Raw genomic sequence first — 461,373 nt, forward strand, 5'->3', positions numbered from 1 at the left:
GGTGCTGGAAGGTTAAGAGGAGTGGTTAGGGGGCAACCCCGAAGCTATGAATTGAAGCCCCAGTAAACGGCGGCCGTAACTATAACGGTCCTAAGGTAGCGAAATTCCTTGTCAGGTAAATTCTGACCCGCACGAATGGCGTAACGACTTGGGCGCTGTCTCAACGAGAGATCCGGTGAAATTTTAATACCTGTGAAGATGCAGGTTACCCGCGACAAGACGGAAAGACCCCATGGAGCTTTACTGCAGCTTGATATTGGACTTTGGTACGATCTGTACAGGATAGGTGGGAGCCTTTGAAGCCTGAGCGCCAGCTTGGGTGGAGGCATCGTTGGGATACCACCCTGATCGTATCGGAGTTCTAACCTGGTACCGTGATCCGGTATGGGGACAGTGTCAGGTGGGCAGTTTGACTGGGGCGGTCGCCTCCTAAAATGTAACGGAGGCGTTTAAAGGTTCCCTCAGAATGGTTGGAAATCATTCGCAGAGTGCAAAGGCATAAGGGAGCTTGACTGCGAGACCTACAAGTCGAGCAGGGACGAAAGTCGGACTTAGTGATCCGGTGGTACCGAATGGAAGGGCCATCGCTCAACGGATAAAAGCTACCCTGGGGATAACAGGCTTATCTCCCCCAAGAGTCCACATCGACGGGGAGGTTTGGCACCTCGATGTCGGCTCATCGCATCCTGGGGCTGAAGTAGGTCCCAAGGGTTGGGCTGTTCGCCCATTAAAGCGGTACGCGAGCTGGGTTCAGAACGTCGTGAGACAGTTCGGTCCCTATCTGTCGCGGGCGTAGGAAATTTGAGAGGAGCTGTCCTTAGTACGAGAGGACCGGGATGGACGTACCGCTGGTGTACCAGTTGTCTCGCCAGAGGCATCGCTGGGTAGCTATGTACGGAGGGGATAAGCGCTGAAAGCATCTAAGCGCGAAGCCCCCCTCAAGATGAGATTTCCCAGTATGTAAGACCCCTTGTAGACGACGAGGTTGATAGGTTCGAGGTGGAAGTGCGGTAACGTATGCAGCTGACGAATACTAATCGGTCGAGGGCTTAACCAAAATTCCTAAGTAAGTACTATACGTTGAAGTTTCGTATCTAGTTTTCAAGGCGCAAACAAACGCTTTGACTGTTTGGTGATGATGGCGGAGGGGACCCACGCGTTCCCATCTCGAACACGACCGTTAAGCCCTCCAGCGTCGATGGTACTTGAACCGCAGGGTTCTGGGAGAGTAGAACGTTGCCAAGCAGTTACCCTAACGGGTATTTTTTTTGTCTGGGGCCATAGCTCAGCTGGGAGAGCGCCTGCCTTGCAAGCAGGAGGTCAGCGGTTCGATCCCGCTTGGCTCCACCACTATTCCCTGATAGCTCAGTTGGTAGAGCACTCGACTGTTAATCGAGTTGTCACAGGTTCGAGTCCTGTTCGGGGAGCCATTCTTTCTAGGCCCGTTGGTCAAGTGGTTAAGACACCTCCCTTTCACGGAGGTAACAGGGGTTCGAGTCCCCTACGGGTCACCATTAATTTCCACATAGATTTATCCCATGGAGGCTTAGCTCAGCTGGGAGAGCATCTGCCTTACAAGCAGAGGGTCGGCGGTTCGATCCCGTCAGCCTCCACCATTTATTTAGTTGAGAAAAAGATTTCGGCGCTATAGCCAAGTGGTAAGGCAGAGCTCTGCAAAAGCTTTACCCCCAGTTCGAATCTGGGTAGCGCCTTTATATATAAGCCGGAGTGGCGGAATCGGCAGACGCACAGGACTTAAAATCCTGCGGTAGGTGACTACCGTACCAGTTCAAGTCTGGTCTTCGGCATTTTTTAACCTCATAGATGCGCCCTTAGCTCAGCTGGATAGAGTATTTGACTACGAATCAAAAGGTCGGGAGTTCGAATCTCTCAGGGCGCGCCATCTTTGCTTAAACAAACTACGCGGGCGTAGTTTAATGGTAGAACTTCAGCCTTCCAAGCTGATCGCGCGGGTTCGATTCCCGCCGCCCGCTTATATGAAAAGGACCACCTGCGGGTGGTCTTTTTCATTGCATAGGTAGGGAAGAGAACCCGCAAAGGTTCGACCGTCCGTGAACACTTCATTGAATAAACGGAGTAGGACGAGCGTCCAAATATACCACTAGTTGCTTCCGTAGGAAGTCTTAAAATCCGTATTTGGAGTATTCCCGCCGCCCGCTTATATGAAAAGGACCACCTTCGGGTGGTCTTTTTCTTTGCATAGCTAGGTGGTGTGTTTATTACTTCACCGGCAAAAACTCATTCGTATACAAATCCTTCACCGGAATATCTTCTTTGATCATGCCGGCTTCTTTCATTTGGCTAACGAGTGTTTTCCAACGCTCATCGGACATGTAGCCAACGCCGTGGGCTTTGGCATCGCCGCCGAAGATGAAGTCTTTGGCAACGGCTTGCGCATCCTTCAGATGATCGACGTCGTAGTCTTTGTTAACGCCGTTAAGGGCATTATTGACTTCGTCGCCGTGCGCGTAGTAATAGTCCCAGCCTTCGCTGGTGGCTTTGATATAGCGCTTAATCAAGTCGGGATTCTTCTTGATAAAGTCATCGGTGGCAATAACGACGTTGCCGTAAGGGTTGTAGCCAAGGTCTGCGTTCAGGAACCAATCGACGTTAACGCCTTGTTTTTTCAGAACGTAGGGTTCGTTGGTAGCAAAGCCTTGGGTGATGGAATCTTTATCTGCGGAGAAGCCCGCCAGGGAGCCTGTGTAGTTCTGGATTTGTACTTTGTCGAGCTTGTATTTGTAGCTGATGTACTGCCAGAACGGAAAGCCAACGGCGGTGTACACTTTGCGTCCGTTGAGGTCTTCGATTTTCTTGATACCAGAGTCTTTATGGAAAATCAGGTTTTGAGGATTGGTTTGCAGATTGGCATAGATAACTTTGACGGGAATCCCTTCCTTGCGGGCAAGGACAACTTCATCGGCATTGGCCATCGCGAATTGCACTTTGCCGCCAGCAACGAGTTGAACGTTGGAAACTTGAGGTCCACCTTGTTGAAGCGTAATGTCGATGCCTGCTTTCTCATAGATTTTCGCCAGCTGCGCAGCGTAGTGTCCACCCATTTCTGGTTGGGCAAACCAGCTCATCGCTTGAGTTACTTTGTCTGGCGCTTTGGAGCTTGATGCGGCCGTTGATGCTGCAGGTGTTCCGGACGTTGTTGATGTGCTCGTTCCACAAGCAGAGAGTAAAAGGACTGTTGCAATAGCGGCTGTACCTACTTTTGTTTTCCCCAGTAATGTCATTCGAAATCTCCCCATTCCCTTTAATTGTTTATGTCTAGTTTTATATCTTCCAAGCGTTCTGCAGCTGTCTGCCAGCAACAGGAACACCACGAACACTAACGACCTCGCGCGGAGGGGCTGCAGCTGCGGCATGCTCAGCATTTACCGCAGTTAGGAGGATGAAGTCGGCAGGGTCACCGATTTGGAAGGTCCCTGCGGTAGAGCCCAGGTGCGGATAGACGGAACGCAGGCGCTCATCGTCATTCCAACGGTACATATCCGCCATTCTTCGGGCACGCATGAGCTGATCGGTGAAACCGAAAGGTGTCCATGCATCCAGCCCGGTATGATCGGAGCCGAGGTAAACTCGCACGCCTTCAGCTCTTAATTGCGCGACGCGAGGCATCGCGGAATCGATCGGCACGCTGGTGATGATGGCAATATCTAGTAGGGCCAAACGTTTTGCTATCGGAAGGGATTCGCTTTCGGATACCTCACCTAAGCAGTAGGCGTGGCTGACGGCGACTTTCCCCATTTTACCCGTCTGCTCGGTGTAGTCCATGATGCGCTCCAAGGTGAAGAGTCCTAGGTGTCCGGGATCGTGCAAGTGAATATCGACTTCGGTGTCATGAGCGACGCTCATTTCAAAAATGGCCTGTAAGCTAGCCTCGATATCGCGGTCTACGCCAGCAGGATCCACGCCGCCGACAATTGTGGCGCCCTCCTGAAGGGCTTGTTTAATGAGGTTAATCGATTGTGAACGTATTAGCCCTTGCTGTGGGAAGGCGACAATCTCGATGGTTAATGTCCCTAAGAATTCCTCCTGAAGCTCCCGCACCATGGTAAGATGGGATAAACCGATCTCGGGGTCAATGTCAACATGAACACGAACTCGGGTCGTTCCGAAGGCCAGCATCTGCTGCAAGATGCCTCGCGCACGTTCCTTTTGCCCACTTTTGAGAGGAACTAAGAGGTCTTTCTCCATTTGAAATTGATCATATAAGGAAGCAACTTGGTGCCGTGAAATCCACTGATCATCAGGGAATGCCTTATCCAAATGCACGTGATAGTCTTTGAAAGTAGGCACCATAAGCATGCCTTGTGCGTCCCAAGAGGGAGTTTCCTCACTATTCGCAGCAGGTACGATCTCGGCGATAACGCCTTGTTTCAATAGCAGGTTATGTAGGGCGCCGTTTACAAGAACGTTACTTAGCCATTGTTCCATCGTGATAACTCCTTTCGCAGCGGAAAAGCATAGTGTCTGTTTTCTAGTTTGGTTGCGTTTATTTCAGATAATTTCGGAAGAGAAAAGCTAACTTCAAGCGCAGGAGATCACTCATCTTTTTAAAATCCATCTGCAATAAATCTGCGATTTTCTCCAGTCGGTACGAAACCGTATTACGATGGACAAAGAGATAGCGGCTTGTTTCATTAATGGATCCGTCATACTCAAAATAAACTTCCAGGGTTAACGCCAGCTCGGGATCAACCTGCTTGTTCTTACCGTAAATGGGCTCCAATACGTAGTTGTAATACCCTCGCATGGCTTCCTCGGACAGATGCTGGAATAGGGAGAATAGCTCGATGGAATCATGATGCAGGACAGTTTGGCTCATACGCAGTCGCTCAGCGGCGTGGTGCGTTTCCAAGCATTCCTTGTATGCGTTGTAGATGAGTTCAGGTTGAGCTTTCACACGACTGACCCAGCAGTGCAGATCAGCGGCAGAGGTTTTGGAAGTTAGATGTGACAAGCAGGAATTTAGTGAAGACAGGAAATCTTTTTTATGAAAAGTCTGTTCCTCCGGAAGAGCGAAGATCGAGAACAATCCATCTGCCAAGTAGAAGTGCTCTGATTCATACTGCTGCAACTGGGGATGATAGATCAGCAACTGGCGAACTTCATTAAGCAGCCTAGTTGCACCAGGTTGTTCTGACGGGATCGTCGTAAGTACACATTGGTAGGTGGTGGATATGACGGTGAGATGGTAGCTTTTGCAGCTTTTCATGAAATCGTGAAAGGATAGCTCTCGCTGGAAAAAGTCCGTAAACACTTGACTAAGTGCATGTTGGCGTGAGGGGTCTTTACCTTTTTGAATATCGAGTCCGAGATGGTAGGTTAAGATTTCGGCGGCTTGATGGAACAAAGCTTCCTCTTCCTTCAACATCAACGGAGAATTCACATACACCTTGAAAAAGCCCGTGCAGCCTAGTGAATCCATCAATGGGATGCGGAAGCATCGGGTGTCTCCGAAGCCTTCCCATTGCGGGGATTTCGTCCATGGCCATTGGTGAAGGAGGACATCCTCCGACCAAGAAGTGTTATGAAAAAGCACATTGCCACCCTGCCCAAATACGGAGATTGGTTGCCCTAGAATGCCAGATATCATATGAAAAATATCCGAGGATTCCTTATTGCGCAGGGCAAATTGCATGAGCTGTTTTTGTTTTTCTAGGACAGTCTGCAGTTTCTTGGTTGTCTTCGTGTGCTCCGCGTTGAATAAAGCGTCCATCTGATCGGAAAAGGTGAATTCAAATGGCAGCTCTAGGATCGGCATTTCGAGTCGATTGGCCTCGTCGTACAGCTCTTGTGGAATTTGATCCCAATATCGGCCTACTTTGATGCCTAGCCCTGCTCCGCCTCGCTCATCCAACATCCGTAAGGTGGAAAGGGCCATATCCAGGTGATCTTTCATGACAAAGGCGGTAGTAAACAGCATTTCGCCGGATTTGATCCAATCGCCCGCATCGGGGGCATCCATGACATTGACGGATCGCAGAATACGTGACAGACCTTTTTCTCCAGCAACTAATTTGGCACGTGACAAAGGGTAAATGGTTAACGCTTCTTCAACGGTCAGGTGCATCTAATCCCCGCCTTTCCTCATTAGGAGCTCACTTGTTCATTGTAAAAGGTCGTCTGCTTTATAGTTGAGGCAACAAGCTGTCCTCGCTTCCAAACATAGCGTCTAGGTACTCGTTCATAGAAGGCACTGCGCAGATTAGTTGACTCGAATAGCACGAGATCAGCATACGCTCCGATGTGCAGGCCATAATTCTCAAGTTCTAGTGCCTTTGCCGCACGGGTTGTCGCCATCTCAATAAGTGTGACAACGTCCTGCTTAGAGCCCATATATGTGGTATGTGCGAGGAGCATGCCTGTGTCCAGTGGATCTGCTGTGCCGAAAGGTGTAAAAGGGTTCTGAATGTTATTGCTTCCATAGATAACATTGGCTCCTTGCTCCAAAAGGAGGGGTACAGGGGTTAGCCCCCTTCTGTGACGGTGATCGTCTCCGCGTCCGTTCAGATACAGGTCTGTAGCGGGTAATGACATGACATGGATACCTGCTTCGGCAATAGCCGTGCAGATGAGCTGGGCCTCTTCATAAGGGAGTGAACCAAGTGAAGTAAGATGGCCCACGCTTACGCGCCATTGCATCTCATAAGCATGCGTCATGCGGATGATGCTGAGAATGGCTAACATGGACGGGTCGTCGGAGAAGTCTACGTGTAAGTCTATGGATTTGTTGAAAGTTTTGGCTAAGTTAAAAACGGTGCTAAGATGCGCTTGTAAATCTGCATCCTGATACGTGATTCCGCCGACGACATCGGCGCCAAGTTGTAAGGCTTGGATGAGTAGCTCTTCTGTTCCAGGCTGCTTGGCGATGCCTTCTTGGGGGAAGGCGACGATTTGCAGGGTGATCTGATTGGAGTAGCGTTCCTTCAGTGCTAGCATCACTTCGAAACCGATTAGGCCAACGATAGGATCAATCTCAACATGACAACGCATGTGAGTCACACCATTGGCAATGGCTTGTTGGATCACTTGGATCGAGCGGGCCTCGATATCTGTAGAGGTGAAGGCGTGTTTAAGTTCTAAGGTGGAGGCGATCGCTTGCTCGATGGAGCAGGCGTCTTTCGTCATGAGATTCAATAGAAAGGCTTTATCCAGATGGATATGTGGTTCTATTAAACCGGGGAGTAGAACTCGCCCGTTGGCTTCAATTAGCTGTCCCACGCTGAGAGTATTAGGTTTGCCAGGGAGATGCTCCTGAAGGTAGATAATTTTCCCATCCCGAATGCCGACATCCATCAGGGTGCCGAACTGGGGGTTGGAGAAGCATCGGATGATCAAATCAAGTTCCATACCTTCGCACCTCATTAATGTAAGAAAATATGACACAATTTCGATTTGTTAACTGAATTATAGGTCTGTTCGCTCGAAACAGTCAATGATCTGGTAGGTGGATTGTGTTTTTTATTAAAATAGGCAGGTGGATTGTGATTATGTAAATTTATATGTAAATTAATATGACATGCGTTTACGGGGGAGCTACATTTTAATGTCTTGCTCTCTTTTGTTATACTAAAAGATAAGATTTTACGCGTGTAACGGAGGGTTACTATGCAAAAAGGTGAAAGAACTCGCAAGCATATTATCGCTCAGGCCGCGGAGCTGTTTAACCAGAAGGGATATGCAGGTTCATCCTTATCGGATATTACGGAGCTGACAGGCATTAAGAAGGGCGGGATTTATCGCCATTTTGCCAGTAAGGACGAGATTGCGCTGGAAGCCTATGACTATGCAGGTAGCGTAGTTAGTGGGAAAATGAACGATGCCATTCGTGCGGAAGAGACCGCCAGTGGCAAGTTGTTAGCCTATTTGCGCGTCTATGAAAATGTGGTTGAAACGCCGCCATTTATCGGAGGATGCCCACTGTTGAACTTAGCTACCGAGAGCGACGATAGTCATCCTATTTTGCGAGAACGGGCTCAGCGGGGACTAAAGAGTACATTGAACAACATGAAAGAGATTATTTCCGAAGGTGTTCAAAATGGCGAATTCAAAGCGGATCTCGATATCGAGGCTTTGGCGACTTTCACGCTTTCTGTGATGGAAGGCGGCATTATGATGAGCAAGCTTGAAGGGGACAACCGACATATTCGTATGAATATCGAGAACCTCACCCAGTATCTAAAGGGATTTTGCATGCGTTGAAGCTGGGTTAGAGCAGAGATAGATTGTGAGAAGATGAATGGGGATGAACGTATGGCGCGGCAGCGATATAGCAACTTAGATCCAAATGCGAAGACGAAGACATGGAAAGAAGTACGTCGCTGGCAGAAAGAGCGGAAGGGTAAAGTGAAAGATCTGAGCTTCCGGATTGGCCAATCTGAGCATAAGCAGCAGGAGCTGCTGAAGAATAATCAGGGTGAAGTCACAATCACATGGATCGGGCATGCAACCTTTTTGCTGCAAGTAGGTGGAATGACGATTGTAACCGACCCTGTATGGGCCACTCGAATGGGCTTTAGTCCAAGGCTCGAGGAGCCAGGTTTATCTATAGAAGAGATCCCGCCTGTTGATGTAATATTGCTGTCTCACGCGCATTACGATCACTTGCATGTGGGTTCGTTGAAAAAGCTGAGAGGCACGCCATACGTACTTGTGCCCGAAGGACTAGGCTCTAAGGTGCGGAAGCTGGGGTTCAGCACGGTCTATGAATTGCCATGGTGGGGCAGTCAGACCATCGGCCAGCTGGAGTTTCATTTCGTGCCTGCACAGCACTGGACAAGACGTACGTTAACCGATACGAATACCTCGCTATGGGGCGGATGGATTGTGAAGCGGAGCGCGGTGTTGGAGGGAGAGCAGCATCCTCCTGCGATCTATTTCGCTGGCGATAGCGGGTACTTCGAAGGATTTCGGGAGATTGGTGCGAAATTTCCGGGTATCGGCTACGCGCTGATGCCGATTGGCGCCTACGAGCCGGAGTGGTTCATGGGGATGCAGCACGTTTCCCCAGAGGAAGCGGTGCAGGCGTTTCTTGATGTCGGAGCGCAGCAGTTCATTCCGATGCATTATGGGGCATTTCGTCTTGCCGATGATACGCCAAAAGAAGCATTGGATCGATTGCTGGCGGATTGGCAGCGGAGGGGTCTTGACCCAAGCTTGCTACGGTTGTTGAAGCATGGAGAAACATTGATAGCCGAGTGAACCGAGAAATAGGACGTGAAGTAGAGGTGCTTGATGTAGAGGATGGGAGTCCTGAAATCAAGCACCTCTATGCGTTTCGCGGGGTGCGTTTAACTGCGATTAAATGCTGCTGTCGCTTTCGTTTTATTCCAAGTGACTTCGATGAGATAAACTCCTTGAGGTAAATTCGTGAAGGATTTCAAATCTGTATAGGATTGGCCTGGCTCCAAGTCCAAGTAATCTATGATCGCAACTGCGCCGTGTTCGAATACGGTTTGATCTTTCAAAAGGGTATACTTTGCGCCGCCAATGACAGTGATCTTATCTTTAGTTTGATTCGTGAACGTATAGGTTACTTTCGTCTCTTTGAGTCCATTGTCTACCGTCACGATGCCCTGCATGGCAGGAAGGATGACTTCCTTCGGAGTTGAAGATACTGGTTTCGTTGAGCTTTCCGGTGGTGTGACCTCGCTCTTCGAGCATCCTGCAAGGAGTATTGAAATGCTTAGTACACCGAGTATGGCATAACGCATTAGGATCAATTGAAGCCCACCCTTATATAGAATCTGTCTGACATGACTGACGGAGGGAGAGCGGGATAAGTTGCAGGTGGATTGGAACTTTTGGGTTGGGGGCTTCCGTCAGAGGGGAGGCATAATGGTTTACTAAAATGATGAATGACAAAAATCAAATAATGTCATTTGATTTTTGTCATTCATCATTTTATAATAAAGTTAATAAGGTTCGGGGAAGGCGACTCTACTTTCTCACTACATCGAAAAGGCGGGATTGTGCATGGAGCAGAAATTAACGGGTAAAGTAGCTTTGGTTACGGGTGCATCGAGAGGGATCGGTCAGAAGATAGCAGAAGAGCTTGCGCTGCACGGGGCTAAGGTTGTTGTGAATTACGCAAGCAGTCCGGGAAAAGCGGAGGAAGTCGTTAACGGCATTAAGCAACAAGGCGGTGAAGCGATCGCGATTGGGGCGGATATTAGCCAAGTGGCGCAAGTGGAGCTTTTGTTCCAGAAGACGTTGGAGGCGTATGGGCAGGTTGATATTTTGGTCAATAATGCGGGGATTTTGATTACGAAACCGATTCTCTCGATTACTGAGGAGGATTTCGATAGGCAGTTTAACATTAATGTGAAAGGGACATTCTTTGCAATTCAGCAAGCGGCGCTGCACATGAAGGAGAATGGTCGGATTATTAATTTCTCTACTTCGGTTAATGGACAAATGTTTCCTGGGTATAGCTCCTATGCGGGTACGAAGGGGGCTGTTGAACAGTTCACGCGTCAGCTCGCCAAAGAGTTAGGACCTAAGGGTATTACGATTAATGCCGTTGCACCAGGTCCAGTGAATACCGAATTATTCACAGTGGGGAAATCAGAGGAACAAATCAAAGCGATCGCTAACATGAATTCGTTCGGTCGATTAGGAGAAGCGGAAGATATTTCGCGGGTTGTACTTTTCCTAGCCAGCGAGGAGTCACAGTGGGTAACGGGACAAACACTTCGAGTGAATGGCGGTTTTATATAAAATGACGAAGAATGAGTTGCCGTTATCGAAGGATGAAATTTTGGATGCAGCGGAGCAAGTTCTTCGGCGGTATGGACCGGACAAAACATCTGTTGTTGACATAGCCAAGGTGCTGCAAGTGAGTCATGGGACGTTGTATCGACATTTTGAAAGTAAAGCCGCGCTGCGGGAAGCGGTGACATCGCGTTGGTTGCATACGAGCATTGCAGTTCCTTTGGAAGCAATTGCAAGTGGAACTGACGGTAGCGCCGTTGAGAGGTTGCGTTTGTGGTTAGACACGTTGATTCAGACCAAGCGGAAATTCGCTGCTGAAGATGCGGAAATGTTTGTGATGTATGCTAACGTTACGGTCATTGAAGTTGAAATGATTAGCACCCACATGTATCGCTTAATAAAGCAGCTAGAACAGATCATTGAGGCGGGGATGGCGAGTAAAGAGTTGAAGCAAGGTGACTCAGAGTCTCTTGCTAGAGCCATTTTCTTAGCTACCTCACGTTTCCATCATCCATCACATGCGGGGGAATGGGCAATGGGGAGTTTGGGTGAGGACTTCGAGAGTGTCTGGCAGTTATTACTAGGGGGATTAACATGATTAAACCCAAACGATTAAAGTCTGGCTCCAAGATAGCCATTATTTCACCATCCAATGGACTGCCTTATTTATTCCCGGATATCTATGAGATGGGCTTGAAGCATCTGGGGGAGGTCTTTGGCCTGGAAGTTGTTGAAATGCCATCGGCAAGGATGTCACCGGGGGAACTGTATAAGAATCCACAGCTGCGTGCTCAGGATATTAATCATTGTTTTGAAAATGAAGAAATTGATGGCATCATCACTTCCATTGGTGGATATGAATCAGTGAGGATTCTACCCTTTTTAAATAAGGAATTGATCATGAGTCATCCTAAGTTTATCATGGGTTTTTCAGATGCGACGACATTCTTAACGTACTTAAATAATTGGGGGATGGTAACATTCTATGGGCCATCTATTATGGCTGGAATCGCACAGCTGAGAAGTCTCCCTAATGCCTATAAGGAGCATCTAAAAGCGATGTTGTTCGAAGAGCAGTTCCCTTATCGCTATACGCCATATCCATCATGGACGAACGGTTATAAAGACTGGGGCCACCTGGAAACCTTGGGTGAGTGTCAGCCATTTGTAGAGAATGAGAATGGGTGGACGTTTCTACAGGGGGAAACGATTGAGCAAGGGGATTTGTGGGGTGGCTGCATCGAAGTACTAGAGTTTATGAAATCGACGATCTACTGGCCACAGGATGATTTCTGGCAGGATAAGGTCTTGTTTTTCGAAACATCGGAAGAGAAACCATCCCCTATGCAAGTCGGATATATGCTGCGGAATTATGGGATGCAGGGCATCTTTTCACGTATTAAAGGCGTCATATTTGGGAGAGCGAAGGATTATAGCGCAGCTGAGAATGTAGAGCTTAGAGAAATCCTCGTGAATATTATTGCAAAAGAGTTTGGAGCGGAGCGTGTACCGATTGTTGTTGATTTCGACTTTGGGCATACGGATCCGAAATTGATTCTGCCTCTTGGTGGGCGAGTGGAGTTAAATCCGGGGACGAATGAGGTTGTTTTGTTGGAGAGTCCTTTTGAATGATGGAAAAGTAGGAGGATTTGCATAAGTGAGTAAAGTTGAATGTGGCATCTATACAATGTGCTTAGTCCAAGATGGGAAAAAGGTGCTTCTGATAAATCGTCCCGAGTCCAAAGGGTTTCCCGGATTTCTAGGCCCAGGCGGTAAGGTGGATTTGGCGGAAAGTTTCACGGAGGGGACCGTCCGAGAATTGTGGGAGGAAACGGGACTCGTGGTGAAACCGGAAGATCTCATATACAAGGGCGTCGATGAATATTTAGTTCCCGAGAAAAACTATAGATATATGGTGTTTAATTATCTGACTCGGACATTTACAGGGGAGTTGCTAACTGATCCACCTGAAGGGGAATTAGCCTGGGTAGATATAGACGCTGCTTTACAGATGCCGATGCAAGATTGGTTTAAGCGGAGGTTTCCTTTATTTTTTGAGTCGGGAACTTTTGAAATTTCGGTTGTGTGGGATGAGACTAATCAATGTATAATCGAGGAGAAGGTAAGAAGATTAGGTTGATAGAATGATCCTAAAAACAACATGAGAGGGTAGCAGATTAATATGAGCGAAACGGTAAGTTTAAGTCTTGGAGGCTCCTACGTTGTGGCACCAGATAATCCTAGAAAGACTAAGAATCGAGGTCGGAAATGTATGATTCTTGCGTTCGAGCTTAACGACGAGGAGTTAGATATTCGGGTAATCTATCTCGATACGAGTAGAGAAGTATTGCTAAAGTTCAGTGATCTGAAGCCGATTACAGAGTAGGGGCTGCCTGAGGAAATGGCAAGGGAGATAAGCGAGTTTTTTCAATCCAAGTTCGTTTGGATAAAAAAGATCCCTACAACGTAAGGATCATCAGAATTATGCGAATTATGCGTTGATATTTCCAGCCATTTTGAGACGTGCAGCGATTTGTTGGAAATCTTCAGCCGAAATGCCAGGAGCAAATTCCTCATCTACCGCCGGTGCTTCAGCAATGGGGTATCCCTGAGGTGTGCCTGGGATGACTTCCAAGGCAGAGCCATCTTCGGGATGTGTACCTTTCCAAATCTGGCCGATTGTTGTGAAATCGTTGTCGCTCCATGTGTACAGCTTAGTATGAACGCCTTTCTCTTCATACTTTCTGGTTTCATTAAACGATTTGTTGCTTAAGGAAGGAATGGGGACTAATTTGGTGACATTGACTCCAGTTGCAACTTCCAACGCTTTGGCGTAAGCAACAACATGAACGCCTCCACGAACGAGGAGGTAACCAATCACTGCACGCGCTGCGGGGTGGTCGGTCATTTCATACACTTTCATTTTATGAGTACGTGCGCCGCATTCTAAGAAGAAATTATGCAGCAAATCCTCTACTAAGTTGCCGCTGTTAAACACGTTCGCACCTGTCCATGGGTTGCCCATGGAATCGAACGGCATAGCCCCTTGCGCACCTGCAAGAAAGTGATACGAAAGACGAGCATCTTTGACAACATCGAGTGGTGTCTGGTCTGGCTCTTTGTAACTCGTTGAACCTCTTAAGCATTTATTGATTGCGTGGGAAACCAACTCTACGTGGCCCAGCTCTTCGGCCGTAATACTCATGATTAGATCGTAAAAGGGCCTCAGTTTTTCCTTTGAACGAAAATTAAAGGATTGATACAGATAATTGTTCAAAGTGGACATTTCACCGAATTTGCCACCTAACAATTCCTGTACAGCTGCTGCGGCATTCGGGTCAGGTTTCTCAATGTCAGGAATCTCAATCGAAATTTCATCCATCCGTTTAAACATGGCTTCAACTCCCTCATAATTTTCACTCCTGTACATTGTTTACCTTAAGCTCTATAACTAACCATGCCGCAGGGGGGAAATGAGAAAAATGAGGCGATTAGCTCCTGGGTGCCCACAGCATGATGGAGACGCCAATAACGCAGACCGCGACACCGATCCAATCGTACAGATCCGGTGTTTTTTGTCGATGAGCCAGCCCCATAAAACGGCTAGAACAATGAAAACGCCGCCGTAAGCAGCGCGAGTATAGATGTTTCAGAAGCTACTTAAAAATAGCTTTTTTTGCATTTCCGTTACCTAGTAGCGTTTCCGATGGCAACTTTCCATTAGTGCTGTACGTCTAATTTTATATGGGAAATATTATAAAATCGTACAAGGATTGGTGAGCGTGATGGTCAGATTATGTGGTTTAGGATTTCTATTATCCGTCATGCTGCTGCTGAACGCGTGTGAAAACAATACCGAGGGTTTGGCCGTATCCGTATCGCCACAAGCAACCTCTCTGGAAGCATCGGCGATTCATACAACTGTGCCCGTCGCAACAGTTGAATCCATGACTCGGATTAAGCTGCAAAGCCTTACTTTCGGTGAACACAATAGTTCTGAGGGGAGGGTATTCCAACAATGGAAGGCTACGGATGTCCCTCAGGAACCTTTCCAAGTTGTGTATCATCTAGAGGATGTGAGTGTGAATGCAACTTTTGCGAACATGAGCGAAGAAGAACGACAGTTACTGATTAAGCAGATTAGGGTTGAGGGCAATGCGGATTGGGAGATTGTAGAAAGTAACAGTCCAATCAATCAGGTGAGGGTTCAATTCCATCATGCAAATGAACCGTTCGTCCTGCGCGTAGGGGATCTGCCTGCCATGACGTTCATGCGAAAAGAACCTGTGAGCTTTACTTTTAGTTCACCTGCAGGTCGCGATGTTCCTCACCTTTTGGTAATGGCACAGGAATATGGACCAAGACTGCGTATTCCTGAGGGGGAAAGCTCGGTAGAATTAGTTTTTTCGAATGAGATGCGAAATGACCTGCCTACGACGATAGAGGGTGTGTCTGTAACAGCTAAATGGATAGATCCCAAACACCTCTTGGTCCTACTAGACAATACGGGGGCCGTAGAGCATCGAATGAAAGAGCAGTATCTGCGAATGGATAACATGGTGGATGTAAGCGGCAATCGCTTGGGTGGTAGTCTCCAGGGAGTCTGGGTTCAACAAATGCCGAGGTATGTATGGCACTATGCCGATTCAGGCGAGTTGGCTGGTGGGGGCCCGAGGGATTCCTTATACGATCAATTGGTTATCTCGGAAGATAAACAAAACTATGTCGGAATTGTTCAACTTGGCGGGTCTATGGGAGACGGGGATGGAACGAGCTATTCGTATATTTTGGAGCAAAAGGGGAAGGACCCTATTGTCATAGAGAATGTGTTCTACTCCACGATTGAGCCTGATCAGCAGCCCATTCAATGGATAGATGCGAAAACACTCATGTATGCGTCCTACTACGGCGTGTTTGTCTATGATATTGAGAAAGGTGAGAAACGTATTCTTCACAAAGCTGATCCTGATGAGAATGATAATATCAATTACGCTGCCTATGATACGACGAGAAAGCTGCTTCATGTTTTGGCCTATGAGAACCGGCATGAAACGAGTCAATTGGCACGATTAACATATGTCTCAGGAGAAACCATATCCCAAAGAATTCCAGCCTACACGACAAGTGTACTGGTTGCCAAATACTCCGATTTGGATATGACCATTACCCCTATGCCGGAGGGCACCTATTGGACACGTATACAAGATGGCGTTCCCTACACGGACTACGTTAATCAAGCAGGGGGAAAGTTTACCGCCAAAGGAATTGCTCGGCTCGTCACAAAACAAGGTGCGTACCTACAGCAATATGAAAAAGGGGAATTTCAACTGCAAGCCTCCGGGTGGGCAATATGGCAACCCGGAAAAGCCGCGAAAGAAATTGCGAACCCGCCAGAGGGAATCGTTACCTTTGCTAGTGGGACGGATTTATTTACAAAGCAAGATGACAACCGGTATGTGAAGTATGATCTTCTACGCAATAAATGGGTAGACTGGCAGGCACCAAACGGGGAGATAGTTGCGGAGCCTGTTCAGGGGAAGGGTGGCTTGTACCGCGCCAGCGTGGAGTAGCCCATCGAGAAACCAAGCGTGAGGGGGAGTCACCACCGTTGAATCGACTATATCGAACGACGTTAGGTATCATCATCATGGGTGGATTTACATTTTTCATGTATCTAATCGTTGAATCTTCTATCTTCGAGAGAGAGCATAGCATCCTGGTGAATGTCGCACATTTGAATGAACATCACTACTCTGAACACTGGCAGGTGATTGTTACCACGCTGGAGATGGATGAACAAGCAAAGCTGCAAGATTTTCATATGTATTATAATCCTCAGGGTGAGGTTCAGAAGCTATCTTACGAAGTCGTATGGCGTCGTCTTGGGAAGCAAGATTTCATTTATTACTATGTAGATTATGACCTTATAACTAGTAAAGCTATTGTCAAAAAGCAAAAGATTGAGGGGCCATGGTTACAATATGATCGTTCGATTCCGGTGAAGTATTTCTTTGAGCGATTGGATGAGATGGATTTGAGGATAATGAAACCGAATAATGACGATCCGATACGTTACATGCGGATTCATGAGAGTGGCTCTCGTATGACTTATGCTATAAAAAATATGATGAAATACCGCATAGACAAGGATCAAATCCATGAAATCTCTGATGCCCAACTTCCGGTTGAAGGGTATTGGCTATCTGTATGTGGCATGTCGCAGGATGCCGCGCCCGATTTCGTTTCATCTTGTGAGGATCGAATTGATCATGTTTTAGATGCTCGTATGAGTGATAGGAAGTAAAACGAGGCTGCCGATGGAAGAGAAACGGTAGCCTTTTTTTCATGAAAGGGAAGTTGAAATTTGCGCGGATTATTTTATTCCTTTCACAATTTGGACATAATATCCAAAAAAAGGGGGTCATTACTTGCTTCGTTCCCAATATATTGCAATTGGCGATGACTCCTCTCTGAAAATTTGACACTTTTGTGTAATAAAGCTCAGATTCTGAAACTATTGGTGGTTGAGCTTGGATTAACAATAATAAAGTATGTTATCATGAGGTAACATTATATAAGTTAAAGGTAAGTTTATACTTGGAGGTAATTACCATTAGTACCGATACTGTGAAAGATGCAATGACCATGTTGAAACAAACGAGCCGCACCTTTTATATACCGATTAGCAGCTTGGACGCAGGTCTGAAAGAAGCGGTAGCATCTGCCTATCTGTGCATGCGGGCTATAGATGAAATCGAAGATCATGAGAATCTGGTGGATGGTTTGAAAATAGAGCTGTTAGCTGGTGTGCACGGAGCATTCCAGTCATCGGATATTATGGATGCCATACAGAAATTATTATCACCCTATACGGCGCAAGAACTTCCAGAAGTTTCTCTGCGACTTGCTGAATGGCTGCGTCTTTGTCCGCCTTCGGCGAGACCAATTATTGAGAAATACATTGCGAAAATGTCACTCCAAATGTCGGAATGGGTCCAAAAAGGGTGGAGCATCCGTACGGAAGAAGATTTGGATGGGTATACATACAGTGTGGCTGGTATGGTTGGCGAAATGCTGTCTGAGCTGTGGCAGTGGAATGACGGCACGCAATCAGATCGTGATAAGGCCATTGCCTTCGGAAGAGGGTTGCAGGCGGTTAATATCCTTCGAAACCAAGCTGAAGACGCGAAACGTGGCGTTAGCTTCTTTCCGGAAGGCTGGGGCTTCAAGGAAATGCAGCAGTACACGCGCCGTAATCTACAACTTGCCGACGCTTATATCGCAGACCTGAAGCAGGGTCCAGCGTTGAAATTCTGTAAGGTACCGTTGGCGCTCGCGCATGCGACGCTTAATCTGCTTTCTGCTGGTGGAAGCAAATTGACACGCGACGCGGTTTTGAAAATTGTGAGTAAGGTAACGTAGCTCGCAGCTATTAGTGAAGGGGTCCGCAGTACTTTCTGCGGGCTTCTTTTTTGTTGAGCTTCAGGGATGAGAGGAAAACTAGGATGCTCTATTAGTAATTAAAGGGGCCAAATGGTCATTAAGGGGAACGTTAGTATCCTATTTGTCAGAAAACGCTCAGAAAGGCGGTAATCGGGTAATTAGCGCACTCACGTTCCCTTTCGCTACCTCGCCACGCGTCCATTTGACGAAATAGAGAAAGGCTGCTCTCAAGTAGATGGAACTACTTGGGGCAGCCTTCAATTTACTTGAATTAGGACAGATACTTACAACGCCCGCTTAATCACCTTCCGATAATGCTGAACAGACAGCACCCCGAACACAGAGTAGAGTGCCGTGTACAGCCCCATTACGATCATCATCGGCGTCCACAGTTCCGTTCCAAACAAGAACCATCCCGATTGGATGGCGAAGTAACTGTGAACCAGCCCAACAACCAAGGGAATGCCAAAATTAAATAGCTGTTTAACCTTAATGCCATTGAGTAGATCGCCTTGTGTAAAACCAAGCTTTCGTAGAATGGTATACGACGATTTCTCATCCTCACTCTCATCCATTTGCTTAAAATAAAGAATGCAACCTGAAGTGATCAGGAAAGTGAGTCCTAGGAACCCGACGATGAACATGATCAATCCCATGCGATTTTTCGCTTCACTTGCCATATCTTGGCGAGATTCACGGGAAGCTTGCTCATCAAATTCGACTTCATGAAACAGTTGATTAGCTTTCTCACGTTCCTTCTCATTCACGATATCAATACCGATATATAGCGATGATTTTCCTTGAATGCGAGGGTCGAGATCTTGCTTGAGACGCTGAAAGACGGAATCGTCTACGACGGCAACAGGCAGATTGCCCATCGAGAAGCGCCTCGAAATGTAGGATTGTTCCTCGATGCCGCTATACGTTAGCGGGATGACGGTGTTCTGGGTGCTTAGTTGGACTAGACCGTTCGGTTTGAAGCGAAGAAATTTCTGCATTTCATCGTTAGCCCCGGTAAAAAAGGTTTGGTCAGCTGTCACATCAATTGATCCTGCAGCGGCATCGCTGATAACGGCCATCTGACCGGCATCTAGGCTCATATAAAGTTCATTTTTCATATCCAACACTTGGCTAAAATCAGCTTTAATTTGAATAACCTCAATCATTGTCTCGCGATGTTTAATACCGCCTTCATCCAAGGCTTTGGTAAAGCGCTCAGCATGTTGATGTTCTGTCACGGCAAAGTGAGCAGGAAGGTTCCTTTCGGCTGTTTTTTCAACCGAATAGTACGTAATATAGCTCAAGGACAGCAACCCAATCGCTAAAGCAGATACCGTTGTGATCACCATCAACAACAACGCATTGGATTTCATCCGGTACATGATGGAAGCGAGGGAAAGTACCTCTTGTACGTTCAAGTAGCCATTCTTCCTTTTACGGATCCCATTCAAAATCAAGCGGACAGACCCTTTGTAAAATAGATAAGTACCGATGATCACAGAGGCAAGAATGAAAAGCATACTGCTCAATAATGCAGGTGCTGTCATAATGCTTCCGGAAAATAACTTTGAGGATACATAGTAGCCTAACAAAACGAGACACAGCCCAATGAATCCAAGGAATGCTTCCGGTTTCGACATTTGCTTCACTTTGGCTTCGGTAGAGGAAGCGACATGGAACAACGAGAGAATCGTCTGCCTTTGAATAAACAAATAATTGACCAATAGAATTAACAAGTAAACGGCACTGAAAACAACAATGGTTTGGATAAATGCTTGAACCGAAAAGTGGAGCGTTGCGTTAGCCTTAACCCCTGTAATTTGCAATAAGACCATCAGAATGAGCTTAGACACGGAGAATCCGATAAACGCCCCAACCACTAGCGATCCGAAGTATAGGATGAAATTCTCGGTACTTAGGATGCGAAAGATTTTCCCCTTCGTCATGCCGATGAGTTGCAGAAGACCGATTTCTTTACTACGTCTTTTCACAAAAATATTATTCGCATATAAGTTGAAGATAGCAACAATGGCGATAAGCAGGACCGAGGCAGACTTCAGCGCAGCGGCGCCTTTAATAGTCCCCTTGGTCGCATCTAGAGCAGGGTCATACTGCAACGTGACAAAGGCGAAATAGAGCGCAACGCTAAACATTAATGCCAAGACGTACAAGTAGTAATGCTTAATATTAGCCTTCAAGTTTTGGAGGATGAGCTGATTAATACTCATTGTGCACACCGCCCAGGACGCCTTGGGTCTTCATGATGTCTTGAAAAAAGGCTTGTCTCGTTTCTTGCCCTTTATAAATTTGGGAGTAAATCTGCCCATCTTTAATGAAGATCACTCTGCTGCTGTAGCTGGCGGCGACGGGGTCATGCGTGACCATCACAATGCTCGCTTGGCGACTTACATTCATTTCACTAAGTTTATTAAGTAAATCGGAGGCAGATTTGGAATCGAGTGCACCCGTAGGTTCATCCGCAAAAATAATGTCAGGATCATGAATGAACGCTCTAGCAGCAGACGTTCGCTGTTTCTGCCCACCGGATATTTCGTTCGGATACTTATCCTTCAACTCATAAATGCCGAGCTCAGTCGCAAGGTCATGAAACCTCTGATTAGCTTCAACCTTGGACATCTTCGTTATCGATAAGGGAAGCAGGATATTTTCTTTCACAGTCAGGGTATCCAGCAAATTATAATCTTGAAAAATAAAGCCGAGATGATTCTTCCGAAACTCAGCTAATTGCTTTTCTTTCATGGTCGTCGTTTCTGCCTTGTTAATCTGAATGGAACCATGACTTACTTTGTCGATGGAGGAAAGCACGTTGAGCAGGGTTGTTTTCCCAGAGCCGGAAGGGCCCATGATGCTGACGAACTCCCCTTTTTCGATCGAGATATCAAGGCCACGAAGTACCTCTTGTTTGTTATGTTTATTGCCGAAGCTTTTATGAATTTTAACGGCTTGTAAGATAGACATGAATGACACACTCCTTTACACGATTAGCTTTATTATAAAAAGCTAGACCGCATTTATCCTTCGATTGGACGAACAAAGTAGAAAAGCATGTGACATTATTGTCACATGCCTGTAATCCGAACGAGTTCATTGGACTGTGGGAAACCGAGGGTGAACGTTGTTCCAACGCCAACCTCCGAATGCACAGTGATCTGGATATGCAGTGTGTCAGCGGCTTTGCGAGCCAAATATAAGCCCATGCCCGTCGCGGCGCTGTCCTGATGCCAGGTCGTAGAGGTAAAGCCCTTATCGAAGATACGGGGAAGATCCCTGGCATCAATGCCGCGTCCAAAGTCCGTAATTTCGAGGACAGTACGCTCCTGTACGATGAAACTCCTCACGATAATATCAGGTGAGAAACTGTCACTGTATTTCACAGCATTCGTCAGGAGTTGACGCAGGATGAAAGCGAGCCATTTGGCATCACTGAGGACTTGAGTGGCGTCCAAAAGAACGTCAAACCCCATGCCTTTTTGAATACACCAAGATTGCAGGGATTTAATCTCCGAATAGAGGAGATCTTCGATCTGTACCTTTTCAATGTAGAGATCATTGTCAATCGAGGGAAGTCGCAGCTGATGAAGCTGTTGGTCCAGAAGATGATGAATACGCAGCCATTCAAAGGTGATGGAAGCCTTCGCCCTATCGTTATCCAAACGTCCAATCATCAGATGCATGGCGGTGAGAGGCGTCTTCACTTCATGGATCCAAGATAGCAGTTCGTCTTTCTCTTGTTCCAATGCGATTTGCTGCCGCGAGGCGGTCTGGTGGAGTTGCTCGGTTTGATTGACCAAGGCTGCTTCTATGATCTTCTCAAATGGACTTGCTGCGTCAGCGAAACCGGATACATCCAGGCTGGTTTCCCAGTCATATAATCGCTTAATGAAGGGCGTCTCCTTGTGATAGCGAAAAATCATGAAGATGATGAACAGCATCGTGGATAAGAAGACAATATATAGAACGGACCGGAATGGAATCGAGTGGTCGAGATAAGCGATAAGCAGCAGGAGGACTTGACCCAATAGGAACATCCCTATCCAACTTATTCGCTCTCTAAGATACACCTTAATCATACTGAGGGGTCTCTTCCGTTGCGATGTAGCCTTGCCCGACCTTTGTTTCGATAAAACGTCCTAAATCCAGCTCGTCCAGCTTCTTTCTAAGCCTATTCACGTTCACCGTCAACGTATTATCACTTACAAAACGCTGGTCATTCCATAAGCTATTGATGATATCTTCCCGGCTGACAATCGTATTTTTATGTTCGATGAGGAGCTTCAATATGTAGATTTCATTCTTGGTCAGTTCAATGGATCCAGAAGCATGACTAACGATATTTTTCTCAAAATCGATGGTAGCGCTGCACCATGTTTTGAGCTTCATTTGTTCCGTATTGTAGTTGTAGACCCGCCGGAGTATGGCATGGATTTTCGCGATCAGCACGTCAAAATGAAAGGGCTTTTGGATAAAGTCGTCCGCTCCAAGTTGCATAGACATCACCATATCCGTCGGATGGTCGCGCGAAGAGAGGAAGACGATCGGCACATTGGAATGCGTCCGAATCATGCGGCACCAATGAAACCCGTCGAATTTCGGCAGTTGAATATCAATGATGACGAGATCGGGCTTCAGTAGAATAAAGGATTCAACTACTTTATTGAAGTCAGTGATGCCATGCACATCGTAGGACCATTGGGCCAAACGCTCTTTGATCTCTGCGAACAAGGTGGCATCATCTTCGATAAGTAAGATTTTAAACAAAGGAAATCACCCACTTCTGGTCATTCTTTGGCTTCATTTTACCACAATCCTTGAATGGGCTCGATAGAGGTTCTCTCAATGGAAAAGGTTAATAGTGCTAATATTTCAACGATGTTGCCTAAACATACACGAATATCGCTTGAAACCGGCATGAGTTAAAACAATCTTGATAAATTCAAATGATACTGTATACCTAAGATATTTTACTGGAGGTATACATCATCATGTCAACACTTGAGCAATATTTTCATTCCTATCGCAAGTATGTTGTGGGCATTGAACAGCCGATTGAGACACCTTATGGCTTACAAAAAATGATCTATGCGGATTGGACCGCTAGCGGTCGCTTATATATGCCGATTGAGAAGAAATTGACTGACATTGTCGGGCCATACATGGCCAATACGCACACTGAGGCAAGCGCGACGGGGGAAATGATGACCAAATGGTATCACTATGCGAGGCTCTTAATTAAGGAACATGTTCATGCCGATCCCAATGAAGATATACTTTTTACCTGTGGTTCTGGCACGACTGGCGTAATCAATCTTCTCCAACGGCTTCTTGGATTACGGGTACACGATTCGATGCGTTCGAAGATTATTTTAGAAGAAGAGGATCGTCCTGTCGTCATAATTACGCATATGGAGCATCATTCCAATCATACGTCTTGGCTGGAAACCATAGCTGACGTTCACGTGCTAGAACCTGACGGAGACGGTGCGATTAGTTTAACAAATTTGCAGACACTGCTCGAGCGCTATCAACACCGCAAACGGATTATCGGTGCTTTTACGGCAACTTCTAATGTGACTGGCTTATCCACACCGTATCACCAAATGGCGCGTATGATGCATGCCTATGGCGGGTTTTGTTTCGTGGACTTTGCTGCTGCTGCTCCTTATGTGGAAATGGACATGCATCCCGAGGAACCAATGGAGCGGTTAGATGCCATCTACTTCTCCCCGCACAAATTTCTTGGTGGGCCAGGAAGCAGCGGTGTTCTGCTGTTAAATAAGAAGTTGTATCAGAATCAAGTACCAGATGCAGTGGGAGGTGGTACGGTGAAGTGGACAAACCCATGGGGGGAGAAAGCCTATTGCGACGATATTGAGGAACGGGAGGATGGCGGCACCCCAGGTATTCTTCAAGTTATTCGGACAGCGCTTTGCCTGAAGCTGAAGGAGCAAATGGGCGTGAAATCCATCCAGAAGCGGGAGGCTGAACTGCTTACTATTATTTTCGAGGGGTTAAAAGGGAACCCGAACATCCGTCTGCTTGAGCCCGAGCGAAGTGAGCGTATGGGGATTATTTCTTTCTACGCGGAACATATCCATCATAATTTATTTACCAAACTGTTAAGTGATCGTTTTGGAATTCAGGCTCGCGGTGGCTGTTCGTGTGCGGGGACATATGGACATTATTTGCTCGGCATCGATAAGCTGGGCTCCAAACAAATTACGGATCAAATTGATGCGGGTGTACTGAGTAAGAAGCCTGGGTGGCTTCGTATTTCCTTGCACCCTGTTATGACGGATAGGGAAGCGCTGGAGATCGTACGAGCGATTTCTGAAATTACCGAACATATTGAAGAATGGCGTCAAGACTATACCTACGATAGTCAGGCGAATCAGTATCGTCATCGGAAATTTCAGCCTTCGGATGAGATGTATTCCTTTTTCACAGTGTAATTGGTACGATGATGAGGAGCTTGAAGTAGCCAATGACAGATAACATGTGACGGGGCGGGAGATAATGCGTAGTATTTTAATCGTGGAAGATGATCGGACGATTTCGTTAGTCCTTAAAGCATACCTTGAAAAAGAAGGATATGCCGTTCGTCAAGCTTATACCTGTAAGGAAGCGAAGGTTTTATGGGACTCGCAACTGGCAGATCTCGTTCTACTGGACATCACACTGCCGGATGATACGGGGTGGAGCATCCTGCACTATGTGCGCGAGAGAAGTTCGTGTCCGGTTATTATGCTTACGGCAATTGGGACAATTCAGGACAAGCTGCAAGGGCTGAATTCAGGGGCAGATGACTATATCACTAAGCCATTCATAGGGGAGGAGATCGTTGCTCGAGTCAATGCTGTGTTGCGACGCACAGCGCGTGTATTTGAGCAAGAGGATGCGGTTTACTTTGGCAGTCTCAAAGTCAATTTCAAATCACATTCGGTGTACCTAAAAGGAACTGAGCTTCGATTTACCCCCAAGGATTTAGATCTGCTTTTCTATTTGTTCAGACATCCCAATCAAACCCTAACGAGAGATCAGTTAATTGAAAATGTATGGGGGTTTGATTATGAGGGCAGCGAGCGAGCTGTTGATCTAGCTGTCAATCGCATTCGTCAAACCTTGCGTGACTGGCGCGCAGAGGAAGGCGAGATTGCAACTATAAGAGGAGTGGGGTATCAAGCGCGTGTCAACAACATCTCCTGAACGCAAAACACTGCTTCAATATTGGACGACCCGTTATGTAATCACGTTAATTATAGGGTTAATCGCGATAGGTGCCAGTTCTTTTTATTTCTTGGAATTCAAAAGTACACAGAAGAACGAGGACACTGGCCGCGCGCTTACCGAGGAAATTCCCAAACATATTCAAGTGCGGAATGGTCGAATTGAGATGGGTCCGATGCATTTTTGGGAGGATTTTCTCATAAAAAAACGGGAAGCCACGGGCACGCAATTTATGACTTTTGTCGTAGATACGAACGGGCGTCCGATTTTTTCTAAACCTGAGCTCATCCCGCCAGAAGTTAAGGCTGTCCTGCAAGAGCAAACGACGATGGGAGTTGCTGAGGGTGTGCCACAGCCCATTTCTTTGCAAGGAAACGCGACGTCGTATTTTGTTAAGAAAATTCAATCTACGCAAGGGAGCACGGTAGGCTATTTATATATTGTGCTAATCCCTTCTCAGAGTTTTGATGTCCCAAACTATAAAGAAATTGTATATGTGATGTTTGTTGTGGTATTCATTTTGGGTTGGGGGATTTTGTATCTGCTCACTAGAAGGCTCATCAAACCACTCCAAGATGTTGTTAAAGCGACGAAGCAAATCAAGAACGGCTCCTACCAGGTGGAATTAAATCCAGCCATTAAGGAAAAGGAGATATTTGAGCTCCAGGAGTCGTTTAGCGAGATGGCCAAACAGTTAAATCAACTGGACTATTTAAGGAACAAACTGTTGGCGGGTGTTACCCATGAGTTGAAGACGCCGGTTACCTCGATTAGTGGACTCGTACAAGCTGTACGAGATGATGTTGTAACCGGAGAGGACGCGAAGCATTTCCTCAACCTTTGCTTTAAGGAAACGCAGCATTTACAACGGATGATAGAGGATTTGCTTGAATTTAACTCGTATGCTGTTGGCGCGATCAAAGTAAAGCAGGAGCAAACTAATCTTAATGTATTCATTGCAGAAATCATTCAACAATGGTCATTGACGGACAAAGACCCTGATATTCAGGTGGACTTTCACTCTGAAAATCCATCCGTATACGTCATGACAGATGGGGTACGATTGAAACAGGTGATTGTTAATGTATTGAATAATGCGAAAGCGGCGATGGGAGACAAAGGGAAGATACAGATTCATTTATATGAAGGGCAGAATAGCGTAAAAATAGATATCAATGATACAGGAACTGGAATTCCTGAGTCAGAGCAGGGTTATATCTTTGAAAGTTTCTTTAGAGGAGAGCTCAAACAGACACTTGTACGAGGCATGGGGCTTGGCCTTGCCTTATGCAGAAACATAATGAAAGAGTTAGATGGTAATATTGAGCTGAAAGAGAGTTCCCCGCGAGGTACTATATTTACGATAAGTTTGAAAGTTGTCGAAGCAATCAGCTAATTTCAAATGAGGAGTCCTAGATGCCATGAAACAGAATAAATATGATGAACTTGGATTTTATGAAAAATACAGTGAGATGCCTCGTTCAATTGGCGGCCTCAACGCAGCTGGGGAATGGCCTGTACTTCGTACGATGCTGCCTACGCTTCAAGGCAAACGTGTTCTTGACCTTGGATGCGGTTACGGTTGGCATTGCAAATATGCCCGTGAGCAGGGGGCAGCGTCCGTTGTTGGTGTAGATCTCTCCGAGAAAATGCTGGCGTATGCCAGCGCGAATCATAACGATTCGGGTATTACGTATCAGAGACTGGCGATTGAAGACATTGACTTCGCCGCGGGCGAGTTTGACGTTGTCATCTCCTCATTGGCTCTTCACTATGTTGAGCAATTTGATGCGGTTTGCCGTAAGGTGCAGCATTGTCTGGCCGCAGGAGGCTCCTTCGTCCTCTCTGTGGAGCATCCGATCTTTACCGCACGTGCTGCGCAAGACTGGCATTATGGTCCCGGAGGCGAGCGTATGCACTGGCCTGTCGACGACTATCAGGAGGAGGGGCAGCGGGTAGCGAGGTTCCTAGATCATGATGTGGTCAAATATCATCGAACGATCGCTTCCTATATGAACGCGTTAATTGAAGCGGGCTTCCTTATTACGAAGCTCGCTGAGCCGCAACCAACGCCAGAAGCTTTGGAGAAGTACCCCGATATGAAAGACGAGACGCGCCGTCCCATCTTCCTATTGATTTCAGCCGTTAAGAAGTAACAGTTGTCCTTCTGCCCTTCGGGGTAGGAGGATTTTTTCTGTTTTAGTCCTACGAGTGAAACATTATTTGGAAATCCTCGTCTGTTAGTTTGGGAGATTTTCAAATGAAAGGACGAAGCTTGTGAATAGATTTATGATGGCTCTCTCTGTTGTATTCATATTAAGTTTTATGAGCCTAGTTGTGCCGAGTAAAAGCTATGCTTGTAGCTGCGCGCTGCAAACAGATCCGATAAAGGCTGTGGAACGATCTAAGGTTGTATTTTCGGGCAAAGTTCTTGCCATCGAACCACAGGTTTTAGATATCAATGGCATTCTCGATCATAAAATCGCCGTTCATTTCGATGTTGAGAAATCGTGGAAAGGGATGAATCAGACACAGGCCATTGTCCTTACCAACTTGGGCGAACCTTCGTGTGGCTATACGTTTCAACTAGGTGAACCCTATCTTGTTTTTGCATCTGATTATAACTTTAAGGAGAATATGCTGGAAACAAGCTCTTGTTCCTTAACGAAGAAGCTTACCAATGCCACATTGGAATTAAGTAAGATGGGGCAAGGCATAGATCCTATCGAGGATGTGAGTTTAAAAGACAAGATGGATACCATGTCGTATACGAATAAATGGACTTTGCTCAAAGCGATCTATCATCGGTTGGTTCGCTATCATCTACTAGAATTCGTGCAGGTGGGCGTAATCCTAACTATTGGGGCAGGTCTGCTGCTGATTAGGGCAAGACGCCAATCGTAATTATACGAGATTAGTCAACTCAAAGATGGGTTCTAGCATTGACAAACGGGCTCGAGAAGGCTATGATATCTCTTGTTGTTTAGTAAAGTAACTGGAGGTGTTTTGACTATGGCAGTTCCTCAACGGAGAACGTCCAAAACACGTCGCGATAAGCGCCGTACTCACTTTAAACTGGCTGTGCCAGGAATGGTGAAGTGTGAACAATGTGCTGAACTTAAAAAAGCGCATCATGTTTGCAAAAACTGCGGTTCATATAAGGGTAGAGAGATCGTACAAGCTCAATAATCATATGAATCTTGCAATGAAAAAGACACTTCTAAATGAAGTGTCTTTTTTTTGTCAAAATTTGAAGCAAAGTGTGCTCAATGAACCATGTTCGATAGTGTCGTGTAACACTTGGATCTCACGTCCAGGGCTTCCGCTGCCCAGTGCAATGAGCAAAGGTACGAAATGCTCGGCACGTGGGACGCCTACTGCTGCATGTGGGGCCAGTATTTCGTATTGGCTTAAGGCTTCGATGTCTCTTGCGAGCACCTTCTCCCGAATCCAATCTCTGAACTGCACGGCCCATGCGCGAGGTGGAGCATCCTTATCACGATCAATTTCATTAAAGTTATGCGTCAAAAATCCGCTCCCGATGACGAGAATGCCATCTTGCTCAAGCCCTTGCAGCGCTTCACCGATCGCAATCTGCTGTCTCGCGGGCAAGAAGGGGTTGACCGAAACGGGAACGATAGGAATATCGGCTTCCGGATATGCGTGCATCATGATAGGGAAAACTCCATGATCTAAGCCGCGATATTTCCTTTGAACAGGAATGTTATGCTGGCGCAGACGCTCTTCCACTATGGAGGCAACGATCGATGAGCCTCTCGCGGGATATTGTACTTGATAATAAGAGGATGGAAACCCGTAGTAATCATAAACCATCTCATGCACATCGTCCGTCGCGGCAATGGTCGTTATTTCACTTTCGAAGTGGGCTGAGAAAATGACGATGGCTTTTGGGCGGTTCTCCTGGCCAAAGCGGTTCAGGAACGCAGTGAATTCGGATTTTTCGAAAATGGTATAGGGTGAGCCGTGAGGCAAGAAGACAGGGGAAAGCATAGTTGAACCTCCTACTCGTCATTGTATTGTGCTGTAATCAACTTACCAACGTCCAATTGCTACAAAGAGTAATATCGCCAAGAAAATGATGTTCATCCCGATACCTGAGTTTTCATTCCTCTTTGCATGAAATATGGCTGCTAGTACCATGATTAAACCTAGTGCAATAGCGGCAATTGGCGTCAAAATAGGTGCGATTCCTGTCGCATAAGGCACAATCAACCCTAATCCCCCAAGTAATTCAGATACCCCTATGAAAGTTACCAAGCCTTTGGAGGACTCTTTGACCCAAGGCATCCCGGCTTTGGCTTTCTCATACTGAAAAGATTTCATTGAGCCTGCCATAATAAACGCTAATGCTAGAATTCCCTGTGCGATCCACAATGCGATATTCATGAAATAAAATTACCTCCTTGAATTAAGTAAGTGTATAGTCGTATAATAATCCCTAGGAGCCATACTGAGAAGTAGTTACTCAAAATAAACCTAGTATACAAAAAGATACCTAAATGAAATGGAGGAGGAAATCAACATGGAGGCACCCAATTGTAAATTTGAAACCGTCCTAGAGATTCTTGTAGGCAAATGGAAGCCCGTCGTTTTGTTCCACCTTTTCTCGAATGGCACGATGAGATTTAGCGAACTTCAAAAAGCGATTCCCGATATAACCAAAAAAATGTTAACCCAACAATTAAGGGAGCTCGAGTATCACGATATTGTTCATCGAAAGATCTATCACCAAATTCCTCCCAAAGTAGAATATTCCATCACAGAACACGGCAAAGGAATGTCTACGGTCTTACAGGCCATGAATGACTGGGGAATGTCGCATCTCACCCATTTGAATGAGTTGTATGGGGAAGAAAGATCTGTGGAATCATTTGAAGGTAGATTGGACGAAGTGACAGGGAATTAAAGGGATTTATCGGGGATTTATTCGATTGAAACGGCAATTAAGCACATTGAAGTCAAAAAGAAGAAGCCTCTTCCAAGGCTTCTTTTTTCGTTTTATTCCTGTAAATCAACTACTCCATTACCACATGCCAAGGCTGCATCCACACGATTCGCTCACCTACACGAAGAACGATGTTCAAATCATGGGGACCAGAAGTCAGCGTTCTTGAAGTACTCAAGTGGTAAAGTGGCGTGACTGTGTCAGCGGTAACGGCCTTACTGACGGGTGCAACCGTGATCGATGATAAGGCATCCTTGCCGCCTAGATCATTATTTTCCTCCAAAGATAACCGTGGCTGGATGGCGTCTTTGAGGTTTTTCTGAGTCCATTGTACTTGTGTATCGTAAAGGAAAGCATTCAGTTTAGCCGTTGTTCCTGTTAACTTCTCAGGGAGCTTTCCGAGCTCGACTTTGTAGCCTCCTTCATAATAAGCGTGCCCCTCGTACCAAGGAATGGGGGAAAGGCCGAATAATAGGTTCACATCCGTCTGTTCCAAGTACCACTCACCTTCTTGTTGCTGGGGGATGCTGCTAAGGACAACGGATTTGGATAAAATATCTTTCCAGTAGATATCAGCACGCTGTTCCCCTTTGTGTAGAACGAAGCCATAATCGCCTTTCGTAAACCGAACGGCTTCCCTTGCGCCTTCCACAACCGCTTGCTCGTACCCCAACTGCTCAGCTAGAACCTTCAGCTTCAGGACATCCACGCCTTCTTTTACAAAGCCTGCATCAACATCTTCGTTCCACTTTAGAGCGCCTTGGCTATCAAGCTTTAGAATAACTTGTTGCGGGTATTGGGTTTCAATCTGCAGCTCAGTACCCGTATCGAGGTCCCAGAATCTGTCTTGGTTCCAGGATTGTAAAGGGATCCACCCCATATGTCCTTCTTTACTAGCCTTGAGCCATGTGGCGCCGTTTGGCATGCTCCATACCGCGCAAACCTCCACATCCTGATTCCGCAGCAAAAGGACAGAAGATGTATAGTATTATAAGGACCTCTACCAGTTCTTAAAGGCTGGGTGATTTTTTCGAAGGCAGTAACCTTCTCCCCAGAGAGGACGGCAATTTCTTTGTTCGCTGGGCCAGTGAATAGTGGAATCTCAGTAGTCAGGTTTAGTGTTTCATCGGAAGCGACGATGGACACACCTGCTTGCGATGTCCACAGAGGACCCGCCTCGGTTTCAACTAAGAAGTAACGGTCATAAATCGTTGTATACTCTTGAATGATTCGTGTTTCCCCAGCAGAGGCAGATTCCATTGAAGTCTGCACTGATTGTAAAAGGGGTAACAGCTCCTTACTGCCATAGATACCTTGATAATAGACGGGCTTGCTGACGTCTTGAACGGTGCCTATCTGCTTGACCGGGATGTGCGCCCACAAGTCTCCCATCCATGACGTATGAATCTGAATCCATGCTTTACTGGACGTGTCATTCGTGTAGAACCACTGCTTCTCCGCACGGACAACCTTCACTTCTTGAGGTGCAAGGGCTGCTACCGAACCCCCTCGTTCGCTCATTTTACTAAATAGCGGCGTGTCCGAGGTTAGCAAAATGCGATCGGGTGGAGCGATATCAATCTCCCACGGATTTGGACGAATCCAACGAGGGCCGAACATCGTCTCAATTTTCCAGTTAGCTGCGCCAATAGACCAAGCACCATTTGTCTCAATGACGTTGACGTTTTGTGGAGAAAACCACCCTTCGGGCTGATCGGCAGGTGTATCTGCTGCAGGAAAGTAAGCTGTATCCGACAATAGCTCTATCGATCCAGGAATACGTAATCCATCAGGGGGATAGGGCCCCTGAGCCATGAATTCCGCCGAGGTTCCTGCAGGTTTACCTAACAGTCCCACTAGTGTGACCACTAACAAAGTTACCATCCAACTTGCTCGCCAATTCATTTCGGCACCACTTCCCATCACCAATTGTGGTAAATATTTCAAATATTAGACGTAAAGTGTGGGCAAAAAGTTTCTGAAATAGGTGTAACATAGTGGGAAAGGGGTAAGGAATAGATTTTCTTGAAGTTTGGAGGCGAACTCATGAAATTCTCGGGAGAGGCACACCCATTTTGCTCGGCTGGCCATCTCTTATTTTCCCGTTGGCGTACCCACATGGAACAGCTTTAGTAGGATTCTATTAATTGTCATTGGGTTAGTGATAGGATTTCGCACATTTCGTGAATAATAAGATTCGTTCTAAGTGATATGTCGAAAGGAGCTAATGCGGTTGAAATTCACGTATTATTTCATGGTATTCGCATTCATGATGGGGTTGTCCGCGTGCCAAGTAGATGAGCGTACATCGGCCGTTCCGAACGCTGTGTCAGAAGAGCCAACGGCTTCTATTCGTGTGAAAAAGGAAGAAGCGGCACCTAAGATGAGCGAGGCTAAAAATCCGGCAGTCCTTATGCCCGAAGGTTGGCAGCAGCTTGTCCGTCAGAGTGGCCCCGTGCGGGTGGAAGGTGACTTGAACAAAGATGGTATCCAAGATATTGCCATGGTCATTGAAAAGCTGGAAAGCGCGAAAGATCAAGTACCTGAAAGGGCACTTCTGATTGCTTTTGGAAGTAAGGATGGCACCTATACACGCTCGATCATGGCAGATAAGGCGATCCTGAAATCCGATGAAGGCGGAATATGGGGCGATCCACTGGCTGGCATTGCCATTGACAGGGGCTCCCTTATCGTGAGTTTTTATGGAGGAAGTAACGACAGATGGTACGGGAATTACCGATTCAGATTTCAAAATGAAGACTGGTACCTGATAGGTGCCACGGTGGGATCCTTCTATTCGGGGACGATGACCGAAACGACGGGTGACGAAGAAGACTATAACCTGCTTACAGGTGATTATGTCAAACGAATCGTTGACGATCCGAAGGCCGAGAAGATTACCTCTCATACGATTACTGGCAACATGGGGAAGAAGAAGCTTCTGAAGTTGAAGGATTTTGTTGCGACGGGATCAACGGATCAGTTTTTAAAATAAGCCGTGTCCGCGGCTGTTGGATGCGTCGGTTGACGCTGATGGTGGTTGCGGAGAGGGGCAACAGTGGCGGAAATAGATGGATTTCCTCCATCTATTTTCGGCGTAAATTGATCGAAACACAGTTTAGATGGATTTCCTACAGCTAATTTGACGCAGTCTCCCACTTTTGCCGCGAACGGCCAGATTTACCTGGAGATTTTCCATCTAATGCGCCATTTTAGTAAAAAACCATAAAATTAGCGGGAGAAAATCCAGTTAGTTGGTCTGGTGACCACACTCAGCTATCCTGTCTACACACCACCGACACCACTGACCATCTATATGTCAACAGCCACACTCAACCATCCACGTCCACATGTCACCAACCACACGTCAATCGACCATCTATATGCACTATCCATCAGTTTCTATCTACCCTGCCACCAGCTTTTGCTCTACCTTCAATCGTCCAACCCCACTGGCCTTTGTTTTCTCTGTTCTCTTCACTCTTGACTCCGCTCTCTTCCCGCTCAATTTATCCGCCTTCCTCCCTCTTTTTGCCCTCAAATTTGCCATGGAAATCCACCTTTTACACACTTATCCCCAAAATTACCCACAGTATCAACATGTCCACAAACCAAGCTGTGCATAATCTTTTCAATATCTTATACACATATCCACAGAAAATGTTATCCACAGGTGGAGAGTATGATAACCATTTGGACGTGATATCGCTAGTCCGAACTGCAAAACCATAATGCATGCATCTCACCGATATGCTCAGAAGATGCTTTTCCGCGTATGATTTGGTATGCTGTATGAAGTTGTAACATTGCTGTAATATTATTGTAACAGTAACAATTGTGCCGACGTTCTGCTAAGCAGCTAACGCATTGGCGTCATCAACCTTCATCTTATATGCACGTAAGGATGTGGACAACTCCGCCTTTGGTCTAGGTTTCATCACGACTTTTGGCTAAAGAAAGACAGTACCTTGGTGCGTTTAGCAAATGGCGATACTCCTTTATGATAGAGTTAACGTAGAGGAGAGCGAGGATTTGGCATGAGAACAAAAGCTTGGGTGTCCTATTTGCTAGCGTGCAGCGGACTGCTTTTGATCCCGTTAGTAGGGCTCATTTATATACATTTAAATCAAGATAACGGCACGGCGTACAGTTTAATGACGGATCTCGATCGACAGATACCTTTTATCCAAGGCTTCGTAGTTCCTTACTTATCCTGGTATCTCTTTCTTGCTGTAGGATTCCTATATTTAGCGTATCAAGATCGATCGAATTATTTCCAGACACTCGTGGAATTTGTTATAGGTTTGCTTTTGTGTTATAGCGTCTATGCTATATATCAGACGACAGTACCGCGACCGGACATTGAAGGTAGTGATTGGCTGCTGCGGACGGTGCAGTGGGTGTATCGCTCGGATGAACCGTTTAACTGTTTTCCCAGTACACACGTGTTAACGGCCTACCTCATGATGAGAGCCTATATCCGATCCAAGCGGATTGCGAAGCCTTACACCATCCTTGTAGCGAGCATGGCAGTTCTCATTATCGTTTCAACATTGTTCGTTAAGCAGCATGTGCTGATGGATATTGTGGGTGCAGTGCTTGTGGCTGAAGGAGTCGTCTATCTAGTGGAGAGAAGTAGAAGAACGTGGTTAACAAGATCGACCGCTGCTAGTGCGCGGCAGGATAAGCTCGAAAGGGGACTGAAGCAATGAGAAGCAAAGGAAAGCTTTTGATACTGACGGGCAGTCTTGGCGATGGGCATAATAAAGCAGCACAAGCTATTCTTGAAGCGGTACGTATGTATAGGCCGGATATGGAAGTGAAGGTCGTCGATTATTTGGCGTGGACGCATCCGTATCTGCATGGGTTCGGTAAATACTGTTATATGCAATGGGTGAAAAGCTTACCCTCCGTATATGGATTTCTATATCACAAGACTAGACATGATACGGCGTTATCCCATTTGTTCAAAAAAATGAAGTCATTCAGCACCGACCGGATGCTGGATTTGTTAGAAGAGGAAGCGCCCACGGAAGTCGTGTGTACGTTCCCAGGTGCTGCGGCAGCGATGTCTTATCTAAAATGTAACGGCCTTACGATCGTGCCGACCGTGACGGTCATTACCGATTACACCGATCACAGCTACTGGATTCATCCGGGGACGGATAAGTATCTGGTCGGGGCGGAGCATGTGAAGCAGGCGCTCCTGCGGTATGCGATTCCTGAACAGCGTATCGTTGTGACAGGGATACCGCTTCGGATGCCATTCACACAAACCTACAATCGTGAGGAGCTTCGTGATAAATATGGCTTGCACCGCGACATGCCAACTGTCCTTGTGATGGGCGGGGGCCATGGGCTGATCGGGAAGTCGTTTAAATCGGTGCTGCAGTCGGACGATCTGAAGGCACCCGTGCAATTTGTTTTCGTTTGTGGTCGCAATGAGAAGCTGAAACAGCATTTGGAAGAGGAGCTAGGCGGTTCGAACACGCACCATCATGTGATGGTGACAGGGTTTGTCGATCATGTGCATGAGTTGATGGCACTGTCCGATCTGATCGTGACGAAGCCAGGCGGTCTCACTGTATCCGAAGCGCTTGCGCTGGATCTGCCGATGATGCTGTACAAGCCAATTCCAGGCCAAGAGCAGGCAAATGCTGCCTATCTCGTTGGCATCGGCGCAGCCGTCGAAGTGAAGAATGCAGCCGAGATGAAGAGCCAGCTGTTAGAGGTCATCGCGAATCAATCTGTTTTGCTCAAGCTGAAGAAGAATGCACAAATGAGTCATCGCCAACCAGATGTGCTTCGCACGGTAGATGCGATTTTGGAAACGGAGCATCATTATCTTCCGATTCAGGATGGCTTACAATTTTCTTATGCTAATGTTTAAAATAGAGGTCAAAATAACCCTGTTTCCTCCCTCTTTTTGAGGAGGGGAATAGGGTTATTTTGAGCTGAAGGGGAGCTATTTATCTTCTTGCATCGTCACGATAATATCTTGGGCATAGTTGCCGAATTGTTTGCCAAATAGCGTAACACCACCACAATTCGTGGACGTTTCTAAGGAGGCAATACGGAAATGAATATCCTGAGAGAATACGATATTTAGGTCGTGAATGGTAGTCGCTGAGATTTGCGTGCCATCTAGAAAGGAACCCTGCGGATTCACGGTAATAATTTTCAACAGACCATGCTGTGTGTTGCCATTACCCCACCAGTCGGGGGAGAGTACCCCTCTGTGTTTACCAAAATCACCAGGGCAGGTCCACTGTCCGAGTGGCTTATCGTTGATCGAAAAAGAAATATCCGAAGGCCAATTCTCGTTAAAGCCAGGAGCTTCCGAGCAGATTTCAAATGAAATCTCTAGCGTTCGAAGCTTCTGGTTGCTATGAAAAAAATTCGGGATACGGTACTCCACATAGCCGCTGCCGAACCAAAGAATGCCAGCTTGTACATGCTGTGGATCCGCAAAGTATCGCGGATCATCCAGCACGCCAATCAGCTGTGTCGGTGATGCCAAGCCACATGTTGGGTTCACGTCGAAGGAGGCGTACTGGCCGATGGGAATCGCAACGGTCGTTGTCGGATGCTCATAGGGCTTCTTCGACTTAAATTGAAGTGTGGCTTGTTCAAGCTGCAGGTAGCAGATCTTTTGCGTGCCGCGCACACCGGTCACGTTCTCCGACCGCACAATACCAGCTTGCTCCAGTTTCTGAATATGTTTCGTTACGATCGCTGACGAAATCTCTAGTCGCTGGGACAGCTGTTTAATATTTAATGGCGCTTCGCCAAGAAGCTCAATCATTTTCACGCGAGTTTCCGATGAGAAGCATTCCAGGAAGGGCATGTTTTTGGATGAAACCTCAATTTGCATAGGGGGAACCTCAACTTTGTAGGCATATTTGTTTCTATTGTATAACCTACAAGTTATTTAAACAACTTGATTGTGAGTATTTGTTGGGTATTTGTATAGGTGCCCGAATGATGTTGTATTCTCTACAACATCATTCGGGCTTTCGGGGCTAAATCGCCCCTAATGTTGTATTTGATACAACAATCTGAGTCGCAAAGCCCCAATTAGATCCAAAACAGCCAATCATGTTGCATAAGATGCAACATAGATGCCCCTGTCGGCTGTTTCCCGGCAATCATGTTGCACATCATGCAACTTGCCGAGAGTGTGACGGCTCTGGCTCCACTTAGCTCTAGTAGACATCGATCACTATGTCATGCTTCCATTTCAGCATACAGCCCCAACGTATCACAACAATCGCTGCCAAGCGCCTTCGCTTAACTTATAGTATCGCGCATAGGCACCGCCACCTTCTTTCTTGCGCAGCGCTCCTTTCGTAACAAGGCCGCTAAGCCACTTACGAGCTGTACGAAAATTAACCTCGTATTGGCTGATGATGTCTTTCGGGCGAATAGGTCGGCTCAGGTTGAAGGCTAGCCGAAGAACTTCTTTTTCATCCGGAGTCAGCGTTGCTGCAGTTGATGGCCGAATGAGATGGGGGCCAATGACTAACTGCAGCAGCATTTGGCATACTTCGGGACGGTTCTGAATATCGTCGAAGGCGAAATGGACCATTCTCCAACCCATCCCAGTAAGGAAGGTATCGCGATTCAGCGCATAGCTGAACTTTTCGCGATCCATCTCTCTGATATGACTCTGGAAGCCATCGCATTCTATCCCGAAACGTCCACCAGGGCTGAGGTAAGCGAAGTCGAGGAATTGTGATTTTCGATTCCAATCATAAATCTCGGGATGCAGATGGTTTAAGCTTTCGAATAAAGGCCACCACACCTGCTGGAGGAATAGCTTCTCAGCATAGTTATGCCCGCGGAGCAAACGTCCCTTACGCTCTCCGGATCGGCGAGCTAGGTGATCTTCCATAAATGCTTTGTGAGCAGGTTCAAATGACACCGTGCAGTCGTCGCCTCCTTTTAGAAAACAAAAAACGCCCCTCAGCCAAATTGGCAAAAAGGACGTTCTTCGTCTACGAAATAGTGTATCATGAGATAGAGAAATAAGCCATTATATACCAATTTTAGATGACGAGGTGTGACAATGAGTAACCGCTTTCAACTGCATTCAATCTTCTCCGAAGGAATGATTTTGCAGCGAAATCAAGAGAACCCTGTCTGGGGGACAGGCCCCGATGGGATGCAGCTAACCTTGGAGTGCCAAGGACAACAGGTACAAACCGTCTGCGCAGGCGGCAAGTGGCAGGCGATACTGCCAGCATCCGAAGCGGGAGGCCCGCATATCTTAACCATCAGCTCTGAGGGACGACAACTTGCAGCCGTTTCAGATGTCTACTTTGGCGATGTTTGGCTAGCAGGCGGACAATCTAATATGGAGTGGAAGGTGCGAGATACGAGTCACGCGCAGACAGACATCGCGGAAGCGAATTTCCCTCTAATTCGTCACTTCGAAGTTCCTCGATTGGAGTGGGAGGATCCATCCGAAGTAACGTCCATGAATGCAACTTGGAAAAAGGCTGCGCCAGAAAATGTCCCTGACTTTTCAGCGGTTGCCTATCATTTTGCCCAGCATATTCAGGCTTCAGAAAGCGTTCCGATTGGCATAATCGGCTGCTATTGGGGAGGAACCTCGGCATCAAGTTGGGTGAGTGAGACCACCATTAGCCAGCAGCCCGAGCTGCAGGTATATGTAGATTCCTTCCAAGAGCAGGTGAAGGATTTCGACTGGGATGCCTTCGCAATAATCCGTCAAGCCTATGATCAATCAACGGCAGACTATGAATCACGTAAAGCTGCTGGTGCAAGTGATGATGAGCTTGGCGGCTATCCATGGCCGCCTCCAATGAGTCCGCATAGCTTCATGAGACCAAGCGGTCTCTACGAAACGATGCTGCTCAAAGTAGTTCCCTATGGGTTAAAGGGGTTTCTGTTCTATCAAGGAGAAAGCGATGCAGGTCATGCTGAGCTGTACGATAAGCTGCTGACAGGACTTATTCATAATTGGCGTTCACTCTGGCACAATGACAACCTCCCCTTCCACTTCGTCCAATTGACATCCTACTGTGCAGATGGTAAGCCAGACGGTGAATCGTGGCCGCTGCTGCGCGAGTCTCAAGCGATCGTGAATGAGCGCGTCCCGCATACGGGCATGGCCGTCACATTAGATTGCGGCGAGCGCGGTGATATTCATCCGCGAGATAAACGGACAGTGGGGCAGCGCCTCGCGTTAACAGCCTTGGAGCATGTCTATGGGAAAGAGCTTACGAGCTCTGGCCCTGTGTACCGTGAGCTGAACATCGAAGGTGGGCGAATTGTGCTTTATTTTGATCATACAGATGGGGGACTAGGACTTCCTGTGGGGAGCGAGCAGCTCATCGGCTTCCAAATCGCTGCTGAGGATGGCAACTTCCTGAAGGCTGAAGCGAGCATCGTTGGGAACACCGCCCAAGTGTGGCATCCAGAGATTACGAAGCCAGCCAAGGCGCGTTATGCTTGGACGAATTACACGGAGGCCAATTTAGTAAATGGACTTGGCTTACCAGCGGGGACATTCCGCACACACGTTACACGAGAATAGAAGAATTTAGGCGTCCACTCTATGGAGTGAACGCCTTTTGTGCAACATGGGGAGTATTCACGTGCTTGATGATTTCTTGTAGAAGAAGCGAGATAACAATAGGCCGATGAAACCAAGCCCAATGAACATAATTGCTTTGATTGTTAGGGAGACATTGGGCAAATCCATGAAGATGACCTTCATTAAAGTTAGGAATAATAACGCTAATCCGGTGAGTCTTATTTGTTTGACTTCTTTCTTGAGTCCATAGGCAATCACACTAATCGCGTAGAGGACCCACACCGTCGAGACCCACAGATGTTGGCTATTCACACTGAAATCGTGTGTCAACGTTCGTGTTATTTCCGTTATAAAACACAAGAATAGGAATCCAAGTCCATACTTAAGCAGGATTAAGGTGTTCTTCGTGTTGGTACCGACCCCGAAATGCGATACTATGGCAATCATACCCGCTAAGGTTCCTAATACCAGCAGCCATATTAACATGACAACCGACATGATGCTGCTCATACCTTCGGTGATTGTACCCAATGCCGTTGCAAAAGCGAGTGCATAGATGATGATTCCGTTGATTTTCTGTAATACTGATTTCACGATAAAACCAAGTAACAGCGCAATAATTCCCTCAACCAATAAGAAGCCAGGTAACGCATCGTCGCTGAAGTAGTTAGCCGAGTAGAAAAGTAAGGCATAGGATGCTATTGTCATCGTATAGGGTAACTTCTCTTGTGCCATCTTACTGAACCAGTAGGAAATCAAGGCATAGCCTATACAAGTGGCAACCATGGCAACGTTGAATTGCGTATCGGTGTAAGCCACTTTAAACCAAATGGCGGTGAATGCAAAACTCGGAATGAGCAATCGAAGTTGATGATTCATTGTGGGGCTTTTCAAACAGATCGTCGCTAGTAAAGCTACTTGTTGGGCTAACATTCCCATGGCCGCTAACTTTGTATCCCCATGTACACCAAGACCAAAAAGGAACAATGCAAGAGGTAGTAGACCGAACGAAGTGTAAAATAAACCAACAAATTGATTGCGTATCGCATATAACATAAAACTTACAAATAACAACGTCTCGTAACTAACGAAAAATAGGGAAGAAGGGTTGTTACTGTTTAATAAGAAAGGCGTCAAAACGCCTGCTGCACTTGCTATTATGGCTAAGGATTGTGATTTTAATTTGTGTGAAAACCATAAACCTAAGCCTACCCATAATACATTCAGGGTGAACGCAATAGGTGCCCCGATGAGTTCATACAACTGATGGCAGGCAAAGGTGGTTAGCATGAACAATCCGATGGAACCGCCTAATAATGCCTGTGCCAGCAGTGGACGGTTAGCCTTGTGTTGTTTGAAACCGAGGAAGACAAAGCATCCACCGACCACGTAGCCAATCGCACAGCGCATCTGTTCTGTGAGGAGTCCGTTGTCAACCGCCGCTTTGAATCCCCATACGATACCGATCAGAAGTACAAACATAAAAATCCTCGGCAGCCATACCCTGGCAATGAGGTGCTCCCAGTCGGTTTCTTTTTTAATGACTTCCTGTTTAGGTGGTGCAGTGGGCGGAACGTGAACAGGAGCGGGAGTGCGATTGGGATTGGAATTGGAATTGGAATTAGAATAAGAATTAGGAGTAGGAACAGGAGCAGGATGACTTATTTGGCTTTGCTTTAACAGTGCGAGTTCTTTCTCGAGCTCGATGACTCTCTTTTCTAAATGATCGAATCGATGATGAATGTCCAAGTCTCAACAGCTCCTTGCGTTCATTGATAGGTTAATTAAATGGTTTATACATTTAGAATAACAGTTTAAGATGGATGAAATAAGTACTATTCTGTTGTAGTACCGAGTGATGCTGTAGCCTTGATATTAAACAGCATATCTTGAATTACCAATAGTGAATTCTAGACTGCTTGGCGAGTTTGCAACCAATTAGGTAATCCCGGTATTGATTAGGGGCAGTATGATTTGAATAAACATACCCTTCAACACCAATAATAGGGCTACACCCTTGAGGTACATAATGGAAGGAATATAACCTAATGGATATTGATGCTTTCTTAACTGAAGTTCTCAGCTCTAACGAAGATTGGCATGTAACGACAACGGATGGCGTATCGGTCATAGATCCGAATCAGGAGCAGGATATTCCTACTTTCGATCAGCATGACGATTATCTGGAATCAGGATTTTAAGTTTCATGAAATGCATAGGATACGCACGAAAGGGCTATCTCCAAAGGTCAATTTAGAAACCTGGAGACAGCCCCTTTTGCACTTCTGAACTTAGTTGTCTACATCCTAATCAAGCTAAGATAAAAGCAGCTAACTCCGCTTCCCTAGCATCCGATAAAGGCTCCGAATTATCCCAATACAGGAGAGATGACGGTTCCATCCGCCAAGTAATTTCTCTGCGCTGCAGGGAAGAACGGAATTGCTGCCAATTGTCCAGCTTCCATACATCCAAGGCTGATCCTCTTAAGCGAATACGCTCCTTATAAACGTCCTCACTCGGTAAATACGCATAAATCACCTTAATACTGACATCCCGTATGGAAGCTCCGATACGAGCCAACTCCCCTTCCAACCACAGCGGGTCCCCCTGTTCTTTCGTAAATGGCCCGATCACGATAGCATCCTGATCAAGTAGGAGCTGTTCAAGCGCCGCATCCATCGTGATGCGATATCCCAAATCGCGACAGTGTTGCTTATAAAATGGCGAATCCCGATCGCTGGGGTCTTGCCCAGCAAGTGTCATGATTGCTTCTGCCGCGGGGCGCAGCAACGTGTCCATATCTAAGAAAGCTCCGCCATGTCGGCGGACCCAAGCCCTTGCTAGTGTTGTTTTGCCTGCACCTGCAGGACCGATGAAGAAAATTAATTTGCGCATAGGTAACCTCCGAAGCTAACGGTGTGAGTAACATTTCATTAAATTGTAACATAAGAGCGTTTACAACACAGATTTTCAGGAAACTTTCAGCTAAATTAAGGTTTTCTTAAGATTCACACCACATTTGCTTCACACTTTTTCGGTATATTACAGGGAAAAAGGGGTAAAACAAACTGGAAGGATTGATCTTGTGTTAACAAATACGATTAGTCCACTACGAAGTAGTATGGAAGCAACATCTCGTCCATCGGCTCAATGGCCCGCACATGGTTGGCCAACATCAACGCCTGAGGCACAAGGATTATACTCAGCTACCTTAGCTAAGACTTTTGACGTTTTCCATGATCATGGTGTGCACAGTATAGCGGTTATTCGGAATGGTGTATGGGTAGCAGATGCTTGTAAAGAAGGGATTCAATCTGGAATCCTGCAAGATATGAAATCAGTTACCAAAAGTGTGACATCAGCATTAATCGGAATTGCTTTAGCAGAAGGAAAACTGAAAACGATTGAACAGCGTTTGGCTACATTTTATCCTGAGTTAGAAAATGATCCTCTAAAATCAAAGATCCAATTGAAGCATCTGCTTAGCATGACTTCAGGACTTTCATGGAATAATGATCAGGAAGAATCATCGACTGAGATGATGCATGCCCCAGATTGGGTAGCGTATATTCTAAATCGCCCAGCGCAACATGAACCTGGTGTGGTCTTTAACTATTCGAACGGTGATGCGCATTTACTCTCGGCAGTAATAGAGAAAGTAACGGGGATGTCCATGTTTGAATATGCGAAGTCGCGGTTATTCGAACCGCTTGGTATAACGAATGTGAACTGGAATCATGATCACAATGGCATAACCATTGGCGCGTGGGCATTGGCTTTATCACTGGAAGATATGGCGAAGATAGGCTTGCTTTATCTGAACGAAGGAAAGTGGGAAGGAAAGTCCATTATTCCGCAATCTTGGATTCGCACATCATTCATGAAGCGAATTACTTTAAATTATAGTAATGGTACGCAAGGTTCTTATGGCTATTATTGGTGGACCAAATCCCTTGCCAAAGGTTTAAATAAGGGAAGTCGCAAGGAAGTGGAGATTTTCTATGCTTCGGGTTCAGGCGGTCGACGTATCTTCGGTATTCCGGAATTGAAGCTGATTGTTGCATTGACAGCGAATACGGGTGATGTCGATATGCCAGAAAGTCTGCTGCACCACGTGGTGCAGGCTGTAAGGTCGAATAAACAGCTCTCTGAGAACCCCGCAGCCTTCGAGCAATTGCAGCAATCGATTCAACGCTTCGCATCCATACCACCTAAATAGACATCGTTTATAAAAGCTGCGTATCCTTTTGATACGCAGCTTTTGTTTATGCTGAGAGGCAAAAAGAGGATTCACTTGGAGGGGAACGAAATGAGAGTATGGCTATAATAGCTGAATTGTTTTAACAAATGAGGTGTTCGCCATCGCGCGTTTATTTATATTACCTATTCCCTCGATAACCCCAGAAGTGGTCACCGAGGGACTCACCTACATGTCGAAAGAGAAGCGGGCACGTCTGAATCGCTTTCGTCACCGAGAAGATCTGATCCGAGGATTGATGGCGGATCTGCTGCTTCGTAGTCGCATTATCGAGGACCTTCACATGGACAATGCAAGCATCAGATTCGAGCTAAATAGCTACGGCAAACCGAAGCTTAGCGGGGTGAGTAACTACCATTTCAACGTGTCCCACTCCGGGGATTGGGTGGTTTGTTTGGTGGACAACGAACCCGTTGGCGTCGATGTGGAACGCGTGCAAGCCTTCGAAGAGGGCGTTGCTCGATCCTTTTTTGCGGAGGATGAGTATCGCTTCGTACTGGAAGGCGCTCAAGACTGGGAGAGACAACTGCGTTTCTATCAGATTTGGACAGCCAAAGAAAGTTATATCAAAGCTGTAGGCAAAGGGCTATCGCTGCCGCTTACCAACTTCTCGGTCTTGACCTCAGAAGGTGTGGAGGGGAATAAGCAGTTAGGCGGTGAGCCGTGGCAGTTCTCATCCTTTGAATTAAATTGGCCTTCTGGCGTGAACACGAATACCTACTATTTAACGACATGCTGCAGATTATCCTCAGAGCTAAAGGGGCCAGAACGGGTAGATATAGACCAAATTATAACAACATTAAGGTCTGTCAATCGTTGACAGGTCTTCTCTTTGTGTGCTAAATTTTAAATTGATAATGATTCTCATTTTCATAATAGAGGGGAGCCTGCTATCTTGTCTGAAGTGATGACTAAAGATGAAGACACTTTCCTTTGCCTTGATCATACATGGCTTAAATTTCGTACTGCGCAGCTCATTCAAGAGGCTAAATTAGCGCAGCAATTTATTTCTTCTTATTGCATGGTGGTTGTCAAGCAAGGTGAAGGCCACTTGAGAATAGATTTAGAATCCTATCGTATGCAACCTGATACGGTACATGTCATGGTGCCTGGCCAAACCATCGGTTTCTGTGAGGGCCAGAAGTCGGAGTTGTATCTCATTGCATTTGATATTCAGGGTGATACTTCTGACGACGAGGTGAATTTTCCACGTTTAGGTGAGCTGTCCGTCCATATGGAGAGTACGCTACATCAGCTCTGTGAGCAGCTCTGTCTGTGCAGCCGAAGTGAGAGTGCCATAGAACGATTTCGAGGACAGCCCGTTTTCCTAGAATTGATCTATTGGGTGATGACCCACATTCGTCAGAATTCCAAATCCGACTCACGGGCCGCTATGGATCGTACCAAGAGCTATATCGAAGCCCATTTTCGAGAGAGTATGACGATTGAACAGCTCGCACGCATGGCTGAAATAAGTCCGAAATATTACGTGAGTTTATTCAAAAAAACGTACGGCAAAACGGCCATCGACTATTTGACGGAAGTAAGGGTCAACATGGCGAAGCAGCTTATGCTCCAAACCGATGTGCGTTTAAAGGATGTTGCCTACCAAGTGGGCTACAATGACGAGTTTTATTTTAGCCGCATGTTTAAGAAAGAGGTTGGTGTCTCGCCGACTGTTTATTTAAAAAATCGCCGACAACGAATCGTTGCGTACTCCGTGGCGGTGCTAGGACAATTACTCGCACTCAAAATCATGCCCTATGCTGCCCCACTACACCCCAAATGGAGTACCTACTATTACAACAACTATCGTACTGATATCCCGCTGCACTTAAGTGGGTACCGTTTTAATGAGGATTGGGAAACGAATGTGGACGCACTGGCGAACAGTCAAGTCGATTACATTATTAGTACGGATCAACTGGAAATCGAGGAGAAGGAGTGTTTGTCGCAAATTGCCCCCGTTCATATCGTCCCTCTGTATGATAAAAGCTGGCAGGAACAACTGCACGCCACGGCACAGATTGTAGGTGCTTTAGATGAAGCAGTTGTTTGGGTGGATGGCTATAATAGCAAAGTAAAGCTGGTGCGAGAGCGACTGGAAGAAGAGCTGCAGGATGAAACCGTAATATTTGTTAGCCTACTGGGCGATCGCTTCTTTCTATTTCCGACACGCGGGATGAGAGACGTGTTTGAAGATCTGGCTTTGCAGTCGCCAGCCGGATCAGAGCGATATGAGACTAATCAATGCTTGACGCTTGAGGAGCTGGCTCATCTCGATATGGATCACCTACTACTCAATATTCGACAGGAGTCCGAGACCATACAGCATTGGGAACGAATTAGAACCTCTATGTTATGGCAGGACTTGAAGGTTGTCCGTAGAAATTGCGTCCATTTAATCTCATCGGATCCTTGGAGAGAGTACTCAGCTTATGCCATGGAACGCATGGTTCAAGATATTCATGATCTCTTATGTGACAATCGTACATGAGAACTTCCGTATATTGTCCATGTTCGACATGGGCAACTTCTTTTATAATTTAATGAGAATGATTATCATTCGTAACGGATAGAGAGGGGATTTAAGAAAAATGAAAAAGTTAGCAACAATCGGTATTACGACATTGGTTCTGTTAGGATTGACGGCGTGTGGCGGGGGGAAAACAGAAACGGCTCCTGCAGCAGCAGGTACAGCAGCCCCAGCTGCTTCGGTGGCTCCAACAGCTGCTCCCGCAGCGACGCCTTCAGGGCCAAGAGTCATCAAATACGTTGGTAAAGAGTACACAGTCCCTGGAAAAGTGGATAAACTCGTTATTACGGGTGCACTTGAGTCCTTGGAAGATGCTTTGCTTCTAGATGTGAAGCCGGTTGGTGCACTAACGGTTGGTGGGAAATTCCCAGCAGTATTCGCGCCGATTACGGACAAAGCAGAGGGCGTAGGCGAGAAAGCACAGCCGAACCTAGAAACGATTCTAAAGTTGAAGCCGGATGTTATCCTGATGAGCACGAAATTCCCTGCTGAGACGATTGAGAAAATGACGAAAGTGGGCCCGACGATTCCGGTATCTCACATTGCAACAGATTGGGAAAATAACTTGAATTTACTTGGCGAACTGACAGGCAAACAAGATAAAGCGAAGCAAGTGCTAGATAAGTACAAAACGGATTCAGCAGCTTTGAAAGCGAAGATCGGTCCTATTTTCAAGGATAAGAAGGTATTGGCAATTCGCGTACGTGCAGGCAGCTTATTCATCTTCCCTGAGGATGTATTCTTTAATCCATCTATCTACGCTGAGCTTGGTGCAACAGTACCAGCGGAAGTGAAAGCAGCGAAAGCGCAACAAAATATTTCACTCGAAAAGCTTGCTGAGATGAACCCGGATTATTTGATTGTTGAATTCTCTGAGGAAGAGAACAAAGATACACCGAAAGTGTTCGAAGACTTGAAAAACAACCCTATCTTCAAAAACATTAATGCCGTTAAAAATGGCCAATTATATACCAATCTCGTAGATCCATTACTACAAGGCGGTACAGCTTACAGTAAAATTAAATTCTTAGAAGCGATTAATGGCTCTAAATTAGTTCAAGCAAAGTGAGAGTAGAGCTATGAAATGGAGAGTACCCGCACCAACCCTCATCCTATTGGCAGCATCTTTCGCGATATTTTTTACGATCGTGCTGTCCATCTCCTATGGGGCCAAAAGCATGGATTTCAGCCGTATCATTGAAGCTATCGTCCATTTTGATGCGAACGATGTCGATCATCAAATTATTATGCACGCTAGACTGCCAAGGGTAATTGGAGCGCTGCTCGTCGGTGCGTTCCTCGCGGTGTCGGGCGCTCTCATGCAGGGGATGACCAGGAATTATCTGGCATCCCCTTCAATCATGGGTATATCCGATGGCTCAGCATTCGCAGTAACTTTGTGTATGGTCATTGCACCTTATTCCTCGATGATGGCTATGATTATGGCGTCTTTTGCTGGCTCGGCGCTAAGCATCGTTATTGTATTCGGGCTAGCTTCGCTATTGCCAGGGGGATTGTCACCTGTACGTGTAGCGATTCTAGGGACACTGATTGGGACGTTTCTGAGTAGTGTGTCTGCGGCAATTGCGATGTATTTTCAAGTATCCCAAAATATTAGCTTCTGGTACAACGCACGCCTGCATCAACTGGACCCACAGCTGATTATGCTGGCGGTTCCTTTTGCCGTTGTAGGCTTAGGGCTTGCCATATGGATGTCCAAGTCGGTGACGATCTTTTCATTAGGGGACGAAATCGCTGTATCACTTGGGCAGAAGACGATGCAGGTCAGATTGTTAACGACATTAAGCGTCGTATTACTGACAGGGATTTCTGTGGCTATTGCAGGTAAAATTGGATTTGTTGGCCTACTTGTACCACATATCACTCGCTTTCTAACGGGTATCGATTACAAATGGGTTATCCCATGTTCAGCTGTGATCGGTGCCGTTTTCTTGGGGCTGTGTGATGTGTTGAGCCGATTCCTGAATTATCCATTCGAGATGCCGATTGGTGTCGTTACCGCGATACTCGGTGTTCCGTTCTTCCTCTATCTCATTCGCACGCGAGGAGGGGAGTCTCATCGATAATAGAAATGATCGGTACTATGTGTTACAGGTCTTGTTGGGGATAGCGCTATTGCTGGTGACAGCCTATATTTCTCTAACGAATGGGGCCTTCGATATCACGTTGAAGGATGTCTTTAAGACCCTGTTGCGGATTGATACGCAGCATGATTATGATCTGGTGATTTTGGAGTTCCGACTCCCACGTATCGTCATTGCTTTGTTGGTGGGGATGGGGTTAGGGATGGCAGGAACAGTTGTGCAGAGCTTGACTAGGAATAACTTGGTAGATCCTGGCATCCTGGGTATCAACGCGGGAGCGGGGTTGGCGATGGTCATCTTTTTGTTTTTCTTTCAAGGGAAGGTGAAAGGAACGAGCTGGGCGGCGATTCTGGCCATGCCTATTGTTGGCTTGGTCGGTGGATTGAGCGCAGCACTTCTAATCTATGTCTTCTCTCAAAAGAATGGGAGGCTGGATTCACAGCGGCTTCTGCTCACAGGGATTGCGATTGCATCTGGCTTATCAGCAGTGACGGTGTTCATTACGCTCAAAATGAATGCCAAAGATTTCGAGATGGTCGCCGTTTGGGTATCTGGCAGCATCTATAATGCGAACTGGAAGTATATTATCTCCATCCTGCCGTGGTTGATTTTATTGACACCAGTTCTCGTCTGGCGATCTCTTGTGCTGGATGTGTTTCAGCTGAGCGAAGAGAGCGTCCGCGGGCTGGGCGCCGCTGTGGACAAAGAGAAGGCGATACTGCTGCTAAGCAGTATCGGTATTGTCAGTGCCTGCGTATCTGTCTCCGGCGGCATCGGATTTATTGGCCTCATGGCGCCGCATATCGCTCGCCGACTCGTCGGCATAACGCATCGCCGGCTGCTGCCCGTCAGCGCGATTGTCGGCGCGCTCTTGGTGATGATCTCCGATTTCATCGCCAAGATGGCGTTCGCGCCAGTAGAGATGCCCGTCGGCGTCGTCATCGCCATTATTGGCGTACCGTACTTCGTTTGGCTGCTCTATCGGAATAAGCATCGCCGATAGAGCCTTGTGGAGCCTCCCCTGTGAGGGGGCGGTTTTGTGCTGTTTGGGGCGCTGCTGGGGCGGTGCAGGAAAGAGCAGAGCAGAGAGGGTAGAGTGGAGCAAGGGCAAAGGTAAGGCCGGGTGATGCTGGGCAAACCTATACGCGTGCGAATTGCCTCTCGTACCCACCTCTGAGTGGATTAGATGGATTTCCTACAGTTAAATTGCCGGAAAATCGCGCTTTCGAGCAAATAGATGGATTTCCTGGAGCTAAATTGTACTGGAATCGTGGATTTCACTAATATCGCCAGAAATAGATGTAGGAAATCCAGTTAAACATCCAAATCGAGAGACTTCACAGAAATTAGCTGGAGTTTATACAGTTACTCCGTCGCAGGGATAGAGGGAGCGACACCAAGCCAACTAGTTGAAGCCCCTCACTCCCAGCACCACATCGTTCCAATGCACCACATGCACACCAGCCAAACAAACTAGTTGAAACCCCTCACACATGCCTGCCCGCCACCTTTCCCCCCTCGTCGCATGTTGACTCTGATTGGATTAACTGGATTTCCTACAGTTAGTTTGGCGGAAAATCGCGTTTTCGAGCAAATAGATGGATTTCCTGGAGCTAATTTGAGGCGAAGTCGCGGATTTCACTGATATCGCCAGAAATAGATGTAGGAAATCCAGTTAAACATCCAAATCGAGAGACTTCACAGAAATTAGCTGGAGTTTATACAGTTACTCCGTCGCAGGGAGGGGGCTATCCACCCCTCACTCGCTTCGCTGACCTGAACATTCTCCATTCCAATATGTGGATATCGTTCATGGTCGATGTGTTTACATTCCCCTATAATCAACAATGAGAATCATTATCAACATATGTTTCCGTAAACAATATCCGTAAACAATCCATCGATCCGTACACACAAGATCCGGCCTGATCGTTGAACCTGAAACGAGAGGAGAAGAGAGGAAACCTAATGACCCGTTTACCCCATTCATCCATCGAGACCACTACGCCTTCGAGGGAAGTTGTCCGTCAGTCTTTTACATTACCGAACACAGAGCAATATCTTCTTTACAGCGCTACAAGAGAGCAACCCTATCAAATTTACGTATTTAAGCCTTCGCAGAAGGCGCCGCCTGAAGGATTTCCAGTCATCTATTTGCTGGATGCAAATGCGCTTTTTGCCACGATGGTTGAAGCGATACGTGTACAATCACGCGTTCCCGAGAAGACGGGGGTCTACCCGGCAGTCGTTGTTGGTATCGGCTATCCGACGGAGGAGCCGTTCGATTCTTCGCGGTTTTATGATTTTACGATGCCGACGCCGAAAGAAGTGCTTGATGCTCTACCAGTACGCAACAAAGATGCTGTAAGACCACAAGTCGGAGGGGCCGATGCTTTTCGGGCCTTTATCGAAAATGAGCTCAAACCCCGCATTGAACGTGATTATTCGATTAATACGAAGCAGCAAGTGGTCTTTGGGCATTCGCTAGGTGGACTTTTCGTGTTGCAAACCTTGTTCACGCAACCGCACACTTTTCAAACCTATATTGCAGGCAGTCCATCGGTTCACTGGAATAAAGCGATGTTACGCGAGCAGGAGGACCAGTATACTTCCAATCCACAGCAGGGGCAAATTCATCATAAGCTGCTCATCACCATCGGTGAGCTCGAGAAGAATCACCCGAGCAATATGAGCGAGAATGCCAAAGAGCTGTATGAGCGCTTAGCCCTCTTGCCAAATGAGAAGTTGGATGCTCATTTCTATGAGTTTGAAGGCGAAGGACATGTTTCTGTGCTTCCGGCACTGGTAAGTCGTGCTGTCCGCTTCCTGAGAAGGGGGTAAGTGAGCCGATGAGTCCTAACGAATTTAAAGGCAAAATCGTACTCGTAACTGGAGCTGCGCAAGGTATTGGGGCAGCAGTCGCTCAAGCTTTCTCGGAGCGTGATCGCCAATGGCGTCCAATGGGGAGCCGGTTTGACATGGAGGCTGTGCCAGCCCCAACAGCTTACGTAGAGGGGGTTAATAAAGCTTTAGGCCGCTTACGATCAGGTGAACTTGATAAAATCGTGCTTGCACGCACCTTAAGACTGACCTCGCCACAGCCCATCAATCTACAGCAGTTGCTTCATAATTTATCCATTCATAATACCCATGGATATACGTTTGCTGTTGATCTGACCAATGGTCAAAGTGTTTAGCTGATGGCCTCTTTCCATGCCAGCCTCCCGCGTCTGACTCATTGGCCTCTGCCAATCGTGATGTAATCTAACCCCAAAAGCTCCTAGTTCCTGCAATTGTGCAGGAATCCAGGAGCTTTTCTATAAGCTACTGTAGAGATCAGCCAAGTCACCTTGACCGGTAACGGGGAGTGAGGCCAAGGTTGTCAGGTTAGTAGGTGACAATAATGGGGATACACCCCTCCTAGCCTTGCTAACGACCCATTCTGTCAGATATAACGGCATTCATGTCCGTTAGGTGATGGAAAGCAACCACTAGTGATCTAGAAGAATTCCTGCGTGGGGGTGAGGTTGGGGTTCCTAACAGGGGGAATCCCTGGAGAGAGAGGTCACCCTCAGGATCTGGCAATTACTCTCACTACGCCCTCTTCACAGGTACCCATATTTCACTTCTAAACGTAGGCGAAGTTGTATCCTTATCTGCGTTCCATAGCATTTCTGGTCCGGCGACTTGTTCATAGCCAGAGGAAGGGAACCATTCGGAGTAGATACGTCCCCATACATTTTGCAACGTTTCGGGGAACGGTCCGATGGATTCGAATACCGCCCACGTCGAGGCAGATACGTCGAGTTGTGTGAAATTGTCGGGACACGGATTCGTTGTAGCAACGCCAATATAGTGGTCAAGCTCTCCCTTTTCCTCCATGCGGCCCTCGGAGAAGTTGGTGGAGGCACTTACCAGGCCAATGGGCTCGACATTGGAGAGTTGTTTAAGGGTGTTAATTAAGTCCATGTTCAAGCTTTGCCACATTGCGGCAATTTCAGGATTAACGCCGTTAAAGATAATGGGCACTCGTTTGTGAATACCGACAATATGAAACGCTTCTTTTTCCTCAATACGATAATTCATTTCATTTCCCCCTTGAATGGTGATTTGGAAAGTCATAGGCGGATAGGCTTTCAATGATTGCCCATTCAATCTAGCCTCTGACGGTGTAATGCCATGTAAAATTTGAAAAGATCGTGTGAATGAATCCGGTGAGTTATACCCGTATTTGATGGCGATATCAATGACTTTGATATTGCTGTCTCTGAGCTCAAAAGCAGCAAGACTTAGCCGTCTGCGGCGGATATACTCGGATAACGGAATGCCCGCGAGAAAGGAAAACATACGCTTGAAATGATATTCGGAGCATAAGGCAATTCGGGCTACTTCATTCGTGTCAATCGTGTCCGTCAGGTTGTCTTCAATATACTTGAGCGCACTGTTCATGTTTTTAAGCAAATCCATCGTTCTGACCTCCTATATCCATAGAATAGCAGTAATTGCAGATGGTTATCCGACATTTCGTGCACAAGTTTGCAGGATATTCCGCGCAAGCGAAAAGAGAATATCAGATAGGCAATGGAATGTAGTATTATAGATGGAAATCAATGAACCCAGTTAAGTAGAGGAGCAGATACGATGGAGATTACGTGGAATCAATTTGTTATCAGTGATAATAAAGAACGGCTAGATGTAGATGTTATCAAAGGTTTCCTTTCACGAAGCTATTGGGCGAATAAACGACCGGAAGAAAGGACGCTGCGCGCGATCGAGAACTCGGTATGCTATGGCGTATATGAAGGGCGCAAACAAGTGGGATTCGCTAGAGTTATAACGGACAACGCGACGATGTTTTATTTATGCGATGTATTTATTGATGAAGACTACAGGGGCATGGGGATCGGCAAGAAACTAGTGGAAAGCTTGATCTCCTGTGATGATTATAAAGACCTCGTAGGTTTGTTGGGTACGAAGGATGCGCACGAGTTGTATAAGCAGTATGATTTTGAGCACGATTCGGAGCGATATATGCGACGTATGCCTGATTATGTCAGAAACATGGCTCGTAACTAGGATTGATAAATATCATCTATAAAAGGAGTCGATCAACGATGACCCTACTCATCAGAGAAGCTACTATTGATGAATCCCAACTCATTTACCAGGTCATGATCGAATCATTCAAAGAATACGACGGCAAGCTCAATCCACCTTCAGGTGCACTTAAGGAAACGGTGGATCACACAATCCATACATTTAACATCGGTGGTGGAGCAGCAGTCGCATGCGATGGAGTTAAAGTGGTCGGGTCAGCAAGATATAAACCCGTCGACGATTATATGTATATTGGCAGGGTATCGGTACTACCTGATTTTCGGGGAAAGGGTATCTGCAAAGCACTGTTAACTTTCGTGGAAAATAAAGCACGAGATCAGGGGATTATGGAAACTCGGGTTGAGGTACGACTATCCATTCCAGCGAATATTCGGATGTACGAACGGTTACATTATGAAGTCATCGAACACAAGTTTTATCCAGAACGGATAGATAGTTGGTATGTCATGCGCAAAAAGCTCTAAGGTCAATGACGGCTAAGTTTATGCTAAAATAAGGTGGATCGTATTTTAGAATAATGAGGGATTGCATGTATCGAATCATGATGGTTGAGGACGATGAGAAAATTAGGCGGATTGTCGCGGATACATTGAAAAAGTGGCAGTACGATGTGGTGGAAATAACTCAATTTGATCAGGTTCTAAAGGATTTTCAGCAATCAGATCCGCATCTCATCCTATTAGATATTAACCTTCCGGTGTTTGATGGCTACTACTGGTGTCAACAAATACGCGCGGTTTCCAAGGTGCCGATCATCTTCTTGTCATCCAGAAATCAGAATATGGATATCATTATGGCGATCAATATGGGTGGGGATGATTTTATCCAGAAGCCCTTTGATTTGGATATCCTTGTCGCGAAAATCAGTGCGCTGATTCGCCGGAAGTATACCTATCAGGAAGAGGAGAGCCCCAAATTCGTCCATAGGGGTCTGAAATTACATGTAACCAATTCCACGATTGAATATAAAGGACAAGTTTCTGAATTAAGCCGGAATGAATTCATTCTTTTACAGTTGATCATGCGCAATATCGGGAAAATTGTTTCGCGCGAGGACATGATGCAGGTCTTGTGGAATGAAGAGCAGTTCGTCGATGATAATACGCTGACTGTGAACGTGAACCGGATGCGTAGGAAAATCGCTGCACTTGGACTGGAGGACTACATTGTCACCAGGAAAGGAATGGGGTATTTGATCGAATGACTTTCCTACGCTATCTCGCCTATGAAAAGTCTTATTTGTATCTCTATCTGGCGGGGTTCCTAATCCCAGCTGTTGTATTTTATACCTATAGCCATGGTGGTGACTGGGTATGGGGGACCGTCTTCTATGCCTTCGCCTTATCCTCGATTATGTTACTGGGATTTCTATTATTTCGGTACCAGCAACATGTACGCGTGATCCGACGAATGAAGAGCGAGGATTATGACAGTTTATCCCTGGAAGGGGAATTCGCCCAACAGCACATCGAGGAGCTCAAAAAGCAGCATATCCACGAAATGAATCAAGTTCAGGAGAGGCAGCATGAGCATTATGATTTTATCGTTTCTTGGTTCCATGAGATTAAAACACCGATTGCGGTTCTTCGTTTACTTCAGCAAACCGATATGGACGCGAATAGTTTGAGGGAAGAGATCGCGAAGATTGAAAATTACATCGATCAAGCGCTCTATTACGCCAAGCTGGATAGTTTTAATCAGGATTACGCGATTCAAAATTGTGATGTTATCCAGATTTCGAAAGAGATTGTGAAATCACATTCGAAAACCTTTTTCTCCAAAAAAATTCGCATTGGCCTACAAGCAGAAACGCTTGTCGTTCAAAGTGATCCGAAATGGCTGCAGTTTATTATCAATCAGCTTTTGACGAATAGTTTGAAATATACAGAGCTTGGCGGGGAAATTACGATTTCCGTATTCGAAACGCCGCAAGAGAAACAGTTGCTGATTCGGGACAGTGGAATAGGTATTAGCCCCAAAGACCTTCCGCGAATCTTTAATCGCGGCTTTACTGGAGAAACAGGACGAACGTATACCAAGTCGACCGGGATGGGTTTATATTTGGCTCAGCAATTATCGAATAAACTCGGCCATTATATTGACTGCACATCGGAGGCCGCTGTATATACGCAATTTATCGTTCATTTTCCGAATGACAACGATCCTTATTTAATGAGACAAAAAACACACAATGAGTAAAATAACTCATCGTGTGTTTTTTTCGTTGATAATTTTGTAGTAAATAGATGTTGATGACACGTAAAAGATGATATAGGTTAGCACGTATAGTCCCATGACAGAAAAAATAATCGTTGTTAAGGCATGAGAATCTTTTACAATCAGGATGACCGTGTAGTATAAAAGATACCAACTGTGCAGCAATCCAAGTAAGAGTGGCGGTAAAAAGACGAACAGCAATTGTTTCCGAATGATCTGCTTCATTTCTCTATCGTCTACACCCATTTTCCTTAAAATCGCGTAGTGTTCTCTCTCTTCTGTAGCTTCACGCAGCTGTTTAAAGTAAATGACGCTGGCTAAAGCAAACAACGCAATGGCTGCAAAAAAAGCGACAGAGAACAGTATTAAAGAGGACGACTCAATATCGATGGAATACATATCGATAAAGGCCGAATAATAGGATCCTTCTGTCTGCATAACGATATCGTATATTTGTCGTGATACGTTATTGGATGTTTTCGGATCTTCGATTTTATAAATTTCATAGGAAGATAGCGTGCGATTTTCTTTGAGATGCTCAAAAGCCTCGTCAGCAATAACGAGTACCGAAGGCTGATGTTCGGAACCTCCACTAGAATCTGTAGGGATACTTAATAACGGGAATCGTATTCTTTCGACTACATGAAATGTATGATCTTTTAAGACGGTCATTTCAGGTAGAGGACTTTGATATGTGATTGGTGTATCTAGTCCTCTTGTTAAAACAATAGCTTCATCGCCTTGTACATCTACTTTTCCACCAACGCCACGTAAATCAACAATCGCATTGAGTTGCGCTTCTGGGAAAATGTAAAATTCCTCTGTGTAATAGTTGGGATAGTCAAGAAACGATTTGCGATTTGCGATTTTTTCCGTTTGAATGCCAGTAATTGTTTTATGAGCAATGATGGGATGGGACTCATTCATGATTTGTTCAATTTGTTTTTGAGTTCTGTTATCTTGGGACGAAAAGGCAATATCGTTCGGGTATTCTTTTCTTACAACATCAGCTTTCACGGCGTAATCTACAGCAATAAATCCAACTCCAAAGATGATAACAGCACTAATCAGTGAGTTAAACGTAAAGTTTACTGTATTCCCTCGAATAGAAAAACGAAGGGAGGAAATCCACAGCATTTTGTTGCCATGCAAGTAATTTTGACGTTGACTCATTTTTTGTAAAATCCAACCGGAAAACTGGCGGAAAAATAGATACGTTCCGACGATTAATGCCACTGTTGTAGCCAGTAAGGTTTCTTTAAAATAATCTTTCCATAGGTTTGAACTTCCACCCATGGTAATCGTGTAATAGGAAGCAATAATGAATAGGATGGACAATATGGCCAAAGGCATAGAAAACTTAAGCGGCTTGTCCATTTTTTCTTTTGCGTGAAACAATTCAACGATCTGCATTCGACGGACGTTCAAATAACTTTGAACCGTGATAATGCAAATTAATAAAGCGAATAACAAAATCGTTGCGACGACGGCTTCAAGTGGAAAAGCAAAAGAAATGTCTTCTTTATAGTGCATTAAGTTCATTAGTATCTTACCGAAAAATTTCGATAGTAATCCACCGATGAATATACCACTGGTTACAGAAATGGCGCTTAGAAATAACGTTTCGTAAAAGACCATTGCGGCAACTTGTCTTTCTTTCATCCCGTAAAGGATATACATACCGAATTCTTTTTTTCGCTGTTTCATAAAAAAGGAGTTGGCGTACAAAATAAAAAACACGATAAACGCAAAGACAATCATGGAGGCAATAAAAATGATTGTTTTGTAGTTTTCTTTATTTTGAATGGCTGTAACGACGTCCTCGTTAAACATTAAACCAGAAAAGGTAAAGTAAATGATAACCCCGACAAGCATGGAAATGAAATATATGGCATACAAACGGAAGTTCCGCTTCATATTCCTCCATGATAAATCAAACAAACTCATCGCCGGTCGCCCCCTATGGCACTTTGAATCGTCAGGATTCGGTCGAAGAATTCCTTCTCGGTTTGTTCGCCTTTGAACATTTCATTGACGATTTTGCCATCACGGAGGAAAATAACGCGCTGACAATAGCTAGCAGCATACGGATCGTGGGTGATCATCAGAACGGTAGTCTTAAAGGTATGATTGAGTGATTGAATTTGTTCTAACAGCTGGGTAGCAGATCGGGAATCAAGCGCCCCCGTCGGCTCATCGGCAAACACAATCGCTGGGTTCGTAATGATAGCACGTGCGGCAGCTGTGCGCTGCTTTTGGCCACCGGAAATTTCAGATGGATACTGATGTAAGATCGATTCAATATTTAACGCTTCACTTAATGTCGCTAATCGCTGCTCCATCTCCGCCACAGGTGTTTTTTGCAACGAGAGCGGCAGCAGAATATTTTCTTTTACCGTTAGGGTATCCAGTAAGTTGTAATCTTGAAAAAGGAATCCCATTCGTTTTTGACGGAATTGTCGGAGGTCTTTCTTTTTCAAATCTAACAGCGATTTCCCTTCGATCCAGACCTCCCCACCCGTAAAGGCGTCGATCGTGGAGAGCATATTCATTAATGTCGTTTTACCTGAGCCAGATGGCCCCATAATCGCGGTGAATTCTCCTTGTTCAATCGTTAAATCAATATTTGTTAAGATTTGTGTTTTGCCATATGATTTGGATAAATTTTTGGTTTGAATAATTGTAGCCATAGTTTCGCCCTCCTTCTTCATCTTACTATACCGAGTAAGGGACTCTTTAACCATCGATATACCAGGATCTAAAGTGACGTTTTTGTCATGTTGCATGAAAAAGCGATATCAAATCCTTCATTTAATTGTTCATCCTGCTTGCAGGTCTAAAATAAGATATGATCAACAAACCTAAAGGCAGGAACAGCCCGATCGTTAGGGCAAATGGAGGCCAAATATTAGAAGCGAAATCTCGGAAATAAATGATGTTAGGGTAAACAAGGAAGGCGAGCGCAAACAGCATAAGCGCACTCGGCACGATGAAAGGGCGATAGGTACGCAAGCCCAGGATCTGCTGCAGTCCAACCAGTGAGCTATAGAAGCAAATGACGAGTTTGAAATAGATGGTGACAAACCAAATGATGGCAACCAATACTTCGATGCGTTGGATGAATCCGCCGACGTGGATTTTTTTAGCTAATGTGTAACTGGGAAAAGTATGGCGTGAAGTGAAGTCCCAACCAAGTACGACGATACATAAAGCGGTTATGGAAAAAATGATTAGGCCACCCATAAAGCCTGCTTGAATAAACCCTTTGCCTTTCTTCAAATTGGTGTGAATAGCAGGGTAGATCATCAGAAAGACGACCATTTCCAGATAGGGAATAGAAAGAACCGACAAGCTTCCGTGAATTATAGCTTTGGTACTAGCTTCAAGTATAGGTGGTAAGCGTTCAATCTTAATCTGTGGAATCAGAAAGCCAACCAGAACACCTATACATAACAAAACCCAAGGTAGGAAAATCTCCCCAGCGCGAGCAATCACTTCTAAGCCCAACCCAGCCCCCAGCATAATAATCAGCAAGAATGTAAAGTGAATAACTTGAATAGGTGTCTCTGGCATGATAATGGTTGTAATAAAGTCACCGACATTACGAAGAACCAATGAAGCGATGATAAGAATAAAGAGATAGAAGATGGTGCTTATGCATTTCCCTAACCATTTTCCGAGGATCAATTCGCTATAAGCCATTAAAGAGTGACTCGGATACCGATTACTTAGCGCAACATAGAGGCATATCGTCGCTCCACCCATAGCGATACCTAGAGCGGCAGACAACCACCCGTCTTGATGGGCAAAAGCCGTAAGGACAGATGGGACGATAATGATCGTACTTCCCAAGCTGAATAGCAAAACTAATATTTTAAATTGACGCAGGTTGATTTTCTCGTTATTAAACATCACTAACTCCTTTGACTTGCAGCTACGTGAGTAAGGTTGTGATCATTTTCCCCATGGGTCTGAATAAGTAAGAGATCACATCTAATGGATTGATCAGCGGTAACTTTAAACTTATAGCTATACTCAATAGGGCGGAAATACTGAGAGATAGCATGAAAAACCAGAATTCTCTGTGCTGTTGCTTTGCTCTTAAATGAGAGATCTGAACCTTCAGTGTCCAAAGTGAGACAAAAACAATAATAAGACTCCAAATCATGCCTATTCACTCCATTTGTTCAATAAAAGATTCAACAACTGAGCCTGTACGGCGGATTCTGGATTGCACAGTCACTTGAACAGGAAGATCAACAAAAGCTTGATCCCAGTTATCTTTTATTAGATTCCATTGCTTATAATTGGCACGATGAATGGCGGCTCCGAATCCGAAAATATCTGACTTGTAAGACTTTGCTTTGGCCACAGCGTCTAGGATTGTCTGCTTAATTTCTTCATTTAATTGTTCTTCGATGGCTTGTATCGTATAGGTGGAATTTAAGTTCAATCTACAGGCTACCTCTCCGATATTCGCCTCGACTCGAACATTGACGAAGGCCTGAGGTTGTTGATCTACAAATCTTGCTTTGATTTTGGACCTTGTACTAATCAATTCTATGGACATTTTGCCACCTGCTTGACACGGAAGCGCAACAACCGTACTTTGAAGGTTACCTAGGGCATAATTGTAGCCTTTGCTTTCTCTGTCTGTTAACCATCCAACAAACTGATCTTGATGGAAAACACCTAGGCTCTTAAACTCCAAAGTTGCGGGAGGAAGAACAGAATTTAAATTTTCGCGGGACTTCGCTTTTGTCACGTCCCCTTTAATATGAACACTAGAAAGCACGGGATCTTTACCTGGATCCACGAGATCGTAAATAAGTTGATGCAAGTCAACATTTGTGGTAACTCCCCAATTTTTCTCGGATGAGATGAGAGAAGAATAGAGCTTGTTAGCAGGAATTTTCTCCAGTGGAGTCAACACTTGTAAGATATCATTGGCTGTAGCATTTCTAGCTAATAAGATATTGAAGTCTGAGCGCAGTTCGTGATCTCTTGATAAAATATCCAGCACCTTGGAGATACCCTCTCCAGCCAGTTCTTCTCCTAGGATAAGTATACGTAGATGGGAAGAAAGAATCTTACGTGGTGAGCTCGTTGTCAACTTGCGAAATGACTCGAAAATCGTGCTCCCACTGCTAATCTGGAGTGTCACAACGGGCTGTCGCTGGCCAACACCTTTCGATGACGTGATTTCATCGGAGTTGAGTAATTGGACGGAAATATTATAATGATCCCCTTGTTTATCGATGCCAATAGCTGTTGCTAAGGAAATCTGATCAAGCTCCTTACGGTTCCAACAACCCGTTAAGATCATCAGGAGGAGGATAATAAGTACAGCTCGTTTCATCATGGGTATTGATCACCTTCCCCGAATTTGGCTGATCACGCTTAGGATTCTGGTTTCCGTGGGGGATTATCTGTTTGTTTCTGTCTATTGTTTGGACTAATATAGCTGGGACGCTTCAGTAATGCCCAATGTGGGAGGCGAATGACATTATCCTTCTGATCTCCCAGATTGTAGGGTGCGAATGGAGCTAGGTAAGGAACGCCAAAAGAACGCAAGCTGCATAAATGTAGCACCAAGGCAATAATGCCAATGAGTATCCCGTATAGACCAAGAGAAGCAGCGAAAATCATCAGGATGAAACGGATCATCCGAATGGAAATTCCCATGTTAAAGGAAGGGATAATAAAGGTAGAGATGGCTGTTATCGCCACGATAATAACCATTGCTGGTCCCACTAATCCAGCTTCAACGGCGGCTTGTCCAATGACAAGCGCACCAACAATAGAGACGGCTTGCCCGATGGCACGAGGCATTCTGATTCCGGCTTCCCGTAGGATTTCAAATGTAACTTCCATAAGAAATGCTTCAACAAACGCAGGAAAAGGGATCCCCTCCCGATGGGCGGCAATATTAACGAGCAGTGTTGTCGGAATCATCTCTTGGTGAAAGGTCGTTACCGCAATATAGGCAGCAGGAGCAAGTAAGGCAATCATCAGCGCTATATAACGGAGAAGGCGGATTAATGAGCTAATATCTGACCTTTGGTAAGAATCCTCTGCTGCTTGCATAAAGTGCGTAAATACGGCAGGTACAAGGAGGACAAATGGTGTGCCGTCTACCAAGATTGCGATTCGCCCCTCTAGAAGTCCTGCGGCAACTACATCGGGCCGCTCTGTATTAAATATGGTAGGGAATGGCGAATAGGCTTCATCCTGGACGAGTTCTTCAATGTATCCACTTTCGAGAATCCCATCAATATCGATCCGTGCTAAGCGAGAGCGAACTTCATCTACAACGCTGTCATCTACAAGCCCTTTGATATACATGATGGCAACATCGGTCTGAGTTACACGGCCAATCTGTCTGGTTTCCATCCATAGATGAGGATCTTTAATTTTCCTTCGAACTAAGGCAGTGTTCGTGCGCAACGTCTCAGAAAATCCCTCGCGAGGACCCCTTACAACGGTTTGAGAGGAGGGCTCGGTAACCCCGCGATCTTTCCATTCACGTGTACTCGCGCAAATCCCTTCATTATAACCATCCACTAAGATGACCGTATCGCCAGATAAAACCATATGATAGAGCGTTTTAAAGTCAGATGTACCTGTGATCTCACCTGATTTCAATAAGTATTCTTTGATGAGAGATAACGGTGGTATGTCATCTAGTTGAGGTAGAAGGATATCTCCGGATCGATAATCGATAAGAAGGGAGTCCAAAATGTCTTTGACATTGGCAAGGCCATCCAAATAAATGATGGCAGCCTTGCAGGGTGGATTGGATGGAATCGTCATTCTTCGAATAACGAGATCGGTGCTATGACCCAATCCTTCTCCTATCGTGTAAAGGGTCTCTTCTAGGTTACCTGACATGGTATGAATGAGAATGTCTTCGCTATTGGCAGCTATATCCGGTTGGTATTTTTGTTTCAGCAATTTTTGCATGAAGGTAAAGATAGAGTTCTTCATGTGCGTACCACCCTGATTTGTTTTTGTTACTATTGCCTAATGTTGGGTATTCCACTCATGTTTTTTCTTTTCCGCCTCCAGATGTAGTAGAATAGAGCCACAGCAACAAGAAGGGAGTCAAATCGTGACGACAAGAAGCTTTAACGATTTTCAATTAAGTGAGGATATTACGCGTGCGCTAACTACACTAGGTTACACGCAGCCGACAGATGTGCAGCATAAGGTGATTCCGATCGCACTGCAGGAGCGGGACCTAACGGTCAAATCCCGCACGGGAAGCGGGAAAACGGCGGCATTCGGCATACCGATCTGCGAGCTGGTAGAGTGGGAAGAGAACAGGCCGCAGGCCCTCATCCTGACGCCGACACGGGAGCTCGCTGATCAAGTGAAGCAAGATATGACGAACATCGGACGTTTTAAGCGGATTAAAGCGGTTGCTCTGTATGGGAAGCAGCCTTTTGCCAAGCAGAAGATTGAGCTGCATCAGAAGTGCCACGTGGTCGTTGGTACACCAGGGCGTGTGTTGGATCATATTCAGAAAGGGACGCTGGATGTAGAGCGCCTGAAATATCTGGTCATCGATGAGGCGGACGAAATGCTGCGGATGGGCTTCATTGAACAGGTTGGCGCAATCATTGATGAGCTGCCGACGGATCGGATGACGATGCTCTTCTCGGCAACCTTGCCGAAGGATGTAGAGCAGCTGTGTCATCAGTATCTGCGGAAGCCGATCGATATCGAGATTGAAACACCGGAAGCAGCGAAGGTTCAGATCGAACACACTCTCATCACTGTAAGGGAGAACGAGAAGTGGCCATTGCTTCAAAATGTGCTCGTGATGGAGAATCCGGAGAACTGCATTATTTTCTGCCGGACACAAGAGCATGTCGATAAGCTCTACAACCAGCTCGATCAGCTAGATTTTCCTTGTGATAAGATTCACGGCGGCATGGTTCAAGATGATCGTTTCCTTGTCATGAATGCATTCAAGCGAGGAGAGTTCCGATTCCTCGTGGCCACGGACGTCGCGGCGCGTGGGATCGATGTGGAGGACATCACGCATGTCATCAACTATGATCTTCCGATGGAGAAGGAAAGCTACGTCCACCGGATCGGACGAACAGGACGAGCAGGGAAGACGGGCAAGGCGATTTCGTTCGTAACGCCGTATGAGGACAAGTTCCTTGCGGATATCGAGGGCTATCTAGGCTTCGAAATTCCAAGGAAGGATGCACCAGATTCCGAAGAGGTTGCCGCAAAGCAAGCAGCCTTCGATCAGAAGATGCAGGCGACGCCTGTCATCAAGCGGGATCGCAGTGACCAGTTGAACAAGGGCATCATGAAGCTCTATTTTAACGGGGGCAAAAAGAAAAAGATTCGCGCCGTCGACTTTGTCGGCACACTCGCCAAGATTGAAGGTGTCACCGCGGAGGATATCGGCATCATTACGATTCAGGATAATGTGTCGTACGTCGACATTTTGAATGGCAAAGGGCCGATGGTGCTCAAGATCATGAAGAACACAACCATCAAAGGGAAACTGCTGAAGGTGCATGAAGCGAATAAGTAAGGATGTAGGAGACCAGAGGGCCAAGTGGCGTTCTGGTTTTTTTGCGCTCGCTCTGTAACGGTGATTTCCACGCGTACATCAAGAGTCCGGAGCAAAGGGGGATTAGCAGGCCTATAAGGGGGATTGTGGCCACTTATAAGCCGATCGCATGCTCCCATTTCTAATAAAAATTGACCCTGCAGGTTAAAATATTACTCGAAAGGGTCAATTCTGTGACTTATCCATGAATCGCACACAAGGTAGACTATAGAAAACACGACATGGGGTGAATTTCATGGCTAACCATATACAATCGCAAGCAGGCAGTATCCCAAGAACCAAAGTGAAATCTAAACAATCTAAACAGCAAATTCGAGAGAATTTGGCCGGATATCTTTTTGTTAGTCCCATGGTCATCGGCTTATTCATTTTTACGTTATTTCCAATCATCGCTTCCTTCTTATTGAGCTTTACCGATTGGAACTTTGTTGCCGGGTTTTCCAAGGTGAAATTCCTCGGATTGGACAACTTTACAAAGCTGATTCATGACAGTGTCTTTCTACTTTCATTGAAAAATAATTTGATTCTGATGGTCGTTGTTCCGTTAACGCTCATTGTTTCACTGGTTTTAGCGGTGTTGATTGATAAGCAAGTGTATTTCAAAGGTGTTTTCAAAGTTATCTACTTCATTCCTTATATTTCAAGTGTTGTTGCGGTAGCGATCGTATTTCAAGTTCTCTTTCATCCTACGTACGGACCTATTAATCAGACATTGATGGACTGGGGCTTTGCGAATCCGCCAAAATGGCTGGCTGATCCTGATTATGCTTTGTACTGTGTGATGGGGCTGATGGTGTGGATCAATATTGGGTACAACATGATTATTTTCATGGCAGGACTTCAATCTATTCCGAAAGATCTTTATGAAGCTGCTGATATTGACGGGGCATCAAAATGGAGGCAGTTCTACGGCATTACCGTGCCTTTATTGTCGCCAACTACGTTCTTCTTACTCGTTTCGGGTATTATCGGAACGTTCAAAGTTTTCGATGTCATTTCCGTACTTACGAATGGCGGTCCTGCAAATTCAACAAGTGTTGTGGTATTTCGTTTATATGAAACAGCCTTCGTTAACCTACAATCTGGTTATGCCTCTGCGATGGCGATTGTTCTTGTGATTCTGGTTCTCTTGATCACGCTAATTCAATGGTTCGGCCAACGTAAATGGGTCAACTACTAAAATAGAATGGAGGTTCACACATGGATAACAAAAAAAGTACCAAAAAGATAATTGTAACGATACTGATGGCTCTCTTCGGCATCCTGTTCATGACGCCATTCCTTTGGATGATCTCAGCATCCATGAAACCAGAAGCCGACGTATTCATTTTCCCGATACAGTGGATTCCTAAACATTTTAGCCTAATTGAAAATTATAAAACAGTTTGGACGACGAAATTTCCGCTGTACTACTGGAATTCGATTAAGGTTTCAGTCATCACGACAGCATTATCCGTACTATTTTCATCCATGGCAGCTTACGCTTTCTCCAAAATTAAGTTCCGTGGTTCGAATGTTCTCTTTGTTCTCGTTCTTGCTATTTATATGATTCCAAGTCAGGCGATTCTGGTGCCGCAATTCCTTCTGCTTCGTTCGATGCACCTGTACGATACACATTTAGGACTTATTCTTCTAGGATCGTTTAGTGTACTGGGTACGTTCATGCTGCGTCAGTTCTATCTAGGTATCCATGATGAGTACATGGAATCTGCAAGGATTGATGGTGCAGGTCATGCCCGCATTTTCTGGACCATCTGTACACCGCTTGTACGTCCTGCGATTGCAACATATGCGATTCTGCGCTTTATCTGGACGTGGAATGATTACCAGAATCCATTGATTTTCCTAAGAGACAAGTCGTTATTCACGCTTCCGCTAGGGATTCATTCCTTTGCCGATTTAAATGGCGAGTTCTACTCCCTCATCATGGCCGCATCCGTTTCTGCGATCTTGCCATTGTTGATCATTTTCATCATTGGACAGAAGCAAGTTATCGAAGGAATCTCCATGGGTGGGGTAAAAGGTTAAACACCAGTTACAAGCAAGATGTCAAAATAAGAGTGCATGAGGTTAAAATATTGCCTCGTGTGCTCAAACTAAGTTTGTTACGATTCGTCATGTAAAGGTTTTCAGTTTGCGAAACATCATACAAATATCTTCTTGGAGGGGTTCATATGAAAAAGAGTTTACTCGTTTTAAGTGGTGTTCTAGCGATCAGTGCTGCACTTGCAGGTTGCGGAAGTAAAAGTGAAGATAACGCTGCATCAACGACAACGCCTGGCGGTACAGCAACATCATCAACTAAAGCGCCTGTAACGATTAAAGTACAAGCATGGTATACAGAAGCTCAAGGTAACTGGAACAAAACAGTAGAAGCCTACAATGCAACTCACCCGAACGTTAAAGTCGTTTATGAGAGCATGTCTGAGAAAGGTGATTCCCAAGAAGGGATGAAAAAGCTTGACCTACTAGCTGCTTCCGGCGAGCAAATGGACGTTGTGATGTACTCCAGTGCTTCCGATTTCGCACAACGTGTAGGAGCAGGTATCCTAGAGCCGCTTGATGAGTACTTGAAAAAAGATAACATCGTTGTCAAAGACGAGTACAAACTTGATCCAGTTGTTAACGGTAAATACTATGCGTTGCCTGGTAAAATGATCGAGTGGTTCGTTCTTTTGAACAAAGATAAATTAGATGCAGCTAAGCTTCCAGTTCCAACAGAATGGACTTGGAATGACTATGCGGAATATGCGAAAAAATTAACTTCAGGCGAAGGCGCTGCGAAACAATACGGTTCTTACTTCCATAACTGGAAAGATTACGCGCTTCTTGGTTTGAACAACAACATGGATAACCCTTACTTGGTGAAATCCGATGGTACTGAGAACATTGATAACCCACAAGTTCGTTTCTCCTTGAACCTGCGTAACCAATTGGAGAACGTGGATAAATCGTCCGTACCTTACTTCGAAGTTGTTTCGCAAAAAATGGCTTACCGTGACGTATTCTACGCAGGTAAAACAGCTATGCTAGCAACAGGTAACTGGATGGTTGGTGAGCTAGCGCAAAACGCGAAATTCAACACGGTATTTGCTCCGTATCCGAAATATGATGCGAAAGATACAAACGGTTTGACTGAAGTAGGCGCTGACTTCATGGGTGTAGCTGCAAACTCCAAGAACAAACAAGCGGCTTATGACTTCGTGAAATGGTACACAACAGAAGGAATCCAAACACAAGGTCTGTTCTTCTCCGGTTGGAAAAAAGCAGATATTAACAAAAACGTAGACGCGATCCTTGCAAGCGGCAAGCCAGATCAAGTGAAATTCATTGACAAAACTTCCTTGCTGTCTACTTTAAAAGTGAACAAATCTACAAAATTGGTTGTTCCTCCAACTTATGCCTTGCAACAAGAGAAAGAATACTTAACGCAAGTTGAGTTGTTCTTGACAGGCAAACAAGATTTGGAGAAAACAATTTCAACAGCAAAAGCTAAAATTGAAGACATCAGAAAAAGTAATGCAAAGTAATCGGTAACGATTAGGCTAACTTTACTGGTATAATGTGTATAGGAAGCAAGAGGAGGCCATAGGGCCCCTCTTTTTTCCCATTTTATTGGGGAAGGCGGGAAACGTTAGTGCTGCAATGGTTTCGCACATTATCACTTCGTAATAAATTAGTACTAACGATTCTGATTTGTCTGGTGTTACCGTCAATCGTATCAATGAATGTGTCGAATTTGCTTACACGGGATGCTGTTCGAACGCAAGTCGCCGATAATGCGCGACAATCGATGCTCATTGCGAATCAGATTGTTACCGGGCAGATGAAGAATATGTTGTATATGATGAATTTCGTTCAATTTGATGTGGATCTTCGGGAGCCCATATTGAACTTAAGTCATGCGGACGAAACAACCTCCATTGGAGATCTTTATATCAGTCAGAATACGATAAATAAACGGATAGACACGGTCATTGGTCCGTTGGAAAATTTAGTGCTAACGCTACTCCTCCCGAATGGGCAGTACTATGCGACCTATACGACAACTAATTTCGATCCGAAATCCTTTTTTGAGAAAGCGTGGATGCGGGATGTCATGCAGTCAGGCGGGTACAGCGTGAAATGGATTGGAGCTGAGTCTAATTACAGTCAGCAATCTTCACAATCCTATCTATTAGAAGCTGTTAAGCCACTTCGTCTAAATGGTGCTACGTATGGGTACGTCATTGTTGGTCTCGAACCGAGTGTAGTGCAGAAATTATTTGCGCAATATGAGGATAATGAATCGATGGTTATCATCGATGCACAAGGCAAAATTTTGGTAGATAAAGATTCAAGTCAGATCGGTAAGCCTTTCGCCTATTATGATCAACTTCCTCCGGAAGAGGGCACGTCCTTCGTGAAGGTAGCTGGTGAAGAATATATCATGCAGAGTGCTCAAGTCACACCAGAATGGAAGCTCGTAAACATGACGCCGTATAAAGCGGCAGCACAGCAAATCCAGTCTTTTCGAAAGACAGATTTCGGAATCCAATTGGTGTTTCTGTTCTTGTTCGCAGTTGTGCTGCTCTATGTGGTCCGTACATTGACGAAACCTATTGCCAAGCTTGTCCAAACCGTCGTGCGAATCGAGTCTGGTCAATTGAGTGAACGATCTAACATTAGTGGCGGGGATGAAGTCGGTCGGCTCGGCTATGTATTTGACCGGATGATCGATAGGATCGAGTTGACGCTCTTCGAGAATAAGCGAGAGCAAGAGCTCAAGCGCAAAGCAGAGTTGGCAATGCTTCAGGCGCAGATTAATCCGCATTTTCTTTTTAACGTATTGAATTCCATTCGTTTGAAGATCATGATGAAAGGCGACGAAGAGAATGCGGAATTGATCAGCTCATTGTCTGCTCTTTTGCGTATGACCATCAATCGCAATAACGAATACATAACGCTCCATGAAGAGATTGGGATCAACGAGCACTACGTTCGTTTATTGAATTCGAGGCACGGGGATCGGGTTATCCTGCGAGTATCCGCGGCTTCGGACACCCTTCTTATTCAAATTCCGCGTTTCCTGCTGCAGCCGCTTATTGAGAATGCTTATATTCACGGCCTTAAAAGTAAAGCAGGTGAAATAACGATTATTTCCCGAATTGCAGAGGATGGTAGACTGCAAGTGGAGATTCAGGATTCCGGTGTTGGCATGACCCCAGAGCGGTTGTTGGAGCTTCGCAATCATTTAGAAGCCACCCCAATACTGCCTGTAGTGGAAGAAGCGAGCAGTCCTTCCCTATCGGGCATCGGTATACATAATGTGTTTGAGCGACTTCGGATGATTTATGGTCATCGTTTCGATTACGATATTGCAAGCAGTCTGGGACACGGCACTCAGATTATTCTGCTCTTTCCACAGCAACCAGAGAAGGAGGTGTGACCTATGTACACCGTCATGATTGTAGATGATGATATTCCAGTTCTTGAATTTCTGAAAACGACGATAAAATGGGAAGAGCTCGGCTATCAATTGACTGGCGTTTATGCGAGTCCTCTGGATGCGCTGAAAGCAGGTCAGCAATCCAAAATAGATGTATTGATCAGCGATATTGGGATGCCTGAGATCAATGGGTTGGAGTTAATTAAGTCCCTCCGCGAGGAGGATCCGAACGTGAAGGCTGTGATTCTCTCCTGTCATGATGAATTTCATTATGCGCAGGCGGCCGTTAAACTTTCGGTGAGTGAGTACATATTGAAGGAAACGATGAATGTCAGCAATATCACAGAGGTATTGACCAGGCTTAAGGAGCAATTGGATGCGGAGGATCGGCAGCAGTCGAAGAGTCGCAAGCTTGAGAAAGAGGTGTCGCAGCAACGTGGCGCATCCAAGCGTCAATTTATCCGAAGCACCGTGAATGAGCCATTATTCGATGCTGTAGAGTGGAGTGCCAAAGCGGAGGATTTTGGGATAAGGCTTACGAAGCATGCGGTCCTGCCTGTATTCGGCTATGCCAATCGGGTGAAAGAGGCGAATAGTCGGTTTCAATCGACGGATTTATTCGAATATACGATTCAAAATATCGTGGAAGAACTGCTCGTGGATCAAAAGGAAGTGACCCTGTTCACCTACGATACAGGTGAAATTGTATTGTTATTCCCGCATTTCTCAGAGCTGCATGTAAACAACAGCCAGAAGATGGAGCAGACGCTTCGACAGCTGCAGGCTTGCTTGCAGAAGTACGCGAAAATCTCCTTTTCGTTCATCACAGGGACTCCGGTGAAGGATGTTCGGGCGTTGAAGGATCAATTAATCCGCATGGTGGAGGCTAAGGCGATCCGATTCTACATGCCAGAGTCCTCGATCAGCAAGCTTGAACATTTGCGGGAAGGATTCGGGGACGGCGGAGAACTGCTCGCTCAGTATGCGCAGGCGTTGGATGAGTTCCGCGGTGTGGTGTTCGATGAGCGTGCAGAAGGGATTGATGCCTTCGTCTCGAAGTGGGTCGATTACATCCAGTACAATCGGTTCCGCCCCCTTGAGGTGAAGGATTGGCTGCTCAAAATGATCCTCGATGTGCGGATGCGCCTCAAGTCGCTGCAGCACTATCAATCGACGTTTTCCTCGGAGTTGCTGCATCATGATGTGCACGAATTGTCCTCCATTCGCGAAATGGAGCTGTGGCTCAAGGATTATTTGCAGCAGGCCATCGAGTGGGCGGGACAAGTGTATCGGGAATCTCATAATCGTGAGATTCTGGAGTGTCAGCGGTTCGTATACAACCATCTCGATACGAAAATATCACTGGAAGATGCCGCGGCGCATCTGCATCTGCACCCAAGCTACTTGAGCCGTTTGTTCAAACGGGAGACTGGTGAGAACTTCATCGAGTACGTGACGCGGATGAAGATGGAGAAAGCGAAGGAGCTTCTGGAGATCACGGATAAAAGCGTGGAACAAATCTCGGATATGCTCGGCTACGAGAATAAGAACTACTTCGGCAAGCTGTTCAAGGCGCATACCGGCTTCGTGCCTAATGCGTATCGGGGGCAGACGAAGGGGAGCTAGTGCCCTCCCCCGCCCCGACTCTCCCCCAATATGAGTAGTGAGTAATAAGAGCAGTATGATATGAGTGTAATGAGAGTAATTGGAGAGTAGTGAGGTTAAAGAGAAGAATGTGGGGAAAAGTGGAGTAATGTGAAGTTGGAGGAGAATATGGAGTCATGTAGCAAGGTATTGGAAGCAACAAATGTATTGCCCGAAGGAGTAAGATGGTTGATTTTCTAAGAACTCTCAAGTTTAAGTCCGCTAACCCTGTCAAAAATGCAAAAGAGCACTTTTCGAATGGGTTCTCCCCTCCGTTATTGGAAATTGATGCAAATAGGCATCAATTTGGAGTGATTTCAAGAGATTATCATGAAATACGTTAAAAAGGATGCCTATTCGCACGTATTTACCAATACCAACTATAAATTAGTAAAAAGGGTTGTACTTTTGCATTTTTGAGAGAAGAGGAAGCCGCGTTGCCTCACCACCGCCGAAGTGCCCCGCCAACGCCAGCATTAGCTCATCCGCCGGAATGCCACCCGATTACCTAACCTGACAACATTGTAGTGCCCCCCGCTGTGAAAGCACAAAAATCCTGCAAAATAATTGCAGGATTCCCTTCTAAGTGTGGCAATTTTGCGGGCTCTGCGCCCATAACACGCTAGCGCACAAATATTGTGCGGAAGGGAAGTAGCCCCGTCGGCCATCGCGTGCTAGCGCACAAATATCAAAATGGGCGGCGCATGCCGCCTTTTTTTCAAGTGATGGCTTATTTGCATGTTCCGAAAAAACGCTCAACCGCCTCTCCTACATGCTTCACAGTAAACGTAGCCGCCGTAGCAGAACTTGCCTCACAGTTGCGGATCAAGATTGTGGTTCCGACTCCAGCGCGCAGACCTGCTTCGATGTCACTCTCTTTATCACCTATGATCACCGATGAGGTAAGATCTAGCTGAAACTCTCGCTTTGCTTGCAAAATCATACCCGGATGCGGCTTTCGACAGAATGCATCTTGTTTGTATTCACCGATGCCGTGTACAGGGTGATAGGGACAAAAATAGACTTTGGCAATCTGGATCCCATGTGCCTCGAATTGCTCCGTCATCCATGCCGTTAAGGCCCAAAAGTCGTCCTCCGTGTAAAAACCCCGGCCAATACCCGCTTGATTGGTTACGATGATGAGTAAAAACCCCGCATGCTGAAAGCGTAAGAGTGTTTCGAATATACCCTTACTAAACTCGAAATCCTCTACTTTGTGAACATAAGACTTTTCAATGTTAATAACACCATCCCGGTCGAGCAAAAGCGCCTTTGGTCTCATCTGTCTCCACTTCCGGTTCCAAGCTCAGACTTCGCACGCTCATAGTCTTCCGGAATACCGATATCGATAAAATAACCTTCACTCGGGAAACCATACATGTGAAGCTTCTGTGCATCAGGACTTCCTAGAAATTGCTCAAATGAAAATGGGGCTAACAGCTCGAACGGATCCCATAAATCGGTACGAGCTACGTAGACACCACCATTAATTAAGCCGGATTCGCACATTCGTTTCTCCTCAAAGCTCAACACCCTACAGTCCGAACTTACGATAACGGCACCATATCGGTCAAAGCGTTTCATCGGCTTAAGTGAAAGCGTTAGGTCGGCAGCGCGGTTATTATGAACCTGAACCAACTGCGGGATATCGACTTGGAACAACGTGTCTCCATTTAGTACAAGCACCTGATCGCTGGAAATCTGAGTCATCGCCTTCTTCAGAGCTCCTCCGGTTCCTAGCGGTTCTTCTTCCACCGAATAAGCGATTCTTATTTCTCCGAAACGATGGCCGAAATAAGAGCTAATGGTTTCATGTTTGTATCCAACCGCAAGGATCACCCTGCGAACCCCTTGCATCTCCAATCGCTCAAGAATGTAATGAAGAAATGGCTTGCCCCCTACGGGAGCCATCGGTTTGGGTAAATCCCAGATAACCTCCCGCAAACGTGTCCCCAGCCCGCCAGCTAATATGATGGCTTCCATAGGGTTAAAATCCCTTACCAAATATAGATTCTTCTACAATCGCACACAAAATATGGCCAATCAGAATATGCGCTTCTTGAATTCTTGGGGTTTCTTGGGAGGGGATCCGTATGCAGATATCGCATAGGGCAGCCATGCGGCCACCCGATTCACCGGTCAAACCAATTGTCGTGATGCCCATAGCACGGCACATTTCTAAACCTCTGATCACATTGGGCGAGTTGCCGGATGTGGAAATGCCAATAAATATGTCTCCACGTTGTCCGTTAGCTTGAATTTGCCGTGCAAACAACTGTTCATATCCGTAGTCGTTTCCGATTGCAGTAAGAATGGAGCTATCCGTCGTAAGCGCGATGCAAGGCAGGCCGGGTCGGTCGAAATAAAAACGACTGACGAATTCGCCGGCAATATGCTGGGCATCGGCTGCACTTCCTCCATTGCCACCGAGCATTATTTTATTACCGTTTCGGTAAACCTCGATCATATTTCTTGCTGCCTGCTCAATTAAACGAAGTATATCGCTATCCTTTGAAATCGCCCTTTTAATCTCCATTGCCCGTAAAATTTCGCTGCTAATATACGCTTTCAAACTTATACCCTCCATCCTTGCGTTCCGCTCTTTGTAAAATGGAATTGAAACACTTTACCTCCTAATTCGTTCAAGCGATGTACAACCTGTATGCGTTTGACGGGATCCACGATAAACATCATAAATCCGCCTCCTCCTGCTCCGGATACCTTGCCTGCTAGTGCACCGGCATTCATCGCCGTATCGTATATGAAGTCAATTCGATCGTTCGTAATAGAGGCTGCCATCTTTTTTTTGGCACTCCAGGATTTTCCCAAGTGCTCAGCAAACTTGTTGATTTCCCCCTTTAATATACATTCCTTAATCGCGTAAGCCTCCGCTTTCACAATATGGGTTGCTTTTAGGGTGGACTGTTTGTTATTCCGTGTATTGCGGACTTGTTCGTCAATGATCTTGGCAGATTCCCTTGATGCTCCTGTGTAATATAAAATCATAGAGCTCTCCAATTCACTGATAATCCAGTTTTTTACCCGAAGTGGGTTCACAATGACCCGATTATTTTCGTAAAACTCAATAAAGTTGAATCCACCAAAGGTGGCTGCATATTGATCCTGCTTACCGCCACCCCATCCCACATCGATACGCTCGATGTCATAGGCAAGTTGAGCAATTTCATATTCCCCGAGTGGCAAATTAAGCCATTCTACGAAAGCCTTCAGCATAGCGACCACCATCGTGGATGATGAACCGAGACCGGATCCTGCGGGAGCGTCAGAATAGGTGGTCATCCGAAAAGAGAGTGGCTCGTCCTGCCTAAACTGTTTAACAATCCGGTTATACACGCCTTTATGCAAGCTTAGACGGCCATCCAACTCTAGTTCGGGGAGAGGGACGGTGGTGAATTCTTCATTGAGATCCGCAGCGATAAAAGTAAGGTTACCGTCATCGAAGACTTCAATCGTGCAATAAGCGTATAAATCAATCGTCGCATTTAGTACGCATCCTCCGAATAAGTCGCAGTAGGGCGACACATCCGTTCCGCCTCCGGCTAGCCCCAATCTTAAAGGAGCTTTAGATCTAATGATCATGTGCTACCTCCGTTCCATGTTGTCCAATATACTTCATAACCAATTCAGCATATGTAGGAGTAAGACAACTTGTATGGACGGATGGTGCTGCGTCGAATATTTTCCACCCTTCGTGCTTTTTGAAAATAAACGTTTGTCCCATTCAGACCTTTTACAGAGGGAATAGTATAGCTATGTGTTAATGAAGTGTGCCGGGAGGTGTTTAGGTGAAGCTAAAGGCTAGGAGAACTAAGAGAACTAACAGAACTAACAGAAAGATATTGGGGTCTATTCGCGTACGTAAGCTTCGTAGATATAAAGGCCGGCGACTAGTGCTCAAACGTGGGAAATCCGTACGTGCAAGGTGGAAGAATCGGAGAAAACGGTCAGTTATGAAGCTTTATCAACGCAACAGGAGCAGACGTTTGAAAGGCCGGCGGGTCCGTAAAGGATTGCGACTCGTGAATAGGCTAGTGGTACCGAGCTCGTCTCAGCCACTAGTCAGTATTATTATTCCGGTCTACAACAACTGGAGTTTTACTTACAAATGTTTGATGTCCATCGTTCAGAATACACATGGAATTCCTTATGAGATCATCGTGATGGACGATCACTCAAACGACTTAACAACACGTATCGGACATTTCGTCAAAGGAGTCACTGTCATCCGCAATAAGGTGAAGAGGGGATTCCTTCATAATTGTAATCGTGGGGCAGCGATTTCTAGAGGAAAGTATGTATTATTTTTGAATAATGATACCGAAGTGACTCCGGGTTGGTTGGCGCATCTATTATCTTTACCCGAGAAAGATCCAACCATTGGAATCGTAGGCTCTAAGTTGATATACCCGGATGGAAGACTTCAGGAGGCTGGCGGTATTGTCTATAATAACGGGTATGCTTGGAATTTCGGTCGATTAGATAGCCCAGACAAACATGAATACAACTATGTCAAGGAAGTGGATTATATCTCAGGGGCATCGATCATGATTCGCAAAGACGTATGGAATGGAATAGGCGGATTTGACGAGCATTTCGCACCTGCTTACTCAGAGGATGTGGACATTGCATTCAAAGCAAGACAACACGGGTACAAGGTTATCTATCAACCCAAATCTGTTGTCGTGCACTACGAGGGCATATCCCACGGTACAGACCTCAACTCAGGAATAAAAAAATACCAGGTGATTAACCAACAGAAATTTAGAGAAAAATGGGCGGGCGTACTGCAGCGGGATCATCTTGATGATGGTGAGCACATATTTTGGGCGAGGGAACGCTCAAGGAATAAAAAAACCATACTTGTCATTGACTATGGCGTTCCAAGCTTCGACAAAGATGCGGGCAGCCGAACGACATTTATGTATCTGAAACTATTTGTGGATATGGGCTTTAATGTCAAATTTTTACCAGACAATTTCATCAAACCGGAGCCTTATGGTTCAGAGCTAGAACAGCTCGGCATTGAGATCCTTTACGGACCGCAGGACCGCAGGTATTACGAGCACTGGATTGTTAAGCACAAGGATTACATTGATTATGTTCTGTTGAACCGGCCTAACATTTCACATCAATATATGGATCTAATCAAAGCCTATACCCGGGCGAAAATTCTGTATTATGGCCATGACATGCATTATATCCGGGAGCTGAAGCGATTCGGATTGGAGAACAACCGCGAACTGCTGCAAGCATCTGAGTTCTATAAAAGGCTGGAGTTCGACATGTTCAGCAAAGCGGATACCGTTCTCACCTGCAGCGACTCAGAAAAACGAATTATTGAAGGGAATTTTCCAAATAAAACTACTGTTTTGCTTCCGGCTTACTACTTTGACCATACGATACCGACAACAAAGCAATGGAGTGAACGCAATGGCCTACTCTTTGTTGGCGGCTTCGGTCATAGTCCTAACACCGACGGTATTTTGTGGTTTTGTCGCGATATCCTGCCTATTGTGCAACAGGCGATTCCTGATATACACATGTTCGTCGCTGGTTCCAACCCACCGCCTGATGTAGTAGGATTACAATCGGATCGGGTTACTGTCACAGGATTTATACCAGACGATGTGCTTAGACAGCTGTATGGAAATACGAAAATTGCCATCATCCCACTTCGGTACGGTGCAGGCGTGAAAGGCAAAACGGTGGAAGCAATGCGTCACCACATGCCAGTAGTTACGACCAGCACGGGGATAGAAGGGCTGCAGAATATTAGGGAGATTATTGAACCTATGAATGCCCCTTATGCATTTGCCGAGCAAATCATCCAGTTATACCATAATCACAGTCTATTAGCGCATAAGGCCGAACAAAGCAGGATGTACGTGGAAACTTACTTCTCCAGATCAAAAGCCTTAGAGAGTATGATGTCCGCTTTATAGTGAAGGAGAAACATAGAGAAATGATAAAAAGTGACCGAAAGTTTCGACTTTTGGTCACTTTTTATTTGTTTTCATACCATTTTAGCAAAATAACGTTCCATAACAGCTGGATGTTTCTCAGTAAAAGGCTTCGTCACGATGTCATATTCGATACGATCCACCGGTTTCCCTAAGTATTGATCGATATCACGGCGACGATTATCGTTCGCTTTAACGCGGGAACCGAAAGCATAATGATAATGGAAGGCTGAAATCGGCTCAGCCCTATTGGGAATTTCCCACATGTAACGTCCGAACAGATGCACTTTGCAGTGATTCTTGGCATCGTCGTATCGGATACCCATATGATTGCGCCACATAAACCATTTATTGACAGACCAGTGTTCGTCGTTCGGTGCACTAATTCGTACGGTTTGGGGATTCATCCAGAATTGTACCCACGGAAATGAGATAGCATCCGCTTCTTTCTGGAGCATAAGTCTAGGCAATGCATCACGGAAGCTATCATCCATGATTTCATCTGCATCGATCGCCATAATCCAATCTCCAGTTGCTTGGTCGACCAGGAAATTCCTTACGATGGACTCGTTCCAATCATCAGAGTAGGGTAAGCCCGTCTGCTTAATTTGGAATAGCCGAATATTCGCGCGGTTTTTCCACTGATTGATGATATTTACACTGTCGTCGGTGCTTCCTCCGTCCACAATAAGAATTTCATCTGCATAGGAAGCGACACTTTCTAGAAACAGAGGAAGGAACTTTTCTTCATTTAAGATCGGCACAATGACGGAAAGCTTGGGCTTCGGCTCGAGTAGCGGAGCATGCGGAACATTCAGCGGTTCATAAACGACAGGAACATTTAATAAAGGAGGGGGCTGCTTGACCTGTGGAGTCAATCGTAATGATTTGCTTCTTCGCAAGCGTTTTTTAACTTTTCGCAGTAGGCGCTTGCGAAATTTTATAGTTCGCAAAGGACGCTTGCGTAATTTGATTGTTCTCCGCCGTTGTGTCAATTTGATGCCATTTTTCCTGCGGCTTCTCTTCAGCAGCTTTTGTTTCCGGTTCGTTTTGGTCGTCTTTCTAACTACCTGCCGGAGAACTTTTTTCATAGAGGACCTCCTTCGCTGTATAGTTGAGCGATCTGTAATCCAACTTAGTATATTCAGGTGATTCTACCTACGAATGGACGAATAACTACGTATGAGTTTTTGCCAGCCCAATCGCAGCGATAGAAAGCAGCGGTGGAAAGATAGCAAAGAAAAGGAGCTAAACACAAATCTGTTTAGCTCCTTTTCTTTCAACGATTTACTTTGTCTAATCTACATATAAAATTTTCATCTCATCACATTCATTATGCTTCGGGGATAGGTTCGATGGAGTTTTCGTAAGCATGCAGGATCGAATTGAGCAGACCAGGGAATCTTTCTTCTAGATCATCCTTGCGTAATGACAAGAAGCGCTGAGTCCCCTGCACGCGGACTTGGACAACGCCAGCTTCACGCATCGTGCGCACATGATGAGACAAGGTCGATTTAACGACGGTTACATCAATGCCGCCGCAGGTGCATTCCCCTAATTTGTGGATGTCTGAGACAATAGATAATCGGACGGGATCGCTTAACGCATAGAGGACGGATGAGAGATGCATATCCGCTTTGTCTGGGTGAAATAGTACTTTCAGGATGCTTCCTCCTCGTTGACGCTTAGTGATTGCATTTTACCACATTGCGTGCTATATTTCTATTGTTCGATAATAATCGAATTAAAGAAACGAGAAGTGCGGGGAACGCATTAGATAAACAAGCTGCCCCCAAATGAAACGGAGGAACGACCATGTCTACTACCAATACCAATCAAACGACGCAATCTCATTCTGTGGAGGCGTTGTTCCAACCTTTTACACTAGGCAATCTTAGTTTAGCGAATCGAGTCGTGATGGCTCCGATGACGCGAGCCTTCTCACCAGGAGGTGTCCCTGGGCAGGACGTGGTGGATTATTACCGTCGCCGCGCAGAGAATGGCGTTGGTCTTATTATTACCGAAGGTACACTCATCAATCATCCAGCGGCAACCGACAATCCCAATATCCCTAACTTCCATGGAGAAGACGCGCTCGCAGGTTGGAAACGTGTTGTCACTGCTGTGCATGAAGCAGGAGGACGTATCGTACCTCAGCTCTGGCATGTCGGAATGACTCGACCGAATGGTTCACTTCCGCATCCGGAAGTACCATCGATTGGACCATCTGGCCGCGATTTAGCTGGTAAACAAGTGAATGAGCCAATGACACAGGCGGACATTGATCAAGTCGTAGAAGCTTTCGCGCAAGCGGCAGCGGATGCGAAACGAATCGGTTTCGATGGCATCGAGCTCCATGGCGCCCATGGTTACTTGATTGATCAGTTCCTGTGGGAGAGAACGAATCAGCGTACGGATAAGTACGGTGGCAGTATGTTGGCTCGCACGCGATTCGCTGTTGAAATCATTGAAGCTTGCCGCCGCGCAGTAGGGCCAGATTTCCCGATTATTATTAGGCTGTCACAATGGAAATCGGCCGAGTATACGGCCAAACTCGCTGCTACACCTGAGTTGCTCGGTCAATTGCTTGCACCACTCGTAGAAGCTGGCGTAGATATATTCCACTGCTCGACTCGCAGGTTCTGGGAACCCGAGTTCGAAGGATCTGACCTCAATTTCGCAGGCTGGGTAAAGCAGTTAACGGGCAAACCTACGATTACAGTGGGATCCGTTGGTTTAGATGATGAATTCCTAGGCTCCTTCAGAGGGAAAAGCGCAGGTACGGCTGACATCAATGAGCTGCTTGTTCGCCTAGAGCAGAATGAGTTCGATCTCGTTGCGATTGGACGCGCGCTGTTGGTTGACCCTGCTTGGGCTGACAAAGTGCGGGGCGGTCGATTCGACGAGTTACTTCCATTCACCGTTGATGCTCTACAACGTTTATCTTAAGCCATGAGACGCGTTAAACTCGCTGTCTGGCTACAACGAAACAAGGCAACCGGATGTTCCGGCTGCCTTGTTTTTCTTTTTACCGCTAATAGCCAAATGCTATCCTACTTTTAAAATATTACCGCTTCGGGCTTGTATCTCATTACCTGCCGTATCGGTCCAGCTTGAGCCATTCGAGATGGTGACACTTGCAGCGCTTGCTTGATTAGGACCACCCATGCCTCCTCCTGCAGAATAACTGGAAAACCTCCATCTTAATTCGTGATTTCCGAGCTGTTTAGTGAACTAACTGGAAAAAAGGCAGCTAATTTTAGCCATTCTCGCCATTTCCGCTGAATCGGGTTGAATTACCTGTACCCATTCCATCTAAATCCAATTTGTGGGGGAGATCGCCTGAAATAACTGTATAATCTCCATCTAACTTTAGAAAGGGGACAAGTGGAGGTGAAGTTAGATGGTATGGGCAAGAGGAGGCGGTATTAGGAGGTGGAGTATCTGTAAACACATATATTCCATCCCCTTTTGGAAATCCATCTAGTTATTTGGTATCCTGCACAAATTTCCATGTGTTTACAATAAAATAGCAAATTTCGCAATTATCCTATGGTAAAATAAGATGGTTCTTAGCTAGCTTGTCTGTCCGATAAGCAAGCGCTTATGTAGAAAAGATTTTGACTCAGCCAATAAGCTAAGGAGGAATTGTAATGAGTAGGCTCAAAGGATGGAAGACGAGGTTATGGAAGACAACGTTGGCGTTGACAGTAGCAATACCGTTCCAAGTGCTGGCTACAAGCAGCTGGCAGGCCGTGATGGCGGAGGGACCGACAGATCCAGCGCCGTTCATTGAAGCCAAAGTCGTCAATGGGAATGCGGGGAAGAAAGTACTTTTTGACAACACACATGAGCAGACCGCTGGAGCAGCGGATTGGGTCATTGATGGGGCTTTTTCGGACTTCGGCAATGCATTAGCGAATAATGGTTATTATGTAAAAGAACTTCGCAAAACAACGCCAATTACCTTGGCCGATTTGAGCGGTTATGATGTGTTCGTGGTAGCGGAGTCCAATGTTCCGTACAAAACAAGTGAGCAAAACGCCTTAGCCCAATATGTAGCGGCAGGCGGCAGTATATTTTTCATCGGCGATCATTACAATGCCGACCGGAACAAAAACCGCTGGGATGGCTCCGAGGTCTTCAACGGCTATCGCCGTGGTGCCTGGACGAACCCAGCAGCAGGAATGAGCGCGGAAGAGTCAGCGTCTTCGGCTATGCAAGATGTTGCTAGCTCGGACTGGCTGGCGACACAGTTCGGTCTGCGTTTCCGCTATAACGCCCTCGGCGATATTAATGCGAATAACATCGTAGCGCCTGCGCAAGCTTTTGGGATTACGACAGGTGTCTCCAGTGTGGCGATGCACGCAGGATCTACGCTAGCCATTATTGATCCGACGAAGGCGAAAGGTATTGTGTACTTGCCGCAAACGAATGAAGCTTGGGCGAGTGCGGTTGATCAAGGTGTGTATAACGGAGGCGGAGTGGCAGAAGGACCTTACGTGGCTGTTGCAAAAGCAGGCGCAGGGAAAGCTGCCTTCATCGGGGATTCCTCACCGGTCGAGGATGCAACGCCGAAATATGTGCGCGAGGATACAGGCGCGAAGAAGACGACGTATGATGGGTTCAAAGAAGTGGACGATGGAACGCTGCTCGTCAATATGGTGAACTGGCTTTCGACCAAAGAAAGCTATACCAGCTTCGCTGAAGTAAGCGGCTTGCAGCTGGATCAGCCGACGGCATTGTTGCCTTTTGAAGCTCCAGCGGCATCAACGGAGCCACAGCCAGAGCCTTGGGCAGCACCCAACGCGGGCTACAAATGGTACGACCGCAGCACGTTCAAGGCCGGCTCGTATGGCGGACCTGCAGCTACGGCGAATACGACATACAGTTTCGTGAAACAAGCGGTATTGCCGAATGCGGCAGACTTCCCGATCAGAGTCGTTGTGGATAACTTACCACCATCGACAACGGTAACGGGCTTCAGCCTTGGCATTTACCTGGTCAGCGGTGGATCACAAATCGCCAAGGTACAAAATGCAGATGGCACCTGGCCAACGGCTTATGCGTATAGCTCCACGTTTAGCGTAACCGCAGATATCAACGGACACGCGACGAAGGACTTGAATGTACGTGTTGTTCCGGGAACGACCGCACCAGCGAATCTCAGATTGCGCCTGAATGGCACGAATATAAAAACTGAAGCCGTCACTCTTGGAAATGTACCTCCAGAAAGCTTGCCGGAAGAGGAGAATCCGATTCCTGCCAAGATTGCCATTTCGGAAGCACGTGCCAAAGCAGCAGGAACCCTGGTGACGGTAGAGGGTGTTGTTACGACAGAGCCGGGTGCTTTTGGCGGGCAAGCCTTCTACTTACAAGATGCAGCAGGCGGTGTCTATGTGTTCCAAAGCTTGAGTGGCTTCCACCAAGGGGATACGGTAAAAGTAACAGCTTCAACAGCGCTATTCAACACGGAATTTGAGCTTGCTGATCCTGTAGAGATTGCCAAAACAGGCGTCGCTGCACTCCCAGCACCAACCCCAGTATCCGCTGTGTCAGCGGACAACCAAGGGCAACTGCTCACACTTAGCGATGTAACGATTAGCAATATCATCACGGCAACACCGACGGGTTCATTTGAATTTGACGCTGTCAAAGACGGCGTAAGCAACCACATTCGTGTCGATACACGAACAGGTTTGTCCTTAAGCACTTTCCCTTACACAGCGGGGCAAAAGGTGACGATTCAAGGTGTTGGCGCTATTTTCAAAGGTGTATTCCAATTGAAGCCACGGGGCTTGAGCGATTTCAGCGTGTCAGCAGATACCGCAGCACCAGTAACGACAGCTATCCTTTCCAGTGCACCGAACGGAGCGGGTTGGTTCAAGGATGATGTTAACGTCACATTAACAGCTGTAGATGATCAAGCAGGTACAGTGGCTACGCAATACAGTAGTAATGGTGGGAATTCAGCTGCGTATACAGCGCCAATCTTAGTTAATGCTGAGGGCTTAACAACATTGAGCTATTCCTCTACGGATGCTGCTGGCAATGTTGAAGCGGCAAAGTCCTTGCAAGTGAAGCTGGATAAAACAGCGCCAACAGCGACCCTTACGGAATCGGGTCATGCGGTGAAGGATGTAACGACGACAACTTCAATGACTTTCGATTTGGCTGCCAACGATGCCATTTCGGGTGTTGCAGAGCAATCCCTGACCTTGGATGGCAATGCGATTACAAGTGGCCAAACGATTGCCGCAGGAAGTTTAGCCGTAGGTGCGCACACGGTGGCGTACCTTGTAACGGATGCTGCAGGGAACACGACGACTGCTTCGCAGACATTTAATGTGGTTAAACCATTATCGAGCGGCGCTCCTGGCCAGCCTGTTTTATCTTCCAATAACGGCTATACTGGTTTAAAAGATGGCAACTACACGATCACCATGAACATGTGGTGGGGGAATAATGGTTCCATTTTCAAACTATACGAGAACGGTGTTCTCATCAGCACGAAAACACTTTCCGATGCCTCCCCAGCGGCTCAAGTCGCCAAAGTGGATGTATCCGGTAAACCAAACGGCACATACACGTATACCAGTGAACTTATTAATATATTCGGTACGACAACCAGTCAGCCAATCGTTGTAACGATCACAGAGGCATCCCCAGGTAAACCAGTTCTATCACAGAATAATTGGGATGGGGATGGCAACTACAATGTGACCATGAACATGTGGTGGGGCACCAACGCAACAGGGTATCGCCTCTACGAAAATGACGTGCTCATTGATGAGAAAAGTTTGCAATCCGCTTCACCAAGCGCACAAAGCGCTGTTACAGCAATCGCTGGTCGTGCAATCGGTGTTTATAAGTATCGCGTCGAGCTGTTCAATGCAGCTGGCGTGACATCTAGCGACGTGGTGAGTGTCACGGTTACGAAGTAGCCTGAGGTACTGAAAGTAGAGCATGAAGAACAGCCCTTCTGGTTGGAGACCAGAGGGGTTGTTTGTGTTTGGGATGGGGGAGTTTCAACCCGCCTCGACCCAACCCCGACCCCAGCTTCAGACGAAGGGAACGAGAGTGCGCTATTTCGTGAAATTTACTGTTTTTGGGGCTGGAAGGGAACGAGTGTGCGCTATTTCCAAGAAAAAAGGGGGGGGGTAAGCGGAAATGGCACCAATAGCGCCCCTACGTTCCCTTCCACAGCCATTCCGCAGTTTTAGTCAAAAATAGCGCACCTAGGTTCCCTTTCCCGTCCCCTCAAGGCTCCTAAGTAGCAGGTTTTCCCTTCAGGAGGAACAAGCTAGACAAAACTATATCCCAATGGTAGGTTAAATGGATAATTAAGAAAGTATGTGATCTCATTATGTCTATCGCTTCACAAGCCAAAGAAACAACGAGCGGCAGCCGCTTATGGATGGTGCTAGTGCTCGGTTTACTCGCCTCCTTCGGGCCACTTTCTCTCGATATGTACCTGCCGGCGCTGCCTGTCATTGCGGGTGATCTCCATACAACAACTTCGCTCGCACAAATGAGCTTAACCGCCTGCATGCTCGGTCTCTCGCTAGGCCAGCTCATTGCTGGATCGGTGAGTGATGTGCGCGGAAGACGCATGCCTTTGTTGGTCGGCCTCCTGATTTATGGTGTCGCCTCTGCACTTTGCATGGTTGCGCCATCGATCTGGGCGTTCCTGATTCTGCGCTTTGTGCAGGGGATGGCGGGAGCTGCTGGGATCGTCATTTCCCGAGCGATCGTTCGTGATATGTATGAGGGCGTGGCGTTGACGAAATTTTTTGCACTGCTGATGCTCGTGAATGGTTCGGCTCCCATCCTAGCTCCGATTATCGGTGGCCAACTGCTGCAATTCACCTCATGGCGCGGTGTGTTTCTTGTGCTCAGCTTGATCGGCGTCGTGATGCTAATTATTGTTGTACTTGGGCTAAAAGAAACCCATCCGCCAGAACGCCGCTCCAAAGGAGGGCTTACGAATACACTGCGTATATTCCGCGGTTTGCTCACGGACCGTTTGTTCATGGGCTATGCGTTGACGCAAGGGCTCGTTTTCGCGGGGATGTTTGCATATATTTCGGGATCGCCGTTTGTTTTGCAGGATATATTTGGTGTTTCTCCCCAAATGTTCAGTGTGATCTTCGCGGTGAATGGGGCTGGTGTCATCCTTGCCGGGCAAATTACGGGGCGACTCGCGGGTAAAGTGAGCAATCACCGTCTGTTAGCTGGAGGCTTAGTGATGGCCGTTCTAGGAGGACTGCTGCTGCTCGTTGCAACACTTATCGGGGCAGGGCTCGTTATGATACTGCCAGCGTTCTTCCTCATCGTGGCTTGTATTGGTCCGGTCTCCGTATCAACTTCTTCCTTAGCGCTGCAAAATCAAGGCAAAACAGCCGGCAGCGCCGCAGCCTTGCTCGGATTGATGACGTTCGTCATCGGCGGTTTAGTAGCACCGCTTGTTGGTCTTGGCGGCAGTCAGACGGCCGTACCTCTAGGTATCATCATCGCTGTCATGGAGCTGGGTAGCGTACTCTGTTTTGTTTACCTGACGCGAGAAAAAGCGTAAGTGCAGCTCACTTTTTTAAAAAAATTCAAGGATTTTTCACAATTAAGGTTTATACTGAAAGAAGAATTGACCAAATTGTGAAAAAGGTGGCTAATACGCATGAAGCACATTCATAAAACGTGGCTTATCGGCACACTTGCAGCTGGATTATTGATCAGTGGCGGCTTCGTACTTCAGCATAATCAAGCGTTTGCTAACGACACCAACACGACACCAACACCTAAGAAATTTCAGGATAAACATAGCTTTGAGAGGCATCAAGCACCAAGGGGCGGTTTTGATTTTGGTAAAGGCGGCGCTATTGGAGGCGTAATCGATTTTTCTTCCATCCTTGGTATGGATAAAGCGGCTCTTAAAGCAGAAATTGATGCGGGTAAAACCCTCGTTCAAATCGCGCAGGAGAAAGCCAACCTCAGTGAAGACGCGTTGCTTGCCAAATTGACAGAGGCAGAAACAAAGAAAATCGATACAGCACTTAGCGAGGGCAAAATCAAGCAGGAACAGGCGGATAAGCTCAAAGAAGGGCTTGCTAATCGTTTGAAAAAAATGGTAGAAGCGAAACCTCAAGCGATGAATTTCGATAAAAAGCCAATGCCTCGTGGCGGCAACATGCCTAACTTACCTATGCCTGGTGGTGTTGGGGTTGCTCCAAAAGAAATCGCAGGCATCCTTGGCATCACTGAGGAAGAACTGGCGACTGAGCGTAAAGCAGGGAAGTCCCTTTCCGAGATCGCGGCTGCGAAAGGCATCACCGAGGATCAGTTGATCGCTAAGCTCAAGGATAGCCTGACAGATGAACTGAAAAACTTCGTCGAACGCAAAGGCGGCGGTGAGCGACCAGTACCACAGCTACGTGGAGACGGTGGTTCGTTCAAAGGTAAGCCAGGCAACGGCGGAGAGCGCAGACCAGCTCCGTCAGCAACGCCTTCGGCTACGTAATATAGTTTTCAAAGGTTGCCACATTCGATAACATCGAGCGAGGGCAACCTTTTTTGTGCCGTGTTGGGAGTGTTGGAGGGAAGTGGATCGGTGGCGTAGAAGTTTTTCACAGGAAGATCACGTGGCCAAGAAAGAGAAGTGAAGTTTGAAGGAGGAGTAGACCTATTGGAAGAGCTTATCGGTCATTGCCGCATATGTGAGAAGCCGATTTATTGCAAAATGGGATTTCTGGATGGCGTCGTGCAGGCGGATAAAACGTTAGTATGTTTTGAATGCTCGGGTGAAGTGCAGAAGGAAAATGTGACTGTGGAGCCACAGAAGTGAGTGGTTAGTAGAGTAATTGGTGAGTTCCTGTTTGATTAAAGTAGCTGTATTAGCGGGGGATTCACGTACGGAACAGCTTAGTTGCTCAACGCTGATTCTCGATAGAATGACACTATCTGGTGATTCCTGTCAAAAACAAATTAGCTTGTTCACAATTCCTGTCTCTTCACCCAACTCTCACCCTCACTCCTTAACATTGCAAGTAACCAAGCATTAGATGGAAAAAGTACAGCTATTTTTGATTAATTTCGCTGAAATAAACATTTAACTGGATAACATGTAGTTATTTTTACCACTTTTGCTCAAAAGGGTGAAATGCTGAGAAATTAACTACATGAAATACAGTTAAAATGGATTTATAACTGAAAATCGCCGAAATTAGCTACATAAAATACAGTTATTTCCTCGGTGTCGGAGTTAGCGCATAGGGGGGCAGCGATGGGGGGTACCTGGGGGGCGACTGGCAGAGACGGGGGCGCACCTAACGGCGATTGGCCGCGATGGTGCGACGTGGCGATAAGGATCGCGCCGGCGGGGGCTAACGCGTGCAGCGTCTAGCGCAGGTCCGCGCTTGCGCCCCTGCGCCGATCGCGCCTAGCGCCCCTTCGCCGCGCCTAGCAGCCGCGGCTAATACAAAACCCGCCACAAGTAAAACGTGGCGTAAGCTTCCCAGCCCCGCCAGCCCTCGGCTAGCTGGCGGATCTCTTCAAGCGAGGGCTTGGCCTCCAGCCCAAGCACATGCTTCAGCGCGTTATGCAGGCCGACATCGGCCAACGGGAACGCTGCGGGGTTGCGCAGACAGCGCATCAGCACATAATTGGCCGTCCAGGGGCCGATGCCGCGAATGCGCAGCAGATCTTTTTCCATGGCAAGGAAATCGCTCATCGCAAGCAGCCCAGCTTTGGATAACGTGCCTTCCGCCATGAGATTGGCAACGCCAATGAGGTACTCCGCTTTTTTACCCGTGAATTGTAAAGCGGTTAAATCTTCAGTCGTCAGCACAGCGATTCGCTCTGGCGTCGGGAACGCCCAATACGTTCGTCCCTCCCAATGCAGTGAAGTACCGAAGTGCTCGACTAGACGTCTTTTGAGCGTATAGGCAAAAGCCAAATTAATCTGCTGCCCAATAATACCCCAACTCATCGCCTCAAACAAATCGGGAATCCCCATCAGGCGCAGCCCCCGGAATGCCTCCGTCACTTGTTGCAGGATCGGATCCTCCATCGCATAAAATGGCGTCAAATCCGTCCCCAAATCAAACCACTCCCACACATAGCGAGCGATTTCTTCCCGAACTGCAGAGGTTAAACTAGCACCACTATAGTGGACAATTCGGACGTGAAGCACCTCGTCATCCTCACTGTGGACAGCAATAAGTGCGAGGTTATCCCCAATTGGTAGCAGCTTATAGATACTAGAGTTATCCACAACGAATAGGCATTCATTGGTTGAGCGGCTTAAATAGCCGATATTTTGCTCATATCGAAAAGGCCCAGGCAGAGCTAGCGAGAGCGTGCTTGTTTGTTCGTACCATTGTAGGCTGGATGGGTCAAAAGCTAGCAGGTGTGGCATCGTCATTCTCCTTATCGGTGGGAAGTCGTTACTTGCATTATCGCCGAGAGCGGCTTTTGTAATCTTGCTTTCTCATCTCGGAACCCTTACAACGACAGGCCTGTTTGGGTATACTGAGCTTATAAAAGGAACACAAGGAGAGGTGCATTCCGGTATGCAGGAGCGGTTTTGGCAAGCCATTGTAGCGAATGATGCGGCGTATGATGGGACGTTTTACTATGCGGTGGCGACGACAGGGATTTTCTGCCGACCCTCCTGCAAATCGAGGCTTCCGAAGCGGGAGCATGTGCGTATTTTTGATCACCGTGAAGCAGCCATTGCAGAGAGCTTTCGTCCTTGTAAAAGGTGTCGGCCTGACGGCATTAGGCTCCCCGATGAGGCATGGGTTGCGGAAATGAAGGCGCATATCGAAGAGCACTTCGCCGAACCGTTGTCGTTAGCGACGCTTTCAGAGCATTTCTATGCGAGTACGTATCATCTGCAAAGGACTTTTAAACGAATAGCTGGCGTGACGCCGCTTATGTATATCCAAGAGATCCGGCTTGCAGCAGCTAAAAAGCTTTTAATCACCACAGACATGCCCGTGCAGGTGATCGGGTCGCAGGTGGGGATGGCAAATGCTGCGCATTTTGCGACATTGTTTCAGAAGAAAACAGGACTTACGCCGACAGAGTTTCGGCAACAGCCAGTTCATTAACGATAACCGAGTTGGGAGGTTGGTTGCAACATGGTGAGAGAAGTTATGGAAAGTGTGGTAAATCAAACGATTTACTGGGGGGCGGTTCGATTGCAACATCATAATTTCGTGATGGCGGTAACCGATGTGGGATTGGGTTACTTGCAGTTTCAGAAAGGTGACGCGAGAGATGGCGTTGACGTTGAAGCGTGGCAAGAATTCACCCAATGGGCGAGAAAGATTGGACAACCGAATGGATGGATTCAGCAAAAGGATAGGTTAAAGGCTTACATGCAGCAGCTGGACGAGTATTTGAGTGGAGAGCGAACAAATTTTGAACTGCCATTGGATTTACGGGGGACGGAGTTTCAACAGTCGGTGTGGAGAGCATTGCACGAGATTGTCCATGGTGAGACGGTAAGTTATACACAGGTAGCCCAAACACTAGATAGATCCAGTGCCGTACGTGCGGTTGGCACCGCCATCGGTGCAAATCCTGTTCTTATCGTTGTACCTTGCCATCGCGTCGTAGGGAAGGATGGAGCGCTGACGGGTTATCGCGGCGGTTTGGGGAATAAGGAAAAGCTTTTGCAGTTAGAGCGGCAAGGGAAGTAGAACTGTTGATTCTCTCTATACGTTGTAGGAGTTGTTTATTGTCACTTTTCAATGACAGTAAGCTGCTCCTATTCTCCGTTATAGATAATAAATTCACTCCCATTTACCTTTCCATGCATAGAATCTCAAATATAGATAAAAATACGGGAAGGAAATGAATGGGAAATAGGAATCTGACATCATCATGAGCGTATTTACGGGGGCGAATTGCGTGACCATTTGGAGTTGGAAGAAGCTAAGGACCAAACAAACATCCACAAGTCAGCAGCCTCGGATGATACCGCTGAAGAATTCACCTGCTCATCAGGTTATGGAAGCCAATAAAAAGGCAAGTGTCGGTACGCAACTCGAAGCGACGATTGCATTCGTTCAAAAGTTACTCGGTGATAACGACGATTTCATCATACGCCGATTTTGCATATTTGACGATCTACCAGCTGTCGTGATGTTTTTCCCTGACTTGATTGATAAACAGTATCTGAACGATCACATTTTAAGGCCTTTGATGCTAACGTCCTCTCAAGATTATGCGAAAGCACTAAGCCGACCTATGAAAGAGTTTCTTCTGAACGATACCCTTTATGCGTGTGAAGGCAGAACGGAAACTCAGCTGAATGAAATTATCCAAGCCATCGTAGAAGGGAAAACCGTCCTTTTAGTTGATGGAGTAACCGATGCGTTTATCTTCAGTACACGTCATGTGGACAAGCGATCGATCACGCAACCAGAGACGGAACAGGTGATTCGTGGCGCACGGGAAGGCTTTATCGAAATGTTGGGTACGAATCTAGCCCTGCTTCGCTACCGTCTCCCGACGCCGGACTTACGGATAAAAACGATGCGTATAGGACGTATCACCAAATCCAAAGTGGCGCTCTGCTACATTGACGGCATTGTGAATCCAGCACTCGTAGAAGAGGTGTTCAGACGTTTATCGTTGATTGATATTGATGGCATCCTGGACGTTGGATATTTGGAACAGTTTATCGAAGATAACCATTTATCCCCGTTCCCGCAAATTCAAAACACAGAACGACCGGATAAAGCGGTCGCCAATCTATTGGAAGGCAGAGTCATCCTGCTTGTTGACGGATCACCGTTTGCCCTCATATTGCCTACGGTATTCAGTCAATTTTATCAAACGGTCGAGGATTACTCAGAGAGGTATCTTCTCGTCAGTTTCATACGGCTGTCACGCTTGGTAGCCCTGGTTTTCTCGCTGATTTTCCCATCGTTATATGTGGCTTTAATATCGTTTAATCCAGAACTCATCCCTACCGAGTTTGCGGTAGCAGTAGCGGGGGGGAGAGCGGGAGTGCCTTTCCCTTCTGTTATCGAAGTTCTGATCATGGAGATATCCATGGAAGTATTAAGGGAAGCAACACTTCGGCTGCCGCAGCAGGTTGGTGGAGCGCTCTCCATTGTTGGTGTGCTTGTTGTTGGGCAGGCAGCGGTTGCGGCAGGATTTATTTCACCGATTACGGTTGTTATCATCGCCTTGACGACGATCGGTTCCTTTGCCACACCGGCTTACAATGCGGCCCTGGCCCTGAGGCTGCTGCGCTTTCCACTTGTGATTTTATCTGGCATTTTCGGTCTATATGGGGTGATGATCGGGTTGATTCTGATCGCCAACCATATGCTTTCCTTAAAGTCGTTCGGTGTTCCTTACTTAAGCCCGCTAGTCCCAGGTAATTTCCAAGGGATGAAGGATACGCTAGCTCGGCTGCCGCTGTGGTCTATGCCGAAGAGGCCGGCACTTTTACACACACCTAATGACACCCGTCTTGGGAAAATAACAAAAGAAATGAGTGAAGAAGCGCCAAACAACACACTAGACCCTTTGAAAGTCGGAGATACAAGGAGGAACGTAACCGATGGAGCATCCTCGCCAGGTAACAGTGATACAAGCGGCGATCATACTGATTAGTACAATCATTGGGGTGGGGGTGTTAGCCCTCTCGTTATTTGCTGTCAGAGCAGCCGATTCAGGGGCGCCTCTTGTCACATTGCTAGGCTTTTTGGTTGGTTTATTAGGACTTTGGTTATTAACCAAGCTTGGGATGCGTTTTCCCACGAAATCTATTATTGAGTACAGCGAGGATCTGATTGGTAAATGGCCGGCGCGTGGATTTAGTGTTTTGATTATCTTGTTCTTTTACTTGATTACAGCCCTGGCATCACGTGAATTTGGGGAGGTTGTCGTCACTTCCGTTTTAACTAAAACACCCCTAGAGGTGACTGTGATCGTTATGTTGCTGCTAGCGGCTGTTTCTTCTCGCGTAGATATAACGACATTTACTTACTTTCACCATTTTTATTTCCCGATCATCGTATTTCCGGGACTAGTTATTGTCGTGCTCTCACTAAAGAATGCACACTTAATTAATCTTCTTCCCCTGTGGGGCAATGAACCAACCGGTATGCCAATGGGAATTCTCACGATGGCTGCCTTATTTCAAGGCTCATTTGTCATGACGATCGTCATACCTGCGATGCGCAGGCCGGAGAAAGCCATGATTGCTGGGTTTATTGGTATGTTAGCAGCTGGGTCTTTTTATATACTTATCGTGATTGCTACCGTAGGCGTCTTCGGAGCTGAGGAAATTAAAAAATTAGTCTGGCCAACACTGGAACTAGCCAAAACGACATCTTTGCCCGCCAATATCCTAGAGCGTTTAGACGGTGCATTTCTTGCTGTATGGGTTACCGCCGTGTTTACGACATTGTTGTCTAACTATTATTTAGCCATATATTTCACAAGCCAGCTTTTACGTTTGCGAGATCATAAAATGTTCGCCTTCTTGGTTGTTCCCTTTATCTATGTCATTGCGATGTTCTCACAAAATCTGCTGCAGATGTATGAAATCATTCAAATTGTCGGTCGCTGGGGACTAGTCTTCACAGTTGCGTATCCATTTGTCTTATTTGTTGTGGCCATGATTCGAAAGAAGAAAAAACGGGGTGATCAACTTGTGGCAAAATCTGATTAAACAGATTCTTGTTTTCGTGTTGGTTGCCCCTTTGCTTACAGGCTGCTGGGATCGCCTAGAAATCGAAGATCGCGCTGTCGTCCTGGCGATTGGCATTGATAAGGCGAAGCCAGGTGATGAGAAAGAAAGCAGCAATGCTACGCATATTCTGAACCAGGATCCAGAGGCTAACAAGGGACTCATTCGTATCACCGTCCAAATTGCTGTTCCGGGCCGCATTCCGCTAGGTGCAGGGAGCGGATCCGGCAGCCCTTCTGGGGAAAAACCGGTTTGGGTGTTGACCAGCGTCGGATATACCATTGATGACGCATTATTGAATCTTCAGCAAAAGCTCGCAGATCGGTTGTTTTTTGGCCATTTACGGGTCATCGTGATTTCGGAAGTCGTAGCCAAAAAAGGGATCGAGAATGAAAACGACTTCTTTCGGCGTCAACCTCAGGTCAGAAGAACCGTTTGGATGGTCGTATCCAAAGGAAACGCAGCCGACATCATTAAAGCCAATCCGCAATTAGAGCGCGTTCCGACTTTATATTTGCTCGCTACCCTGGAACATTCTAGAGAAAGGGGCACTCTGCCCAACATTTTCTTGGGTGTCTTTTTAAGTGCGAATTCTGCCAAGGGGCAGGAAGGGATGCTTCCTTATTTGGAATTAAAGAAGGAATCGAACATTGAGCTTGCTGGGATGGCCTATTTTAAAAACGATAAAATGGTTGGCGTCACAACAGCCTTGCAAATCGGACATTATATGGCGATTAAACAAATCAACCCAGGGGGGTATAGTGTTCTTCAAGAAATGCCAGGCTCAAAAACGTTGGTTATTTTTAAATCTACTCACCGAAAGTCGAGAATAACGACAACTATCAAAAATGGCAACGTGCATACTATCATAAAATGCCAAATCGAGGGAGATTTAACGGAGAAATCGAATGAAAAGGTGTTCATTACAAAAGAAAATTTGAAGAAGCTGGAGGAGAAAATTCAAGAAGACGCTAACGTGGGATTCGGGAAATTAATTCAGCAGACTCAGAAGGATGGCAGTGACATTTTCGGTTTCGGTGAATATGTTCGCGCGACGCAGCCAGCCTACTGGAACAAGGAAATCAAAACCGAGGAATCATGGCAAGATCAATATAAAGAGATGTCCTTCGATGTCACGGTACACGTTAAGATTAGACGAATTGGGACGAAAACCAACTAGGGAAGGATCCGGCCAATGATTACCTTTAACAATTACACGGTTTTGCTGCTGTTGATCTCTGGGTTGCTCGTGTTAGTTTTCGATGTGAAAAATTATAAGAAGGCCAACATGCTCAAAGAGAAAAAAGGAGCTTTATTTGCAGGATGGTTCAATATCTCTTTAGGAGTCCTTTCGTTCATCGGCTATTGGGTGTATGAGAGGTGGTTCTGGAAATAAAAGGAGGTAGACTTATGGCCAATGTGCAGCGTAAGCAGTCGAAGTCGATACTGACGAAAGCGAGCGGATTCCTCGCAGGCTACTCGCATACGTTAAATCCGTATACGGGCTGTGCCTTCGCCTGCTCCTACTGTTATGTGCGGCAAATGCCCGTGGCCTTGTTCCGCAGCGAAGCTTGGGGCAGTTGGGTCGACGTAAAGGAGAACGCGCCGACGCTCCTAGCCAAGGAGCTGGCGAGGGCCAAAAGCAAAGGGCCCGTCACGATCTTCTTCTCCTCGGCGACGGACCCGTATCAGCCGATCGAATACAAGGAGCGCCTCACCCGCGCGCTCCTCGAAGTGATGTCCGCGGCGCAGCCGGACTTCTTGTTCGTGCAAACCCGCAGCCCGCTCGTGACGCGGGATGCGGACCTGCTTCAGCTGCTCGGCGACCGCGTCCGAGTCAGCATGACGGTGGAGACGGACCGCGAGGACATCCGCCGCGCGTTCACCCCAGCCGCGCCACCGATCGCGGCGCGGTTAGAGGCACTGCGCGAGCTTGCCGCTCGCGGGATCCCGGTGCAGGCCACGATAGCGCCAGCGCTGCCGAGCTCGGACGGCTTCGCCGAGCGGCTGGCAGGTATCGTGGATCGGGTGTGCATCGACGATTACTTCATGGGCGATGGCAGTGGGGGAGGGCGCACGGGACGCATCGGCGTGCGTGCCATCTATGATGCGCTGGAGCTGACCGACTGGTACAGTCGGGATGCGTATCGGCGCGTGCACGAACAGCTCCTGCGGCATTTCCCGCAGGAGCGTGTTTTCATCAGCCAAGCGGGATTCCTCCCCTAAGGGCCCGCCGTTCTTTACTCTGTTAATGCCCCGACCGGTTGCTCATCCTGCACCTCCGTATGATCTCGGAGCCGCTGCTTGAATTCCTTAGGCGAGCATTGATTATATCGCTTGAACAGTTTATAGAACTGGGCCATGTTCTGAATGCCGGCTTCATAACTAATTTCCATAATGCTGAGATCCCCTGTGAGTAGAAGGCGCTCGGCTTTTTTGATACGTTTATAATTCACATAATCAATAAAGGATAGTCCCATCACTTTTTTAAAATACTTAATAAAGTAATGATAACTCAGATTCAGAATGCGGCACACATCTTCGACCGTTATTCGCTCTGTCAAATGCTCATCGATATAATTCAGCGCTGGGCGCAAACGTGAGATGCCTGAATCCTCGGTCAGCCCAGCAAGATCACGTTTATCATTGCGTAGAAGGAGCAACAGGAGGTGCTTAATGGCAGCAACGATGGCTAGCTCATAACCGATGGTACGCGTTTGTGACTCCTCATGTATTTGCCGAATGAGCTGGTAAGCACTTGATCTAACCGCACTATTCGAACGAAAAAGTTCATTAAATGGTTCGAGGGAATGCGTCAACTCCGAAAATAAATGCAAATAAGCGAGTGTGCTCAGATCGAAATGCTGTGTCAGATCGATTTGAAATACAATTTGGTGTAAAGGCGCTTCTGAGTATTTATGTGTGCGATGGGGCTGTGAGGAACCAAGTAACAAGACATCCCCTGCCTCCATAATCGTATAAGCATCTTTCGTTTGGATGCCGAGTTGACCCTGGGTTACGACGAGAAACTCAACCTGCTTATGCCAATGCCATGTCCAAGGGTCGGGCAAGCCACATTGGGGATAGTCATGTTTGATTTCCCATATTTTTAAGAATAGAAGCGGGTTCTGGTACACGACTTCTTCATTTCTAATTTCAGTTAAATTTGCAGGACTAAGAGTAGGGTTCATGGGTAAGAATACCTCACTAGCTGGACATTTTCGAATAAGATTTAGTTGGGATAAGTATAACATTGCGAGACATCCGATGACACTATTGAATAAGAAGTAAGCACAATTCTACCTTTCCTGAGCGCTTGAGAAAATCTATACTCAGAAGTAAGAATGAATACGCTATCGTGGAGGCCTAGAATGATGAGTAAACCATTAAATGTAACCGTTTGGAACGAGCATCGTCATGAAAAAGAAAGTGAAATTGTCCGCGCTGCCTACCCAGATGGCATACATACAGCCATTGGTGAGGGACTGAGCGGTAACGTCCAAGTTACCTATGCAACATTAGACGATCCTGAGCATGGTTTGTCGGAAGAAGTCTTGAACAATACGGACGTCCTGATCTGGTGGGGTCATAAAGCACACGGCGAAGTACAAGACGAGATCGTAGCTCGTGTTCAAAAGCGTGTGTGGGCAGGCATGGGCTTAATCGTCCTGCATTCCGGTCACTTCTCTAAAGTGTTCAAAACCCTTATGGGCACATCGTGTGATCTCAAATGGCGCGAAGCCGACGAGAAAGAGCGCCTATGGGTCGTTGCTCCAGGTCATCCGATCGTGGAAGGCATTGGTGAGTATATTGATCTTGAGGCAGAGGAAATGTACGGGGAGCATTTTGACATCCCACAACCGGATGAGCTCATTATGGTTTCTTGGTTCGAAGGTGGAGAAGTATTCCGCAGCGGATGTACGTTCCATCGTGGGAACGGGAAGATATTCTACTTCCGTCCAGGTCATGAAACATACCGTACGTACTACAATGAGCAAATTCGCCGCGTCATTAGCAATGCGGTTCAGTGGGCTGCGCCAACTACGCGCGAGTACCCGAAATACGGTAACCACAAGCCATTGGAAGAGATCAAAGCAAAGGTTGAAGCTTAAAATTATAGCGTAGTGAAGTACCGAGCATGCTCCCAAATCTTTGGGGGCATGCTTTTTGCTGTTTTCAATGAGTTGATTTTGCTAGAATAAGAGACATTGAGCGACGCCTCTGGGATGACAATCATGTATCTCAGGAGCTTTTTTTTCGTAACCATACCAAATAAGGAGTGAATCCATGTCAACTCAGATCGAGGATCTATATGCGATTACGTTGTTTGATGTTAAAAAAATACAATATTACTCTCGGATCATGTTTGATTTTGATCAGCCTTATCTGACGGTATCTTACATCAAAAAAGGAGAGGTTATTACAACAGACGACGGTAAAGAGTATATAGCCAAAACCGGAGATGTTATGATTCATCGCCCCCATACGCCTTTTAATGTTATTTCACAGGAAGAAGGTGTTCATTACCTCCTCAGTTTGAAATTACATGTCAGGGAAGGAGAAGATTTCTTCCAACTGTTTCCCTTGGATAAAGTGATTAAAATTAGAGACTCCGCTTTGTATGAGAAGAAGTTCGACGAGCTTCAAGACTTATGGCAGCACAAAAATGAGGAGATCTCTTCTATGCAGTCCGTCTTTCTGGCGCTCTTTCTGATTCATGAAATTGTAGAAAGCTCTAAAATCGGTGAGAAGCGCAAATCCAGAGAGACGTTCGAGATTGCCCGGTTTAATTATGCCCTGCATTATATTGAGAAGGGGCTGGAGCGCAATATTACTCGTGAGGAATTAGCAGAAATCTACCATATGAATCCGGTTTATTTTAGCCGGGCTTTTAAACAGGTGTATGATCTAACGCCGATGCAGATGCTTCAGAAAATGCGCGTCATGCAAGCCAAACGAATGCTGGAAGACCCCGAGAATACGATTGAATTTATTTCTCAAAAATGCGGCTTCTACGATGCGTCTCATTTCAACCGTGCTTTTCAAAAAACATTCCGGATGTCCCCCAATCAATTTCGGAAAAGTATCAAAAGTACAAAAAGTGGAATCGCGTCTACATGGTCTGAGGATAAATTGTAAGATAACATAATAGTTAAATCGAAGGCATCCAATCCTCATTGCGCACCCTACACGAGCTCTTCGTTCAGGAAGTAACATTTTTCAGAAATAAAGGGGGATATACCATTGGTACAAAAACGGAAGTATGCTGCCTTATTCATCGGATCTGCTCTAATTGTACAAAGTATGACGGCTTGTTCAGCTTCAAGTTCGAATCCGAACAGCACTGGAACTCCTGCTGCAACAGGGACTGCCGGGGACAAAGCCCAGACGTCGACATCCGGTGAAAAAGTTACCTTGCGCGTGATGGACTGGGCAGACAGTGAGAAGCCTTTTCGTGAAAAATTTATTAAAGATTTCGAAGCCAAATATCCCAACATCAAAATCGAATATACGCTAATGAGCGTCGATCAATTTCAGAATACCATTACAACCGCGATTAAATCGGGGGATGCACCGGATCTATACCCAATACCCGGTAACATGTCATTAAGCATGGCGGTAAAGGGAGAGTGGTATCAGCCGTTAGATCCGTATATTGACGACACTTTCAAGAATCAATTCGCAGATGGCGCATTTGTTGAAGGCTCGACCATGCTAAATGGGAAAATCTACTCCATTCCAGCCCTGGCGAGTGTGCCGAGTACGCTTGTATTTTACAATAAGCAGTTGTTTCGAGATGCTGGATTAGACCCCGAGAACCCACCAAAGACATACACGGAATTCCGGCAAGCCGCTAAGAAAATCACAGAAGCAGGCAAAGGCAAAGCTTTCGGTATCATCGAGGGCGGTAAACAAATCGGTCGATGGAAATTAGCGGCTATGGACTGGTCGACACTAGGAGGCAGCGGTTTAAATCAACAATCGCCGATCAGTTTGGTCACGCATGATGCTAACTATGACAGCAAGGAAGTAGTTGATGTCATGAATTTATTCAAGGGGTTGAAGGATGACGGAAGTTTCCATCCGAAGACGATGAGCATCTCTGCACCTGAAGCTCGCGCCTTATTTGGAGAAGGTCAAGCCGGTTTTATATTGCAAGGGGAATGGTCGATTGGCGTATGGAAACGTGACAACCCGAACTTGGACTTTGGTGTCATGGCGCCTCCTGTTCCGGATGAAGGTCAGAAGGGCTTCCTGCCTAGATCCAGTTATAGTCCTTGGATTGGCATGTCCAAAACAACGAAGCACCCAAAAGAAGCTGCCTTGTATTTAAAGGAGTACTTCAACAAAGATTATCAGTCCATACTCGTTAAAGCGGGAGATCGCTTTTCTATTCTCAAAGAGGTAAATGAGAGCTCATCGGAAATACCACAATTCAAGCAGTACTATGACATTGCTCAGAAGTATTCGCGTTTAGTGCCTAATCCGCAAATCAGGAACCCTGAGCTTGCAAGTGTATACGGAAATTACAAGGATGTTCAGCCTGGCGTAGGCGATATTCTCCAAGGTGTTGTATCCGGGGCAATTAAAGATCCTACTACTGCGCTTAAGCAGTTATCCGATATTGTCGATAAGTCATTAGATACAGCGATTGCGAAGGCAAAAGCAGAAGGCGCAAAGGTAGACAAAAATGATTTCATCTTCTCGAATTGGAGTTCTGATAAGAATTACACGCAGCAAGATTATAAATCAATTCAGTGACGGGGAGTACGGTCATCATGAAAACCAAGTGGAGAATTGAAATCTGGTGTTGGCTGTTTCTACTTCCTACTATAGCACTTTTCGTTCTGTTTCAAGGCTGGCCGATCTTGGCCAGCTTGTATTATGCCATGTTGGATTGGTCGGGATTAACGACAGATTCAACCTTTGTCGGACTAAATAATTTTGTTGATGTGGCGAAGGATCCTTACTTTTGGAATGCGTATAAAAATAGTTTTAAATTTATGTTGGGTGTCGTGCCTTTAAATTTGCTTGTGCCCTTAATACTTGCCGTCGTTTTGAATCGGCCCAAACTTAAGGGAGCCACCATATATCGGACGTTAATCTTCTTGCCGGTGGTCACGACGACATCGATTGTCGGTATTATCATGGTTTTCATATGGGGCAGTGACGGAGCGGTGAATGATGCGCTTATGAAAATAGGTTTGCTCGATACACCGATTAATTGGCTAGGCGACGCCAAATGGTCGATGTTTACCGTTATTCTCATCTCGGTGTGGAAAAACTTAGGCATTAACATGATTTATTGGCTTGCCGGACTGCAGAGCATCCCGAAGGATCTTTATGAGGCGGCTGAAGTGGATGGCGCAAGAGGGACGAAATTATTTGTGTATATCACGATACCTCTTCTATTGCCGATAGGAGCCGTCATCTTATTGTTAAATGTCGTCAATTCACTGAAAGTGTTTGATTTAATTAAAACCATGACCAACGGAGGGCCATTCTTTGCCACGGATGTTGTGTCCACTTATATTTATCGTTACGCTTTTTCCAGTGAAATGGGATTGCCCCAATTAGGATATGCATCGGCAGCGGGTCTGTTCTTTGCAGTAACGATTAGTATGCTAGCCATTATCCAATCCGTGCTGAATAAACGAATGAAAGGTCGTGCAAAATTATGAAAACCTTTCGATTATCGATGTTTCACGTCGTCATGACTGCTTTTTGTCTCGTATGGATCTATCCGTTCTTATGGATGGTTTCAGCATCCTTCAAAACCCAGAGTGAGTTTTTCGCAAACGGCCTTAAGTTAATTCCGAACAGCTTTCAAATGGGCAACCTGATCAGAGCATGGAATGAAGCAAACTTTGAGCGATATTTTCTAAATAGTGTGGTTATATCGGTCAGCACCATCCTCATCGTACTTATCGCAACAGCAACGTGCGGTTATGTGCTTGGCCGGTATACGTTCAGAGGAAAGAAGTTGCTCTTAGGCGTTCTAGTTGCCAGCATGTTTGTACCCATGGAGTTTGCCATTATTCCAATCTATGATCTAATCAAACATTTGGGACTGATGAACAATTTACTGGGGGTTATTCTTGCGGAAGCGGGAGGAGCGCATATTATATTTATTCTGCTTTTCTCAACGTTCTTCAGTCAGATTCCTAAGGAGCTGGAGGAAGCTTCTATCATGGATGGTTGCGGGTTTTTAAGGACATTTCTTACGATTATGCTTCCGCTGTCCAAACCCATCGTCGGCAGTGTGACGATTATGCAGTTCATTTGGTCCTGGAACTCGTTCATGATTCCTTTAATACTAACGCTCAGTTCCCCGAATCTCCGTCCACTTGCTGTTGGATTGTATGCATTAAGAGGAGAGAACGTTGTTGATTGGACAGGGATTGCGGCCGGAGGTACGATCGCTATTCTTCCGATTATTGTTATTTTCTTGTTCTTGCAGCGCTACTTTGTAGATGGGATTGCCGGGGCAGTGAAGGGTTAATGATAAATCATTCACGTGCTATAAAATAAATCAAAGGCAGGTTACATAACTTATGCGAATCCTTTATTTGGATTTAGATTCTTTGCGTCCTGATCATCTCGGCTGCTATGGTTACCACCGAGCGACCTCTCCTAATATTGATCGTATCGCAGAGGAGAGTGTTAGATTTAACAACTATTACTGCTCGGATGCGCCGTGTATGCCATCCAGAACAGCCTTAATGTCTGGCAAATTCGGCATCCATACAGGCGTTGTCGGACATGGCGGGACAGCTGCGGATATGAGACGCGAAGGAATGGAGCGGGGCTTCAGCGATCGATTAGCGATGGAGAGTCTTCCTGGCGTATTGCGCAAGATTGGCATGAAAACGGCATCGATCAGTACCTTCTCAGAAAGACATTCCGTGTGGACTTTTAATGCAGGATTCAATGAAGTTTTTAATCTGGGGGATAGGGGCGGAGAATCGGCGGATAAAGTGCTGCCGATCGCACTGAAATGGTTAGAGGATAATGCGAAGACAGAAGATTGGTTCTTACATCTGAATTTCTGGGATCCGCATACTCCTTATCGAGCGCCGGACCACGTAGGCAATCCTTTTATTGACGAACCCATGCCAGCATGGATCACTGAAGATGTATTTCAGCAACATAAGCTCAAAAGTGGGCAGCACAGTATTGAAGACATGAATAAGCTTGCCAAGTCGCATTATTACAGACATCCAAGGCATGGTCAAATGATTGAGGAGCATAACGATTTAAGAGCGATTATTGATAACTATGATAGCGCAATTCATTATATGGATGAGCATATCGGGCATGTGATTCAAATGCTTGACAAGCTAGGCGTATTAGCGGATACAGCTATAATTATTAGTGCAGATCATGGGGAGAATATGGGAGAGTTAGGCATTTACTCCGAACACGGAACAGCGGATCAGGCTACCTGCCGAATTCCTATGATTATTCGCTGGCCTGGTGGCCTTCAAGGAAGTGTAGACGAGGGTCTCCATTATCAACTTGATCTCGCCCCTACACTGGCAAGCTTGCTGGATACGGAGAAGCCTGAATCTTGGGATGGTTTGAGCTATGCGGAAAGTATTACGAAAGGTACGGATACTGGAAGGCCATACTTGGTGGTATCCCAGTGCGCACATGTCTGTCAGCGAAGCGTCAGATTTGAGAATTGGCTGTATATCCGCACCTATCACGATGGTTATCACGGATTCCCGAAAGATATGCTGTTTGATTTGGAAAATGATCCCTACGAACAGTACAATCTTGTTGAAGAAAGAAGCGATATCCACATGAAAGCTGTCTATTTGCTTAATGAATGGCATGATGACATGATGCTGTCGATGAAAGAAGACGCAGATCCGTTGTGGACCGTTATGAAAGAAGGCGGACCTTACCACGCGAAGGAATATAAGCAAATATTGAATCTCAGATGGTAGATGCAACCATACATTACCATACCATCCTTTTTTATATCTGATGGTTTAGGTAGAGAGTCTTTAGCACCTTGGAATATCCATAAATTTCTTCATCTACAACTTCATGCCTTTAAAATGTTATCTCCAAAAAAGTATTTAATCTGGAGGAACTTTGATGTGGCTGTCGTTCCTGACAGGAGGATTTGGATTAATAGATTAAAGTCGAAGAGGGACTAGTCTGCAGTCCCTCTTCTTGACGATTTTACGATCAGCAACGGCATCATCATCTCCGGTTCGCTCATCATTCGCATTGACGGACATTGTACAGGGAGATCGAACCCGATTAACCTAGTTGCTGCGAACCATTGAACCACACGGATTTGATCGACAAGGTATCCGAGATATTGGTTGTCGGATCACCGTTTACGAGAATAAGGTCAGCGCGCGCACCTTCGGTAATACGGCCGCGATCGTGAAGACCAAAGCAACGGGCCGGTTTGGTAGTAGCCGACTGAAGAGCTTCAATCGGAGTGAACCCGGCCTTCACCAGCAGCTGCATTTCGTGGTGGACGCTTGCTCCGTGAGCAAGGCCGCCAAGGTTCGGAACGGGAACCGGCGCAACATCCGTCCCTACCAGAATATCAACTCCGGCACGGTGAAGATCCATCACATTCTTAAAGCTGTTCTCCATATTGCCTTGCGGGAACGTATTGAAGCTTGAGTTCAAAATACCGATCCAATCCGGACTTAATTTGGAATGAACACGCGGATCATTCGCCAATTCCGATGCTGGTTTCCCAACAATCGATGAGTTCAACACCAAGCACGGTGTAACAAAAGCGCCTGAATCCGCTATGGATTTCACCAACTCGGACGTGTACTCGGGCCTGTCGATAAACAAGTGGCCCAAACCGTCGACTCCAAAATCGATGGCTGCTTGCGATGAAAGAGCCGTCAAGACGTGGGCGATGACCAGCTTATCGAACTTGTGGGCTTCTTTCACGGCTGTCTTTAAAATCTCGTCGCTTAGAACAGGCAGGCCGGGTGCACCCATGACCGTTCCTTCTTCAATCATGATCTTAATATAGTCGGCACCATTCTCCACTTGAGTATGCACATGTTTAATCGCTTCTTCCACCGTCGTCACTTGCGGTATTTCATCGTGATCGTGAGCGTATGCGGCCAACATCGCTTCCCGGTCTTCCTCCGATAACTTCTCTAGCTCCTTTAATACGAATTCCGGTATTTCATCCCCATCCGGCAGCAATTCATCTGGGTGTCCGCCCGGAGCGGTGATTGCTGTGCCGGCAGAACGGACGTCTGCAACGTCATTCACATTTTTTAACTGGATCTCGCGTCCTCTTTTCGTAAAATCGCCGTTCATTTCGAGTTCTGTCGTAACGCCGAATTTTAAGGCATCTCGTAATCCGCCGATTGAGGTGTGGACATGTGCATCAATCAGACCGGGCATTAAAGTCGCATTTTCCCCATCGATAATCGTTGCATCGGCCGGAAGGTCTCCGCCCACCGCAATAATGGACTCCCCTTTGATGACAACATGTCTTGACGCAATAATTTGTTCTCCATCAAAAATACGTACATTTGTAATCGCCGTAACTTGTTCTAACGCAGCATTTTGAGTTGTCTTCTCCATTTGAAATTCCTCCAATGTGTTTGTTTATAACAATTTGAAGTATAACTGTTAGGGTTCTAACTGTCAATAAACTAAGTTGTTTGACATGCGTATAGGATCACTGTATAGTTTAGTTGCTTACAATTAGCTTTCTAACAATTTCAGGAGGGACGATCATGCAATTCCGAAAGGATACGCCTTATTTGGATTTGTTTCAGATTATCGGTCTTAAATTAAAGAAAAGAGCGGACGAGAGTATAAAGGAACTAGGGTTAAACGCTCAACAAGGAAAAGTAATCGACTATATTTATGAGAACCAAGATAATCATATTATTCAAAAGGACCTTGCAGATCGGTTTCATGTGCGTGGGGCCAGTATTACAAGCATGCTTCAGGGTCTAGAGCAAAAAGGGTTCATCGAGCGCAAAATCCCGGCCAATAATGAACGGCAAAAAAATATATATGTATTGCCAAAAGCGATTGAGTTGATTGAAGGCTTTAATGACTCATTTCAAAAGGTGGAGGATGAAATCGTTCAAGCCCTTACTGACGAGGAGAAGCAAATCTTAAAGAAATTGTTGATCAAAATCAATGAGCGCATATAAAGAAGAGGATTCCCCATGAGGCTATGGAGACATTTACAAATTAAAATACGCTTGTCCCAGTTGGGGAGAAATGAACAATCCATATGGTGCATCAAATAATATTCCTTAGATAACAAGAGCTAAACTGAAAGATCAGGAGTGTACAAATAAGCTTTAAACTAACCGGTAACGATAGTTGAGGGGCTTGCTTCGCGGCAACTCCTCTTTTGTTTATAATAGAAATGGGCAGGTTTGTTTAATAAAGGGTCATATGGAGTGTACAAGCTAAATAATGGAAGCAAAGAATTAAATTAGCAGACACATAAGAAAGGGGCACAAATGAAAAAGTACAATATTATTCGTCCGATCATGCTGATTGTGGTTGCACTTCTAACGAAAAGCTTGGTTACCAATCTTTGCATGTTGCTGGGAATGGAATCCGAGTCAGCCAAAACCATGGGTTTCGGTGCGATGGTAATCGCGGCGCTCGTGGTCTTTTCCAGAAACCGAAGAAGTCCGAAATAGGATTTGCACCGCGCGCTCGAGATAAGTTTACCAATTGACTATGATATTAACGACCAATTTGTATTACCTCTTAGATGAACTGGAAATTAAGCTAAGTAAACCAAAGAGAATAAAAGATGAGTACGAAGTGTCTTATAAATTTATGGTTGTCATAAATATCGAAAACAATGAAAAACCAGCTATGTATATATATCTAGGAATTCATCGTTAAATGTGAAAGCCGCACAAAAGAAAGTTGATTTTATAGTTACCAAACGGGGATCTAAACAATGTCAATGCCAGCAAGATTCAGGTGTTACTACAAAGGGAGATAATTCAATTGAAATTACTCCTTCTACCATTCAAATTAGTGAGGTTTTATATGGCACCGAGGCAAATGGCACTATAACATATTTGCAACATGGGTATGTTTATAAACTTGTTTTGTAAATGTGAAAATAAGTTGAAATTAGTTGAACTGCTACTTTTACTGCAGTCTAACGACAAGAAAGTTCCTATTAAGAACCTTGATAAATCAAGGTTCTTTTCTATTTGGGTGATATTATTGCCGTTTTTATATTTCATATTACTTGATATGCGAAGGGGTGGTTTTTTGAATATGAACCATAATGTCGAATTGCTCTTGAAGGGAAACATCATAAAATTGCGGTTCGTTAGGAATGATCACTGCAATGCCATCCAAGAATGGCTGCTTTTCTTTTACCCATTGCTGCGCATCCCCATTCAATTTTCGAAGATCTAACAGGAACTGCTCGTAATGAACTTGTCCAAACATATGATTGGAACTGCTCACGTTCTTCTGAATGGTATCCGTTGCAATCTTATCTTCACTGAATGCTGTAAATTTGCCTTCCGTGGTGGTGGAGCCAATTGCTACATATTGATTGCCAACACGTTCTTTCAGAAACTCCCCGGCGACTTTAGGATACATCTTCTCAGTGATAACACCTTTAGCTATGTGAATATTGTGCCCCCAAACCATCGTTTTGCCGCCAAGTTTTTCTTGAGCCCAAACTGCATGCTCGGCTAGATACTGATCATGCAGCTTCACCATGCTCGGATAGTCGGCCGGAATCACCATCTTCGTAAAATTCTCTATCACCTTAGCCGTCCCTTTCACCCAAACTAGCTCGTATGAATCATTCTCATTAATCGACTTAGTTTTGTCTTCAAGTAGCTTGACTATTTTTTGCGCATTAGCCATATGCTTTTCTTTCACTTCAGTAGTCAGCTTCATATATTCCTGTAGATTACCTGCCACCGATGACAACTCTTTGTAGCTTTGCTCGACTTCCGGCAGCAGATCAGGATGATGCTCCTTAACGTAGTTGATCACTTTATCGAAGACACTTTGATCCAGCATTTTTAAGTCTAGTCCGACGAAGTGAATTTTCTTTTTATTTACAGGATCAGAGTTGTATTCCCGCATCCATTTTACCATAGCGACGATCTCATCAGTTGGGTATAACAGCTTCAAAAACTCCCTAGGGTCGCCTTTTCCCGTTTGGATATACTCGTTCAGTTTTAAACCGTTACCCCAATCCTCTTCAATCCCAAAATTAGTAAAGCCCAGCTCAGTGACTAAATACTTCACGAGGCGATGTTTCATCATAAAAATCTCCGAGCTTCCGTGAGTGGCCTCTCCTAAACCAACATAATTTGCATTCCCTATCATGTCTTTTAGCGGTTTTAAATCATTCAATGGTTGTTTCGGATCTATCGTATTCAGTTGCTTCGCCTGCGATTCAAGTGATTTCGCAATACTATTTTGAGATATTTGAGCTGTCTCAACTGGTTGGGTTGTTCCTATTTGATCCGACTTTTCAGCTGGTCTCGTACTGCAACCCGCAGTTAGAATTGATGCACTTAGCATTACGGAAACTCCGCCGTAAATAATTTTCCTTCTTTTGTTCATTGTATTCACCTCATGGATTTTTTTGAAGTACGTCTCTTTCCGCATACAAGCATATTGGGTCGTCTTCAGTAGTCCAATTGTCGCTAACTCATTATCATTTAAGCTAGTTACAAATCTTCACTATTTCAGGTGACATGCAATGCTCGTTAACAAACCGATCGACGCAACATGTCACAAAGTAAAAGATGACATGTTGTCACTGGTGGATATGACAGCTGTACGGTTAGTATGGAGCAGTAGGCAACCACCACCTACTATTTAAAAGGTACTTATTCGCCTATAGAAACAAGTAGTCACACGGAGAGGAGCGATGATCCTTATGAAATTAGGTTTCATCCAAAATGGTTATTTTTTATTATTAACTTTCGTTACAGGCTTGTTTTACTTTTGCTTTTATATGGTAGCTCTGTCGTTAAGTTTAAGTCTTTCATTTACGGTGATCGGCATTCCACTAGTTACACGCGTATTGCGAACTACGACAACCTTCATCCAATTCGAACGCACGCAGACGAAAATTTATACAGATATTACGACGGCACCTTACAACAAAAAAATAACAACGGATGTATCCGTCTGGGTTTATGCCAAATTAGAACTTACGGATCGCCGCAATTGGTTTGCCGTCTTTTGGTTAATGCAGAAGTTGGTGATCGGACTCGTCAGTCTCATCAGTGTAGCCGTTCTCTATTTAGGACCGCTAGCATTCCTGTTGGCACCACTTTTGTATCGATATATCGATTTGAATGTCATTTTCATGCGAGTAGATACTTTAGGGGAATCACTCTTTACCATGGGTCTGGGAGCGGTGCTTGCCGCAATAAGCGTCAAGTTAAGTGACCGGTTGGCGAAAACAATCGGAGGTTATACGCGCACCATGATTCAGCAGCTAGATCGATAGCTGTTTTGTTTCCGGCCTTTGTGCAGATGCTGTTGCGTAAACAGCCAGTTATGTATCACACGAAGGTTTGATCTATAATACTATAGGAAGCAAAAAGAGAGTTGCTTAGGGGTTGAATGATTTGTTGGATATGGTCAAACAGTGGTTTTGGTATGATTGGATTATGCTGGGGCTTCGCCTTATTATTAGCGTTTCGCTCGTCCTCACGACGATTAGATTTCAGGAAGGTCTAGTGCTGCCTCTTTGGATCGTTATTTTTTGGGAGATTGCCGCTTTCTCTATTCCCTGGGTTTGCTTACTGCTCAACTACAAATATTATTTATTCACAGAAATACTGCTATTTGGCGGGCTGTGTATACATTTAACCTCGTTGTTTCCAGAAGCTTTCCCTTCATTTCTTGCATCAGCCTTTCTGATTGCAGCGAATAGCGCTCATCGGTCTTATCATTGGACGGCTCCGGCAGCAGTCTTGGTAATACCCGGAATTTTTTATGTCGTTTCGCCAGATAACAGCTATTGGTTCATGGTAACCTACTATGGATTTGCTTATGTGATGGGATTCGCTTTCCATTTATTGATCGTCAATCATCGGCAAAATGAAACGATCCGCAAGCAAAATGCGGTGCTTGAGCAATATATGTCCCAAATCGAGCGTATTACGCTGGCAGAAGAACGCAACAGGCTGTCGAGAGAGCTTCACGATACTGTCGGTCATGCTTATACTTCCATCATCATGGGAATGGAAGGGTTGCGCTCCGAGCTTGCTACTGAAACGGGTATACAGAGGCTGGATTCCTTGCTTGAGTTGGGCCGTAAAAGTATAGAGGAAGTGAGGGGCTACTTGCATCAAATGGATTCTCCACAGCAGTCTCTTTCCTTGGTCCAGTCTTTGCAAAAGCTTGGAGATGAATTTCAGGAGCATGCCCGGATTAACATAAGCTTTCGTGCGTTCGGAGACGAGTATCAACTATCCCGACAAGCGAGAATGGCGTTCATTCGCTGCTTGCAAGAATCTCTTACGAATGCGGTTCGTCACGGTCAGGCGACGGAAATCACTGTTTCTTTGCAATTTGGGCAGCAAGATACGAGGCTGGAGGTGTATGACAATGGAAGAGGGATTGAAGAATGGCGGGAGGGCTTCGGCATGAACGCGATGAAGGAGCGGGCCATGAATTTGCAAGGTCAAGTGTCCGTTTATACGAAGCCAGGGGACGGTACGCTTGTTACCTGTTCGTTGCCGCGACAAGCGGAAATGGAGGACGACCTTATTCAGTTGTTGATCGTCGACGACCAACCTTTTATTCGGGAAAGTCTGCAGATGCTGCTCGACAAGTATCAAGACTTAAAGGTAGTCGGCTCGGCAGCGGATGGCGAACAAGCCGTCGAGCTGTGCGGACGCCTCCAGCCCCACGTAGTGCTAATGGATTTGGATATGCCACGCATGAATGGAGCCGAGGCAACACAAATGATCAAGCAGCAATGGCCGCATATCTGCGTATTGATTTTCACGACTTTCCATGATGCGGAGCAAGCATTGGACTTACTGCGCAGCGGTGCGGACGGCTTCCTGTTGAAATCAACCGAACCGTTAGAGCTGGCAGATACGATCCGCCTTATTCACAGAGGAGGCACATTAATCGATCAGGGAATATCCCATAAAATATTCGAGAAGCTCGATAAGAGCGTCGAATCGACGCAGCTGAAAGCCGTTAACGACTATGACCTGACTTACAGGGAAATAGAAATATTGCAGCTTGTTGCCAAAGGGCTCGGGTACAAGACGATAGCATCCAAGGTGTATTTATCGGTCGGCACAGTCAGAAACTACGCCTCCTCGGCCTATATTAAGCTAGGAGTACGCAACAAGGAAGAAGCTGTCCAGAAAGCGTTGGAAATCGGGATCATCGTTAGCTAGATTTCGAACGATAGCTATGCTCGTTTATGAGGTGTTTTCTTGTCGTTAGAAGATCCGTTTAAGGAGGAGAAGATTTGCTGCTGCAGTACAACGACATGAAAATACCTGCAAAACATGCTAGCGACAAGAATATCTCTACAAAGTAAGAAACTTGTCTAGAAAGACATGGTATATAATCTTCCTAGACAAGTTGGAGATGAATTGATCCATACTTTAATTGCAGTCAATGGGGGAGTGTAATAAGATGCCCAGCAGCTCGGTGCCAGCTATTCCAATTATTCTCTTCCGCGAAGAAACATTATTTGTTTCTCAAAAGTGTGTTGTATTTGGCGGAGTAATTAAGCTAAAATATGCCCGCCTTCCACATGGAGAACAGTTCCGGTCACGAAACCATTTTGGATCAGGTACAGTACGCTTTGCGCGACATCTTCCGCTTTTCCTACCCTTTTCACAGGGAGTTTGTGGGCGATCGCCGTATATAATTTAGCACGCGCGTCTTCTGGCATTTTGCTGCGTGATGGCGTATCGATGATACCGGGCGAAACGGTATTCACCCGGATTGGAGCAAGTTCCAAAGCTAGAGTCTGACTCAAGCTCGATACGGCTGCATTGACTGCGCCAAGTATCGATGAACCCACCATCGCTTTGTAGGCGACAACTCCGGAGAACAGGGTGATTGAGCCGTTCGGCGAAAGTTTCGGAGCGCCGTATTTCGCTGCGTAGTATTGGCCCCAAAATTTGTTTTCAAAAAGTTGCCGCGCTTTGGCCGCATCCGTTTGTAGAAAAGATCCGCCGAATGTTTCGGCTGCACTGACAACCAGATGGTCGAACGGGCCAGTTTTTTCAAAAAAAGCTTTTACTTGCTCTTCATTTGTCGTATCCAGCGTGTACGCCGAAGCATTGGAGCCAAGAAACTCTTTTGCTTTTTGTAATTTATCTTCCGAGCGGCTCGCAATGATCACCTCCGCGCCAAGTGCGATGGCTTGCTTTGCTGTTTCCAAACCGATTCCGGAACTTCCGCCGATGATCATAACTTTTTGGTTTTGTAACATGTGATTTCCTCCTCGTAGGTAGTTGAATTAAAATTTCAGTACATTTTTTAGATGTGCATGGAGTTCGTTTACATATTTGTCGATGTTCGGATTTTTGATGACATCGTAGCAGGCGAAGCTCTTTAAAGGGTGCATACCGAGAAACTCCTGAACGCGATGCAAATGTCCCAGTGCCCCTTCCAAGCCGTCTCCTTTAAAAAACTGCGTCGGATCGTTAAATGCCTTTTCAGGTGCGTTCCAGGTAGTAGACAACATATAGGTTTTGTTAGTTAACAATCCGCCTCGTCCATATTGATCACCGCCCTTGAAAAATAAACCGTACGCATAAACTTCATCCATGTACGTTTTTAATAACCCTGGCACGCTGAACCAATAGATGGGGGTTTGGTAGATAATCGTGTCAGCCCACACAAACTTCTTCTGCTCTTCTTCGACGGAATAGCCTTTTTGCAGTGTGGTTGTTTTTACTCGGTTGTTTTCATGTAACACACTAACCATACTGTCCACTAGAGTTTGGTTCAGCCTTCCCTCTGATGAACCGTATTTTTGGTGACCGTTAATAATTAAGAAATTTTTCATTTTCGAAAATCTCCTTTGTAGTTTAGTTTTCAGTTACGACGCCGAGAAATGTGCCATGCGCAAAGGAAGCAAGGATGCTCATGGTAGGGACGTTGTTGTTTGATAACAACGATATTATATATACATTAACTTCATTTTGGGAAGTAGTGATATTTATTTCATATAGTTTCCATAAGGGAATTAATGTGATATGATTAGGAAAAATCAAACAAAAAAAGTACGGGGGGACAGGTTCACATGCATGAAGTAGAACCAATCGAACTGAACAAAGGAACAGCGGGACAGCCTTGTCCTATTGCCAAAACACTGGATGTCATTGGGACAAAATGGACATTTTTGATTATTCGGGATTTGCTGATCGAAGGCACGTTGCGGTTCAGCGATTTGCTGAAGGCCATGGAGGGGATCAGTCCCAAAACACTCTCTCTCAGATTGAAGGAACTTGAGGATCATGGCATATTAGTAAGGAAGGTATATCCGGAGGTTCCTCCGCGTGTCGAATATACGTTGACGGAAAAGGGAAAGCGGTTGGAAGGCATATTTATTGAGTTAAAGAGATTCGGCTTGCAGTTATAAAGCATCATCAAATAAAAACAGAGCAATAACGGAAAAGTGTATTCCGCTATTGCTCTGTTTTTGTGCTGTCCGGGTCATAAAGAAACCGGGCGGAGGTTAGGTATCTTTCTATGGCCATTATGTCAAATTCAACGATTTTAATAATTGTAGGGATTTTCATGTCGTTTTTTTTACGACAAGAGAATCCCTACAAAGCGTGAGGCTGACAAGAGAATCCCTATAAAACGTGCTAGCGACAAGAAAGTCCCTACATAATAATAAGCAACCTGGATGATTGGGATAAATTAGAGCAACATGATCAAATGAATGTGCTCAATTATTTTTACAGTAGAGTATTGTTAAATGGAATTAAAGTGTTGGACAGGGAGAATAAGTTGTAGATTTAGTTCTAGATTAGTTCTAGATGTTTTTGCCGGTGGTAAGAATCCTAAAGAGTCAACAGGCGAGTAGAAAATGTCAAAATCCGCGTGTTGAAGTTCCAATCTATCTTACCTATGCTTAGGGAAGTTGGAGTTGCCCAGTTGACTGGTCAGCTGACAGCTTCAAGGCGATCAAACAGTTGAGAAGGAGTGTGCTGGAATGGAACGATGGTTGCGAATGATTTTGGTTGTCGCATTGCTGATCTCAGGATTAGGTTGGAAGGGAGAAGAGGCGAACGCAAGTGATGCGTATGATGATTTACGAAGTAAATGGACATTCATGCTGACAGGGGGGAGCACTTACGATCAAAATGACAGCGCTATCAATGCGGCGATTCAGCGAATTACGACGAGTGCGCAAAGCGCCTGGAACACGATGAGTCCCTCGATGGGCAGCAGCGATCCTTGGAACAGCACTACAAATTCCGCTGCTATTGTTCAAGGGTACGGATTGATTTATCAAATGGCTCTTGCCTACCGAACGGAAGGCTCTACGCTGGAAGGTAACTCGCAATTACTTAGCGCCATTAAAACAGCGCTCGATTGGATGTATACCAATAGATACAATACGTCAGGCGGGTACGGAAACTGGTGGGATTGGGAGATAGGTGCGCCTAATCATCTCTTGAATATCGTAACGCTGCTTTATGATGAGCTTACATCTGTGCAGATTACAAACTGGATGAACGTAGTCGAGTACTACTCACCTGTGGCTGGGCAGCTGCATAACGCGACTACGCCGGCGGTGGCAACAGGCGCGAATTTAGCTTGGAAGGCAAGAATTGTTGCCCTTCGAGGCATCCTTGTCAAGGACAGTGCCAAGCTCCTAGGTGCCCGAAATGCGTTGTCCCCATTATTTCTTTATGTAACGGATGGGGACGGGTTTTATATAGACGGATCCTTTATTCAACATACGGCTCAGCCGTATAACGGTGGCTATGGTGTTGCACTCATGATGAGCATTGGTGATCTTGTTCAGCTGCTGAATGGCAGTATTTGGGCTGTCAGCGACCCCAATCTAAGCCGTATGTATGAGTGGGTATTCTCTGCATTTGAACCGCTGCTATATAACGGAAAAATGATGGATATGGTTCGCGGCAGGGAGATTTCACGCGCTGTCAATGCCTCGGGCAGAAATGCAATTAGTGCCCTTATTCGCATCTCGCAATTTGCCCCGACTGTTGAGCGCAATGCGATTCGAAGTATCGTCAAATCGGTTATGGATACGAACACGTCATCCGATTATTATTTGGCTTCTTCCATTGAAATGATTGAGCTGGCACGAGAAATCCTGCAAAATGCAAGTCCACGAGGTGACCTGTATTTAAATAAACAGTATCCGGGGATGGATAAGGCTGTTCATCTTCGGCCGGGATTTGGCTTCGGATTAAGCATGTATTCAAGTCGTGTCATGAATTATGAGAAGACGAATAACGAAAATTTACACGGATGGCATACTGCGGAAGGGATGACTTATCTCTATAACGGCGATTGGAGCCAGTATGCTGATTATTGGCCGACTGTTGATGCCTTCAAGCTTCCCGGTACGACGGTCGAACGGAACACGACGCAAGCGGCCAAGCAGTATAACACCAAAGGCTGGGTCGGCGGCGTAGCAGTGGGAGATACCTATGGTGTTAGCGGGATGAGCATTAAAACGCAGGATAAGACGCTGGAAGCGAAGAAATCCTGGTTCATGCTGGATAATGAAATTGTGGCGCTAGGGGCAGGAATTTCCTCCTCCGATAGTCCGGTTGTGGAGACGATAGTCGAGAATCGCAAGCTAAATGACAGTGGAAATAACGCATTTATGATTAATGGCAGTAATCAATCTACTTCATTAACACAAGGCTATCAAGTGCATACTAATACGAGCTGGATGCATCTGGCTGGAACAGGCAGCGGTGCGGATATCGGGTACTATTTTCCGACTTCACCTACGTTAAGAACCATGAGGGAAGCCAGAACTGGGGCTTATAGCGATATAAGTCAGACAGGCTCGACGACGCCGATTACGAAAAACTATTTGACCATGTGGCTGGATCACGGCATAGTCCCTTCGAATGCAAGCTATCAATATGTCCTTCTCCCAGGCTATACGAGTTCACAGGTTAGTGCTTATGCATCCAATCCGGATATCCAGGTGTTATCTAATAACGCAAATGTACAGGCTGTACGAGAAAAGAACATTGGCATTGTCGGCGCGAACTTCTGGGAGAATGCCGTGGAGACTGTGGCTGTAAACGGCGAACCCTATTTAACGAGCAATAAGAAGTCGTCGGTCATGGTAAAGGAAACACCTACCGAAGCTGTCATCGCCATATCTGATCCTACCCAAGTGCTAAACGGTGAGATCGAAGTGGAATTGTATCGCAACGGCAGTCTTGTACTTGAGAATGACAGCGGCATTGTGGTCGATCAGCTGAGTCCAAGCATCAAATTACGTGTGAATGTAACCGGTGCGAACGGGAAGGGTTTTGAAGCACGAATCAAGCTGGCGAATCGGGCGTACTGGAAGTTCGACGAAAATAGCGGCTCGACGGCTGCCGACAGTACTGGCAACGGGCATACGGGAACCCTCTATAATGCCTCATTTACGAGCGGTGGATTTGCAGGTGGCGCGCTCTCTCTAAATGGCACGAGCAGCTACGTATCCGTACCGGATGCAGCGGAGTTGGATTTTACTAATAAGTTTAAACTGGATACGTGGATTCGTTTCTCAACCGGAGCGGGGACGACAACACAGAAGATTATTGAGAAGCAGGGAGCTACGCTGCCCTATTCCGTCCGTATATCGAATGCAGGGAAGATCGGATTGTACTGGAATGGGACATGGAGGGAGAGCAATGCGATTAGTTGGAACAACAATACTTGGTATCATCTAGTGATTACACATAACGGAAGTGCTATCGATTTTCAGCTTGATGGAGCCAGCAGAGGCGTCGTGTCTAACACAGAGTCGACCTTCACGAACAACGAGAATTTTTATATCGGACGCGGACGTGCGGGAACCGAATCCTGGTTTAACGGACAGATTGATGAGTTGAAGCTGATTCTCCCATGAAGATGAGGTAAAGAATCGAACAGATCATGTCAAGAACGTGCTCTACATCAGATCGTTAAAATCCTCTATGATGAATATAGGTAATATTTTCAGCAGAGAGGAAGGTAGTGATGAACGTAAGGAAGGATACAGTTAATTACGAAGATTTTGGCGCCGTCGGTGATGGTCTGTTCGATGATATGGAAGCCATCTGTGCCGCACATGCGTATGCCAATCAGCATCGGCTGACGGTGCGAACGAAGCCCGATGCCATCTATTATATTGGGAATCGGGCACTGACGGCAGTCATTGAAACAGAAGTAAACTGGAGTACAACCTGTTTTACGATCGATGATACGAAGGTTGAGAATCATAAGCTCCCTTGCTTTCTTGTGCAATCCGCACAGCGCCCGTATGAGTTGGAGATTCTATCCTTAGTAAGGGACCAGAAGCAGCTGGACATATCACTCGAAGAAGATTGCTATGTCATGGTGACCAATAGCGAGGTGAAACGATTTATTCGCCATGGTTTGAATCAGAACGCGGGGACAGATCAGACGGATTGTTTTATTGTGCAAGAGGATGGAACGATTCCCACACCTATTGATTGGGACTATGAGCAGATCACAGCAGTTGAAGCATCGCCGATTGATCGTACAGTTCTTTATCTTCGCGGAGGGATCTTTACCACACTGGCTAATCGTGGGGAGTCCAAATATGACTACTATGCTCGTGGCATTGACATTACGCGTTCTAACACTGTTGTTGACGGTGTTACGCATTACTTGTCAGGCGAAATAGGGCATGGATCTCCGTATCGAGGTTTTCTAAGTGCCATGCGTTGTGCTTATATAACCATACAGAACTGCTTTTTAAGTGGACACAAAATTTATACAACAATCGGTGCGGCAGGGGCGCCTGTTAAAATGGGCTCTTATGATTTGCATGCGAATCATGTTGTGGATCTAACGCTCATTAATTGCACCATGAATCACATTCATGATCGAACACGCTGGGGTGTAGTCGCTACGAATTTTTGCAAAAACATTCACGTTGATGGCTGCACATTTACCAGACTGGATGCACATATGGGGGTATCCGGCGAATATTCGATTAAGAATAGCACAATCGGATGGCAGGGAGTTAAAGCCATTGGTCGAGGACATCTTACGCTGGAAAATGTCACGAGCTACGCCAATGCTCTGATTGAATTTCGTCAGGATTATGGAAGTACATGGGACGGTGACGTCCATATTCGAAACTGCACGTGGATTCCTTCCAATGGAGACATCGTCCTACCGGAGCTATTTCTGATGAGAAATAGAGGCAATCATGATTTTGGATATGTGTGTTACATGCCACGGCATATTGAGATCAGCAATCTTTTTGTGGATGATTCGCATGTTCCTGAGCATTACGAAGGTATGTACTTATTTTCAGATCCCTGGGACAGCGTGTCAGTGAATATGGAGAATCAGCTTTATTCTTACGTTGCATGTCAGTCATTCGTCGCTCGTCAGCTAACAACAGCAAGCGGAATCCGTCCAACGATCAGCAGCAACTCGTTACCTTTTAGGCAGACTGTATGGTCAATGACAGAGGAAGAAGCCTCGAGTAGGTAAGGTAGTCAATGTTCGAACAGAGAATGTCAAAGTTGTCGCAAAGACAAAAATGACTAAAATCTCTAAAATAAAACTACAGGGCATGAGATGCTGACTGAGGGGGATTCCTAACCGATATGCACAAAGCAAGATGGTTTTATTCGCACTGGGAATTGTACGCAATGCTTATTCCCGGAGTGGCGTTTCTTCTATTATTTAAATATACGCCAATGTACGGAATATTGATTGCTTTCCAGGACTTCAATATTTTTGGCGGCATTACTGGTAGTGAATGGATCGGCCTTGAGCAATTCCGTAAACTGTTTCATTCGGATGAGTTTTACCAAGTATTCCGTAATACGCTGTTAATCAGTCTTTACAAAATCGTCGTTCTGTTCCCCATCCCCATTGTGGTAGCACTGCTGCTCAATGAAATAAGAAGAATGATATTTAAGCGCGTTGTGCAGACAATTGTCTATTTGCCACATTTTTTATCGTGGGTCATCATTGCTGGATTGTTCGTCAACCTGCTCTCCACATCAAACGGCTTAGTCAATCAAGTCATCGAACTTCTTGGCGGAACTCCAATTGGTTTCTTGATTGATAACGCTTACTTTCGAAGTATTCTCGTCTTTACTGCCGGCTGGAAAGAGACAGGCTGGAACGCAATTATATTCATTGCAGCGATTGCCGGTATCGAGCAAGAGCAGTATGAGGCAGCGTCTATCGATGGAGCGGGTAGAATAAAGCAAATGCTACATATTACGATTCCTGGAATTGTTCCGGTGATCATTCTAATGTTTATACTGAGAATCGGACACTTGTTGGACGCCGGTACAGAGCAAATCTTAACGATGTATAATCCGCTTGTCTACGAAACAGGTGATGTGATAGGCACTTTTGTCTATCGAATCGGTCTTGGACAAATGGATTACAGCTTTAGTACTGCAGTAGGTTTATTTAATTCCGTTGTTGGTTTCGTGATAATCATTCTGGGGAATGCATTGAGCCGGAAGTATGCCGGACGCAGTATATGGTAGGAGGAGAGAACAATGAAGAAGCTCAGCATGGCAGATAGGATTATGGATGGCTGTATATATTTCCTTCTCATCTCCTTCTCCATTATTACGCTCGTCCCGTTTATTAATATCTTTAATAAAGCCGTCAGTGAGGAATGGGCGGTTGTGTCCGGTCAAGTCGGGCTTCTCCCAGTAGGCTTTCAACTGGAAACGATGACCTTTGTAATTACCTCGGCAACGTTCTTACGTTCCTTTCAAGTGTCTGTTTTTATTACCGTTGTCGGGACCCTAATGTCATTAATTATCACTGCGCTTACAGCATATCCGCTTTCCAAAAAGCAGCTAAAAGGCGGGAAAATCCTGCTTGTCCTATTCGTCTTTACCATGCTATTTAACGGTGGTATTATTCCGAATTACCTGTTAATCCGTCAGCTGGGGTTGATCAACAATGTCTGGTCGTTAATCCTGCCTTCCATGCTGAGCGTGTTTAACCTATTGGTTATAAAAAGTTACTATGAAAGCTTGCCGGAAAGCCTAGAGGAGTCGGCCAAGATGGACGGCGCTCGGTACGGAACCATCCTGTTCCGTATTATTCTTCCCCTTAGCGGGCCTGTATTAGCAACGATAGCCTTATTTTACGCCGTACAGTATTGGAACGATTTCTTTAATGCCATGTTGTATGTGAGCGATCCGAAGCTAAAGCCGCTGCAGCTATATCTGCGAGATATTGTTATGGATGCGTCAAATTTGCGGGAAGATCGAAAGTTGGACGATGTCATGAATGTTACTCCTGAGGGGATTCGATCTGCGACCGTCATTGCCTCTACGGTTCCAATCTTACTCGTCTATCCGTTCCTTCAGAGATATTTTATCAAAGGTGTTTTAATTGGCTCCGTAAAAGGATGACCAATATTCTAAATTACATGAAATAGAGAGAGGTAGTTACAATGAGGAATAGCTTCAAAATTACGGCAATTACGGCTTCACTAATTTCTCTAAGCCTACTTACTACAGCTTGTGGAGGTGGCGCTGCGAATGCTCCGGCAACCGGGGGGCAAGCGACTAAGACAGCAGCTGGGCCAAAGCCTACACTTAAAGCACTTCAGATTTGGCAGAAGGATGATTATAATACGTATCCAGTGGCCAAGATGCTCGAAGAAAAGACGGGTTATAAAGTACAGTACGACATGCTGCCTCAGGACAAACCCGAAGATAAGCTAAATTTGCTAATGTCCACGAATGAACCTTACGATGCGGTGACGATAAATGGGTCGAGCGATTCCAAAGCGCAATGGGCTGACTATGCCAAGCGAGGTGCGTTGGTCGATTTGACACCTCTCATTGAGAAATATGGACCGAATATTAAAAAGATGATTTCTCAGGAAACGCTGGATGCCGCTAAAGTGGACGGGAAAATTTACGCGATCCCGACAAAAGCCAACCCGAATACGGGAGGAGGTATCTTAATTCGTACGGATTGGCTTGAGAAGCTGAATATGAAGATGCCGACGACACTAGATGAGCTTACTGCCGTGTTGAAAGCTTTTAAAGACAAAGATCCAGGTGGGATTGGCGCTAAATTGATTCCTATGTCTATCCGTGGGGATTTACCTTTTGTGGATAATATCGTAGGCGCTTTCGGTATGGCGAACGCCTGGAACGAAGACGGTGGTAAGCTGACTCCTCGTTTGCTTGACCCTGCATTCGAGAAATATATTGCATTTATGAATAATTTGTATAAGCAGAAGCTGCTCGACAATGAGTTTGTGCTGAACAAAGCAGATAACGTGAAACAGAAATTTTCAAGCGGACAAGTCGGTATTATTCAAGCGGCATATTCCGATGTACCGACACTCATTGATGCTTTAACAAAAAATATTCCAAGCGGTAAAGCACAATTCCTCTCCGTCTTGAAAGGACCGGATGGTGAGATGGGCTTCCCGGGCAATGCCGGATTCTCGGCAATTACGTTCGTACCGAAATCTTCCAAAAATCCGGAAGATGCAGTCAAATGGCTGAACGCCAAGTTGGATTCGGATACGTTCAAGAATATGGCGATTGGGGAAGAAGACAAGCATTATTCGTTTAAGGACGGCGCGTACAGTCCAATTCTGCCGATTTTCGTAGATGAGCGCAATGCGGCTAATAACTATCTTTCAGGAATCGATGAAAAGAATTACCTAGCTTACTGGCAAGCACGCGTTAGAAAAGATCCAAGATTATTTGAGGCGTGGGAAATTCTGAATCTAAAGCAACCGTCAGGCTCCCGTGTGATTGATCCATTAGGGATTTCCCCTTACTTAGCTGTGTATTCCAAAAATAATCTACAGCTAAATCAGATGACTACGGATTACGCAGTAAAACTTATCGCAGGTGGAGATACCATCTCTACGCTTGAAGCAACAAGACAAAAATTTAAAGCTTCAGGCGGGGAGGTCAGCTATAATGAGGTAAACGAATGGTATAAGCAGAAAAAGTAATGGCATGAATGATATGGAACGAACTTCGGGTGCATTTGCGCCTTAGGCTCGTTCCTTCTGTCTCTGCGCAATCATTGAGAGGATGAAAGCTATGGAACGGAGATGGCTGCGTTGGCCGAAGAAATCGACGCAAGTCCGGTTGACGATCATTTTCGTGCTTACCCTCATTCCGCTAGTTGGAACTGCACTGTATGCAAATCTGAAGTCTAAGGATATTCTGCAGAATAGGCTGATGGAGAGAAGCCAACACGGATTGACAGCGGTGATGAATTATATTGATCTGAGTTTTCAAAGTGCAGAGGAGCTTTCGCTACAGCTTGCCAATGACAGTGACTTGAATATGATGCTGTCGAAGGCTGGGAGTGAGCTCGAGGGCGAAACGTTGTTTGATTTTCGCTTAATTACGAGTAAGCTATCTCAAATTGTAACGTTGAATACAATGTTTGCTCATGCAGCCATTCTACATTCCTATTCGCATACCTTGTTGACGACGCTAGGTTATCAGCGAATCGATCAGCCCGACCAGGAGGAATGGGTGAAACAAGCTGCTGCAAGCGGATTTGCGGACGCCATCTTTATCCCATCATCTAATCGTTTACAATCAAGCGGACAACAGGATCCTGTTATGAATACGCAAAATATCGTCCTGATGCGGCTCATGAACTTTTATAATCAGGATCAGCCGGCAACGCACAATGTGGTTCTTCTCGTCCTGCGTAAAAGCTATTTTGCGAATTTAATCCGTGATTTATTGCCGACTTCAAAGGCGACGGTGTACTTATACACGGCAGATAAGAGACTCGTTGCTTCCACAGGAGCTGAGATGTCAGGTGAATCGGAACTTGCGAAGGAAGTTATCGAGCCGAGGGAGAGCGGTTCAATTCGCTGGGGAGATCAGTTGATTACACAGTCTGTATCGGATAAGTCAGGCTTGTCGCTTGTGCTTGTTCAGCCAGCTGCTGAAATATTTCATGAAACACAGCAGCTGCAGACATGGACGGTTGTCATTATTATTATCAGTCTATGTATTGCCTTTTGGAGTGCGTGGGTCGTCTTTATCTATATTTCCAAGCCTCTGCGTCATCTTGTCAATGCAATGCAGAAAATGCGAAAGGGACAGCTCGTAACACGGATTACACATCATCGAGAAGATGAGTTTGGCTTTGTGATGGATTCATTTAATCAAATGGCACAGGAACAGCAGCAGTTGATTCAGGAAGGATACGAGCTGCAACTTCGATTAGCAAGGACAGAGCTTAAGCGCTTACAAGCTCAGATTAATCCGCATTTCCTATATAACACACTCGATTCCATTTATTCGGCGGCCATGTTGAGTGGTGAGAAGGATATCGGCTCTATGGTTGTCAACTTATCTAAGTTTTTTAGGATTAGCTTGGGGAAGGGAAGAGAGATTATTACGGTTGGGGAATCGGTGTCCAACTTACAATATTATTTGAATTTGCAGAAACTGCGCTTTCGAGATCAATTAGCGGTAGAAACGTTTGTATCGGAAGAAGCGGCGAAACGGTCCATTTTGCGGCTGCTGCTGCAGCCGTTGGTCGAAAATGCGATTTTGCACGGTTTAGAGAAAAGGGTAGGCAGCAAGCTGTTGCGGATTGAGGCTAACGTGCAAGAAGGTAAGCTGATTATCCGCATTAACGATAATGGCCAGGGTATTTCTGACGAACGCTTGACTTTTATTAGGGATAAGCTAGCGCAAATAACAGTCGGCCAAATGTTTCTGTTGGCCAAAGAGCAGGACACGCCCGACGAAATTTTTGGATTAAGCAATGTGAAATCTCGCATGCTGCTTTACTACGGTGAAGGTGCCGATATGGATATCAAAAGCAACACGTCGGGAACCGAGGTAACGCTCATTTTTCCGCGAGAGGCATAGGGGTGATTCAGCATGATGAATTTAATTCTCGTTGAAGATGAAATTGCGATTAGAACGCGAATTGCTGTAACCATTCCTTGGGAGGAACACGGGATCCAGGTTGTCGGTCAGGCAGAGAACGGGGTGCAGGCGCTTGAATTGATGAAGCGTAAGCTGCCGGATATCGTGCTGCTGGACATTCAGATGCCGGAAATGGACGGCTTGGCGTTGGCTAAGCAGATTGCTTCTGAATGGAGCGAGATTAAGCTGATTGTTCTAAGCGGCCATGAGCACTTTGAATACGCCCGAAGTGCCATGGAAGCGGGCGTGCAACGTTATTTGCTGAAGCCGGCGGAAAATGAAGAGATTTTGCAGGCGGTCTTAGAGGCTGCTGGAAAGCTTTCCAAGGAAAGGGAAAGCCGTCACAGCTTGTCGATGCTGGAGAGCAAATGGCGCAGCCACTTGCCTCGACTTCGTGATTTGTTTCTGAGCAGTTGGATGGCCGGTGCATACAAGGATTGGGAGATTGAGCGGCATAGTCAGGAAGTTCAACTTGTACTTCCTGAGCAGGGAGATCCTTATACTATTCTAGTAATGGAGATGGATGCACCGGAAGCAGGCACGGATCGTTATAAAGCCGACGATACGGATTTGCTTAACTTTGCATTACATAGTATTTCATTTGAATTGTTTGATGGAGACAATACCTATGTGTTTCAGGATGATAGGGGCGCTACGGTTATGCTGCTCGCAGGAAACGAGGAGGAATCTGACGGAGATCTTCAACTTCGTGCCGGCTTCTACGCAGCTCGTGTTCAGTCTACCGTTCGTGACTGCTTGAAAGCATCGCTTAGTGTCGGTATCAGCGGCACAGGGCGATGCCGGTTGGGCGGGGCTGATCTTTATCGGCAGGCTTGTGCAGCACTTAGCCAGCGAATCCTATACGGTGGTGGGGTCGTCTATCCGTTCCACGAGAATACCAGTCTAGTCAGCGTAGAAACCGCGGATGAAATCCACGTTCGCGAAGCGATATCCTCCGATGAACGTTTGCTTGAAATCAGTATTGAAAAAGGGGACGAACCGACGGCCGTTGAAACGGTGCTTCGCTTGATCCACTCGGCGGTTAACCGATCGGGCACCGTCGAAGAGGTGAAGACAGAGGTGCTGCTGCTCGTGCATTTGCTGATAGGCATTATCAAGCGTCGCGGTTGGTCAGTCCAAGAGATTGCGGGTACGGATTACGATACAATTCAAAATGTGCAAATGCTGCAAAGTCGAGAGCAGATCGATCATTTCTTTAAGCGTCTTGTACGGAACATCACCAAATTCGGTCGTCAATCAAACAATCTGAGTGGCAATAAACTCATTCAAGATGTATTGAACATGATTGATAACGAACTGGCTAATGATATTAGTTTATACAATGTGGCGGAACGTCTGTTCATTAACCATTCTTATTTAAGTCGATTATTTAAATACGAGACTGGGCAACTATTTTCAAGCTATGTACTGGAACGAAGGATGACCAAGGCGAAACAATTACTTAATGAGGGCGCTCAGGTCCAGGAAGCGGCAAGACAAGTAGGGTATACAAATACGGGTTTCTTTTCCAAATTATTTTTAAAGCATTGGGGCATACTGCCCAGCGGTTTGAAACGTTCATAGCGCATGAAGAGTAGATTTTTAGGGAGGTAACCTCCATCGAGGTACCGGAAGGAGCACAGATGAAACAGGTTTATGATGAAGGTATAAAAGAGCGGGAGAGGTACACACAGTCCGAAATCGATACGGGCTATATCGATCAGGCGATCGCTTATGTCATCAAGCAAATTGACAGGAAGCTGGAGGCATTTACAGAAGTATTTCCTGGCCCAACCACCGAGAATTTGGTGTATATGCCGGGTCCTAATGTCGGTTGGACGACCAGCTTCTGGACGGGCATGCTATGGCTCGCCTATGAAGTGACCGGAGAGGCGAAATATCGGGCATGCGCGGAAATTCATGTCAACAGCTTTATCGAGCGTATACAGCAACGAAGCGACATTGAGACCCACGATCTTGGCTTTCTATATACGCTTTCATGTGTCGCCGCTTATCGTCTTACTGGCAACGATGCAGCGAAGCAGGGGGCGCTGGAGGCAGCCGATAGACTCATGGACCGGTATTGGGAACAGGCAGGTATTATTCAAGCATGGGGCAATTTACAGGACCCGAAGCAGCAGGGTCGGATCATTATTGATTGTACGAACAATTTGCCTTTATTGTACTGGGCTAGTGAAGTAACCGGAGAACCTCGTTACGCAGAGGCCGCTGTCAAGCATGTCGAGCAAACAGCTCGACATATCGTAAGAGAAGACGCTTCAACCTATCACACGTTTTACTTTGATGTAGCGACAGGCCAGCCTCGCTTCGGGCGTACCTCAGGTGGGTACTCCGATGAGTCCTGCTGGGCGCGAGGTCAGGCTTGGGGCATTGCAGGGCTGCCGTTAACATACAGCTACCAACATGACGAACAATATCTTCACTTAAGCAAAAAGCTGGCCAACTACTTCTTGAACCGCCTCCCTGTCGATCAGGTGCCTTATTGGGATCTTAGCCTGAACGGGGCCGGCGTCCCCCGTGACAGCTCAGCTGCGGCTATTGCCGCAACCGGAATCTTAGAAATGTCTCGTCATCTCCCGCTTAGCGATCCCGATAAGCGAGCTTATGAAGGAGCGGCGATTGCAATCGTCCGATCGTTAACTGACAGCTACACAGCCGCTCAAGAGCCTTCCTGCACTGGAGTACTTCTTCACGCCGTTTATAGCGTTCCGCAGAATATGGGTGTGGATGAGTGTAATCTATGGGGCGATTATTACTACTTTGAAGCATTAGTTCGATTGCGGCGCGATTGGTGCATGTATTGGTAAATGGTGAAAAACCGGTGCGCTGGTAATATCCCCTTTGGTAGACACTCAGAAAAAACCTTATGGTACCTTAAGGAGAACTGAGTACAACTTGAAGGGGATTTTTCTATGGCTAAAAAAGGACCAACATTTAATCAATATACGGAGGAATTGAAGTTAGCTACTGTTCAGGAATACATGAAGGGATCGGCCAATTATAAGAATAGCTGAAAAGTTAGTCGGTTCACTCCCTATACTGAAGCCGAAACAAAGAGAAACGAGTCATTGATAAGGGAGGAGCAAGATGGAAGACACGGTTAAAGTTCTGGTAATCGGGGCCACTTTCGCAGGTATTGGATTGGCCCAGAGATTAGGATCGCAAGCATTAGTAGGAGCTCTGGCCTTAACTAAATAATTTTGTCTATTGCACGTAATATAGGGACTTTCTTGTCGCTAATGAGGGTATTTTCTTGTTGTTGTACTACACTCACTCACTACTGCTGCTGCCATCAACCTCTTGCTTTTACAAAAAAAGTGGTCTATAATTCATTACACGATCGTTGAATGAAATGATGAGAGTGAGATTATAACTATGAAAAGAGTGCCGAAAACAAGCCGCGATCTTCAGGCTGCTGAACGTAGAGAGCAAATCTTACTTGGTGCTAAGCAGCTATTTGCCGAGCATGGCTATCACGGGACATCGATTCGCGCAATGAATAAACATATCGGGATCACAGATGGCTTGTTGTATCACTATTTTCCAGGCGGAAAGCAGGAAATATTGGAGACTATTTTCCATGAGGCTCAGCAAGCTCGCATGGAGCTTATGGATCAGTTAATTAAGGGAATTCATCCAGGCCAGCCGTTGGAAGAAGCGTTATATTTGTTTATCTCAAGATTGGTGGGTACCCTTGTTGGGGACCCGGATTTTATGAAAATTATGCTGCGAGATTCGGATAATATTTTATCTGAGGATAAGAATTTCATGACCCAGTTGATTTTGCAGCGGCATCAAGCGTTAACAGAAGCTTTGTCGAGAAGAGCTGAGGCTGGTGAAATCCGAGAGCTGGACTTTGGCTTAGCGGCCAAACAAGTTATTTCCGTCGGTATGATGGCCGTTCTCGGACAATTCACAGCTGTGAATATGTTGGAGACGGATGTTGATAGTTATTTAAAAAGAATGGTCGCTTTCACCGTGTCACTTTGGAGAAAGTGATTTCTTTTTAGCAATTTCATTCACACAACGTTGAATGAATAATATGAATCAAAGGAGGCTTTACAATGAATCATTTTTTTAAACAGAAACACCCGTATCTCGCTATTATTGTTGTTTTCCTTGTCATTCTTTTACTAGGGGTTGCGCAACTCGGCTCTACTGTGAATCCAACGCCTAAGAATCTGCCCGTGCTGCTCGTTCAAATGGATGCAGGTGAGAAGCTTCCAACCGGGCAAGAAATTAATTTCGGCAAGCTCATTCAGGAGAAAATAACTGCTGCTCCAGCGCAAGCAGATACGGTCTCTCCACTCAAATGGACGACTATGGCAAGTGAACAAGAAGCCATCGATGCGATGGACAGAGAGCAAGCCTATGCTGCGATTATCATTCCAGCAGACTTCAGCCATAAGTTAGCAAGCTTATTATCCCCTCAGCCACAGGCTTCATCCATAACGGTATATGTGAACCAAGGGATGAATAATACCGCAGCTACGATGGCGAACGGTGTTCTAACCCAGATCCTTAATGGCGTTAATGGTCAGGTTAGAGAGCAGCTGCTAGCACAAGTTAGTCAAAAAGGCGGCACCCTCACCGTTGACCAAACCAAAGCATTCGCATCACCGATTATTGTCACGAACAAGAACTTAAATGCTGTTGGCACGAACAGTGCGAATGGTAACGCACCTGTTGTATTGACTCAACTTGCTTGGTTTGGCGCCATGGTGACAACTTTATTGCTCTTCATGGCAGCTGGTAAAGCAACACAAACGGGCTCACGCTCGCATCGCTTCGGCATCCAAGTTTCCCAATTGCTCAGCGGTGTTGTCATCACCGCAGCTTCTGCAGCCAGTATTCTACTTGTAGCAGGCCAATGGCTGGGTTTATCCATCCCAAGTTATTGGGAGATCGGCTTATTCCTTACGCTGGTCGGATTCGCCTTCTTCCTGTTGCAAACGGCCGTCGTGAGCTGGCTTGGTTTAAAAGGAGTGCCGCTATTCGTGCTCGTGTTCTTCTTCGGTGCACCGGTGCTTTCTCTGCCAGCCGAACTATTGCCATCATTCAGTCATGACTGGCTGTACTCGTGGCTGCCACTTCGCTTCTCAGCGGAAGGACTTCGTGATTTGTTCTACTTCCGTCAGAACTTGAACTTGAGCAGTCCGATGTGGACGTTAGGCATCATGGGTGCCGTAGCGATCGTGGTTATTTTCTTGTCCTTGTTGAAAAAGCACGAGCAACCAGCAGCTAAAATAGAGGCTTCACGTTCTATGTAACACAGTCCATCTGTTGTAGATACCACAGAAAAGTGATTTGGGCGAGGAGGTCACCTCCCGACCATAGCCCCTCTAATTCATAGGTCATTAATGGGGTTAACGAACCGGAGAGGGAACGAGGATACGCTATTTCGTGATTTTTGATCTGTTTGGCTTCGAAAGGGAATGAGGGTGCGCTATTCTGCTACTTTGGGAGGAAATATAGGTAGTAGAGGCAAAATAGTACACTGACGTTCCCCTTCATGCGATAAGCACCTCGTTATAGACCAATTAGCGCACTCACGTTCCTTATCCAGTGGCCAATACGAGGGCCGATGACAATAAGCCTCCAACCTGACTCTCAGGTTCGGAGGCTTTTCTGCTGGTCGTGAACATCAACGCAAATCATTATAATGCTGCATTTTCATGAAGTGAATGGTGACCGTAGTCCCCTCGCCAACCGCAGCAGTAATGGACAGATCATGCCCCAGTTTCAGCGCCATTTGCTTGGCCAAGTAGAGTCCCATTCCAGTGGAGCGGCTGTGTGTTCGGCCATTTTTCCCCGTGAAGCCTTTATCGAACACGCGACCTAGATCAGCGGGATCAATCCCTATCCCTGTATCTTTAATAATCAACCGCTTCTCGGAGTCGGTTTCCTCAGAACGGAAGGTGATGCTCCCACCATTGTCGGTGTAGGTCAAGGCATTCGCCACGATCTGATTCACGATGTATCCCAGCCACTTGCTGTCACTGTTCACATTGTGGGTCAGCAACTCCATGTCGGGACGAATCCGTTTGGCAATAAACAGCTTGGCCACCTTCTTAACACTATCCTTCACAAGGGTGATCAGTGACAACTCCGAGATGAAATAATCTCGGGAAAAAGAGTCAATACGCGAGTAGTAGAGCGCCTGCTCGACATAGCTATCGATCTTGCTTAGCTCATCTTCGAGCTTGTCTACGAGATATTCCGCGGTTTTGCCGGCGCGGTTCTCCATGATGAGACGGCTGGCTGCAATGGGCAGCTTCACTTCATGAATCCAGGAAAGGATGAATTCCTGGTGACTACGGATCTCCGATTGCAGGAGATGCGTTTCGTTGGCTTGATCCTTAGATAGCTGAGTTAACAGCTGTAGATAGAGCTCTTGCTCGTTGTTTTGAGATTCGGGCATTGCCGCGATGGCCCAATCTTGATGTTGGCTTTTGCCAAGAAACTCATTCAGCTCCTTGTAGAAGGACTTCCGATAGAAGTAGCCAAAGGTTATATACAAGGCAGCGAATAGAAAACAGCCCGCATTCGTGTAGGCGATATTATTAAGGGCGGCCTGCCCTTTGACACTGACAAGCATGATCATTGAAATGAATAGCATTGTCACCGCATACATCCCTAAGAAATATCGTTTATCCTTCAAATAAGAGAGAAAGCTCATGAGATCATGTACCCTTGCCCTTTCTTGGTTGTGATGAAATCATCGCGTCCAAGTTCTGCAAGCTTTTTGCGCAGGCGGGTAATATTAACGGTTAACGTATTGTCGTCTACGAAACTTTCATCCTCCCAAAGTCCGCGCATCATCTGCTCTCGGCTGACAATAGCGCCCTGATGCTGCATGAGGATAGTGAGAATTTTGAACTCGTTCCGGGTAAGCTCTGTTTTCTGATCCCCACAGGCGATGTCACCATCCTTCAAATTCAGGACGACACCATTATGGGTCATTACGTTTGCTGATGTTTCCATATAGGAGTAGGTTCTGCGCAGCAGAGCATTGATTTTCGCCACGAGGACGTCGGTGTAGAAAGGTTTCTGGATAAAATCATCGCCACCCATATTCATCGACATGACCATATCCATGGGTGTATTTCGAGACGAGAGAAAGAGAATAGGGACATTCGAAACTTCCCTGATTTGGCGGCACCAATAGAATCCGTCGAACGCCGGTAAATTAATATCCATCAGCACGAGATGGGGGTTTTCGTTCACATAAACGGTGAGCACGGCGTCAAATTGCTCGACAATAATCGTTTCAAACCCCCAGCGGCCCAGTGCTTCAGCCACCGTATCCCGTATCGTTTTATCATCTTCCACGATCATAATTTTCACTGACAGTCGATGCCTCCTTAAGGGACGAATGAGCCGATTATACCATTTCATCAGTGATGGTAGCATAATCATGACAAAATTGTAAGGTAACGCAGAAGAGTTGTAAGTTACTTCGATGGTTGCATGATCCCGGAGATAGTAGGATAGAGGTATCAGGAATCAAACCATGTTTATTGGAGGAATAACCGATATGAAAACGATCGTTGAAGCTAAGCAGTTGAAGAAAGTATACGGCACCAAAGGCAATGTATTTACGGCGCTGAAAGATATCGATTTAACCATTACCCAAGGTGAATTTGTAGGTATTATGGGACCGTCTGGATCGGGCAAAACGACACTGCTGAACCTGTTAGCCACGATCGATCAGCCAACCTCAGGGGAAATCATTGTTGACGGGATTAGTCTGATGAAGATGAAGGAGGCAGAGCTGGCGAACTTCCGCCGCGACAAGCTGGGCTTTATTTTTCAGGACTATAACTTGCTTGATACATTGACTGTGAAAGAGAACATCATTCTCCCGCTTGCCCTAGCAAGGATGAAAGTGGCTGAATTGGAGCGCCGTGTAGAAGTGATCAGCAAGAAGTTCGGCATTGATTCGTTGCTGGATAAGTACCCATACCAAATTTCTGGCGGGCAAAAGCAGCGAACAGCCGCTTGCCGCGCCATCGTGTCGAACCCCAGTCTAGTACTAGCCGATGAGCCGACAGGGGCACTGGATTCCAAGTCTGCGACAGAGCTTCTGGAAAGCTTGCAGAGCTTGAACATGCAGGATAAATCAACCATTCTCATCGTGACGCATGATGCTTTTGCAGCCAGCTATTGTACACGTGTTGTCTTTATTAAAGATGGTCAATTATTTACGGAGTTAAATAAGGGGAACGCTTCGCGCAAGGAATTTTTCAACAAAGTCATGGATGTGCTCTCGGTGCTAGGGGGTGGGGCAAGTGACCTTATTTAGTCTGGCTAGACGGAATGTCATTGGTAATCTGAAAAATTATTTGATCTACTTCATCTCCATGATTTTCAGTGTCGTGATTTACTATACGTTCGTTTCTTTGCGCTACAGTGAGGAGATTGCGGCGAATGTCCAGAAATGGGAGGGCATGAAGTCCGTATTCACACAAGCTTCAATCGTACTCATTCTGTTCGTTGCGGTGTTTATCTGGTATTCCAATTCATTTTTCACGAAAAAGCGGAAGAAAGAAGTAGGTTTGTACGCCTTGCTTGGCGTGAGGAAACGTAAGATTGGTACCATGTTATTTTATGAAAATATGATGATGGGCATTGGCGCCGTTGCGGTGGGCATTGTGCTGGGGACGTTACTATCCAAGCTGTTTGCGATGATGTTCCTCAAATTGCTGGATTCAGCGGTTGAAGTCAGCTTCAGTATTTCCTCTGAGGCGATTGGGAACACGTTGATCGTATTTGCCAGCATTATCGTGGTAACTTCGATCCATAGCTACCGATTGATCTATCGCTTTCAGCTCGTGGAATTGTTCAAGGCAGAGCAAGAAGGAGAGCAGGTTCCGAAGCCATCGGCGTTCTCAGCAGTTTTAGCCGTAGCCCTATTGATTATCGGCTATTGGACGGTGTTCCAGCCTATGACGACTTCTGCCCAAATGGGACGAAACTTCCTCATTATCTTCGGCACCTTGATCGCCGGTACGTATCTGCTATTCCGATATGCACTCATTTATATCTTGAAAATCGCCCAAAAGACAAAGTCACGTTACTACAAAGGTATGAACATGATCTCCACAGCGCAATTGATTTATCGCATTCGAGGCAATACGCGAATGTTCACGATGATTGCGCTGCTCAGCGCACTAACGCTTTGTGCGGTTACGGTAGGCTCAAGCGCCTACTTCACGATCACCAAGGAGGCAGAGGAGGAAGCTCCTTTCAGTTATATGCACATTTCACAAGGAGACAGCTTCGATGGTCAAGTTAGTGCAATGTTGGAGCAGGATAAAGAACATCCAATCGAAGCTAAGCTGGATGTTCCCATTATCCGAGTTACAGCAGACGTAACGAATTTCTACTATCACCCATCAAGTCATTCGCCAAGTTCAGTTCCAATCAAGCTGGTGTCAGCCTCCATGTACAATCGTACCTCAGAGACGTTAGACAGAGAGGGTCAAGTTGTACTCCAAGATCAAGACATCGCGGTCATTCAGCCGAAATATTCAACGTTTACCTTGAATGAAGTGAAGAGAGACACGATTTCTTTCAATGCTCAGGCAGGCAAGCAAACGCTAACTGTCCAGCAGTTAATCGTAAGAAGGATGCTGCCATGGAGCTTCCCTGATCTCGTCTTCATTGTGAGTGACACCCTGTATGCCAAGCTGCTTCCAGGATCAGACGAAGTGACGTACAAAGGGTATGTCGTCAAAAATCAAGGTTCAACGAAGTTGACCTCTAATTCCCTGATGATGCTGAAAACAGATCAGAACGGGCTGTCCTCCTACTACTCTCAATATCGTCAAAACTTGGAGTCCGCTGGCATGGATATATTCACATTGGGCTTCCTAGGACTTGTTTTCCTAGCCGCGACGGGATGTATGATTTATTTCAAACAGCTAACGGACGCCAACGAAGATAAAGAGCGCTATGCGATGTTGCGCAAAATTGGTGTAAGCCGAAAAGAAATTAGGACGACGATTGCCAAACAGACCCTGTTCGTGTTCATGCTGCCGCTCATACTAGGCGTCCTGCACAGCATCATGGTTCTCAAGGCGCTGACGACGATCCAGCTGATTAGCGGAGAAATTTTAATCCCGGTTATAACGACGACGATCCTTTATGCAGCTATTTATTTCTGCTACTTCGTGCTATGTCTCGGAGCCTCGAACCGTATCGTCAGCAGGTAAAATGGTGAACGTAACGCCATCACGTTCATTCTTAGCTTGAACGCTCATCCCGTGATGATCCATAATTTGTTTCACGATGGCCAGACCGAGACCGAACTGCCCCTTGCCGCCAGTGCGGAATGGCTCAAACAGATTATCCGCAATCTCTTGATCTAGGAGCGGGCCATCGTTACTCATCTGAATGTCAAAATGAGGAGCGGGGCTCATGCGGATCCGAATGCAAGTCTCGGCATAACGAAGCTGATTATCGAGCATGTTTTCCAAAGCGATCTTCCATTGTTCCTGATCTCCCAGGAGCGTGTGAGGAGCTAAGTTCAGTTCCCAGGTGATCTCAGGACGTTTATAGCGGAGTCGTTCTACAACATCTTCGATAACTGCTTTGATTTCAAAAGCATGGAAAGGCTTCTCTTTGGCCGTAAAATAATTCAATTTATTCAGCAATAACAGATCGCGGATGCGCTTCTCCAGGCGTTCGCCTTCTTTCATAATGACGCCTAAACTTGCACTTAACGTGCCTTTCGGAAAAACACCGTCCTGAATGGATTGCGCATAACTGCGGATCACCATGACCGGTGTTTTTAGTTCGTGCGACGTATGCTGCAGGAAGAATTGCTGCGCACGATCTTGCTTTACAAGACGTTGCCGCATCCCTTCAATGGCTTTGCCTAGGCGGCCAATCTCATCTTTACGGCGGCCCGTGTCGATGGGCTCATGCCAATCTCGCTCGGCCATGCGTCCCACATGCTGTTCCATCTGAACGAGGGGACGCGTGAAATACCGAGCGAGCAGTAAGCAGGGGAGCCAGCTGATCACGATAAGTCCAACCATCAATAGGATCAGTCGGACGAACATCGACATGATGAGATCATTGCGGTAGTTGCCCCAAGCGTAGGAAACGATAAAGTTAGGTGCTCCTTGGACGATCTCTTTGCGAATGACATAAAAGATACTGTTATCATCAATACTGCGTGTATACTTGGCAACGGGCTGCATCTGGGCTAAAGCATCTTTCTCCATGGCCGCCATGAACGGCTCTGAATGGAGTGTTGTCGTAGTAGCAGCTGTAGCTGCTACGGCCTCAGCTGCTTGTGTACCGCTAATGGTAAAATGCCGAATGGAAGGGCCGGTCAGTGTTCTTTGAAAAGGAGCTGTTATCTGAGCGGAAAGCTTAGAAGCTTCGGTCAATGTGGGAACAGAAGCGCTCAATGAAGCTCCCATTTGCACGACACTGCTTCCATCGGCGTTAGGGACAACTAGGACGCGACTTCCAAGCGACGGATCCGATGCTGAGATTGATGTCATGTTCATAGGCTGTGGTGTTAGGGGGATAGCGAAAACAGGACTCACAGCTCTTGTTGCTTCCACTTGGAGACCACTTTGGGTATCCATCAAAATATTATAAAGCTGCTCGGTGAAAAAGCCCTTTAACGTCCACGGCAATAATACCGCGAGCAGTGTGAAAATGAACAAAGTCAGCGCGGCGAAGGCTCCCCATAATTTCATGGCGAGCGGCCACTGGCCTAATCGAAGACTCATGCTTTCACCATCCTATACCCGTATCCGTATACGGTTTCTAAACGCATGTCGGGCAGCTTGCGGCGCAGTCTGCGTACTAAATCATCAACGACACGATCCGTGCCGAAGTAGTCAATGCCCCAAACAGAGCGCAGCACTTGCTCCCGTTCAAGCACATGTCCTTGATGTTGAATGAAGTAGAGCAGCAGCTCGAATTCCTTTGAAGTCAAATCGAGTGTAGTGCCTTCGCGATCAGTTACGGTGCGAGCGGGCTCATCAATCGTGTAAGTAGCTAACGTAGTGAGCTGCGAGCGGCGCTCCATGGAAGCTGTCAGCACGCTGTTCCCTTGCCGCGCATATACGCGCTCTAGCAGCTTGCGACAGCGGATGACTAGCTCGCGTGGCAGAAACGGCTTCGCCAAATAGTCATCGCTCCCAAGCTCAAGCCCTATAATGCGATCGATATCCGCATCGCGGGCCGAGATGAAGATCACGGGCTGTGACGGTTGATCGGCCTTAATCTCTCGGATGAGCTGGAAACCATCTACGCCTGGCAGCATAATATCGAGGACCCACAAGTCCGGCCGCTCCGAGATCGCGTCTCTGGCTGAGGTCCCATCGGGGAACGAACGCACCTGCCACCCCTCTTTCTCCAAATAGGCAGCTAGTACGCCTCGTAAATGCTCTTCGTCTTCTACTAAAAAGATGCTATACATCGTATATCACGCCTTCCATGCCTTCTATAACATGAGGAAAAGTGGAGCCGAATCGCAGGATATGCGATCGGATCCACCTTACTTACCATTTATTTTTTCTCAGCTTCTGTTGCTTGCTGCTCTTTGATTTTTTTAGTGATGTCACGCATGTCTTCTGTTCCCTTTACAAAATCCTTCAACAAATCTGGCAAGATCGCACGGATCGCTTCTGCATCATCCGCTTCTACCGCATCTGTTAATTTTTGTTGAAGTTTCATGCTTTCAGACTCTACAGGCTTAGCTATCATTATATCACTCGCTACACCAGCCTCAACTGGAAGAAGACGGGTAATCTGCTCTGGAGCTGTTCCATCGGACTTCGTTATGCTTGTAATGAAGCCTTTGGTAGGAGCAGCCACCCCTTCGGGAAGGTTTTTCAGCTCATCAGTAGTGAGAGCTGGTAGTAAAGGTAAAGCTTCGATGGCTTTCCCACCTTCTATTGACGTTATGAATGTAGCATCCGAAGATGGGAATACTTGCACGGCACCATCCGCAGCATCTTTACTTGAAATCGTTACTGTCTGAGCGAAGGAAGGCTTCGGCAGATCCGCTTCTGCTTGCTTCCGATCGTCGAGTGCTTTCTTCCAGTCAGCAAGGGTATCTGGTGCGTACGTAGTGGCAAGCATTTTCAAATAGTTGCGCTCATGAGCAGGTTGGTTAAGCAAGCCTGCACTCGAAGAGCGGAAGTGAAGGGCTGGCACTGCTCCAACAGCCTTTACCATTTGCACGGCTTTGGAAGTGGGTTGTTTTTCACTTGTTGTATCTGCCGCAGATGCACTTACTGCACCGAATGCGATGGTTGTCATAATAGCTAGCAGGCTCGTTTGAACGGCGCGTTTTTTCCATGTTGTTTTCATAGTGTGAAAACTCCTTTCGATTTATGTAGCATGCAGGGTTGTTTGATTTCCCTTACACCCTTACTGTACCGAAAGATTATGGACATCCTATCGTAAGATTGTGGGAAATTATGTGTTTATAAGAAAACACCACCCCGGGTGGACAGGAAGGTTGTATCCTTCTTTATACCAAACGGGTGGTGCAAAGTCGGTTCATTTTCTGAGTATTTGCCGATGATATTTGATCAGATATTGGGAGCTTTTCAAATGGCTAATGATTGGGGAATATTGGGGGAAATAGGTTATAAGGAACTGAAAAATAGTAAACAATAACACCATAAGTTTCCCAGGAAGGGAGCTCCTATGGTTTTTCTATTGTATAGCTTCGTTACTTTGTTGGTATTTGTTTACTTTATGAAATATCAAAAAAAACATCTGTATTCGTTAGAGATCTTTTTTTACTGGTGCCTAGCTTCTATGTTAATTCAAAACCGGTCTGCTATTTTTACGATGAATATGAAAATTGTTGTGATCCCGCACTCGATTATGTTTGAGTTTTCGCATGTGCTCATACGCCTAGTGCTGTATCCATTAGTTACGCTGTTCTGCTTAAATGAAATTGCCGCAGCAGCATCCAGAACAAAAAAAACATGGGTGATCATTAAATATTCGGCATTGTTGTTTGGTTTAGAATGGATTTCCGATTGGTTAGGTGTTTTTAAACACATGAAACCCTATTTATTTTGGTCGGGCGTATTTTGGACAGGTTATTTGATTTTGATAATGATGATCATGAAAGTTTTTCGCAGAAAATTTTATAAAGGATACCCTAAACCATGAATTTTCACATTGATTGGAACGAATGGTTCGTTGTTATTTGCTCAGTTATAGCGATGACAGTGTTTTTTAGGATACGAAAGCATTTTGACACTATCACCATCGTCATAATTTGGACGTTTAATATCTTGTTTGTTGCCACTTATGATTACGCATTAGCGGCAACACCCTTTGAGCTTTATTACTGCGGCGATAATGAAACTTACGAGCCTATTGCAACATTTGCTCACGTTTTCTTGTATCCTCCGTTTACTTTTTTTCTTTTGTTTTTTTATGATAAATGGAATCTACGCGAAAAAAAGCATCGAAAGCTTCTTGTACTTTATCTTGCTGGATGGACAGCATTTGCGGTTTTCTTTGAATGGCTGCATGTGCTGAATGGTTTCTTTGTATACACGGGTTGGAAATTGTATTATTCAATCCCGCTGTATCCAATATCTGCTTTAATTTTACTGAGGATTTACCATTTTATCGAAAATAATTACCCTTTGCGAAAGAAAACATAAAATGCCCCGGAATCTTCCGTGGGCATTTCTGTTCACCAACAATTAACTGCCTAGTGCACCTATGTATTGAGCGCTCATGGATGAGCGCTTCAGCCCTCATCACAAGCCCATATACTCTCCACCGTTCACATGAATCGTCTGACCGATTACGAAACGCGATTCTTCCGATGCCAAGTATAAATAGATAGGTGCGATTTCGTAAGGCTGTGCCGTTCTTTTGATCGGGCCCGAATTATTTAAAGACCCATAAGACATGTAAAATTCAGGTGGAAATGAGGAAGGGATAAGAGGAGTCCATGTTCGACCAGGGGCTACGGCATTGACCCGGATGCCCCGATCGGCGAGAGATACCGCCAATGAACGGGTTAGTGCGCTAACGGCACCCTTAGAAGCGGAGTAACTAGCCATTGCGGGATAGCCTTTGTCAGCTGCGAGGGAGCTCGTATTGATGATTGCACTGCCCGGCCGTAAGTAAGGAAGTACAGCTTTCGTAAAATAAAAACAGGAGAATACGTTCGTCTGGAATATCCGCAACAGCTGCTCGGATGACAGGTTAGTCATGTCCTCTTCATAAAACATTTCAGCCGCATTATTGATTAAGATATCAACCCGTCCGAATCTGGACATGGTAATCTCTACTGCCTCTTTGCAAAATTTTTCATCACCGATATCCCCGGCAATCGTCAAGCAACAGCGGCCCAATTGCCGGATTCTCTCCTGAGTCTCCAAGGCATCCGTGTGTTCATTGAGGTAGACTACAGCGATATTCGCACCTTCTCGAGCAAATAAATAGGCGATCGCCCGACCGATTCCGCTATCCCCCCCGGTAATAATCGCAACCTTATTCTGCAGCCTACCCGATCCAACCTGCCCCGGCAGCTCCGAAACGGGCCTTGGCAGCATCAAAAATTCCAATCCAGGCTGTCCAGGCTGGTACTGGGGCGGAAACTCGATCGGGATTTCTTCGCATTTCGTCACACGAGAGTCATGGGAATGCAATGGGTTTCCCTCCATTTTTGCGTTAACTACTATTAAATTATTCTTGAAGCTGAAATGGGTGCGTGATTATCACAATCGACTATTCAATTTAGTGGAACTTTGAAATACCACATCAGTACTATGATAATTATTAACGAGAAAAAGTATGCGCGTAGTGGTTTAATATGATGCAGTCTAAGCATAGGAAACATCATGATATCAAACAACACTGAGTACCAAAAAGTCCAGCCATTATCGTATGAGATTCTACCAGAGATCTGTAAAGCAAATTCGACAAATGAATAAATAAATACCCATTTGAGTATGTACATAAGCTGCTTTAACTTAGTAGTTATGGGGTAGCTTGAGAGGAACAAAAGAACGCTTAGGGGCATTGTTATTACTGCATATACAATGACCGTTATCCGATGATTGTATAGAAAGTCGGGATGAAAAACCCACAAATGATAGTCCTTGGTTAGATATTCATACAAAAGACCACCAGCCAGGATAAAGAGCATTGTTGGGTGATACTTTTGCCAATTCTTCCAATCTGCCCAACGCCAAACTGAATAAATAGTAAATAAAGCTATTACAACATGCATAGAAATTGACCACCTTCGTATCTTATACAACATATCACATATTGTAAGCTTTATTTTACCCGCAATTTTTCGATTAATCCAAATTATGGATATTTATGTTCAACATTGAATAACAAGCTGTAGAGTGCACCTCTTTGATAATTCGAAGTGGTGTATTTTTTATGGCAATAATCGTGCATACGATTGGGTAAGCCATACTTTATTGATGATTTTTGGAAATATGGGAATAGTATCAATAAATTGAATCACTAGTGAGGGAAGTATAAATTTGTTAGTTGTATGTTTGTACAACAAGGTTGGAGATTATTTTCCATGGATCATTTTGTTATTTATTATTTTGGTCATATGTCTCGTACCGGAGATTCAATTTGAAATGTTGCAGCCCATGTTCACTGTTGGATATAAACCTTTGATAAAAGCAGCCTTGTCGGTTGCTGGTACTTCTTCACTTCCTTTTATCGTGCTGTCACCTTTGTTTATCAACCGTGTAGCGATTTCATTCTAGGGTTTTTACAGTGAGATTGCGTAAATAAGAGAGGAGGCATAACAGAGATATGGGCAAAGGTATAATTGGCATCCGACAATTTACCATTCTCGTCATACTATTCACAGTTGGAAGCTCCATATTAATAATCCCCTCTGGTTTAGCAGCGGAAGCGAAGCAAAGCGCGTGGATAGCCGCCATTCTGTCAGTGTGTATTGGTTTGCTGACCGTCTTTCTTTATCAAGCATTGGTAAGACAATTTCCTAACCAAACATTGGTACAGATGTGTGAGACTTTATTTGGCATTTGGATAGGGAAAATAGTTTCTTTGCTTTATTTCTGTTTCTTCTTCCTTCTTGCAGCGCTTGTATTGCGGAACATCGGCGACTTTGTGGTAACCCAGGTTCTCCCCGATACGCCGCTTCAATTTATACTTATGATTTTTCTCGCAGTTGTTATTATGGCAAGTAGGCAGGGTATTGAAACTATTGCACGTACCGGGGAAATTTTTTTTCCATGGGTTATGATATTCTTTTTTGCTATGGTTTTATTTCTGGCACCGCAATTCCGACTTATTCAGCTTAAACCTTATCTCGGCGAAGGTATTATTCCTGTCCTCAGAGCGAGCTTACCTTTTACAGGAACCCCCTTTATGGAACTTATCGTGTTATTGATGGTTATTCCTTTCGTGAATTGTGTGAAAAAAACAAATAAAGCGTTTTTTGTGGGGACGTTGATCGCGGGAATATTATTGATTATGATAACCTTGATCTCGATTCTTGTTCTTGGAGCAGGAATAACCGCAAGGAATTTGTATCCAAGCTATAGTTTAGCGAAAATGATTAGTGTTGGACAATTTCTAGAAAGATTAGAAGTCTTAATGGCGGGGATCTGGTTTATTACGATCTTTTTTAAACTAACGATTTGTTTCTACGCTTCAGTCCTTAGTTTCGCTCAAGTTATCAAAATGGAAGAAATTCGCCCCTTGTGTTTCCCTTTTGGGATGATTTTGATTGTGTTATCTATCGTTACATATCCAAACGAAAGCTATTTCCTTAACTTCGTATCAAAAATATGGTTTCCCTATGCGTTCACATTTGGCTTACTGCTACCTATTTGTATGATTGGTTTATCTCTCTTTCGAAAGGGAGAAAAATATAACGGATAACGATTTTAGGCTTCAACTAACATTCTCTGTTAGCTGAAGCCTTTTGTTTTACCTAAGATTAGATTATGGTCAGGGGCATTTTAACGATAAGGTTCAATCTGGTCATTTGCATGGAATCTATCCCGCGTTTATGGAATCTTGACTTCAAGTTCACTTAGATATTTGGACGTGTTTACGCCGTTGGGCTCACGAAATTCGACTTCGACAGAATTGGAATAAGCACCGCCATTGCTAATTGGCAAAGGCATCGGAGCGTATCCTTCGGGCATCCATCGAGCCGTTGCCTTGTACTTGCCGACCGGAATTTCATCAATACCTCCGCCGCCAATAACCGGGCCGCCACGTTTAATGATCGTTTGTCCCGTGCTGCCATCAAGGAGCGGACCTACAGGTGTGAGTGTCACTTCCAGATCGCTCAAATCGAATTCTGGCATCGAGTCATCGGAAGATGTGAAAAATGGATATATATAAATTTGTCCGTTAAAATTCGTCCAAGTAAAATTCCGAACCCCGCCTTTGCTTCCCGTTAATGGAACTTCATTATCCGATTCCAGATGGAATTTGTATTTTTTACCGTTAAATGATTTAGTGATATCAGCTGACATCGACCAGGAAGTCGCAAGCTGTGGCAGTTCAATTTCGTAATGACCATTCTCATCGGTTACACCAATGATATTGCTGTCGTACAACAACGTGTTATCGGCATACACAACGATGTCAGGGAGCGGGTGACCCTGCATGTCGCGTACATATCCTTTTGCTAAATAAGGCTCAGCGTTTTCTTTTGGGAAATCCGGAATCGGTGCTGGTACGGGAGTTGGTACAGGTACAGGTGTTGGTCCGGGTGTTGGACTTGTGTCCTTAGATTCTTCAATTCGGATTGTTGCGGTAGTTCCATCGCTCACATAAGTGACTTGATACCCACTGTTTTCCGCAACAAATCGGAGCGGTACCATGGTGTGATTGTCAATGATTTGAGCTGGTATGGTCAAGCTAACGTCTTTACCGTTCACTTTGGCTGTGGAACTATTCATCGTGAGTTCGATGGTTAGCCCATTTTTCGTCCCAATCGCCTTTTGTGTAGTACCGTTTTCGACCCAACTCACAGAGAAACCAAGAGATTCAAATAGCTTGCGAAATGGAACTAATGTAGAACCGTCTTTGATAATCGGTTTGGCGTCTTCAAATTGGAGTTCTTGACCCGACAGCCATACGTGAATCATCGGACCTTGTGTTGGAGCAGGTACCGGCGGGGTGGAAGGGTTCGGGCTTGGTATTGGTATTGGTGATGGCGTTGAAGTGGATGATGTTCCGCCACCCGTCATTGGCTTTTTATACTTAATTGGTTTCGAAACAACCGTACCTTCGGGAGTCTCAATCTCAAGTACATAAGATTGCGTTTCTTTGATTGTGCCATTGTTGCTGGCGTACAAATCAAACGTTAGGTTGCCAGCAAACTCGCCCACTGGATCTTTCACATCTTTACGAAAGCCTGGGTTGATAATTTCACTTTCATGGGTGGTACCGCTCGGCGTGACAACGGTTTTATCCTGCACAATACCCAACAGCCAACCTGTCGTGACGCGGTTTGTTCGCCAAACGCCTTGATAGTTATCCTTGCCGAAATCATCGGTTGACCGCAAAACAACAGACTTAATCATGGTTTTATTAGCGAGGTTCAGCAGCAGCTTAAAGTGGCCGTCCTTATTTCCCTCTGGGGTAAAATCGGCAGCGCCAACGACATCCGTTGCGGTATCCAGCAGGCTGAATTCTTTAATCTCAACCCCTGTCGGCACCGTTTCGCCAAAAGCGGCTGCGATCCCTCCAAACGTTAAAACACCAGCCAGCACTGAACTTAACGCAATGGAGTGAATGATTGTTTTCCTTTTTTTTGTCATGAGTAACGTTCCTCCCACACTTGAATTTGCTTCTGGCATTATCTTACAATGCCTGCAATTCACTTTCCTAGAGACATCGCTGGGAAAAGTTTAGGAAAGCTTTGGGAGTCGTTCGGGATAGGTTTGGGAAAAAAGCTGCGAAAAAGATTGGGAATGTCACAATGGAACTCTGTGGGTTTGCGTGGGATAAAAAAATGACCCACAGCAACGGGCTGTGGGTCTAAGTATATATATTTTAAAGGGGGGTTGGTCTTTATTATAGGCAAGTTACATTAAAACAACATGAAAGTTAGATTTCATTTTCATTACAAATTTGTCAGTGGTAAAATAAGTTGGAATGCTAAGCAAAAGCTTGAGCTGGAGAGCGGGGTATTTCCTTGAAGCATTATTCCATGAGGTCACATTTAACGATTACATTTGCCCTAATGGCCTTGATTCCAATCCTAATTCTAGGCGGTTTCCAGGTTTCGCAAATTAAGCATATTACACAGGAAACGAACCAAAACCAGCGGCAGACGACGTATCGCCTTGGAGACGCGGTAGAAGCTTATATGTCCTATCATCGCAATGCCGTTGAAACCTTGGCGGCAACGATTTCGGCTTCGGATGCAGCATTTCGAAATCGGGAGAGTCTGACGTTGAAGCTGCAATCCTTGCAAGAGAACCTTGAGGGATTCACAGGTATTTATGTGGTCGATGATAAGGGGATGATCAAAGCCACACATCAGATGTCGACGAATTTGATTGGTGTGGATGTTAACAATCGTGACTACACGGCTCGTGTGAAGGCTGGACAGAAAGCCATTATATCTTCGTTATTTAAAGGTCCTGAGAGCTTGAATCAACCGGCTATAGCGATTGCTGTACCGATCTACAAAGGCAACAAGCAAGTAGATGGTTTCGTGTTGGCTGTGCTTGAATTAGCGCCAATTAAGACACTTGTTACCAAATATGACTATGGGACAGAGGCGTATCCTGTTGTCTTGGATCATGCAGGCAAGCCGATTTATCATCCGAACGCATCGCTAACGGAAGCTATGGCGGATTTATCCAAGGAGCCAGTCGTCGCCGATGCCAAAATGCTTAAACAAGGCGAAGGCACCTACACGCTAAGCTCCTCGTCACATAAAGAACTTATTACATATAAGCTAATTCCAGACTTGAATCTCATTGTATGGGTAAGCAGGTCGACCGCTGCTGTCAACGCAGCATTCACGGAATCTTTACGGATCACGCTGCTGTTGTTAGTGTTCACGCTGATCTTAACTGTGTTACTTGGCAGTCTGTTGGCCAAAAGATTAAACGGCACGATCCACGCCTTAGTCGGTTATACACAGCGATTAGCTGGAGGATCATTCGCTCAGCCTGATCAGAAGGTTGTACCGCGCGGAGCACCCGCAGAGCTGCATCAGCTCGCGGAGCATTTCTTCCGCATGGCTGCTCAGATCAAAGAAAACCAACGCGCCTTGCTGCAGCTGAATAGCGAGCTTGAGCATCGCGTAGAAGAGCGAACACAGCGATTGCAGGACGAGCATGCGACGTTGAATGCCGTCCTAGAAAGCATGTCGGATGCGATTGTCCTGATTGATGTGCAGCATAACGTGCTATATGCCAATCATCAGATGGCGGAAAGTTTCGCGATTCCAATGGGCGAATTGTCCCATATGCCGGAGGCTGATTTATTTGAGCGAATTGCTGAGCTATTGCCAGAAGATCAGGACGAGCTCCAATTGCGTAAGTTGACAGCGGAGCCGAGGGTACAGAGCGCCTTAACGGTGAAAACAGTGCAAGGCAAGCCACGCTTTATGATGGTATCCGCGTTTCAGGTTGCGAGGGATGGGCGGGTATTTGGCCGCGGTTATGTGTGGCGTGACAGAACGAAGGAGCATGAAATCGACGCGTTGAAGAACGATCTCATCTCTCTGGCATCGCATGAATTCAAAACCCCGATTACGAGTATCCGCGGTGGTGTGGAAACCTTACTGCGCAAGGACGCGCACTGGGATGAGGACTTTAAGCTGGAGTTGCTTGAAGGCATTCATGAGGATATAGGCCGTATCCAAGATCTTATCGATGAGTGGCTGGATATATCCAAAATCGAATCGGGTGCGATGGGGATTCATCCGCAACCGTTGAGGCTAGCCACCGTGATCGAAAGTGCTAGACATCGACTGCCTGAAGATATCAGCGCTGCACGACTTCAATTGGAGGTTGCGTTATCTTCGGATACACCTCTTGTCTTTGCAGATAAGCTTCGGATGGAACAGGTTTTCTTGAACTTGTTCATCAATGCAGTTCGATATAATGAGCGGGAACCGATCATTAAGGTAACCACGCATGCGGACGAAGAGTATGTCTATGTTCACGTACAGGATAATGGGATCGGTATAGCAGAGGAACATTTGGCGAAATTATTCGATCGCTTCTATCGTGTGGACGTATCGTCCAGTCGTCAAACTGGGGGCACAGGGCTTGGATTGGCGATTTGCAAAGGAATTATGGAAGCCCATGGCGGAACCATTCAGGTTGAAAGCCAACTGGGTGAGGGAAGCCGATTCACTTTGATGATTCCACGGTTTAATGGGGGAGATGAGCTAGCATGAGCGCAAAGAAAATCATGATCGTCGACGATGAGCCGAAAATCATTCGGTTTATCGCGGCGAATCTGAAATCGTTAGGATTCGAAACGGTGGCCTGTCAGAACGGGGCAGAGGCTCTGGAGAAGGCAGAAGCCGTTGATCCAGATTTAATTTTGCTAGATCTGATGATGCCAGGGATGGATGGCTTCGAAGTATTGCGCAGACTGCGTACCTATTCCAGCGTGCCTGTTATTATGCTAACAGCAAGGAGCAATGGTGCGGATAAAGTGCAGGGGTTAAATCTCGGTGCAGATGATTATTTGACGAAGCCTTTCTCGTTGGACGAGCTGTTTGCCAGAGTTAATGCCGTGCTGCGTCGCTTGGATGGACGTATGCCTGCACCATCTACAGTAAGCGAACTGACTGTTGGGCCTGTGAACGTCAATTTAGCTCAGCGCCGAATTTGGGTTAGCGAAGCGGAAGTGAAATTCACCGAGACAGAGTATAATCTGTTCGTTCTTCTCTTGCAGCATGAAGGCAAAGTAATGACGCATGAGCAGCTGTTGAGCGAGATTTGGGGAAGTGAGTATCGCGATGAGGTCGAGTATTTGCGCGTTACTATCGCACGAATTCGGCAGAAGCTGAAGGCACACACCGAAGGGCAGGAATTGATTGTGACCTACCCTGGTGTTGGTTATATGGCGAAGGGGGATTGATTTTCGGCGATACAGGATGAAAGAGGCATTTGAGCAATTCAATACCTACCGAGATACTTTTTTGAAGTTGGCGAAGAATTAGGGCATGATGATGTGTGAAATGCTGGTTGCGAGTAGAGTAACTACTGTCTTTCAGGTAAGTAAATGGATTTTATACAGTTAAATATTGAGGTTTCCCGAACAAACGCAGATTAGATGGAAAACCTGTAGTTAATTTCGACCACTTTAGCCGGATATGCACCAAAGAGGCAATATTAACTACCTATTTTCCAGTTAAATCGATTATTATAAGAAATTTGGCCTAAATAGCTGTATATTATCCAGTTAATCAGATTTGTGAATCATGACTGTCTCCAAACCTAGGAACTCCAAGGATCGGCTAAGACTAGTTATTCGTCAAAAGCTGCACATCCAGTGGATAATCGGGCAGCTCGAATTCGCGTGTCGTGCCTGCTGACAGGTCGACTACCGTCATCCCATTCCAGCCCGTATCCGCATAAGTGACGCCTCCAGTGAGATAGGCATAACGTCCATCGGCGCTGCTAGCGACCATTTGGTGCATGCGAGCTAATGGAATAATCTTTTCCTTATACGTATTGGCGTCGAGTATGGTCAAATTAGGTTTGCCCGTTGCGCTGCCTGCTGAACCGATGCCAACGATCAGCAGCTGCTTGCCGTCTGGGGTGAGCGTGACACCTTCCTGATGCGTGTTCCCCGTCAAGGGTTCGGTGGTGTAGCTGCCGCTCTTCGGATCAAGCACTACAAGGCCACGGCCTTGGTAAGGCAGAAGTAAGCGGCCATCTGCCCGGACGACGGCGTAGTGAGGCTTCTCGAAGCCGCCTTTACCGAAAGGAGCAGCCTCTAACGTGCGACCTTTTAGTGTAAATGGATCGACAGCCGTCACGGTGTAGCCGTCATGGTCGATACTATAGACTTCGCGGCCGTCGAGGCTGGTCACGACATCAAAAGGTCGTACGCCAACAGGAACTCGGCCCGTCATTGCGAGCTTTTCGGTATCTAAGATCTCAAGTTGACTCTTACCTCCATCCAGATAAACACCGACATAAACGAATTTTCCATCTGGAGATACCGCAATTCCCATACCGCCCGAGCGATATTCACCAAAGCGTGGTTTACCCACATCGGCCTGATAAGGGACAAGAGCAATCCGTGTACGAAGCTTCGTATCGATGACGGCAACCCCTTCAGCTGTTGATACATAAGCGCGATGATTCGGCCCCTCTGCGATAGCAAAAGGGGCTTTTCCTACGACAAGATTCTCCATCCGGCCAGAAACAGGATCGAGGAACGACATGTAGTCACTTTTCGAATGCGTCACCATGAGGGTTGTAGTCTTAGTCGTTGTAGGCGAAGGGCTCACAGTCGCAGGTAAGGAACTTGTCACTGGCGTTTGTGTTGCCGCAGCAGTAGGAGATGGCGTTGCTGTCTTCGTCGGATTGATGCTGTTGACTGCATTCGGCTGTTGGCTGCTACAGCCAATCAAGACAAGAAACAACGTTAGCGGTGTTAAGCTTGCGAATAGAGATCTATTTGTGAATATCATATAGAAGGTCACCTCTGCATTAAGAGTATAAGAAGAGTATAAGAAGCCTAGGAAACAACAGTGCCTGTGGATAAGTGTAGCAAACAAAGGTAAGGAAGAGAACCTGATCACAGGTCATCTTCCTTATCTTTTTGTTATTTGATTTTATGATCTTTGCTTACTTTTTCAAGTTTAAAGTGACTCCTGTTGCAGTAGCCCATGCACCCACTGGCGCAACGGTGTACGTCGTATCTGGAACCAACTGAGCATTATTGAGCAGCGTGAACGTACCAACGGCACCTTTGCGAGTCGTCAAGCTATATTCAGCAGTCAGAACTGTGCCATCAGCAGCAGTTAGAGTTACGCGGCGTGAAACGAAGATTTCATCCTTCGGATCTTGCGTTAGTGTAACTGCAATCGTCTTCGCATCTACTGCTGCTGCGGATTGAAGCTGAAGCGGAGCGATTTCTTTTGCCGTAAAAGTAGGGTGCTTCAAAGTTGCCCAGTCCGCGGAGACTGTATACGTTACACCTGGATGGAAGGTCTCTCCGTTAGGCAAAATGAACTTAGGCGCTTGGCGACCATCTGTTGCTTGCGTGAATGGCAAGTATTTAGCCGTCATTGTTGCACCACCCTCAGGGGTGATTTGAACTTGGCGATTACGCATGGAAGATAAGATTTGGTAGGTCGTGCCATTGTACCGATTATTTTCATCAACGATAAATGAACCTGGACGGCCCTTACTGTAAGCCGCGATGACATAACCATAATCCGCAACACCGTCAGTTAGATGGGATTCAACTTCAAATAGATCATTAGCAACCTGAGCCGTGGAATCCAAGCGGATTTTCTCTGTGCTAGCTGTGAAAGTAACGGCAGGTTGGCCTTTATAAGTCAGCGAGTACGTCGTGCCTGCTTTCTGCGTTGGAACCGGTACAATATACGTGGATACAGAGCCTGTTTTTAGGCGCGGCACGTTATTGATGGCAAGGCCATTGTCAAAAACAAAGTTTTTGGACGCGGGATCCAGCTCTAATTCAGCGGTAGGAATTGGTGCTGAGAAGGTCACCTGTAGGGAAATAGCATTCAGAACTACAAGCTTCGTCACACGAACAGGAGCCACTTTCTGAGCTTCAACCAGAAGCAGGGCAGCTTGACCGCGTGTAACTTGGCTGCTAAGTGATGCGTAGCTTGGCAACTGGCGAATCGTTGTAACGTCAACTTGGAGGACTTTCGCAACGATGCTGCTTAACTGCTCGGAAGTGATCGTTTGCGCCCCAGCGAATTGCTGGCCAGCCACATCATTCATCGCACCAAGAGCCTGCAAGGAAAGCGCGTAGTTATAGTACCAATCTTTTGAACTCACATCTTGAAAAGGATTAACTGTCGTTGCATCCACAGAAGTGTTTACGTGGAAAGAGAGGGCTACCATTTTGGCAATCTCACTGCGTGTGACCGCTTGATTAGGTTTGAAGCTATTGTTCTCATAACCGGACAGCACCTGCTGCTGAGCTAATTGCTCAATCGCAGTCTGGATTTGTGCAACACTTGCGGAATCCGTGAAAGGATTTGCTGCTAGCGCATGGTAAGGTAGAAGGGCGGATAATCCGACAGTTGCTGAAATAGTTAGAGCGGCAAGAACTTTTTTATTATTTTTCATCGAGAAACACTCCTCAAGTGGATTGGATTTGTTTGTTGCGCTGTTGTCTACAGGACTAAGCTTACTAATTTGCGCATAACAATCGCATAAAAATGTGGGGTGAGACATTACAATTTCGTAAAAATGAGTACAGGCATTTTTATTTTCCACAACATTTTTGCTAATGGTAAAATAGTGCTATCTCAATTTCGAAGGTGGACTGAAACCAATTGAAGCAGAAGATAGAATATGACAATCTCATTCCAATTAATGCGTATCTTTGGTGTCCAAAACCATATCCACAACCTCTTCATTTCCATTCTAGTTTGGAAATTGGCTATTGCCTGGGAGGGAGAGGGCAATTCATTTTTGAAAATAAGCTATACGAAGTTCGCAAAGGTGATGTCTTTATTGTCAATAATACAGAACTTCATATTGCTCAATCCGCGCAGCACGATCCAAGCCGATATATATTTTTGAATTTTGATCCGAGTCTTTTCCTTGAAGAAGATGAAAAATTATTGCTGCCATTTGCCTATCGATCGGAGAGATTTGAGAATCATATTGGGGCTGGAACACTGCTTGCGCAGCAAATCGGGGTACTCATTCAACAGATTTATGAGGAGCTTGATGCAAAGGCTGAGGGTTATCTAACGATTACTCGTTGCAAATTGCTAGAGTTGGGTGTTATCTTGCTTCGCCATTACAGAAGTGCCTTCAGCAATGAGCAATGGAAGAATATGTCCAATTCGCAGCGCGAGATCAAAGAAGTGATGCTTTTTGTGAAAGAACGGTATCAAGAGCCCCTTCAACTCACGGATGTTGCTGAGCATTTAGGCTGGAGCACCGCGCGGACAAGCCGCCTTTTTAAGGAGCATACAGGTATCAGTTTTATTGCTTATATGACACAGCTACGGATTAGCGAAGCGAAGAAACAGCTTGTCACGAGCCTGGATAGTATCGCAGACATTAGCTTTTCCAGTGGGTTTCAGAGCTTGGCCTCCTTCTATCGCGCCTTTAACTTGGATGCCGGACTATCCCCTCAGGAATATCGTAAACAATTTGGCGTCAAGCAATTATTTTGAGAAGTGTGAAAGAAATTGAGAAGATTCGCTGAGGCCAAATTCGTATAATCAGCTTAAAATCTTACATAAAAGGTGGTTTTACGATGGCTGGCTGGGAGCATTTAAAGGGAATTGTACATGCTGAAATCAAACAAAGGGGAGAAGAAGGCTGCGATGTCAGCGGATTTCTAGACAAGTGGGCTGCAGCTGAAGAGGATGACGCGAAGCTAATGGCCGTGTACCAGCAGTTGATGGCGCTTGAAATTCGTGAAGACTTCCCCTATCAGGAGCCTTCCGACTTGCCTGGCATTCGTGCGACTCGGCCTGAAGGACCTCGCCAATTAACGGAGGATAAATCGGAAGCTGCATGGCTCAATCAATTTCAAGGGGCGTGGCTCGGCCGAAGTATCGGGTGTGCACTAGGTAAACCGTTTGAGAATGGTCAATTTATGTATGGCAGTGGTGGAAGAGACGGATGGAAGAATATTGAGCTATGGTTCAAGGGAGCAGATGCTTGGCCAATTAGCGGATATACCCCAGGGACTTCACGAGCGTCAGCCGAGTATGATTTGAAAGTGAATGACTGGTGTCGGAAAAGCTGGAAAGAAAACATTCAGTTTATGGAAACTGACGATGATATCCGTTATACCGTGTTAGGTTTGATTCTTTTAGAGGAAAAAGGATTGAATTTCGATAGCTGGGATATTGGCAAGCTGTGGCATAAGTACCTTAGCTACCAGCAAGTATGTACAGCAGAGACGCAGTCTTATTTGAATTTCGCCCAGGTGACCTCGCATATGCAAGGTGAACAAACAGAGGACTGGGCACAGAAGAGTGAATGGGTGCGAACTTGGTTAAATCCGTATCGGGAGTGGATTGGGGCTCAAATTAGAGCCGATGGACTTGCTTACGGTGCGGCGGGAAATCCGGAACTTGCAGCTGAATTAGCATGGCGGGATGCTTCCTTTTCCCATGTGAAGAACGGTATTTATGGGGAAATGTTTGTGGCTGCTATGATTGCAGCGGCTTTTAACGAAACCGATAATGAACGCATTGTGGAAATTGGACTTAGCGAAATTCCTAGCAATAGCCGCTTGGCTCATGATATTCGACAAGCCGTGGAAATTGCGCGTACGGCGGTTGATCAATTAGATCTAGTCGAGCGGATTTGGAATGCGTTCGAGCACTATCATTGTGTACATACGAACAATAATGCAGCTTTGGTTGCTGCGTCGTTGATCTTTGCTAAGGACGATTTTGAGTTGGCTATTACGACATCGGTTCTAGGTGGTTGGGATACCGATTGCAATGGCGCTACCGTTGGATCGATTATGGGTGCAAAGCTAGGGGCTGATAAGCTTCCGTCCTCTTGGGCCGAGCCGCTTAACGATACGTTATATGCAGAGGTGACTGGGTTCCATCCGATCGCAATTTCGGAATGTGCCAATCGCAGTTATGAGGTATTTAAGAAGATATCGGCTGAATATGCTGCCGGAAAGTAACTTTCATACCTGTAAAGACTAGCCTAATGGGCTGGTCTTTTTTCAACTATGTTCGGTTCACAACTGGCAAAAATGCAAAAACGCATCCTTTTCAGGGGAATTACTTTCAACGCTTTAAATAAATGCGAAAAGGCATCTTTTGCGGTTGAAAAGGTCAAAACAGAGCTGAAAATGCAAAAATTGATGCCTTTTTGCATCAACTTTACCTGAAAGTGTGTATGTAATAGAGAAAAGTTGCTTTTTTGCATTTCTCAGTAGATGGAGAGTGTGAGAGCCATCCCCTAGTTACATGTAAACACCTTACAAAATCGCAAAAGATACAAGACACGACAACATTGTTGTTTGGCCGCTGGACACGTAACATGAAGGTCAAGAAGCAAGGATGGTTCGTATCTACGACCTCACATCCTGCTATCTAATGTAAATTGCTGGAGGGGCAAAAGATATGCAGACTTCGAATACCGACACACAGTTACCGGCGGACAAACGTCCGAAGCTGAAACGATCCATTATCGATTGTGACATTCATCAAGCAACGGGGTTGGAAGCATTAAAATCTTATATGCCGCGAGGGTACCAGGAGCTTATGAAGCAATATGGGCCGGCGCTGCCGGGCGGCATGCACTTTAATGGAGGCGTGGGCGGCCGGATGGCTGACGCGTATCCCGAGGGGGGCGGATCTGCCGGCAGTGATCTGGCCTTGATGCAAAAGCAGCATTTGGACCGCTACAATGTCGAATATGGCATTCTCACAGGGGAAGGCTATGCCGTGCATGCGACCCCTAACTATGATTACGCTGCTGCACTCTGCCGAGCGATTAATGAATATACGATTGAGCACTGGCTTTCGCGAGAAAGCAGACTGCGGGGGTCCGTTTTCATTGCGAAGCAGGCCCCGCAGCTTGCTGCGCAAGAAATTGACCGCGTCGGGGGCCGATCCGACATGGTGCAGGTGGTAGTTTCCAGCGGCGCTACTCTGCCATATGGAAATCGGCACTATGATCCGATTTATGAAGCCTGCGTTCGCCATAACTTACCTTTCACCATCCATGTTGGATTAGAAGGTGAAGGCATTAATAGCCCGCATACTGGAGCTGGATATGTGACGCACTACATTGAGCAGCGTTGCGCGCGTCCCGCGGTCATGGGCGCACATTTGGCCAGCTTTATTTTCGACGGAGTGTTCGAGCGCTTCCCTACGTTGAAGGTTGTTTTGCAGGAAGCAGGTGTCTTGTGGCTAGCCCCATTCCTGTGGAAGCTGGATCAAGAATGGAAAGGGCTGCGGGTGCAAACGCCATGGGTTCGCAAGAAGCCGAGCGAGTATTTCCGAGAGCATGTCCGTGTGACCACACAGCCATTTGAAGAGACACCGAACCGTGAGATCTTCGATCATTTATTAGAGAGCATCTATGCGAAAGAAACGCTCATGTTTTGCAGTGATTATCCGCATTGGGACTATGATTCACCAAGTCAAGCATTGCCCAAACTGGAACCTGAGCTATGGGACAGCATCTACTATCAGAATGCAGCCAAGCTATATGGTCTGCCTCCACGCAAAACGGAGGAGACGAAATGAAGCGAAGCTCACAGCACATCGTAGGAACAGTAGGGGAGATTCCAACTGGTACGCATAAGATTGTGGAGGTAGAAGGGCGTAGTGTGGGGATCTACAACATTAATGGCAGCTTTCATGCCTTGCGCAATATATGCCCTCATCAAGGAGCAGAGCTGTGCAAAGGGTTGGTGACAGCCTATGTGACTTCCGAAGGACCTGGTGATTTTCAGTTTGATAGGGAAGGTGAAATCGTACGCTGCCCCTGGCATCAGTGGGAATTCGATATCGCGTCGGGCTGCATGATCACGGATGTGGCCATGCGCACCAAGACGTATGATGTCACGGTGGAGAAATTCGGCGTTTCGATTGAAAATGATCTGATTTTAGTTCATATGTAAGATAGTAAAAACCTCTCTCAAACAGGCAGGATCCAACTGCCAAAGAGAGAGGTTTTATTTCGCTTCTGCGCCATATTCAATCATCTTCAGCATTTGCTACAATAGAAGGGATAACGGATAGGATGGTGATCGGCGTGCAGGAAACCGCTAAGGAATTTTTTGAATCAAAACTATTCGTTCCTGATGAATTCGCCAAAAAAGGCGGCATCTGGCCGCTCCGTCTTGGTCGCAATATCGCTAAGCCCAGCTATCAAGCAGGGCCTATGATTCTTGAGTATTACAATATGCACTTTATTATGGAGGGGAAGGTTGAGTTCACCTTTGACAAAGAGCACATTATTTTGTCCAAAGGCGATGTGTTTGCAATGGTACCGGGGAGTACTTTTCGTTATGGGTTGGCCCCGAGTGATGCCACCCTTCAGATGATTTGGATTTCCATGGATGGCTTGCAAGCACCTGGACTTTTCGCTAAAGCTGGCTTTAGTAAGGACGCTCCTTACCTGTACGGGGTCATGTCCAAGGAGCTTGAAGCTACACTTCGCCAGTTGTTCCTTCCCCGCAAATACGACATGAAACGGCATAACGAGTTATGTTCCATCCTATATCGCATTTTTGGCCTTATGATTCCAACGGACCCGTCCGATAAGAATCAGACTGGCAAAGAGAACTGGGTTCCTAAAAGCGTTGCTTTTATGGACACTTACTATATGGAAAATATTACGGTTCGTGATGTTGCTGATTACTTAGCCCTTCACCGCACTTATTTCTCGAAGATGTTTTCGGAGGAAATGGGGGTATCCCCTGTCCAATATTTGCATCGATTGCGGATGGAAAAAGCAGCTGAGTTACTTTCCTCTGATTTTATGATCAGTGAAGTTTCCTTATTGCTTGGTTATTCCGATGCTTACGCTTTCACGCATGCTTTCAGTAAATATTACGGCAGTCCCCCAGGCAGCTGGAGAGCTGCACAACGAGGTTCGAGCATAGAGAGGAAGGAACAACCGTGAAAAGCACGCAGGGGGCGATTTCCTTACAACTCAAGCTTACCTTAACTTTTTTGCTTATCCTCATACCACTGGTCAGTGTAAGTATATTTGCCAATAATTACTCACAAGGTATTATGAATGTCCAAATTAGTGACCGGACGAAGGGGGCACTCCTGACGTCGCTTGCCTATATGGAGCAGATTGCTACAAATATGGACCAGCAGACCCTGCTGATTAGCTCCAATCCCAGTATCGTAAACATCTTTAGGGATATTGAAGACCCACTTAATCCCACTCATTTATATGACATTCATACAGTCATGCAGCAGCTGACTTCTCTTGCCAATATTAATGGTTCCATTCAAGAGGCCTATATTGTTCATGGAGCTAGCGGCAATGGCGTTTCAACAGCGCTGGGGGCGTTCAGATGGCCTCAAGTGAAAGAAGAAGGCTGGTTTCAGCAAGTCGTTCGAGGCATTGGTTCTTTGGTTATTTATATTCCTACTGCGGATTCCAGCGGGGGTCAGAACTTATATTTGAAAGGCTCCAATATCTACTATATTAGGTTACTTGACGTATTAAGAGATTCGCCAGAGCCGAATGTTTTGATTTTTGCTGTAAATAAATCGTCGCTTCAGAGTATTATTCAACATCTCCAAACGACCGAACGGATGAACATTTCTTTATATTATAATAACAGGCTGATTCTGGAGACCAACCCTGCTGCGAAGCAAGCCTATGCTTCCGATATGTTCGCAATGAAAGAAACAAGCGGCGCATGGTCTATTCAATTAGAGCAGCCCAAGGATGAAATTTTCAAACAATCGCATCGGTTGCAGCTCTTTACCTACCTTATTATTCTTCTTAGCATGCTTCTTGCTGTGTGGACAGCCTGGCTGATTTACATACAAATTTTAAAGCCTTTGCGTCAACTATCAAGCGCTTTCAAATTCGTTGGCAAGGGAGATCTGAACTATCAAATCAGGCATGATCGAAGAGATGAATTCGGACTCGTAATGAATGGTTTTAATCAGATGGCGGAGTCCCAACGAGTTATGATCGAGGAGGATTATGAGAAGGAGCTGCGCTTAGCGAAGTCGGAGTTTAGTTTGCTGCAATCGCAGATTAATCCGCATTTTCTTTATAATACACTGGATTCCATCTATTCGGTTGCGGTCAAATTCAATATGAAAGAAATCAGTGAAATGGTCTTGAATTTGGCCAAATTTTTCAGAGTTAGCTTAGGAAAGGGACGGAGTCAATTTACATTAGAGGAAACGATGCAGCATCTGCTGTATTACATTCGTGTTCAACAGATGCGAACAGCACACTTTTCAGTTGAGATTGATTTGGAAAAAGGCTCTGAGGCCATCCCTGTACTTAAATTGTTGCTGCAGCCTATTGTAGAAAACGCGATTATTCATGGGCTTGAGAAATGCCCTTTTGAAGGTGAACTGCGAATTCGCTCTAGGGTTCATCAACATCTTTTATTTATCGAAGTAGAAGATACAGGCATGGGAATGCCAGACACCTTGCTGAAGCAAATCCAACTGGAGCTAAGTATACTGACAAGTAAGCTTTACCGAGTGCCGCAAGAAAGCCCGTCGAGTCAATTTTTTGGAATGAAAAATGTGAAATCAAGAATGAAGTTATATTATGGAGAAGAAGCGGACGTCCGGATTGAAAGTGAAGAGGGACTCGGAACAAAGGTTACCTTAATCATACCTATACGAGTGGGGGAAGAAGATCATGAAGCTGCTCGTCGCTGAAGATGAATTTCAAGTCAGAGAGCGGATTGCCTATGGAATTCCATGGAAAGACTATGACATTGAAATTGCCGGTGCTGTGGCAAACGGCAGGGAAGCCGTCGTGGCTGTAGAAAAGGACTGCATTGATATTGTCATTACAGATATTCATATGCCTGATATGAGTGGTCTTGAGCTGGCAAAAGTACTGAAGAATGAATATCCGCATGTGAAGGTTATCATATTAACGGGTTTTGACCATTTTGAATATGCACGAGATAGCATCGATTATGGTGTTGTTAAATATTTGGTAAAGCCGGCGGAGAATGAGGTTGTACTGGAAACGGTGTTAAGAGCCAAACAGCTTCGTGAACAGGAATTGAATGATATTCATAACATAGCGCTTCTGAAGCAACGATGGAAAGAGCATCTGCCGCATCTTAAACAGTCATTTTATAAAAATTGGTTGAACGGGCGTTTGTCTACGTGGGAATTAGAAAAACGCAGTCAGGAAATCGGCTACTCCCTAGCGGGCAATATCTATTTGCCTGTCACGCTCGATATGGATCCGATTGCCGAAACCGATGTTCGTTTCCATTCAGGGGAGCGGCCCTTAATTCAGTATTCACTCTTTAATATTACCCGGGATGTCGTGGAGGATATGGATGGCATCGTTCTGCAGGATGATGATGGGCTGACGGCCATTATCTTCTTTGCTCCTTCAAGTGTAGAGGTGTCAGGATTTCAACTCAAAGTCAATCAGCAGCTCGGCAGACTTCTTAGCACGGTTAAATCCTGCTTGAAGCTGACAGCCAGCGCTGGCCTTGGAACTTGTGTGGGAGATCAAGCCTTGCTGCCGATTGCCTATAAGCAGAGTAGAATGGCACTGCAGGAACGCATCGTACTGGGCAATGAAACCGTCATTCCTTATCGGAACGATGCGCCTTCGAAGTCAGTCTGGTTGAATATGAATGATCTGGAGAAAGACATTGAAATTGCTGTGGAAACGGGCAATGAGAGCAAGAGGTCAGAGCTCATCAGCACGTTAATGGACATCGGTTTCTCGCCGAACCATCCCATTGCCGAGGCGAAAGAGATGCTTCTTCGCATCACGGCATTACTGACGCGAATTGTCAATTCCCACGGGTGGAGTTTACGCGAAACGCTTGCTGAGGACTACACAGATTTTATGAACTTTAATCAGTTGCTGGCGAAGGAACAGCTCATGGAATGGCTGCATCGCATGATGGCGCGAATTAGCCGATCGATTAGCGAGCGCAGAAAATCGGGTACGCATATTACGGTGAGTGAAATCTTGGCTTTCGTTGATCGGCACTTATATGAGGAAGAGCTAAGTTTATATTTTGTCGCTGAGAAAATGTATATGAATTATGCCTATGCGAGCCGAATCTTTAAAGAGGTGACCGGCAGCAATTTCTCGGATAGCGTGCTAAGACTACGGATGGAAAAGGCCAAGGAGCTGCTGGCAACGGGGAGCAAAGTGTATGAAGTAGCCGAACGAGTCGGATATAAGAACGGGAATTACTTCTCGCGGAGCTTTCAGAAGTACTGGGGAATCAAGCCGAGTGAAATGAACAAGTCATAAGTTTTTTGAAGAAAAAAGACATTCAACATGAAGTGTTGGTGTCTTTTTTTGCATGTAAAAACGTAGAAATTGTGGTCATTAAAGTAGAAGGATTAGTCTACATTTTCATTACCTGTCGGGATATAGTTAGTACAAGAGAAGAGCACGATAGCTAAGGAGATCACAAATGATGAAGACAAATTCTTTGACAGTAAGCAGAGAAGTGAAATTAACAAAAGGGAGGTCATTCAAGCTTCTGAGGTATTGGGATTTGTATCTCATGGTATTGCCTGCGGTCATTCTCATCCTCCTCTTCAAATATATGCCGATGTATGGGGTCATCATTGCCTTCAAAGATTACAATTTGATGGAAGGTGTATGGGGTAGCGATTGGGTGGGGCTTCAATATTTTCGTGAATTATTTACGTTCGACGAATTCCCAAGGGTAGTCAGAAATACCGTTATGATCTCCTTGATGAAACTGCTCGTAGGGTTCCCTATTCCCATTATTCTAGCCTTGCTGCTGAATGAGCTCAAATTCGTTAAATTCAAACGAATGGTGCAGACGATCACATATCTGCCTCACTTTATTTCATGGGTGATTATTGGCGGCCTCGCCATTGATATGCTGTCTCCAAGCAGCGGGATTATTAATAGAATCATCGAAATGCTAGGGTTCCAACCGATCTTTTTCATGTCGGATGAAAGAATTTTTCGCTGGATACTCGTGGGCTCGGATGTTTGGAAGGAAGCAGGTTGGGGGGCTATCATTTATCTCGCTGCACTGCTGGGGATTAATGAGGAACTATACCAAGCAGCTACTGTGGATGGGGCGAATCGCTTTCGGCAAATTTGGCATATTTCTCTTCCAGGCCTGAAGTCGACCATTATCATCATTCTCTTGCTGCGAATCGGGTATATCTTAGATGCAGGTTTCGAACAAGTACTGGTTATGTATAACCCGACTGTCTATGATGTGGCGGATATCATTGATACGTATGTGTTTCGAGTGGGCCTAGGCTCTATGCAATTTGGTTTAACGACAGCAGCGGGATTATTCAAGTCAGTCATTGGATGCGTACTTCTAATTCTAGCCAATGTATTTGCCAGGAAAATGGGGGAAGAAGGAATTTTCTAAGGAAGAGAAAGATGAGGGCTTGTCATGAAAAGAATTCGGAGAGAATCCATATTTAATTATGTAAATGTCATCGTATTGTCGCTGCTCTCATTATCAACCGTTGTACCTTTGATTCATATTGTAGCGAAGTCACTCAGTGGTGAAACGTATATTTTAGCTAAAGAGATTTGGCTATGGCCGAAAGACTTCAACTTTGCTTCGTATGAATATGTACTCTCTTATAAACAGTTTTACATGTCATTTTGGAATTCCTTGATTATTACCGTAGTTGGCACGGCAATCAGCATGGCTGTCACCGTATTGGCTGCGTTTCCACTATCCAGGAAAAACTTTCCTTTTAAAAGAGGATTTATGCTGTTCTTTGTCATCACGATGTTCTTCAGCGGTGGTCTAATTCCTACCTACCTGGTTGTAAAGCAATTAGGATTACTGAACACACTCTGGTCGATTATGCTGCCTCTGGCCTTGGCACCGTTTAATTTAATTTTGATCCGCAACTATTTTTTGAGCCTGCCTGAGGCTTTGGAAGAGTCGGCGATTATGGATGGGGCTTCCAACATACGGATTCTTACTTGGATCTATCTGCCTTTATCCCTACCGACCATTGCAACGATCGCGATGTTTTATGCCGTCGGTTATTGGAATAGCTTTTTTCAAGCGATGATGTATATCACCGATAGAGGTCTGATGCCACTGCAAGTATTCCTGATGCAGATCGTAACCAACTCCAAGACGGGAGACATGACGACAGGCGGCGTGTTAAGTGAACTAACACCAGAATCGACGACGGCTGCGGCCATCATCTGCGTGGTATTTCCGATCCTGTGTGTATATCCCTTCATTCAAAAATATTTTGTTAAAGGTGTTATGTTAGGTGCGGTCAAGGGATAATTCCATGCCTATATCCGAACTTTTCATATATGTATAATTAAATAGGGAGGCGCGATCATGGTTTTTAGAAAAACAGCGGCAATCAGTATGAGTGTAGTCATGTGTATGCTTGTCATGGCGGGGTGCAGCACAAGCAAGGAAGCGGGCCAGGCAGGAACAGAAAAGACTGCGACGGCAACAAGTGGGAGTGGGGGAGAAGTCAAAGCGCTTAAGGATTTAAAAATTACCCGACTTTACCACGGCGTTATGGAGCAATTCAAAGGTTCGGACACCATGAACAATAATAAGATTATTAATAAGTTAAGGGAGAACTCGGGCTTTAATATTCAATATGAGTCACTTCCCAATGAAAATCCATCGCAAAAAACATCCATAATCTTTGCTTCTGGTGATGTGCCTGATCTGATCATGGTGAATGGCAAATCCGACTACTTTAAACTGGCCAAACAAGGTGCGCTCGAGCCTCTCGATGATTTAATTGCCAAGCAAATTCCGAATTTATCCACGATGGCGAGTAAAGAGTCGCTAGATGCTTTGAGATATGAAGGGAAAGTTTATGCGATACCTTATCGAAATGCCTTAAAGGTAGGAAACGGTCTTATTGAGCGTGCGGATATTTTGAAGGAATTAAACTTGAATGCGCCAACAACGATCGATGAGTTTTACTCAACAATGAAGACAATTAAAGAGAAGAAGAATATTACGCCACTGACGATGGCGACTTCAAGTGCGGGATCTTTCTTTGATGGATTTTTCCCTTTCTCCGCTGCCTTCGGCGTTTCTACACCTACAGTTATAAAAGACGGGAAATTGAAATTTTCCTGGGTGCAGCCGGAATACAAAGAATTCATAACAACACTTAAAAAATGGTATGACGAGGGATTATTGGATCCTGAATTTGCAGTTAATAAAGATAGCAAAGATAAGTTAATTAACGGAACAGCCGTGTTCAATACGTTGTATTTCTCATCAGGTATTGACGTGGATAAAGCCCTACAGGAAAAGAAAAATGGCGGCTCTGTACAGTTTATTGCACCTCCAGTTGGCAAAAATGGTCAATCGGGGATTCAAGATGCTTCGATTTCAACGCAATATGTTGTAATTCCTAAACAAGCTAAAAATAAGTTGGGTGCAGCCCAATACCTGAACTTTTTGTACAAGCCGGAAACGGATATGTTAATAAATTATGGTATTAAAGGTGAGGATTACACAGAAGCAAATGGGGTATATACGCAGACGAAAGAACAAAGTGACAAAATTAGCTGGCGTTCGATGTACGGCTTAGGGGATACGGATTTTGGTATTGATGCAAGACTGAAAGCCAAAAGCTTATTGCCTTATTATGAGCCTCAGCTTAAATTTAAAAAATCCCGTGAGGAAACGAACTTTGCGCCATCGATTGAAGCATACGATACTAAATTCACAGAACTTCGTAATTATGTTGAAGAAAACTCAATGAAATTTATTATGGGTAAACGTGATTTGTCGGAGTTCGACAAATTTACACAGGAGTTTGATGCGAAGGGCGGGAAGACTGCCATTGATGCTTTAAACGAATGGTTTACGAAGAAGTAAAAAAAAGGAATGAAAGAGCCATCCTCAAGTAGATTAGCTACTTTGGGGGTGGCTCTTATTTGTTGGACGAATATGAGGTAAGGTACTAGGTGATTAAGAGTGAATTAGTGAATCAAGGCATCCTGCGAATTCTCCGTTTTCACAATGCTATGTGAAGATGAACCTGTAAGACGCTGTGGCGGGAAGACTTGACGAACGGGCGCAATGATGAGTGCGGCTACCACCGCTTTAATCGCATCTCCAGCGAGGAATGGATAGCATCCTGCGGCCATGGCATCTGCAAAGGAGTAAGCAGGAACTTTATACATTAACCATGGTACGCCAGCTAAATAAGCAAAAAGGGAACCGAAAACTTCAAGAACAAGAAATGCAGCGATATAGCCCTTGATGCCATTCAGACGAATACGCGGTAAAATAAGACCAATAAGTAGGGCACATATCGGCCAGATCATGATAAAGCCACCGCTAGGTCCGAGAACTTTGGCAATGCCGCCAGTCCCAGCTAGAAGGGGAAAGCCCAGCGCAGTAAGAACGACGACAAGGGCCATACTTAGAAATCCGTATCGTGCGCCTAGTAAGCCTCCAGCGAGCATAACGGCTAATGTTTGAAGTGTAATGGGTACAGGTGACGTAGGAAGAGGAATTTTGATGAAGCTGAATAACACGAGAATAGCTGCAAATAAAGCGCTGAAAATTACACCACGTAACGTAAGTTTCATATTGTTGATCACTCCTGTTTCTGGTATTGTTAATCTATTGTCAACCAAATGACTGGTTAACAAGTTGACAATAAAGATGATAGCACAACTGCTAGAAAAGTGAAAGGAACTTTTTTACATATGCCTACAAGAGAAAAATTAATGTCATTAAAGAACGCTTCGATCGTCTATCGTATGGAATCGGGAGAAGGGCGACGCGTATGGTCAGGTGTCTCGCTAGACATTCATAGAGGTGAGTGGATCGCTGTTGTGGGACCCAATGGGAGCGGGAAAAGTACACTTGCTAGCGTGCTGCTAGGCTTGAACCCATTGTCGGAAGGGCAAGTGCAGCGTAGAACGAACGCTGTGACGCAGGCGACAAGAGGCGTGCTCCAATTGCCAGAAGCTCAATTCATAGGAGAAACAATAGCGGAGGAACTAGATTTCTTACCGCAAGCACAACAATTAACGGCTGAGGAACGCAGGAGTTGGTATACGGAAGTATTAGCTGCTGTAGGCTTGTCACTTTCGCCGGAGCGTACAATGGCTACCTTATCTGGGGGGCAGAAACAGCTGGTAAATCTCGCTGCCGCACTCGCAGCAAGTCCAGAGATTCTGCTTCTAGACGAACCGACGGCGATGCTGGATCCAGCTTCTCGCAAAGAAGTACGGGAAGCCGTGCGCCAGGCACATCAACGTGGAACGACGATTGTATGGATTTCACATCGTCTGGAAGAGGTGGCGGATGCGAGTCGTGTCGTCGGATTTGGCGCTGGAAGGATTACCTTTGATGGGGAGCCGCGTGAGTTTTTTTATGGGGAAGCTTGGGAGAAATCGGAGAAATTTGAGGAATATGAGGAAACCGAGAAAATCGAGAAATTAAAGAAATTAAAGAAATTCGATAAATCTGAGAAAGTAAAGAAATTCGAGAAATCTTCGCCTTGTGTGGAACTTGGCTTTGATCCGCCCTTTGTGATTCAAACGGCGATGCATTTGCTAGAACAGGGACTCACGTTAGACCCTCTTCCTCTGAACATGGAAGAATTGGCGGAGGTGATCTCATGCCGATAGCCTTGAAGGGAATAGAGGTTACAGCTCCAGATTCACCTAATGTGAGACTACTCCAGAATATAAGCTTTACGCTGGAAGAAGGTTCCGTAACGTTGCTTATCGGCCACGCAGGTTCAGGGAAATCAACGTTACTGCAAGTGATGTCGGGTCTACTTAAGCCACAAACTGGAACGATTACGGTGGATGAAAAGCCGATTTGGCTGAAACCGATGAAAGCCGATCCCAAGCAATTGCTTCGCTTCGGCTTAACATTTCAATTCCCCGAGCAGCAATTGTTCGCACGCAGCATAGGTCAAGAATTCGCTTATTCGCTTCGGCCGTATAAACTTGAAAAGGGAGAGCGGGATCGCCGCATTCGCGAGGCAACCCATGCGCTCGATCCCCATGGCGTCTTCGCCATGGATCGTTCGCCCTTCGCGCTCAGCGGCGGCGAGCAGCGCCGGCTCGCGCTGGCGACCACCTTCGCCACGGCGCCGGATTGGCTCCTCATGGATGAGCCAACTGCCGGCCTCGAGGCGGCCGCCGTGCGCGAGCTGCTGCGCATGCTGCGCGAGCGTGGCGGTCGTGGCGGACTCGTCGTCGCCACGCACGATCTGGACACGTTCTTTCCGCTAGCGGACCGTGTCCTCGTGCTAGACCATGGCGAGCTCGTCTTCGACGGCTCACCGCAAGAGCTCTGCCGCGCGCCCGAGGTGCTGGCGCGCGCCGGGGTTGGTCTCCCGAGCTGCGCGGAGGCCGCTGTGGAGATGGCGCGCGTTGGCATCGCCATCGCGCCGGATCTGCTCACGCCGGCGCTTGCCGCGTCGGCGATCTTGGCTGCGCTGCGCGAAGCTGGCAGCGCTTCTGCGCCAGCGGCGGCGCCGGCCGCCGCGCACGTGGCGCAGCCACCGCGGCCCGCGCAGCTGCTGGCGCAGAAGCCGGAACCACCCGCGCCGCAGGCGGGGTGGTTGGGGCTGGACCCGCGCGCGAAGTGGCTGCTCTACCTGCTGCTCGCCATCGGCACGATGGGGCAGCAGGGGTGGGGCGGCCTCGCGGTGGCCGCGGCGCTCGTCGGCTGCGCGTTTCTCGGCCTTCCGCGCAGTGTGTTGCGCGGGATTCGCAAAATCGCAACGTCGTATGCGATTTTCCTGATCTTTTCCGTCGCGCTGGCGGGGATCGAATTCTCACCGTTCGGCTACTCTGTTGACAATGGCTGGAGCACCACCTTTATTCTGACGCGATTATTTGTCGTCTTGATGGCAGGCTGCTGGCTCGCCATGTCGACCCCCTATAGTCAGCTCGTGCAAGGACTGAACTGGGCATTGAAATATTTGTACAAGGTAAAGCTGCCCGTGGCATCCTTTTCCTTGGCGGTTTCGTTTGTTTTCCGGTTCATCCCGCTCATCATGCGGGAGTGGCAGCAATTCTCGATGATCGTGCGAGCACGAGGGAAAGCCTCTGTCCGCCCAGGTAGTGTTCGCGTACGCGACATTCCTGCACTCGTAGTTCCGCTACTATTAGGGATGTTCCACAAAGCGGAACAAATGACCGTCGCGCTGGAGATGAAGCAAATTGATGGGACAACGTTGCTGCTACGGAAGAACACACTGGAGTGGGAGAGAGTGGACACGGTCTTAGTGGTGGTTTCTTTACTTGCTTGGGGACTTTTGCTATTTACGTAGTAGTAACAACAACCTAGTAGCTTCGGTAGTCTAGTAGTAGCCAACAAGAGGGGCTAACGGACACAGAGGACGCTATTAGGTTGTATTTGATTGTTTGTGTAGGCTAACGGACACAGCAGATCTTATTTGCCTGAAATCAGAGAATTATTGGCTTGCTAGAGCCATTTAACGGCTATGGTGTCCGTTAGCTCCCCAAAAGCCCCATTCTGGTCGAAATAACGTCATTCGTGTCCGTTAAAATTTGTTCTGTGTAGTCTTCCGCTCCCCTAAGCTCCTCCTAACTCCCCGCCCATTATCAAAATCTAGGAATAATTCTCTCAATTACTGCTTACAAATAGAGTGATAGATGATTCCTCGAGAAATGGGTGGTTTGCTATGAACGTCCGAAAGAAGAGGTTTCTATTTTACACGTTACTAGCGGGAGTGTTTACGCTTCTTTTCCTCTTAGTCATAAGTGCTCTTAATTCTTCAACAGCTCCCATCCACATAGAAGTCCAAGCCGAGGAATTAATCCAAACTCCCCTTTCTGCGCTTGTGCCTATTGAGGTTCCATCCCTTCCACTGGACAAGCCTGAGCAGCCACTACCAGCTCAAGTAGACATCATCCCAACGCCGATGCCATCCGTTCAGATGGACATGATTCCAGCACCAACACCATCCGTGCAAGTGATCACAGCCCCACCTCAGACAACTTCCGTTACAGTGGACACCTACATGCCCAATGGGGTTGTCGCTCCGTCTGCTTCATCCAAAGTCAGCATACCCGTCCTCAACTATCACAGCGTCACCATTGATCCAGGGAATGTGGTTGTTATTTCTCCAGCCAAGCTGGAGGCTCAGATGAAATATCTGCATGACCATGGTTATACACCGATTTCTCTTGCAACATTCATTAACCTTATTGAAAATAAAAGCGGTTTCGCGGCGCCTGATAAGCCTGTACTGCTTACTTTTGATGACGGCTATGTGGATAATGTGGAGGAGGCGATGCCGATTCTGGCCAAATATAAATTCCCTGCCACACTCTTCATGTCACCAGGCATGGTTGAGGACGCTGGCTATCTGAATTGGGAACAGGCCACGCAACTGCAAGAAGCCGGTTGGGACATTCAGCCACATGGCATGACACACCCGCATCTACCTAAGCTTTCAGCGGAACAACAAGCGTATGAGATTACCGAAGCTAGAAAGTTAATTGAGGAGAAGCTTGGCACGCAAGCAGATGTTTTTTGCTATCCTTATGGGGAATATAACCAAACAACGGTGAAGCTCTTGAAAGAGCACGGCTTTCGCTATGCGTTTACGATTGACCAAGGCTACACGACCAATCAACAGTCCCCTTATTTGCTGAAAAGGCTGTTTATTAACGGGGAAGAAAGCCTGAAAGTCTTCATAAACAAGCTTTCGAAAGCCAATTAGGGAGACCATTTTCTATCACAATGAGGCCAAAAAGGAGCTAAACCCTACAAATGGGTTAGCTCCTTTATATTTCTATACTATTTAATATGAGGTATCTCATTAAATAGAAAATTATTAAATAATAATATTTAAAGTTATTAGTAGAATTAGCCTATGAATCTAAAAATTATAGTGACAAAAAGACTATATATGTTAATATTGACAGGAAAATATTACTATAAAGGGTGGTAGTTTTCCTTGGAAGTATTTGAGTATATAAATAAGCAAGTATACGATAATCTGGAACGAGTTTTGCAAAAACTTGATGATAGACTAGATTTAAAGCTATATGCTTTCGTTTTGGATGAGAATCAAGAATGTATTCAAACAGTTCGAGTTAAAAGTGTTTTAAGTGATCTTCAAGGTCAAGAAACCGATGTTATCCAAGAAGAGCTAAGCGGCCCAGAGGAAGTTTTTAGAAAGATTGGTTTAGCCCACAAAGACCCGGGTACAAACTTAAATGAATTCCTTATTCATCTTGACACAACTAGCTTCAAAACCAGTTTGCGTCCATTAGGAGTTTTAGCTGAGTCAAATATCAGTGAGAATGAAGCTGCGATTGAAAGTAGTGAGGAGCACCCACTTCGACAAGAGTCAAATGAATGGAACATTTTCTACTCCAACAGTTTTGAACTTGAAATAGATGATGAACACTGCACACTTAAATACATTTTGTCGATTGAATATACAGATTCGGTAACGCGAAATATTTTTCTTGAAAGGCCACAGCTATCTTTTCTCAGAATGATCTTGGATTATTATTTCAAGGATTATTATAAGGTATCGGGTGATCAGGAATTGTTATTCGTTAATGAGGATAACAAAGTTGAAATTAAGTACAAAGAGAATAGCAGTCAGTTCCTTCAAAGGATGGCACGCTTATTTTTTGGGAAAACACAGGACTTTATTGTAAACGGTTTCGATTTAATCGATGTTTCAAGAGCAGATATGGAATTGACAGAAACGGAAAGAAATCAGTATTACATTAACAACTTGCTTGAGAAGATTGATGGGATTTCTACAAGGACGTATGAAGGTGAGATTCCGTTTGGTTGTATGCTTCTTCTCAATACTAGTATGCTGGAAGATAGCAAGCTTGTTAAATATTCAATCAGGTTTCAAAATCATCAGCCTATTTATTTAGAAGATGCTCGGCGAATTAGAAAATTACTTGAACTTACAAACAAAGAGAAAGATTTGTACTTGATTGCTGATGATAGAGCCATCTATGGTGTGGGTGAAATAGATTGGGGCCAGTTAGGAGATAATCTGCTGTTTAAAGTGGAGTTTAAAGGGCTATCCAGATATGATCTTCTGCTTGTTACTACGGAGAAAAAGGAAAATACGGACGCTCATGTGGTTGCAGAAGATGAATCTAAAATATTTAAAATGACTATGAACTTAGAAATTGTATCTCATAAACTAACAAGTATTTCTTTTAAACATCCGGGTATTGGTTCTGGGGGCTTTACGCCTGAGCTTTTTGAACGCACAATGAAAGCTCAGTTTAAGGAAGTTGTTCCTCCCATAACACATGAAGGAATTCAGAAGCTTCGGCTTATCATTCAGAAGGCAACTGAGCAGCAAAATGGAACGATGGTTGTAATTACAGACCCCATAACTGCGGACGATGAATTGAAAAAGCTGCGAAAACAGTCTACTCCAATCCTTCCTACTGAGATTAGCCCTGCGTTCATAAAGCATCTCACTTCCATTGACGGAGCGATATATTTCGACACAACGGGAGCTTGTCACGCTATCGGTGTGATTTTGGATGGACTGGCGCAACGGCATCTTGGAGACGCAAGTCGGGGGGCCAGGTTTCATTCAGCACACCGTTATCTTGAGAAATTAAAATCAGATACAAAAGGATGCGTCATCGCCATTATTTCAGAGGACGGCTTGATTAATCTGATTCCAGAACAGGTAAACGAAGCCGTTGTTCGTCAGTTGGTGAGAACAATGATAAGCAATATAAAAGATAGTGATGAAATTAATGAAGAAACTCTTCAAGACTACGACAGACGTCTTAAAGAAGTTGAAAGTGAAACAGCTATAGATCATCACCATTATTTTAAAATAGCAGAAACATTTTCTCAGAAAAACCACTTTTTCAAAGCAGCATATTATTATGACAAAGGCTTGAAGGCTTGTGGTCATATAATCTTAAAATATAATCGCGCTCTTGCAACTTCTTTTATTAATCATGGATATAGTCATGGAATTTCAGAAGACAGTAAACTGGAATCTTTCAAAAATGCTTTAGAACAAGTTGAAATAGTAATGAAAAGGGCAGCAGATTCTGAGATCAACCATCACGAGTATAATAACCGCGCCCTTGCCTTAACGGGAATGGGAAGGCTGTCGAATAAAAAGGAGAAAGTGGAATGCTTCAACAAAGCTATACTTGACTATACTAAAGCAATAGAAATGAGTAAATTTAAAAAAAATATACTTTATCGAAATCGTGGGTATCAACATCAAAGTATGGGAAAGTTACACGAAACTCTAAATGACTATATAAGTTCGGAAATAGAATTCTCAGAAGAACAAACTCTCAAGTTAATAGAGAAACTTATTAAGCGGGAAGTCTCCTTATTCTTGCATGCTCTTACCAGTTATTCGCAAAAAAAGAATGAGAAGCATGATAGCGAAGGTCTCAGAAAGTTGTTAGAGGAATACGGTATTGAACTGGCTGAGGATCACCCCGAAGTAGCTGCTGCATTAGAGCAGTATGGTATCAATCAAAAACAACCAGAAGATGAATAATTAAGGAGTTACAAATGAGTATTGAGAAAGCACAGCTCAAAAAAATAGGATCCGGACCTACAGACAGCCGATTCGCAATAATCTTTCTACATGGTATAGGTGGGAGTTTGTACGACACTTGGCGTAATGATTCCTACTCTCAAACACTTATTGAAATGTTGGATCAAGATCCACTATTAAGAGATGCGGAATTTTACAGTTACGGCTATCGTACTGGCGTAAAGCCTTGGCAATATGATTTTACGACGGTAGCAGAACTATTGCACTCGGATATTAAGGTCGAATTGCCTGGAAAGGAAATTATTTTCGTGGCACACAGTATGGGCGGGTTAGTGGTACAGCAGTATATCGTTAACCGCTATGAGACATTTGACAGTAGTAATCTGAAAAGTGTAAAAGGCGTTGTTTACTTATCTGTTCCTTTTCATGGATCCGGATTGGCTGAGTTGTTTCCAAAGATATTTGCTAATAAGCAAATAAAATCGTTACGCAGAAAAAATCCGCAACTGGCTTTACTTGAGGGGAACTGGAACAAGTATGCATATAGAGGCGGAGTGGAGGCTTTGCCAGAAAATTTGAAACATAATATTTCACAGATTGCCTTGCGCGGGGAGCGTGATCGGGTAGTAGCGAGTGCCTCCTCCACTCCCTTATATTTAGGAGCAGAAGTAATTGCTGTCGATGAAGGACATTCGAGCATATGTAAGGTTGATAGCAGCAGTACAGTTTATAAAACAATTCGTGATTTCTTGCAGAAGCATTTGGAACCTATATCTACAAGTTCTAAAGCAATGATTTTTCATATACATGGGTTTGACAAGCAACAATATGAAGTGCAGCCGCAGATCGAGTTAAATTGGACTGAATATTTCGATGTATATGCATCCCCCAGGAGGCTGCCTTCAACATCCGAGTGGAGTATTATGGCAAAGGCATTAGGAGAAGCCGCTGATATCTGGTCACAGAATCGGGCCATGAAACGATGCGTTCGGGTATATGCTAGTCTTAGTTTGCCCGGGGGAATTCTCATCGGGAGCAGATTTTCTCAAGCAAGAGGGGCTGTACTTGAAGTAGCGCAAGGGGAAGGAATATGGTCTTCATTGAGACGTGATCCTTCATTTGAAGTGAATGTAAAACGATGTTTTGGTAACAATTCAAACAGTAAACGTGCTATCGTTGTGCTTAGTGTATCTAACGATATTGAGAAGACAGTTCTTTCTCATTTGAAACAAAGTGATGTTCAATATGAGCTTTTAATCAATTTGACACCTCAGCTAGGGGCGGGTCAGCGAAGTATAAGTGGTGCAGAACAGGCAGTTTCGTATGCAATTGAAGTTAAAGCTGCTGTGGATAGACTAAAACAACAGGGTATTGATAAAGTTGATTTATACCTAAATTGTCCATTTGGCGTAGCTGTTTTTGTTGGACATTATTTGACGGCTGCTGGCCCCATACAAGTATTTGATTTCATGAATCCTGGGTACGTTCCTGCTTGCGTGTTGTAGGTAATCCCACTTAGTATCTGTATTCCCATTAATAAAAAAGGAGCAAACCCCATGTGGCTTGCTCTTCTTTGTCTTGTTAGATACTCCACAAACCCAAAGCTTGTCCCTAATTACCTCAAACGATTACAATAAGCTTCAAGTTCGTGGAACGGTATCGTGAAGAGGGCCAAGTGGTTCACAATGGATTTGGTGGAGCCGGGCAAGGCGAGGAATTTGGCAAAGAGCCGATCTAATTCTTCCTCTGCCGCAGAAGCCCAGAACTGAACCTGCCGGACGTCGGGATTGCCTGCTTTGATGGCATGTACCAGTGCACGTAGTCCTTGTACGAATAATGTTGATCCTCGCAGCTCTTTCTCAATAAAAGCCACCTCGATCTGACAAATATGCTGATCCTCATAATCGTCTGGACCGGTGCCGTAGCCGAAGCCGGCCGCGCCGACCATATCGTAGGACTCTTCATTGATGATGAGCATGGCTTTACCTAGAAAGAGAGGACTACTGATGAAACTGAGTTTCATGCCGAACGTGTAAGGCAAATTCAGTTCGTCGTGATGACGCAGCAGGAAGTCCATATAGGCTTCATGATCCATTTCAAATTCGCTGACTCGGAATTCATAAGACATTACTGTGGCTGTACGCGAAGAGAATCGTTAACCTTAACGATCTTACCGAAGCCGCTTCCTTTTTTAGAACCTTTGTCGAGAGTTGGGGGTACTGGAAACATACGGATTGCCTCCCTTGTGTCGTAATTTGTACTTCTTCTTTCAATTATATCGTATTAAATTTCGTTAGGATATCCCTTAAAATGTTAATTTTTTCACAAAAAACGACTTCTTTCCCGTGTGTGCCTTCTCGAACGAAGCGTGCGCTCGTAAACTTGGCATACAGTCGGCATACATAGTCGTTCTCGGCCAAGGCCGCAAGCCTTAACTCTTGGACGTCTGGACCTCCCGCAATAATCTCATTGACCATGTATAGCAGCCCTCGTACAAATAAGCGAGACCCTCGGTAAGCTTTATCGGCAATGGCCACATCCACCAGGGCAATATCTGTATCCTGAAATTCCTGCTCTGGTGTTCCGTAGTAATAGGCCGCTATTCCGACGACTTGGTTCTCAGCATCCTTCGCACAAATTAAGTGGCCCTGAGTCACATAGGAATAAAGGAGGGTTACCATTTCCAAAGTAGAATAAGCAGGGTGCAGGTCGCGCTTACGGGCTAGCATAAATATACTGGCCTTGGCGAAATCGTCATCACTCACACACTTGTGGTAATTGATCATCATCGTGTTCCTCCTTCCTTAATTCTTCACGTCCAGCCTATCTCTGGCTTCCAGTCGTCATCCAATTCTCTTCTGAAGCGTATGCTCCAAGGATTGCTTAATTTGAGGATGTTCAGCCATTAAACGGTGAAAAGCTTCTTGCCGGACAGACAACAGAACCGATGGGCCCATTGCCCTAACGGTCGCATTCCGAGGGACATTGTGAAGCAGCGCAATTTCGCCAAAATGATCCCCATCCTGCAACACGGCGACCCGCCGTTCCCCGCCATCAGGCATACGCTTAATAATTTCAAATTTACCACGGACAATAATGTAAAATTTGTTGCCATCATCGCCCTCGCGTACGATATTCTCGCTTTCTTTGCAGGTTTCAGTTGTAAACAACATCGCGATGTTCTTGAGCAATGACGGTGCAATACCTTCGAAGAAAGGCAGTTTGGCAAGTCTGTCCATATCCACTGTCGCGTAGAGTCCATCCTGAGACAGGTTAAATCCGTACTGCTTATCCCAAAGAGTGCGGTATAGATTGTTCTTATTTAGAAGTTCTTGATGGGTACCGGAATCCACGATTCGGCCATCTTGGAATACATGAATACAGTCAGCGTTCATGACGGAGGATAGCCGATGTGTCACGGATACAATCGTCTTCTCGGATCTAAGCCGCTCAACGAGTTGATTAATATCCGACTCGGTAGCTGGATCCAATGCGGATGTCACCTCATCGAGCAGCAGCAGGTTCGGCTTCCTTAACAGCGCTCTCGCTATCGACAATCGCTGACGTTCGCCGCCAGAAAGCGAGCCGCCTTCATGATGTACCTCTGTATCGTATCCGTTAGGCCAGCTGGCAATAACATCATGAATGTTCGCTTGCTTGGCAGCCGCAATCATTTCAGCTTCCGAAGCACCACTATCCAGCAGCAGGTTATCCCGAATGGTCGTATTAAATAAGAAGGTATCCTGTGTAACAAGTGTGGACTGTTTACGCAAGGAGGCCTCGCTCAAGGTACGTATGTCATAGTCATTGATAGAGACCGAGCCTTGTTTGGGATCAAAGAAACGGGACAACAGCTGCAGCGCCGTACTTTTCCCAGAACCACTTGGACCAATGAATGCCACATAGCTCCCAGGAGCAATATGTAAACTTACGTTATGTAATTGATCGGCTTCCTCGGTATAACCGAAGGTCACTTCATCCATCCGGATCGAAGGAATAGAAGAAGGAAGTTCAAGCGAATGAGCATCCTCTGTAACACTAGCCTGGTGGTCCAGAATTTCCCGTATCCGATGAAAGCTTGTACTGGAATCGATCAAGCTTGGGACGAGGGAAGATAAATTTGAGCCGGACTGTCCTACGCTTAAGAATAAGGTGAAAAAGGCCATGAAACCGCCAATGCTCATCATGTCATGGAAAATGAGGTAGCCCCCGAAACCGATCATAATCCCGTTCAAAATTAGCAGTGAGATAAGTGGAAGGCGTTCCATCATAGAACCGGCAAGTTGTAATTTCAACCCGAAGGTAAAGAGCTCTTGGACTTGTTTACGTGCGCGATCTTGGAATCGGGCTTGGAGATGTAGGCTTTTAATTGTTTTATGTCCCTTCACCATTTCATCAATCGTGTTCGTGAAGCGCTCTTGCGATTCTTTATAGTCCATATTGGCGGTTTCCGCACGCCCTTGAAGGAGTCTTGGCCCAATGAACATGAGCGTGGAGCCGACAAGCATGGCCAGTGTGAGTTTCCATTCGATTGAGAATAGGATGAAAAGTCCGAGCAGAACACTTAAGGCCTCCTTCAGAAAATAAGGAAATACGATGCGGACGACTCTTTCCAAGGAGGTCATGTCTGATGAGAATCGAGCGACAAGATCGCCGACTCGGTATTTTTGATGAAAGGGAAGCGATTGCTTCTGAAGATGTGTGAATAGCTCTATCCGCAGCTTCTTGATGATCTGGCCGCCAAGATTGCCGAGTGTGTATTCACCGTAAATACTTGCACAAATGTTGATAAAGCCAGTGCTAAGCAGCACGATAAGAATGATTGTGAAGTTATGCACACTTTTTGGCGTAAAAGCCTCATCAACAAGATATTTAAGGCTGATAGGAGCTGCTACCGAATATCCGACTTCTATGAGAAGACAAAATAAAAAAATGCCGGTTAAACGCTTATAGGGAGTCCAAAGATTTAGTAGTGTTCGTAGGAAATTCAGGAATCATCGCCACCTTTCATAGAATTAGATTACAGCAGTTTTTTAGGGTTGTAAACGACACGATTTGTCATAATTCGGAAAAAATGAGCAGTTGGATAGTGCTCGTTCTTTAATTTCTGTTCAAGTATTTCCCGCAATCCCAGTGAGCCTAATGAATTCTCCCCCAACTAACGTGTATAATACAACTAACTGTCACCGAATGGTGTTGATGAATTTGAGGAAGTGAAGATATAAGAATCTAATCGACGGTGGTGAAGCCATGGAACAGCCGTACACAATTTACGAACAGCAAATGAAGGCAAAGCTGAAGCGTTGGGAAATTCGTTTGCAAAAGAAACCTAACCTGATCGAGCGCGCCTCCAAATCCGTTCAAAATCGCATCAATCAAGTGATTCCCGAGAAGATACACAATACGATCACCGCGACGGTAAAAGGGATTGTGCAAACGACTTTGTTCGGAATTAATTATATGCCTGCAACGGAGCCGCTGAAGGGCATATCGATGGCGGACCGCGATGCGAAAGCCGAGGAGCTGCTGTCACTTTACAAAAAAATCGCCGCCGCCGAGGGTGCAGGTGCAGGGGCCGGTGGGATTTTACTTGGCCTAGCTGATTTCCCGGTTCTTATCGGGATTAAGTTGAAGTTCCTTTTTGAATTAGCCCATATTTACGGATATTCCACCAAGGATTACAGAGAAAGATTATTCATTTTGTATGTGTTTCAGTTGGCGTTCTCCAGTTCGAAGAAGAAGCCGGCGCTGCTTCATACGATTAAGAATTGGCCTGCAATTTCACAGACCTTTCCTCCTGCTGCAGACTATGCTAACCAAGTGGATTGGCTGCAGCTGCAGCAGGAGTATCGAGACACGATTGATTTTCGTAAAATGCTTCAACTCATCCCCGGCATCGGAGCAGTAGTAGGCGCATGGGCTAACTTTGGCTTGCTGGAGGAGCTCGGGGTGGCAGGCATGAACTGCTATCGGCTGCGCAATTTGCAAGACAAAGCTAGGAACGCCAGCGAGTAATAATTGCATGACATTTATCTATTTATCTTGGTGCCCTGATTGAAATGGAACACAAAAAACCTGAACGACAGTCGGATTAATGTCCAACTATTGTTCAGGTTTTTCTTGTTGTGTTTATTCATGATTCATCTGAGGGTAAGTCCTTGGGAACCAGCTTGAAAATATCCCCCGACTCGAATGAATCAATAAGCCTATCAAGCCATTTGTAATAATGAATAGCTGAATCTATTTTATCCAAATCCTGTTTAACAACAGCTTGTAAAGGGAGACTGTCAGGAAATTGTTCGTTCAGCTTTCGGAACTCATTTTTGGATTTGGTAAGCGCAAGCAGGTTAACTTCTAAGGCCTTTCGCCATTTGAGGCTAAAGAAATCAGCGAAGGTTTGGAACCAGTCGGATTCGACCTCATAGAGATCCTTACGGGAACCTTTTTCCCACACTTTATTAACCATTTTCAGATCAATCAGCGTCCGCACACCTGTGCTCATGCTGGTTTTGCTCATTTCCATAGCCTTTCCCATTTCGTCTAATGTCATCGGCTTGTCTTGAAATAAAAGTAAACCGTATAAATGACCGGTAGATTCACTAACACTATATAAATCCATGTTATTTCCAATAGATTCTATGATTCGTTTTCGAGCCTTCTGTATGACGAGATCTTGTTCTACGCTGATGCCCTCTATATGATTCATTATCTCCTCACCCTACCTTTAGGTTTACATCGTTATTGTAAGAAACAATTTTGAAAAAGTAAAGAAAAACACCTACTAGGAATAGTATACTAAACTTCGTGAAAGTTTGTACAGTTTTTTCTGTTTGAACTGTTTGTACAGAATTTAAGGTTGACACAAATGATGATTATTCGTTAGACTTGGTGAAGTGGACGACATGCAAACAGAAGAAAGGAGTGAGCATATGTCGGTTATCCAAGTTAATCAGGTGACAAAAATATTTGGTCCCGATCCCGCATCTGTTCTTCCGTTGCTTTCTCAGAAACAAACGAAAGAAAAGATTTATAAGGATACGAAGCATACTATAGGAGTCAATGAAGCTAGCTTCTCTGTTGAAGCAGGTGAAATATTTGTCATAATGGGGCTCTCAGGCAGTGGTAAATCAACATTGGTTCGACTTTTGAATCGGTTGATTGAGCCAACGAGCGGAAGTATCACAATTCACGGTAAGGACATTGTTCGCATGAATGATGAGGAGCTTAGAAATGTCAGACGAGAACAAATCTCAATGGTATTTCAGAAGTTTGCCTTATTTCCTCATCGAACGGTCGTTGAGAATGTGGAATACGGGCTAGAGGTTCAAGGGTGGGATAAGCAAAAAAGGCGTGTGAAGGCGCTAGAGTCTTTGAATTTGGTAGGATTACAGGCTTGGGCAGACAGTAAGCCTTCGCAATTAAGCGGCGGCATGCAGCAGCGGGTGGGGCTTGCGCGGGCTTTAGCTAATGATCCGGATATCCTTTTGATGGATGAGGCTTTCAGCGCATTAGACCCTCTTATTCGGAAGGATATGCAAGATGAACTCGTTGAGTTGCAAGATAAAATGAAGAAGACCATCATTTTCATTACACATGATCTGGATGAGGCTCTTCGTATTGGAGATCGAATTGCGCTAATGAAAGACGGCGTTATTGTCCAAATCGGCAAACCAGAAGAAATTATGATGAACCCAGCAAATAAGTACGTCGAAAGGTTTGTGGAGGATGTTGATCTATCCAAGGTACTGACCGCATCGACAGTCATGCGCCGGCCTGAGACCATAGGCCTTGATAGAGGACCGCGTGTGGCGCTGCAGCTCATGAGGCAAAGCGGGATATCTAATTTATTTATTGTAGACAAAGGCAAGAAGTTAATTGGTGTTATAACGGCGGAGGATGCTTCGGGTGCTGTTCGCTATGAGAAGAGTCTCGAGGATATTGTGATTCGAGATATACCAACTGTCGGCCCGGATCAACTGCTGCATGAATTATTTGAAGTTTGCAGCAATGCCAAGTATCCTGTGGCAGTCGTGGATAGCGATGGGAAAATTAAGGGTGTTATTGTTCGCGGTGATGTTCTTGGGGCTCTTGCAGGTAACGTTGTGGCAAGAGAGGATGTGAATAACGAATGACTAAAGTTCCATTGGATGATTGGGTTGAGAAGGTTGTTGATGGGTTAGGAGCTAACTTATCATGGCTCTTTGATTTCATGTCACTCCTCATAGAGGGAGTTGTGGATGCATTTTCTGCCGTTTTTCATTTCCCTCCAGCGCTGGTACTTATCGCTTTGATTACGATTTTTGCTTATTATCTTGGCAAATGGCCATTCGCGCTATTTGCCGCCGTAGGATTGTTATTAGTAGATAATCTTGGCTTGTGGGAACATACGATGGACACACTGGCACTGGTTATGACCTCAGCAGTCATGTCCATTCTCATTGGTATTCCTTTAGGCGTATGGTGTGCCCAAAGCGACCGAGCACGAGGGATCATCACACCGGCGCTTGATTTCATGCAAACCATGCCAGCTTTCGTTTATTTAATCCCTGCTGTTACCTTTTTTGGACTGGGTGTGGTACCTGGGGTCATTGCATCCGTTATTTTTGCTGTACCGCCGACGATTCGGCTGACGAATTTGGGTATAAGGCAGGTTGCTGAAGATTTAGTTGAAGCCGCAGATGCTTTCGGTTCAACCCCTATGCAAAAATTAGTAAAGCTGCAATTTCCGTTAGCGATGCCGTCTATTATGGCGGGAATTAATCAAACGATTATGCTTGCGCTCTCGATGGTTGTTATTGCTTCTATGATTGGGGCACAGGGCGTAGGGGCTGATGTGTATAGGGCTGTTACTCAAATCAAAATTGGTCAAGGCTTTGAAGCCGGATTGGCTATTGTTGTATTAGCTATTTTACTTGATCGCATCACACAATTATGGATGAAGAAAAAAAGGAGTGTTTAAAGATGTTGAAGAAAGCCGCTAAGACATTAATATTCGCTAGCTTGACCAGTTTACTTGTCGTGACAGGCTGCTCGAAAGATAATGCTTCAGAATCTAGTGTAGGCAGCAGTGTGAATCACCAAATTATCGGAATTGACCCTGGTGCAGGATTAATGAAGCAGACGGATCAAGCGATGAAAGACTATGCGCTTACCGATTGGAAATTAGTTGAAGGCTCTAGCGCAGCCATGGCGGCAGCGTTAGATAAAGCGTATAAAGCAAAGGAACCGATCATCGTGACGGGGTGGACACCTCATTGGATGTTCGCTAAATATGATTTGAAATATCTGAATGATCCTAAGGGTGCATTTGGTAAGGATGAAGAGATTCATACGATTGCTCGCAAAGGTTTGAAGGAAGCAGCGGCGTCAGCATATGCAATGCTAGATCGATTTGAGTGGACGCCGGAGGATATGGCTGTGGTCATGTCAGCTGTGGTTGACGGTAAGAAGCCCGAAGATGCAGCTGCAGATTGGGTTGTGGGCAATGCAAGTAAAGTGGATACTTGGGTGAAAGGTCTTTCGCCAGAACAAGGTAAGAAGCTGAAATTAGCTTATGTGGCTTGGGATTCGGAGATTGCCAGCACGAATGTCGTGAAAACCGTATTGGAAATGAAGCTCGGGTATAAAGTAGAGATGCTGCAAGTTGAAGCAGGACCGATGTGGGCTGGACTTGCTGATGGAAGCGCTGATGCGATTGTGGCTGCATGGCTCCCGACTACACATAAGGATTATTTCGAGAAGTATGCCGCTAAACTAGAAGATCTTGGTGCAAACTTAAAAGGGACCAAATTGGGTCTAGTTGTACCTGCTTATATGACAATCAGTTCTATTGAAGATTTGAAAACGAAATAGCCTAAATAGTAGAGAGAGGTCTATCGATAATCTTATCGATAGACTTTTCAAATTATTGAGGGGACAATCGCAGATAATTAGGTCATTTGGAAGTGATATTTGCAGAACACATGCATACACTAGAAGAGAGTCGGTTACCGGCTCACCTTGTGAGAAGATGTGATTATTTTCACAAGCATATATGTGATTAATTTCACAACCGGAGGAGTGTTGAGGCAATGAGCAAACCCAAAATCGTGATCCTAGGCGCAGGCTATGGCGGACTTGTCACAGCGATAAGGCTGCAGAAAAAGATGAGAAGAAATGAGATGGATGTGACACTGGTTAACAAACACGACTATCACTTTATTACGACACATCTGCATATGCCGGCTGCCGGTACGGATCATCATGATAACGCACGCGTGACCATTTCGGACTTGATTGATGAGCGGAAGATTCGATTCGTGAAGTCGACGGTAAGAGAAATTTTGCCGAGTGATAAGAAGATTGTGCTGGAAGATGCTACGCTTGACTACGACTATCTCGTGGTAGGACTCGGGAGTGAGACCGAGACCTTCGGGATCCCGGGTATGCATGAATATGCCATGTCGATCAAAAGCATTAATAGTGTCCGCTTCATTCGGCAGCACATTGAATATATGTTCGCCAAGTCTAAGGTGGCTCCGAAGCGCAAGGATTATTTGACCTTCGTCGTTGGCGGCGCGGGTTTCACGGGAACGGAGTTCGTCGGAGAGCTGGCGGATCGCATTCCTGTTTTGTGCAAAACATATGATGTCGATCCGGCAGATGTCCGGATTTATAATGTGGAAGCTTCCTCGTCTGCGCTGCCTCCCGGGCTGCCAGTGGATTTAGTCGAATATGGGATGGAAGTGATGCGCCGCAAAGGGGTGCAATATAAGCTATCGACCGCTATCAAGGAATGCACATCGGAAGGAGTTATTCTGAGCAACGGCGAGTTCATTCGTGCAGGCACGGTAGTCTGGTCGGGAGGGATACGCGGTAATTCGCTGCTGCAGGAAGCGGGTTTTGAGGTTCAGCGGGGACGGGTGAAAGTGGATAGCTGCTTGCGCTCCTATCAGTTCCCGGAGATTTTCATCACTGGCGATTGCTCCATCGTCACGAGTCCAGAAGGTACACCCTATCCGGCCAATGCGCAGATTGCTGTCCAACAAGGCTATAATGCAGCTAGGAATCTCATCCAGACGGTTCGAGGCAAAGAGATGAAGCCATTTGTCTATGATTTCAAAGGCACGGTAGCAACCTTGGGGCGCGGTGAAGCCGTTGGTTTACTCAAAGTTAAGAAGGTGAAAGGCCGCTTGGCCTTATTTATCAAAAAAATGATCGATGCCCGTTACCTGTATCTTATCGGCGGCATTCCACTCGTTTGGAAGAAAATGATTTGGAAGCAGAAGTCTACGACTCGCAATTATCATGTACCGAATTAACGCGTGCATAACATAAAATCCCCTTCAAATAGATACTCGGAGGGGATTTTTTGCCTTTGTACCACTAACTATATCGATTGGATCGATACTGGCTAGGAGACACACCTTCTCGTTTGCGAAAAGCTCGGGAAAAATTATTTTCGTCTACAAACCCAACCTGTTCAACAATTTCCTTAATAGAAAGATGGGTGGTTTCGAGTAACTCCTTGGCTTTTTCAATGCGAATTTTTGAGACATACTGCATCAAGGGAAGGCCATTTTTATTTTTGAAATAACGTGTTACATAAGATGGTGTAAGGGACAACTCTTCAGCAACGGTAGAGAGACTGAGATTAAAGTCCATATAATTCTGGGAAACGTATTCTAGCATAGACGTATATAAGCGATTATTCGTTGAATCTTCGCCTAAGCTGTCTTGTATGCTGCGTGCCGCATCAAGCAGACTACCGCAAGCTTCTGCAACGGTTTTGGACTGGAATTCTGCAAGCGATTCTAGTTTATATTTGATCGCTTCACGGTGGGACAGCGGAATATTATTGACGAGTTGGTTTAATGTGAAAATGATTTGTTGAAACGTTAGGCGGAATGTTGGAGCATCCTCCAGCCGAGTAAATCGTTCTTCCATCTCTTGGATTAGCAGTTGCAGATCCTCTGAGTTCTTGGAGCAGACCACAGCATGGAGTGCATCTGCTGAGTCAGAAATTTGCTGTTTATCGATCGTCGTATGCTCGATTTTCTGCTGAGACCACTCAGAAGGTGTGATGATGGATTGTTTACCGGCAAAAATCCGATATTCAGCAAGCGATGTTGCCGAGTTGAAAGATTGATGCAAGTCATTCGTAGGTTGAGGTTCTCCTACCATACAGGATAGCGAGAGTGCAAAATGCCTATTCATGAACGCGATGATTTGCTCGGAAAAAGCACGACTACGAGCTTCCCATTGATCTGCAAATTCGTTATTCCACGAAACAATACCCACAATGCCATTATCGATAGCCAAATCAAGCGCATAATTGACGCCATGTACACCTGATAAATTTTCCAAAACGTTGCAAATGGTATATTTCATCAACCACTGTTCACTAAGCGGCTCTTTACTTATCTTTGAATTGTAATCATCAAAAATAATGACAAGTACACTGCTCGTATACCGTGTATCAAATAGTTGATGCAAGGCGCTTCGGTTATCCTGCGTCGTATTGTCTACGTTCAACTTCCCCATTAATACGGCAAGCAGCAACTGGTTCCTCGTTAAAACCTCCTGATTATGCATCATATTGGACAAATGGATGCTCTCATCTCTCATCTGCTCGATATAGCGAGTAAGTTGGTCTAATTCATCGGTATTGCCTTTCGGCAACTTGTCCGATGGCAAGGTAGGGAAACGGTTAGATAACTCTTGGATCGGTTGATAACTCTTGCGTGCAGACCTGAAACAAAGCACAATCCCTAAAGCAAGCGATATGAGGAATATGGTTAGTGAAACCGTGAGTGCCACATCATATTCGTGAAAATAGTCACTACGGCGAATGGCGTTAACCACATGAATGTTCTGTTTCGACGACGTTTCCTGCATGAAGAGATAGCCAGGGATTCGTGCTTTCGAGTTTTTCGCTGCTATTGCAAGTTCACCCCAGGCTAGATCAGAAGCTCCTTTTACATACAGAAAAGGCATGTTGGATTGGTCAAAGGCAATAAGGCTGCTATTACTGTCAATTGTCTGTTGGAAATTACTTAACAGAGCTGAATAGTTCAGTTTGTAGATCATAATTCCACTAGAGTAAGGCGTGCTGTCAAGCGGAACTAAGAGGAGCAACACTTGTTCTTTCCCATCAGGATTGTCTTCGTTGGCCAATGAGGATAGCAGCATAGGTGATCTTAGATGCTCCAACTTGCTCTGCAAGCTTTCTGGCGAAATTCGGCTATCGCTGACGAGTCGGCTGTAGCTCTCCGGTGTATAGATCCCCGTATCCGTAAAAATAGTATTTTGAAGCGAGCTATAAGCTGTGTTTCGATAGAACAAACCAATGGAATCAAGATCAGCAGACAGCGCCTTTAACTTTTCAAGTTCATCGGCAATGACATACGGATATTGTAAGGACTCTTGTAATTGATAGGGAAGCAATTTGGTATCCCGTGACAAGGTTAATGTCAATTTTTGAAGGTCCAAAATGCGCGTATCCAGCAGACTGGTCGTATTGGCCATAGATCGCTGGGTATTCTCCATTAGCCGATTATAGGTATTTGATAGCGAAATGATATTGGTCACTAAGAATAACAGACCGGTTACGGCCAGAATCAGAAGGTGCCCTAGAAGAAATTTTCGATAGAGCTTGGACTGAATCGCTTTCCGCAATATAAACACATCCTCTGGTCGAATAGGTCTTGATTTCTTACGAGTATATAAATTTTGCGCTATGTTATCAATTCATGGCAGGCAAAAAGCTGAAAATTGACTAGGTATTGAGAAAAATGCAGGGTGCCATTTATGTGCTAAAACCATTTTTTGCTGTGAAAAGCCGATTATCAATTGTTGTAGGGGGTTCCAAATTTATTTATACTCGGAGCCATAGGAAACCGATTCTGGCTATCCACTTTTCTATCGTTTGACGAAGGAGGCAGCTATATGACTGCGAAGACCAAGGCTGCACATGCCCCCATACCTAGGTCTAACAAAAAAAGGTTTGGGTTGCAAAACAATTGGGATTATCTCATCTTTGTTATCCCCGTTGTCCTTTATTTTCTTATTTTCTGCTACGGACCTATGTATGGTGTACAACTGGCATTCAAACGCTTCAATCCGATTCACGGAATCATGGGCAGTCCTTGGATTGGTTTGGATAACTTTGAAAGGCTTTTCAATTCATTTCAGTTTTATCGCATTGTTAAGAACACGCTGGTTATCAATCTATTTAAAACGCTGATCAGTTTTCCCATTCCGATTATGCTTGCCCTTATGTTCAATGAGATGAGAAAAGAGAGATTGAAGAAGACGCTTCAGACGATCACTTATGCACCGTACTTCATCTCGACGGTCGTCTTTGTCGGCATTATCAATTTATTTCTCGGCGGGGAAAATGGGTACTTGAATCATTTGCTGGGGATGATCGGAATCGATTCGATGCCATTTTTAACGAGTCCTGACTACTTTCCTGGTGTCTATATCGGTTCTGACATCTGGCGGAATAGCGGTTGGAATTCCATTATTTTTATCGCGGCGTTAGCTGCCGTAGATCCCCAGCTTCATGAATCTGCGCAAATCGATGGGGCTAGTCGGTGGAAGCGGATGATTCATGTGAATCTGCCGTGTATTATGCCAGTCATTGTCATTCAATTTATTTTGCTCATGGGGAAAATGATGACTCTCAGCTACGAGCGTATTCTTCTTATGCAAAATAGTTTGAATATGGAAACCTCAGAGGTCATTTCCACTTATGCTTATAAGACAGGTCTAATCAATATGGATTATGGATTCTCTACCGCTGTGGGCCTCTTTAACAATGTCATCAACATCATTTTGCTGCTTGCGGCCAACAAGATTGCCAAACGATATAGCAGCAGCAGTCTGTTCTAAAAGGAGAGGTGAACATGGAGGTCGTTTCCCACAAAATTCGAGAGTCTAACGGAGATCGGATTTTTCTGGCGATTACTTATGTACTTATCGGGATTCTTGTGTTAATTGTGCTTTACCCGTTGATCTATGTCGTTAGTGCCTCATTCAGTGATCCCAAACTGGTGATCGCGGGCAAGATAGGACTGATCCCGAGCGGATTCAACGTGGAAGCCTATCGACGGGTATTTACGAATACGGAAATATGGATTGGCTATCGAAATACGCTGATCTATACGACCATAGGAACGTTAGTCAATATTTCACTGACCATGATGGGCGCATATCCGCTGTCACGCAGAAATTTTCGATGGCGTCGCGGGCTTATGATATTCTTCACCATTACGATGTTTTTCAGCAGCGGTATGATACCGATGTATCTACTCGTTAAGAATTTGGGACTTTATAATTCGATGTGGGCATTAATATTGCCAACGGCGATCAGTGTATACAATATGATTGTTGCCCGAACGTTCTTGGAAACCAATATTGATGAGCAACTCTATGAATCGGCCTATATGGATGGCAGCGGCAACATCAGATCGTTTTTCTCCATCGTGCTGCCCCTGAGTGCGCCGATCATGGCTGTTCTTGTGTTATTTTATGCCGTGTATCATTGGAATTCCTATTTCGAGGCGATGATTTATTTGAAGGAACGTTCGCTTTATCCACTGCAGCTCTTCCTGCGGGAAATTCTAGTGATGAATCAGTCGGATAACGTGATGATGGATTCGATTGAGATGGATACAAGCAAATTTCTAGTTGCAGAAGGTGTCAAATATGCCGTTATTATCGTATCCAGCGGACCCATTCTTATGCTATATCCATTCCTTCAGAAGTATTTCGTTAAAGGTATGATGATTGGTGCCCTTAAAGGTTAATGTGATTAATAATGAAGGAGATGACTAACGAATATGAAAAGAAAATTAGTCTTACTGACAGCTGCCATGCTGATTACATCGATTCCAGTACTAAGTGCTTGCAGCGATAAAGATAAAGGGACAGAGCCCGTTGCAACCGGTGCGAATAAAACAGGTGCTAACATTACTAAGACAGGTATGCCGATTGCAAGTGAGCCAGTTCAATTGAAAGGGCTGGTCTCCAAATATGAGCTGGTCAAAGACTGGAACGAGCATAAAGGCTTGAAAAATTATGAAGCGAAATCGAATGTCATTATTAAATGGGATACGGTACCGCAAAACGCCTTTGATGAGCGCAGAAATCTGATGTTTGCCTCCAATGATCTGCCAGACTTTGTCATGCGGGCGAATTTGTCGCCGCAATTGATTACTTCTTACGCAGCAGCGGGTCAGATTATCCCTTTGGATCCTTTGATTGAGGCGGGATATGCGCCGAATCTGGCAGCTCTTATGAAAGAAAATGACGGAATTCGAAAATCGATTACTTCGGCTGACGGCCATATTTATTCGCTTCCGAATATTAGTGAAGCAGATGGACGTATTTCTTCCTCATGGATTAATAAGAAGTGGTTGGACAAGCTTGGGCTTCAAATGCCGACAACAACGGACGAATTTTATAAGGTGTTGAAAGCTTTTAAGGAACAGGACCCTAACGGGAATGGCAAAGCGGATGAAGTTCCGATCTCAGGGTACAAAGAGGGCAATAAGAACTACGGTGATCAATTTATTAAATCGTTCTATGGCAGCTGGGGATTCGGAGCGAATTCCGGGATCATCGCACCTTTCATGGATGTTGATAACAAGGGCAAAGTTCGGTATATCGCAACGGACAATACCTTTAAAGACATGATCACCTTCTTTAATAAGCTCTGGCAGGAAGGTTTAATCGATAAAGAAATTTTATCGCAGGATATGAAGCAGGAGATCGCGAAGGTTGATGATGAGCGTGTCGGCTATGTAGCGAAGGGCAACAACAATTTATGGATGGGCAAAAATCGAAATAATTACGTCCAGAACCCTGTCCTAAAAGGCATCGACGGTAAAGTGTATTGGACGGGTATCTCTCCGAAAGTTCGGGACCTAGGCTCATTCGTTATTACGAGTAAAAACCCGAATCCCGAAGCAACGCTGCGCTGGGGAGATTATTTTCTAAGTGAAGAAGGGACGGCTCTGGCTAGACTTGGTATCGAAGGTGTGACGTATACGATTGGCAGCGATGGATTTTATAAGTTAAAGGACGAATTCGCGAAAAATCCGAACGGACTTACGGTGGATGAGGCGCTCTCCGAATATACGATTTTCCAAGGTGGCGGTATTCCACAGCGCGTGACGCAAAAGGTTGATCAAAGTGCTGCTGTTCTTCCAGAAATGATTGCGAATAAAGATGTCATTCGTCCAAACTTAGTGCCTGACGCGAAATTGATGATTCCTACTTTTACCGAAAAAGAGAATATCGAATTAAGCTCGTATGCAACGGATATCGAAGCTTATGCAGATGAGAATATTGTTAAATTTATTACTGGCGCTAAACCGCTCAGCGAATGGGATAAATATGTAAGCACGTTAAATAAAATGCAGCTCGATAAATATCTGGCGATCTATCAAGCAGCGTATGACCGCTGGAATCAGAAGTAATCAGCGTATAGAAGGAGGGACTAACAATGAGGTTTTACGGTACAAGCGCAGCCGAAGGAATACCGAATCCATTCTGCTTCTGTTCCGTTTGTAGCCATGCGCGCAAGGTAGGAGGGGCAGAGATACGCCGACGTTCGATGTTCCGAATCAATGAGCAAATGTGTATTGATTTAGGCGCGGATTCTTTTCAACAAGCAATCGAATATGGCGACTTTACCAAGCTTCGGCATGTCTTAGTGAGCCATACTCATGAAGACCATTTCAACTATATGATGATGAATGTTAGAAATATGTCGATAGAACGATTGAAGGAGCCGCTGCATTTCTACTTTACAGATCAAGCCTACGAAATCGTGGAATTCTATCGTCAAAGCCGACCGATCATGAAAGGCATGACCTCCGATTTGGAAGCGCGCGGCGTAGTGGCTTTCCATAAGCTTGAGTTTAACCAATCCGTTACCATTTGTGGTATGAAAGTAACGCCACTTCGCGGGAATCACATCGGCAATATGGGGGAAAGCTGTGCGAACTATCTGATTCAGAACGAGGAAGGTCAGAAGCTTTACTACGGCGTAGATACAGGCTGGTACTTGCCAGAGACATTCAAGGAGCTGGAGAATGCTTCACTGGATGTGTTGATAAGTGAATGCACCTTCGGGTTGACCAACGGCCGGGGCCTCCATCCAAACGGCCATTTGGACGCCTTTAGCTGTATGGAATTATTTCGCAAACTGGTAGCGCAAGGGACTTTGCATGCCAACTCTCGCATTTATCTTACGCATATTAACCACTTTACCTCTACACATGCAGATCTAGTAGGCTGGATTCAGGAACAGCAATACCCATGCCCGATTACGGTCGCATGGGATGGCATGATCATTTAAACGGAAAGAGCGACCTCCATCATACGGAGGTCGCTCTTTTTTGTGGAACAAACATTTATTCAACTGCGGTCTTAGGAATTCCCGTTTTTCCTACCGTTTCTGTTACCGAATGCTCAGTAAGCCTCTTTTTTGCATAATTCCTGTATAAGATCGAGCTTCCTATCGTTAAAAGCGCAACCACCGCCATCCCCCAGATGAGGTTGTCAAAAGCACGTTCGAGCGGCAGTGATTTCTGCCAAACGAGTGCGCTCCCCGAGAGCGCGACGGCGAATGCGCCGCTGAAAAATTGCAGCAATTGGAACAAGCCCATGCCTGAGCCGATGCGATCTGTGGTTAATTGCCGGGAGAGCTCATTGGATACAGCGCTGGAAAGTGTCGTAAAGCTGATGCTGACCAGGATGTAGAGTGCAGCAATCCAGTAATAGGAATAGCTTGCAGTCAGGGCCAACAGAACGGTAGAGAGTAGCATTAACCATGGCACGTAACGAAGTAGTGCTGTGTTCCCATAGCGGTCAATGATACGTCCAACACGATTCGACACCAGCATCGCCAGTAGCGCACCTGGGAAGAGTAACAGACCCGAAGTGAGTGGAGCTAAGCCGAAAACTCGTGCAAGCATCTGAGGCGCAAGGAACAAGAAGCCAAAGCTGATCATATAGGATGACACGCCGATTGCGCTGAGCGCCATATAGGGTCTGTCGCCGAACAGAGCAGGCAGCACGAACGGTTGTGAGGCTCGGCGAATGCGCAGAGCGAATAAGGCAATCGCAACGACGCCTGCTAGAAGTGCGATCAGACTCTTAGACGTAAGGAAGAGCAGCAACCCTGTCGTCCCGATTCCGAGCAGCAGGGCACCGATGAAATCGAATGATCCGCTTTCTGGTTTTTCTTTTGGAAGCAGGATAAGGAAAATAGGAATAAGCAGCAGCGTTACCCCTGTAATGACGAATAGGAAATGCCATCCCAAGTACTGAACGATGGATCCGCCAGCGACGGGACCTAGTCCCAAGCCAAGTGAAGCCGCGGAAAGGATGAGCGACATGGCTCTGCCTCTACGAGACAACGGAATGTAGCGAGTTACGAAAACGATACCCAGTGAGGGAATCGCGCCTGCGCCAGATGCTTGAATCAGCCTTGTAAGCAGCAATAATCCGAAACTGTCCGTGAACAATCCTAGAATGGAGGCTCCACCTAGTGAAAGCAGCGCAATGACGTAGAGCCTGCGAATAGGCACGAAGTCGGATAAGCGGCTGTAGGTGATCGAGGCGATGGCGAAAATGATCGAATACCCCGTAACAATCCACGACGCCGTTGAGGGGCTGAGTTCAAATTGTACGGAAATCTTGGGCAGAGCCAGATTGAACATCATCGTGTTCATGATGACAAGTACAATCGTAAAGCAGAGCAACCAGGAGACAGGCGTTTCTCGTAAGCGGCCAGGCATCTCAGGTTGAGCGTGTGTTGTTCCTTGAGCTGAAGAGGTTGCGTTGTCTGACATGGTACACCTTCCGATCTGAACTATAATATATTTTGTGACAGTTTATCATGGCGGGTAGGGTGTGTCAATGAATTGAACGTGGATTAACTTCTAAGGGAAATGCCGATATGTCATGGATCACGGTGGCTGAGCCTTAGGTTTTCTCAAATCATATTTGTTGGGAGGAAATGTAAGTTTGTTTGCGAAGTGTTCGAGAGTTTGGTATTGTGAAGATACTAATCATATAAAGCGTGAAGCACACGCCGCTAGCTCCTGTTTGTAGGAGTTGGCGGCGTTTTATTTTTTTAGGAGGCGGTAGACGTGTTCGAGAAGGAGTATGAGATCTATTGGAATGAGCAAATTCGACAAGCACAAGGTCAGAGACTGGACATGCTACGCAGGGATTTGACGGGAACGAAGAAACTTTTGGAGGAGGTAGTTTTGCCTGTAATGGGGACGTTTGAAGGTTTGGAACTTGAATTCGAAATGATAAGTTTGTCAGGGGTGAAGATTTATGGGGACGTATGTCATCCCAAACTGCGAATCGTATTCGAGGAAGACAGCTTCGTTACGCACGCTGAGAAAATTACAAGAGACCGCTTCTCATTCGAAAGGGCACGAGCGCGAAGTGTTGCGATGCTTGGGTACACATACTTTCCGTATAGCCGAGATGAGCTTGAGAAAAAGTCGAGTTTCTGCCAAAGAAACCTGTATGAATGGATTGGCCGATTCGGCAATGCGCAGGGGGCTGGAATGCTCGAGCTACCGGTGTATGAGCGGGAGGTTTTGAGGTTTGCTTTAATATGTAATAAGCCGTTTCAATTGAAGGAAGTAAGCCAGTGGTTACAGCTTAAAAGAGAGGCATGCGGAAAAATTTTACGCAAGTTAGAAGGGAAAGGATTCGTTCTACCCATTGGTGGTGGGTTAACCAGAAGCCATAAGTTCATGTTTACTGAAAAGGCGGTGGCCCTTTTGCATGGTAGAAACTGAGGAGTGAAGTTAGTCGGTGAAACCGACTAACTCACGTGGTGCAGCAGTGGCAATTAGAGAGAAGTTAGTCGGTGGAACCGACTAACTTGTGTGCAACAGTGGCAATTGAAGAGAAGTTAGTCGGTGAAACCGACTAACTCTGGCGCAGCAGTGGCAATTAGAGAGAAGTTAGTCGTTGAAACCGACTAACTCTGGCGCAGCAGTGGCAATTAGAGTGAAGTTAGTCGGTGAAACCGACTAACTCTGGCGCAGCAGTGGCAATTAGAGTGAAGATAGTCGGTGAAACCGACTATCTCACGTGCAGCAGCGGTAATAGGAGAGAAGTTAGTCGGTGAAACCGACTAACTTTGGTGCGAGCCAGTGGTAAAAGGAACTCCTTTCAACCACGCTACCATGGCAGTGCCCTAAAGTGAAAATTCTCATCATCCAACGGAATATTCGCATGAACTAGCAACTTTGTGGATTGCAACCTTGCTATTTAGTCAAAATACCACGATTACCTACGAGAATGGAAGATAATCAACGAATCAGGTAATTGTAAGCGAATTATTGGGTGAAACGTGAGGTCGGATAGAGCTTTTTACGTTTTTTCCCTCCTTTACTATGTTGGTAGAAGAGAGTAGTATTCAACACGTACATGAACAGTTGAATATTTCGCTTAATTTTCTTTTAAGAAAAGCGGGGGAACCACGAGTAACATGGGGTGAATAATGGTACGGATACGAGTACCTTTTAGGGCAGATTTCTCGCGGCCCGAACCCGGCAGCTAACCTCGTAAGCGAACGTGAGAAAGGAGAACATGTGTTTAAAACACAAGGTCTATCCTTGTGTTTTTTTGCGTCCATTTTTCAAATGAGATGAGTGAAATTAGCTTTAATTGGAGGAACAACTGCGAAATGACAAGTGATTCATTGAAAAAAATTGTGTTCGGTAAGCCGCTAAAGTCGAGTGAGATTGAGTCGGAGAAAATGCCAGTCTGGAAAGCCCTCCCTATCTTGTCGTCAGATGCCTTATCATCCGTATCCTATGGGACGGAGCAAATTCTGTTAGAGCTCGCGACAGTAGGGGTTGCTGCGTTTGCCTTCTCGTTGCCGATTGCGGTTTCGATTATCGCTTTGATTCTACTGCTCGTGTTGAGCTATAGACAGGTAATCGAAGCGTACCCGATGGGCGGCGGCGCTTATATGGTGACGAAAGAAAATTTAGGCATGGTGTGGGGACGTCTTACTGGTGTCTCTCTGCTAATCGACTATACCTTAACCGTAGCCGTTTCGATATCGGCTGGTGTTCAGGCAATTACGTCTGCTTTTCCATCGGCTGTACCGTACATTGTTCCGCTGACCATTTTACTAGTTTGGATTATGGTCTGGTTGAATTTGCGAGGTACCTCCGAATCAGGAACGGTATTCGCGATTCCAACGTACTTTTTCATTCTTTGTATCCTATTGTTAGTGGGTAAAGGTATTTTTGATTTACTGACAGGATCTATGAATACGCATGCGATCGAATTCGCACCAAGCGCAGCAACGAACTCATTAACCTTATTCGTACTTCTCAAAGCATTCTCGTCCGGTTGTTCAGCTGTAACGGGGATCGAGGCGATCTCTGATGCCGTACCGCATTTCAGAACGCCATCTGTCAAAAATGCCAAACGAACACTTCTCTCGTTAGGTGGCCTGTTGGCCATCGTCTTCGGTGGTGTAACGTTGATTGCCTTAGGTTATGGCGTGGCACCGGATCATAACGGTCATACATCGGTTCTTTCGATGGTGACGGAACAAGCTTTTGGCCGAGGAGTTATGTATTACGCGACGCAAATCGCGACAATGCTAATCTTGGTGTTAGCTGCAAATACAAGCTTTAATGGCTTCCCGATCTTGGCGTCCATCATGGCCCAAGACAAAAACTTCCCGCGCATGTTTTCCTTCCGTGGGGATCGACTTTCGTATCACTATGGCATTATTACGCTAGGCGTTTTAGCCAGCCTGCTATTGATTGGCTTTAAAGGTAAAACCGATGCACTTATTCCGCTTTATGCGATTGGCGTATTTTTATCTTTTACACTTGCTCAAACGGGGTTGGTTCGTAAATGGCTCAAAGAGCGCGTATCTGGCTGGATCGGGAAGGTGATCATTAACGGCCTGGGCGGTATCGTCTCCCTTGCAGTTCTTATCATTTTCTCAGTTACCAAGTTTAGCGAGGGTGCTTGGATTGTTATTATCATTACACCGATACTCCTCTGGCTCATTACGAAAATCAGTCACCATTACGACGACGTAGCCAAACAGCTGCGGATTGACATCACACAAGACCGTGTGTGCACCAAAGAGCCGGTCATTATCGTGCCTGTAGCAGGAATTCACAAAGCTGTAGAGCAAACCCTGAACTATGCCAAATCGCTCTCGCCTAACGTCATCGCGTTCTATGTATCCTTCTCGGATGAGGACGAAGAATCGATGCAGGAGAAGTGGCAGATCTGGGATCCAGGTGTTCGACTCGTTGTGTTCAAATCACGATACAGAACGATTCTGAAGCCGCTGGCTGAATTTATTGATCGCATCGACACGCACGTGTCAGAGAAGCAATCGATCATGGTTATTCTCCCGCAATTCATGCCGAAGAAATGGTGGCACCGTCTGCTCCATAATCAATCTGCGGCGCGGATTCGTTCGAAGCTTCAAGCCGATAAGGATATCGTTGTTGCAACAGTGCCGTATCATTTACACCAATAGAGGTGTACAATAATAGGTAGAACTTGTAGACGAGGTGACCTTATTATGGTGAAAAAGAAAGCAAAAATTACGCCAGCTGCGGCTAGCGTGCAAGATAAACCTGCAACGCTGAAGGATCTGCTGCGTCCGGAAATACTGGAAGGGCTCAAAGCCCAGGCTGACGCGATGAAAGCGGAAGAGCAAGCGAAGAAGGACGCAGAGAGAGCTAGGGTAGAAGCGGCTCGCAAGGCGGAAGAGAAGCGTCTTGAGAACGATTTTGCCTATCAGCTGGAGAAAAGTAAATTAGATTGGCGGAAACATAAATGAGGGGGCGCACGATGTGCCTCCTTTTCTATATGAGTGCGATGATAGCGCTTGCAGGATGTGGGGTGGAGCCGAGTGCTGAGGGTGTGGAAAAGGCGGTTGCATCTGCAGGAATGACACCCCCGCTAACGACCGCTGAACCATCGATTGCCTCACCAATGAGCACAACGATAACGACACCTGTGAGCATCCCAACAGCGTCACCTGAACCGACGACATCGTCCCATTCATCCCCCGGTAGTCTAACAAATGAGCCAGCAAAAGAACCTGAGGCAGTCCCAGCCTTCGCGTCGGTGGAACAATCATTGATCGCCCGTTATGCCTCTGTGAGTCCAACGAAGTGGGGAGAACGTGTCCCCGGTGTGAAAACACGCTTACATACGAAGGACAAAGTAATTGCCCTCACCTTTGATGCCTGCGGCGGGAAGGAAGGCAGTGGCTATGATGAGAAGTTGATCCAGTATTTGATTCAGGAGCAGATTCCAGCTACGTTATTCATCAATGCAAGATGGATAGCTGCGAATCCGTCTACCTTTCAAGATCTGGCATCGAACCCTTTGTTTGAGATCGAAAATCATGGCACCGAACACCGCCCCTTATCTGTAACAGGCAAGCCAGCCTACGGTATTGCGGGTACGAAGAACGTCAAAGAAGTTATTCATGAAATGAATGATAATGCGGACCAGATAGAGAAGTTGACGGGGAAAAGGCCCTTATTTTTCCGTTCGGGTACGGCATTTTACGATGAGATTGCGGTAGCTGTTGCGCATGATTTAGGGTTCGAGCTAGCGGGATACTCCGTGCTTGGCGATGCGGGAGCGACGTATAACACGGAGCAAGTGTACAACGCCATATCGAAGGCTCCGAGCGGGTCTATCGTCCTTGCGCACATGAATCATCCCGAGAAGGATACCGCCGAGGGTGTCATCAAAGCGATACCGACGCTACGACAAGCGGGCTTCCATTTCGTACAGCTTGCCTCTATGGATCTGACCGGATTGTAGGAGGAAGTAATGTAATAAATAGTTTACAAGAAAGCGTTTTCATGATACTATCTTCGTAATTTATTATCATCTCATCTACGGGGTTGTTGTCAGCATGAATAGACTGAATTTGCAAAATCCAACGAATTTGGCGTTTACTGTTCTTTTGTTTTCTAGCTTTTTATTTTGCCTCTATTTAGTCATACCTGCAACTTCGCCGAAGTCCTTGGAGCAGACTATGAGTCCAGAACAAGTAATAAGCGAAGAACAGCGTACGCCTTCTTATGAACAGTTTGCAGAACCAGTTGTAATAAAAGAGGTAAAACAAGAGGTTAAGCCAGTCGTACAGCAACTAGAACTCGAAACGCAACAACAACAGGGGCAGCGTCAAGTAAATGCGCTAGCTTTTGATCAAGCAGATTATAGTAAACAAAAGGTTCATTATACCGACAAAGTCATTGTACTGACCTATCATCACATTGATGAAAAAGAAAACGGAATTACAATTTCTCCAAAAAGATTCAAAAGTCACCTGCAAAGGTTAAAGAAAGAAGATTACAATGTCATCTCCATGGAACATTTTCTGCATTTCATGAAGAGTGAGGCTACGGTTCCCCAAAACGCGGTTGTAATCACGTTTGATGATGGTTATGAATCCTTTTATACCTACGCGTATCCTGAATTACTGAACTTTGGTTTCCATGCTACTAAATTTATTGTTGTTGACTCCATAGATCATCCTAAGGCACCTCGCCTAACATGGGATCAGATGAGAGAAATGAAGCAGAACGGGATGAGTTTTTACTCTCATACGTACGATCATCATGACAAAGTAAAGGCGGGTTCTGGGAATACACTTATGCCAATGCTTACAAATCCCATTTATTTGGAAAATGAAAAAAGAGTTGAAACCGACGATGAGTATCGAAAGAGAATTAAACTCGATCTGTTAAAGGCTGAAAACCGTATCGAGGAACAGTTAGGACCACAGTATCGTCTACTTGCCTTTCCTTTTGGTGCCTATAATGAAACGGTCATTGGGGTAGGAAAGGATTTGGGCATTGAACTTTTCTTTACGACCAAAGAGGGGATCAATAGCAAAGGAAGCAATGAGATTTATAGAATCCATGCAGGCACGGCGTATATGTCAGAAGATGATTTGATGTGGCGAATGAAGTTGTATCATAAAAAGTAAAGTGAAACTATAGCTGGGAGCCGCATTGAAGCGGCTTCTTTTTTGTTCGCCAACAGTATCCTATCTTTTTTTCATCTCAAAAAACTCGCAAGCCGCCCGATCATAATAGGTCAAATCGCTGACGCGCGTTTGCACAACGACTGTCGTATCACTGAAACGTAGAACAACCGCATTGGAATCGACAATATGGTCATCTTTAAAAATCCGAACAACACCCTGTCGGTCAATGACCTCCTGAAAATCTGAATCCGTATGTAAACGTTGATTCCTTGCCATGAATGTATGATCCCCTTACCTCATTAAAATAGTTCTTTCTATTGTACCACAAGGTGGCAAAATGCCCGAATTTAGACGAACGCCTACGCCTAGCCGAGCATAGAATGTAGCACCAATTGCTGCTTGGGCTGAGAGGGTGTGTGGTGCAGGATGGATATTCAACTTTTACCGATTCATTGGGTCTATTTAGTGTTTATTGGTTTCATTCTTACGCTTCTTGTAAAACGTAGAGATACGACGATGATTTGTGTGGTGGGGATTTTTACACTAGGGTTGTTAGCGACGGAAACGTTGAGCGGCTCTGTATCGGGTGTGTTTAACAGCTTTATTTATGCAACCAAAGAGTTAATGGGGACGATTATGATCATCTCCATTATCGTGGCCATGAGCCGCGTCTTAATTCGCACGGGGATTAATGAAACGATGGTGGCGCCGCTGACCAAATTTCTGAGAACGCCAGCGTTAGCCTTCTGGGGTATCGGCATCATTATGATGGTGACATCCTGGTTTTTTTGGCCTTCACCTGGGGTTGCGCTGATTGGTGCTGTGCTGTTGCCCGTCGCTGTTCGCGTTGGCTTGCCGGCACTCGGTGCCGCGATGGCGATGAACCTCTTCGGACATGGGATTGCGCTATCGGGGGATTACATTATTCAAGGGGCTCCCAAATTGACAGCGGATGCAGCTGGTTTGCCAGTTGCTTCTGTCATGGAAGCGAGCATTCCGCTCGTCATTGTGATGGGACTTGTTACGACGATTACAGCTTTTTGGCTGATGCGGCGAGATATGAAGAACGGCAAATGGCGCAGCGGGCTCGTCGATAGCCGTTTAGAGGAAAGCGGCGGACTTGTTCCTGTTGACGAAGAAAGCAAATTGCTGATCGGAGAGCGCTTAAAGCGGACGCTAGCTATCGTAATTCCTGTGCTGTTCGCTCTAGATGTTATTGCGATGTTCGTCTTGAATTTGCAAGGCGGTGATGCAACCGCTCTCGTGGGTGGTACCGCGGTGTTTATCTTAATCGCAGTCACCTTAATCGCTCACCGAAATGCGGGCGTGGAGAAGATCACTTCCTATTTAATAGAAGGCTTTGTGTTCGGCTTCAAAGTCTTCGGTCCCGTCATTCCGATTGCGGCCTTCTTCTATCTAGGTGACTCCGCGATCACGGATCTTTTCGGCAAAATATTGCCAGAAGGTTCACACGGTATCGTGAACGACCTAGGCGTGGCACTCGCAGGTGTCGTGCCGCTTAATGGAGCCATTGGTGCCGTGACGTTAACCGTCGTCGGCGCTATTACCGGCCTCGATGGTTCCGGCTTCTCGGGTATTTCCTTGGCGGGCTCCATCGCGCAGCTGTTCGCGACCGCCATTGGCTCCGGCGCAGCGGTGCTGACCGCGCTCGGGCAAGTAGCCGCCATATGGGTCGGCGGCGGTACCTTGATCCCGTGGGCGCTCATTCCAGCCGCAGCGATCTGCGGCGTGAGTCCGTTCGAGCTCGCGCGACGGAATCTGAAGCCCGTGCTCATCGGCTTAGCGGTGACAACGATCGTGGCGATGTTTTTGGTTTAAGTAGCGGGCGGAGAAGGAAACGCACGAAGGGAAGGGCCCGAAGCCATGTATGTGGCGGAGGGCTCTTTTTTTTAAAAACCTCAGGCCCAAAGGCTCTAAATCACCCTAGTTCGCGTCGTGCATACAGCTGTGACACATGAGAAATGCAATAATACAACCTTTTATATCCAATTAACCGCTCTATCTGAAATGCGTGCAAAAAGGCAATAATTTCTGCCATCATTTGGCAAAATAGCATCTTTCGCTCCAAAAGGTTGCCTTTTCGGCTAGGCCCCTTTAATCCGGAGTCTTAGCCTACAGTCTTTGCTCATTCTTAGAAATACTCTTTATTTCGAGCGTTTACATGGAATTATGAAATGCTGATGAGTCGTCGAGCGTCTTTACCCATTCCGAAAACTTCCTTGGTGGCATTAACTTCAAACTACCGTGCATCTTACGATTGTTGTAAAAGTCCATATAGTCGTCGAGCCCCTTATACGCTTCATCAAAGGTCATGAAATCTCTTTGACTGAAGAGATCGCGTTCTAGCAGGCTATGGAAAGACTCGATGAAGGCATTCAAGTTCGGGGTTCGTGGCGGTATGCGCTCATGGACTAGATCAAGGCTCTCGCAGGTGTCTTGAAATAACTTGCTAATGAATTGTGGCCCGTTGTCCGTTCGAACGACGGGTAACGTTTCATTTGCTGTTGTCCGGTTCTGTAACGCGTTCCACAGTGTTTGGACGGCATGTTTGGCTTCACATACCCGACCCTTGTATTGTCCAACGACGACGCGGTCGAACACATCAATAATACTGAGTACATAAAAGAAACGTTCCTGTCCAATGACATAACCATACTTAATATCCATTTGCCAGAGCTGGTTGTGCCCCGTAATGGATCTGTTTTTCGCTAATCTGCGAGGATGTGTTTGGATCCTTTTGCGTTGTTTTTGAAGGATTCCTAGCTCTTTACACAAGCGATACGACTTCTTTTTGTTCAGTATCACACCACGTTGGTTGCGAACACATTGTGCTAGAAGCTTATAGCCGTAGACATGTTCTTCGCCTTCAAGGAGTTCGAGCAGCCACTCTTTGATCTGTTCGTCACTAACCGTATCCCCCGATTCCGTAAGCGAATAGCCAGGCACTGGACGCCCCATTACAGCAACTTCCGGGCTTTTTGGTTCCAATTGTGCAGCTCGCTTTTTCCGATCATAGTAGGTGGATTCTGACAATCCAAGTATGCGCAGAACCTTTGCAGTTGGATTTCCCCGCTTAATAAATAGGTCTGCTACTTCAAATTTTTCAGATAAGCGGGGTTCTTCTTTTTTAGCAGCTCACGTAAAATCTCAATTTCTAGTTCCTTTTCACCAAGCACCTTACAGGCCTTTTCATAGCGTTCTTCAACTTTTTGTAGCCTTTGAAGTTCCTGTAAATGCTCGTCAGCCTTAGGTATTTCTTCTTGTGGAATGGAATCACGATGCTCCCTAATCCACTCCCGGATAGTTTCTGGATGAATGTCGTACATGCGGGCTAACACCCCAACCTTAACTCCAGCCAATGCTTCTTTAACAATTTTAAGACGTTCTTCTTGGTTCAACCTTTTTCCCATACCGGATCATCTCCCTTATCCCTATTTTAATAAAATGGGTAGGAAGACTCCAGTTTCTTTAGGGGGCCTAGGAGTTTTCGCATCAATTCGTCTTTACTCCACCGTTTGCTCCGAAAAAAGATGCCTATTCACATCTTTGACCATAGCTAAGCTGGCACTTAGTAAATGTAGAATGATACTATTTCCGCCAAAAAGTGGAACACTCTGCCTTATCCGCCACATTAAACGCGATCATTTTCTCAAGTAATGAATAATCAACCGGACTATTCCACTTGATACGCACCAACTCCTTCGTGTGATCGTAGCCAGCTTGTACAATATCATCCGCGAACTGAAGAATGCCAGCTTTTTCAGGGGCAATAGCCAAATGAGGTTTGGCTACGCTAAACCCAATAATAAATGTGCCGTGGTCGGTAAACATAGGCTGATTCCATGCGATTTTTGGCTCTAAATTCGGGAACTTCTCAGATACCCAAGTCAAAACTTCTTCCGTTCGATCCCGATGTTGTGGGTTATCGATACGCCCTAAAAACTCTGCAAAAACTTCCATGGTATTCCCTCCTAAATTGACATGCATATTCCTATTATTAAGCCCAAAATCGATTAAATCATCATTGATTTCTTCTGAACAAACGATGGATCGTCTTGAGGAGCAGTTGGCAAGTATGACAAAGGAATAGATGTCATTAGGATACCACAAAACGGAATTACAAGCCCCTAGTCACGGCAGTTGAAAAGGATGAATTATCCAGTTGCAACCATTTTTGTCTTAAACATATGAAACCACTTGGGCATCAAATCGTATCATGAGTATATGAATGACAAGGAGGAAATTTACACATGTCCATATACAAGCGCATGCTCGCGAGCGTCGGGATCGGCGCGGCCCAAGTAGATCTCATGCTCCATCAAGATACGGTGAATGCCGGGGAAATAATCAGTGGCGTCGTCAGAATTCAAGGGGGGCGCGTGGATCAGCAAATCACTGATGTGTACGCCTTCGTTATGACGCGTTACCTGAAGGAGCAGAACGATACGAAGACGCAAATAGAAGCTCCTGTGGCTAAGTTCCAACTTACTGGGGAATTTACCGTTGAGGCGGAACAGGTCTATGAGTTACCAGTCTCGTTCCAGCTCCCTAACAATACGCCAGCGACTTTGGGAAGAACCCCTGTGTGGATTCAAACGGGACTTGATATTAAAGAAGCGATTGATCCGAAGGATCAAGATCAGCTTCAAGTAAGACCACATCCACATTCCGAGGTTGTACTCGAGGCTGTCAATGAACTCGGATTCCGACTCCGTGAGGTGACATGTGAATATGCGCCATCTATCGGCAGAGAGAATGGAGTGCCTTTCGTTCAAGAATACGAATTCGTCCCTACCATGCAATTCAGGGGCCAACTGGATGAATTGGAAATCATCTTCTTCCCGGACGAGGACGGCGTCGACTTGCTGCTGCAGATCGATCGCAAGGCGCGCGGGTTAACCGGCCTATTTGCCGAAGCGACGGGTACGGATGAAAGATTTGTAAGGGTGCGATTCGACCGTAATCAACTAGATTCCGGAACTAGCTACGTTGCTGATGAACTAGCCGAGTTGATTCGTAGGTACTTATAAGATTTTATCGACATCATAATATTCACAACAAACGCTAAGAAGCCTTTCCCGTTGTGGTGAGGCTTTTTTCCTGCTCATATTCCCGATTGAGCAAGTGACCAGTAAACCCAACAATATAGGGTTGCCTATTGTCCATCTTTCGCAGTATCCTTGCATATAGATGATTAGACGATGAATGACCAAGGGAGCTGAGACAGATGGAAGTCAAATTTTGTAGTAGCTGCGGAGCTGCCATGGAGACACGTGATGTGGATGGAACGGAGAGACGGGCCTGCACAGCGCCAGAATGTAGATTTGTTCATTGGGGCAATTACAGCATCGGTGTCGGAGCGCTTGTGATGAAGGATGAGAAAATATTACTTGTGCGCAGAGCGCAAGAACCAGGGAAAGGCCGCTGGACGAACCCTGGTGGCTATATTGAGCAGCATGAATTGATTCAAGATACGATTGTGCGAGAAGTATTGGAAGAAACCAGCGTCGAAGCATCAGTCTCACGACTGGTTGCTGTACGTGATCTGCCGAGAAGCATACATAATGTGTACATTGCCTTCGAAATGTCCTACATTAGCGGAACCCCTCAGCCGGATGGTGTCGAGGTAGATGCGGCAGGCTTTTATAGCCTCGAAGAAATGGCTTCTATGCCAGTGGCTGATTTCACGAAGTGGCTCATTGATGTCGCCTTACATTCCAAAGGGGACGGTCTTATTGAGGATAAAGAACCTGCCATTCCGATGGCTGGATACGGATTGTACCGTGTGCCAAAGGTTAACAACATATGATCCAACTTCGCGGACATCACTTGCTCTGTTTGTTAGGCTACCGAGGAATGGGGTATTCGCCAGCGTTTTGTGAAAATATGACGACGGTCTATGAGCAGCTGCGCACAGAGCCTGAGACGATGATTCGCATTGTGCTCGGACCTGATGATCTGTGCGCTGCATTTCCTCAGGATCAAGTTGCACATTGCGAGAACCGGACGGTGTACCAGCGAGATGCCGAGATTGTTGCCAAGCTCGGCTTGGAGGTTGGGATGGAGCGGACCTGGTCCACGATTTGCGGTCAAGTTGCTCTTGAAGTAAAGCCGACAGATATCAGCAATCTCTGCGCGACATGCCGTTGGGAGCCATACGGCGTTTGTGCAGATGGCGTTCGCATCATAGGGGAAGGCGGCGTATTGCCGCCTGTTCCGAAGAAATAAAAGGACCAGCGCGTAAGCGCAGGTCCTTTTTTCTCCACATAAGAATTTATAAAATTCCGGAACTCGGAAGAACGAATTCTTATTGGCGATAAAAACTACATGTAAAACGCGGTCGCACATCTTCGGAATACTTCGATAGAAGTTTTTTTCATACAAAAATACTGACATCCGAGCCTATTTCCAGCTTCTCAGCTGGGGAAGAGAGAATGTTTGCGACCATCCGCATCTCATCGATGGGTTGTAGATAAGATCTTAACTGGCGACTATCCTTCTGGTCAGGCTGCAGCCACTTCTCCATCTGTTCCTCATCAAGAATAGCTGGCATGCTTGCGTGGTACGGCGAGACAACCGAGTTGGATTCCGTCATAAGCATCATGCACGTGCGAAGCTCTTCTCCCCCTGAAGGGGCTTGCCAAATGTCGTACAGCCCAGCAATGCCGAACGTGCCGCTCCGCATTTTAAAACGAATCCACTCCGTCTCCTTACCTTCCGTTCGCCCCACGTAGAAACTGCTGCAGGGGATGACACAACGTTGTTTTTTGACGATGCGCTCGAACACGATATTGGAGAAAATGGAATTGCGATCACCGCATACAGCATCCTTCGCCCAGAAAGGCATCAAACCCCAGCGGAATTCATCTAATATACGTTCTCCCTTACGATTGATCATCACGGCAGATACAGATTCAGTTGGGCGCACCTCATACCGATTGGAACTGTAGGATAAGAGCCGATCGACGCGGAATTGCTTCATAACTTCGTGAACATCAGCCAGAACGGCTATAGAATGACACATGATTATCACCTCATTTTGATTTTGGTTAGTGTTTTCCTAAAGCAACCAATTCATGTATGAGACTTAACACTTTTTTCCACGGCAACTCCATATGAAAAAACCAGAAGCATTCTGCTCCTGGTTGTAAGGGTTATTCAGCTATTGGCATTTGAATATCGGCAGCATGGACATGTATCCGGTTCTTACCGTTGCGTTTGGCGGTGTACAAGCATTCGTCGACAAGCTGGAACCATGCCTTTTTCATCGTATTTCGATTATAGGTCGCGAGTCCAATACTCATCGTCAGTCTCTGCTCCGGCATTTCAGGAATGACCGTATCACGTACGGACTCCATGATTTCTTCGCAAATGGCAAGCACATCTTGTTGCGATTTGCCTACGAATAATACGGCAAACTCCTCGCCGCCATAACGAAAGGACATATCATCTGGTCCAAGCACTTCTTTAAGAATAGAGCCGATCGTTTTGAGCACTACATCCCCAACCCAATGACCATAATTATCATTAATAAGCTTGAAATTATCGATGTCCATTAAGGCAAGCTCCAGAGGTGTATCATGGGGCATATGCGAAATGAGGTGGTCTGTATGCTCTTGAAAAGAACGGTGATTAAACAATTCGGTAAGCGCATCAACCTTGGAAAGACGATCAATCATGACGTTGCGAATCAGCAAATCTTGCTCACGTATGACGGAGTGTTTAAGCTTGGCAAGCAGGTCGAGTCCACGACTCATAACGGTAAAACAAAGAATGAAAGTTGACGTCAAGATGGTAAGCGAGGCGATAACTTCGTAAGGGTTCGTTGTTTGTCCTTGTAAGACCTGTATAGACAATAGAATCAATAAACAAGCAACACCTAGACTGTAGGCGAAAATCACATATTTTTTATGAAAATAAACCGAGGCTAACAAAATTGGCATGCAAAGAAGCTCAAAACTACTTGTCATTTCAGGAATACAAAGGATGAATAGACTAACCATAGTCATAGTCCATATGATCATGATAAACTCACTATAGTTCTTCAAATAGTGCATCGACAAATAGCCTAAACCCATAAGAAGAAGCTGTAATATCGTAGGGAAAAGCTGAAAACGCATAAAGCTATTAAACCAATTCGACGGCTGCTCATTAATTTCAAAGCTTAGAGCAATCGTAGCAGCTACTTCATAAATGATGAGGATCCACCATAACGTTAGAATGAGCTTTCGATTCCAAGTTGGATCATGTGCTGGAAATTGTTCCATCAGAAGGTGGCCACTTTCCTTTCAGGGCAGTCGGTATCGAAATGATTTGTGCCTTATCCTGATATTGTAAAGAATAACCCCCTCTTTAGGCAAGCTATTAATGATGTTAATCGATTCGTTTTGAAAAAAAATTATATAGTCATTGGGGAGGCCTATGACAGCTCTAGGGTATGTGCATACATGGGAACATTATAAGGATGAGCTTCAACTGCTAGATAAGAAGCTAGAACTTCTCTATAAGCGTCGTCAAAAGCTTACACCTGATCCGCAAACGGATTCATTCCGCGGGATGTTTGTATCGGAGGATGAATTTATTCGTCTCATTGGCGGATTTGGCAGTGAAGAAGAGATTGATGAGGATGAGCAAGACGTACTCCGTATGATAGAGCAGCTAGAGAGTGCCATTGTAAGTCGCCTTGCAGAAAGCCGCAAGGGGGGCACATTTCTGCCGTTGGCCTATTTATCGACCGTTTTCGGTTTCTCATCTGTAGAAGAACGCATCGTTATGCTGGGGCTTGCCGTGGAATTAGATCGAAAATATGAGCGGATTTTTGGCTTTCTATTAGACGACTTAACTAGCAAAACACCAAATATTAGCTTAGCGCTGCAAATTGCTTGTTCAAGTCCGGAGGACATGAGGGCTGCTCGTACGACCTTTATGGCACCTGACGGTCGATTGGCTCGTTATGTGCTGCACCCAGACACATTGGTTGTCAGTAGTCAGACGCTGTTATCCAGACCCTTGCAGCTAGATAAACGGATTGTGACCTTCCTGCTGGATTCAGGCGAGCTAGATCCGAAACTCAAGCCAGCTGTCGAGATTATCTACCCGGATGATGAGATCTCACCCTTGCTTGTGCAAGAAGATTTCCAACAGCGATTACGCGGATTCATTACGGACATGTATCAAGCGCCAGCAGCTGAACGCAAACGGCTTGCCTTCCATCTCTGGGGGAATGCTGGTTCTGGCAAAAAGCTGCAGGTGAAGCATCTCAGCCGCTCCTTCCATAAGCCGCTGTTGTTGGTAGATCTTGCTGATGTGCAGCTGCATGCGGCGAGCTTTGATGATCAGATTAGCGTTATTATACGCGAAGCGATTCTTCACCAAGCCATCCTGTGTTTCACGCGGCTGGAGGTGCTTTACCCCGCAGAGCCAGACCTGGCTGCGCAGCAGCGGCTCGGGCGGTTCCATGAGCTGCTCGACGGCTATGGCGGCATGATCTTTCTCTTAGCCGGGCGATTCAACCGGCTAAGCTGGAAGCCCAAGGAGCGCCTGCTCCTTGAGCATGAACTTACCGTGCCTGACGAAGGCGGGCGCGAGCGCCTTTGGCAGGCATTTGCGCAGGAGATTGGCGCCGGCGCGGATGTGGACTATCGGGTGATGAGCGGGAAATTCCGCTTCACCCCGGGACAAATACGCCGTGCGCTCTCGCTGGCGCGCGGGTACTCGAACTGGCAGGATGCAGCTGCCAGCGCTGGTACTTCGGGCGCGCTGCGCAGCGACGCGCTGTATAAGGCGTGCTACCAGCAGGTGCAACACAAGCTGGAGCGCAAAGCGACGCGCATTGAGCCTCGCTATGGGTTTGGGGATGTGATCCTCCCACCCGAGCAGAAGGATCAGCTCCGCAACGCGTGTAACCAAGTGAAGTATCGCGGCGTCGTGTACAACGATTGGGGCTTCGAGAAGAAGCTGGCCTACGGCAAAGGGCTTAGCATGCTCTTCGCAGGTCCGCCGGGTACCGGGAAGACGATGTCGGCACAGGTCGTAGCCGGCGATCTGCAGCTTGAGTTGTATAAGGTTGACCTCTCGCAGGTGATCAGCAAATACATCGGTGAAACCGAGAAGAATTTACACGAAATCTTCGAAGAAGCGCAGTTGAGCAACGCGGTGCTGTTCTTCGACGAGACGGATGCGCTTTTCGGTAAGCGTTCCGAAGTGAAGGATTCACACGATAAGTACGCGAATATTGAAACGGCTTATTTGCTTCAAAAAATGGAAGAGTATCAAGGTATCACAGTGCTCGCTACTAATCTATTAAATAACATTGATGAGGCCTTTCTGAGGCGGATCAATTATGTCATTAAATTTCCATTTCCGGATAGTGAATATCGAGAGAAAATTTGGCAGTCGATGTTTCCGCCAGCTGCACCGCTTAGCCATGATGTTGATTTCAAATATCTCGCACAGCGATACGAGATTGCAGGAGGGAACATCAAGAATGTTGTGCTCTCTTCTGCATTTTTGGCAGCGGAAGCGGGTGAATCCATCCGAATGCAGCATATTATCAAATCCATTCGGCATGAGCTGCAGAAATCGGGTAAAATCCTCGCTCGACAGGAGTGGGAGGATTACTAGAACAGTACGCAAAGGACGATCTTACAATTTTGTGAGATTGTCCTTTGTCGGTTCTATACACCGATTTTCAGCCAAATATCGCCATTTTCCGGGATGAAAAACATAAATAAATACGAGAATCCTATAGTCAACCTGACGGTTTACATTTATAATAGAAAAAGATACACAATGTGACATATTAAGCATCTTTTTTACAAGATTTATAGGTATTTAGAGGCAGGAAGTGACACTCATAGGCAATTATTCTGTCATCGCTGATGTAAGTGCATCTTTAGTCAAGCTACTTAGAGAAAACATGACCCCAGATCCTATTCCACAACCAGAAATGATTGGTCTCGCATCGCCTGTAGATAAAGGGGATTTCTATCTTTCACTCTATCTATATAATGTTCGTGAGAGCGGCAATAATCGCCAAACCCATATGATTGCTAGAGGGACGAACGAGATTCAGTTTCCTCCTATGGTTGTCGATTTAAGTTACTTAGTTACGGTACAATCGCCAGCTGAGCTTTCCTCGAGAGCATTGGATGAGCATCGAATTCTGGGCAGAGCGATGCAAGTATTCTACGATCATTCCATCCTTCGAGGTTCGATGACAGTGGGCACATTAGCTGAGCAAGATGAAGAAGTCCGTATTATCATGGATCCTTTCAAAGGTGAGAGCCTCATGAATATGTGGAATTTCTCAGACACCCCTTACAGACTCTCAGTTGCTTATACGGTGGGGCCTGTACATATTGACTCAACGCGCATCAGAACAACAAAAAGGGTTTCGGAAACCGATTTTCGTATTCAAGGTTAGGAGGATTCCACCCGTGGATCAGATTCGAATATCACAATTGAGATCCCGCGTTTCCCTGGTTGTGTGTGTGATTGACGCACTCACCTCTCAAGCTCCTCTTGGCAACACGACCACAGTTCACCTGGAAGGCACCCGTTCGAAAGCAATTCGTAAATCGAATGGTTCCTATATATTCAACGATTTATCCCCCGGCGAATACCGTCTATCGGTACATAGCGAGTATTATTTTCAAGAACAAACCAACATCACAGTTAACGCACATAATTTTATCGAAGTTGTTCAAATGAAACCGTTACCTTCGTATCCTTTTTCTCAAGGGGCAGGACTGATTCGCTTCATGCTTCAGAACGCAGCTGGCTCTCCAATTCGCGATGCTCACTTACAGTCGACCGTGCTGACGGAGGACTGCGCACGCGCGCGTGTAATGGTTGATCAAACCGACAAAGGTGCTAGTGAAATGACATTAGGTTCATTTACAGGAGGCATTGTAGTAGGTGATGTGTACCTGCTGCGAGGTAGAGGTTCCCAACCTGATGAAGAGGTCATCCGCATTTCCGAAGTGCTGGAGCACCAGAAACGGTTTCGACTCGCTAATCCATTGACGAAATCGTTTGTGCGTGGCGCTATGCTGCTTCCCGTTCAAGAAACTCGTAGCACGGAACGGGGAGAGGTTGTGATTGCTTTTCGAGGTAATCGGATCCCGACGTTTCATACCGAGTTGGTTATCACGTATGGGACGGATAGCGAGCATAAGATCAAGGATCTCGCAGTAGCAGAAGGAACCACCACTAACCTTGGCACGATACAACTCGCGTAACCCTAATTAGTAGAATGGACACGTCCATCTTCTATACAAAATGACAAGCAGAAAGGAGAGAACTGGTTTCATGTCTTTGGCCATATTTATTGAGTAAGCAGTGCCATCTGACTGAACTGGGGAACAATGGCTGACTATTTATCACCTGGAGTCTATGTGGAAGAGTTTGACAGCGGAGCACAACCGCTTGAGGGTGCAAGCACAAGTACGGCCGGGTTTATAGGGCTTGCGCAAAGAGGGGAAATTGAAGGTGTCCCTCAACTGGTTACGAGCGTAGCTGATTTCCACCGTTTATTCGGGAGCTACTTGTCCGAGAATGAATTCGGCGAATATCGTTTCCTTTCTTATGCCGTAGAGCATTTCTACTTAAACGGAGGTAATCGCTGTTTCGTCATGCGTGTAGCGCCAACTGACGCGAAAGTAGCAACGAACAAAGCGGCTTCGAATAAAGAATCGGCAATTCTTGAGATTGCTTCCAAGAACCCTGGAACATGGGGGAACCAAGTTCGTATCGTGGTTGTGCCAGCTAGCAAAGCTAAGACGCAAATCTATGAAGTGCTAGGCGAAACACAATATCGCGTGAAAAACAACGCTGGCTTTAACGTTGGCGACGTTGTTGCTTTTGAAGCAGCAGGCGTGAAGCAATACAGCAAAGTTGTCGCTTCCCAAGATAACATTATCTCGTTGTCTGAAGCACTTGATGGCGATGTTGTAGATAGCGGATTGCTACCTGCCAAAGTTCTGACAACAAGTGAATTTACACTTCATGTATTCTACGGTGACGAAGCTGAGACGTATGAGAAGGTATCCTTGAACATCACAGCAGCGAATCACATTGAGAAAATCGTTTCCCGTTCAAATATTATTACGGTGAAGGATTTGACAGAAGGTCAAGATCTTGGCGCAATCGCTCCTTTCGAGGTGCTTTCCGGTGAGAACGAAACAGCTGGCAAATTCCAAATCGCTTTGTCTGGCGGCAGCAACGGTTCCATCGCGAATGTAACGCCTGATATTTACATGGGTGTTGATCGTGGGCCTGGCAAACGTACAGGGATTCAGTCCTTCATCGATAACGATGTCGTATCCATCATTGCGATTCCAGGTGTAACTGAGCCGACGGTTCAATTATCCCTTGTAGCGCACTGTGAAAACTTGGGCAGCCGCTTTGCGGTTCTCGATATTCCACGCGAGAAAACAAAGGTAGCGGATGTTATGACACACCGCAACATCTTTGACAGCTCTTATGCAGCGATGTACAACCCATGGTTGCAAGTATTCGATCCATTAGATAAACGCAACATTTACATACCGCCATCTGGTTCCGTCATCGGTATCTACTCCCGTTCCGACCAATCCCGTGGTGTTCAAAAAGCGCCAGCGAATGAAGTTGTTCGCGGTGCAGTTGGCCTCGATTGCCAATATAACAAAGGCGAGCAAGATATTCTAAACCCACAAGGCGTTAACTTGATCCGTCATTTTGCTGGACAAGGTATTCGTGTATGGGGTGCTCGTACAACATCGTCGAACGGTTTATGGAAATATGTGAACGTAAGACGTTTGTTCATCTTTATCGAAGAGTCCATCAAGAACGGCACGAACTGGGTTGTCTTCGAACCGAATGACGAACAGCTTTGGGCACGTGTACAGCGGACGATTGATGCGTTCTTGACGCGGGTGTGGAGAGATGGTGCTTTAATGGGCGGAAGTCCTTCTGAAGCGTTCTACATTAATATTGGTCGCAGCACAATGACACAGGATGACATCGATAATGGTCGATTGATCTGCGTAATCGGGGTTGCTCCGGTGAAACCTGCCGAGTTCGTGATCTTCCGTATTACTCAGAAAACAAGAGAAGAATAGTCTAACGTTAGATATTACGCATATTAGGAAAGGGGTATATTATGGCTGGCGAACGTAGGGATCCATACCGCAATTTTAGATTTAGAATTGAAGTAGAAGGTATTCAACAAGCTGGATTCAGCGAAATTTCTGGATTTGATGCTTCCTTATCGGTAATTGAATACAGAGAAGGAAACGAAACCATCACGCCTCGGAAGCTTCCGGGTCTTGCTAAATACGGTAACATCTCATTGAAATGGGGAGTTACAGACTCCATGGATATGTACAACTGGATGTCAGAGTCCATTCAAGGTAAAATCTCCCGCAAAACGGTCACGATTATCGCGATCAACGAAGAAGGCGGAGATGTAGCTACTTGGCAGGTTATCGAAGCATGGCCATCCAAGTACTCAGCACCTAGCTTCAAGGGGACTGGGAACGAAGTTGCTATCGAGAGCTTAGAGCTTGCACATGAAGGTATGACACGTACGAAGTAATGTTTAGCTAGAGTAGGTGCCGGAGCGAATACCTCCGGTTCCTGACTCTTCTTTTTGTTAACATAGAAGAATTTATTGTTTTTAACCACGAAGGAGGTAATGACACCATGGCTTTCAAAACAGAATATGAATTTGAACTTCCAAGAGGGTATGTAGATGACAATGGTACGCTTCACAAAAAAGGTGTAATGCGCTTAGCGACAGCTGCGGATGAAATTTTACCGATGCGTGACCAACGTGTTCAGCAAAACCCAGGTTATTTAACGATCATTTTGCTTACACGTGTTATTACAAATCTAGGGGACTTGCGTGCGATTGATACGCGTGTCGTTGAGAAGTTCTTCACAGCAGATTTAGCATTTTTGCAAAACTTTTATCGTCAGATTAATGAAATGGACGCTCCGAGGATTCATACAAGCTGTCCAAAATGTGAGCATGAGTTCGATGTGGATGTGTCTTTTTTGGACGAGATGGCGTAACGGGCTACCCCATTGACAAAATATATGAAGAAGTAGGCTTCATTGCTTATTATTTTCATTGGTCACATGATGAAATTATGTCCATGGAACACCGTGAACGCCGTACGTGGTGCGAGGAAATTTCCCGCATCAACCGTAATTTGAACGAAGAAGGTAAAAAACAGCCAGACAATCCGTTTGATGTGTTTCGGTAAGAGGTGAGTAACAAGCAATGGCAAAGAATTCATCCAAATTGCATAATGTAGGCGGCAACTTTCGTTTTCTCGTTGAGCTTGATGGACTAATCGTCGGAGGTTTCTCCGAGGTGACAGGCATGAAATCAGAGATCGAAGTAAAACCGTATTGGGAAGGTGGCTTGAACACCCATCCACACTATATGGTTCAACATACGAAGTACCCGAACATTGTGCTCAAAAGAGGTATCAGTAACGCCAGCGAGTTGTGGGATTGGTACAATAATGCTGCACAAGGCAAAATTAGTCGCAAGAATGGCTCCATTCTTTTGTACAACGTTGAGGGTAAAGAAATGTGCCGTTGGGAATTCACAAGCGCATTTCCTGTGAAATGGAACGGACCCGATCTCAATGCAGGCAGTGCCAATGTGGCGATCGAGTCGATCGAACTGGTGCATGCGGGGTTGAAGACGATTTTTAAGAAATAAGTAACTTTTAGGGGGATTGTTCATGAACTCTCGACAATCGCATAAACCCCGTGGGATTAAGAAGAAGGGTTCATTACGTTTTGCTGAAGGTAAACGCACGACAACTGTCGGTCAGACTTCTCGTCAGGCGAAGCAATTTGCCACTGGTATTATGGGGAAGTATGGATTCGATCGGAATAATTATTTAGGCATGTTTGCCCTGATTTTTAAGGGCAAGGGATTACTGACAGATAAAGAATTAGCATCTATCAAGAACCCGAGTGATCGGGCTTGGATTCTGCAATTACAGCTACAACTGCAAAGCTTGAAACATCCAGAATCAGCACCTTTCATTACGAGGCAGCAAACGATTCAGCATATTCAGAAGCTATTGACACAAAGTGGATATCGGTTACCGAAGCAAGTCCTTATAGATGGAAGTCATAACGAGGAAAAAAGTGTGCCCTCTGAACCAACGCAGGCAGCCGTTGATGTACCTGTCAAGAAGAAGAGAGGACGTAAAAGCAAGAAGGAGAAGGAATTAGCAAGCCAAATCCTAGCTGAGCAAGAAATTGCAAATGCCGCTAAACGTAATCGTGCACAGTCTAAACAAGAAACAATTAACGTCGTTAATAAACGAAACTCACCGATTATGCAGCGTTCGATGAGGCAGCTCGTTGCTTCGATAGGTATGTTAGCTCATTCTACAAGCAGCAAGATGAATCAACCGAGCCCTATGGTGAATGGCGTTCAACATACAGGTCACAGAACAAATATTAGTCAGAAAACAGTGAATTTATTATATAAACAAGCTTTGCGTGACAACAAGGACAGTGATCTAGTCCGTTCAAGTGAGCATTATGGAAAAACCGTTAGGGCGAATCATTCTAACGTCGCTCAGCATGTGGAAGCCATTCGAAGTACTTCCGTTTGGCTTGAGCAGTTCCAATCTGGGAAGTTGAGTTTGGGACGAAATGACGATGAAGCTTCTGGTGCCCGTTTATCTGGGCAAAATATGCTGAAGTCGAATCCTTCTTTTCTCAATGTAGCTAAGCTGATCTTACAAGAGGTAACGCAAACACCAATGAGTCACCGCGGGTTGACACAGCAAGGTTCGAACAACATGAGTGATTCTGAGGTGCCAAGATCGAGCTCTACAGATTCTCAAACCATCGGAAATAGAAAGTCGTTAAAGCTGGGAGAAGGTCCTTTTTCGGAAGAGTCGTCGCCAAGTACAGTTCGCTTTATTCGTAGTTTACTAAGCAAACATGCTGAAGGGCAGGATCTTCAAGCGAGCAAACTACAACCCGCTGAACAAGATCAGGCGGAAGGCTCTACACGCACAAGAAAAAGCGAATCTTCCATTGCGAAAGGGTTTCTTTCTTCCAGTCTACAACCAATGGCGATTAATGCTGCAAGCTTAACATCACGTTTACCTAGATCTATGCATGCTTCTGCAGGTTCATCTAGTCCTAGTCGTTCTAGAAATAGGGAAAAGGATACGAGCACGACGAAGATTTGGCGTAAGACAGGTGATCCACAGGAAGCCGCTAAGCTACAGCCATCTTCACAAGTGTTGCAAGAGCAAGGAACATTAACAGAAGTAGTCCAGAGATTACAACAAGAACGTGATGAAATAAGGCTACAGGAAGCGGTATCAAGTCAGTCACCTGTGATCGAACAACTGCGTATTCAACAAGAGCAGCAGGAAGCTCAACTACGAGTACAACGAGAAGAGCTACAAGAGCAGCAAGAAGTGCAACAACGGGCACAACGAGAAGAATTACAAGAGCAGCAAAGAGCTCAACAACGGGCACAACGAGAAGAGTTGCAAGAGCGACAAGAAGCGTTACAACGGAGACAAAGAGTAGAACCACAAGTGCAGCAGGAAGCTCATCAACAGTTTACGCAAGCTCAGTTGCAGATTTCACAAGAGAACGAGCAGTCTACTAATCTGGTGCATGAGCGTGAAAGTCAAGATTTCCATCAGCGACAAGTTAGAGAGAATCCGCAAGAATTGCCGGAACTACAAGTAACGAAAAACAACCATGTAACTGACTTACAACGTGAACCTCAAGTGAGTCTAGGGCAAGGAGAGCCACGCCTTCAACAACAGCAGGATGTGGACATTGCAGAATCCGTGGTTTTGCAACCGATTGAGCAGCCTGTTAAGCGAAAAAGAGGACGACCACGCAAAAATAGCAGCCTCCAACAGACAAGTAAAGAAACAATTGTTGGATCCTCAGAGAGCTTGACTACTTCTACGGATATGCTATCCATGGAGAAGACGACATCCGATTCTGAGACTGTGGGAATGCCAGGGCAGGAAAGAGTAGCATCCAAACACGTTGAGGTTGTGACTGCTTATCCGAGCCAGGTGTACAGGAAGCCTGCGCGCATGGAAAATAGACGTCCAAATACTCAAAAAATTCAAAGCAACGAGAGCTGGTTGCAGCAGCTCGTTACCATACAAAGACAGCCCTCTTCTAATAATGATTCTTTCATTAGGAGTACAAATAGTGTAAACAATGATGGTATGCAAGTCTTAACGAACAGGACTTCTACCCACTTATCAATAAACGCAATAAAGCCTGATTTAGGTATAGATCTGTTGGCTAGATCAACAAGTAAGCTTAGAGATCAGCGCTTAAGAGAATCCTCCATAGTTTCTAGGAAAACTAGTCGAACTTCCAACGGAGAGGAACTGCGTGGAAGTAATCGGGTGCACCGTCAGCAGGAGAATCAAAGCGTAGACAATCAAAGCCTACCTATCCAACGAAAGTCGGACTTATCAGAAAGTAAACCGCAAAGAGCAATTCCTATGGAACCCAGCTGGAAGGGGGATGAATCCCTTCGTTCTGCTACTACACTAGGACAGCAAGAAGTTCAGACAAGACAACAACAAATAAAGCAAGAAGACCAGATTCAAAGCAATAGGTTTGTGGTGAGTGAGAAGCGTCCCACTGGGAAGTTAACCACTGAGTTTGCAGCTAAAATCGCAGAAGACAGTGTTCGATCCATAGGATCGTTGCTTTCTACACCAATACATCAGAGAAGCACAGAAAATAGAGAAGTTGTTCGTCTATTGCGCACTACTCTACGCCAAGCCGGAGAAAGCAACAACAGGATGGCAGATCTACAACAGTCTGGTTTACGAGAGGGCCATGCAGGATCGGGTCCACAAGGGATGACAATCAGACAAACCTTAGCCGCAGAAATCGCAGCAAAGGTAGCACAAAGCAGCATGAACTTTGTGAATTCAAGTAAAGCTGCCATGAACGGCCCGCAGTCGCTTCAACGGAGCTTACGCCAACCAGCTAGTTTGGTGCAAGACGGTGGCAGTCTGTTTTCAACAGTAACGTCGAGGGAGAATAGGCCTCACAGCGCTGTGAGAGCAACTGAAATCAAATCAAGTGTCAGTGAACAGGTTACTGGCAAACCAACGAATGAAACAACGGTTGTTGGGATCGTTCAGCCAGCTAGTTATAATCCTCTTGATATAGTTAGGCGAGCTGGAAGCCCTTCTCGTGTTAATCAGGTGAAAGAGCAGCAAGCTAGTATTCAGCGTAAAATCGACTTAGGACAATTTATATCTCGAAAACCAACCCTTAGCTCTCGCAATCAATCATCTTCAACAAGCAGCGAGGGTGATGCTACGATTTCACGCTCAACTGGTCCAGGGGTGAGAGGTCAGCTTACACTTCGAGCCGGGCGAGTCGAGAATGGTACGGTAACAAGACGAGCAAGCGGATCAGATGATGCGCAGTCATTGGGAATGACTAGCATTGCGGAGCAAGGAAACGTGCAAAGGTTAGCTGATATCGATCGGAAGGACGAGAGACAGTCCAATAGTGTTGAAAGTGTTGAACCAATAAGTGACTCTGTAACAGAGGAAGTAGGAGCACTGGCTTCCTCGATCAATGAGAAACAAAATTCAACTAGCAGAATGATAGATGTACTTATCGAACAACAGAATTCCGATACTGCTACACAGATCCAATTGAGCCGAATTGATGGAGAGGTGGACATACAACCCAACCATCCGGCAAGAGAGGTTGTGCGTGGGGAACTTGTACAACGGCCGTCTTTTGCTGAAAATAGCAGGCAATTGAAACCGAACAATGGAATTGACCATCTTCTGCAAGCTAGAAGTATAAGCAATACAGTAGTAGGAAAGCTCGTTCAGCGCTCACTAGCAAGTATGAATGGTATTCAGGTAAGAAGAGCTAATCAAGCAGATAACGTGCAATCACGTAGTGCATCTGGTGAATTAGTACGTAGCGTGCCAAGATCATCTGAGAACGAAATTAGGCAGCATGCAAGACAACGTGAGACTGCAGGACGGGTGGACAGAACAGTTGTTTCAGCGCCAACACGTTCCGTGCAAAGCGAATCTGGAAGAACGACAGGTTCATCTCCGACTAATCGATCTGTTAATCTCACAAACGGTCAGATGCTTAGTCAGAATATGATGGAAAGTTCGAACCGGATACAAGGTAAAGCAGGTATGGGTACTGGCAATCTAATTCAACATGCAAGTGAGACGAGAATTAGGCAATTAATCAATAAAGCATCTGCTCAGGATATCAGGCAAGGAATATTGCAGGGTGCTGATGGTGAAGCATCACCAAAGCGTGGAGCAGTGAACTGGACTGGGGCGCAAGCCGAACATCTTCAGAGACGCGTAGTCGTCGATGGCAGTGAGCGCGCGCCTATGCGGGAAGCACATGGTTCGGAGAGTCGCTTGGAAGCGGAACGCTTGCAAGTGGATTCGGCGGAGCAAACCATCAGGGCCATGGTGAGCGCGCAGGTGGAAGAGCGCGCACAAGGGCTAGAGCCTGCGGCCGCTTCGCGTGCCGCAGAGACGGTCTCGGTCGCGCGCGCTGCACGCGCGCCAAGAGCTCGCCAGAGCACGAGCATGACACCGCGTGTCATGCCGCTGCTGGCGAGCAGCGCAGGAGCGCTTCGCGCTGCTCCTGCGGGAATGGCTGCGGCTTCGCCTGCCGCAGCGGAACACCGACTGCCCGCCCGCGGGACGGGCAGTCTCATACAGGCGGCTGCCTCTGGCGGAGCCGTAGCAGCAACAGCTGGCGCGCGAAGCGGCGCCAGCATCACGAACAGCAGCAGCCAAGGCTGGGCTACTGCTGCATTAACCAAGCCGCTGCCCACGCAGGTGCAGCGGCTTGCCAGACCCGTCGGCGGCATGCAAGGCAACGCCGACATTCACCAAGGCACGTCAGCGATGAGCGTGCCAATGCAGTCCCGCACGCAGCAGCCGTCCATCGGCGCGAGCCACCAGGGCACGCCAATGGTAAACATGCCGATGCAATCAGCAAGTCAAGATCACCTTGCTTCACCGCTCAGCATGCTGGAGCATAAACAAGCCCCAACGAGTCAACTGGCGAACGCTCCGCTCGACATGGACTGGCTGCGAACCAAAACGAGCGCAGACTCAGAACCAACACCAACAGCGCCGGTCGATCAGACGCCGCCAGAGCTAAGTGAAGAACAGCTGAAAGAGCTGATTAAACAGCTTCCACAGCTGGATATCTCCAAAATCGCGGACAAAGTATACCGCGAAATCGAGAAAAAAATGAAATTCGAACGGCAACGCCGAGGTATATAAGTTTTTACATGACTATGGCAGAAAGGACGGATTCCTATGGCGCTTAAGAAAGCAATGATTATTGTACACAAAGGCAGTAAAACAGAAAATGTACAAGTCATGTTTAACCCAGGTGAGTATACGATTGACACGAGTAATAACTACGACTGGAAAACAGTGCCGGGTCTGTCCATGCCAATTGCTCAGTTCGTGAGCGGGGGTACGACGACACTCACCATGGATTTCTTTTTCGACACCTACGAGAAAGGGACGGACGTTCGTCAGTTGACGACGAAGATTTCAGGTCTCCTCGATGTGGAGAAGGAGATCCATGCACCGCCGCTATGCAGATTTGTATGGGGTTCACTGGATTTCAAGGGAGTCGTCGTCGGTGTAAATCAGCACTTTACAATGTTCCTGGATACAGGGGTTCCTGTTCGCGCTAAGCTGAAAGTGACGTTTAAATCCACACTGAGCAAGAAAGATCAACTCAAGCAAATTCCGCGTCATTCGGCAGATCGAACGAAATTGAAGATGCTTAATCAAGGTGATCAACTATGGACGATAGCTGCCAATGAGTACGAGGATCCTACGATGTGGCGAGAAATCGCTAAGGCGAATGGGATCGATAATCCAATGAAAGTAGCCACGGGACGCCGCATTTCAGTTCCGCGGTTGGATTAAGCCGATGGCCTTAGATTTGGAAACGAGTTCTTTTACCTTTGACGACCTGGCCAAAAAATATGGTGATTTTTACGCCCCTTATTACGATATTAAAGTGGATGGCACGAAATTGTCGGATGATATCGCACTGGATAATCTACGTGTGGAGACAACGATTGATGGCACGGCGGACTCTTTTTCTTTTCGAGTAGCAAATGCGTACGATATTACGAAGAATGAATTTCAATGGCTATCTACCTTCACATTAGGTAAAGCCATTGATATCGGTTTAGGTTATGTAGACAAATTTACGCCTGTTTTTACGGGACAAATCACATCTGTCGTTGTGGATTTTCCAGAAGACGGCGCCCCTGGTCTCGTTGTGCGTGGGATGGATATTTCTTATCTCATGATGAAAGGGACGAAGTCTCGCTCTTGGAATAAGAAGAAATACAGTGAAGTCGTTGAAGAAATCGCCAAAACATATGGCTTCAAAACCAATGTGGATGCCACGACAACGGTATTTCCGGCACTTTCACAGAGTCAGATCAATGACTATCACTTCATTCAAAATTTAGCGAATTTAGTTAACTATGATTTCTTCGTTGTGGGGAAAAATTTGTATTTCCGTAAGCCATTAACGGCGATGACAGCCGTGATGACGTTAGAAATGGGAAAGACGCTCCGCAGCTTAATGATAGATCACAATTTGGCTGAGCAAATTACGGGTGTAACCGTACGAGCTTGGGATAATAAAGAGTTAAAAGTCATCGAAGGCAAATCAGCCAGCGTGACGAAGCTCGGTGGTAACAGCAAGACGGGCAAGGATATTTTAGGCTCAAAAGGTGATTTCATCGAGCATATGTATACGAATGTAAGCTCTGTGGAGGAAGCAAAAAGCTACGCAGATGCGATATTAAATCGCCGAGCCATGAAGCTGGTTAGCGGCAGCGGGGAATGTATTGGGATTCCAGAGATTCGCGCCGGGCGCTATATCAAGCTCAGTGGCGTTGGCAAGACGTTCGACCAACCGTATTATATTACGGGAGCAACGCACATTTTCGACGATGAAGGTTATACAACTCGGTTCCAACTGGGAGGGAATGCAGTCTAATGTTCAAAACTCCCGATATAACAATTGGTGGTATATCCGATTTTGCCAGTCAGAAGATTGGCGGCGTCATGGTGGCCGTGGTTACGAATAATACCGATCCTGATAAAATGGGTCGTGTGAAGCTCAAGCTGCCGATGCAAGAAACCGAAACGGAGACAGACTGGGTTCGTATCGCGACGTTAATGGGCGGTAAGGAAATGGGCAGTCTTTTTATACCGGAAGTTGGGGATGAGGTATTGGTTGCCTTTCATTTAGGCGAGCTGCGGATGCCGTTCGTGATTGGTATGCTATGGAATCCGAAAAATATGCCTCCAACACCAGCTGAGAAGAACGATTTGCGTATGATCAAAACAAAATCAGGTCATGAACTGTCTTTCAATGATAAGAGCGGTGACGAGAGTATCACAGTGAAGACGAAAAAAGGCCAGATTATTGAACTGAAGGACAAAGATCAGAGTATTTCGATTGCTGACTCCAGTGGGAACAATAAGATTTTGATCAAAGGCGGGTCGGCAAATGAAATTTCGGTCGTCAGCCAAACATCGAAGATTACCTTGAACGCCAAAGGCGAGGTCGGCATTGAAAGCACGAAGGAAATCAAAATTAAATCTACGCAAATTAACATAGAAGCATCTGCTACCATGGCGCTGAAGGCAGGGGCAACGCTGGATCTGAAGTCAGATGGGATCATTAACATCAAAGGTAGTATGGTGAAAATTAACTAGCGTCAAAATCAATTAGCGAGAGGGCGTGGCGAGATGTCGGAAGCATTTTTGGGACGAGGATGGAAATTCCCTATTCAGGTAGACCCTGCAACAGGAAGAATACGAATGTCCGAGTATGAGGAAGACATCGCTGAAGCGATTCGTGTCATTCTGGGCACCACGCAAGGTGAACGCGTCATGCGCCCTTCTTTTGGATGCGGCGTACAGGAATTTATTTTCGGATTAACGGATGATACGACCCTTCATTTGCTGCAAACGAATATTGAAGAAGCCATTCGCAACTGGGAGCCGAGGGTTCACGAGGTTGAAGTAAAAGCCATTCCAGAAGCGGATGACCCGGCCAAAGTCATGATTCATATTGCCTATCAGGTGCGTACTACGAACAACTTGTTTAACCAAGTCTATCCGTTTTATTTATTTGAAGGTTCGAAATAGAAAGAGGATGCGGAACCGATGACGATACGTGCAGAGAGGAGGTGGAACTGTGCAACCTCCCAAAATTGATGCCAGAGACATACATGATCTGATCGCCCAAATGAAGGAAATGGCGCCGTATTATACGCCAGAGTGGCGATTTACGCCAGAGAACCCGGATCCGGGTTCGGCTTTATTCCTCATGTTTGCGGATATGTTTCACGATAATATTAAACGATTGAATCGGGTACCCACGAAGAATCTGATCTCGTTTCTGAATATGTTCGATGTCACGTTGCTTCCAGCAAGACCGGCTAGTAGTTACCTGACATTTGCATTAAACGAAGGGACGAAAGAATCTGTGTTTATTTCGGCGGGTACGCAAATTGCTGCTGCCATAGAGGCCGATACAATTCTATATGAAACGGCACGCAGCGCCTTGTTGACGCCAGCTGTGCTCACAAGCATTTATGTGACAAGTCGTAAACAGGATATCATTGTCCGGATCACGGATGACTTCTTACTTGCGAGTCGTCAAGGCTATGCGTTCCCGAAGAAGCTGTTTCGTCTTCAGGATGGCGACAATTTACAGGAGCATGCCTTGTATTTGGAGCACAGTTCCCTTTTCACGGTAACCAACCCGGCACGAATTGAGATCGAATTCCGGAACGGGGCGAAACGCTTTGAGGAGTTCGGTATGTCCAGCCAACTGGCAGATCCAGAGCTTACGGAATGGCTGTATGCAACAGCAGATGGTTGGAAAGCATTTGATGCCGTAGAGGCGACGGGTAATCGGGTTATTTTGCTCAAAAGTGTTCGTGAAGAGCTCGCTCTTAAAGAAGTGAATGGCCAAAGCGGTCGCTGGATTCAATGCCGATTAAAGCCACTCGAAACTGGTCGTACGACGCTCGCTGACAGCAGGCTTTCTATGGATCATATATCTTTCAAAACCGACTATGTAGATACACTCGAAACGGGCGGTATTCAACCTGATCAGATGTTTTACAATGATATTGATGCGGATCCTTCGGGGTTCTATCCATTTGGTGATCAATTCGCCCTGTATGGCTCCTTTTATATTGGGAGTCAGGAAGTATTCACGAAAACGAATGGTGATATTAAGCTGAGTTTCGGTCTGCAGGCGATTGAGAATCGTTTTGGGGCGGAAAACGCGGATCAAGTTGACTGGAAAATGGTCATGAAGAAGAACAAGTTCGATAAAGCACCTGTTGTGCATGTGACGGTTCTTCAAGTGGCTTGGGAATATTGGAATGGTACGACGTGGGTGCGGCTAGATGTGGGCAAGGATGCGGAGAAGCTCTTCTACTACCCCGTCCAGCAAAAGGTTCGCAAGGAGATTGAGTTCCGCTGTCCGCCTGATCTTCAGGCTACTTATGTGAACGGGAATGAGAACCGCTGGATCCGAGCACGTATTTTACATATCGAAAATGCGTATATTGCACAGGCTTTATATTTATCACCTTGGATAGACGAAGTAGCGCTAACGTACAAATACGAGGATCGTCTTTATCAAGCGGAACGCTGTTTGTCCTTCAATAACACGGTTTTCGAGGAACGAACTAAGCATAGCCGTCAGTTGGCAGGCGGATTTGAACCCTTCCAGCCTTTGGAAGGCAGCCATCCAGCGCTATGTTTCTCTTTTGATACACCGCCTGTGAGAGGTCCTATTTCGATATTCGTCTCGATTAAACAACAACGATTCTCAGAGCATGACGTCCCTATGCTAGAGTGGGAGTATTTGCGAGCAGGCTTGCTCCCAGGAACTCCACCGGAGTGGGGGACACTCAAGGTTATCGATGAAACGAAAGGCTTGACGCAAAGCGGAACCGTGCAGTTCGTGGGTCCATCTGATTTTGCAGGCGTCTCTCTATTCGGTCAAGAGGGTTACTGGATTCGGGCTACGAATCGGGATGATATCTATGATGATGTGACGGGGCGTGTACATATTCCGACGATTCAGGGCGTGTATATGAATACGGTTCATGTCCTCCAGCAGGAGACGATTACAGGTGAAGTACCTGAGGTTAAAGGGCTGGAAGAAATGGAATATCAACTGAGCAGACAAGGAATCGTATCGGAGGAAGTATGGGTCGATGAGACCGAGTTCGTGACGGAAGAGGATATCTCTGAGTACGAGTTATCTGGAGCACCGCTCATGGACATTCGCCGCGATTCAGAGGGGAATATCCTGCAGGTATGGGTTCGTTGGACAGCTGTTCGCGATTTGACATTATCGAGCAGCCGAGATCGGCATTATGTGATTGACCACACCTTTGGACGCATACGTGTAGGGGATGGTGTTCATGGGATGCACCCGCCGAAGGGCGGACTAGAGCAAATGAAGGTCACCTACCAAGTTACAATGGGTCAAATCGGCAATGTCCCTGCTCGTCAGATCAATCAGATGCAGGATTCGATTGCATTTGTAGGTGAGGTGTATAACCCTGAACCCGCATCGGGCGGTTGTCAGGCGGAGAAGCTGGAGTCTGCGCTAGTGCGGGGGCCAGAGATGTTGAAGCATCGTAACCGAGCTGTTTCGTCCAAAGACTACGAGTGGTTGGCTAGAGAAGCCTATCCGAACATCGCGAAGGTGACGTGTATTCCGAATCGGAATGCGTATATGAAGAAAGAAATCGGAGCAATGACGCTTGTTATTTTGCCAAAAGAAGGCCAACAGGGCAGTTCAACGTTTCCTGAGCTAAAAAAACAAGTGGAACGATTCATTCTGGGGCGTGCCTCAAGTCTGGTTGCTTTCCCGGAACGCTTGCAGGTCATTGAGCCGGTGTATATGGAAATATCAGTTTCTGCTGTAGTCGCTGTTGAGGGAATGGATACGGTCGTTCTCACGGAAATTCAGGCAATTGAGAAATTAAATCGTTTTCTTGACCCGCTAACGGGCAATTTTGATAATAAAGGTTGGGCCATTGGTGCGCAGATTCATCCTTCCGTCTTTTACGCGCTGTTGAAATCGATTCGGACAATCAGCCATGTTGAAAAGCTGTATATGACCGTATTCAAAATTGAAGACGGTGAGCGAGTGGAGTTGGATGTTAATCATCTGCCTTCATTGCCGCATAGCATTATTGTGAGCGGAAAGCACAAGGTGGTTGTAAAAGTACTGTAATACTTGTGAAGCAAGTTTTTTATATGAAAACTTTAAGGAGGTGAGCACAAGTGCTGCCAATTCCTAATTTAGATGACCGGATGTTCGAACAAATGGTGATGGAGGCGCGGAAGTCGATTCCGAAGCTATTTCCAGAATGGACAGATGAGAATGAGCATGATCCTGGGATTACGCTGCTAGAGTTAATGTCATGGATGACTGAGATGCAGCAATATTACTTAAATCGGGTGACGGAGCGCAGTGAACGTAAGTTTCTAAAACTGTTGGGGATTCGTCCTCGCGATGCTGTGTCCGCGGTTTGCGATGTGACGTTTACTGGCGCTGCGCAGCAGCTTGTGCTCCCTAAAGGAACGCCGCTGTCCGCGATGGATCTGCGTTTTGAGACGCAGAGTACGGTACAGTTAGTTCCAGCTGCTTTAGAGAAGGTGCTCGTACGTACGGAAACAGCTGCTGCCGATTATACGTCGAACAATCAGGCCAAAATTGCTTTCTATGCTTTTGGTGCGGATGCCCGCAAGGGAGCCCATCTGTATCTTGGTTTTGATCAGGCATTGCCATTGGACACGGAGATTTCGATCTATTTTAATTTGTTTGACCGTTACCCTGTGACCATAAGTCATCATGCAGAAAAGTTGGCACCGATGATTTCATCAGCCAAAGTAGCTTGGTCCTTCGCAGGTGCAGGCGGTGATGGACAGTCAGAGAGTTGGCTGCCGATTGAGCCCAAGAGCGATACCACGGTTCATCTATCGCAAAGTGGGGAGTTTAAGTTTTTCATTACTTCGGAAATGAAGCCGATGTCCTTGTATCCAGCCGATGATCGTGGCCGCTATTGGCTCTGCTGTACACTGGAGGAGGATGGCTACGAGCTGGCTCCCAAAATTGAGAAGATCACGCTCAATACCGTTAAGGCAGTGGAGCAGGAAACCTTTAGCGAGGTGACGGCTTTTAGCAGCTCTGGCGAGCCAGATCAGAGCTTCGAGCTGAGCTCGTATCTCGCTTATAATGGCCTGCACACCGTACAGGTGCTGGATGAGCAGGGCCGTTGGCGCGACTGGCACACGGTCGCTGACTTAAGTACCTGCGGGCCTAATGATCTCTGCTGCGAGCTGCAGCAGGATTCGGCCCGTAGGATGACCCGTCTTCGCTTCGGCGACGGGGTGCATGGCAGTATCCCGCCGCAGGGTGCGCAGCGGGTGCGGCTTGTTGCTTACACGGCTGAGTTTGACTACAGCCGGTATGTGGGAGGCAGCAAGGGTCTGCCCGGGCAGACCCTTGAGATCAGCCGCGGACGTGTATATAAGCCCAGCAGCATGCTGCTGCAGGTCGGCTACCGCCCGCGTGGGGAAGACAGCTTCGTTTGGGACGACTGGACGGCCGTGGATGACTTCGATAACTCGAAGTCAACGGACCGCCACTACGTCTACGACGCCGCTGCAGGCACGATCCGCTTCGGTAATAACGAAGCGGGGTTAGTTCCGCGCAAGTCCGGGGAACCGAACATTCGGTTCCTGGCCTTGCAGGCAGGGGGCGGCGTGCGAGGCAACGTGAAGGACGGCCTCGTGACGGGGTTCACGGCTTCGCCAGGCGTGAACGTGACGAATCCGTTCCCGGCGCGTGGCGGCCTGGAGGCGGAGACACTCGCGCAAGCGAAGCTGCGCGTGCAGCGCGAGCTGGCTGCGCCAACGCGCGCGGTGACCGCCGAGGACTACGAGGCGCTCGCGAAGGCGGCGCCGGGTCTCCGCGTCGCGCGGGTGAAGGCGATCCCGCTGTATAAGCCGGGGATGCGGGATTTCCTACGGGTATCGGCGCCGGCGCAGATGACCGTGGTGGTTGTGCCTTACAGCGAGAGTGACAAGCCGAAGGCTGGCAAGGGCTTCTTGCAAACGATCAAGATGCATCTGGATCGGCATCGGCTTCTGACAACGGAGCTGCATGTTATTCCAGCGGAGTATATTAAGATTACGGTCCACGCCGTCGTGGTGATGGAGCCGAAGTATAAGAACGAGCAACGGCGCATCGCGCTCGAGCTCAAAAATCTGCTTCAGCCGATGGATCATGGGCAGGGAGCGGAGGGCTGGCGTTTTGGGCGAACCGTGTATAAGGGAGATATTTACGGCGTCATATCCCGCATCAAAGGTGTCGTGTATGTGCAGGACATTTGGCTTGATGCCGAAGGTACTGGCTTTCACAAGGATGGCGCAGGGGATATTCATATCCCGCCTTATGCGTTAGTCTACTCCGGCAATCATGAGATTGAAACGATCAGTCAGACGGATTTGTAAGTGTCGGTGGGAATGGTGTTTATGGATGGATGTTAAGTAGAAGTAGAAGTAGAAGTAGTGCTCAGTTGAGTAGCTAGCTTTCGAATAGATGTAAAATATACAGCTAATTTTCCCGTATCTCCTGAGATTTTGCGATTAGATGGAAAATGTACAGTTAATTTGAGCAAGATTGGCTGTTTGGTGGATTTTGGCGGAAATTAACTGTAGGAAATCCATCTATTGCTCCCAGATGGGGAGAATCAGCAAAATTAGCTACATAAAATCCATTTAATTTGTTTGCGGCGGCGGAGAGTACGCCAGGGCAAGTTTTGGGTTCAGTTATAGAAAAGAGGTGACGAACGATGCAGGATGGACAAACGTTTTTTTCGCTAAACAAGAGAATGGATTGGGAAGAGGGCTTTGATGCGAATGTTCATATGCTGGAGCAGGGCTTTTCGATTCAGCAGTCGGAGAAGTACAGCATTCATCGCATCGTTCGCACGGATGAGCTGGAAGGGATTCCGCCTATTCGCGACATGACGGTAGGGCCTGGGCGGAAGCTAATTTTGCTAGATGAGTCAGCGAATGTGTGGATTTACGATGATGAAAGTCGACACAGGGAGTTACTGTTTCGCCATGGTCACGAATTATTCAGCTCACAAGCGATGCTCGCATCAATGTCGGATCTACTTGTGATCGCTGATAGCGATGAGGGCACAGAGAGAAGACTTGCTGTCTACTCCATCTCCAATGGTCAGACCATGTGGGCGGTTCAAGACTGGGAAGGTTTGAGTTTATATCCGCTTTCCTTGAATACAAAGCTTCAAACCGCGAATACGCTATTTATGGCGGTTCCTTTGGATATTGCGGTTGGTATGAATGGAAGTCCCGAAGTCCCGAAGGACGGTCGGATTGGCATTATACAGTGGAACTCGGCTGGTGAGGTGATGCGTGTGTATGAGCATGACGCACATTGTATGCCAGAAGCGATTCCGATTTCGAAGCTACAGGATCGCTATTTTACTGCGGCGGCAGATGGCACGATTGCCCTGCTGGATAACCAGCTTCGGTCGGTGACGGTGTTCCATGAAGATGGGCGAGAGCCGTTCCATTTCCAATTGGAGCAAGAGGGGCGATTTGCCGGCATTTCCATTGATACGAATCATAATCTCTATATAGGGGATAGCGGTTACGCGCAGCAAGAGGGTGTGACGGAGCGGTTTATTTTAAGATATCGCGGCAATGGCACTCCCTTGGATAAGGTGACGGGCTTTCGGGGACGAACGGATAAATTAGTACGGGATGGGCGCAATCGCCTGTATGTGTTTGATCGAATGAGCGGTCAGATTAGCTTGCTGGACCTTCGAGCTCGAACGATGCTGCTGGAGGATACGCAATTGCCGGAAGCCGTGTACTTCTCTGCGGATCTCGATACGACGGAAACCGAGACGACGTGGCACAAAATACGGCTGGAAGCAGATATCCCAGAGGAGACGCAGGTTCGATTTTCGTATTATGCCTCTGATGAAAGTGAAGGAATGGTCGATGGGGATTACGTAAATCTCACTAGCTATTTAACGGATCCGGATATCTCGGTCAAAGAAAAGCTAAGAGCGACGCGTGACCTATGGTCAGAGCCGATTCTGAATCCGAAGGATGCGCTGCTTATGAATGCGAAGGGGAGATATCTCTGGTTCAAAATGGAGCTGGTCGGCAGTGAGCAGAAATCTCCGTTTATTCGTAAGTTGAGGGTGTACTACCCACGCACCTCACTGATCGCGTATTTGCCTCCGATGTATCAGCAGGATGAGGAACATAGCCCTTTCTTGGAGCGATTCCTAGCGATGTTCAGCACGTTTTTTGACGATATGGAGGATACGATCGATCGGATTTCGGGCCATTTTGATCCAGATGCGGTGTCTGGGCCGTACTTGGAATGGTTGGGCGGTTGGCTTGCCATTACTGAGCATGAGGCTTGGGGTGAGAATAAGCTGAGAGAGCTGATCAAGCGGGCACCTGAACTATACAAGCTACGGGGTACGCGCGAGGGCTTGATGAATATGCTCCACATTTACACGGGCGCTGAGCCATTTATACTCGAATATTTTCAGTTTAAGCAAATGCAAGAGACGTCGGAGCTGCGGCAGCTCTTCACCCAGTTATATGGCGATAATCCGTATACGTTCTGTGTGCTATTGAGGCCAGAAAGTGTGCGAACGGATGAACAGCGCTTAGTTATTGAGCACATCATTGAAGATCAGAAGCCTGCTTATACCGAAGGGAAATTGATTGTGCTGCAGCCTTGGATGTATGCGGATATGCATACCTACCTAGGTATTAATACGTACTTGTCTGAGCCTACTTTATTAACCCTCGATCAGCGCTCGTCGATGCCTTACAACACCGTGCTGATTGATGTGGATCGTGATAAACGAATGGATATACATACGCGCTTGGGACTAGATTCCGAAATCGAATAATAAATGAAATTGAGTCAGAGAAGGTGAGGGGATCGTTATGAAAAAATCACGTTATTACCCGTTTGAACGTAATCGGTATTTCTATGGGAAGCTGCTGACGGTCAGAGATTTCGAGTCCGAGCAAAAGTATTTTAATGATAAACGCAGAATGATGAACCGGCTTCTACATGGTTCTGGTGTTCTAACCGGCCTGCAGGTCGTAGCTGTGGATGAGAAGTCTGTATCGGTCGAAATGGGGGCTGCAATCGATGCCTTAGGGCGGGAAATTGTTGTGCCGTCGCCGATGACGATGAAGTTGTCGATGATGGATGGTTTTTCGAACAATCAGTATGCTAAGAACGTTTACCTATGTATTGCCTATGATGAAAAGGAAAAAGAACCCGTACACGCCGTAGCGAACTCTTCCGTCCGTTCGGACGAAATTAATGATTATAATCGTGTGTTGGAAAGCTATCGTCTGTTTATCCGTGAGGATGCACCAGACCCAGCTTCCTTGCCGCTGGCTACGTTGTCAGATCAGACGATTGTCCTGTATCAGGATAAGCAGGTACGCGTCCTGCAAACGACACCGCGCTATGTGAATCCCGGGCAATTGTTCGAGATGACGCTGCGTTTTGAGAAAACGTTGAAAGCTGGCAGATTGTCCTTCCAATATGAGCTTGATGCTCGTCGTGTAGAAGCGATTAACGGGACGACCATTGTGTTCCAAGAGCCGCAAGATGCGCAAGAGAGCGAATATGAAATGAAAGTGCTGCTTCGTGCCGATAGTACTGCTTCCGTGAAAGCGACAGTTGGTGTGAAAGCAGGAACGGGGGCTTTGAAGCTGGATGATAGACAGCTGGATCTGCAAGCGCAATCCACTGGCGAGATTAGCATCGTGACTGAAGCAGTGAAAGAGCGGTTGATGTCGGATTTCGTGAAGCAATCCTTGGAAGCATCCTTGGAAGCACCATCGGAGCCGTGCATTTATTTGGCCAAAATATGTTTGATCCAAGTCGGACCGACTTATGTCATAGAAAGTGTTGAGCAAGTTCCGTTCGGTGAATATGTCTACAATACGTCTGTCATGTACCGACTCGGTCAAGCCAGTCAATATCGGGAAGAAACTTCGGGTCAATTCGTAACGAAGTCCAAAGTAAAAACCTTGGCTCCAGGGCAAATGCCTGAGCTGAACGTCAATTACAACCCCTTGATCAGCGAGTTGTCTTTTGATTTGGGAATTCCAGCTGGCGGCGGCAGCGGGATTGCTGGTATTGTAAGCGGATATGTCGACATCCCGATTGAACCTTTTACGAAGATTGCTGTTTCACCATTCGGGCGTGCGATGAAGAGCTTCTATTCAGGTGAAATTGTACACGGACTCGGCGAGGGGAATGTGTTGATCATCACAAGCTTAGAAGAGCGAAGCGGTGATGCGTTCTCGGATATTCTTTCTAGCGGGGACCGCGTATATGGCGGGGCTTCGGAAGTGTTCAAAGGTAGTGAGTTTGAGCCAGATGCACCTGAAGTGAAGATCGGAACGATCGCGTACCCGCAGAAGGGTACGTTCCGTATCGGCGTGAAAGTGCAGCAATCCGGTGAGCAAGGCAATGTACGTGTGCGCTGGTGGGCATACAGTGCTGAGATGGCAGGCGTAGTGCAAGGAAGTGGCGGAAGCGGCGATTCCTTGGACGAAGCGTTGTCGGCCATGAGAGAAGCGGCTTCGGCAGGTAGCGACACGGAGTAAATCAATAGGATCGTCCTGAACAAGATCTATTGTTTGGGACGGTCTATTTGTTTTTGTTGATGGGTTGGAGCTATGGTACTAGACGAACTTAGTACTATGAAATTGACCTGTTATAGACGAAAATGGATGATATTACAATAATTTTCCTCTAGGGAGTGTTTTCATGAAATCTGTTTATATAACTAGTATCGGGAAGTTTCTACCTGGTGCACCAATCGCTAACGAGGAAATAGAGGAATACCTCGGAAAAATAGGTGGAAAAGGCTCGAAATCTATGCGGCGTATTCTAGAGCAAAATAAAATTAAATATCGTCATTATGCCATAGATAAAGATCAAAAAAGTCTGTATTCAAATGCCGAAATGGCAACCAACGCGATTCGTGATGCGCTCGAGCGGAATCACGACGATTTATTTAACCAAGTAGACTTTCTAGCTGTTGGCACGACTCAGGGTGACCTATTGGTGCCTGGTTTTGCCAGTATGGTTCATGCCGAAACTAGCCTGCCTGTCATGGAAATTGCGTCACATCATGGCGTCTGCGGCAGTGGTATGCAAGCAATCAAAAATGCTTTCCTACAGGTACAGTCGGGGGAGAAGAAAGCCGCTGTTTCTTGTGCCAGCGAGTTTCCAAGTCGTGTTTTTAAACATACTCGCTTTGAAGCGCAGGCCAAATTTATGGATCGTCCGATTCCATTTGATACGGATTTTCTTCGGTTTATGTTGTCTGATGGCGCGGGTGCCGCCGTGCTTCAGCCTGAGCCAAGCGACCAGGGCCTATCCCTCAAAATTGAATGGATAGACAATAAATCTTACGCCAATCTATACGACACTTGTATGTATGCAGGCATGAATAAAGAAGGCGCCAATGAAAATCAAACGGGTTGGCTTGATTATGCTTCCATCCATGAAGCGGCAAATGATGGGGCTATTAATTTGAAACAAGACATTCGCCTAGTGGGCGAGATGCCGAAAGTTGGTGTTAAACGTTTTTTTGAACTTGTAGACGAGGGGAAAGTAGATCCTACTTCAATTGATTGGATGGTTTGTCACTACTCTTCCCATTATTTTCGTGATGAAATTTTCCGTCTTATGCAGCTTGGCGGTATGACCATTCCAGCAGACAAATGGTTTACAAACCTATATACGAAAGGGAACACAGGAGCCGCCTCTATCTATATTATGCTGGAGGAATTGCTCAACGAAGGGCATCTGAAACCAGGCGAAAAAGTGCTGTGCATGGTTCCGGAGAGCGGAAGATTTCAGACTTCGTATATGCTATTAACTGTAGTCGGCACAGGCAACATGACAGCAACTGAATACATGGAGCGGCAGCCAGAAGCACCACATTTGGATTTTGATAATGCCAATTTGGTACAGTCTCATTTAGTACGGCAGTTAGTCAACGTTTGGATTGATTTTGAACAAAAACTTGCTCACGTTCCCATTATTCATAAACTGTACAGGGGCAAATTTACGCTGGAGGATTACATGCTGCTCATGGAAAACATTCGTCAACAGGTGATCGACGGGTCACAGTGGATTGCACGCGCAGCTTCTTACATCTCGATTGAGAACATCGATCTGCGTTCCATGTTTATTGCCCATGCCCGCGACGAGCATCGCGACTTTCAAATATTGGAACGCAATTACGTGGCCGTTGGAGGAAATCTTGCGGATATTCAATCCGGTGAGAAAAATATCGGCAGCGAAGCACTGTCAGCCTACCTATTTCAGCGGGCAAGCCGAGAAAATCCTGTGGATCTGATGGGTGCGATGTGGATTATTGAAGGTTTGGGATGTCGCATGGCGAGGTACTGGGGAGAGGCAATTCGTGACCAACTCGGCTTAAACGACGATCAAGTATCATTTTTACTTTATCATAGCGACTCAGATGAAAAACATTTCGAGCGTCTAGAAGCCGGGATTCAACATCCGATGCTTACGATGGAAATTGCCGAACGGATTATAAAAACCGCTAAAACGACAGCACGGTTGTATTTATTACAATTAGAGGAGCTGGGGAACATATGAGCAAGGCCGATTATTTTAATAACATGACGCATGATAAGCAAGATCCTAATCCATTCCTTGCTATCTACCTTGATCAAAGCATTCCATTTAACGAAGAAGCGAAAGCCTCCTATTTAAAGGACTGCTCTAGTAAATCTAGGCAATTTTTGCTTCCTGTATTGAGGCCGCTCTCTCGGTTGCTGATCATACTTTTCCAACTGTACAAAATCATTTTCCCAAAAGCTTTTACTTCATCTAAAATGCTGCATCGTTTCTTGTATTGGGGCATGAAAACGTTCGTGAGTCCAGACGCAAATTTTATGATTCTTCGGCATTTTTATTTGGGATCTGAAATACTGCAATTTATCCGCGATAACATTCCGGGTGTCCATGTAGAGATGAATCCGCTGAAACCGACAAATCTTGAACCGGTTAAAGACGATTTGTTTCTCATTCATGACCTCAATTTATACAATTTTGTAATCAATTTAAATAAACAATTACGAGAGAAAAACATTGAGGTGGCGAAGCAGGAACGACTTAATTTTGATGCTATTACTTCAAGTCGCATCCCTATAGAACTGATGCCCCATCGACGGACCAATTTTCTCGATCTCATGACAGCTATTGAATGCTTTACGCCTGTCTACCAGTTTTTTCTGACAGATAACGATTTTTGGCGAGCAACGAATTCCTTACAACTCGATGAGACAATTGGGATTCTAGCTTCTAAAGTGATCGGTAGTAATGACAGGCTCGCTTTGATAAACAATAAGCACCCAATGGTCCCGCTTTCTACGCTTCGAGCCGGCTTTCGATTAGTACTTCATGGACTTGCTACAGAACAACTCCATGCCTTACTCGTGGAGTTAAAACATAAACAGGCTGCTTAATCAGCAGCCTGTTTGTTATTCATTTAACTTATTGTACTTTGTCCAACAGTCGGTAAATCACAACCGCTGCCTGGGCTCTAGAAGCATTATCCGCAGGAGCGAATTGTCCTCCTGTTGTTCCGCTGAGTAGACCTAAGGCAGAAGCGATTCGGACGTAGGATCTAGCCCATGTACTAATCGTGCCTTCGTCGGCATATTTGATCTCTTGTGTGGTGACGATATCTGCAAGCTTTTTACCTGTTGCATGTAAATAAGCATTGACCATAGTTAGGGCCATTTGCTCTCGCGTGATAGGCGCATCAGGAACAAAGGTTTGCTCGCTCATGCCGCTGATAATACCCGCAGAATAGGCGGCATAGACGGAATTCCGATACCAAGCATCCTCTGATACATCTTGGAACAGGGAGGCTTGATCACTTTGTTGTAATTTTAACGCTTTAGCGATAATGGTGACGAATTGTGCTCTTGTTAATGTAGTATCAGGTTGGAAGGAGTCTTGATCGATGCCATCGATGATCCCTTTGCCAGCCAAGTTTTCAATTTCTTTTTGTGCCCAATGGTCCTTAATGTCCTTAAGGATCGTATCGTTCTGCTTCTCAAGAACGGCATATTTGGAGAAATGGGCAAGTGAAGCCGTCATGGTGCCATCCGCATTGAGGGTACCGTCGATTGGCGTCCAAGCACCTTGTGCCTCATCGTAAACATAGACGTTTAGTTTATGAACATCTTTAACCTTTTTCGTATCAAAAGGAATCGTAACTTTCACAGGTGAAGCGAATGTACTGATTTTCGACCCATCCTCGGTTACCGAGAAATCATAAATAGCAGATGCTGATGTGAAATTTGAGATGGATGTATTGGTTTTGCTTGATGTAAATAGGATCTTGCCAGTGGAAAGCTTGATCGGCCAAGCATTTGGCGGAATCTGCATGTTGATATCATTTGCCGCGATAACGATCGGTCTGTTCATTTGCGAAGCTTTTTGAACAATGTCAGCGTCCATCTCGACGGAGAGGACATCCACATTTTCCTTCGTTGTGGCATCAAGGGTTAAGTCTGACAAAGCTTTATTTAATAATATTAATAAATCAACGTGTGCGGGTTTGAATTCATAGACCATTTTCCCATCGGCATTGAGGAAGGGAGGTTGTTGTGAGCTGCCGCCGCCACCGCCGCCGCCGCCACCACCACCTGCAGGGGTAATCGTGTACTGAGTGACAACATCACGACTAAATACGTTATTATGGTAGGTTGCTACAGTTAACTGTGTATCCTGAGTTATTATTATCTTTCCACCCGTTATTGGTAGCGTCGATTCGGATACAGATTTATCATTTAACTGCAACCTATAGAAAATCTTACCCTCCGTATACGGTGTGGTGATTGAAACGGTTTGTGCTCCCCGATAAGTACCAGTCTGTAAGCTTACCACAGGAGAAGTAGGTGGATTGTAGAAAGTAAATGAATTCGAACGGTGGGAATAGACGCCTCCAGATGGAGCAGGCTCCTCCCAAGTCCCGTATAAATAAAAATCATGCACAGGATTGCTATTTGCAATCGTGGCTGTTAGTCTTTTTTCACCCGTTTGAAGGTGATCCCAAGCCGGTGCAACAAATGCATACTTGGTATCTCTCTCTCTATCATCTGTCAATTCATTAAAGGCCTTGGCTTCTAGGTATACTGAATAGGTGACATTGACGACTGTATTCTGAACATTAAACAGTTTAAAGTCATAGCTGACGGTAGTGTTTGTCGGAAAATTCACAACAGCAGGTGTGATTTTTAGCCTTGGCACTTCAAACGCACGGATGCCATTAATAAGCCCGTCGCCGTAAGCCATCGTTTGCGAAACATAGTTATATGGATAGTGGCTGGATGGTTCATAGGTATTCGCCTGCAAAGATTGTAGAGCGGTTGGTTGTGCGGAAGTCTGAAAAATGAGACGTATGTCTTCTGCTTCAAGATCTTGATTAGCTGCTTTCAGTAAAGCAGCAAGTCCTGTAACAAAAGGTGTAGCCATGGATGTTCCTGACTTATAATCATAGCTGCCGCCAATAATTGTACTATAGATATTAACGCCGGGGGCGACGACATCTATTTTGCCTAAATTAGAGAAATCTGCAATTGCAAAGCTTAGATCAGAAAGTTGGGCTACAGCACCAACGCTTATAACTTCTTCATAGGCTGCTGGATAGCTTGTAAAATAGGCAGTACGGTGTGTATCTGAAGTATCCCAAGGTTGAGTAGAGTATTGCCCTATTTCGTCTTTCTTCCAATTGTTACTGTCGTTACCAGCGGCTGAAACAATTACAGTACCTTGATCATGGATTATTTTAATTATGTCATGCAAAGCTTTACTGTTTCCATAACTGCCCAAACTCAAATTGATCACATCAACTGGATGGGTGAGCACGTGTTGGAAGGCTTGGTACAAATAGCTAGTATCTCCACCACCACTGCTATCAAGAACTTTAAGTGGCATGATCTGGACGCCATGAGCGATACCTACATCGGCGCCGCCATAAGACTGCGCTGCAATAATCCCTGAAACGTGTGTGCCGTGACCATTATCGTCTTGAGCATTGTTATCATTATTTACAAAGTCGTAACCTTGACCTTGGATAATAGCACTTTGTAGAGCTGGATGTGTCATATCTATACCAGTATCTATAACTGCTACTTTGACATTCTGATTCTGAGTGAAGTTGGAGTAGGTACCCATTTGATCAACGTGTGACGCAAGCTTCCCCCAAGTCCGCTTATATGTCTCCGTTCCAGAATAGACTGATTGTGAGACAGTGGGTGATACATCCGTCGAAATCAAATGCACCTTATAAACCGGCTCCGCATACTCCACATTCGAATCCTTTTGAAGCTCAGCGAGCTTATCCGAGACGGATTGTTCGTCGCTGAAGTTAACCGTTGTCCATGAAGAAGCTGAGCGTGCGGACAAGGCCTGTATGCCGTTAGCAGCAGGCTGCTGTTTGTATTTCACAAGCACCTTTCCGGGAACGATGTCGTTCTCATTGAAGGAAGGCGCAGTGGATGTGCTGTTTAGTTCATTCGGTTCTTGAGCATAGCCGAGTGTTCCAAGTGAAAGATTGAAGACGGTAAAGAGCGAGACGAGTACAAGAAGTAACTTTCGTTTATGCAGAACCATGACTTCCCCCTAATAAATGTAATATGAATACGAAATTAAAGATCCATTTCATATTTTACATGTAGAGAGCGTGGGGTTTTGTCGGAATTTGTCGACGAGTTCTAAATATTCGATAAAACACTTGGTTGAGTCGCAGTTACTCGACGTTTCTGTCTGCCGAACGACATATAATATAGACCGAGAATAACAAGCTGTGAACCGAGCAACACGACATAGATATTGCTAAAAATAATGCCAGATCCGTGGCTGAAAAGTGGATTCCAGCTAGTCATCGAAGCCGAACCTAGATCGACGGACTTACTATATAGACCGATGGCGATACCCTGCCCAATGAAATTGGCCATCGACAACATGCCCATCCCCACGCCGACCTGATCCGCCGGAAGTGTTCGGGAAACGGAATTATTCACCGCAATGACGATGAAGGACTGACCCACATTGCCAAGAACCAGGAAAACGGCAATAAGCAGCGGTGAGCTGCCAGTAAATGTGGCAAGCAGAAGGAAGCAGGCTAACAATAAGCTGGAAGCAATGTAAGCAACGTACGAGTTGCCTTTGGCATCGGCGAGCTTGCCACCTCTGCGGCCAAATAGGGCAGACGCAGCAGCGGCAGGAACCAAGGCAAAGCCAATCCATACGGAAGGCAGCTGTTGAACATCCGTTAACAGTAAGGGACTAAGTACATAGAGCGAGCAGCAGCTTCCGCTAATGAGGAACGAGAGGGTAAGCCCGAGTGTGTATTTTCGGTTTTGAAATAGCTTCGGTGCAATAAATGGCTCACCCGCGGTACGAATACGCACCATGAATAATCCAAGAACGAGCAGTGCGCCGAGTAAAAGCCAGAAGCCGTTCGTTACGCTGAGCAGCAGTAAAGCAATTGTGATGCCTAGCAAACCGCCGCCAATCCAGTCGAACTTGCTTGAACTTACGGGCTGTTCATTGCCTAGGTATTTGCGGTAAAAGGGAAGAGCGACCAGCACAACGAGAGATACAGCGAACAACCAACGCCAGTGTAGTGTGCTTATAATGAGAGCTGCAATCACAGGCCCAAGTGCATTACCAAAAGCTAAACCGACAGCTGTCATGCCAAGTGCTGCTCCTCTTCGCTCGGGAGCGAAGTAACGTAACGGGATAATCATGGCAATCGCCGGAATGACGGCGGCACCAGCGGCTTGTAAGCATCGGCCGACCAGCGCTATGCCAAATGTTTGCGAAGTCAGACCGATCAAGGAGCCTAGCGCAAACAAAAGAAGACCGAAGGTGACTAAATCTTTTAACCTGTAGCGATCAGCGAGCTTTCCATATGTGACAGCGCCAATGGCGTAAATCATGATATAAGCAGAAGATAACCAGCTTACTTGGGCTATCGTCAGCACAAATTCTTTACTGATTTTTGGGAGGGCTATGTTAAACATAACGCCGCTCATCATGGATAAGGTCATGGTGAACATGAGCACACGCATTAATTTGTCAGCGGTTTGGAGTGGTGCTTTGGTTGCCATAAGAGGGCACTTCCTTTCAAAAAAAGACTGTCAGTACTTACTGTCATGCGGGTGAGAAAAAAACTAGGGCCGTAAAGCCCTAGCAAATAACTGGATACTCTCTTGCACGAAGGGTGCTAAGGTAATGCCGGGATAGCTTTTTTGAGCATCAAGATCATTCATGAAAGCTCCAAAATGCATCATAATGAAGGTAAAGGCATGCAACTCAGGATTCGTTGTGACGATTTTCCCTTTTTCGGACATTTCAATGAAATAGTTCGTCAAGATCTCGAGCAGCTGTTGCGGATGCTTCTGGGTACGAGCGCGAAAGCCGGGTAATTGACCCTCATCTTCTTTGAGGGAGATCTGAATCATTTTCCGATTCCTATTCATAATCTCATGGTAGGTCGTGCAAACGAGAAGAAGATCCCTCTCCAAATCCCAGACGAGCTTCTCGGCAAACAGTTTCTTCATCTCTTCCGCATAATGATAGCGATCGAAGGCAGCCTCTAGAAGCTTCTGTTTCGTGCCAAAATGGCGAAATAAGGTCTTCTCACTAAGGCCAGCCGCGGTGGCAATTTCCAGCGTCGTTACGCCGTTATAGCCTTTTTCTGCGATTAAATGAAGCGCGGCTAATAGAAGTTTATCGCTGCTACCCAGCTTGCTGCTACTGCTGTCGTCCATGGTATCCCTCTTCCGAATCGATGTCAGTACTCACTGACATTTATGATAAATGGGTTAGAGGTTAAAGTCAATGACGATTTTAGATTAGACTTACTAACAGGTAGACGGTGAAAACGAGAATGCTCAAAATTGGATATGAAGGATGCTAATGTGTTAAAAAAAGTGCATCGAATCGGTAGAGAAGCCTGTAACAGCGGGGTTCTCTTTTTTTGGTCTCCGGAGATTTGGTCAGCAATAATTGGTCATTGTCACAGAAGAACCAGTCAGGTACGATCGGAGTTGTGCAAGAGCTGGATAGAATGAGATCGGGAGGATGAATTGATGAAGAAGATCAAAAAGAAAGTCAGTATGCTACTAGCTGCTAATTTGCTTTTTAGTGTGGTTGCCTCATCTGTTCCATTTTATGAAAGCGCAACCAATCAGGCGGAAGCCGCTGCGGTGAATTTAATGACGAACGGAAGTTTCGAACAGGCGACAACGGCCACGGATGCTAATTGGAGCAGCGTGAATGCTCCTGTGGGTTGGGGGCTATGGATTCCTACTGGAAGCGGGAAGGCCCCGAACAAAACCGTCAATGTCACGCTGGACATGGCGACGGCACATGAGGGAAGTAAGTCGGTATTAATAGATGCATTTGCAACAAGCAGAGTCTCCATTAATCAGACGGTAACGCCGGTGACCGCGGGGAAATCTTATCGATTAAAAATGTGGTTGAAAACGGAGAATGTGACAGGTACAGGTGCATACTTCAGAACACAATTTTATAACGCAAGCAAAGTGGGTGATGGTCCTTCAACCCCAAAATTGTTAGGTACGAACGATTGGAAGATGCAACAGGTTTTTATGACAATTCCAACGAATGCAACCAAATTGGTCATCGAACCATTTCTGGAGACAGGTATGGGGAAAGTATGGTTCGATGAAGTAAGTCTGGAGGAATATAACGGCGTAACAGGAATTGCTTTGGACCCAAGCGCGATATCCATGACAAAAGATACAACGACTACGCTCACAGCGGTGCTCACTCCGATGAACGCCGTGGACAGAACGGTGATGTGGACGTCAAGCAATCCAGGTGCAGTCACCGTGGACAGCAATGGAAATGTGACGGCCGTAGGGGTTGGGACGGCAACTATTACAGTTGCGACACCAGATGGGACGATTTCAGCACAATGTACAATCAACGTGGAATCAGCAGAAATGGCAGCATCGTACAATGCGCTTCGACAGAAATGGAACGACAAGCTAACAGGCGGTGCCCTGTTCAATCCTGCAGATCCAGATATGGCCGCTAACCTGTCTAAACTGGCGGACAGTGTATCCAATGCAGATCAAACGGGCTTGTGGGATCGCTTGAACAAAGCTGGAAATCGGACCTATCTATGGAGCGATTTGACGAGCACAACAGATTCGAGCCAGATTAGCACCGCCTACGGTCGTTTAAAAACGATGGCCTTAGCTTATTCCATGCCAGGGACTCCTTTGTATCAAAGCACTTTGCTGCGGGATGATATCGTGAGCGCTATGGAATGGATGTATACGAACCGATATAACGAAAACAAGAGTCCTTATGGCAATTGGTGGGATTGGGAGATTGGGGTCCCGCAAACCTTAAATGATCTCATCGTGCTCATGTACGGGCAATTGACTCAGGGGCAGATCACCAAGTTTATCAAGCCGATTGATAAATTTTGTCCAGATCCGAAAGTTGGCTCCGTTCTTGGTGTCAAAGGAACCAAAATGACGGGTGCTAATCTGCTTGATAAAGCATTGGTTGTAACGGTTCGGGGGGTAATCGGGAAAAACAGTGCAAAGATTATACAAGGACGCGATGTGATGGGGCCAGAATTTGCTTACACCGATCATGGGGACGGTGTTTATGATGACGGTTCCCTTGTTCAACACACCAATATTGCGTATACGGCGGGATACGGAGCAGTTTGGCTAAGCCGAGCCGCAGATATGACGTTCTTGTTGAACGGATCCCCTTGGCCAGTAACCGATCCTAACGTCAACAACGTTTACAAATGGGTGTCAGATACGTTTGAGCCGGTGATTTATAAAGGTCTCTATATGGATATGGTTAATGGCAGAGGCATGTCGAGGCAAGCTTCAGGCAGTGCCAGAGGCACGATTACAACGTTGCTTCGTTTAGCCGAAGGGGCGCCAGCGGATGTGGCGTTATCCATCAAGCGAATGGCGATGGAGTGGATTTTGTCCGATACGACATATACCAATTATTTCGATGGCTTGTCTGTTTACGATTTGAGTCTCGTCAAAAATCTATTAAACGATGCCTCGATTCAGCCTAGAGGTGAATTGCTGAAAAACCAAGTATTTGCTGGTATGGATCGGGTTGTTCATTTACGTGAGGGATATGGTTTCGGTATCAGCATGTTCTCTAATCGGATCTCGGCATTTGAAAAAGGCAATAACGAGAATTTAAAAGGTTGGTATACGGGGATCGGTATGACGTACCTTTACGATCAAGATCTAGGCCAATATCGCAATGATTTCTGGCCGACTGTAGATTCGTTTCGTCTACCAGGCACGACAACAAATGGCTCTGGCAAAGGCATGACGCCAGGTGAATGGACCTCGTACATGAACGCGAAAGAGTGGGTAGGAGGATCGACGATCGATGGGCTGTACGGCGCGTCAGGCATGGACTTTTCCTTGAGCAAAGTGACGGGAAGCGACCTGCAAGGCAAAAAGTCGTGGTTTATGTTCGATGATGAAATCGTTGCCTTGGGTGCAGGTATTTCAAGTACCAGTGCTGGACCACAGCCTGTAGAAACGATCATAGATAACCGCAAGTTGAGTGATGCGGGTGATAATGTACTCACCGTGAATGGAGCGGCCAAAACAAGCCAGCTTGGTTGGTCGGAAAACATGGAGAACGTGAAGTGGGTCCATTTGGCTGGAAATATGCCAGGAGCTGACATTGGTTATTATTTCCCAGAAACTGCAAACGTTTATGGACTGCGCGAGGCCCGAACTGGCAAATGGAGCGACATTAACAGCGGTCAATCGGCGACGCCAATCACTCGGAATTACATGAGCCTGGCCTTTGAACATGGGGCAACGCCTTCGAATGCCGCGTATTCATACGTGATGCTGCCACATAAAGACACTGCGGCTACTCTGCTTTATAGCAATGCGCCCGATGTTGAAGTGTTAAGCAATACGACAGATGTACATGCGGTTAGAGAGAAGAAGCTTGGTATTACCGCAGCGAATTTCTGGAATCCAGGTACAGTTGATTTTATTACAGCACTTAATCCTTCATCTGTCATGGTGAAGGAAAACGAATCCGAGTTAAACATAGCGGTATCCGATCCAACACAAAAGCAAAGCACGATTACGCTGGAGCTGAACAAGGCTGCATTATCGCTTGTACGCAGTGATGATACGGTTACGATTGTACAAACGTTGCCAACGTTAAAGCTCCAGATTAACGTAGCAGGTTCAGTAGGCAAAACGCACGTCGTAACGTTCAAGAAGGATGCGACAGCTCCAATTACGACAGATAATGCAAAGCCAGATTGGCAGCGCAATGCCCAGACTGTGACATTGACTGCCCACGATGGGGGCAGTGGCGTGCAGAAGACGTTCTATAGACTGGCCAACGGCACGTTTACGGAAGGGAACGCGGTTACGATCACTGAAGATGGCGTACATGAAATCCAATATTACAGCGTGGATAATGCCGGCAATCAAGAGTCGGTCCAAACAGCGATTGTGAAAATCGATGCATCGGCTCCCAGCATCGTTCCAACCGTTTCGATGGTTGTTTACTGGACGACTGGTGGCAGCCTGAATTTCGATATTTCCGATCCTGTTAGTGGAATAGCAGGGAAGTCGCTTCAATTGAACGGTAATGCAGTAAGCCTCCCGTACACGTTCAGTCCTTTAAGTCTGACAATTGGCGATCTTCCTGTAGTCGTTACGGCAACGGATACAGCGGGGAACGTAACAAGATCAGCGTACACGCTAAAAGTAATGATGGATGCAGATCACTTGGATGAATTGGTAAGGTATGCATTCCAGCAGGGCTGGATTACTAACCAAGGCGTATATAACAGCTTGCTAGTCATGATTGATGTCCTTCAAAAGCATTTGAATCAGACACAAGATCAGAATGCATTCAATGCGTTAGAAAATCACATTCGTGCGCAATCAGGTAAAAAGATTGAAGCAGCTTTTGCTGAGAGGCTGTTAAACGCTATTGCCTTTTTAAAGTCATAAGTTGAACAAGTTCCTGGAAACAAAGATCACCCGACTTTGTCTGTAAGACGAAGTCGGGTGATCTTTATTCCCTTGAAGACTTGATTTTATAGGTATAACCGATTAAAATGCTCATTATTCAATGAATGAGGTGATTGCCATGCGCAAAATACTTACGAATTTGTGGAAGCGTTTTTTCCGACGCAAAACGATCTTTCGCAATATGGTGACCCTATCCTTGTTTGCTGCCATTATTCCCGTTCTCGTCGTTGGGATAGGGAGTTATTTATATTCAGCCTCCGCTGTACAAAGTGAAGTGAATCAATCGAATGTTCGGATCTTAAATAACGTATCCTCAACCATTGATTCCACGTTAGATCGCTTGCAAAACAATGCGATCCAAATGTTGCTAGGTTCATTTTTTAGTTCCAATTTGGTGGAATTGAAGAGCACGAATTACACGGGTTTTTACTCAGGGATTTCACGTGAATTATCTGCACTCATCAATGGTAACAAAGAAGCTAGCGATGTTGCAGTGTACGTGCCGGATGAAGGCTATTTGATCTCTCCGATTTATGGGGGGAGACGAATTGAGGGCATGGGGGAACGTGAGGCGCTCCTTAAAGAGCTTGCTGTGGATGATCAGCTCAAATGGGTAAGCGGACCCTACCCTTCCTTACCTGGCTATAACGACAATGGCGTTACGTTAGTTGCCAAATTGCCACTACTTGCTAAACAGCCCATCGGGCTCATGTTTATTCGTATTAATGAAGATCTCTTTAAAAACATTATGAAACGTTTTATAAGCTATAAAGGTGAACAAATGTTCATTTTGGACGAAAAGGGAGCACTAGTTACCTCGATGGGGGGGAGTGATGTTCCTCCAGGATTATTTGATCGCGTTGCTCAACAGGGTTCCGAACAGCGTTTCCAGTTCGCCTTTAAGGGAACCGAATATATGGTGACCCCGATTACTTCATCTTTAAATAAATGGCAATATATCAATATGGTTCCGATCGATCAATTGAATGCGAAGTCCAATGGGATCAAATTAATCACACTGATCATTGTTCTCATATGCTTGGTGTTAGGAGCACTCATAACGCTTTGGGGCACACGTCGTGTTTATCGCCCTATTCAGAATCTTGTCGCTTATGTAAAAGACGGACAAACGGATGAAGTGGAAACCGATGAAGTGGGATTCGTGCATAAACGATGGGCGGAACTCAGTAGTACGGCAAATGACATGCAGCAGCAGCTTAGTGACCAGTTGCCGCTTATTCGTGAAATCTTTGCTTTGCAGCTCTTGCAAGGGCGATTCCTCTATTATTCCGAGGATCAACTTGCCGCCATGCTTCGGAGGTATAACGTGCCTGCAGATAAGGAAAGCATCGTAATCGTGATTGCTTTCGATTTGCAGTCGGAAGGCAAGGTGCGTTTCCAAGAAAATGACCGTGAGTTAATTGTATTTGCTGTGAAAAATATAGCAAGTGAACTTATACAATCCCATGAGATGGAAGGTATAGGCATCAATCTGCTGAATGATCAGGTTGCTGTTTGGCTGTATAGGGATCCGCTGCAAGCGGAAGACGATGAGTCCGACATCAAACAATTTGCCGAGAGATTGCGGCTGCTTGTATCTGACTATTTGCATCTGCAGGTTACGATTGGGCTTAGTGGAAAAAGCGAGCAAATTAGCGAGTTGCCTGAATTATACGAAGAGGCGTTGCTTGCGGTTCGTTCTCGTATCATTGTTGGCGGGAATCAAGTCATAGCCCATACGAGTGGTAAAAGTCATTCCGACATGCATTATCGGTATCCGTTGGAAATCGAAACTCATTTTGAGAATTCGCTGCAGCTTGGTGACCGTGATGAAGCAGTCAGGATGATGGATGAGTTTGCCAAATCGATGGGTGCTGCGATTCAAAAGCCTGAGCTCATTCAAATGTCGTATTATCGACTGCTAACTGCTGCGATTCGCACGGCCTACATGCTCGGATTGGATACAGCTCAATTATTTGGCGAGTCGAATGAAGATCCGTATCTTCATATCCGCAATATCAGTACGACATACGAACTGAATGCCTGGTTTAAAGAGCAATTGGTCGAGCCCATTGTTGCTTATGTGCATGGCAAGCAGCATCAGGAGCATGAGCAGTTAATTGCGAAAGTGGTTCGGTACATGGAGGAGAACTATCATTTTGATTTATCGTTGGATCAATGTGCACAAATTTGTGGATTGAGTCCGCAATATTTAAGCAAGTTGTTCAAAAAGAAAAAGGATCTCTCCTTTATTGAATATTTGACAAAGGTAAGGATTGAGAAATCCATTGAGTTGCTTCGTACGACCGATTTATCGGTTTCCGATGTGGCTGAGCGAGTTGGGTATCAGATGAAGAACTTTATTCGGGTATTTAAAAAGCAAATGGGTGTGACACCAGGTCAATTCCGTGGATCAGACGAGGAAAATTAGAATGCCCAAAAATCGTTATATGGATTCATTATGAAGCGAAAAATGAGGAAAATAGGAAGAGAAACCGCGTAGTTACGGGGTTTCTCTTTTTTTGTCTTGAGGGAAAAGCGTGAATAAGAATTGGTCATTGTTCCTAGGACTTACGATCAGGTACGATCATTTCAAGCAAAACAACGAGATGCCAACGTAATAATGAGAGGTGATGACATTGTCACATAGTCAAGTGGAACAAATTCAGAAAGTAATCCCGAGTGGACTCGAAGAAAGAAAGACATCTAAGAAATCATGGGTACACGAGTGGCAGGTCGCGCTAAAGCGTGACAAATATCTATATCTATTGGCAGCGCCAGGATTACTATTTTTCCTCATATTCAAGTATGTACCGTTATGGGGATTATTGCTTGCTTTTCAAAATTACTCTCCATATTTAGGTTTCTGGGGTAGCGAATGGGTTGGATTGAAATACTTTCATGAGTTTTTCACGAATCCCGATTTTATGTTGTTGTTTCGAAATACGATGGCGATCTCGCTTCTAAATATCGTGTTTTTCTTCCCCATTCCCATTGTGGTTTCCTTATTGCTGAATGAGGTGAAGAGTTTACCCTTTAAGAAATTCGTACAAACGGTCATCTATTTGCCCCATTTCTTATCATGGGTTATCATCGTCGGTATTTGCTTCCTAATATTGGGTCAAAGCAGTGGGGTTATTAATCAATTAATCGTTGAGTTCGGTGGGCACAAGATTGAATTCCTATCGGAGCCCAATTATTTCTGGGCCATGCTCACGGCTCAAAGTATCTGGAAGGAAGCGGGTTGGGGGACGATCATTTTCCTGGCTGCCCTTGCAGGGATTAACTCAGAGTTGTATGAAGCAGCACAAATTGATGGTGCGACAAGATGGCAGCAGATGAGGAATGTTACGATTCCCGGTATTAAAAGCACGATTATTGTTTTGTTAATCCTACGTTTAGGTCAAGTCATGGATGTCGGCTTTGAACAAATATTCCTTATGGCAAGCGGACCTGTATCGCAGGTGGCTGATGTATTTGATACGTATGCCTACCGCGTTGGTATTCAACAAGGTCGGTTCAGCTATGCCACGGTTGCTGGGTTGTTTAAATCAGTTGTAGGACTCATTCTGGTTGTTTCAGCAAACCGTGTAGCCAAGAAGTTCGGGGAGGAGGGACTTTACTAATATGGATAATCACATAGGTTCCAAGATATTTAATGTCCTAAACTATACGGTATTAACGATAATTGGACTTGTTACATTACTGCCTTTCATTTACGTTGTGATCATTTCATTTACCGATCCAACCGAGTATCTGACGAAGTCTTTAGTTCTGATTCCTGAGAAATGGAGCTTGTCTGCATATGAATACATCTTCTCCACGAACGCATTCGTTCATGCGATGGGGATAAGCGGAATACTCGCTGTGTTCGGTACCTTACTAAGCTTAATTGTTACAAGTGCGCTAGCCTATGTGCTTTCTCGTAAACGCTTGAAAGGGAAGAAGTTCTTCCTTGTTGCGATACTCATGACTATGTTGTTCAATCCGGGCATGATTCCGAATTACTTGCTCGTGGATAGTCTTGGTTTAATGGATTCCATTTGGGCTCTTATTTTGCCAGCATTGACAAGTGCTTGGTACGTATTCTTAATGAAAAACTTTTACCAGGAAATTCCTGATGAATTAGAGGAAGCTGCCAAAATGGATGGATGCTCGGATATCGGCGTATTCTTTCGCATTATGCTGCCGATCTCTGTCTCAGCCCTTGCCGCTTTCGGGTTATTCTACGCTGTAGCGTATTGGAACACGTACTTTAGTGGCGTACTTTACATCAATAGTGACAGCTTGCGTCCGTTGCAGGTACTCCTTCAAATGCTGCTCATTTCTGCATCGCAAATGGCTGATCCTTCGATGGCTGCTATGTTGGAAAGTGAACGTACCGTGCCGCCACAGGTGATCAAGATGGCTGCCGTTGTAATCTCCTCCTTACCGATTGTCATGGTGTATCCGTTCTTACAGAAATATTTCGTTAAGGGTATGATGGTTGGTTCCGTGAAGGGGTGAGAGAACTGTACGGAGAGGGGTGATACAGGCAGGGAAGTATTGGACATGCAGGTTGATATTACGGATTGTATAATAAGCATATAAACGGGAGGTCTTTACATGAAACCAATGGTTAAAAAATTGGCAGTACTCTTAACAGCAACGGGGCTAGTCGCTTCCTTAGCGGCTTGTGGTAAAGCGAATGAAGCTGGGTCAGCAAGTTCAGCAGCGAGTTCAACTGCAGCATCAGCTAAACCTGCGGCACCGGCGGATATTTCCATTACGACACTTGCTTTCGCTGCTGCACCTACAGGTGAGTTGGAAGCTGTGAAAAAGCTAAATGAGAAGCTAAACGTCAATCTAAAGTTAAATTGGATTCCAGCAGCCCAAATTTCAGAGAAATTAAATGCACTTCTTGCTTCCCGCGATTTGCCCGATGTTCTATTCGTAGAAGATTTTAACTTAACGCCTGCCTTCTTGAATGCGATTGATCAAGGCGCTTTCTGGGATCTAGGTCCTTATATTAAAAACTATCCTAACTTAGCTAAGTATCCAGAAAACGTATATAAGAATGCTTCTTTGAAAGGTAAACTGTACTCCCTTCCGCGTGTAAGACCGTTGGATGGCCACGAGTCCATGCTAATCCGTAAAGATTGGTTGGATAAGCTAGGCTTACAACAACCGAAAACGATGGATGAGCTAGCTATAGTTCTTGAAGCCTTCGCACAGAAAGATCCAGATGGCAACGGCAAACCAGATACCTACGGTGCTGTCATTCCAGGATCACCTGGACCTGCTAGTTATCTGCTCTCAATGTTTGGCACGGGTACGAAGTGGAAAGAAGAGAACGGTAGTTTAATCCCGTATTGGTATACACCACAAGCCAAAGATGCGCTAGCTTTCTGGAATAAATCATTTAAAGCAGGCGGCATTCTTCCTGATTTCCCTGTACTCAAGGCAGCACAAATTAAAGATATGCTCGTTCAGGGTAAAGCGGGTGTAGCATTTGCCAATGTGATTGATGCCTATAAATATAATTTGGAATTGCAAAAGGTAACTCCGCAAGCGAACCTTATTGCTGTGGAATTACCAAAAGCACCAGATGGCAAGGCCTATTATGAGCAAGCAAGTGGTTACTATGGACAATTCCTGATCAATAAGAAATCGGTTGATGAGGCGAAGCTGAAGAAAATCCTAGAAGTCTATGATTACACAGCTTCGGTTGAAGGTTATAATCTTGCTACTTACGGCATCCAAGATGTTGACTATAAAGTGAAGCCTGACGGAAGCGTTGAGCAAACCGAAGAAGGCAAGAAAAAAGGATATTCCGGTGATACGACAGGCCAATGGGTAACCGGATACTTTGATAAATATTCGAGAGCAAAAATCTCAGGTATTCCGACGGATGTTTACGAAGCCAATAAAAAAGTGGTTGATGCGATTTCCTCTATCACAGATCCGACTTACGGCTTAATGAAGTCAGCGCCATTTAAGGAAAAGGGAGCAGACTGGGATAAAAAGCTGAACGATATGATGGTGAATGTGGTTTTTGGTAAAAATACGCTTGAGGATTGGGATAAATTGGTGAAACAGTTCAAAGATGATCCAAGCTTCCAACAGCATCTCAAAGAAACGAACGAGTTCTACAAAGAAAAATCCAAATAAGTCTGATGAAATGAAAGGACCCGATCGTGCCTGTTGATGGCGTGGTCGGGTTTCTTTTAAAAAAGAAGGGTGATCCTGGTGAGTGAGTTGAAGTTATGGTACCGACGGCCTGCTGAGAAGTGGGTAGATGCTCTTCCCGTAGGTAACGGCAAGCTTGGGGCTATGGTATTTGGCAGCGTACAGCAAGAACGCATTCAGATCAATGAAGATTCCCTATGGTATGGCGGCCCCAAGAAGAGGGAGCAACCCGATGCCCATAACCATCTTGAGGAAATTCGCAGGCTTATGTTCGAGGGTAAGCCGCAGGATGCCGAGTATTTGGCGCGTATGGCGATGACACCGGGGCCCAAATACTTTGCACCCTATCAAACGCTAGGTGATATAAACCTTTATTTTCGACAATCAAATGGGGAAACCGCCAACTATAGGCGTGAATTGGATTTGCCGACGGGGATTGCTAAAACTTCTTATACCTTGGACGGGACGACGTATCAAAGGGAGATCTTCGCAAGTGCGATTGATCAGGTGCTTGTTATTCGTTTAAGCTCGGATCGCCCTGGAGCAATCAGCTTCTCAACGAATTTGAGTCGACGTCCATTTGAAGGCACGTCAGGTAAAGAAGGTGTGGAAAGCATTGTTATGCAAGGGCAATGCGGGCCAGATGGGGTTCATTATGCGACGGTTTTGAAGGCCGTAGCAGTAGGTGGGCACGTGCAGATTATTGGCGACTTCATTTCTGTGGAAGCTGTAGATAGTGTTACTTTGTACGTGGCTGCTGCAACGACGTTTCGAGATCCCGAACCGCTCGTCGTGTGTCAATCTCGCATAGCAGCAAGTGTTGTCAAAGGATTTGAGGCTGTTCGAGAGGACCATGTGAAGGATCACCGTTCGTTGTTTGAACGTGTTCAACTTGAAATTGATGATCCAGATCATCATGTTGCGGTAGCGTTGCCGACAGATGAACGGTTACGTCGAATCCAAGAAGGCTATGCAGATCACGGACTCATTTCGTTATTCTTTCAATATGGCCGCTACTTGCTTATGGGGAGTTCGAGACAAGGCTCGTTGCCTGCCAATTTGCAAGGTATATGGAATGAGAGTCACACGCCGCCATGGGAAAGTGATTATCATTTAAATATTAATTTGCAGATGAATTATTGGCCGGCTGAAGTGTGCAATTTGGCTGAATGTCATGAGCCAGTTTTCGATCTGATGGATCGACTTATGGAGAATGGGCGTAAAACAGCTAGGGAGATTTACGGCGCCAGAGGCTTTGTGGCGCATCACGCCACGAATCTGTGGGCGGAGACAGACATATGCGGCATTTATGTGCCAGCTATTTTCTGGCCGATTGGCGGGGCATGGATGTCCTTGCATTTGTGGGAGCACTATCGTTATGGCGGAGATCGGGATTTTCTAGGTGCAAGAGCGTACCCGATTATGAAGGAAGCTGCGCTGTTTTTTCTTGATTTTCTCATTGAGGATGAGCAAGGTCGTCTTGTCACGGTTCCTTCTCTTTCACCGGAAAATACGTATCGATTACCAAACGGCAATGAAGGGGTCCTTAGCATTGGACCGTCGATGGATTCGCAAATGATTCATACCCTTTTTGCAGCTTGTATAGAGGCGGGGACGGTTCTAAATACGGATAAGGAATTTCTCGAGGAACTAGAACAAGTAAGGAGGCGATTACCAGAACCCGCCATTGGCAAGCATGGCCAATTGATGGAATGGGCGATTGATTATGAAGAAGTGGAACTCGGCCACCGTCATATCTCACATTTATTTGCCCTGCATCCAGGTGAGCAGATTACTGTACATCATACACCAGAGTTAGCTGAGGCTGCTCGACGGACGCTAGAGAGGCGGCTTGCACACGGAGGCGGTCATACAGGGTGGAGCCGCGCATGGATCATCAATTTCTGGGCGAGATTGCATGATGGCGAGCAAGCCTATACCAATTTGATGGAGCTGCTTAGTCATTCCGTGCATAAGAGTCTGCTTGGTGACCATCCCCCTTTCCAAATCGATGGGAACTTTGGCGGTACGGCGGCTATCGCAGAAATGCTCCTGCAATCGCACAGGGATGAAATCTTGCTTCTGCCAGCCTTGCCGAAAGCATGGCGTCATGGCCGAGTTAGCGGCCTGCGGGCGAGGGGCGGTTTCGAGGTTGAGATTGGGTGGCAAGATGGTCAACTTATAGAAGCAGTGCTGCATGCTACACAGGATGGCTTGTGTACAATCCGCAGCGAATCACCCCTTGTGATCAATAGGGAGGAAGGGGATGGGCTGATGGTGAACTTTATAGGTGGTTCGGTGTATTCCTTCAAGGCAGAGTCAGGAACAAGGTATTTGGTTCGATGCGCAAATAGAAACTTTTCAATTCCTTCTATATCAAAATAAGGAGAGAAAGAAATGGTAAAGAAACCAAGCCTCAAGTTCGTCGTCTTAACAGATACCCATATTAAAGCGAGTTTAGAAGGGACTGAAGCCCAGAATTTCGACAGGGCTCTCAAGGATATTATAGCAACTTCCCCAGAGTGTCACGGGATCATGCATGTTGGTGATATCACGGACAATGGGGAGCGAGCGGAATTCGAGATCATGGAACAGATTTGGAAAGCTAACATGGATGGGCTGCCGCCAATCTATTTTACTTATGGCAATCATGATGTGCGTTGGAAAGATCTTGATAAGCAGATGTCGTTATTTACAGAACATACAGGGATTCAAAATGCTTACTATGATTTGTGGTTGGAAGGTTATCATTTTATATTCCTTGGCACAGAAATTGGCTTGAAAGACTGCGCTTATTTATCCGAGACACAGCTCAAGTGGTTGGATCAAAAGTTGTCCGAACAAGAAGTGACAGAGAAGCCAGCATTTATTTTTGTTCATGAGCCCCTATTGAATACGGTTGCAGGGTCCCAAAGTGAGTTTGGCTGGAATGGGATCAGACAGGATGCAGAATTAAAGATGATTTTAGCCAAACACCCGCAATCCATTGTCTTTACCGGTCACACGCACTGGGAGCTGGGCGCCAAGGAGACGATGTACAACAGGAAGTATGCAACGCTGTTTAATGCGGCTTCTGTCGCTTATTTATGGACGGATGACGACGTTTTGAAAGAGGGCTCGCAAGGTTTTTTCGTTGAAGTCTACGAGGACAGGGTCATTGTAAAAGGAAGAGATTTCTCCTCGAAATCGTGGGTACCTGATGCAGAATATAGGGTAGAACTGCCAGTGACCATTCCGGTGGTGGATCTGACGGTAGATCCGGATTGTACGCTCCGTAGTCCTGCCATGAATATGAACAAATCTGTCTTTCAGCCATATGAACAAATTGAGGTTACGTATGTGGGTTCGCTAAGAGAAGATGCCTTTGGCATTTATCTAAGAGGAGCTAAACCGAGTGAGACTGAACCGATTAGTCCTATTGTCTCCGTGCAGACCAAAACGTTCAGCCAGCCAGATGGAAAGTTGATTTTCAGTGATCTGGATCTTCCAGTTGGCAGTTACGATATGATTTATTTGGGTGAAACACTGAATACGGAACTCACTCGTTTGCCTTTCGATGTAGTGGCAGACGGATGCGCACATATTGTTCATATAAAATAGAGAGTCAAATTTATTACGTGTGAGGAGCAATATAGAGATGCCAGTTTCCATAGAAGAAGCAGTAAAGGTAGTTCCCACGCCACGCCAATTGGCTTGGCAAGAGATGGAGTTTTATGCTTTTATACATTTCGGAATGAACACATTTACGGGGAGACAATGGGGATTAGGTGACGAGGATCCTAAGTTGTTTTATCCAACGGCTTATCATGCTTCACAATGGGTCGAGTCCTGCCGTTTAGCAGGAATGACAGGCGTCATCCTGACCTGTAAGCATCACGATGGATTTTGTCTCTGGCCAAGTACTTACACGGATCATTCGGTCAAATCCACCACATGGCAGGATGGGCAAGGGGATGTTGTAAGAGATGTAGCTGAGGCTTGTCGTGAGCAAGGATTGAAATTTGGTGTTTATTTATCACCATGGGATCGGCATGAGCCTAGTTATGGGGATTCCCCAAGATACAATACTTATTTCCAGAATCAATTAAGAGAACTTCTTACGAACTATGGTGAAATTTTTTGCGTTTGGTTTGATGGTGCTTGCGGTGAGGGACCGAACGGTAAAATGCAGGTATATGACTGGGAAGCTGCTTATCGAATTATTCGCGAACTGCAGCCTAAGGCTGTTATCAATATTTGTGGACCTGATGTTCGTTGGTGCGGCAATGAAGCCGGTCACACACGCGAATCGGAATGGAGTGTAGTTCCTGATGCTCGATGGAATATCGAGGAAATTGAATCGGAATCGCAACAGGAGGATGATGGTACTTTTTCGCAAAAAATCAATGCAGAGACAGAAGATTTGGGGAGCCGATCTATCTTGGCGGAAGCTAGTCGTATGATTTGGTATCCGGCGGAAGTGGATGTATCGATCAGACCCCAGTGGTTCTACGATCCTGTTGACGATGATAAGGTGAAAACTGTCGATGAATTGATTGATCTATATGAGAGTACAGTTGGCGGTAACAGCGCACTTCTGCTGAACATTCCACCGGATCAACGCGGGCTCATTCATGAGAAAGATGCACGGCATTTGCGTGAATTTGGGCAATGGCTCCGGGCTACCTATGGACAGGATCTAGCTGAAGGAGCGCACGTGTGGGCTTCTCAAACCAGGGATACAAGTGTTGATGCGGGGAATCTAACAGATGGTCGGTCCGATTCGTATTGGTGTCCTCAAGAAGGAATTGAGCAGGCTGAGCTTGTCATTGATCTGGGTAAGGAATTGACGTTTGACCGTATCGTATTGAAGGAATTTATCCAACTGGGACAACGGATTGAACGCTTCCAGCTGGCCTTCAAACAAGGCGAGGAGTGGGTTTACCTTTATGAAGGTACCGTTGTTGGGTATAAGAAGATTTGCAGCTTTCAACAGACGAACGCAAGATACATTCAGTTGAAAGTGATCGAATCACGTATCCATCCTACATTAAGCAGCTTCGGTGTGTATTGCAGCAGATAAGGTAAGACGAAGTATAGCCCGACATGGTCATTGTGGACAAAGTCGGGCTTTCTTTGCGTTGAGGCGATTACAAGTCGGGAAACAAACCCTCAGGTAGTTTGCCCTCCCAAGAAGCGGGTGCATCCAGTCCGAGTGCATGGGCGACGACGGTTGCTGTGTCGGCAATGTTGACATTGTCGAGCTTGGTGCCAGGTGCGATGCCGGGACCTGTGCAGCTCCAGAAGATGGTTTTGTCTAAAGGATGATCACTGCCGTGATCAAAAGCATTCTCGCCACCACCGCCGTGATCGGTGACAGCGATGATGAGGCTATCTTTTAGCAGATCAGCCTGTTCAAGTGCTCCTAAAATAACGCCAGTGTGACGATCCGACTCTTCGATGACACGATGCTGTTCTGGCATATTGTACCCGTACTTATGACCAGCGGCGTCTGGGAGATCCAGTTGCACGTAGAGCAGCTTGAAATCTGGGTTCTCATGTATGTACGCAGCTATGGCTTGGACTAGCTCATCATCAGGCATTGACATTTTATGGACGCCGATCGAAGACTCAATAATCCCATCGTTAATGGGCTTCCAGGCGCTGTAGGCTGCTAGCTTAGCAAGTGGGAATGCTTCTCTAGCAACGCGGAAAATAGACGGATAGGGTGAGTCTTCGGGGAAGGCTTCTACTTCTGCTTTGGCATTCGTAAGTCCATGTTTCACAGTATCAACTCCGTGCAGCAGCGTCCCCCAACACTCTGCGCTGATCGTAGGCGATGCGGTTTGCGCTTCGAGCGTGAAAGCCCCAGCTTCAAATAAACGATCTAAATTCGGTGTATGCGCATCACGGACAAAGTTGCCGGCGCCATCCCAACCAATGATAATGACACGATTATAGGTGCTCATTGATGTTCCTCCCCTTTTTCAACCCCAAAAGCTGATAACTAAAATCCCTAATAAAATTAGAATAGAGCAAAGAATGCGTAATGTGCCTTGTTTCTCTTTGAGGATAACGATGCCTAAAATGGTGGCAAAAACAGTCCCTATTTCGCGCAGTGGGGAAATATGGGCAACAGGCGCGTATTTCATGGCGAAGAGAAATAATAAATACGATGCTGGATTGAGAATTGCGCCCAGAGCAATCGTTTTGAAGTTTATTTTCCACTCTCTACGCAGTTGTTTGGACGCAATGACAAGCGGTGTGAGCCCTGCGACGAATCCAATATTCGTTACTTCTAATAAAGCGATAGGCGAGATATGTGCGAGATTCAGCTTATCGACAAGTACGTAGCAAGTCGTGCACAGCCCTACACTAAGCGCCATTAGGAAGGGCTTAACGGATTTGGCAGACGTCTGTCCAGAAGATCGCGAACTTGTGAAGATACCGCTGAGTAACAGGAAGCCAATCACCATGCACAACAGTCCCGTCCATCCGAGTGGTGATAAGGATTCACGTAGAAACAGGACACCGACAATCGGGATAAATAAGGTGTTGGTACCTCTCATAATCGGATAGATTTGCGAGAGATCCCCCATATTGTAGGTGCGCGAGAGTAAGAGAGCGTAAACAGCTTGTAAAGCGGCGGAAAGTAAGAGTAGTCCGTATGCAGATAAAGTTAAGGGAGTGAACCATAATTCTTTGATCAAATAAGGAAGGAGAAGAACGGTAGTGACCATGATGATGGACCATAGGAAGACGCCTTTGTTCAGGCTGCTTTTGGTAAACAGGCTCCAGATGGCGTGTGCAAGTCCTGATGCAATAACGAGTAAAATTGACGCAGTTAACAAGTGATCAGCTCCAAACGTAAGTGAGGTTACAGCGTTGGTGAGTGTTCGGGTTGATCGCGGATAACGGTGCCGTCAGCGAGTCGCAGCCAAGTTTCAAAAGTACGTTCACCTTCGCGGAGGCGAATCATTCTGGCACCACGATGAAAGCCTTCTTTGCCATATGTATTATAGCCAGTTGCTCTCCCATAACAGAGACGAATCCCGTGAAGTTCTCCCCAGTAATCATTGATGTGGTCATGCCCACAGAAGGTTCCAACGACATTACCCATTTCAACCATAGCGGCGAACAATCCTGAATTAACGTGAGCACAGCAGACATTTTCGTGTTTGTTCCCATAGCATGTCGCACGCTCCCAAACGTGCTGGTACTCGGTAAGCGGGATATGGAAAAAAGCGAGTGCAGGCAGTTCACGCTGCTCGTTACAAGACTGTTCGGTATACCAGCCGATTTGATCATGGTGAATCCAGTCATAGCCTGGAATCTGAGGGACTGTAGAGCGACTTCCTGAATCGAAAAAGTATAAGCTCGCTGCAGGCTGTCCGTCACGGCCACTGAGGGGAAGGCGGTAATTGCCAACGCCGCTAAGCTCGGCAGGACCAGGTTGAGTCACTGAATAGGGATACGTGAGGACGCTGTTCATGAGCTCTTGTCTTGTGATGAGGGTTTCGGTGTCGTGATTGCCAAATACCACTGCCCATGGAATTTGGCGAGCTTCAGCAGCTTGCACGGCGTCGCGAAAAGCTTGAAGGGGCTCTTCACAGTGGTGTTCACCTTCCGAAACAGGTCCTGTGTAAATGACATCTCCGGTAAAAACAACGAGATCAGGCTTCTCCGCATCGAGTACTTCCTCCATCAAACGGAGGGTTTGTTGATCTTCCTTTCTGCCATCAATCCAGTGTAAATCTGTAAACTGTGTGATCGTAAACGTGCGATCCTCACGAAAAGTTAGCGGTTGCTGCTTGAACATGATTATAGCCTCCGATTTGAATGTTGTTTGTGGAATTGTGTTGAATTAATACTAAATGTTGTTGTTTGTTGACAATTGTAAACTGGTTAAGCAAAGCTGTCAACGAGCAATTTTCGTTGGTGGGAGGTGGTGAAGTTCCTCCGATTGACACACCTAGCTCGAACCCCTAAACTAATGAAAACAACATAAAACAACAACATATACAAACTATCGGTCATATTAGGAGGCCATAATGTCATTAACCTATGAAGATCGCAGGATGACGATACTGAATCATTTGGAAATGGAAGGCAAAGTGCAAGTACATCACCTATCTGAGCTGCTGACCGTTTCGACGGAAACGGTGCGTCGAGATTTGGACCGTTTGGAAAAGGAAGGCAAACTACGCAAGGTGTATGGCGGCGCCGTCAAAATGCGCATGGAGATGGTCGAGCCTCCCTTTTTAAATCGTGTACAAATGATGAAACCAGAGAAAGCAGCAATTGGGAAATTAGCTGCGTCACTCGTTCAAGATGGTGAAACGATCATGCTGGATAATGGGACAACGACAATTGAAATCGTCCCTTTTTTGAATGACAAGACGAATGTGACGTTAATTACGAACTCTATCCCGATTCTCAATTTAGCAATGGAAACGTTCCGTGGACGAATTATTTTTGCTGGCGGAGAAGTTAATCAAGAATGTCGGGCTGTGACAGGCACGCTGACTGATCAACTGCTCGATCAATTTAAAGTAAACAAAACGTTTATTTCAGCAAGCGGCATTTCGTTAACGGATGGAATTACTGATTTTCATTTGGCTGAAGCCGTGATCTCGCGCAAAATGATGCAAAGAGCAGAAGAGTGCATTCTGATCGCAGATCATAGCAAATTCGGCTTGTCTACGTTTGCCAGAGTCGCGAAGCTGGAGGAAATCTCGATGGTGATCACCGACGCCGGTTGCCCGAGGGAGTGGGTGGATACGATGGAGGGGCTTGGTATTGAGGTACGGATAAGTGAGTGATGTGTAGTGAGTAGAGAGTGGAGAGTAGAGAGAAGAGAGAGAGTAAAGAGTAAAGAGTAAGATAGAAAAAGGTCATTAGGAGGAACGGTAGCCCGTTCTCTTAGTGGCCTTTCTGCGTAATCGACTGCTGGTGTGATTGCAGTGTCGAGTAAGTCGATTATATCGACTTACAGATTGCTAATCGAGCCAAACGAGGCAAATGAGCTCGAGTTAGTCGGTTTTACCGACTAACTGATTGCCAAGCGAGGTAAATGAGCTTGAGTTAGTCGGTTTTGCCGACTAACTGATCACCAAGCGAGGCAAATAAGCTTGAGTTAGTCGGTTTTATCGACTAACTCATTGCCAAGCGAGGTAAATGAGCTTGAGTTAGTCGGTTTTGCCGACTAACTCCTCGCCGAACGAGGTCGCCAAACGCGTCAAGGAGCCGCTGTAAGTCGAATAAATCGACTTACAGGTCTCCAAGCGCGTCAAGGAGCCGCGTGTAAGCCGAATAAATCGACTTACACGCCAACAATCGCGCCAAACTATTGCACCGTATGGTGCTTCGGCCGGAACTCGCTTGGCGACTGGCCAGTCCAGCGGCGGAATTGCCGCGAGAAGTGGCTGGCCGATTGAAAGCCAAGCTTGTCGGCGATAAGATTCATCGACAGATGGGTCGTAACAAGCAATTCTTTGGCTTGCTTCAGCTTCAGCTGGCTAACATACTGGCGCGGTGATAGGCCGTACACCTTGGAGAACAGCTTGCTGCACTGGCTGCGGCTCATGTTCAGCTCTGCGGCGATCCCCGCGACAGAAGCTTCCTCGCCGAGACCAAGGGACAGCTTCTCCTCGATTGCGTGAGCGACGTCAGTTGAGAACAACGACGCATCGCGGTTCGTTGTTTTCACATATGTGTGCTGCTGGGCGCGAAGCAGCGCGAGCACGTCATGAATGATGAGCAGCGTGTAGGACTGCAGCAGCAGCTTATCTTCAAAAAGCAGCTGAGACGACCCAACCTGCTCAGCATCTTGCTCTAACAGCCGATTGCGCGCTACAACGGCTTCTAATTCACCTACGTAGCAGCGGAGCTTGCTCGTGGAGGCTTGCTTTTGACGGATCAGCTGGAAGGGTGTTGCCGCTAGCAGACTGCGAATTTCCGTATCGTCGAGATCAAAATGGACATTAAAATATCCATAATGCACAGCTGACGAGTTGGTGGATTGATGTCGGACACCAGACTTAATAAGCAGCCAGTCGCCTGCGAACATGGTGATCGACTGGCGATTGATCTCATGCAAGACTTCACCCTCCGAGCAGTACAGAAGCTCAAATAAATGATGATGGTGCCTCGGATAGGCCCACCCTGGGGGCTGCAACCCAAAGTGACAACCGACGACCTGCAGCGTCTGAATCATATTCGGAAAACGGTAAATATCCCTATATAAATCCTCCATACGGATTGCCCCCAGTTCGTGTTCGATTGGTGGTATTGATGACTCTAGTTCGCGTTGTTCGTTGGTTTTGATGTTTCTATCATAGCATCCTTTGGCACATTTGGTATAGAATTTGCGCTATTTGGAGATTGAGTAGAACGGTAAGAATCAGCGATGATGAGAGAAGAAGAAAGAACATTCATACGGATAATTCGGAGGGATCATCGTGGCGATTTTAACAGCGGGAAACAAGCAATTTCTACTAGATGGGGAGCCCATCCAACTTTTGTCAGGAGCTATTCATTATTTCCGCGTAGTGCCGGCCTATTGGGAAGACCGTTTATTAAAGCTGAAAGCTTGCGGTTTTAATACGGTTGAGACGTATTTACCTTGGAATTTGCATGAACCGAGGGAAGGCGAATTCAACTTCAACGGCCTCGCGGACGTGGAGGCATTCGTAAAGCTGGCAGGAAACCTCGGTCTACATGTGATCGTGCGGCCTAGTCCTTACATTTGTGCAGAGTGGGAGTTTGGTGGACTGCCGGCTTGGCTGCTTCAATATCCTTCGATGAAATTACGTTGTATGGATACTATGTATTTGCAAAAAGTCGATCGGTATTACGATGAGTTGATTCCTCGTTTGAAGCCTCTGCTGAGCACGAATGGCGGGCCGATTCTAGCGGTGCAAATCGAGAATGAATATGGCAGCTACGGGAATGATACTGCGTATTTAACCTATTTAAGAGACGGCCTAATTAGCCGTGGTGTGGATGTGTTGCTGTTTACCTCCGACGGTCCCGAGGATGGGATGCTGCAAGGCGGAACAGTGCCGGGGACGCTGGCTACGGTTAATTTCGGCTCACAGCCGGAAGAAGCTTTCGAGAAATTTCGTCAATATCGCGAGGATGAGCCGCTTTTTTGCATGGAGTACTGGAACGGGTGGTTTGACCACTGGTTGAAGCCCCATCACACGAGGGATGCTGGAGACGTCGCGGATGTGTTCGATCGGATGCTGCGAGCAGGTGCTTCAGTCAATTTCTATATGTTCCATGGTGGGACAAACTTCGGATTCTACAACGGTGCGAACTATCAAGAGAAGTATGAAGCGACAATTACTAGCTACGATTACGATTCACCCTTGTCCGAATGCGGTGATGTGACGGAGAAATATAACGCTGTGCGTAAGGTAATCGCCAACCATTTGGGCATACCGGTAGAGGAACTTCCCGCGCTGCCTGCGCCAATTCAGAAGAAAAGCTATGGGCAAATTGCTTTGACGGAAAAGGCTGATTTGCTGGAATCTTTGGCTTATCTGACGAAACCAGTCAAGCGTACTTATCCGGTGTCGATGGAGCATCTCGGACAAGATTATGGTTTCATCGTCTACGCTACGAGGATATCCGGGCCTCGAATCGGCGAAAGCTTGCACCTGCAAGAGGTACACGATCGTGCGCAAGTTTTCCTAGATGGCGTGTACCAAGGTACGGTAGAGCGCTGGGATCCACGTCCACTCCAAATGGACATTCCTGCTGGGGGAGCGAAGCTGGAAATCGTCGTCGAGAACATGGGACGCGTTAATTACGGTCCGCGACTTCGAGATTGCAAAGGGATCACAGAAGGCGTGAGAATGAATAATCAATTCCTTTTTGACTGGACGATTCATCCACTCCCACTAGACAATTTAGCGGCGGTTCCATTCGTTCAGACGACAGGAGAAGACTTATCAGGAGCCAGCGTGGATAGCGAATTCATAGATCGTCCGACCCTCTATCGCGGGGAATTCCTTGTAGATGAAACAGGAGATACGTTCGTCAAGTTGGCAGGCTGGTCCAAAGGCGTCGTATGGATCAATGGCTTCAACCTCGGCCGCTTCTGGGACAATGGCCCCCAAAACACGTTGTATCTGCCAGCTCCTCTACTAAAAGAAGGACGCAATGAGATCATCGTATTGGAACTGCACCACACGGAGAATGCTATCATTGAACTGACCGATACGCCTGATTTGGGCTAATACCCTAGAATACGAAGCACCTTCGGCTGCAATTGCGGCTGGAGGTGCTTTTTGCTTAGGTGCTGCGCATGCTTGGCTCCGGTTATGAAATCGTTTGTCACCTGAAGCAGCACCGTCTGGGCACAAGCCTAGGCGGTTTTTTCTCATTTTTCTATCTGGATAATCCACCGAAACTGGTAAATACTAACGGAAATGTAGTTGGACGGAGGACGCGGTATGGAAATGCAGCAGGATTCTCTTCTGATCTCTGATGAGATCGAGACGAATATACAAAACCTATTCCAGTATTTCCATTCTTCCGATGATGTGCGCTCCAGGGAATTCACCATGCAAAGCCTAAGGGGAAGTCTTCTTTATTTATCAACCATTACAGATACAGATAAGCTGCAATCAGACATTCTCAAACCGTTACTGCAATCTCACGAAGGCCGTCTTGAGGATATACTTCCTATTTTGGATATTGAGCTTGTCACCGATTTGAAGACTGCAGCAGCAGGGATGCTTCAAGGCAAGTGCGCTATTCTGTTGGAGCAAAGAATGGATATTGTATTGGTAGATGCAAGTGCAAGAGTCGTGAATACTGTGGGTGAACCACAAAATGAACAAACGATTCGCGGATCACATGTCGGATTCGTGGATGACGTTTATATCAATGGGCAGCTGGTCCACCAACGGTTGAAAAATGCGAACCTAGTTGAGCGGCATTTCACCTTAGGCTCCGAAAGCCCGACGAACGTAAAGCTGTTATACATGTGTGATATTGCCGACATGACAGTTGTTGACGATATTATCGCCAACCTGCTCACGAATCAGGCTACCTTCATTAAATCGTCTGGACAAATTACCGATCGGTTGGAAAGCAGTCATTTATCGCCATTCCCACAATTGCTGTTAACCGAGAGACCCGACACGACTGTTTCGCACTTAATGGAAGGACGTATCGCACTACTCATAGACGGAAGTTCGTTCGCGACGATTCTTCCTGTAACCTTCTTTATGTTTTTTCAAGCGGCAGATGATTTTAATGTCAGGTGGTGGAATGGGACCTTTTTCAGATTCCTCCGGTTCATCAGCGTTATGATCGGTATCGCGCTACCGTCCGTATATATATCCATTGTTTCGAATCATTTTGATATCTTGCCGATTGATTTGGTGTTCTCATTGAAGGCCTCGTTGGAAAATATCCCATTCAATCCGCTCATGGAAGCGATGTTCATGATTACCGTGCTAGAGTTGCTCAGGGAAGCCGCGATCCGATTGCCGAAATCAATCGCAGCTACGCTGTCTATCGTCGGAGGTCTCGTGATTGGAAGTGAAGTTGTGAATGCCAATTTGGTTTCAACGACGATGATTGTTGTCATTTCATTGACAGCAGTCGCTTCATTCAGCATGCCTTCCCATGAAATGCGCCTTGCTATTCGGCTTATCTCTTTCCCCATCATGCTTGCATCTTCGCTGCTTGGTTTTGTGGGTATTGCCTTTAGCTTCTGTCTCTTGTTCATGCATCTAAGTAAACTCGAAACATTCGGTGTGCCTTATTTCTATCCGTTCACGCCTTTCGAACCAAGACGCATTCTGACTACGCTTGTTCAGTTGCCAAAACGGATCTTCCGCCGTAAAGCGTCAGATAGGAGGGCATCATGACTAGGGTTCAATTATTTGCCTTCATTTTGCAAACACAGATCGGTATCGCTGTGCTTTCTTTCCCTTATGATTTGCATAAAGCCGCGGGTGCAGATGGGTGGATTTCAGTTCTTGTGGCTGGAGCCTGCGTCCAACTCATTCTGGTAGCATACGCATTGTTATGCCAGAGATTTCCCCGACAAAATCTATATCAATTTGTTCCTCTCATTGTGGGCAAATACTTCGGGAATGTGATTAATATGGTATATATCTTACATTTTACCTTTACGAGCTGTCTGATTTTATTGATGGAAATGACGTTCGTAGAGTTATGGATATTACCCCACACGAACCCCGGGCTCGTCATCGTTGCGAATTTTATTGTTTGCTTATACATGGCCAAGGAGAATATTCGGATTATTGCCCGTTACAATGCGTTAATTACTCTATTAGTTTTTGTGATGCTGGCGATCATGATGACGAACTTTAGCACGATGGATTACCGCTATCTATTGCCTGTTGGGCAAGAAGGGCTCCATGCCATATTGTTGGGAGTAAAAAGCTCTTTGCTATCCTTTTTGGGGTTTGAAGTAGTTTTAGTGCTGAATTCCGATATTCAAGCAAAAGGAAAGAGCTTGATTCCTCCTATTCTGTGGGCAAATGGATTGGCAACCGCCTTCTTTCTGATCATAGTTCTCATCTGCTATACAAATTTCAGTCCGGAATCGATCAACTACATTCCGCAGCCCGTGCCGTACTATCTCAATGGAATATCCTTGCCGTTTCTAGAACGATTGGATCTGCTTTTTCTTTCTATCTGGCTGGTAAAAGTAACGTCAACACAGATCAGTTATCTTTACAGTGCAGGGAAGGGATTGGGGTACTTATTTCATCGCAATGAGCACAGTAAAGCGATTTACTATCTGGTCCCACTTGTCTGTTTAACGGGGATATTCTGGCGATCGGAGAATAAAGTCCAGTTCTTAGAGCAGATCACTCAATACGATAGCTTTATTATTTTCGGGATTCCGATCGTGCTCCTACTGGTAGCCTGGCTGAGCGGGGAAAGGGGACGGATGCCGCCGATATGAGAAAATTAGTGATTAGTTGCCTTAGTCTCCTAATACTATCAGGATGCAACTATCGAAATGAGCTCAAAAACCTGCAGCTCATCTATGCAGCCTCGATTGATATGAACGATCAGCAGGATATCGTCACTACCGTAACCATTCAATCGCCTGGTGGTAAGGAACGAACGGCACCCGTCCATGAGGTGTTAACGGCATCGGGACATACGCTGCAAGATGCGTTATTCAAAAAAATTGGGTTGCAAATCGCAGGCCCGATAGGTACCTCCAAAAATCAAGTCATGCTGCTCGGGGAGAAGGTGGCAAAAAAAGATTTAGCGCAAATGCTGGACTCGTCCTTTCGGACCTCAAATGTTCCTATGCTTGCAAAAGTGGCTATTGTTCGCGGGCAAGCTGGCGACTTGATTCGCCTCGATCGAATTGGGTCTGCAACGGCAGGTGAATATTTGCGAAAAATCCTTAGGAGTGCTAGCTATGAAACGATCATTCCTGCAATGACGCTGCATTCACTCTATCCCATGCTGCATGATTCAGGGCGAGATCCCGTCATTCCGATTCTAAGAAAGGAGACTGATAAAGCTGTGGTTGATGGATTGGCCCTTGTGCATGAACGCAAGTATACAGGTTATTCCTTATCGCCGGAACAATCGATGTTGTATCTATTAATGAACGGAGATAAAGGTGATATTTGTGTGATCACAAGAGATATTGAGGAGGAAGCTGCCAATGACAAAGACGAACCCTCCGATTATTTAGCACTTAACATATCGAACTTAAAGCGAAAAAAAGAGGTCTGGATTGACGCGGAGGGGCAAGTGCAGATTCAACTCAACATGAAAATGAAGGGAAGAGTCATTGAATATGCAAAGAATGACCTAGCCGACAAACAAAAGGTTGAACAATTGAATAAGCAATTCTCCGAGGTCATAACAAAAGAGGCCAATGGGATATGCAAGCAGCTTCAGCAGGCAAATTCCGACGCTTTGGGTATTGCGAGGGATGTGATGGCTTTTTATCCAAATGAATGGAAAAAGATGGACTGGGAGACCGAATATCCGAAAGCGAACTTTCAAGTTTCAATGAAAGTAGAAATTGTATCGCACGGAATTATTAATTAAGAGTAGGTTTCCTAAAGTATACCCAGTATCTTTAAAGTGCCTACTTCCAGTCGTCCGAATTAATCGTTATACTGATTAAGTTACGTTAAGTAAGTAATTCACTTTATTTTAGGAGGTAACAAAGATGTCGAACGAGCAACTGAAAATTGGTATTATTCTTGGCAGCACCCGTCAAGGTCGTGTTAGCCCGCAAGTAGGCGAATGGGTTAAGCAAATTGCTGACGGGCGTGGAGATGCTGAGTACGAAATAGTTGATATTGCCGAGTATAAACTTCCTTTCTTCGGCGAAGGTACAGGGCAAGAACCTGGACTTGCAGCTTGGAATACGAAGCTTGAAAGCCTGGACGGATTTGTATTCGTTGTTCAAGAATATAATCACAGCATTACAGGTGCTTTGAAAAATGCATTGGACTCCGCACGTGAGCCGTGGAATAATAAAGCCGCTGGTATTGTGAGCTACGGATCAACAGGTGGTGCTCGTGCAGCTGAACATCTGCGTGGTATTCTAGGCGAGCTTTTGGTAGCAGACGTTCGTGTGCATCCGACGTTTTCCTTGTTTACAGATTTCGAAAACTTCTCCGTATTCAAGCCAGCTGACCTACACAAAGACAACGTAAATGCGATGCTCGATCAAGTGAAAGCTTGGAGCGGCGCGTTGAAAACGTTGAGATAAATAGTGGCATAGAAATACCCCACAGGGATGAGCTGTGGGGTTATTTTTATTTGTGGAGGATGACACTTTATGAGAGATTAGGCATTAAGATCTTTTAGAACCATTTGAAGGATATACGGGGTATCAGGCTTGAGACTGTTATTCAGATGTTGTTGAATGTGAGGGATTGCTGGAGTGCCAAGCTTAACGAGCTGTTCGTAGGCTTCGTAGTCCGTTTTTAAGAAACTGCGCATGCTGCCCTCTCCAAATTCCCCTCTTTCAATTACAGTGATCCAATGTTCAACTTGTTCGTAAAGTGGTTTCTGTTGTACCGCTTGTATAGCAGATTGAAACGCCAAGTCCATCTCCTTCAAGTCAGGCATTGCTTTATATAACTGATCTTCATGAACGCATCTCCGAATCAACTCCCAATTCGTTACACGATTAAAAGTAGTATGTTATGCTAGAGGATAATTTTTCCTAATGGAGTGTGACGTTCATGATTAAAAGGCCGCGAGTACTTTCTGTTTCAGGCGTTTCTGGTGGAGGGAAGACAACAACAATCAAACACTTAATCCATAGATTAGATCATGCTCAGGCCCTCTATTTTGATGATTATGAGTTTGAGAATTGCCCAGATATATGTGATTGGGTGGAAGAAGGGGCAGATTATAATGCATGGGTGCTCTCCCCCCTTAGTACAGATATTCAGTTGTTACTAAAAGATCAATCACTCAACTATATTGTCCTCGATTATCCGTTTGCCTACTTGAATGATGCCATTCGTGACTTTATTGATTTGGCCTTTTATATTGACACCCCATTAGATATTGCCATGGCCAGACGTATCTTACGCAACGAGCAAAAACATGCGATGGATGAACTGCAAATCGATTTACAGAACTATTTGGCTAGGGGAAGAGCGGCCTATTTGGAAATGAAAAAGACGGTGAAAGTAAATTCGGATGTCATCATTCAAGGGGATTTGCCTACTGATCTCATCGTTGATCGGATGATAGAGGAATTACAGAAGTCTGCTGTTTAACCTTTGATTATTTTACCTTGGGTAAATTCTTGCTTGAATGGGAACATCGTGCGAGAATAGGTGTTGGACAAACCATACTTATTCATACACAAGAGGAGTTCATTTACATCATGTTGCATTTGAGTTGGGAAATGATGATTTTCGTTATCGTCGGCGGTTTCTTGGCAGCCTATGTGGATTCGGTTGTTGGGGGAGGCGGGCTTATTTCGGTGCCAGTCTTACTTGCAACAGGAATGCCACCAGCGCTGGCGTTAGGTACGAATAAGTTAGCGGGGACGATGTCGTCGCTGACAAGCACGATTTCGTTTATGCGGACAGGGAATGTTGATCTCAAAGCTGTGCGCGGGTTGTTCGTGCTATCCTTGGCTGGAGCGGTGTGCGGGGTATTCGTGCTGCGGCAAATTCCTTCCGATTTTCTAAAACCACTGGTTGTGGTGATGCTGATTCTAATTACGATTTATACGATATTCCGCAAAAATTGGGGAGACATCTCGACCTTTAGTCAGTACTCGGCGAGGACAGCTTTCTTAATGGGGTGCGCAGCGTTCGTCTTAGGTTTCTATGACGGTTTTTTTGGTCCAGGAACGGGGTCATTCCTTATTTTCGTATTTCTGATGGTCGGCTTCGATTTCGTCAAAGCAGCAGGCAACGCCAAAATACTCAATTTTGGCAGCAACATCGCAAGTTTAATCACGTTCATGGCGCTGGGCTCCATTAATTATTGGATCGGCATCCCGATGGGACTTGCGATGGTGTGCGGCGCATTACTTGGCTCTCGCATGGCGATCCGTAAGGGATCGGCTTATGTGCGCCCGCTTTTTATCACGGTATGTGTGCTGTTGGTGGGTAAGCAGATTTGGAGCTTGATGTAGGGGCAATCGATGCCATAATGCAATGATCAAATGCATACCGGAGAAACGGAACGCCGTTCCGTATCGTGCTAAGGCGCATAATGATGGATGTTCAAGTTGAGTCACCATACCCTAACAAATCAGTGCCCATTGCGAATTAACCGATGGTTATGATATGCTTTTAGCAGAGTGTAATTTGAAGGAGGTGAAGGTAGGATGAATCGAGAGTTCGTAAATAACCGTGTGAGCCAGTTACCCATTGCGATGGCTGGCATCGTTCATGCAGAAGTCAAAGACGCGAGAGGTCTGTCCACTTATGCGCATACGGTTTACCAACTCACGAAAAGACGCCTACCTTAACCCTCTACGGAAATCATCCGAAAGGTCGTAGGAATTTTCCTGCGGCCTTTTTGTGTTAGCTGCGTGCAGGTCAGGGTCGTCTTCAAACCAAGGAGGATCCTTTATCATGTTAATTATTAATGGTCAAAATATAAAAAAATACCACGGTGCCCAGCTGGTGCTCGAGGATGTTACGTTTGAAATCCATCAAAGGGAACGTGTCGGACTTGTCGGTCGTAATGGCAGTGGGAAATCAACGCTGCTGCGTCTTATTGCCAAAATGGAGAAGCCCGATGAAGGGCAGCTGACGGTGCGTAAAGATACGGGGATCGGATATTTGGCCCAAATCCCAAGCGCCTGGGAAAGCTTCACGGTGTACGATGTGCTGGCTGCTAGCTTCGAAGAGCTGCTTGCGTGCCGCGCGACGATGCGCCAGCTTGAGAGCGAAATGTCGAGTCCAACGGTCATGAGCGATGAGAAGCGGATGGACCAGCTGCTATCGCGATATGCTGTGCTGCAGGAGCGATTCGAACGCGAAGGCGGTTACGAGCTGGATGCACGCATTGATCAAGTGGCGAATGGACTACGGATCGAGAAGGGGGGTTATGAGCGAAGCTTTGCCTCGCTATCGGGTGGAGAGAAGACGAAGATTACATTGGCTTCCCAGTTAATCGGCAAACCAGATCTGTTGCTGCTGGATGAGCCGACGAATCATTTGGATTTGGCAGGTGTGGAGTGGTTAGAGGATTACCTCAAGCATTATGACGGCGCTTGTATCATCGTCTCCCACGATCGTTACTTTCTTGATCTCGTTGTCACGAAAATCGTGGAATTGGAAGATGGTGAGTCGACTACGTATCACAGCTCCTATTCGGGATACGTGAAGGAGAAGGAAGTACGTCTGCTTCAGCAATTCGCGGAGTACCAAGAGCAGCAGAAGGTAATCCGTAAGATGAAAGAGACGATCAAGCAGCTGATCGAATGGGGGCGGATTGGCGGGAATGAGAAGTTTTTCCGCAGGGCGTTCTCCATGCAGAAAGCGCTGGATCGGATGGAAAAGCTCAAGCGTCCTGTGCTCGATCCGAAGGCGGCTGATTTCGATTTGAAGCCGGAGGATCGCTCCGGCCGCAAGGTGCTGCGCTTCGAGAATGTCACGAAGCGATATGGCGAGAAGATGCTGCTAGGGCAGGCGAGCGGCTCCCTCGAATACGGCGAGAAGGTGATGCTGGTCGGGCATAACGGCTCAGGGAAAACGACGCTGCTGAAGATGCTGCTCGGTGAAGTGCAGCCGGATGGCGGGGACCTCGAGCTCGGGGCTCGCGTCGACATCGGTTATCTGGCGCAGCAAGCGTATCCGGCGGATGACAAGAAATCCGTGCTGGCGTATTTCTGCGAGGAAGCGAAGCTGGAAGAAGGGGAAGCGCGAGGGCGGCTGGCTGCGTATTTATTTTATGGCGCGGATGTGTTCAAAGCGGTAAGTTCCTTGTCTGGCGGCGAATGGACGCGATTACGCTTAGCCCTGCTTGTACTTCGCAAGCCGAACCTGCTGATTCTGGATGAGCCAACGAATCATATGGACATCGCTTCGCGCGAAGCGCTCGAAGATGCGCTGGAGGAATTCCCCGGCACGGTGCTGGCGGTGACGCATGATCGATATTTTATGAACCGGCTGTCGCGTAAAATATGGGAGTTGGATCAGGGGAAGATCACCGTGTATTTAGGTGATTTTGATGCTTATAAAGAAAAGAGCGGCGAGCTTTGCGCGCGGGAAGCACTTTTAACCGAGGAACGAAGCAGGCTCACCACCGTGGATAAAGGGAAAGTGAAAGAGAAAGTGAAACAGCCTGAGGCTTCCGCTGTTAAGCGGGGGAAACCAGCGGCGGCGTCTGGAAAAGCCGCTCTGGAGAAAAGGATCGCGAGCGTAGAAGCGGAGTTGGCAGCGTTGGATGAGCGGCTGCAGCAGGAAAGCGAGACCCTGACACCGGCGGAGCTCACGGAGCTTTGGGAGAAGCGGGAACTCGTGCAGGGGAAGCTGGAAGCACTGTTTGAGCAGTGGATGTTGGAGGAAGACTAGTCGCAGACCGCAACATTAGCTGATCATCGTTGCTAACGGACATGAGAGACCTTAAATCGTGCAAATGAGGGATTTTGAAAAACTAATGGACATAGAAGCTGCTATTCAACGGAACTTGGCCTCAAATGAGGGTAGGATGCTGGGATAACGGTTATAGTGTCCGTTAGTTCTTAGAAAGAGCTCATTTGTTTGAAATAACGCCCAGTGTGTCCGTTAGGACACCTGACGTATACAACCCACATGGCCGTCGTCACAAAACTGGCTTCGTTCCGCCATTGTTCTGACATGGAGTCCATACCCTGAGTGTGATAAGCTAGAGGTACTTATAAAAGGAGGCGATTGCTGTGATCCAAGTTTTCCCGGCCGACACGCGTAATTCAACTGATTTGGGGTGGCTCAAGAGCCATAAAAGCTTCTCTTTTGGCGACTATTTTGATGAAGAGAATGTTAGCTTTGGTGTCATGCGTGTGTGTAATGACGATGATATCGCAGCAGGACGGGGCTTTGGCCCGCATCCCCATAGTGACATGGAGATCGTCAGCATCGTGCTCAGCGGAGCAATTAAGCATGAAGACAGCCTTGGGCATGTAGCCATAACGGCATCTAACGGTGTACAGCGAATGTCCGCAGGCAGCGGCGTTATTCATGCCGAGTATAATGCATCGGAAACGGAGCCGATGAGTCTGTTTCAGTTATGGTTTATGCCAGCGAAGCGAGGAATAGAGCCCTCTTTTGAAAATGTGACGTATGAGCCAGAGGCGATGGTTAATCATCTGTTACCGGTCGTGACACCCGAAGGCGGCCCTCACATCGCGAAGATCCATCAAGATATGAGTATCTATTTGAGCAAACTGGATGCGGGGAAAGAGTTAGTGTTCGAGCAGGGCGAGGGTCGTCGTATTTTCCTCATGCTTGTGAGTGGGAAATGCTCGGCCAATGATGCGGTACTCGAAACAAAGGACAGTGCGCGTATCCAAGCGGAGTCAACGTTAACAATTCGTGCACTCGAAGATACACATTTCATGCTTATTGATCTGCCATAAGGCGATATTGGAGAGATAGAGGAGGTTGCAGCGATGAAGGAAACGTTTCTAGTGAAGCATGCGGTTGGCGGTCGTGCTTTTATCGATACAAGCAAGCAGTCTGTGCCCTACACATGGGAGCAGCAAGGTGAACAGTGGTTGTTCCGTGTTCAGATTGATCAACCGGAGCGGATTGCGGAGCTCTTGAAATGGAAAGAGGAGCTCAATGTATTTGTTTTCCAAGAGTTTGAGAATGAGCCTACTCGGAAATTATGGTTCTATGTTGGTGATGATGCGGTTCAGTTTGAGGAGGACAAAGGCGAGCTAACGATCGTCGCAACCTCCCACATTAGCTATATCCCCGACCAATTTAGTGTGAAATGATTGGAGTTAACATGAAAGTTCAGGACCAGCAGCTAGAGAAAGCGATCCCTTTTATACAAGAATGCTATACCGAATTGGGCAAAAGTGAGGCGCAAATGAACACGCGTATTGCCGAGATTACGCAAGCGATTCAGTATACCGGGACGTATGAGCATACGGTTGAAGAGTTGACGCATGGCGCGAAAATGGCTTGGCGCAACAGCAACCGCTGCATTGGGCGTTTGTTCTGGGAGTCGCTTCGTGTACATGACGCTCGTCATATAGAGACGGAAGAAGCCGCGGCGGAGGCGCTGTTCAGGCATATCGAGGAAGCGACGAATGGCGGCAAAATCCGCCCCGTCATCACGATATTTCCCCCATCACGTGAAGGGAAGCCTGTTGTTCAGATTAAGAATGAGCAGCTGATTCGCTATGCGGGCTATGAGACCGAACATGGCGTCGTTGGCGACCCTGTTTCAGTGGCCTTCACGAAGCAATGCCAGGCTCTTGGCTGGCAGAGTGAGGGGACGCATTTTGATGTGTTGCCGCTCATGCTTCAAGTGGGAGAACGAGCGCCGAGGTTGTTTGAGATACCGAAGGCGTTGATTTTGGAGGTGGTGATTAGCCATCCAGAAATGCCAACCTTCGCGGATCTGAACCTGCAATGGTATGCGGTGCCGATGGTGGCTAACATGTACCTCGAAATAGGCGGTGTGATCTATCCCGCGGCACCTTTTAACGGGTGGTACATGGGAACCGAGATCGGCGCACGGAACTTCGCCGATGAGGCTAGGTACGATATGCTGCCGCGGGTAGCGTCGATCATGGGACTCGACACACGGCACGAATCAACGCTATGGCGGGACAAAGCGCTCGTCGAGCTGAATGTAGCGGTGCTGCATTCGTTTGCACAGCAGGGGGTCGCTATCGTCGATCACCACACCGCAGCGAAGCAGTTCAAACGCTTCGAGGACAACGAAGAGAAAAGCGGGCGCGACGTCACGGGTGATTGGACGTGGCTGATTCCACCGATGTCTCCAGCAACGACGCATATTTTTCATCAGCATTACTCGAATGAAGTGAAGCTGCCTAATTTCTTTTACCACAGTAAGAAGCGCTAGTTACGGTAGTACTTGGAGTCGATAAGTCTACTCACCTATTCACATTTGATGTGAAGGTGGGTGGGCTTTTTGTGGTTAAAGCCCCTGCTGCGCTCCCGTAAGTCGAAAAAATCGACTTACAGCGTGCGAAAGCCGCCGCTGCGCTCCCGTAAGTCGAAAAAATCGACTTACAGCGTGCGAAAGCCGCTGCTGCGCTCCCGCAAGTCGAAAAAATCGACTTACAGCGTGCGAAAGCCGCTGCTGCGCTCCCGTAAGTCGAAAAAATCGACTTACAGCGTGCGAAAGCCGCCGCTGCGCTCCCGTAAGTCGAAAAAATCGACTTACAGCGTGCGAAAGCCGCCGTAGAGCTCCAGTAAGTCGAAAAAATCGACTTACAGCGTGCGAAAGCCGCTGCTGCGCTCCCGCAAGTCGAAAAAATCGACTTACAGCGTGCGAAAGCCGCCGCACCCCCAGCGGCAACCTCTATTGCATCTCCAAAATGTTCCACGCCATTCACCAATAGTTTAATAGCCAAACTAACTCGTATGTAGTATGATTTTGCATATTGAAAGCACTTACTATACGTGAAAAGGGGAACTCCGCTTGTGGCAAAAGCTGGCTAACTGGAATACATTGCGCAATCAGATGCTAGCGGGATTCATTGCCGTGATGATCATCGTTCTGGTGTGTGCAGGCGCGATTACGTACAATTCGGTGTCCACCCTTCTCAATACGAAGGCGGAGACACAGATGAAGCAAATCGCCAGTCAAGCGAACGGCAGACTGGAAGCGATCATTACACAAATCGATACATTGACCTTACAGGCTGTAAATGATGTTTACTTGCAGCAATTGTTTTTATCATCGGTTCAAGGGAAGGCGCCAAACTTCAGCGAGCGACAGTCGCTTTTGAAAATCGCCAATCACATTCAAGCCTACAGTGGTGTGAGCAATGTGGAGTTATATACGACGGACTTTGCACGTATGTTTCCGCTGGATGAGCAGAAGTTAACGGATCTGGTCGAGCCGAACTGGATTGAGCAGGCGGATAAAGAGAAGGGCAGGCTGGTGTGGATCGGGAACGATCCGAAGAATCCAGATACGGTTCTAGCCATCCGTCGGATCAATTTAATTGACCGATGGTTCTCGAATGGCGGGTATTTGATGGTGCGGATAAATCGCAGCTATTTCGATTTCCAAAGCCAGCTCCCCGATACCGGGCAGCGCGAATTGATGCTGTTAGCCGATAGCTCGGCAAGGCCCATTGTCTCTGAAGGCGGAGCGCTTGCTAACATCAGCGGGCTGATGCATACCGATTCGCAACAAGTTACGTTAGAGCAGAAACGGTATATTTTGGTGAAGCAGCTCTCCGAGCAGACGGGCTGGACGTTGATGATTTTGTATCCAGTGAGTGATGTGACGGATGGGATTTCCGTGCTGCGTTGGGCGATTATCGTATCTGGAGCTATCGGGTTGGTGCTGTTTATTATCCTGTCATTTCTTCTATCATCGATGATTACGAGGCCAATTCTCAGGTTGATGCGAGCCATGAGGAATACAAGGCAAGGGGTACTGACGCCGAATCTGACGCAGTCTTACACCACGGAGCTGAATGACTTGAACATGACCTATAATCAAATGGTAGATAACATGAATCGACTTATTAAACTCGTGTACGAGAAAGAAATGATCCAAAGCCGAACAGAGCTGCAAGCCCTACAAGCTCAGATTGATCCGCATTTTTTATATAACACATTAGAAGCACTGTACTGGTCCCTGCAGGAAAAAGAGGAAGAAGAGCTAGCTGATCTTGTTGTAGCTATGTCTGATTTATTTCGCTATGTTATCGGCAATCCGAATAAGGATGTGTGGGTCAACCTATCAGAGGAATTGGAGCACATCAAGCGTTATTTAAGCATTATGAGTGTGAGATTCGGCTCGCGCCTCGTTTGGGAAATTGACAGCGATGAGAGGTACAGTCACGTGCATATTCCGAAGCTGCTGATTCAGCCTTTGGTGGAGAACGCTATCTTGCATGGCTTGGAAGGCAAAATTGGAGTGGGACTGATCACGATTCGCGTGGAACCGTCGCCACTTGAGACGTCGGAGCTGCGCGTCACGGTACGAGACGACGGTCCAGGGATGGATGAACAGACACTGCAAGCAGTGCTGGAGTCGATGGAACGCGGAAGTGCAGCCACGGGCACGGATTCGAGTTCTTCCTCATCGAGCTCCCCATCGAGCTCAAATCTGGGCTCATCTACTGGCGCTGCTCCTAATGCCAATGCTCCATCGGCCAAAGGGAAAGGCATGGCCATCTCCAATGTGCAGCGGCGTCTTCAGCTCTACTACCCGTCACTCCCGGAAACGTATCGTGGCTTAACGATCACGAGTAGTCCTGGGCAGGGTACCAGCGTGAGCTTCGATATTCCAATTTAAGCGAATGATTTCGATGTTAGTTTTTCTGGCGAAAAACTTTAAGGAGGAACACGATGAATCAATCGGGGAAAACCATACTCATCGTTGACGATGAGCCATTAACGAGAGAAGGCATACGCAAAACCTTAGAAGCCTGGTCTATCGGGCGTTATGCGATACTCAGCTGCAGCAATGGGACTGAAGCTCTCGAACTTTTACAATCGCGTCCCGTGCATCTCTTGATTACAGATATCCGTATGCCTGAAATGAACGGACTGCAAGTCGTTGAAGGTACTCGTGGTTTCGCCCACAAGCCAGTAGTCATCATAATCTCGGGACATCCGGATTTTCAATATGCACAAACAGCGATCGAATTAGGTGTTGTTAATTATCTGCTCAAGCCGATTCAGAAAAGCAAGCTGATCGACGCCGTCCAGCAGGCGCTGCGCATTGAAGAAGAACGTGGGCGTGTTGAAACGATGGAGAAAATGGTGGATTCTCGCCTGATGCAGGCGAAAACTTCAGCCAAGAATTACAGTCCACCAGTTCAGCAAGCGGTCGATTATGTGGAGGCACATTTACAAGATCCGCTCGGCATGAGCGAGGTAGCAAGCCAGATTCATCTGAATCCGAGCTATTTCAGCGCTCTCTTCAAAGAGCAAACCGGCTTCACCTTCAGTGAATATGTTACGAGAAACCGGATCCAGAAGGCGAAAGAGCTGCTTCTGCAAACCAGATTAACGATTGCCGATATCTCGGAGCAAGTCGGCTATCAGACGTCGAAATATTTCATTAAGCTATTCAAAGAGTACGAAGGGACGAGCCCGAATCAGTATCGGAAACAGATTATGGATGCCGATGATCGAATAGATACCTCGAAATAGTGGAATATTACCCGATAGCTGTTACTCCCTGTGGCCGCAATGAAAGCGCTACAATAAAACACGTAGCACACAAATGATTAGGGGGAAACAAACATGGTAAGAAAAACGCTTACATGGTCGCTAACTACAATGCTCGGCCTATCAATGGCACTGACGGGCTGCTCTAGTTCCACAGATAATGCGAGTCCAACGACAGCTCCTAAAGAATCAGCGAAAGCAACCGAAGCAGCAACTGCACAACCCGCGAAAAAAGTAACGATTAAAATGATGCACCTATGGCCAACAGGAAACTCCGCTACGCAAAACAAAATTGTAAACGATATCATCAAGGAGTATCAAGCAGCGAATCCGAATGTGACGATTGAGCAGGAAGTGCTCGAGAATGAACAATACAAGAACAAAATGAAAGTGCTTTCTACTTCAAATGCCCTTCCTGATGTGGGCTTCACGTGGGCAGCAGGCTACATGGACCCTTATGTAAAAGGCGACATGTTCGCTCCGCTAGATGACTTGCTGCAAGGGGATTTGAAAGATAAGTTCGTGAAAGGCACAACAGATGCTTACGCATTCGGCGGCAAAACCTACGGTCTTCCGGTTGAATTGAACATCGTGCCGGTGTATTACAATAAGGCGTTATTTGCTAAGTATAACCTTGCACCACCTAAGACATATGATGAGTTCAAAAACATTGTCAAAACGCTTAGCTCGAATGGTGTAGCCCCAATCGCACTCGGTAACAAAGACCGTTGGACAGGTTCACTTTGGTACATGTACCTTGCTGACCGTATCGGCGGCCCCGAAACATTGAAAAAAGCGATTGACCGCACAGGCTCCTTCAACGATCCTGGCTTGGTTCGCGCAGCTTCGGAAGTTTCCCAGCTTGTCGACATGAATGCGTTCAACAAAGGCTTTAACGGACTTGGTAACGACGAAGGTAAAGCGGAGTTCATGAACAGCAAAGCTGCTATGTATATGATGGGAACATGGGAATTACCGAACTACACAACGAACAAAGATGTGCCGCAAGCGTTTAAGGATCAAATCGGATTCTTCAAATTCCCAACGGTAGATGGCGGTAAGGGCAACATGGATAGCTGGGTTGGTGGACCAGGCGTAGGCTTGTTCGTAGCAAACAACTCCAAAGTAAAAGAAGAGTCCAAGAAATTCGTCAGCTTCTTCGTATCGAAGTGGGGAGAGCACGCGATTTCTGAAGCAGGCGTTATCCCAGCAACGAAAGTAGACACATCCAAAGTGAAACTGCCGCAAATGTACATTGACCTATTGAACGAATTGAATAAAGCGAGCAACATTACGCTATTCGCAGATGTTCAAATGAAGCCTGCTTCCGCAGAAGTTCACTTGAATATGATTCAAGCTTTGTTTGGTAAAGCGGTGACACCGGAAGCTTTTGCGAAGAATCATGAGGATGCCTTGGCGAAAGAAGCGAAGTAGTCTAACGAATACGAACGATTTGGGAAAGGACATATCCCTCCAAGTGGTATGTCCTTTGTCATAATCGCTGAAAGGGAAGTGCCTGCTATGGATAAAGTCATGTCTAACAAATCCATGATTGCGATCTACGTGATTCCCGCGTTATTTCTACTGCTAGCCTTGATCTATATGCCGATCATAATGACGGGCTACTACGGGCTAATGAAATGGGATGGCGTAGGCAAAATGAGTTTCATCGGTTTGCATAATTATGCCGAACTGCTTAAGGATAAATTATTCTGGGGAAGCGCGAAGCACTCGTTTTTGCTGGCAATTTTCTCAACAATCTCTCTGCTTGGCTACTTGTTAGTCGCATTAGTACTCTCCGCAAACATTCGAGGGGCTAACTTTTTTCGCAAAATCTATTTAATTCCTATGCTGCTTTCTTCTGTTGCTATCGCTCAACTATGGTTGAAAATATTCCACCCAACGAACGGGGTATTGAATGCTATCCTGACGTCTCTGGGGGTCACGCATACACCGGAATGGTTGTCCAATCCATCCATTGTTCTATACGCCATCTTTATGCCAATCTTGTGGCAGTACGCCGGATTCTATATTTTAATTTACTATGCTGCTTTAAAAAATGTACCGACCTCACTGATCGAAGCCGCACGTATCGATGGTGCAAGCCCATGGCGCATCGCCTTATCTATTCGTGTACCGTTAATCGCAGAAGTGATGAAAGTAACGGTCGTTCTGGCTGTCGTTGGATCACTGAAATATTTTGACCTGATCTATGTGATGACAGGCGGCGGACCTAACGGATCCAGTGAAGTAATGGCCTCCTACATGTACCGGAAAGCGTTCAAAGGCTATGATTTTGGCTATGCCAGCGCAATCGGCTTCTTCTTACTCTTGATATGCCTCGTGGCTACGTGGTTAATCCGTAAAGCGACGGCGTCCAAAGATGATATCCAATACTCGTAACGAAAGGAGATTCCGATTCCGATGCAACTCGAAACCACTCGTCGTCAGGCACAGGCGCTAACCGTACGAAGCAAGCTACCTGGACAAATCGGATATGGCGTACTCTATATCGTGTTATCGATTGTCGCCGTGATTCAGATTTTCCCGCTCTTGTGGCTCATGCTATTCTCCTTGAAAAATAATGAGGAAATCTTCAATCTAGCCCCGATGGCATTCCCAGAGAGACTGCGTTGGGAGAATTACGAGAAGGTCTGGACGCAAGGCCATATCAATAGTTACTTTTTTAACAGCGTCTGGATGACGTTAGTGTCGGTTGGGGTCACGGTTTTATTAGCAAGCTTGGTGACATTCGCTTTGACCCGGATGAAATGGAAGCTGCAATCCTTTGTGCTGGGTCTGTTTATGGTTGGGATGATGATTCCCGTGCACTCGACGCTCATTCCCTTATTCAGTATGTTTATGAAAATGAACCTAACCAATCATCCGTTGTCGATCATTTTGTCCTACATTGCTTTTAACTTGCCGATTACGATCATGATTATGCTCGGCTTTTATTACACGCTGCCGCGTGAAGTAGAAGAGGCTGCCGTTATGGACGGCTGCTCCGTGAATCGTATCTTCTTCAGCATCACGCTGCCGATGACAGCATCTGTACTATCTACAGCTGTGATCATCAACATGATTTACAACTGGAATGAGTTTATTTTCGTGAATACGTTCATTTCCTCGGAAAAGTATAAGACCTTAACCGTTGGCGTTCAGAATTTCGTCGGCCAATATACGACCGATTGGGGCGCGATTGGCGCGACGCTGATGATCAGTATTTTGCCTATTATGATCGCGTTCATCTTGTTGAGTAATCGGATCGTAGAAGGTATAGCTGCTGGTTCGGTAAAAGGATAATCGTGTGGAGGATCCCCGTGAAACGGGGATTTTTTTTGTTAGAGCCGAGCTGCATGCACCACTTCGAAACCATTTCTTCCACTCTAGGACCAGTCACTTCATGGTTCCAATACCTCCTAATATAACCTTAACGGAAATATGAATGTCTGCCTCTGACAGTGCTTCTCCCCAATGATCCTCCACTTTCTTGTATTGACTATATTCATGAGCCCGTGCGTAGAGACCTAGCCCGATCGGATCGATGTGATACTTCTGAAAGTTCTTAATGAGGTTCTCGAATTGCTTTTGCACATGTTCAGAAATCATTCTTTCTAGCTCTTTTCCATTCTTTCGCACATCAAAAGGGAATAAACGTTCAGTAAGACCAGCTGTCATTTTAATGTTGATATCGAACCGAAACTTGTTCTGATTGTACGAGGTTTTTATTTTCGGTTTCATTCCTTGAACCGAGATACTTAAATGGTCTGTATGAAATGGACCGCTTTTCTTTTGACCAGGTATCGGAAGTGTTAAGCTAACAGGCTTTTTGGCGTTTTTATTCAATATTTGAAGTAAAACGGTTTCTTCTGCGCTCAGAGAATCTGCATATTTCCCTTTATGATCTAGCAATGCTACGCCAGCCAGCCTGATCTGTTTGTCGTTGTCCAACTGGATTTCGGAGAAATAGGGTGTCACCCCCTTCTCATACATTTGCCAATGCAGCTTCTGCAGCGTTGTTTTTGCCGTTTCCGATCTAGTACTTTTCGTGTCGACCATCCCCCGCAACAATAAAGGTAACATCGGCTGATCTTTGGGATGTAGGTAGATAATGTCGGCGATAGATCCATCGAAAGCAATGACTCTTGATGTTAATGGATTTTTCATATCACGAAAGAAAGGGTCGAGTATCTGGAACCAGTCTTCATGTTCAAGGATGCGTTTCCCGATAAGCATGACCTGAACCTTTTTGCCTGTAACAACACCTGGTGCAAATTGATCTTGCAGCTCTCTCGCTTGACGAACAGTTTGTGACTTCGTTTCGATTTCAAGTGTTGTCTTCTTTAAATCTCTATCGTACGAAGGGCTATTCGAATATACAAGCAAGTTGTTTTCATTGTCGAGATCCAGACCGAGAGCGAGGTTGTTTGTGGATTCTTCCAAATCCAACCGGTCACTACACCCCGGAATGATTAGCACGATTATCATGATGAAAATAGTGAATAGAAGCCGTTTGTTCATATGTGCTTCCTCCACCCCAAACGATCATGTAGCCATATGTATAAGAGTAAACAAGAAGGAACCGTGTACTCAATAACAAAGCCACTCCGGCCAAGCAAAGTGTTCATCCGTTCACTCTGAAAAAAAGTAGGCATGAAGAAGTACGTACCCACAGCGAGGATTAGCCAAAGCAGACGCAAATGATTGCGGTGGTCCTGCTTTCCGATTAGCCAAGTTGTGCAAAAAACACTCATGTACATCGTCGGTATCCATGATAATGAAAAGATAAGTAAATAGAACGAAATAAATAACACTTCGATCCGCGCTATAAACTTAAACTCAATCGTTTTCAATACATTGATCGTCGGTTCGTTGTAATCCATAATTTCGTCTGAACTGAAATACACGAAACAAATAATGGTAATGAACAAATACATGAGCATCGTCAGTAAGTACGAGATAACAATTCCGGCTGAGGCCTTCTGCTTGTTTTTGAGAAATGGATAGAGAATAAATGTGGTTGAAAAACCTATATGATAATAGAAAGTGCTAGGTAACGCTGAGAATACAGGCTTCCATCCTTCCTGTAGCACAGGAAGCAGACGGAGCCAATGAGCATCCTTAAGCGGAATCAAATAAACGAAGGGAATCCATAAGGAAAGGAGGATAATTACTTCCACATATCTGCCTAAGATGCGAGGGCCGTTCCGCACAATGACATAAGTGGGAATGAGCAGCAAAAGCATAATGATATACGCCGGAGTTTGCGGCAAAAGATATTGTTTTGTAATCAATATTGTATAGATCAGACCGGTGTATCCATAGTAAAAAAGATATAGAGCAAATAGGACGGCTCCCGCTTTGCCTGCCCATTTACCCAAATACGCCGTCAATAGATCTAACAAGGTGCCATCTGGGTACTTCTTCATCACTTGTATGACGATCAAACTCGCTGCAGTAGAGATCAACCAAACGATGATGAGAGCGATCCAGCCTGACGTACCTGCCTGTTCGGCTAATATTCGCGGCAGCGACAAAAAACCGATGCTCACTACCATACCAAAGTTGAGAAAGATATACTGCATGAAGGTGATTTCATTCAATGCATATTTTTTCACTTGCTGTCCTCCCTTAGAGCTTTTATTTCACTGTTCCCATAGAGCCTAGGATTGTTTTCACGGAAACATGAATGTCGGCTTTGGCCAGCGTTTCACCCCAATGATCTTCCTCATTCTTGAAATGGCTGTATTCGTGCGCCCGTGCGTGGAACCCAAGCCCAATCGGATCGATTTTATCCGCTTGTATTTTCTTTATGAGGCTTTCCAACTGCTTTTGAATTTGATCGGTTATCTTATTTTCCAACTCTTTTCCATGACTTCGTACGTTGTAAGGGAACATAAGCTCCGATAATCCAACGCGCATGGTAATGTGCATATCGAACTGAAAGTTGTCCCTGAGGTAGGAGGTTTTGATTTTCACCTTTATTTTATCAGCGATTAAACTTAATTTGTCTGTATGAAACGGTCCGATCTTCATTTCGCCGGGAATGGGGATTGTTAAGTTGACGGTCTTTTTCGTACTGTTTTGCAATATTCGCAGTAGAATACTTTCCTGTATGTTCAGGGAATCAGCAAAATTCCCTTTATGATCTAGCATTGCTATGCCTGTCATCGCAATCTGTTTATCTTTCACTCGAACTTCAGAGATAATGGGAGTGACGCTCTTCTCACGTATTTGCTCGTGAAGCTCTTGTAAAGTCGTATTTACCGTTTCCGATCTGGCGTCCTTCGTATCGATCATTTCCCTCAGCAATAAGGGCAACATCGGCTGATCTTTCGAATTTAGGTATATGATTTCAGAGAGAGGTCCATCGAAAGCAATGATCCTTGGAGTTAACGCATTCTTCGGATCACGAAACCAGACATCCGTTAGTTGGAACCAATTTTCTTGTTGCAGGATTCGCTTAGATAACAGGATGACTTGAATACTTCTGCCTTGGAAAACACCCTGTGTATAACTGTCCTGTTTTTCTCTTGACTGACGATTCGTCTCTGGTTTCACCCTAAGTTCACGCGTTTTTTTCTCCACATCTTTACTGAAAACAGGAGATGTACTATATACAATGAACTCATCTTCCTTATCGAGATCAAAACCTACTAATAGGGCAAATGAGGCATCTTCCATATCTAACCGGTCACTGCAGCTTGAAATGATGACGACAACCATCGCAATGAGTATAACCTGAAGGGCCCGTTTGTTCATGAGTTCTTCCTCCACTGAAAACGATCATGCATCCATAAATAGATGAGTAGGCAACCGGGAAAAACGTATTCGATTCCAAAACCAACCCGAATAAGGAAATCATTCATGCGATCGCTCTGATTAAATGTTGGGATGAAGAAAAACGTACTCACAGCAGTGAATAACCACAATAGCCGCAAATGATTGCGATGATCCTGCTTTCCGAGCAACCAGCTTGTGCAAAAAACGCCCATGTAGATAGCGGGTATCCATGCTAAGGAAAAAATAAGCAAAAAAAATGCGATAAACAGCACTCCTATCCGTTCTACAAACTTAAACTCGATAGATTCTAAGATACTAACCATGGGTTCATTGTACTTCTGAATTTCATCCGGGCTGTAATAGGCAAAACAGATAACCGTAATGAACAAATACCCAAACATGGTCAGTGTATCGGAGATCATAATAGCGCTAGAAGCCTTTTTTTTGTTCTTCAAAAACGGGTACAAAATAAACGTAGTAGCAAATCCAATATAAGAGAAGAACGTTGTTGGTACCGCTGAAAATACGGGCATCCATCCTTCCTTTAATATAGGAAACATATTGAGCCAGTTGACGTCCCTGAGCAGAAGTAAATATACAAATGGTATCCACCAGGAGATCATAAAAACAATTTCCGCATATCTGCCCAAAACGCGAAGTCCATTACGTGCAATCACATAAGTGGGAATGAGTAATAACAGCATGACGATAGATGCCGAAGTTTGCGGCAAAAGCCATGCCTTCGTAAGCAATACCGCCTGAACGAGCCCCGTGTAAGCGTAATAAAAGAGATAAAGAGCAAAAAAGATGGCAGCCGCCTTACCTGTCCATTTGCCCACATATCGTGTTAGTAGATCAAACAATGTTCCATCGGGGAACCTTTTCATCACCTGAATAACAATTAAGCTTGCTGCTACCGTAACAGCCCAGCCAATGATGAGTGCGATCCAGCCATCCGTACCTGCCTTTTCGGCTAATTTCCGTGGCATCGATAAAAAGAAAACACTCATTTGAATGCCGCTATTTAGAAAAATATATTGTATAGAGGTGATCTCGTTGAATGCATATTTCTTCATTTCCCATCACCTTTTGGACGATTTGATCCTTGTTTCTGCGATTGAATCGCTCTTGTGCCTAAAGGTCGCTTGACCATTTTCCACAGCGGTAAACGGACGAATGTATCTTTCCAATCGGCAAATCGTACCGGTGCGAAAGGGGTACCGTACGGTGTTCCAAGCGATTCGAGCGCAATCAGATGCCCGATCATGGTCATCGATGCAATAATGACGCCAACAAAGCCGAACATGGAGGCAGCTATCATCATGACGAAGCGGATAAGCCGGACGGCTGCGACCATATCATAATTAGGCAGGATGAACGATGCAATGGCCGTAAAGGCAACGACAATTACCATGATATTGCTGATAAGTCCTGCTTGAACGATGGCTTGTCCAATAACAATGCCCCCGACGATACCAACGGTTTGCCCAACCGGAGCAGGGAGACGCACCCCAGCCTCCCGCATCATTTCTAGCGTTACCTCCATGATGATCGCTTCCACAAATGGAGGGAAGGGTACTCGACCTCTGAACTCGCCAATCGTGAGAAGTAATTTAACAGGAATGATCTCGAAGTTATAGGAAATGACGGCAATGTAGAACGCCGGCAAAAAGATTGCGACGAAAAATGCGAACATCCGCAGCAGTCGTATAAAAGTAGAGATCGACCAGCGTGTGCTGTAGTCGTCGATGTTTTGAAAAAACGACATAAATGCTACCGGTGCGATCAATACGCTTGGTGAACAGTCTACGACAACAGCGAATCTTCCTTGCAATATTTGTGAAGCCGCAGCATCCGGTCTTTCCGTTGTAATAAATTGAGGAAATGGGGAATACGGATTGTCCTCGATAAACTCGGCTAACTCGCCTGTGTTAAGGATGACATCGACATCAACTTGCTGAATCCGGTCTTCCAGTTCTTTCAGCACCTCAGGATTAGCGACATCAGCTAAATATAAGATAGAAACTAAGGTGTTTCCTCTTCGCCCAACCACCAGTTCTTTAATTTTCAATTCACGGTTTTGAATATAGCGACGGATTAAGGCGATATTCTGACTGCCTGTTTCAACAAAGCCTTGATGGGCTCCTTTTAAAGAAACCTCGATCTGTGAGTCTTCAATCGCCCGCTGCGGCCAGCCTTGCGTCCCTAAGGCGGAGGCATTATTTCGCCCATTAACAAAGAGGACACTATTGCCTTGCAATATAGCATTCTCAACATGCGGCCAAGTAAACAAGCTTTGAATTTGGCCTACATTTACCGTAATATCGTCAACCGCAATACCGTTTCCCGTTTCAGATTGCAGTGGGCGGAGCACATTATTATTAATTGAGTTTTTATCTACCAGTCCATTTAAGTAGACTAGCGCTGCTTGGTCCCCAGACTTCTTAATGATAAAATGCCGCACAACTAGGTCGGGGGTTTGACTGAACTGACTATGTAAATAGGTTATGTTTTGCACCAAGGACGTACTAATGGTATTGCTAGGCGGCTGATTAACTTGTTCTTGAGCAGAACGATACTTCTTCTTTCCGAACCAGTTTGAAAATAGCATCGATCTTCACCACGCTCATCCCTTATTCTTTTCTTTTATTATCCAGAATTATGGTTATTTTATTCATGGCCGCTCCCATTTAGAGAATTCTCATAAGGGGGGAATCTATTTTTTTACAAAAGCCCAACACTGCATTACAATAGAGTAGTTATTAACCTGCGGACAAATTTTATGAGAATTGTGTTACATGGAAGTGAAATGAGGTTTTTTAGATGAAAAAAGGTCTTGGCTATGCCATTATTGCTTACATTGCTTGGGGCTTGCTGCCTGTGTATTGGAAGCTTTTTGGGACGTTGATGGCTGGCGAAATATTATCGCACCGGGTGATTTGGTCCTTCGTCTTTATGGCGATTCTGATTGTTGTTGGCAAAGGTAAATGGCAGCAATTTCGCAGCCTTATCACGAATCGCACCACCTTATTATTAGTGGGGGCGAGTAGTTTGTTGATCAGCACCAATTGGTTGATCTTTATTTGGGCCGTTAATAATGGGCATGTGATCGAGACGAGTCTCGGCTATTACATCACGCCACTTTTCAACATTATGCTGGCCGTGCTGTTCCTGCGTGAGAAGCCTACTGGCAAACAATGGCTGGCTGTGGCTTTGGCAGGAATTGGTGTCTTAATTGCCACCATTGACTACGGCAGATTTCCGTGGGTATCCCTCACATTAGCAGGTACCTTTGGCTTATATAGCCTTGTGAAAAAAAGAGTCACCTACGATGCCGCAACAGGACTCGCGGGAGAAACAGCGTTCGTTTTCCCGATCGCTCTTGCCTACGTCATCTACTTATTTGCTACGCATCAGGATGCTGCGTGGTCACTACCGCCGCTCACGTTGATCATGTTGTTCCTAGCAGGTGCTGCTACCGCGCTTCCCTTGCTATGGTTCGCCAAAGCCGCGTCACAGCTGCCGCTATCTATGCTGGGCTTCATTCAGTATATCGGTCCGTCAATTACGCTTCTGCTTAGCGTATTCGTGTTTAAAGAGAAATTTTCACCTATGCTATTGATTAGCTTTGCTTTTATCTGGAGTGCACTTATCGTTTATGCCTTTGCATCAATCCGCGTAGCGCGATCGGCAGCAGTTACGGAATAAGGTAGTAGAAGTAGAAGTAGAAGTAGAAGTAGAAGTAGAAGTAGTGTGCTCAGTTGAGTAGCTGGCTTTCAGATAGATGTATAATATACAGCTAATTTTGCCGTGTAATCGTAGATTTAGCGTATAGATGGAAAAAGTACAGCTAATATGAGCAGGATTGGCGGTTTGGTCGATTTTAGTGAAAATTAACTGTAGTAAATCCATCTATTGCTTCTGAATGGGGAGAGTCGGCAAAATTAGCTACATAAAATCCATTTAATTTGTTTGGACAGCGGAGAACAGGTCAGGCCGTAGAAGTAGCCAAATTTCTAGCTACCCATAGCACAAAGAACCCCGCTCGAGAGCGATTCTCGAACGGGGTTTTTCTTCTCACGTGTCGCGGTATTCATAGATTTAGGAATCGGCATAATATTTCATTTTAGTGAAATGAAATTGAAATAAAATTTCCTTAATGGCATTGAATTTTACAGATAATTTACAGAAGGATCTTGTGTTTTCGCCTAATTATCCGTATGATGGAGGTGATTTCAGCACGGATAATCTATAGTGAGTAGGGAAACTATATGTCAATAAATGATAATATTTTGATCAAAATTCGCGATATGAAAGACAGCCTAACTCCCGTGGAGAAATTAGTGGCTGAGTATATATTAGACAATGTGGACGAGATTCCACATCTCTCGATTAAGAGTCTCGCTCAATCAACGAAAACAAGTGATGCTTCTGTACTGCGCTTCTGCAAAACGATGGGATATAAGGGTTATCGCAACTTTATCGTGAGCATTTCAGCTTCGCTGGGATCGATGGATGAGGAGCAGAAAGACCAATACACGGATATTCAACCGGGTGATGATCTCTCTACGATTATCTCTAACATTTCGCACAATAATAGTAAATCGATTGAAGACACGCTCAGCGTCATTGATCGAAACGAAATTGCCCGCGCGGTCAAAGTGTTAGTGGCTTGCAATCGCATTGTTTTCTTCGGGATCGGTGCATCTGGTCTAGTTGGGATGGATGCTGAGCAGAAATTCTCACGCATCAACAAGATGTGCCACACCTACACGGATGGCCATAGTCAACTAACTGCAGCAACGTTGCTTGGGAAAGGTGATGTCGCGATCTTCATTTCCAATTCGGGCAGCACGATTGAAATTCTAGATACGCTTGAAATCGCCAAGAAGAATGGCGCCACGATTATTGCCATTACTAAGTATAATAAAAGCTCCCTAGCGGATAATGCGAATATCGTACTCAGCATTTCGACACCGGAAATCACGATTCGAAGCGGAGCTATGGGTTCGCGCATTGCGATGTTGACCGTGATTGACATTCTTTTTGCAGGGGTAGCAAGCAGCGAATATAAGAATGTGAAGAAGTATTTGGCCAAAACACACGATATTATTGCTAGCAGCAAGCATAGGAAATAAGCGAATCGAACACACTAACGATGTCCTTCCAGGCGTCGTTTTTTTGTCGAAATTTAAGAAATAAAAAATCAATATTTTATTTTACTATAAAATAAAATTTCAAAAAGTATTGACCAAGTTAAAATTTTTCGTTAGTATTAGACCAGTAAAGAGTACAGCAGGCAGGAGGACAGCAGCTATGGATGAGTATCTATCGGGTTTAACTACGGAAGAGATTAATGAGAAGACACAGACAATTGACGAATGTTCAACAGAGCAAATGCTTCGGATGATGAATGAACAGGATGCATTGGTTCCAGCAGCAGTCGGAGCCGAGATACCGCAGATCATGAAAGCGGTTGATATCTTGCATCAAGTTCTCAAAAACGGTGGCAGGATGCTCTACGTAGGAGCTGGTTCTTCTGGCAGACTCGGTGTGCTTGATGCATCTGAATGTCCTCCAACCTTTGGTATTGATCCATTGTTGGTGCAAGGTCATATCGCCGGTGGCGATGGAGCACTACGAACAGCAGTGGAAGGTTTTGAAGACAACGCTGAGGAGGGGGTCGCCCTCATTGAACGATGCGGAGTAACAGCTAAGGATGCGGTAATTGGAATCACGGCCAGCGGAAGTGCACAATTCGTTATCGCTTGCTTGAAGAAAGCGAAAGAAATTGGTGCCGCCACGATTGGTGTCGTGAATAACAAGAATTCCAAATTGGTAGCTGTGACAGATGTATGCATCGCGCCAGTGGTTGGGCCGGAAGTAATTATGGGATCTACTCGTCTGAAGGCGGGTACAGCACAGAAGCTGGTGCTTAACATGCTGACAACTGGAACAATGGTTAAGCTTGGAAAGACATATAACAATCTCATGGTTGACATGAAGGCTAGTAATATCAAGTTGTACGATCGTTCTATTCGCATCATTCGGATTGCGACTGGGGTGGATGAATCCACAGCGATTGCTCATCTTGAGAAAGCGTCCATGAACTGTAAACTTGCCATTATGATGATTAAAACCGGCATGGAAGTGAAGGAAGCGAACGATGCGTTAGAACAGTGTGAGGGTAGTTTGAAGAGAGCCATACGTACCTTTGTCAAAGTGGTTTGATCATTTTAAAACAAAAAAGGAGAGACTTGAGCTACAATCAAGGATCCCTAACCTAGGAGGTTTGTTTTTCATGAAAAGAAAAATGCCCATATTAGCTTCTGTCGTAGCTTTAACAATGGCTCTAACAGCTTGTGGCAGTAATTCTGGTACGAAAGAAACGACTACACCAGCAGGTTCAACAGCTCCAGCAGCTACGGCCAGCACTGCGAAAGACACGATCACAGCCTTGCTTCCTCCGGTTTCACCGAACTATCAGAAGAATTTCGAACAAATTTCCAAAGATTTCACGGCGCTTTACCCGAATCTTACATTGAAAATCGAACCAGCTAGCTGGGAAGATGTGAAACAAAAGCTAGATACACAAGTGAACGCAGGAAGCCCTCCGGATATCGCTTTTGGTGGATCTGATGGCATTCCGAAGTACATCGAGCAAGGTTTGTTGATGGATATTACGAGTACAGCAACGCCTGAAATGATTAGTGATTACGATAAAGCTCCACTAGAATATATGAAGAACGGCAAAGGCTTGTACGGCTTCCCAGCTTATATGGAAGTTCATGCACTTGGCGGTAACAAAGAGTTCTTAGAGAAGGCCGGCATTGATTGGAAAAAAGTACAGACAAACGGTTGGACGTACGATGAATTCCGTCAAGCCATCAAAAAAGGCGTAGTTACTGAGAATGGTAAGACGAGATATGGCTTCGTATTCGCGGTAAAAGGCGTAGCCGCTGTTGATTACCTAGGGATTATGGCTAAAAATGCAGGCATGCCGCATGCGTTTAATAAAGACTTGAAATATGCGTATACTAGCAAAAACTACTTAGGCTTGCTGAAAGATCTTCGTGCATTGATTGACGATGGTTCCATGCCGAAAGAGCTTAGCTCGGTAGATGCAGGTAAACGTTGGAACATGTTCTTAACGGGGCAAACGATGATCACAGGTAAAGGTCTTGCTACATTCGAGAACTCTGCAAAAACGAATAACGCTAAGATTAAAGCTGCTGACGGTTCCGCGGTAAAAGACAGTATCCCAGTTGACTATATCGTATTGCCAGCGCCAACGTTCCAAGGTGCGAAGCCTTCTGCTGCAACAGTTGTAGATGGCTACATGACGTTCCGTGGTAAAAAAGAACCGACTGCAGAACACAAAGCAAATGTCGTAAAAGCGGCTTACTTCCTAGCTAGCGGTAAGGTTGCAGCAACGACGAACAACGATTTGTTCGCCGCACATATTACGCAAAGTGCTAAAAAAGAAGCAGCTAACATGAAAATTGACAGAAACCCTGACAACGTTGCAGCTGTAGACAATATGCTTAAAAATGCAACACCAGCTCGCTCTGACATTCCATCTGAATTGTCTGCTAAAGCGATTAAGCTAGAAACAGAAGTGATCGTTCCTAAATTCCAAGGTCTAATCGCAGGTGAGGTTACACCTGAAGCGATGTTTGAAGCTGTTAAAGCTGCTGCCATTGCTGCGTTCGGTGCTGACGGAATCGTTAAAGACTAAGAATAGGTTATAAACCTCGGATAGTCGGGCATACATTGCACGACTATCCGAATCATTTTAAGCAAGTTCGAAAAGAGGGTTGGATTGTATGGCTGTAGCTAAGTCGATAAAACGAAAAGGAATTAAGGGAGATGGCGCCTGGGGATATATCTTTATTGCTGTGTCCTTACTTGTGTTTGCCATGTTCACCGCCTACCCGGTCGTAAGCGCGTTCATCATTAGTTTGCAAAAGTACAAACCATTAGGCTCCACCTATGTCGGCTTTGATAACTATGCAAGCTCATTGAAGGATGGCCTCTTCTGGCAAGCCATGAAGAATACGCTTGTGTATACGGTTTTGACTGTACCGGTTAACCTGTTTCTCTCGATGGCGATTGCAGTCTTGATTCTGCCGCTTAGAAAGAAAACACAGTCCTTTTTTAAAGGTATTTACTATTTACCTGTTGTAGCTTCAGGCGTTGCGTTGTCTGTCGTGTGGCTTTGGATTTTCGATCCTTTAGAGGGTGGAATTCTAAATCAACTTATTCATTTCTTTGGTTTTGAGAATCAGAACTGGCTGGGTTCTAGTAAAACAGCTATGTTTTCATTGGTATTCATGTCGTGGATGTCCAGTCATGGTACCAGCATCATTATTTATTTGGCCGGCTTGCTCGGAATTGATGATACGTATTATGAAGCTGCTGAGATCGATGGAGCGAATTTTCTCCAAAAGCTTTGGCACATCGTCGTTCCTAGTCTTAAACCAGCTACCTTATTCCTGTTAGTAACTGGTGTGATCGGTTCCTTCCAGGTATTCCAGAACGCTTATCTCATGACAGGTGGCGGACCTAACAATGCAACGACGATGGTGGGGTTACTCATCTTCAACAATGCATTTACGTATTTTGAATTTGGCAAAGCAGCGGCACAATCTCTGATTCTAGCCGTTATCATAGCAGCAGTATCGGTTGTTCAATTTAAATATGCGGGGAAAGACGTCGAGTATTAAGAAGGGGGAGATAACAAATGTCTTTATATAGTAATCATGCAGGCAATCCAAAAGTAAAAACAATGCGTAACTCAATCATTTTTATCGTCCTTCTTCTTTTTGCTCTGGCGACGATTTTCCCGATTTACTTTATGTTCATTTCTGCACTCGGAGATCCTGTAGAAGCTGGTGCGGTAAGTTATTCGATTTTCCCAACCAAAGTTTCCTTTGCTTCCTTTAAGTTCTTCTTTGATTACAGTGAGTACTCCTATCGTTGGTTATTGAATTCACTCATCGTGGCGGCAACGGTAACGGTCTCGAATGTGATTTTTGCAAGTATGGCAGGGTATGCCTTCTCGAAGCTTCGCTTCAAGGGTAGAGGCTTCCTGTTCGGATTGTTACTAATGTCCATGATGATCCCTTATCAAGTTACACAAGTTCCATTGTACATTCTGGTTGTGAATGTATTTAATTTGCAAGATACGTACAGTGCTTTGATTATGCCGGGGCTAGTAACCGTGTATAACATTTTCTTGGCGAAGCAATTTATGAGCAGTATCCCGAACGAGATTATGGAAAGTGCCAAAATTGAAGGATGCAGCCAGTTCCAAATCTATATTCGTATCATTTTGCCACTATCCAAAACGGTTATGGCAGTTATGGCAATTCTGACCTTTATGGATAGCTGGAACACTTTCTTCTGGCCGCTACTTGTTACGAATACGATGGAAATGCAGACGATTCAGGTTGGTCTCAAAAACTTCCGTTTTGCCAACACGACGTATATCGCGCCAATGATGGCAGGGGCAACAATCTCAGCATTACCTATGTTTGTTCTATTCTTTAGCCTACAAAAGTACTTCTTGGAAGGCGTAACTGTAGGTGCAGTGAAGGGCTAATCTCGGGTCAAAAGGAGGCAACTGCATCATGTTAGTAACATGGGATGCTTCCTATCGGCACGCCGTCATCGCGTTATGGAATGAAGCCGCGGTGAAGGATGGCTATAAGGAGCTTACTGAACAAAGCTTTGATGGGATTTTTGCGGGAAATCGTTACTTTGATAAAGACCGCACGTTTCTTCTACTAGCCAATGATAAAGTCATCGGTTTTGCCTGTGGATGTACAGGAGATGATCTTCCGCTTGGCGATGTGGCCGGATATATCACATGTATCGTGTTAGCGAGCGGTTTTGACACCGATGATAACTATTTAATGCTATTAACTGCTTTGGAAGATCGCTTTAAAGAGTTAGGTAAAAAGCAAGCAGACATCCTCTTTTTCAATCCGATGTTATTGCCATGGTATATCCCGGATACACCTCAGCATGAGCACAATAATGCCCCGGGTATACCTGTAGATAGTAAGTTATATACGTTTTTGCTTGGTGCAGGCTATTTTGAACGTGCGAAGCAATGCGCCATGTATCTCCATTTGTCAGCGTTTGCGATGCCAGAGGAATATAGCGTGAAAGAAGCCAAAGCGAGCGCCCAAGGGTACACGATCGACATGTTTGACCCGGGTAAGCACGCTGGTGTGGAAGACATGCTGGAGGGCTTTGGGAATCCATTATGGCAAAAGGAGATCGGCGCATCCACGGCAAATGGCGTGCCAGTTGTCATCGCTGCTTACCAAGGTAAGACCATTGGCTTCGCAGGACCCGTCATTCGTCAAGTGAATGGACGAGGTTATTTTGCTGGTATCGGTGTGCTTCCTGAACACGAGGGTCATGGTTTAGGCAGTCTTTTATTTTACAAGCTATGTGAAGCGTTTCAGGAAATAGGGACCGAATACATGTCGTTATTTACAGGTATGTCGAATCCAGCTATCCGGATTTATGAACGAGCAGGTTTTCAAACTGTGAAACTATTTGCTGTCATGAGAAGGGAGTTTGCCTAATGAGCGAGCCAAAAATGACCATTCTAGCTATCGGAGGTCACGTCGGAGATGCGGAATTAACAGCAGGCGGTGTATTAGCCCACCACTCTCTGAAGGGTGATCGAATTGTTACTTTAGCGTTAACTGCTGGGGAACGTGGCGTTCCTGCTGGACAAGACATGAAGGAATATCGTGCACAAAAAGTGAATGAGGCTAAAACCTTTGCCGAGATGTTAGGCGGGGATTCCATCGTTTTTGACATTCCGGACGGTGAACTGCAAGATAACGAAGAAATGCGCTATCGCGTATGCGATGTGATTCGCGAAGTGAAGCCGAACGTAATTATTACTCATTTTAAGAACAGCATGCATAAGGATCATATGACGACTCACCGTATTGTGAATGATGCGCGCTTTTTCGCAGGGCTAGCCTCGTTTGAACGTGAGAAGCCTGCGCACTTTGCAGCTAAATTGTATTACGCTGAGAACTGGGAGGATGCTGTTGATTACGTTCCTTACGTCTATGTCGATTTCCCGAAAGAGGCGTTTGATCTCTGGGTGAATGCGGTTTCGACGCATTGGTTCGTGACAGGCAGTAAATCGTTCCAATACTTGGAATACTACAAGCATCTGATGCGTGTACGCGGTCTTGAAGCGAGAAAAGAATATGCGCAGACGTTCATGGTTCCTGAAGAAACAATGCGTATTCGTCAATCGGAATTATAAATTTGAATCATAAAACTAAATCATAAAACTAAATCATAAAAAAATACCAAATGACTGTAACGAGGCTTGAGCTTGTTGCAGTCATTTTTTAAAATCAAGGCGAGTTTGGGGAGGCAGCGATGATCTTAAATGGTATCGATTGTATAGATAAGTATGCTCACTTGTTCAAAGGTAAACGTGTGGGGCTGATTACAGCACCTACGGGATTAAACAAGGATTTTGTATCAACGATACAAATCTTTCATGAGAAGTTCAACCTGGTGGCTTTGTTTTCGCCAGAGCACGGGGTTCGTGGGGATCTAGCAGCAGGTGCGCTGGTCGACACGTATGTGGATTCGTTGACGGGAGTTCCCGTCTATAGCTTGTACCGGAAAGATTCCAAACGTCTGACCCAGGAAATGCTGGATGAGGTCGACATCATTGTCTACGATATCCAAGATGTAGGAACTCGTTATTATACATTCATATATACGATGCTTTATGCTTTGGAAGATTGTGCGCAAGCGGGTAAAGAATTTGTTGTTCTGGACCGCATCAATCCGCTGGATGGCGTAACGGTAGAAGGCAATGTGCTCAAAAGCGGATTCGAATCCTTTGTCGGCAACTATCCACTCAGTGTTCGATATGGACTGACGCCAGGAGAGGTCGCTATGATGGCGAACGATGAAAGGAAGTTGAATTGCAAGCTGCATGTTGTATGCTGTGAAGGTTGGGAACGTAACATGTTGTTCTCAGATACAGGACGTCCATGGATTATGCCTTCCATCGGTATTCCTCGATTTGAGACCGTGGTGCTTTATCCCGGCACTTGCATTATTGAAGGAACAAATCTATCAGAAGGCAGAGGAACGACAGCTCCATTTGAGATCATAGGTGCTCCGTTCATCGATGCGCACCAGTTAGCGGATGAAATGAATGGGAAAAAGCTGCCAGGTGTCGTGTTCCGCCCTGTCTATTTTAAACCGACTTTTTCTAAATTTCAGGGAGAACAATGCGCAGGCGTGCAAGTTCACGTGCTCGATAACCGTGCGGTTCGCCCCATCGATATAGGCGTTACGTTGATGTACACGATTCAGAAGAATTATGAGCAATTTTCATTTTTACCACCATTTAAAGAAGGTTCAAGACCATTCATTGATTTGCTTGGCGGCGGCAGCCACTATCGTGAGACGGGAGTTGACGTTCCGGCTATGCTGGAACAATTCCGTGAGGAGAGCCGTGAATTTGCTCGCAGAAAGCAGACATTTCATCTGTATTAGAGAGCATTAGAGGCATTCGGAGGGGACGTTCATATATGAAGAGATATGCAGTGGGACTAGATGGCGGAGGTACGAAAACCGCAGTAACCATCGTCGATGAGAACGGTCTCGAAGTTCACACGTTTACATCGGGGGCTATTAACTATAATGGCCAGGATGAGGCAAGTGTTCAAGCAAGTCTAGCGGAAATTTTTCGGACAATTGATCGCGTATGCGATGGGCTTCATCACTGCGCGCAAGTGTGCATCGGGGCGGCTGGCGTGAGCAATCCAACGGTCACGACCCGTTTGGAATCCAGTGTTCGGGCTTGTGGCTATGAGGGACCATTGTTCATAACCGGCGATCAAGATACTGCGCTATGTGGTGCACATAACAGAGAACTGGGGATCATTCTAATCGCAGGGACAGGTTCAATTTGTTATGGCAAAAATGAAGCTGGTGACACCCATCGTGCCGGCGGCTATGGCTACCTCATTGATGACGAGGGCAGTGGCTACAGCATAGGAAGAGATCTGCTTTCTGTCGTTGTACGGGCTCATGATGGACGGTTGCCTGCGACGGTCATTACAGGAATGGTGTTTGAGCAATTAGGTATGACATCGATTCAGCAAATCATCGGGTTTGTCTATGACAAACAGACCAATAAGAAGGATATCGCTGCGCTTGCACCTATTTTATCCCAAGCATGCGAGCTTGGGGATGAACCGGCATTGGCTATCGCCGACAAAAGTGCCCGTTCGTTGCTAGAACTGGTTGTACCTGTTACGGAAAAACTTTCGATGCAAGAAGGCGTTCTTGCGATGGCTGGGAGTGCGCTGCTAAAGAATAGCTTCATTCAAACAGCTTTTATTAATGGGCTTAAAGAACGTTATCCAGCTATGACCTCTATAACACCAAAGAGAGATGCCGCTAGCGGTGCTGCGCTCATGGCGCTGAACCGTTTGCAGTGATTAAGTGACAAGGGATGGTAATAAAGATGAGAGAAATTCATGAGATGTCGCTGCAGGAGAAAATCGGACAGATGATTCTTTGCGGATTTGAAGGCACGGAACCGTCAGAATCGCTGGAAACGCTAATCGCGGAACAGCGCATCGGCGGTGTTATTTATTTTGCCCGTAATGTACAGAATACCAAGCAAATTGCTGAGTTATCCGGCCGTTTACAGGAAATAGCGGAGCGTAACGGCACATTGCCGCTCTGGATTTCCATCGATCAAGAGGGCGGCATGGTTGCCCGCATTACCGAGGGGGTCGCTCTCATGCCGGGTTCTATGGCGATAGCCGCCGGAGATGCAGGTCCAGAGGGAGCGTATGAAGCGTCCCTTATTTCGGGTAAAGAGCTGCGCTCGCTCGGTATCAATCTGAACTTCGCGCCGGATCTGGATGTGAACAACAACCCGGATAATCCGGTTATTGGTGTGCGCTCATTCGGCGAGTCGCCGGAGAAAGTCGCTCAGTATGGCCGAGAGGCTGTACGGGGCTTCCAAGACGCAAATGTCGTGGCAACCGCTAAGCATTTTCCTGGTCATGGGGACACGAATACCGATTCCCATCTGGATTTGCCAACAATTACACATGATGAAGCACGGATTCGTACGGTGGAGTTGGTACCTTTCGTAGAGGCGATTGAGGGTGGAGTCGATGCGATTATGTCCTCGCATATTTATTTTCCAGCATTAGAGTCTAAGAAACTGCCGGTAACACTTTCAAAGACAGTTCTAACCGGATTACTAAGAGAAGAGCTTGGCTATGACGGTGTCATCATGACCGATTGTATGGAGATGCACGCGATCTCTGAGCACTACGGCACGGTTGCCGCTGCCGTCATGGCGGTTGAAGCAGGGGCTGATCTGGTGTTGATCAGCCATAGACGCGACCTGCAGGTCGGTGCCATTGCGGCGATCGAGCAGGCTGTGCGCGAAGGGCGTATCTCTGAAGCGCATATTGATGCTTCGGTGGAGCGTTTGCTCGCTTTGAAAGCGCGCCGCGGGGTTATTGCGGAGCAGCCGCGTGGTGAGGCTGCTCTTGAGGTCGGGACCGCGGCGCATTACGCGGTTGCTGCGCGCCTTAGCGAAGCAAGCATCACGCTCGTCAAGGACGAGCAGGGGTTGCTGCCGCTGCCGCGCGTGCGGACGCTCGCGATCACCGTGGCCGCGGCCGTTTCGTCGGGCGTCGACGAAGCGTACGCGGGCGTCGCAAGCTTGGGCGCTGCGCTGGCCGAGCACGGCTTGGACGTGATCGATCGCGTGCTCCCGCTTGCGGAGGTGAACGAGCGCCGCGCCGCGGTGCTTGCGGATGCGCAGGCTGCGGAGCAGATCGTCATCGGGACGTACAACGCCCGATTCCATCCTGCGCAGGTCGCGCTGGTGCGCGAACTGCAAGCGCTCGGCAAGCCGCTGGTCGTTGTCGCGCTGCGCGTGCCATACGACCTGCTAGAGTTCCCGGACGTAACGACGTTCGTTGCGGCCTATGAAAGCCGACCGCTGGCGCTGCATAGTACGGCGCGTGCTCTGCTCGGAATGGTGACACCACAAGGTCGTTTGCCGGTGTCGCTTGGCGCTGACTATCCAGCGGGCTGGAGATGGGAGAGCGGTCAGTGACGTAAGGGGAAAGTAAATTTTTCCCAGTGACTGATGCGTAAGTCGATTATTTCGACTTACGCGAGAACGGGATGGATTTTTAGAGTCTGTAAGTCGATTTTTTCGACTTACGGGAGCGCAGGATGGACTTTTGGAGTCTGTAAGTCGAATATTTCGACTAACTCCCGTGCAGAGTTGCTTTTTGAAGAGAGATAGTCGAATATTTCGACTAACTGCCCGTGCAGAGTTGCTTTTTGAAGAGAGATAGTCGAATATTTCGACTAACTGCCCGTGCAGAGTTGCTTTTTGGAGCGAGATAGTCAAATATTTCGACTAACTGCCCGGTCAGAACCGCTATTTGGAGCAAGATAGTCAATTTTATCGACTAACTCACTTGCGGGTTCAAAGCAAAGCGAAAGGAGATCAACCGGCATGTCCAATTGGGATATCGCTAAGATAAGCAACTTCATCGAACAAGAAATTGCCGCAGGACATCTACCTGGTGCGGTCCTTTATATTGCTCAAAGAGGAAAGGAAGTAGTGAAGCAAGCCTATGGGAGCCGAGTAATGTATCCGGAAGCTGCTCCGATGAGCGTGGATACGGTTTTTGATTTGGCTTCTTTGACCAAGGTGGTTGCAACGCTGCCGGCGGTGCTTCGATTGATGGATCAAGGGAAACTTACTTTGGCTGATCCGATTGGGAGTTTTTTACCGCAATTTCGCTACTTTCAGGAAGAGCCCATTCGGATCGTACATTTGCTAACACATTCCTCTGGGCTTAGGGCGGATATCCCAGGTATGCGAGGACTGATGCATCTATCTCGAGATGAACTGGTTGATCTGATCTTAAACGAACGGCCGCTTCATCCCCCTGGAACCAAGGTTGTGTATAGTGATATTGGCCTGATATTGCTCTATCTGATCATTGAATCTGTGACTGGTGAAGCCTTCGGCACCTATCTCAAACGGGAGATATTTGAACCGTTGGAGATGACGGAAACGGGGTTTTGTCCAACCTTTGCGGAAACGCGTTATGCGGTTACTGAGTTTTCTGAACAGCGTCAAGCGTACAAGGCAGGCATTGTTCACGATGAAAAAGCGGAGCTCATGCACGGAGTAAGCGGTCATGCGGGGCTATTTTCGACGGTTCACGATGTAGCGAATTATGTTGAAATGATCCGGCAGAAGGGCGTCTTCAAGGGGAGAAGAATGATTTCCAGAGCAGCCATCGAGCTGTCATCCCGTAACTTTACACCGTTTGACCAAGAGTTTCGGGGGCTGGGTTGGTTGCTTAGAAATCCGAGAAACTTCTTGTTTGGCGGTGACTATGTCTCCGAGCAATCATTCGGACATACGGGTTTTACAGGGACGAGCCTGTTGTTCGAGCCTGAGCAGGATCTACAAGTCATTTTTCTTACTAACCGGGTTCATTTCGGTCGAACGGAACACATTTTACAAATTCGGCCAAGGCTGCACAATCTCATACTCTCGCAATCCCAATAGATTTGTTGAAAATAAAAGGTATTAACCCATAAGGCCTCCCAGGCCATGGACAGGGAACTAGAATGCTCTATCTTGGAGGGAATAGATAAAATCGTCATCGAGAGGGAACTACAGTATCCTATTTTGTTGAAAACCGTCATAACGCACGAAAATCGACCCGATAGTGCCTCGACGTTCCCCTTAGGTATCGTTTCGTCCGATTTCGGCCAATTTAGGACATCTACGTTCCCTTTCTAATCCGTTTGAGCTTATTTCAGCAAAAATGAAAGAATGGAGATGAGTTATCATGTTGCGTACACTTCTGAATAAAGCTTCCCTAACCATAGCGGGGCTCATGTCAGGCACCTCCCTAGATGGCATTGATGTCGCCATTGTCCACATCGAGGGCCGTGGTATAGAAACAAGTATCAAGCTGCTTCACTTTGAGAGTCTGCCTTTCGATGACGAGATGCGAGAAAAGCTTAAGCGATTATGCACGATCGAACATTCCGATGTTGCGCAAGTGTGTGGCATGAATTTCGCCATCGCAGAGCGTTTCGCAGATGCCGTAATCCAAACAGCTCAAGCAGCAAATATGAGCATGGACGACATCGATCTGATTTCGACGCATGGGCAGACGATCTGGCACATCCCAGTAGCGGATGAAGCGGACCGTTTTCTTCCCAAATCAACGCTGCAAATCGGGGATCTGTCTGTGATTGCCAAGCGAACAGGGAAACCCGTCGTCGGCGATTTCAGGACAGCCGATATAGCTGTTGGCGGGCAAGGTGCGCCGCTAGTTCCTTATGGCGACGATCTCATGTTCAGAGATGCGGCTAAAGGCCGAATCCTTCAAAACATAGGCGGAATTGGCAACTGCACAGCACTGCCGGCCGCTAGTGCAGATGGCGGTATGATTGCTTTTGATACCGGCCCGGGGAATATGGTGATGGATCAGGTTGTGTATGAGCTATCCAAAGGGAAGCTTTCATACGATGCCAGTGGGGACTGGGCTGCCAAAGGAAAGGTACATAACGGATTGCTAGCGGACATGCTTGCACATCCCTATTTCCAAGAACCGCCTCCGAAGACAACGGGACGTGAAATGTTCGGGAAAGCCTATGCCTCGGCATGGCTGGTTTCTGCACTGGAGCAGGGGCTTTCGCACGAGGATATCGTGGCGACAGCGACAGCTTTTACCGCACATACGATTGCTCGCGGGTATCAGGAATACATTTTGCCACAGTGTAGCATTGCGGAAGTGATCGTGAGTGGAGGCGGTGCGCATAATCGCACGCTGCTTCGCATGCTTGGTGAACTGCTGCCAGACCAGACCATTCTTACATCAGATGAGCTGGGCATATCCTGCGATGCGAAGGAAGCGATACTGTTTGCCTTGCTTGGCAATGCCTTCATCCAAGGAGAGCCGAACAATGTACCAGCGGCGACGGGAGCGGAAAGACCGACGATCTTGGGGAAACTAGCGCTGCCATAGGCAATAAATAAGACCGAAGCCAACTGAACATCAGGTGGTCATACGGTCTTTTTTTTGTTTAGGAGAAGTGTCTACTTTTTTGGTACAATGTTTACAACTTACTAGAGTTTGTAAAGGAGAGAAGTATGCATGCCGCCTATCCTCAAAAGTATTCTTAAGCTTATCGTTGTAATTCTCTTAATTGTTATGGCGTTTCAGGTTAACTGGTTAATTGGAGTAGCTGCAATTGTGGTTATCCTAGGTTATTTTGTTTATGTGAACCGATCTGCTATGTACGCTCAGAGGGGGAATCTGGCCTATATGAAGGGTGATCGTGAGCAAGCGTTGGTTTGGATGGAAAAAGCGTATGTCTCGAACGCCTTTCTGCCGAAGCATCAGATTGGATATGGCTACCTATTAATGAAGACAGGTGATCTTACCAAGGCGGAGCAAATGTTCGAAGAGGTCCTGCAATCAGCAAAAGCTTCAGATATTCGTATACAAGCGAAGCTCAATGTGGCCACGGTGTACTGGTTGAAGAACAAGCGGGATGAGGCTTTGAGCATGTTGCAAGAACTAGCAAACGAGGTAAAGAACACGCTGGTTTATGGGAATTATGGCTATTTTCAAATTTTGCAGGGAGACTTGGAAGAAGCACTTACTTATAATCTCGAGGCTTACGCCTACAATGACAACGATATCACCATTATGGATAACTTAGCGCAAAACTACTATATGCTCGGTCGTCTGAATGAGGCTGATGAAATGTATACGAAGGTGATTGCCAAAACGCCTAAGCACGCGGAGTCCTATTACTTCTATGCGCGAACGCTTCAGCAACTAGGTCGAACGCAAGAGGCTCGGGAGCAGATTAAAACGGCACTTGAGAAGGAGCTTGCGCTCGTTACTCCTGTAACCAAGGCGGATATTGCGTTATTCGCAAGTCAGTTGAGTGATGATGGAGTTGAGCAAAAGGTGTAAAAAAGGGCCCGTTCGAGTGATGAATCTCGATCGGGCTTTGTTGGCTGGGAGCGGCCATTCTAACGGACAGGGGAGCCGCTATTTGACTAGAAATCAGGGAAAACAAATTCTAACGGACTACGCGGCTGTTATTTGCATTTATCAGCGCTAAATGAGCGCACAAAACAGTAAATAACGCTCCTTGTGTCCGTTAGCAATTGAAATTTGCTGAATTTCAGTGAATTAAGGCCGTCAGGTCCGTTAGCATGACCGAATGGGGATCAATCATAAGCCGGAGGCTCACCTCAGGCTTATTTCAGTGTTCAAGTAGTTTCTAAGCCAGAAGACCGCTCTTCTCCTGCTGGAGAAGAGCGGTCTGTGTGCGTCTGGGCGACAGCCCGTTTCATTTACCCAGAAATCAATTCATCGCGATTATAAATGAGTTGTGATGCTGGTGACGCAGTGTTCATCAACTTTTTAGCCCAGATGCAGTACCCCATGCCTACGTACGACAATCCCCAGAAGAAAGCAAAATATTTATTATCGGCAATCGGCAAGAACATGGCGAGAATCATAATCAGCATGAGTGCAGGTACCCAACGAGGGAATACTTTTGCCAAGAAAGTCAGGATCATGAACACTAAAGTACCTCCAAGGAAACCAATCATACCGAACATTCGTGAAATGTTAACCAGCAACCCTTCCGGTTGGACCGCATCTGCGCCGCCAGCAGCAAATTGGGACCACAACATCGCAGTTGTTAGTATATTTCCAATGATGATAGCGAGGATTGTGATGAAACCGGTGACCCCTGTTTCACGGGATTGTACTTGGTAAAAAGCGATGGATCCGACGGACATGAGAATGCAAGCAATTAAGCCTGTCGTCAATTCTTGTGTGCTATCCGTTCCCCAAATTAGCGAGGCAGGGGTCATCCCCATTCTTGCAATTCCTGCTAAAATACAAATCATGCCTAGCCATTTGATAACTTTTTGCTCTGTCATTTTTACTCATCCTCCAATTGGTTAAGTGTGTTGCTCATATGTTTAGATTACTGGAAGGGAAATCACGGAGAATAGAGCATTGTGTTCCTGGTTTTTGGGAATATTTGCGGGTGCGATTTGGGAATCGACGGTCCGAGTCGGGAAATTGCTCAATATCCATATTCAGCTAACGTTCCTGCAAGCTATAATACATACAGGCAAAGATTCATGAAGAAAGAATGGCGGTGTATGAAGATGTTACATCTGAGCAAAGCAGGTACTTCGAAAATTGTTAACAATCGGCAAGTAGTGTGGTCGATGCGGATTGCGCAGCTTTTTGTACTCAGCTTCAGTCTAATGACAGCTACGCTATATGTAAGTTTGATTCCACAGTACTACAAAGTACTGGTAGGGAAATGTATCCTGCAAGGCTGCGGTAATCTCGTTCCTGCCATGCCTTTACCGGCAAATGGGTTTAGCTTGGAGCAATTTGGACTGTTATTCGTACTCATTGATGTTTTGTTTACATTCGTTTTTTATATGACATCGGCGATCGTGCTTTGGAAAGGATTCCAGGAACCAATGGGGCTGGTGGCAGTCGTCGCGATGGTGTCTTTCGGATCATCGTTTCCATCGTTGGTCATGGCGGCTTCCGAAGGAACTGTTTTTACACATTATTGGTTCTTAGGTGTCTCCATGCTAAGTTGGGTTTCCTTATCCTTATTTCTCTTGCTATTTCCGAATGGCAAATTCGTACCCAATTGGTCGCGTTACGTTTTTATACTCATTATGATCGTGGATGTGATGACGCTCGTTTATGAAGGGCAGATGTGGGAAGAGTTTCATATCCCGCCTATATTCCAGTTACTCTGGTATGGCTCATCCACGCTTATTTTGATCTATTCCCAAGTCTATCGGTATCGAAATAGGGCTACTGCTGCCGAGCGGCAACAAACGAAATGGGTTGTTTATGGAGCTTCCATTGGCATTGTTGGATTCATTGGCATGAGTGCGTTGTTTGACCCTAGTCTTAATGATGGAACAGCGATGACTTATGTGTATTTGAACGGCGTATTGAATGCCTCCCTTACGGCTATTCCCATTACATTAATGTTCGCCGTACTGCGGCAAAGACTGTGGAACATTGATCCGCTGGTCAAACGAACCCTGGTTTATATATCTTTGTCAGTTTCCATTGTGCTCATTTATACAGTGACCGTTTTATATTTAAGCCGTGTATTTCAAACTCAGGATCATTATGTCGCTTCGTTACTGGCAACCGGGGTTGTGGCGGTAGCTTTCGCTCCTCTGAAAGAATGGTTGCAACGGCAAATAAATCGGCTGATGAAAGGGCGCCACGACGATCCTTACACGGTGCTGCTTGAGCTAGGCAATCAGTTGATTCAACCTCAGGATCCAGATGCCATGCTGCATGCTGTAGTAAGAACGGTGAAGGATGCGCTGCGAATTCCATATACGGCAATCTATACCGGTATCGGCGGACAGACGACATTAGTGGCTTCGGCTGGCAGCCTGCTGTATGAGCAACATGTCCTGCCGATTATTCATCGCGGTATAGAACTGGGAACGTTGCACATTGCCAGCCGATCAGCAGGGGAAGTATTTACGGCGGAAGACAATAAATTTTTGGATGTTCTCCTCAGGCAAGCTGGTCCGATTGTGGAGAATTGGCATATGACGCAGGGGATGAAGCTGCTAGCACAGGATTTGCAGGAGTCTAGGGAAAAGCTGGTGTTAGCGCGGGAAGAAGAGCGCCTGTACATTCGTAATAATTTGCACGATGATTTGGCGCCTAAGCTGGCCGCCCTTGCGCTGAATGCAGCGACTGCTCAGACTTATGTCGAGAAACAGCCTAAAGTAGCGATTGACATGCTGGCGGACTTGCGTAAAGTCATCCGCTCAACGGTGGATGAAATTCGCACACTGGTTCATGACCTGCGTCCCCCAACACTGGATGAGCTTGGGCTAATCGGGGCTATACAGGAACGGATTACCCTCCTGTCTAAGCCTGCGGTAATGCTTGCAGGGGAGAAGGGCGCTGAAGCGCTGAACATTGGGCTACATGCTCCTGGGCCGCTGCCTTCCCTTCCAGCAGCTGTTGAAGTAGCGGTGTATCGAATTGTCACGGAGGCTTTAGTGAATGTCGTAAAACACACGAATGCTACCTCCTGTACGGTACGGCTGGAAGTACCTGAAACCGGTCAGCTTCAGGTAGAAATTAGAGATAATGGATCACACTTTGCTCCTTTGTCAGTCAATCCAGTTGCTGGGGGGAAAAGCGGGATCGGGCTGGTTTCCATGCGGGAAAGGGCGGCTGAATTGGGGGGGCACTGCAACATTGACCGGCCAGCAGGCGGAGGGACCAGGGTTTTGGCGGTCATTCCCTTGTCTTGAACGTAGTTTAAATCGGTGTAGAGGAGAATGACAGACGATGAAAATAATGATAGCAGATGATCATCCGATATTTCGAAGCGGTGTCCGAAATTTGCTTCAAACCACGGAAGATTTGATCGTCGTTGGAGAAGCGGCGTCTGGAGATGAAGTTTTGAGGCTCGTGGAACAATGTCAGCCTGATTTGATATTAATGGACATTCGAATGCCAGGGCTCAATGGGATTGAAGCGACCCGGTTAGTCAAAGAGAAATATCCGCACATCCATGTGCTAATTCTCACCATGTTCCGTGACGATCAATCGGTCTTTACCGCCATGCGTGTTGGAGCCAAAGGCTATGTGCTTAAAGACGCTGACGAAATTGAGCTGCTTCAGTCTGTCCGCATAGTTGGTAATGGCGGCGCCGTGTTCAGTTCTGATATTGCGGCACGCATGATGCATTTCTTCTCGGAACCGAGAACACTCAATCCCTCGGAACATCCGGCACTATCTGAACTGTCCAAGCGTGAAATGGAGATTCTGGAGCGGATTGCTGAAGGTCACACCAATGCCCAGATCGGCACACGTCTAAATATCAGTGCCAAAACCGTTGCCAACTACGTTTCAATGATTTTGAATAAACTGCAAGTTGAGGACCGCAATGGAGCGAGCAGGATCCTGCAAGATTTTCGTGAGGGTTAATAGTGTTGTAATAAAAAAGCCTCAGCCACGGAAACCATGGCTAGAGGCTTTTATTTCGTCGAACTCACCTGTAACAGGTGAGCTTCTTTGGTTTTATTGAAATGGGTGAAGGTGAACACATAATCACCCTTAAAGTAACTGTTCTTATACGCGCCAGCACCTGCGCCAACTTCCAATTCCATCACGCTGTAGCCTGCATCGTTCGGCTCGTTCAGCTTCTTGAACGTCTCGATGCCTGGCTGCAGCAAAGCTAGAGGCTTCGAGCCCCAGATGCTAAGCGACGTAACGACCGCTTCCTTCGGGTTGGTCTTCGACGGCTCTACCAGCAGCGACAGCTGGTAGGCCGGGTAGCTCAGCAGCAGCTTCACGCCTGCTGCCACGCTAGCTCCCGCGCCTGCCGCATCGGCAGGCGGCGAAGCAACATCGGAGGCGTCTGCGACCGCCGCCTCCTGGCCCGCGAGCATGACGCTGTCATCCTGCAGCGTCACTTCCGCTGGTTTGCCCAGCAAGTCTTCGACTTTCTTGCTGGACAAACCGATGAAGCCCTGCAGGCTGACAGCGCCGCCTGCCCAGAAGCTCCGCAGCAGCGGCGCGCCGTCTGCGTCAAACAACGTGCCAAGGCCGTCATAGACGCTCGCCTTGAAATCCCCTTTGTAGACGAGTTTACCTAACTCGTCATACGCTTCTCCGGCGCCGGTCAGGGCGCCGCTCTGGAACGCGCCCTTGAGGCGCGGTACACCTTTTTCATCAAAAGAGGTGCCCTCGCCGTTATATAAACCTACAAGAAATTGACCTTTATACTTCATCATGCCGCTAGGGTAGAACTCCGTGCCTTCGCCTGAGTAGCTGCCATTTTTGAAGCCGCCTTCGTACATGAGAATACCCTTCGCATCAAAAAGCTTGCCAGCCCCATTATACAAACTTGCGGAGAATTCTCCTTCATATTGGGTGATGCCTCCCGAGGAGAAGAGCTTGCCAGCGCCATTATACATGCCGCCATTGAAGGCTCCTTCATAAAGCAGGTCACCGCTGGGTACAAACAATTTGCCAGCCCCGCCGAATTTGCCATTTTGAAACTCACCGATATAGATGACTCTCTGCTTCTCATCGTACAGCGCGCCAGGGCCGTTATAGACATCAGCCGTGAAGGCGCCTTTATACGTCAGGTGTCCTTGCTCATCATAGAGAGCGCCGTTCCCATTTTTGAGGCCTTTTTCATAATCGCCTTCGTATGCGAGAATGCCGTTGTCATGGTAAAGCTTACCTTTACCAGAATAAAGACCATCTACCAAATCGCCAACATAGCGGGCTTCTTTTTTGTCTTTTTTGGGATCAGCAACAATTTTACCACTCCCCGAGAAGCTGCCCAGTTTAGGTGAGTTTTCCTGAAGCACGGGGACACGGTTAAGCCATTTGTTTACGATCGCAGGCGGGCGTATGAAGATGAAGTAAGCTAGAACGAGCAGGAATAATAGGATGAAAATAAGCAGTCTTTTGGAGATGTAGTAGGAGCCGATCAAAACGTAGTTTTTTAAAGAGGATTCACGCGTTTGTAACATGGTTCGCATGATTTGCTGAAATTTAATAATCGCTAGCTTAGGCAGCCTTCCGACGGTCAGGATGGCTTTCATTATATGTCCGATGAAAGGTGCTACGATAGGCTTTAGCACTTTCTCAATCGTTTTAATCGGCTCCAATGCTCTCACTCCTTATTTCAATTGTAAAAAAGAAAGAATTTATGGGACCTGAATCGTCATCTGACCAGGCTGTTGAACGGAAATAACGCCGCCCCAGTTACACATGCATTTGGAGCTATTGTTGAGCGCGGGCATATTCGCGACAAGGACAGTTGGGGCTCCGGGTACCCAAGGGGCTGCTGTGACTGGGATGCAAGGCATCGGGGTCAAAACGCCAAAAGCCGCAGCGGTTGCTGCTGCCACCATCGGATTAGATGGGGAATTGCACATCCCAAACGGCAGTATATTCACCATGGGCTTATTATCCATAATGTTGGCAATTGGCATCGCAGTCATGACCATATTTGCAGGAAGCACCATTAACGAGCTGGGTGCGGCACCGAACGTGCATTGCAGCATCGCACCGCCGCATACGATATTCCCCATGATACAAGCCCCTTCCTTGAAATTATTTCCCGTGCAATAATTCGGCAAAATGTGCTTTCATCTTTCTTTTATACTACTAGAAAAGGTTATATGCGGCAATCTAATCCTATATTCGCTAGATTTCGCTATTTTTCTCCAAAGAATGGATGCGAGAGTGGTAGAGATATTGTACTATAAAGAGAGAGAAGTACGTGAGCGGAGGGGTTTGTTCTGAATGGTTTGAATATGGTGAAAATAGGGCTCGTAAGTCTACTTGCGACATCCTCAATCCTGACGGCAAGTGCACGGGTGGAAGCTGCCGGGGTTAAGGCTTTGACCATGCAGGATGCGATTAAACAAGGGCTCCAGAAGAGTCCACAGCTGCGCGATGCCAGAACGGATGTCCTGAAGAAAAGAATCGAGCTGGAACAAGCGCAGCATACGGTTAACAATGAGGAAGCCAAAGCTGCCGGATTATTCGCCAGGCCCCATAATTTAAGCCAGGATATTGGTACACGAATGAAGGTGCCAGATGCCAGATCGCAGTTGTATTTGGCCCAGGAAACCTTGCGGCAGCAAGGGGATTCAGCTCGATATGAGATCGAGAAAAGCTATTTAACCGCTTATCAAGATGCTGTGGCGGAGGAACGTTCTCGCAAGAAAGTGGAGGAAGCCAAAACATCCGTCGACACGGTCCTTAAGAAGCGGAAATTCGGTCTCGCAGATGCGGCTGAACAGGACAAAGTGGACAAAGCACTAGAGAAGGCATCCTCTGACTACAAACAGGCACAATTGACGGCGAAGTCTAGTCGTTTGGCACTAGGTAAATTACTGCAGCTGGATATGGAAAGTAAAGTAGAGCTTTCGTTTCAACCGGATTACGCGGATTTGAATGAGAAAATGCTGCCTACCTATCTAGCTATGGGACAGAAGACAACATTAAGCCTGTTAAGAGATACGGAGGCTCGTCGTTTGGCGGATGAAAAGCTGAACACGACTCGTAATTTATATAGCAATAAATTTGGCCCGGCTCGCATGAGGGTGATGGATGGGTTATTTAAAGAGCAAGAAATCGATATGGAGCTTTTTCAAGCAAGCTATGATGAAACACTTGGGCGAGTGAAAGAGGATTGGCAGGGCTTTTTTATGCTGCTCGGGTTCATTCCCATTCCGAAGTCACTGCTGCAAGGTGAATTTGATGGGCTGCGCTATTTGGATGACCTGACGAATGCTTTACCACTTGCAACCATGGAGCAGAACAAGGCTCAGCTGCAGGAAAAAGAAAGCCGAAATGCTGTAATTGCAGCTGTACGTCAATCTTTCTTGGAAGCTAAGGGAGCGGAAGAAGCTTATGCGCAAGCATTGCGTGATAAGGATAATGCGGTATCCAATTTAGCGAAGGCGAACCAAAAGCTGAAGCTCAGCTTGATGAAATCAGAGGAGCTTCAAACCTATAAAGATGCAGTTGATCAGGCAGATCAACAAATTGTGGCAGCGCAAATTGCCTATAAATTAGCACTTGGCAAGCTCGATCTTGGAACAGGTGGAGCGGTGAATCGTACGCTTCGAGAAGGGATTTTGCCGTATCGTGATCTCGATGATGGGTTGTCGCCGATGAAACCGCAGAAACCGAAAGCGCCATTGGGTACTTGGAAGCTGAAACCTGCGGTTGGACAGTTGCTTAGCGATTTCAGCATAAATGTAAGCAAGAAACTGGGAGCAACGGACTACGCCGTATTTACCAAAGACGGTAAACGCGTTGGGAAGCGGACGAAAATCAATAAGTCGTTGCGGAATTTAACGCTAAAATTCAGTCAAATTGATCAGCTTAAGGTCGTGCTCTATAAAAAAGGAGAAGTCATTCAGACGCTGCCGCTTGACGGAAAAGGAAGTACAGGGCAGTTAGTTGCAGCTAGCACTGAGAACGGCGTGACTTCCGGAGACGCAAGCGGGAGTGCTGGTGCGGACGGAAGTACGGGTCCGAATGGACAAGCAGGAAGTGATGGCAGTACTGGAAACAATGGGAATAACGGAAACTCGGGAAATACAGGAAATAACGGGAATCAAGGAAATGCTGGAAGTAATGGCGGCAAAGGAAATGCAGATACTGGTGGCGCCAATGGTGTTGGCGGTGGAGACGGTTCTGCTGATGGAAGCGGAACCGGTGACAACGCCGAGAATGCTGGGCAGGGTGAAGACTCTGACGGTGAGGACCAAGGCTTAGGAACGGTCATTATCGGCTCGTACAAAGTGAAGCTAGAAGCGTTAACGCCTGCGGCTTTTAATGCGGCTACCGCTACAATGGCATCATCGGGACAAGGGATGGTGTATCAATCAGATACGCCAGGAGCTCCTTGGGTTGGTATGGATGATGTTTTAGATCCTAGCGCACTAACAGATCCACCGAGCTCTGCAGTTCTTTCCCAAAAGGCCGTGGATGCGATGAAAGTGACCGTTGAAATCAAGGAGCCAGGCACGATTGCCTCCCTTGAGACACCTGAACAGCTTCAAGGGAAAATAGATACGCTAAAACAAGACATAGAGAAACTAGAAGCGGCCAAAACTGCCGCTGTTGCCGCCATGAAGCACAGCGAGATCGCAGATCTCGCTGTGCAGATCAAGGACGCGCAGGCCCAGCTCGGCATGTTGGAGGCGCTGCTCAAAGGCGACACCAAAGCCGCGCTCTCGCAGATGGCGCTCGTGAACAACCCGGACGCGCTGATCGCAGCGCTGTCCGAGGAAGCGTCGCCGGCCGAGCCGGGCGATGGCTCTACAGGCACAGGCGGCGACGGCACCCCCGCCGCCACTGATGGCCAGGCCAGCGAGGATCAGCTGGCCTCTCAAGCCGCGCTCCAGCAGCAGAAGCTGGAGCAAGCCCTCGCCGCCGGCGAGCCGGAAGCCGCTGCAGCCTTGCTGCAGCAGCTTCTCGCGACGCAGGCGCAGCTCGCGGATGCGGAGTCGGGCGCATCCGAGGGTCTGGCTTTGCTCGCAGCAGCGAAGCAGAAACTGCTGGCTGCGCTGAGCGCAGCGCAGGCGCAGCAGGACACGGAGCGGGTGGCGACGCTGACCCGCTCGATCGAGGCCGTCGAGGCAGCGAAGCTGTCGACGCAGAAGGCCGCGCTGTTCGCGAAGCTGGACGCGGTACAGGCTTTGCTGGCGGAACTGCCAACAAATGAGGCCGTACAAGCGAAGCTGGAACAGCAGGTAGAGAAGCTGCTGGGTGAGCTTCAACAGCAGGAGAAGTTGAAGTACGCACCAGAGGAGCTGCAGGAACTTGCAGCAGCAGCCGATAGCTTGGCGAGTATAACTTCTATCCCTGCTTCTGCTGACCTTGCTGAGGTTCCTGTCACGATTCAACCTCTTTCGGCAGAAAACGTGCTTTCTTCCAATATTTCTATCAAATTTGCCGCTCCGCCTGTTATAATAAATGGACAAGCCTATTTACCTATTAGATCCGTTTCGGAATCGTTTGGAGCGGCGGTAGATTGGGATCCGGAGAGCTTTACAGTCACGGTGAGCACGGAATATACAACCATTACAAGCTCTATTAATCAAGTTACGGCTTACATAGATGGACAGCCTGTCGTGATAGATGGACCATCCTTGCTGCTAGATGGTAGGACCTATGTGCCATTAAGATTCATTTCCGAGTCCTTAGGCCTAGGTGTCGACTGGAACGCAGCTATGCAAATCATTCAGATTACATATTAAGAGGAGATTACAAGCGATGAAGAAATCGATTGCGGCATTGCTGCTCGTCTTGCTGCTACTGGGTGCTGCAGGTACTTACCTGGGCACACACCAAGATAGCATCCAGCTGTGGCCATGGAAAAAAAGCATGCCTTTCGACGGATTATCGAAGGCCATCTCAGACTCGCAGAATAACTTATTCGTCATCGATAACGCCAAGAAAACGATACATAAACTGGATGCCCAAGGCATTCTTCAATTCTCCATTACGAGTGAAACGGGGAAGAATGGTGAAGTCTATCGTTTTAACGATATGGCGGTTGATGATCAGGGCTATTTATATACGATTCGTACCTTATTAGATCCCTATGGGATTGCTGTTAAATCCGAACAAATTGTGCGCTATAAACCAGATGGTGAGTTTGATCGCAGCCTATTCACTCAGGAATATGGCGACGCTCAGGTTAAGAGATATCGACTTGGCTCCTTGCGCAATGTACAGGTACATGAGGGTAAGGTGTACTTTTTCAATGATGAAGTGAAGAAGTTATCTTTATACGAAACACCAGTTGGCAACAGTACAACCACTGAGCCTAAGTTAACGTATTCGATTACGCTCCCAGACAATAAATACGTGTCAGAAGCAGACGGATTTAAGCCAGGTGAAATTTATTATTCCACGCGAAGCGGTGAAATTTATCGTGCTTGGAGCGAAGGTCGATCCGAACTGGTTTATCCGCTGCCTGGGATAGATCGCACACGACGCAACTTCCCAGAGAGCTTCCACTTGGATCATCAGGGACGGTTGATTTTCATTGATTTTAACTCGCGTATGATTACAAGGCTGGATCCGAAACAACCTTATGTATTAGAGGGGATTGTTAACGACGAGAAGGCCAAAGCGAGTGGCGTGGAGCTTGCTTTTGACGCGACTACGAGCAGTATTGGTCCTGATGGCAGTCTTATTATCGTAGAGTCAGCTCAAATTAATCGCCGACTTCCCGATGGTACGATTACGCCTTCCTTAGTTGAAGCGGAATTTAGTCGGTCTGCTCAAAACCATGCAATCCTGGTATGGTCGATTGCCGTAGCATTCATTTTGCTAGTGCTATATGCCATCAAAATCATATTCGTTAACATCCTGAAGAGACGCTTGCCGCTTATGGTGAAGCAAATCTTCATTCTCATTCCTGTCATTGCTTTCTCGATGATTCTTCTCTCTACCGTCATTTACAACAGTTTCTCTAAGAAAATGGAAGAAGAGACGTTTAGTGAGCTAATCTTACTTGCCAAAAACGGGCAAAACCTTGTTGATGGTGACAAATTGGAAAGCCTCACATCCCCTTTAGATTATGGAGGGACCACGTATCAATCTTTCCGCAAGAAGATTCAATCTGTTTTTGAAAACAATGCGCGGGATGATAATCAAGGCTTTTATAAGGCTGTATACAAATACGAAGATGGCGTCATTTATCGCATTCTAGAAGACGATGATGGCATGCATATGTTTAATCCTTTCCAACAAACGCCAGAGAACCAACAAGTAGTGCTGGAAGGTAAGACGGCAACAGGACAATGGGAGGATTTCTCTGGAGAATGGCGCTATGCCATTGCACCTATTTTTAATTCCTCGGGTAAAATTGTCGGTGTTTTCGAAACAAGTAAGAACTTAGACGGCTTGCTGAAGCATCGTCAATCGGTTCTAAATTCGATTATTCGCAATATCGCTTTTATCTCGATAGGTTTGCTGCTTGTGCTTGTGCTCATGACGTATGTTCTTCTATCTTCTATTTGGAAGCTTCGCAACAGTGTCGGTGAAATTGCGAAAGGGAACTGGGATACTGTCGTTAAAATTAATACACGGGATGAAGTGTCGGACCTGGGCGACAGTGTGAACATCATGGCTGCGCGTATTCGAGATTATATCACTAAGGTTGAGAATTTCAGTCAATCCTACTATCGATTCGTTCCGCAGCAGTTTCTGCGCTTCTTGAACAAAGAAAGCATTCTAGATGTTGAGCTTGGGGATCAAGTGGAGCAGCACATGTCCATTCTCATTTTTAACATCCGAGGATTTTATCAATTATCCAAGAGGCTGACGCCAGAAGAAAACTTTAATTTCGTCAATTCGTTTCTCAAACGATTCGGTCCGTATGTCCGCAAGCATGAAGGGCTTATGAATAAGTATTTGGGCGCAGGTTTTATGGCTTTATTCCCGAATCAGACAGATGAAGCGCTGCTCGCTTGTGTGGAGATGCGGAAGGAGCTAGATATCTACAACTCGCATAGATTGAGTGTAGGTTATTCACCGCTTGATTTCGGAATCGGTTTACATAAAGGACCTCTCCGCCTTGGCATTATTGGGGAGGAACAACGGTTGGAAGGCAATGTTATCTCTGACGGAGTGAACCTAGCGACCATGCTGGAGAAGATGACGGAACCGCTAGGATCATCCATTCTGATCACAGATTCCGTGGTAAAAGCCCTGGAAAAACCGAAGGATTTCCTCTATCGAGATCTTGGTTTAATTCAAGTGGATGGTGTGAAAGAGCCTCTGCACTTGTTCGATGTTTATCAAGGTGATGCAGAAACGATCCGTGCTTTGAAAGAGAAGACGAAAGCCTTGTTCGAGCAAGCTGTTACGTATTATCAGGTTGGACGGTTCTACGATGCACGTGAAGCGTTCTTGATGGTTATTAAACAGAATCGTCAAGATAAAGCGGCCCAATTGTATTTCTATATGTGCGATGAATATTTCCAAAAAGGTACGACTGGTGAATGGAATGGTACATTATCCGTTTCTTAAGATGATGCTTACAAAGCTAGTTTTCTGACGAAAACTTTAAGGAGATTGTGAGATGCAAGTAAGTAATTGGACTGTGCATGAATTAACCAATGAGAAAGATGCGTTACGGATTACAGATTTCTATCTATCACCTGTGTCTTTCGATGATCAACGTCATACACCAGGTGAGTTGGAACATTTCCGTCATGCACCAATGCTTAGTTTAACTCAGCGCAATCACCGGCATTGGTATATAGAGAATGAGACGGGTGATATTATCGCCGTGACGAGTTGCAAAGAAAATGAGCACCAATCCGGCGGATTTCTCTGGGATTACTTAGCTGTTCACCGCGAATATCGACGACATGGATTTGCAAAGGTGTTATTTCAAGCGCTAGAAACGTTTGCCCGTTCTGCAGAAGGACGTTACATTTTGACATACACGTGTGATTTACCGGAATACCTCCCCATTCAAAAGATGTTCAAAGCTAATGGTTTCGAACTCATTGGTACATATCCGAATTATTATTATGAAGGTGAAGCTAGACTAGCGTTTTATAAACCACTGTCCCCTTGACAGATAGACTAATAGATTGGACCTGATGATATGCAAGGAACCTTAAAAGGGTGGATAGGGCTGCGCACAGAAGACAGTCGTAAGCTTTGGATGATGCTGCCGATCTTTTACTTTAGCGGAATTGCGGAATCCTTAAATTACACGGCGTTCATGGCACTTTTTAATCAGCGCTTCGGCGTGCAATATTTGCCCTATATTTATATGGTAGAAGCTGCTATCATGCCGCTCGAAGGCTGGCTCTTAGCCAAACTGGCGAACCGACTCCCGAAGGCTAAGATGATGACGACGCTCTATCTTATTATGATAGGACTTCTCTTCCTGAATGGTGTTGTACTCCTGGGATTTAAGCTGGGCGGCATCGACTATCGCTACTACTATCCAATTCTGTTTCTCTCTTCTAACTTTGTTGTAAGGCAGCTAACCTTGCTCTTGTGGAGTACAGCGTTTGACTTGTGTCCTACTCAACAGGCGAAGCGACTAATGCCCGTTTTTATCGCTGCTACAACGACGGGTGGCATTACCGCAGGCTTGTTGGCCCATCAGCTTGGAAAACTACTTGGCACGGAAGCCGTGTATGCACTCGCGCCAATTCTTATGGTGTTCGGCTTCGTCTTCTTCCGAAGGGCACTCATGCGGTATTTAGTTCCGCTAACCCTGAAGGAAGATAAGAGACTGAATAGGGCCCAGCCTGTCTCCCTCACTGATGACGAAGCGAAACAGCCAACTTCGGGCTACTATGCGAAGCAGATGCTGCGAAGTCCCTTCCTCCTGTGTGCGGTTGCTCTAATGACACTGATGCCGGCTGTTTATTTTATGATGGAGTATCAATATTTCACGGCTGCTGAATATAAGTTCTCTAATGAGGGAGATTTGACCTCGTTTTATGGCTTAATCACAGCGATTCAATTTACGTTCTGCTTATTGTTACAAACGGTATCTACGCGCTTAATGAACTGGTTAGGCGCCAGTAATATATTATTAGGCATCACGATCATCTTCTTCAGCGGCTTCGGCCTCACAGCATTATTCATGAATCAGTCGCTCGGATTGGTCATGGTTTCCGGATCCTATGCGGTGTTTTATATTTTGCTGTACTACATTGCAGAGCCTTGTTATCAGCTTTTCTTCAAAATGATGCCAATCTCCAAAAGGGATGGCTATCGTTATTTCGCGCAAGGGGTTGCAGCTTCTGGCGGTATTCTCATTGGCTCGCTCTTCTCTATGCTGTACTCGTTTGGTCTCCTTCAACTATCGCCTCTGGCATGGTTAGGCGTGGTGATTGCAGGAATTCTAGTCGTTGTAGCTTGGTTCGGCCGCCATTTGTATATTCGTGAATTGGTCAAAAGTGTTCAATCCCTTCACGGTGACTTATCAGAAATCGCGAGCTCTTTTATCGGGGGCATTCGCAGCTCCAAAGCGTTATCGGCTATCCTAGCCTATCTGAAGCATCCGAATGATTACGTGCGAGAACTAGCTCTAGAAATTATTGGTAAAGCCAAAGATTCCGCGTTCTTGCCGCATTTGATCCAAATGATTGGGGAAGAGAGCTCGCGGATTCGCATTGCGGTATTACGTGCGATGAACTTGCAGGGTGCCACGATTCAAGACCTCGTGCAGGTCGCATCCTTCCTGGAGGATGAGGATCCAGAGGTTCGCGCTGAGTGCGTGAAGTTGATTTCAAAGGCTTCGCATCTGAAAAGTCAGTCCCATTTCTTTATCCGTGTAAAGCTGTTGGATACGCATCCGAAGGTCGTACATGAGGGCGTCAAAGCCCTGTACGCCCTAGAAAGTGAAGAAAGCTACGCGGCTTGCGACGAAGCCATTATCAAAATGCTAGATACCGGCGGCGAATGGGCCGTATATGGCTGCCATACCGTAGCTGATTTGAAACTGAATACGTACACGGCTTGGGTCGTTTCGTTACTCGATGAGGAGCGTCCTGCCGTGAAGGTAGCAGCTGCGCATTGTATCGGTAAGCTTCAGCATGTGGAAAGCATCCCAATGATGCTAGGTATGGTGTCTATGGCAGATCAAGAGCTGCGCAAAGCCATTCTGCAAGCATTTGTGGATATGGGTGATAAAGCACTGCCGATCTTGCTGAAGTATAGTCACCATCCGAATCCATTCATTTGGAATGCCGTTGTAACCACACTCGCTGAGCTATTGGATGAAGGTAGACTGCATTCACTGCTCGTTGAACTGTGTGCGCAGCGTCTGCAAGCATCAACGCAAGAGCGTGCATTGCCTGCTGCGTTAGAGAAGCTTGGCCTGACAGGATTAGCGGAATTGGCGAAGGAACGATGTGGAGAGCTGCATGAGGCACTCATTGATGGAGCATGGGCAGTCATGGCTAAACTCGTCGATGAGCGAATCATTATGACGCTGCGTGAAGCCATTCAAGACGAGAACATTGAACTTCGTGAGAATGGTTTAGAGGTCCTTGCGGAGGGGCTCGGCGATCGTAAATTGGCTTATGCGTTGTTAGACCAGTTAAAGCAACAAGGTGTGACAGATGTTATGGAGGAAATACAGCCGCTGGGGCTGCTGCAAGAAGCTACAACATGGTCAGATAGCTGGCTCAAGGATATTTCCATCTACGCACTAAGCGCATTGGAGCGTGCAGATATGAAAGAAGACCGTAAATTTTTAACAATGCTGGATAAAGTAATTTTCTTGAAGCAAGTCAGCTTATTCGCGGATTTGTCGGTTGATGAATTAGGGTTAATTGCGGGGATTGCGACGGAAGAAGTGCACGAGGATTTAACTTACTTATTGCGGCGGGGAGAATCGAACGCTGCCATGTATCTCCTTATTGAAGGGCATGTTGAATTAAGCAATGAGACGGGTGTCGGTGAGACATCGACGATTGGCGTTTTGGGACCTAAGCAAGCGGTTGGTGAAACGACTGCGTTAGATGGCTCCCCGTCATCGGTTACTGCACAGGTCATTTTTGATGAGGTACGTGTCCTTACCTTACAAGGGGAGAGCTTGTCTCGCTTAGTGAGGTTATATCCGGAGATAGGGATCGGGATGCTTCACGCGTCAAGTGCAAGAGTACGATTGCTTGAAAACATGCTGTTGAAAATGTCGTAGGAGTGATCGCCCTTGGGTATTGAGTCCATCGTATTGCGCAACGATTTACAAGAGCTAGAGCGTCTAGCTGCCTTTATCCAAGGCATATCAGGATCCCTCGGCATGGATGAGAAGTCTCTGTTTCAAATCAATTTGGTCTGCGATGAGTTAGTAACAAACATTATTTTATACGGCTACCCATCTGCTCAAAATGGGATGCATACGATTCGCCTTGATGTTGGGCAAACGCCCGATGGTTGGGAGCTTTGTCTGAGCGATCGGGGAATTCCTTTTAATCCACTGCTCAAATCCAGCCCCCGCACCGACCAGAGCATTGAAGAACGAGGGATCGGGGGACTTGGTATCCACTTTGTCCGGCAAGTTATGGATGAACTTCGATATGAGCGTTTGAATGAGGAGAATGTGCTGCTAATGAGAAAAAATCGGATCCAAGAGGAGGGTGTTTCATGAATATTACCGAGCAGGTGCAAGGTGACATTGTGCTAGTGAGCTTACAGGGCAGATTGGATGGAAATACATCCGCAAGCTTGGAATCGGCGTTCGCTAAGCTAGTGGAGCAAGGTAATGGCAAGTTCGTATTTAATCTGCAAGGATTGGATTATGTCAGCAGTGCAGGACTAAGAAGCTTGCTATCCGCTGCCAAAATGGTCAAAGTCATTCAAGGCAAGCTAGCGCTAGCTCGTATGAATGACCAAGTGAAGGAAGTTTTTGATATGTCGGGCTTTAGCAGCATTTTCAAGCTATATGAGACGGAAGATGAAGCGGTTAACGCCATTAAATAAAGGCTAAATACATGAGATACAAAGGAGCTGAGCTGGATGGAGATAGTCGTAGGCGTGCTTGTTATCCTGTGTCTTGTGGCTGTCATCCAGTTGCAGTTTGGCCATCGAAAGCGGCAAGCAGCAGAGCTGGAGCTGGAGCGGACGATGCAGCTTTTTGATGTGAGCCTGGAAGTGAATTCAACGATTCGCAAACAGGATTTGCTTGTCAAAATCATGGAAACCTCTTCCCGTATCATGAACGCGGAGGCTTCGTCCGTTATTTTGGTCGATGAGGAGAGGGGCGAACTGTTTTTCGATCTTGCACTTGGAGCCAAAGGTGATGAGGTGCGTGAAATCCGCCTCAAGATCGGCGAAGGTATCGCAGGCTGGGTCGCTCAGACAGGGAAGTCGGTCAAGATTGACGATGCTGCACGAGATGAACGCTGGTCGTCCAAGGTCGCGAAGCGCGTCGATTATCCAACCCGCAACATGCTCTGTGTTCCTCTCGTCAGCAAGGGGAAGATCATTGGCGTGCTGCAGGTGTTGAACAAAAGGGGCGATGCACCGTTCACGGAACGAGACTTGCAGTTGCTGGAATCGATCGCTTCGCCAACAGCTGCTTCGCTAGAAAATGCCATGCTGTACGATGCACTCGAGAAGTCGGTACATGCATTGAAAGTTACGACCGCAGCTAAGGAACGCATGGAAAGTGAACTGCGTATCGCAACGGATATTCAGATGGGGTTTCTTCCTCGTAAAAGCTTAAGTCTAGAGGTTCGTGCTGCGGATGCTGAGGGTGGAATCGTTGGCGATGAGATACTTCTTAGTGCCCAAGCGGATGCTCAGGCAATCATTCGACCTGCACGCGAGGTAGGCGGTGACTTCTATGATTATTTTCGTATCGACGAGAATCGTTTGTTTTTCGTACTGGGTGATGTCTCTGATAAAGGAATTCCAGCCGCCTTATTCATGGCGGTGACAATGACACTGCTCAAAGGAAAGATGTCCGTGGAGTTGACGCCAGGTGAGCTGCTGACGGCTGTCAATCAAGAGCTTTATAAGGATGACTCAACCATGTTTGCGACGATATTTTGCGGCGTATTGAACGTAGTGACAGGCCAGCTTTTGTATAGTGATGGTGGTCATTGTCCGCCTTACATTGTGAGAGCTAACGGTGAAGTTGAGCTGCTGAAAGGGAAAAAAGGACTCCCTCTTGGCGTTATGGACGACATGTTATATATGGATAATGAGGTCACGTTAGATCTAGGAGATCGCATTATCGTGTTTACGGATGGCATTACGGAGGCTGAAGATCAACTTCAGAACCAATATGGCTTTGTTCGACTAAAGGATGTATTGGTAAAGGAGCAGGCAAGTAAGCCTGACCAATTGCTAAGTCATATGGTGCAAGATGTTGATTTGTTCGCAGATGGTGCCGTGCAATCCGATGATATTGCTGTGCTCATTATAGATCGCTATTCAATCTAATAGTAAACTCCGCTTCATAGCGTTGTGATATAGTTAATTGACAGACTTCTTGCTACTAACGGAACGGACATGTAGAAGTGCAAATCAGGGTTCAATGAATGCATCCATCAAAAGCTCGCTAGGAGGGTTATGCCATGCAAAAATCCTATATTAACCGGCAACCAGATTCTTCTTTGCATACGAATCAGAAAAGTAATAAAAGTAATTCTCCTGTATCTTCCGATCTGATGAACATTCAACGTGCTATCGGCAATCGCGCTGTGGGAAATATGTTGAATATTCAGACTAAAATGACGGTTGGTCCAGCTGGTGATGCGTATGAACAGGAAGCGGATCAGATGGGGAAACAAGCAGCGGACCATATTGCTGCTTCGGAGAGCAGTGGCGCTTCAAAGCCAGATGTTCAGCGCTCAGAAGGTCCAGAGTCGGAAGAAGAAGAGCTGCAGATGAAGCCATCATCAGAGTCGATTCAGCGGTCAGAAGGCGGCGAGTCGGAAGATGAGGAGCTGCAGATGAAGCCGTCATCAGAGTCGATCCAGCGCTCAGAAGGTCCAGAGTCGGAAGAAGAGGAGCTGCAGATGAAGCCATCATCAGAGTCGATTCAGCGCTCAGAAGGTCCCGAGTCGGAAGAAGAGGAGCTGCAGATGAAGCCATCATCAGAGTCGATTCAGCGCTCAGAAGGTCCCGAGTCGGAAGATGAAGAGCTGCAAATGAAGTCATCGGCAGAGTCGATTCAGCGCTCAGAGGGCGGCGAGTCGGAAGATGAAGAGCTGCAGATGAAGTCGTCGTCCGAAGGTGGATTTGAAGCTGGTGAAGGGATTGAATCGCAGATTAAGGCGAAACAAGGCAGCGGCAGCAAAATGGATGCAAGCATTCAAGCGAAGATGGAGTCGGCGTTCAAAACTGATTTCAGCAACGTAAATATACATAATGATTCAGAGTCATCAAAGATTAATAGATCTTTAGGTGCGGAAGCTTTTGCTACGGGAAATGATGTGTTCTTCAGAGAAGGCCGATACAATCCAGATTCACGCGAGGGGCAAGAACTGCTTGGTCATGAATTAACGCATGTTGTTCAACAACGAGGCGGTAAGTAAAGCATACAAAAAAGAATATATTACATGAAGGAGCTAGGTAGAGATGCCCCAAGGAAAACAAGGCCAGACCAAACCAGTGAGCCCCTCGCATCAGCAAGCGCAGCAATCGCTATCGGCTCCGACAAGTACGAGTGCCTCACAAATGTCACCTATGGGGACAAACATCTTTATGCAGATGCAGCGTACGGTCGGTAACCGTGCAACACAGGCTTACGCGAATCAGCTCATTCAGCGTAATAATTCAGGACAAGCAGCAACAGTGGCACCTCCCCCAGTGACGTTCCATCGAGCGAGAGCAACAGGACTTGCTCCGGCACCAGCGTCAACGGTAGCGCCAACGACGCAGGTAGCACCGCAAAGCGCAGCGCCAGCTCCTCCAGTGAGGTTCCATCGAGGAAGAGCAGTAGGAGTCGCGCCACCTCCAGCGTCAACTGTTGCACCAGCATCAACGGTCGCGCCAGCGTCGCAGGTAGCACCACCGACCTTAACGCGAACTGCAGGGACGGTCGCTCCGCCGGGAGCGACTACAGTGGCACCAGCGTCGCAGGTAGCACCACCGACCTTAACGCGAACTGCAGGGACGGTCGCTCCGCCGGGAGCGGCTACAGTGGCACCAGCGTCGCAGGTAGCACCGCCGACCTTAACCCGAACTGCAGGAACCGCAGCTCCGCCAGTAGTTGCTTCTGCTTCTACGATGCATCCAACGGGTGATGATACGAAGGATAACGCAGATATGACAGCTGGGGTCGGCGGAACGTTCTCCGACAGCTTCGGTAAACGTGCCGATGATCTGAAAGATTCCTACGATAAGACGAAGGATGCTGGGACTGCGCAGCAGTCAGCAACCATGGGCGCTGTAGCTTCTACTGCAGATCTTGTAAGCGGTCCTTTCCAGATCATGAGTGCCATTAGAGAAACACTTTCCGTTTCTGGCGATGCCAACCGGACGGGTCATAACAAACGTTGGCAGTACGCAGGTACAGGATCGTCTATGATCGAATCAGGCGGTAAAATGGTCAGCGGCTCGGCTGGTTTAGTCGATAAAGCAGCCAAATCAACTGGGAAAGAAAATGGGGTCGGAGGATCTTCCTCCGTCAGTGATTATGCGGGAACCGTAGCCGAAGCGATTTCCGCAGTTAAAAATACGATTATGGCCGTTAAAGGCATTTATGATATGTACAGTAAGGCCTCCGAAAATGGCGGGCTCGATAAAGGTGAAAAAGCAAGAGGGACGATCGAGATCATTAGTAATGCGATCCAAGCTGCGCAATCAGGTATCAAAGTGGCGAAAGGCATCATGGAGATCATGGAGACAAGCACGGCTAGCTTGACAGCTGTTATACCAGGCGTCAGTATTGCCGTGAGCGGCGTGAAAATTGCTATCAAAACGGTTGATGTGATCAAAGCGGGCTTAAATCGCAGTGCGATGACGACGATGAAACGTGATTTCAAAGGCAAAGCTGGGAATGCCGATATTCTCAAAGAAAAACGCTGGTACACGCGAAATGCTGGTGTCGACAAAGCGAAGCTAGCTACGAAAAAGGCGCAGTTGCATGCTGATATTGCGTCAGGTGATCCAGCCAAAGTAGCAGCAGCCAATCAACAACTCGATGAGATCGCCCAATATGAATTAGCGAAAGAAATGAAAAATATTAACGTGAAGCGGACAGACCGAGGTGCTATTCAAATTGGGCTTGAGCTAACGAAGATCGCCGCCGATATTGCTACGCTTACTGGGGTAGGTGCTCAAGTAGGCACACCGTTGAAAATCGTTGCTACAGGTATTGGTGCAGCTATGCCAATTGCCAGATCTTTGAAGCAAGCTGGGCGTGATCGCGCATCGAAAGCAGGCGCATGGGGAATTACTAAGGCAGTCTTCAACGCGGATAAATCAACCGAGAAGAAGCTGGAAAAACGTGCGCATGACACAGATCTTATCTTTGATATGTTTATGAAGTTACCTGTCTACGTTGAGACGGACCAGGCAGTCGTCGCGCGTTACAGACAAGTAGAGAGTTTTGTAGAAGCAGCTGGTGTCAGCATTCAAGCATTGTACAAGTTCGAGAGCGATCCAGCTAAGCTGAAGGGCGCCATTGTTGAAGCAATGGGCAAGAGAGAATAGGAGATTGAACCGATATGTTGACTGAGCTTGCACATGCGCGTCATTTGGCGCAATTAGGGCAATTGAAAGAGATTTTGGATGAAGCAGAGCTCGCCACCAATTTATTAGAGAAATCCGAAGCAATTCCTCTGCATGTGCTAATGGCAGGGTTTCAAGAGGATAGCCAAGGAAGAGATCGTTTCCTTCATTTTAGTTTTTTACCGTTAAATGATGAGGAAATCGTCGCAATTCAACTTCTACAGATCTACAGTACACTGCCGTTTCATCTGCAAGCAGGTGCCCGTGAAGAAGTAGCCGCGCTCTTGCTCGAAATTAATACACGATTGCCAATTGGTCACTTTGGTGTGAATGAGGAAGGTGAGATCCACTATCGTTATGTGTATAGTCTATCGGCTTCGCGTACATTCGAGAGTGATGAAGTTTTAGAGATTCTTACTCTGTTCGTATACATGTGTGATATGTTTGCAAATCATATTGAGCAGGTTGCGAGCGGTGAAGCAAAGGCAGAGCAGGTTATTCAAGCGTTAAGAGCATAGCAATGAACGGCAAAAAGACCCTCAAGCCAACAGATTGTGGTTTGGGGGTCTTTTTCTTACTTTTACATAAATTTACAGTAATGAGCTGAGTCGAATATCCAGTCTTGCTGCCACGCCAGCGGGATTGCTTGCACTGCGTGGTCCACCAAAGTTGAAGGCAATGATGACAATATCATTACGACCGCGTCGTAAAAATCGTCTGACATTGAAGCTGCGCCCAGGGTTGAAGAAAGAAGGGGTGTTCTGTGGCGCGTCATAGACCACTGGTACACCGTTGATGATGACAACTGCGTAGTTGTCAACGGATAAAAAGAGAGAAGCACTCAGGATAGATCTTCGTTGCGAGAGCGAGAAGCGTGTCGAAATGACCGCATTTTCACTGCTCAGGTTGCCAGAGAACCAAACATAGTTGGCGTTGGCCACTGGTATCCATGCTGGATCACGCGAAATTTCTTGAGCGTTGAACCAAGAGTTGTCTGTACCAATGGAGATTGTTGTCTGGTTCGGAAACAAGCGGCCTGCTCCTAGTTTGTTGTGCTTCTTCAGTTGAGCATGATAGATCAGATTAGCTTTCATTTTTGTGATGCCTGCGCTTCTAGGAAGTCGAACAATTCTACTCGGTTTTCCTGTGATACGTTTTTTGTTAGTCATCTCTCCATCTCCTATCAGAATATCGAATGCTTACCAAACTATTCTATGCTTGATAGATAGAATTGCAGCGGTTAAAGCTGATAAGGATATTAAATGTATGATAACCCAATTCCCCCACTGGAAGGACTATGAAGATAGGGTGTTGTGAAGCATTAACGACCCATTCTCGCAATTTATAAACACCTGAAAACCCTGAGTCCAGTGGACTCAGGGCTGTATCATTTCCTCGGAAATATTCGACTTATTTCACCTTGTTTTGCAAGAGTTCAACGAACGCCTTACCAGCATCTCCCATTTGTCCGCCTGCAGGACGATTGCCGCCACCGAAGCCGCCACCATTTTGACCTCCGCCACCAGCATTACCGCCACCAGTACCATTCGGTTTTTGTCCTCCGGCTTGCTGGCCACTTCCAGCCCCATCCGTGGCATTTGCTTTAGGGGTAGCTGAAGCATCTGGCGATTGCGCTTTACCTGCATCGCCGGAGCCACCATTTCGATTGCCTGATCCCTGACCATTCGGCCCACCGTTGCCTCCGTTACCACGATTACTCATGCGGGTTTCTGCATCAGTTAAGAAGGTCTTCTGAGCATCTGTCAAATTTGCCAGCAGCTTGGTTTTATTGTCGTCGCTGAGCTCATTCTTCGTGACGATATCCTGAGCGACAGGCAGCATGGCTTGTGCTTGCTCCTTCGTGATGGTCAATCCATCCGATTTGTCCATCATGGTCAGTATTTGGAACGTACTGAAGAGCTGTCTCTGTGCGGGATCCATCATAGGGCGATTCTGCCCGCCATTCTGTTGGCCATTTCCCGCTGCCTTCTCCGTTTGCTGCACTGGCTGAGAAGTGCCTGCTGCTGCGGTTTGTGTGTCAGATTGGTTCCCGCATCCTGCTAGAAGAATGGGGATCAGAATGCATATGCCTGCTAGTTTTTTCATATTCATACGTGTATGTATCACTCCTATTTTTGATTGTCCACGTTGTCATTGTACGATGGTAATATGAAAGAATATCGAATAAATGCTGAAAGCCAGCTTAAAATTAGTGATTATAATGCTATGAGGGGGCGGCACCAATGGAGTTTAGGACGATAGATGTGGAGAAAGATCGAGAAACGATCATAGCCTTTCGGAAAGATTCCTATGTGGTGAGCTTCGGCAGTGAAGAAGGCTTCGGGGATGAGGATGACTACGTCAGGAGGATTGCCGATCGCGTTAGGCGCTTTCCAGAAGGACTTGTGCTGATCGAAGAGGAAGGTCAACCCATTGGTCAACTGGAGCTTCAAATTGTTCTGCATGAGGGTAGTTATATCGGCTATGCAAACTTATTCTATTTAATTCCATCCTACAGAGGAAAAGGATACGGTCGACAGTTAGTGGCTTATGCGGAAGGATTCTTTGAGAAATATGGCGTAAAATCATATCATTTACGTGTGGCTCCAACGAATCTACCTGCGCTGCATTTCTACGAGAAAAGTGGCTTTCGCCTCTTAGAAAAAGAAGAAGATCAACCCAACGCTGTATGGCGAATGGTCAAGGATCTCTAAGACTTCTTATAGGACATCTATAGTCCTATCGGAAGATCTAACTGGAAAACCTGGGAGGTTTTCCAGCTAATCACCACAGGGCGCTCCCCACACAATTTGGCTACTCGCTACTGAAGTGTGCAGGGGGTGTTAAGTATGCAGGCAGCTTCGTGTGCTTATCTCCTTTGGCAGCATTCACTTGAAATTGAGTAAGAAACAGACTGTCGCTCAAATCCGCTCCTCGAAGGTCGGTGTCCCTGAGATCCGCGCCGATGAGATCCGCTTTCCGCAGATCGGCACCTCGGAGATCAGCTGCTATTAAATAGGCTCCTCGTAGATTGCTGGCCCGGAGATCAGCACCTTTCAACTTAGCACCAATCAGATCGGCGCCTCTCCCGTAAGCTTTACGGCGGCCTTTGGGGATCACATACTCGCGCAGTGCTGCTTCGCGTACAAGCTCGCTTGCTCGAAGCAGCAGCACATTCACGGCAGCTCGATGTGCGGCGATGTCCTGCGTGGTCAGACTATCGGGATCGAGGTTTGTGAGACGTTCCGTTTCAGCGAGCAACGTACGCAGTTCTCTATGGATCTCATCAGTCGTTGGCAAGGTTAAGGCTTCTGTCAAATACCAGAGCAGCTCATGAAGCTGGCGCATCAGAGGAAATACTTCAAACATTTGCTTCGCGGTTTCAGGTGCTTTACGCCAGTCCGTTCCACCGAAGGTGATCTGTGAAACCTTCTGTCCTGCACCGAAGCAGTCATACACGGTACAGCCTCGAAAGCCAATCTCACGAAGCTGGGTATGAACACCACAACGAAAGTCGGTTTGTAAGTTTGTACAGGGTTGTCCAGCATCCTTATCGTTAGCGAAATCCGTTGAAGCTGCGTAAGGCAGCGCAACACAACATAAACCAAAGCAGTTCTCGCAATCTCCTTGCATATGTAGGCGTTTACCAGCCGTTGTTATTTCAGATAAGTTTTCATTCTCTAGCATAATTGAGGTTCTCCTTGTTTCGTTATCATTTTTACATTATACAATGCGGCAGCCATTTGCAAAAACAGGGACTTATGCTATAACTGGTGAAAAAGCTATTTCACGAACAAGGTGAGAGGGTGACATCTATGAGCACATTAACGAAAGCCATTTTAATCGCAGCAAAGGCCCATGATGGTCAGGTAGACAAAGGGGGCAGTCCCTACATTTTACACCCAATTCGTTTAGCTAGCAGGGCCAAATCAACGGAAGAATCCATCGTTGCAGTCTTACATGATGTCGTGGAGGATTCGGATATAACCCTATTTGATTTGAAAAAAGAAGGCTTTAGTCTACCTATCCTAGAAGCGCTAGATTGCCTTACTAGAAGGTCGGATGAAACGTATGAAGGATTTATTAAGAGGATAAAAGTAAACCCCTTAGCGTCGATTGTGAAGCTTCTGGACTTAGAAGATAATTGTGACCTCAGTCGAATTGAACAACCTACCCGTCAAGACTATGAACGAATCGATAAGTACAAAAAAGCGATTGCTGAATTGAAATATGGAAGCTGACACCTGAGGTGTCAGTTTTTTTGTCGAAAAAGACTTGAAGAGACAGGACATCAATCGACATACGAAATGAGCTTTTTGCAATATGATAAGAGTAGGTGTACAGGCTGACTATATGAAGAAAGGGTTGATCGCCATGAATAACATAAAAATATCCTCAAAAGGTATCGAAAAAGCGCTTCGTAAGTTTGATTATTTGCAAGCTATTGCCGAATATATTTGGAACGGATTCGATGCTGAGGCTACGGCGGTAGACATAACCCTTCATAAAAACATACTAGACGGCGTGGATCAAATCATAATCGCAGATAATGGGTATGGGATTAAGCTGAAGGATTTAGAGGGGAAGTTTACACCTTTCTATGAATCGGAGAAAGCTGTGGATCCAGATAAACGGGGGAGAACAACCTCGGCCATGCACGGTAAAAATGGAATCGGACGTCTAACCTTTCATCATTTTGCATCAGAAGCGATTTGGCAAACCACATACGAGGATGGTCTCCTGCTCAAAAATACGTATAAGATTCATATTCAAGCCAAACAATTGGATGCCTATCACGTGACCAAGCCTGATCTAACGGATAAAGACAGAGGGACAACCGTCACATTTAACAATATCATCAAAGAGTTCGTGGTTGAGGATTTTCTGGCATTCTTGAGCAGAGAATTCGGATGGTTTTTGGAACTGCATGCGGACAAGCCTTACACAATTCGTATTGATGGTGAACCGCTGGACTATGCTAGTTTGATTGCGGAGAAGGAAACCTTCACATTCGCCCATACGATGTCGCAGACGAAATTTCGAATCACGTATATTCGTTGGGAAGATCGCATGAATCATGAATATTCGAAGCTGTATTTTATTGACTCGAAGTTGAAAGAGCAGCATAAACAGCCCACAACGTTTAACAATAAAGGGGATTCCTTTTACCATAGTGTCTACATTCAGAGTAAGCTATTTGATCAATTTGATTTTAGTAGTGAGGATCTAAGTGGGCAGCAGTCGTTTACATTTGGTGCGAGTCGCAAAAGCGATGCCTTTCAATATTTGCTAGATGAGCTGGGGACGTTCATTAGTGAGAAAAGGCAGCCTTATCTGCGGAAATTATCCGATGCTGTTATCAAGGAATTCGCTGAAGCGAAGGCGTTTCCGGCGTTCACTGGTGATCCTGAGGCGGCGAACCGTCGGGATGAGCTCGAAGCTGCGATTCGTGAGTTATGCCATGCAGAACCTAAGGTATTCGCGCGATTGAATCCGGAACAGAAGAAAGTACTTGCGCACTTGATCCACGCCGTTGGGGAAGAGGAACGTCAATGGTTGATGGCAGCTCTTTAATGTATACTGAGAGGACCGCAAGGTAACCTATACGAGTGGCAGAGCGGAAGAAGTCTACACAGAGGCTATTCCCGTATTTAAATGAGATCGTTTAGCTAAGCTGCGTCCTCAGAGGGCGTGGCTTTTTTCAAACTACAGGATTATCCATTTCCATCTCGAATATGTGGAGACGGCATTTTTGACGATGAAATGTAGTAAAGGAGCCCAATAATGAACAATCCCGCATCAGGGCTGCATCACATCAAAGCAATGGTCGAGAAAAAGGTAACCTGGCTTGAGCTATTCTACGACCTGCTTTTTGTAGCAGCTGTTTCCAAAGCAAGTCACGTCTTGCTGCATGTGCATCACGGAACGATCCCACTGGAGTATTTAAGCAAATTCGTTCTAATCTTTATTCCGATTTGGTGGGCTTGGGTGGGGCAGTCCCTATTTGTCAATCGGTTTGGACGGGATAGTACGTCGCATCGTGTTTTTCTCATTCTGCAATTATTTTTCGTGTTAATAATGACGGCTAGCTTGTCCGTCGACTTTGATCAGTATTTTGTGCCCTTTCTCATCGGCTACCTAGGATTGCGAGCGATGACGGCGATTCAATACTTGGCTGTACATAAAAAAGAAGACGATCATCGACGGATTACTGCACGATATTTAGGCAGCCGTTTTTGGATCGGACTTGCCATATCGGCACTCTCCCTATTTTTTGACTCATGGATTCGCTACGCGGTGTTGTATGCGGGTATTATGGTGGATACTTTACTCCCCTTAATGGGGCGGAAATACTTGGTGAGAAGCCCGATTAATACCCACCATTTATTAGAGCGTTTTTCGTTATTTACGCTGATTCTACTTGGGGAATCAGTCATAAGCATATTGACTGTCTTACAGTCGAGTGATTGGACATGGCGATCTATACTGTTCGCATCGCTCACCTTTCTGCTCATCATTGCGATGTGGTGGCAATACTTTGAGAATGTGGAGAAGAAAGTGAACAAAGCCCTAGAAACGGCAGGTCAGACCATCATCTATGGCCATTTATTCATCTATTTATCCTTGTGTATGATTGCCGCATCGATCCAGCTGTTATTCTTGGAGCAGTTAAATTATGGGTTTATGTTAAGCTTTATATTCGGCTCTGTGCTTCTGTACTTTTTCTCGACATCGCTAGTTTTCCACAAGTATAGACATGCACATCAACGATTAAAGATAGCTCATCTAGCCGTGTTTCTAGGATTATTAGCTGTATTTCTTGGGTTGGATCTGATGTTTGAAATGCCGAATTACGTAATCATCGGAGAAATGATGTTATTTTTTGCAGTTTATGCGAAGGGATCGACTTGAGAAATCACTTGGAGGGGAAGAAGATATGCGCATTGAACTGGATGCTGATCTTACACTGAAATCACTCGAACCAAAGGATGCTGAATCCATATTTGCATTAACAGACAGTTGTCGTGACTACCTGAGAGAATGGTTGCCATGGGTAGATGCAACACGGAATAGCGATCATTCAAGAGCTTTTATCCAGCATTGTCAGAGTCAAGAGGCATCCAATAATGGCTTCAATGCTGGCATTTGGTTCAAAGGAGAGTTCGCAGGCTGCATCGGTTTTCACCCGATCAATTGGGCTAATCATTGCGCTAGTCTGGGTTACTGGTTAGGAGAAGGCTTTCAAGGACATGGCATCATGACCCGAGCCTGCCAATGGCTTGTGGACTATTCGTTTAACGAACTGGGTCTAAATCGTATCGAAATCAGATGTGGGGATAGCAACTTCAAAAGCCGAGCCATTCCGGAGAAATTAGGGTTTACGAGAGAAGGGCAGATTCGGGATGCTGCATGGTTGAACGATCATTACATCGACCTTATCGTATATGGCATGCTAAAGCGTGAGTGGAGGCGTGGTTAATTGTAGAGTTTGAAAAAGCAGGTTGCCTCCTCGGCAACCTGCTTTCTTGTACATATGGCTATTTCACCGTATGCATGATATCCCAATCACGCTGCAAGATAATTCGTTCACCAACTTGGAAACGAATGGTTAAATGATTCATCCCTGGCTGAAGTGGGTGATCCATTGAAATGTCATAAAGCCTACTACTATAACCTAAATCATAAAGTAGCTTCATCGCGGCAACTTGTTCGGTTGTGGATGTTTCGCCCAAATCGCGGTTCTTCACTGTGATTTGTAAGGCAGGAGCGATGCTATTGAACTCTACATATCGATTTTCATAGATAAGCCCTGACATATGCAAAGGATGAGCAGAAGCAACAGGTGGCAGTTGTAAGTTATTAATCTTATACAGCTGAGCACTCAATGTGATAACCCTGCTATCCTGATAGCCGATGTTAACGCTTGTGGTAGCTCCAAACAAAGTCCTTATATCGGTCAGACTTAGGAATGGCGGGCCTTGAACACTTGAGGAATCAGGTGCAGACGATAGTTTCAATTGTTTAGCTAGCTTACCTTCCCAAAGGGTTCTAGCTTGAAGGTCACCTGCTTTTATTTGAAAAGCATACCCGGAATCGTTCGTTAACGTCCACCAGCCGGCGACGTCTGGACCTGATAGATCGAAATGATACAAACGCGCTAGATAGGCAGTATCTAAGAAGGGTTCACCTTGCTTGTCGTCGTATCCGATGAATACATTACCGTCGGTATAGGCACCTTTCTCATTTTGATTGAAACCTCCTTGAAAGGAGCTGTCTCCCTGGATTAACATATCGGATTCGCGGTCTTTCAGGATCACCCTATCTTGGAAGGGATCAAGACGAATCCAAGATGTACCTACGAAAGAGTTAATCTGGAACCAACGGATACCATTCGGGTCGGTCCAAGCAGCTATGGGATGGAGCGTTTGTGGGCCAATCTGTCCATGATTGAGGATAATTCCGGTATTTGGATAGCGAAAAAGCGTCGTGACAGGAGAGTTAAGTTGTATCGTTGCGGTCTCAGCGACTGCATCCTCAGGCTCGGCAAATGTAGGATTAAACCAGCCTTCACCCTGCGCGGTACGAACGTGATACCAATCACCGTCATAGCCATAATTCGTGATGTACTCATTATACGTTTTCTCAAAAGCAGGCAAGTCTCCCGTAAGGATTAGCTTAGGCTCTTCCTCATACTGGGAGGAAGGATAGGCATACAACGCACTTGGCTTTGTTCGTTTAATGATCTTGGTTTCGGCTACGATCGGTTGTCCACTGCCAAATGCCCATTTCGTTCCATCATCTGTTTCAATCTGATAATAGGTACCGAGCAAAGTCCGAAATTTGCCAGTCACATGTACAAACTGTTTCGAAAGTGTCCCGTCGGTTTGATAGGTTTGATAATTCATTTGAGGTGTAAGGTTCCAATAGAAATTGGCATAAAAGCTCATTTGATCTGCTGGATAAAAGGTGCCAATCTGATCTAAATTCAAATGAATCCATTGATCCCCCAGCCATGTTGTATGAATTTTCAACCACTTCTTGGGATTGTAATCATCACTTGTTCCAGAGCTATTCCTGAACCAACCTTTTTCCGCGTCAACCACTTGGACTTCTTGTGGGGAAAGGGCTGCTGTAGGCTTGCTGTTTTCTGATGGCTTCGCATACAGGGAAGTTTCGGTCATCAAATTGATTGTCGTTGGCGGCGGGGCATCGAATTGCCAAGGAGCGGTTTTTATCCATCGATCCCCGGCGTCGGTATGAATTTTCCACCAATTCCAAGCTCCTGACCAATGGTTCTCTGCCTCGATAACCTGAACGGTTTGGGGGGATAAGGACCCTTCCGCTTTGTTCAACAGAGCATTAGGAATGACATAATAAGGAATGTCCTCAAGCAAAGTTAACTCTTTGGGGATATGGATCCCATCCGCGACTTCCGTTGGTGTATCTTCGTATTCATAAGCGTTCCCTGTAGAAGCCCCAAGACTGACTTGCAAACCTATAGCGACGAGCCCTAGTGCCATTATCTTTTTCCACATCGTCTGTCACTTCCTTACTTGGTTATTTCAATCACCTAGTATGTTCTACTATAAAATGGATAATAAGTTGTGCAGAAGAGCTTAAAACTCAAAAAAGGCACCTTCACCCCGAGATGGGGACGAGGGTGCCTTTATTCATTTGGATCATCGTTCTGTTTCTATTTGGCTGCCGCGCTATCCTCGATACCTACCCGCATCCCTGAGAGCCTGTACCACAGAAGCATGCCTAGTGAGCAAAGCCCAACGATAATTAACAAACCATATACATGCTTGTAAGCATGCAGTAGCGACGTACTCCGTTGGATTTCAAGTAGAATGCCGCATATCGCGACGGACATCGATCCTCCAAAAAACTGGATCAGCTGCATAAGTCCCATGCCCGAGCCAATTAAATGCTTCGGCAAGATACGTGAAGTCTCATTATTTAGCGATGCGATCGTCGCGGAAAATGCAGGCGAGAAACAAAGATAACCGATTAGCACGACAAGCGGTGAAGCACCAAGCAACGTCGAGAAAGCGATCATCACCAGCGATAACACCCCGTGGCCGATGAGTAGAAACCGCAGATTGCCGAACCGATCAATCCAGCGGCCGACGAAGCGGGTTAGGAACGCGGATAGAATCGCTCCTGGCGCAATCGTTAAACCGATGGTCATGGCGGACTGATTGAACACCTTAGCCAGAACGAGTGGCATTAGGAATAGATTCCCAAGGTTCAGAACCAGAATACAAAACCCAATGACGACAAGCTTCCGAAACGCTGGATTCGCGAGTAATAAGGGGTTTATGAACGTGTTACTTGATCGTTTCAAGTGCCAAACATGTAAGCCAAAGGAAATGGCACTAATGGCAAGCCAAACGCCAGAAATTTGCGTGACCGCTAGTAGTAAGGTCGCGGCATTGACGACCGTCAATAGTGCCCCTAGCATGTCAAATCGGAACGGCACAGGCTGTTCTTTGGGAAGCAAGCGCAAGAGAATGGGAAGAATGACTAAGACTAGGCAGGTAATGGCGAACAACCCATTCCAGCCAAAGTATTCACTTATTAATCCGCCAACGATCGGGCCGAGTCCGAAGGCCATCGCGCTCCCAGCGGAAATCATCGCAATCGCCGAACCTCTTCGTTCAATCGGGATGTAGCGGCTGGCGAGAACCAACCCAAGTCCAGCCATCACCCCTGCGCCTGCGGATTGTAGAATACGTGCCGCCAGCAGTGTGTGGAACTCCGTTGCGAACAGTCCGAACACTGAGGAAAGTCCGAGCACAATCAGCCCTACCGTGAGCAGTTTACGAATCTGCACCACATCGGAGAGTCTACTGTATATAACCGTAGATAAGGCATAGCCAATGGAATAGCTGGAGATGACCCAGGATCCGAGATCCGCTGTGATGTTAAGATCTTGAATAATACTGGGAATCGAGACGTTGAACATCGTCGTATTCATAACCACAATGAACAAACCGATTGTCCAAACGGGCATTACAATTTTATCGTTCATGTGTACCATCCTGTCTGACGCGAGAAGTTAAGTTTGATTTCTTTACCACATAAGAAAGTATAAGTTTTCGGTGCCCGAAAATCTCTTTCTTATTATAAACCTACATCGTCTAATAGCCAAAACAGTTGAAGACACATGCCAATTGACAGGTGGGAATAATCGATGTATTATTTTATTATACATTTAGACAAATATCTAAATAAGGAGGAGCTTCCATTTGAATGAGGCATTTAAAGCGCTGGCGGACCCGACTCGTCGTGAAATATTGCAACTGCTGCGAGAAAAAAGTATGAATGCGGGTGATATTGCTGATCATTTCAAGATTAGTAAACCGAGCATATCGCATCATTTGAACCTGCTTAAACAGGCAGGACTCGTTATGGATGAACGTCAAGGACAACATATTCTATATACCTTGCACACCACGGTTGTTGAAGACGTTATGGGATGGATGTTTAACATACTTAACAAAAAAGATAAGGAGGAATCGTCATGAAAAAATGGAAGGAAATCTTGTTACTTGTGATTAGCCTCTCACCAGCATTAGGGGGCTTCATTCTGTATAACCGTCTTCCGGACACGATGGCGAGCCATTTTGGCGTCAATAATGAAGTGAACGGGACGATGAGCAAAGAAATCTCGCTGCTCATGCTAGTACTGCTGGGTCTGCTGCCGCTATTCATGCGGGCTATGAGAGCGATCGATCCGAAAAAAGCGAATTTCGAGAAATTTCCTGCAGCATTTGAGGTGACGCGATTCGGTGTTACGATCCTTTTAGCTATCGTAGGTTGGGCAATCATTGTCTTTAACTTGGGCTACAGCTTGGACTTTAAGAAAATGACGATGATTTTGCTGGGCGTGTTGTTTGCCGTGATGGGGAACTTTTTAACACAAGTGAAGCCCAACTATACGTTTGGCATACGGACACCGTGGACGCTCGCTAACGAAGAAATTTGGAGAAAGACACATCGTTTGGGAGGTCCACTGATGATGATTGGCGGCATTGTTGCCTTCATTGCAGCGTTTTTAACGAGCTCAATTGCGATCGGCATATTTATAGCCGCTATCGTCATTAGTTCTTTCATTCCGATTATTTATTCGTATGTGATGTTTACTCGGCTATCCAAATAATGAGGAGCATTTAGGCTGCCAGCGATTGCTGAGCAGTCTTTTTCACATTTGTTTAACACCATTAACATGTAAGCTTGGCGTACCACTTTTCAAGGCATATTTCCGATTCAGCAGAAAGCCGAATAGAGAAGCAAGGGATTGCTGGAACAGCATGCCAAGCACGACTGGGATCGCCACGGGTGGCGGGAAGTAAGCTACAGCGAGTACCGCGCCCGCACTAATATTACGCATACCACTGTTAAAAGTAAGGGCAACCACGACATCTTGCTCCCAGCGGAACAATCTAGCGACAAGCCAACCGATCATGTAGCCAAGTGATGCCACGATAAGTACAAAACCTGCCAACCCGAGCAGCTTTGCGTTGAAGTCACGCAAATACGGAGCGATGACGGAGCTGTTAATGGCAACGACGACGCCCATGAATATTTTCGAAAAAGGACCTAAACGGCCTCCCCATTGCTCCTTAATTTTCCCACGCGTCCATTGATTCAGCAGCATCCCAATGAGAGAAGGAACGACGATCATGAAGAACAAGCCTTTCATCATCGCAAACGTATCGAGCTGCACTTTGGTGCCAACCAATACAGAGAGCGTATACGGCACGACGAAGGGTGAAAGGATCGTATCCATCAGGATGATCGATAACGTTAACACAATATTGCCTCGATAAATAGCCACCCACACAAAGCTTGTAATCCCTGTTGGAATGGCTGCGGCCAAAATAAGTCCCGTAATTGTCAGCGGTTCATGACTATAGACAGCATGACCGAGTCCGAGTGCGATCAGTGGCATCCCGACATGCAAAATGAACAAAGTAGTGAGAAGAGGCAGTGGTTGAACGACGACCTTGATGAATTCTTTGAAGCTCGAAGCGATGCTCCCCGAAAAAGTCATGAAAGCAAACAACCATGGCGACAAATAAGTAAATCCAGATAAGTGACTTCCGAGTAGAACTCCGATAAGGACACTAATGGGTGTGATCAGCGGCAAAATCTTTTCTAATTGACGATTTAATTGAGGCAGCATCTAGGTGAACATCCTTTCGTGACCAGCTTGAGGCGAAGCAGATTGCTATTTGACTTGCCCGATGGAAAGACTGATTTTGTAATTGCCATAGGTGAGAAGTTCATCCAGGAAAGCATTCAATTCAAGGGGCGTACGGACGCGCACGCGCATCCAATAACAGCCTTCGCCGCTAACGCGGTGCGTCTCTACAACACACTCTTGGTGTTGAATATATGTGAGGAAAGCTTGATGAGCCGTATTAGATTTCATAAAAACAACGATAAACGCGTGCACGACCTGCCCGATTTTCTCAGGGTTCCAGTTTACAGTATAACCCGTAATGATGCCGAGATCCTGGAGCTTACGTACGCGTGCGCCGACCGCTTGGCCAGTTAGATGAACTTGTTGACCAATCGCTTTATGCGACTGAGTAGCATCTAGCAGTAAATGCTGTAAGATACGTAAATCGATCTCATCGATCGGTGGGTTGCTTAGCACGTGTTGAATTCCTTTCACAATGAAATGGAAAATCGTATATTCGTTTCAGCAGATTGTATGAGAAACAAGCCAATTATTTTACAATTGTAGCAGAACAACAATTAGAAGATAAGAGGTGCTTTGAAAATGAAGCTTCAACTCATTCGCCATGCCACACTTTGGCTGGAATACGCAGGCATTAAATTCCTGATTGATCCGATGTTTAGTGACGCGGGGGTAAACCCGGCAATCGTGAATACAGCCAATCCAAGACGGAATCCCCTTGTGCCTCTGCCATTTCCGATAGCGGAAATAGGTCAACCAGACTTGATTATTGTGACACATTTGCATGGGGATCACTGGGATGGAGCAGCAGCGGAAGCACTGCCGAAATCGACGCCTATCCTGTGCCAACCAGGAGATGAAGGAGTGTTTAAGGCTGCTGGGTTTACGTCCGTGACGGCCATTAATGAGTCACTTACGCAACAGGGAGTAACCTTGTTCCGAACATCTGGACAGCATGGAACTGAGGAGATTGGGAAGTTGATGGGGCAGGTTTCGGGCTTTGTGTTCAAAGCGGAGAACGAGCCAACACTATATCTCGCGGGAGATACGATTTGGTGTGACGACGTACAGCAAGCGTTGGAAACGTATCTGCCAGATTGGACAGTCGTCAATGCGGGCGGTGCGCAGTTCGAAGTGGGGGATCCCATCACAATGGATGCGAACGATGTGGTGAGCCTGTGCCAGTATGCGCCATTCACGAAAATCGTTGCCGTGCACATGGATGCGATCAATCATTGTCATGTGACGCGAGCGGATTTGCGGGGCAGATTGGGATTGGAAGGGTTGTTGGAGCAGGTTGTGATTCCGGAGGATGGAGAGTGGGTGACCACGGTCCGCAACTAGAGAATAAGTAAAAAGCATACTCATCCTAGGATGAGTATGCTTTACGGCGTTAACCAATTTTATTTACCAAGTAAAATTTTTGTGTAAGGGGAATCGATCGGCAGCATGATAACTGGCTCCCCTTTAAATGACACCAAGTAACTATCCAGCGTCCGATAGAAATTGTAGAAAGCAGGGTCTTGACCGTAAGCGGAGTTGTAAATCTTAGCCGCTTCTTGCTCCCCTTCAGCCACGATTTTCTTAGCATCCGCTTGAGCTTGAGCAATTAACTCGCTCGCCTGTCTGTCAGCTTTGGAGGTAATTTTCTTCGACTCCTCATCGCCCTCGGACAAGTACTTCGCCGCAATGGATTGGCGGTCAGAGATCATCCGTTTGTACACGCTCTGCTTGTTGGAGTCCGGCAGATCCGTGCGTTTAATGCGTACATCGACGATCTGGATACCGTAGTTATCGCGCTCCATTAACTCAGAAACTTCCTTCGTAATCTCATCGTTCAAGTTACCACGTTGCGTGTTTTCACTAATGATATCGCTGTAATTGATCTCCGATAGTTTCCGTCTAACGGTGTTATATACTGCGGCATCAATACGCTCTTCCCCGCCTGTGATCGATTGAATTGTGCGCAAGAATTGCTGAGCATCATCAATCCGCCATACTGTATAGTTATCAACTTCGATCGGCTTCTTATCTTTGGTCAAAATGGAAGTAGGCTTGCTATCATACACCATCTGATATTTGGGAAGCGTACGAACCGATTCAATGAATGGAATTTTAAAATGAATACCAGGTTCTGTTTGGATCCGAACGGCTTCTCCAAATTTGAGAACGACGCGGTATTGGCCTTCTTTGACAATAAAGATGGAAATCAGGAAGAAAATAACGAGAACGACACCAAGGATGGATCTCAAAATCCATTTATTTTGTAAGGTCATTTCGCAGTCCCTCCAGTCGTGCCAGTTGCAGCAGCAGGTGTGCGCAGCAGCTCATTAATTGGTAAATATTTGACCGTTTCGCCAGTGCTGTCGCTGATGAAAATTTTGGCATTCGGCAATATTTTTTCTAACGTCTCGATGATAAGCCTGCTCTCTGTGACTGATTTATTATTGGCATACTCCGCATACAGGGCATTAAACTTCGCCACATCCCCCTGCGCATTCAAAATCCGTGATTTCTTCTGTGCTTCGGCATTCTCAAGCAATGCTTGAGCGTTACCGCGCTCCCTAGGAAGGATATCATTTTCGTATTTCGTAGCTATGTTAATCTTCGTGTTTTTCTCTTCACGCGCGTTAGTTACATCTTTAAACGCATTCTGCACATCGCCAGCTGGCGGCTCGATATCTTGGAATTTCAAATCGACAATATGAATTCCTGTTTGATATTTCGTCTGCATCTCGATCAGGCGTTCTTTGACCTTGCCTTGGACCTCGGTTTTTCCTTCTGTAATGGCAAAGTCTAGCGCAGTAGCGCCAATAACTGAACGAATCGCTGCGCTTGCGGAGTTACGTAGGAACAGTTCTGCATTATCAATATTGTACAAGTAGTTGCGCATGTCACTGATATTCCATTCAACCACGGCATCAGCGGATAAAATATTTTCATCCCCCGTAATCATCATCGCTTCTTCTTCTACGGGAGTGATTTTGCCACCCACTTCACGGAAGCCGATTTGGATACGTTGTGTCTTTTTGGCAGGAAGGACAATCACCTGTTGAATAGGGAAAGGGAGTTTAAAGTGAAGCCCAGCTTCCTTCTCTGTTGTATATTTGCCTAATGTTAAAATAGCCGCCTTCTCATGCTCCTGTACCGTGTAGAAGGTGGACGATCCAAAAATAAGGGCGAGAACGATAACAAGGCCGATAACAATTTTGGTCATCAAGCCTGGCGGAAGGGAAGAGGGTCTTCGTCGATCGGGTTCTGGCAGTACAAATGGTTCCATGGCAAACACCCCTTAATATAAGATTTACTGATACTCTATACGGGAAGTTTTGGAAATGGTTTCAATAGAGAGACGTAATTCTCAGCGAGCTGAGAATGGCTAGGTCAGCTGCAACTTGAAATGGAAAATTGTTATTTCCAAGAGTTGGCTGTCATGCTATGATGTTTAGTAATTGCATACGAATGAATCCCTAGGGGCGCCGAGAGGCTGAGACAGTGTAGACTGAACCCTTTGAACCTGATCTGGTTTATGCCAGCGGAGGAAAGTGGAACGAGCTTTGGAGCCGATTTTATATCTGTTTATGATGAGGCAGCCTACAACCACTTTTCTGAGGAAAGTGGTTTTTTTGTGTTTACGAGCAGAGTCAGGATGAAGGGCGCTGGTGAAAGAGAAGCGATGTTCCGTGGAGAGGAGTCGAGCCTTGCGTGTCACAGAAAGAACTGCATGTTATATCGGGCGGGAAGCAAACATGGTCCGAGATCGCAAAGATTGCGGCGCAGATTCACCCATATGTCACAGCGATTCATATTCGCGAGAAGACGAAGTCCTTGGACGAAGTGTTTATCGGCGTTCAGTACTTATTGGAGCAAGGGATTCCAGCCAAAAGCCTGTACGTCAACGGTCTTCCCTCTATCGCTCTAGCCTTGCAAACAGGTGGGCTTCAGCTTCCAGGCACGACGCCATCTCTTGTTATTCAAGATGAGTTTTGCCGCGGGATTCAGCGCATCGGAGTCTCTGTGCATCGTGCAGACGAGGCGATGTGGCGTGAAAAAGAAGGGGCCGATTATGTCATGTTCGGTCATATTTTTGCGACAAACTCTAAGCAAGGCGTACCGCCTAGGGGTTTGGAGCAGTTAAGACAATTAGTTAATCACGTTAACATTCCTGTGATTGCGATAGGCGGGATGACACCTGCGAGGGTAAAGTCCGTTCTGGATGCAGGAGCATCAGGCATCGCGGTGATGAGCGGGATATGGGAAGCAGCGGATCCCCTTGGAGCCGTTCTGGCCTATCATGATGAGCTTCAATAAATAGAGGTGAGCGAAATGTCAGCAGCAAGATCAGATGTCATCATCGTTGGCGGCGGTGTTATCGGTACATCCATCGCGTATTACTTGGCTAAAAGAGGGCAATCCGTCACGCTTTTGGAGCGCAGCCAGCTAGGCGCAGAAGCCTCGGCTGCAGCAGCAGGCATGCTCGGCGCGCAGTCCGAGATGGAAGACACAGGCGCCCTGTTCCAGTGGGCGCGCCAAAGCCGTGCCATGTTCCCCGAGCTGAGCGGGGAACTTCGAGAACTCACGGGCATCGACATCGGCCTCGTCCGTGAGGGGCTGCTGAACGTCGCGCTCAGCGACGTTCAAGAGCAGGAGCTGCGCGCGCGGGAGAAGCTCCAGCGCGCCGCGGGCGAGAAGGCCCAGTGGCTCAGCGCAGCTGAAGCCACGGCCATAGAGCCCGCGCTGAGCGGGGCGACGCGCGGAGCCCTGTACCTGCCCGAGGATGGGCAGGTCGATGCTCCGCTGCTGGCGGCGGCATTCGCGCAGGCGGCGCAAGTGCTCGGGGCGAAGGTGCAACCATTCGCCCAGGTGCAAGGGCTGCTGACCGCGCAGGAGCGCGTCATCGGCGTGCTGACGGCTGCCGGTCCGCTCTACAGCGACCACGTCGTCGTCGCCGCAGGCACGTGGAGCGGTCAGCTGCTTGGGAGCATCGGCATCGAGTTGCCGATGTATCCCGTGAAGGGCGAGTGCTTTTCCGTTAGGATGCCGAAGCCGCTCTTGAAGAAAACCCTGTTCTCGCCAGGGTGCTACATCGTTCCGAAAGCCGGCGGACGGCTGGTGGTCGGCGCGACGGTCGTGCCGAACAGCTATGACCGCAAGGTGTCGCTCTCTGGCTTGGCCGAGCTGATGGATCGCGCGAGGGGGCTGATGCCGCTACTCGGCGATGCCGAGTGGGAGAAAGCTTGGTCGGGGCTGCGACCGCAGACAGGCGACGGACTGCCCTACATCGGCAAGGTGCCTACGGTGAAGGGCTTGTACACAGCGTGCGGTCATTACCGCAACGGGATCTTGCTGAGCCCGATCACGGGGAGGGTGTTGGCGGATTTGATTGTGGGCGGAGATGGCACAGGCGAACAGGGGGATAGTACGATAGCCCCTTGGCTGGATGCCTTCAGCCCGGATTTTTCGCCAGAGACCATGCGAGTAAGTCAGCAGGATCAAAGCACATTTTCAGCTACAGGAAAGGAATTGATAAGCATTGAAACTGCACATTAATGGTCAGCAGGTTGACGTACCCGATACGATTCGGACCGTTGTGGAGCTGCTTGCGCATTTCGACCTAAGCGACAAAATGCTCGTGGTTGAGCATAACGCAGCCATTTTACATAAAGAAGATCACGCGGGTGCTGAACTTGCGGAAGGCCACAAAATTGAGATCGTTCATTTCGTTGGAGGAGGATAAATACATGTTAAAAATCGGTCCATATGAGTTTCGTTCACGTTTGCTGCTAGGTACAGGGAAGTTTCCTGATTTTCAGATTCAAAAACAAGCGGTGGATATCAGTGAATCGCAAATTTTGACGTTTGCGGTTCGTCGGATGAACATTTTTGAGGCGAGTCAGCCGAATTTCTTGTCGATGCTGGACACGTCGAATTTCACGTTGCTGCCGAATACCGCTGGTGCCAAAACAGCTGAAGAAGCCGTCCGCATCGCGCGTTTAGCAAAGGCTTCTGGTCTGTGCGACATGATCAAAGTCGAGGTTATTGGGGATGAAATGACGCTGCTGCCAGATCCCGTGGAAACGCTGAAAGCGTCGGAAATGCTGCTGGAGGAAGGATTTATCGTACTTCCTTATACATCGGATGATGTGTTATTAGCGAAACGTCTGCAAGCGCTCGGCGTACATGCGATTATGCCAGGTGCATCACCGATTGGCACAGGGCAGGGGATCATTAACCCGTTGAACCTGAGCTTTATCATCGAGCAAGCGACGGTTCCGGTCATCGTGGATGCTGGAATTGGTGCACCTTCGGACGCCGCTCTGGCGATGGAAATGGGCGCGGATGGTGTGCTGCTGAACACGGCAGTATCCGGTGCGAAGGATCCTGTCAAAATGGCTTATGCTATGAAACTCGCGATCGAAGCGGGACGCGCGGGCTTTGAGGCGGGGCGTATTCCGAAGAAGCGTTATGCGTCGGCGAGCAGTCCGATGGATGGTTTGAGCCGGGTTTAGGTCTGCGGTTAGGCTAGTAGCAATAGGTGTAGTTTCAGTTCTTGGCATTGGCCTGGATCTGGGCTCCTTTCTCGGTCTAGGTCTTGGTTTTCCCTTGGCTAACGGACACAGGAAGCGTTATTTGGTATATAGATGATGTTTTGAAAAGCTAACGGACACAGAGGTCGCTATTCAGTCGAATTTCCTGCTCATTTGGAGAATTCAGCTGCAATAACGACTGCCGTGTCCGTTAGATTATGGAGATAGTGGTATAGGCGACGATAGCGTCTGTCATGACCGTTAAGAAAAATAGTAGTGAAAAGTAAGTAGGGGGGAGTACCGTGGCGATTTACAAAGCATTGACGATTGCCGGCTCGGACAGCGGCGGTGGCGCTGGTATTCAGGCAGATTTGAAGACATTTCAAGAACTCGGCGTGTACGGAATGTCCGTAATTACGGCTGTTACCGCGCAGAATACGCTAGGTGTGCAAGGTGTTTACCCGATGAGCGTGGAAGCGATTGAACGCCAACTGGCATCCATCGGTGAAGATTTGCGGCCCGATGCGCTCAAAACAGGGATGCTGTTCAGCGGAGACATTATTCGCATTGTGGCAGCGGCGATTAAAACGTATGGGTGGAAGCAGATCGTTGTAGATCCGGTGATGATTGCCAAAGGCGGAGCTTCACTCTTGCAACAAGAGGCGATTGACGCGATGATCCATTCGTTGCTGCCACTAGCTGATGTGGTGACGCCGAATATCCCTGAAGCGGAGGCGCTTAGCGGGATATCGATAACGGACGGGGGCTCTCGGCAGAAGGCAGCCATTCGAATTCATGCATATGGCTGCAAACATGTGATGATCAAAGGAGGCCATGAAGCGAATACGGAGCAAGCGACGGATTTGCTGTATGATGGAGTTTCCTTTACGGAGTTCACTTCAAAACGTTTGGTTACCCAACATACGCATGGCACAGGTTGCACATTTGCAGCTGCTTTGACGTCGGGTTTGGCGCAAGGACTCACGACGAAGGCATCCCTACAGTTGGCGAAAAGCTTCATCTATGCTGCGATTTCGGAGCCTTTACATATCGGAAGTGGGCATGGACCGACGAATCATTGGGCTTATCAGCAGGGTGTTCGAGCCGCTGATTCGAAAGATACGGCAACGCGAGGTGTGCGATGAGTGTATTGTTGCGTGCTGAAGAGCTGCGCAAAGCTCTGCGTTTGTATTTGGTGATGGGCAGCCCGAATTGTGGCGGTGCTGACCCGTATGAAGTGCTGGAAGCCGCTATCGACGGCGGCATCACGATGTTCCAGCTGCGCGAGAAGGGCCCCGGTGCCCTGCAGGGGCAGGAGCTGCTCGCGCTGGGCGTGCGGCTGCGCCGCCTTTGCGCGCAGCGTGGAATCCCGTTCATCGTGAACGATGATGAACGGCTGGCTCTAGAGCTTGAGGCCGATGGGATCCATATCGGCCAAGAGGATGCCCCAGCCGCCGCGGTGCGCGAGCGGCTGCCGAACATGATCGTGGGCGTGTCGGCCCACGATCTGGGCGAAGCCCAGTCGGCGCTGGCCGAAGGCGCCGACTATCTTGGCGTAGGCCCCCAGTATGCCACGCGCACGAAGCTCGATGCGCGGAATGTCCAGGGGCCTGCCGTACTAGCGCGGATGCGCGCAGGCGGCATCCAGCTGCCGCTCGTGGGCATCGGGGGGATCGATGCCACGAATGCAGGCGCCGTCATCCGCGCAGGGGCGGACGGCGTGGCAGTGGTGAGCGCCATCGCGGGTGCGCGCTCACCGCGCGAAGCTGCAGCGGCGTTGCGCGCGCTGCTTTTCCCGTAGTTCTGCTCTCCGGGTCCTCATTTGCATCATCCACACAAAAATATCAAATGACAAAAATCAAAATTTGTTAACTGAAATTGCTGGTTATGAGCATTTAATAGAGTAGCCTTTCTAGTCTCACTTTCGCATCATCCACCACAGCTCTATCAAATGACAAAGAACATTTTCTGTTAGTTAAAGAACTCGGTTAAATAATTGAAAGTTGAACAATGCATCCCCACCTAAGGTTAAAGAATTACAACTGACAAAAATCATTATTTGTTAGTAGAAATTGCTGGTTTGGGGCATTTAATAGAGTAGCCTTCTGGTCTCACTTTCGAATCATCCACCACAGAGCTATCAAATGACAAAAATCAAAATTTGTTATCTGAAATCGCTGTTATGAGCATTTGATAGAATAGCCCTCCAGACCCTCGTTCGCATCATGCACCACAGAGCTATCAAATGACAAAAATCAAAATTTGTTATCTGAAATCGCTGTTTATGAGCATTTGATAGAGTAGCCCTCCGGGTCCTCATTCGTTTCATCCGCCACTGAGCTGTCATCTGAAGTACTTCTGAAATTACTAGTTTCAAAACATCGATAGATGAGAGAGCTCCATTTGAATGGAGCCAAATAGCCTAGCTCGTTAATTTATTGGTGACGTTTCTACCTTTAATGGTGACAGAAACGTCCCTTTTTGCTACCATAGTAGAAAGCTTAATTTCGGTAATCCTTTAAAGCGGTGAAATGTCGCATGGAAAAAGGCCTCGTACTGAATGATTAGGTAGTCAGAAACCGCAATTGACATAGATTCTGTTTAGCATTATGATACGGTTAAAAAGATTTGACCGTCGTTTAATTAATCTCTTTAAGAGATTATAAGAAGACCAAGAGGCGCTTGTAGCAAGGCTTTTTCGAGGTGAAACTCGTTCTGGCATAGGGTACATTCGTTAATCTTGGTACTGGAGAGGGAGGTCGGATCCACGATGAAACTGCAGCCTGTTTATATCATTGAAGAACTCGAACAACTCAAAACAATTAGTGATCCACTTCGCGCTAGAGTACTGCTATATCTCATAGAGAAAGCTTATACGGGTCAGCAGTTGGCTAAACTGTTAGGGATGGCGCGCGCCAAAGTGCATTATCATTTGAATGAGCTTGAACGTCATAATTTGATTTGCGTTGTTCGTACGGAGCTTAAGAATGGCATTGTGCAAAAATTTTATCGTGCCGTAGCACGTGGTTTTGTGCCTGGTGAGAACTTGCTCCCGTATGTTTCAGAGGTAGAAAATTATTACCGAGAACGTACATTAAGTGTACTTGGACATGCTAGAAACAGAGCGATTAATGCCCCCGAAGAGGCGTTTCAAATTCCATCGCCAGACCGATCCCAGTGGCCGATTATCATGACGCAGGTTGAAGTCAAAATGAGTAAAGCGAAATATGCCGAATGGTTAAGGAAATTCCGTGCGCTTATTTATGAACTAGATGCCGAGCAAGAGGAGAATGGGGAATGGTTCTATTTGACGACGGTCGGCTTTCAGACACATGAAAGAGGATTTGACCCCATCGAACCCGCCAATGAAGAGGAGAGATAACACATGCTGGATCCTAGATTAACTAAGCTTGCTGATGTATTGGTGAATTATTCAGTTAAGGCACAGCCAGGTGAAAATATTTTAATTGAAGCTTATGGGATTGATTCTGCTCTTGTCAAAGAAATCGTCAAAAAGGTTCACACCGCGGGTGCACATCCTTTTGTTAACTTGCGTGACCATGCTGTGATTCGTGAGCTCGTTATGAACGGTACGGAAGCTCAAATGCAAACATGGGCAGATGTAGATGCCTTCCAAATGAAGCAAATGAACGGTTACATAGGTGTTCGCGGCGGTGCGAATATTTATGAACTGTCGGATATTCCGGCTGATCGGATGAAGTTGTACAATTCCGTGTACTATCAACAGGTACATTTCGATGTCCGCATCAAGGATACAAGATGGGTTGTTCTTCGCTACCCAACATCCTCGATGGCTCAGCTTGCAAGTATGAGTACGGATGCGTTCGAGGATTTCTATTTCAATGTATGTACGATGGATTATGGCAAAATGTCCAAAGCGATGGATCCGTTGAAAGAGCTTATGGATCGCACTGACAAAGTGCGCCTTGTTGGCCCGGGTACAGATTTGACGTTCTCGATCAAAGGTATTGGCGGCGTGAAATGCGACGGAGAGCTTAACATTCCAGATGGCGAAGTGTACTCCGCTCCTGTGCGTGATTCCGTCAACGGTGTAATTTCGTATAATACGCCTTCACCGCATGATGGCTTTATTTTCGAGAATGTGGTGCTTCATTTCGAAAATGGTAAAATCGTCAAAGCCACAGCGAATGACACGGATCGTATCAATGAAATTTTCGACATGGATGAAGGCGCGCGTTATGTAGGTGAGTTCGCGATCGGCGTGAATCCTTACATTCAGCACCCGATGAAAGATATTCTGTTCGATGAGAAAATCGATGGAAGCTTCCACTTCACACCTGGTAATTGTTATGATGATGCTTACAACGGCAACAAATCTTCGCTGCACTGGGATATGGTGAACATCCAACGTCCTGAGTATGGTGGCGGCGAAATTTGGTTTGATGACGTGTTGATCCGTAAGGATGGTATCTTCGTATTGCCTGAGCTTCTTGTATTGAATCCAGAGAACCTGAAATAGGTTTTGAATAGTTAAAAAGGTTGCCCAAGTCGTTGAGACCTGGGCAACCTTTTTTTGTAATAACAACGGGGTTATGACATTGTGGCTTTCAACTGCTGGACAATTTTCTTAGGTGCCGTACGCGCGTACCCTTCTACGATCAAATCTTCAATCTCTGCCCATGGCACGAGTTCAATGTTCATAATGCTAACCCAGCCATGCTGGCCGATATATGGCGTCTTCTTATAAGGCGTGCCATCCTGACCTAAGAGAAACTCTTGAGTAGTAAGGTTCGTTTTGAAAGAGGTTGAGACTTGGTCATCGCTCTCACCTACAAAAATAAAAGGTTTGTCCTTGACACGAAAGGTAGTGTGGCCAAAGCCATCAACCTTTTCTTCTACTACCGGCAGTTTTGTGCAAAAATCGCGGAGTCTGGCAACCAGCGCCAATCCTTCCGGGGAGGCAATTTGACTGTGGGACACAAGGGTCAACTCCTAAGTATGGATTGAGATTTTCCAAGGTAAGCAAAACTGCTTATTACACCCGTCGTTGCTGCGATTGGTACTGACGGGGGGGCAGGCCGACGGCCTTTTTAAAAGTCCGAATGAAGTTCGAATAATCGTTGAAGCCTGCGAGCTGGCACGTGTCGGTGACGGTGGAGCCTTCGCGCAGCAAATGTTTGGCTCTGGCGATGCGCTTGAACAGAATGTGCTCATGAATGGTGCTGCCTGTATGCTTTTTGAAAAGCCGGCATAGGTAGGAGCGATTCATGAAGACAACTTGTTCGAGTACCTCGAGCGACAGATCCTGATCTAAATTTTCATCAATGTAGGTGAAGAGAGAGGAGAGCTTGTCTGGCATCATGACCTGTTCTTCTTGTTTCCCTTGATTCTGGAAGATTCGATTAATAAAAACGAGCAGCTCAATAAAAGTAGCAAAATAAAGGATTTCTGAACCTGGTAAAGCCTGCGGGCGACGATGCATTTCCATGCGATCGTAGAGTTTCATGATGTCGTCAATTTGCGGCGGCGTCAGTCTCATGCGATTTTGCTCACCAAATACACGATTATTGAAGCAGTTCAACAAGTCGAACTGTTGAGAATTCATATGTTGGAGCAGCGCTGGATTGAAATGAATAACAACGTTCTCATAGCGCTGTTTCTTCGATTGGAAATTAGGTCGATGCAGCTCATTGCTATGCATGATCAGCAGATCGCCGTACTGCAAGGGATACACTTGCTTCTCAATGAAATAATGAACATCGCCGGTAAGGAAGAAATAGATTTCATAATGGTCCTGATGTTGGTGAAAGTCCAACGGTAATGGATTATGTGTTACAGCGTGTCGGAAAGTCAACAGCCGGTCGAGATTCTTGTACATTTCCTGCATGTGAAGATCTCCTCTGTGAGTTGGAGTCAATATTAGCAAACTTTTGCCCAATTAATGCAATGAATACGTTTTTATTATACTGCAAAATATAGGAGAGATAAACATTCAACCTGATCTTGCTTATACTTAAGGAGGCTTATATATGAAATTATCCGTATTTACTGTCGCTACACCTGACTTTACACCTGAAGAGCTTGCTAAAGCTGCTGCCGCTGCTGGTATTACTGGCATTGAGTGGCGCTTCAAAGATATTCCTGCGGACGCAGTTGGAGAGACGCCATCCTTCTGGAGAAATAATCTGTGCTCAATCGATCCGGCAGCTTCCGATGCAGAACTAGAGCGTTTTAAGCAAGCAGCTCTGAACGAGAACCTTGTGAACCTGAGCATTACACCTTATTTGAATAACTGTGATGTTGCTGAAACGGAGCATGTGTTTAAAGCAGCTCAAAAAATCGGCGTGCCATTCATCCGTGTTGGCGTACCTGGTTACGATAAGAGCAAAAACTACAATGATTTGTTTGCTAAAGCAGTGGACTACCTGCACCATGTCCAAGAGCTTTCCCAGCAGTATGGCGTTAAAGGTTTAATAGAGACGCATCACAATACGATCACTGCGAGTGCTGGTCTAGCGCATAGACTCGTATCTGGTTTCAAACCGGAGAACATTGGTGTGCTTCACGATGCGGGTAACATGGTGCATGAAGGCTTTGAGAACCACCGTATGGGTCTTGAATTGCTTGGGCCATACCTTGCACATGTGCATGTTAAGAATGCGGCATGGACGCTTTCAGGTGAAGAGCAAGATGGCATTAAGCTTTGGAAAAGCGAATGGGCGCCGATTGATGCGGGTATCGTGAACTGGAAGCAAGTGCTTGGTGATTTGAAAGCTGTTGGCTACGACGGTTACCTTGGTATTGAAGATTTCAGCGGCCAATTCGGTTCACAAGAGATGCTGAATAACTTCTCAGCGAAAGTGAAGCAATGGTTGGCATAAAATAAATGAGATAAGCGAAAAACCTTCAAATCCACTGAAAAGTGGGGTTGAAGGTTTTTTTTCGCGCTAGTGAGTATGGATGAGAGGTACAACGACGGGGCTATCTGGTGTGTTGTGTGGAAGTACTGTCTTCAAAGATGCAAAAAGGCATCTATTTTGACGACATGGGCTGAAAAGTAGCTAAATAAGTGCGAAAAGGCAACCTTTTGGAGTGAATTGGCGGGAAAAGGCTGGATAATAGTAAAATTGATGCCTTTTCGCAAGCATTTTAGTCGGAGAGTAAGAAATGGTGGGAAAGGATGTTTTTTTGCATTTTTGCAGGGGAGAGTGGGAGAGTAGCAGGCGAATATGTAGGAAGGGTAGTGGGGGAACAGGGGAGAGTTGGCAGATGGATATGTTGGATAGTGAAGTTGGCGATTAGGCAGGAGAGTAACAGATGATTATGTAGGATGGAAGTGAGGGTATCAGGTAAGAGAGTAGCAGGCGAATATGTAGAAAGGGTAGTAGGGGAACAGGGCGAGTTGGCAGATGGATATGTAGGATAGTGGAGGTGGCGATTAGGTAGGAGAGTAACAGTTGAATATGTATGATGGGTGTCGAAAGAGCATACGGGAGTTGGGTGGGTAGCGAGATTGAGCTGGAGATCAGGCCGGAGAGTAAGAGAGATAAAAGCCCGTCAGGAATTTCCTGACGGGCTTACAAATATAGCGTTAGTTGTCTTCCGAATTCAATTTCACAATCGTACGAATCGCAGCATCAATTTCACGCTCAATGGCGCCAGAAACGACATCCGTATGCGGGTTGTAAACTTCCCGCAGATCGGCATCTGCATAGCCGTCCAAGGCGACAATGGCGCCAGCGCGCACACCCCGCAGCGAAGCAATGACATAGAGAGCGGCGATTTCCATCTCTACGGCCAAAGCGCCAGCTTGCTTGTATTTACGATGAGGGAATTCCTCGACTCCTTGGAAGAAAGCATCCAAGGTAACGGTAATCCCTTGTTTCACGAGTCCGTCCGTTTCAGAAGCCGCTTCATACAGCGCACGGGTAACCGCGTGATCAGCGACAGCAGGGAAACCGTGAGGAACTAACTGGCGAGTTAAGCCTTCTTCACGTACCGCGGCTGTGCTTACAACGAGACTTCCTGGGGGGACGTCGGCTGAGTATGATCCAGCGGTTCCGACGCGAATCAGCGTCTTTACGCCGCCTTTGATGAGCTCCTCGAAGCAAACTGCTGCTCCTGGCGATCCGACACCATGACTCACGACAGTGATGGGAACGCCATCCTTTTCGCCGACGAAAGTCCGATATTCTCGGCTGAAGGAAAGCTCACGCGCATTGTCCAACTTACGGGAAATGGCCTCCGCTCTGAACGGGTCGCCGCACACGATGGCATAGGGAGTTAAGTCCTCCGAATTGACTTGTATGATAGATAAAAGCAACTTAATCGAACTCCTTTCTGACCCACTCATCTTCGGGGATTGGGATGGCTTCGCCGGAGAAGCGCTGTTCTTCGAACGGATCTGCGACGTTATGGAAGCCATTGCGTTCCCAGAAGCCTTCGCGATCTTCCGACATGAACTCGATACCGCGAATCCACTTGGCACTTTTCCAGAAATACAAATGTGGAACAACGAGGCGAAGCGGCCAGCCATGCTTCAGCGTGAGTGGCTTGCCATCGAAGGTCGTGGCCAGCAAGATATCATCACCCATGAGATCGGCGAGTGGAACGTTCGTTTCATAGTCATTGTCCGCATGAATCATGACATACTTTCCTTCTGGTTTTACATGGATCAGCTCAAGGAAATCTCTGAAGCGCACACCTTCCCATACCGTATCCAGCTTGGACCAACGGGTCACACAGTGAATATCGCACTGGATTTGTGTGTGGGGTAAAGCCAATATGTCGTCATAGCTGAATGTTTTCTCTTCGGCTACTTCTCCAAAAACGCGCAGCGACCACGCTGCCATATCGTACTTCGGGACTTCTCCTTCATGTAAAATAGGGAAGCGATCCGTCACGACTTGACCAGGTGGAATCCGACCAGCAAGCTCTGGTGGAACGTCTACAGCAGGGATTTGCATGCGCTTAATGCGTTCCGCTTTGGTGTCTTTATGCATCTGCGATCCTCCTAAGCTTAGGTTGATAAGGTTTGTTTATAACGCTTTTTAACGCGAACTGCCATTCGCTTTCTGTGCATCTGCCAAGTAGTTGCTTTTACGGAAGAACAGCATCGCAAGCAATGTCACGATATACGGCAGCATTTGTGTGAAATGGGTAGGTAAAGAGAAACCTTGTAATCGGATACTGAAAGCATCCATTAAGCCGAACAGTAAGCTGGACGCCATGACGCCAATCGGATTGGCTTGTCCCAGCATGGTAGCAACGAGCGCGATAAATCCACGGCCTGCTGTCATACCTTCGGTAAACATCGTAACTTGTCCGAGTGAAAGCTGTGCACCTGCTAGTCCACAAAGGACGCCACAGATCAGTACGGCCAAATATTGCATCCGGTTGACTTTAATCCCGATGCTTTTCGCAGCAACAGGGTTTTCGCCAACAGCAATCATACGGAAGCCAGTAACGGATTTAAACAGGAAATACTGAAGTACGAATACAAGCACAAAAGCCAGATAAACAAGCGGAGAATGCCCGGAAATAATCCCGCCTACGACAGGGATATCTTTAATCAAGGGGATGTCCCACTTCGGCAATCCGATCATATTTTTATCATAGAAGGCGCCTTTGACATGAAAGATGGCTTTCAAACAAAACGCAGTCAAACCTAAGGCAAGAAAGTTAAAGGAAATACCGACAACGATGACATTGGCCTGTAAATGAATACTCATATAGGCGAAAATACAGGAAAACAGCATGGTTACGGCAACAGCGATAAGCACCGCAAGAAATACATTGCCTGTATAGTAATTGCCCACGATCGCAGAGAAGGCGCCTACGAGCACAAATCCTTCTAAGCCGACGTTGAACAAACCGACTCTTGAACAGATCGCCCCGCCGAGTGCGGCTAGAAGGATCGGAGCTACCATGCGAAACATGGAGTTAAATAAAGCTACATCAAGAAGATGCTGCATCGCTTTTGCCTCCTTTCCGTCGTTTCCATAGGGTGTAGCTGAACTTGGCCGTTACAAACAAGATCAGCAAGGATTGAATAACGCTGGAAATTTCTAACGGAATGTCCGTATTACGTTCAACACCACTGCCGCCCGTTTGCAGTGCAGCAAGGAGGATAGACGCGATCGCCGTACCGAGCGGGTGAGCACCGGAAAGCAGCGTTGCCATGATACCCGACCAAGCGTAGCCTGGGTTCGAAATCATACCGTCTGTATAGCGGTATTGCATACCAAGGACTTCAACAGCCCCGGCTAACCCCGCGAAACCACCACTGGCAAACATACTCGCCAGCATTACTTTACGTCTGTTGACGCCGCCATAGGCCGCAAACAACGGATTGTAACCGAGCATACGGATTTCATAGCCAGCGACGGTGTATTTAATGAATAAAAATAAGAGAACGGCAAGTCCAATCGCAATAATAAAGCCTGCGTGAATGCTCATACCTTGAAACAATTTGGGCAGCCAGACGCTTTTATCGATCATCATCGTTTGTGCTAGCGCAGCAGAACCTGTCTTGTCTTTGAATGGGTAGGCGACCATATAACCAGCAAATAGAGCAGCGATATAATTCAGCAGCAGCGTTGTAATGATCAAATTCATACGGAATTTAGCATCCAACCAACCGGCAAAAGCGGACCAGATGCCGCCTGCTAGAATTCCGCCTAGAATAGCAGCTACTAATTTAAATAGAGGAGGCCCAGGGAGATAGAGGGCGACCATCGCGCTGGATAAAGCGCCTAGGATCATTTGACCTTCGGACCCCATGTTGAAGAATCCGGCACGGAAGGCGATCGATACACCTAACCCAACAAGAATGAGTGGCGTAGCGCGTGTTAAGGTATTCGTTAAGAAGTAGAAGCTGCCGAAGGCGCCTTTCCACATTTGAGCGTAGGTATCAACGACGGAACCGCCAATGAGGGCAATGGCAATTGCACCACCAAGTAGGCCGATGACTACGGCTAGCAGCGGCTGAATCCAAGCGCTTAGATTTAATCGACTTTTAAGCATTGGAATTGCCTCCTGCCATCCATAAGCTGATTTGCTCTTCAGTTGCTTGCTCGGCCGACAATTCGCCGGCAATGCGTCCTTCGTACATGACGACGATACGATCAGACAGTTTGAGAATCTCGGTTAATTCGGAGGATACTAATAAAATAGCGCCCTGTTCATCGCGTTTTCGCAGCAATTCTTCATGAATCAATTCCATAGCGCCAATATCGACACCGCGCGTCGGTTCAGCTGCAATTAAAAAGGGTTGATGCTGAGCAATTTCCCTGGCGACAATCAGCTTCTGCAAATTACCGCCAGAAAGAAACTTCACTTTTGCTTCTTGAGATCCGGCCTTAATTTGAAACTGTTGAATGAAGCCGCTGACCATGTTACGGAGTTCTTTGCCTTGTAAAAAACCAGTGCGGCTTTTGGTTTTATGATGGCCCATGGTGCCATTTTCTAGCACAGTGCCTTCTTTGGCAGCGCCCCATTGGTAGCGATCTTCGGGTACATGGGATAGCCCGATATCTCTAATTTCGCGGACGGAACGTCCTTGAATAGGTTTGCCTAACAGTTGGATTTCTCCCTGATCAATGGATTGAAGCCCTGAGATCGCTTGAATCAATTCCGATTGGCCATTGCCTGAAATACCCGCAATCCCAACGATTTCCCCGGCTTTTACTTGCAAATTGACGCGATCGAGCACAGGTTTTCCTTTATCACCATGAATGGATACGTCTTTGAGTTGAAGAACAGCTTGGCCCGTATTCGCAGTGCGCTTTTGCAGCTGCTTCAAATCACGTCCAACCATTAACTTGGACAATTCCTCGATACTCGTAGCATTTGCGTCTACAGTTCCGGTTATTTTCCCGTCCCGAAGCACGGTTACCCGATCTGCGACTTCCATAACTTCATGCAGCTTGTGCGTGATAATAATAAAGCTTTTGCCCAGTTTCGCTAAACTTTTCATAATAACGAGCAGCTCTTTCGCTTCCAGTGGGGTCAGTACGCCAGTAGGCTCGTCCAAAATAATGATATCTGCACCTTGATAGAGCACTTTCAAGATTTCTACACGCTGCTGCAAACCAAGCGGACATTCAGCCACCTTGATGTTCGGATCAATGGGTAAGCGATATTTCGCGCAAAGTTCCTCAACTTGGGAGGCGGCTTTTTTACGGTCAAAGGCAAGCCCAGCTTTGGGCTCGTTGCCAATCACGATATTTTCAGCCACTGTAAATGAAGGAAAAAGCATGAAATGCTGATGCACCATCCCAATCCGATTACGGATTGCATCGGTGGGATTGGTAAACACGACTTCTTTACCGTTCAAAAGAATGCTGCCAGCCGAAGGCTGCTCCATGCCGTACAAGATACGCATTAGCGTCGTTTTACCGGCTCCATTTTCCCCGACTAATGCATGAATCTCACCTTGACGCAGCGAGAAATCAACGTCCGAATTCGCTGTTAAATTGCCATATGTTTTCGTAATTTGACGCATTTGAAGCAGCATAGCGGCTTTTCGCTCCTCTACCTAGACATGAGGAAACTGCTTACGTCGCCGTAAACAGTTCCCAGGTCAAAAATATGCAATTATGGTACGGATAATTATTTTACTGGATTTTCTACTTTCACTTTACCAGAAACGATATCATCACGGATAGCTTTAACTTTCGTTACTACGTCTTGTCCAATGAAAGGGCTAAGTGCTGTCTTTGTATCTTTCGTTACGAACGTAAGACCAACGCCATCTTCTTTCAAACCGTAGTCAACAGAACCGAATTTAAATGTACCATTCACGAAATCTTTTACCGTTTGGTAAGCAACAGCATCTGTACCTTTCAACTGGGAAAGAACGATGTGCTGTGGATCCGTAACTGTACGGTCAATATCTTGTCCGGAAGTAAAGAAGCCTTTTTCCTTCGCAGCCTCGAACACGCCAAGATCACCTACAGCGGATGCACCTGCAATGAAGTCTGCGCCTTGTGCGAATTGTGTTAATGCTAGTTCCTTTGCTTTTGCAGGGTCTGTAAAACTACCTACATAGTTAACGATGAATTTCGCATTAGGATTTGTGGATTTCAAACCTTCTTGGAAACCAACTGTATATTTCTTGATGAGTGGAATATCAACCGCGGCAACCATACCTACGATATTTTTCTTCGTAGCAAGACCTGCTGCTGCACCAAGCAAGTAGGAAGCTTCATGTTCACGGAACACAACGCTGCGAACGTTTGGAAGGTCAACGACAGTATCAATAATCGCGAAGGATTTCTTAGGGTTTTCAGCAGCAACTTTCTTAAGCGCATCTTCAGACTCGAAGGAGCTTGTAATAATGAGGTCATAGTTATCAGCAACGGCAGCGCGTAGGTTTTGCTCAATCGCACTTGCATCCGTGGATTCAACTGTTTTAACGGTAACACCAAACTCTTTACCTGCTTTTTTCACACCTTCGTCTTCTTGTGCGAAGAAGGGATTCACACCGATTTTCTCAGGCGTGATTAGAATAATTTTCTTATCAGACTTTGCTGGTGCTTTCGTTGCATCCGCAGCTGCAGATGCCGCAGGCGTTGCTGTGTCTGTCTTAGCAGTACCACAACCTGCCAGTAAAACTGTTACTGCAAAAATAGAAATTAATGCTTTTTTCATTATGTTCTCTCCCTTTTATCTATATGTATGATTTTATTAACCGTAGTTCTGTATTGATATCCTACCAAAATACTCGGATATAGTCAAAGGATATTTTTGTTGGTTCGACATAATCTCACACTATTCGACACGGTGAGAAGTCTAACAGCAATTATACTAAAAATTGTGGACAGAATCCAATAGCAGACTTTGGAATAAAATATGGGTATGAAAATCCTGAAATATGAATCACGGATAGTCTACCTGAGGGTGATTCATTGATGCGAGGAAAAGGAAGAGGGAGTTTGGCATTGCTCATTGTTATGCTAACGAGCTTATTGCTGCCTCCAGGTTTGGGAGCTCTAAGCCCCGCTGCGGTGCAGGCGGAAGAGGTGAACGTGATCCAGAATGGCTCATTTGAGAATTTGACGCCGACCGTGCAGCCGGGCTGGACGACGAGAACAGCGGACAAATGGGGAATATGGGTGGATACGACGGTTACGACTGTCGCTCCGATCGTGACGGTACGGGGAGTAAACGCCTGTGGAATAACCTGAGTCCTGAATTGAACTAGAAGTGAGGTTATGACAGTTCATGTGACGAAATAAAAGAAAGAATCTTCGCTGCCCTGTTGGGTGGCGAAGGTTTTTTTGTCTATTTCTTATTTGTTACTCGCCATCGTTTCTTCCCGCATGCGAAGTGTCATCCACGCACTCCCTCCGTAAATCGCCGCACTCACATAAAACAACACATCAATCGTTAGCCAATCAATGATATAACCGCCAACAAGAACAGCAAATCCAGATGCTACGGATGTCCAAAAGTGGTAATTGCCAAGCGTATCGCCGCGGTTCCCAGGCTTAGTCCCGTCAGCGAGCAATCCGCGCTCGCTCATTTTCTGCATAGCATTGCATACACCCATGAAAGCTTGGAGAAGCAGGACGAAGCCGTAGGAAGGAATCCAAGGGAAGATGAACATCGCCGCCATCATGCCTAGGGAGCTTCCTGCCATGAGCTTTTTTGACGAGCGGTCTACGAGCTTACCCAGCCAAATGGCGGATGCTGCCGAGCTTATTGTGAATATGGCAAAAGCGAGGCCATATGCGGAATACGTACTGCCGAGATTTTTCAGAAACAACAAGTAGTAGGGATATATCATCCCCGCCGCCAGCGTCGCTAAACTTTGGGATTTGATGAGCATACGCACATTCATCCTAGTGCCCCCTATAATCGTCATAGAATTGGTTCATAAATAAATGTTGCGGATCCCACTTATCTTTTGCTTGGAAGAAGGCTTCGGCCTTAGGATAAATCGTTCGGAACTGCTCTACCGAAGGGAAGGGAGCATAAGGCAAATAATAGGAACCGTTTAATGACATTAATTGATCGATAATCCGCTGGATCCCATGGGTCATACGAGCTTGCGCCGATTCACTTAGCGGGGTATTGAACAGACAAACGAGGGCGAACATGTCACTTTTTGCATACGACAGCGCCGCTTCCTCATCCTGATTAACGTAACGAACCGTAATATTTAATAGGTTTAATTGTTCTTCTTGGAGGATAGGTTTGATGCCGTTAATAAACGATGCAAAATGTTCCACGGGAATGAAGAATTCTTGGAGAAGATCATTTTTGGTATCCGAGCTATAGTTCATAAAATCAGATTCGGAGCGCATAGCATTGTTGCGAGATAGGATTGTGGTGCGTCCGATAAGGAAATACCGCTGTAAGTCCCAAAACGCATTCTTCCCCCAATCAAAAGATCGATTGACTCCAAATAGAATTTTCAGAGGCAGCACATAGCTGTCATTCAGCTTTAATTTATTATAACCAGGAAGAGAGAGATCAGGTCGAGCTCTGTAATTTGTAGCATACATCTCCGTTAAGAAGGTGTCCGGCGCGACAGAAATACGTGCGAGATGCATGTGGATGTCGGGATTTTGCTTAACCTGGTTAAGGAAGTAGTCTGAATAGGCTTCTGTCGTCATGGTTTCACTAGTCATTTCGTACACTTCGTCATCCGTAAGCGACAAAGTTACATCCAAGATGACACCAAATAAACCATATCCACCTAACGCCAACGGGAATAGCTCCGCATTTTCAAATCGTGAAACATTTCTTATTTGGCCGTCAGCCCCCAATAGCCGGAAGGATTCGACTGAACGAATAAGTGAGCCGTTCCGAATGTCACGGCCATGTGCATTGACGGAGATCGAGCCTCCGATGGTAAAAATATTTTGCGACTGCATGGTCTTCGCCGCAAGCCCATACGGATTGATGTACTTCTGTACATCTGCCCAAGTGGCACCTGATTGTACAGTAATTGTTTTAGCCTTCTCGTCGAATACGAGAACTTTATTGAAAGGTGTCATGTCTAGTACAATGCCGTCCTTATAGTACGTATGCCCGCCTTGGCTGTGACGCTGGCCGGCAATGGAGATCTTGAGCTCTTTCTCACGTGCTTCCCGTACAATCTCTTGAAGCTGCGTTATTTCTTTGGTTGGAATTACCCGCTCAATCTTCACAGGTCGAAGCTTGCTGTAATCCGATCGCAAGAATGGATCCTCACCAGCGGCCAAGATCCTTGCATACTGCCAGAGGCATAGCGTAGTTAATAAAAGTAGAATAACAATCTTCTTCATATGCATATCTCCCAACTTGTTGGACATGGCAAATGATTGCTGGGGTTGACTACTTTGAAAGAAAAGTCCTAAGATATTCCTATAGTGTAAATTCCCACCTTTCGATATGTCAATTGAAATTAGATTACTCAGCAAGGTCAAATGGGGAGGTGCTTATCATGAATTTACGAATCAAACTGGCCATTGCAGCAGCGGGATTATCGTTTATTTCTTTTTTCTTATTATCTAATTTATTAGGCATGCTTTTTTTCATAATAGGAGTTTGTTTAAGTGTAAGTAGTTTAAAAAGCAGATATGCCAAATTGGCGCTAACGTTAAACCTATTCGTTGGTGCCTTGCAGGTAGTGCTTATTGTTTATTTGGTTTTTAACTTTAGCTCGATTGATTAGGTGAGCGGTGGAATCTCGAGAATTAGTCGTGAAATGCACAAAAAAGAGCGGGAAACCGCTCTTTTTTCATGAAAATCAACCCTTGATCGCACCGATCATAACGCCTTTCACGAAATACTTTTGCAGGAAAGGGTAGAGGAATAGAATAGGCGCTGTGGCCACGATGATTGTCGCGTATTTGATCGTTTCTCCGATAGGCATCTTATCGTTCCCGCCGACACCTGTCATCATCGATTCGGTACTGTTCGTGATCAAAATTTCTCGCAAAATGAGCTGTAGCGGGTAAAGGTCACGTGTTCGTAAATAAATCAAAGCGCTGAACTAGGCGTTCCAATGGGCAACTCCGTAGAAGAGCACCATCACTGCAACTACAGGCATCGAGAGAGGCAGAATGACACGGAAAAGAATAGTGAAATCATTAGCACCGTCAAGCTTGGCGGACTCTTCCAAACTAATAGGCACACCTTGGAAGGCCGTACGCATAATAATCAAGTTGTACGCACTCATGGCAGTTGGAATGAGGAGCGCCCAGCGTGTATCTACCATGCCTAAATCGTTAATGAGCAGGTAGGTTGGAATTAAGCCGCCACTGAAAAACATGGTAAACACAATCATAAACATAACCGGGTTCTTCCACATGACGTCCTGCCTAGATAGTGCATAGGCACCTAAGGATGTCATGAGAATGTTCAATGAGGTGCCGAGTATGACATACAGGATGGTATTCAGATAGCCAGACATGATGGCGGGATTTTTAAACACCATGCTATAGGCTTCGAAATTTAAGCCCTTCGGGTACCAGAGCAGCCCGCGCACCTGCACGACCCAAGCGGGATCACTTAATGAGGCGATAAGTACATATAGAAACGGATACAGGGTAACGAGTGATAGTAGGATCAATAACAAGGAATTTGAGATGTCAAAAATGCGTTCTCCCCAGCTTCTACTCATGATGATTGCAGCCTCCTTTTACCAAAGCTTATTATCACTGGTGCGTCGGCTTAATGAATTGGCTAGAACGAGCAGCGTGAAGTTAATGAGAGAGTTGAAGAGCCCAACAGCGGAGCTGTAACTGAAGTTGGATTCGAGAATCCCTTTGCGATAGACGAAGGTACCGATAACATCGGCCGTTTCGTAGGTAGTTGGGTTGTAGAGAAGCAAGATTTTGTCGGCGCCGATGGTCATGAAATTTCCAATTTCAAAATAAGAAGAATGACGATGGTAGACATGATACCCGGTAGGGTAATATTGAACGTTTGCTGCCAGCGATTGGCACCATCGACTTTGGAAGCTTCATACAACGATGGATCTATGCCGGACATGGCAGACAGATAAATAATGGAGCCCCAGCCGATATTCTGCCAAATATTCGAGGATACATAGAAGGAACGGAACCAGCCAGACTCTTGCAAGAAAGTAAGCGGCGTAAAGCCGAACCAAGAGCTAGGATATTGTTAATTAATCCATCACGTGCTAAGAAATCAACAAGCATTCCTGAGATCACCACGATGGATATAAAATGCGGCATATACGTAATCGTTTGGACGGCTCGTTTCAAAAATTTGCTGCGCAGCTCATGCGAGCAGGCTTGGAGATAGCTTGTAGGTAATAGAGGTGGAAACAATCACTTGTCCCTTCTCATCCAGGATGAACATAGAACCGTTATTGACCCACTGAATACCTTTCAAAAGATCCAGGATTTGCTGCTCATTAATGAGCATGACAATCGTGCTTTTCACGTTGCTACGTGCTTTTCACGTTGCTAGTTGTACGTACTTGTTCTAATCTTTTACCAGGGAGCGGGTATAACTTTGTGAAAAAGGTAGGGGCATCCGTTTTTAAATTTGGGGAAATGACCGTGTCATCATCACGCAAATAAATGTAGAAATCTTCAATGAAGGGGGAGCTATTGCGAATTGTTTTTAACGCGCGTACGGCTTCCTCGTATGAATATATTTATCACTATCTTTAATGGTCCACAAGGTTTGAAGTTTAGGCTGTGTGGCAATCTGAATACCAAGTTGTTCGATTTCTTGAGCGAGCTTGTTCGAGCATAGCCAAATTAGATCGATTCGCATTATCGACCATGTTTTTTTCCATATTGGTATACAAGATGAATGTACCGGTTACGGGAATGAGTAAAATGAGGATATAAGAGAGCCATAGCATCATGAAAATACTTTTGCTTCGCAGTAGCATAGGTGAGTCCCTCCAGTGGGTGCGGGATATAGGTGGCATGGCATATGTGAAAAGAGGTATGTGCAATGTGTCTTAAAACTGTCTTAAAACGGAAGTGAACATATGACCATCAGGCGAGTTGATATCGACCAGTATATTTGTGTAAGATGGAGTGGAAGTTCCACCTGAAAGTTATGGGAATCAGGAGTATGAAGGAGGCGAGCCATGGCGCGTTCAAAGCCGCTTTGGTTGCTAATTAGTTGGTTTGCTGTTGCTATTCTGGGATTACTCGTATTGAAATGGACAGGTGTATGGGAACATGTAGATCTGAATTGGGTCACGAGATGGCTTCGTGATTTGGGCCCGCTTGGGGGTCTGTTGTATATCCTGGCGTATACGCTCAGGCCGTTGGTTTTGTTCCCGGCAACACCTTTGACACTATATGGGGGCTATGTATTTGGTGCCTTTTGGGGGACCATCTACGATATTATTGGTGCAGGTGCAGGAGCCTTGCTGTCTTTCTACATTACACGCAAATGGGGGCGCGGCAGCTTTCAGCGCATATTACGAAGCCCTAAGCTGCTATCTTTTGATCAAAAAGCGGAGGAAAAAGGCTTCATGGTGGTGCTGTATATGCGGCTAATGCCATTCTTTCCATTCGATGGGATCAGCTATGGCGCTGGATTATCGAAGATCCGTTTCTGGGACTATACGTGGGCTACATTTATCGGGATTATTCCGGGAGCAATTGTTTATAATGTTTTTGGTGCTTCCTTAAATGATATCTGGTCATGGAAGTTTCTCGGAGCCGTAGCGATGTATGCGGTTTTTGCTATCGTTCCATTGATTATTAAGAAAAGGCAAGGGCGCAAAGTGCGCCAAGTAGCGTAAGAGGTAAGAATAAACAATTCGCCGTGGGAGGGCATGAAACAGATGAAGGGGAAAGTAGTAGCAAGGGATTTGAGCTGGAGCTTAGGGGGAGCAGGTGCTCTGCTCCTTATTTTTATTGTGTTGTCGCAGAGTATTTCGGCGAAATGGTTGCAAGCTTTTGATCAACATGTAGGCGGTTACATTCAGGAGCAGAGAGGAGATACATCGACTTCTGTTGCAAAATTTTTCACATTTATGGGAAGTGGATCCACGGAATTTATTCTCTTTTTTCTAGTAGCTGGACTGTTGTATTTTAAATTCAAGCATAGATGGGAAACCCTTGTCTTATTCGTTGGTGTACTGGGTGCATGGCTGCTAAATTCGGGATTGAAAGATCTCATTAAACGCGATCGTCCATCTGCAGAGGTATGGTTAATAGAGGTGGATAGTTTCAGCTTTCCCAGCGGTCACGCGATGGTTTCCATCCTCTTCTACGGTTTGCTTGCCTACTTGTTATGGGTGAATGTACGACAAACATGGAGAGCTGCTTGGCTGATACCACCAATTGCTGTCTTAGTTATTCTATGTATCGGGCTTAGTCGTATTTACCTCGGTGTGCATTATCCAAGTGATGTACTGGCTGGCTACACGGCTGGTGGTCTCGGGCTTATCGGCTGTATGCACGCGATTCGCACGATTAGGCGCAGGAGAGTCATGACATCCACGCCGAAAGGGAAAACCACATTCTTGGAGAATATGTAATAAATAACAATACATATAAATGATATACGGGGGAATGTGCATGGCTATAGAGACATCTCGCTTTTTTACTTATGAAGATACCAAGAATCAAGACATCTTTTATCGGTTGCCTGATCATTGGTGGAGTAGACATTATGAGTACATTTGGGCTTCCCATTTTGTTGAAAAAGGTGATATTGTTCTAGATGCTGCATGTGGATTAGGTCATCCCTTTAAGTATTATTTAGCGGACAAATGTAAAGCAGTGTACGCTTGCGACATGGATGAACGTATATTAGATACAAACGAAATTATCAAAGAGCTGGAATATTATATTGGGCAAGAGAATATAGATCAAATTAACCTGCCTATGTTAAGTATTCCCCAATTCGCTGTTTCTGACATTTCAAATTTGCCTTATGAAGACGCTATGTTCGATGTAGCCTTCTGTATTTCTGTCATGGAACACATCGAAGACACAGAAGTGCAGCTTCGTTCCCTGCAGGAGTTTAAGCGAGTTTTGAAAGATGATGGCAAATTGATTATTACCGTTGATTATCCGGATGTAGATGTTGACAGCTTTCTAAGTTTGATTGCGGCTTCGGGGTTGCAATTGGTCGGAGATCATGACTTTACGAAGCCAGTTAATGCGATTACTTCTGACTATTATGGCAGGGATTTATGGTGTATTCGATTTGTACTTGAGAAAATAAGTGTTTAACATAACGACTACGGTAATTACTCACCTCAAAGGACAACGCCACTTCGGTTTGTCCTTTTTTCTTTTGTGAGCCGAGCGTTGTATAATTAGGAATGTCATCATCAGCAAAAGACTCAGAAAGAAGGGATGACTATGCTAAAGCTAAGTATTCTTGATCAGTCACCGGTATCATCCGGCTTTACCCATAGTGAGGCATTACAACAAACGATTGCGATAGCGAAACTCGCTGATCGACTAGGCTATACCCGATTCTGGGTGTCAGAGCACCATAATTCAGACGGGCTTGCAGGTTCTTCTCCAGAGGTGCTCATATCAACGCTTGCTGCTCGCACAAGCCGCATACGGCTTGGCTCTGGCGGCGTGCTGCTTCCTCACTACAGCGCCTACAAGGTCGCTGAGAACTTCCGTATGCTCGAGGCGCTCTACCCAGGGCGCATCGACCTTGGTATCGGGCGTGCACCTGGCGGCACGCCGCATACGGCCAAGGCGCTGCGTGGCGTCAGCGCCGATCTGTTCGAGGGACTTGAGCGGTTCCCCGCGCAAGTCACGGATTTGCTGCGGTTCCTCACCGACTCGGTGGAACCTGGGCATGTGTTCGAGGGCATCCGTGCCACCCCTTTGGTGGCCTCGATGCCCCAGGTGTGGCTGCTCGGCTCCACCGGGCAGAGCGGGGTGTATGCGTCGCAGGCAGGCGCAGCCTTCTGCTTCGCGCACTTCATCAACGGCGCGGGAGGTCAGCATGCGGTGCGAAGCTACCGCAGCTCGTTCCAGCCGTCCGCTCTCAATGTCGTGCCGCAGGCGACGGTCTGTATTTATGTGCTGTGCGCAGAAACGACAGCGGAGGCAGAGGAGCTTGCGACCTCGGTAGATTTGCGTATTCTTCAAATGGAAAAAGGCGAGTTCACCGGAGTGAAATCGCCGAAGGAAGCAGCGGAATATACGTATTCCGATTGGGATCAAACCCGTGTGAGAGACAATCGCTCGCGGATGATCGTGGGGAATCCCGGTCAGGTCAGGGAGCAAATCTTGCGACTCGCCGAAAGCTATGGTGTCGACGAAGTCATGGTCGTTGCAGGTGGACACCAAGTGGAAACGAGACTGCGGACCGTTGAATTGTTGGCGGAAGCTTTTCATCTAAGTCATCAGCATAGTTACGTAATCTAGAGAGCGCGAAGATGGTTAATCGATGGCTTAGCGCGTGCGCTTCGGTCGCTTATCGATTTCTTGCGTCACAATGAACGCCAGCTCTTCATTGCCAAAGAGGGAAAGCACGCCAAGCAAAGTGTCATCCGGCACTTCGCCGGCTTCCTCTTTCGGTACCGTTAATTCTAGCGCTTTCTCGAGTGCTTCATTATTCGGCTGTTCGGGATAGGCGCTATGATAAAGTGCTGCAGGGTCCAGACCATGGTTAATACACCACTGTGCAAAAACCAAAATCATCATATGCTCTTCACGTTTGTAATTTTCGATCATTTGCTCTTCTAATTGTTTATTATTCATCGGGTAACAGACAGCTCCTTATACTACTATTGCAACACGCGTAATAACTAGGCCAACCTCTATCCACCTACGGGTGGATGGGTTCATTATAGCGAAAGATTAGGTGTATTCACAATGATTATTAAGAATGAGAAAATCAAAGCTTCCGAAGTTCAGGTAACGGGGCTGCAGGGTGAGGATTTAGGTGTAATGTCCACGAAAGATGCGCTTGCTCTTGCCAAAAAGTTAAAGGTAGACCTCATTTGCACCTCGCTCATGAGCAGCCCGCCTCCTTGTAAGCTGATTGGAGCAGGCGCAGCCAAACAAGAGGCTCTGCATGAGAAACAGCAGGCCCGTAAGCAAGAGCAGGGTCCGAAGGTCAAGGAGCTGCGCTTGACGGCGAACATCGAGGATCATGATCTCGATACGAAGCGTCAGCAAGCTGAACGAATTCTGAAGGGCGGGGACGCCGTCCTGCTGGTCGTTAAGATCTCCGGCAAGGAAGGCGCGAAAGCCAAGGAATTGCTGGAAACGCTGGTGAAGGAGCTTGGCTCCCACGGGAAGAAGCATACCGGCATTCAACTTAGCGGCAAGCAAGCTGCTGTTCAGCTGGATCCCTTGTAGAAAAAGCATGGACAACCCCTCGGGGGAGGTCCATGCTTTTTTTGGGGGTGGTGGTGGGACGAAGCAATCCAAACTCTAGCTACTCAAACTGCCAAGCACATAAGCAACTCCGGCAACTCCAGCTACTCCAGTAACTCAAACTGCCAAGTAACCAAGCTACCCATGCTGTCCTAGCCTCCCCATGCAACTTCACAAACTCTCTCCCGCTTTTCTCAAAAATGCAAAAAGACAACCTTTTCAACTAATTTTGAGTCGAAATTGAAAAATGCGTGCAAATAGGCAACCTTTTTAACGAATTTAAAGAGAATCTCATCAAATCGATCAAAATTGATGCCTATTTGCATCAATTTCCAATTACAGAGGGGAAACCTATTCCAAAAGTGCTCTTTTGCACTTTTGACCACAATAGAAAGTATAAGTTTTCGGAGCCCGAAAACATCTTTCTATTTGGCGATAAAACCATTTATAGGGATCTTTGGTCGGAGACCAAATGTCCCTATAAATGGTTGCTCATCCTTGAATGGCATCGATAGAGGTTTTCTCACAGTGCTCGATGACTTCCACAAAATCATTAGTCGCTATCCAATAATCGTGATTGCTTGGGAACCCATGAACTCCCATGCTTCCTTGAATGAAGCGAGTGGATAGGCCTCTTGCTCACCAGTCATCGGATCGTTCATATAAGCATAATCATCATCCCAGCCAGTTAGTAATAAGGCATGTTCGGGCTGATACCACGGGACAAGCTCACCCGTCTCATCCTCCCACTCCAAGTCGAAATAAGGGCTATCCATATGCTCAGTTGCCCAAATCATAGCAGGACTGCCTTTGGCAATGACGCCAAGCAAATCCTCGAAGGAGGTTCCTGTCAGATCACGAACGTGACCAGGTAACCACTGATTCATAAGCTTAGCTACTGGGGTATGATAAATTCCATAGCCAATATCAAAAGGATCGCCAACGAAAACATCTTTGGGATTTGCACCCACAAAGGCACCGAATTCATTCTCGTAGGGCATATCTCCCGTGGGGAGAGCATGTGCGACTTCTTCCTTCGTTATCGGCAGTCCGGCCCAATTCAGGAGCATCGTCGCAGCGACAGCTTCACAACCATTCGGCAGCTCGGGGAGCTGTGAGAGAGCGGGAATTGCTTGTATTTGAACATGATGTTTAGTGAGAGTAGGGGGTTCATCAATGGATGTTTGGTTAGTAGTAGCAGTTTCTGCCTGAGCAACGCCAGCTTCAGGGGGTGAAGGGATTGCCGTTGCTGTTTCCCTTGCAAGATCCTGATCTGCAACTTCTCCGTTTGGACTGGCTAGCGCGAGGAGTTGTTTGGCTTCGTGAGAATTGGTTTTTACGAGTAGAATAAGTGTAAAACTGGCCAAAGCCAGCAATAGTAGTGTGAGCAATTTCAATTTCTTCATGTAGCACGTCCGTTCTTGTCAATGTTCTCATTACATCATGGGTCGCTGGAGAATGCAATATGTGATATCCAAAATATGCCTTGCGACACATACGCTGCTGGCTTGCTCGCATAGACTAAGTAAACAAGCTTATTCAAACTAATAATCTCTATATAAGATGAGCCTATCAAGATGAACGTGGAGGCATGGGATGAAACGTTTCTATTTGTGGTGTACTGCTGCTTTTGCCTGTTATGCCGTTATCGTGATTTTATATTTTTTAAAAGGGGATTTATTTCAAATCCCTATGACCTTAGTTGGTTCTGTGGCGGATCCGAATACGTTCATGACCCATGCAGAAATTGCCAAAGCGGAGACACTTTCAAGGATTCATTCGTTAACGTTCTTTTTAAGCGCTCCCCTGCAAATGGGTGTGACCGTGGCCTTATTCGGCATAGCCGTCAGCTTCCGTCAACTTGCGGAGAAAGTATTCCGAGCTTCTTTCCTGCAAATGTTCCTTTTTGTGGTGCTTTTTACCCTCGTCATGGACGTGCTATTTCTTCCAATTGATGTGTTTCTGTTCAAAATCGACCAAGCCTACGGCATATCCAATGAGACGCCTATCATTTTTCTAAAGGATTATGTAAAGACATTTCTCATAGATATCGTAGGCACGATACTCATGGTAGGGATTTTCAGATGGATCAGTAAGTGGAGCCCTAAGCGGTGGTGGGTATGGTTGTGGTTAATTTCCATTCCATTAATCTTATTCGTCACATTTATTCAGCCTGTGGTACTGGACCCGTTGTTCAATCAGTTCCAGCCACTTCAAAATCAGGAATTGAAAACGCAAATTCTTGATCTTGCTGCCAAATCGCACATCCCAACCGATCAGGTTTACGAGGTCAACATGTCGGAGAGGACGAATGCCATTAACGCTTATGTCAATGGGATCGGCGGGAACGCGCGTATTGTGCTGTGGGATACTATTCTGAATAAATTGCAGCCTGATGAAATCCTGACGGTGATGGCGCACGAGATGGGGCATTACGTAGAGCGGCATATCTATTGGGGAATTGCCTATGGTGTTGCACTCAGTTTGGTTGGCTTCTGGTTGGCTTTCCATGCGTACCGGCTAATCTTAAAACGCTGGGGGGCACTTTGGGGCATGCGAGGGGAAAGAGATCTTGCTGCATTACCAATTCTGCTGCTGCTCATCTCGCTAATGAGCTTCCTGTCATCACCAGCTCAAAATGCGTTCTCAAGGGTGATCGAGCACCGAGCAGACGTCTATGCGATGCAGATGACGGGGGATGGGGATGCAGCAATTCGGGCGTTTCAGCATATCGCCAAAGAAAATCTCAGTCCCGTTACTCAGCCAAAACTGGTGCAGTGGTTCCGTGGCTCTCATCCGACGATTGAGGAGAGAATTATGTATTTTGAGCGGTATAAGAAATAATCGAGTTGGCGTTTAGTAGGCAAAAATCCAAAAAAGCACGAATGCCAATCTTCCATTCGGAAGTAGGCACTCGTGCTTTTATCATTACTCAGCTAGTCATTTCTGCGTGTCATTTGCTGCCAGACAGATCCTTCAGCGGCATGACCGCCTTCGATACGCTCGAGGGCAATCTTGACCTGCATCCGCACCTCAAATTCGGGGTCGTCTGCCGCTTGCTTCAGGTCAGGAAGCACGGAGTCGTCGCCGACTTCATAAAGGAAGCGCGCCGCGCGCCAACGGACAAGCTTGTTGCGGTCTTTCAGTGCCTTGGCCATCGCCGGCATAGCGGCAGGGTCACCAAGATCGGACAGCGTATCGCCTGCCGTCCGACGCACAGAAGCTGTATCGTCTTCGAGGGCGCGATACAGATAAGGCAGTACCTCGGGTTCCTTGATGTCCCCGAGGTACACCGTGGCCAGTCGCCGAAGCGACGTGTTCTCGTCCTGCAAGGCATGGACGAGAAGCGGCAGCGTCTCCAGCGACGGCTGGATCTTCTGAAGCGCGGCGTAGCGCAGCTTCCAATCGCTGTGTCGCAGCTGCTCCGCTGCTGCGACAAGATCTCCTGTGGCAGCCTCCTCCACAGGGGCATCCGTGGTCTCCTGCATCGCGCGGGAGACCAGTTCCTCGACGCGGGCATCGTCGTAAGAAGCGTCCAGTTCCTGGACGACTTCGCCCGCGATGTCCCCAAGCTCGCCGTAGCGAACGCCGAGCTCCTCGAGCTTCCGCTCTTTGATCAGGTTCGGCGAAGCCGTACCTGCGCGCACCGCGGCTTGCGTGAAGCGCTCCGGCATAGCGACGCGGGCTTCTTCTGAGCCTGCGCGTACCCTCACCTGGAGCGGAATACCGCGAAACATCTGCACGAGCACTTGCGCTTCGCCATAGGCAGCGTCAGCAGCAGGCTGCTCGGTTGGCAATCCAGTACCTGCAGCAGGCTGCGCTTCGCCATAGATCTCGCGCGCCTGCGCCAGGATGAACTGCCAGTCACCCTTCGAGTTGCGGTCTACCGCGATGAAATCGGCTGCGTGGAACACACTAATAACACCGGGCACTGCAAGCAGTTTCTGCACTTCCTCGGGGGCGCCAATTAGATTTTTCTTCGTATAAGTTTCTCGCACACCGGCAGGTAAGGACTCATCCATATTAAGTTTCATGGAGTTGGGGCTGGGTGTAGGTTCGATGGAAATGATTTTCATATCATTCAACTCCTTTAGTAGGAACGGACTACTTACGAAGCCGTTCATTCGTTAGATGAAAAGGCCCGGACGGGGGACCGTCCAGGCCTTTATCGGCAGCTAGTGCCCTTCGTTTCTAGTCCAAGTCGACCAGATTACGATTTAAATATAAATCCAATGTTTTGGTAAGATCAAATACCGTATGAGCCAGGTCCACATTTTCAAAAACATGGTCGCATTGATCTCGGTAGGCTAATTCATTTTCATAGTCGGACAAATATTTAGAGGCGATCTCTTCGGAATCTCCGCTTTCTTTCATTCGCTCTTCGAGCGTGTCTCGCTGGGCATAAATGAAGATTTGGACGACACGGTCACCATATAGCTTTTTGAGAGTTTCGGCACCAAAACGATTCAGAATCAAGTAGATGCTGCCACTTTGTTGGAACATTCGTTCAATATCGGAACTTTTGATTCCATATAAATGGTCATTAACGGTACTTACCTCGATGAATTCACCACCAGCTTGTGCCTGAACAAATTGCGCGGGTGAGATGAAGTGATAATCTTGACCATCTTCCTCTGTTGGTTTTGGAGGTCGTGTGGTGTACGAAATCACTTGTTTCATCCCCAGCGTGGAGCCGGACATTTCCGCAACGGTTTTTCGGCCTGCCCCGTGTGGGCCAGTGAATACAAAAATCATTTCCTTATCCTTTAATGCGTACATGGAACATACCTCCTTCGATTGGATGGGGGGTAAATCCTACGTGCGAGCACGGGTTGAAACGATTTTTATAAAATTGAATCTGATTAAACCATACTTATAGTTTACATCGTAAGGCTTCATCGGTAAAGACTTGCATGAAATCGCTTCAACAGCAAGCCTAGCGTTTGCTGCCACCGCCGCGAGTGCCTCTTGGCGCACTTCCACGAGCGCCGCCTTGCCCACCGCGTGGGCCACTTGGTCTGTCACCGCGCGGAGCACCGCCGCGTGAGCCGAAGCTGTCGCCACGAGGTGCTGCGCTGCGCGCACCACGCTCATCACTCCGTCCGCGAGTAGCGCCGCCCGTGCGAGCGCCGAAGCCCTCACTGCGAGGAGCGCCGCCCGTGCGAGCGCCGAAGCCCTCACCGCGCGGAGCACCGCCCGTGCGAGCGCCGAAGCCCTCACCGCGAGGAGCACCGCCCGTGCGAGCGCCGAAGCCCTCACCGCGAGGAGCAGCACCGCGTGCAGCTCCATCGCCACGGCCCTTGCCGCCGCGAATGTTTCGAGACGCGCTAGCCGCGTCATCACGACCTGCGCCAGCGTACTTGTTGTATGGCGAGTAAGACTTATCGCCATGTGGAGCAGAACGTTTGCGCTCTGTACCTTCACCGCCGCCATTGTAGGAACCGGTTACGCGTGCTTTGGCTGCGCCAATGTTCGCTCCGCGAGCTGTGGCCGAATTCGTAGTTGGCGATTCGTGAACAACTGTTGCGCGTCCCCATGTATTCGGGCTACGCTCCGAGTTCACTTTAGCCGGTCTTTCGCCTGAACGCCCAGCACCAGCTGAACCTCCGCGTGAGCCGAATTTGTCGCCTTTGGAACCAAAACCTGTTTTGCGCTCGCCACCGTACTGAACGTTAGTGCGATCGCCACGCAATTCACGTGCTCCAGGTCTTCCAGCACGTCCGCCGCTGCGTTGTTCGGGCGCTCCGCCACGGTCATTACGTCTGCCACCGCGAGAGGAAGCACCAGCTCCGCCTTTGCGTGCAGACCCTCTGCCATCTTGCTCCACGTAGTCATCCGTGTTGGAACGAACAACACGTCTTTGCTGTCCATCAGCACCGCGCAATGACATTTTGATGCCTTTTTCGATAAGCTCAATTGTTGGCATATCTCTTTGCGTTGCGAAAGTCACAGCAACGCCTGACTCGCCTGCACGGCCCGTTCTACCAATCCGATGAATATAGCTTTCGGCATCTTGAGGTACATCATAGTTGAAGATATGCGTTACGCCTTCCACATCTAAACCGCGAGCTGCGATATCCGTAGCGACTAAGAGTTCGATGCGTCCTTCTCTGAAACGCTTCATCACTTGTTCACGTTTCGCTTGAGACAAGTCACCATGCAGCTCATCGGACATTAATCCGATTTCTTGCAGCGTTTCATTGAGCGCAATCGCTTTGGCTTTGGTCCGACAGAAAATCATTGCAAGATAGGGCCTATACTGTTTAATTGCTGCAATAAGAGCGTCTTGTTTATCCCGATCCGTCGTAGGGACAAGCACCTGCTGAATTTCAGTCAAAGTGACTTGCTTACTTTGAATTTTAATTTCTTTTGCTTCCTTCATATAAGCCTTAGACAAATTGATGACCTGTTCTGGCATCGTTGCGGAGAAGAGCAGCGTTTGGCGATAAGGAGACGTTTGCGCAATGATATCCTTGACTTCATGCAAGAAGCCCATGTGCAACATTTGATCTGCTTCATCTAATACGAGTATTTTCAATTTATAGAAGTTGATAGAACCGCGACGAAGATGATCAAGCAATCTTCCCGGTGTTCCTACTACTATATGTATGTTGCCTTGTAGCTTTCTAAGCTGTTTTTCTACATCTTGCCCGCCGTAAGCAGCTAGGACCTTCGCACCTGTAATTGGGACAAGGGTTTTCAACTCATTGCTAATTTGAATCGCTAACTCACGAGTAGGGGTAAGAATAAGCGCTTGAACATCCGAGCTTTCTACATCAATTGTTTCTAATATAGGAAGTACAAAGGCAAGGGTTTTACCTGTACCTGTTTGAGCTTGTGCGATAACGTCTGAACCTTTTAACAATACTGGAATCGCTTCTCGTTGAATGGGGGTCGGTTCTACGACACCTTGATTTTGCAAAACTTGAACTAATTGTTCTCTAATACCTAATGAGGCAAATCCATTTGACATGGGTAATTGGCCAGCTCCCTTTTTCCTTCTTAGTAAAGACGATTCCCTCATTGTACAGGAATGAAAGACAAATGAAAACAGGAGCCGACCCACAAGCAGAAATAAACTACTTTATTAATAGAAGATTTACATGCTGGTTGAGCTCCAAAAGGCGTGGCAAGACCTCCTAATAGAAATAAAGCTTCCTTTAGGAGGCTAGCCCTAAATTAACTAGTCATGGGGTAATGATTGCGCTGTTCCAAACACACGTGTCACCGTCTGGTTGAAGTCAGTTAGAAGAGGCATAAGCGAATGACCTTTCCAGCTTTCCTGAGCGAAGCTATTCATTTTATTAAGGAAATCCCGATTTGCCGAAATATAGACATCCATCAGATCTGGTTTAAGGACACGAAGCTTCTCAGCAATGGCCTGTTTAAACTGATGCGAAAGTAAATCATGATGCACAGCTGTTTCATAACTATTGTAACCTTTATTTAGATCATTAGACGGTAATGAGTCATCATAGGGGTTATCATCGTTGTAAAAGCCTTTGTTCGTTCCTTGATTATTCGTCTCTTTCGTCAACCCTTTCGTGCCAATTGCGCTGCTATCCATCATTAATGCGACATATGCATTCTGATTTGTAATCATAACTAAAGCCGTATTAACCCCGTCCATGTTATTAAGTTGGTCTGATAGATTTTGACTGTATTCCAACTTGGTATTGTTGTGTGTGACAGGACCAGACAGTTGCTGTACTTGATAGGCACGGTCCATCGCGTCTCCCTTTTCGACATTCGCGCCAAAATTCGAGCTAGTAGAGTCATCACGATCGCCTCTGTACTGTTTACCGCTAGAACCACATGCGGATAATGTAAGCAGTAGGAATATGATTCCACAAATCGGAAAACCTAACTTCCTGAACATAATTAACAGACCTCCCAATGCGATTTATTGTCTATAGGATGAGATGTTTCTGTCTAATTATTCGTGTTCACAAATAAAGGCTTTTATGCATAAAGAGGTGGGTGTATGGAAATAACCATGAAGGGAAATATATCGCTACAGACGCTGTTTAAGAACAATTTGTGAACTCTCCTACAGCGATTGACAAAAAGTTTTCACGAATTTATAGTTATTAAAGTGAATTGACATGGGCATGGCCTTCGTGGTAAAAATATTGTTTTAAAAGTGGGGTTGATACAATGAGTCAATTGAAAAAGTTCTGGCGTCTGCTACCCCTTCTAGCGGTGATGACGCTCATGCTAACTGGGTGCGGAGACCCAACCTTATCTGCTTTAGTGCCAAAAGGTCCTGTGGCGACGGAGCAGCTTTATTTAATGAAATTAAGTCTCTTTATCATGATTTTTGTCGTAATTGTCGTATTTGCGATTTATGTGTACGTTTTAGTTCGCTTTCGCAAGCGTAAAGGCGACGAAAGTATTCCGAAACAAGTCGAAGGAAGTCATGTTTTGGAGATTATCTGGACAGTAATCCCAATTCTTTTACTGTTAGTGCTTGCGGTGCCGACAGTATCCTACACGTTCAAACACTCCGAGAATTACAACAAGAACAAAGACGCTATCCATGTGAAAGTCACTGCGCATCAGTTCTGGTGGCAGTTTGAATATCCAGACCTTGGTATCGCAACAGCTCAACAGCTTGTGATTCCTAAGGACAAAATCATTGCCTTTGATGTTGTTTCTGCTGACGTTGCTCATGCTTTCTGGGTACCATCTCTAGGTGGTAAAGTTGATACGAACCCAGGTATCCGTAATACGCTTTACTTGCAAGCAGATGAAATTGCAACGTTCCAAGGTAGATGTACAGAGCTTTGTGGAGCTTCACATGCTTTGATGAACTTTACCGTTGCGGCTAAGTCTGAAGCAGACTTTAATGCTTGGGTTGCGAAAATGAAAGCTCCTTCTACAGTACCAGCATCTGCTCAAAAGGGTGAAGAGCTTTTCAAAGAAAACTGTATGTCTTGTCATGCTGTTAATGCTAGCGGTCCAGGGGTTGCACCTAACCTTAAAGGCTTTGCAGATCGCGACACACTTGCGGGTATCTTGGAGAAGACACCTGAGAACTTAGCATCGTGGATACATAATCCGCAAGAACTGAAACCGGGTAACAAAATGCCAGCTTTCGGTAAAGAAGCAAACGGTAAATTAGATGACACTCAAATTAAAGATATTGTTACGTACTTACAAACATTGAAATAAACTCTTGATGTAAAGGAGGTTCATACGTTGGCTCACTCTCATCCAGTAAAAAAACATACCGGGCTTATGGATTGGCTTACTACCGTCGATCATAAGAAAATCGGTATCCTGTATTTACTAGCGGGCGGCTTCTTCTTCCTCGTAGGGGGACTTGAAGCGATCTTGATTCGGATACAACTCGCTTATCCAGATCAACAAATTTTTGTTGGAGATTCATTTAACCAATTAACAACGATGCACGGAACAACGATGATTTTCTTTGCGGCCATGCCGGTTATCTTCGCTTTCATGAATGCCATCGTTCCTCTACAAATTGGTGCAAGGGACGTTGCGTTCCCGTTCGTTAACTCGCTTGGTTTCTGGTTATTCTTCGCCGGCGGCGTGCTAATGAACACTAGTTGGTTCTTAGGTGGAGCTCCAGATGCGGGTTGGACAGGATACGCACCTTTATCCTCGATCACTGATTCAAACTGGGGGGCAACTCTTGAAGGCAACTTGCAAGGAACGGACTTCTACGTTCTTGGTTTGCAAATTGCAGGTATCGGTACGCTAATCGGGGGGATTAACTTCCTCGTAACGATTATCAACATGCGTGCTCCTGGGCTTACATACATGCGTTTACCAATGTTTACTTGGTCTGCTTTTGTAACTTCAGGTCTAATTGTTCTTGCTTTCCCTGCAATCACGGTTGCATTGGTTGAGCTAATGTTTGACCGCGTCTTCGGTGGTGCATTCTTCGATGCAGCCAGAGGCGGTAACAATGTGCTTTGGGAACACTTGTTCTGGATTTTCGGGCATCCCGAAGTTTACATTTTGATTCTTCCAGCTTTCGGTATTATTTCTGAGATTGTTTCTACTTTTTCGAAAAAACGTCTGTTCGGATACAGCTCCATGGTATTTGCAACAGTGCTAATTGGTTTCTTAGGCTTCATGGTTTGGGTTCACCATATGTTTACAGCAGGTCTAGGCCCAGTAGCGAACTCGATCTTCGCGATTGCTACGATGGCGATTGCTGTTCCAACGGGTGTGAAAATCTTCAACTGGTTGTTCACACTTTGGGGTGGTCAAATCCGCTTCACAACTGCGAATATCTTCGCAACAGCGTTTATTCCAACATTCGTTATGGGTGGAACTACAGGGGTTATGCTTGCGATTCCAGCGGCTGACTTCCAGTACCACGATACGTACTTCGTAGTAGCGCATTTCCATTATGTTATCGTTGGTGGTCTAGTACTTGGTTTGTTCGCAGGTCTTTACTACTGGTGGCCGAAAATGTTCGGTCGTATGCTAAGTGAAGGCTTAGGTAAATTGCATTTCTGGTTGTTCTTCATCGGTTTCCATTTGACATTCTTCCCGCAGCATTTCTTGGGACTAATGGGGATGCCGCGACGCGTCTTTACGTATCAGCCAGGATACGATCTCGAAGTCGGTAACTTAGTTTCAACGGTTGGTGCATTCTTAATGGGTATTGGTACGTTGGTGTTCCTCATCAACATTATCACTACAGCAAGAAAACCAATGACAGCTCCTGCAGATCCGTGGGATGGACGCTCCTTGGAGTGGACAATTCCATCACCTGCACCTGAGTACAACTTCAAACAAACTCCGCTTGTTCGCGGTTTAGATGCTTTCTGGAAAGAAAAAATGGCTGGTAACAAGCAAATGACACCAGCTGAGCCAATTGGTTCGATCCACATGCCTTCGGCATCGATCTTGCCGCTTGTGATGTCTGTTGGTTTGTTCATCGCTGGTTTTGGTTTTATGTACAAAAACTACTATGTAGCTGCTGCAGGTATCGTAGTTACTTTCATTGCCATGTTCTTGCGTTCCGTATATGACGACCACGGTTGGCATATTGAACCAGAAGAATTGGAAGACGATCATAAGGGGGTAAAGGCATGAGTAGTCATCACACGGGCGCACTGCCTGCTAATCCGGAAACGGCTACCCTCGAAGGGAAAAATAAAGTTCTTGGCTTCTGGCTTTTCCTTGGTGCAGAGGTTGTATTGTTCGGTTGCTTATTCGCAACTTACATTGCCCTTCGGAACTCAGTTCCGGATGGCCCAACAGCTGAAGAGCTTTTCAAGCTCAAAACAGTTGGTTGGTCGACGTTTATACTCTTAACGAGCAGTTTGACGAGTGTATTCGCAATTATTGCGATGCACCGTCAAAAAGTAGGTCAATTGCTAGCTTGGTTAGCAGTAACTGTTTTGTTCGGTCTTTCGTTCTTAGGAATGGAGATCTACGAGTTTTACGAGTATGTGCATGAAGGACACAAGTTTACAACAAGTGCTTTCTCCACCTCGTTCTATACGTTGGTTGGTTTCCACGGTGCTCACGTAGCATTCGGTGTTTGCTGGATTACACTGTTGATTTTCCAAGGACTTAAGAAAGGTCTTACAGTCGTTACGGCTCCTAAGTTTTATGTCGCATCCCTGTACTGGCACTTTATCGACTTAGTCTGGGTATTTATCTTCACAGTTGTTTATCTGATGGGGAAGGTGGGTCACTAAATGAGCAGCAATTCTCATGATACACACGCACCTAGCAAGCGGGTTAAGCACGATTCACCCGTAAATCACTATTTGACTTACATTATCTCGATTCTACTCACGATGTTGGCATTCGCTGTCGTACTCTACGGAGATTTGGATCGTTCGTTTATCTTGATTTTCATCGTATCCCTCGGGATCGTGCAGGCACTCGTTCAGTTACTTTTCTGGATGCATGCCAAAGAGAGAGGACATTTGTTCCCTCTAATCTTTATCTTCGCAGGAGCATTCGTTGCTCTTACCGGTGTAATCACAGCCGTATATTGGGTTTGGTGGTAAAAAAGATAGAAGAGGCAACTTTGTCTAGACAAAGTGCCTCCTCTTTTTTTAAGTAGAGTTATTCGGAAGTAGTCAGCTTGAAAGGAGATAGATGCAGGTATGAGTCAGATTGGTGGTTTTTTTGATTTGTGGAATCCTGTTTTATTGTTGATCGTCATCGTAATCGGATATAGTTATGGTCGCTTTGTCGTAAAAGGGAATGGGAGCGCTGCGAAATCAGAGCCAATTTCGATCTCACAGCAGCTTCTCTTCTATGCGGGGCTAATCTTATTCTATATTGGGCAAGGAAGTCCAATTAACTACATAGGGCATCACTACTTGTTCAGTATGCACATGCTGCAACAAACGATTCTTTACTTGATTGTACCGATCTTCATTTGGCTAGGAACACCGGCTTGGTTGGTTCGTTCTTGCATGAAAAATATCGTGTTTCGCGGTCTATTTTCCTTTTTTACTCGGCCTTTGATCGCATTGTTCATGTTCAATATGCTATTCTCCATCTACCATATGCCGTTTATTATGGATTATCTGATGAAGAATGATATACCGCTTCTTGCTTATCATACGTTGCTCTTAGTGACAGCCTTTATTATGTGGTTTCCAGTATTCTGTCCGCTTCCTGAGCTGAATCGCTTGAACGATTTGAAGAAGATGGCGTATATTTTCGGAAATGGTGTGTTGTTGACACCCGCATGTGCGCTTATCATTTTTGCGGATTCAATTATCTACGATATGTATGACAACGTCACTGTTCCGTTTGCTCATTTGTCACCGCTCGATGATCAACAGCTCGGTGGTGTAATCATGAAGATATTGCAAGAAATTATATATGGAGCTACTTTAGCTTATATTTTCTTCCGCTGGTATCGCCGAGAGCGCAAGGATGACGATGAATTGGATCCTATTCCATCACAAGATAGCTTGAATAATCAAGGCGGGAACTGGAATCGCGCTTAGAGAGAGGATTAGAAAGATGCACATATTACCCACGATTTCTACGATGTTTATTGTGATTAGTGCCATTTTTGTTGGATTCGGATGGTATCATATCGTCAAAGGAAACCGGGATACGCATGAAAAGCTGATGGTTCTAGGCGCTATTTTCGCTTTAGCCTTTTTCATCATCTACATGTCCCGAACCTTATTTGAAGGAAACACGGCATTTGGTGGGCCGGAGAGCTTAAAATTGCCTTATCATTTGTTCTTGTTCTTCCATATCACCTTGGCTACAATAGGAGGCGTTCTTGGCCTCGTCACGCTATGGTTCGCTTACAAAAAGAAATTCCTAAAACATAAGAAAATCGGTAAAGTTGCAGCGATTGTATGGCTGCTAACAGCGCCAACAGGTGTAATGGTTTATGTATTGTTGTATGTCTTGTATCCAGGCGGAACAACAAAGCCAGTCATTGATGCCATTTTCGGTTTGTAAAAGGTAACAAATAGCACGGAATGATGTGAGTGATCATCATTCCGTGCTATTTTTTTGTCTAAATTAGGGCTGATTTTGTGATTTCGCCTATTGGATTGCAGAAATCAACAATTTGACATGATGAAATGACCATGCCATTCTTCATATTGCTCATAGGTTAATCCGATTGATTCCACTACGCTTAAGGAAGAGATGCATCTCACCATAACATGTAGTGGAGGGTCAACGAATGAAGAAAATTTTAGCTTCAACCATGATTATCATGATGATGGGTACAGCCATTGCCTGTTCCTCGAAGACGGAAACAACGACAACAACGAGTGAGTCACAATCACCAGCTACAACTACCGCAATGACATATCCGATGACAACGGATAAAACACTTACCTATTGGGGTGAGTTGAACGGGAACTTAACAGGTGTGAAAACGACACATGCCGATGTGCCCTTTTTCCAAGAATGGCAGAAGAAAACCGGAGTTCCGCTGAAATTCTTAGCGCCTCCGACAGGGCAAGCCAAAGAAGCGCTAAACGTGATGCTCGCATCCGGCGATTTGCCAGATATGATCGAATACAACTTTCTGAGTGATTTCCCAGGTGGACCTGAGAAAGCCATTAAAGATGGTTACATTTTGAAATTGAATGATCTGATTGATAAATACGCGCCTAACCTGAAGAAATACCTCAAAGAGCATCCAGATGTCGACAAAATGGTGAAAACAGATAACGGCAGCTATTATGCCTTCCCTTTCATTCGTGGAGATGAGTATCTACAAGTTTTCCAAGGCCCGATGATTCGTAAAGACTGGTTAGATGAGTTAGGACTTCCTGTACCTGAAACGATTGATGACTGGACAACGACATTGAAGGCGTTTAAAGAGAAGAAAGGTGCAGCCGCGCCATTATCCTTTATCAGCAAACCAAGATTTTTCAATGAATCGTACAACGGTGCATTCTTAGGCGCATTTGGCGTGAACCGTGGATTCTATTTGGATAATGGGAAAATCAAATTCGGACCGTCGGAAAGCGGCTTCAAAGAGTACTTGAAGACGTTCCACCAATGGTTTCAAGATGGCTTGCTAGACAAGAACATTGCTACAGTGGATACGAAAGCCTTGGATGGCAGCTTCGCAACGGGAGCGACAGGGGCAAGTATTGGTAACGCAGGTGGTGGAATAGGCAAATGGCAGCCACTGATCCAGGCTAAAGATCCTAAAGCACAGCTGGTAGCAGCGCCATATCCGGTACTCAAGAAAGGCGATACGCCGAAATTTGGGCAAAAGGATAACCCGTATTCCTCTGGAGGGATTGTTGCGGTAACGGCGAAGTCCAAGAATCCAGAATTAGCTGTGAAGATGCTGGATTATGGGTACAGTGAAGCTGGTCACATGTTCTTCAACTTCGGAACAGAAGGTGTTAGCTACGCGATGGTGGATGGCTACCCGAAATATACGGATTTGCTGATGAAGAATCCAGATAAGTTAGCACCTGCACAAGCGATGTCCATGTATATTCGCGGCAGCTACAACGGTCCATTTATCCAAGACAAGCGTTATGCGGAACAGTTCTTTGTACTGCCGACCCAACGCGATGCGATCAATGTGTGGAAGAAAACCGATACCGCTAAATACAGCTTGCCACCATTAACACCAACGCCAGAGGAAAGCTCTGAATATGCGAAAATCATGGGCGATATGAACACGTTGGTGGATGAAATGACGCTGAAAATCATTTTGGGCAACGAGCCTGTAGATGGCTTTGAGAAGTATGTGGATAAAATGAAGTCCTTGAATTTAAGCCGCGCTATCGAGATTCAGCAAGCAGCACTTGATCGCTATAACAAGCGATAAGTTCGATAAGTTTCGTTAAGCAGGAAGAGGCGGGGGGGATCTAAGATCTCCCTTCTCTATAAGTAAACTGGTGAGAGGGTGAGGATGGAGATGGCGAATACACAGCCACTGGAAAGTGTAACGCTTACGAAGCAACGAACGGGGACAAATAGATATATCCGTGATTTTATGGCCAACAAGTACTTGTACCTCATGATGGTACCCGTGCTCGCTTATTACTTGATTTTCCATTATGCACCGATGTATGGAGCCTTAATTGCCTTTAAAGAGTATTCACCCATGAAGGGAATTCTTGGCAGTGAATGGGTAGGCTTTAAGCATTTTCATGACTTTTTCAGTTCTTTTTACTTTTGGCGCATATTGAAAAATACGCTGGTTATCTCCTTGTACTCCTTGATATTTGAGTTTCCTGCTCCGATTATTTTGGCGCTTTTGATTAATGAGGTGCGAAGTAAGACATTCAAGCGAGTCGCACAAACGATTACGTATATGCCTTATTTTATATCGCTAGTCGTTATTTGCGGGATTATTACGGACTTTACGAATGCGGATGGTGTCATAAACAATATCGCGATGTCCTTCGGGTATGACGGGCAAGCGATGCTGCAGAAAGCGGAGTTGTTCCGACCGATTTACATTTTATCCGAGATTTGGCAACGTATTGGATGGGAATCTATTATTTATATTGCAGCGTTAATGAGCATTGATACGGAACAGTATGAAGCTGCACGTATGGATGGCGCAAGTCGCTGGAAACAGATGATGTATATCACATTACCAGGTATCATGCCGACGATTGCGATTATGTTTATTTTGCGTATGGGTAATTTATTGAACGTGGGATTTGAGAAAATCATTCTGCTCTATAATCCTGTCAGTTATGAAACGGCGGACGTAATTTCTTCCTTCGTCTATCGTAAAGGGTTGCTGGAGTTCGGATGGAGCTACAGCTCAGCGGTTGGCTTATTTAATTCCGTTATCAATCTAATCCTGCTCATTACAGCAAACTACATTAGTCGTAAAGTAAATGAAAGCAGCTTATGGTGAGGTGATGTTGATGAGAAAAGGACCTAGTTTCGTAGAAAGACTATTCGATGTTGCTATTCATTTGATTTTGACCCTACTTGTTGTGGTTACGTTGTACCCTTTGCTATACGTACTATTTGCTTCGTTCAGTAATGCGAATGAATTAGTTGCGCACAAAGGGATTTTATATAAATCACTTGGCTTTAGTTGGGAAGCCTATAAAGGGGTTATGAAGAACCCTGGAATTCTCATTGGTTACCGAAACACCATGTTTATCGTGGTCGCAGGTGTTATTGTCAACCTCTTGATGACAGCGTTAGGCGCATACGTGCTCTCTCGTAAAAATGTGATCTGGAATAAGGCATTCATGATCATTATCGTGATCACGATGTTCTTCCACGGGGGCTTAATTCCGCTCTATTTGATCGTCAAAAATGTAGGTTTACTCGACACCCTATGGGCGACGATTATTCCATTCTCGATCTCCACATTTAATTTGATTATTATGCGAACAGCATTTATGGCGATACCAGACAGCTTAGAGGAGTCGGCCAAAATCGATGGGGCCAATCACTTTACGATTTTGTTCCGAATCATCATCCCGTTGTCCATGCCCGTCATTGCCGTCATGATTCTGTACTATGCTGTTGATAAATGGAATGGTTGGTTCTATGCATCGATCTTTATTAAAAACAGAGACCTCTTTCCGTTACAACTCGTTCTCAGGGAAATTTTAATATCCAACTCAACAGATGGCATGTCCGTGGGAGCTGATGCGGGTGATCGTTTCCAGATCGGAGAAACCATCAAATATGCGACGATCGTCGTGGCGACATTGCCAATTCTATGTGTCTATCCATTTGTACAACGTTTCTTTGTCAAAGGGGTTATGGTAGGTTCCCTGAAGGGATAGACCATGGAAATAGGGACCTAGTAGCGCTTTTATCAATCGGATTTGTCATTTTGGACATTCCTCCCCTTGCGAACAGAGGTATAATAGAGTGAAGGAGACAATCCCTTCAGAGGAATTTTCAAGGTGCGCAGCGGGAGGAGATCCAAGTGAAGCTTCGATTTTTTTGGCCCAAAAGAAAAAGTATTATATTTACCTGGTTGTTATCCTACAGTGCCGTATTATTCGTGCCTATGCTGATGAGCATCCTCATATACTCGCAGTCTAGTCATGCATTAAAAAGTGAAATCCATCGTGCGAATGATTCCTTATTGAAACAAGTCCGTTACACGATCGATACGCAATTCGATTTGATGAAACGGTTGAATATGGAAATTACTTGGAATGCTAAGTTACAAAGTCTGATGTACTCCAATATGCGAACCAATGATGATCAATATCTGGCTTTTCAACTAGTGAAAGAGTTTCGGATGTACCAAACCTCGTATGCGACAATCGATGAATTCTATGTGACTTGGGATCAGGAGGCTTCGATTCTTCGTCCAGGAAATATGCGAGATCTGCATACAGCGTTTGATACAATTCACAATACAGGTACCATCAGGTATGAACAATGGCTAGATACGATCCACCAAGCTACGAATAACCAATTTCTGATCCTTCCCCGCGTAGATGCAGGTCCATCTGCCTCCTCCATCGCGTACGTCACACACTTGCCCAAGGATCTGAATGGTAAGCAGACAGGTACTGTCGTTGTGATGGCTGATAGGGAACGATTCGAGAAGGCAATCGAAAGCATTTCAGGGTTTAGCGGCGGGCAAATCGTCATCCTTAATCATGACAATCAAGTTCTACTCTCCAATGTCCCTGTGACGGTGAATAAGAATCTCATTTTGGAGCAATTGCAAGATGAGGATAACGTGACTTACAAACCTTCACAGGATGGAGAATCAGAGCTTTTCTATATTCAATCGGGTGTATCTGATTTGAAATATGTGCTGATTATTCCAAGCCGTATATATTGGGAAAAAGCGGAGTATGTCCGCAAGTTTACTTATATCAGCATACTAATTAGCTTATTTGGTGCAGCGGTGCTAACTTGGTTCTTTCTACGCCGTAATTACTCACCGATTCAACGTTTGGTTCAATCGATTTCTGATAAAAATGCTTTTGAAGAACGTGCTGATGGAAATGAACTGCATTTCATTCAGAAAGTGATCTCGCATACACGGAATGAGAAGGATCAAATCGCGCTGCAGCTACAATCTCACCATCACGTGCTTCGTTCGAATATGTTAAATCGATTGTTGAAAGGGCGAATTGATTCGCTCGTTTCGTATGAGGAAGCGTTCAAAACCTTTCATATGGATTTGATTTCAAATCATTTCGCGGTTATTTTGTTTGCGGTTGAGAATTCCGATAGTATATCTACGAATTTACCAGGTATGGACATTAGTGAGCGCAGAAAATTGATGCAGTTCATCATCACGAATGTCGTTGAAGAGCTCGTCGGACATCGCCAGCATGCGGGTTATGTGGCTGAGATCGATGATATGATGGTGTGTTTGGTGAACTTCGCAGAAACGGATGCGGCAGAGCGGAAACTTGATATGGATTGGATTGCTGCAGAAGCGCAGCGATTCCTGACAAGGTTCCATATGGATTTAACAATCTCCATTAGTGGTGTTCACCCTTCTCTGATTGGCGTTGCCGAGGCTTATAGTGAAGCTTTGGACGCGATGGAATATAAGATGGTCAGAGGGAAGAGAGAGATCATCACTTACGATGAAATCCGAATCGACACGGCCGATAAGCTGCAGCTGGGTTACTATTATCCGCTCCAAATAGAGCAGCAAATTATTAATCTCATCAAAACGGGAGATATTGAGCAAGCCTCGGCTAGCATGAACGAGATCGTGGGACGTAATTTCGATAAGCCACTGGTGTCGCTTACTTTGGCTAGATGTCTCATCTTCAATCTCGTAGGTACGATGGTGAAAGCGATGAATGAGCTGGGGGACGGGACTACACAGCCTTGGCTAGGGGATAACCCGTTATGGATGGATAAAATCATTGCCTGCGACACCATTCTGGAAATGCAGCAAGAGCTGCAGCTGTTGCTCAGAGAGGTATGTGTGTTTGCGGCTTCTAAAATAGAAGCGAACCAGACGAAAGAACGGACGGAAACCTTGCGTGAGCTCATCGCGAAAGTTATGCAATATATCGAGGAGCAGTATCAAGATGCTAATTTGAATGTGAATACGATAGGTGAAAACTTTGCCTTAAGAGGCAGCTACGTATCTAAATTATTCAAAGATCAGACAGGTGAGGGCTTACTCGACTACATCACGAAATACCGCATTCAACAAGCGAAGAAGATGATCAGCTATAAGCAAGACTCGATCTCGGAGATCGCGCGGCTAGTTGGCTATAATGAAGTGGCTACATTTATTCGTGTTTTCAAGAAATACGAGGGAATAACGCCTGGGAAATATAAGGAAATGAACTGATGAGGATAGGATGATAAACAGATGCATGCGGAGAGGAGAACAGAATGAGCAGACGAGCTAGCAGCAAGACACTATTACTCCTAGGTATAATCACCCTTGGGCTGACAGCATGCTCATCTGAGAGCCCGACGCCGCTTACGACACCGTCAGGGCAGCCTACAGCTACGGTTAAGGATAAGGAGCCGTCTGTGACAGCGGCTACGAAGCTGACCTATTGGTCAGAGTTGAATGGGAATGCCGCGAGTGTGAAAGCGAAATTCAAGGATATCCCCTTTTTCCAAGAATGGCAGAAGAGGACTGGAGTCCAACTTTCCTTCATACAGCCGTCTGCGAATCAAGCCAAGGAAGCGATGAATGTCTTATTAGCCTCCGGCGACCTGCCTGATATGATGGAGTACGAGTGGGACAGCTTCCCTGGCGGACCTGAAAAGGCGATCAAAGATGGCTATATTTTGAGATTAAATGAGGTCATTGATAAGTATGCGCCTAATCTGAAGCAATACTTAAAGGAGCATCCCGAAATCGATAAGCAAATTCGGACCGATGACGGCAGCTATTACGTTTTCCCGTTCATCCGTGGTGATGATAAGCTTCGTACGTATCAAGGGCCCATTATCCGTCAGGATTGGCTTAACGAGCTTGGACTAGAGGTTCCAACCACGATAGAGGAATGGCATACGGTGCTTAAGGCATTCAAGGAGAAGAAAGGAATCGCAGCTCCGTTGACATTTCTAGGCGTGCCGAATCCGCTGTTCGGGATTGAAGGCGGCGCTTTTGTAGGCGCTTATGGGATTCGCAAAGGCTTCTATCAAGATCATGGTGAGGTCAAGTTTGGTCCCATGGAGAAGGGCTACCAAGATTTCTTGGCGACTTTCCGAGGGTGGTATGAGGAAGGATTAATTGATAAGAATATCGCTTCCGTGGATACCAAGACAATGGACTCCAATATGGTAACGGGGCGAAGTGGCGCAACGATTTGGAATGCGGGAGCAGGTATTGGGAAATGGCAGCCGCTTGTCGAGGAGAAAATCAAATCAGCTTTATTTGCTGCTGCCCCTTACCCCGTCTTGCATAAAGGCGATAAGCCTAAATTCGGGCAGAAAAGCTACGCTTATGTAGGTACCGGTGGGGTAGCTATTTCAAGTAATAGTCAACATGCGGCAGAGGCTGCGAAGCTGCTTGATTACGGCTATAGCGACGAAGGGCATATGCTCTTTAATTTCGGGATTGAAGGAACGAGCTATACGTTAAAAGACGGCTATCCGACATATACGGATTGGATCCTGCGGAATCCAGACAAGCTGGCACCATCGCAAGCCTTGTCGATGTATACGAGAGCAAGCTATTTTGGGCCTTTTGTTCAGGATGCTCGGTATGTTGAGCAATATTACACCTTGCCTGAGCAAAGGAAAGCCATTGGCATCTGGGCGGATACGCAAGTTGAAACATACACGTTACCGCAAATTCCGAAGACGGAGCTTGAGAGTGCTGAATTTTCTTCCATTATGATGGATGTGATGACACTCGTCGATGAGATGTCTCTGAAAATTATTCTCGGTGTCGAGCCGCTGGATGCGTTCGATAGCTACGTTAGTAAAATGAAAGCATCCAAAATTGATCGGGCGATTGAGATCCAGAAGTTAGCGTTGAATCGCTATGAGAAGCGTTGATGGCTTCTCTTTTTTTTGTTCATGTGAAGAAAAATTCATTGTTTTTCCATTTTCATGTAAAATAGTGTACGTAAGCAATTTCGTGAGGGAAGGCAGGTCAAGTGATGACATACCCTTTGATTGTACAAGACGTATCGAAGCAGTACGGGGATAAAACTGCCGTGAATCGCATTGGGCTGCAAGTCAAGCAGGGAGAGATTTATGGTTTGTTAGGCGCCAATGGGGCCGGTAAAACGACAACGATGCGAATGGTACTCGGGCTTATATACCCAGATGAAGGAAATATACAGTGGAACGGACAGGGGTATCGGGAAGAACTACGAAGCTTAATGGGCTATTTGCCTGAAGAGCGTGGCCTTTACCCCAAAGTGAAAATTAGTGATCAGATCGTTTACTTAGCCGAGCTTCGGGGAATGAAACGTAGCGAAGCAGATCGCAGTTTGAAGATGTGGTTGGAACGGTTCGATGTTCCGGATTATTACAACCGTAAGGTTGAGGAGTTGTCCAAAGGGAACCAGCAGAAGATTCAATTTATTGCCGCGGTTATTCACAATCCCGATATCCTAATTCTGGATGAAGCTTTCAGTGGACTCGATCCAGTGAATGTAGAACTGCTGAAGAAAACGGTGAAAAGCCTGCGCGATGAGGGGAAAACGATTTTATTTTCCAGCCATCGGATGGATCATGTGGAGGAACTCTGTGAGAATATCTGCATCTTGCATCGCTCGAACACCATTCTTCAAGGCAGTCTGAAGGATATTAAGGCGAGCTTTCCGAAGGAAAGAGTCATTTTGGAGACAGAGACGAGCATAACTGGTTTGGAGGAGATTTCAGGTGTGACCTCAGTGAACAAGGGACATAACGGGTACGAGCTTCGCATCGCGCATCCAGAAGCAGCGCAGGGCATTCTCCATTTTGCCATGGAACGGTCATCTGTTCAGCGGTTTCAAATCATGGAGCCAACCCTGAATGAAATATTTATCCAGAAGGTGGGGAACAGCCATGAATAGGATATTAACGGTGATCAAATTTACCTATATGACGCGTTTCCGCATGAAATCCTTCCGCATTATGACGCTGATATTGATGATTGTATTATCTGTCTTGTTTCATCTTCCCGCCATTATCAGTCAATTATCTTCAGATGAACCTACCAAAATTGGCGTTTTCGGAACAAGTCAAACTAGCATAGCTGGCAAACTGACCGCCTTTTACAATAATCAATCGAAACCAGATATTCTCATTGTGCCACTGCCGGATGGAGGCAGCGCAGCAGCGAATGAAGCCTATGGGAAGCAGCAAATCGCGGATAAGAAGATTAAAGGCTTCTTGGAGATTGCCGATGCGAAGCAAGGCGGATTTCCGAAGTTGATCTATAAATCCAAGGGTACCATGGAGTTTTCGTTGAAAAATAAGCTCCAAACGACGCTTCATCTCATCAAAACGGATGTCGTCTTGCAAGGTGCGGGCCTGTCGGATGCCGTAAAAACGGATCTTCAAACGCCAGTATCCTTGGAGACCGTGCAAATTTCAACCTCAGATCAAGCAGCCGCAGGTAAAACAGAGTCGCAAATCGCGATTTCTTATGCACTCGTGTATGTCATGTTATTTCTCTTATACATGGGCGTAATTGGCTTCGGAAACTTGGTGGCTACAGAAATTACGGCGGAGAAGAGCACGCGTGTCATGGAATTGCTAATAACAAGTGTCTCACCGCTTAAGCAGATGTTTGGCAAAATTATCGGGATTTGCTTGCTTGCGTTAACGCAAATTGGGCTGTTGATTGCGGTAGGTGCCGTTAATCTAAGCTTGAGTGGCAGCTCATCTATGATTGCTGATTTGCACTTAAGTTGGCATGATTTGCAGCTATCGCTCATTGTGTATTTCTTGATCTTTTATTTGCTCGGCTTCTTCATCTACGCCACTGTCTTCGCAGCTGTAGGCTCGCTTGTGAGTCGAACAGAGGATGTGGGGCAAGCGATTATGCCAGTTACCCTCGTCATTGTAGCGGCCTTCATGATCGCGATCTTCGGGTTGAACCAGCCGAATGCGGGCTTCGTGGTCACGATGTCCTTCGTGCCTTTCTTCTCACCGCTCATCATGTTCCTGCGGATTGGGATGAGTACGCCGCCATTCTGGCAAATCGCGATCTCGATTGCGATTCAGTTGTTGTCGATCGGCGCAATGGCTTGGCTTGCGGCGAAGATCTACCGCACCGGCGTGCTGATGTACGGCAAGCGGCCTACGTTAAAGGAGCTGCGCAAAGCGATGCGGGCTTATCGGTAGGGTTGAGAATTCAAAAAAGCGACCTTTAGCCAATATGGCTAGAGATCGCTTTTTTGTTTTAAAGAGAAAGCTTCAACAGCATCGACGCATGCGGATCAAGTGTAAAAGAAAGCTCATCTGGCGTACCGAGTTCTTCGCGATTCCATAGGTCACGCACACTACCGATTGCAGGAGCACCAAGTTGGAATGATGTTACTTGAACGGTCTGGATGTCGTCACCAGCATTAAACAGAGCGACATAACGGACGCCATCGGTCCCCTCCGAAGTCCACACAATCCGCTCTTCCTCCCGGTACAATTGACGGGCATCTCGTCCGTTACGAAGGACATCCAGCACTTCTTCATTCGTGAGTAGGGACAATGTCCACTCATCATTGTCTCTTAACTCTCCTCCAAACATAAGAGGCGAGCGGAAAATCGCCCAAAGTGTCATCATTGTTTTCTGCTCATCCTTTGTGAATCGCGTCCAGCGGTCGCTAGCCCCGCCGTCGACGGAACGAATGCCGATGTGACCGAGAGGCAGCATATCGCAATCCGGCCAACTTCCTGAGCCGACATGCGGTGCCCATTTCTCACACCGTTCGAACATGCCATAGAGCAGTCGCCAGATGTCCCAGAAATCATCGGTCATACGCCAGAGGTTGGCATTTGCCTTCAACTCTTCAGCGAACTCGAGCGGTGCCGGACCTGGAGAAAGGCTCAGCACCATTGGACGTCCACACGTATCAATCGCCTTCCGTATGAGTTGAATTTGGTCTAGTTGAATGCCGTAGAGTAGCGAATCGGCGATATCATCGACTTTTACATAGTCGACACCCCACGAGGCGTACAGCTGAAATAAGGAATCATAGTAGGCCTGTGCGCCTTCCTTTGATGGATCGACGCCGTACATATCTGTATTCCACTTGCAAATCGCGCCATTCCATGTTTTGGCAATGGACCGTGCGCTTGCGTTTGTCCCTAGTATCGGTGTATCAGCATGAACCGCTTGTCGTGGGATACCTCTCATGATATGAATACCAAACTTCAATCCCAGGCTGTGAATATAATCAGCCAAGGGCTTGAAACCTTGTCCATCTGTAGCGGATGGAAAACGGTTTGCAGCTGGTATGAGACGGGAAAAAGCATCCATCTCCAGGGGGACATAAGGACGGTAAGCCGAAGAAATGGCTCCAGGTTCGTACCATTGTATATCGACAACAACATATTCCCAGCCGTAAGGTTTTAGATGTTCAGCCATATATTGCGCGTTCCCACGTACCTCTTCTTCATTGACGGCTGCGCCATAACAGTCCCAGCTATTCCAGCCAAGCGGCGGTGTGGCGGCCCATTGGTGATGAATGCTCATTACATGAACTCGTCCCTTCTCGTTTAAAGTAATAGCCATATAATAAGACGAAGTTGTTAGGGAAGCTAGCGTAATGTTTTGCTGTCACATGTAAAATATTGCGGTATGTAACTAGTCAAACATGATCTGATCGATTGAAAGAAGTTCCTTTCCTTCACGAAACCTGCTTGGTGAGTAGCCGGTCCAACTGCGGAATACTTTGCTAAAATAGCTGCCATTTTGGTAGCCGACCTCTCTAGCAATCTCTTCAACGGTCAATGAGCTGCTCCGGAGTAATTTCACGGCTAGTTCGATTCGGAGCTTAGAGGTATAGGCCATCGGTGAGAAGTTAGTCGCTTGATGGAAGGTACGTGCCAGATGGTATTTTGAGCTGCCAGCTGCTTCCGCAATTTGGTCAAGTCCTTCCAGAATTTGAAAGTTAATCTCCATATAATCAGCTGCCCGACGAACGATCTCTGGCCAAGTACTTCGGTCCTGGTGCTGCGCACTGCTGCTTCGAAGAAGCTCCATCATGAAGCTATAAACAAGGGAGGATGCGTAATAGCCGTCTTTTATTGCTCCAATTCGGGCTTCTGAGTAGATGGCCTCGAGCCGACGAATGACTAAGCTGCGGGGTTCGAACTGCGGCAGGGGTCCAAGCACCTGACGTATTCCCTGCCACAGATGCTGCAAATGGCTCTGCCTAAATAAAACGAAATAGAACGTCCAATGCGAGCTGTCTTCAGGTAAGTAGTAGCGATGTGTGCCGGGTATTTCAACTAAAAAGGAAGTTCCCTCTGGCACAGCGTGATGATGGCCATCTAGCTCGATCTTCCCTCGTCCAGAAATCGTATATTGGAATAAATATAAGGGCCCGTCAATTCGTTTCATGCCGTCCCAGTCATATTCTTGCTGCCGAATATCCTGAAATCCGACGGCAAATAGCTGGTAAAGCGGAAGTACGAGGTTTTCTTGGAAGCGGTACCCGTAAACGCCGTAGTTGTCCTTTGCTACCATAATCGATGGTTCCCCTTGTATGAATAATTGAATGAATTTGGAAAAAGCACCCGTTTGGGTGCTTTTTAGTCTCAATTATAACCGTTACTTTTAGCTAAGTGCAGTCCCTACAATCCGAACGGAATATTCTGCCTCCGGAGTTTGAAGAATGAAGGTTTCACCTGTTGATTTCGATAACAATTGATTTCCAATTGGCGAAAACAGCGATATCCTATTTTGATCAGGATCTATTTCAGTTGGGAGGACCACTGTAAATACTTCATTAGATCCTTCCTCTTCGTAACAAATAGTAATGTTACTTCCTATTACCGTAACTTTGCTCAATGTTTTTACAAGATTAACATCATCAAGCTCAAGTAATCTCTCCAATATTTTTACATATTGTTTAATACTCTTATTCACTTGGATCTTCTGCTGTGAAGGATAACCGTCAAGGTACATCGTCATTTGCTCGTCAAGAAAAACAAGCTGATCAACAAGTCGACTACGGGTAGGGTTGGACATATGACTACGGTTCATCGTAGATTCCTCCCCACATGATTAGATTCCAATATCGATCTAATTGCCTCATTTACAAAACCTCCGGAAAATGATTTTTCTCAATAACTTTTTTCAATACTTCTGTAAGATTGAATAAAACAGGAATACAGCAAGAAGAACTGTAGAGATGACTGAGAGCAGTTTAAAGAAGGTCTCCATTTTAGTGTGAGCACCTCGTTTACTTGGGATTACTTTCTCCCGATTTATAAACTACAAGGATTGCACTACGTTGAAAACCTACCCCGCTTGCAGATGACTTCAAGATGGATCCATAGCAAACGTTTACAATTTGTTCATCTTTCAATTCGGCTAAAAACTGATTAGCTCTTGTCTCCGCATAAGACGCATCCGTATCTAAAAACTCTTTTACCTGAATCACTTAGAATTCCTCCCTAAATTGTCGATTGACTAGCATGTACAGCAGAATTACATAAGACCTCACCCTTTCGCAAAGTAAATACGTTAGATCTACAATATCCATAAAAGTACAACAAGACATCCCGCCAAAAAAAGCGGAACGTCTTGTTGCTTTGACCATATCACTTTATCTAATTGGTGTCAATTTGAATAAGCGGATCGAAGCTGGCCGTACGGCGGATCGCAAGGGACCGTCCATTATTTTGGCTACAGTTTCCGAGCTATCCTTAAGAGAGGAACTATAAGCTTGACTTGGAGTTAACTCCAGAGAGTAAACTAGACATGTGAGAAGTATGAGCTATTGGAAAGCGAGGAGTCGTCAAATGGATTATGTGAAGCTTGGAAATACAGGTTTGGACGTGTCGCGGATCAGTCTTGGTTGCATGAGCTTTGGAGTCGCAGAACGGTGGACACATCCTTGGGTGCTGAATGAAGAGAACAGTCGTCCTATTATTAAAAAAGCACTTGAGCTCGGAATCAATTTTTTTGATACGGCGAATATTTATTCAGATGGAACAAGCGAGGAGATTGTTGGACGAGCGCTGAAGGACTATGCGAATCGTGATGAAATTGTCCTTGCAACAAAAGTTCATTTCCGTATGCATCAAGGCCCAAATGGGGCAGGTCTTTCCCGAAAGGCCATCCTGAGTGAAATTGACAAGAGTCTTAAGCGATTGGGAACCGATTATGTTGATCTGTATCAAATCCATCGCTGGGATTATCATACGCCGATCGAAGAAACGATGGAAGCTCTGCATGATGTAGTGAAAGCGGGGAAGGCAAGATACATTGGCGCATCTGCGATGTACGCTTGGCAGTTCCTAAAGGCCCTGCATGTATCTGAGAAAAATGGCTGGTCACGATTTGTGTCGATGCAGAATCACTTAAACCTCATTTATCGTGAAGAGGAAAGGGAGATGATGCCGCTTTGCAAGGATCAAAAAATCGGCGTCATCCCATACAGTCCGCTGGCATCCGGAAGATTAACGCGTGATTGGTCGGAAACCACGCATCGTTCCGAAACGGACCAGGCTCAGCGAATGAAGTATGACGCATTTGCCAATGTGGATCGATTAATTGTAGATCGCCTTGCAGTAATCGCAGAGAAACGCGGCGTTCCTCGGGCGCAAGTCGCACTTGCCTGGTTGTTGCAGAAAGAACCTGTAACAGCTCCGATTATCGGTGTGACGAAAATGTCTCATCTGGATGATGCGGTAGACGCGCTTTCGCTTAAACTGACGCCTGAAGAAATTTCGTCACTGGAAGAACAATATGTTCCACATCGCGTAGTTGGTGCCGTCTAAATGTTGATCGCTGAAGTAAGTGAGAAATTTGAGTTATCGCAGGATACGTTGCGTTATTATGAACGAGTCGGACTTATTCCACGGGTGAACCGCAAAAACAACGGAATTAGGGACTATACAGAAGAAGACTGCAGGTGGGTTGAGTTTATTAAATGTATGCGAGGCGTAGGTCTACCAGTTGAAACATTGATTGACTATGTGCGACTGTTTCAACAAGGTGACGAAACGTTGGAGACGAGGAAAGAACTCTTAGTCGAGCAGCATAAAGAACTCCTAACAAGAATGGCAGATATGCAGAAGGTACTTGAGCGACTAGAGGGTAAAATAGATAGATATGACCAGATGATCGGCACTGCTCATCAGATAACTGGATTTTCTCCTGTTAATTTCGCCGAAAGTAAGGGGAAATAAGGAATAACTGTGTCTTATACAGTTAATTTCAGTGTTTTCTCGCGAATGCGCCCGTATCGGTCGAAATAACTGGAGGTTATCCAGTTATTAGCGATCGCGGGCCAGAAAGAGGGAGAATAGCTGTATGTTATACAGCTATTCTCCTACAACCAGGCCACCGTCTGCCGCGGTGACCTAGGCAAACCAGTTGCGCTCCGCTCGCGGCGCAACAGAAGGAAGGGTGTCCCGAAAACTGGCATGTTTCGGCGCTGTAACGGTGTTTTTCACCGTTACAGAGGGTAGGGCATTCGTAAGTGGCCGATGTCACCCCCCCTGAAGCTACAATGTAGGATACCTGAAGGTATCCGCAAAAAGAAAAAGGAGCTAAGCGCAAACATGCTTAGCTCCTTTTCCATTCCAATTATGGCTTTTTGATGACAGCTGCCTATCTGCCCGGCAGCAACTGCTTAATCCAACCGCCGAAGCTCTTCGGATTCCGCGTCTGAATGAGCACGACGCCTTCGCCGCGGAAGCGGCAGACGACGCCTTCACCACTGGTAAGGCTGGAAATCCAGCCTTTCGCGGCCTTTTCAATCGTATACTGTGTATAATCCGGCCAAGCAACAAGGTGTCCGTTATCGATGAGCACTTCCTCGCCTGGTTTTAAGTTAACCGCATGAATCGCGCCATAAGAAGAAAGGAACACAGTGCCTCTACCGCTGATCTCCACGATGAAGAAGCCTTCACCGGACATGAAGCCGCTCATCAGATTCTGCATCTTCGTATTCACCTGGATACCGGAGGTGCCGGCAAGGAAGCCGTCCTTCTGCACATAGAGCTTATACGAACCGTCTAGTTCGACGGCTTCAATGTCGCCGATCACGGCAGGGGCGAGCAGGACTTCACCTGATCCACGATTGGGGGTCAATTCTTGAAAGAAGAACTTCTCTCCGCTGAGCATGCGGCCGAGTCCTTTCATGATCCCGCCATCCACCGTTCCTTTGAGCTCGATATTCGGGGACATGGAGACCATCGCACCGGCTTCTGCTTTAATGTTCTCACCAGCTTCAAGCTGCACGCGCAGCATAGGAAATGCGCCTTTATATAAAATTTCGTGTTTCATCGTAACCCTCCATTTTAATTATTTTAGATGATCAAATACCCTTATTTCTCTACGCCTCTTTGGGCCGTATGGTTGCATCCAAGCTGCGATTCGCATACACGAACACCGCGCAGATTAGCAAAATACTCATCGTGACATAGAACACGGATGTAAAGCCGTACGCTGCTGCCAAATGACTGCCGAGCAGGGGGCCGATTAGATTGCCAAGGAATAGCGAAGAGGTATTGAATCCATAAGCGGTGCCTTGAATCTCTGGAGCTGCAAGCTTCATGACCAGTGCGTTCAACGAAGGAATCATGCCACCGATGAACAGCCCTAACAGGAATCTGCCGACCAACAGCATCGTGATATTAGTGGCAAAAGCCTGCGGGATAAAGGCGACTGCCGCCATAACGAGGGCAATGACTAGCGTCATCCGTTGACCGATTCGGTCACCTAACCTTCCCAATGTAGGAGCTCCGAATAAATTGGCGATACCGGTAATCGCGACGATAAGTCCGGCAAAAAAAGCCAAGTGCGCCCCTGTGTATAAGGTCTTGGCATACACCGTTACGATCGGTTCGATGCTCATCATTCCGATCTGAGTGATCAGCGATGCGGCAAAAACAGGCAATAAGGGGCGAAACAAACGCCACTGTGTCTTCTGTTTAACCTTTTTGTCTGAAGCGGGCTTCCGTTCCTCCTTGATGAACACCATGACGATGAGACTAGCGCATAGCATGAGTCCGCCTGTGAAGAAGAACACATGGTGGTACCCGAGAAAGCTTGCCAGCACACCGCCAATTAATGGGCCGATGAGTGTGCCTGCAATAGCGCCAGTTTGCAGCGTTCCAAGCGACTTCCCTGAATGCTCTCGCGGTGTCAGGGAGGCTTGTAACGAAACCGCCATCGAGATGAAGCCGGAGAAGAATCCGTTCAGCAACCTCAGCGATAATAGCTGCCAGGGCGATGTGACGATGCCCATCAGTGCTGTTACGATGGCCATCCCGAATCCGGCGCGAAGCAGCATAATTTTGCGCCCGCGTCGATCTGCAATGGCTCCCCATAGCGGCTGGGTCAAAAAGGAAGTGATGAATTGGGCAGCCACGATCCAGCCTGTCCAACGGACAATATCATCAAGGTCATGAACACCTAACTCCCCGATATAGAGAGGTAAGAAAGGAAGAACCAGATTCATGCCACACGTAATGGAGAAGTTCGCGCCCCAGAGTATCCATAATGACTTTTTCCAATGTAAGGGGGTTGCCATGATGAGGACTCCTTATCCTTTTTTTCTCAGTATAGCATAAATGAATCGATCCCCAAGCATCTAGATCCCTTGTGAAAACTGCTGCCGATAGCTGCGAGGCGACATGCCTTCCAGCTTGGTAAAGCTAGCGGCGAAATAAGCAGCCTGCTCAAAACCAACTTCCTGGGCAATATGAGCAATGGGTAATTCCGTTTGCAAGAGCAACAACTTGGCGTGTCCCACTCTTAATTTCAGGAGGTAGGTGATAGGGGAGCAGCCGTACTCTTTTTGCATACAGCGAGCTATGTATACAGGATGGAAATTGAGCTCGTCCCCCAGTTGTTTAGCTGAAACCGATTCACGAAAATGCTGCCTTAAGTACGAGGCCGCTTTCTCAGCGCAGGCTCTGGAGGCAGAGGCATGATCCGTTTCACCAGACGCGGCAAGCTGATACAGGATTTCTTGGAATAGCTGTTGTTGAGCAAAACGAACACTGCTCACATGTGCACGAGGCTGAAGCTGCAAAAGCTGGTCGAAGATCTCGTACATTTTCTCAGGGTGCTGCAGCGTCGTAAATTGCGGAATACGCATCGTGAAGGGTTCCACGGCGAAAGCTTCTACCGCAGCTTCTTCCGGAGCTGGATCCTCCAAGGAGACAGGAGCAACGGCAGCAGGATTAATCAACTCCCATGCACCGCCTACATGAAAATGCAGCCAATAGGTGTGAGTTATCTCGGAGCATACCTGTGTTGCGAAATGATAACGGTCAGGCCGCAAAATGACGGCTTGTCCTGACCCAACCTCGAATCTGGCATCATCCTCACCGATGTAGAAGGAGCCGGAAATGGTGATAAGAAGATCAAAGACTTGGATGTTGCTACGACTGGGGTGCTGCCCTCCCTTCGGAATAGCGTTCAATCCACTCGTGATATAGTGGGGCAGAGGAGGGATTGTGATCTCAAGAAATGCCATGAAAGTCACCTGCTTTAATCCATCATAAAAGTTGGAATTGTATAAGTTTCAGTTGCGATGTTGATACATGAACTCAACTATAACAGCTATAATTTGAACTGACTACAAAGTTTCATTTTTTATAATAAATAGAGAATCATACTGGATGGTGGCGTATACATGAAGGCTGAGAAAAATAAATATTCGTTATGGTTCCTAGCATGGCCTATATTCGTAGAATTACTGCTGCAACTGCTTTTGGGAGCTGTTGATACGCTCATGGTAAGCCGCGTATCAGACGATGCGGTTGCGGTAGTTGGCTTAGCGAATCAGATCTTTCAAGCGGTTATGATTTTATTCATGACCGTGGCAAGCGGTGCAGGTATTCTCATAGCGCAGAAAATTGGGGCCAAGCAGCAGGAATCTGCACGAACAGTCGGAATTATGGCAGTTACAATAAGCGGACTCATTGGTGGGATTCTCAGTGTGATCCTGTACGTAGAGGCAGTTCCACTTGCGAGGCTGTTTCAATTAGAAGAGCGGTTAATCCCACTGGCACACACCTATATTTCAATTGTTGGTAGTGGCATGGTATTGACGGCATTAACAGCTACACTCAGCACGGCGATTCGGAATACAGGAAACACGAAGGGACCGATGATTATCGCAATCGGGATGAATGTGATCCATGTTATGTTGAACTACGCTTGGATCAATGGTGCTTTCGGATTTCCACAGCTAGGCTTAACGGGGGTTGCGATCTCAACGTTACTGAGTCGGTTACTTGCGACTTGTTTGCTTCTCTACATGTTTGTTTCGATCTTTGAGCGAAGAATTAGATGGCGTGATCTTGGCGTTTTTAACCGGAAGCTGTTTAGTGAGATTATCCGAATTGGCTGGCCGCTCGGCGTCAATATGTCGTCTTGGGTGTTGTCGCAGCTTGCGATTTATAGTTTTTTGGCAACGATGGGTGCTGCAGCTTTGGCCGCTAGAACGTATATGAATACACTAGAATCCATCTGCTTCATGTTAGGATATTCGATTGCGTTATCCGCACAAATCCAGATTGCGCATCTATTCGGTTCTGGGCAAACGCAGGCGGCGTATAAAGCAGGCTACCGCGGAACGTGGATTGGGCTGGGCTTAGTTATGTGCAACAGCATTCTTCTTTTGATCATAGGGAAAAGCTTCTTAGGCTTCTTCAGTTCAGACAAAGTGATCATTGAGCTAGCCCTTTCTTGTTTAGTGCTAACAGCGGTACTGCAGCCAGGCCGAATGATCAATATGGGCTTTGGTAATGCACTCAATGCGATTGGTGATACCCGTTTTAATATGGTGATTTCGCTGTTCTCGATGTGGGGCGTTGCTGCGGGTCTCTCCTATGTGCTGGGTTTACATTACGGTTTAGGGCTAACCGGTATTTACATAGCGATGATGTGCGATGAGTATCTTCGTGGTATTCTGGTGGCTATCCGCTGGCGGCGAAAGAAGTATTTGCGTTTGGCAGAAGGACGGACGAATAGCATTGACCCTCTAGGAGCTACTGATGGAAAAGTTCGAAATGTTCATAGTGCTTAAACCAATCCAGTAATGGAGTCCGATTATGCCGAGTTTAGGAAGGGGAACAGAGTGATGGGTGTCACTCTGTTCCCCTTTCGTATACTCAGACATTCGCCATTTACCTCCGGTATGTGCGAAACCGAATATCCTGATTGTAGTTGCCGAAGCCTTCCCCATACAGCGTCAATCCACCGACATGCTCGGCTTCATCGGGTACTTCTAATCGTAAGGTCCACTCGTTTCGTGAGATAGGAAGGTCTTGAATTGTAACGGTGGAAAGCAGTTGTCCATCGAGAAATGTCCCCTCTTGGGTGATACGAAGTACCTTCAACCAACCATACTGATTCGTATAGTCCGACCACCAAGATGGGGTAAGAAGACCGCGGCCAGCGCCGGAATCGCCTGGGCTTGTCCAATAGCCAAGCAGTATATCATTGACATAAAAGTGAATATCGGACGGCCAATTGGCTGCGATACCCGGTGCCTCCGAACCGATTTCTAGCGTGATTTCGATTTCCTCCAAAGTCTGACCGGGAAGCATATAGTTGGGGACCCGATATTCAACGAAGCCCTTGGCGAACCAAAGGATTTTGGCATGCATGCGTTCTGGCTCGAAGAAAAATCGGGGGTCATCAAACTGACCAATCAATCGCTCAGCTGAAGCTAAACCGCAGGTCGGATGGACTTCATAGCGAGTATAGTGGCCTACTGGAATAGATACTTCATTGAATAATCGTTGTTGTTCTGTGGATTGTGGGAGTTGAATGTCGATGTGCGAGAGCGCCAATGTACATATTTTGTGCGTACCCCCTTGCTTACGAACGAGCTTCGTATGAATGAGACCGCCAGTCTCTAGCTTTTTGACATGCATCGTCACGATCGCACTGCTTAGGGAAAGACGCTGCGCCAAATCCTTCACATTCATCTCTTCCTCAGCCAATAATTCCAAAATGTGCAGCCGCACATCGCTAGCCAACGCTTCATAAAGGGGGAGCCATTTGCGGTCTGTTGTCGTGTGAATCATATCTTCAACGCCTACTTTCGTATCCTCTGATTAACATAAATATGAATGCAACAAAAACGGGTGAAAGGTCTTGATCTTCATCCTTTTTTGTTGTTTAATATGAGCTATACATAATAATTATATTAACTGATTTATATTTTTATTAATTATACGTTGAGGTGAGCTAAATGTCTATGAAAGCAAGCATGATTATTGACAAGGATTTCAAAGTAGGAGAAGTTGATCCACGGTTGTATGGTTCTTTTATTGAGCATTTGGGACGTGCGGTGTATGGTGGGATTTATGAGCCCGGACATCCACAAGCAGATGAACAAGGGTTTCGCGGAGATGTGCTGGAGTTAGTTAAAGGTCTGAATGTGCCGATTGTTCGTTATCCCGGTGGGAACTTTGTATCGGGTTATAACTGGGAGGATGGCATCGGACCTGTGGACCAGCGTAAAAGACGTCTTGATCTTGCTTGGCGCACGATTGAGCCGAATTTGATCGGCCTTAATGAGTTTATGGACTGGTGCCGCAAAGCGAACACGGATGCCATGATGGCTGTGAATCTAGGAACTCGCGGTCCTGATGAGGCAAGGGATATCATTGAATACAGCAACATCACTGGCGGTACCTATTGGAGCGATTTGCGAATTTCTCATGGCTACCGCACACCGCATAACATCAAAACGTGGTGCTTAGGCAACGAAATGGATGGCCCGTGGCAAACCGGAACTAAGACGGCAGTGGAATATGGCCGAATCGCCTGTGAGACAGCGAAAGTGATGAAGTGGGTCGACCCTTCGATCGAGCTTGTCGCTTGCGGCAGTTCGAGCTTGCTCATGCCTACCTTCCCAGATTGGGAAGCAACGGTTCTCGAACATACGTATGATCATGTTGATTATATTTCACTCCACCAGTACTATGGCAACCGCGATCAAGATTCTGCGAATTTCCTAGCGCAATCCCTAGGCATGGACAGCTTCATTCATACCGTGATTGCTACGGCTGACTACGTTCAGGCCAAAAAGCGCGGCAAGAAGAAGATCAATCTTTCCTTCGATGAATGGAATGTATGGTATCACTCCAATAATTCTGATCGTAAAATCGAGCCTTGGTCCATTGCACCGCCACAGCTGGAGGACGTCTATAATCATGAAGATGCGCTTCTTGTTGGCTGTATGCTAATTTCCATGCTGAAACGTGCGGATCGTGTCAAAATGGCTTGCTTGGCTCAATTGGTTAATGTGATTGCTCCAATTATGACCGCGAATGGCGGCGCCGCGTGGAAGCAAACGATTTACTACCCTTATTTGCATACGAGTGTGTTCGGCCGTGGAACGGTTCTCGTACCGCTCATTAAGTCTCCGAAGTATGACGCGAAGGACTATACGGACGTACCTTATCTTGAGGCTGTTGCCGTGCACAATGAGGAAGCATCGGAGTTGACTATTTTTGCAGTAAACCGCCATCTGGCAGAATCACTCCCTTTAGAGATGGACCTTCGCAGCTTCAGCGGCTTCCAAATCAAGGAGCATATCGTATTGGAGCATGAGGATCTCAAGGCTTCGAATACGTTGGAAGTGCCAGATCGTGTGAAGCCACATTCGGCAGGGAATGCGACGATCTCGACGAATGGACAAATTGAGGCTGTTCTTGGTAAGGCTTCTTGGAATGTGATTCGTCTTAAACTGGTGTAAAAATATCAGATAAACGATGTGATGCACCTATAAAAAGCCGCGATTTGGACCATAATAATCATATGAGAAGCCTTGTTGGTAGAGAAATCAAGGCTGCTTATGTGACGGTCCTCGCGGCTCTTCTTTCTTTTCCAATCCACGCTCTGGTATGATGAGAGAAAAGAGATTGAAGGAGTTTGCGCACATGAAAACGAGAGTAGGCCTAGTTGGTGGCTTCTTGCTGATTGCAGCATTAAGCTTAACGGCTTGTGGAAATAAACCATCGGAGACACCGAGTGCGAGTGTTTCCGCGAATGTAGACGTTCCAAAGCTGTATCAAAATTATTGTATCTCTTGTCATGGTAATCAATTACAAGGTGGACAAGGCCCCAATATTCAAAAAGTGGGAGAACGCCTCACGGAAGCTGAAATTGTAAAACGGATACAAAAGGGTGGGGGCGGGATGCCGCCGTTTCAGGTCACGATGAAGGAAGAGGAATTGAAAGCACTTGCAGCTTGGCTGGCCGGTTTGAAGTAATTTACAGGAACTGGAAGGATTAAGGTTCCCTTAAGGTTAGCTACATAATTCCTTCACAATTGACATTTACAATTAGGGGCATGAGGAGAGTGATGTAAGATGCACTTGAATTTGAAGCCCCGGAAGCGTCTTTCGAGTAAAAAGACCTCAAGTCGTCTGGGAGCATCGATTTCACTTGTTTTATTTATGATCGGTTTACCTATTCTGTCTGTTGTTGGTATGGAATTTCTTGAACGTGGTAATTTATCTGAAACCATGCAGTGGATTACAGGTAATCAACCATTATTTATGTTAAATGTAGGGTTAACCTTCTGTCTGTTGGCCTTCATTTATGCCCTTGTAGGGTCTTTGGCAATCTCTGGCTCCATTACGACCTTAATACTGGGTCTGATGGCAATTATCTCGTATATGAAAGTGAAAATGATCGGGGAGCCGTTCTTCCCTTGGGATATATTGCTGAACAAAGAGAGTATGGACATTGCTTCATTAGTAACGGGTAAAGCTGCTTTAATTCGAATATGTGCTGTAGCAGCTATGATTCTCATCGTTCTTGCGCTTCGATGGGTGATCCCGCGTGTTACCATACCAGTTATCGCTCGAATCGGTTTAGGGCTTTTTTCGCTCTATGCCTTGTATGCATTTGGGATCAAAACACCGTTAGCTGGTAAGATCTTAGACCACGCAGGTGTCAATGAGATTGTTTGGGATCAGCAGCAAAATTACGCAAACAATGGTCTCACGCTTGCCTTCACACTTAATGTGAAGAACTCGATCGTACAGAAGCCGGATACCTACAGTGAGCAAGCACTGGCTGCGGCAGCATCCAATATTCAACAAGCTACTGTGCAAGCTGCTTCTGTGCAACAGGATACAGGCGTCCGTAAAGCGAAAGCTACTCTTGCTGACGGGAAACAGCCCAATGTTATTTTCGTCATGAGCGAAGCATTCTGGGATCCTACCCTACTAGAGAATGTAACGTTCAGCGAAGACCCACTTCCGACAATTCACCGTTTGCAGCAGGAGTCAAGTTCTGGTTATTTGCTGTCTCCACAATATGGTGGCGGTACGAGCAACGTGGAATTTGAAGTATTGACTGGGAACTCGATGAGCTTCTTGCCTGGTGGATCCATTCCGTATCAGCAGTATATCTCGAAGCCAGTTCCAAGTTTGGCTAGCTATTTTGCTGATAAAGGGTATAAGAGCATGGGGATTCACTCGTATGAAGGATGGTTCTGGGATCGGAACAACGTTTATAAGCAACTTGGTTTTGAATCCTTTAAGAGTAGTGAACACTTCGACAATCCGGAAACGAAAGGTTACTTCATCTCCGATGCCGAGGTTGCAAGAAACGTGATTAGTGAAGTAGATAAAACAGAAAATCCGATGTTTATCTATACCGTAACAATGCAAAATCATGGACCTTATGATGAACCGCGCTACGGAGAAAATCAGTTCAAAGCAACTGGTGATCTTTCAGCGCAAGCCAAAAGTATTCTAGAAACGTATACGCAAGGTGCACATGACGCGGATCAAAGCTTGCAAATGATGATTGACCATTTCAAGGATTCAGATGAACCGACGATGATCGTCTTCTATGGTGACCATTTACCGATGCTTGGCATGGATTATCAGGTGTATAAAGAAGCAGGCTTCATTTCAACAAGTGATGCTAACAAATGGTCGTTGGAAGAAATCAAGAAGATGCACAGCATCCCACTTGTGACATGGTCCAACTTTGACATGCCGAAGCAAGACATTCCCCTGCTAAGTGATTCCTTCTTAGGAGCTCATGTCCTTGATATGCTTCATATGGAAAAGCCAGCGAATTTCGCTCTGAATGCCGAGTTGGCACAGCAAGTGCCAGGACTTCTTAGCAATTTGATTGTCGATCAAGAAGGACAGCTGCATGCAACGGTTCCGGAATCCGCGGCGCCTCTCATCGCCGATTATCGGAACGTGCAGTATGACTTGATGTTCGGCAAACAGTATCTGGCCACCTATTTGGATCATGATTATTTGACCAAAGGTACGCAAACAGACTACAATGCTGAATTTGGTGTTCCTGGCGCTGCTCCTCAGTCTGAAGCGCAAGGCAGCCAGGACGCAAAGCCGGCAAGTGCGCAGTAGTGAATAATAGGCCGTCTCTCAAGTGCAAGTTGGGAGGCGGCTTTTTTGCGTTTAAGTGCGATTAAGTCAACCTAACAATTAGAAATACCCCCGCACTACTTGGCATCCTCGCTATATTAACTGGAAAACCTCCATCTATTTTCGTGGAAAAGGAATGAATTAACAGATTAGATGGAAACTGTACAGTTAATTATCCCATTATCATCCGTTTCAGCGGAATCTAGCGAAATTAGCTACAGGAAATCCAGTTATTCTCTCGAAAGAGGGAAAAGTGGTTGAGTTAACTGTAGTTTTTACAGTTAAACATGTGGGGGTGATGGGGAGGAACCACCAAAACCCCCGCAAGAAATAATGGTTGCCAGGGGCAGGGTTATTTTGGTAATATGAGATTCCGTCTCTACGCGGCGACTGCACGAAAATCGAAAAGTCAAACGGATCTTGAATGACAAAACAGGAGGTGTTTTATGCTTTTCGCGGTTTTGGCGCGCAAGGCGTACGCAAGGAACTTGCAGTATCGTGGCTCGCATCTGCTGCATAATGCAGTGAGTGCGGTGTTCGGCTTTATTTATGCCAGCATCTGGACCAGCTTAGGCAGCGATGCATCGCTAGGCGAATACGGTGCCAAAGGCATCGTAAGTTACATTGCTTTTAACCAGGCAATTCTGTGGATTACACAGTTTACGACGAATGGACTCGGGCTCGAGCAATCGGTCAGGACGGGTCAAATAGCGGTCGATCTGATGCGGCCTGTGCATTTATTTTATCAAGCGATGAGCCGTGAATGGGGTCAAGTGTGGTATCAATTTTTATATAAAAGCATTCCGATTTATGTCCTCTATGTCTTCATCTTCTCCTTACAGCTTCCACAGATCGCCTCGGTGTATGGATGGACAGCTCTCTCACTCGTCACGGCCTCTTATATTTCCATCTGTTTGAACTACTTAATTGGTGTAGCCGCCCTATGGACGACGGAATCCCGTTGGTTTTACTGGGTTAACTATTCGTTCGCTATGCTGTTATCTGGCTTTTTTATCCCTGTGGAATGGCTGCCAGGCTGGCTTCGGACCATTAGCTTGTACACACCATATCCCTATCTACTCTATTACCCAACTCGAATCTACCTTGGACTTGAACACGGCACTGTTGTGCTAGGTGCAATTCTATGGGGCATCGGGTTTACTTGTGTCTGCTTGGCCGTTACCCAAGTGGTTCGCAAGAAGCTGGAGGTGCAGGGCGGATGATCTCGATTCGGCTGTTTCTGCTGCTCATTAGGGCAAGTTTCCGAAGTCGCATGCAGTATAAGTTTAATTTTGTGTTCTCGACCCTCATGTCTTCGTTCATTCAAATCTCTGAATTCATGATGGTGGCGCTGGTGTTGATGAAGTTTGGCCAAATTCATGGCTGGACACTGTATGAGGTGAGTTACTTGTACGGGGTGATGATGATTTCCAAAGCGATTTATCGCACGCTCGCCTCCGATGTACACCATCTAGAGAAGTATCTCGTGTCCGGCGATCTGGATGCGATTCTGATTCGTCCTGTCCCTGTGTTGCTTGCCTTAATGACCCAAAATTCAAGGATTCTCATTGCCGAAATCGGTCAAGGTTTGATCCTGTTGATCATTTCAATGAAAGCGCTTATCGGGAGCGGGCAAATCGGCTGGATCGCTATTCCATTAACGGGGTTTATCATCCTCACTGGTGCTGTGATTTTATTCGCCATTGGGCTGGCGACGGCGGCTGCAGGTTTCTGGCTCACGCGTATTGAGTCTTTGCAAAATATGACCGAGGACGCCTCCCAAACAGCAGCCCGCTATCCGCTTAGCATCTATCCCAAATGGTTGCAAGGCGCGCTGCTAGTACTCGTTCCAGTAGGCTTCGTCAACTACATTCCTGCCCTCTATGTATTGAGGAATGAAGGTGGCGTGGGCATGTTGTTAGGCACATTAATAGTCTCTGTAGCTGTGCTTTGGCTAGCCATGCGATTCTGGAAGCTAGGACTTTCTCGCTATCAAAGTACAGGTAGTTAATCATATTAACCAAAAGGGAGGGCAAGGCCTTAATGATAACGGTCAAGCATTTACGCAAAACCTTTCAATCCCCCGTCATCCAGGAGGGGAAGTTCTCGGGGATCCGAACTCTATTCTCTAGGGCGTATAAAGAGAAAGAAGCCGTGCGAGATGTGAGCTTCGAGATTGAAACCGGGGAGTTCGTCGGGTATATTGGTCCAAATGGGGCGGGGAAGTCGACGACGATCAAAATGCTCACAGGCATCCTGCACCCCACCTCTGGTGAGGTTTTGATTCATGGCAAAAGCCCGCAGAAACAACGGAAGCAGGTCGTTAGACAGCTTGGTGTTGTCTTTGGACAACGAAGCCAGCTATGGTGGGATCTCCCTGTGAAGGATTCCTACGAAATCCTCCTCGCGATGTATCGCGTAGAAGCGGCAGATGCGCACAGACGATTAGGTGAATTGACGGAGCTGCTCGATTTAAAAGAAATTCTAGATACGCCCGTTCGCAAACTCTCCCTCGGACAGCGAATGCGAGCCGACTTGGCAGCTTCGATGCTGCATGATCCGGATATTTTGTTTTTGGATGAGCCTACGATCGGCCTGGATGTGGTAGCCAAAAGAAATATCCGCGGTTTCCTACAGACACTGAATCGGGATTTCGGGAAAACGATCTTGTTAACGACGCATGACATGGACGATATTGAGCAGCTTTGCCCAAGAGTTATTGTCATTAATCATGGGCAAATTGGCTATGATGGTTCCATAGACGAGCTGAGAGATCGTATTGGGCTACCTACGATGATGAAGGTGTCCTATCGGGGTGCGATTCAAGTGCCGGATAGCTGGGAGCTGCCGTTTCGTTTGATCGCGCAAGAATCGAACAGGCTGACGATTGCTTGCAACCGACAAGAGCTGAAGGCGATGGACGTTCTACGGATTGTGAGCAGTTGGGGCGATATGGATGATGTACATATGGAAGAACCGGAATTTGAAGAAGTCATTCAGAACGTGTATCTTTAAAATATAGAAATCACTGGGAGTGGAGTGGAACTGAAACCATGGCGATAGGGAATGAAGAACGAGAGAAGGAAGCGCAGCGCGTCTCTGTGGTGCGATCTAATATTCAGCGGCGTATTATAGAACTGCGCCAAACGGTAGATGACCGGAGATCGGAAGCGACGGCGATTGGCCGTAGCTTCTGGGACGATATTTCCGTCAATGCCGACAATGACGATGATTTGATTGAAACGGCTGCGAGTATGGCTCAGCAGGAGCATGTGCTGCAAGGGCAGGAGCGCAGCTACCGGCTAGCGCAGGATGCTCTGCGTAAGCTAGAGCGTGTGGTCGATGCGCCTTATTTCAGCAGGATAGATTTTCAAGAGAAGGGCGAGCAGGAGCGGGAGAAAATCTATATCGGTTTGACGTCTTTCATCGATAGCAAAACAGATGAAATTCTCATCTATGACTGGCGGGCGCCGATCGCAAGCTTGTTCTATGACTATCCGCCGGGTCCAGCGACCTACCGTACACCAGAGATGGATGTAAGCGGCGAGCTATGGCTCAAGCGCCAATATATCATCAAAGCCGGCGAGCTGCAGGATGTGTTCGATACGGGCATCTCGATCGGTGATGAGATGCTGCAGAAGATGCTCAGCCGCAGCGCGGATGAGAAGATGAGCTCCATCGTGACCACGATTCAGCGTGAACAGAATCAGATTATCCGTGATGATCATCACAAGGTACTGGTCGTCCAAGGCGCGGCGGGCAGCGGTAAAACGTCCGTTGCGCTGCAGCGCATCGCGTATTTGCTCTATAAGTATCGGACGACACTTAGTGCCGATAATATGATCCTCTTTTCGCCGAACTCGCTGTTCAGCGATTACGTTTCTCGCGTTCTGCCAGAGCTGGGGGAAGCGACCATGCAGCAAACGACCTTCCAAGATTATTTAACACATAAATTAACAGATACCGGACTGAAGCTAGAGGATCCGTATGATCAGCTCGAATTTATTTTGACAGGTACCGAACAGGATCCTTTGTACGCTGCACGATTGCAGAGCATTACCTACAAGACTTCCGAGGCTTTCTTAAGTGTGATTGAAGCCTATGGGGATAAGCTCAAAGAAGGCGGGATCCGATTCGTTGACTTGGCTGTGGGTAAGAAGGTGTTGATCACCGCAGAGGAGTTGAGCGAACGATTCTACGGGAAGTCTTCGATTCTTGCTATCGGTGAGCGCATGGAGCAGCTGTCAGAATGGATATTGGAACAGCTGGACGTGTTTCAAGCGGATGTGCAGAAGCGGTTTTATCGCAAGCTTGTGCGTGAGCCGAAATACATGGGCTCAGAGCCCGAGATGAAGAAAATGAGCAGAGTCAAAGCGCACAAAGCGATCACGCCGCTCCGCGAAAAAGCACAGAAATTAGCCTATGTCGACGTGCTCGGCATGTACAAGGAGCTCTTTACAGACACATGCCTACAACAAGAGCTTGTTCAGCTAGCGGGTCAGTCGTTGCCTGAAGCATGGACGACGATCAGCACCTTTACAGTGGAAGCGCTAGAGCAAGGCCATCTGCGCTATGAGGATGCAACACCGCTTGTGTATTTGAAAGGACTCGTCGAAGGCCAACTGCGTGTGGGTACGATTCGTTATTGCTTGGTCGATGAAGCGCAAGATTATTCCCCGTTTCACTATGCCTATTTGAAGAAGCTGTTTCCACGCGCCCGCTTCACACTGCTCGGCGATTGGAATCAAGGGATCTTCACACACGCGAACGCGAATGTGAGCGAGCTCGTCAGTGCTGGTGGGGGATCAGACGCCACGCAGCAAGAACAATCCTACAGCTCGATTAGCGAGCTGATGGGGGAAGACGAGACGGAGACGATCCGTCTCGTCAAGAGTTACCGCTCAACACGCGAGATCACCGAATTCGCGTGTCAGGTCTTGCCGGGCGGCGAACCGGTGGAACCGTTCAGCCGCAGCGGCGAAGAACCTCGCTTGCTGCGCGCAGCAAGCGAGCAAGATCTGATCCGCCTCGTCGCAGAGGCGGCGGCACGGAGACGCGACGGCGGCGCAAGCTCCGTCGCGATCATTTGCAAGACCGAGCGCGAGACGGAGTCCGCGCACGGGCGCTTGAAGCCGCTGCTGCCAGAGCTCGCGCGGATCAGCAAAGACACGCTGCACTACGAAGCAGGCGTGATGATCCTGCCGGCGTACCTCGCCAAAGGGCTCGAGTTCGACGCGGTTATTCTCTACGACGCCGGGGCGGCTGTCTACGCGGAGGCGAAGGAACGCAAGCTGTTTTACACGGCTTGCACCCGGGCACTTCACTATCTGGATGTCTGTTATCTAGGTGAATTAACCCCTTTTCTTCCCGATAAATAGACATCCGTCCATACCCATCCGCCCTGCCTAACATAGAATATATGGAGCAACCAAGATCAGGTATAGCAGGCGGAAGGGGGAACTAACCATGTCAAACGTTGGATACTCCAGCACAGCAGTTGTACTAGTATTGTACATTTTGTTGGTTATCATATTGGCAACATTCTATTAATGTAATTGGCCGCATAAGCCGCCTTCCGACTCTTGGAAGGCGGCTTTGTTGCGTCTTTACGCATAATTTTCCAGATGAAGGAGAACTTAACGATAGCCGATGCCATCATTTCCACGTCATACCAATGCGGAGAACACTTATGTCTGTAAATAAACAAATTACTTCCATTCAATTATATGGGATCGTGATCATTGCCATCGCGATAACGAATCATGTTCTGCTCATCCCTGTTCTACTGCACTATGGAAAACGAGATTCCTGGTTAGGAGCTTCACTCGCCATTGTACCTATGCTTGTCTGGACTTTCTTGATCTACTTCTTGGTTAAACGAACCAAACAAGGTGACTTGATTGCATGGATAAGAATGAGGTTGGGAAAATGGGGGGCGTATCTCATTCAATCGTTCATTGTCTTAATCTGTTTAACGCATGCCTTAGTCACGATTAAAGATGTCACCATGTGGACACACGTCACCTACTTGCCTAGAACCCCCCTCATTATGATTTCGTTCTTGTTTATCCTATTTTGCTTTTTTGCAGCAAGAGAAGGTATTAAAGCGATTGCTATTGCATCTGGCCTCCTTTTGCCAGCAGTTGTTGCTCTCGGATACTTTGTGATGGGTGCTAATTTTCAATACAAGGATTACACGCTGCTAACACCGCTTTTCACACATGGATATGGTCCGACACTCATGTGTATGCTGTTAACTTGCAGCGCTTCCTTCGAAGTACTGAGTATTCTCGTTATGCAGCATCATGTCCGAACGCGTATCCGCCTACGAGGATTATTGATACTGACCACGTGTTTAATCGGGCTTACCATCGGTCCACTAACAGGAGCAATCGCCATATTCGGTCCCTTTGAAGCAGCGGATTTAAGGTATCCAGCCTTTGAACAATGGCGGATGGTGTCACTTGGGAAATATATTTCCCATCTAGATTTCTTATCCATTTTTCAATGGATTTCGGGGTCTAGCATGCGGACCTCGATATTGTTATTTATTAGTTTAGATATGATGAGAATAGAGAAGAAATCTACCAGAACCTACTTTCTTATTGGGATAAGCCTAGGTTTATTTGGAATTACCTTGTATCCCGTATCGGATAATCAAATGGTGATTTGGCTGCAGAGATATTACTATTCGTTGATGTTTGTAGTCGGTCTATCTCTACTGTTGTTTTTACTTGTAGTTGCTATGCTGCCTATTCGGCGAAAGGAGCAGGATGCTTAAGTGAATGAGCAGGATTTCCGTGAATGGTTTGCCCTTTCGGACGATGTTATTGTGAAAACGTACCCTGTCACGCAAGGAGGCAGGGTTGAGCGTGTAACGATGGTGTATTGTGAGGGCATGGTAAAAAAGGATATGATCGATGGTCTCGTGCTGCCTAATCTGCAGGCGTTTATAAATAGTGATTATTATCAAAATGAAGAAGCTCTCGATCTGAGAACATTACTTCAATTAGTCAAACTCACGGGTAAACATGTCGTAGATGAGATGAAATTATCTGTTTTTGCGGGTCAGTTAATTTTATTTTTTGAAAATAGCCAAGGTATATACTCACTGGATATTGCCGCTCCACCGAACCGTACACCTGAAGAATCTAGTACGGAAACGTCGATTAAAGGACCACGCGACGGATTTATTGAAGATGTCATCACGAATATCGCTTTAATTCGCAAACGCTTGGCCACATCGAGCTTATGTGTGGAAAAGATACTATTAGGGCGAAGAAGCAACACAGTAGTTGCTTTACTGTATCTCGGCGATATCATCAATGAGTCGGTCCTGCAAGAGGCTAAAGATCGACTACAATCGATTGATGTCGATGCGGTTATCAGCAGCGCACAGCTCGAGGAAGCCTTATCAGGGCGTAGTTATTCGATCTTTCCTATGCTGAATTATACGGGGAGACCTGATTTTGTGGCAGATAGCCTACTTCGCGGCCGATTTGCGATTATTGTGGATGGGTCTCCAATGGTTCTCGTTGCACCAGTCACCTTATCCTATATTTTAGACTCACCTGAAGATGTCCATAATCCCTACTATTATGTTGCATTCGAGAGATTGCTGAGAATAATCGGTTTGCTCATATCGGTATTGTTGCCAGGTCTTTGGATTTCGGTGTCCAGCTTTAATTTGGACCAAATTCCGTATCAACTCGTAGCCACAATTTCTTCTTCACGATTAGGCTTGCCTTTATCAGGCCCAATGGATTTCATTATCATGCTGATGTTATTTGAATTGTTCCGTGAAGCGGGCGCTCGATTGCCCAAGGTAGTTGGACAAACGGTTACCGTAGTAGGCGGATTAATTGTTGGTGATGCGGCGATACGCTCTGGAATTACAAGCCCCACTACCTTGGTAGTTACTTCCCTATCTACGATATCGATGTATACGCTAGTTAATCAAAATCTCGCCGGAACCATTACGGTGTTACGTATTATTATTCTGCTGATCTCCACCATGTTCGGTATATACGGATTCATGATTTCGCTCATGGGCTTAGTTCTTTTGATGTCGACGCTAGAGTCATTTGGCGTACCTTATCTAGCACCAATTTCACCGCCTCTATTCGGGGAAATGATCGCTTCCTTATTTTCGAAGACTTGGAAGAAGCTTGCACGCAGGCCGATCGAGCTCAATACGCAGGATGATACAAGACAAGGCAGTGAATCTTCATGATGAAAATGTGGTTGAAACTAACGGTGGCAGCGCTAATATTAACTAGCTTGACGGGCTGTTGGGATTTAAAAACGATTCAAGACACAAACTACATGACAGCGATTGGTTTTGATTATAAAGATGGGAAATACATCGTCTACGGACAAATGTTGGATTTTGCAAGTGTGGCCAAACAAGAAGGGGGTCAATCGGCACAGTTACCTTTGATTTGGGTAGGTAAAGAAGAGGGCGCAACTGTTAGCGAGGCATTCAATAAGCTCTACCGGACGTCCCAGCAACGTGTATTCTGGGGACATGTCGGTGCTTACTTGTTTTCCAAAAATGCGTTAAATCAAGGAATAGGCAAATTTACAGACGGAAACGTTCGCTATAGTGAAACGAGATTCACTCAGTGGTTTTATAGTACAGACGAGTCGATTGAGGACATTTTCTCCGTTATTCCCTTTTTCAATGTCTCGCCGATGAGTTCCATCTTAATGCAGCCAGCGGATAGCTTTCGACAACGATCTTACATCTCTCCACATCGGCTGTATTGGGTGGCTTCGAGATTACGAGAGCCTGGGGATACGGTGATGTTGCCCACATTGGACATCGAAGATGAGGTATGGAGGAAAAACAAAAAGCCAGATCCCAAACTAAGGGTGAATGGCGTTTATGCCTTGAACAAGCATCGTAGTTTGCAATGGTTTTCGGAGGAAGAATTTGTTGGTGCAAGGTGGTTGAATACACATACAATTCGTACCCCAATGCTCGTTTATAGAGAGGGGAAACCGGTTCACAACGTGATGATCAAACCGAAGGCTCATATTAAGATACGAGCGGATGGTGAGAAAACCATTTTCGATGTGAAGGTGTTAGCTCCGTCTACCATAGCTGAAATATTCGAAGAGGTTGACGAGGCTGAATTGAAGAAACTGATTGCCAAACAAGTAAAGGAAGAAATTGAGATGACCTTTAAACTTGGCAAAAGTAGAGAAACTGATGTATATGCACTGGAGCATATCCTTTACAGGGATGATTTCGCCAGATGGGCCAAACTCACGAATTACGGTGAAAAGCCGCTAACCGACTATGAGCTCGGTACCATAAATGTAAAACCCAGTATTCTCCACTCAGGTATGTTGAAAACGAATATAAAACAAACACAATATTAGTCAGCAACGAATCAACAAGAAGCTACCCATCGCAGGAGGGGGGCTTCTTTTTCATTTGAGCTCGTTATTACCCAGTTTAGAAATATTTAAGAATTGTTTTAGGCCAGGTTAATAGGCGGTTTAGTGGCAATTAACTCTTGAGGGCTAAGATAGTCAGTATGGAAGCGCAAGTAGCGCAGCCAAATTAGAGAAAGCGTATGGATTACGCGGAGGCAGGACGAGATGAATAAGAAGTTAGCGATGTTGGGATTAGGTGTAGCGGTAGGCAGCATGATGCTAGTGACCTCAGTATATGCAGGTGTGGGAGAAGCTCCCGGGTATGAATCGTTCAAAACAGCGGTGAAACAAACAGCGACGATTACGAACGTAACACGCCAAGTAAATGTGTCATTACAGGACAACGGAGCTTCCTTGCTGCAAGTGAAATCAACGATCAAAACCGGCGGAGCCGATCACGCTGGGAGTGCACAAGTGAATGTACTTAATGGCACGAATGAGCAGCAAACGATTCAATTCTACAACCAAGATGGCAAGCAGATTATCAAAACAGCCGATTCTGATGTTTACAAAGTCATTGAAGGTGACAACGCGCCAGCGAAGTTCAAAGGACATAACAACGGCAACCATACCGCAGACCCAGAAGTCATCAGCGAAGTGGAAAATGTGGTGGATGCCCTAGTCGGCAACTTGAAAAATTATGTCACGATGGACGACGCAGCGGGTAACGGGAAGGAAATTCATTTCAAGCTTTCCGGCAGCCAGATCTCTCCGATTGTGAATACCGTGGGTTCACTAGTAATCAAACATGGCACAATGGCCAAAGATGAGCCAATGCCAACCAAAGCGAACACGCTGGGGATTGACCTCGCGACACTAAGGAATAGCCTGCCGCAGCTTTCTTCCGATATTTCTATGGATGAAGTGGAAGTGAATGCGAGCGTGGACGGGGACGACCACATTACGAGTCAATCGGCACAAATTCATTTGTCTGGTAAAGATGAGCAAGGTGCTGAGCACGATGTTGTGCTTCGCATTGATATGACACTATCCAGCTTGAACTCGACAACGCCGGATACGGTTGATTTGAGCGGGAAGCAAGTCGAGAACGTGAAATTCGATGACATGTCGGGCCACAAAAAATGGGGCGACAAGCACTAATAAGCACCAAAGAGGAGCGGTCAACCTTGGCCCTCCTCCTCATTTCCCTTTTGAAAGGCGGAACGGCATGAAACACGTTGTTGAACTTAGCAATGTAACGAAAATATTCAGTAACCTCCGCGGCATTCATCAAGTAAATATGACGGTGCAGCGTGGTGATATATATGGCTTCTTTGGGCCAAACGGAGCGGGGAAAACAACCGTCATGAAGATCATGACTGGCCTATCTCAGGCGCAGCAAGGTCAGGTAAAGCTGTTTGGCTACGACGTGAAAACACAGTATGAGCAAGCGATGGCGAAGGTCGGCGTGTTGATCGAAACGGCAGAAGCCTACACCTACATGAGCGGCAGAAGAAATCTGGAGCAAGCAGCGCGGTTGTATCCAGGTGTGAGCAAGCAGCGAATAGACGAAGTACTCGAGATCGTGGATTTAACCCCTTTTCAGCACGAAAAGGTAGCAGGTTACTCACTTGGCATGAAGCAAAGGCTCGGACTAGCGTCCGCGATGCTCTCAAAGCCGGAACTTCTCATTCTCGATGAACCAACGAATGGTCTCGACATCGAGGGGATGGTTCATATTCGTGAAATCATCCTACGGCTAGCACGAGAAGAACGGATCACGTTTTTAATCTCCTCTCACCTTATCCACGAAATGGAGCTTATGTGCAATCGCATTGGCATTATCCATCAAGGGAAGCTCGTCCGTGAGGGACTCGTTTCCGATCTGATCGAAGGTAGCCCATCCTTGGAAGCCGCTTACCTACGGGAAATTCAAGAAGTTAGGGGGCTTGCCGCTAATGCCTAGTATTTTAACAGCCAATGTATGGAATGAGACGCTGAAACTCGCCTACAAAAAGAAAACGATCTTCTTTCTAGCTGTCACCTTGCTGCTACCCATTCTAGCAGGTATTCTGCTCTCGAGGTTCCAAGATGGTATCGGAATCGGTGCGATCGCAGCGAAGGATTTCCCCATCGTTATGCTGGGCTTGTTTACGACGATTTTCCTGCCTCTGTTCGTGTTCATGGGAGCTGCGGATGTGTTCTCTGGGGAGATGGGGGATCGTACGATGAAAAATGTCCTAACCCGACCACTCTCCCGTTTTAAAGTATTTGCATCCAAACAATTAGCGCTGGCCATCTATATTGCTCTATATTTAGTCGTGGCCCTCGTCGCATCGATAGTCTCCGCATTATTATTTCAGCATTTCGGTGGGATAGGAACACTCGGCAATTGGTTGCTCGCCTACGGCGCTGCCTTTGTACCCCTGCTAGCATTGAGTGTCGCCGCGGTATGTTTGGCGCAGTTTTTCTTGAGCAGCAGCTCGGCGCTGACGGTCAGCATCCTGTTATACTTGGCATTCAAAGTAGCGGCGTTCTTCCTCCCACAAATCGCAACTTACTCACCAACAGCCTACATGGATTGGCATATGCTTTGGGTTGGCGGTTCGATGGTGACGAGCAAGATCTTCTCGATCTTTATGTTTTTGACAGCGTGCAGTATACTATTTTTTACAGCAGGTTATTATTTGTTTGATAAAAAGGAGCTCTGACCCGATGTCGATTCGCGTACGGCTAGTCCTATCCTATATTGCCATGCTGCTTGTACCGCTTGTGCTCTTTGGGCTAGCCGTCATTCTGATCAGCATCGCCACTTTCGGAAGCTTGAAATCCGGTTTTGATGTCGACTTTTCGCATGGCAATCCCATTAAGCGCGTCGTCGATCAGGAAGCGGAAAATGTCGCTTATATCAAGGCCAAGATTGAAACGGATCCCGATGCCTTTCTACAGGAAACGTTTGTGAAGGATTTGAACGAGCGTTTTCACAAAATCAATATGGGGCTGATCATTCGGAAGGATCAAAATATTACGTATTTATCTTCCTATCTCAAAGATAAAGAAGCTGGTGACACCTCGCTGCTCCCACTTTATGGTACACCACCAGGGAAATTTCAACGTAATCAGGGTTCCCTGTGGATAACTAGACAGCAGGATTTCTTATTTTCGGATAAGAGTAAAGGTACGGTATTCGTATTTCTAGACGGCGGGCCTTTTCAGAAATATTTACACCAATTCTCCAAAACGGTTTTCTTAACTTTTATATTCATCCTCATCGCGACTAATGGTGTGCTGACTTACTTCGTTTCACGCAGCATTATAAGGCCGTTACGCGCTTTGAAACGGGCGGCTGAAGACATTAAAGAAGGCAACTTGGACTTCGAAATCGTCCCACATCGCAAGGATGAGCTTGGCGAGCTTAGCGTTGCTTTTGAAGAAATGCGCCGAAAACTCAAGAAATCCGTGGAGCTTCAACTCCAATATGAGGAGAACCGCAAGGAGCTTATTTCGAATATTTCTCATGATTTAAAAACGCCAGTCACTGCGATCAAAGGTTATGTGGAAGGCATCATGGATGGCGTCTCGAATTCGCCAGATAAGCTGGATAAATATATTCGAACCATTTATAACAAAGCGGCGGATATGGATCGGCTGATTGATGAGCTATTTCTATTTTCCAAGTTGGATCTGGGGAAAGTTCCTTTTCAATTCGAGACCGTCGATCTAGGGAACTACGTGCAGGATTGTACGCAGGAACTGCAATTTGATATGGAGAAAAAAGGAGTCCAGTTTACACTTGCCGATCTGCCACAAGAGCCGATACTGGTTACTGCAGATCGCGATAAGCTTAGACGCGTGCTTCTAAACATAATAGAGAATGCAATTAAATACAGTGAAGAAGGCAACTGTCAGATTACGTTAAGTGTGTTGCGGCAGGATGAATTTGCCGTTATTCAAATCAAGGACAATGGTCAGGGTATCTCGGATGAGGCGCTTCCGCATATTTTCGATCGTTTCTACCGCGCAGATCCTTCGCGCAATACGGCAACAGGAGGCAGCGGACTAGGACTGGCAATTGCGAAGCAAATCATTGAAGAGCATAGCGGGCGCATTGGTGCGACTAGCGTGTTAGGGCTGGGCACTACCGTGTTTATGGCCTTACCACTTTATCAGGGGAAAGGAAGCGAAGCATGAGTCGGATTTTAATCGTAGAAGATGAACAAAGCATTGCCGAGCTAGAACGTGATTATTTGGAAATTAACGGGTATGAGGTTGATATTGAAACGAGTGGCGAACGTGGGTTGGAGCGCGCGCTGTCGATCGACTATGATCTCGTGATACTCGATCTTATGCTTCCGATTATGGATGGTTTTGAAATTTGCCGACGTATCCGGAGTGTGAAGGATATTCCCATCGTCATGGTTTCGGCTAAAAAGGAAGACATCGACAAAATACGCGGTCTCGGCCTTGGAGCCGATGATTACATGATCAAACCGTTCAGCCCAAGTGAGCTGGTAGCTAGAGTGAAGGCCCATTTGGCCCGGTACGAACGGTTGATGGGACGTCGTGAGACGAAGAATGATGAGGTTCGCATTCGCGGATTGATGATTGATAAAACAGCGCGGCGCGTGTTTGTGAATGAGCGGGAGGTTATGTTCACGACCAAAGAATTCGATCTGCTGACTCATCTAGCAATGAATCCCAATCGGGTATACAGCAAGGAGCAATTGTTTGATCTTCTGTGGGGCATGGATGCCATGGGGGAGATCGCCACAGTGACCGTGCATATCCGCAAGCTGCGAGAGAAAGTGGAGCAGGATCCTTCCAATCCACAGTATATTGAAACCATATGGGGAGCGGGCTATCGCTTCCGAATCTAATTAACTAAGCCTGGGAGAGTTGCCTAACTCTTCTCGGGCTTTTTGGTTTTGTGCATAAACATTTTCCCATTTGACAAATGGTTATTTACATCCTTAATTTGTTAAGATATTGTAAAGGTTACTTAACTAGGGGAGTCAACGATGATGGAATTTACTGTAGATTTGCATATTTTAATGAAACTTGGGATATCAGCAATATTTGGATTAATTATTGGATTGGAACGGGAAATTAGGAATAAACCGCTGGGATTGAAGACGTCACTTGTCATTTGCTTAAGCAGCTGCTTATTGACAATCGTATCGATTGAATCGGCGAATAAGTACGCTGTTGCTGGTTTGCATGTTATGGATCCCATGAGGCTCGCGGCGCAAGTGGTGAGCGGGATCGGTTTTCTTGGCGCAGGTGTTATTCTTCGCAAGCACAATGATGTCATTATTGGACTGACAACGGCTGCTATGATTTGGGGAGCTGCAGGCCTTGGAATTGCAGTTGGAGCTGGATTCTACGTTGAAGCCTTCTTCGGACTCATGCTCATTCTCATCAGCGTAATCGTGTTACCTTATTTTATTAAAAAAATGGGACCGAGACCGCTAATCATGAAAGATCTTCGCGTGCGTCTGATCGTTTCCCATGAGGGGAATTTAACGACGATTATCAAGGCGATTATTGCCAAAGGGTACAAAATGAAAAGTGTTCACATCAAAGAATTGAACCAAGAACTGCAGGAGCTAAATTTCATCGTATATGTGGATCGGAAATATGCTTCTGAAGTGTATGATGAGATGAAAAGTATGGAATATATCGAGATCGCCGAAGTAGAAACGTTGTAAGAAGGGAACCGGATCGTGGCCACAGGGGCCGCTTTCCGGTCTTTCATTTTAGGCATGGTCAGTTGCTTAGGCTAATGCTGCAGCAAATTTAAGACCTAACTCATGGCACAATTGTTTCTCATCCTTGGACGGATTAAGTTCCACTTTGAAGCCATCGAATACTTTTTCCCCGCCAATTTCAGCTAGCTTCTCTTCGAGTGTATCCACCGCTTTGCCAAAATACGTGTAAGAGGAATCAGCAGAACCGAATACGCCGAACTTGCGTCCCTCGAGATTAATGTCATCCATTTCGTCGTAGAAATCTTCGTACTCATCTGGTAAGTCGCCATCTCCCCACGTATAAGCTCCTAGTAAAACACCTTCATATTGCTCGAGCTCACTTGCGTTCGTATCCATAACGTTTTTGAGAACAGGCTCGATCCCTGCCTCTTGAATGCCGGCTGCAATCGCCTCGGCGAGTTCTTCTGTATTTCCAGACATGCTTGCGTATACGATGATAATTTTGGACATGATGGACCTCCTATTGGTTATATAAAAAAAGCAACCCATTAACTTCCACCATATTATTTGATAATGATTATCATTGTCAATATAAAAATTTCTGTAGGACGTACTGTGAAACGATACGACTATGCTTTTGATCATGCTACAATAGGGATATGAGGGGGGCTGCGCCATGGAGAATGTTCTACAGCATTTGAAAAACCTTGGCTTCACGGATTTGGAAGCGAAGTGTCTGCACGTACTAGCAGTGAGTGGCACGCAAACTGGCTATGAAATCGCCAAGGGGCTTGGCGTATCGCGTTCGAACGTATATGCAGCTTTACAAAAGCTCGCAGAAAAGGGCGCAGTGCTCACGAGTCATGGTGAACCCACCGTATATCAAAGTGTGCCGATTGAGGAAATCGGCGAGCGAATGGAAGCGGAGCTGCAAGCCTCCATCCGTTATGTGAAAGAGCATCTGCCCAAGCAAGAGACGCAGATGTCGGAGTATTTCAGCTTGGAAGGTGAAACCAAGGTTATCGAACGTATTCGTTCGGAGCTTAGGAAAGCGCACGAGGAAGCGTTCTGTGATCTGTCTCCAGAGGAAGCGAAGCTGCTGAGGGATGATATCCGCGAGGTGTCTGCACAAGGCGTGCGTGTCATTGTCATGCCGACGCGCGATGCCGGAACTGGATTCTACCCATTTGCACGTAAACGTGGAGAGGGTCTGAAAGGGCAGCAGGGGCGTAAATTCGCGATACTTATTGATCGTAAACTGGCGATTATTGGCACGCGAGGCGTCGAAGATCCCACGGTAGCGATGATAACCGAGCATCCTGCGATGGTGGAGTTGCTGTATAATCATTTTTGCAGTAGTGTCGTGTTACAGGAGCTTCAGCAAGATATGGGTACTAAGCTTGAGGATAAATACGGCAAAAATTTTAAGAAAATCATACAAAAACAGATAGATGGAAAAGTGCCTGAACCCAAGAAATCGGATGAGGGCAAAGTGGTTGCGCTTAAGCTCCATGCGGGCAATGAGATTGCCGGAGAGCTCGGACATCTTGATGAGGGCGTATCTGGCGGAGAGCTTTTGAGTGATGAGAGCGCTAGAGAAGATAACCGTGAAAAGTTGGAACCAGGAAAGTCTGGACTAGGGAAGTCTGAGCAAGAAAAGCCTGAACAAGAAAAGCTGGAACAAAGAAAGTCTGGACAAGGAAAGAGGAAAAAGAAGAAATGATGGAAAATGAAGTAGATCAAGAGAGGATACTACTCGCGGCGGAGACGCTCGTGAAGGAGAAGCTAGAGCGCGATAGCAGCGGCCACGATTGGTGGCATATTTATCGCGTGGTGCAGACGACGAAGCGCATTGCCGCCCAAGAGGGCGCTGATTGCTTCGTCTGCGAGCTTGCGGCGTTGCTTCACGACGTTGTCGACGAGAAGCTCAACGCCGATCCAGCTGCGGCGCAGCGCGAGCTGGATGCTTGGCTCGCCGCCAGCGGCACGCCGGCGGCGCAGGTAGAGCACGTGCTGGAGATTATCAGCACGATGTCGTTCAAGGGCGGCGCGCGTCCGCCAATGCGCACGCTGGAGGGCCAGGTCGTGCAGGATGCCGACCGGTTGGATGCCATTGGCGCGGTGGGCATCTCGCGCGTGTTTGCTTATTCGGGCTGGAAAGGCCGCCCGATTCATGATCCTTCCGTCATCGCGCGCGAGCAGATGACAGAGGCGGAGTATCGCGGGGGCAATGACACCGCGATAAATCACTTTTATGAGAAGCTCCTCAAGCTGAAGGAGCTTATGAATACGGCCTACGCGAGGCAGCTCGCGGAGGAGCGGCATCGCTTCATGGAGCTGTATCTGCAGCAGTTTTATGCAGAGTGGGAAGGCGAGCGATAAGATTGCTTATTGGGGGAGCCGACAATGGCTCTCTTTTTTTGTGGTTTCTTATAGTGGGCGTACAGAATGCAGTTGCATCCATCATATGGTTGCTGTCATTCCGCGTCCGTCACCATTACCCCGTAATCTGCCACCATCACCCGATCACCCCTTCACCCCAGCCACCACATTGGCGATTAAATGGATTTTCTCCAGTTATTTATGCAGGATTCTCCCATCTACAACAATTAACTGGATTTCCTACAGCTAATCCAAGCCAAATTCGATGGAAATTAGGAAATCTGGTGAAAATACCTACATATTTTCCATTTAAATTCCAAATCGAGCGAGAAAGTACAAAATTAGCTACGTAAAATCCAGTTATTTTGTGCGTGGGGGAGTGTGATTGTTACGGAAGAGGAGGAAAGGAGTTTGATTTGTTTGAAACAAACAGGAGTCACTGAGGCGGATAATTGTACATGTTGCGATGAACTGCAGCTAAAAGGGTTAAAACAGCATTTCTTTCTGTAATTGTTGTTGCTGCAACTGTCATTCCTAGAACTGCCGTTTCCAACAGCCAGTCTGACCCCAATTCCTCCCCCACCAACACCCCTCCCACCTTTCTTTCCAAAATGTGATAAAATAGAAAGAATGATTCATCAACCCCACGAGGAAAGAGATGTTATGACGATGAAAAAAGAAGCAAAGTATATAGCAACGGTTTCACTTGGTGTTATGGGCGCGGGCTTTCTGGCTACGCTGCCAACAGCCGTGTCCTCCACCGTATGGGGCACATTCCTGCAAGGTGGATTCGAGGCAGGGGTTGTCGGCGGCTTGGCTGACTGGTTCGCAGTTAGCGCCCTTTTCCGTCATCCGCTTGGCATTCCCATCCCACACACGGCGCTTCTGCCGAACAATCGGGAGAAGATTACGAAGGCGCTCGTCTCCACCGTACAGAATGAGCTGCTCTCCAAAGAAACCATTCGCGCACGTTTGCAGCAAATTCGATTCTTGGAGCGGGGCCTAGAGCTGGCAGACAAGCAGCTGGATAATGCGTCCTTGCACAAAGGACTCACGGCGCTAGCGAAACAAGCGCTTCAAGCGATTGACCTAGAGAAATTAACACCTCTCCTTGCAGAGGAAATACATAAAGCGCTCCAAGACGTTGATACTAGCCGACTCGTACGGACCATTGTGGAAAGCATCGAAGATGGCGGCTATGACGGCAAAACGTTCGATTTTGTCCTAGACAAAGTAGCGGCCTGGGCAATTAAAGCAGATACACGTGATCAGCTGGGGGCTATGGCGATCAAAGCGTTTGAAGGCTTGCAGTCGAATGGCTTCATGGCTTTTGCCGTGAACGCGTTTATTGGTATGGTGAACGAGGAGAAAATTGGCGGAATTATTCAGAATTTTGTACTCAGCTACATCGAGCAAATGCGCACGAAAAACCACCCGCGCAGGGAATCTGTGCTCACGTTTATCCGTAGCGAACTGCACAAGTTAGAGCGTAATCCACAGCTGTTAGCAGAGCTAGAAAAACTGAAAACGAAGCTTCCTGAGCTGTTCGACCTCGATGAGAAGTTAGCGCATTTACTAACTAAACTAAAAGAAAAAGCGGAAGCCTTCATCGATGAGCCCGACTTTGTTCCTCAGCATGTGGTGCCCATTATACGCAAAATGCTTACATCCATTCGCGAAAACCCTGATATGCTGCACAAGGGTGAAGACTGGATTCAAGAGCAGATCGCGTCCTATGTGGAACAAAATCACAGTAAAATTGGCCAACTGGTGAAAGAGAACCTAGACAAACTCGACAACGAGAAGTTGACGGTGCTCATGGAAGAGAAGATCGGTAGCGATCTACAATGGATTCGGGTAAATGGTGCGATTTGTGGATTCATCATTGGGTTAGGCTTGGCAGGCTTGAAAATGTTATTCTAAGCGACAACGTGGGGGATGAGGGAGCTTGATCGAGATTAAGGGAGTCAGCAAGACGTTCGTTCAGCGCATCGGGGGCAGCTATAAGGCGTTGGATGACATCACATTGACGATAAATAAAGGGGAGTTCGTCTCGCTGCTAGGCCCTTCAGGCTGTGGGAAATCGACGGTTCTGAACCTTGTAGCGGGGTTCGATACGCAATCCGAAGGCATCATTCAGGTCAATGGGAAAAAGGTAACAGGCGCTGGAGCAGATCGCGTCGTTGTTTTTCAAGAGCATGGGTTGTTCCCATGGCTGACGGTTCTAGACAATGTCGCCTTCGGCCTCAAGCAGAAGGGAATTGCGAAGAAAGAGCGTCACGAGATGGCGATGGAGCAGATCAAATCTGTGCATCTAAGCCGGTTCGCGGATCGATATCCGCATGAGCTTTCAGGCGGGATGAAACAGCGGGCAGCGATTGCCAGAGCGCTCGCGATGGATCCGGAAATTTTGCTGATGGACGAGCCCTTCGCGGCATTAGACGAGCAAACACGCCTTATTTTGCATAAAGAATTGGAAGAAATATGGATGCGTACGCGCAAAACGATTCTCTTCATTACCCACAATATTCGCGAAGCGGTCATCCTGTCGGATCGGGTTCTGGTGATGTCCACACGTCCTGGCACGATCAAGAAGGAGTTCTCTGTCAAAGCAGCGAGACCTCGAGACAGCGCAGATTCGGTGCTCCATCATATGGAGGCGTTGATTATGGACGCACTTGCGGATGAGCTGGAGAAGGTTGTGAGAGAGGAGACTGGCGATGAGTACAGCATTAAGAAGAACGATTTTTCTGGTACTGCTTCTGATAGCTTGGGAGGCGGGATATAGGATCTTCGGCTGGGGATGGAAATTCCCTTCGGTTTCCCAGACACTGCAAGCTTTCTATGACGGCATCGTGCATGGGGAGCTGCTGCAGGCTGCTGGAGCGAGTATGCTGCGGCTGCTCATTTCCTTTGCTTTATCACTCGCGATAGGGACGACGTTAGGCTTTCTATTTGCTAGATATCGCTTGCTCGATGACACGCTAGGCTTCTTAGTCGTTTCTTTGCAGACAATTCCGAGTATTGCTTGGTTGCCTTTTGCTATTATTTGGTTCGGATTAAACGAAACCTCCGTTATTTTCATCACGACACTTGGAGCTACTTGGACGATGGCATTGGCAAGCCGTACAGGGATCAAGAATATCCCGCCGATTTATTTGCGCGCCGCTCAGACGATGGGGACGGGGAATGGCTTTAACCTGTTCCTTCAGGTCATGATTCCGGCTGCTTTCCCTCATTTGATTAACGGTGTACGTACAGCATGGGCATTTGCTTGGCGGGCTCTTGTAGCGGGTGAGTTGATTGCCAAAGGCGCGGGGTTAGGTCAGCTTTTACAGGATGGGCGTAATCTCGGTGACACCTCGCTGATGCTCTGTATCGTCATTATTATCGCTGTACTAGGCACGGTTTCAGACCATTTCTGTTTCAAAAAACTAGAAGATAAAGTGCTAGAGCGCTACGGCCTCGCTGGCTCCAAGTCGTAGGGGAGTGGGCGTGATGACAAGGCGCATTAAAGTACTTCTGCTGTTACTCTTCGCTATAACACTCCTGAGTGCCTGTGAGGAAAAGCTGACAGCTTCGGGTAAGCCGCAAGTCGTTCGAGTTGGTGTGTTCAAAAATGTGACCCATGCCGCCGCCTACATCGCGCTGGAAAAAGGTTACTTTGCCCGCGAATGGGGCGACGAAGTCAAGATCGAAGTGACACCTTTCGATAACGGTTCCGATCTGTCCATCGCGATGGCGACGGGTGATATCGACGTAGGATTCGTAGGTCCAGGACCTGCGACGACTTTTTTTCTGAAAAGCGGTAATTTCCGCGTAGTCTCCGGATCCAATAACGGCGGTGCCGTGTTGGTTGCGAGATCGGATGCAGGTATCCAGACGACCGCAGACTTGCGAGATAAAACCGTCGCAATCCCGGCCAAAGGGAATACGAACGAAATTTCACTGCGTTTGCTGCTTCAGCAAGCAGGCATTTCGCTCGGAAGAGGCAAGGAGAACGCACATCTCATCGTCCGCTCACCAGCGGATACGCTGATCTCTTTCCGTCAGAAAGAAATCGATGCTGCCTTAGTCCCTGAACCATGGGGAACTCAGATTGAGAAGGCTGGGCTTGGTAAAGTCGTTGCTGATTGGCAGGCGATCCCGCCTAACAATGGCGACTATCCAACGGTTATTATGGTGGCCAGCGATACGTTTATCGCCAAGCATCGTGACATTGTGAAAGGCGCGATCAAAGCTAATCTGGACGGCATTACGTTCATTCAAAGCAGCCCTGACCAAGCATACGATCTGATTAATAACCAGCTGAAGAAATACAGCGGCAAGGGCATGGACAAAAGCTTGATTAAAGCCTCGCTTAGCCGCCTCAAGCTGACCACTGACGTTAATGTCAAAGTGATGGAAGAGATGGCGAAGGTGTCTATCGGCGCTAGATATATCAAAGGTATTAAGCCAGAGGAGCTGGATCTTAGCCGGTTTGTGGATCTCTCCATGCTTTCCGAAGTTAAGGCTGGGAAATAAGATCAGGGAAATGAGAAGAGCTCGTCACACCCGCCGCCAGCGGATGAAGACGAGCTCTTTGTATATAATGCTGCTCTAATTCCCACCAGAAGCAGCTTGTTGCTCACTTTTTTGCTGCTTGTGCGCCTTAGCATCGATGACCTTGCCGCCTCCGCTTTTATCATTTTGCACTGCAGCTGCATTCATCGCACTACTTCCCTGGAAGATGCCACCCTCCTCGATAATGAAGGACCGCACATCAATATTTCCAATCAAGACGCCAGAGCTTGTCACAATCAACTTGCCCTTCGTATAAACATTACCTTTTACTTTACCGGCCACAATGACATCACGCGCATGGATATTCGATTGGACGACAGCGTTTTCACCAATGGTGATGTCACCGGCACATTCAATGTCACCGTTCATTTGACCCTCAATGCGAAGGCTGGCTTCGGACATTATTTTGCCTTCACAGATCGTACTGGCGCCAATCAGCGTGTCTGTACTTTTCGTATCAATTCGTTTTAATTTCGAGCTTCCAATCATTTGCGTTCATCCTTTCGATCTGAAATGAGATAAGGTTTAGGGTCAATCTGGATACCGTTTTTATGAACTTCATAATGAAGATGGGAGCCCGTGCTGCGTCCAGTAGAACCAACGAGACCGATATGCTGACCTTTTGTTACAGATTCTCCGCGTTTTACCAATATTTTATTCAAATGCATATACTCTGTTTCAATACCTCTGCCGTGATCAACGATGATATAGTTGCCGAGCTCGCCATCAAAGCCCACTGCAATGACTTTTCCTGCGGCAGTTACATAGACTGGATCATTGTATTCACCATCGATATCATAGCCTGTATGCATGGAGGGCCTGAATGTAAAAGGATCTATACGGATGCCGAAGCCGGAAGTAATGCTGTGCGAAGCGATAGGCCATAGTGTAGGCGTAATACTGCGTAAGTGTTCAGCTTCTTTAATTTTGGCTTCGGATTCATTTAGGTTGACGAGGAGTTCATTAATATCGCCAACTAAAGAAAAAAGCCCTTGCTTCGTGTTGCTAACGAGGGTAGATACATCATCCGTAGTGATAGGTACATCGCTACCGCCAATATCAACATTCGTTCCATTCACGGGCTTAGAGCTCGGGGTGCTTGCTACTTTTTTGCTTGTCCCGTTTACGGTTTCTGGTTGACTCATAAGTTCTATCACATGATCTATTTTCTTAATTTCCTCTAGCTTTACCTTAAATTCATCGGCCTGCTGAGCGAGATCAATCAAATCAATTTGCAGCTGCTCAATTTCACTTGTTTTATGTGTAATTTGATCAACCAACTGACGTTCTTGTCCATCGAAAGCTTGCTGCATGCTGTTTTGAGTTTGATGAGATTGGGTATTCATGATATAAATCGTCAGGAAAAACCCGATCAGCACAAGTAGGATCACACTAGGCACAATATACAAAGAGCTGTGTGGAAGCTTGAACCTCACCGTACGGCGGTTGGCACCCGGAATGATCATGAAGGTGAGTTCTTTTTTGCCCCAAATAAATTTCAACAGATCCTCCTCCCTTTCCGTAACCTAACAATGTCCCCCTTCTTGTTTACGATTGTATTCCTCAGTCGGGTGAGTCATGCCTAATTTCTCTAGAATGGGGGATGATGGTAAGGAAGTGAGTTCAACTTTTCCCTCTTTAGTAACGTCTATGAAATATCAACTACACATGAAAGTGAAGGGAGTACGGATGATGTTAAAAAGAACGCTGCTGCTGATAGCCATATCAAGTCTTGCCTTAACAGGGTGTAAATCTTCCGGACAGACGAGTGGTCATGTGACCGTTTCAGAATCACCGATATCGAGTGCAGTGGGGGGGGCGGAGCCAACAACAACACCCGCGACACCTAGCGTAGAGCCGACAACCCTACCGACCAAAGGCAGTGAGGGGACGACTGCTCTTATGAAAGGGGTAACTGCGCTGAGACTAGCGGACGCTCAAAAGGGCTGGATTGGCGGCAAAGGCTGGATCGCTCATACCGATGACGGTGGTGGGAAGTGGAAGGTGCAATACACGGGTATTGGTGAAGTTGGGCAACTATTTGCGTTGAATGATCAGGATGCTTGGGCAACGGAAGAAGGTACAGGGAAGCTGTTCAGTACGCAGGATGGCGGGGCTCATTGGTCGACAGTCGGTACCGTTCCCAATCAAGCGTTCCTCCACTTCGTGTCGAAGCAGGAAGCCTTTAGCGGCAATGTGCAGACCTTAGATGGTGGTGTCAAATGGGCGAAGCTGCCAGTTCCAACAGGTATGCAAGGGGATGCTTATTTTCATGATAGCAAGAATGGTTGGGCCGTTAGACAAGTGGAAGACATGATCGAGGTCTTGAGGACGCAGGATGGCGGGCAAAATTGGAAACCCGTCATGTCACGCAAAACCGTGGCGACATTGACAGGCAACGTCATTCGCTCCGTTGGCGTGGATGACGCGTGGATCGAGCTGATTGGGGAATCTGGGATGACACAAACCTCCTATTCGCTGTTTCACACGAAAGACGGCGGGAAGACCTGGCAAACTGTGCTTGTGAACAGCACAGCTGGTGGAGGACCGGCCCCTGGATTCCCTATGGGGGATACGACGGGGCCGAAGAACACGGGCTCGAAGCCCGGCCCTCTCTACGTCGTGAATACCGACGTAGCGTTCATGGGCGGCACTTGCCCGGCATGCGACAAGCCGAACTCCGTCGGTTGGACGAAGGACGGCGGCAAGACCTGGGTGAACGGTACGGAGTCGTTCACGGGGTACGGCGAGCTGCTGCTTGGCATGGCAGACGCGAATAGCGGCTGGCTCATCACGAATGATAATGAGCAGCCGAGTGTGATGTACACCACCCGCAGCGGTGGTGTGAACTGGAATAAGGTGCATACCTTCGATGCACCTTGATAGAAAGCCACCGCGGCTGTCTTTGCGCGGTGGCTTTTTTATATGCAGCTAGCTACTCCTCACACCCATCGTACTCCGCACCACATGTCTATTCGCACGACACATCACGCACCACATGTCTACTTGCACGACACATCACGCACCACATGTCTACTTGCACGACACATCGCACTCCGGACCACACGCAGCTACTCCTCACACCCATCACACTCCGCACGAATTGCCATAACACGCTCCACCTTCACCGTCAGCAAACGCCAACCCAAATTCACCGCCGCAGCAGATTAAATGGATTTCCTCCATCTATTTCAGTCTAATTTGCGTGTTTTCTGCGCTTAGTTGGATTTCCTACAGTTAAATGAGCTGAACGTAGTGGGAATGCTCGAATTCGATGAAATTAGCTGTAGCTTATACATCTAAATCAAATTTCGAATGGATTTCGAAGGAAATAGCTGGAGGTTTTCCAGTTGTTTGCGCCACTCCCCCCACACAAACCTACTCACTTCGTAGGCGTATCACTCCCGTTTCCATTCCCATTCCCATTCGTTCCATTCGTATTCTTCCCATTGAAGAACGTCGATGTTAGATCACGCAGCTTCTCCATGAACTTTCCGTAGCCGTAACCGGTCAGAAAGGCTATGCTGATACGCGCTGACATCGAATCGCCAACTTCTAGCAGCATAATGCCGCTCGCGAATAGGATAATTGTGATAATCGCAGAACCGAAGCATAGGATTGGCCGCATGAGGTACCAGTAGATCCATTGTGTGGTGAGCTCTTGATAATGCTCATGAAACATGCGCAAACCATATAGCGCACCACCAAGCGCTCCTGCAAAGCCGAAGCATGCATACTCATGATAGAGGACGAAATCAATGCCCAGTATTTTGCGCTCAAAAGAACTGCTGCCAAGCACGGCCATCATCCATAGGCTGCCAACAAACCAGATCATTAAATAAGCAAAAATAGCTTGCTTGCCGAATCGGTTAATGGGATTCATAACAAAACACCGCCCTCACAATGGTTACTACCATTGTATGAGCGGTGTTTTTGATGATGCCTGAATATAGGAACGCTTATCCGATTGCTCCAGGTACGCAATGATCGCTGTTGCACAGCTTTGCTCTTCCTCATTCTGCTCTTCACGGATGTCCGTTCTCCGCTTTGCAAGCTCAGGATATTGCTCGAGCAGCAGTTTAAACCAGTGGTCAATCATCGCGACGGATGTGATGCGCTGTCCGTAGCCATTTTCCTGGAAATAGGTGCAATTTTTCTCTTCTTGCCCGGGAATCGGGCTATAGAACAGCATGGGGATACCTTTGGCCATTGCCTCTGTACAGGTCATCCCGCCTGGCTTCGTAATCAGCAAATCGGAGATATCCATCAGCTTGCTAATCTCGGTGGTATAGCCAATCAGATGGACATTTGGCTGACGGAAAGCTTCTTCATCTAGGAGTTGAAGACGTGCTTTTTCATTCGTGCCGAGACAGATAAGCAGTTGAATATCTTGGCTCCAACTTGCCAGATAGGTCAGTAGCTCTTCCTTTTCTTCCTTTTTAAAAACACCCCAACCGCCACCCATAACCATGACCGTAGGCATGGCTTTGAGTCCGAATTCCTGCCGAATCTGCTCCTTGCTATGAGCTTTGCGGAAATTAGGATGAACCGGAATACCGGTAACCTCAATACGCTTGTCCAGAACACCACAGTTCATGAGACGCTCTTTAACAAGGGGCGTGGATACCAAATATTTGTCTACCGCTGAGTCTATCCACGTTCCATGAACATCGTAATCAGTGATCACGGTAAAGAGAGGTACATTCAGCCCTGCGCGTTTCAATCTAGAGACAATAATACTTGGAAATGGGTGCGTACAGACGATCAAATCCGGTTTCAACTGCTTAATAACGGCTTTCGTTCGTGAATAGAAGATACGATGCAGCACGAGACTGGCTACACGACTCGGCCTTTTATCATAATGATTTCGATAGAGCATACCGTACAGTCTGGGTTGTGATGTTACCGTGCGGCGGTATGCCGAGAAGACCCAAGGTGCTAAGGTAGGATGCAAAAAAGCGCCAAGCTCAATCACGCGGGTAATCATGTCTGACGAGGATTGCCGAAGCTCGCCAGACAGCGCATGAGCAGCTTGTGTATGTCCTTTCCCGAAGCCCTCAGATAATAGCAAAATCCGTTTTTTACGCAAGGAACTCACCTTTCTTTGTAAATCATATCTATCCTAGGTGTGATCTGTTTTTTTCTTAGATGCATAGCATTTGCGACACACAGGAACGTAGCTTTCATTCCCGCCGATCTGGATCTGCTCACCATGGAAGATAGGAACGCCGTCTTTGCAACGCATGTTCATGATTGCCTTTTTATCACAATACCAACAAACGGTTTTAATTTCTTCGATCGTATCCGCCACAGCCAAAAGTGCATTGCTGCCTTCAAATAATTGTCCCATGAAATCAGCTCGAAGCCCGTAAGCGATAACGGGAATATCCAGTTCATCGACGACTTCAATCAATTGAGAGACTTGGGCTTTGTTCAAGAACTGAGCCTCGTCGACCAAAATGCAATTTGGACGTTCGGTCTGCGCTAAAGCGACCATATCCAAAAGTTCATCTACGACGATGGCACCTTTTTGCATACCGATGCGGGAAGCGACCTTACCAACACCGAAACGATCATCCATAACGGAAGTGAGGAGAAGTACTTTTTTGCCCTGTTCCTCATAATTATGAGCTACGCGTAAGACTTCAATCGATTTACCGCTATTCATCGTGCCATAACGAAAGTACAATTTTGCCAAGCTGGGACAGTCCCTTCTGCGGATGTTTATATGGTGAAAAAATAAGTTGCGGCCATGCTATCCAGTTCAGCCAGTTTCACAGCAGCTTGAAAGCTGACTTCAGAGGCGAGTTTTTCGCCAATTAGCGGTTGTTTTTTGTAAACCTTCCCGATCTTGACTTCAATGCTGCCTGGTACGGGTTCTTGGGTAATTTGAATGCGATGGGGCTCATACATGAGCACATGAATTGTTTCGCGAGCCGTCTCATTATTGCTCTGCAGCAGCTGCTGAATCAACTCATGATCCATGAGTGCGGGGATTCGATCCTTCATGCCAGGATTTGCCTCGCAATGATGTGCCGTTGCTTTGGCCAGCAGTGCATCCATTGCTAGAAATTGCGGGTGCAGGATGAGTCGATGTTCTTCAACAATCGCATCAATAAGCGCTGTGGCTGAAGCCTCATTCGCTTCTATGTAGGGTCCGCGTAAGCGAAGTCCTTTCACTACTTCCGAAGGCGGCAGCGTCTGACGACCAGCATAGTAAGTATCGCGCAGGAAGCTATCCAAGTGATCGAGTCCAAGAACTGTTGATTTGTTCGTTAGCGGTGTTTCTTGTTTCAAAAGATCAATAATTGCCCGCGGCGAAATGCCGTGCTTGACTAGAATATCCGCGATGATGCCTTGCCCGATTAATTGTTCGGTTTGACGGTGATGATTATACCCAAGTGTCCGCTCAACCGCATGGGAGAAAGGCAGGTGCCCGATATCATGGAGCAGTGCCGCAATGCGCAGATGAGATTCTTCTGGGCAAAAGTGAGCCATGAGTGACCAAACGCCAACCGTATGTTCGAAGCGTGAATGTGTAAGTGGTGAAAATAGAGCCGATGCTCCGAAATGATGTAAAAACTTCAGGCGGCGTACCGGCTTTGAGCGGAAAAGCTCAATTTCAACCGGATGAGCTTCTAGCTGCCATTGATAAAGAGGCTCCCTAATCATGCCGTCCCCAAAAGTATGCTGTATACTCAAACAGAGCTCCTCCTAAGATGTGGAATCTGGATGTATGTTCTAGCGGTATTAGCTATCATAGCATGAAACATAGAAAGTTTGCTATCACATGCACAGCCAGTTGTATTTATATAGGAAATGAGAACATTTATCGTGCCTATACAATATGATTCAACTGGCGATTCTATTAAAATGAAAACCTTTTCAATTTAAATATTTTTAAATTGAACTATAGGAATCCAAGTGTTAATATAATAGAAAAAATATTGAGAATATTTCCTCTACTTATTGCGGATGTAGTCGAAATATGAAGCATTGAATTCTTACTTTTTAGCACTTTAAAGCATGCGTTTAACAAAGTCCAGCGAAAAACGAGGGAAGAAAGGTTGCACAACATGACTATTAAAGGATTACCGCCCAAACAGGGACTGTACGATCCGAGGAATGAGCATGATGCTTGCGGTATAGGCTTTGTTGCCAATATCAAGGGTGTCAAATCTCATGCCATCGTCAAGCAAGCGCTTCGTGTACTTTGCAATTTGGATCATCGAGGCGGGCAAGGCAGTGACCCGAATACGGGGGATGGCGCAGGCATTTTGATGCAAATTCCAGACACGTATTTTCAATCCGCCTGTGAACAAGAGAACATTAAACTTCCAACTGCTGGCAGCTATGGCGTAGGTATGGTCTATTTGCCTCAAGAATTAGAGGCACGTCAAGCTTGTGAAAGTACCATTGAGCGAATAGTCAAACAAGAAGGGCAACAATTTCTTGGATGGAGAACCGTTCCAACAAATAACAGTTCGTTGGGGGATTCTGCAGTATCCGCTGAACCATATATTCGTCAGGTGTTTATCGGCCAAAGCGCAGATACTGCGACGAATCTTGATTTTGAGCGCAAGTTATACATTATTCGTAAATTATCTGAAAACGCTATCAAACTATCCCTTCCGGGATCGCAATTTTACTATTCTAGCTTGTCTAGCAGAACGATTGTATATAAAGGGATGCTAACACCTGAGCAAGTGGACGCTTATTACGTGGAATTGCAAGATGAGAAGGTAGAATCTGCCTTAGCGCTCGTTCACTCCCGTTTTAGTACCAATACGTTCCCGAGCTGGGAACGTGCGCATCCGTACCGTTATTTGATTCATAATGGTGAGATCAATACACTTCGTGGTAATGTCAACTGGATGCACGCGCGTCAAGCGATGTGTGACTCTGAATTATTTGGTGAAGATTTCAAACGTATTCTACCTGTTATTGATACGGATGGTTCCGATTCCCAAATGTTTGACAATACACTAGAGTTCCTAATGCTTTCAGGCCGTTCATTGCCGCATGCCGCCATGATGATGGTACCCGAGCCTTGGTCTAAGCATGAAGGTATGGATGATGATAAAAAGGCGTTCTACGAATATCACAGCACCTTGATGGAGCCGTGGGATGGTCCTGCAGCTATTGCTTTCACAGATGGCAGTCAGATCGGAGCGATACTCGATCGTAATGGCTTACGTCCTTCTCGTTACTATGTGACAACGGATGATTTGATTGTGCTTGCTTCTGAAGTAGGCGTGCTGGATATCGAGCCTGAGCGCATTTTGTACAAAGACCGTCTAAGACCGGGACGCATGCTGCTTGTGGATACGGTAGAAGGCCGCATCGTGACCGACGAAGAAATCAAGAGCGGCATCGCTAGCGAGCAGCCGTATCGGGATTGGTTGAATGAGCATCTCGTATCCCTAGAGGATCTGGAAGATGCGCCAATTGTACTTGGCTCTGACCAGGACACGATTCTTCAGCGTCAGCAAGCGTTTGGCTATACCTTCGAACAACTGCGTAAGACCCTTGAGCCTATGGGCAAAACAGGTGTGGATCCGATCGGTTCCATGGGTACGGATGCGCCGCTTGCGGTGCTTTCAGACCGTCCGCAGCTGCTTTATAACTATTTTAAACAATTGTTTGCACAAGTAACGAACCCGCCAATTGATGCGAACTTTGAAGAAATTATTACGGCGCAGGGCACCACGATTGGGCCAGAGCGCAACCTGATTAAGCCCGAGCCAGAGAGCTGCCGTCAAATTCGTTTGAAGTCGCCGTTTCTCTCCAATGAAGAACTGGCGAAGCTGCGTCATATTCAGCGTGATGGTTTCAAAACGGTCACGTTGTCGACGCTTTTCGAAGCATCGGCAGGTACTGTTGGGCTTGAGAGTGCGATGCAAGATTTGTACGTGGCTGCCGATCAAGCAATTATCGACGGCGCTACGCTGATTATTCTCTCAGACCGTGGTGTAGATAGTGCGAACGCGCCGATTCCGGCACTTCTCGCAACATCAGGCTTACATCACCACTTGATCCGTCAAGGCACACGGACGAAAGTGAGCTTGCTTGTCGAGTCTGGTGAGCCGCGTGAGGTGCACCATTTTGCCCTATTGCTCGGCTATGGCGCAGGTGCAATCAACCCATATCTGGCGTTAGAAACGCTTGATGACATGATTCAGCGTAAGCAGCTAGTTGGCGTTGATCACGAGAAGGCGATCTATAACTACATCAAAGCTGTCACGAAGGGTGTAGTCAAAGTGTTAGCAAAAATGGGGATTTCCACCATTCAGAGCTATCGCGGGGCGCAAATCTTTGAAGCGATCGGCTTGAGCCAAGAGCTGGTAGATAGCTACTTCACTTGGACGTATACCCCAGTTGGGGGTATCGGTATCGAAATGGTGGCGAAGGAAGCCCTAATGCGTCACAGTCGTGCGTTCTCTGAACAAGAGGGACGCGATCGTGTGCTGGATACAGGCGGCGACTTGCAATGGCGCAGAGACGGGGAAGATCACATCTACACCCCAGAAACTGTGCATGCTCTGCAATCAGCTGTTCGTACGAACAATTACGGCATGTATAAAAATTTTAGTAAGCTCGTCAAACGAGAAGACGAGAAATATATGGCTTTGCGAGGACTGCTGAGCTTCAAAGCAGGACGCACATCGATTCCGATCGAAGAGGTGGAACCGATCGAATCGATCTTCAAGCGCTTTAAGACGGGAGCCATGTCCTACGGCTCCATCTCCAAAGAAGCGCACGAAACGATCGCGATCGCGATGAACCGGATCGGCGGCAAGAGCAACACCGGCGAAGGCGGCGAGCATCCGGAGCGTTTCACGCCAGATGCGAACGGCGATCTTCGCCGCAGTGCCATCAAGCAGGTGGCGTCCGGCCGCTTTGGCGTCACGAGCCATTATCTCGTCAATGCTGACGAGATTCAGATCAAGATGGCGCAAGGCGCGAAGCCCGGCGAAGGCGGTCAGCTTCCGGGAACCAAGGTGTACCCTTGGGTTGCCGAGGTTCGCGGTGTTACGCCAGGCGTAGGCTTGATTTCACCGCCGCCGCATCATGATATTTATTCGATCGAGGATCTCGCAGAGTTGATCCACGATCTCAAGAATGCCAACCCACGGGCACGAATCAGCGTTAAGCTGGTATCCGAAGTCGGAGTTGGCACGATCGCTGCCGGTGTAGCCAAAGGGAAAGCGGACGTTGTCCTCATCTCCGGCTACGACGGAGGCACAGGCGCGTCACCGCAGACGAGTATTCGTCACGCGGGACTTCCGTGGGAACTTGGTCTGGCGGAGACGCATCAGACACTCGTGCTGAACAACCTGCGCAGCCGTATCGTCGTCGAGACGGATGGCAAGCTAATGACTGGGCGCGACGTTGTCGTAGCTGCCCTGCTCGGTGCCGAGGAGTTCGGCTTCGCAACGACACCACTAATCACAATCGGCTGCGTGATGATGCGCGTCTGCCACTTGGACACTTGTCCAGTTGGGGTTGCTACGCAAAATCCGGAGCTTCGTAAGAAATTTGCTGGAGATCCGCAGCATGTTGTGAACTTCATGACCTTCATCGCCAACGATGTGCGTGAGATGATGGCAGAGCTTGGCTTCCGCACGATCGAAGAGATGGTTGGACGTACCGATATCTTGGAGTCCAAGCCAGCGGTCGAGCATTGGAAAGCCAAAGGCGTGGATCTTACGCCACTGCTGCACCAACCGGACATGGGCGAAGAAGTCGGTCGCTTCTGCCAAATGGAGCAGGATCATGGCTTAGATCGCTCCTTGGATATGACGAAGCTGCTTGCTATTTGTGAGCCAGCGATTGAGCGCAAAGAGCATGTACACGCGATTCTGCCAATTACGAACGTGAACCGTGTTGTCGGAACGATCGTGGGTAGCGAAGTCACACGCCGTCACGGCGTAGATGGCTTGCCGCACGATACGATTCGTCTACATTTTGAAGGATCAGCAGGTCAAAGCTTTGGTGCTTTTGTACCGAAAGGGATCACACTCTCCCTCGAAGGAGATGCCAATGACTACGTAGGGAAAGGATTATCTGGCGGTAAGCTGGCGATTTTCCCATCCAGTAAGTCGACTTTTGTACCGGAAGATAACGTGATTATCGGCAATACAGCCTTATATGGAGCTACAGATGGAGATGTTTACATTCGTGGTATCGCTGGCGAACGCTTCTGCGTAAGAAATAGTGGTGTGCGTGCCGTCGTTGAGGGTGTCGGCGATCATGGTTGTGAGTACATGACAGGTGGTCGAGTCGTTGTTCTTGGTCCAACAGGGCGTAACTTCGCAGCGGGTATGTCAGGCGGTATTGCCTACGTACTGGATGTGAATGGTGACTTCCAAAGCAAAGTGAATAAAGAGATGGTTTACCTCGAGCAGCTGGAAGAAACGTATGAGATGAATGAATTGAAAACGATGATCCAGCATCATGCCACATTTACGGATAGCAGCGTTGCCCACCAGGTTATTCAGCACTGGGATGAGTACGTTTGGAAGTTCGTGAAGGTTATACCGAAGGACTACAAACGGATGTTTGATGCTATCGAGAAAGTGAAACGCTCCGGACTAAGCCAACAAGAAGCGGTCATGGTTGCTTTCGAGGCGAATATGAGAGATGTTTCCCGTGTCGGTGGAAATTAACGAAACTCAGGAGGGATTAAACGTAAATGGGTAAACCAACCGGTTTTATAGAACATGCTCGTGAAGTGGCATCTGAAGCTTCTCCGTTGGTCCGAATCGGCCATTGGAAAGAGTTTGCGACACCACTTACGCAAGATAAATTGCAGATACAAGGTTCTCGTTGTATGGATTGCGGGATTCCTTTCTGCCACACAGGGGCATTAATCAGCGGCATGGCCGCTGGTTGCCCAGTGAACAATCTCATTCCAGAATGGAATGATCTCGTGTATCGCGGTCAATGGCGTGAAGCCTTGGATCGTCTGCACAAGACGAATAATTTCCCGGAGTTTACAGGCCGTGTATGTCCGGCGCCTTGTGAAGGCTCTTGTACAGTAGGCTTGAAGGACACACCGGTTACGATCAAAAGCATTGAGAAAGCGATCATCGACAAAGGCTTCGATGAAGGCTGGATCAAGCCTGAACCGCCGGAGACGCGCACTGGGAAGAAGGTTGCGGTTGTGGGTTCAGGTCCATCCGGACTTGCGGCAGCAGCGCAGCTGAACAAAGCAGGGCATTGGGTTACCGTATTTGAACGGGCAGACCGCGTTGGCGGCTTGTTGATGTACGGTATCCCGAACATGAAGCTGGACAAAAAGTATGTCCAGCGTCGTGTAGATCTGCTTGAAGCCGAAGGCATTGCCTTCGTAACGGGCGCTCACGTCGGGGTGAACTACCCGATTGAGAAGCTGCAAGAGGAATTCGATGCGATCGTTCTGTGCGGCGGAGCTACGAAGGGCCGTGATCTACCGATCGAGGGTCGTGAGCTCGGTGGTGTGCATCTGGCGATGGAATTCCTGAGCAAGAACACGAAGAGCTTGCTTGATTCCGAGCATGCGGATCGTGAATTCATTTCCGCTGAGGGCAAAGACGTAATCGTTATCGGTGGTGGTGATACGGGAACCGACTGTGTAGGAACTTCCATTCGTCATAAATGTAAGAGCGTGACGCAGTTTGAGATCATGCCGAAGTCACCAGAGACACGTCCAGCGAACAACCCTTGGCCAGAATGGCCGAAGGTGTTGAAAGTGGACTACGGTCAGCAAGAGGCGGCTGCGCTTCAAGGTGAAGACCCGCGGACATACTTAATCAACACGAAGAAATTCGTGGGGGATGAGAACGGAAACTTGAAGGAGCTGCATACGGTTCTGATCGAGTGGCAGAAGAACGAGAAAGGCGCGTTCGTGCCTGTTGAAGTGCCTGGTAGCGAGAAGGTTTATCCGGCGCAGCTAGTATTGATTGCGATGGGTTTCACGGGACCAGAAAGCACCGTTTTAGATCAGCTCGGCGTAGCCAAAGACGAGCGCTCCAACGCGAAAGCGGATTACGGGAAGTTCGCTACGAACGTAGATGGCGTTTTCGCTGCTGGCGACATGCGTCGCGGACAAAGTCTCGTGGTATGGGCGATCAACGAAGGTCGTGCTGTAGCACGCGAAGTGGATCGCTTCTTGATGGGATCGTCGAATTTGCCATAAGCTTTGTTAGACTGCTTGCGGGTAGAGAGTTACCTGTGAGCAGTTTTTTCTTGTCTAGTGGATAAAGCGAGATTGTGCCCATCAGTTGGTTCGCCTCATTAGACTAATAAACGTGAACATTTCTGTAAACTCATGTACAATAGAAGAAAGAGCAGTCCAAGCATAGGCTGCAAGTTGTACGGAATGGAGGGAAGCGCATGAGGAAAGAAGATCTTCTTACAGCTGAGGAGTTAAAAGCATTAATGGTCGGGAATGAGGAATATTCTGATGAGGTTGGCAGCGATGAGCCAGTCAGGGCGCAGGATCTGCATTCTTTGCAAAAGACCGTCATGCTACTTTCCAAGCAGGTAGAAGAGCTCCAAGCGCAACTTCATGAGCAGTTTGAACTCCAGAATAGACAGCAAGAGCAATTTCTGCGACTATGCAGGCACCAGCTTGAGAACAAACTGCATGAGCAGCTGGTTAACACCATTGTTGTCCATCAGCATGCGGCGAATCAAGAAGATAAGATGGAGCTTCAACATACGCCAGCGATATCGGAAGAAGTCAGCCTTAGCGCTGGGCCAATCCATGATTCGTCAACGGAAGATACGCCCCTACAGTTTTCAAGAGTAAAGAGCTATAGTAAGATTCGGAAAAGAAAAAAGGGTTTTCTCGAGAAGCTCTTTGAATAGTCGTGTAACAGCAAAGACCGCTTCTTCTTAGATGAAGAGCGGTCTTTATTTATGGAAATTCCCCTCGATTACAGAATCCCCTCATCATGTGCTTTTTTCGAAGCTTGAACACGGTCTCGGACGTCCATTTTCGAGTAGATGTTGGAGATATAGTTTTTCACTGTACCCTCAGACAAGAATAGCTTCTCTGCGATCTCACGATTATTGAGGCCATCGGCGATGCTGTGAAGTACCTGTAACTCACGTTCGCTGAGGCCGTAAGTCTCTGTTCGAACGTTGCTCTCTTCCTTATCTTCTGTGGAAGCCCCGCTTCCGCCGTCACGAGCTTGCTGGACAAGCATTTTGGCAATATCATGCGGAATTAAGGTGCCGCCCTGATGAACCCATTTAATCCCTGTAGCAAGATCTTTGGGATGAATGGCTTTGAGCAAGTAGCCTTCAGCTCCAGCACTAAGTGCATCTACGACGTAACCAATTTCTTGGAAGGTAGTCAAAATGATGACACGAATATGCGGCCAGGTAGCTTTAATCTGACGTGTAGCCTCAACGCCATCCATAATCGGCATATGAATATCCATTAGAACGACATCGGGTTGCACTTCTTCACTCAGTTTTACAGCGACATGCCCGTTTTCAGCTAAGCCGACAACTTCAATATCGGGGTCCATGCCTAGTACAATGTGTAAGCTTTCACGAATCAAATCCTGATCATCGACCAGGAGAAGTTTGAGCGGAGCTTGGGTTACAGTCATAGCAAATCCTCCTCACAGCTATTAAAAGGGTTTATAGGTTTAAAAGGTTGGAAAACGTTTGACAGGAATAAAACAATGGACAACGGTCCCTTCTTCAGGCAAAGAACGTACTTGTAAAGTGCCTTGCAGCGCCGTTATCCGTTCTTGCATCGCGGCAATCCCGAAGCCCATTTTCAATTGATCGGTGCCTATACCATCATCTTCAATGCGTAGGGAGATTTGGTCATCGGCATAGGTTAGTACAATTTCGATAGAAGCTGCTTTACCATGGCGCTTGGCATTCGTCAGTGATTCCTGTAGACAACGAATTAATGAAAGCTTGGTTTGTTTGGGAATTTCGAATTCGTCACTAACCGTCGTGAAGTGAATCTGTGTTCCTGTGTGCAAAGCAAATTCATTGGCAAGTCGTGACAGTTGCTGAGATAGCATCAGATCGCCCTCTTGGGGGACCATCTGATGGATGCTGCGGCGCACTTCTTCTAGACCACCTCTAGTCACATTGCGCAGGACGTCGAGCTTCTCCTTGGCTTTCTCGGGCGAAACTTCGATCAAATACGAGACGGCGTCCATTCCCATGATGACGGATGTGAATGTATGTCCTACCGTATCGTGAAGCTCACGGGCCATCCGATTGCGCTCTTCAACTAAAGTAAGCTGCTCAATTTGATTCGCGTACTGCTCAAGGACATTATTTTGCTCATGAATCAAATGGTATTGACGTTGGTTCTCGCCTAGAAGCTTCTCGGTCTTCTCGTTAGAAGTAACGGCGCGTTGTAAGCTTAATCCGATTGCGAAGAAGAGAACAGCATTCAGGATAAAGCTAAATAGTTGTCCGACTCCCATGCCGCTATGTAGAAGGAAAAAGTAAGTCATCGGCATGCCTAACATGAAAATAGGGGCGGTCCACCACGCATTTTTTCGATCGGTGAGGAATCCAATAACCATAATTGGGCAATTAATGGTAAGTAAGGCGTCTTGCTCCATCCAAGCCAAGTAAATTTGTAGGGGGATTCCAGTTAGTAGAACAGCAATTGGATAGCATGTCGGATTAATGTAGTGGGGTCGCCAGAATATAAAAGGAACCCCATAAGAGAGTAAAATGGCTAATATGGTTAACAGGATGTGGGAGAATGGTTGTTCATAGATGTGAAGGCAGCTATACAGTAAACCAAGTAGTGCAGCGCCGGTCAAGACGATAAACAGTGACCACTCTACACCGTGCCACGGTCTTCTTTGGATCATAGATGAGCTCCTTGTGCTAACAGTTCGTATCTTACTATTGTACATAAAATTAGTAAAAAGCCATAGTGAGCGCAGTCATATGACTGAAATATCTCCACATAGGAAAGATCAGTTTTCGGGAACCGAAAACCACTTTCATATTGGCGATAAAATCTACCTTTAAACGCGGTCGCACACCTATGAATGGCATCGATAGAGATTTTATCACTAGGCATGACAGCCGAAGTAAGCTAGGATTGGATTATATTGGTTAAAAAAGAGAGGAGATGTCGAATGTCAGTATCACAAGAGGTTGGTACGCCCATCGTACATGTGGATAATATTTCTAAACGCATTGGTTCCAAGACCATTATTGATAAGCTAAGTTTCGATGTGCCGCGTGGCGAGGTGTTCGGATTTCTCGGGCCCAATGGTGCGGGGAAAACGACTACCATCCGTATGATGGTAGGATTGATGTCGATTTCGGAGGGGGATATCCGTGTTGGCGGGTATTCGATTCGCACGCATTTTGAACAAGCGATTCGCCATATTGGCGCGATTGTAGAAAATCCGGAAATGTATAAATTTTTAAGTGGTTATAAGAATTTGGTTCATTATGCCAGGATGATTCCAGGAATTGGCGAGGAGCGAATTCAAGAGGTGATCGATCTTGTCGGGATGACGAATCGCATTCATGACAAGGTGAAAACCTACTCGCTGGGCATGCGACAACGACTAGGCATTGCGCAAGCTCTACTGCATAAGCCGTCAGTTCTTATTTTGGACGAGCCGACTAATGGGTTGGACCCAGCTGGCATACGAGAGCTTCGAGATCATTTGCGTAAGCTTACCCGTGATGAAGGGATTTCCGTTATTGTTTCTTCGCATCTGTTAGCGGAAATGGAACTGATGTGTGACCGTGTAGCCATTATTCAAAATGGGAAATTAGTTGATGTTAGACTTATCAAGGAATATGCTCAGGAGGACGGCAAACAGCGGGTCGTCTATGAGGTGGACGCGATAGAACAAGCCGTGAAGTTAGCTTCTGCTCAAGGGTATCCAGTGGAAGTTATCGATGCCGAACTTGTGATGGATCTCGACAAACAAGAGATAGCTTTGTTGAATAAGCGGTTCGTAGAGGCGGGGATTTCCGTTTATGGCATCCGCAAAACAATGAAGTCGCTGGAAGATCAATTTTTAGAAATGACGGGAAGTGATCCTATTGCTTAATCTCATCAAGAATGAGCATATGAAGATTTATAGTCGACTTCGAACATGGATTCTAGTGATCTTGTTAATTGTCATTGTCGTGCTCACTGGTGTGTTATCGCATTCCGATACGAACAACAATGATGATAGCTGGAAAATAAGGGCTTCAGAAACGATTGAACACAATAAGACAGAGCTTGCAAATGCGGATATTCCAGAGAATTTTAAGAAGCAGATGCGGGAACAAAGTGCGCTTCAGCAATACATGCTGGATCACAATTACCCGCCGATTGATAACACATTATGGGAAGGTATGCTCACTGCTTCTGGGTTAATTATTGTGGTTACGCTCTTCACAGTCATTATTGCTGGAGATATGGTAGCAGGGGAGTTTACTTGGGGAACCATCAAGCTGCTGCTCATTCGTCCTGCTAGCCGGTCGAAGATCTTATTGTCGAAGTATCTGACAACACTTATTTTCGCAGCTACATTGCTGGTCATTTTGTTCATTACTGCCCTGATTGTGAACGGCTTCTCCTATGGCTTTGAGCGACTGAGTCTCCCTCATTTAATTGTGAATGCCGCAGGGCAGGTGCAGGAGAAAAACATGCTGCTCTATGTGTTGGCGACCTATGGACTTAAATTGATCGAGCTGGTGATGATCGTTACACTGGCCTTCATGATTTCCACCGTGTTTCGCAGCGCTTCTCTTGCGATCGGCCTTAGCATTTTCATCATGTTCGCTGGTCAAGTGATTACCTTATTGTTCTTGCGGTATACGTGGGGCAAATACTTCCTATTCGCGAATACGGATCTCACTCAGTATCTAGAGGGACAGCCACTGGCGGAGGGAATGACGTTGGGATTCTCCATCACAATGCTTGTGTGCTACTTCTTGTTATTTAATGTTCTTTCCTGGGAAATATTTCGCAGACGTGACGTCGCGGCTTAATGAAAAAGAACGATCCTTCCGGTTCAGTTTTCACCGGGGGAGCGTTCTTTTTTTATTTCTTAATATACGATTGGATGGCCTCTGGTACTTCCAACAAGGAAGGCAGTTGGTAAAACGCGCCCTTCGGCGTGACGTCAATCGTCCCATTGTTAAATACCCAATCATCTGCAACGGGGATATGAATCGCATGGATACCTGCATGGAGCGCTGGTAGCACGTCTGTTGTGATGGAGTTGCCGATCATCCACGTGTGCTGTCGATCAAATTGCTTTTCCTGCATCAATGTATTCATAAACTCACGTGTCTTATGGACGGTTACGAAGATACGATCCTGAAAAAATTGATCTAGACCGACATCCTTGATTTTCTTCATTTGAATAGAAACATCTCCGCCTGTATACAGAAACAAGTTGTGACCAGCTTGTTGAAGGCTGTGAAGGGTTTCATTCATCAGTGGGTATGGCTCGACGGTGTAACTGTAAACCGTGTGACCGAGCTGCATGAGCCAGTCAACCTCTTTGCTACTCACAGGACGGTTGTAGTGCTGCGCGAACCATTGGTACGTCTCAACGAACGATTGCGGAAACCGCTCCGGCATAAAGCCGTGAATTTGGATACCAGCAAGGTCGATTTGCAATTGTTTTTGCCTGATATCCTGCTTAGTTAGACCATGGCCTGAATACCAAGTAAGCATCAAATCTACGAACTGGTCAATGACGAAGTCAAAATATTTATTGCAATGCACCAACGTGTCATCTAGGTCAAATAGGATGGCTTGTTCTCTCATAGTTCCGTGTCTCCTACATCAGTTAGAAATGAATTTCCAACTAGTATATCATGCGGAAAGCTTCTATCCTAGCAGGAAGGAATTACATGGCCACGGTGTTGCCTTTATACATTTGTTCAGGAGCAGCAACAGGTCGGTTCCCAGTTTCAGGCTCGTTGTTTGGCACGGATACCGGCACGGTCGATTTCGTTTCCATTTTACTGCTGCCTTGGAAGACGCCGCCTTCCTCAATAATGAAAGAAGCAGCGCTAATATTGCCATGAAGGGAACCTGTAGAGGTAATGGTCAGCTTACCCTTGGTTGTAATATTCCCTTGAACGCTTCCAGCCAGAACTACATCTCGCGCAGAAATATTGGATTTCACGACGCCGTGCTCGCCAATAATGACGTCGCCAGCGCAGTCGATATCCCCCGTAATTCCGCCTTCAATACGAATGCTAGCCTCTGATTTAATACGGCCTTCAAAGCTGGTTCCCTCACCTATCAGTGTATCGGTTGTATTTGGATTCATGAGGTTTTTTGTTTTTTTGAACATGTTAGTTATCATCCTTTCGAATCGATTTAAGATAAGGCTTGGGATCGACGCTTTCGCCGTTTTTGAGTACTTCATAGTGGAGATGTGCTCCTGTGCTTCGGCCTGTAGATCCGACTAAACCGATCTTACCGCCTTTATCTACAGAATCACCTTTGTTAACTAGAATTTTATTTAAATGCATGTACCAGGTGCGTAAGCCCTTGGAATGCTCAATCACAATGTTGTTGCCGTGGTAAATGTCCTTACCTGTACTGACGACTTTACCGGCAGCTGTTGCATATACCGGATCATTCTCGTGAGCACCGAAATCAATGCCGGAATGATAGCTCGGTATCTTGGTAAATGGATCGGATCGATAGCCAAAAGGGGAAGTAACAACCTTCGTGCTCGTTGGCCACAACGTTGGCGTGATGCGAAGCTGCTCCTGCTTGTCGGCCACTTTCTGCTTCGTTTGTACTAAATTCGTTTGCAGCTCTTGTACCTCACCATTCAGCGCAGAGAAGGAGGCGAGTGTGTCTTGACCTAGCTTAAGAATGATATCTTGTGAGACGGGATTGGGGCTGCCACCTACACCTGTTGAAGGGGGAGACTCGCCGACCGTCGGCTGATTGGCATCTTTCTTAGCTTTACCTTCGGAGGTTGAACTTGCAACGGCGACGTTACTTGGTTCGTGATCAATCCCTGCAATGGACTTGAGATCACTCTCGAGCTTCTTTACTTCCTCGACCTTCGTTTTCATCTGTTCAGCTTGCTGGGACAGTTGAATGACTTCATTTTGCAATTGTTCGATGGCCTCATTCTTAGAAGTTAGGGTTGCGCTCCATTGCTGGTTGACGCCGCTTAGCTTCGTTTGCAAATCACTTGCTTGTTTCACGGTATGTGCATGCATAATGTAAATCGTTATGGAAATCAGCATTAGCAAGGAAAAGCATGCTGCAGCGATATAGGCAGATAAATGGGAAATGCGAAATCTGACAACCGATTGCGTAGCATCTGGAATGATAACCAGTGTCAGTTTTTTGGGTTTCCACTTAAGCTTCATAAGGACTAAGTTATCTCCTGTCATGGTTGAATTTGGTAAAGTGAAGTTCTGTACATCATTCGTCATATTTTGCTAAAAACCTGCCTTCCTACCTACTAGTCCTAGGAAAATGAGTCTAAAGTAGGAAGGAATCCTGTCGTATATGATCGAATTTACTAATACAATTACAGAAAGCTGTAGATTTGGAGTGGAGGCACACATGATTAAGCTTGCAGGTATTGACATAGGGAACGATAGTATTAAGCTGGTGCTAGATGGGTCTAGAGAACCACTAGTAATTCCAAATATCATAGCGCCGGGCTACGAAAGACACATTTTGCAAGAAGAAGATTCACCTTGGAAAGCATTGGATGTCGTTATTTATAGTCCAAGCCTTTCACAGCGGAATCAACGTTATTTCGTAGGGCAGCTGGCCTTAGAGCACGAGGATAACCTAGAGCTAGAAGACACGGATAATAAAGCGCTATCGGATCAATCCCTCATTGTAGCACTGACTGCACTTGCTTATCAGGGTCTCACGAATCAAGCAGCGGGCCCTGGATACGGCAATGTTGACGAAGTTGAATATACATTGGGTACGGGTTTGCCTGTTCGTTCTTTCCCGAAATATAGTCAGACATTTGAACATCGACTTCTAGGTGAGCACGAAGTGACATTCCTTTCCACACCACAGTTCCATAATCGTAAAATTAAAGTTTCAATCCGCAAAGTGGCTGTCTCTATTGAAGGTGCTGCGGCCATGTTCCATATGGCAACACACGACAGCTTGCAGGTCAAAGACGAAGAAATATACAATGGCTGCATAGGCGTTTGTGAAATCGGTGCCTTGACGACAGATTTTCCTGTCATCAAACGCATGGCGATTGACAACCATTTTAGCCATGGCGAGCAGATCGGTATTGCAACGTATTTGGATGCGATTATTCGTGACGTGGAAGATGCCTACGGTCACTTGTTCCCAAGCCGAGCGAAGCTGGCGCAACGCGTGAAGAATCGTCAATTCACGATTCAACTTCCAGGAGAAGGCCAAGTAGATATTCGGCCCATCGTGGATTTGCATTTCCGCAGAGCTGCCGTACGCATGGTGGAAATGATCAAGAAGCGCTGGCGCAAATGCCCAGATATTCAATGCTTCTACGTGATTGGCGGCGGTGCGACTGCACTGAAGCCGTACATCCAAGACGCGGCAGGGGCAATGAAATTGCGTTTCACCAATGATAGTGAATACTTAAATGTACATGGCTACTTAAAGGTAGCTAAGAGTCGTCTAAATCAATCAGTTCCTGTTTAACTTACAAGGCCCCCGCTTAGGCGGGTGCTTTTTTATTTATTTATAAGCATTCCTCCAAATAGAATTTCACGGTATCCGTTCAAATTACTTACTGTCTTCGGCTTGTTTCAGCTTGGTAAGTTCCATATAGGTGCTTAAGTTTGCCAGGAGCAAACAACTGCCGAAGCCTATCGCGCAAATCATACCAACCATCGTAGATTTCTCGCCTAACATAAGACCAATTAGAACAAAAGCAACGCAACTGACCAAAACTAGATTTCCTCCCCAGAGCCATTGTGTGTAAGTCATACGTTGGCTAAGTTTGCCTGAATTTTGTTTGGGATCTTTATTTACATGAGTTCCTCCAGAGGAATCGGGAAAGTCATTCGGATATTTCTGTTTCTTCCGATACCCGATTCCAACAAGTAGGACCATAATGAAGGGCTGGTATGCCAGAACAATAACGGGTGAGCTAAAGTTGGAAAAGGAGAACAGCTCGGTGGTACTTTTGAAAGAAAGACATGTGCTTAGTGCTATTAGCAATGCGATAGGTTTGTTGATCATCGGATAGTTTCGCTCATTGAAAAGGGAGCTAATGCCGAGCAGGAGTGCCAAGTAAATGGCGATTATTTTACACACAACCGTTGGATACCAGATCATTAGCATGACAAGATCAAGTCGATCTAGAAAATCAGTGAGATGAATCGTTTGAACCAGATTATAGCTAGGGTATGAGAAGTTTGCAGGCATCTTAGGGCCGAGCACAGCAATAATAGAGAAGAGCATAAGTGTAAGTATAAAAAAACCAAGCAAGGAGCCATGTCGAATGGCCGATCGAACGTGATTGGCATTGGACAGCATATGAAGAAAGGCGCCGAGAATGAAAATATCACCAGCACTCCCGAGCGTCAGAATGGAACTTGCCGTCCAATTCTGAAGTGGCATCGTTAGTAAAGGCGTCGTGAGTCGCAGAAAGAATTCGCTTGATAAGAGCAGTGGCATGAACATCGTTGTTATAACGAAAAGGGGGTAGAACAGGTCATTTACACGTGCTATGACCTCTACACTTGTTTTTCCGAAATAAATAAGTAACAAGCAGTTAAGTAATATTAGAATTTCCAAAGGTGTTGTATGTAGTAAAAGTGTAGAACTAAATCTAGATACGGAGGAAATATCACGAACGACAATCTGCCAGAAATGAAACAAAATGAGTAGATTGATACAGGTGCCGAGCCATCGACCTACTATTTCTTTGGAAATTTCAAAAATGTTCTTATTAGGATATAGCTTTACGATATAACCAAAGAAACCAGCAACCAGGAATACATAAAGAATGGAAATTAAATAGCTGAACCAAGCATCCATTTGGTTAATGCGAATTAATTCATTTTGTAGCGTGAGGATGCCTCCGCTGGTGACTATGGAAGAAGCTAGCCATGAGAGCTGACGTTGGTTAATAACTTGCTTATTATCGATGATAAACACCACCTTTCTACTTATATGCCAAGAACTCGGATGAGCCATGGAGAAACCTTTTGGACGAAAAAATAGGCGGGCATCGGTATACTCATGTGGAAATATTTCATGGTGAGAAAAAGAAGAATTATTCCAATGGTTAGACCATAGGTTATTTTGTTCCCTTTTTTCGCCCGACGGAGCACTTTGCGATCCATGAGGAAGGACCCGATCAACATGATGAGAAAGCTGATGACAAAGATCCCATCCATCGACTAGATCCCTCCTTTGGCTACGTTGTGGTTAATCACACCGGTATCAGGAATAGAGGCTTTCACTACAATATTGAATTCGGCTTCTTTAAAATAGCGCTCCCAATCCTTACCGAATTGCTCGTTCCACTTCTGAGGATATGTTCGCCAGACCATGAGTCCAAGCTGAGCCGAGTCAGTGCCTTCCTTTTGCATCTGTTTAATCGTTGCGAGTATGGATAGTTTGATTTGTTCTGCGAACTTGGTTTCAATCTTGTGAAGGATATCGGAATTGAACAAATCCTCATCAGATAGGTCCTCTCGCACAGCTCCACGAGCATCTACGATAATGTCGAACGAAACTTTGTCCTCCAGGAGCTTAGGTGTTATGGCTGTCTTGCCGCCGATAACTGCAATGGAAATATTTTTGCCTTCCTCTATGGAGAACGTGAGCTGCTGCTCTTTCACTTGATTTCGGAGCCACAAAAGCCCAGATGCTTCTTTCTTTTTATAAATGCCAACCATTTTATCCCCTTTGAATTGCCCATATCCAATGAATTGGATTTCATGGGAAGGCTCTTTCGAGACTTGACTATCACGAGGTTCCAAATAGCTCATGATTGGATCACTATTAAAGCTTAAAGATATACCAACATCCTTCATTGTTGTAGGCATGGCATTGCGAGATTTGGTTAATTCACGAATGACTTCAGCAGGAAAACGCTCGAACTTCGGCTCCGTATTCAGAAGGTCATAGCCCTTGCCTTTGGTTACAATCAAGTAGCTCGTCATCCGATTCTCAGGTGAACGCGGAAGAACATCGAACAAGGAATTGATGCCAGCTTCCGCTAGTTTTTCGCCAATGACGATCGTTCTGCGGTGTGAGAGAAAGATGCGTCTAGACATACGCGTTTGAAGCTTGCTGACTGCATCGCGGAAGGTGGTCCCGACCTCGGAATCGATGTAATAGCTTTTACCTCCAGCGGTGCCGCCACCGCCGCCGCTAGCTCCACCCATGGAACCGGGGAGAGGGAACATATAAGTAACGCGATATCTACCGTCATCCTCTAAATCAGCTGATGAAGTAAGTACAAATGCGACGTCATTGGTCTCCGTACGATCCCAACAACCGGTTAGTAGAGTGGTGGAGAGTAGTAAGGTTAAGGTTACCACCATCCCAATGCGCTGCTTAGGATGTATCATTATTTGATTGCTCCTCCTTACTGGCTTTGTGTACATGATTTATGTTACTGCCATCTAAGCCTCCAGCTTTCTTGATCTGCGTGGACAGTTCACTGCTCTGACTCGTGTTATCTTGAACAGCCATAAACTCGGGACGCTTCTGTATTTGCCACCATGGCGCACGGATCAGAACATCTTTCAGATCCTTAGCGGATAAGGGGCCGACAGGTGATAAATAGGGAACGCCAAAGGAGCGGAGATTTGCCATGTGTCCGATCAGGATCATTAAAGAGAAAAAGATACCATAGAATCCGAAAATGGATGCGGCAATGAGAATAGGAAAACGCAGCATTCGAATTGCAATCGCACCATTAAATCGCGGAATGGTGAAGGATGCGATACCAGTGATTGAGACGACAATAACCATAGGTGCCGATACAATCCCAGCTTGGACGGCAGCTTGTCCTACAACGAGCGCACCTAAGATGGAGACAGCGGAGCCAACCGCTTTGGGAAGTCGGATGCCAGCTTCTCGCAGGGCTTCAAATGTGATTTCCATAATGAAGGCCTCAACGACGGATGGGAACGGAATAGCTTCCCGAGAGGCAGCTACGCTGAGCATCAATGCTGTTGGTAGTAGTGCTTGATGGTACGTTGTTATAGCGACATAAAGCGCTGGTGTCGTTAACGACAGAAACATAAAGACGTAACGAAGCAAGCGTAAGAGCGTGCTAATCTGGAATCGTTCATAGTAGTCCTCGCTCGTTTGCATGATTTGAATGAATACGAAAGGAACGATGAGAGCAAAGGGGGTGCCGTCTGTAAGGATGGCAATTCTTCCCTGGAGCAAGGCGGATGCGACCACGTCAGGGCGTTCTGTATATTGAATTTGCGGGAATGGCGAATAGGCGTCGTCCTGAATGAGTTCTTCAATCATGCCTGATTCGAGAATGGCATCAATCTTGATCTGTTCTAGACGTTTGACGACTTCTTCAACTAATGAAGGCATAGCTAAGTCATCCATATAGCAAACGACAAGATTCGTATTGCTTTCTTTGCCTACACACATCGATTTCATCTTGAGTTTAGGTGTCTTTAACTTGCGGCGTATCATGGAGGTGTTCGTACGGATACTTTCTACGAAACCTTCCTTAGGTCCGCGCACGACTGTTTCGGTCTCCGGTTCTCCAACGGAACGTTTCTCTGTCCCACGGATCCCGAGTAGAATGGCTTTCGCGTTCCCCTCAACGAGCAACGCAGCATCACCGCCAAGAACAGAGGTCAGCAAGTCTCCATAGTTATCGGAAATCTGCGTTTGTGACACCGGCAGAATGACATTAGCAATTCGCTCAATTGAGGTTTCACCGCCTCCGATCAGCATGAGTGATTTCATCGTATCGTTCAGAAGCTGTGTATTGGTTAGGCCATCTACGAAAAGAAGCAGGGCTGGGATATGAGGGTCAATCTCAAATTCTCTGACAACGACATCGGAGCATTCCTGAAACATGTCTTTAATAAATTTATGATTCTCATCGAGTAGCAGCGAGAGTTTAGTTTGTTTAAGGTCCTCAATAAACGGAATATCGAGAGCTTGATCCAAATCAGAAGGAGGGGTACCTTCACTGGAAGGTGTCGTTTTACGACTTTGCAGGATGCTTTTCATCAAATAGTTAGGTGTTTTGGCCAAGCGAGAGGCACCTCCTGCCACGATCAAGTTGAAGAAATTAGAATGCGTAGATTATGTTCTGCGAAACAGCAGGATTTTATTACGAAAGTTGGAAAGTTTTATTTGTAGAGGTTTTGTTGGAAAGTAAAGGTATAGCGGCGAAGGCCTTGGCAAAAGCTATCTCAGCATGCAGATGTAGGGATAGGAGCTGGTGTTGTTGATATGGATCATTCTATTACTGGTGTTATTTGTTTTTCAGGCAGCTACGATTTTAATTTGTGAATATAAAAGGCCTGCCAAGTCAGTAGCATGGCTAAGCATTCTATTTATTTTACCAATTATTGGATTTCTAATGTATTATTTCATTGCAAGGGAATACGTACGGCGGAAGAAAGTTCATGGTCATAGCAGTGATAGTACGGATAAACAAAAGCTCCAGGGTGCTCCGTATAGTGGCAGTATAGATTCCAAAAAAGGAGAAGACAGCTTCTTGCTGGGAGAACAGCGTCTGCGAGATTGGCTGCGTCATGTGCCTCATGCACCGATTACCGTATTAAACCGGGTTGACGTACTGACGAATGCCGACGTGACATACGAAGCGATGCTTGAGGCGATAGGGAAGGCCAGAGATCATATTCACTTCGAATTTTATACGATTCGCGATGATGCAATAGGCAGGAGATTTCAAGATGCATTGATTTCGAAAGCGAAGGAAGGGGTAGTTATAAGGGTTATTTACGATGGTGTTGGGAGTCACGCGCTTTCTAAAGCTTACATTACTTCATTGAAGCGGGCGGGTATTGCTGTTGAACCTTTCCTAAAGCCATTGATTGCTTTCTTTGAAAAACGGTTGAATTATCGGAACCATCGCAAAATTGTGGTTGTTGATGGCTTGGTTGGTTTCGTTGGAGGCATTAATATTGGGGATGAATACGTTGGCGGGGACCCTAAGCTTGGTTTCTGGCGAGATACGCACATCATGCTGCATGGAGACTCGGTATATGATTTACAACGCACCTTTCTGACAGACTGGTTTTTCGTTAGTGGAGAAAGATTGGGGGAAAAGCGATACTATCCAGCTCATTCCGAACAGGAGCCTTCGATCGTTCAAGTCATTTCTAGTGGTCCTGACGCCAGCTGGGATGCCATTCAGGAAATGTATTTTGCGGGCTTGATCGCAGCGAAGAATCGAATTTGGATAACAACGCCTTATTTCATTCCCGATCCGAGCATCACGATGGCTCTTAAATCTGCAGCAATCAGTGGTGTAGATGTACGCATCATTCTTCCTTTCAAAGCGGATTCTGTCATTGTCCAATATGCGTCAAAGTCCTATCTACAGGAATTATTGCAGGTAGGCGTTCGATTCTATATGTTTCGGAAAGGGTTTATTCATGCCAAAGTTATTATCGTGGATGACATCATGGCGACGGTGGGTACAGCCAACGTGGATATGCGTAGTTTTTTCAGTAACTTCGAATTGAATGCCGTGATGTTTGATAGGCATGTAATTTCCCGGTTAGAGAGTGATTTTGAGATGGACTTAAAGGAAAGTACGGAAGTTACATTAACTGAATTTGAGCTGAGGTCGTCTGGTGAAAAAAGAAAAGAAAGAATTGCGCGATTGTTATCCCCTTTATTTTGATGAAAAAGAGTAGTTCTAATTAGAACTACTCTTTTAATTTAGCTAAAATAGCATTCAAATTTTGAGGTGGAACACGATCGATGAGATCCCCGTATGTTCGTAATCGACTCATGATGGTTAGTTGATTGAACTCGCTAATGCTTGGACGAAGCTCTACTTCTTTCCAAAGTAAAGGAGTTGAGATCGTTGCGTCTTTTCTGGCACGCGGCGTATAGGGAGCAGATAGTGTTTTTCCATACCAATGCTGGAGGTAGTCGATATAAATCTTATCACCGCGATTTTTCTTGAAGCGCTCGATGGTAAACAGCTTCGGGTACATGTTAACGGTGTAGGTTGCGATGAAATGTCCAACTCTTCGGAGCTCTTCGAACGTATAGCCAGGTTGAATTGGAATGTAAATTTGTACGCCTGTTGCGCCAGATGTTTTGGGAACCGACTGAATACGCAGCGAATCGAGCACTTCCCCAATGATAAGAGCAGCCTCCATGATACGAGGTTCTTCCTCCAAAGTTGGATCGATATCAATCAGCCATTCTGCAGGATTTGTCTTCCCGATGTAATGGAAGGAAGGATGAAATTCCAAACAAGTCAGATTCCCGAGCCAAATGAGGGTAGACAAGGAGTCCAAATTGACATAGTTAATGCCATCTAGCGGGGCTAGCTTAACGAAGCTAGGCACAGGATCGGGGGCGTTTTTCTGATAAAAAGACTTATCATCATACCCATGTGGAAATCGAATCGTCGTTAGATGGCGATTACGGCAGTAACGTAGGAGGTAGGGCGAGAGCTCACTTAATGTCGTCAAATAATCCGCTTTTGTGATGCCTAAATCAGGCCATAGCGGCTTATTCGGATTCGTGATCGTCAACTCGTTGCCTTCCACGAGAAGCTTGGCTTTCTCTGCTTTAAACGCCATAGGCTTGGAATCGCTCCTTCTAAGCTTTTATTCACAATTATTTCCTAGGCGAGTGGTTCTCAAACGGAGTCACTACAAAAGCCAGACTGCGAATTAGGAGATAACCTGCAACCAGAGGTACAAACCGATTAGCGTGATGAGTAAGGTAGGGATCGTCAGAATTACGCCAGCTTTCATATAACCGCCCCACGTGATTTTTACTCCTTTTTTGGCAAGCACATGAAGCCAGATCAGGGTGGCTAGCGAGCCGATAGGCGTCATTTTAGGCCCCAGATCGGTCCCGATGACATTGGCATAAATCAAGGCTTCTCGGAGGATACCCTCGGTTTGAGTGCCTTGAATCGCTAAAGCATCAATCAGCACAGTCGGCAAATTGTTCATAATCGAGGAAAGGAACGCGGCAAGGAAGCCCATACCTATCGTGGCAACAAAGAGCCCTTCACCAGAAATGATATCGATAAGTTCTCCAAGCGCATCCGTAAGTCCGACATTTTTAAGCCCATAGACGACCACATACATCCCGATGGAGAAGATAACGACTGCCCATGGAGCTTCTCTCAAAATCTTTCTCGTATTCACCGCGTCGCTCGTTCTGGCAATGAGGAGGAAGGCAATAGCGGCTGTCCCAACGAGTATGGAAACAGGCACTTGGATAAATCCACTGCAGATATAGGTAACTAATAAGATGCCGAGAATCCACCAAGACAAACGGAACAAATTCATATCCTTTATCGCTTCCGAAGGGCGTTTCAGCTCCGCGATATCATAGCTTTTAGGGATTTGCTTGCGATAAAAAAGGTAGAGAACCAGCAAGCTTGCGCCTAACGAGAACAGACTGGTTACGAACATACGACTTGCATAGGTGACAAAATCGATTCCGAAAAAATCAGCAGAAAGAATATTTACCAAATTGCTGATGATGAATGGAAGTGACGTGGTGTCCGCGATAAAGCCGCTTGCCATAATAAAAGGGAGAATGGCGGCATCCGGCAATTTCATAGCTCTGACCATAGCCAATACGATGGGCGTAAGAATCAAGGCCGCACCATCGTTCGCAAAAAAGGCGGAAACCGCTGCCCCGAGCAGGATTACGTAGACGAACATGCGCTTTCCATTTCCTTTGGCCAAGCGTGCCATGTGGAGCGCAGACCATTCAAAGAAACCGATCCCGTCTAAGATAATGGAGATCAAAATAATACCAACAAAAGTGAGCGTGGCGTTCCACACGATGCCAGTAACTGTGGCGACATCCTGCAGCGAAACGACTTGGAAAGCGAGGGCAAGCAAAGCTCCTGCTGATGCTGACCAACCAATGCTTAAGCCTTTGGGCTGCCAAATGACGAAGGTAATCGTAAGTAAAAAGATGATAATAGCTAAATAAATCATGAGAGCCTCCAGATCGACTGATAAATAAACGACGCTGTAAATATCTCAAATTTATGGATGTCTGTATATAGATAAAAATTTGACAATGAATAAAAAACTTAAAATAGTATTACATAGAGGAACCGAGGGACTCCCTATTGAGGGGGTTCTTCTTCCTTACATAAAATATCTAACATACATATAAATATTGGCTAACCCAACGGAGACTAGCATAAGTGGAAAACCATATTTCATAAAAGCAATAAATTTGATGGGGTGTCCTTCTTTTGCAGCCAAGCCGGCGACGATCAAGTTAGCACTTGCTCCTATAAGTGTTCCATTACCTCCAAGACAAGCACCTAATGCCAGGCTCCACCAAAGCGGTTCTAAATTCTCCACGCCCATCGTACCCATTTCCTGAATCATAGGAATCATAGTTGCCACAAAAGGGATATTGTCTAGAAATGCTGAGGCGATCGCACTGAGCCATAAGATTAACATCGACGTTGCAATCGGATTACCTCCCGTCAATTCTACGGCCCTAGCAGCTAATTTAGAAATTACGCCTGTTTCTACCAAGCCGGACACCAAGATGAAAAGTCCAACAAAGAAAAAAATCGTCGACCATTCAACTTTGTTGAAAGCTTTTTCCATCGAATGTTCCCCAGTCAGTAGCAGTAACAGAAATGCCCCTGCTAAGGCTACTGTCGCGGATTCAAGGTGCAGCAGCTGGTGAAGAAAGAACCCGATTATGGTAAGTGCTAGAATGGAAAGACTTTTGGTTAGCAGTTTACGGTCTGTAATTACTTTTTTTTCGTCAATTTGCATCATACTCATCTTTAGCTCAGGCGTAGTTTGTATGTGCTTGCGGAAAATGATAACGAAGATCGGAATTGTGACCGCCATGATGATGACGACAACAGGTGCAAGATTAGTTATAAAGGCCATGAAAGTTAACTCTTTAACCGCACTTCCAATCATGATGTTGGGTGGGTCCCCGATCAGCGTTGCAGTACCGCCGATATTAGATGCCAAAATTTGTGTAATGAGGTAGGGGACGGGATTAACGCGCAATTGGCGGGTGATGCTGAAGGTGACAGGTACCATGAGCAATACGGTTGTCACATTATCAAGGAAAGCAGAACCAATAGCTGTAATAAGTACGAGTGATACCAGAATTCTGACAGGATCACCCTTTGCTTTCTTTGCTGCTAATAATGCGATATACGTAAACAATCCTGTTTCTGCCGTAATACTTACAATAATCATCATGCCAATTAAGAGTCCCAGTGTATTGAAATCAATATGATGCAAAGCGGAACCTTGATCAACAACTCCAATAACGACCATTAGGACACCGCCAATCATTGCTACGATAGTGCGATGTATTTTTTCGGTGATGATCATGCCATACGTAAGTGAAAAAATGCCAATTGCCAAGATTGCTTGCTGTTCCATAGTTCTAGATCCTCCTGAATGTCGGTATTTGTTTGTTTTTTTGCATAAAAAAAGAGCCCTACCAAGGACTCCTTATGTCGAAAAAGAACATAAGGAGCCCTTGGTGACAGGCTCCTCCATAACGCAACTAAATATAAGATTAGTTTCAAGTATAACCGATTCGCTTCAACAAAACTAATTTTGATTGAAGTTACACAAGCTTACATCCATTTTCATGAAAGATTGTATGCTCGGGTGTCTCAATGTTTTGTTGTGTGTCCATTCCATAAAGCTAACTTTCACAACGAGTTGTGGGGTTATCCATACCGCTTCTTTCGACCTTTCAGGTTCGTTGATGAAGGGACGCTCTTGCGTTGTCATGCTTTGAACCAGATCGGTGACATGTTGCCAGTCCTTCACGGTGAGTTTGCCAGTACCCGCATGGCCAATATACCATAGCTGCCCCTGATCATCATACAAGCCTAATAAAAGGGAATTCACGATTTTGCCTCTATAGGTAACACCGCTTACGACGGCATAGAGATCCTTGAAAATTTTTTTCTTCAGCCATCGCTTATCCTTACCGTTGATGACATAACTGCTTGTCAGGTCCTTTATCACAATGCCTTCTAATTCATGCTGCTCCACAATGGCAAATAGTGCTTCCATATCATCATGATTGGTGACGAGTTGGACTAGGTGGTTCGGCTTCATGATGGATGCTAACCTATTTTGTCTTTCTTTCAGGCTCAAATGTAGTAACCAATCTCCGTTCAAATAAAGGATATCGAAGACCATGTATGTGATGGAGACTTGCTGCATGGCTCGAGTCACTGTGCTGGATTTCCTAGCGCTGTCACGTTTCATGATTTCGTTGTATAACGATAATTGGATGTTAATATATAAAATTAGTAGATTAGAACAATGGAACTTAATAAACAAAGGATTTTATATTATGACCATAAATACCTATCTTGGATTTAATTAATACACATGGAAGGAAAGTCAGATGAAGTATTTAGCGAATATTAAATTTGTTGTTAGGGAATTTGAAGCTATTGAGTTCTACAATGGGAGATCATTTAAAAAGAGTTCTATAGGGATTGGTATAGAGAACTGCACAACAGGTGAAGTATTTCCTAGCTCACTTACACACTTTGTTACCTCAACCTATCGTAGGAAGCATGGGTCTATAAGTTCCCAAAGAAATCCTGCTTATGAAATTGTGAAGTTTTTAAATTTCATTGTTTCTCAGATTAATAATGGAGCCCAGGATTATATTTCATTACAGTCAGAGGGACTATTTGGACTAAGACTTTTACATGGGGCTGGTTATATAAGTTACTTATCTTTAATAGCAGCCGAAGGTGAACTAGATGATCAGTATGTACTTAGAATAGAAAGATATTTAATTCAGTTTTATAAGTGGTTACAAAAGCAAGGAATTATTAATAAACCCTTCGACTATGAAGAAGGTGATAAATCACCATTTGATGACATTGAACTGGGGACGATTTATCCCAAAAAACAAAAAAGACCATCAAATAAACTTGTTGATTTCGGGGATAACCGTCTGGAACTTGTCCTTAAGTTTATCAAGATAGCAGAACAAATCGCTCCGGAAATAACGCTTGGTATTGCTTTTCAATTTTTTGGAGGCCTTAGATTAGGGGAAGCAGTTAACTTAACGAAGAGAAGTCTGGAAACCCCTAACTATTTCTCGGAAAACATCGGAATCCCTCAATTTGTTTTACAAGTTCGAGATAACCAAACAATTCTATTTAGTCATCGCAAAACCTCAATTCATGAACAAGTTAAAAGACCACGAAACCAGAGTTTACTAGTCCATCCTTTATTATCTTCAATATATAAGCGACATAAAAATAGACTCCTGCACTTAAAAAATGAAGGGAAAATAAAGAATGATAATGCATTATTTGTTTCCACAAGAACAGGACTAGCTATTTCGGGGAAAAGCTATCATGAAAAGTTTATGGCAGTTAAAAATGCCTTTTTAATGCAGATAAGCAGAGAAGAACGAATTGAAGATTTTGATTTCCTTACCAAGAAACATTGGTCTACACATATATGCCGCGGTGTTTTCACTAATTTTTTACTGGAAATAGGTGCAACTGTTACACAAGTGGCTATCGCCCGTGGTGATAAGAGTATAACGGCGGTACTTCAATATGTTGAAGAAGCAAATGCTATTAAAATTACACAAGAAGCATTAAATAGGATTCGATCAGCCTATGACATGGAAAAAGCTGAAATTACTAACGAATGTCAAGAAGTATGGACAAAAGGAGCTATTACATAATGGATTATAAGCTGTACTCGGTTAGAGAAATTCTTTTACAACTTGGACATTTGGAGAAAGATTTACAAGCATCTGAAGATACCATGGACGTGTACGTTACGATAAGCCAATTAAATGGAGGTATTGAGGGAATTCAGCTAGCATCAGTTGTCACTTACCGTCTAGCAAAATTAAAGAGAATCAAAACAAAAACGGTGGTAAACGGAAAAATGAAATATGATATCTATCATCTAAATGATGCTGCACAATATATCCTAGAGAGGAATTTGTTCCTTGATGAAGTGAAAAAAGGAAATTTGCTGACTTTTGACAAAATCTTGCGATATTTCGGTAATACTGGTAAAGATTATCTAGGTTCAAAATATATTGAGCACTTTAAGAAATTTGATAAGAAAAATCTTTTGAAACTGATTCTACTGGGCGAACGAATTTATCCATTTCCTAAAAC

General features: G+C 46.3%; 394 protein-coding genes, 8 tRNA genes, 2 rRNA genes, 4 pseudogenes and 2 riboswitches (2 of these 410 running past the window's edge). Of the genes and pseudogenes, 273 read left to right on the top strand and 135 right to left on the bottom strand.

From position 1 onward, the window contains the following. The 10 genes from ACSQ8O_RS04355 to ACSQ8O_RS04400 form a co-directional block, all read left to right on the top strand. Positions 1 to 1,057, top strand: a 23S ribosomal RNA gene (locus ACSQ8O_RS04355); it begins 1,860 nt to the left of the window's first position. 71 nt (positions 1,058 to 1,128) lie between these two features. Further along, positions 1,129 to 1,245, top strand: a 5S ribosomal RNA gene (gene rrf, locus ACSQ8O_RS04360). 29 nt (positions 1,246 to 1,274) lie between these two features. Then, positions 1,275 to 1,350 (top strand) — tRNA-Ala (locus tag ACSQ8O_RS04365). A 4-nt stretch (positions 1,351 to 1,354) separates the two neighbouring features. Continuing rightward, positions 1,355 to 1,430, top strand: a tRNA-Asn gene (locus ACSQ8O_RS04370). Between the two features lie 9 nt (positions 1,431 to 1,439). Next, positions 1,440 to 1,514, top strand: a tRNA-Glu gene (locus tag ACSQ8O_RS04375). Positions 1,515 to 1,540: 26 nt separating this feature from the next. Next, a tRNA-Val gene (locus ACSQ8O_RS04380) sits at positions 1,541 to 1,616 on the top strand. A 25-nt stretch (positions 1,617 to 1,641) separates the two neighbouring features. After that, positions 1,642 to 1,712 (top strand) — tRNA-Cys (locus tag ACSQ8O_RS04385). 10 nt (positions 1,713 to 1,722) lie between these two features. After that, a tRNA-Leu gene (locus ACSQ8O_RS04390) sits at positions 1,723 to 1,808 on the top strand. An 18-nt stretch (positions 1,809 to 1,826) separates the two neighbouring features. Beyond that, positions 1,827 to 1,903 (top strand) — tRNA-Arg (locus ACSQ8O_RS04395). A 20-nt stretch (positions 1,904 to 1,923) separates the two neighbouring features. Beyond that, positions 1,924 to 1,994 (top strand) — tRNA-Gly (locus ACSQ8O_RS04400). A 246-nt stretch (positions 1,995 to 2,240) separates the two neighbouring features. On the opposite strand, the gene ACSQ8O_RS04405 is transcribed toward ACSQ8O_RS04400, so the two are convergent. The 4 genes from ACSQ8O_RS04405 to ACSQ8O_RS04420 are packed head-to-tail and all read right to left on the bottom strand — an operon-like array spanning position 2,241 to position 7,386. Further along, a complete protein-coding gene (locus ACSQ8O_RS04405) occupies positions 2,241 to 3,278 on the bottom strand; it encodes an ABC transporter substrate-binding protein (RefSeq protein ID WP_436240574.1) in 1,038 nt (345 codons plus the stop codon). Between the two features lie 25 nt (positions 3,279 to 3,303). After that, positions 3,304 to 4,467 carry an amidohydrolase family protein gene (locus ACSQ8O_RS04410; protein ID WP_436240575.1) on the bottom strand — a complete coding sequence of 388 codons (1,164 nt, stop codon included), beginning with the start codon at positions 4,465 to 4,467 and terminating at the stop codon, positions 3,304 to 3,306. A gap of 58 nt (positions 4,468 to 4,525) precedes the next feature. Then, on the bottom strand, positions 4,526 to 6,106 hold the full coding sequence (locus ACSQ8O_RS04415; protein ID WP_436240576.1) for a PucR family transcriptional regulator: 1,581 nt from the start codon (positions 6,104 to 6,106) through the stop codon (positions 4,526 to 4,528). A gap of 20 nt (positions 6,107 to 6,126) precedes the next feature. Then, complete coding sequence (locus ACSQ8O_RS04420) at positions 6,127 to 7,386, bottom strand: amidohydrolase family protein (protein ID WP_436240577.1); 1,260 nt, start codon at positions 7,384 to 7,386, stop codon at positions 6,127 to 6,129. Positions 7,387 to 7,644: 258 nt separating this feature from the next. Here ACSQ8O_RS04420 and ACSQ8O_RS04425 point away from each other — a divergent pair, with 258 nt between their 5' ends. Next, positions 7,645 to 8,238, top strand: coding sequence for a TetR/AcrR family transcriptional regulator (locus tag ACSQ8O_RS04425; protein ID WP_436240578.1), 594 nt, complete (start codon positions 7,645 to 7,647; stop codon positions 8,236 to 8,238). Between the two features lie 33 nt (positions 8,239 to 8,271). Beyond that, positions 8,272 to 9,237, top strand: a complete 966-nt coding sequence (locus ACSQ8O_RS04430; protein ID WP_436240579.1) for an MBL fold metallo-hydrolase — start codon at positions 8,272 to 8,274, stop codon at positions 9,235 to 9,237. An 89-nt stretch (positions 9,238 to 9,326) separates the two neighbouring features. Here the strand turns inward: ACSQ8O_RS04430 and ACSQ8O_RS04435 are convergent, their stop codons facing one another. Further along, positions 9,327 to 9,758, bottom strand: coding sequence for a hypothetical protein (locus ACSQ8O_RS04435; RefSeq protein WP_436240580.1), 432 nt, complete (start codon positions 9,756 to 9,758; stop codon positions 9,327 to 9,329). A 253-nt stretch (positions 9,759 to 10,011) separates the two neighbouring features. Between ACSQ8O_RS04435 and ACSQ8O_RS04440 the strand changes: the two genes are divergently transcribed. Genes ACSQ8O_RS04440 through ACSQ8O_RS04460 form a run of 5 tightly spaced genes read left to right on the top strand, consistent with a single transcriptional unit; the run spans position 10,012 to position 13,135 of the window. After that, positions 10,012 to 10,755: an SDR family oxidoreductase gene (locus ACSQ8O_RS04440; RefSeq protein ID WP_436240581.1), complete on the top strand. Its 744-nt coding sequence runs from the start codon at positions 10,012 to 10,014 to the stop codon at positions 10,753 to 10,755. 1 nt (position 10,756) lies between these two features. Then, complete coding sequence (locus ACSQ8O_RS04445; RefSeq protein WP_436240582.1) at positions 10,757 to 11,347, top strand: TetR family transcriptional regulator; 591 nt, start codon at positions 10,757 to 10,759, stop codon at positions 11,345 to 11,347. Next, entirely contained in the window at positions 11,344 to 12,381 is a 1,038-nt protein-coding gene (locus tag ACSQ8O_RS04450; RefSeq protein WP_436240583.1) for a S66 peptidase family protein, read from the top strand. The genes ACSQ8O_RS04445 and ACSQ8O_RS04450 overlap by 4 nt, the downstream gene beginning before the upstream one ends. Before the next feature lie 55 nt (positions 12,382 to 12,436). Continuing rightward, positions 12,437 to 12,889 (top strand): NUDIX domain-containing protein, encoded by a 453-nt coding sequence (locus tag ACSQ8O_RS04455; RefSeq protein ID WP_436241939.1) that lies wholly within the window; start codon positions 12,437 to 12,439, stop codon positions 12,887 to 12,889. Positions 12,890 to 12,931: 42 nt separating this feature from the next. Continuing rightward, positions 12,932 to 13,135, top strand: coding sequence for a hypothetical protein (locus tag ACSQ8O_RS04460; protein ID WP_157256981.1), 204 nt, complete (start codon positions 12,932 to 12,934; stop codon positions 13,133 to 13,135). A gap of 105 nt (positions 13,136 to 13,240) precedes the next feature. On the opposite strand, the gene ACSQ8O_RS04465 is transcribed toward ACSQ8O_RS04460, so the two are convergent. Together ACSQ8O_RS04465 and ACSQ8O_RS04470 are read right to left on the bottom strand one after the other, a co-directional pair. Then, positions 13,241 to 14,143, bottom strand: coding sequence for a manganese catalase family protein (locus tag ACSQ8O_RS04465; protein ID WP_436240584.1), 903 nt, complete (start codon positions 14,141 to 14,143; stop codon positions 13,241 to 13,243). A gap of 97 nt (positions 14,144 to 14,240) precedes the next feature. Continuing rightward, positions 14,241 to 14,383: pseudogene (locus ACSQ8O_RS04470) on the bottom strand (YnfA family protein); the annotation flags it as partial. A gap of 148 nt (positions 14,384 to 14,531) precedes the next feature. On the opposite strand from ACSQ8O_RS04470, the gene ACSQ8O_RS04475 reads away from it, so the two are divergent. From ACSQ8O_RS04475 to ACSQ8O_RS04485, 3 genes are all read left to right on the top strand, one after another. After that, entirely contained in the window at positions 14,532 to 16,319 is a 1,788-nt protein-coding gene (locus ACSQ8O_RS04475; protein ID WP_436240585.1) for a hypothetical protein, read from the top strand. 38 nt (positions 16,320 to 16,357) lie between these two features. Next, on the top strand, positions 16,358 to 17,053 hold the full coding sequence (locus tag ACSQ8O_RS04480; RefSeq protein WP_436240586.1) for a hypothetical protein: 696 nt from the start codon (positions 16,358 to 16,360) through the stop codon (positions 17,051 to 17,053). 335 nt (positions 17,054 to 17,388) lie between these two features. Further along, positions 17,389 to 18,171 carry a squalene/phytoene synthase family protein gene (locus ACSQ8O_RS04485; protein ID WP_436240587.1) on the top strand — a complete coding sequence of 261 codons (783 nt, stop codon included), beginning with the start codon at positions 17,389 to 17,391 and terminating at the stop codon, positions 18,169 to 18,171. A gap of 305 nt (positions 18,172 to 18,476) precedes the next feature. Here the strand turns inward: ACSQ8O_RS04485 and ACSQ8O_RS04490 are convergent, their stop codons facing one another. The 4 genes from ACSQ8O_RS04490 to ACSQ8O_RS04505 all read right to left on the bottom strand — a co-directional run bounded on the left by ACSQ8O_RS04490 (position 18,477) and on the right by ACSQ8O_RS04505 (position 22,971). Next, entirely contained in the window at positions 18,477 to 20,420 is a 1,944-nt protein-coding gene (locus tag ACSQ8O_RS04490) for an FtsX-like permease family protein (protein WP_436240588.1), read from the bottom strand. Next, complete coding sequence (locus tag ACSQ8O_RS04495; protein ID WP_436240589.1) at positions 20,410 to 21,171, bottom strand: ABC transporter ATP-binding protein; 762 nt, start codon at positions 21,169 to 21,171, stop codon at positions 20,410 to 20,412. Before ACSQ8O_RS04495 ends, ACSQ8O_RS04490 begins: the two co-directional genes overlap by 11 nt. A 101-nt stretch (positions 21,172 to 21,272) precedes the next feature. After that, positions 21,273 to 22,283, bottom strand: a complete 1,011-nt coding sequence (locus tag ACSQ8O_RS04500) for a sensor histidine kinase (protein ID WP_436240590.1) — start codon at positions 22,281 to 22,283, stop codon at positions 21,273 to 21,275. After that, a complete protein-coding gene (locus ACSQ8O_RS04505) occupies positions 22,276 to 22,971 on the bottom strand; it encodes a response regulator transcription factor (protein WP_436240591.1) in 696 nt (231 codons plus the stop codon). Before ACSQ8O_RS04505 ends, ACSQ8O_RS04500 begins: the two co-directional genes overlap by 8 nt. A gap of 224 nt (positions 22,972 to 23,195) precedes the next feature. Here ACSQ8O_RS04505 and ACSQ8O_RS04510 point away from each other — a divergent pair, with 224 nt between their 5' ends. The 6 genes from ACSQ8O_RS04510 to rpmF all read left to right on the top strand — a co-directional run bounded on the left by ACSQ8O_RS04510 (position 23,196) and on the right by rpmF (position 28,626). Next, a complete protein-coding gene (locus ACSQ8O_RS04510; protein WP_436240592.1) occupies positions 23,196 to 24,662 on the top strand; it encodes an aminotransferase class V-fold PLP-dependent enzyme in 1,467 nt (488 codons plus the stop codon). A gap of 64 nt (positions 24,663 to 24,726) precedes the next feature. Beyond that, positions 24,727 to 25,416, top strand: a complete 690-nt coding sequence (locus ACSQ8O_RS04515; protein ID WP_436240593.1) for a response regulator transcription factor — start codon at positions 24,727 to 24,729, stop codon at positions 25,414 to 25,416. Continuing rightward, positions 25,397 to 26,833 carry an ATP-binding protein gene (locus ACSQ8O_RS04520; protein ID WP_436240594.1) on the top strand — a complete coding sequence of 479 codons (1,437 nt, stop codon included), beginning with the start codon at positions 25,397 to 25,399 and terminating at the stop codon, positions 26,831 to 26,833. Before ACSQ8O_RS04515 ends, ACSQ8O_RS04520 begins: the two co-directional genes overlap by 20 nt. A 25-nt stretch (positions 26,834 to 26,858) precedes the next feature. Next, positions 26,859 to 27,593 (top strand): class I SAM-dependent methyltransferase, encoded by a 735-nt coding sequence (locus ACSQ8O_RS04525; protein ID WP_436240595.1) that lies wholly within the window; start codon positions 26,859 to 26,861, stop codon positions 27,591 to 27,593. Positions 27,594 to 27,714: 121 nt separating this feature from the next. Next, positions 27,715 to 28,341: a hypothetical protein gene (locus ACSQ8O_RS04530; RefSeq protein ID WP_436240596.1), complete on the top strand. Its 627-nt coding sequence runs from the start codon at positions 27,715 to 27,717 to the stop codon at positions 28,339 to 28,341. A gap of 108 nt (positions 28,342 to 28,449) precedes the next feature. Next, positions 28,450 to 28,626, top strand: coding sequence for a 50S ribosomal protein L32 (gene rpmF / locus ACSQ8O_RS04535; RefSeq protein WP_047680282.1), 177 nt, complete (start codon positions 28,450 to 28,452; stop codon positions 28,624 to 28,626). A gap of 54 nt (positions 28,627 to 28,680) precedes the next feature. Here rpmF and ACSQ8O_RS04540 read toward each other — a convergent pair whose 3' ends face one another. After that, entirely contained in the window at positions 28,681 to 29,448 is a 768-nt protein-coding gene (locus tag ACSQ8O_RS04540) for a DODA-type extradiol aromatic ring-opening family dioxygenase (protein WP_436240597.1), read from the bottom strand. A gap of 42 nt (positions 29,449 to 29,490) precedes the next feature. Then, on the bottom strand, positions 29,491 to 29,844 hold the full coding sequence (locus ACSQ8O_RS04545; protein WP_436240598.1) for a DoxX family protein: 354 nt from the start codon (positions 29,842 to 29,844) through the stop codon (positions 29,491 to 29,493). A 136-nt stretch (positions 29,845 to 29,980) separates the two neighbouring features. On the opposite strand from ACSQ8O_RS04545, the gene ACSQ8O_RS04550 reads away from it, so the two are divergent. Then, a complete protein-coding gene (locus ACSQ8O_RS04550; protein WP_436240599.1) occupies positions 29,981 to 30,364 on the top strand; it encodes a winged helix-turn-helix transcriptional regulator in 384 nt (127 codons plus the stop codon). 109 nt (positions 30,365 to 30,473) lie between these two features. Here the strand turns inward: ACSQ8O_RS04550 and ACSQ8O_RS04555 are convergent, their stop codons facing one another. Together ACSQ8O_RS04555 and ACSQ8O_RS04560 are read right to left on the bottom strand one after the other, a co-directional pair. Then, the gene (locus tag ACSQ8O_RS04555; protein WP_436240600.1) at positions 30,474 to 31,283 is read right to left on the bottom strand and encodes a hypothetical protein; all 810 of its coding nucleotides are present in this window, start codon (positions 31,281 to 31,283) and stop codon (positions 30,474 to 30,476) included. Further along, positions 31,178 to 32,308, bottom strand: a complete 1,131-nt coding sequence (locus ACSQ8O_RS04560) for a hypothetical protein (protein ID WP_436240601.1) — start codon at positions 32,306 to 32,308, stop codon at positions 31,178 to 31,180. Before ACSQ8O_RS04560 ends, ACSQ8O_RS04555 begins: the two co-directional genes overlap by 106 nt. 328 nt (positions 32,309 to 32,636) lie before the next feature. Between ACSQ8O_RS04560 and ACSQ8O_RS04565 the strand changes: the two genes are divergently transcribed. Continuing rightward, positions 32,637 to 33,398, top strand: coding sequence for a hypothetical protein (locus ACSQ8O_RS04565; RefSeq protein ID WP_436240602.1), 762 nt, complete (start codon positions 32,637 to 32,639; stop codon positions 33,396 to 33,398). Positions 33,399 to 33,809: 411 nt separating this feature from the next. On the opposite strand, the gene ACSQ8O_RS04570 is transcribed toward ACSQ8O_RS04565, so the two are convergent. Continuing rightward, positions 33,810 to 33,953 carry a hypothetical protein gene (locus ACSQ8O_RS04570; protein ID WP_436240603.1) on the bottom strand — a complete coding sequence of 48 codons (144 nt, stop codon included), beginning with the start codon at positions 33,951 to 33,953 and terminating at the stop codon, positions 33,810 to 33,812. Positions 33,954 to 34,440: 487 nt separating this feature from the next. Between ACSQ8O_RS04570 and ACSQ8O_RS04575 the strand changes: the two genes are divergently transcribed. Next, positions 34,441 to 35,115, top strand: coding sequence for a phosphatase PAP2 family protein (locus tag ACSQ8O_RS04575; RefSeq protein ID WP_436240604.1), 675 nt, complete (start codon positions 34,441 to 34,443; stop codon positions 35,113 to 35,115). Continuing rightward, positions 35,112 to 36,293: an MGDG synthase family glycosyltransferase gene (locus tag ACSQ8O_RS04580; RefSeq protein WP_436240605.1), complete on the top strand. Its 1,182-nt coding sequence runs from the start codon at positions 35,112 to 35,114 to the stop codon at positions 36,291 to 36,293. Before ACSQ8O_RS04575 ends, ACSQ8O_RS04580 begins: the two co-directional genes overlap by 4 nt. Before the next feature lie 75 nt (positions 36,294 to 36,368). Here ACSQ8O_RS04580 and ACSQ8O_RS04585 read toward each other — a convergent pair whose 3' ends face one another. Next, positions 36,369 to 37,277: an ArsR/SmtB family transcription factor gene (locus ACSQ8O_RS04585; RefSeq protein WP_436240606.1), complete on the bottom strand. Its 909-nt coding sequence runs from the start codon at positions 37,275 to 37,277 to the stop codon at positions 36,369 to 36,371. A 387-nt stretch (positions 37,278 to 37,664) separates the two neighbouring features. Continuing rightward, positions 37,665 to 38,327, bottom strand: a complete 663-nt coding sequence (locus ACSQ8O_RS04590) for a hypothetical protein (protein ID WP_436240607.1) — start codon at positions 38,325 to 38,327, stop codon at positions 37,665 to 37,667. Positions 38,328 to 38,471: 144 nt separating this feature from the next. Here ACSQ8O_RS04590 and ACSQ8O_RS04595 point away from each other — a divergent pair, with 144 nt between their 5' ends. Then, entirely contained in the window at positions 38,472 to 39,965 is a 1,494-nt protein-coding gene (locus ACSQ8O_RS04595) for a sialate O-acetylesterase (protein ID WP_436240608.1), read from the top strand. A gap of 57 nt (positions 39,966 to 40,022) precedes the next feature. Here ACSQ8O_RS04595 and ACSQ8O_RS04600 read toward each other — a convergent pair whose 3' ends face one another. After that, positions 40,023 to 41,714 carry a DUF2339 domain-containing protein gene (locus ACSQ8O_RS04600; RefSeq protein WP_436240609.1) on the bottom strand — a complete coding sequence of 564 codons (1,692 nt, stop codon included), beginning with the start codon at positions 41,712 to 41,714 and terminating at the stop codon, positions 40,023 to 40,025. 299 nt (positions 41,715 to 42,013) lie between these two features. On the opposite strand from ACSQ8O_RS04600, the gene ACSQ8O_RS04605 reads away from it, so the two are divergent. Further along, entirely contained in the window at positions 42,014 to 42,166 is a 153-nt protein-coding gene (locus ACSQ8O_RS04605) for a hypothetical protein (protein ID WP_157256979.1), read from the top strand. A 109-nt stretch (positions 42,167 to 42,275) separates the two neighbouring features. On the opposite strand, the gene ACSQ8O_RS04610 is transcribed toward ACSQ8O_RS04605, so the two are convergent. Beyond that, positions 42,276 to 42,860: an AAA family ATPase gene (locus tag ACSQ8O_RS04610; protein WP_436240610.1), complete on the bottom strand. Its 585-nt coding sequence runs from the start codon at positions 42,858 to 42,860 to the stop codon at positions 42,276 to 42,278. A gap of 190 nt (positions 42,861 to 43,050) precedes the next feature. Here ACSQ8O_RS04610 and ACSQ8O_RS04615 point away from each other — a divergent pair, with 190 nt between their 5' ends. The 9 genes and pseudogenes from ACSQ8O_RS04615 (at position 43,051) to ACSQ8O_RS04655 (ending at position 52,061) form a co-directional block, all read left to right on the top strand. Next, complete coding sequence (locus ACSQ8O_RS04615) at positions 43,051 to 44,184, top strand: serine hydrolase domain-containing protein (protein WP_436240611.1); 1,134 nt, start codon at positions 43,051 to 43,053, stop codon at positions 44,182 to 44,184. A 211-nt stretch (positions 44,185 to 44,395) separates the two neighbouring features. After that, positions 44,396 to 45,043, top strand: a complete 648-nt coding sequence (locus tag ACSQ8O_RS04620; protein WP_056618702.1) for a 4'-phosphopantetheinyl transferase family protein — start codon at positions 44,396 to 44,398, stop codon at positions 45,041 to 45,043. Between the two features lie 84 nt (positions 45,044 to 45,127). Further along, a complete protein-coding gene (locus ACSQ8O_RS04625) occupies positions 45,128 to 46,720 on the top strand; it encodes an AraC family transcriptional regulator (protein ID WP_436241940.1) in 1,593 nt (530 codons plus the stop codon). A gap of 100 nt (positions 46,721 to 46,820) precedes the next feature. After that, positions 46,821 to 47,828 carry an ABC transporter substrate-binding protein gene (locus ACSQ8O_RS04630; RefSeq protein WP_236292708.1) on the top strand — a complete coding sequence of 336 codons (1,008 nt, stop codon included), beginning with the start codon at positions 46,821 to 46,823 and terminating at the stop codon, positions 47,826 to 47,828. A gap of 10 nt (positions 47,829 to 47,838) precedes the next feature. Then, a complete protein-coding gene (locus ACSQ8O_RS04635) occupies positions 47,839 to 48,846 on the top strand; it encodes a FecCD family ABC transporter permease (RefSeq protein WP_436240612.1) in 1,008 nt (335 codons plus the stop codon). A gap of 19 nt (positions 48,847 to 48,865) precedes the next feature. Further along, on the top strand, positions 48,866 to 49,867 hold the full coding sequence (locus tag ACSQ8O_RS04640) for a FecCD family ABC transporter permease (protein ID WP_436240613.1): 1,002 nt from the start codon (positions 48,866 to 48,868) through the stop codon (positions 49,865 to 49,867). Positions 49,868 to 50,832: 965 nt separating this feature from the next. Then, positions 50,833 to 51,705 carry an alpha/beta hydrolase gene (locus ACSQ8O_RS04645; RefSeq protein ID WP_436240614.1) on the top strand — a complete coding sequence of 291 codons (873 nt, stop codon included), beginning with the start codon at positions 50,833 to 50,835 and terminating at the stop codon, positions 51,703 to 51,705. 8 nt (positions 51,706 to 51,713) lie between these two features. Further along, positions 51,714 to 51,806, top strand: a pseudogene (locus tag ACSQ8O_RS04650) (2,3-dihydro-2,3-dihydroxybenzoate dehydrogenase); the annotation flags it as partial. A 36-nt stretch (positions 51,807 to 51,842) separates the two neighbouring features. Further along, positions 51,843 to 52,061 (top strand): chorismate-binding protein, encoded by a 219-nt coding sequence (locus ACSQ8O_RS04655; RefSeq protein ID WP_436241941.1) that lies wholly within the window; start codon positions 51,843 to 51,845, stop codon positions 52,059 to 52,061. A gap of 397 nt (positions 52,062 to 52,458) precedes the next feature. Here the strand turns inward: ACSQ8O_RS04655 and ACSQ8O_RS04660 are convergent, their stop codons facing one another. Then, the gene (locus tag ACSQ8O_RS04660; protein ID WP_436240615.1) at positions 52,459 to 53,331 is read right to left on the bottom strand and encodes an AraC family transcriptional regulator; all 873 of its coding nucleotides are present in this window, start codon (positions 53,329 to 53,331) and stop codon (positions 52,459 to 52,461) included. A gap of 174 nt (positions 53,332 to 53,505) precedes the next feature. Here ACSQ8O_RS04660 and ACSQ8O_RS04665 point away from each other — a divergent pair, with 174 nt between their 5' ends. The 4 genes from ACSQ8O_RS04665 to ACSQ8O_RS04680 all read left to right on the top strand — a co-directional run bounded on the left by ACSQ8O_RS04665 (position 53,506) and on the right by ACSQ8O_RS04680 (position 56,181). Beyond that, complete coding sequence (locus ACSQ8O_RS04665; protein ID WP_436240616.1) at positions 53,506 to 53,940, top strand: GNAT family N-acetyltransferase; 435 nt, start codon at positions 53,506 to 53,508, stop codon at positions 53,938 to 53,940. 38 nt (positions 53,941 to 53,978) lie between these two features. Then, on the top strand, positions 53,979 to 54,446 hold the full coding sequence (locus tag ACSQ8O_RS04670; RefSeq protein WP_436240617.1) for a GNAT family N-acetyltransferase: 468 nt from the start codon (positions 53,979 to 53,981) through the stop codon (positions 54,444 to 54,446). Between the two features lie 65 nt (positions 54,447 to 54,511). Beyond that, positions 54,512 to 55,186, top strand: coding sequence for a response regulator transcription factor (locus tag ACSQ8O_RS04675; protein WP_436240618.1), 675 nt, complete (start codon positions 54,512 to 54,514; stop codon positions 55,184 to 55,186). Then, the gene (locus tag ACSQ8O_RS04680) at positions 55,183 to 56,181 is read left to right on the top strand and encodes a sensor histidine kinase (protein WP_436240619.1); all 999 of its coding nucleotides are present in this window, start codon (positions 55,183 to 55,185) and stop codon (positions 56,179 to 56,181) included. The genes ACSQ8O_RS04675 and ACSQ8O_RS04680 overlap by 4 nt, the downstream gene beginning before the upstream one ends. A 6-nt stretch (positions 56,182 to 56,187) precedes the next feature. On the opposite strand, the gene ACSQ8O_RS04685 is transcribed toward ACSQ8O_RS04680, so the two are convergent. The 5 genes from ACSQ8O_RS04685 to ACSQ8O_RS04705 form a co-directional block, all read right to left on the bottom strand. After that, positions 56,188 to 58,146: an FtsX-like permease family protein gene (locus ACSQ8O_RS04685; RefSeq protein ID WP_436240620.1), complete on the bottom strand. Its 1,959-nt coding sequence runs from the start codon at positions 58,144 to 58,146 to the stop codon at positions 56,188 to 56,190. After that, positions 58,143 to 58,889: an ABC transporter ATP-binding protein gene (locus ACSQ8O_RS04690; RefSeq protein ID WP_436240621.1), complete on the bottom strand. Its 747-nt coding sequence runs from the start codon at positions 58,887 to 58,889 to the stop codon at positions 58,143 to 58,145. The genes ACSQ8O_RS04685 and ACSQ8O_RS04690 overlap by 4 nt, the downstream gene beginning before the upstream one ends. A 121-nt stretch (positions 58,890 to 59,010) precedes the next feature. After that, positions 59,011 to 60,111 carry a GerAB/ArcD/ProY family transporter gene (locus ACSQ8O_RS04695; protein WP_436240622.1) on the bottom strand — a complete coding sequence of 367 codons (1,101 nt, stop codon included), beginning with the start codon at positions 60,109 to 60,111 and terminating at the stop codon, positions 59,011 to 59,013. A gap of 262 nt (positions 60,112 to 60,373) precedes the next feature. Further along, positions 60,374 to 61,561: a Ger(x)C family spore germination protein gene (locus ACSQ8O_RS04700; protein WP_436240623.1), complete on the bottom strand. Its 1,188-nt coding sequence runs from the start codon at positions 61,559 to 61,561 to the stop codon at positions 60,374 to 60,376. A 38-nt stretch (positions 61,562 to 61,599) separates the two neighbouring features. Continuing rightward, on the bottom strand, positions 61,600 to 63,186 hold the full coding sequence (locus ACSQ8O_RS04705) for a spore germination protein (RefSeq protein ID WP_436240624.1): 1,587 nt from the start codon (positions 63,184 to 63,186) through the stop codon (positions 61,600 to 61,602). 124 nt (positions 63,187 to 63,310) lie between these two features. On the opposite strand from ACSQ8O_RS04705, the gene ACSQ8O_RS04710 reads away from it, so the two are divergent. From ACSQ8O_RS04710 to ACSQ8O_RS04735, 6 genes are all read left to right on the top strand, one after another. Beyond that, positions 63,311 to 64,756 carry a DEAD/DEAH box helicase gene (locus tag ACSQ8O_RS04710; protein WP_436240625.1) on the top strand — a complete coding sequence of 482 codons (1,446 nt, stop codon included), beginning with the start codon at positions 63,311 to 63,313 and terminating at the stop codon, positions 64,754 to 64,756. Positions 64,757 to 65,030: 274 nt separating this feature from the next. Then, a complete protein-coding gene (locus ACSQ8O_RS04715; protein WP_436240626.1) occupies positions 65,031 to 65,975 on the top strand; it encodes a carbohydrate ABC transporter permease in 945 nt (314 codons plus the stop codon). Positions 65,976 to 65,995: 20 nt separating this feature from the next. Next, entirely contained in the window at positions 65,996 to 66,823 is an 828-nt protein-coding gene (locus ACSQ8O_RS04720) for a carbohydrate ABC transporter permease (RefSeq protein ID WP_436240627.1), read from the top strand. Positions 66,824 to 66,969: 146 nt separating this feature from the next. Beyond that, positions 66,970 to 68,325 (top strand): ABC transporter substrate-binding protein, encoded by a 1,356-nt coding sequence (locus ACSQ8O_RS04725; RefSeq protein ID WP_056611880.1) that lies wholly within the window; start codon positions 66,970 to 66,972, stop codon positions 68,323 to 68,325. A gap of 107 nt (positions 68,326 to 68,432) precedes the next feature. Continuing rightward, on the top strand, positions 68,433 to 70,223 hold the full coding sequence (locus ACSQ8O_RS04730) for a cache domain-containing sensor histidine kinase (RefSeq protein ID WP_436240628.1): 1,791 nt from the start codon (positions 68,433 to 68,435) through the stop codon (positions 70,221 to 70,223). Between the two features lie 3 nt (positions 70,224 to 70,226). Beyond that, positions 70,227 to 71,849 carry a response regulator transcription factor gene (locus ACSQ8O_RS04735; protein WP_436240629.1) on the top strand — a complete coding sequence of 541 codons (1,623 nt, stop codon included), beginning with the start codon at positions 70,227 to 70,229 and terminating at the stop codon, positions 71,847 to 71,849. 748 nt (positions 71,850 to 72,597) lie between these two features. Here the strand turns inward: ACSQ8O_RS04735 and ACSQ8O_RS04740 are convergent. Genes ACSQ8O_RS04740 through ACSQ8O_RS04755 form a run of 4 tightly spaced genes read right to left on the bottom strand, consistent with a single transcriptional unit; the run spans position 72,598 to position 75,467 of the window. Next, positions 72,598 to 73,149 (bottom strand): D-glycero-alpha-D-manno-heptose-1,7-bisphosphate 7-phosphatase, encoded by a 552-nt coding sequence (locus ACSQ8O_RS04740; protein ID WP_436240630.1) that lies wholly within the window; start codon positions 73,147 to 73,149, stop codon positions 72,598 to 72,600. Continuing rightward, positions 73,146 to 73,850 carry a nucleotidyltransferase family protein gene (locus ACSQ8O_RS04745; RefSeq protein ID WP_436240631.1) on the bottom strand — a complete coding sequence of 235 codons (705 nt, stop codon included), beginning with the start codon at positions 73,848 to 73,850 and terminating at the stop codon, positions 73,146 to 73,148. The genes ACSQ8O_RS04740 and ACSQ8O_RS04745 overlap by 4 nt, the downstream gene beginning before the upstream one ends. A 4-nt stretch (positions 73,851 to 73,854) precedes the next feature. Beyond that, positions 73,855 to 74,439, bottom strand: coding sequence for a D-sedoheptulose-7-phosphate isomerase (locus ACSQ8O_RS04750; protein WP_436240632.1), 585 nt, complete (start codon positions 74,437 to 74,439; stop codon positions 73,855 to 73,857). 2 nt (positions 74,440 to 74,441) lie between these two features. Then, complete coding sequence (locus tag ACSQ8O_RS04755) at positions 74,442 to 75,467, bottom strand: GHMP family kinase ATP-binding protein (RefSeq protein ID WP_436240633.1); 1,026 nt, start codon at positions 75,465 to 75,467, stop codon at positions 74,442 to 74,444. A 371-nt stretch (positions 75,468 to 75,838) separates the two neighbouring features. Here ACSQ8O_RS04755 and ACSQ8O_RS04760 point away from each other — a divergent pair, with 371 nt between their 5' ends. Continuing rightward, complete coding sequence (locus ACSQ8O_RS04760; protein WP_436240634.1) at positions 75,839 to 77,830, top strand: glycosyltransferase; 1,992 nt, start codon at positions 75,839 to 75,841, stop codon at positions 77,828 to 77,830. Positions 77,831 to 77,901: 71 nt separating this feature from the next. Here the strand turns inward: ACSQ8O_RS04760 and ACSQ8O_RS04765 are convergent, their stop codons facing one another. Beyond that, positions 77,902 to 78,939 (bottom strand): glycosyltransferase, encoded by a 1,038-nt coding sequence (locus ACSQ8O_RS04765; protein ID WP_436240635.1) that lies wholly within the window; start codon positions 78,937 to 78,939, stop codon positions 77,902 to 77,904. A 242-nt stretch (positions 78,940 to 79,181) separates the two neighbouring features. Then, positions 79,182 to 79,511, bottom strand: a complete 330-nt coding sequence (locus ACSQ8O_RS04770) for an ArsR/SmtB family transcription factor (protein ID WP_436241942.1) — start codon at positions 79,509 to 79,511, stop codon at positions 79,182 to 79,184. 152 nt (positions 79,512 to 79,663) lie between these two features. Here ACSQ8O_RS04770 and ACSQ8O_RS04775 point away from each other — a divergent pair, with 152 nt between their 5' ends. The 5 genes from ACSQ8O_RS04775 to ACSQ8O_RS04795 all read left to right on the top strand — a co-directional run bounded on the left by ACSQ8O_RS04775 (position 79,664) and on the right by ACSQ8O_RS04795 (position 87,686). Continuing rightward, a complete protein-coding gene (locus tag ACSQ8O_RS04775) occupies positions 79,664 to 80,797 on the top strand; it encodes an NADH:flavin oxidoreductase (RefSeq protein WP_436240636.1) in 1,134 nt (377 codons plus the stop codon). Positions 80,798 to 81,501: 704 nt separating this feature from the next. Beyond that, positions 81,502 to 84,792, top strand: a complete 3,291-nt coding sequence (locus tag ACSQ8O_RS04780) for an OmpL47-type beta-barrel domain-containing protein (RefSeq protein WP_436240637.1) — start codon at positions 81,502 to 81,504, stop codon at positions 84,790 to 84,792. A 422-nt stretch (positions 84,793 to 85,214) separates the two neighbouring features. Further along, positions 85,215 to 86,423, top strand: a complete 1,209-nt coding sequence (locus ACSQ8O_RS04785) for a multidrug effflux MFS transporter (RefSeq protein ID WP_436240638.1) — start codon at positions 85,215 to 85,217, stop codon at positions 86,421 to 86,423. Between the two features lie 99 nt (positions 86,424 to 86,522). After that, positions 86,523 to 87,362 (top strand): hypothetical protein, encoded by an 840-nt coding sequence (locus tag ACSQ8O_RS04790; protein ID WP_436240639.1) that lies wholly within the window; start codon positions 86,523 to 86,525, stop codon positions 87,360 to 87,362. Positions 87,363 to 87,527: 165 nt separating this feature from the next. Then, positions 87,528 to 87,686 (top strand): hypothetical protein, encoded by a 159-nt coding sequence (locus ACSQ8O_RS04795; protein ID WP_436240640.1) that lies wholly within the window; start codon positions 87,528 to 87,530, stop codon positions 87,684 to 87,686. Between the two features lie 627 nt (positions 87,687 to 88,313). Here ACSQ8O_RS04795 and ACSQ8O_RS04800 read toward each other — a convergent pair. Next, positions 88,314 to 89,258 carry a DNA-3-methyladenine glycosylase family protein gene (locus ACSQ8O_RS04800; RefSeq protein WP_436240641.1) on the bottom strand — a complete coding sequence of 315 codons (945 nt, stop codon included), beginning with the start codon at positions 89,256 to 89,258 and terminating at the stop codon, positions 88,314 to 88,316. Positions 89,259 to 89,412: 154 nt separating this feature from the next. Here ACSQ8O_RS04800 and ACSQ8O_RS04805 point away from each other — a divergent pair, with 154 nt between their 5' ends. The 7 genes from ACSQ8O_RS04805 (at position 89,413) to ACSQ8O_RS04835 (ending at position 95,786) form a co-directional block, all read left to right on the top strand. Continuing rightward, positions 89,413 to 89,955, top strand: a complete 543-nt coding sequence (locus ACSQ8O_RS04805; RefSeq protein ID WP_436240642.1) for a bifunctional transcriptional activator/DNA repair enzyme AdaA — start codon at positions 89,413 to 89,415, stop codon at positions 89,953 to 89,955. A gap of 30 nt (positions 89,956 to 89,985) precedes the next feature. Then, on the top strand, positions 89,986 to 90,549 hold the full coding sequence (locus tag ACSQ8O_RS04810; RefSeq protein WP_436240643.1) for a methylated-DNA--[protein]-cysteine S-methyltransferase: 564 nt from the start codon (positions 89,986 to 89,988) through the stop codon (positions 90,547 to 90,549). A 274-nt stretch (positions 90,550 to 90,823) separates the two neighbouring features. After that, a complete protein-coding gene (locus ACSQ8O_RS04815; RefSeq protein WP_436241943.1) occupies positions 90,824 to 92,479 on the top strand; it encodes a spore germination protein in 1,656 nt (551 codons plus the stop codon). Next, complete coding sequence (locus tag ACSQ8O_RS04820; protein WP_436240644.1) at positions 92,427 to 93,542, top strand: GerAB/ArcD/ProY family transporter; 1,116 nt, start codon at positions 92,427 to 92,429, stop codon at positions 93,540 to 93,542. Before ACSQ8O_RS04815 ends, ACSQ8O_RS04820 begins: the two co-directional genes overlap by 53 nt. Next, positions 93,523 to 94,740: a Ger(x)C family spore germination protein gene (locus tag ACSQ8O_RS04825; RefSeq protein WP_436240645.1), complete on the top strand. Its 1,218-nt coding sequence runs from the start codon at positions 93,523 to 93,525 to the stop codon at positions 94,738 to 94,740. Before ACSQ8O_RS04820 ends, ACSQ8O_RS04825 begins: the two co-directional genes overlap by 20 nt. A 15-nt stretch (positions 94,741 to 94,755) precedes the next feature. After that, a complete protein-coding gene (locus ACSQ8O_RS04830; protein WP_436240646.1) occupies positions 94,756 to 94,956 on the top strand; it encodes a CLC_0170 family protein in 201 nt (66 codons plus the stop codon). A 14-nt stretch (positions 94,957 to 94,970) separates the two neighbouring features. Next, positions 94,971 to 95,786 carry an SPL family radical SAM protein gene (locus tag ACSQ8O_RS04835; RefSeq protein WP_436240647.1) on the top strand — a complete coding sequence of 272 codons (816 nt, stop codon included), beginning with the start codon at positions 94,971 to 94,973 and terminating at the stop codon, positions 95,784 to 95,786. Between the two features lie 14 nt (positions 95,787 to 95,800). Here the strand turns inward: ACSQ8O_RS04835 and ACSQ8O_RS04840 are convergent, their stop codons facing one another. Further along, positions 95,801 to 96,751 (bottom strand): helix-turn-helix domain-containing protein, encoded by a 951-nt coding sequence (locus ACSQ8O_RS04840; protein ID WP_436240648.1) that lies wholly within the window; start codon positions 96,749 to 96,751, stop codon positions 95,801 to 95,803. A gap of 183 nt (positions 96,752 to 96,934) precedes the next feature. Between ACSQ8O_RS04840 and ACSQ8O_RS04845 the strand changes: the two genes are divergently transcribed. From ACSQ8O_RS04845 to ACSQ8O_RS04870, 6 genes are all read left to right on the top strand, one after another. Beyond that, on the top strand, positions 96,935 to 97,672 hold the full coding sequence (locus ACSQ8O_RS04845; protein ID WP_436241944.1) for a ThuA domain-containing protein: 738 nt from the start codon (positions 96,935 to 96,937) through the stop codon (positions 97,670 to 97,672). A 175-nt stretch (positions 97,673 to 97,847) separates the two neighbouring features. After that, positions 97,848 to 98,699, top strand: a complete 852-nt coding sequence (locus ACSQ8O_RS04850; RefSeq protein WP_436240649.1) for an AraC family transcriptional regulator — start codon at positions 97,848 to 97,850, stop codon at positions 98,697 to 98,699. Between the two features lie 105 nt (positions 98,700 to 98,804). Further along, positions 98,805 to 100,322: an ABC transporter substrate-binding protein gene (locus ACSQ8O_RS04855; RefSeq protein WP_436240650.1), complete on the top strand. Its 1,518-nt coding sequence runs from the start codon at positions 98,805 to 98,807 to the stop codon at positions 100,320 to 100,322. Positions 100,323 to 100,339: 17 nt separating this feature from the next. Then, entirely contained in the window at positions 100,340 to 101,242 is a 903-nt protein-coding gene (locus tag ACSQ8O_RS04860; protein WP_436240651.1) for a carbohydrate ABC transporter permease, read from the top strand. Beyond that, a complete protein-coding gene (locus tag ACSQ8O_RS04865) occupies positions 101,239 to 102,063 on the top strand; it encodes a carbohydrate ABC transporter permease (RefSeq protein WP_436240652.1) in 825 nt (274 codons plus the stop codon). Before ACSQ8O_RS04860 ends, ACSQ8O_RS04865 begins: the two co-directional genes overlap by 4 nt. Positions 102,064 to 102,115: 52 nt before the next feature. Further along, the gene (locus ACSQ8O_RS04870; protein ID WP_436240653.1) at positions 102,116 to 103,513 is read left to right on the top strand and encodes a sulfatase; all 1,398 of its coding nucleotides are present in this window, start codon (positions 102,116 to 102,118) and stop codon (positions 103,511 to 103,513) included. 322 nt (positions 103,514 to 103,835) lie between these two features. Here the strand turns inward: ACSQ8O_RS04870 and ACSQ8O_RS04875 are convergent, their stop codons facing one another. Next, on the bottom strand, positions 103,836 to 105,146 hold the full coding sequence (locus ACSQ8O_RS04875; protein WP_436240654.1) for an amidohydrolase family protein: 1,311 nt from the start codon (positions 105,144 to 105,146) through the stop codon (positions 103,836 to 103,838). A 155-nt stretch (positions 105,147 to 105,301) separates the two neighbouring features. On the opposite strand from ACSQ8O_RS04875, the gene ACSQ8O_RS04880 reads away from it, so the two are divergent. From ACSQ8O_RS04880 to ACSQ8O_RS04890, 3 genes are all read left to right on the top strand, one after another. Then, complete coding sequence (locus tag ACSQ8O_RS04880) at positions 105,302 to 105,730, top strand: MarR family winged helix-turn-helix transcriptional regulator (protein ID WP_436240655.1); 429 nt, start codon at positions 105,302 to 105,304, stop codon at positions 105,728 to 105,730. A gap of 318 nt (positions 105,731 to 106,048) precedes the next feature. After that, entirely contained in the window at positions 106,049 to 106,234 is a 186-nt protein-coding gene (locus ACSQ8O_RS04885; protein ID WP_171633739.1) for a hypothetical protein, read from the top strand. A 213-nt stretch (positions 106,235 to 106,447) separates the two neighbouring features. Further along, positions 106,448 to 106,663, top strand: a complete 216-nt coding sequence (locus ACSQ8O_RS04890) for a hypothetical protein (protein WP_436240656.1) — start codon at positions 106,448 to 106,450, stop codon at positions 106,661 to 106,663. 136 nt (positions 106,664 to 106,799) lie between these two features. On the opposite strand, the gene ACSQ8O_RS04895 is transcribed toward ACSQ8O_RS04890, so the two are convergent. Beyond that, positions 106,800 to 108,149, bottom strand: coding sequence for an erythromycin esterase family protein (locus tag ACSQ8O_RS04895; RefSeq protein ID WP_436240657.1), 1,350 nt, complete (start codon positions 108,147 to 108,149; stop codon positions 106,800 to 106,802). A 319-nt stretch (positions 108,150 to 108,468) separates the two neighbouring features. On the opposite strand from ACSQ8O_RS04895, the gene ACSQ8O_RS04900 reads away from it, so the two are divergent. Together ACSQ8O_RS04900 and ACSQ8O_RS04905 are read left to right on the top strand one after the other, a co-directional pair. Continuing rightward, positions 108,469 to 109,047, top strand: coding sequence for a sensor domain-containing protein (locus ACSQ8O_RS04900; protein ID WP_436240658.1), 579 nt, complete (start codon positions 108,469 to 108,471; stop codon positions 109,045 to 109,047). Positions 109,048 to 109,168: 121 nt separating this feature from the next. Further along, positions 109,169 to 110,962, top strand: coding sequence for a response regulator (locus ACSQ8O_RS04905; protein ID WP_436240659.1), 1,794 nt, complete (start codon positions 109,169 to 109,171; stop codon positions 110,960 to 110,962). 338 nt (positions 110,963 to 111,300) lie between these two features. Here ACSQ8O_RS04905 and ACSQ8O_RS04910 read toward each other — a convergent pair whose 3' ends face one another. Together ACSQ8O_RS04910 and ACSQ8O_RS04915 are read right to left on the bottom strand one after the other, a co-directional pair. Next, a complete protein-coding gene (locus tag ACSQ8O_RS04910; protein WP_436240660.1) occupies positions 111,301 to 112,014 on the bottom strand; it encodes an SDR family oxidoreductase in 714 nt (237 codons plus the stop codon). A 27-nt stretch (positions 112,015 to 112,041) separates the two neighbouring features. Beyond that, the gene (locus ACSQ8O_RS04915; protein ID WP_436240661.1) at positions 112,042 to 112,593 is read right to left on the bottom strand and encodes an NAD(P)H-dependent oxidoreductase; all 552 of its coding nucleotides are present in this window, start codon (positions 112,591 to 112,593) and stop codon (positions 112,042 to 112,044) included. Positions 112,594 to 112,830: 237 nt separating this feature from the next. Here ACSQ8O_RS04915 and ACSQ8O_RS04920 point away from each other — a divergent pair, with 237 nt between their 5' ends. The 11 genes from ACSQ8O_RS04920 (at position 112,831) to ACSQ8O_RS04970 (ending at position 128,979) form a co-directional block, all read left to right on the top strand. Next, on the top strand, positions 112,831 to 113,169 hold the full coding sequence (locus ACSQ8O_RS04920; protein WP_436240662.1) for a winged helix-turn-helix transcriptional regulator: 339 nt from the start codon (positions 112,831 to 112,833) through the stop codon (positions 113,167 to 113,169). 579 nt (positions 113,170 to 113,748) lie between these two features. Then, positions 113,749 to 116,652: a polysaccharide lyase family 8 super-sandwich domain-containing protein gene (locus tag ACSQ8O_RS04925; RefSeq protein ID WP_436240663.1), complete on the top strand. Its 2,904-nt coding sequence runs from the start codon at positions 113,749 to 113,751 to the stop codon at positions 116,650 to 116,652. 110 nt (positions 116,653 to 116,762) lie between these two features. After that, entirely contained in the window at positions 116,763 to 118,253 is a 1,491-nt protein-coding gene (locus tag ACSQ8O_RS04930; RefSeq protein ID WP_436240664.1) for a hypothetical protein, read from the top strand. Positions 118,254 to 118,369: 116 nt separating this feature from the next. Then, positions 118,370 to 119,272: an ABC transporter permease gene (locus ACSQ8O_RS04935; RefSeq protein ID WP_436240665.1), complete on the top strand. Its 903-nt coding sequence runs from the start codon at positions 118,370 to 118,372 to the stop codon at positions 119,270 to 119,272. 12 nt (positions 119,273 to 119,284) lie between these two features. Then, positions 119,285 to 120,157: a carbohydrate ABC transporter permease gene (locus tag ACSQ8O_RS04940; protein ID WP_436240666.1), complete on the top strand. Its 873-nt coding sequence runs from the start codon at positions 119,285 to 119,287 to the stop codon at positions 120,155 to 120,157. Positions 120,158 to 120,198: 41 nt separating this feature from the next. After that, positions 120,199 to 121,731, top strand: coding sequence for an extracellular solute-binding protein (locus tag ACSQ8O_RS04945; RefSeq protein WP_436240667.1), 1,533 nt, complete (start codon positions 120,199 to 120,201; stop codon positions 121,729 to 121,731). A gap of 91 nt (positions 121,732 to 121,822) precedes the next feature. Continuing rightward, a complete protein-coding gene (locus tag ACSQ8O_RS04950; protein ID WP_436240668.1) occupies positions 121,823 to 123,628 on the top strand; it encodes a histidine kinase in 1,806 nt (601 codons plus the stop codon). A gap of 12 nt (positions 123,629 to 123,640) precedes the next feature. Then, complete coding sequence (locus tag ACSQ8O_RS04955) at positions 123,641 to 125,272, top strand: response regulator transcription factor (RefSeq protein ID WP_436240669.1); 1,632 nt, start codon at positions 123,641 to 123,643, stop codon at positions 125,270 to 125,272. A gap of 59 nt (positions 125,273 to 125,331) precedes the next feature. Further along, a complete protein-coding gene (locus tag ACSQ8O_RS04960) occupies positions 125,332 to 126,516 on the top strand; it encodes a glycoside hydrolase family 88 protein (RefSeq protein WP_436240670.1) in 1,185 nt (394 codons plus the stop codon). A 568-nt stretch (positions 126,517 to 127,084) separates the two neighbouring features. Further along, positions 127,085 to 127,708 carry a TetR/AcrR family transcriptional regulator gene (locus tag ACSQ8O_RS04965; RefSeq protein ID WP_436240671.1) on the top strand — a complete coding sequence of 208 codons (624 nt, stop codon included), beginning with the start codon at positions 127,085 to 127,087 and terminating at the stop codon, positions 127,706 to 127,708. Positions 127,709 to 127,773: 65 nt separating this feature from the next. Further along, entirely contained in the window at positions 127,774 to 128,979 is a 1,206-nt protein-coding gene (locus ACSQ8O_RS04970) for a YhgE/Pip domain-containing protein (RefSeq protein ID WP_436240672.1), read from the top strand. Between the two features lie 374 nt (positions 128,980 to 129,353). Here the strand turns inward: ACSQ8O_RS04970 and ACSQ8O_RS04975 are convergent, their stop codons facing one another. Together ACSQ8O_RS04975 and ACSQ8O_RS04980 are read right to left on the bottom strand one after the other, a co-directional pair. Further along, on the bottom strand, positions 129,354 to 130,388 hold the full coding sequence (locus ACSQ8O_RS04975; RefSeq protein WP_436240673.1) for a sensor histidine kinase: 1,035 nt from the start codon (positions 130,386 to 130,388) through the stop codon (positions 129,354 to 129,356). Continuing rightward, positions 130,385 to 131,056 carry a response regulator transcription factor gene (locus ACSQ8O_RS04980; RefSeq protein WP_436240674.1) on the bottom strand — a complete coding sequence of 224 codons (672 nt, stop codon included), beginning with the start codon at positions 131,054 to 131,056 and terminating at the stop codon, positions 130,385 to 130,387. Before ACSQ8O_RS04980 ends, ACSQ8O_RS04975 begins: the two co-directional genes overlap by 4 nt. A 190-nt stretch (positions 131,057 to 131,246) precedes the next feature. On the opposite strand from ACSQ8O_RS04980, the gene ACSQ8O_RS04985 reads away from it, so the two are divergent. Both ACSQ8O_RS04985 and ACSQ8O_RS04990 read left to right on the top strand, forming a co-directional pair. Then, complete coding sequence (locus tag ACSQ8O_RS04985) at positions 131,247 to 132,014, top strand: ABC transporter ATP-binding protein (protein ID WP_436240675.1); 768 nt, start codon at positions 131,247 to 131,249, stop codon at positions 132,012 to 132,014. After that, positions 132,001 to 133,926: an FtsX-like permease family protein gene (locus ACSQ8O_RS04990; protein ID WP_436240676.1), complete on the top strand. Its 1,926-nt coding sequence runs from the start codon at positions 132,001 to 132,003 to the stop codon at positions 133,924 to 133,926. Before ACSQ8O_RS04985 ends, ACSQ8O_RS04990 begins: the two co-directional genes overlap by 14 nt. Here the strand turns inward: ACSQ8O_RS04990 and ACSQ8O_RS04995 are convergent. The 3 genes from ACSQ8O_RS04995 to ACSQ8O_RS05005 form a co-directional block, all read right to left on the bottom strand. Further along, positions 133,888 to 135,462, bottom strand: coding sequence for a HAMP domain-containing sensor histidine kinase (locus ACSQ8O_RS04995; RefSeq protein WP_436240677.1), 1,575 nt, complete (start codon positions 135,460 to 135,462; stop codon positions 133,888 to 133,890). The genes ACSQ8O_RS04990 and ACSQ8O_RS04995 overlap by 39 nt on opposite strands. After that, on the bottom strand, positions 135,459 to 136,157 hold the full coding sequence (locus ACSQ8O_RS05000; RefSeq protein WP_436240678.1) for a response regulator transcription factor: 699 nt from the start codon (positions 136,155 to 136,157) through the stop codon (positions 135,459 to 135,461). Before ACSQ8O_RS05000 ends, ACSQ8O_RS04995 begins: the two co-directional genes overlap by 4 nt. Before the next feature lie 89 nt (positions 136,158 to 136,246). Beyond that, positions 136,247 to 137,053, bottom strand: a complete 807-nt coding sequence (locus ACSQ8O_RS05005; protein ID WP_436240679.1) for a hypothetical protein — start codon at positions 137,051 to 137,053, stop codon at positions 136,247 to 136,249. Between the two features lie 456 nt (positions 137,054 to 137,509). Here ACSQ8O_RS05005 and ACSQ8O_RS05010 point away from each other — a divergent pair, with 456 nt between their 5' ends. Both ACSQ8O_RS05010 and ACSQ8O_RS05015 read left to right on the top strand, forming a co-directional pair. Continuing rightward, the gene (locus ACSQ8O_RS05010) at positions 137,510 to 137,872 is read left to right on the top strand and encodes a hypothetical protein (protein WP_436240680.1); all 363 of its coding nucleotides are present in this window, start codon (positions 137,510 to 137,512) and stop codon (positions 137,870 to 137,872) included. Continuing rightward, positions 137,869 to 138,375 (top strand): hypothetical protein, encoded by a 507-nt coding sequence (locus ACSQ8O_RS05015; protein WP_436240681.1) that lies wholly within the window; start codon positions 137,869 to 137,871, stop codon positions 138,373 to 138,375. The genes ACSQ8O_RS05010 and ACSQ8O_RS05015 overlap by 4 nt, the downstream gene beginning before the upstream one ends. A 99-nt stretch (positions 138,376 to 138,474) precedes the next feature. On the opposite strand, the gene ACSQ8O_RS05020 is transcribed toward ACSQ8O_RS05015, so the two are convergent. Continuing rightward, positions 138,475 to 139,353 (bottom strand): SDR family oxidoreductase, encoded by an 879-nt coding sequence (locus ACSQ8O_RS05020; RefSeq protein WP_436240682.1) that lies wholly within the window; start codon positions 139,351 to 139,353, stop codon positions 138,475 to 138,477. 104 nt (positions 139,354 to 139,457) lie between these two features. Next, the gene (locus tag ACSQ8O_RS05025) at positions 139,458 to 139,991 is read right to left on the bottom strand and encodes a CBO0543 family protein (protein ID WP_436240683.1); all 534 of its coding nucleotides are present in this window, start codon (positions 139,989 to 139,991) and stop codon (positions 139,458 to 139,460) included. 250 nt (positions 139,992 to 140,241) lie between these two features. On the opposite strand from ACSQ8O_RS05025, the gene ACSQ8O_RS05030 reads away from it, so the two are divergent. Next, entirely contained in the window at positions 140,242 to 140,463 is a 222-nt protein-coding gene (locus ACSQ8O_RS05030; protein ID WP_436240684.1) for a hypothetical protein, read from the top strand. A 49-nt stretch (positions 140,464 to 140,512) separates the two neighbouring features. Continuing rightward, a complete protein-coding gene (locus ACSQ8O_RS05035; RefSeq protein ID WP_436240685.1) occupies positions 140,513 to 141,610 on the top strand; it encodes a GerAB/ArcD/ProY family transporter in 1,098 nt (365 codons plus the stop codon). A 128-nt stretch (positions 141,611 to 141,738) separates the two neighbouring features. On the opposite strand, the gene ACSQ8O_RS05040 is transcribed toward ACSQ8O_RS05035, so the two are convergent. Then, positions 141,739 to 143,508, bottom strand: a complete 1,770-nt coding sequence (locus ACSQ8O_RS05040; RefSeq protein WP_436240686.1) for a copper amine oxidase N-terminal domain-containing protein — start codon at positions 143,506 to 143,508, stop codon at positions 141,739 to 141,741. Positions 143,509 to 143,900: 392 nt separating this feature from the next. Between ACSQ8O_RS05040 and ACSQ8O_RS05045 the strand changes: the two genes are divergently transcribed. Both ACSQ8O_RS05045 and ACSQ8O_RS05050 read left to right on the top strand, forming a co-directional pair. After that, entirely contained in the window at positions 143,901 to 146,111 is a 2,211-nt protein-coding gene (locus tag ACSQ8O_RS05045) for a sensor histidine kinase (protein WP_436240687.1), read from the top strand. After that, complete coding sequence (locus ACSQ8O_RS05050) at positions 146,108 to 146,803, top strand: response regulator transcription factor (RefSeq protein ID WP_436240688.1); 696 nt, start codon at positions 146,108 to 146,110, stop codon at positions 146,801 to 146,803. Before ACSQ8O_RS05045 ends, ACSQ8O_RS05050 begins: the two co-directional genes overlap by 4 nt. Positions 146,804 to 147,188: 385 nt before the next feature. On the opposite strand, the gene ACSQ8O_RS05055 is transcribed toward ACSQ8O_RS05050, so the two are convergent. Continuing rightward, the gene (locus ACSQ8O_RS05055; protein WP_436240689.1) at positions 147,189 to 148,367 is read right to left on the bottom strand and encodes a YncE family protein; all 1,179 of its coding nucleotides are present in this window, start codon (positions 148,365 to 148,367) and stop codon (positions 147,189 to 147,191) included. Between the two features lie 157 nt (positions 148,368 to 148,524). Then, positions 148,525 to 150,006, bottom strand: coding sequence for an S-layer homology domain-containing protein (locus tag ACSQ8O_RS05060; protein WP_436240690.1), 1,482 nt, complete (start codon positions 150,004 to 150,006; stop codon positions 148,525 to 148,527). A 209-nt stretch (positions 150,007 to 150,215) separates the two neighbouring features. On the opposite strand from ACSQ8O_RS05060, the gene ACSQ8O_RS05065 reads away from it, so the two are divergent. The 10 genes from ACSQ8O_RS05065 (at position 150,216) to ACSQ8O_RS05110 (ending at position 162,424) form a co-directional block, all read left to right on the top strand. After that, positions 150,216 to 151,070, top strand: coding sequence for a helix-turn-helix domain-containing protein (locus ACSQ8O_RS05065; RefSeq protein WP_436240691.1), 855 nt, complete (start codon positions 150,216 to 150,218; stop codon positions 151,068 to 151,070). A gap of 83 nt (positions 151,071 to 151,153) precedes the next feature. Then, the gene (locus ACSQ8O_RS05070) at positions 151,154 to 152,551 is read left to right on the top strand and encodes an ADP-ribosylglycohydrolase family protein (protein ID WP_436240692.1); all 1,398 of its coding nucleotides are present in this window, start codon (positions 151,154 to 151,156) and stop codon (positions 152,549 to 152,551) included. 445 nt (positions 152,552 to 152,996) lie between these two features. Then, positions 152,997 to 154,127 carry an amidohydrolase family protein gene (locus ACSQ8O_RS05075; protein WP_436240693.1) on the top strand — a complete coding sequence of 377 codons (1,131 nt, stop codon included), beginning with the start codon at positions 152,997 to 152,999 and terminating at the stop codon, positions 154,125 to 154,127. Further along, complete coding sequence (locus tag ACSQ8O_RS05080) at positions 154,124 to 154,504, top strand: Rieske (2Fe-2S) protein (RefSeq protein ID WP_436240694.1); 381 nt, start codon at positions 154,124 to 154,126, stop codon at positions 154,502 to 154,504. The genes ACSQ8O_RS05075 and ACSQ8O_RS05080 overlap by 4 nt, the downstream gene beginning before the upstream one ends. A 134-nt stretch (positions 154,505 to 154,638) precedes the next feature. Further along, on the top strand, positions 154,639 to 155,511 hold the full coding sequence (locus ACSQ8O_RS05085) for an AraC family transcriptional regulator (RefSeq protein WP_436240695.1): 873 nt from the start codon (positions 154,639 to 154,641) through the stop codon (positions 155,509 to 155,511). Beyond that, a complete protein-coding gene (locus ACSQ8O_RS05090; protein ID WP_436240696.1) occupies positions 155,508 to 157,259 on the top strand; it encodes a sensor histidine kinase in 1,752 nt (583 codons plus the stop codon). Before ACSQ8O_RS05085 ends, ACSQ8O_RS05090 begins: the two co-directional genes overlap by 4 nt. Then, positions 157,240 to 158,841, top strand: coding sequence for a response regulator transcription factor (locus ACSQ8O_RS05095; RefSeq protein WP_436240697.1), 1,602 nt, complete (start codon positions 157,240 to 157,242; stop codon positions 158,839 to 158,841). Before ACSQ8O_RS05090 ends, ACSQ8O_RS05095 begins: the two co-directional genes overlap by 20 nt. A gap of 166 nt (positions 158,842 to 159,007) precedes the next feature. Then, on the top strand, positions 159,008 to 159,958 hold the full coding sequence (locus tag ACSQ8O_RS05100; RefSeq protein WP_436240698.1) for an ABC transporter permease: 951 nt from the start codon (positions 159,008 to 159,010) through the stop codon (positions 159,956 to 159,958). A gap of 24 nt (positions 159,959 to 159,982) precedes the next feature. After that, positions 159,983 to 160,849: a carbohydrate ABC transporter permease gene (locus tag ACSQ8O_RS05105; RefSeq protein WP_436240699.1), complete on the top strand. Its 867-nt coding sequence runs from the start codon at positions 159,983 to 159,985 to the stop codon at positions 160,847 to 160,849. 57 nt (positions 160,850 to 160,906) lie between these two features. After that, positions 160,907 to 162,424: an extracellular solute-binding protein gene (locus tag ACSQ8O_RS05110; RefSeq protein WP_436240700.1), complete on the top strand. Its 1,518-nt coding sequence runs from the start codon at positions 160,907 to 160,909 to the stop codon at positions 162,422 to 162,424. A 104-nt stretch (positions 162,425 to 162,528) separates the two neighbouring features. On the opposite strand, the gene ACSQ8O_RS05115 is transcribed toward ACSQ8O_RS05110, so the two are convergent. Further along, positions 162,529 to 163,143: a biotin transporter BioY gene (locus tag ACSQ8O_RS05115; RefSeq protein WP_056612134.1), complete on the bottom strand. Its 615-nt coding sequence runs from the start codon at positions 163,141 to 163,143 to the stop codon at positions 162,529 to 162,531. 141 nt (positions 163,144 to 163,284) lie between these two features. Between ACSQ8O_RS05115 and ACSQ8O_RS05120 the strand changes: the two genes are divergently transcribed. The 5 genes from ACSQ8O_RS05120 to ACSQ8O_RS05140 all read left to right on the top strand — a co-directional run bounded on the left by ACSQ8O_RS05120 (position 163,285) and on the right by ACSQ8O_RS05140 (position 171,586). Next, complete coding sequence (locus tag ACSQ8O_RS05120) at positions 163,285 to 164,193, top strand: energy-coupling factor ABC transporter ATP-binding protein (protein WP_436240701.1); 909 nt, start codon at positions 163,285 to 163,287, stop codon at positions 164,191 to 164,193. Continuing rightward, positions 164,184 to 165,854 (top strand): ATP-binding cassette domain-containing protein, encoded by a 1,671-nt coding sequence (locus ACSQ8O_RS05125; RefSeq protein ID WP_436240702.1) that lies wholly within the window; start codon positions 164,184 to 164,186, stop codon positions 165,852 to 165,854. Before ACSQ8O_RS05120 ends, ACSQ8O_RS05125 begins: the two co-directional genes overlap by 10 nt. A 375-nt stretch (positions 165,855 to 166,229) precedes the next feature. Further along, the gene (locus tag ACSQ8O_RS05130; protein WP_436240703.1) at positions 166,230 to 167,273 is read left to right on the top strand and encodes a polysaccharide deacetylase family protein; all 1,044 of its coding nucleotides are present in this window, start codon (positions 166,230 to 166,232) and stop codon (positions 167,271 to 167,273) included. 237 nt (positions 167,274 to 167,510) lie between these two features. Beyond that, complete coding sequence (locus ACSQ8O_RS05135) at positions 167,511 to 170,081, top strand: diadenylate cyclase (RefSeq protein WP_436240704.1); 2,571 nt, start codon at positions 167,511 to 167,513, stop codon at positions 170,079 to 170,081. A gap of 14 nt (positions 170,082 to 170,095) precedes the next feature. Next, entirely contained in the window at positions 170,096 to 171,586 is a 1,491-nt protein-coding gene (locus tag ACSQ8O_RS05140; protein WP_436240705.1) for an alpha/beta fold hydrolase, read from the top strand. 110 nt (positions 171,587 to 171,696) lie between these two features. Here ACSQ8O_RS05140 and ACSQ8O_RS05145 read toward each other — a convergent pair whose 3' ends face one another. The 3 genes from ACSQ8O_RS05145 to ACSQ8O_RS05155 all read right to left on the bottom strand — a co-directional run bounded on the left by ACSQ8O_RS05145 (position 171,697) and on the right by ACSQ8O_RS05155 (position 175,072). Next, positions 171,697 to 172,209 carry a hypothetical protein gene (locus ACSQ8O_RS05145; protein ID WP_436240706.1) on the bottom strand — a complete coding sequence of 171 codons (513 nt, stop codon included), beginning with the start codon at positions 172,207 to 172,209 and terminating at the stop codon, positions 171,697 to 171,699. A 145-nt stretch (positions 172,210 to 172,354) separates the two neighbouring features. Then, the gene (locus tag ACSQ8O_RS05150; RefSeq protein WP_436240707.1) at positions 172,355 to 172,870 is read right to left on the bottom strand and encodes a hypothetical protein; all 516 of its coding nucleotides are present in this window, start codon (positions 172,868 to 172,870) and stop codon (positions 172,355 to 172,357) included. A gap of 54 nt (positions 172,871 to 172,924) precedes the next feature. Continuing rightward, positions 172,925 to 175,072: an ABC transporter transmembrane domain-containing protein gene (locus ACSQ8O_RS05155; protein ID WP_436241945.1), complete on the bottom strand. Its 2,148-nt coding sequence runs from the start codon at positions 175,070 to 175,072 to the stop codon at positions 172,925 to 172,927. A 259-nt stretch (positions 175,073 to 175,331) separates the two neighbouring features. On the opposite strand from ACSQ8O_RS05155, the gene ACSQ8O_RS05160 reads away from it, so the two are divergent. Next, positions 175,332 to 176,096: an EcsC family protein gene (locus ACSQ8O_RS05160; RefSeq protein ID WP_436240708.1), complete on the top strand. Its 765-nt coding sequence runs from the start codon at positions 175,332 to 175,334 to the stop codon at positions 176,094 to 176,096. 118 nt (positions 176,097 to 176,214) lie between these two features. Here ACSQ8O_RS05160 and ACSQ8O_RS05165 read toward each other — a convergent pair whose 3' ends face one another. Then, positions 176,215 to 176,787, bottom strand: a complete 573-nt coding sequence (locus ACSQ8O_RS05165; protein WP_436240709.1) for a GbsR/MarR family transcriptional regulator — start codon at positions 176,785 to 176,787, stop codon at positions 176,215 to 176,217. A 223-nt stretch (positions 176,788 to 177,010) separates the two neighbouring features. Between ACSQ8O_RS05165 and ACSQ8O_RS05170 the strand changes: the two genes are divergently transcribed. The 4 genes from ACSQ8O_RS05170 to ACSQ8O_RS05185 all read left to right on the top strand — a co-directional run bounded on the left by ACSQ8O_RS05170 (position 177,011) and on the right by ACSQ8O_RS05185 (position 181,381). Continuing rightward, positions 177,011 to 178,213: a quaternary amine ABC transporter ATP-binding protein gene (locus ACSQ8O_RS05170; protein WP_436240710.1), complete on the top strand. Its 1,203-nt coding sequence runs from the start codon at positions 177,011 to 177,013 to the stop codon at positions 178,211 to 178,213. Next, complete coding sequence (locus tag ACSQ8O_RS05175) at positions 178,210 to 179,040, top strand: ABC transporter permease (RefSeq protein WP_436240711.1); 831 nt, start codon at positions 178,210 to 178,212, stop codon at positions 179,038 to 179,040. The genes ACSQ8O_RS05170 and ACSQ8O_RS05175 overlap by 4 nt, the downstream gene beginning before the upstream one ends. 5 nt (positions 179,041 to 179,045) lie before the next feature. Next, positions 179,046 to 179,933 (top strand): glycine betaine ABC transporter substrate-binding protein, encoded by an 888-nt coding sequence (locus tag ACSQ8O_RS05180; RefSeq protein ID WP_436241946.1) that lies wholly within the window; start codon positions 179,046 to 179,048, stop codon positions 179,931 to 179,933. Between the two features lie 218 nt (positions 179,934 to 180,151). After that, entirely contained in the window at positions 180,152 to 181,381 is a 1,230-nt protein-coding gene (locus ACSQ8O_RS05185; protein ID WP_436240712.1) for an NAD(P)/FAD-dependent oxidoreductase, read from the top strand. A gap of 64 nt (positions 181,382 to 181,445) precedes the next feature. On the opposite strand, the gene ACSQ8O_RS05190 is transcribed toward ACSQ8O_RS05185, so the two are convergent. Then, the gene (locus ACSQ8O_RS05190) at positions 181,446 to 183,737 is read right to left on the bottom strand and encodes a helix-turn-helix transcriptional regulator (protein ID WP_436240713.1); all 2,292 of its coding nucleotides are present in this window, start codon (positions 183,735 to 183,737) and stop codon (positions 181,446 to 181,448) included. A 270-nt stretch (positions 183,738 to 184,007) separates the two neighbouring features. Between ACSQ8O_RS05190 and ACSQ8O_RS05195 the strand changes: the two genes are divergently transcribed. Genes ACSQ8O_RS05195 through ACSQ8O_RS05210 form a run of 4 tightly spaced genes read left to right on the top strand, consistent with a single transcriptional unit; the run spans position 184,008 to position 188,430 of the window. Further along, positions 184,008 to 184,955, top strand: a complete 948-nt coding sequence (locus ACSQ8O_RS05195; protein WP_436238862.1) for an ABC transporter permease — start codon at positions 184,008 to 184,010, stop codon at positions 184,953 to 184,955. Positions 184,956 to 184,969: 14 nt separating this feature from the next. Then, positions 184,970 to 185,872 (top strand): carbohydrate ABC transporter permease, encoded by a 903-nt coding sequence (locus ACSQ8O_RS05200; protein ID WP_436240714.1) that lies wholly within the window; start codon positions 184,970 to 184,972, stop codon positions 185,870 to 185,872. Between the two features lie 33 nt (positions 185,873 to 185,905). Then, positions 185,906 to 187,546 (top strand): hypothetical protein, encoded by a 1,641-nt coding sequence (locus ACSQ8O_RS05205; RefSeq protein ID WP_436240715.1) that lies wholly within the window; start codon positions 185,906 to 185,908, stop codon positions 187,544 to 187,546. Between the two features lie 26 nt (positions 187,547 to 187,572). Then, entirely contained in the window at positions 187,573 to 188,430 is an 858-nt protein-coding gene (locus tag ACSQ8O_RS05210) for an MBL fold metallo-hydrolase (RefSeq protein ID WP_436240716.1), read from the top strand. A 55-nt stretch (positions 188,431 to 188,485) separates the two neighbouring features. On the opposite strand, the gene ACSQ8O_RS05215 is transcribed toward ACSQ8O_RS05210, so the two are convergent. Beyond that, positions 188,486 to 189,928, bottom strand: a complete 1,443-nt coding sequence (locus tag ACSQ8O_RS05215; RefSeq protein WP_436240717.1) for an MFS transporter — start codon at positions 189,926 to 189,928, stop codon at positions 188,486 to 188,488. A 300-nt stretch (positions 189,929 to 190,228) separates the two neighbouring features. Between ACSQ8O_RS05215 and ACSQ8O_RS05220 the strand changes: the two genes are divergently transcribed. The 5 genes from ACSQ8O_RS05220 to ACSQ8O_RS05240 all read left to right on the top strand — a co-directional run bounded on the left by ACSQ8O_RS05220 (position 190,229) and on the right by ACSQ8O_RS05240 (position 196,110). Further along, positions 190,229 to 190,897: a hypothetical protein gene (locus ACSQ8O_RS05220; RefSeq protein WP_436240718.1), complete on the top strand. Its 669-nt coding sequence runs from the start codon at positions 190,229 to 190,231 to the stop codon at positions 190,895 to 190,897. A 645-nt stretch (positions 190,898 to 191,542) separates the two neighbouring features. After that, a riboswitch (cyclic di-AMP (ydaO/yuaA leader) is annotated at positions 191,543 to 191,693 on the top strand. 100 nt (positions 191,694 to 191,793) lie between these two features. Further along, positions 191,794 to 193,629, top strand: a complete 1,836-nt coding sequence (locus ACSQ8O_RS05225; protein WP_236289863.1) for an APC family permease — start codon at positions 191,794 to 191,796, stop codon at positions 193,627 to 193,629. Between the two features lie 45 nt (positions 193,630 to 193,674). Next, positions 193,675 to 193,935: a YqkE family protein gene (locus ACSQ8O_RS05230; RefSeq protein ID WP_056612190.1), complete on the top strand. Its 261-nt coding sequence runs from the start codon at positions 193,675 to 193,677 to the stop codon at positions 193,933 to 193,935. A gap of 29 nt (positions 193,936 to 193,964) precedes the next feature. Continuing rightward, on the top strand, positions 193,965 to 194,936 hold the full coding sequence (locus ACSQ8O_RS05235) for a polysaccharide deacetylase family protein (RefSeq protein WP_436240719.1): 972 nt from the start codon (positions 193,965 to 193,967) through the stop codon (positions 194,934 to 194,936). A gap of 94 nt (positions 194,937 to 195,030) precedes the next feature. Further along, positions 195,031 to 196,110, top strand: coding sequence for a polysaccharide deacetylase family protein (locus ACSQ8O_RS05240; protein WP_436240720.1), 1,080 nt, complete (start codon positions 195,031 to 195,033; stop codon positions 196,108 to 196,110). Positions 196,111 to 196,170: 60 nt separating this feature from the next. Here the strand turns inward: ACSQ8O_RS05240 and ACSQ8O_RS05245 are convergent, their stop codons facing one another. Then, a complete protein-coding gene (locus ACSQ8O_RS05245) occupies positions 196,171 to 196,386 on the bottom strand; it encodes a hypothetical protein (protein ID WP_056612196.1) in 216 nt (71 codons plus the stop codon). A 150-nt stretch (positions 196,387 to 196,536) separates the two neighbouring features. Here ACSQ8O_RS05245 and ACSQ8O_RS05250 point away from each other — a divergent pair, with 150 nt between their 5' ends. Further along, positions 196,537 to 197,949: a hypothetical protein gene (locus ACSQ8O_RS05250; protein WP_436240721.1), complete on the top strand. Its 1,413-nt coding sequence runs from the start codon at positions 196,537 to 196,539 to the stop codon at positions 197,947 to 197,949. A gap of 339 nt (positions 197,950 to 198,288) precedes the next feature. Here ACSQ8O_RS05250 and ACSQ8O_RS05255 read toward each other — a convergent pair whose 3' ends face one another. The 3 genes from ACSQ8O_RS05255 to ACSQ8O_RS05265 all read right to left on the bottom strand — a co-directional run bounded on the left by ACSQ8O_RS05255 (position 198,289) and on the right by ACSQ8O_RS05265 (position 200,091). Continuing rightward, positions 198,289 to 199,209, bottom strand: coding sequence for an IS3 family transposase (locus ACSQ8O_RS05255; protein ID WP_436241947.1), 921 nt, complete (start codon positions 199,207 to 199,209; stop codon positions 198,289 to 198,291). 11 nt (positions 199,210 to 199,220) lie between these two features. Continuing rightward, positions 199,221 to 199,541 carry a transposase gene (locus tag ACSQ8O_RS05260; RefSeq protein WP_436240722.1) on the bottom strand — a complete coding sequence of 107 codons (321 nt, stop codon included), beginning with the start codon at positions 199,539 to 199,541 and terminating at the stop codon, positions 199,221 to 199,223. Between the two features lie 178 nt (positions 199,542 to 199,719). Then, entirely contained in the window at positions 199,720 to 200,091 is a 372-nt protein-coding gene (locus tag ACSQ8O_RS05265; RefSeq protein WP_056612204.1) for an iron chaperone, read from the bottom strand. A gap of 290 nt (positions 200,092 to 200,381) precedes the next feature. Between ACSQ8O_RS05265 and ACSQ8O_RS05270 the strand changes: the two genes are divergently transcribed. From ACSQ8O_RS05270 to ACSQ8O_RS05280, 3 genes are all read left to right on the top strand, one after another. Beyond that, on the top strand, positions 200,382 to 201,161 hold the full coding sequence (locus tag ACSQ8O_RS05270; RefSeq protein WP_436240723.1) for a sporulation protein: 780 nt from the start codon (positions 200,382 to 200,384) through the stop codon (positions 201,159 to 201,161). A gap of 197 nt (positions 201,162 to 201,358) precedes the next feature. Further along, entirely contained in the window at positions 201,359 to 201,940 is a 582-nt protein-coding gene (locus ACSQ8O_RS05275; protein ID WP_436240724.1) for an NUDIX domain-containing protein, read from the top strand. Further along, positions 201,937 to 202,359, top strand: a complete 423-nt coding sequence (locus ACSQ8O_RS05280; protein ID WP_436240725.1) for a DUF1284 domain-containing protein — start codon at positions 201,937 to 201,939, stop codon at positions 202,357 to 202,359. Before ACSQ8O_RS05275 ends, ACSQ8O_RS05280 begins: the two co-directional genes overlap by 4 nt. Positions 202,360 to 202,507: 148 nt before the next feature. Here the strand turns inward: ACSQ8O_RS05280 and ACSQ8O_RS05285 are convergent, their stop codons facing one another. Beyond that, positions 202,508 to 203,155 carry an SOS response-associated peptidase gene (locus ACSQ8O_RS05285; RefSeq protein ID WP_436240726.1) on the bottom strand — a complete coding sequence of 216 codons (648 nt, stop codon included), beginning with the start codon at positions 203,153 to 203,155 and terminating at the stop codon, positions 202,508 to 202,510. A 130-nt stretch (positions 203,156 to 203,285) separates the two neighbouring features. Next, a complete protein-coding gene (locus ACSQ8O_RS05290; RefSeq protein ID WP_436240727.1) occupies positions 203,286 to 204,398 on the bottom strand; it encodes a GGDEF domain-containing protein in 1,113 nt (370 codons plus the stop codon). A 154-nt stretch (positions 204,399 to 204,552) separates the two neighbouring features. On the opposite strand from ACSQ8O_RS05290, the gene ACSQ8O_RS05295 reads away from it, so the two are divergent. From ACSQ8O_RS05295 to ACSQ8O_RS05385, 19 genes are all read left to right on the top strand, one after another. Continuing rightward, positions 204,553 to 206,754 (top strand): ATP-binding protein, encoded by a 2,202-nt coding sequence (locus ACSQ8O_RS05295; RefSeq protein WP_436240728.1) that lies wholly within the window; start codon positions 204,553 to 204,555, stop codon positions 206,752 to 206,754. A 223-nt stretch (positions 206,755 to 206,977) separates the two neighbouring features. Beyond that, positions 206,978 to 207,556, top strand: a complete 579-nt coding sequence (locus ACSQ8O_RS05300; RefSeq protein WP_436240729.1) for a DUF4255 domain-containing protein — start codon at positions 206,978 to 206,980, stop codon at positions 207,554 to 207,556. Positions 207,557 to 207,569: 13 nt separating this feature from the next. Beyond that, the gene (locus ACSQ8O_RS05305; RefSeq protein ID WP_436240730.1) at positions 207,570 to 208,373 is read left to right on the top strand and encodes a beta-sandwich domain-containing protein; all 804 of its coding nucleotides are present in this window, start codon (positions 207,570 to 207,572) and stop codon (positions 208,371 to 208,373) included. A gap of 126 nt (positions 208,374 to 208,499) precedes the next feature. After that, positions 208,500 to 210,233, top strand: a complete 1,734-nt coding sequence (locus tag ACSQ8O_RS05310) for a phage tail sheath family protein (RefSeq protein WP_436240731.1) — start codon at positions 208,500 to 208,502, stop codon at positions 210,231 to 210,233. A gap of 41 nt (positions 210,234 to 210,274) precedes the next feature. Next, positions 210,275 to 210,709 carry a phage tail protein gene (locus ACSQ8O_RS05315; protein ID WP_056612231.1) on the top strand — a complete coding sequence of 145 codons (435 nt, stop codon included), beginning with the start codon at positions 210,275 to 210,277 and terminating at the stop codon, positions 210,707 to 210,709. A gap of 107 nt (positions 210,710 to 210,816) precedes the next feature. Continuing rightward, the gene (locus ACSQ8O_RS05320) at positions 210,817 to 211,188 is read left to right on the top strand and encodes a hypothetical protein (RefSeq protein WP_056612233.1); all 372 of its coding nucleotides are present in this window, start codon (positions 210,817 to 210,819) and stop codon (positions 211,186 to 211,188) included. Positions 211,189 to 211,208: 20 nt separating this feature from the next. Next, positions 211,209 to 211,382, top strand: coding sequence for a DUF6760 family protein (locus ACSQ8O_RS05325; RefSeq protein ID WP_312886413.1), 174 nt, complete (start codon positions 211,209 to 211,211; stop codon positions 211,380 to 211,382). A gap of 17 nt (positions 211,383 to 211,399) precedes the next feature. Then, a complete protein-coding gene (locus ACSQ8O_RS05330) occupies positions 211,400 to 211,849 on the top strand; it encodes a phage tail protein (protein ID WP_056612237.1) in 450 nt (149 codons plus the stop codon). Positions 211,850 to 211,871: 22 nt separating this feature from the next. Further along, positions 211,872 to 217,454 carry a hypothetical protein gene (locus ACSQ8O_RS05335; RefSeq protein WP_436240732.1) on the top strand — a complete coding sequence of 1,861 codons (5,583 nt, stop codon included), beginning with the start codon at positions 211,872 to 211,874 and terminating at the stop codon, positions 217,452 to 217,454. A gap of 36 nt (positions 217,455 to 217,490) precedes the next feature. After that, a complete protein-coding gene (locus ACSQ8O_RS05340) occupies positions 217,491 to 218,117 on the top strand; it encodes a CIS tube protein (RefSeq protein WP_236289891.1) in 627 nt (208 codons plus the stop codon). Between the two features lie 4 nt (positions 218,118 to 218,121). Then, positions 218,122 to 219,210, top strand: a complete 1,089-nt coding sequence (locus ACSQ8O_RS05345; protein ID WP_436240733.1) for a phage late control D family protein — start codon at positions 218,122 to 218,124, stop codon at positions 219,208 to 219,210. Further along, positions 219,210 to 219,935, top strand: coding sequence for a phage baseplate assembly protein V (locus ACSQ8O_RS05350; RefSeq protein ID WP_057309158.1), 726 nt, complete (start codon positions 219,210 to 219,212; stop codon positions 219,933 to 219,935). The genes ACSQ8O_RS05345 and ACSQ8O_RS05350 overlap by 1 nt, the downstream gene beginning before the upstream one ends. A 33-nt stretch (positions 219,936 to 219,968) precedes the next feature. Next, entirely contained in the window at positions 219,969 to 220,370 is a 402-nt protein-coding gene (locus ACSQ8O_RS05355; RefSeq protein ID WP_057309160.1) for a GPW/gp25 family protein, read from the top strand. Between the two features lie 49 nt (positions 220,371 to 220,419). Continuing rightward, on the top strand, positions 220,420 to 223,494 hold the full coding sequence (locus ACSQ8O_RS05360) for a baseplate J/gp47 family protein (protein ID WP_436240734.1): 3,075 nt from the start codon (positions 220,420 to 220,422) through the stop codon (positions 223,492 to 223,494). 50 nt (positions 223,495 to 223,544) lie between these two features. After that, a complete protein-coding gene (locus ACSQ8O_RS05365; protein ID WP_436240735.1) occupies positions 223,545 to 225,779 on the top strand; it encodes a putative baseplate assembly protein in 2,235 nt (744 codons plus the stop codon). A 380-nt stretch (positions 225,780 to 226,159) separates the two neighbouring features. Beyond that, on the top strand, positions 226,160 to 228,238 hold the full coding sequence (locus tag ACSQ8O_RS05370; protein WP_436240736.1) for a phage tail protein: 2,079 nt from the start codon (positions 226,160 to 226,162) through the stop codon (positions 228,236 to 228,238). Between the two features lie 37 nt (positions 228,239 to 228,275). After that, a complete protein-coding gene (locus ACSQ8O_RS05375; protein ID WP_436240737.1) occupies positions 228,276 to 229,964 on the top strand; it encodes a hypothetical protein in 1,689 nt (562 codons plus the stop codon). 163 nt (positions 229,965 to 230,127) lie between these two features. Next, positions 230,128 to 231,996, top strand: a complete 1,869-nt coding sequence (locus ACSQ8O_RS05380; RefSeq protein WP_436240738.1) for a 3-oxoacyl-[acyl-carrier-protein] synthase III C-terminal domain-containing protein — start codon at positions 230,128 to 230,130, stop codon at positions 231,994 to 231,996. Continuing rightward, entirely contained in the window at positions 231,993 to 232,868 is an 876-nt protein-coding gene (locus tag ACSQ8O_RS05385; protein WP_436240739.1) for a DUF6999 family protein, read from the top strand. The genes ACSQ8O_RS05380 and ACSQ8O_RS05385 overlap by 4 nt, the downstream gene beginning before the upstream one ends. Before the next feature lie 28 nt (positions 232,869 to 232,896). Here ACSQ8O_RS05385 and ACSQ8O_RS05390 read toward each other — a convergent pair whose 3' ends face one another. The 3 genes from ACSQ8O_RS05390 to ACSQ8O_RS05400 all read right to left on the bottom strand — a co-directional run bounded on the left by ACSQ8O_RS05390 (position 232,897) and on the right by ACSQ8O_RS05400 (position 238,193). Continuing rightward, complete coding sequence (locus ACSQ8O_RS05390; protein WP_436240740.1) at positions 232,897 to 236,028, bottom strand: S8 family peptidase; 3,132 nt, start codon at positions 236,026 to 236,028, stop codon at positions 232,897 to 232,899. Positions 236,029 to 236,129: 101 nt separating this feature from the next. After that, positions 236,130 to 237,530: an MFS transporter gene (locus ACSQ8O_RS05395; RefSeq protein ID WP_436240741.1), complete on the bottom strand. Its 1,401-nt coding sequence runs from the start codon at positions 237,528 to 237,530 to the stop codon at positions 236,130 to 236,132. A gap of 63 nt (positions 237,531 to 237,593) precedes the next feature. Then, a complete protein-coding gene (locus ACSQ8O_RS05400; RefSeq protein WP_436240742.1) occupies positions 237,594 to 238,193 on the bottom strand; it encodes a TetR/AcrR family transcriptional regulator in 600 nt (199 codons plus the stop codon). A gap of 321 nt (positions 238,194 to 238,514) precedes the next feature. On the opposite strand from ACSQ8O_RS05400, the gene ACSQ8O_RS05405 reads away from it, so the two are divergent. The 8 genes from ACSQ8O_RS05405 to ACSQ8O_RS05440 all read left to right on the top strand — a co-directional run bounded on the left by ACSQ8O_RS05405 (position 238,515) and on the right by ACSQ8O_RS05440 (position 253,692). Then, entirely contained in the window at positions 238,515 to 242,441 is a 3,927-nt protein-coding gene (locus ACSQ8O_RS05405) for a polysaccharide lyase family 8 super-sandwich domain-containing protein (RefSeq protein WP_436240743.1), read from the top strand. A gap of 139 nt (positions 242,442 to 242,580) precedes the next feature. Then, entirely contained in the window at positions 242,581 to 244,893 is a 2,313-nt protein-coding gene (locus ACSQ8O_RS05410; RefSeq protein ID WP_436240744.1) for an AraC family transcriptional regulator, read from the top strand. Positions 244,894 to 245,095: 202 nt separating this feature from the next. Continuing rightward, the gene (locus tag ACSQ8O_RS05415; RefSeq protein WP_436241948.1) at positions 245,096 to 246,088 is read left to right on the top strand and encodes an ABC transporter permease; all 993 of its coding nucleotides are present in this window, start codon (positions 245,096 to 245,098) and stop codon (positions 246,086 to 246,088) included. 1 nt (position 246,089) lies between these two features. Continuing rightward, the gene (locus ACSQ8O_RS05420) at positions 246,090 to 246,968 is read left to right on the top strand and encodes a carbohydrate ABC transporter permease (protein WP_436240745.1); all 879 of its coding nucleotides are present in this window, start codon (positions 246,090 to 246,092) and stop codon (positions 246,966 to 246,968) included. A gap of 99 nt (positions 246,969 to 247,067) precedes the next feature. Continuing rightward, the gene (locus ACSQ8O_RS05425; RefSeq protein WP_436240746.1) at positions 247,068 to 248,612 is read left to right on the top strand and encodes an extracellular solute-binding protein; all 1,545 of its coding nucleotides are present in this window, start codon (positions 247,068 to 247,070) and stop codon (positions 248,610 to 248,612) included. A 78-nt stretch (positions 248,613 to 248,690) separates the two neighbouring features. Next, on the top strand, positions 248,691 to 251,015 hold the full coding sequence (locus tag ACSQ8O_RS05430; RefSeq protein WP_436240747.1) for a glycoside hydrolase family 95 protein: 2,325 nt from the start codon (positions 248,691 to 248,693) through the stop codon (positions 251,013 to 251,015). Positions 251,016 to 251,027: 12 nt separating this feature from the next. Then, positions 251,028 to 252,230, top strand: a complete 1,203-nt coding sequence (locus tag ACSQ8O_RS05435) for a metallophosphoesterase family protein (RefSeq protein WP_436240748.1) — start codon at positions 251,028 to 251,030, stop codon at positions 252,228 to 252,230. A gap of 37 nt (positions 252,231 to 252,267) precedes the next feature. Continuing rightward, positions 252,268 to 253,692 carry an alpha-L-fucosidase gene (locus ACSQ8O_RS05440; RefSeq protein ID WP_436240749.1) on the top strand — a complete coding sequence of 475 codons (1,425 nt, stop codon included), beginning with the start codon at positions 252,268 to 252,270 and terminating at the stop codon, positions 253,690 to 253,692. A gap of 67 nt (positions 253,693 to 253,759) precedes the next feature. Here the strand turns inward: ACSQ8O_RS05440 and ACSQ8O_RS05445 are convergent, their stop codons facing one another. The 3 genes from ACSQ8O_RS05445 to ACSQ8O_RS05455 are packed head-to-tail and all read right to left on the bottom strand — an operon-like array spanning position 253,760 to position 256,428. Next, positions 253,760 to 254,578 (bottom strand): alkaline phosphatase family protein, encoded by an 819-nt coding sequence (locus ACSQ8O_RS05445; RefSeq protein WP_436240750.1) that lies wholly within the window; start codon positions 254,576 to 254,578, stop codon positions 253,760 to 253,762. Between the two features lie 18 nt (positions 254,579 to 254,596). After that, positions 254,597 to 255,460: an EamA family transporter gene (locus ACSQ8O_RS05450; protein ID WP_436240751.1), complete on the bottom strand. Its 864-nt coding sequence runs from the start codon at positions 255,458 to 255,460 to the stop codon at positions 254,597 to 254,599. 26 nt (positions 255,461 to 255,486) lie between these two features. Beyond that, positions 255,487 to 256,428: a metallophosphoesterase family protein gene (locus tag ACSQ8O_RS05455; RefSeq protein WP_436240752.1), complete on the bottom strand. Its 942-nt coding sequence runs from the start codon at positions 256,426 to 256,428 to the stop codon at positions 255,487 to 255,489. A gap of 232 nt (positions 256,429 to 256,660) precedes the next feature. Between ACSQ8O_RS05455 and ACSQ8O_RS05460 the strand changes: the two genes are divergently transcribed. Then, entirely contained in the window at positions 256,661 to 257,431 is a 771-nt protein-coding gene (locus ACSQ8O_RS05460; RefSeq protein WP_436240753.1) for a DeoR/GlpR family DNA-binding transcription regulator, read from the top strand. 524 nt (positions 257,432 to 257,955) lie between these two features. Here the strand turns inward: ACSQ8O_RS05460 and ACSQ8O_RS05465 are convergent. Beyond that, positions 257,956 to 258,864 carry an AraC family transcriptional regulator gene (locus ACSQ8O_RS05465; RefSeq protein ID WP_436240754.1) on the bottom strand — a complete coding sequence of 303 codons (909 nt, stop codon included), beginning with the start codon at positions 258,862 to 258,864 and terminating at the stop codon, positions 257,956 to 257,958. A 205-nt stretch (positions 258,865 to 259,069) separates the two neighbouring features. Between ACSQ8O_RS05465 and ACSQ8O_RS05470 the strand changes: the two genes are divergently transcribed. From ACSQ8O_RS05470 to ACSQ8O_RS05490, 5 genes are all read left to right on the top strand, one after another. Continuing rightward, positions 259,070 to 260,854, top strand: a complete 1,785-nt coding sequence (locus tag ACSQ8O_RS05470; RefSeq protein WP_436240755.1) for a beta-galactosidase — start codon at positions 259,070 to 259,072, stop codon at positions 260,852 to 260,854. A 216-nt stretch (positions 260,855 to 261,070) separates the two neighbouring features. Beyond that, the gene (locus ACSQ8O_RS05475; RefSeq protein WP_436240756.1) at positions 261,071 to 262,498 is read left to right on the top strand and encodes a spore germination protein; all 1,428 of its coding nucleotides are present in this window, start codon (positions 261,071 to 261,073) and stop codon (positions 262,496 to 262,498) included. Then, positions 262,495 to 263,568 carry a GerAB/ArcD/ProY family transporter gene (locus ACSQ8O_RS05480; protein ID WP_056617733.1) on the top strand — a complete coding sequence of 358 codons (1,074 nt, stop codon included), beginning with the start codon at positions 262,495 to 262,497 and terminating at the stop codon, positions 263,566 to 263,568. Before ACSQ8O_RS05475 ends, ACSQ8O_RS05480 begins: the two co-directional genes overlap by 4 nt. After that, positions 263,565 to 264,683, top strand: a complete 1,119-nt coding sequence (locus ACSQ8O_RS05485; protein ID WP_436240757.1) for a Ger(x)C family spore germination protein — start codon at positions 263,565 to 263,567, stop codon at positions 264,681 to 264,683. The genes ACSQ8O_RS05480 and ACSQ8O_RS05485 overlap by 4 nt, the downstream gene beginning before the upstream one ends. A gap of 124 nt (positions 264,684 to 264,807) precedes the next feature. Beyond that, complete coding sequence (locus ACSQ8O_RS05490) at positions 264,808 to 265,356, top strand: NADPH-dependent FMN reductase (protein WP_056617739.1); 549 nt, start codon at positions 264,808 to 264,810, stop codon at positions 265,354 to 265,356. Between the two features lie 77 nt (positions 265,357 to 265,433). On the opposite strand, the gene ACSQ8O_RS05495 is transcribed toward ACSQ8O_RS05490, so the two are convergent. Continuing rightward, positions 265,434 to 265,694 (bottom strand): hypothetical protein, encoded by a 261-nt coding sequence (locus tag ACSQ8O_RS05495; protein WP_436240758.1) that lies wholly within the window; start codon positions 265,692 to 265,694, stop codon positions 265,434 to 265,436. A gap of 140 nt (positions 265,695 to 265,834) precedes the next feature. On the opposite strand from ACSQ8O_RS05495, the gene ACSQ8O_RS05500 reads away from it, so the two are divergent. The 13 genes from ACSQ8O_RS05500 (at position 265,835) to ACSQ8O_RS05560 (ending at position 278,755) form a co-directional block, all read left to right on the top strand. Further along, positions 265,835 to 266,380, top strand: coding sequence for a hypothetical protein (locus tag ACSQ8O_RS05500; RefSeq protein WP_436240759.1), 546 nt, complete (start codon positions 265,835 to 265,837; stop codon positions 266,378 to 266,380). A 110-nt stretch (positions 266,381 to 266,490) separates the two neighbouring features. Then, complete coding sequence (locus ACSQ8O_RS05505) at positions 266,491 to 267,252, top strand: sulfite exporter TauE/SafE family protein (RefSeq protein ID WP_436238771.1); 762 nt, start codon at positions 266,491 to 266,493, stop codon at positions 267,250 to 267,252. Positions 267,253 to 267,447: 195 nt separating this feature from the next. After that, entirely contained in the window at positions 267,448 to 267,591 is a 144-nt protein-coding gene (locus ACSQ8O_RS05510; RefSeq protein WP_171632188.1) for a hypothetical protein, read from the top strand. Positions 267,592 to 267,697: 106 nt separating this feature from the next. Further along, positions 267,698 to 269,644 carry a ribosomal protection-like ABC-F family protein gene (gene abc-f, locus ACSQ8O_RS05515; RefSeq protein WP_436240760.1) on the top strand — a complete coding sequence of 649 codons (1,947 nt, stop codon included), beginning with the start codon at positions 267,698 to 267,700 and terminating at the stop codon, positions 269,642 to 269,644. Positions 269,645 to 269,988: 344 nt separating this feature from the next. Beyond that, positions 269,989 to 270,687, top strand: a complete 699-nt coding sequence (locus tag ACSQ8O_RS05520) for a pirin family protein (RefSeq protein ID WP_056617751.1) — start codon at positions 269,989 to 269,991, stop codon at positions 270,685 to 270,687. Positions 270,688 to 270,720: 33 nt separating this feature from the next. After that, a complete protein-coding gene (locus ACSQ8O_RS05525) occupies positions 270,721 to 271,050 on the top strand; it encodes a hypothetical protein (RefSeq protein WP_436238769.1) in 330 nt (109 codons plus the stop codon). An 11-nt stretch (positions 271,051 to 271,061) separates the two neighbouring features. Further along, the gene (locus ACSQ8O_RS05530; protein WP_436240761.1) at positions 271,062 to 272,150 is read left to right on the top strand and encodes a nitric oxide synthase oxygenase; all 1,089 of its coding nucleotides are present in this window, start codon (positions 271,062 to 271,064) and stop codon (positions 272,148 to 272,150) included. A gap of 69 nt (positions 272,151 to 272,219) precedes the next feature. Then, complete coding sequence (locus tag ACSQ8O_RS05535) at positions 272,220 to 272,495, top strand: hypothetical protein (protein WP_436240762.1); 276 nt, start codon at positions 272,220 to 272,222, stop codon at positions 272,493 to 272,495. A 237-nt stretch (positions 272,496 to 272,732) separates the two neighbouring features. Further along, positions 272,733 to 274,568, top strand: coding sequence for a sensor histidine kinase (locus ACSQ8O_RS05540; protein ID WP_436240763.1), 1,836 nt, complete (start codon positions 272,733 to 272,735; stop codon positions 274,566 to 274,568). 53 nt (positions 274,569 to 274,621) lie between these two features. Next, positions 274,622 to 275,431 (top strand): response regulator, encoded by an 810-nt coding sequence (locus ACSQ8O_RS05545; RefSeq protein WP_436240764.1) that lies wholly within the window; start codon positions 274,622 to 274,624, stop codon positions 275,429 to 275,431. Positions 275,432 to 275,524: 93 nt separating this feature from the next. Further along, entirely contained in the window at positions 275,525 to 276,883 is a 1,359-nt protein-coding gene (locus ACSQ8O_RS05550) for an extracellular solute-binding protein (protein WP_056617762.1), read from the top strand. A gap of 87 nt (positions 276,884 to 276,970) precedes the next feature. Continuing rightward, the gene (locus ACSQ8O_RS05555; RefSeq protein ID WP_236289957.1) at positions 276,971 to 277,852 is read left to right on the top strand and encodes a carbohydrate ABC transporter permease; all 882 of its coding nucleotides are present in this window, start codon (positions 276,971 to 276,973) and stop codon (positions 277,850 to 277,852) included. A gap of 21 nt (positions 277,853 to 277,873) precedes the next feature. Then, positions 277,874 to 278,755, top strand: coding sequence for a carbohydrate ABC transporter permease (locus ACSQ8O_RS05560; protein WP_056617769.1), 882 nt, complete (start codon positions 277,874 to 277,876; stop codon positions 278,753 to 278,755). Between the two features lie 93 nt (positions 278,756 to 278,848). Here the strand turns inward: ACSQ8O_RS05560 and ACSQ8O_RS05565 are convergent, their stop codons facing one another. The 5 genes from ACSQ8O_RS05565 to ACSQ8O_RS05585 are packed head-to-tail and all read right to left on the bottom strand — an operon-like array spanning position 278,849 to position 284,846. Further along, positions 278,849 to 279,973 carry a Ger(x)C family spore germination protein gene (locus tag ACSQ8O_RS05565; RefSeq protein WP_436240765.1) on the bottom strand — a complete coding sequence of 375 codons (1,125 nt, stop codon included), beginning with the start codon at positions 279,971 to 279,973 and terminating at the stop codon, positions 278,849 to 278,851. After that, positions 279,970 to 281,070: a GerAB/ArcD/ProY family transporter gene (locus ACSQ8O_RS05570; RefSeq protein WP_436240766.1), complete on the bottom strand. Its 1,101-nt coding sequence runs from the start codon at positions 281,068 to 281,070 to the stop codon at positions 279,970 to 279,972. The genes ACSQ8O_RS05565 and ACSQ8O_RS05570 overlap by 4 nt, the downstream gene beginning before the upstream one ends. A 22-nt stretch (positions 281,071 to 281,092) precedes the next feature. Further along, on the bottom strand, positions 281,093 to 282,214 hold the full coding sequence (locus ACSQ8O_RS05575) for a Ger(x)C family spore germination protein (protein WP_436240767.1): 1,122 nt from the start codon (positions 282,212 to 282,214) through the stop codon (positions 281,093 to 281,095). Further along, a complete protein-coding gene (locus tag ACSQ8O_RS05580) occupies positions 282,211 to 283,311 on the bottom strand; it encodes a GerAB/ArcD/ProY family transporter (RefSeq protein ID WP_436240768.1) in 1,101 nt (366 codons plus the stop codon). The genes ACSQ8O_RS05575 and ACSQ8O_RS05580 overlap by 4 nt, the downstream gene beginning before the upstream one ends. After that, positions 283,308 to 284,846, bottom strand: coding sequence for a spore germination protein (locus ACSQ8O_RS05585; protein ID WP_436240769.1), 1,539 nt, complete (start codon positions 284,844 to 284,846; stop codon positions 283,308 to 283,310). The genes ACSQ8O_RS05580 and ACSQ8O_RS05585 overlap by 4 nt, the downstream gene beginning before the upstream one ends. 212 nt (positions 284,847 to 285,058) lie before the next feature. Here ACSQ8O_RS05585 and rarD point away from each other — a divergent pair, with 212 nt between their 5' ends. The 14 genes from rarD to ACSQ8O_RS05655 all read left to right on the top strand — a co-directional run bounded on the left by rarD (position 285,059) and on the right by ACSQ8O_RS05655 (position 301,314). Continuing rightward, positions 285,059 to 285,943, top strand: a complete 885-nt coding sequence (gene rarD, locus ACSQ8O_RS05590) for an EamA family transporter RarD (protein ID WP_436240770.1) — start codon at positions 285,059 to 285,061, stop codon at positions 285,941 to 285,943. 563 nt (positions 285,944 to 286,506) lie between these two features. After that, the gene (locus ACSQ8O_RS05595; RefSeq protein WP_436240771.1) at positions 286,507 to 287,373 is read left to right on the top strand and encodes a MurR/RpiR family transcriptional regulator; all 867 of its coding nucleotides are present in this window, start codon (positions 286,507 to 286,509) and stop codon (positions 287,371 to 287,373) included. A gap of 178 nt (positions 287,374 to 287,551) precedes the next feature. Further along, positions 287,552 to 288,466: an N-acetylmuramic acid 6-phosphate etherase gene (murQ, locus tag ACSQ8O_RS05600; RefSeq protein WP_436240772.1), complete on the top strand. Its 915-nt coding sequence runs from the start codon at positions 287,552 to 287,554 to the stop codon at positions 288,464 to 288,466. A gap of 70 nt (positions 288,467 to 288,536) precedes the next feature. Then, the gene (locus tag ACSQ8O_RS05605; protein ID WP_436240773.1) at positions 288,537 to 289,973 is read left to right on the top strand and encodes an ABC transporter substrate-binding protein; all 1,437 of its coding nucleotides are present in this window, start codon (positions 288,537 to 288,539) and stop codon (positions 289,971 to 289,973) included. Between the two features lie 88 nt (positions 289,974 to 290,061). Continuing rightward, positions 290,062 to 290,961: a carbohydrate ABC transporter permease gene (locus ACSQ8O_RS05610; protein ID WP_056617797.1), complete on the top strand. Its 900-nt coding sequence runs from the start codon at positions 290,062 to 290,064 to the stop codon at positions 290,959 to 290,961. A gap of 17 nt (positions 290,962 to 290,978) precedes the next feature. After that, the gene (locus tag ACSQ8O_RS05615; protein WP_056617800.1) at positions 290,979 to 291,839 is read left to right on the top strand and encodes a carbohydrate ABC transporter permease; all 861 of its coding nucleotides are present in this window, start codon (positions 290,979 to 290,981) and stop codon (positions 291,837 to 291,839) included. 28 nt (positions 291,840 to 291,867) lie between these two features. Further along, the gene (locus ACSQ8O_RS05620; RefSeq protein ID WP_436240774.1) at positions 291,868 to 292,836 is read left to right on the top strand and encodes a GNAT family N-acetyltransferase; all 969 of its coding nucleotides are present in this window, start codon (positions 291,868 to 291,870) and stop codon (positions 292,834 to 292,836) included. Further along, on the top strand, positions 292,836 to 293,540 hold the full coding sequence (locus ACSQ8O_RS05625; protein ID WP_436240775.1) for a PIG-L deacetylase family protein: 705 nt from the start codon (positions 292,836 to 292,838) through the stop codon (positions 293,538 to 293,540). The genes ACSQ8O_RS05620 and ACSQ8O_RS05625 overlap by 1 nt, the downstream gene beginning before the upstream one ends. 119 nt (positions 293,541 to 293,659) lie before the next feature. Next, complete coding sequence (locus tag ACSQ8O_RS05630) at positions 293,660 to 294,799, top strand: exo-beta-N-acetylmuramidase NamZ family protein (protein ID WP_436240776.1); 1,140 nt, start codon at positions 293,660 to 293,662, stop codon at positions 294,797 to 294,799. Between the two features lie 35 nt (positions 294,800 to 294,834). Continuing rightward, entirely contained in the window at positions 294,835 to 295,749 is a 915-nt protein-coding gene (locus ACSQ8O_RS05635) for an N-acetylglucosamine kinase (protein ID WP_436240777.1), read from the top strand. 26 nt (positions 295,750 to 295,775) lie between these two features. Further along, positions 295,776 to 297,398 (top strand): beta-N-acetylhexosaminidase, encoded by a 1,623-nt coding sequence (gene nagZ, locus ACSQ8O_RS05640; protein ID WP_436240778.1) that lies wholly within the window; start codon positions 295,776 to 295,778, stop codon positions 297,396 to 297,398. A gap of 411 nt (positions 297,399 to 297,809) precedes the next feature. Further along, entirely contained in the window at positions 297,810 to 298,880 is a 1,071-nt protein-coding gene (locus ACSQ8O_RS05645; RefSeq protein WP_436240779.1) for a serine hydrolase domain-containing protein, read from the top strand. Between the two features lie 286 nt (positions 298,881 to 299,166). Further along, a complete protein-coding gene (locus tag ACSQ8O_RS05650; RefSeq protein ID WP_436240780.1) occupies positions 299,167 to 300,354 on the top strand; it encodes an anhydro-N-acetylmuramic acid kinase in 1,188 nt (395 codons plus the stop codon). A gap of 129 nt (positions 300,355 to 300,483) precedes the next feature. Beyond that, on the top strand, positions 300,484 to 301,314 hold the full coding sequence (locus ACSQ8O_RS05655) for a tetratricopeptide repeat protein (RefSeq protein ID WP_436240781.1): 831 nt from the start codon (positions 300,484 to 300,486) through the stop codon (positions 301,312 to 301,314). 386 nt (positions 301,315 to 301,700) lie between these two features. Here the strand turns inward: ACSQ8O_RS05655 and ACSQ8O_RS05660 are convergent, their stop codons facing one another. Further along, positions 301,701 to 302,297 (bottom strand): hypothetical protein, encoded by a 597-nt coding sequence (locus ACSQ8O_RS05660; RefSeq protein WP_436240782.1) that lies wholly within the window; start codon positions 302,295 to 302,297, stop codon positions 301,701 to 301,703. Positions 302,298 to 302,525: 228 nt separating this feature from the next. Between ACSQ8O_RS05660 and ACSQ8O_RS05665 the strand changes: the two genes are divergently transcribed. Beyond that, positions 302,526 to 304,691, top strand: coding sequence for an ATP-binding protein (locus ACSQ8O_RS05665; RefSeq protein ID WP_436240783.1), 2,166 nt, complete (start codon positions 302,526 to 302,528; stop codon positions 304,689 to 304,691). A 37-nt stretch (positions 304,692 to 304,728) separates the two neighbouring features. Further along, positions 304,729 to 305,370: a response regulator gene (locus tag ACSQ8O_RS05670; protein ID WP_436240784.1), complete on the top strand. Its 642-nt coding sequence runs from the start codon at positions 304,729 to 304,731 to the stop codon at positions 305,368 to 305,370. Between the two features lie 50 nt (positions 305,371 to 305,420). Here the strand turns inward: ACSQ8O_RS05670 and ACSQ8O_RS05675 are convergent, their stop codons facing one another. Both ACSQ8O_RS05675 and ACSQ8O_RS05680 read right to left on the bottom strand, forming a co-directional pair. Next, entirely contained in the window at positions 305,421 to 307,067 is a 1,647-nt protein-coding gene (locus ACSQ8O_RS05675) for a hypothetical protein (RefSeq protein ID WP_436240785.1), read from the bottom strand. A 39-nt stretch (positions 307,068 to 307,106) separates the two neighbouring features. Then, complete coding sequence (locus ACSQ8O_RS05680; RefSeq protein WP_436240786.1) at positions 307,107 to 307,493, bottom strand: DUF4280 domain-containing protein; 387 nt, start codon at positions 307,491 to 307,493, stop codon at positions 307,107 to 307,109. Positions 307,494 to 307,718: 225 nt separating this feature from the next. Here ACSQ8O_RS05680 and ACSQ8O_RS05685 point away from each other — a divergent pair, with 225 nt between their 5' ends. The 10 genes from ACSQ8O_RS05685 to ACSQ8O_RS05730 all read left to right on the top strand — a co-directional run bounded on the left by ACSQ8O_RS05685 (position 307,719) and on the right by ACSQ8O_RS05730 (position 323,621). After that, complete coding sequence (locus tag ACSQ8O_RS05685; protein ID WP_436241949.1) at positions 307,719 to 311,183, top strand: stalk domain-containing protein; 3,465 nt, start codon at positions 307,719 to 307,721, stop codon at positions 311,181 to 311,183. Between the two features lie 16 nt (positions 311,184 to 311,199). After that, entirely contained in the window at positions 311,200 to 313,968 is a 2,769-nt protein-coding gene (locus ACSQ8O_RS05690) for an adenylate/guanylate cyclase domain-containing protein (protein WP_436240787.1), read from the top strand. A gap of 52 nt (positions 313,969 to 314,020) precedes the next feature. Continuing rightward, positions 314,021 to 314,524: a GNAT family N-acetyltransferase gene (locus ACSQ8O_RS05695; protein ID WP_056617842.1), complete on the top strand. Its 504-nt coding sequence runs from the start codon at positions 314,021 to 314,023 to the stop codon at positions 314,522 to 314,524. Positions 314,525 to 314,554: 30 nt separating this feature from the next. Further along, the gene (locus ACSQ8O_RS05700; protein ID WP_436240788.1) at positions 314,555 to 317,617 is read left to right on the top strand and encodes an MFS transporter; all 3,063 of its coding nucleotides are present in this window, start codon (positions 314,555 to 314,557) and stop codon (positions 317,615 to 317,617) included. Positions 317,618 to 317,629: 12 nt separating this feature from the next. Then, positions 317,630 to 318,067 (top strand): ATP-binding protein, encoded by a 438-nt coding sequence (locus ACSQ8O_RS05705; protein WP_436240789.1) that lies wholly within the window; start codon positions 317,630 to 317,632, stop codon positions 318,065 to 318,067. Further along, positions 318,064 to 318,399: an STAS domain-containing protein gene (locus tag ACSQ8O_RS05710; protein ID WP_436240790.1), complete on the top strand. Its 336-nt coding sequence runs from the start codon at positions 318,064 to 318,066 to the stop codon at positions 318,397 to 318,399. The genes ACSQ8O_RS05705 and ACSQ8O_RS05710 overlap by 4 nt, the downstream gene beginning before the upstream one ends. A gap of 36 nt (positions 318,400 to 318,435) precedes the next feature. Next, positions 318,436 to 319,866 (top strand): PP2C family protein-serine/threonine phosphatase, encoded by a 1,431-nt coding sequence (locus tag ACSQ8O_RS05715; RefSeq protein WP_436240791.1) that lies wholly within the window; start codon positions 318,436 to 318,438, stop codon positions 319,864 to 319,866. Between the two features lie 134 nt (positions 319,867 to 320,000). Beyond that, a complete protein-coding gene (locus tag ACSQ8O_RS05720) occupies positions 320,001 to 320,963 on the top strand; it encodes an eCIS core domain-containing protein (protein WP_436240792.1) in 963 nt (320 codons plus the stop codon). A 43-nt stretch (positions 320,964 to 321,006) separates the two neighbouring features. Further along, complete coding sequence (locus tag ACSQ8O_RS05725) at positions 321,007 to 323,085, top strand: hypothetical protein (protein WP_436240793.1); 2,079 nt, start codon at positions 321,007 to 321,009, stop codon at positions 323,083 to 323,085. Between the two features lie 14 nt (positions 323,086 to 323,099). Next, positions 323,100 to 323,621 (top strand): YbjN domain-containing protein, encoded by a 522-nt coding sequence (locus ACSQ8O_RS05730; protein WP_436240794.1) that lies wholly within the window; start codon positions 323,100 to 323,102, stop codon positions 323,619 to 323,621. 72 nt (positions 323,622 to 323,693) lie between these two features. Here ACSQ8O_RS05730 and ACSQ8O_RS05735 read toward each other — a convergent pair whose 3' ends face one another. Beyond that, positions 323,694 to 324,272 carry a hypothetical protein gene (locus ACSQ8O_RS05735; RefSeq protein ID WP_436240795.1) on the bottom strand — a complete coding sequence of 193 codons (579 nt, stop codon included), beginning with the start codon at positions 324,270 to 324,272 and terminating at the stop codon, positions 323,694 to 323,696. A gap of 241 nt (positions 324,273 to 324,513) precedes the next feature. Then, positions 324,514 to 325,215, bottom strand: coding sequence for a hypothetical protein (locus ACSQ8O_RS05740; protein ID WP_436240796.1), 702 nt, complete (start codon positions 325,213 to 325,215; stop codon positions 324,514 to 324,516). A 131-nt stretch (positions 325,216 to 325,346) separates the two neighbouring features. Here ACSQ8O_RS05740 and ACSQ8O_RS05745 point away from each other — a divergent pair, with 131 nt between their 5' ends. Then, complete coding sequence (locus ACSQ8O_RS05745; protein WP_436240797.1) at positions 325,347 to 325,817, top strand: GNAT family N-acetyltransferase; 471 nt, start codon at positions 325,347 to 325,349, stop codon at positions 325,815 to 325,817. 100 nt (positions 325,818 to 325,917) lie between these two features. Here ACSQ8O_RS05745 and ACSQ8O_RS05750 read toward each other — a convergent pair whose 3' ends face one another. Further along, the gene (locus tag ACSQ8O_RS05750; RefSeq protein WP_436240798.1) at positions 325,918 to 326,790 is read right to left on the bottom strand and encodes a pentapeptide repeat-containing protein; all 873 of its coding nucleotides are present in this window, start codon (positions 326,788 to 326,790) and stop codon (positions 325,918 to 325,920) included. A 128-nt stretch (positions 326,791 to 326,918) separates the two neighbouring features. Between ACSQ8O_RS05750 and ACSQ8O_RS05755 the strand changes: the two genes are divergently transcribed. From ACSQ8O_RS05755 to ACSQ8O_RS05770, 4 genes are all read left to right on the top strand, one after another. Next, positions 326,919 to 327,344, top strand: a complete 426-nt coding sequence (locus ACSQ8O_RS05755; RefSeq protein ID WP_436240799.1) for a GTP pyrophosphokinase — start codon at positions 326,919 to 326,921, stop codon at positions 327,342 to 327,344. A gap of 82 nt (positions 327,345 to 327,426) precedes the next feature. Beyond that, on the top strand, positions 327,427 to 328,677 hold the full coding sequence (locus tag ACSQ8O_RS05760; RefSeq protein ID WP_436240800.1) for an ATP-binding protein: 1,251 nt from the start codon (positions 327,427 to 327,429) through the stop codon (positions 328,675 to 328,677). Positions 328,678 to 328,926: 249 nt separating this feature from the next. Then, positions 328,927 to 330,015, top strand: coding sequence for a low temperature requirement protein A (locus ACSQ8O_RS05765; protein WP_436241950.1), 1,089 nt, complete (start codon positions 328,927 to 328,929; stop codon positions 330,013 to 330,015). Positions 330,016 to 330,040: 25 nt separating this feature from the next. Next, the gene (locus ACSQ8O_RS05770) at positions 330,041 to 330,583 is read left to right on the top strand and encodes a GNAT family N-acetyltransferase (protein WP_436240801.1); all 543 of its coding nucleotides are present in this window, start codon (positions 330,041 to 330,043) and stop codon (positions 330,581 to 330,583) included. Positions 330,584 to 330,641: 58 nt separating this feature from the next. On the opposite strand, the gene ACSQ8O_RS05775 is transcribed toward ACSQ8O_RS05770, so the two are convergent. Both ACSQ8O_RS05775 and ACSQ8O_RS05780 read right to left on the bottom strand, forming a co-directional pair. Beyond that, positions 330,642 to 332,639, bottom strand: a complete 1,998-nt coding sequence (locus ACSQ8O_RS05775) for a hypothetical protein (RefSeq protein ID WP_436240802.1) — start codon at positions 332,637 to 332,639, stop codon at positions 330,642 to 330,644. A gap of 158 nt (positions 332,640 to 332,797) precedes the next feature. Next, positions 332,798 to 334,138, bottom strand: coding sequence for an MFS transporter (locus ACSQ8O_RS05780; protein WP_436240803.1), 1,341 nt, complete (start codon positions 334,136 to 334,138; stop codon positions 332,798 to 332,800). A gap of 217 nt (positions 334,139 to 334,355) precedes the next feature. On the opposite strand from ACSQ8O_RS05780, the gene ACSQ8O_RS05785 reads away from it, so the two are divergent. Both ACSQ8O_RS05785 and ACSQ8O_RS05790 read left to right on the top strand, forming a co-directional pair. Then, positions 334,356 to 334,634, top strand: a complete 279-nt coding sequence (locus ACSQ8O_RS05785; protein ID WP_173118880.1) for an autorepressor SdpR family transcription factor — start codon at positions 334,356 to 334,358, stop codon at positions 334,632 to 334,634. Further along, entirely contained in the window at positions 334,631 to 335,269 is a 639-nt protein-coding gene (locus ACSQ8O_RS05790; RefSeq protein ID WP_436240804.1) for an SdpI family protein, read from the top strand. The genes ACSQ8O_RS05785 and ACSQ8O_RS05790 overlap by 4 nt, the downstream gene beginning before the upstream one ends. Positions 335,270 to 335,311: 42 nt before the next feature. On the opposite strand, the gene ACSQ8O_RS05795 is transcribed toward ACSQ8O_RS05790, so the two are convergent. Continuing rightward, the gene (locus tag ACSQ8O_RS05795; RefSeq protein ID WP_436240805.1) at positions 335,312 to 336,295 is read right to left on the bottom strand and encodes a bile acid:sodium symporter family protein; all 984 of its coding nucleotides are present in this window, start codon (positions 336,293 to 336,295) and stop codon (positions 335,312 to 335,314) included. Between the two features lie 45 nt (positions 336,296 to 336,340). After that, positions 336,341 to 336,790: an Lrp/AsnC family transcriptional regulator gene (locus ACSQ8O_RS05800; RefSeq protein ID WP_436240806.1), complete on the bottom strand. Its 450-nt coding sequence runs from the start codon at positions 336,788 to 336,790 to the stop codon at positions 336,341 to 336,343. Between the two features lie 108 nt (positions 336,791 to 336,898). Here ACSQ8O_RS05800 and ACSQ8O_RS05805 point away from each other — a divergent pair, with 108 nt between their 5' ends. Next, the gene (locus tag ACSQ8O_RS05805) at positions 336,899 to 337,660 is read left to right on the top strand and encodes an MBL fold metallo-hydrolase (protein WP_436240807.1); all 762 of its coding nucleotides are present in this window, start codon (positions 336,899 to 336,901) and stop codon (positions 337,658 to 337,660) included. A 59-nt stretch (positions 337,661 to 337,719) separates the two neighbouring features. Here the strand turns inward: ACSQ8O_RS05805 and hflC are convergent, their stop codons facing one another. Next, on the bottom strand, positions 337,720 to 338,592 hold the full coding sequence (gene hflC / locus ACSQ8O_RS05810) for a protease modulator HflC (protein WP_173118889.1): 873 nt from the start codon (positions 338,590 to 338,592) through the stop codon (positions 337,720 to 337,722). Then, positions 338,589 to 339,596 (bottom strand): FtsH protease activity modulator HflK, encoded by a 1,008-nt coding sequence (gene hflK, locus ACSQ8O_RS05815; RefSeq protein WP_063795431.1) that lies wholly within the window; start codon positions 339,594 to 339,596, stop codon positions 338,589 to 338,591. Before hflK ends, hflC begins: the two co-directional genes overlap by 4 nt. Before the next feature lie 182 nt (positions 339,597 to 339,778). Beyond that, a riboswitch (TPP riboswitch) is annotated at positions 339,779 to 339,877 on the top strand. A 144-nt stretch (positions 339,878 to 340,021) separates the two neighbouring features. Between hflK and ACSQ8O_RS05820 the strand changes: the two genes are divergently transcribed. The 8 genes from ACSQ8O_RS05820 to ACSQ8O_RS05855 all read left to right on the top strand — a co-directional run bounded on the left by ACSQ8O_RS05820 (position 340,022) and on the right by ACSQ8O_RS05855 (position 347,344). Further along, entirely contained in the window at positions 340,022 to 340,627 is a 606-nt protein-coding gene (locus tag ACSQ8O_RS05820; protein WP_436240808.1) for a thiamine phosphate synthase, read from the top strand. A gap of 15 nt (positions 340,628 to 340,642) precedes the next feature. Next, positions 340,643 to 341,866 carry a glycine oxidase ThiO gene (thiO, locus tag ACSQ8O_RS05825; RefSeq protein WP_436240809.1) on the top strand — a complete coding sequence of 408 codons (1,224 nt, stop codon included), beginning with the start codon at positions 340,643 to 340,645 and terminating at the stop codon, positions 341,864 to 341,866. Next, a complete protein-coding gene (gene thiS / locus ACSQ8O_RS05830) occupies positions 341,850 to 342,053 on the top strand; it encodes a sulfur carrier protein ThiS (protein ID WP_056608183.1) in 204 nt (67 codons plus the stop codon). Before thiO ends, thiS begins: the two co-directional genes overlap by 17 nt. 4 nt (positions 342,054 to 342,057) lie before the next feature. After that, positions 342,058 to 342,825, top strand: a complete 768-nt coding sequence (locus ACSQ8O_RS05835) for a thiazole synthase (protein WP_171632287.1) — start codon at positions 342,058 to 342,060, stop codon at positions 342,823 to 342,825. 320 nt (positions 342,826 to 343,145) lie between these two features. Continuing rightward, the gene (gene thiD, locus ACSQ8O_RS05840; RefSeq protein ID WP_436240810.1) at positions 343,146 to 343,988 is read left to right on the top strand and encodes a bifunctional hydroxymethylpyrimidine kinase/phosphomethylpyrimidine kinase; all 843 of its coding nucleotides are present in this window, start codon (positions 343,146 to 343,148) and stop codon (positions 343,986 to 343,988) included. Continuing rightward, complete coding sequence (gene thiE, locus ACSQ8O_RS05845) at positions 343,985 to 344,644, top strand: thiamine phosphate synthase (RefSeq protein WP_436240811.1); 660 nt, start codon at positions 343,985 to 343,987, stop codon at positions 344,642 to 344,644. Before thiD ends, thiE begins: the two co-directional genes overlap by 4 nt. Before the next feature lie 969 nt (positions 344,645 to 345,613). Further along, positions 345,614 to 346,225, top strand: coding sequence for an ArsR/SmtB family transcription factor (locus ACSQ8O_RS05850; RefSeq protein ID WP_056608195.1), 612 nt, complete (start codon positions 345,614 to 345,616; stop codon positions 346,223 to 346,225). A 3-nt stretch (positions 346,226 to 346,228) separates the two neighbouring features. Next, a complete protein-coding gene (locus tag ACSQ8O_RS05855) occupies positions 346,229 to 347,344 on the top strand; it encodes an aminopeptidase (protein WP_436240812.1) in 1,116 nt (371 codons plus the stop codon). Between the two features lie 71 nt (positions 347,345 to 347,415). Here the strand turns inward: ACSQ8O_RS05855 and ACSQ8O_RS05860 are convergent, their stop codons facing one another. Beyond that, the gene (locus tag ACSQ8O_RS05860; protein ID WP_056608201.1) at positions 347,416 to 347,805 is read right to left on the bottom strand and encodes an MmcQ/YjbR family DNA-binding protein; all 390 of its coding nucleotides are present in this window, start codon (positions 347,803 to 347,805) and stop codon (positions 347,416 to 347,418) included. A gap of 55 nt (positions 347,806 to 347,860) precedes the next feature. After that, a complete protein-coding gene (locus ACSQ8O_RS05865) occupies positions 347,861 to 348,712 on the bottom strand; it encodes an AraC family transcriptional regulator (protein WP_436240813.1) in 852 nt (283 codons plus the stop codon). Between the two features lie 142 nt (positions 348,713 to 348,854). Here ACSQ8O_RS05865 and ACSQ8O_RS05870 point away from each other — a divergent pair, with 142 nt between their 5' ends. Beyond that, complete coding sequence (locus ACSQ8O_RS05870; protein ID WP_056608207.1) at positions 348,855 to 349,706, top strand: sugar phosphate isomerase/epimerase family protein; 852 nt, start codon at positions 348,855 to 348,857, stop codon at positions 349,704 to 349,706. Positions 349,707 to 350,416: 710 nt separating this feature from the next. On the opposite strand, the gene ACSQ8O_RS05875 is transcribed toward ACSQ8O_RS05870, so the two are convergent. The 6 genes from ACSQ8O_RS05875 to ACSQ8O_RS05900 all read right to left on the bottom strand — a co-directional run bounded on the left by ACSQ8O_RS05875 (position 350,417) and on the right by ACSQ8O_RS05900 (position 356,478). Continuing rightward, on the bottom strand, positions 350,417 to 351,148 hold the full coding sequence (locus tag ACSQ8O_RS05875) for a nucleoside phosphorylase (protein ID WP_436240814.1): 732 nt from the start codon (positions 351,146 to 351,148) through the stop codon (positions 350,417 to 350,419). A 1-nt stretch (position 351,149) separates the two neighbouring features. Next, the gene (locus tag ACSQ8O_RS05880; protein ID WP_436240815.1) at positions 351,150 to 351,827 is read right to left on the bottom strand and encodes a sulfite oxidase-like oxidoreductase; all 678 of its coding nucleotides are present in this window, start codon (positions 351,825 to 351,827) and stop codon (positions 351,150 to 351,152) included. Between the two features lie 48 nt (positions 351,828 to 351,875). Beyond that, a complete protein-coding gene (locus ACSQ8O_RS05885; RefSeq protein ID WP_436240816.1) occupies positions 351,876 to 352,799 on the bottom strand; it encodes an ABC transporter permease in 924 nt (307 codons plus the stop codon). After that, positions 352,783 to 353,850: an ABC transporter permease gene (locus ACSQ8O_RS05890; protein WP_056608220.1), complete on the bottom strand. Its 1,068-nt coding sequence runs from the start codon at positions 353,848 to 353,850 to the stop codon at positions 352,783 to 352,785. Before ACSQ8O_RS05890 ends, ACSQ8O_RS05885 begins: the two co-directional genes overlap by 17 nt. Next, on the bottom strand, positions 353,843 to 355,342 hold the full coding sequence (locus ACSQ8O_RS05895) for an ABC transporter ATP-binding protein (protein ID WP_436240818.1): 1,500 nt from the start codon (positions 355,340 to 355,342) through the stop codon (positions 353,843 to 353,845). Before ACSQ8O_RS05895 ends, ACSQ8O_RS05890 begins: the two co-directional genes overlap by 8 nt. A gap of 95 nt (positions 355,343 to 355,437) precedes the next feature. Then, positions 355,438 to 356,478, bottom strand: a complete 1,041-nt coding sequence (locus tag ACSQ8O_RS05900; RefSeq protein WP_056608225.1) for a BMP family lipoprotein — start codon at positions 356,476 to 356,478, stop codon at positions 355,438 to 355,440. A gap of 302 nt (positions 356,479 to 356,780) precedes the next feature. On the opposite strand from ACSQ8O_RS05900, the gene ACSQ8O_RS05905 reads away from it, so the two are divergent. Continuing rightward, entirely contained in the window at positions 356,781 to 357,014 is a 234-nt protein-coding gene (locus ACSQ8O_RS05905; protein ID WP_436240819.1) for a hypothetical protein, read from the top strand. A 104-nt stretch (positions 357,015 to 357,118) separates the two neighbouring features. Here ACSQ8O_RS05905 and ACSQ8O_RS05910 read toward each other — a convergent pair whose 3' ends face one another. Beyond that, positions 357,119 to 357,670 carry an MFS transporter gene (locus tag ACSQ8O_RS05910; protein ID WP_436240820.1) on the bottom strand — a complete coding sequence of 184 codons (552 nt, stop codon included), beginning with the start codon at positions 357,668 to 357,670 and terminating at the stop codon, positions 357,119 to 357,121. A 1-nt stretch (position 357,671) separates the two neighbouring features. Beyond that, positions 357,672 to 359,102, bottom strand: coding sequence for an FAD-binding oxidoreductase (locus tag ACSQ8O_RS05915; RefSeq protein WP_436240821.1), 1,431 nt, complete (start codon positions 359,100 to 359,102; stop codon positions 357,672 to 357,674). A 158-nt stretch (positions 359,103 to 359,260) separates the two neighbouring features. On the opposite strand from ACSQ8O_RS05915, the gene ACSQ8O_RS05920 reads away from it, so the two are divergent. Next, on the top strand, positions 359,261 to 359,491 hold the full coding sequence (locus ACSQ8O_RS05920; protein ID WP_436240822.1) for a hypothetical protein: 231 nt from the start codon (positions 359,261 to 359,263) through the stop codon (positions 359,489 to 359,491). A gap of 75 nt (positions 359,492 to 359,566) precedes the next feature. Here the strand turns inward: ACSQ8O_RS05920 and ACSQ8O_RS05925 are convergent. The 4 genes and pseudogenes from ACSQ8O_RS05925 to ACSQ8O_RS05940 form a co-directional block, all read right to left on the bottom strand. After that, positions 359,567 to 360,442: pseudogene (locus ACSQ8O_RS05925) on the bottom strand (carbohydrate ABC transporter permease). An 18-nt stretch (positions 360,443 to 360,460) separates the two neighbouring features. After that, a pseudogene (locus tag ACSQ8O_RS05930) lies at positions 360,461 to 361,070 on the bottom strand (ABC transporter permease subunit); the annotation flags it as partial. Next, the gene (locus ACSQ8O_RS05935) at positions 361,066 to 361,230 is read right to left on the bottom strand and encodes a hypothetical protein (RefSeq protein WP_436240823.1); all 165 of its coding nucleotides are present in this window, start codon (positions 361,228 to 361,230) and stop codon (positions 361,066 to 361,068) included. The gene ACSQ8O_RS05935 and the pseudogene ACSQ8O_RS05930, both read right to left, overlap by 5 nt. A gap of 253 nt (positions 361,231 to 361,483) precedes the next feature. Beyond that, a complete protein-coding gene (locus tag ACSQ8O_RS05940; RefSeq protein ID WP_436240824.1) occupies positions 361,484 to 361,690 on the bottom strand; it encodes a hypothetical protein in 207 nt (68 codons plus the stop codon). 204 nt (positions 361,691 to 361,894) lie between these two features. Between ACSQ8O_RS05940 and ACSQ8O_RS05945 the strand changes: the two genes are divergently transcribed. The 4 genes from ACSQ8O_RS05945 to ACSQ8O_RS05960 all read left to right on the top strand — a co-directional run bounded on the left by ACSQ8O_RS05945 (position 361,895) and on the right by ACSQ8O_RS05960 (position 365,165). Further along, on the top strand, positions 361,895 to 362,560 hold the full coding sequence (locus tag ACSQ8O_RS05945; protein WP_436240825.1) for a TVP38/TMEM64 family protein: 666 nt from the start codon (positions 361,895 to 361,897) through the stop codon (positions 362,558 to 362,560). A gap of 33 nt (positions 362,561 to 362,593) precedes the next feature. Further along, positions 362,594 to 363,301: a phosphatase PAP2 family protein gene (locus tag ACSQ8O_RS05950; protein ID WP_436240826.1), complete on the top strand. Its 708-nt coding sequence runs from the start codon at positions 362,594 to 362,596 to the stop codon at positions 363,299 to 363,301. 40 nt (positions 363,302 to 363,341) lie between these two features. Beyond that, positions 363,342 to 364,001: a class I SAM-dependent methyltransferase gene (locus tag ACSQ8O_RS05955; protein ID WP_436240827.1), complete on the top strand. Its 660-nt coding sequence runs from the start codon at positions 363,342 to 363,344 to the stop codon at positions 363,999 to 364,001. A gap of 132 nt (positions 364,002 to 364,133) precedes the next feature. After that, positions 364,134 to 365,165 carry an LLM class flavin-dependent oxidoreductase gene (locus ACSQ8O_RS05960; protein WP_436240828.1) on the top strand — a complete coding sequence of 344 codons (1,032 nt, stop codon included), beginning with the start codon at positions 364,134 to 364,136 and terminating at the stop codon, positions 365,163 to 365,165. 27 nt (positions 365,166 to 365,192) lie between these two features. On the opposite strand, the gene ACSQ8O_RS05965 is transcribed toward ACSQ8O_RS05960, so the two are convergent. Beyond that, entirely contained in the window at positions 365,193 to 365,501 is a 309-nt protein-coding gene (locus ACSQ8O_RS05965; protein ID WP_171632349.1) for a hypothetical protein, read from the bottom strand. A gap of 117 nt (positions 365,502 to 365,618) precedes the next feature. On the opposite strand from ACSQ8O_RS05965, the gene infC reads away from it, so the two are divergent. Next, complete coding sequence (gene infC / locus ACSQ8O_RS05970) at positions 365,619 to 366,104, top strand: translation initiation factor IF-3 (RefSeq protein ID WP_436241951.1); 486 nt, start codon at positions 365,619 to 365,621, stop codon at positions 366,102 to 366,104. A 578-nt stretch (positions 366,105 to 366,682) separates the two neighbouring features. Here infC and ACSQ8O_RS05975 read toward each other — a convergent pair. Beyond that, positions 366,683 to 367,528 (bottom strand): C39 family peptidase, encoded by an 846-nt coding sequence (locus ACSQ8O_RS05975; RefSeq protein ID WP_436240829.1) that lies wholly within the window; start codon positions 367,526 to 367,528, stop codon positions 366,683 to 366,685. 190 nt (positions 367,529 to 367,718) lie between these two features. Between ACSQ8O_RS05975 and ACSQ8O_RS05980 the strand changes: the two genes are divergently transcribed. Continuing rightward, complete coding sequence (locus tag ACSQ8O_RS05980) at positions 367,719 to 368,966, top strand: M48 family metallopeptidase (RefSeq protein WP_436240830.1); 1,248 nt, start codon at positions 367,719 to 367,721, stop codon at positions 368,964 to 368,966. Positions 368,967 to 369,058: 92 nt separating this feature from the next. On the opposite strand, the gene ACSQ8O_RS05985 is transcribed toward ACSQ8O_RS05980, so the two are convergent. From ACSQ8O_RS05985 to ACSQ8O_RS06000, 4 genes are all read right to left on the bottom strand, one after another. Next, positions 369,059 to 370,198 (bottom strand): conserved virulence factor C family protein, encoded by a 1,140-nt coding sequence (locus tag ACSQ8O_RS05985; RefSeq protein ID WP_436240831.1) that lies wholly within the window; start codon positions 370,196 to 370,198, stop codon positions 369,059 to 369,061. Between the two features lie 115 nt (positions 370,199 to 370,313). Then, positions 370,314 to 370,901, bottom strand: a complete 588-nt coding sequence (locus tag ACSQ8O_RS05990; protein WP_056608264.1) for a guanylate kinase — start codon at positions 370,899 to 370,901, stop codon at positions 370,314 to 370,316. Positions 370,902 to 371,058: 157 nt separating this feature from the next. Beyond that, positions 371,059 to 373,095, bottom strand: a complete 2,037-nt coding sequence (locus ACSQ8O_RS05995; RefSeq protein ID WP_436240832.1) for a DEAD/DEAH box helicase — start codon at positions 373,093 to 373,095, stop codon at positions 371,059 to 371,061. Positions 373,096 to 373,305: 210 nt separating this feature from the next. Next, positions 373,306 to 374,001: a YhcN/YlaJ family sporulation lipoprotein gene (locus tag ACSQ8O_RS06000; protein WP_436240833.1), complete on the bottom strand. Its 696-nt coding sequence runs from the start codon at positions 373,999 to 374,001 to the stop codon at positions 373,306 to 373,308. 278 nt (positions 374,002 to 374,279) lie between these two features. Here ACSQ8O_RS06000 and coxB point away from each other — a divergent pair, with 278 nt between their 5' ends. The 13 genes from coxB (at position 374,280) to ACSQ8O_RS06065 (ending at position 389,807) form a co-directional block, all read left to right on the top strand. Then, positions 374,280 to 375,296: a cytochrome c oxidase subunit II gene (gene coxB / locus ACSQ8O_RS06005; protein ID WP_056608270.1), complete on the top strand. Its 1,017-nt coding sequence runs from the start codon at positions 374,280 to 374,282 to the stop codon at positions 375,294 to 375,296. A gap of 66 nt (positions 375,297 to 375,362) precedes the next feature. Next, positions 375,363 to 377,198, top strand: a complete 1,836-nt coding sequence (ctaD, locus tag ACSQ8O_RS06010) for a cytochrome c oxidase subunit I (RefSeq protein WP_171632673.1) — start codon at positions 375,363 to 375,365, stop codon at positions 377,196 to 377,198. Beyond that, positions 377,195 to 377,809 carry a cytochrome (ubi)quinol oxidase subunit III gene (locus tag ACSQ8O_RS06015; protein ID WP_056608276.1) on the top strand — a complete coding sequence of 205 codons (615 nt, stop codon included), beginning with the start codon at positions 377,195 to 377,197 and terminating at the stop codon, positions 377,807 to 377,809. The genes ctaD and ACSQ8O_RS06015 overlap by 4 nt, the downstream gene beginning before the upstream one ends. Next, a complete protein-coding gene (locus tag ACSQ8O_RS06020) occupies positions 377,810 to 378,127 on the top strand; it encodes a cytochrome C oxidase subunit IV family protein (RefSeq protein WP_057315113.1) in 318 nt (105 codons plus the stop codon). Between the two features lie 99 nt (positions 378,128 to 378,226). Beyond that, the gene (locus ACSQ8O_RS06025) at positions 378,227 to 379,084 is read left to right on the top strand and encodes a cytochrome c oxidase assembly protein (protein ID WP_436240834.1); all 858 of its coding nucleotides are present in this window, start codon (positions 378,227 to 378,229) and stop codon (positions 379,082 to 379,084) included. Positions 379,085 to 379,100: 16 nt separating this feature from the next. After that, positions 379,101 to 379,556: a DUF420 domain-containing protein gene (locus ACSQ8O_RS06030; RefSeq protein WP_171632365.1), complete on the top strand. Its 456-nt coding sequence runs from the start codon at positions 379,101 to 379,103 to the stop codon at positions 379,554 to 379,556. A 229-nt stretch (positions 379,557 to 379,785) separates the two neighbouring features. After that, positions 379,786 to 381,405, top strand: coding sequence for an extracellular solute-binding protein (locus tag ACSQ8O_RS06035; RefSeq protein ID WP_436240835.1), 1,620 nt, complete (start codon positions 379,786 to 379,788; stop codon positions 381,403 to 381,405). A gap of 90 nt (positions 381,406 to 381,495) precedes the next feature. Continuing rightward, complete coding sequence (locus tag ACSQ8O_RS06040; RefSeq protein ID WP_436240836.1) at positions 381,496 to 382,452, top strand: ABC transporter permease; 957 nt, start codon at positions 381,496 to 381,498, stop codon at positions 382,450 to 382,452. A 10-nt stretch (positions 382,453 to 382,462) separates the two neighbouring features. Continuing rightward, positions 382,463 to 383,344, top strand: a complete 882-nt coding sequence (locus tag ACSQ8O_RS06045; RefSeq protein ID WP_436240837.1) for a carbohydrate ABC transporter permease — start codon at positions 382,463 to 382,465, stop codon at positions 383,342 to 383,344. A 146-nt stretch (positions 383,345 to 383,490) separates the two neighbouring features. Continuing rightward, positions 383,491 to 385,851, top strand: coding sequence for a helix-turn-helix domain-containing protein (locus ACSQ8O_RS06050; protein WP_436240838.1), 2,361 nt, complete (start codon positions 383,491 to 383,493; stop codon positions 385,849 to 385,851). A gap of 44 nt (positions 385,852 to 385,895) precedes the next feature. After that, positions 385,896 to 387,521, top strand: coding sequence for an extracellular solute-binding protein (locus tag ACSQ8O_RS06055; protein ID WP_436240839.1), 1,626 nt, complete (start codon positions 385,896 to 385,898; stop codon positions 387,519 to 387,521). A 104-nt stretch (positions 387,522 to 387,625) separates the two neighbouring features. Next, positions 387,626 to 388,531, top strand: coding sequence for an ABC transporter ATP-binding protein (locus tag ACSQ8O_RS06060; protein WP_436241952.1), 906 nt, complete (start codon positions 387,626 to 387,628; stop codon positions 388,529 to 388,531). Beyond that, positions 388,524 to 389,807, top strand: coding sequence for an ABC transporter permease (locus ACSQ8O_RS06065; protein ID WP_436240840.1), 1,284 nt, complete (start codon positions 388,524 to 388,526; stop codon positions 389,805 to 389,807). Before ACSQ8O_RS06060 ends, ACSQ8O_RS06065 begins: the two co-directional genes overlap by 8 nt. 58 nt (positions 389,808 to 389,865) lie before the next feature. Here the strand turns inward: ACSQ8O_RS06065 and ACSQ8O_RS06070 are convergent, their stop codons facing one another. From ACSQ8O_RS06070 to ACSQ8O_RS06085, 4 genes are all read right to left on the bottom strand, one after another. Continuing rightward, entirely contained in the window at positions 389,866 to 391,155 is a 1,290-nt protein-coding gene (locus ACSQ8O_RS06070; RefSeq protein ID WP_436240841.1) for a glycoside hydrolase family 27 protein, read from the bottom strand. A gap of 111 nt (positions 391,156 to 391,266) precedes the next feature. Then, positions 391,267 to 392,151, bottom strand: a complete 885-nt coding sequence (locus ACSQ8O_RS06075) for a helix-turn-helix domain-containing protein (protein WP_436240842.1) — start codon at positions 392,149 to 392,151, stop codon at positions 391,267 to 391,269. Positions 392,152 to 392,241: 90 nt separating this feature from the next. Further along, a complete protein-coding gene (locus tag ACSQ8O_RS06080) occupies positions 392,242 to 392,670 on the bottom strand; it encodes a GreA/GreB family elongation factor (RefSeq protein WP_436240843.1) in 429 nt (142 codons plus the stop codon). A 199-nt stretch (positions 392,671 to 392,869) separates the two neighbouring features. Next, the gene (locus ACSQ8O_RS06085; RefSeq protein WP_056608318.1) at positions 392,870 to 393,070 is read right to left on the bottom strand and encodes a hypothetical protein; all 201 of its coding nucleotides are present in this window, start codon (positions 393,068 to 393,070) and stop codon (positions 392,870 to 392,872) included. 151 nt (positions 393,071 to 393,221) lie between these two features. On the opposite strand from ACSQ8O_RS06085, the gene ACSQ8O_RS06090 reads away from it, so the two are divergent. The 3 genes from ACSQ8O_RS06090 to ACSQ8O_RS06100 all read left to right on the top strand — a co-directional run bounded on the left by ACSQ8O_RS06090 (position 393,222) and on the right by ACSQ8O_RS06100 (position 394,823). Beyond that, positions 393,222 to 393,353 (top strand): hypothetical protein, encoded by a 132-nt coding sequence (locus ACSQ8O_RS06090; RefSeq protein ID WP_436240844.1) that lies wholly within the window; start codon positions 393,222 to 393,224, stop codon positions 393,351 to 393,353. Positions 393,354 to 393,431: 78 nt separating this feature from the next. Further along, complete coding sequence (locus ACSQ8O_RS06095; RefSeq protein ID WP_436241953.1) at positions 393,432 to 394,412, top strand: aldo/keto reductase; 981 nt, start codon at positions 393,432 to 393,434, stop codon at positions 394,410 to 394,412. Next, entirely contained in the window at positions 394,413 to 394,823 is a 411-nt protein-coding gene (locus tag ACSQ8O_RS06100; protein WP_436240845.1) for a MerR family transcriptional regulator, read from the top strand. Between the two features lie 424 nt (positions 394,824 to 395,247). Here the strand turns inward: ACSQ8O_RS06100 and ACSQ8O_RS06105 are convergent, their stop codons facing one another. Genes ACSQ8O_RS06105 through ACSQ8O_RS06115 form a run of 3 tightly spaced genes read right to left on the bottom strand, consistent with a single transcriptional unit; the run spans position 395,248 to position 398,125 of the window. Continuing rightward, positions 395,248 to 395,925 carry a TIGR00266 family protein gene (locus tag ACSQ8O_RS06105; protein ID WP_056608336.1) on the bottom strand — a complete coding sequence of 226 codons (678 nt, stop codon included), beginning with the start codon at positions 395,923 to 395,925 and terminating at the stop codon, positions 395,248 to 395,250. A gap of 49 nt (positions 395,926 to 395,974) precedes the next feature. Further along, complete coding sequence (locus tag ACSQ8O_RS06110; protein WP_236291839.1) at positions 395,975 to 397,174, bottom strand: MFS transporter; 1,200 nt, start codon at positions 397,172 to 397,174, stop codon at positions 395,975 to 395,977. Between the two features lie 60 nt (positions 397,175 to 397,234). Beyond that, a complete protein-coding gene (locus tag ACSQ8O_RS06115) occupies positions 397,235 to 398,125 on the bottom strand; it encodes a helix-turn-helix transcriptional regulator (RefSeq protein ID WP_436240846.1) in 891 nt (296 codons plus the stop codon). Positions 398,126 to 398,284: 159 nt separating this feature from the next. Here ACSQ8O_RS06115 and ACSQ8O_RS06120 point away from each other — a divergent pair, with 159 nt between their 5' ends. Then, positions 398,285 to 399,682 (top strand): MATE family efflux transporter, encoded by a 1,398-nt coding sequence (locus tag ACSQ8O_RS06120; protein WP_436240847.1) that lies wholly within the window; start codon positions 398,285 to 398,287, stop codon positions 399,680 to 399,682. 100 nt (positions 399,683 to 399,782) lie between these two features. On the opposite strand, the gene ACSQ8O_RS06125 is transcribed toward ACSQ8O_RS06120, so the two are convergent. Next, positions 399,783 to 400,688: an ArsR/SmtB family transcription factor gene (locus ACSQ8O_RS06125; RefSeq protein ID WP_436240848.1), complete on the bottom strand. Its 906-nt coding sequence runs from the start codon at positions 400,686 to 400,688 to the stop codon at positions 399,783 to 399,785. A 167-nt stretch (positions 400,689 to 400,855) separates the two neighbouring features. Here ACSQ8O_RS06125 and arfA point away from each other — a divergent pair, with 167 nt between their 5' ends. The 16 genes from arfA (at position 400,856) to ACSQ8O_RS06205 (ending at position 420,121) form a co-directional block, all read left to right on the top strand. Beyond that, positions 400,856 to 402,367, top strand: a complete 1,512-nt coding sequence (gene arfA, locus ACSQ8O_RS06130) for an arabinosylfuranosidase ArfA (protein WP_436240849.1) — start codon at positions 400,856 to 400,858, stop codon at positions 402,365 to 402,367. Positions 402,368 to 402,551: 184 nt separating this feature from the next. Beyond that, complete coding sequence (locus tag ACSQ8O_RS06135; protein ID WP_436240850.1) at positions 402,552 to 402,884, top strand: c-type cytochrome; 333 nt, start codon at positions 402,552 to 402,554, stop codon at positions 402,882 to 402,884. A 99-nt stretch (positions 402,885 to 402,983) separates the two neighbouring features. Beyond that, entirely contained in the window at positions 402,984 to 405,011 is a 2,028-nt protein-coding gene (locus tag ACSQ8O_RS06140) for an LTA synthase family protein (protein WP_436240851.1), read from the top strand. A gap of 464 nt (positions 405,012 to 405,475) precedes the next feature. Next, positions 405,476 to 406,252: an ABC transporter permease gene (locus tag ACSQ8O_RS06145; RefSeq protein WP_056608361.1), complete on the top strand. Its 777-nt coding sequence runs from the start codon at positions 405,476 to 405,478 to the stop codon at positions 406,250 to 406,252. Beyond that, on the top strand, positions 406,249 to 407,040 hold the full coding sequence (locus ACSQ8O_RS06150; RefSeq protein WP_436241954.1) for an ABC transporter permease: 792 nt from the start codon (positions 406,249 to 406,251) through the stop codon (positions 407,038 to 407,040). The genes ACSQ8O_RS06145 and ACSQ8O_RS06150 overlap by 4 nt, the downstream gene beginning before the upstream one ends. A 32-nt stretch (positions 407,041 to 407,072) precedes the next feature. Further along, a complete protein-coding gene (locus ACSQ8O_RS06155; RefSeq protein ID WP_436240853.1) occupies positions 407,073 to 408,044 on the top strand; it encodes an ABC transporter ATP-binding protein in 972 nt (323 codons plus the stop codon). A 38-nt stretch (positions 408,045 to 408,082) separates the two neighbouring features. Then, positions 408,083 to 410,407, top strand: a complete 2,325-nt coding sequence (gene helD / locus ACSQ8O_RS06160) for an RNA polymerase recycling motor HelD (RefSeq protein WP_436240855.1) — start codon at positions 408,083 to 408,085, stop codon at positions 410,405 to 410,407. Positions 410,408 to 410,718: 311 nt separating this feature from the next. Continuing rightward, complete coding sequence (locus tag ACSQ8O_RS06165) at positions 410,719 to 411,810, top strand: GerAB/ArcD/ProY family transporter (RefSeq protein ID WP_436240857.1); 1,092 nt, start codon at positions 410,719 to 410,721, stop codon at positions 411,808 to 411,810. Next, positions 411,811 to 413,262, top strand: a complete 1,452-nt coding sequence (locus ACSQ8O_RS06170) for a spore germination protein (protein ID WP_436240858.1) — start codon at positions 411,811 to 411,813, stop codon at positions 413,260 to 413,262. After that, positions 413,259 to 414,416, top strand: coding sequence for a Ger(x)C family spore germination protein (locus ACSQ8O_RS06175; RefSeq protein WP_436240859.1), 1,158 nt, complete (start codon positions 413,259 to 413,261; stop codon positions 414,414 to 414,416). Before ACSQ8O_RS06170 ends, ACSQ8O_RS06175 begins: the two co-directional genes overlap by 4 nt. A 222-nt stretch (positions 414,417 to 414,638) precedes the next feature. Beyond that, positions 414,639 to 415,574, top strand: coding sequence for a hypothetical protein (locus ACSQ8O_RS06180; RefSeq protein WP_436240860.1), 936 nt, complete (start codon positions 414,639 to 414,641; stop codon positions 415,572 to 415,574). 67 nt (positions 415,575 to 415,641) lie between these two features. Then, entirely contained in the window at positions 415,642 to 416,379 is a 738-nt protein-coding gene (locus ACSQ8O_RS06185) for an ABC transporter ATP-binding protein (RefSeq protein WP_436240861.1), read from the top strand. Then, the gene (locus ACSQ8O_RS06190) at positions 416,372 to 417,124 is read left to right on the top strand and encodes an ABC transporter permease (RefSeq protein ID WP_436240862.1); all 753 of its coding nucleotides are present in this window, start codon (positions 416,372 to 416,374) and stop codon (positions 417,122 to 417,124) included. The genes ACSQ8O_RS06185 and ACSQ8O_RS06190 overlap by 8 nt, the downstream gene beginning before the upstream one ends. A 4-nt stretch (positions 417,125 to 417,128) precedes the next feature. Next, on the top strand, positions 417,129 to 418,604 hold the full coding sequence (locus ACSQ8O_RS06195) for a sensor histidine kinase (protein ID WP_436240863.1): 1,476 nt from the start codon (positions 417,129 to 417,131) through the stop codon (positions 418,602 to 418,604). Next, positions 418,601 to 419,290, top strand: a complete 690-nt coding sequence (locus ACSQ8O_RS06200; protein ID WP_236291857.1) for a response regulator transcription factor — start codon at positions 418,601 to 418,603, stop codon at positions 419,288 to 419,290. The genes ACSQ8O_RS06195 and ACSQ8O_RS06200 overlap by 4 nt, the downstream gene beginning before the upstream one ends. A gap of 144 nt (positions 419,291 to 419,434) precedes the next feature. Next, positions 419,435 to 420,121, top strand: a complete 687-nt coding sequence (locus ACSQ8O_RS06205) for an MgtC/SapB family protein (protein WP_056609560.1) — start codon at positions 419,435 to 419,437, stop codon at positions 420,119 to 420,121. A 66-nt stretch (positions 420,122 to 420,187) separates the two neighbouring features. Here ACSQ8O_RS06205 and ACSQ8O_RS06210 read toward each other — a convergent pair whose 3' ends face one another. Then, positions 420,188 to 420,631: a flavodoxin gene (locus ACSQ8O_RS06210; RefSeq protein WP_056608397.1), complete on the bottom strand. Its 444-nt coding sequence runs from the start codon at positions 420,629 to 420,631 to the stop codon at positions 420,188 to 420,190. A 166-nt stretch (positions 420,632 to 420,797) separates the two neighbouring features. Between ACSQ8O_RS06210 and ACSQ8O_RS06215 the strand changes: the two genes are divergently transcribed. Both ACSQ8O_RS06215 and ACSQ8O_RS06220 read left to right on the top strand, forming a co-directional pair. Continuing rightward, entirely contained in the window at positions 420,798 to 421,844 is a 1,047-nt protein-coding gene (locus ACSQ8O_RS06215; RefSeq protein WP_436240864.1) for a TrmB family transcriptional regulator, read from the top strand. Then, on the top strand, positions 421,841 to 422,503 hold the full coding sequence (locus tag ACSQ8O_RS06220; RefSeq protein WP_436240865.1) for an HD domain-containing protein: 663 nt from the start codon (positions 421,841 to 421,843) through the stop codon (positions 422,501 to 422,503). Before ACSQ8O_RS06215 ends, ACSQ8O_RS06220 begins: the two co-directional genes overlap by 4 nt. Positions 422,504 to 422,939: 436 nt before the next feature. Here ACSQ8O_RS06220 and ACSQ8O_RS06225 read toward each other — a convergent pair whose 3' ends face one another. Then, positions 422,940 to 423,086 carry a hypothetical protein gene (locus ACSQ8O_RS06225; RefSeq protein WP_436240866.1) on the bottom strand — a complete coding sequence of 49 codons (147 nt, stop codon included), beginning with the start codon at positions 423,084 to 423,086 and terminating at the stop codon, positions 422,940 to 422,942. Positions 423,087 to 423,172: 86 nt separating this feature from the next. Here ACSQ8O_RS06225 and ACSQ8O_RS06230 point away from each other — a divergent pair, with 86 nt between their 5' ends. From ACSQ8O_RS06230 to ACSQ8O_RS06245, 4 genes are read left to right on the top strand one after another with little or no spacing between them, the layout of a single operon-like run. Next, complete coding sequence (locus tag ACSQ8O_RS06230; RefSeq protein ID WP_436240867.1) at positions 423,173 to 424,426, top strand: DUF445 domain-containing protein; 1,254 nt, start codon at positions 423,173 to 423,175, stop codon at positions 424,424 to 424,426. Positions 424,427 to 424,451: 25 nt separating this feature from the next. After that, positions 424,452 to 425,291: an ABC transporter ATP-binding protein gene (locus tag ACSQ8O_RS06235; RefSeq protein WP_236291862.1), complete on the top strand. Its 840-nt coding sequence runs from the start codon at positions 424,452 to 424,454 to the stop codon at positions 425,289 to 425,291. Continuing rightward, entirely contained in the window at positions 425,224 to 425,988 is a 765-nt protein-coding gene (locus ACSQ8O_RS06240) for an ABC transporter permease (protein ID WP_171632455.1), read from the top strand. The genes ACSQ8O_RS06235 and ACSQ8O_RS06240 overlap by 68 nt, the downstream gene beginning before the upstream one ends. A gap of 13 nt (positions 425,989 to 426,001) precedes the next feature. Continuing rightward, positions 426,002 to 427,027: an ABC transporter substrate-binding protein gene (locus ACSQ8O_RS06245; RefSeq protein ID WP_436240868.1), complete on the top strand. Its 1,026-nt coding sequence runs from the start codon at positions 426,002 to 426,004 to the stop codon at positions 427,025 to 427,027. A gap of 75 nt (positions 427,028 to 427,102) precedes the next feature. On the opposite strand, the gene ACSQ8O_RS06250 is transcribed toward ACSQ8O_RS06245, so the two are convergent. Both ACSQ8O_RS06250 and ACSQ8O_RS06255 read right to left on the bottom strand, forming a co-directional pair. Continuing rightward, a complete protein-coding gene (locus ACSQ8O_RS06250; RefSeq protein WP_436240869.1) occupies positions 427,103 to 427,555 on the bottom strand; it encodes a bactofilin family protein in 453 nt (150 codons plus the stop codon). Further along, a complete protein-coding gene (locus tag ACSQ8O_RS06255) occupies positions 427,552 to 428,568 on the bottom strand; it encodes a M23 family metallopeptidase (RefSeq protein WP_436240870.1) in 1,017 nt (338 codons plus the stop codon). The genes ACSQ8O_RS06250 and ACSQ8O_RS06255 overlap by 4 nt, the downstream gene beginning before the upstream one ends. A 148-nt stretch (positions 428,569 to 428,716) precedes the next feature. On the opposite strand from ACSQ8O_RS06255, the gene ACSQ8O_RS06260 reads away from it, so the two are divergent. Next, a complete protein-coding gene (locus ACSQ8O_RS06260) occupies positions 428,717 to 429,949 on the top strand; it encodes a WD40/YVTN/BNR-like repeat-containing protein (RefSeq protein WP_436240871.1) in 1,233 nt (410 codons plus the stop codon). Positions 429,950 to 430,448: 499 nt separating this feature from the next. Here ACSQ8O_RS06260 and ACSQ8O_RS06265 read toward each other — a convergent pair whose 3' ends face one another. The 4 genes from ACSQ8O_RS06265 to ACSQ8O_RS06280 are packed head-to-tail and all read right to left on the bottom strand — an operon-like array spanning position 430,449 to position 433,768. After that, the gene (locus ACSQ8O_RS06265) at positions 430,449 to 430,949 is read right to left on the bottom strand and encodes a hypothetical protein (protein WP_056608425.1); all 501 of its coding nucleotides are present in this window, start codon (positions 430,947 to 430,949) and stop codon (positions 430,449 to 430,451) included. A gap of 27 nt (positions 430,950 to 430,976) precedes the next feature. After that, positions 430,977 to 432,155: an MGDG synthase family glycosyltransferase gene (locus ACSQ8O_RS06270; protein ID WP_436240872.1), complete on the bottom strand. Its 1,179-nt coding sequence runs from the start codon at positions 432,153 to 432,155 to the stop codon at positions 430,977 to 430,979. 33 nt (positions 432,156 to 432,188) lie between these two features. Beyond that, positions 432,189 to 432,764 carry a thymidine kinase gene (locus tag ACSQ8O_RS06275; RefSeq protein WP_436240873.1) on the bottom strand — a complete coding sequence of 192 codons (576 nt, stop codon included), beginning with the start codon at positions 432,762 to 432,764 and terminating at the stop codon, positions 432,189 to 432,191. A 26-nt stretch (positions 432,765 to 432,790) separates the two neighbouring features. Continuing rightward, positions 432,791 to 433,768, bottom strand: coding sequence for an HD domain-containing protein (locus ACSQ8O_RS06280; protein WP_436240874.1), 978 nt, complete (start codon positions 433,766 to 433,768; stop codon positions 432,791 to 432,793). 374 nt (positions 433,769 to 434,142) lie between these two features. On the opposite strand from ACSQ8O_RS06280, the gene gltB reads away from it, so the two are divergent. From gltB to ACSQ8O_RS06295, 3 genes are all read left to right on the top strand, one after another. Next, positions 434,143 to 438,735 carry a glutamate synthase large subunit gene (gene gltB / locus ACSQ8O_RS06285; protein WP_436240875.1) on the top strand — a complete coding sequence of 1,531 codons (4,593 nt, stop codon included), beginning with the start codon at positions 434,143 to 434,145 and terminating at the stop codon, positions 438,733 to 438,735. Between the two features lie 26 nt (positions 438,736 to 438,761). Further along, positions 438,762 to 440,246 carry a glutamate synthase subunit beta gene (locus ACSQ8O_RS06290; protein WP_056608443.1) on the top strand — a complete coding sequence of 495 codons (1,485 nt, stop codon included), beginning with the start codon at positions 438,762 to 438,764 and terminating at the stop codon, positions 440,244 to 440,246. A gap of 197 nt (positions 440,247 to 440,443) precedes the next feature. Next, complete coding sequence (locus tag ACSQ8O_RS06295; protein ID WP_436240876.1) at positions 440,444 to 440,920, top strand: hypothetical protein; 477 nt, start codon at positions 440,444 to 440,446, stop codon at positions 440,918 to 440,920. Positions 440,921 to 440,988: 68 nt separating this feature from the next. On the opposite strand, the gene ACSQ8O_RS06300 is transcribed toward ACSQ8O_RS06295, so the two are convergent. Then, the gene (locus tag ACSQ8O_RS06300; RefSeq protein WP_436240877.1) at positions 440,989 to 441,672 is read right to left on the bottom strand and encodes a response regulator; all 684 of its coding nucleotides are present in this window, start codon (positions 441,670 to 441,672) and stop codon (positions 440,989 to 440,991) included. Between the two features lie 39 nt (positions 441,673 to 441,711). Next, positions 441,712 to 442,914, bottom strand: coding sequence for a sensor histidine kinase (locus tag ACSQ8O_RS06305; RefSeq protein WP_056608452.1), 1,203 nt, complete (start codon positions 442,912 to 442,914; stop codon positions 441,712 to 441,714). A gap of 273 nt (positions 442,915 to 443,187) precedes the next feature. Here ACSQ8O_RS06305 and ACSQ8O_RS06310 point away from each other — a divergent pair, with 273 nt between their 5' ends. Together ACSQ8O_RS06310 and ACSQ8O_RS06315 are read left to right on the top strand one after the other, a co-directional pair. Next, on the top strand, positions 443,188 to 444,123 hold the full coding sequence (locus tag ACSQ8O_RS06310) for an ABC transporter ATP-binding protein (protein WP_436240878.1): 936 nt from the start codon (positions 443,188 to 443,190) through the stop codon (positions 444,121 to 444,123). Continuing rightward, positions 444,107 to 445,054, top strand: coding sequence for an ABC transporter permease (locus ACSQ8O_RS06315; protein WP_436240879.1), 948 nt, complete (start codon positions 444,107 to 444,109; stop codon positions 445,052 to 445,054). The genes ACSQ8O_RS06310 and ACSQ8O_RS06315 overlap by 17 nt, the downstream gene beginning before the upstream one ends. 52 nt (positions 445,055 to 445,106) lie before the next feature. Here ACSQ8O_RS06315 and ACSQ8O_RS06320 read toward each other — a convergent pair whose 3' ends face one another. From ACSQ8O_RS06320 to ACSQ8O_RS06330, 3 genes are all read right to left on the bottom strand, one after another. Continuing rightward, positions 445,107 to 445,841, bottom strand: coding sequence for an HAD family hydrolase (locus ACSQ8O_RS06320; RefSeq protein WP_436240880.1), 735 nt, complete (start codon positions 445,839 to 445,841; stop codon positions 445,107 to 445,109). Between the two features lie 82 nt (positions 445,842 to 445,923). Then, positions 445,924 to 446,376: a bactofilin family protein gene (locus ACSQ8O_RS06325; protein WP_056608465.1), complete on the bottom strand. Its 453-nt coding sequence runs from the start codon at positions 446,374 to 446,376 to the stop codon at positions 445,924 to 445,926. A 1-nt stretch (position 446,377) separates the two neighbouring features. Beyond that, complete coding sequence (locus ACSQ8O_RS06330; RefSeq protein WP_436240881.1) at positions 446,378 to 447,418, bottom strand: M23 family metallopeptidase; 1,041 nt, start codon at positions 447,416 to 447,418, stop codon at positions 446,378 to 446,380. Positions 447,419 to 447,617: 199 nt separating this feature from the next. Between ACSQ8O_RS06330 and ACSQ8O_RS06335 the strand changes: the two genes are divergently transcribed. After that, positions 447,618 to 448,709 (top strand): ParM/StbA family protein, encoded by a 1,092-nt coding sequence (locus ACSQ8O_RS06335; RefSeq protein WP_056608471.1) that lies wholly within the window; start codon positions 447,618 to 447,620, stop codon positions 448,707 to 448,709. Positions 448,710 to 448,793: 84 nt separating this feature from the next. On the opposite strand, the gene ACSQ8O_RS06340 is transcribed toward ACSQ8O_RS06335, so the two are convergent. The 4 genes from ACSQ8O_RS06340 to ACSQ8O_RS06355 are packed head-to-tail and all read right to left on the bottom strand — an operon-like array spanning position 448,794 to position 453,083. After that, positions 448,794 to 450,173, bottom strand: a complete 1,380-nt coding sequence (locus tag ACSQ8O_RS06340; RefSeq protein ID WP_436240882.1) for a GerAB/ArcD/ProY family transporter — start codon at positions 450,171 to 450,173, stop codon at positions 448,794 to 448,796. 11 nt (positions 450,174 to 450,184) lie between these two features. Then, positions 450,185 to 450,415: a hypothetical protein gene (locus tag ACSQ8O_RS06345; protein WP_436240883.1), complete on the bottom strand. Its 231-nt coding sequence runs from the start codon at positions 450,413 to 450,415 to the stop codon at positions 450,185 to 450,187. Between the two features lie 3 nt (positions 450,416 to 450,418). Beyond that, on the bottom strand, positions 450,419 to 451,597 hold the full coding sequence (locus tag ACSQ8O_RS06350; RefSeq protein ID WP_436240884.1) for a Ger(x)C family spore germination protein: 1,179 nt from the start codon (positions 451,595 to 451,597) through the stop codon (positions 450,419 to 450,421). Then, positions 451,584 to 453,083, bottom strand: a complete 1,500-nt coding sequence (locus ACSQ8O_RS06355; RefSeq protein ID WP_436241955.1) for a spore germination protein — start codon at positions 453,081 to 453,083, stop codon at positions 451,584 to 451,586. The genes ACSQ8O_RS06350 and ACSQ8O_RS06355 overlap by 14 nt, the downstream gene beginning before the upstream one ends. A 376-nt stretch (positions 453,084 to 453,459) precedes the next feature. On the opposite strand from ACSQ8O_RS06355, the gene cls reads away from it, so the two are divergent. Further along, complete coding sequence (gene cls / locus ACSQ8O_RS06360; RefSeq protein ID WP_436240885.1) at positions 453,460 to 454,887, top strand: cardiolipin synthase; 1,428 nt, start codon at positions 453,460 to 453,462, stop codon at positions 454,885 to 454,887. Between the two features lie 25 nt (positions 454,888 to 454,912). Here the strand turns inward: cls and ligD are convergent, their stop codons facing one another. The 4 genes from ligD to ACSQ8O_RS06380 form a co-directional block, all read right to left on the bottom strand. Beyond that, entirely contained in the window at positions 454,913 to 455,803 is an 891-nt protein-coding gene (gene ligD, locus ACSQ8O_RS06365; RefSeq protein WP_436240886.1) for a non-homologous end-joining DNA ligase, read from the bottom strand. A 93-nt stretch (positions 455,804 to 455,896) separates the two neighbouring features. Beyond that, positions 455,897 to 457,189 carry an arsenic transporter gene (locus ACSQ8O_RS06370; protein WP_436240887.1) on the bottom strand — a complete coding sequence of 431 codons (1,293 nt, stop codon included), beginning with the start codon at positions 457,187 to 457,189 and terminating at the stop codon, positions 455,897 to 455,899. A gap of 156 nt (positions 457,190 to 457,345) precedes the next feature. Continuing rightward, positions 457,346 to 458,626: an SLC13 family permease gene (locus ACSQ8O_RS06375; RefSeq protein ID WP_436240888.1), complete on the bottom strand. Its 1,281-nt coding sequence runs from the start codon at positions 458,624 to 458,626 to the stop codon at positions 457,346 to 457,348. 174 nt (positions 458,627 to 458,800) lie between these two features. Continuing rightward, positions 458,801 to 459,472 (bottom strand): ATP-dependent DNA ligase, encoded by a 672-nt coding sequence (locus ACSQ8O_RS06380; RefSeq protein WP_436240889.1) that lies wholly within the window; start codon positions 459,470 to 459,472, stop codon positions 458,801 to 458,803. Positions 459,473 to 459,614: 142 nt separating this feature from the next. On the opposite strand from ACSQ8O_RS06380, the gene ACSQ8O_RS06385 reads away from it, so the two are divergent. Beyond that, positions 459,615 to 460,925 carry a hypothetical protein gene (locus ACSQ8O_RS06385; RefSeq protein ID WP_436240890.1) on the top strand — a complete coding sequence of 437 codons (1,311 nt, stop codon included), beginning with the start codon at positions 459,615 to 459,617 and terminating at the stop codon, positions 460,923 to 460,925. Then, positions 460,925 to 461,373, top strand: the beginning of a protein-coding gene (locus ACSQ8O_RS06390; protein WP_436240891.1) for a hypothetical protein. It continues 2,413 nt past the right edge of the window; 449 of the gene's 2,862 nt are visible here — the first part of the coding sequence; it begins with the start codon at positions 460,925 to 460,927; the stop codon falls past the right edge of the window. The genes ACSQ8O_RS06385 and ACSQ8O_RS06390 overlap by 1 nt, the downstream gene beginning before the upstream one ends.

The sequence above is a fragment of the Paenibacillus sp. LjRoot56 genome (assembly GCF_964253335.1).
Lineage (GTDB): Bacteria > Bacillota > Bacilli > Paenibacillales > NBRC-103111 > Paenibacillus_E > Paenibacillus_E allorhizoplanae.

Bases quoted from the DNA above. Each gene is read 5' to 3' on its own strand.
- ACSQ8O_RS04735 (WP_436240629.1), top strand. From the start codon at position 70,227: ATGTACACCGTCATGATTGTAGATGATGATATTCCAGTTCTTGAATTT.
- ACSQ8O_RS05455 (WP_436240752.1), bottom strand. From the start codon at position 256,428: ATGTTCAAGCAGCAACCGCTAACTTTTCGTGAGGATCGCACGTTTACG.
- ACSQ8O_RS06190 (WP_436240862.1), top strand. From the start codon at position 416,372: ATGCCTAGTATTTTAACAGCCAATGTATGGAATGAGACGCTGAAACTC.
- ACSQ8O_RS05390 (WP_436240740.1), bottom strand. From the start codon at position 236,028: ATGGTTCTGCATAAACGAAAGTTACTTCTTGTACTCGTCTCGCTCTTT.
- ACSQ8O_RS04545 (WP_436240598.1), bottom strand. From the start codon at position 29,844: ATGAATATCGCATTGTGGATCGCACAGGGAATTCTAGCATTAGCGTTT.
- ACSQ8O_RS05510 (WP_171632188.1), top strand. From the start codon at position 267,448: ATGAATCGAGAGTTCGTAAATAACCGTGTGAGCCAGTTACCCATTGCG.
- ACSQ8O_RS05620 (WP_436240774.1), top strand. From the start codon at position 291,868: ATGTTAGTAACATGGGATGCTTCCTATCGGCACGCCGTCATCGCGTTA.
- ACSQ8O_RS05125 (WP_436240702.1), top strand. From the start codon at position 164,184: ATGCCGATAGCCTTGAAGGGAATAGAGGTTACAGCTCCAGATTCACCT.
- ACSQ8O_RS05835 (WP_171632287.1), top strand. From the start codon at position 342,058: ATGTTAAAAATCGGTCCATATGAGTTTCGTTCACGTTTGCTGCTAGGT.
- ACSQ8O_RS04715 (WP_436240626.1), top strand. From the start codon at position 65,031: ATGGCTAACCATATACAATCGCAAGCAGGCAGTATCCCAAGAACCAAA.
- ACSQ8O_RS04655 (WP_436241941.1), top strand. From the start codon at position 51,843: ATGGAGGCTGTGCCAGCCCCAACAGCTTACGTAGAGGGGGTTAATAAA.
- ACSQ8O_RS06295 (WP_436240876.1), top strand. From the start codon at position 440,444: ATGAGGAAAGAAGATCTTCTTACAGCTGAGGAGTTAAAAGCATTAATG.
- ACSQ8O_RS05650 (WP_436240780.1), top strand. From the start codon at position 299,167: ATGTTGCGTACACTTCTGAATAAAGCTTCCCTAACCATAGCGGGGCTC.
- nagZ (WP_436240778.1), top strand. From the start codon at position 295,776: ATGAGAGAAATTCATGAGATGTCGCTGCAGGAGAAAATCGGACAGATG.
- ACSQ8O_RS04670 (WP_436240617.1), top strand. From the start codon at position 53,979: ATGACCCTACTCATCAGAGAAGCTACTATTGATGAATCCCAACTCATT.
- ACSQ8O_RS05415 (WP_436241948.1), top strand. From the start codon at position 245,096: ATGACATTGTCACATAGTCAAGTGGAACAAATTCAGAAAGTAATCCCG.
- ACSQ8O_RS04635 (WP_436240612.1), top strand. From the start codon at position 47,839: ATGAAATGGAGAGTACCCGCACCAACCCTCATCCTATTGGCAGCATCT.
- ACSQ8O_RS05530 (WP_436240761.1), top strand. From the start codon at position 271,062: ATGAAAGTTCAGGACCAGCAGCTAGAGAAAGCGATCCCTTTTATACAA.
- ACSQ8O_RS06120 (WP_436240847.1), top strand. From the start codon at position 398,285: ATGAAGGCTGAGAAAAATAAATATTCGTTATGGTTCCTAGCATGGCCT.
- ACSQ8O_RS04995 (WP_436240677.1), bottom strand. From the start codon at position 135,462: ATGAGTCTTCGATTAGGCCAGTGGCCGCTCGCCATGAAATTATGGGGA.
- ACSQ8O_RS04605 (WP_157256979.1), top strand. From the start codon at position 42,014: ATGGATATTGATGCTTTCTTAACTGAAGTTCTCAGCTCTAACGAAGAT.
- ACSQ8O_RS04465 (WP_436240584.1), bottom strand. From the start codon at position 14,143: ATGTTTAAACGGATGGATGAAATTTCGATTGAGATTCCTGACATTGAG.
- ACSQ8O_RS05670 (WP_436240784.1), top strand. From the start codon at position 304,729: ATGAAAATAATGATAGCAGATGATCATCCGATATTTCGAAGCGGTGTC.
- ACSQ8O_RS04955 (WP_436240669.1), top strand. From the start codon at position 123,641: ATGATGAATTTAATTCTCGTTGAAGATGAAATTGCGATTAGAACGCGA.
- ACSQ8O_RS05105 (WP_436240699.1), top strand. From the start codon at position 159,983: ATGAAAAGAATTCGGAGAGAATCCATATTTAATTATGTAAATGTCATC.
- ACSQ8O_RS05715 (WP_436240791.1), top strand. From the start codon at position 318,436: ATGGAGATAGTCGTAGGCGTGCTTGTTATCCTGTGTCTTGTGGCTGTC.
- ACSQ8O_RS04580 (WP_436240605.1), top strand. From the start codon at position 35,112: ATGAGAAGCAAAGGAAAGCTTTTGATACTGACGGGCAGTCTTGGCGAT.
- ACSQ8O_RS06125 (WP_436240848.1), bottom strand. From the start codon at position 400,688: ATGATTCACACGACAACAGACCGCAAATGGCTCCCCCTTTATGAAGCG.
- abc-f (WP_436240760.1), top strand. From the start codon at position 267,698: ATGTTAATTATTAATGGTCAAAATATAAAAAAATACCACGGTGCCCAG.
- ACSQ8O_RS05915 (WP_436240821.1), bottom strand. From the start codon at position 359,102: ATGAAGAAGATTGTTATTCTACTTTTATTAACTACGCTATGCCTCTGG.
- ACSQ8O_RS05790 (WP_436240804.1), top strand. From the start codon at position 334,631: ATGAAAAAATGGAAGGAAATCTTGTTACTTGTGATTAGCCTCTCACCA.
- ACSQ8O_RS06245 (WP_436240868.1), top strand. From the start codon at position 426,002: ATGACAAGGCGCATTAAAGTACTTCTGCTGTTACTCTTCGCTATAACA.
- thiE (WP_436240811.1), top strand. From the start codon at position 343,985: ATGAGTGTATTGTTGCGTGCTGAAGAGCTGCGCAAAGCTCTGCGTTTG.
- ACSQ8O_RS05385 (WP_436240739.1), top strand. From the start codon at position 231,993: ATGAGCAAGGCCGATTATTTTAATAACATGACGCATGATAAGCAAGAT.
- ACSQ8O_RS05850 (WP_056608195.1), top strand. From the start codon at position 345,614: ATGAAACTGCAGCCTGTTTATATCATTGAAGAACTCGAACAACTCAAA.
- ACSQ8O_RS05995 (WP_436240832.1), bottom strand. From the start codon at position 373,095: ATGTCAAATGGATTTGCCTCATTAGGTATTAGAGAACAATTAGTTCAA.
- ACSQ8O_RS06335 (WP_056608471.1), top strand. From the start codon at position 447,618: ATGATTAAGCTTGCAGGTATTGACATAGGGAACGATAGTATTAAGCTG.
- ACSQ8O_RS05710 (WP_436240790.1), top strand. From the start codon at position 318,064: ATGAATATTACCGAGCAGGTGCAAGGTGACATTGTGCTAGTGAGCTTA.
- ACSQ8O_RS04485 (WP_436240587.1), top strand. From the start codon at position 17,389: ATGACCATGTTGAAACAAACGAGCCGCACCTTTTATATACCGATTAGC.
- ACSQ8O_RS04845 (WP_436241944.1), top strand. From the start codon at position 96,935: ATGAGTAAACCATTAAATGTAACCGTTTGGAACGAGCATCGTCATGAA.
- ACSQ8O_RS05740 (WP_436240796.1), bottom strand. From the start codon at position 325,215: ATGAATATGAAAAAACTAGCAGGCATATGCATTCTGATCCCCATTCTT.
- ACSQ8O_RS04830 (WP_436240646.1), top strand. From the start codon at position 94,756: ATGATTACCTTTAACAATTACACGGTTTTGCTGCTGTTGATCTCTGGG.
- ACSQ8O_RS05170 (WP_436240710.1), top strand. From the start codon at position 177,011: ATGTCGGTTATCCAAGTTAATCAGGTGACAAAAATATTTGGTCCCGAT.
- ACSQ8O_RS05175 (WP_436240711.1), top strand. From the start codon at position 178,210: ATGACTAAAGTTCCATTGGATGATTGGGTTGAGAAGGTTGTTGATGGG.
- ACSQ8O_RS05055 (WP_436240689.1), bottom strand. From the start codon at position 148,367: ATGATATTCACAAATAGATCTCTATTCGCAAGCTTAACACCGCTAACG.
- ACSQ8O_RS06105 (WP_056608336.1), bottom strand. From the start codon at position 395,925: ATGAAACACGAAATTTTATATAAAGGCGCATTTCCTATGCTGCGCGTG.
- ACSQ8O_RS04570 (WP_436240603.1), bottom strand. From the start codon at position 33,953: ATGGCAAATTTGAGGGCAAAAAGAGGGAGGAAGGCGGATAAATTGAGC.
- ACSQ8O_RS05410 (WP_436240744.1), top strand. From the start codon at position 242,581: ATGCGCAAAATACTTACGAATTTGTGGAAGCGTTTTTTCCGACGCAAA.
- ACSQ8O_RS06080 (WP_436240843.1), bottom strand. From the start codon at position 392,670: ATGAACCGTAGTCATATGTCCAACCCTACCCGTAGTCGACTTGTTGAT.
- ACSQ8O_RS05765 (WP_436241950.1), top strand. From the start codon at position 328,927: ATGGTCGAGAAAAAGGTAACCTGGCTTGAGCTATTCTACGACCTGCTT.
- ACSQ8O_RS06180 (WP_436240860.1), top strand. From the start codon at position 414,639: ATGAATAAGAAGTTAGCGATGTTGGGATTAGGTGTAGCGGTAGGCAGC.
- ACSQ8O_RS05665 (WP_436240783.1), top strand. From the start codon at position 302,526: ATGAAGATGTTACATCTGAGCAAAGCAGGTACTTCGAAAATTGTTAAC.
- ACSQ8O_RS05625 (WP_436240775.1), top strand. From the start codon at position 292,836: ATGAGCGAGCCAAAAATGACCATTCTAGCTATCGGAGGTCACGTCGGA.
- ACSQ8O_RS05760 (WP_436240800.1), top strand. From the start codon at position 327,427: ATGATAAGAGTAGGTGTACAGGCTGACTATATGAAGAAAGGGTTGATC.
- ACSQ8O_RS06140 (WP_436240851.1), top strand. From the start codon at position 402,984: ATGCACTTGAATTTGAAGCCCCGGAAGCGTCTTTCGAGTAAAAAGACC.
- ACSQ8O_RS05965 (WP_171632349.1), bottom strand. From the start codon at position 365,501: ATGAATAATAAACAATTAGAAGAGCAAATGATCGAAAATTACAAACGT.
- ACSQ8O_RS05100 (WP_436240698.1), top strand. From the start codon at position 159,008: ATGATGAAGACAAATTCTTTGACAGTAAGCAGAGAAGTGAAATTAACA.
- ACSQ8O_RS04455 (WP_436241939.1), top strand. From the start codon at position 12,437: ATGTGCTTAGTCCAAGATGGGAAAAAGGTGCTTCTGATAAATCGTCCC.
- ACSQ8O_RS05755 (WP_436240799.1), top strand. From the start codon at position 326,919: ATGAGCACATTAACGAAAGCCATTTTAATCGCAGCAAAGGCCCATGAT.
- ACSQ8O_RS04675 (WP_436240618.1), top strand. From the start codon at position 54,512: ATGTATCGAATCATGATGGTTGAGGACGATGAGAAAATTAGGCGGATT.
- ACSQ8O_RS04810 (WP_436240643.1), top strand. From the start codon at position 89,986: ATGGTGAGAGAAGTTATGGAAAGTGTGGTAAATCAAACGATTTACTGG.
- ACSQ8O_RS05005 (WP_436240679.1), bottom strand. From the start codon at position 137,053: ATGAAAACAACATGGAAAAAACGCGCCGTTCAAACGAGCCTGCTAGCT.
- ACSQ8O_RS04900 (WP_436240658.1), top strand. From the start codon at position 108,469: ATGAAATTAGGTTTCATCCAAAATGGTTATTTTTTATTATTAACTTTC.
- ACSQ8O_RS05700 (WP_436240788.1), top strand. From the start codon at position 314,555: ATGCAAGGAACCTTAAAAGGGTGGATAGGGCTGCGCACAGAAGACAGT.
- ACSQ8O_RS04680 (WP_436240619.1), top strand. From the start codon at position 55,183: ATGACTTTCCTACGCTATCTCGCCTATGAAAAGTCTTATTTGTATCTC.
- ACSQ8O_RS06045 (WP_436240837.1), top strand. From the start codon at position 382,463: ATGAGAAAAGGACCTAGTTTCGTAGAAAGACTATTCGATGTTGCTATT.
- ACSQ8O_RS05205 (WP_436240715.1), top strand. From the start codon at position 185,906: ATGAAAAGAAAATTAGTCTTACTGACAGCTGCCATGCTGATTACATCG.
- ACSQ8O_RS05885 (WP_436240816.1), bottom strand. From the start codon at position 352,799: ATGCAGCATCTTCTTGATGTAGCTTTATTTAACTCCATGTTTCGCATG.
- ACSQ8O_RS05890 (WP_056608220.1), bottom strand. From the start codon at position 353,850: ATGCTTAAAAGTCGATTAAATCTAAGCGCTTGGATTCAGCCGCTGCTA.
- ACSQ8O_RS06305 (WP_056608452.1), bottom strand. From the start codon at position 442,914: ATGATCCAAAGAAGACCGTGGCACGGTGTAGAGTGGTCACTGTTTATC.
- ACSQ8O_RS04495 (WP_436240589.1), bottom strand. From the start codon at position 21,171: ATGTCTATCTTACAAGCCGTTAAAATTCATAAAAGCTTCGGCAATAAA.
- ACSQ8O_RS05910 (WP_436240820.1), bottom strand. From the start codon at position 357,670: ATGAATGTGCGTATGCTCATCAAATCCCAAAGTTTAGCGACGCTGGCG.
- ACSQ8O_RS06320 (WP_436240880.1), bottom strand. From the start codon at position 445,841: ATGAGAGAACAAGCCATCCTATTTGACCTAGATGACACGTTGGTGCAT.
- ACSQ8O_RS04620 (WP_056618702.1), top strand. From the start codon at position 44,396: ATGTCGAAAGAGAAGCGGGCACGTCTGAATCGCTTTCGTCACCGAGAA.
- ACSQ8O_RS06115 (WP_436240846.1), bottom strand. From the start codon at position 398,125: ATGGCATTTCTTGAGATCACAATCCCTCCTCTGCCCCACTATATCACG.
- ACSQ8O_RS04950 (WP_436240668.1), top strand. From the start codon at position 121,823: ATGGAACGGAGATGGCTGCGTTGGCCGAAGAAATCGACGCAAGTCCGG.
- ACSQ8O_RS05315 (WP_056612231.1), top strand. From the start codon at position 210,275: ATGGCTGGCGAACGTAGGGATCCATACCGCAATTTTAGATTTAGAATT.
- ACSQ8O_RS06175 (WP_436240859.1), top strand. From the start codon at position 413,259: ATGATGAAAATGTGGTTGAAACTAACGGTGGCAGCGCTAATATTAACT.
- ACSQ8O_RS05335 (WP_436240732.1), top strand. From the start codon at position 211,872: ATGAACTCTCGACAATCGCATAAACCCCGTGGGATTAAGAAGAAGGGT.
- ACSQ8O_RS05680 (WP_436240786.1), bottom strand. From the start codon at position 307,493: ATGGGGAATATCGTATGCGGCGGTGCGATGCTGCAATGCACGTTCGGT.
- ACSQ8O_RS04790 (WP_436240639.1), top strand. From the start codon at position 86,523: ATGAAGCACATTCATAAAACGTGGCTTATCGGCACACTTGCAGCTGGA.
- ACSQ8O_RS05645 (WP_436240779.1), top strand. From the start codon at position 297,810: ATGTCCAATTGGGATATCGCTAAGATAAGCAACTTCATCGAACAAGAA.
- ACSQ8O_RS05165 (WP_436240709.1), bottom strand. From the start codon at position 176,787: ATGAATCATATAGAGGGCATCAGCGTAGAACAAGATCTCGTCATACAG.
- thiO (WP_436240809.1), top strand. From the start codon at position 340,643: ATGTCAGCAGCAAGATCAGATGTCATCATCGTTGGCGGCGGTGTTATC.
- rpmF (WP_047680282.1), top strand. From the start codon at position 28,450: ATGGCAGTTCCTCAACGGAGAACGTCCAAAACACGTCGCGATAAGCGC.
- ACSQ8O_RS06215 (WP_436240864.1), top strand. From the start codon at position 420,798: ATGGAGAATGTTCTACAGCATTTGAAAAACCTTGGCTTCACGGATTTG.
- ACSQ8O_RS06070 (WP_436240841.1), bottom strand. From the start codon at position 391,155: ATGAGCATTCATCACCAATGGGCCGCCACACCGCCGCTTGGCTGGAAT.
- ACSQ8O_RS05630 (WP_436240776.1), top strand. From the start codon at position 293,660: ATGATCTTAAATGGTATCGATTGTATAGATAAGTATGCTCACTTGTTC.
- ACSQ8O_RS05195 (WP_436238862.1), top strand. From the start codon at position 184,008: ATGACTGCGAAGACCAAGGCTGCACATGCCCCCATACCTAGGTCTAAC.
- ACSQ8O_RS04965 (WP_436240671.1), top strand. From the start codon at position 127,085: ATGAAAAGAGTGCCGAAAACAAGCCGCGATCTTCAGGCTGCTGAACGT.
- ACSQ8O_RS05420 (WP_436240745.1), top strand. From the start codon at position 246,090: ATGGATAATCACATAGGTTCCAAGATATTTAATGTCCTAAACTATACG.
- ACSQ8O_RS06150 (WP_436241954.1), top strand. From the start codon at position 406,249: ATGATCTCGATTCGGCTGTTTCTGCTGCTCATTAGGGCAAGTTTCCGA.
- ACSQ8O_RS05950 (WP_436240826.1), top strand. From the start codon at position 362,594: ATGAAACAGATGAAGGGGAAAGTAGTAGCAAGGGATTTGAGCTGGAGC.
- ACSQ8O_RS05445 (WP_436240750.1), bottom strand. From the start codon at position 254,578: ATGAGCACCTATAATCGTGTCATTATCATTGGTTGGGATGGCGCCGGC.
- ACSQ8O_RS04925 (WP_436240663.1), top strand. From the start codon at position 113,749: ATGGAACGATGGTTGCGAATGATTTTGGTTGTCGCATTGCTGATCTCA.
- ACSQ8O_RS05080 (WP_436240694.1), top strand. From the start codon at position 154,124: ATGAAGCGAAGCTCACAGCACATCGTAGGAACAGTAGGGGAGATTCCA.
- ACSQ8O_RS06310 (WP_436240878.1), top strand. From the start codon at position 443,188: ATGTCAGTATCACAAGAGGTTGGTACGCCCATCGTACATGTGGATAAT.
- ACSQ8O_RS04460 (WP_157256981.1), top strand. From the start codon at position 12,932: ATGAGCGAAACGGTAAGTTTAAGTCTTGGAGGCTCCTACGTTGTGGCA.
- ACSQ8O_RS05595 (WP_436240771.1), top strand. From the start codon at position 286,507: ATGTCAATAAATGATAATATTTTGATCAAAATTCGCGATATGAAAGAC.
- ACSQ8O_RS05040 (WP_436240686.1), bottom strand. From the start codon at position 143,508: ATGACAAAAAAAAGGAAAACAATCATTCACTCCATTGCGTTAAGTTCA.
- ACSQ8O_RS05275 (WP_436240724.1), top strand. From the start codon at position 201,359: ATGGAAGTCAAATTTTGTAGTAGCTGCGGAGCTGCCATGGAGACACGT.
- ACSQ8O_RS04425 (WP_436240578.1), top strand. From the start codon at position 7,645: ATGCAAAAAGGTGAAAGAACTCGCAAGCATATTATCGCTCAGGCCGCG.
- ACSQ8O_RS04690 (WP_436240621.1), bottom strand. From the start codon at position 58,889: ATGGCTACAATTATTCAAACCAAAAATTTATCCAAATCATATGGCAAA.
- ACSQ8O_RS05405 (WP_436240743.1), top strand. From the start codon at position 238,515: ATGAAGAAGATCAAAAAGAAAGTCAGTATGCTACTAGCTGCTAATTTG.
- ACSQ8O_RS05475 (WP_436240756.1), top strand. From the start codon at position 261,071: ATGGAAATGCAGCAGGATTCTCTTCTGATCTCTGATGAGATCGAGACG.
- ACSQ8O_RS05035 (WP_436240685.1), top strand. From the start codon at position 140,513: ATGGGCAAAGGTATAATTGGCATCCGACAATTTACCATTCTCGTCATA.
- ACSQ8O_RS05585 (WP_436240769.1), bottom strand. From the start codon at position 284,846: ATGCTATTTTCAAACTGGTTCGGAAAGAAGAAGTATCGTTCTGCTCAA.
- ACSQ8O_RS04445 (WP_436240582.1), top strand. From the start codon at position 10,757: ATGACGAAGAATGAGTTGCCGTTATCGAAGGATGAAATTTTGGATGCA.
- ACSQ8O_RS05460 (WP_436240753.1), top strand. From the start codon at position 256,661: ATGTCATTAACCTATGAAGATCGCAGGATGACGATACTGAATCATTTG.
- ACSQ8O_RS04515 (WP_436240593.1), top strand. From the start codon at position 24,727: ATGCGTAGTATTTTAATCGTGGAAGATGATCGGACGATTTCGTTAGTC.
- ACSQ8O_RS05115 (WP_056612134.1), bottom strand. From the start codon at position 163,143: ATGAAACTTACGTTACGTGGTGTAATTTTCAGCGCTTTATTTGCAGCT.
- ACSQ8O_RS05905 (WP_436240819.1), top strand. From the start codon at position 356,781: ATGCTAACGAGCTTATTGCTGCCTCCAGGTTTGGGAGCTCTAAGCCCC.
- ACSQ8O_RS06110 (WP_236291839.1), bottom strand. From the start codon at position 397,174: ATGGCAACCCCCTTACATTGGAAAAAGTCATTATGGATACTCTGGGGC.
- ACSQ8O_RS05750 (WP_436240798.1), bottom strand. From the start codon at position 326,790: ATGCTAGAGAATGAAAACTTATCTGAAATAACAACGGCTGGTAAACGC.
- ACSQ8O_RS05780 (WP_436240803.1), bottom strand. From the start codon at position 334,138: ATGAACGATAAAATTGTAATGCCCGTTTGGACAATCGGTTTGTTCATT.
- ACSQ8O_RS06260 (WP_436240871.1), top strand. From the start codon at position 428,717: ATGAAATATCAACTACACATGAAAGTGAAGGGAGTACGGATGATGTTA.
- ACSQ8O_RS04870 (WP_436240653.1), top strand. From the start codon at position 102,116: ATGCGAATCCTTTATTTGGATTTAGATTCTTTGCGTCCTGATCATCTC.
- ACSQ8O_RS04500 (WP_436240590.1), bottom strand. From the start codon at position 22,283: ATGATTAAGGTGTATCTTAGAGAGCGAATAAGTTGGATAGGGATGTTC.
- ACSQ8O_RS05980 (WP_436240830.1), top strand. From the start codon at position 367,719: ATGAAACGTTTCTATTTGTGGTGTACTGCTGCTTTTGCCTGTTATGCC.
- ACSQ8O_RS05110 (WP_436240700.1), top strand. From the start codon at position 160,907: ATGGTTTTTAGAAAAACAGCGGCAATCAGTATGAGTGTAGTCATGTGT.
- ACSQ8O_RS04595 (WP_436240608.1), top strand. From the start codon at position 38,472: ATGAGTAACCGCTTTCAACTGCATTCAATCTTCTCCGAAGGAATGATT.
- ACSQ8O_RS05140 (WP_436240705.1), top strand. From the start codon at position 170,096: ATGAGTATTGAGAAAGCACAGCTCAAAAAAATAGGATCCGGACCTACA.
- ACSQ8O_RS05380 (WP_436240738.1), top strand. From the start codon at position 230,128: ATGAAATCTGTTTATATAACTAGTATCGGGAAGTTTCTACCTGGTGCA.
- rarD (WP_436240770.1), top strand. From the start codon at position 285,059: ATGAAAAAAGGTCTTGGCTATGCCATTATTGCTTACATTGCTTGGGGC.
- ACSQ8O_RS05370 (WP_436240736.1), top strand. From the start codon at position 226,160: ATGGATTGGGAAGAGGGCTTTGATGCGAATGTTCATATGCTGGAGCAG.
- ACSQ8O_RS04835 (WP_436240647.1), top strand. From the start codon at position 94,971: ATGGCCAATGTGCAGCGTAAGCAGTCGAAGTCGATACTGACGAAAGCG.
- ACSQ8O_RS04940 (WP_436240666.1), top strand. From the start codon at position 119,285: ATGAAGAAGCTCAGCATGGCAGATAGGATTATGGATGGCTGTATATAT.
- ACSQ8O_RS05245 (WP_056612196.1), bottom strand. From the start codon at position 196,386: ATGGCAAGGAATCAACGTTTACATACGGATTCAGATTTTCAGGAGGTC.
- ACSQ8O_RS05240 (WP_436240720.1), top strand. From the start codon at position 195,031: ATGAATAGACTGAATTTGCAAAATCCAACGAATTTGGCGTTTACTGTT.
- ctaD (WP_171632673.1), top strand. From the start codon at position 375,363: ATGGATTGGCTTACTACCGTCGATCATAAGAAAATCGGTATCCTGTAT.
- ACSQ8O_RS05990 (WP_056608264.1), bottom strand. From the start codon at position 370,901: ATGTACGCATTAAAGGATAAGGAAATGATTTTTGTATTCACTGGCCCA.
- ACSQ8O_RS06015 (WP_056608276.1), top strand. From the start codon at position 377,195: ATGAGTAGTCATCACACGGGCGCACTGCCTGCTAATCCGGAAACGGCT.
- ACSQ8O_RS04885 (WP_171633739.1), top strand. From the start codon at position 106,049: ATGAAAAAGTACAATATTATTCGTCCGATCATGCTGATTGTGGTTGCA.
- ACSQ8O_RS06370 (WP_436240887.1), bottom strand. From the start codon at position 457,189: ATGATTTATTTAGCTATTATCATCTTTTTACTTACGATTACCTTCGTC.
- ACSQ8O_RS05290 (WP_436240727.1), bottom strand. From the start codon at position 204,398: ATGGAACAATTTCCAGCACATGATCCAACTTGGAATCGAAAGCTCATT.
- ACSQ8O_RS06035 (WP_436240835.1), top strand. From the start codon at position 379,786: ATGAAGAAAATTTTAGCTTCAACCATGATTATCATGATGATGGGTACA.
- ACSQ8O_RS05795 (WP_436240805.1), bottom strand. From the start codon at position 336,295: ATGCTGCCTCAATTAAATCGTCAATTAGAAAAGATTTTGCCGCTGATC.
- ACSQ8O_RS05610 (WP_056617797.1), top strand. From the start codon at position 290,062: ATGGCTGTAGCTAAGTCGATAAAACGAAAAGGAATTAAGGGAGATGGC.
- ACSQ8O_RS06230 (WP_436240867.1), top strand. From the start codon at position 423,173: ATGAAAAAAGAAGCAAAGTATATAGCAACGGTTTCACTTGGTGTTATG.
- ACSQ8O_RS04975 (WP_436240673.1), bottom strand. From the start codon at position 130,388: ATGAGCTTTCTCTCTTATTTGAAGGATAAACGATATTTCTTAGGGATG.
- ACSQ8O_RS06060 (WP_436241952.1), top strand. From the start codon at position 387,626: ATGACATACCCTTTGATTGTACAAGACGTATCGAAGCAGTACGGGGAT.
- ACSQ8O_RS05655 (WP_436240781.1), top strand. From the start codon at position 300,484: ATGCCGCCTATCCTCAAAAGTATTCTTAAGCTTATCGTTGTAATTCTC.
- ACSQ8O_RS04760 (WP_436240634.1), top strand. From the start codon at position 75,839: ATGAAGCTTTATCAACGCAACAGGAGCAGACGTTTGAAAGGCCGGCGG.
- ACSQ8O_RS04705 (WP_436240624.1), bottom strand. From the start codon at position 63,186: ATGAAGAACTCTATCTTTACCTTCATGCAAAAATTGCTGAAACAAAAA.
- ACSQ8O_RS05685 (WP_436241949.1), top strand. From the start codon at position 307,719: ATGGTGAAAATAGGGCTCGTAAGTCTACTTGCGACATCCTCAATCCTG.
- ACSQ8O_RS05215 (WP_436240717.1), bottom strand. From the start codon at position 189,928: ATGTCAGACAACGCAACCTCTTCAGCTCAAGGAACAACACACGCTCAA.
- ACSQ8O_RS06210 (WP_056608397.1), bottom strand. From the start codon at position 420,631: ATGTCCAAAATTATCATCGTATACGCAAGCATGTCTGGAAATACAGAA.
- ACSQ8O_RS04970 (WP_436240672.1), top strand. From the start codon at position 127,774: ATGAATCATTTTTTTAAACAGAAACACCCGTATCTCGCTATTATTGTT.
- ACSQ8O_RS05855 (WP_436240812.1), top strand. From the start codon at position 346,229: ATGCTGGATCCTAGATTAACTAAGCTTGCTGATGTATTGGTGAATTAT.
- ACSQ8O_RS05280 (WP_436240725.1), top strand. From the start codon at position 201,937: ATGATCCAACTTCGCGGACATCACTTGCTCTGTTTGTTAGGCTACCGA.
- ACSQ8O_RS05185 (WP_436240712.1), top strand. From the start codon at position 180,152: ATGAGCAAACCCAAAATCGTGATCCTAGGCGCAGGCTATGGCGGACTT.
- ACSQ8O_RS06195 (WP_436240863.1), top strand. From the start codon at position 417,129: ATGTCGATTCGCGTACGGCTAGTCCTATCCTATATTGCCATGCTGCTT.
- ACSQ8O_RS05725 (WP_436240793.1), top strand. From the start codon at position 321,007: ATGCCCCAAGGAAAACAAGGCCAGACCAAACCAGTGAGCCCCTCGCAT.
- ACSQ8O_RS04985 (WP_436240675.1), top strand. From the start codon at position 131,247: ATGAAAACGATCGTTGAAGCTAAGCAGTTGAAGAAAGTATACGGCACC.
- ACSQ8O_RS05550 (WP_056617762.1), top strand. From the start codon at position 275,525: ATGGTAAGAAAAACGCTTACATGGTCGCTAACTACAATGCTCGGCCTA.
- ACSQ8O_RS06385 (WP_436240890.1), top strand. From the start codon at position 459,615: ATGAAGTATTTAGCGAATATTAAATTTGTTGTTAGGGAATTTGAAGCT.
- ACSQ8O_RS04420 (WP_436240577.1), bottom strand. From the start codon at position 7,386: ATGGAACTTGATTTGATCATCCGATGCTTCTCCAACCCCCAGTTCGGC.
- ACSQ8O_RS06355 (WP_436241955.1), bottom strand. From the start codon at position 453,083: ATGTTTCAGGAATGCTCCGATGTCGTTGTCAGAGAATTTGAGATTGAC.
- ACSQ8O_RS05200 (WP_436240714.1), top strand. From the start codon at position 184,970: ATGGAGGTCGTTTCCCACAAAATTCGAGAGTCTAACGGAGATCGGATT.
- ACSQ8O_RS04405 (WP_436240574.1), bottom strand. From the start codon at position 3,278: ATGGGGAGATTTCGAATGACATTACTGGGGAAAACAAAAGTAGGTACA.
- ACSQ8O_RS04450 (WP_436240583.1), top strand. From the start codon at position 11,344: ATGATTAAACCCAAACGATTAAAGTCTGGCTCCAAGATAGCCATTATT.
- ACSQ8O_RS05235 (WP_436240719.1), top strand. From the start codon at position 193,965: ATGAGTGCGATGATAGCGCTTGCAGGATGTGGGGTGGAGCCGAGTGCT.
- ACSQ8O_RS04550 (WP_436240599.1), top strand. From the start codon at position 29,981: ATGGAGGCACCCAATTGTAAATTTGAAACCGTCCTAGAGATTCTTGTA.
- ACSQ8O_RS04630 (WP_236292708.1), top strand. From the start codon at position 46,821: ATGAAAAAGTTAGCAACAATCGGTATTACGACATTGGTTCTGTTAGGA.
- ACSQ8O_RS05120 (WP_436240701.1), top strand. From the start codon at position 163,285: ATGTCATTAAAGAACGCTTCGATCGTCTATCGTATGGAATCGGGAGAA.
- ACSQ8O_RS05895 (WP_436240818.1), bottom strand. From the start codon at position 355,342: ATGCTGCTTCAAATGCGTCAAATTACGAAAACATATGGCAATTTAACA.
- ACSQ8O_RS05560 (WP_056617769.1), top strand. From the start codon at position 277,874: ATGCAACTCGAAACCACTCGTCGTCAGGCACAGGCGCTAACCGTACGA.
- ACSQ8O_RS04525 (WP_436240595.1), top strand. From the start codon at position 26,859: ATGAAACAGAATAAATATGATGAACTTGGATTTTATGAAAAATACAGT.
- ACSQ8O_RS04745 (WP_436240631.1), bottom strand. From the start codon at position 73,850: ATGGAAGCCATCATATTAGCTGGCGGGCTGGGGACACGTTTGCGGGAG.
- ACSQ8O_RS04585 (WP_436240606.1), bottom strand. From the start codon at position 37,277: ATGCAAATTGAGGTTTCATCCAAAAACATGCCCTTCCTGGAATGCTTC.
- ACSQ8O_RS05605 (WP_436240773.1), top strand. From the start codon at position 288,537: ATGAAAAGAAAAATGCCCATATTAGCTTCTGTCGTAGCTTTAACAATG.
- ACSQ8O_RS05485 (WP_436240757.1), top strand. From the start codon at position 263,565: ATGAGAAAATTAGTGATTAGTTGCCTTAGTCTCCTAATACTATCAGGA.
- ACSQ8O_RS05350 (WP_057309158.1), top strand. From the start codon at position 219,210: ATGTTCAAAACTCCCGATATAACAATTGGTGGTATATCCGATTTTGCC.
- ACSQ8O_RS05265 (WP_056612204.1), bottom strand. From the start codon at position 200,091: ATGGAAGTTTTTGCAGAGTTTTTAGGGCGTATCGATAACCCACAACAT.
- ACSQ8O_RS04575 (WP_436240604.1), top strand. From the start codon at position 34,441: ATGAGAACAAAAGCTTGGGTGTCCTATTTGCTAGCGTGCAGCGGACTG.
- ACSQ8O_RS04720 (WP_436240627.1), top strand. From the start codon at position 65,996: ATGGATAACAAAAAAAGTACCAAAAAGATAATTGTAACGATACTGATG.
- ACSQ8O_RS06205 (WP_056609560.1), top strand. From the start codon at position 419,435: ATGGAATTTACTGTAGATTTGCATATTTTAATGAAACTTGGGATATCA.
- ACSQ8O_RS06350 (WP_436240884.1), bottom strand. From the start codon at position 451,597: ATGATACATCCTAAGCAGCGCATTGGGATGGTGGTAACCTTAACCTTA.
- ACSQ8O_RS06020 (WP_057315113.1), top strand. From the start codon at position 377,810: ATGAGCAGCAATTCTCATGATACACACGCACCTAGCAAGCGGGTTAAG.
- ACSQ8O_RS04960 (WP_436240670.1), top strand. From the start codon at position 125,332: ATGAAACAGGTTTATGATGAAGGTATAAAAGAGCGGGAGAGGTACACA.
- ACSQ8O_RS04510 (WP_436240592.1), top strand. From the start codon at position 23,196: ATGTCAACACTTGAGCAATATTTTCATTCCTATCGCAAGTATGTTGTG.
- ACSQ8O_RS06100 (WP_436240845.1), top strand. From the start codon at position 394,413: ATGTTGATCGCTGAAGTAAGTGAGAAATTTGAGTTATCGCAGGATACG.
- ACSQ8O_RS04820 (WP_436240644.1), top strand. From the start codon at position 92,427: ATGGAGCATCCTCGCCAGGTAACAGTGATACAAGCGGCGATCATACTG.
- ACSQ8O_RS06185 (WP_436240861.1), top strand. From the start codon at position 415,642: ATGAAACACGTTGTTGAACTTAGCAATGTAACGAAAATATTCAGTAAC.
- ACSQ8O_RS04725 (WP_056611880.1), top strand. From the start codon at position 66,970: ATGAAAAAGAGTTTACTCGTTTTAAGTGGTGTTCTAGCGATCAGTGCT.
- ACSQ8O_RS05015 (WP_436240681.1), top strand. From the start codon at position 137,869: ATGAATTTTCACATTGATTGGAACGAATGGTTCGTTGTTATTTGCTCA.
- ACSQ8O_RS06265 (WP_056608425.1), bottom strand. From the start codon at position 430,949: ATGAATCCCATTAACCGATTCGGCAAGCAAGCTATTTTTGCTTATTTA.
- ACSQ8O_RS06065 (WP_436240840.1), top strand. From the start codon at position 388,524: ATGAATAGGATATTAACGGTGATCAAATTTACCTATATGACGCGTTTC.
- ACSQ8O_RS05160 (WP_436240708.1), top strand. From the start codon at position 175,332: ATGGAACAGCCGTACACAATTTACGAACAGCAAATGAAGGCAAAGCTG.
- ACSQ8O_RS05355 (WP_057309160.1), top strand. From the start codon at position 219,969: ATGTCGGAAGCATTTTTGGGACGAGGATGGAAATTCCCTATTCAGGTA.
- ACSQ8O_RS05340 (WP_236289891.1), top strand. From the start codon at position 217,491: ATGGCGCTTAAGAAAGCAATGATTATTGTACACAAAGGCAGTAAAACA.
- ACSQ8O_RS06165 (WP_436240857.1), top strand. From the start codon at position 410,719: ATGTCTGTAAATAAACAAATTACTTCCATTCAATTATATGGGATCGTG.
- ACSQ8O_RS06290 (WP_056608443.1), top strand. From the start codon at position 438,762: ATGGGTAAACCAACCGGTTTTATAGAACATGCTCGTGAAGTGGCATCT.
- ACSQ8O_RS04860 (WP_436240651.1), top strand. From the start codon at position 100,340: ATGAAAACCAAGTGGAGAATTGAAATCTGGTGTTGGCTGTTTCTACTT.
- ACSQ8O_RS04775 (WP_436240636.1), top strand. From the start codon at position 79,664: ATGTCTACTACCAATACCAATCAAACGACGCAATCTCATTCTGTGGAG.
- arfA (WP_436240849.1), top strand. From the start codon at position 400,856: ATGTCTATGAAAGCAAGCATGATTATTGACAAGGATTTCAAAGTAGGA.
- ACSQ8O_RS04935 (WP_436240665.1), top strand. From the start codon at position 118,370: ATGCACAAAGCAAGATGGTTTTATTCGCACTGGGAATTGTACGCAATG.
- ACSQ8O_RS05660 (WP_436240782.1), bottom strand. From the start codon at position 302,297: ATGACAGAGCAAAAAGTTATCAAATGGCTAGGCATGATTTGTATTTTA.
- ACSQ8O_RS05395 (WP_436240741.1), bottom strand. From the start codon at position 237,530: ATGGCAACCAAAGCACCACTCCAAACCGCTGACAAATTAATGCGTGTG.
- ACSQ8O_RS05230 (WP_056612190.1), top strand. From the start codon at position 193,675: ATGGTGAAAAAGAAAGCAAAAATTACGCCAGCTGCGGCTAGCGTGCAA.
- ACSQ8O_RS05330 (WP_056612237.1), top strand. From the start codon at position 211,400: ATGGCAAAGAATTCATCCAAATTGCATAATGTAGGCGGCAACTTTCGT.
- ACSQ8O_RS04415 (WP_436240576.1), bottom strand. From the start codon at position 6,106: ATGCACCTGACCGTTGAAGAAGCGTTAACCATTTACCCTTTGTCACGT.
- ACSQ8O_RS05920 (WP_436240822.1), top strand. From the start codon at position 359,261: ATGAATTTACGAATCAAACTGGCCATTGCAGCAGCGGGATTATCGTTT.
- ACSQ8O_RS05045 (WP_436240687.1), top strand. From the start codon at position 143,901: ATGAGGTCACATTTAACGATTACATTTGCCCTAATGGCCTTGATTCCA.
- ACSQ8O_RS04945 (WP_436240667.1), top strand. From the start codon at position 120,199: ATGAGGAATAGCTTCAAAATTACGGCAATTACGGCTTCACTAATTTCT.
- ACSQ8O_RS05730 (WP_436240794.1), top strand. From the start codon at position 323,100: ATGTTGACTGAGCTTGCACATGCGCGTCATTTGGCGCAATTAGGGCAA.
- ACSQ8O_RS04740 (WP_436240630.1), bottom strand. From the start codon at position 73,149: ATGAGACCAAAGGCGCTTTTGCTCGACCGGGATGGTGTTATTAACATT.
- ACSQ8O_RS04800 (WP_436240641.1), bottom strand. From the start codon at position 89,258: ATGCCACACCTGCTAGCTTTTGACCCATCCAGCCTACAATGGTACGAA.
- ACSQ8O_RS04540 (WP_436240597.1), bottom strand. From the start codon at position 29,448: ATGCTTTCCCCTGTCTTCTTGCCTCACGGCTCACCCTATACCATTTTC.
- ACSQ8O_RS06250 (WP_436240869.1), bottom strand. From the start codon at position 427,555: ATGATTGGAAGCTCGAAATTAAAACGAATTGATACGAAAAGTACAGAC.
- ACSQ8O_RS05480 (WP_056617733.1), top strand. From the start codon at position 262,495: ATGACTAGGGTTCAATTATTTGCCTTCATTTTGCAAACACAGATCGGT.
- ACSQ8O_RS06135 (WP_436240850.1), top strand. From the start codon at position 402,552: ATGAAAACGAGAGTAGGCCTAGTTGGTGGCTTCTTGCTGATTGCAGCA.
- ACSQ8O_RS05960 (WP_436240828.1), top strand. From the start codon at position 364,134: ATGCTAAAGCTAAGTATTCTTGATCAGTCACCGGTATCATCCGGCTTT.
- murQ (WP_436240772.1), top strand. From the start codon at position 287,552: ATGGATGAGTATCTATCGGGTTTAACTACGGAAGAGATTAATGAGAAG.
- ACSQ8O_RS04930 (WP_436240664.1), top strand. From the start codon at position 116,763: ATGAACGTAAGGAAGGATACAGTTAATTACGAAGATTTTGGCGCCGTC.
- ACSQ8O_RS05870 (WP_056608207.1), top strand. From the start codon at position 348,855: ATGAAATTATCCGTATTTACTGTCGCTACACCTGACTTTACACCTGAA.
- ACSQ8O_RS05440 (WP_436240749.1), top strand. From the start codon at position 252,268: ATGCCAGTTTCCATAGAAGAAGCAGTAAAGGTAGTTCCCACGCCACGC.
- ACSQ8O_RS06055 (WP_436240839.1), top strand. From the start codon at position 385,896: ATGAGCAGACGAGCTAGCAGCAAGACACTATTACTCCTAGGTATAATC.
- ACSQ8O_RS05150 (WP_436240707.1), bottom strand. From the start codon at position 172,870: ATGATGATCAATTACCACAAGTGTGTGAGTGATGACGATTTCGCCAAG.
- ACSQ8O_RS05745 (WP_436240797.1), top strand. From the start codon at position 325,347: ATGGAGTTTAGGACGATAGATGTGGAGAAAGATCGAGAAACGATCATA.
- ACSQ8O_RS06375 (WP_436240888.1), bottom strand. From the start codon at position 458,626: ATGGAACAGCAAGCAATCTTGGCAATTGGCATTTTTTCACTTACGTAT.
- ACSQ8O_RS05940 (WP_436240824.1), bottom strand. From the start codon at position 361,690: ATGCTACTGCGAAGCAAAAGTATTTTCATGATGCTATGGCTCTCTTAT.
- ACSQ8O_RS06145 (WP_056608361.1), top strand. From the start codon at position 405,476: ATGCTTTTCGCGGTTTTGGCGCGCAAGGCGTACGCAAGGAACTTGCAG.
- ACSQ8O_RS05295 (WP_436240728.1), top strand. From the start codon at position 204,553: ATGACAGCTCTAGGGTATGTGCATACATGGGAACATTATAAGGATGAG.
- ACSQ8O_RS06300 (WP_436240877.1), bottom strand. From the start codon at position 441,672: ATGACTGTAACCCAAGCTCCGCTCAAACTTCTCCTGGTCGATGATCAG.
- ACSQ8O_RS05635 (WP_436240777.1), top strand. From the start codon at position 294,835: ATGAAGAGATATGCAGTGGGACTAGATGGCGGAGGTACGAAAACCGCA.
- ACSQ8O_RS04610 (WP_436240610.1), bottom strand. From the start codon at position 42,860: ATGCGCAAATTAATTTTCTTCATCGGTCCTGCAGGTGCAGGCAAAACA.
- ACSQ8O_RS05130 (WP_436240703.1), top strand. From the start codon at position 166,230: ATGAACGTCCGAAAGAAGAGGTTTCTATTTTACACGTTACTAGCGGGA.
- ACSQ8O_RS04840 (WP_436240648.1), bottom strand. From the start codon at position 96,751: ATGAACCCTACTCTTAGTCCTGCAAATTTAACTGAAATTAGAAATGAA.
- ACSQ8O_RS05070 (WP_436240692.1), top strand. From the start codon at position 151,154: ATGGCTGGCTGGGAGCATTTAAAGGGAATTGTACATGCTGAAATCAAA.
- ACSQ8O_RS05775 (WP_436240802.1), bottom strand. From the start codon at position 332,639: ATGTGGAAAAAGATAATGGCACTAGGGCTCGTCGCTATAGGTTTGCAA.
- ACSQ8O_RS05805 (WP_436240807.1), top strand. From the start codon at position 336,899: ATGAAGCTTCAACTCATTCGCCATGCCACACTTTGGCTGGAATACGCA.
- ACSQ8O_RS05900 (WP_056608225.1), bottom strand. From the start codon at position 356,478: ATGAAAAAAGCATTAATTTCTATTTTTGCAGTAACAGTTTTACTGGCA.
- ACSQ8O_RS06040 (WP_436240836.1), top strand. From the start codon at position 381,496: ATGGCGAATACACAGCCACTGGAAAGTGTAACGCTTACGAAGCAACGA.
- ACSQ8O_RS05975 (WP_436240829.1), bottom strand. From the start codon at position 367,528: ATGAAGAAATTGAAATTGCTCACACTACTATTGCTGGCTTTGGCCAGT.
- ACSQ8O_RS05050 (WP_436240688.1), top strand. From the start codon at position 146,108: ATGAGCGCAAAGAAAATCATGATCGTCGACGATGAGCCGAAAATCATT.
- ACSQ8O_RS06095 (WP_436241953.1), top strand. From the start codon at position 393,432: ATGGATTATGTGAAGCTTGGAAATACAGGTTTGGACGTGTCGCGGATC.
- ACSQ8O_RS04920 (WP_436240662.1), top strand. From the start codon at position 112,831: ATGCATGAAGTAGAACCAATCGAACTGAACAAAGGAACAGCGGGACAG.
- ACSQ8O_RS04490 (WP_436240588.1), bottom strand. From the start codon at position 20,420: ATGAGTATTAATCAGCTCATCCTCCAAAACTTGAAGGCTAATATTAAG.
- ACSQ8O_RS05010 (WP_436240680.1), top strand. From the start codon at position 137,510: ATGTTAATTCAAAACCGGTCTGCTATTTTTACGATGAATATGAAAATT.
- ACSQ8O_RS05525 (WP_436238769.1), top strand. From the start codon at position 270,721: ATGAAGGAAACGTTTCTAGTGAAGCATGCGGTTGGCGGTCGTGCTTTT.
- ACSQ8O_RS05770 (WP_436240801.1), top strand. From the start codon at position 330,041: ATGCGCATTGAACTGGATGCTGATCTTACACTGAAATCACTCGAACCA.
- ACSQ8O_RS05580 (WP_436240768.1), bottom strand. From the start codon at position 283,311: ATGAAGAAATATGCATTCAACGAGATCACCTCTATACAATATATTTTT.
- coxB (WP_056608270.1), top strand. From the start codon at position 374,280: ATGAGTCAATTGAAAAAGTTCTGGCGTCTGCTACCCCTTCTAGCGGTG.
- ACSQ8O_RS06075 (WP_436240842.1), bottom strand. From the start codon at position 392,151: ATGGTAGCAAAGGACAACTACGGCGTTTACGGGTACCGCTTCCAAGAA.
- ACSQ8O_RS06220 (WP_436240865.1), top strand. From the start codon at position 421,841: ATGATGGAAAATGAAGTAGATCAAGAGAGGATACTACTCGCGGCGGAG.
- ACSQ8O_RS06330 (WP_436240881.1), bottom strand. From the start codon at position 447,418: ATGAAGCTTAAGTGGAAACCCAAAAAACTGACACTGGTTATCATTCCA.
- ACSQ8O_RS05435 (WP_436240748.1), top strand. From the start codon at position 251,028: ATGGTAAAGAAACCAAGCCTCAAGTTCGTCGTCTTAACAGATACCCAT.
- ACSQ8O_RS05720 (WP_436240792.1), top strand. From the start codon at position 320,001: ATGCAAAAATCCTATATTAACCGGCAACCAGATTCTTCTTTGCATACG.
- ACSQ8O_RS05210 (WP_436240716.1), top strand. From the start codon at position 187,573: ATGAGGTTTTACGGTACAAGCGCAGCCGAAGGAATACCGAATCCATTC.
- ACSQ8O_RS05690 (WP_436240787.1), top strand. From the start codon at position 311,200: ATGAAGAAATCGATTGCGGCATTGCTGCTCGTCTTGCTGCTACTGGGT.
- ACSQ8O_RS04560 (WP_436240601.1), bottom strand. From the start codon at position 32,308: ATGAATTGGCGAGCAAGTTGGATGGTAACTTTGTTAGTGGTCACACTA.
- ACSQ8O_RS04875 (WP_436240654.1), bottom strand. From the start codon at position 105,146: ATGGAGAAGACAACTCAAAATGCTGCGTTAGAACAAGTTACGGCGATT.
- ACSQ8O_RS05695 (WP_056617842.1), top strand. From the start codon at position 314,021: ATGCAAGTAAGTAATTGGACTGTGCATGAATTAACCAATGAGAAAGAT.
- ACSQ8O_RS05735 (WP_436240795.1), bottom strand. From the start codon at position 324,272: ATGACTAACAAAAAACGTATCACAGGAAAACCGAGTAGAATTGTTCGA.
- ACSQ8O_RS05955 (WP_436240827.1), top strand. From the start codon at position 363,342: ATGGCTATAGAGACATCTCGCTTTTTTACTTATGAAGATACCAAGAAT.
- ACSQ8O_RS04410 (WP_436240575.1), bottom strand. From the start codon at position 4,467: ATGGAACAATGGCTAAGTAACGTTCTTGTAAACGGCGCCCTACATAAC.
- ACSQ8O_RS05345 (WP_436240733.1), top strand. From the start codon at position 218,122: ATGGCCTTAGATTTGGAAACGAGTTCTTTTACCTTTGACGACCTGGCC.
- ACSQ8O_RS06325 (WP_056608465.1), bottom strand. From the start codon at position 446,376: ATGTTCAAAAAAACAAAAAACCTCATGAATCCAAATACAACCGATACA.
- ACSQ8O_RS05310 (WP_436240731.1), top strand. From the start codon at position 208,500: ATGGCTGACTATTTATCACCTGGAGTCTATGTGGAAGAGTTTGACAGC.
- ACSQ8O_RS05615 (WP_056617800.1), top strand. From the start codon at position 290,979: ATGTCTTTATATAGTAATCATGCAGGCAATCCAAAAGTAAAAACAATG.
- ACSQ8O_RS06345 (WP_436240883.1), bottom strand. From the start codon at position 450,415: ATGGATGGGATCTTTGTCATCAGCTTTCTCATCATGTTGATCGGGTCC.
- ACSQ8O_RS04895 (WP_436240657.1), bottom strand. From the start codon at position 108,149: ATGAACAAAAGAAGGAAAATTATTTACGGCGGAGTTTCCGTAATGCTA.
- ACSQ8O_RS06030 (WP_171632365.1), top strand. From the start codon at position 379,101: ATGCACATATTACCCACGATTTCTACGATGTTTATTGTGATTAGTGCC.
- hflC (WP_173118889.1), bottom strand. From the start codon at position 338,592: ATGACCTTACAAAATAAATGGATTTTGAGATCCATCCTTGGTGTCGTT.
- ACSQ8O_RS05425 (WP_436240746.1), top strand. From the start codon at position 247,068: ATGAAACCAATGGTTAAAAAATTGGCAGTACTCTTAACAGCAACGGGG.
- ACSQ8O_RS04910 (WP_436240660.1), bottom strand. From the start codon at position 112,014: ATGTTACAAAACCAAAAAGTTATGATCATCGGCGGAAGTTCCGGAATC.
- ACSQ8O_RS05000 (WP_436240678.1), bottom strand. From the start codon at position 136,157: ATGTATAGCATCTTTTTAGTAGAAGACGAAGAGCATTTACGAGGCGTA.
- ACSQ8O_RS06200 (WP_236291857.1), top strand. From the start codon at position 418,601: ATGAGTCGGATTTTAATCGTAGAAGATGAACAAAGCATTGCCGAGCTA.
- ACSQ8O_RS05545 (WP_436240764.1), top strand. From the start codon at position 274,622: ATGAATCAATCGGGGAAAACCATACTCATCGTTGACGATGAGCCATTA.
- ACSQ8O_RS04755 (WP_436240633.1), bottom strand. From the start codon at position 75,467: ATGATCATTAGATCTAAAGCTCCTTTAAGATTGGGGCTAGCCGGAGGC.
- ACSQ8O_RS04685 (WP_436240620.1), bottom strand. From the start codon at position 58,146: ATGAGTTTGTTTGATTTATCATGGAGGAATATGAAGCGGAACTTCCGT.
- ACSQ8O_RS04660 (WP_436240615.1), bottom strand. From the start codon at position 53,331: ATGGATTTGCTTAAAAACATGAACAGTGCGCTCAAGTATATTGAAGAC.
- ACSQ8O_RS05270 (WP_436240723.1), top strand. From the start codon at position 200,382: ATGTCCATATACAAGCGCATGCTCGCGAGCGTCGGGATCGGCGCGGCC.
- hflK (WP_063795431.1), bottom strand. From the start codon at position 339,596: ATGGAACCATTTGTACTGCCAGAACCCGATCGACGAAGACCCTCTTCC.
- ACSQ8O_RS06380 (WP_436240889.1), bottom strand. From the start codon at position 459,472: ATGAAACGTGACAGCGCTAGGAAATCCAGCACAGTGACTCGAGCCATG.
- ACSQ8O_RS04850 (WP_436240649.1), top strand. From the start codon at position 97,848: ATGTCAACTCAGATCGAGGATCTATATGCGATTACGTTGTTTGATGTT.
- ACSQ8O_RS04700 (WP_436240623.1), bottom strand. From the start codon at position 61,561: ATGATGAAACGAGCTGTACTTATTATCCTCCTCCTGATGATCTTAACG.
- ACSQ8O_RS04765 (WP_436240635.1), bottom strand. From the start codon at position 78,939: ATGAAAAAAGTTCTCCGGCAGGTAGTTAGAAAGACGACCAAAACGAAC.
- ACSQ8O_RS05375 (WP_436240737.1), top strand. From the start codon at position 228,276: ATGAAAAAATCACGTTATTACCCGTTTGAACGTAATCGGTATTTCTAT.
- ACSQ8O_RS05985 (WP_436240831.1), bottom strand. From the start codon at position 370,198: ATGAAAATCATTTCCATCGAACCTACACCCAGCCCCAACTCCATGAAA.
- ACSQ8O_RS06000 (WP_436240833.1), bottom strand. From the start codon at position 374,001: ATGTTCAGGAAGTTAGGTTTTCCGATTTGTGGAATCATATTCCTACTG.
- ACSQ8O_RS05575 (WP_436240767.1), bottom strand. From the start codon at position 282,214: ATGAACAAACGGGCCCTTCAGGTTATACTCATTGCGATGGTTGTCGTC.
- ACSQ8O_RS05145 (WP_436240706.1), bottom strand. From the start codon at position 172,209: ATGTCTTATGAATTCCGAGTCAGCGAATTTGAAATGGATCATGAAGCC.
- ACSQ8O_RS05555 (WP_236289957.1), top strand. From the start codon at position 276,971: ATGGATAAAGTCATGTCTAACAAATCCATGATTGCGATCTACGTGATT.
- ACSQ8O_RS05565 (WP_436240765.1), bottom strand. From the start codon at position 279,973: ATGAACAAACGGCTTCTATTCACTATTTTCATCATGATAATCGTGCTA.
- ACSQ8O_RS05225 (WP_236289863.1), top strand. From the start codon at position 191,794: ATGACAAGTGATTCATTGAAAAAAATTGTGTTCGGTAAGCCGCTAAAG.
- ACSQ8O_RS05025 (WP_436240683.1), bottom strand. From the start codon at position 139,991: ATGTTGTATAAGATACGAAGGTGGTCAATTTCTATGCATGTTGTAATA.
- ACSQ8O_RS05250 (WP_436240721.1), top strand. From the start codon at position 196,537: ATGGATATTCAACTTTTACCGATTCATTGGGTCTATTTAGTGTTTATT.
- ACSQ8O_RS05490 (WP_056617739.1), top strand. From the start codon at position 264,808: ATGTCGAACGAGCAACTGAAAATTGGTATTATTCTTGGCAGCACCCGT.
- ACSQ8O_RS04695 (WP_436240622.1), bottom strand. From the start codon at position 60,111: ATGTTTAATAACGAGAAAATCAACCTGCGTCAATTTAAAATATTAGTT.
- ACSQ8O_RS05505 (WP_436238771.1), top strand. From the start codon at position 266,491: ATGTTGCATTTGAGTTGGGAAATGATGATTTTCGTTATCGTCGGCGGT.
- ACSQ8O_RS05865 (WP_436240813.1), bottom strand. From the start codon at position 348,712: ATGCAGGAAATGTACAAGAATCTCGACCGGCTGTTGACTTTCCGACAC.
- ACSQ8O_RS05500 (WP_436240759.1), top strand. From the start codon at position 265,835: ATGATTAAAAGGCCGCGAGTACTTTCTGTTTCAGGCGTTTCTGGTGGA.
- ACSQ8O_RS05060 (WP_436240690.1), bottom strand. From the start codon at position 150,006: ATGAAAAATAATAAAAAAGTTCTTGCCGCTCTAACTATTTCAGCAACT.
- ACSQ8O_RS04645 (WP_436240614.1), top strand. From the start codon at position 50,833: ATGACCCGTTTACCCCATTCATCCATCGAGACCACTACGCCTTCGAGG.
- ACSQ8O_RS04805 (WP_436240642.1), top strand. From the start codon at position 89,413: ATGCAGGAGCGGTTTTGGCAAGCCATTGTAGCGAATGATGCGGCGTAT.
- ligD (WP_436240886.1), bottom strand. From the start codon at position 455,803: ATGGCGTTTAAAGCAGAGAAAGCCAAGCTTCTCGTGGAAGGCAACGAG.
- ACSQ8O_RS04815 (WP_436241943.1), top strand. From the start codon at position 90,824: ATGATACCGCTGAAGAATTCACCTGCTCATCAGGTTATGGAAGCCAAT.
- ACSQ8O_RS05285 (WP_436240726.1), bottom strand. From the start codon at position 203,155: ATGTGTCATTCTATAGCCGTTCTGGCTGATGTTCACGAAGTTATGAAG.
- ACSQ8O_RS04430 (WP_436240579.1), top strand. From the start codon at position 8,272: ATGAATGGGGATGAACGTATGGCGCGGCAGCGATATAGCAACTTAGAT.
- ACSQ8O_RS05320 (WP_056612233.1), top strand. From the start codon at position 210,817: ATGGCTTTCAAAACAGAATATGAATTTGAACTTCCAAGAGGGTATGTA.
- ACSQ8O_RS04880 (WP_436240655.1), top strand. From the start codon at position 105,302: ATGCAATTCCGAAAGGATACGCCTTATTTGGATTTGTTTCAGATTATC.
- ACSQ8O_RS06240 (WP_171632455.1), top strand. From the start codon at position 425,224: ATGAGTACAGCATTAAGAAGAACGATTTTTCTGGTACTGCTTCTGATA.
- ACSQ8O_RS05095 (WP_436240697.1), top strand. From the start codon at position 157,240: ATGAAGCTGCTCGTCGCTGAAGATGAATTTCAAGTCAGAGAGCGGATT.
- helD (WP_436240855.1), top strand. From the start codon at position 408,083: ATGGCGATAGGGAATGAAGAACGAGAGAAGGAAGCGCAGCGCGTCTCT.
- ACSQ8O_RS04915 (WP_436240661.1), bottom strand. From the start codon at position 112,593: ATGAAAAATTTCTTAATTATTAACGGTCACCAAAAATACGGTTCATCA.
- ACSQ8O_RS04665 (WP_436240616.1), top strand. From the start codon at position 53,506: ATGGAGATTACGTGGAATCAATTTGTTATCAGTGATAATAAAGAACGG.
- ACSQ8O_RS05465 (WP_436240754.1), bottom strand. From the start codon at position 258,864: ATGGAGGATTTATATAGGGATATTTACCGTTTTCCGAATATGATTCAG.
- ACSQ8O_RS04555 (WP_436240600.1), bottom strand. From the start codon at position 31,283: ATGGGGTGGATCCCTTTACAATCCTGGAACCAAGACAGATTCTGGGAC.
- ACSQ8O_RS04785 (WP_436240638.1), top strand. From the start codon at position 85,215: ATGTCTATCGCTTCACAAGCCAAAGAAACAACGAGCGGCAGCCGCTTA.
- ACSQ8O_RS04440 (WP_436240581.1), top strand. From the start codon at position 10,012: ATGGAGCAGAAATTAACGGGTAAAGTAGCTTTGGTTACGGGTGCATCG.
- ACSQ8O_RS06025 (WP_436240834.1), top strand. From the start codon at position 378,227: ATGAGTCAGATTGGTGGTTTTTTTGATTTGTGGAATCCTGTTTTATTG.
- ACSQ8O_RS05400 (WP_436240742.1), bottom strand. From the start codon at position 238,193: ATGGACGACAGCAGTAGCAGCAAGCTGGGTAGCAGCGATAAACTTCTA.
- ACSQ8O_RS04865 (WP_436240652.1), top strand. From the start codon at position 101,239: ATGAAAACCTTTCGATTATCGATGTTTCACGTCGTCATGACTGCTTTT.
- ACSQ8O_RS05075 (WP_436240693.1), top strand. From the start codon at position 152,997: ATGCAGACTTCGAATACCGACACACAGTTACCGGCGGACAAACGTCCG.
- ACSQ8O_RS05260 (WP_436240722.1), bottom strand. From the start codon at position 199,541: ATGGGAAAAAGGTTGAACCAAGAAGAACGTCTTAAAATTGTTAAAGAA.
- ACSQ8O_RS06155 (WP_436240853.1), top strand. From the start codon at position 407,073: ATGATAACGGTCAAGCATTTACGCAAAACCTTTCAATCCCCCGTCATC.
- ACSQ8O_RS04780 (WP_436240637.1), top strand. From the start codon at position 81,502: ATGAGTAGGCTCAAAGGATGGAAGACGAGGTTATGGAAGACAACGTTG.
- ACSQ8O_RS05880 (WP_436240815.1), bottom strand. From the start codon at position 351,827: ATGCATAAAGACACCAAAGCGGAACGCATTAAGCGCATGCAAATCCCT.
- gltB (WP_436240875.1), top strand. From the start codon at position 434,143: ATGACTATTAAAGGATTACCGCCCAAACAGGGACTGTACGATCCGAGG.
- ACSQ8O_RS05945 (WP_436240825.1), top strand. From the start codon at position 361,895: ATGGCGCGTTCAAAGCCGCTTTGGTTGCTAATTAGTTGGTTTGCTGTT.